General features: G+C 68.6%; 351 protein-coding genes, 1 tRNA gene and 1 pseudogene (1 of these 353 running past the window's edge). 209 read left to right on the top strand and 144 right to left on the bottom strand.

Features of this window, described 5'->3' with window-relative positions:
* Positions 1-316: 316 nt before the first annotated feature.
* The 11 genes and pseudogenes from rpmH to ABDC25_RS18890 all read left to right on the top strand — a co-directional run bounded on the left by rpmH (position 317) and on the right by ABDC25_RS18890 (position 9,532).
* Positions 317-454: a 50S ribosomal protein L34 gene (rpmH, locus tag ABDC25_RS18940; RefSeq protein ID WP_013584598.1), complete on the top strand. Its 138-nt coding sequence runs from the start codon at positions 317-319 to the stop codon at positions 452-454.
* Between the two features lie 6 nt (positions 455-460).
* Positions 461-817 carry a ribonuclease P protein component gene (gene rnpA / locus ABDC25_RS18935; protein WP_021201385.1) on the top strand — a complete coding sequence of 119 codons (357 nt, stop codon included), beginning with the start codon at positions 461-463 and terminating at the stop codon, positions 815-817.
* On the top strand, positions 814-1,164 hold the full coding sequence (gene yidD / locus ABDC25_RS18930) for a membrane protein insertion efficiency factor YidD (RefSeq protein ID WP_029259463.1): 351 nt from the start codon (positions 814-816) through the stop codon (positions 1,162-1,164). The genes rnpA and yidD overlap by 4 nt, the downstream gene beginning before the upstream one ends.
* A 3-nt stretch (positions 1,165-1,167) precedes the next feature.
* A complete protein-coding gene (gene yidC / locus ABDC25_RS18925) occupies positions 1,168-2,238 on the top strand; it encodes a membrane protein insertase YidC (RefSeq protein ID WP_347124166.1) in 1,071 nt (356 codons plus the stop codon).
* Positions 2,235-2,726, top strand: coding sequence for a R3H domain-containing nucleic acid-binding protein (locus tag ABDC25_RS18920; protein ID WP_021201388.1), 492 nt, complete (start codon positions 2,235-2,237; stop codon positions 2,724-2,726). Before yidC ends, ABDC25_RS18920 begins: the two co-directional genes overlap by 4 nt.
* Positions 2,692-3,383 (top strand): annotated as a pseudogene (gene rsmG / locus ABDC25_RS18915) (16S rRNA (guanine(527)-N(7))-methyltransferase RsmG). The gene ABDC25_RS18920 and the pseudogene rsmG overlap by 35 nt, the downstream one beginning before the upstream one ends.
* Positions 3,384-5,248: 1,865 nt before the next feature.
* The gene (locus ABDC25_RS18910) at positions 5,249-6,175 is read left to right on the top strand and encodes a ParA family protein (protein ID WP_021201390.1); all 927 of its coding nucleotides are present in this window, start codon (positions 5,249-5,251) and stop codon (positions 6,173-6,175) included.
* Entirely contained in the window at positions 6,175-7,146 is a 972-nt protein-coding gene (locus ABDC25_RS18905; protein WP_021201391.1) for a ParB/RepB/Spo0J family partition protein, read from the top strand. Before ABDC25_RS18910 ends, ABDC25_RS18905 begins: the two co-directional genes overlap by 1 nt.
* 60 nt (positions 7,147-7,206) lie before the next feature.
* The gene (locus tag ABDC25_RS18900) at positions 7,207-8,655 is read left to right on the top strand and encodes a sugar porter family MFS transporter (RefSeq protein WP_347124163.1); all 1,449 of its coding nucleotides are present in this window, start codon (positions 7,207-7,209) and stop codon (positions 8,653-8,655) included.
* A gap of 9 nt (positions 8,656-8,664) precedes the next feature.
* Entirely contained in the window at positions 8,665-9,000 is a 336-nt protein-coding gene (locus ABDC25_RS18895; protein WP_021201393.1) for a hypothetical protein, read from the top strand.
* Between the two features lie 7 nt (positions 9,001-9,007).
* Positions 9,008-9,532, top strand: a complete 525-nt coding sequence (locus ABDC25_RS18890; protein WP_157749872.1) for a GrpB family protein — start codon at positions 9,008-9,010, stop codon at positions 9,530-9,532.
* 88 nt (positions 9,533-9,620) lie between these two features.
* Here ABDC25_RS18890 and trxA read toward each other — a convergent pair whose 3' ends face one another.
* From trxA to ABDC25_RS18870, 4 genes are all read right to left on the bottom strand, one after another.
* A complete protein-coding gene (gene trxA / locus ABDC25_RS18885; RefSeq protein ID WP_021201395.1) occupies positions 9,621-9,944 on the bottom strand; it encodes a thioredoxin in 324 nt (107 codons plus the stop codon).
* Between the two features lie 64 nt (positions 9,945-10,008).
* Complete coding sequence (gene trxB / locus ABDC25_RS18880) at positions 10,009-10,989, bottom strand: thioredoxin-disulfide reductase (RefSeq protein WP_021201396.1); 981 nt, start codon at positions 10,987-10,989, stop codon at positions 10,009-10,011.
* 119 nt (positions 10,990-11,108) lie between these two features.
* Positions 11,109-12,725, bottom strand: a complete 1,617-nt coding sequence (gene murJ, locus ABDC25_RS18875) for a murein biosynthesis integral membrane protein MurJ (protein WP_347124160.1) — start codon at positions 12,723-12,725, stop codon at positions 11,109-11,111.
* Complete coding sequence (locus tag ABDC25_RS18870) at positions 12,718-14,964, bottom strand: DUF6049 family protein (RefSeq protein WP_347124158.1); 2,247 nt, start codon at positions 14,962-14,964, stop codon at positions 12,718-12,720. The genes murJ and ABDC25_RS18870 overlap by 8 nt, the downstream gene beginning before the upstream one ends.
* A gap of 106 nt (positions 14,965-15,070) precedes the next feature.
* On the opposite strand from ABDC25_RS18870, the gene ABDC25_RS18865 reads away from it, so the two are divergent.
* The 5 genes from ABDC25_RS18865 to ABDC25_RS18845 all read left to right on the top strand — a co-directional run bounded on the left by ABDC25_RS18865 (position 15,071) and on the right by ABDC25_RS18845 (position 20,857).
* Positions 15,071-16,570, top strand: a complete 1,500-nt coding sequence (locus ABDC25_RS18865; protein WP_031208184.1) for a methyltransferase — start codon at positions 15,071-15,073, stop codon at positions 16,568-16,570.
* Between the two features lie 28 nt (positions 16,571-16,598).
* Positions 16,599-17,654: an LLM class flavin-dependent oxidoreductase gene (locus ABDC25_RS18860; RefSeq protein ID WP_347124156.1), complete on the top strand. Its 1,056-nt coding sequence runs from the start codon at positions 16,599-16,601 to the stop codon at positions 17,652-17,654.
* A 99-nt stretch (positions 17,655-17,753) separates the two neighbouring features.
* Positions 17,754-18,404 (top strand): dihydrofolate reductase family protein, encoded by a 651-nt coding sequence (locus ABDC25_RS18855; protein WP_029259455.1) that lies wholly within the window; start codon positions 17,754-17,756, stop codon positions 18,402-18,404.
* A gap of 36 nt (positions 18,405-18,440) precedes the next feature.
* A complete protein-coding gene (locus ABDC25_RS18850) occupies positions 18,441-18,863 on the top strand; it encodes a GNAT family acetyltransferase (protein WP_029259454.1) in 423 nt (140 codons plus the stop codon).
* A 50-nt stretch (positions 18,864-18,913) separates the two neighbouring features.
* Positions 18,914-20,857 (top strand): carboxypeptidase regulatory-like domain-containing protein, encoded by a 1,944-nt coding sequence (locus ABDC25_RS18845; RefSeq protein WP_347124153.1) that lies wholly within the window; start codon positions 18,914-18,916, stop codon positions 20,855-20,857.
* 21 nt (positions 20,858-20,878) lie between these two features.
* On the opposite strand, the gene ABDC25_RS18840 is transcribed toward ABDC25_RS18845, so the two are convergent.
* The 11 genes from ABDC25_RS18840 to ABDC25_RS18790 form a co-directional block, all read right to left on the bottom strand.
* Positions 20,879-22,645, bottom strand: coding sequence for an alkaline phosphatase family protein (locus ABDC25_RS18840; RefSeq protein ID WP_347124151.1), 1,767 nt, complete (start codon positions 22,643-22,645; stop codon positions 20,879-20,881).
* Between the two features lie 67 nt (positions 22,646-22,712).
* Positions 22,713-23,756, bottom strand: coding sequence for an ABC transporter ATP-binding protein (locus tag ABDC25_RS18835; protein WP_021201405.1), 1,044 nt, complete (start codon positions 23,754-23,756; stop codon positions 22,713-22,715).
* Positions 23,756-24,556: an ABC transporter permease gene (locus ABDC25_RS18830; protein WP_029260809.1), complete on the bottom strand. Its 801-nt coding sequence runs from the start codon at positions 24,554-24,556 to the stop codon at positions 23,756-23,758. Before ABDC25_RS18830 ends, ABDC25_RS18835 begins: the two co-directional genes overlap by 1 nt.
* A gap of 2 nt (positions 24,557-24,558) precedes the next feature.
* The gene (locus tag ABDC25_RS18825; RefSeq protein ID WP_347124148.1) at positions 24,559-25,386 is read right to left on the bottom strand and encodes an ABC transporter permease; all 828 of its coding nucleotides are present in this window, start codon (positions 25,384-25,386) and stop codon (positions 24,559-24,561) included.
* A complete protein-coding gene (locus ABDC25_RS18820; RefSeq protein ID WP_021201408.1) occupies positions 25,383-26,462 on the bottom strand; it encodes an extracellular solute-binding protein in 1,080 nt (359 codons plus the stop codon). Before ABDC25_RS18820 ends, ABDC25_RS18825 begins: the two co-directional genes overlap by 4 nt.
* A 41-nt stretch (positions 26,463-26,503) precedes the next feature.
* Positions 26,504-26,974: a DUF3830 family protein gene (locus ABDC25_RS18815; protein ID WP_017829890.1), complete on the bottom strand. Its 471-nt coding sequence runs from the start codon at positions 26,972-26,974 to the stop codon at positions 26,504-26,506.
* Positions 26,971-27,729: a gamma-glutamyl-gamma-aminobutyrate hydrolase family protein gene (locus tag ABDC25_RS18810; protein ID WP_167254983.1), complete on the bottom strand. Its 759-nt coding sequence runs from the start codon at positions 27,727-27,729 to the stop codon at positions 26,971-26,973. The genes ABDC25_RS18815 and ABDC25_RS18810 overlap by 4 nt, the downstream gene beginning before the upstream one ends.
* A complete protein-coding gene (locus ABDC25_RS18805; RefSeq protein WP_167254985.1) occupies positions 27,726-29,216 on the bottom strand; it encodes an aldehyde dehydrogenase family protein in 1,491 nt (496 codons plus the stop codon). The genes ABDC25_RS18810 and ABDC25_RS18805 overlap by 4 nt, the downstream gene beginning before the upstream one ends.
* Positions 29,217-29,331: 115 nt before the next feature.
* Positions 29,332-30,357, bottom strand: coding sequence for an Lrp/AsnC family transcriptional regulator (locus ABDC25_RS18800; protein WP_021201411.1), 1,026 nt, complete (start codon positions 30,355-30,357; stop codon positions 29,332-29,334).
* A 98-nt stretch (positions 30,358-30,455) separates the two neighbouring features.
* Complete coding sequence (locus ABDC25_RS18795; RefSeq protein WP_167254987.1) at positions 30,456-31,097, bottom strand: hypothetical protein; 642 nt, start codon at positions 31,095-31,097, stop codon at positions 30,456-30,458.
* Between the two features lie 138 nt (positions 31,098-31,235).
* Complete coding sequence (locus tag ABDC25_RS18790; protein WP_347124144.1) at positions 31,236-33,782, bottom strand: metallophosphoesterase family protein; 2,547 nt, start codon at positions 33,780-33,782, stop codon at positions 31,236-31,238.
* Between the two features lie 283 nt (positions 33,783-34,065).
* Between ABDC25_RS18790 and ABDC25_RS18785 the strand changes: the two genes are divergently transcribed.
* Positions 34,066-35,493: a CCA tRNA nucleotidyltransferase gene (locus ABDC25_RS18785; protein WP_021201414.1), complete on the top strand. Its 1,428-nt coding sequence runs from the start codon at positions 34,066-34,068 to the stop codon at positions 35,491-35,493.
* A 6-nt stretch (positions 35,494-35,499) separates the two neighbouring features.
* On the opposite strand, the gene ABDC25_RS18780 is transcribed toward ABDC25_RS18785, so the two are convergent.
* Genes ABDC25_RS18780 through ABDC25_RS18770 form a run of 3 tightly spaced genes read right to left on the bottom strand, consistent with a single transcriptional unit; the run spans position 35,500 to position 36,843 of the window.
* Positions 35,500-35,892, bottom strand: a complete 393-nt coding sequence (locus ABDC25_RS18780; protein WP_347124142.1) for a PIN domain-containing protein — start codon at positions 35,890-35,892, stop codon at positions 35,500-35,502.
* Positions 35,879-36,226, bottom strand: coding sequence for a hypothetical protein (locus ABDC25_RS18775; protein WP_347124140.1), 348 nt, complete (start codon positions 36,224-36,226; stop codon positions 35,879-35,881). Before ABDC25_RS18775 ends, ABDC25_RS18780 begins: the two co-directional genes overlap by 14 nt.
* A gap of 47 nt (positions 36,227-36,273) precedes the next feature.
* Positions 36,274-36,843 carry a dihydrofolate reductase family protein gene (locus tag ABDC25_RS18770; protein WP_021201417.1) on the bottom strand — a complete coding sequence of 190 codons (570 nt, stop codon included), beginning with the start codon at positions 36,841-36,843 and terminating at the stop codon, positions 36,274-36,276.
* 70 nt (positions 36,844-36,913) lie between these two features.
* On the opposite strand from ABDC25_RS18770, the gene ABDC25_RS18765 reads away from it, so the two are divergent.
* The 5 genes from ABDC25_RS18765 (at position 36,914) to ABDC25_RS18745 (ending at position 41,514) form a co-directional block, all read left to right on the top strand.
* Entirely contained in the window at positions 36,914-37,480 is a 567-nt protein-coding gene (locus ABDC25_RS18765; RefSeq protein WP_021201418.1) for a TetR/AcrR family transcriptional regulator, read from the top strand.
* 76 nt (positions 37,481-37,556) lie between these two features.
* Positions 37,557-38,885: a GAF domain-containing protein gene (locus ABDC25_RS18760; RefSeq protein WP_021201419.1), complete on the top strand. Its 1,329-nt coding sequence runs from the start codon at positions 37,557-37,559 to the stop codon at positions 38,883-38,885.
* Positions 38,886-38,994: 109 nt separating this feature from the next.
* Entirely contained in the window at positions 38,995-40,545 is a 1,551-nt protein-coding gene (locus tag ABDC25_RS18755; protein WP_021201420.1) for an aldehyde dehydrogenase family protein, read from the top strand.
* A 67-nt stretch (positions 40,546-40,612) separates the two neighbouring features.
* Complete coding sequence (locus ABDC25_RS18750; RefSeq protein WP_021201421.1) at positions 40,613-41,014, top strand: DUF779 domain-containing protein; 402 nt, start codon at positions 40,613-40,615, stop codon at positions 41,012-41,014.
* A gap of 35 nt (positions 41,015-41,049) precedes the next feature.
* Positions 41,050-41,514 carry an HIT domain-containing protein gene (locus ABDC25_RS18745; RefSeq protein WP_021201422.1) on the top strand — a complete coding sequence of 155 codons (465 nt, stop codon included), beginning with the start codon at positions 41,050-41,052 and terminating at the stop codon, positions 41,512-41,514.
* Positions 41,515-41,527: 13 nt separating this feature from the next.
* Here the strand turns inward: ABDC25_RS18745 and ABDC25_RS18740 are convergent, their stop codons facing one another.
* From ABDC25_RS18740 to ABDC25_RS18710, 7 genes are all read right to left on the bottom strand, one after another.
* Positions 41,528-42,283, bottom strand: coding sequence for an ATP-binding cassette domain-containing protein (locus ABDC25_RS18740; protein WP_021201423.1), 756 nt, complete (start codon positions 42,281-42,283; stop codon positions 41,528-41,530).
* Entirely contained in the window at positions 42,280-43,077 is a 798-nt protein-coding gene (locus ABDC25_RS18735; RefSeq protein ID WP_347124135.1) for an ABC transporter ATP-binding protein, read from the bottom strand. Before ABDC25_RS18735 ends, ABDC25_RS18740 begins: the two co-directional genes overlap by 4 nt.
* Positions 43,074-43,934, bottom strand: coding sequence for an ABC transporter permease (locus ABDC25_RS18730; protein WP_347124133.1), 861 nt, complete (start codon positions 43,932-43,934; stop codon positions 43,074-43,076). Before ABDC25_RS18730 ends, ABDC25_RS18735 begins: the two co-directional genes overlap by 4 nt.
* Complete coding sequence (locus ABDC25_RS18725; protein WP_347124131.1) at positions 43,931-44,893, bottom strand: ABC transporter permease; 963 nt, start codon at positions 44,891-44,893, stop codon at positions 43,931-43,933. The genes ABDC25_RS18730 and ABDC25_RS18725 overlap by 4 nt, the downstream gene beginning before the upstream one ends.
* Positions 44,894-44,945: 52 nt before the next feature.
* Positions 44,946-46,442 (bottom strand): ABC transporter substrate-binding protein, encoded by a 1,497-nt coding sequence (locus ABDC25_RS18720; protein ID WP_347124129.1) that lies wholly within the window; start codon positions 46,440-46,442, stop codon positions 44,946-44,948.
* A 28-nt stretch (positions 46,443-46,470) separates the two neighbouring features.
* Entirely contained in the window at positions 46,471-47,166 is a 696-nt protein-coding gene (locus ABDC25_RS18715) for a DUF1684 domain-containing protein (protein WP_021201428.1), read from the bottom strand.
* Between the two features lie 71 nt (positions 47,167-47,237).
* Positions 47,238-48,149: a LysR family transcriptional regulator gene (locus ABDC25_RS18710; protein WP_021201429.1), complete on the bottom strand. Its 912-nt coding sequence runs from the start codon at positions 48,147-48,149 to the stop codon at positions 47,238-47,240.
* 106 nt (positions 48,150-48,255) lie between these two features.
* On the opposite strand from ABDC25_RS18710, the gene ABDC25_RS18705 reads away from it, so the two are divergent.
* Both ABDC25_RS18705 and ABDC25_RS18700 read left to right on the top strand, forming a co-directional pair.
* On the top strand, positions 48,256-49,617 hold the full coding sequence (locus ABDC25_RS18705; protein WP_036271975.1) for an MFS transporter: 1,362 nt from the start codon (positions 48,256-48,258) through the stop codon (positions 49,615-49,617).
* 18 nt (positions 49,618-49,635) lie between these two features.
* Positions 49,636-50,382 carry a 3-hydroxybutyrate dehydrogenase gene (locus ABDC25_RS18700; protein WP_029260791.1) on the top strand — a complete coding sequence of 249 codons (747 nt, stop codon included), beginning with the start codon at positions 49,636-49,638 and terminating at the stop codon, positions 50,380-50,382.
* Positions 50,383-50,391: 9 nt separating this feature from the next.
* On the opposite strand, the gene ABDC25_RS18695 is transcribed toward ABDC25_RS18700, so the two are convergent.
* Positions 50,392-50,673, bottom strand: a complete 282-nt coding sequence (locus ABDC25_RS18695; protein ID WP_021201433.1) for a DUF1905 domain-containing protein — start codon at positions 50,671-50,673, stop codon at positions 50,392-50,394.
* Between the two features lie 16 nt (positions 50,674-50,689).
* Complete coding sequence (locus ABDC25_RS18690; protein ID WP_021201434.1) at positions 50,690-51,070, bottom strand: DUF1761 domain-containing protein; 381 nt, start codon at positions 51,068-51,070, stop codon at positions 50,690-50,692.
* A gap of 76 nt (positions 51,071-51,146) precedes the next feature.
* Here ABDC25_RS18690 and ABDC25_RS18685 point away from each other — a divergent pair, with 76 nt between their 5' ends.
* On the top strand, positions 51,147-51,776 hold the full coding sequence (locus tag ABDC25_RS18685; protein WP_021201435.1) for a TetR/AcrR family transcriptional regulator: 630 nt from the start codon (positions 51,147-51,149) through the stop codon (positions 51,774-51,776).
* A 341-nt stretch (positions 51,777-52,117) separates the two neighbouring features.
* Here ABDC25_RS18685 and ABDC25_RS18680 read toward each other — a convergent pair whose 3' ends face one another.
* Complete coding sequence (locus ABDC25_RS18680) at positions 52,118-53,218, bottom strand: hypothetical protein (RefSeq protein WP_021201436.1); 1,101 nt, start codon at positions 53,216-53,218, stop codon at positions 52,118-52,120.
* Positions 53,215-54,183, bottom strand: coding sequence for a hypothetical protein (locus ABDC25_RS18675; protein ID WP_347124124.1), 969 nt, complete (start codon positions 54,181-54,183; stop codon positions 53,215-53,217). Before ABDC25_RS18675 ends, ABDC25_RS18680 begins: the two co-directional genes overlap by 4 nt.
* Positions 54,184-54,263: 80 nt before the next feature.
* Here ABDC25_RS18675 and ABDC25_RS18670 point away from each other — a divergent pair, with 80 nt between their 5' ends.
* The 4 genes from ABDC25_RS18670 to ABDC25_RS18655 all read left to right on the top strand — a co-directional run bounded on the left by ABDC25_RS18670 (position 54,264) and on the right by ABDC25_RS18655 (position 56,650).
* Positions 54,264-54,941 (top strand): Pr6Pr family membrane protein, encoded by a 678-nt coding sequence (locus ABDC25_RS18670; RefSeq protein WP_347124122.1) that lies wholly within the window; start codon positions 54,264-54,266, stop codon positions 54,939-54,941.
* An 85-nt stretch (positions 54,942-55,026) separates the two neighbouring features.
* Positions 55,027-55,401 carry a hypothetical protein gene (locus tag ABDC25_RS18665; RefSeq protein WP_347124120.1) on the top strand — a complete coding sequence of 125 codons (375 nt, stop codon included), beginning with the start codon at positions 55,027-55,029 and terminating at the stop codon, positions 55,399-55,401.
* Positions 55,398-56,039: a hypothetical protein gene (locus ABDC25_RS18660; RefSeq protein ID WP_347124118.1), complete on the top strand. Its 642-nt coding sequence runs from the start codon at positions 55,398-55,400 to the stop codon at positions 56,037-56,039. Before ABDC25_RS18665 ends, ABDC25_RS18660 begins: the two co-directional genes overlap by 4 nt.
* Positions 56,036-56,650 carry a GNAT family protein gene (locus tag ABDC25_RS18655; RefSeq protein WP_347124116.1) on the top strand — a complete coding sequence of 205 codons (615 nt, stop codon included), beginning with the start codon at positions 56,036-56,038 and terminating at the stop codon, positions 56,648-56,650. Before ABDC25_RS18660 ends, ABDC25_RS18655 begins: the two co-directional genes overlap by 4 nt.
* 75 nt (positions 56,651-56,725) lie before the next feature.
* Here ABDC25_RS18655 and ABDC25_RS18650 read toward each other — a convergent pair whose 3' ends face one another.
* On the bottom strand, positions 56,726-59,077 hold the full coding sequence (locus ABDC25_RS18650; RefSeq protein ID WP_347124114.1) for an arylsulfatase: 2,352 nt from the start codon (positions 59,075-59,077) through the stop codon (positions 56,726-56,728).
* Positions 59,078-59,205: 128 nt separating this feature from the next.
* Between ABDC25_RS18650 and ABDC25_RS18645 the strand changes: the two genes are divergently transcribed.
* On the top strand, positions 59,206-59,562 hold the full coding sequence (locus ABDC25_RS18645) for a hypothetical protein (protein WP_235045254.1): 357 nt from the start codon (positions 59,206-59,208) through the stop codon (positions 59,560-59,562).
* Between the two features lie 24 nt (positions 59,563-59,586).
* Here ABDC25_RS18645 and ABDC25_RS18640 read toward each other — a convergent pair whose 3' ends face one another.
* Positions 59,587-60,120, bottom strand: a complete 534-nt coding sequence (locus tag ABDC25_RS18640) for an Lrp/AsnC family transcriptional regulator (protein ID WP_021201443.1) — start codon at positions 60,118-60,120, stop codon at positions 59,587-59,589.
* A 204-nt stretch (positions 60,121-60,324) separates the two neighbouring features.
* Between ABDC25_RS18640 and ABDC25_RS18635 the strand changes: the two genes are divergently transcribed.
* From ABDC25_RS18635 to ABDC25_RS18615, 5 genes are read left to right on the top strand one after another with little or no spacing between them, the layout of a single operon-like run.
* Positions 60,325-61,908 (top strand): ABC transporter substrate-binding protein, encoded by a 1,584-nt coding sequence (locus ABDC25_RS18635; protein ID WP_347124111.1) that lies wholly within the window; start codon positions 60,325-60,327, stop codon positions 61,906-61,908.
* 11 nt (positions 61,909-61,919) lie between these two features.
* Positions 61,920-62,981: an ABC transporter permease gene (locus ABDC25_RS18630; RefSeq protein WP_029260780.1), complete on the top strand. Its 1,062-nt coding sequence runs from the start codon at positions 61,920-61,922 to the stop codon at positions 62,979-62,981.
* Complete coding sequence (locus ABDC25_RS18625) at positions 62,978-63,889, top strand: ABC transporter permease (RefSeq protein ID WP_021201446.1); 912 nt, start codon at positions 62,978-62,980, stop codon at positions 63,887-63,889. Before ABDC25_RS18630 ends, ABDC25_RS18625 begins: the two co-directional genes overlap by 4 nt.
* On the top strand, positions 63,886-64,719 hold the full coding sequence (locus tag ABDC25_RS18620) for an ABC transporter ATP-binding protein (protein WP_021201447.1): 834 nt from the start codon (positions 63,886-63,888) through the stop codon (positions 64,717-64,719). Before ABDC25_RS18625 ends, ABDC25_RS18620 begins: the two co-directional genes overlap by 4 nt.
* On the top strand, positions 64,712-65,551 hold the full coding sequence (locus tag ABDC25_RS18615; protein WP_021201448.1) for an ABC transporter ATP-binding protein: 840 nt from the start codon (positions 64,712-64,714) through the stop codon (positions 65,549-65,551). Before ABDC25_RS18620 ends, ABDC25_RS18615 begins: the two co-directional genes overlap by 8 nt.
* Before the next feature lie 111 nt (positions 65,552-65,662).
* Here the strand turns inward: ABDC25_RS18615 and ABDC25_RS18610 are convergent, their stop codons facing one another.
* Positions 65,663-66,367, bottom strand: coding sequence for a hypothetical protein (locus ABDC25_RS18610; protein ID WP_235045255.1), 705 nt, complete (start codon positions 66,365-66,367; stop codon positions 65,663-65,665).
* A 255-nt stretch (positions 66,368-66,622) separates the two neighbouring features.
* Between ABDC25_RS18610 and rpsF the strand changes: the two genes are divergently transcribed.
* The 4 genes from rpsF to rplI are packed head-to-tail and all read left to right on the top strand — an operon-like array spanning position 66,623 to position 68,287.
* On the top strand, positions 66,623-66,991 hold the full coding sequence (gene rpsF / locus ABDC25_RS18605) for a 30S ribosomal protein S6 (protein WP_021201450.1): 369 nt from the start codon (positions 66,623-66,625) through the stop codon (positions 66,989-66,991).
* A 5-nt stretch (positions 66,992-66,996) separates the two neighbouring features.
* Complete coding sequence (locus ABDC25_RS18600) at positions 66,997-67,512, top strand: single-stranded DNA-binding protein (RefSeq protein ID WP_021201451.1); 516 nt, start codon at positions 66,997-66,999, stop codon at positions 67,510-67,512.
* A 56-nt stretch (positions 67,513-67,568) separates the two neighbouring features.
* Entirely contained in the window at positions 67,569-67,823 is a 255-nt protein-coding gene (gene rpsR / locus ABDC25_RS18595) for a 30S ribosomal protein S18 (protein WP_017829850.1), read from the top strand.
* A gap of 11 nt (positions 67,824-67,834) precedes the next feature.
* Positions 67,835-68,287, top strand: coding sequence for a 50S ribosomal protein L9 (gene rplI / locus ABDC25_RS18590; protein WP_021201452.1), 453 nt, complete (start codon positions 67,835-67,837; stop codon positions 68,285-68,287).
* Positions 68,288-68,358: 71 nt separating this feature from the next.
* Here the strand turns inward: rplI and ABDC25_RS18585 are convergent, their stop codons facing one another.
* Positions 68,359-69,057: a WYL domain-containing protein gene (locus ABDC25_RS18585; RefSeq protein ID WP_347124106.1), complete on the bottom strand. Its 699-nt coding sequence runs from the start codon at positions 69,055-69,057 to the stop codon at positions 68,359-68,361.
* Positions 69,058-69,130: 73 nt separating this feature from the next.
* On the opposite strand from ABDC25_RS18585, the gene ABDC25_RS18580 reads away from it, so the two are divergent.
* The gene (locus ABDC25_RS18580) at positions 69,131-69,871 is read left to right on the top strand and encodes an alpha/beta hydrolase (protein ID WP_347124104.1); all 741 of its coding nucleotides are present in this window, start codon (positions 69,131-69,133) and stop codon (positions 69,869-69,871) included.
* 141 nt (positions 69,872-70,012) lie between these two features.
* On the opposite strand, the gene ABDC25_RS18575 is transcribed toward ABDC25_RS18580, so the two are convergent.
* Complete coding sequence (locus ABDC25_RS18575; RefSeq protein WP_347124102.1) at positions 70,013-73,699, bottom strand: efflux RND transporter permease subunit; 3,687 nt, start codon at positions 73,697-73,699, stop codon at positions 70,013-70,015.
* 371 nt (positions 73,700-74,070) lie between these two features.
* On the opposite strand from ABDC25_RS18575, the gene ABDC25_RS18570 reads away from it, so the two are divergent.
* Positions 74,071-74,802, top strand: a complete 732-nt coding sequence (locus ABDC25_RS18570; protein ID WP_347124100.1) for a GntR family transcriptional regulator — start codon at positions 74,071-74,073, stop codon at positions 74,800-74,802.
* Positions 74,803-74,909: 107 nt separating this feature from the next.
* Here the strand turns inward: ABDC25_RS18570 and kynU are convergent, their stop codons facing one another.
* From kynU to ABDC25_RS18525, 9 genes are read right to left on the bottom strand one after another with little or no spacing between them, the layout of a single operon-like run.
* Positions 74,910-76,184, bottom strand: a complete 1,275-nt coding sequence (gene kynU, locus ABDC25_RS18565) for a kynureninase (protein WP_347124098.1) — start codon at positions 76,182-76,184, stop codon at positions 74,910-74,912.
* Positions 76,185-76,212: 28 nt separating this feature from the next.
* A complete protein-coding gene (locus tag ABDC25_RS18560; RefSeq protein WP_021201458.1) occupies positions 76,213-77,205 on the bottom strand; it encodes an amidohydrolase family protein in 993 nt (330 codons plus the stop codon).
* Between the two features lie 6 nt (positions 77,206-77,211).
* Positions 77,212-77,748: a 3-hydroxyanthranilate 3,4-dioxygenase gene (locus ABDC25_RS18555; RefSeq protein ID WP_347124095.1), complete on the bottom strand. Its 537-nt coding sequence runs from the start codon at positions 77,746-77,748 to the stop codon at positions 77,212-77,214.
* A complete protein-coding gene (locus tag ABDC25_RS18550; RefSeq protein WP_347124093.1) occupies positions 77,745-78,254 on the bottom strand; it encodes a RidA family protein in 510 nt (169 codons plus the stop codon). Before ABDC25_RS18550 ends, ABDC25_RS18555 begins: the two co-directional genes overlap by 4 nt.
* Entirely contained in the window at positions 78,251-79,054 is an 804-nt protein-coding gene (locus ABDC25_RS18545) for a fumarylacetoacetate hydrolase family protein (protein ID WP_347124091.1), read from the bottom strand. The genes ABDC25_RS18550 and ABDC25_RS18545 overlap by 4 nt, the downstream gene beginning before the upstream one ends.
* Positions 79,051-80,085 carry a 4-hydroxy-2-oxovalerate aldolase gene (gene dmpG, locus ABDC25_RS18540; RefSeq protein ID WP_347124089.1) on the bottom strand — a complete coding sequence of 345 codons (1,035 nt, stop codon included), beginning with the start codon at positions 80,083-80,085 and terminating at the stop codon, positions 79,051-79,053. The genes ABDC25_RS18545 and dmpG overlap by 4 nt, the downstream gene beginning before the upstream one ends.
* A complete protein-coding gene (locus ABDC25_RS18535) occupies positions 80,082-81,020 on the bottom strand; it encodes an acetaldehyde dehydrogenase (acetylating) (RefSeq protein WP_167255035.1) in 939 nt (312 codons plus the stop codon). The genes dmpG and ABDC25_RS18535 overlap by 4 nt, the downstream gene beginning before the upstream one ends.
* Positions 81,017-81,859 (bottom strand): fumarylacetoacetate hydrolase family protein, encoded by an 843-nt coding sequence (locus tag ABDC25_RS18530; RefSeq protein WP_347124087.1) that lies wholly within the window; start codon positions 81,857-81,859, stop codon positions 81,017-81,019. The genes ABDC25_RS18535 and ABDC25_RS18530 overlap by 4 nt, the downstream gene beginning before the upstream one ends.
* Positions 81,856-83,364, bottom strand: coding sequence for a 2-hydroxymuconic semialdehyde dehydrogenase (locus ABDC25_RS18525; RefSeq protein WP_347124086.1), 1,509 nt, complete (start codon positions 83,362-83,364; stop codon positions 81,856-81,858). Before ABDC25_RS18525 ends, ABDC25_RS18530 begins: the two co-directional genes overlap by 4 nt.
* A gap of 83 nt (positions 83,365-83,447) precedes the next feature.
* Here ABDC25_RS18525 and ABDC25_RS18520 point away from each other — a divergent pair, with 83 nt between their 5' ends.
* From ABDC25_RS18520 to ABDC25_RS18455, 14 genes are all read left to right on the top strand, one after another.
* The gene (locus ABDC25_RS18520) at positions 83,448-84,416 is read left to right on the top strand and encodes a LysR substrate-binding domain-containing protein (protein ID WP_021201466.1); all 969 of its coding nucleotides are present in this window, start codon (positions 83,448-83,450) and stop codon (positions 84,414-84,416) included.
* Positions 84,417-84,540: 124 nt separating this feature from the next.
* Positions 84,541-86,154 (top strand): hypothetical protein, encoded by a 1,614-nt coding sequence (locus ABDC25_RS18515; RefSeq protein ID WP_021201467.1) that lies wholly within the window; start codon positions 84,541-84,543, stop codon positions 86,152-86,154.
* Positions 86,155-86,251: 97 nt separating this feature from the next.
* Positions 86,252-87,742, top strand: a complete 1,491-nt coding sequence (locus ABDC25_RS18510; RefSeq protein WP_031208211.1) for a DHA2 family efflux MFS transporter permease subunit — start codon at positions 86,252-86,254, stop codon at positions 87,740-87,742.
* Between the two features lie 71 nt (positions 87,743-87,813).
* Positions 87,814-88,938 carry an ABC transporter ATP-binding protein gene (locus tag ABDC25_RS18505; protein WP_021201469.1) on the top strand — a complete coding sequence of 375 codons (1,125 nt, stop codon included), beginning with the start codon at positions 87,814-87,816 and terminating at the stop codon, positions 88,936-88,938.
* A 57-nt stretch (positions 88,939-88,995) separates the two neighbouring features.
* Complete coding sequence (locus tag ABDC25_RS18500; protein ID WP_167255041.1) at positions 88,996-90,156, top strand: ABC transporter substrate-binding protein; 1,161 nt, start codon at positions 88,996-88,998, stop codon at positions 90,154-90,156.
* Between the two features lie 47 nt (positions 90,157-90,203).
* Positions 90,204-90,731, top strand: a complete 528-nt coding sequence (locus ABDC25_RS18495; protein WP_347124085.1) for a hypothetical protein — start codon at positions 90,204-90,206, stop codon at positions 90,729-90,731.
* Positions 90,732-92,021: an ABC transporter permease subunit gene (locus ABDC25_RS18490; RefSeq protein WP_347126029.1), complete on the top strand. Its 1,290-nt coding sequence runs from the start codon at positions 90,732-90,734 to the stop codon at positions 92,019-92,021.
* A 132-nt stretch (positions 92,022-92,153) separates the two neighbouring features.
* On the top strand, positions 92,154-92,555 hold the full coding sequence (locus tag ABDC25_RS18485) for a hypothetical protein (protein ID WP_029260759.1): 402 nt from the start codon (positions 92,154-92,156) through the stop codon (positions 92,553-92,555).
* 216 nt (positions 92,556-92,771) lie between these two features.
* Positions 92,772-93,764 carry a TIGR03557 family F420-dependent LLM class oxidoreductase gene (locus ABDC25_RS18480; RefSeq protein ID WP_347124082.1) on the top strand — a complete coding sequence of 331 codons (993 nt, stop codon included), beginning with the start codon at positions 92,772-92,774 and terminating at the stop codon, positions 93,762-93,764.
* On the top strand, positions 93,761-94,591 hold the full coding sequence (cofE, locus tag ABDC25_RS18475; protein WP_021201474.1) for a coenzyme F420-0:L-glutamate ligase: 831 nt from the start codon (positions 93,761-93,763) through the stop codon (positions 94,589-94,591). Before ABDC25_RS18480 ends, cofE begins: the two co-directional genes overlap by 4 nt.
* On the top strand, positions 94,588-95,640 hold the full coding sequence (gene fgd, locus ABDC25_RS18470) for a glucose-6-phosphate dehydrogenase (coenzyme-F420) (RefSeq protein ID WP_347124080.1): 1,053 nt from the start codon (positions 94,588-94,590) through the stop codon (positions 95,638-95,640). The genes cofE and fgd overlap by 4 nt, the downstream gene beginning before the upstream one ends.
* A 10-nt stretch (positions 95,641-95,650) precedes the next feature.
* The gene (cofC, locus tag ABDC25_RS18465) at positions 95,651-96,322 is read left to right on the top strand and encodes a 2-phospho-L-lactate guanylyltransferase (protein WP_136024774.1); all 672 of its coding nucleotides are present in this window, start codon (positions 95,651-95,653) and stop codon (positions 96,320-96,322) included.
* Positions 96,319-97,347 (top strand): 2-phospho-L-lactate transferase, encoded by a 1,029-nt coding sequence (gene cofD / locus ABDC25_RS18460; protein ID WP_347124077.1) that lies wholly within the window; start codon positions 96,319-96,321, stop codon positions 97,345-97,347. The genes cofC and cofD overlap by 4 nt, the downstream gene beginning before the upstream one ends.
* Positions 97,348-97,478: 131 nt before the next feature.
* The gene (locus tag ABDC25_RS18455; protein ID WP_347124075.1) at positions 97,479-97,955 is read left to right on the top strand and encodes a hypothetical protein; all 477 of its coding nucleotides are present in this window, start codon (positions 97,479-97,481) and stop codon (positions 97,953-97,955) included.
* 20 nt (positions 97,956-97,975) lie between these two features.
* Here the strand turns inward: ABDC25_RS18455 and ABDC25_RS18450 are convergent, their stop codons facing one another.
* The 3 genes from ABDC25_RS18450 to ABDC25_RS18440 form a co-directional block, all read right to left on the bottom strand.
* Complete coding sequence (locus ABDC25_RS18450; RefSeq protein WP_347124073.1) at positions 97,976-98,785, bottom strand: ABC transporter ATP-binding protein; 810 nt, start codon at positions 98,783-98,785, stop codon at positions 97,976-97,978.
* On the bottom strand, positions 98,782-99,768 hold the full coding sequence (locus ABDC25_RS18445; RefSeq protein WP_347126028.1) for a putative F420-0 ABC transporter permease subunit: 987 nt from the start codon (positions 99,766-99,768) through the stop codon (positions 98,782-98,784). Before ABDC25_RS18445 ends, ABDC25_RS18450 begins: the two co-directional genes overlap by 4 nt.
* Positions 99,769-99,848: 80 nt before the next feature.
* Positions 99,849-100,844 (bottom strand): putative F420-0 ABC transporter substrate-binding protein, encoded by a 996-nt coding sequence (locus ABDC25_RS18440; protein WP_167255051.1) that lies wholly within the window; start codon positions 100,842-100,844, stop codon positions 99,849-99,851.
* Positions 100,845-101,074: 230 nt separating this feature from the next.
* On the opposite strand from ABDC25_RS18440, the gene ABDC25_RS18435 reads away from it, so the two are divergent.
* From ABDC25_RS18435 to ABDC25_RS18400, 8 genes are all read left to right on the top strand, one after another.
* A complete protein-coding gene (locus tag ABDC25_RS18435) occupies positions 101,075-102,055 on the top strand; it encodes a CocE/NonD family hydrolase (RefSeq protein WP_347124071.1) in 981 nt (326 codons plus the stop codon).
* A complete protein-coding gene (locus tag ABDC25_RS18430) occupies positions 102,052-103,464 on the top strand; it encodes a dihydroorotase family protein (protein WP_029268024.1) in 1,413 nt (470 codons plus the stop codon). Before ABDC25_RS18435 ends, ABDC25_RS18430 begins: the two co-directional genes overlap by 4 nt.
* Positions 103,461-104,435, top strand: a complete 975-nt coding sequence (locus tag ABDC25_RS18425) for an LLM class flavin-dependent oxidoreductase (protein WP_021201484.1) — start codon at positions 103,461-103,463, stop codon at positions 104,433-104,435. The genes ABDC25_RS18430 and ABDC25_RS18425 overlap by 4 nt, the downstream gene beginning before the upstream one ends.
* Before the next feature lie 40 nt (positions 104,436-104,475).
* Positions 104,476-105,303, top strand: coding sequence for an ABC transporter ATP-binding protein (locus tag ABDC25_RS18420; RefSeq protein WP_021201485.1), 828 nt, complete (start codon positions 104,476-104,478; stop codon positions 105,301-105,303).
* On the top strand, positions 105,300-106,133 hold the full coding sequence (locus ABDC25_RS18415) for an ABC transporter permease (protein ID WP_347124068.1): 834 nt from the start codon (positions 105,300-105,302) through the stop codon (positions 106,131-106,133). Before ABDC25_RS18420 ends, ABDC25_RS18415 begins: the two co-directional genes overlap by 4 nt.
* The gene (locus ABDC25_RS18410; RefSeq protein WP_029260748.1) at positions 106,130-106,963 is read left to right on the top strand and encodes an ABC transporter permease subunit; all 834 of its coding nucleotides are present in this window, start codon (positions 106,130-106,132) and stop codon (positions 106,961-106,963) included. The genes ABDC25_RS18415 and ABDC25_RS18410 overlap by 4 nt, the downstream gene beginning before the upstream one ends.
* Before the next feature lie 135 nt (positions 106,964-107,098).
* The gene (locus ABDC25_RS18405; RefSeq protein WP_021201488.1) at positions 107,099-107,350 is read left to right on the top strand and encodes a type II toxin-antitoxin system prevent-host-death family antitoxin; all 252 of its coding nucleotides are present in this window, start codon (positions 107,099-107,101) and stop codon (positions 107,348-107,350) included.
* 8 nt (positions 107,351-107,358) lie between these two features.
* Positions 107,359-107,607 carry a Txe/YoeB family addiction module toxin gene (locus ABDC25_RS18400; protein WP_021201489.1) on the top strand — a complete coding sequence of 83 codons (249 nt, stop codon included), beginning with the start codon at positions 107,359-107,361 and terminating at the stop codon, positions 107,605-107,607.
* Positions 107,608-107,769: 162 nt separating this feature from the next.
* On the opposite strand, the gene ABDC25_RS18395 is transcribed toward ABDC25_RS18400, so the two are convergent.
* Both ABDC25_RS18395 and ABDC25_RS18390 read right to left on the bottom strand, forming a co-directional pair.
* Entirely contained in the window at positions 107,770-108,063 is a 294-nt protein-coding gene (locus ABDC25_RS18395; protein WP_347124065.1) for a hypothetical protein, read from the bottom strand.
* A 14-nt stretch (positions 108,064-108,077) separates the two neighbouring features.
* Entirely contained in the window at positions 108,078-108,845 is a 768-nt protein-coding gene (locus ABDC25_RS18390; RefSeq protein ID WP_347124063.1) for an ABC transporter substrate-binding protein, read from the bottom strand.
* A 193-nt stretch (positions 108,846-109,038) separates the two neighbouring features.
* Between ABDC25_RS18390 and ABDC25_RS18385 the strand changes: the two genes are divergently transcribed.
* From ABDC25_RS18385 to ABDC25_RS18365, 5 genes are read left to right on the top strand one after another with little or no spacing between them, the layout of a single operon-like run.
* The gene (locus ABDC25_RS18385) at positions 109,039-110,043 is read left to right on the top strand and encodes an alcohol dehydrogenase catalytic domain-containing protein (RefSeq protein WP_136025496.1); all 1,005 of its coding nucleotides are present in this window, start codon (positions 109,039-109,041) and stop codon (positions 110,041-110,043) included.
* Between the two features lie 30 nt (positions 110,044-110,073).
* Complete coding sequence (locus tag ABDC25_RS18380) at positions 110,074-111,270, top strand: CaiB/BaiF CoA-transferase family protein (RefSeq protein ID WP_347124061.1); 1,197 nt, start codon at positions 110,074-110,076, stop codon at positions 111,268-111,270.
* Positions 111,270-112,133: an amidohydrolase family protein gene (locus tag ABDC25_RS18375; RefSeq protein ID WP_347124059.1), complete on the top strand. Its 864-nt coding sequence runs from the start codon at positions 111,270-111,272 to the stop codon at positions 112,131-112,133. The genes ABDC25_RS18380 and ABDC25_RS18375 overlap by 1 nt, the downstream gene beginning before the upstream one ends.
* Positions 112,134-112,154: 21 nt before the next feature.
* Positions 112,155-112,997 (top strand): hypothetical protein, encoded by an 843-nt coding sequence (locus ABDC25_RS18370; RefSeq protein WP_347124057.1) that lies wholly within the window; start codon positions 112,155-112,157, stop codon positions 112,995-112,997.
* The gene (locus ABDC25_RS18365) at positions 112,994-113,341 is read left to right on the top strand and encodes a hypothetical protein (RefSeq protein ID WP_347126035.1); all 348 of its coding nucleotides are present in this window, start codon (positions 112,994-112,996) and stop codon (positions 113,339-113,341) included. Before ABDC25_RS18370 ends, ABDC25_RS18365 begins: the two co-directional genes overlap by 4 nt.
* A 199-nt stretch (positions 113,342-113,540) precedes the next feature.
* On the opposite strand, the gene ABDC25_RS18360 is transcribed toward ABDC25_RS18365, so the two are convergent.
* Both ABDC25_RS18360 and ABDC25_RS18355 read right to left on the bottom strand, forming a co-directional pair.
* On the bottom strand, positions 113,541-115,040 hold the full coding sequence (locus ABDC25_RS18360; protein WP_347124055.1) for a hypothetical protein: 1,500 nt from the start codon (positions 115,038-115,040) through the stop codon (positions 113,541-113,543).
* A 101-nt stretch (positions 115,041-115,141) separates the two neighbouring features.
* Positions 115,142-116,131: a hypothetical protein gene (locus tag ABDC25_RS18355; protein ID WP_347124053.1), complete on the bottom strand. Its 990-nt coding sequence runs from the start codon at positions 116,129-116,131 to the stop codon at positions 115,142-115,144.
* A gap of 561 nt (positions 116,132-116,692) precedes the next feature.
* Here ABDC25_RS18355 and dnaB point away from each other — a divergent pair.
* Both dnaB and ABDC25_RS18345 read left to right on the top strand, forming a co-directional pair.
* A complete protein-coding gene (dnaB, locus tag ABDC25_RS18350; protein WP_046398921.1) occupies positions 116,693-118,036 on the top strand; it encodes a replicative DNA helicase in 1,344 nt (447 codons plus the stop codon).
* A gap of 492 nt (positions 118,037-118,528) precedes the next feature.
* Positions 118,529-118,972, top strand: coding sequence for a VanZ family protein (locus ABDC25_RS18345; RefSeq protein WP_021199430.1), 444 nt, complete (start codon positions 118,529-118,531; stop codon positions 118,970-118,972).
* A gap of 21 nt (positions 118,973-118,993) precedes the next feature.
* Here the strand turns inward: ABDC25_RS18345 and ABDC25_RS18340 are convergent, their stop codons facing one another.
* The 3 genes from ABDC25_RS18340 to ABDC25_RS18330 form a co-directional block, all read right to left on the bottom strand.
* Positions 118,994-119,584, bottom strand: coding sequence for a DUF2165 domain-containing protein (locus ABDC25_RS18340; RefSeq protein ID WP_167255065.1), 591 nt, complete (start codon positions 119,582-119,584; stop codon positions 118,994-118,996).
* 43 nt (positions 119,585-119,627) lie between these two features.
* Positions 119,628-120,824 (bottom strand): MFS transporter, encoded by a 1,197-nt coding sequence (locus tag ABDC25_RS18335; protein ID WP_029268004.1) that lies wholly within the window; start codon positions 120,822-120,824, stop codon positions 119,628-119,630.
* 83 nt (positions 120,825-120,907) lie between these two features.
* Positions 120,908-121,357 (bottom strand): Chromate resistance protein ChrB, encoded by a 450-nt coding sequence (locus ABDC25_RS18330; protein ID WP_347124050.1) that lies wholly within the window; start codon positions 121,355-121,357, stop codon positions 120,908-120,910.
* 93 nt (positions 121,358-121,450) lie between these two features.
* Here ABDC25_RS18330 and ABDC25_RS18325 point away from each other — a divergent pair, with 93 nt between their 5' ends.
* A complete protein-coding gene (locus ABDC25_RS18325; RefSeq protein WP_167255071.1) occupies positions 121,451-122,065 on the top strand; it encodes a class I SAM-dependent methyltransferase in 615 nt (204 codons plus the stop codon).
* Positions 122,066-122,092: 27 nt separating this feature from the next.
* Here ABDC25_RS18325 and ABDC25_RS18320 read toward each other — a convergent pair whose 3' ends face one another.
* Positions 122,093-123,229: an epoxide hydrolase gene (locus ABDC25_RS18320; protein ID WP_347124047.1), complete on the bottom strand. Its 1,137-nt coding sequence runs from the start codon at positions 123,227-123,229 to the stop codon at positions 122,093-122,095.
* Between the two features lie 61 nt (positions 123,230-123,290).
* Here ABDC25_RS18320 and ABDC25_RS18315 point away from each other — a divergent pair, with 61 nt between their 5' ends.
* Positions 123,291-124,001: a WYL domain-containing protein gene (locus ABDC25_RS18315; RefSeq protein ID WP_031207137.1), complete on the top strand. Its 711-nt coding sequence runs from the start codon at positions 123,291-123,293 to the stop codon at positions 123,999-124,001.
* Positions 124,002-124,004: 3 nt separating this feature from the next.
* Here ABDC25_RS18315 and uxaC read toward each other — a convergent pair whose 3' ends face one another.
* Both uxaC and ABDC25_RS18305 read right to left on the bottom strand, forming a co-directional pair.
* Positions 124,005-125,423 (bottom strand): glucuronate isomerase, encoded by a 1,419-nt coding sequence (gene uxaC / locus ABDC25_RS18310; RefSeq protein ID WP_347124045.1) that lies wholly within the window; start codon positions 125,421-125,423, stop codon positions 124,005-124,007.
* The gene (locus tag ABDC25_RS18305) at positions 125,420-126,466 is read right to left on the bottom strand and encodes a LacI family DNA-binding transcriptional regulator (protein WP_021199438.1); all 1,047 of its coding nucleotides are present in this window, start codon (positions 126,464-126,466) and stop codon (positions 125,420-125,422) included. Before ABDC25_RS18305 ends, uxaC begins: the two co-directional genes overlap by 4 nt.
* A gap of 116 nt (positions 126,467-126,582) precedes the next feature.
* Between ABDC25_RS18305 and ABDC25_RS18300 the strand changes: the two genes are divergently transcribed.
* The 9 genes from ABDC25_RS18300 to ABDC25_RS18260 are packed head-to-tail and all read left to right on the top strand — an operon-like array spanning position 126,583 to position 135,548.
* Complete coding sequence (locus ABDC25_RS18300; RefSeq protein ID WP_021199439.1) at positions 126,583-127,941, top strand: extracellular solute-binding protein; 1,359 nt, start codon at positions 126,583-126,585, stop codon at positions 127,939-127,941.
* 18 nt (positions 127,942-127,959) lie between these two features.
* Positions 127,960-128,889, top strand: a complete 930-nt coding sequence (locus ABDC25_RS18295; protein ID WP_347124042.1) for a sugar ABC transporter permease — start codon at positions 127,960-127,962, stop codon at positions 128,887-128,889.
* Entirely contained in the window at positions 128,886-129,797 is a 912-nt protein-coding gene (locus ABDC25_RS18290; protein WP_021199441.1) for a carbohydrate ABC transporter permease, read from the top strand. The genes ABDC25_RS18295 and ABDC25_RS18290 overlap by 4 nt, the downstream gene beginning before the upstream one ends.
* Positions 129,794-130,627, top strand: coding sequence for a TIM barrel protein (locus tag ABDC25_RS18285; protein ID WP_021199442.1), 834 nt, complete (start codon positions 129,794-129,796; stop codon positions 130,625-130,627). The genes ABDC25_RS18290 and ABDC25_RS18285 overlap by 4 nt, the downstream gene beginning before the upstream one ends.
* Complete coding sequence (locus tag ABDC25_RS18280) at positions 130,624-131,742, top strand: Gfo/Idh/MocA family oxidoreductase (RefSeq protein WP_021199443.1); 1,119 nt, start codon at positions 130,624-130,626, stop codon at positions 131,740-131,742. Before ABDC25_RS18285 ends, ABDC25_RS18280 begins: the two co-directional genes overlap by 4 nt.
* The gene (locus ABDC25_RS18275; RefSeq protein WP_021199444.1) at positions 131,739-132,599 is read left to right on the top strand and encodes a sugar phosphate isomerase/epimerase family protein; all 861 of its coding nucleotides are present in this window, start codon (positions 131,739-131,741) and stop codon (positions 132,597-132,599) included. Before ABDC25_RS18280 ends, ABDC25_RS18275 begins: the two co-directional genes overlap by 4 nt.
* Positions 132,569-133,822 carry a mannitol dehydrogenase family protein gene (locus tag ABDC25_RS18270; RefSeq protein ID WP_347124038.1) on the top strand — a complete coding sequence of 418 codons (1,254 nt, stop codon included), beginning with the start codon at positions 132,569-132,571 and terminating at the stop codon, positions 133,820-133,822. Before ABDC25_RS18275 ends, ABDC25_RS18270 begins: the two co-directional genes overlap by 31 nt.
* Positions 133,819-135,057, top strand: coding sequence for a D-mannonate dehydratase ManD (gene manD, locus ABDC25_RS18265; protein WP_167255080.1), 1,239 nt, complete (start codon positions 133,819-133,821; stop codon positions 135,055-135,057). Before ABDC25_RS18270 ends, manD begins: the two co-directional genes overlap by 4 nt.
* Complete coding sequence (locus ABDC25_RS18260; RefSeq protein WP_347124036.1) at positions 135,054-135,548, top strand: gluconokinase; 495 nt, start codon at positions 135,054-135,056, stop codon at positions 135,546-135,548. Before manD ends, ABDC25_RS18260 begins: the two co-directional genes overlap by 4 nt.
* An 11-nt stretch (positions 135,549-135,559) precedes the next feature.
* Here the strand turns inward: ABDC25_RS18260 and ABDC25_RS18255 are convergent, their stop codons facing one another.
* A complete protein-coding gene (locus ABDC25_RS18255) occupies positions 135,560-136,015 on the bottom strand; it encodes an Lrp/AsnC family transcriptional regulator (RefSeq protein WP_021199448.1) in 456 nt (151 codons plus the stop codon).
* Positions 136,016-136,113: 98 nt separating this feature from the next.
* Between ABDC25_RS18255 and ABDC25_RS18250 the strand changes: the two genes are divergently transcribed.
* From ABDC25_RS18250 to ABDC25_RS18240, 3 genes are all read left to right on the top strand, one after another.
* Entirely contained in the window at positions 136,114-136,737 is a 624-nt protein-coding gene (locus ABDC25_RS18250) for a LysE family translocator (protein ID WP_347124034.1), read from the top strand.
* A 117-nt stretch (positions 136,738-136,854) separates the two neighbouring features.
* The gene (locus ABDC25_RS18245) at positions 136,855-137,316 is read left to right on the top strand and encodes a hypothetical protein (RefSeq protein WP_031207144.1); all 462 of its coding nucleotides are present in this window, start codon (positions 136,855-136,857) and stop codon (positions 137,314-137,316) included.
* Between the two features lie 145 nt (positions 137,317-137,461).
* Positions 137,462-138,055, top strand: coding sequence for a hypothetical protein (locus ABDC25_RS18240; protein ID WP_347124032.1), 594 nt, complete (start codon positions 137,462-137,464; stop codon positions 138,053-138,055).
* Positions 138,056-138,112: 57 nt separating this feature from the next.
* Here the strand turns inward: ABDC25_RS18240 and ABDC25_RS18235 are convergent, their stop codons facing one another.
* From ABDC25_RS18235 to ABDC25_RS18225, 3 genes are read right to left on the bottom strand one after another with little or no spacing between them, the layout of a single operon-like run.
* Entirely contained in the window at positions 138,113-138,340 is a 228-nt protein-coding gene (locus ABDC25_RS18235; RefSeq protein ID WP_021199452.1) for an RNA-binding S4 domain-containing protein, read from the bottom strand.
* Positions 138,337-139,272 (bottom strand): dihydrodipicolinate synthase family protein, encoded by a 936-nt coding sequence (locus ABDC25_RS18230; RefSeq protein ID WP_021199453.1) that lies wholly within the window; start codon positions 139,270-139,272, stop codon positions 138,337-138,339. Before ABDC25_RS18230 ends, ABDC25_RS18235 begins: the two co-directional genes overlap by 4 nt.
* 24 nt (positions 139,273-139,296) lie before the next feature.
* Positions 139,297-141,033, bottom strand: a complete 1,737-nt coding sequence (locus ABDC25_RS18225; RefSeq protein WP_347124030.1) for an IlvD/Edd family dehydratase — start codon at positions 141,031-141,033, stop codon at positions 139,297-139,299.
* Positions 141,034-141,235: 202 nt separating this feature from the next.
* Here ABDC25_RS18225 and ABDC25_RS18220 point away from each other — a divergent pair, with 202 nt between their 5' ends.
* The 3 genes from ABDC25_RS18220 (at position 141,236) to ABDC25_RS18210 (ending at position 144,897) form a co-directional block, all read left to right on the top strand.
* Positions 141,236-142,273 carry a substrate-binding domain-containing protein gene (locus ABDC25_RS18220; RefSeq protein ID WP_315068650.1) on the top strand — a complete coding sequence of 346 codons (1,038 nt, stop codon included), beginning with the start codon at positions 141,236-141,238 and terminating at the stop codon, positions 142,271-142,273.
* A 75-nt stretch (positions 142,274-142,348) separates the two neighbouring features.
* The gene (locus ABDC25_RS18215; protein ID WP_347124027.1) at positions 142,349-143,848 is read left to right on the top strand and encodes a sugar ABC transporter ATP-binding protein; all 1,500 of its coding nucleotides are present in this window, start codon (positions 142,349-142,351) and stop codon (positions 143,846-143,848) included.
* 29 nt (positions 143,849-143,877) lie between these two features.
* The gene (locus tag ABDC25_RS18210; RefSeq protein ID WP_046398922.1) at positions 143,878-144,897 is read left to right on the top strand and encodes an ABC transporter permease; all 1,020 of its coding nucleotides are present in this window, start codon (positions 143,878-143,880) and stop codon (positions 144,895-144,897) included.
* Between the two features lie 50 nt (positions 144,898-144,947).
* Here the strand turns inward: ABDC25_RS18210 and ABDC25_RS18205 are convergent, their stop codons facing one another.
* Genes ABDC25_RS18205 through ABDC25_RS18195 form a run of 3 tightly spaced genes read right to left on the bottom strand, consistent with a single transcriptional unit; the run spans position 144,948 to position 147,219 of the window.
* Positions 144,948-145,730 (bottom strand): hypothetical protein, encoded by a 783-nt coding sequence (locus ABDC25_RS18205; protein ID WP_347124025.1) that lies wholly within the window; start codon positions 145,728-145,730, stop codon positions 144,948-144,950.
* Complete coding sequence (locus ABDC25_RS18200; protein ID WP_347124023.1) at positions 145,727-146,410, bottom strand: FCD domain-containing protein; 684 nt, start codon at positions 146,408-146,410, stop codon at positions 145,727-145,729. The genes ABDC25_RS18205 and ABDC25_RS18200 overlap by 4 nt, the downstream gene beginning before the upstream one ends.
* The gene (locus ABDC25_RS18195; protein WP_315068643.1) at positions 146,410-147,219 is read right to left on the bottom strand and encodes an SDR family oxidoreductase; all 810 of its coding nucleotides are present in this window, start codon (positions 147,217-147,219) and stop codon (positions 146,410-146,412) included. Before ABDC25_RS18195 ends, ABDC25_RS18200 begins: the two co-directional genes overlap by 1 nt.
* Before the next feature lie 113 nt (positions 147,220-147,332).
* Here ABDC25_RS18195 and dgoD point away from each other — a divergent pair, with 113 nt between their 5' ends.
* Together dgoD and ABDC25_RS18185 are read left to right on the top strand one after the other, a co-directional pair.
* Positions 147,333-148,475, top strand: coding sequence for a galactonate dehydratase (dgoD, locus tag ABDC25_RS18190; RefSeq protein WP_297557403.1), 1,143 nt, complete (start codon positions 147,333-147,335; stop codon positions 148,473-148,475).
* Complete coding sequence (locus ABDC25_RS18185) at positions 148,469-149,110, top strand: bifunctional 4-hydroxy-2-oxoglutarate aldolase/2-dehydro-3-deoxy-phosphogluconate aldolase (RefSeq protein ID WP_347124020.1); 642 nt, start codon at positions 148,469-148,471, stop codon at positions 149,108-149,110. The genes dgoD and ABDC25_RS18185 overlap by 7 nt, the downstream gene beginning before the upstream one ends.
* Before the next feature lie 58 nt (positions 149,111-149,168).
* On the opposite strand, the gene ABDC25_RS18180 is transcribed toward ABDC25_RS18185, so the two are convergent.
* The 5 genes from ABDC25_RS18180 to ABDC25_RS18160 all read right to left on the bottom strand — a co-directional run bounded on the left by ABDC25_RS18180 (position 149,169) and on the right by ABDC25_RS18160 (position 153,120).
* Positions 149,169-150,005: a hypothetical protein gene (locus ABDC25_RS18180; protein ID WP_347124018.1), complete on the bottom strand. Its 837-nt coding sequence runs from the start codon at positions 150,003-150,005 to the stop codon at positions 149,169-149,171.
* Positions 150,006-150,084: 79 nt separating this feature from the next.
* On the bottom strand, positions 150,085-151,377 hold the full coding sequence (locus ABDC25_RS18175) for a HAMP domain-containing sensor histidine kinase (RefSeq protein ID WP_347124016.1): 1,293 nt from the start codon (positions 151,375-151,377) through the stop codon (positions 150,085-150,087).
* A gap of 16 nt (positions 151,378-151,393) precedes the next feature.
* A complete protein-coding gene (locus ABDC25_RS18170; protein WP_167255085.1) occupies positions 151,394-152,071 on the bottom strand; it encodes a response regulator transcription factor in 678 nt (225 codons plus the stop codon).
* A 72-nt stretch (positions 152,072-152,143) separates the two neighbouring features.
* Positions 152,144-152,677 (bottom strand): putative immunity protein, encoded by a 534-nt coding sequence (locus ABDC25_RS18165; RefSeq protein ID WP_167255087.1) that lies wholly within the window; start codon positions 152,675-152,677, stop codon positions 152,144-152,146.
* Positions 152,678-152,679: 2 nt separating this feature from the next.
* Positions 152,680-153,120 (bottom strand): DUF6194 family protein, encoded by a 441-nt coding sequence (locus ABDC25_RS18160; protein ID WP_347124013.1) that lies wholly within the window; start codon positions 153,118-153,120, stop codon positions 152,680-152,682.
* 61 nt (positions 153,121-153,181) lie between these two features.
* On the opposite strand from ABDC25_RS18160, the gene ABDC25_RS18155 reads away from it, so the two are divergent.
* Complete coding sequence (locus ABDC25_RS18155; RefSeq protein ID WP_347124011.1) at positions 153,182-153,928, top strand: MerR family transcriptional regulator; 747 nt, start codon at positions 153,182-153,184, stop codon at positions 153,926-153,928.
* Here the strand turns inward: ABDC25_RS18155 and ABDC25_RS18150 are convergent.
* Positions 153,912-154,661, bottom strand: a complete 750-nt coding sequence (locus ABDC25_RS18150; RefSeq protein WP_029260715.1) for a DeoR/GlpR family DNA-binding transcription regulator — start codon at positions 154,659-154,661, stop codon at positions 153,912-153,914. The two genes, ABDC25_RS18155 and ABDC25_RS18150, sit on opposite strands and share 17 nt — an antisense overlap.
* Before the next feature lie 54 nt (positions 154,662-154,715).
* Here ABDC25_RS18150 and ABDC25_RS18145 point away from each other — a divergent pair, with 54 nt between their 5' ends.
* The gene (locus ABDC25_RS18145) at positions 154,716-155,084 is read left to right on the top strand and encodes a DUF4406 domain-containing protein (RefSeq protein WP_347124009.1); all 369 of its coding nucleotides are present in this window, start codon (positions 154,716-154,718) and stop codon (positions 155,082-155,084) included.
* Positions 155,085-155,101: 17 nt separating this feature from the next.
* The gene (locus tag ABDC25_RS18140; protein ID WP_021199471.1) at positions 155,102-155,278 is read left to right on the top strand and encodes a hypothetical protein; all 177 of its coding nucleotides are present in this window, start codon (positions 155,102-155,104) and stop codon (positions 155,276-155,278) included.
* Positions 155,279-155,351: 73 nt separating this feature from the next.
* Here ABDC25_RS18140 and ABDC25_RS18135 read toward each other — a convergent pair whose 3' ends face one another.
* Together ABDC25_RS18135 and ABDC25_RS18130 are read right to left on the bottom strand one after the other, a co-directional pair.
* Entirely contained in the window at positions 155,352-156,734 is a 1,383-nt protein-coding gene (locus ABDC25_RS18135) for an LLM class flavin-dependent oxidoreductase (RefSeq protein ID WP_297557414.1), read from the bottom strand.
* 85 nt (positions 156,735-156,819) lie between these two features.
* Positions 156,820-157,821, bottom strand: a complete 1,002-nt coding sequence (locus ABDC25_RS18130) for an Abi family protein (RefSeq protein WP_347124006.1) — start codon at positions 157,819-157,821, stop codon at positions 156,820-156,822.
* A gap of 175 nt (positions 157,822-157,996) precedes the next feature.
* Here ABDC25_RS18130 and ABDC25_RS18125 point away from each other — a divergent pair, with 175 nt between their 5' ends.
* The 7 genes from ABDC25_RS18125 to ABDC25_RS18095 all read left to right on the top strand — a co-directional run bounded on the left by ABDC25_RS18125 (position 157,997) and on the right by ABDC25_RS18095 (position 165,199).
* The gene (locus ABDC25_RS18125; RefSeq protein ID WP_347124004.1) at positions 157,997-159,439 is read left to right on the top strand and encodes an adenosylhomocysteinase; all 1,443 of its coding nucleotides are present in this window, start codon (positions 157,997-157,999) and stop codon (positions 159,437-159,439) included.
* Positions 159,436-160,749, top strand: coding sequence for an amidohydrolase family protein (locus tag ABDC25_RS18120; protein ID WP_347124002.1), 1,314 nt, complete (start codon positions 159,436-159,438; stop codon positions 160,747-160,749). The genes ABDC25_RS18125 and ABDC25_RS18120 overlap by 4 nt, the downstream gene beginning before the upstream one ends.
* Positions 160,746-161,174 (top strand): cupin domain-containing protein, encoded by a 429-nt coding sequence (locus ABDC25_RS18115; protein WP_347124000.1) that lies wholly within the window; start codon positions 160,746-160,748, stop codon positions 161,172-161,174. Before ABDC25_RS18120 ends, ABDC25_RS18115 begins: the two co-directional genes overlap by 4 nt.
* 77 nt (positions 161,175-161,251) lie before the next feature.
* Positions 161,252-162,103, top strand: a complete 852-nt coding sequence (locus tag ABDC25_RS18110) for an ABC transporter substrate-binding protein (protein ID WP_167255097.1) — start codon at positions 161,252-161,254, stop codon at positions 162,101-162,103.
* A complete protein-coding gene (locus ABDC25_RS18105; protein WP_029260707.1) occupies positions 162,100-162,966 on the top strand; it encodes an amino acid ABC transporter permease in 867 nt (288 codons plus the stop codon). The genes ABDC25_RS18110 and ABDC25_RS18105 overlap by 4 nt, the downstream gene beginning before the upstream one ends.
* Positions 162,963-163,700, top strand: coding sequence for an amino acid ABC transporter ATP-binding protein (locus ABDC25_RS18100; RefSeq protein ID WP_347123997.1), 738 nt, complete (start codon positions 162,963-162,965; stop codon positions 163,698-163,700). The genes ABDC25_RS18105 and ABDC25_RS18100 overlap by 4 nt, the downstream gene beginning before the upstream one ends.
* A gap of 131 nt (positions 163,701-163,831) precedes the next feature.
* Positions 163,832-165,199 carry a heparan-alpha-glucosaminide N-acetyltransferase domain-containing protein gene (locus ABDC25_RS18095; RefSeq protein ID WP_347123995.1) on the top strand — a complete coding sequence of 456 codons (1,368 nt, stop codon included), beginning with the start codon at positions 163,832-163,834 and terminating at the stop codon, positions 165,197-165,199.
* A 68-nt stretch (positions 165,200-165,267) separates the two neighbouring features.
* On the opposite strand, the gene pnuC is transcribed toward ABDC25_RS18095, so the two are convergent.
* Both pnuC and ABDC25_RS18085 read right to left on the bottom strand, forming a co-directional pair.
* Positions 165,268-165,981, bottom strand: a complete 714-nt coding sequence (pnuC, locus tag ABDC25_RS18090) for a nicotinamide riboside transporter PnuC (protein WP_029260705.1) — start codon at positions 165,979-165,981, stop codon at positions 165,268-165,270.
* Between the two features lie 2 nt (positions 165,982-165,983).
* Positions 165,984-166,511 (bottom strand): N-acetyltransferase family protein, encoded by a 528-nt coding sequence (locus ABDC25_RS18085; protein ID WP_347123993.1) that lies wholly within the window; start codon positions 166,509-166,511, stop codon positions 165,984-165,986.
* 235 nt (positions 166,512-166,746) lie between these two features.
* Between ABDC25_RS18085 and ABDC25_RS18080 the strand changes: the two genes are divergently transcribed.
* From ABDC25_RS18080 to ABDC25_RS18065, 4 genes are all read left to right on the top strand, one after another.
* On the top strand, positions 166,747-167,196 hold the full coding sequence (locus ABDC25_RS18080) for a peptidase inhibitor family I36 protein (RefSeq protein ID WP_029260703.1): 450 nt from the start codon (positions 166,747-166,749) through the stop codon (positions 167,194-167,196).
* Positions 167,197-167,225: 29 nt separating this feature from the next.
* Positions 167,226-168,098, top strand: coding sequence for a hypothetical protein (locus tag ABDC25_RS18075; RefSeq protein WP_029260702.1), 873 nt, complete (start codon positions 167,226-167,228; stop codon positions 168,096-168,098).
* A gap of 64 nt (positions 168,099-168,162) precedes the next feature.
* A complete protein-coding gene (locus ABDC25_RS18070; RefSeq protein WP_347123990.1) occupies positions 168,163-169,383 on the top strand; it encodes a peptidoglycan-binding domain-containing protein in 1,221 nt (406 codons plus the stop codon).
* A 1-nt stretch (position 169,384) separates the two neighbouring features.
* Positions 169,385-171,328, top strand: a complete 1,944-nt coding sequence (locus ABDC25_RS18065) for an ATP-binding cassette domain-containing protein (RefSeq protein ID WP_347123988.1) — start codon at positions 169,385-169,387, stop codon at positions 171,326-171,328.
* A 51-nt stretch (positions 171,329-171,379) separates the two neighbouring features.
* Here the strand turns inward: ABDC25_RS18065 and ABDC25_RS18060 are convergent, their stop codons facing one another.
* On the bottom strand, positions 171,380-172,579 hold the full coding sequence (locus ABDC25_RS18060) for a hypothetical protein (protein WP_347123986.1): 1,200 nt from the start codon (positions 172,577-172,579) through the stop codon (positions 171,380-171,382).
* A gap of 83 nt (positions 172,580-172,662) precedes the next feature.
* Between ABDC25_RS18060 and ABDC25_RS18055 the strand changes: the two genes are divergently transcribed.
* A complete protein-coding gene (locus tag ABDC25_RS18055) occupies positions 172,663-174,012 on the top strand; it encodes a DUF222 domain-containing protein (protein ID WP_347123984.1) in 1,350 nt (449 codons plus the stop codon).
* Between the two features lie 54 nt (positions 174,013-174,066).
* On the opposite strand, the gene ABDC25_RS18050 is transcribed toward ABDC25_RS18055, so the two are convergent.
* Together ABDC25_RS18050 and ABDC25_RS18045 are read right to left on the bottom strand one after the other, a co-directional pair.
* Positions 174,067-174,984, bottom strand: a complete 918-nt coding sequence (locus tag ABDC25_RS18050; RefSeq protein WP_029260696.1) for a DUF808 domain-containing protein — start codon at positions 174,982-174,984, stop codon at positions 174,067-174,069.
* Positions 174,985-175,079: 95 nt separating this feature from the next.
* On the bottom strand, positions 175,080-175,775 hold the full coding sequence (locus ABDC25_RS18045; protein WP_021199489.1) for a FadR/GntR family transcriptional regulator: 696 nt from the start codon (positions 175,773-175,775) through the stop codon (positions 175,080-175,082).
* Between the two features lie 159 nt (positions 175,776-175,934).
* On the opposite strand from ABDC25_RS18045, the gene ABDC25_RS18040 reads away from it, so the two are divergent.
* The 11 genes from ABDC25_RS18040 to msrA all read left to right on the top strand — a co-directional run bounded on the left by ABDC25_RS18040 (position 175,935) and on the right by msrA (position 189,215).
* On the top strand, positions 175,935-177,533 hold the full coding sequence (locus ABDC25_RS18040; RefSeq protein WP_021199490.1) for an ABC transporter substrate-binding protein: 1,599 nt from the start codon (positions 175,935-175,937) through the stop codon (positions 177,531-177,533).
* Positions 177,534-177,605: 72 nt separating this feature from the next.
* Positions 177,606-178,562 carry an ABC transporter permease gene (locus ABDC25_RS18035; protein WP_347123981.1) on the top strand — a complete coding sequence of 319 codons (957 nt, stop codon included), beginning with the start codon at positions 177,606-177,608 and terminating at the stop codon, positions 178,560-178,562.
* Position 178,563: 1 nt separating this feature from the next.
* Positions 178,564-180,615, top strand: coding sequence for a dipeptide/oligopeptide/nickel ABC transporter permease/ATP-binding protein (locus ABDC25_RS18030; protein ID WP_167255114.1), 2,052 nt, complete (start codon positions 178,564-178,566; stop codon positions 180,613-180,615).
* Positions 180,612-181,412, top strand: coding sequence for an ATP-binding cassette domain-containing protein (locus ABDC25_RS18025; RefSeq protein ID WP_021199493.1), 801 nt, complete (start codon positions 180,612-180,614; stop codon positions 181,410-181,412). Before ABDC25_RS18030 ends, ABDC25_RS18025 begins: the two co-directional genes overlap by 4 nt.
* Before the next feature lie 16 nt (positions 181,413-181,428).
* Positions 181,429-182,376: a dihydrodipicolinate synthase family protein gene (locus tag ABDC25_RS18020; RefSeq protein ID WP_347123978.1), complete on the top strand. Its 948-nt coding sequence runs from the start codon at positions 181,429-181,431 to the stop codon at positions 182,374-182,376.
* Entirely contained in the window at positions 182,376-183,311 is a 936-nt protein-coding gene (locus tag ABDC25_RS18015) for an ROK family protein (RefSeq protein WP_347123976.1), read from the top strand. The genes ABDC25_RS18020 and ABDC25_RS18015 overlap by 1 nt, the downstream gene beginning before the upstream one ends.
* Complete coding sequence (locus ABDC25_RS18010; RefSeq protein ID WP_167255122.1) at positions 183,308-183,994, top strand: N-acetylmannosamine-6-phosphate 2-epimerase; 687 nt, start codon at positions 183,308-183,310, stop codon at positions 183,992-183,994. Before ABDC25_RS18015 ends, ABDC25_RS18010 begins: the two co-directional genes overlap by 4 nt.
* A complete protein-coding gene (locus ABDC25_RS18005; protein WP_297557447.1) occupies positions 183,991-184,911 on the top strand; it encodes a DUF4862 family protein in 921 nt (306 codons plus the stop codon). Before ABDC25_RS18010 ends, ABDC25_RS18005 begins: the two co-directional genes overlap by 4 nt.
* Positions 184,912-185,094: 183 nt before the next feature.
* Positions 185,095-188,034: an exo-alpha-sialidase gene (locus ABDC25_RS18000; RefSeq protein ID WP_347123973.1), complete on the top strand. Its 2,940-nt coding sequence runs from the start codon at positions 185,095-185,097 to the stop codon at positions 188,032-188,034.
* A gap of 141 nt (positions 188,035-188,175) precedes the next feature.
* Positions 188,176-188,670 carry a peptide-methionine (R)-S-oxide reductase MsrB gene (gene msrB, locus ABDC25_RS17995; RefSeq protein ID WP_322955588.1) on the top strand — a complete coding sequence of 165 codons (495 nt, stop codon included), beginning with the start codon at positions 188,176-188,178 and terminating at the stop codon, positions 188,668-188,670.
* A complete protein-coding gene (gene msrA, locus ABDC25_RS17990; protein ID WP_029260687.1) occupies positions 188,667-189,215 on the top strand; it encodes a peptide-methionine (S)-S-oxide reductase MsrA in 549 nt (182 codons plus the stop codon). Before msrB ends, msrA begins: the two co-directional genes overlap by 4 nt.
* Positions 189,216-189,271: 56 nt before the next feature.
* Here the strand turns inward: msrA and ABDC25_RS17985 are convergent, their stop codons facing one another.
* The 3 genes from ABDC25_RS17985 to ABDC25_RS17975 form a co-directional block, all read right to left on the bottom strand.
* The gene (locus ABDC25_RS17985; RefSeq protein WP_096359657.1) at positions 189,272-190,072 is read right to left on the bottom strand and encodes an alpha/beta hydrolase; all 801 of its coding nucleotides are present in this window, start codon (positions 190,070-190,072) and stop codon (positions 189,272-189,274) included.
* Positions 190,073-190,118: 46 nt separating this feature from the next.
* Complete coding sequence (locus ABDC25_RS17980; RefSeq protein WP_347123970.1) at positions 190,119-191,435, bottom strand: MFS transporter; 1,317 nt, start codon at positions 191,433-191,435, stop codon at positions 190,119-190,121.
* A 78-nt stretch (positions 191,436-191,513) separates the two neighbouring features.
* Positions 191,514-193,535 carry a glycoside hydrolase family 3 N-terminal domain-containing protein gene (locus tag ABDC25_RS17975; protein ID WP_347123968.1) on the bottom strand — a complete coding sequence of 674 codons (2,022 nt, stop codon included), beginning with the start codon at positions 193,533-193,535 and terminating at the stop codon, positions 191,514-191,516.
* Between the two features lie 125 nt (positions 193,536-193,660).
* Here ABDC25_RS17975 and ABDC25_RS17970 point away from each other — a divergent pair, with 125 nt between their 5' ends.
* Positions 193,661-194,320 carry a TetR/AcrR family transcriptional regulator gene (locus tag ABDC25_RS17970; RefSeq protein ID WP_051668199.1) on the top strand — a complete coding sequence of 220 codons (660 nt, stop codon included), beginning with the start codon at positions 193,661-193,663 and terminating at the stop codon, positions 194,318-194,320.
* Positions 194,321-194,407: 87 nt separating this feature from the next.
* Here the strand turns inward: ABDC25_RS17970 and ABDC25_RS17965 are convergent, their stop codons facing one another.
* Positions 194,408-195,859 (bottom strand): catalase, encoded by a 1,452-nt coding sequence (locus tag ABDC25_RS17965; protein WP_297557459.1) that lies wholly within the window; start codon positions 195,857-195,859, stop codon positions 194,408-194,410.
* A gap of 66 nt (positions 195,860-195,925) precedes the next feature.
* Positions 195,926-196,348, bottom strand: a complete 423-nt coding sequence (locus ABDC25_RS17960) for a Fur family transcriptional regulator (RefSeq protein WP_029260681.1) — start codon at positions 196,346-196,348, stop codon at positions 195,926-195,928.
* A gap of 191 nt (positions 196,349-196,539) precedes the next feature.
* Between ABDC25_RS17960 and ABDC25_RS17955 the strand changes: the two genes are divergently transcribed.
* Entirely contained in the window at positions 196,540-200,052 is a 3,513-nt protein-coding gene (locus ABDC25_RS17955; RefSeq protein WP_347123965.1) for a GEVED domain-containing protein, read from the top strand.
* Positions 200,053-200,132: 80 nt separating this feature from the next.
* On the opposite strand, the gene ABDC25_RS17950 is transcribed toward ABDC25_RS17955, so the two are convergent.
* The 9 genes from ABDC25_RS17950 to ABDC25_RS17910 form a co-directional block, all read right to left on the bottom strand.
* On the bottom strand, positions 200,133-202,172 hold the full coding sequence (locus ABDC25_RS17950; RefSeq protein WP_347123963.1) for a hypothetical protein: 2,040 nt from the start codon (positions 202,170-202,172) through the stop codon (positions 200,133-200,135).
* A gap of 4 nt (positions 202,173-202,176) precedes the next feature.
* Entirely contained in the window at positions 202,177-203,160 is a 984-nt protein-coding gene (locus tag ABDC25_RS17945) for a glycoside hydrolase family 130 protein (protein ID WP_347123961.1), read from the bottom strand.
* Positions 203,161-203,189: 29 nt separating this feature from the next.
* Complete coding sequence (locus ABDC25_RS17940; protein ID WP_081859796.1) at positions 203,190-204,032, bottom strand: carbohydrate ABC transporter permease; 843 nt, start codon at positions 204,030-204,032, stop codon at positions 203,190-203,192.
* Entirely contained in the window at positions 204,029-204,925 is an 897-nt protein-coding gene (locus ABDC25_RS17935) for a sugar ABC transporter permease (RefSeq protein ID WP_292766051.1), read from the bottom strand. Before ABDC25_RS17935 ends, ABDC25_RS17940 begins: the two co-directional genes overlap by 4 nt.
* Positions 204,926-204,929: 4 nt before the next feature.
* Complete coding sequence (locus ABDC25_RS17930) at positions 204,930-206,195, bottom strand: extracellular solute-binding protein (protein ID WP_105526080.1); 1,266 nt, start codon at positions 206,193-206,195, stop codon at positions 204,930-204,932.
* Positions 206,196-206,290: 95 nt separating this feature from the next.
* On the bottom strand, positions 206,291-207,280 hold the full coding sequence (locus ABDC25_RS17925; RefSeq protein ID WP_347123958.1) for a LacI family DNA-binding transcriptional regulator: 990 nt from the start codon (positions 207,278-207,280) through the stop codon (positions 206,291-206,293).
* A gap of 128 nt (positions 207,281-207,408) precedes the next feature.
* The gene (locus tag ABDC25_RS17920; RefSeq protein ID WP_029260673.1) at positions 207,409-208,341 is read right to left on the bottom strand and encodes a DnaJ domain-containing protein; all 933 of its coding nucleotides are present in this window, start codon (positions 208,339-208,341) and stop codon (positions 207,409-207,411) included.
* Between the two features lie 69 nt (positions 208,342-208,410).
* On the bottom strand, positions 208,411-209,064 hold the full coding sequence (locus ABDC25_RS17915; protein WP_347123956.1) for a YigZ family protein: 654 nt from the start codon (positions 209,062-209,064) through the stop codon (positions 208,411-208,413).
* A 30-nt stretch (positions 209,065-209,094) separates the two neighbouring features.
* Complete coding sequence (locus ABDC25_RS17910; protein ID WP_347123954.1) at positions 209,095-210,081, bottom strand: aldo/keto reductase; 987 nt, start codon at positions 210,079-210,081, stop codon at positions 209,095-209,097.
* Between the two features lie 230 nt (positions 210,082-210,311).
* Between ABDC25_RS17910 and ABDC25_RS17905 the strand changes: the two genes are divergently transcribed.
* The 4 genes from ABDC25_RS17905 to ABDC25_RS17890 all read left to right on the top strand — a co-directional run bounded on the left by ABDC25_RS17905 (position 210,312) and on the right by ABDC25_RS17890 (position 214,935).
* Complete coding sequence (locus ABDC25_RS17905; RefSeq protein ID WP_347123952.1) at positions 210,312-212,447, top strand: MMPL family transporter; 2,136 nt, start codon at positions 210,312-210,314, stop codon at positions 212,445-212,447.
* Complete coding sequence (locus ABDC25_RS17900) at positions 212,413-213,720, top strand: sensor histidine kinase (RefSeq protein WP_347123950.1); 1,308 nt, start codon at positions 212,413-212,415, stop codon at positions 213,718-213,720. The genes ABDC25_RS17905 and ABDC25_RS17900 overlap by 35 nt, the downstream gene beginning before the upstream one ends.
* Entirely contained in the window at positions 213,717-214,340 is a 624-nt protein-coding gene (locus ABDC25_RS17895; RefSeq protein WP_029260668.1) for a response regulator transcription factor, read from the top strand. Before ABDC25_RS17900 ends, ABDC25_RS17895 begins: the two co-directional genes overlap by 4 nt.
* Positions 214,341-214,482: 142 nt before the next feature.
* Positions 214,483-214,935 (top strand): DUF2871 domain-containing protein, encoded by a 453-nt coding sequence (locus tag ABDC25_RS17890; RefSeq protein ID WP_167255147.1) that lies wholly within the window; start codon positions 214,483-214,485, stop codon positions 214,933-214,935.
* A gap of 109 nt (positions 214,936-215,044) precedes the next feature.
* Here ABDC25_RS17890 and cycA read toward each other — a convergent pair whose 3' ends face one another.
* Positions 215,045-216,514, bottom strand: coding sequence for a D-serine/D-alanine/glycine transporter (gene cycA, locus ABDC25_RS17885; protein ID WP_347123948.1), 1,470 nt, complete (start codon positions 216,512-216,514; stop codon positions 215,045-215,047).
* A gap of 155 nt (positions 216,515-216,669) precedes the next feature.
* Between cycA and ABDC25_RS17880 the strand changes: the two genes are divergently transcribed.
* On the top strand, positions 216,670-218,142 hold the full coding sequence (locus tag ABDC25_RS17880; protein WP_347123946.1) for an MATE family efflux transporter: 1,473 nt from the start codon (positions 216,670-216,672) through the stop codon (positions 218,140-218,142).
* 145 nt (positions 218,143-218,287) lie between these two features.
* Positions 218,288-218,731 carry a hypothetical protein gene (locus ABDC25_RS17875; protein ID WP_347123944.1) on the top strand — a complete coding sequence of 148 codons (444 nt, stop codon included), beginning with the start codon at positions 218,288-218,290 and terminating at the stop codon, positions 218,729-218,731.
* Positions 218,732-218,733: 2 nt separating this feature from the next.
* On the opposite strand, the gene ABDC25_RS17870 is transcribed toward ABDC25_RS17875, so the two are convergent.
* Complete coding sequence (locus tag ABDC25_RS17870) at positions 218,734-220,449, bottom strand: AMP-binding protein (RefSeq protein ID WP_347123942.1); 1,716 nt, start codon at positions 220,447-220,449, stop codon at positions 218,734-218,736.
* Positions 220,450-220,574: 125 nt separating this feature from the next.
* The gene (locus tag ABDC25_RS17865; RefSeq protein WP_021201573.1) at positions 220,575-221,042 is read right to left on the bottom strand and encodes an Lrp/AsnC family transcriptional regulator; all 468 of its coding nucleotides are present in this window, start codon (positions 221,040-221,042) and stop codon (positions 220,575-220,577) included.
* A 112-nt stretch (positions 221,043-221,154) separates the two neighbouring features.
* Between ABDC25_RS17865 and ABDC25_RS17860 the strand changes: the two genes are divergently transcribed.
* Positions 221,155-222,405, top strand: a complete 1,251-nt coding sequence (locus tag ABDC25_RS17860) for a PLP-dependent aspartate aminotransferase family protein (protein ID WP_167255155.1) — start codon at positions 221,155-221,157, stop codon at positions 222,403-222,405.
* Positions 222,406-222,433: 28 nt separating this feature from the next.
* On the opposite strand, the gene ABDC25_RS17855 is transcribed toward ABDC25_RS17860, so the two are convergent.
* The gene (locus tag ABDC25_RS17855) at positions 222,434-222,907 is read right to left on the bottom strand and encodes a hotdog domain-containing protein (protein ID WP_021201575.1); all 474 of its coding nucleotides are present in this window, start codon (positions 222,905-222,907) and stop codon (positions 222,434-222,436) included.
* Positions 222,908-223,121: 214 nt separating this feature from the next.
* Here ABDC25_RS17855 and ABDC25_RS17850 point away from each other — a divergent pair, with 214 nt between their 5' ends.
* The 3 genes from ABDC25_RS17850 to ABDC25_RS17840 all read left to right on the top strand — a co-directional run bounded on the left by ABDC25_RS17850 (position 223,122) and on the right by ABDC25_RS17840 (position 225,968).
* Positions 223,122-224,549 carry a hypothetical protein gene (locus ABDC25_RS17850; protein WP_347123939.1) on the top strand — a complete coding sequence of 476 codons (1,428 nt, stop codon included), beginning with the start codon at positions 223,122-223,124 and terminating at the stop codon, positions 224,547-224,549.
* A 217-nt stretch (positions 224,550-224,766) separates the two neighbouring features.
* Positions 224,767-225,381: an ATP-dependent Clp protease proteolytic subunit gene (locus tag ABDC25_RS17845; RefSeq protein ID WP_021201577.1), complete on the top strand. Its 615-nt coding sequence runs from the start codon at positions 224,767-224,769 to the stop codon at positions 225,379-225,381.
* Complete coding sequence (locus ABDC25_RS17840) at positions 225,378-225,968, top strand: ATP-dependent Clp protease proteolytic subunit (RefSeq protein ID WP_021201578.1); 591 nt, start codon at positions 225,378-225,380, stop codon at positions 225,966-225,968. The genes ABDC25_RS17845 and ABDC25_RS17840 overlap by 4 nt, the downstream gene beginning before the upstream one ends.
* A 111-nt stretch (positions 225,969-226,079) precedes the next feature.
* On the opposite strand, the gene ABDC25_RS17835 is transcribed toward ABDC25_RS17840, so the two are convergent.
* The 4 genes from ABDC25_RS17835 to ribA form a co-directional block, all read right to left on the bottom strand.
* Positions 226,080-226,409, bottom strand: coding sequence for a helix-turn-helix transcriptional regulator (locus ABDC25_RS17835; protein ID WP_021201579.1), 330 nt, complete (start codon positions 226,407-226,409; stop codon positions 226,080-226,082).
* A gap of 63 nt (positions 226,410-226,472) precedes the next feature.
* Positions 226,473-227,399, bottom strand: a complete 927-nt coding sequence (locus tag ABDC25_RS17830) for a helix-turn-helix transcriptional regulator (protein ID WP_167255159.1) — start codon at positions 227,397-227,399, stop codon at positions 226,473-226,475.
* Positions 227,400-227,470: 71 nt separating this feature from the next.
* Positions 227,471-227,944, bottom strand: coding sequence for a MarR family transcriptional regulator (locus tag ABDC25_RS17825; protein ID WP_347123936.1), 474 nt, complete (start codon positions 227,942-227,944; stop codon positions 227,471-227,473).
* 38 nt (positions 227,945-227,982) lie between these two features.
* Positions 227,983-228,642 (bottom strand): GTP cyclohydrolase II, encoded by a 660-nt coding sequence (gene ribA / locus ABDC25_RS17820; RefSeq protein WP_031208311.1) that lies wholly within the window; start codon positions 228,640-228,642, stop codon positions 227,983-227,985.
* A gap of 129 nt (positions 228,643-228,771) precedes the next feature.
* Between ribA and ABDC25_RS17815 the strand changes: the two genes are divergently transcribed.
* Complete coding sequence (locus ABDC25_RS17815) at positions 228,772-229,791, top strand: zinc-dependent alcohol dehydrogenase family protein (protein WP_031208314.1); 1,020 nt, start codon at positions 228,772-228,774, stop codon at positions 229,789-229,791.
* Here ABDC25_RS17815 and ABDC25_RS17810 read toward each other — a convergent pair.
* Positions 229,781-230,773, bottom strand: coding sequence for a DMT family transporter (locus ABDC25_RS17810; RefSeq protein ID WP_347123933.1), 993 nt, complete (start codon positions 230,771-230,773; stop codon positions 229,781-229,783). The genes ABDC25_RS17815 and ABDC25_RS17810 overlap by 11 nt on opposite strands.
* Before the next feature lie 119 nt (positions 230,774-230,892).
* Between ABDC25_RS17810 and ABDC25_RS17805 the strand changes: the two genes are divergently transcribed.
* Positions 230,893-231,732, top strand: coding sequence for a sulfurtransferase (locus tag ABDC25_RS17805; RefSeq protein WP_347123931.1), 840 nt, complete (start codon positions 230,893-230,895; stop codon positions 231,730-231,732).
* On the opposite strand, the gene ABDC25_RS17800 is transcribed toward ABDC25_RS17805, so the two are convergent.
* On the bottom strand, positions 231,720-232,643 hold the full coding sequence (locus ABDC25_RS17800) for a hypothetical protein (RefSeq protein WP_029260654.1): 924 nt from the start codon (positions 232,641-232,643) through the stop codon (positions 231,720-231,722). The two genes, ABDC25_RS17805 and ABDC25_RS17800, sit on opposite strands and share 13 nt — an antisense overlap.
* 305 nt (positions 232,644-232,948) lie before the next feature.
* Here ABDC25_RS17800 and ABDC25_RS17795 point away from each other — a divergent pair, with 305 nt between their 5' ends.
* The 4 genes from ABDC25_RS17795 to ABDC25_RS17780 all read left to right on the top strand — a co-directional run bounded on the left by ABDC25_RS17795 (position 232,949) and on the right by ABDC25_RS17780 (position 238,922).
* Positions 232,949-233,599, top strand: coding sequence for a hypothetical protein (locus ABDC25_RS17795; protein WP_021201587.1), 651 nt, complete (start codon positions 232,949-232,951; stop codon positions 233,597-233,599).
* Entirely contained in the window at positions 233,596-233,952 is a 357-nt protein-coding gene (locus ABDC25_RS17790; RefSeq protein ID WP_021201588.1) for a hypothetical protein, read from the top strand. Before ABDC25_RS17795 ends, ABDC25_RS17790 begins: the two co-directional genes overlap by 4 nt.
* 241 nt (positions 233,953-234,193) lie before the next feature.
* Positions 234,194-237,397 carry a glycoside hydrolase N-terminal domain-containing protein gene (locus ABDC25_RS17785; RefSeq protein WP_208323783.1) on the top strand — a complete coding sequence of 1,068 codons (3,204 nt, stop codon included), beginning with the start codon at positions 234,194-234,196 and terminating at the stop codon, positions 237,395-237,397.
* A 91-nt stretch (positions 237,398-237,488) separates the two neighbouring features.
* Positions 237,489-238,922, top strand: coding sequence for an MFS transporter (locus tag ABDC25_RS17780; protein ID WP_347123928.1), 1,434 nt, complete (start codon positions 237,489-237,491; stop codon positions 238,920-238,922).
* Between the two features lie 76 nt (positions 238,923-238,998).
* Here ABDC25_RS17780 and purB read toward each other — a convergent pair whose 3' ends face one another.
* Together purB and ABDC25_RS17770 are read right to left on the bottom strand one after the other, a co-directional pair.
* Positions 238,999-240,381 (bottom strand): adenylosuccinate lyase, encoded by a 1,383-nt coding sequence (gene purB, locus ABDC25_RS17775; RefSeq protein WP_046399053.1) that lies wholly within the window; start codon positions 240,379-240,381, stop codon positions 238,999-239,001.
* Positions 240,382-240,404: 23 nt separating this feature from the next.
* Positions 240,405-240,917, bottom strand: coding sequence for a low molecular weight protein-tyrosine-phosphatase (locus tag ABDC25_RS17770; RefSeq protein ID WP_029260650.1), 513 nt, complete (start codon positions 240,915-240,917; stop codon positions 240,405-240,407).
* Between the two features lie 145 nt (positions 240,918-241,062).
* On the opposite strand from ABDC25_RS17770, the gene ABDC25_RS17765 reads away from it, so the two are divergent.
* Both ABDC25_RS17765 and ABDC25_RS17760 read left to right on the top strand, forming a co-directional pair.
* On the top strand, positions 241,063-241,320 hold the full coding sequence (locus ABDC25_RS17765) for a hypothetical protein (protein WP_347123925.1): 258 nt from the start codon (positions 241,063-241,065) through the stop codon (positions 241,318-241,320).
* A 22-nt stretch (positions 241,321-241,342) separates the two neighbouring features.
* Positions 241,343-242,659 carry a hypothetical protein gene (locus ABDC25_RS17760; protein WP_347123923.1) on the top strand — a complete coding sequence of 439 codons (1,317 nt, stop codon included), beginning with the start codon at positions 241,343-241,345 and terminating at the stop codon, positions 242,657-242,659.
* Positions 242,660-242,714: 55 nt separating this feature from the next.
* Here the strand turns inward: ABDC25_RS17760 and ABDC25_RS17755 are convergent, their stop codons facing one another.
* The 3 genes from ABDC25_RS17755 to ABDC25_RS17745 all read right to left on the bottom strand — a co-directional run bounded on the left by ABDC25_RS17755 (position 242,715) and on the right by ABDC25_RS17745 (position 243,741).
* Positions 242,715-243,116 (bottom strand): phage holin family protein, encoded by a 402-nt coding sequence (locus tag ABDC25_RS17755; protein WP_021201595.1) that lies wholly within the window; start codon positions 243,114-243,116, stop codon positions 242,715-242,717.
* Positions 243,117-243,354: 238 nt separating this feature from the next.
* Positions 243,355-243,531, bottom strand: a complete 177-nt coding sequence (locus ABDC25_RS17750; protein ID WP_021201596.1) for a hypothetical protein — start codon at positions 243,529-243,531, stop codon at positions 243,355-243,357.
* A 3-nt stretch (positions 243,532-243,534) separates the two neighbouring features.
* Entirely contained in the window at positions 243,535-243,741 is a 207-nt protein-coding gene (locus tag ABDC25_RS17745) for a ribbon-helix-helix protein, CopG family (RefSeq protein ID WP_021201597.1), read from the bottom strand.
* An 84-nt stretch (positions 243,742-243,825) separates the two neighbouring features.
* Here ABDC25_RS17745 and ABDC25_RS17740 point away from each other — a divergent pair, with 84 nt between their 5' ends.
* From ABDC25_RS17740 to ABDC25_RS17720, 5 genes are all read left to right on the top strand, one after another.
* Positions 243,826-244,893 carry a histidinol-phosphate transaminase gene (locus ABDC25_RS17740; RefSeq protein WP_021201598.1) on the top strand — a complete coding sequence of 356 codons (1,068 nt, stop codon included), beginning with the start codon at positions 243,826-243,828 and terminating at the stop codon, positions 244,891-244,893.
* 115 nt (positions 244,894-245,008) lie between these two features.
* Positions 245,009-246,151, top strand: coding sequence for a thiamine pyrophosphate-dependent dehydrogenase E1 component subunit alpha (locus tag ABDC25_RS17735; RefSeq protein ID WP_347123920.1), 1,143 nt, complete (start codon positions 245,009-245,011; stop codon positions 246,149-246,151).
* An 11-nt stretch (positions 246,152-246,162) separates the two neighbouring features.
* Positions 246,163-247,128 carry an alpha-ketoacid dehydrogenase subunit beta gene (locus ABDC25_RS17730; protein ID WP_029264836.1) on the top strand — a complete coding sequence of 322 codons (966 nt, stop codon included), beginning with the start codon at positions 246,163-246,165 and terminating at the stop codon, positions 247,126-247,128.
* Between the two features lie 28 nt (positions 247,129-247,156).
* Positions 247,157-248,503, top strand: a complete 1,347-nt coding sequence (locus ABDC25_RS17725) for a dihydrolipoamide acetyltransferase family protein (RefSeq protein ID WP_029264835.1) — start codon at positions 247,157-247,159, stop codon at positions 248,501-248,503.
* A gap of 93 nt (positions 248,504-248,596) precedes the next feature.
* A complete protein-coding gene (locus ABDC25_RS17720; RefSeq protein WP_347123918.1) occupies positions 248,597-250,747 on the top strand; it encodes a prolyl oligopeptidase family serine peptidase in 2,151 nt (716 codons plus the stop codon).
* Positions 250,748-250,790: 43 nt separating this feature from the next.
* On the opposite strand, the gene ABDC25_RS17715 is transcribed toward ABDC25_RS17720, so the two are convergent.
* A complete protein-coding gene (locus tag ABDC25_RS17715; protein ID WP_021201603.1) occupies positions 250,791-252,011 on the bottom strand; it encodes an ROK family protein in 1,221 nt (406 codons plus the stop codon).
* Positions 252,012-252,111: 100 nt separating this feature from the next.
* On the opposite strand from ABDC25_RS17715, the gene ABDC25_RS17710 reads away from it, so the two are divergent.
* The 18 genes from ABDC25_RS17710 to ABDC25_RS17625 all read left to right on the top strand — a co-directional run bounded on the left by ABDC25_RS17710 (position 252,112) and on the right by ABDC25_RS17625 (position 269,813).
* Positions 252,112-253,461: an ABC transporter substrate-binding protein gene (locus ABDC25_RS17710; protein ID WP_046399054.1), complete on the top strand. Its 1,350-nt coding sequence runs from the start codon at positions 252,112-252,114 to the stop codon at positions 253,459-253,461.
* Positions 253,458-254,405: a sugar ABC transporter permease gene (locus ABDC25_RS17705; RefSeq protein WP_172889164.1), complete on the top strand. Its 948-nt coding sequence runs from the start codon at positions 253,458-253,460 to the stop codon at positions 254,403-254,405. Before ABDC25_RS17710 ends, ABDC25_RS17705 begins: the two co-directional genes overlap by 4 nt.
* Complete coding sequence (locus ABDC25_RS17700; protein WP_021201606.1) at positions 254,405-255,283, top strand: carbohydrate ABC transporter permease; 879 nt, start codon at positions 254,405-254,407, stop codon at positions 255,281-255,283. Before ABDC25_RS17705 ends, ABDC25_RS17700 begins: the two co-directional genes overlap by 1 nt.
* 84 nt (positions 255,284-255,367) lie before the next feature.
* Positions 255,368-257,056 carry a glycoside hydrolase family 13 protein gene (locus tag ABDC25_RS17695; protein WP_347123914.1) on the top strand — a complete coding sequence of 563 codons (1,689 nt, stop codon included), beginning with the start codon at positions 255,368-255,370 and terminating at the stop codon, positions 257,054-257,056.
* Between the two features lie 163 nt (positions 257,057-257,219).
* Positions 257,220-258,251: a zinc ABC transporter substrate-binding protein gene (locus ABDC25_RS17690; protein WP_347123912.1), complete on the top strand. Its 1,032-nt coding sequence runs from the start codon at positions 257,220-257,222 to the stop codon at positions 258,249-258,251.
* Positions 258,248-259,096 (top strand): metal ABC transporter ATP-binding protein, encoded by an 849-nt coding sequence (locus ABDC25_RS17685; protein WP_347123910.1) that lies wholly within the window; start codon positions 258,248-258,250, stop codon positions 259,094-259,096. The genes ABDC25_RS17690 and ABDC25_RS17685 overlap by 4 nt, the downstream gene beginning before the upstream one ends.
* Entirely contained in the window at positions 259,093-259,971 is an 879-nt protein-coding gene (locus tag ABDC25_RS17680; RefSeq protein WP_029264828.1) for a metal ABC transporter permease, read from the top strand. The genes ABDC25_RS17685 and ABDC25_RS17680 overlap by 4 nt, the downstream gene beginning before the upstream one ends.
* Before the next feature lie 46 nt (positions 259,972-260,017).
* Positions 260,018-260,434: a transcriptional repressor gene (locus ABDC25_RS17675; RefSeq protein WP_021201611.1), complete on the top strand. Its 417-nt coding sequence runs from the start codon at positions 260,018-260,020 to the stop codon at positions 260,432-260,434.
* Entirely contained in the window at positions 260,431-261,471 is a 1,041-nt protein-coding gene (locus ABDC25_RS17670; protein ID WP_021201612.1) for a permease, read from the top strand. Before ABDC25_RS17675 ends, ABDC25_RS17670 begins: the two co-directional genes overlap by 4 nt.
* A complete protein-coding gene (locus tag ABDC25_RS17665; protein WP_347123907.1) occupies positions 261,464-262,375 on the top strand; it encodes a DUF1980 domain-containing protein in 912 nt (303 codons plus the stop codon). The genes ABDC25_RS17670 and ABDC25_RS17665 overlap by 8 nt, the downstream gene beginning before the upstream one ends.
* Complete coding sequence (locus ABDC25_RS17660) at positions 262,365-264,269, top strand: hypothetical protein (RefSeq protein WP_347123905.1); 1,905 nt, start codon at positions 262,365-262,367, stop codon at positions 264,267-264,269. Before ABDC25_RS17665 ends, ABDC25_RS17660 begins: the two co-directional genes overlap by 11 nt.
* 1 nt (position 264,270) lies before the next feature.
* A complete protein-coding gene (locus ABDC25_RS17655) occupies positions 264,271-265,059 on the top strand; it encodes a DNA-3-methyladenine glycosylase (RefSeq protein ID WP_347123903.1) in 789 nt (262 codons plus the stop codon).
* A gap of 139 nt (positions 265,060-265,198) precedes the next feature.
* Complete coding sequence (rpmB, locus tag ABDC25_RS17650) at positions 265,199-265,435, top strand: 50S ribosomal protein L28 (RefSeq protein WP_017203559.1); 237 nt, start codon at positions 265,199-265,201, stop codon at positions 265,433-265,435.
* Positions 265,435-265,605 carry a 50S ribosomal protein L33 gene (gene rpmG, locus ABDC25_RS17645; protein ID WP_017203558.1) on the top strand — a complete coding sequence of 57 codons (171 nt, stop codon included), beginning with the start codon at positions 265,435-265,437 and terminating at the stop codon, positions 265,603-265,605. The genes rpmB and rpmG overlap by 1 nt, the downstream gene beginning before the upstream one ends.
* 3 nt (positions 265,606-265,608) lie before the next feature.
* Positions 265,609-265,914: a 30S ribosomal protein S14 gene (rpsN, locus tag ABDC25_RS17640; protein ID WP_017829734.1), complete on the top strand. Its 306-nt coding sequence runs from the start codon at positions 265,609-265,611 to the stop codon at positions 265,912-265,914.
* 314 nt (positions 265,915-266,228) lie between these two features.
* Positions 266,229-267,053 (top strand): DUF559 domain-containing protein, encoded by an 825-nt coding sequence (locus ABDC25_RS17635; RefSeq protein ID WP_167255189.1) that lies wholly within the window; start codon positions 266,229-266,231, stop codon positions 267,051-267,053.
* 374 nt (positions 267,054-267,427) lie between these two features.
* On the top strand, positions 267,428-267,715 hold the full coding sequence (locus tag ABDC25_RS17630) for an HU family DNA-binding protein (protein ID WP_017203554.1): 288 nt from the start codon (positions 267,428-267,430) through the stop codon (positions 267,713-267,715).
* 166 nt (positions 267,716-267,881) lie between these two features.
* A complete protein-coding gene (locus ABDC25_RS17625; RefSeq protein WP_051667799.1) occupies positions 267,882-269,813 on the top strand; it encodes a cytochrome c oxidase assembly protein in 1,932 nt (643 codons plus the stop codon).
* An 18-nt stretch (positions 269,814-269,831) separates the two neighbouring features.
* On the opposite strand, the gene ABDC25_RS17620 is transcribed toward ABDC25_RS17625, so the two are convergent.
* Positions 269,832-270,902: a hypothetical protein gene (locus ABDC25_RS17620; RefSeq protein ID WP_347123899.1), complete on the bottom strand. Its 1,071-nt coding sequence runs from the start codon at positions 270,900-270,902 to the stop codon at positions 269,832-269,834.
* Positions 270,903-271,015: 113 nt separating this feature from the next.
* Between ABDC25_RS17620 and ABDC25_RS17615 the strand changes: the two genes are divergently transcribed.
* Complete coding sequence (locus tag ABDC25_RS17615) at positions 271,016-272,410, top strand: AAA family ATPase (protein WP_347126024.1); 1,395 nt, start codon at positions 271,016-271,018, stop codon at positions 272,408-272,410.
* A 33-nt stretch (positions 272,411-272,443) separates the two neighbouring features.
* Here ABDC25_RS17615 and ABDC25_RS17610 read toward each other — a convergent pair whose 3' ends face one another.
* A complete protein-coding gene (locus ABDC25_RS17610; protein ID WP_021201620.1) occupies positions 272,444-273,091 on the bottom strand; it encodes a biliverdin-producing heme oxygenase in 648 nt (215 codons plus the stop codon).
* 46 nt (positions 273,092-273,137) lie between these two features.
* Positions 273,138-273,452 carry a DUF2470 domain-containing protein gene (locus ABDC25_RS17605; protein WP_021201621.1) on the bottom strand — a complete coding sequence of 105 codons (315 nt, stop codon included), beginning with the start codon at positions 273,450-273,452 and terminating at the stop codon, positions 273,138-273,140.
* A gap of 96 nt (positions 273,453-273,548) precedes the next feature.
* Here ABDC25_RS17605 and ABDC25_RS17600 point away from each other — a divergent pair, with 96 nt between their 5' ends.
* Together ABDC25_RS17600 and corA are read left to right on the top strand one after the other, a co-directional pair.
* Complete coding sequence (locus ABDC25_RS17600) at positions 273,549-274,841, top strand: serine hydrolase domain-containing protein (RefSeq protein WP_347123897.1); 1,293 nt, start codon at positions 273,549-273,551, stop codon at positions 274,839-274,841.
* A 36-nt stretch (positions 274,842-274,877) separates the two neighbouring features.
* Positions 274,878-275,894, top strand: a complete 1,017-nt coding sequence (gene corA / locus ABDC25_RS17595) for a magnesium/cobalt transporter CorA (protein WP_021201623.1) — start codon at positions 274,878-274,880, stop codon at positions 275,892-275,894.
* 14 nt (positions 275,895-275,908) lie between these two features.
* Here the strand turns inward: corA and ABDC25_RS17590 are convergent, their stop codons facing one another.
* Positions 275,909-276,136, bottom strand: a complete 228-nt coding sequence (locus ABDC25_RS17590) for a hypothetical protein (protein WP_021201624.1) — start codon at positions 276,134-276,136, stop codon at positions 275,909-275,911.
* Positions 276,123-277,508, bottom strand: coding sequence for an APC family permease (locus ABDC25_RS17585; RefSeq protein WP_347123894.1), 1,386 nt, complete (start codon positions 277,506-277,508; stop codon positions 276,123-276,125). The genes ABDC25_RS17590 and ABDC25_RS17585 overlap by 14 nt, the downstream gene beginning before the upstream one ends.
* 101 nt (positions 277,509-277,609) lie before the next feature.
* Here ABDC25_RS17585 and ABDC25_RS17580 point away from each other — a divergent pair, with 101 nt between their 5' ends.
* Positions 277,610-279,223, top strand: coding sequence for an acyl-CoA dehydrogenase family protein (locus ABDC25_RS17580; RefSeq protein WP_347123892.1), 1,614 nt, complete (start codon positions 277,610-277,612; stop codon positions 279,221-279,223).
* A 148-nt stretch (positions 279,224-279,371) separates the two neighbouring features.
* Positions 279,372-280,022, top strand: a complete 651-nt coding sequence (locus tag ABDC25_RS17575) for an aquaporin (protein ID WP_021201627.1) — start codon at positions 279,372-279,374, stop codon at positions 280,020-280,022.
* A 168-nt stretch (positions 280,023-280,190) separates the two neighbouring features.
* On the opposite strand, the gene ABDC25_RS17570 is transcribed toward ABDC25_RS17575, so the two are convergent.
* Entirely contained in the window at positions 280,191-281,447 is a 1,257-nt protein-coding gene (locus ABDC25_RS17570; RefSeq protein ID WP_347123890.1) for an MFS transporter, read from the bottom strand.
* 115 nt (positions 281,448-281,562) lie between these two features.
* On the opposite strand from ABDC25_RS17570, the gene ABDC25_RS17565 reads away from it, so the two are divergent.
* The 9 genes from ABDC25_RS17565 (at position 281,563) to ABDC25_RS17525 (ending at position 286,151) form a co-directional block, all read left to right on the top strand.
* A complete protein-coding gene (locus ABDC25_RS17565; protein ID WP_021201629.1) occupies positions 281,563-282,024 on the top strand; it encodes a MarR family transcriptional regulator in 462 nt (153 codons plus the stop codon).
* 9 nt (positions 282,025-282,033) lie between these two features.
* Positions 282,034-282,852: a sugar nucleotide-binding protein gene (locus ABDC25_RS17560; protein WP_021201630.1), complete on the top strand. Its 819-nt coding sequence runs from the start codon at positions 282,034-282,036 to the stop codon at positions 282,850-282,852.
* A gap of 9 nt (positions 282,853-282,861) precedes the next feature.
* Positions 282,862-283,497 carry a DUF1684 domain-containing protein gene (locus ABDC25_RS17555; protein ID WP_021201631.1) on the top strand — a complete coding sequence of 212 codons (636 nt, stop codon included), beginning with the start codon at positions 282,862-282,864 and terminating at the stop codon, positions 283,495-283,497.
* Positions 283,498-283,649: 152 nt separating this feature from the next.
* Positions 283,650-284,165: an Asp23/Gls24 family envelope stress response protein gene (locus ABDC25_RS17550; RefSeq protein ID WP_029264815.1), complete on the top strand. Its 516-nt coding sequence runs from the start codon at positions 283,650-283,652 to the stop codon at positions 284,163-284,165.
* A complete protein-coding gene (locus ABDC25_RS17545) occupies positions 284,162-284,350 on the top strand; it encodes a DUF2273 domain-containing protein (RefSeq protein WP_017829702.1) in 189 nt (62 codons plus the stop codon). The genes ABDC25_RS17550 and ABDC25_RS17545 overlap by 4 nt, the downstream gene beginning before the upstream one ends.
* Complete coding sequence (locus ABDC25_RS17540) at positions 284,350-284,742, top strand: hypothetical protein (protein ID WP_347123886.1); 393 nt, start codon at positions 284,350-284,352, stop codon at positions 284,740-284,742. The genes ABDC25_RS17545 and ABDC25_RS17540 overlap by 1 nt, the downstream gene beginning before the upstream one ends.
* Positions 284,739-285,323 (top strand): DUF6286 domain-containing protein, encoded by a 585-nt coding sequence (locus ABDC25_RS17535; protein ID WP_021201634.1) that lies wholly within the window; start codon positions 284,739-284,741, stop codon positions 285,321-285,323. The genes ABDC25_RS17540 and ABDC25_RS17535 overlap by 4 nt, the downstream gene beginning before the upstream one ends.
* Positions 285,320-285,934, top strand: a complete 615-nt coding sequence (locus ABDC25_RS17530) for a hypothetical protein (RefSeq protein ID WP_029259388.1) — start codon at positions 285,320-285,322, stop codon at positions 285,932-285,934. The genes ABDC25_RS17535 and ABDC25_RS17530 overlap by 4 nt, the downstream gene beginning before the upstream one ends.
* Positions 285,935-285,947: 13 nt before the next feature.
* Positions 285,948-286,151 carry a hypothetical protein gene (locus ABDC25_RS17525; protein WP_021201636.1) on the top strand — a complete coding sequence of 68 codons (204 nt, stop codon included), beginning with the start codon at positions 285,948-285,950 and terminating at the stop codon, positions 286,149-286,151.
* A 21-nt stretch (positions 286,152-286,172) separates the two neighbouring features.
* Here the strand turns inward: ABDC25_RS17525 and ABDC25_RS17520 are convergent, their stop codons facing one another.
* Positions 286,173-287,177, bottom strand: coding sequence for a LacI family DNA-binding transcriptional regulator (locus ABDC25_RS17520; protein ID WP_029259386.1), 1,005 nt, complete (start codon positions 287,175-287,177; stop codon positions 286,173-286,175).
* A 161-nt stretch (positions 287,178-287,338) separates the two neighbouring features.
* On the opposite strand from ABDC25_RS17520, the gene ABDC25_RS17515 reads away from it, so the two are divergent.
* The 6 genes from ABDC25_RS17515 to rhaI are packed head-to-tail and all read left to right on the top strand — an operon-like array spanning position 287,339 to position 293,591.
* Positions 287,339-288,865, top strand: a complete 1,527-nt coding sequence (locus ABDC25_RS17515) for a sugar ABC transporter ATP-binding protein (protein WP_347123882.1) — start codon at positions 287,339-287,341, stop codon at positions 288,863-288,865.
* Positions 288,866-288,888: 23 nt separating this feature from the next.
* Entirely contained in the window at positions 288,889-289,881 is a 993-nt protein-coding gene (locus tag ABDC25_RS17510) for an ABC transporter permease (protein WP_347126022.1), read from the top strand.
* Complete coding sequence (locus ABDC25_RS17505; protein ID WP_292766273.1) at positions 289,878-290,930, top strand: ABC transporter permease; 1,053 nt, start codon at positions 289,878-289,880, stop codon at positions 290,928-290,930. Before ABDC25_RS17510 ends, ABDC25_RS17505 begins: the two co-directional genes overlap by 4 nt.
* Positions 290,931-290,975: 45 nt before the next feature.
* The gene (rhaS, locus tag ABDC25_RS17500) at positions 290,976-292,007 is read left to right on the top strand and encodes a rhamnose ABC transporter substrate-binding protein (RefSeq protein ID WP_347123880.1); all 1,032 of its coding nucleotides are present in this window, start codon (positions 290,976-290,978) and stop codon (positions 292,005-292,007) included.
* A 58-nt stretch (positions 292,008-292,065) separates the two neighbouring features.
* The gene (locus ABDC25_RS17495) at positions 292,066-292,428 is read left to right on the top strand and encodes an L-rhamnose mutarotase (protein ID WP_021201642.1); all 363 of its coding nucleotides are present in this window, start codon (positions 292,066-292,068) and stop codon (positions 292,426-292,428) included.
* A complete protein-coding gene (rhaI, locus tag ABDC25_RS17490) occupies positions 292,425-293,591 on the top strand; it encodes an L-rhamnose isomerase (RefSeq protein ID WP_021201643.1) in 1,167 nt (388 codons plus the stop codon). Before ABDC25_RS17495 ends, rhaI begins: the two co-directional genes overlap by 4 nt.
* A 35-nt stretch (positions 293,592-293,626) precedes the next feature.
* On the opposite strand, the gene xylB is transcribed toward rhaI, so the two are convergent.
* The 5 genes from xylB to ABDC25_RS17465 form a co-directional block, all read right to left on the bottom strand.
* A complete protein-coding gene (gene xylB / locus ABDC25_RS17485; RefSeq protein ID WP_167255207.1) occupies positions 293,627-295,027 on the bottom strand; it encodes a xylulokinase in 1,401 nt (466 codons plus the stop codon).
* Between the two features lie 73 nt (positions 295,028-295,100).
* Positions 295,101-296,177: a substrate-binding domain-containing protein gene (locus tag ABDC25_RS17480; RefSeq protein ID WP_031208351.1), complete on the bottom strand. Its 1,077-nt coding sequence runs from the start codon at positions 296,175-296,177 to the stop codon at positions 295,101-295,103.
* 53 nt (positions 296,178-296,230) lie between these two features.
* Positions 296,231-297,238 (bottom strand): ABC transporter permease, encoded by a 1,008-nt coding sequence (locus tag ABDC25_RS17475; RefSeq protein WP_021201646.1) that lies wholly within the window; start codon positions 297,236-297,238, stop codon positions 296,231-296,233.
* Positions 297,235-298,809 carry a sugar ABC transporter ATP-binding protein gene (locus tag ABDC25_RS17470; protein WP_021201647.1) on the bottom strand — a complete coding sequence of 525 codons (1,575 nt, stop codon included), beginning with the start codon at positions 298,807-298,809 and terminating at the stop codon, positions 297,235-297,237. Before ABDC25_RS17470 ends, ABDC25_RS17475 begins: the two co-directional genes overlap by 4 nt.
* Positions 298,806-299,852, bottom strand: a complete 1,047-nt coding sequence (locus ABDC25_RS17465; RefSeq protein WP_021201648.1) for an NAD(P)-dependent alcohol dehydrogenase — start codon at positions 299,850-299,852, stop codon at positions 298,806-298,808. Before ABDC25_RS17465 ends, ABDC25_RS17470 begins: the two co-directional genes overlap by 4 nt.
* Before the next feature lie 158 nt (positions 299,853-300,010).
* On the opposite strand from ABDC25_RS17465, the gene ABDC25_RS17460 reads away from it, so the two are divergent.
* A complete protein-coding gene (locus tag ABDC25_RS17460) occupies positions 300,011-300,943 on the top strand; it encodes a sugar-binding domain-containing protein (protein ID WP_021201649.1) in 933 nt (310 codons plus the stop codon).
* Positions 300,944-300,962: 19 nt separating this feature from the next.
* On the opposite strand, the gene ABDC25_RS17455 is transcribed toward ABDC25_RS17460, so the two are convergent.
* Positions 300,963-302,411 carry an FGGY-family carbohydrate kinase gene (locus ABDC25_RS17455; protein ID WP_021201650.1) on the bottom strand — a complete coding sequence of 483 codons (1,449 nt, stop codon included), beginning with the start codon at positions 302,409-302,411 and terminating at the stop codon, positions 300,963-300,965.
* Between the two features lie 41 nt (positions 302,412-302,452).
* A complete protein-coding gene (locus tag ABDC25_RS17450) occupies positions 302,453-303,238 on the bottom strand; it encodes an SDR family oxidoreductase (protein WP_347123875.1) in 786 nt (261 codons plus the stop codon).
* Positions 303,239-303,355: 117 nt separating this feature from the next.
* On the opposite strand from ABDC25_RS17450, the gene ABDC25_RS17445 reads away from it, so the two are divergent.
* The 3 genes from ABDC25_RS17445 (at position 303,356) to ABDC25_RS17435 (ending at position 307,677) form a co-directional block, all read left to right on the top strand.
* On the top strand, positions 303,356-304,117 hold the full coding sequence (locus tag ABDC25_RS17445) for a DeoR/GlpR family DNA-binding transcription regulator (RefSeq protein WP_347123873.1): 762 nt from the start codon (positions 303,356-303,358) through the stop codon (positions 304,115-304,117).
* A 117-nt stretch (positions 304,118-304,234) separates the two neighbouring features.
* Positions 304,235-306,271 carry a bifunctional aldolase/short-chain dehydrogenase gene (locus tag ABDC25_RS17440; protein ID WP_347123871.1) on the top strand — a complete coding sequence of 679 codons (2,037 nt, stop codon included), beginning with the start codon at positions 304,235-304,237 and terminating at the stop codon, positions 306,269-306,271.
* Entirely contained in the window at positions 306,268-307,677 is a 1,410-nt protein-coding gene (locus ABDC25_RS17435; RefSeq protein ID WP_347123869.1) for a rhamnulokinase family protein, read from the top strand. Before ABDC25_RS17440 ends, ABDC25_RS17435 begins: the two co-directional genes overlap by 4 nt.
* 26 nt (positions 307,678-307,703) lie before the next feature.
* Here ABDC25_RS17435 and ABDC25_RS17430 read toward each other — a convergent pair whose 3' ends face one another.
* Positions 307,704-309,260 carry a serine hydrolase domain-containing protein gene (locus ABDC25_RS17430; protein ID WP_347123867.1) on the bottom strand — a complete coding sequence of 519 codons (1,557 nt, stop codon included), beginning with the start codon at positions 309,258-309,260 and terminating at the stop codon, positions 307,704-307,706.
* A 313-nt stretch (positions 309,261-309,573) separates the two neighbouring features.
* Between ABDC25_RS17430 and ABDC25_RS17425 the strand changes: the two genes are divergently transcribed.
* Positions 309,574-311,094 carry an FG-GAP-like repeat-containing protein gene (locus ABDC25_RS17425; protein WP_136024662.1) on the top strand — a complete coding sequence of 507 codons (1,521 nt, stop codon included), beginning with the start codon at positions 309,574-309,576 and terminating at the stop codon, positions 311,092-311,094.
* 104 nt (positions 311,095-311,198) lie between these two features.
* On the opposite strand, the gene ABDC25_RS17420 is transcribed toward ABDC25_RS17425, so the two are convergent.
* The 3 genes from ABDC25_RS17420 to ABDC25_RS17410 all read right to left on the bottom strand — a co-directional run bounded on the left by ABDC25_RS17420 (position 311,199) and on the right by ABDC25_RS17410 (position 315,154).
* Positions 311,199-312,122, bottom strand: coding sequence for a DUF1295 domain-containing protein (locus ABDC25_RS17420; protein WP_021201657.1), 924 nt, complete (start codon positions 312,120-312,122; stop codon positions 311,199-311,201).
* A 17-nt stretch (positions 312,123-312,139) separates the two neighbouring features.
* Complete coding sequence (locus ABDC25_RS17415; protein WP_021201658.1) at positions 312,140-313,975, bottom strand: AMP-dependent synthetase/ligase; 1,836 nt, start codon at positions 313,973-313,975, stop codon at positions 312,140-312,142.
* Positions 313,976-314,998: 1,023 nt separating this feature from the next.
* Positions 314,999-315,154: a hypothetical protein gene (locus tag ABDC25_RS17410; RefSeq protein WP_235045259.1), complete on the bottom strand. Its 156-nt coding sequence runs from the start codon at positions 315,152-315,154 to the stop codon at positions 314,999-315,001.
* Between the two features lie 119 nt (positions 315,155-315,273).
* On the opposite strand from ABDC25_RS17410, the gene ABDC25_RS17405 reads away from it, so the two are divergent.
* Positions 315,274-316,551, top strand: a complete 1,278-nt coding sequence (locus ABDC25_RS17405) for an MFS transporter (RefSeq protein ID WP_021201660.1) — start codon at positions 315,274-315,276, stop codon at positions 316,549-316,551.
* Between the two features lie 91 nt (positions 316,552-316,642).
* On the opposite strand, the gene ABDC25_RS17400 is transcribed toward ABDC25_RS17405, so the two are convergent.
* The 5 genes from ABDC25_RS17400 to ABDC25_RS17380 form a co-directional block, all read right to left on the bottom strand.
* Positions 316,643-316,716, bottom strand: a tRNA-Gly gene (locus tag ABDC25_RS17400).
* Positions 316,717-316,780: 64 nt separating this feature from the next.
* Positions 316,781-317,635, bottom strand: a complete 855-nt coding sequence (locus ABDC25_RS17395; protein WP_021201661.1) for a fumarylacetoacetate hydrolase family protein — start codon at positions 317,633-317,635, stop codon at positions 316,781-316,783.
* 17 nt (positions 317,636-317,652) lie between these two features.
* Positions 317,653-318,831 carry an L-rhamnonate dehydratase gene (gene rhmD / locus ABDC25_RS17390; RefSeq protein ID WP_021201662.1) on the bottom strand — a complete coding sequence of 393 codons (1,179 nt, stop codon included), beginning with the start codon at positions 318,829-318,831 and terminating at the stop codon, positions 317,653-317,655.
* A complete protein-coding gene (locus tag ABDC25_RS17385) occupies positions 318,828-319,865 on the bottom strand; it encodes an alcohol dehydrogenase catalytic domain-containing protein (RefSeq protein ID WP_021201663.1) in 1,038 nt (345 codons plus the stop codon). The genes rhmD and ABDC25_RS17385 overlap by 4 nt, the downstream gene beginning before the upstream one ends.
* A gap of 29 nt (positions 319,866-319,894) precedes the next feature.
* Positions 319,895-321,238: an MFS transporter gene (locus ABDC25_RS17380; RefSeq protein ID WP_347123862.1), complete on the bottom strand. Its 1,344-nt coding sequence runs from the start codon at positions 321,236-321,238 to the stop codon at positions 319,895-319,897.
* 124 nt (positions 321,239-321,362) lie between these two features.
* Between ABDC25_RS17380 and ABDC25_RS17375 the strand changes: the two genes are divergently transcribed.
* From ABDC25_RS17375 to ABDC25_RS17365, 3 genes are read left to right on the top strand one after another with little or no spacing between them, the layout of a single operon-like run.
* Positions 321,363-322,157: an IclR family transcriptional regulator gene (locus ABDC25_RS17375; protein ID WP_021201665.1), complete on the top strand. Its 795-nt coding sequence runs from the start codon at positions 321,363-321,365 to the stop codon at positions 322,155-322,157.
* A gap of 9 nt (positions 322,158-322,166) precedes the next feature.
* A complete protein-coding gene (gene dcd, locus ABDC25_RS17370; RefSeq protein WP_021201666.1) occupies positions 322,167-322,772 on the top strand; it encodes a dCTP deaminase in 606 nt (201 codons plus the stop codon).
* 1 nt (position 322,773) lies between these two features.
* Positions 322,774-323,277 carry a hypothetical protein gene (locus ABDC25_RS17365; protein ID WP_040569863.1) on the top strand — a complete coding sequence of 168 codons (504 nt, stop codon included), beginning with the start codon at positions 322,774-322,776 and terminating at the stop codon, positions 323,275-323,277.
* Between the two features lie 14 nt (positions 323,278-323,291).
* Here ABDC25_RS17365 and ABDC25_RS17360 read toward each other — a convergent pair whose 3' ends face one another.
* Complete coding sequence (locus ABDC25_RS17360; protein WP_347123859.1) at positions 323,292-324,323, bottom strand: FUSC family protein; 1,032 nt, start codon at positions 324,321-324,323, stop codon at positions 323,292-323,294.
* A complete protein-coding gene (locus ABDC25_RS17355) occupies positions 324,262-325,218 on the bottom strand; it encodes an alpha/beta hydrolase (RefSeq protein WP_021201668.1) in 957 nt (318 codons plus the stop codon). The genes ABDC25_RS17360 and ABDC25_RS17355 overlap by 62 nt, the downstream gene beginning before the upstream one ends.
* Before the next feature lie 73 nt (positions 325,219-325,291).
* Between ABDC25_RS17355 and ABDC25_RS17350 the strand changes: the two genes are divergently transcribed.
* Positions 325,292-325,936, top strand: coding sequence for a TetR/AcrR family transcriptional regulator (locus ABDC25_RS17350; RefSeq protein ID WP_021201669.1), 645 nt, complete (start codon positions 325,292-325,294; stop codon positions 325,934-325,936).
* 61 nt (positions 325,937-325,997) lie between these two features.
* Here the strand turns inward: ABDC25_RS17350 and ABDC25_RS17345 are convergent, their stop codons facing one another.
* Positions 325,998-326,750, bottom strand: a complete 753-nt coding sequence (locus ABDC25_RS17345; protein WP_347123857.1) for a hypothetical protein — start codon at positions 326,748-326,750, stop codon at positions 325,998-326,000.
* A 119-nt stretch (positions 326,751-326,869) separates the two neighbouring features.
* Here ABDC25_RS17345 and ABDC25_RS17340 point away from each other — a divergent pair, with 119 nt between their 5' ends.
* Entirely contained in the window at positions 326,870-327,511 is a 642-nt protein-coding gene (locus ABDC25_RS17340) for a MarR family winged helix-turn-helix transcriptional regulator (RefSeq protein WP_347123855.1), read from the top strand.
* 32 nt (positions 327,512-327,543) lie between these two features.
* Here ABDC25_RS17340 and ABDC25_RS17335 read toward each other — a convergent pair whose 3' ends face one another.
* The 3 genes from ABDC25_RS17335 to ABDC25_RS17325 form a co-directional block, all read right to left on the bottom strand.
* Positions 327,544-328,461, bottom strand: a complete 918-nt coding sequence (locus ABDC25_RS17335; protein ID WP_021201672.1) for a cation diffusion facilitator family transporter — start codon at positions 328,459-328,461, stop codon at positions 327,544-327,546.
* A 35-nt stretch (positions 328,462-328,496) separates the two neighbouring features.
* The gene (locus ABDC25_RS17330) at positions 328,497-329,903 is read right to left on the bottom strand and encodes an MFS transporter (protein WP_136024655.1); all 1,407 of its coding nucleotides are present in this window, start codon (positions 329,901-329,903) and stop codon (positions 328,497-328,499) included.
* Positions 329,904-330,058: 155 nt separating this feature from the next.
* Positions 330,059-330,967, bottom strand: coding sequence for an Lrp/AsnC family transcriptional regulator (locus tag ABDC25_RS17325; RefSeq protein WP_235045260.1), 909 nt, complete (start codon positions 330,965-330,967; stop codon positions 330,059-330,061).
* A 211-nt stretch (positions 330,968-331,178) separates the two neighbouring features.
* On the opposite strand from ABDC25_RS17325, the gene ABDC25_RS17320 reads away from it, so the two are divergent.
* Genes ABDC25_RS17320 through speB form a run of 4 tightly spaced genes read left to right on the top strand, consistent with a single transcriptional unit; the run spans position 331,179 to position 336,862 of the window.
* A complete protein-coding gene (locus ABDC25_RS17320; protein WP_113681436.1) occupies positions 331,179-332,516 on the top strand; it encodes an MFS transporter in 1,338 nt (445 codons plus the stop codon).
* A 59-nt stretch (positions 332,517-332,575) separates the two neighbouring features.
* The gene (locus tag ABDC25_RS17315) at positions 332,576-334,243 is read left to right on the top strand and encodes an amidohydrolase (protein WP_347123851.1); all 1,668 of its coding nucleotides are present in this window, start codon (positions 332,576-332,578) and stop codon (positions 334,241-334,243) included.
* A 10-nt stretch (positions 334,244-334,253) separates the two neighbouring features.
* Positions 334,254-335,870 carry a thiamine pyrophosphate-dependent enzyme gene (locus tag ABDC25_RS17310; RefSeq protein ID WP_347123849.1) on the top strand — a complete coding sequence of 539 codons (1,617 nt, stop codon included), beginning with the start codon at positions 334,254-334,256 and terminating at the stop codon, positions 335,868-335,870.
* Between the two features lie 44 nt (positions 335,871-335,914).
* Entirely contained in the window at positions 335,915-336,862 is a 948-nt protein-coding gene (speB, locus tag ABDC25_RS17305) for an agmatinase (RefSeq protein ID WP_347123847.1), read from the top strand.
* Positions 336,863-337,077: 215 nt separating this feature from the next.
* On the opposite strand, the gene ABDC25_RS17300 is transcribed toward speB, so the two are convergent.
* The gene (locus ABDC25_RS17300; RefSeq protein ID WP_347123845.1) at positions 337,078-337,998 is read right to left on the bottom strand and encodes an RIO1 family regulatory kinase/ATPase; all 921 of its coding nucleotides are present in this window, start codon (positions 337,996-337,998) and stop codon (positions 337,078-337,080) included.
* Between the two features lie 304 nt (positions 337,999-338,302).
* Between ABDC25_RS17300 and ABDC25_RS17295 the strand changes: the two genes are divergently transcribed.
* Positions 338,303-339,499, top strand: coding sequence for an MFS transporter (locus ABDC25_RS17295; protein WP_021201680.1), 1,197 nt, complete (start codon positions 338,303-338,305; stop codon positions 339,497-339,499).
* Positions 339,500-339,529: 30 nt separating this feature from the next.
* On the opposite strand, the gene ABDC25_RS17290 is transcribed toward ABDC25_RS17295, so the two are convergent.
* On the bottom strand, positions 339,530-340,447 hold the full coding sequence (locus tag ABDC25_RS17290; RefSeq protein WP_021201681.1) for an AraC family transcriptional regulator: 918 nt from the start codon (positions 340,445-340,447) through the stop codon (positions 339,530-339,532).
* Between the two features lie 117 nt (positions 340,448-340,564).
* Between ABDC25_RS17290 and ABDC25_RS17285 the strand changes: the two genes are divergently transcribed.
* Positions 340,565-341,026 carry a DUF3817 domain-containing protein gene (locus tag ABDC25_RS17285; RefSeq protein WP_021201682.1) on the top strand — a complete coding sequence of 154 codons (462 nt, stop codon included), beginning with the start codon at positions 340,565-340,567 and terminating at the stop codon, positions 341,024-341,026.
* Positions 341,027-341,053: 27 nt separating this feature from the next.
* Here the strand turns inward: ABDC25_RS17285 and ABDC25_RS17280 are convergent, their stop codons facing one another.
* The 3 genes from ABDC25_RS17280 to ABDC25_RS17270 all read right to left on the bottom strand — a co-directional run bounded on the left by ABDC25_RS17280 (position 341,054) and on the right by ABDC25_RS17270 (position 343,666).
* Positions 341,054-341,713 carry a hypothetical protein gene (locus ABDC25_RS17280; RefSeq protein WP_029259356.1) on the bottom strand — a complete coding sequence of 220 codons (660 nt, stop codon included), beginning with the start codon at positions 341,711-341,713 and terminating at the stop codon, positions 341,054-341,056.
* Between the two features lie 64 nt (positions 341,714-341,777).
* Entirely contained in the window at positions 341,778-342,728 is a 951-nt protein-coding gene (locus ABDC25_RS17275; RefSeq protein ID WP_167255248.1) for an NAD(P)/FAD-dependent oxidoreductase, read from the bottom strand.
* 137 nt (positions 342,729-342,865) lie between these two features.
* Positions 342,866-343,666, bottom strand: coding sequence for a MerR family transcriptional regulator (locus ABDC25_RS17270; RefSeq protein ID WP_167255250.1), 801 nt, complete (start codon positions 343,664-343,666; stop codon positions 342,866-342,868).
* A 95-nt stretch (positions 343,667-343,761) separates the two neighbouring features.
* On the opposite strand from ABDC25_RS17270, the gene ABDC25_RS17265 reads away from it, so the two are divergent.
* The 7 genes from ABDC25_RS17265 to ABDC25_RS17235 all read left to right on the top strand — a co-directional run bounded on the left by ABDC25_RS17265 (position 343,762) and on the right by ABDC25_RS17235 (position 350,786).
* On the top strand, positions 343,762-344,511 hold the full coding sequence (locus ABDC25_RS17265; protein WP_347123841.1) for a phosphotransferase: 750 nt from the start codon (positions 343,762-343,764) through the stop codon (positions 344,509-344,511).
* Between the two features lie 112 nt (positions 344,512-344,623).
* Positions 344,624-345,922, top strand: a complete 1,299-nt coding sequence (locus ABDC25_RS17260; protein ID WP_347123839.1) for a DUF222 domain-containing protein — start codon at positions 344,624-344,626, stop codon at positions 345,920-345,922.
* Positions 345,923-346,104: 182 nt separating this feature from the next.
* A complete protein-coding gene (dnaK, locus tag ABDC25_RS17255; protein ID WP_029259352.1) occupies positions 346,105-347,970 on the top strand; it encodes a molecular chaperone DnaK in 1,866 nt (621 codons plus the stop codon).
* A 2-nt stretch (positions 347,971-347,972) separates the two neighbouring features.
* Positions 347,973-348,629, top strand: a complete 657-nt coding sequence (locus ABDC25_RS17250) for a nucleotide exchange factor GrpE (protein ID WP_021201688.1) — start codon at positions 347,973-347,975, stop codon at positions 348,627-348,629.
* 7 nt (positions 348,630-348,636) lie between these two features.
* The gene (locus tag ABDC25_RS17245) at positions 348,637-349,620 is read left to right on the top strand and encodes a DnaJ C-terminal domain-containing protein (RefSeq protein ID WP_021201689.1); all 984 of its coding nucleotides are present in this window, start codon (positions 348,637-348,639) and stop codon (positions 349,618-349,620) included.
* Between the two features lie 40 nt (positions 349,621-349,660).
* Complete coding sequence (locus ABDC25_RS17240) at positions 349,661-350,074, top strand: MerR family transcriptional regulator (protein WP_167256169.1); 414 nt, start codon at positions 349,661-349,663, stop codon at positions 350,072-350,074.
* Positions 350,075-350,126: 52 nt separating this feature from the next.
* Entirely contained in the window at positions 350,127-350,786 is a 660-nt protein-coding gene (locus tag ABDC25_RS17235) for a GntR family transcriptional regulator (RefSeq protein WP_021201691.1), read from the top strand.
* 3 nt (positions 350,787-350,789) lie between these two features.
* On the opposite strand, the gene ABDC25_RS17230 is transcribed toward ABDC25_RS17235, so the two are convergent.
* From ABDC25_RS17230 to ABDC25_RS17215, 4 genes are read right to left on the bottom strand one after another with little or no spacing between them, the layout of a single operon-like run.
* The gene (locus ABDC25_RS17230; protein ID WP_051667789.1) at positions 350,790-351,224 is read right to left on the bottom strand and encodes an ATP-binding protein; all 435 of its coding nucleotides are present in this window, start codon (positions 351,222-351,224) and stop codon (positions 350,790-350,792) included.
* Positions 351,214-351,546, bottom strand: coding sequence for an STAS domain-containing protein (locus ABDC25_RS17225; protein ID WP_021201693.1), 333 nt, complete (start codon positions 351,544-351,546; stop codon positions 351,214-351,216). Before ABDC25_RS17225 ends, ABDC25_RS17230 begins: the two co-directional genes overlap by 11 nt.
* Positions 351,530-353,494, bottom strand: coding sequence for a glycosyltransferase (locus ABDC25_RS17220; protein WP_347123835.1), 1,965 nt, complete (start codon positions 353,492-353,494; stop codon positions 351,530-351,532). The genes ABDC25_RS17225 and ABDC25_RS17220 overlap by 17 nt, the downstream gene beginning before the upstream one ends.
* Positions 353,491-354,645 (bottom strand): GAF domain-containing SpoIIE family protein phosphatase, encoded by a 1,155-nt coding sequence (locus tag ABDC25_RS17215; protein ID WP_021201695.1) that lies wholly within the window; start codon positions 354,643-354,645, stop codon positions 353,491-353,493. The genes ABDC25_RS17220 and ABDC25_RS17215 overlap by 4 nt, the downstream gene beginning before the upstream one ends.
* Positions 354,646-354,801: 156 nt before the next feature.
* Here ABDC25_RS17215 and ABDC25_RS17210 point away from each other — a divergent pair, with 156 nt between their 5' ends.
* The 7 genes from ABDC25_RS17210 to ABDC25_RS17180 form a co-directional block, all read left to right on the top strand.
* Entirely contained in the window at positions 354,802-355,770 is a 969-nt protein-coding gene (locus tag ABDC25_RS17210; RefSeq protein ID WP_347123833.1) for a tripartite tricarboxylate transporter substrate binding protein, read from the top strand.
* A gap of 89 nt (positions 355,771-355,859) precedes the next feature.
* Complete coding sequence (locus ABDC25_RS17205; RefSeq protein WP_347123831.1) at positions 355,860-356,417, top strand: tripartite tricarboxylate transporter TctB family protein; 558 nt, start codon at positions 355,860-355,862, stop codon at positions 356,415-356,417.
* Entirely contained in the window at positions 356,414-358,069 is a 1,656-nt protein-coding gene (locus ABDC25_RS17200; RefSeq protein ID WP_347123829.1) for a tripartite tricarboxylate transporter permease, read from the top strand. Before ABDC25_RS17205 ends, ABDC25_RS17200 begins: the two co-directional genes overlap by 4 nt.
* Positions 358,066-358,935 carry a dihydrodipicolinate synthase family protein gene (locus tag ABDC25_RS17195; protein ID WP_136024644.1) on the top strand — a complete coding sequence of 290 codons (870 nt, stop codon included), beginning with the start codon at positions 358,066-358,068 and terminating at the stop codon, positions 358,933-358,935. The genes ABDC25_RS17200 and ABDC25_RS17195 overlap by 4 nt, the downstream gene beginning before the upstream one ends.
* 119 nt (positions 358,936-359,054) lie before the next feature.
* Positions 359,055-359,495, top strand: coding sequence for a DoxX family protein (locus tag ABDC25_RS17190; RefSeq protein WP_136024643.1), 441 nt, complete (start codon positions 359,055-359,057; stop codon positions 359,493-359,495).
* Between the two features lie 281 nt (positions 359,496-359,776).
* Entirely contained in the window at positions 359,777-361,093 is a 1,317-nt protein-coding gene (locus ABDC25_RS17185; protein ID WP_347123826.1) for an extracellular solute-binding protein, read from the top strand.
* A gap of 79 nt (positions 361,094-361,172) precedes the next feature.
* On the top strand, positions 361,173-361,492 hold the 5' portion of the coding sequence (locus ABDC25_RS17180) for a sugar ABC transporter permease (protein ID WP_021201702.1). The gene runs 571 nt beyond the window's last position; the window shows 320 of its 891 coding nt (coding positions 1-320); it begins with the start codon at positions 361,173-361,175; its stop codon lies beyond the right edge, outside the window.

Here is a 361,492-nt window from a genome sequence, read left to right as displayed (position 1 = left end):
GACGCTCCGGACGAGTGATCGAGGCGGGGTCGACGTGCCGTGTCCCCTGTGGATAACTTAGGATGCCACGGTAGTCATCCCGGCTGTGAACGGCAACCTGCCCTTGAAAACACGCGTGCGTGTTGCAGCTGCCGGCCGACCCGGGGTTGTGGATAATGGCTGTGCGGTTCGTACCGGAAGACCACCAGAGGAGCGCGCAGATTTGCTCTGCGCGCCGGTAAGACGTACCCTTACTTGGTTGACTTATGCCATTTTTGGCAGTACCCCATGTCTCCGGTCGAAGTGAACCCGGTGGCAGCATTCCCGGAGTGATTCCATGAGCAAGCGCACCTTCCAGCCCAACAACCGTCGTCGCGCCAAGAAGCACGGCTTCCGTGCCCGCATGCGTACGCGTGCAGGCCGCGGCATCCTCGCTGCACGCCGCGCGAAGGGCCGCACCGAGCTCTCTGCGTAGTCCGCTGTGCTCGCCCGCCCGTATCGGCTGACCCGCGGGAGCGACTATCGTCTGGTCGTTCGTCGCGGTTCCCGTTGTGGCGGGGCGCGCGTCATCACCTCGATGCTGACGACGGGCGAGAGCAGAGCCGCAAGGTTCGGATTCATCATCAGCAAGCAGGTAGGCACCGCTGTGGTGCGCAACACCGTGCGTCGTCGGCTCAAAGCCGTGTGCGCGGAGGCGCTCCCGGGTGTTCCCGAGGGCACGGATGTCGTCATCCGTGCCCTTCCTGCGTCTGCCACGGCCTCCTTCGCGGAGCTTCGAGCCGATGTCGAACGCTGCTTGGGCAGACTGACGCCGGCTCCTGCCGCGGTGTCGGCATGACCGCGCTTCCAGCCTCGTCTGTCGGGACCGCGCAGTTGCACGCGCAGGACCTGATCCGCAGCATCCCGGTGATCCCGCGCAATCTCGTGCTGGGATTCCTCACCGCGTATCGCAAGGTCATCTCCCCGATGTACGGAGATGTCTGTGCGTACTATCCCAGCTGTTCCGCCTACGCTGTAGGTGCGGTGCAGCAGCACGGTGCAGTGAAGGGAGCAGCGCTCTCGGCATGGCGCATCCTCCGCTGCAACCCCTGGACTACCGGCGGCGTCGATGATGTCCGTCCGCACGACCACTTCCGTTACGACCTGACTGCACACGGTTTCGTCGTCCCTTCCCGAAAGGACTGATCGGTGGGTCTTGACCTTCTGCTCGCCAGTGCGACTCCCAGCCCCGAACCCGCGGCAGGTGGGTTCGATCTGATCGGCACCATCCTGTGGCCGCTCAAGTGGGTCGTCGAGCTCATCCTCGTCGCCTGGCACTGGCTGTTCACCGCCGTCGGGCTTCCTGCGGCATCCGGCATCACCTGGGTGCTGTCGATCGTCGGACTCGTCGTCGTGGTCCGTGCCGCTCTGATCCCGCTTTTCGTGAAGCAGATCAAGAGTCAGCGAAAGATGATGGAAATTGCTCCTGAACTGCGAAAAGTTCAGGAGAAGTACCGCGGCAAGAAGGATCAGCTCTCTCGCGAGGCCATGAGCCGCGAGACCATGGCGCTGTACAAGAAGCACGGCACGACACCGATGTCGAGCTGTCTGCCTCTGCTGGTGCAGATGCCGATCTTCTTCTCGCTGTACAAGGTGCTGAGCGATGTGAGCAAGCATGCGAAGGCAGGTGGTGGTGGCGTCGGACTCCTGAGCCCGGAGCTGACGAAGGAGTTCTACGACGCCAAGCTGTTCGGCGTCGCCTCGCTGCACGAGAACCTCGGCAATGCGATCGATGCGAAGAACACCACGGCGATCGTCATCCTGGTCACGCTCGTCGTCCTCATGATCGCTTCGCAGTTCTTCACACAGCTGCAGATCATCTCGAAGAACCTGTCGCCCGAGGCCAAGACCGGCCAGGCGTACCAGATGCAGAAGATCATGCTCTACGTGCTGCCGCTGGGCTTCATCTTCTCCGGTGTCTTCTTCCCGCTGGGCGTCGTCGTGTACTGGTTCATCTCGAACCTCTGGACCATGGGCCAGCAGTTCCTCGTCATCCGCGAGATGCCGACACCCGGTTCAGAAGCCGCCAAGGCTCGCGAGGAGCGCCTCGCCCGCAAGGGTAAGGCCATCGATTCCTCGGGCAAGGTCGTCCCGATGGCCGCTTATGAGGCGGAGCAGCAGCGTCTGCTCGAAGAGGCCGAGAAGGCCAAGGCGGAAGCACCGAAGCGTCAGCAGCCGGTCGGCAAGAAGCGCGCGAAGAAGAAGGGGAGCGGTTCATGAGCGAGACCATGACCGACAGCACCGAGCCCACCGTGGCTCAGCTCGAGAACGAAGGCGACGTCGCCGCGGACTATCTCGAGGAACTCCTCGACATCGCGGACATCGATGGCGACTTGAATCTCGACGTTCGTCAGGGCCGCGCTTATGTCTCGGTCGAGGCCGAGGGAGATGCATTGGCGTTGCTCTCCGCCCCGGATACGGTGCAGGCGCTGCAGGAACTGACGCGTCTCGCGGTGCAGAGCAAGACCGGGTCGTTCTCTCGACTGATCCTCGACATCGCCGGCTCCCGCGACACCCGTCGCCGTCAGTTGGAGACGTTGGTCGATGCCGCCGCCGCGAAGCTCGACGAGGGCTCGTCCCAGGCGTCCCTGCCTTCGATGTCGAGTTACGAGCGCAAGCTCGTGCATGACATTGCTGCCGAACGGGGTCTGGTCTCCGAGTCCTACGGTGAGGGTGCCGACCGCCACACGGTTCTTCGCCGTCGTTGATGTTTCACGTGAAACATCGTTCCGGGGGCAGGTATGAGTGAGCTTGAGCAGGAACCCTCGGTCGCTTCCGATCTCTTCGGAGACCGCATCGATGTGGCACGTTCGTTCACCTCTGCTCTCGCTCGCGAGGGGGAAGAGCGGGGCCTCATCGGTCCACTCGAGCTCCCACGGCTATGGACGCGTCACATCCTCAACAGCGTGATTGCTGCTCCCCTCTTTCATGGTTCCGTCGCTGATATCGGCTCTGGTGCCGGACTTCCTGGCCTGGTGCTCGCGATCGCGCGCCCGGACGTGCAATGGACTCTTGTTGAACCGATGGAGCGACGCGTCACCTGGCTCAACGAGCAGGTCGATGGACTGGAGCTCTCGAACGTGACCGTTCTTCGATCGCGTGCGGAGGATGTACGTCCTGCGGAAGGCTTTGATGTCGTGACTGCTCGCGCCGTCAGCGCACTGCGCACCCTGGTTCCGTTGACTGCTCCGCTGGTTCGAGATGGCGGCGAACTCGCTCTCCTCAAGGGAATGAACGCGCCGAATGAGATCGAGGCGGCCCAGAAGCAGATCAAGAAGTTCCGTCTGACGGATGTGAGGGTCGAGGTCTTGGGGGAGGGTATCCTTCCCGAAACCACCCGGGTGGTTCGCGCGCGCGTTCGCTAGGGCCGTCCAGTTCCACAGATAGGCGGGGTGTTTCACGTGAAACACCCCGCTTTTCTGTGTAGTGCTGTCGGGGCCAGTTTGCCTCGCGCCGGAGTGATGTCGGCTTTGGACGTGATGAACTGTCGGGCGCCTGTTTTCCGTAGAGGCCGGACGACCCGGGGATGCGGGTGGGGCTCCCGACGGAGGATCCTGGTGGGAGCGGGCCAAGCATGCCGGTGCTCCGTCCTCGCTATGTCTGTCTGGGGGAAAGCGGGGCTTGGGCGCCGCTCGACGCGGAGATCGCTGAAGTGCCGCCCATTACGCGGCGCACTTCTTCGTCGAGCAGACTAGAGGAGGTGTTTCACGTGAAACATGGTGGATAGAAGCACCTCGTGGCGCAGCCTCTCGTAGTGGTCCTGTGTCTCTGGGTGCTCGAATCGACGCAATGACGACGTTGTGGGGAATAGCCATCTCGGATTGTCGTCGGTGGAGTTGTCGCGGGCTGCCAGCGTGATGGCTTGTGGGTGTCGGTGTGCGTGTGGGCGTGGCGGATGCGCTCCCAGAAATGAGGTGTGCAGGCTTGCTGCCGGCAGGGACCTGGTGATGCCGAAGACGCTTGCTGCCTGGTTTCACGTGAAACACTGACGTGCGTACAGGCGTGAGATCGACGGCTCAATAGCTCCGCCAAGTCCCCCTTGACGAAGCGGGCACTATGCCGACCCCACCTTCGTAGAGGCCCGTCTGCCACAGTCACGGTTCTCGATGACTTTTGAGGCGTGTTTCACGTGAAACATGACCGCCTGTTCGTCCGCTATCCCGCGTGAAGACCGTTCTGCCGCCAGAACCGCGCGAACGACATCGATCTGGAGAGGCGCGGATAGTGGGGTGGGGGAGGGAGGTGGCTACTGTCTTTTGCAAGGGTCGACGTCTTCCATGTGCGCCCCATTTATCTGCGCCTGACCTTTGGCCACCGATCGCCGGTGTTGCGGATTGCGGCACCTCTTGTGAAGAGGGACTCCCTGTAGGCCTGCGACTCGCCGTAAAACTGGGACTTCCTGTGGAGAGTGGTCTTCGCGGGGGAGCGCGATCTGTCGCTGCTTCCCACTCGGGGGTGCGGGGATCCGCATGGTTGTCGTCCCAACGCATGGTCAGGTGTGGATGCACTTCCTCCAGGAATCACTGCGCTGGTATTGGTGTCCGCTCTCGTCCGTGCAGCCCTTCTTCACTCATGTTTCACGTGAAACGGCTCGAGGTACCGTGGTCGCGCCGCGGGCGGTCATCTCGAGGTACGTCCTTGCGAGGCTTATCGGCAGCATCGGGGCTCGCGCGGTGCGCGCGAGTCCCGCCCTCCGGCGCAAGCGGCCTTGTCCGTGAGCGCAGTACGGACGAGTTGATGTGAGGAAGAACGCCGCTCTGCGCCAGGCCATGTAAACCTTCGGTTCAAGCGCGTAGCTGGGTCAGCGCGGCTAGGAGAGTGCGGCTCAGGTATTGCGGCTAGGGGGTGCGGCAGGGGGTGCGGCTAGGGAGTCTGGTCAAGGGAATGTAGTTCCGGGAGTGCGCTTCGGTTGGGGTGCACGGGCTCGGGAACACATTTCAGGAGACGCGGCTCGGCACGAAAGTCCATGGCGCCCCGAAACTGACATACCCAGGCTGTGCCCCGCTGTCGTTCTGCCGGGGAGGAAGCGGTTCCCAGGGTGCACGCGCCTCGCGAACGACCCCCGTTTCACGTGAAACAACGGCCTCGACCGCCAAAGGGGCCCTCAGACCTCCTGAGATCTCGGATCCCTTTCCGCCCGCAACGTACCCTCGAAGGGCCCACGGCGTACGCTCCGTCATCGAAGGTCAGTCCCAGCGATTAGAGTGGAACGCGGCCCCGAAAGGAGTGGATGTTTCACGTGAAACAGTCCGAGAAGACGTCATCGAACGGATCGTTCGGGATGGATACGCCGCTCGCGCGGGAACTCGCTGACCTCTCCGCGCGCCGGCGCGCACTCGAGGCCACCACCGTGGAGTTCACCGGGGAAACCCGTGTGCTGACGGTGTCGAATCAGAAGGGCGGTGTGGGTAAGACCACTACCGCCGTGAACATCGCCTCCGCCCTGGCGGGAATGGGGGCGAAGGTTCTGGTCATCGACCTCGACCCCCAAGGCAATGCGTCCACGGCCTTGGGTGTGCCGCACAGCGCTGAGATTCCCAGCGTCTACGACGTACTGATCGATGAGCTCCCACTGGCGGACATCGTGCAGGAGAGCCCCGAGGATTCGAACCTCTTCTGTGCGCCGAGCACCATCCATCTCGCGGGTGCAGAGATCGAACTCGTTGCACAGGTCGCCCGAGAGCATCGCCTGCGTCGCGCGCTCGAGGCGTACCTGGCCGACCACCCTATGGATTTCGTCATCATCGACTGCCCCCCTTCGTTGGGGCTGCTCACGATCAACGCCTTCACGGCCGCGACCGAGGTCTTCATCCCGATCCAGTGCGAGTACTACGCCCTCGAGGGATTGAGTCAACTGCTCGGGAGCATTCAGATGATCCAGAAGCACCTGAATCCGGTCCTTCACCTCTCCACGATCCTGCTCACGATGTTCGATGGTCGTACGCGCCTGGCGCAGCAGGTCGCCGAAGAGGTGCGTACGCACTTCCCGGAGCAGGTACTCGAGACGGTCATCCCGCGTTCCGTCCGGGTATCGGAGGCCCCCAGCTTCGGTCAGACCGTGATCGCATACGACGGTCAGTCCGCCGGCGCGATCGCGTACCGTGAGGCCGCTGTTGAAATCGCGTCGCGCACAGCGACGCAGAGCAAGGAGAAATGATGGCGAAGCGCACTGGGCTGGGTCGGGGTATCGGCGCCCTCATCCCCACAGCTGATCAGTCGGAACGTCCCGTCGACGTGTTCTTCCCTGGTGCGAGCCTGCGACAGGCGAACGCGGAGACCGCGCCGGAGGTGGAGGCCGACGCACCCGATCTCGAGATCGTCCCCGGCATCCACCTGATCCAGGTCGACCCGAACACGATCGTCGCCAACCCCCGCCAGCCTCGAACACACTTCAACCCCGAAGATCTGGCAGAACTGGTGCACAGCGTGCGTGAGTTCGGTGTGCTGCAGCCCGTCGTGGTTCGCAAGAACACCGAGGGACAGTACGAGCTCATCATGGGCGAGCGGCGCACTCGTGCCGCTCGCGAGGCAGGTCTCGACGTCATCCCCGCGATCGTCCGCGACACCGCCGACGAAGATCTCCTGCGGGACGCGCTACTCGAGAACCTTCACCGCTCCGAGCTGAACCCGCTGGAAGAGGCCTCGGCCTATCAGCAGCTGCTCGAAGACTTCGGTATCACCCAGGAAGAGCTGGCCACTCGTATCGGACGCTCTCGTCCGCAGATCAGCAACACGATCCGTCTGCTGAAACTGCCGGTGCCGGTGCAGCAGCGGGTGGCGGCGGGAGTCCTGACCGCGGGCCACGCACGCGCGATCCTCAGCCTCGACAATCCCGAGTCCATGCAGCGCCTCGCGGACAAGGTCGTGAACGAAGACCTGTCGGTGCGCGCCACGGAGGAAGCGGCCAAGTCGCAGCCCAGCGCCGGCAAGTCCGTGAAGCCGACTCCCGGTGCACGACGTGCGTACCTCGATGAGGTCGCCGGCAAGCTCGGTGACCGGTTGAACACCCGGGTGAAGATCGCTCTAGGTGCACGAAAAGGCCAGGTCACGATCGACTTCGCTTCGATCCAGGATCTCAACCGCATTCTCGAAGAACTGGGAGAGGGCGGCTACGGCTCGTCGAAGTGATCTCCCGACAGGAGCAGCGCTAGCCTAGACTCGCGTCATCGTGACGACGAGGGGGATGTCATGTCGAGAACAGCCGGTCCAGCAGCCATCAAGCGCCGCGTGATCGCCGTCAGTATCGCGGCCGCGTTGGGTGGTTTCCTCTTCGGATTCGACACCGCCGTGATCAACGGTGCCGTCGACGCGCTGGCGGGCGACGTCTCGGGGTTCGATCTCGGGACTGCCCTGAAGGGCTTCGCCGTGTCTTCGGCCCTCATCGGCTGCGCCGTCGGTGCCTGGTTCGCGGGTCCGGTCTCCAACAAATACGGCCGCATCCCGGTCATGGTCGGCGCCGCCGCGATGTTCTTCATCTCCGCCATCGGTTCCGGTCTCGCCTTCAGCGTCGTCGATCTCATCATCTGGCGAGTCATCGGGGGCCTCGGCGTCGGTGCTGCCTCGGTGATCGCACCGGCCTACATCGCCGAGGTGTCGCCGGCCGCCATCCGCGGGCGCCTCGGCTCCCTGCAGCAGCTCGCCATCGTCACCGGTATCTTCGCGGCACTGCTCTCCGACGCACTGCTCGCCGGTATCGCCGGTGCCGCGGACCAGCCGCTGTGGGGTCTCACCGCGTGGCGCTGGATGTTCATGGTGGCCGCGATCCCTGCCCTGGTCTACGGGCTCATGTCGCTTCGGCTGCCGGAATCTCCGCGATATCTGGTGCGCAAGGGTGAGCTGAAGAGAGCTGCCGACGTTCTCGAGACCGTCACCGGGACCGTCGATGTGCAGGGGAAGATCGACGAGATCACCGGAACCATCGACACGGAGCGCTCGGAGTCGCTGCGTGACCTGCGCGGCAACCGTCTCGGCCTGAAGCCGATCGTCTGGATCGGCATCCTGCTGTCGGTGTTCCAGCAGTTCGTCGGCATCAACGTGATCTTCTACTACTCGACGACCCTCTGGCAGTCGGTGGGCTTCGACGAATCCAGCGCTCTGCTCACCTCCGTCATCACCTCGGTCACGAACATCGTCGTCACGATCGTGGCGATTCTGCTGGTGGACAAGATCGGTCGCCGGATCATGCTGCTGGTGGGTTCCGTCGGGATGACCGTGACGCTGGGCCTCATGGCGGTGGCATTCTCGTTCGGCACGCTGGACGCGCAGGGGACGGCGACGCTTCCCGACCCGTGGGCCACCATCGCCCTGATCTGCGCGAACGGTTTCGTCGTGTTCTTCGGCGCGAGCTGGGGTCCGCTGGTGTGGGTCCTGCTGGGCGAGATCTTCCCGAACTCGATCAGAGCCGGTGCTCTCGCCGTCGCGGCTGCAGCGCAGTGGGTCGCGAACTTCTTCATCTCCACGACGTTCCCGGCGTTCGCTGAGATCGGCCTCACATTCGCCTACGGGTTCTACGCGTTCTTCGCGCTCCTGTCGTTCTTCTTCGTGTTCTTCAAGGTGCCGGAGACCAAGGGCAGGGAGCTCGAAGACATGACCGAGAACATGAAGGTGGAGCGCCGGAGGGGCCCGCAGCCGACGTAGGCTGGAAGTATGACCGAGTCCGTACAGCGTCGCGCCAGCCTGGAAGTGCTGCGTGCCGAAGCGGCGGACGAACTCGCGGTCCTCATCCAGGAGCGCCTTCTCGGGGGAGAGGACCCCTGGGAGTTCATGGAAGAGCTCCCCAGCGTCGATGAGCTCGTCGTCTACCTGCTGCGCGCGGACAACATCAATGCGAACGACGGCGTGCGTCCCAATGCGGCCCGACACTATCGCGTGCTCCGGCAGATCGCCCTGGAGTACCCGGAGCTGACATCGGCCGTCTGGGGCCTGCTGGACGAGAAGCAGCGCCACCGGCGCTGGGATCCGACCGTCGCCGACGCCTCCTGAGGTGGGCGTGGTTCTCGTTCCCCACGATCCGAGCTGGGCAGCGGTCTTCGAGAACATCGCGGTGGAGCTGAGGGAGTGCGGGAATCCGCACTGGCTCGTCGAGCACATCGGATCCACCGCCATCCCGGGCATGGATGCCAAACCGATCATCGACCTCGCCGTGCGAATCGCAGACGAGGATGACTTCGGGCGGCACCGAGCCGGTCTCGAAGCCGTGGGGTGGAGGCTCGGGAGCGGAGTGCGCAGCCACCGGGTGATGATCTTCGAGCAGGACGGCGTCCGCACGCGAATTGCCCACTTCTTCGGCGCGGACGAGTGGGCTGATGTGAACCAGCGGATACTTCGGGACTGGCTGTTGCAGCATCCGGACGACGTCGAGCTCTACGCACGTGCGAAGCATGCCGCCGTGGGCACCGCCCTTCGGGGAGAGGGCTCGTACAACGACGGGAAGACGGCCGTGATCCAGAACATCCTCGATCGGGCTCGCGCCGCGCGCGGACTGCCGTCCGTCTCGGTGCACGACAAGCACTGAGAAGGACGGCGTCGCGGACGCGATGCGACGCGGAGACGAAGAAGGGGCCGTACCTCCCCGGGAGGTACGGCCCCTTCTTGTCAGAGGATCAGCCGATGAATGCGGCAAGGTCCTTCTCGAGCGCGAACTTGGGCTTGGCGCCGATGATGGTCGTCTTGACCTCACCACCGTGGAAGACCTTCATCGCCGGGATCGACGTGATCTGATACTTCATCGCCAGCTCGGGGTTCTCGTCGACGTTGAGCTTGAGGATGGTGATCTTGTCGGGGTTGTCGGCCTGGATCTCGTCCAGAACCGGCGCGACCATACGACACGGACCGCACCACTCAGCCCAGAAGTCCACCAGCACCGGACCGTCGGCCTGCAGAACGTCCTGCTCCCAGGTCGCCTGGCTCGTAGCCTTTGCACTCATCAGAGTTCTCCTTGATTCGAGGTTCGTCTGCTACAACAGCCGACGAGGGGAAAGTGTTCCCGGGCTATGCCGAGGCGGTGAGGATCTCAGCGGCCTCGGCTGCCGGGACCTCGACGGAGGCGTCTTCGAAGTCTGCGAGGAAGTGCTCCGCGTCGAGAGCGGCGACCGTCCCCGTGCCGGCAGCCGTGATGGCCTGACGATAGGTGGGGTCGATGACGTCGCCGGCAGCGAAGACTCCGGGAACCGAGGTCTTCGACGAACGGCCGTCGACCCAGATGGTGCCTTCCGACGTCAGCTCGAGCTTGTCGTGCACGAGGTGCGTGCGCGGGTCGTTGCCGATGGCGATGAAGAGTCCGTCGAGCGGGAGGTCGCTGAGGGTGCCGTCAACGGTCGAGCGCAGCTGCACGCCGGTCACGGAGTCACCACCGAGCACCTCGGCGACCTCACTGTTCCAGACGAACTCGATCTTCTCGTTCGCGAAGGCGCGCTCCTGCATGATCTTCGACGCTCGCAGGGTGTCCTTGCGGTGGATGACGTAGACCTTGTCGGCGAAACGGGTGAGGAACGTGGCCTCTTCCATCGCGGAATCGCCGCCTCCGACGACCGCGATCGTCTTCTCGCGGAAGAAGAACCCGTCGCACGTGGCACACCAGGAGACGCCGTAGCCCGAGAGGCGCTCTTCACCTTCGATGCCGAGCTTGCGGTAGGCGGAACCGGTCGCGTAGATCAGGGACTGCGTCTCGTGCTCCGCACCGCTGCCGAGGATAACCTTCTTGACGGGACCGTCGAGCTGCAGCTCGGTGACGTCGTCGTAGACGACCTCGGTGCCGAACTTCTCCGCCTGCTCCTGGAACTTGGCCATGAGTTCGGGGCCCTGGATGCCTTCGGGGAAGCCCGGGTAGTTCTCGACCTCGGTGGTGTTCATCAGCTCGCCGCCGACCTCGACGGAGCTCGCGATGAGCAGCGGCTTGAGGTTCGCCCTGGCCGCGTAGATGGCAGCCGTGAATCCGGCGGGGCCGGAGCCGATGATGATGACCTGACGCATGTGCTCTCCGTCTTAGAAACTGCAGTCGAATGACCTTCGAATGCTTCAACCCATGGTAACCGCGAGGCATTCCCCGCACAGTCTGCGCCGCTGCGCTGGGAGAAGCCTTTGGGGTGGGATCAGCGACCGGGCAGGAAGCGACGGATGAGGGCGCTGCCGGCCTTGAGCTCAGGGGCACGCAGGGCGGCGAGGATGGCGATGTAGACGATCACCACGATGAGCCCGATGATCGCGGTGCCGAGGGTGGCGGGGATCACACCGGAGGTGGCCCATCCGGTGGTGCCACCGAGAAGCTGGAACACTCCCCAACCCGCGAGTCCTGCCGGTAGCCCGGCGATCGCGAAACGAAGGATCGCGATCATCCAGGATGCGACGCCCAGCCCGCCGATCTTGCGGTGGAGCAACCAGGTGGCAACGATCGTCTGGAGGGTGCTGGCAATCGACTGCCCGAGGGCGACGGCCGCGGCGAGCTGAGTCAGGGGAATGACGTCTGCCGAGAGGAGCGCTGCGGCTGCGAGCGCGGTGACGACGATCAGCACACACTGGAAGATCGTGAACCAGAACGGCGTGCGCGTGTCGTCGTAAGCGTAGAACGTGCGCTGGACAATGAAGAGGATGGTCAACGGAATCAGACTGAGCAGGTAACAGAGCAGCACCAGCGCCGCGCCCTGAGCGTCCGGGGCGCTCTCGGTGAAAACACGAGAGGCCGGGATCGCCGCCGCTGCGACGGCAGCGACCGCGGCGACGATGAAGAAGAGGAGAGTTCGGATGCTGCGGGAGATGTCCGCACGTACCTCGTCGTGACGACCGGCCGCAGCATGCTCGCTGATCTGCGTGAAGTACGGCGTACCTATGGAGAGAACGATGACCGAGTACGGCAACATGAAGATTAGCCATGCGTTGCCCGTGACGGCGAGGGAGGCTCCAGTCCCAGAGGCGGCGCTCACGATCCGACCCTGCAGGATGCCAGCCGCCAGCGACGCAAAAGCCATCAAGAAAGTCCAGCCTGCCAGCTTGCCGACCCCTCCCAGTCCGACGCCGCGCCAGCGGAAGTCAGGCCGTAGAGAGAGTCCGGTGCGCCGCCAGAACAGCAGAAGAACGAGCGCTTGGATAGCGATGCCCAGCGTCGCGGTACCGCCGAGCGTTGCGATCATGTCGGGGGTCCAGTCCGCCGACACCCGGGAGACCGGCGAGAACACCCAGCCCAGCACGAGGAACCCGATGATGGAGACGATGTTGTTGACGACGGGCGCCCACGTGAACGGGCCGAAAATGCGACGGGCGTTGAGCGCTTCGCCGAGGAGCGCGTAGAGGCCGTAAAACAGGATCTGTGGGAGGCACCAGTAGGCCAATGCAGTCGCCAAGGCTTGGGTGGTGGGAGAGAGGCCGCCAGCCACGAGCTGGATCAGCCACGGGGCCGCGATCGTCGCAATGGCAGTGACGGCGACGAGTACGACGGTGCCGAGCGTGAAGAGCTTCGAGATGAAGGCGTTTCCGCCGTCGGCATCCGCAGCTGCCTTGACGATCTGGGGCACGATGACCGCCGTGAGGATTCCCACGGAGATGAGCGAGAACACGCTGTTCGGCAATGTGTTGGCAGCGGCGAAAGCATCAGCAGGACCCGACTTGTACGAGCCGATCACTCCGACGAGCACGATGCTGCGGAGCAGGCCGGTCAGTCGAGAGACGAGGGTGCCGGCGCCGATGATGGCGCTCGCGCGGCCGAGACTACTCAATCTGTCTCCCGTCGCCGGTCTTGTCTCCAGTCGTCGGTGCAGGAGCATCGGATTCGGCTTCCACGACCACCTCGTCTTCCGTGGACACCTCCGCCTCCGCGGCCACCTCGTCGAGTTTCTCGAGCTCGGCCTCCGCCTCGGCCTCCTCAGCAGCCTCGTGGCGCTTGCGGCGGACCGTCCGGATCACACCGAGGGTGATCAGGAGGACGGCGAGACCTCCGAAGATGACCAGACCGATGGTCTCCCACTCGGCGCGAACGGCGACTCGGATCTCCTGCTGACCCTGGATCTGCACGCCGGTGGGGCTGTAGAGGCTGAGCCGCAGGTCGACCTCACCGCTGCCGACGCGTGCCGACACCGGGACCTTGACGCGCTTCGTCGAGTTCGCCTCGACGACGGTCTCGGTCATCGGGGTGACTTCGAGGCGCGGGTCGGTCGGCGAGACGAACAGCTGCACCGTCACCGGCCACGGAAGGTCATTGCGCACGGCGATCGGCAGGTCGGCGTTGGCCGTGAGCAGCTGGATGGTGCTGGACGGCGGGATGCTCACGGCCGCGAGCGTCTCCGTGGTGCGCTTCCGGTGCTTCTCGACACCGTCGGCGAAGGACTTCGCCGACGATCCGACGGCCAGCGTGCGGAGGATCCTGATGCGCTCGGGGCTCAGCAGCACCTGGGGGTCGGTGAGGATCGAGGCGAAGGCGGTGAGAGTGCCCTCATCGGCGAGGAGCTCGTTGACCGCGGTGGCGCGAGCGGGATCGGCCTGGGAGGTGAGGGCGGCCGGAACCGGCGGTGTCGCGCGGAGCGCGGACAGCTCGAATCCGATCGAATCGGCGGCCGAGATCGCGTCGCGCAACGCGTCGGCGTCGCGGTTCTCGTCGCGGTCGAGTCCGACGAGCAGGGGGGCACCGGCGACGCGATCCTCGGCGAGCAGGAGCAGAGCAGCGGCCTCGGCGAGGAGGCGCTGGCGATCGAGCGGGTCCGCTTCGGCCGCGACGTCGGACAAGGACTCGGACAGGCCCGTGTCTGTGACCAGGAGGTCGTTTCCGCCGAGCGTGGCGTGCGCCGCACTCTGTCCGCCGAGCGCTGCCGAGGAGACGACCGTGGTCGTGCCCTCGCCGAGGTAGCGCGTGAACGAGGAGAGGTCGTCGGGTCCGAGGTCGTCGTCCGGCCACAGGATTCGAGGAAGGGCACCCTCGACGGCCGTGAGCTCCTGGTCGTCAGGAAGCTGCGGCGTGTTGGTCGGGCTGGGGGACGGGCCCGGCGTCGCGCTCGGTCCGTCCGTCGAGGAGACGCTGGCAGGTGCCTGCGGGAAGTTCGCGGGATCGAGGAACGGAGCCAGCGTCGTCGGCTGCAGGAGTGCGGGTAGCCCCGCCTGTGCCTGAGCGGTGGCATCCGCATCACCGAACTGCAGTGCGAACCGTGCGTTGGGCAGAGCTTCGAGACGGGTGAGCCAGTCCTGGGCCGACCGCGGCGCTGAGGAGCCGAGCACGCGGATGGCCGTGAGGATCGACGGGTCGATCGCGAGCACCGCGGTGGTTCCTGCGACACCGTCGAGCTGAGCGGTGAGAGCACCGTCCGGCGCGGTGAGCGCGGCGAGTTCGTCGGAACTGAGCAGCGCCCCACCCTCCGGCGTCGCGGTGACCGGGACCAGGACACCGACCTGCGTCGTCTGGGAGTCCGCCACGACCAGCACGCTCGTGGCGGCGGCCGCGACGGCTGTCGCGCGATCGTCGGTGGCGCTCGCCGTCTTCGCGCCGGTGAGCTCTGCGCGCAGCGGGTACACACCAGGGGTGAGATCGGAGAGGGTGTCGGCGGGCACGAAGACCGTCGCCGTGGCCGACGTGTCGGCCTCGAGTGGCGCCGTCGTCTCGGAACCGATCGTCGCGAAGTCGCCAGGAGCCTCACCCTCGTCGAGCCAGCTCGTGACCGACGCCTCATCCGTCAGGGGAGTCTTGCTGAGCTCCACCTGCACCTGACCGCCGGAGAGCTTCGAATCCGTGTCGTTCTGCAGCGTAATCATCGCCGTGGTCGCGGAACCGGGGGCGACGAGCCCCCGCAGACCTGCGGAGACATGGAACCCGATGCTCTGCTCGTCGTCTGAGGAGGATCCGCCGGCGGCGATGGCGGTGCTCGGGAGAGCGACCGTGTAGGCGCCCAAAGCGATCGCGAGTACAGCGGTCCCGCCTGCGAGCCTTCGCAGGCGCGCACGGAAGCCGTGCTCGGGGGTGATCGCGGTCATGAAGGTCTTCCTCGAACGCCCGGAAAAGGGCTGATCGTGAGTACTGACCCCCTGATTCTAGGAGGCCTGGGGAAGGAGAACCCTGAAGACGCGTAGAGTGACGGCCGTGTCCGACACCCCCGCACCCCACACCGACCCGCTTCTCGTCGCCGCACTCGCTTCTGATCTCGACGCCGCCGACCTGCGTTCCGCGCCCCTTCGCCGACTGTGGGGCGAGGAGGCCGACGATGCCCTCGCCCGCGGGATGAGAGAGCCTATCCTGCGCGCGATCGCCGGTGACGGGGGCGTGCTGGCGACCCTGGGACGCCTCCTGGTGCTCGGCATGCCGCAGCCGCGGGTGGCGGTCGCCGCCGCATTGCCGCAGCTCGGCGTGGACGGGCTCGTGGCGCTCGCACTCGCGAAAGCCGATGCCGATACCGTGACCCCGACCGTCCTGCTGCGTCCACAGTCGTTCGTAGACGCCGACGGCGTCGGGGAGTGGTGGATCGCCAGCGACCTCGATGAGGTCGCGCTCGACGGCCCTCTTCCTCTCGACCACGTGCTCGGGGTCGGCGGGGCGTCGCGCACTCTCGCCGAGACGATCGTTCCCATCCAGGTCGATCGCGCGCTCGATCTGGGGACCGGGTGCGGGATCCAGGCGCTCCTCGTCGCCCGTCGGGCCGGCACCGTGATCGCGACCGACATCTCGGAGCGCGCCCTGGCCTTCGCGGAACTCAACGCCCGCCTCAACGGCGTGGCCAACATCGAGTTCCGACACGGCAGCATGTTCGAGCCCGTCGCGGGCGAGGCCTTCGACCTGATCGTCTCCAACCCGCCGTTCGTCATCACCCCCCGGATGGACGGCGTCCCGGCGTACGAATACCGCGACGGCGGACTGGAGGGAGACGCGCTCGTCGAGCAGTTCGTGCGGAGCGCACCCGCGTATCTGACGCAGCACGGCATCGCCCAGCTGCTCGGCAATTGGGAGTCGCGGGCCGGGATCACGGGCCTCGCACGTCTCGACGCGTGGGTGCCGAGCGACATCGACCTCTGGGTGATCGAACGCGAGGAGCTGTCGCCGCTCGGCTACGCGGAGTTGTGGATCCGTGACGGCGGCACCACACCCCGCGACCCTGCATTCACCCCGTTGCTGACCGCCTGGCTTGACGACTTCGCCGCGCGAGGGGTGACGTCGGTCGGATTCGGCTACGTACTGATGCGGCGAGGCTCGACGCCTCCGCTTCGCCGTACGGAGCGCATCGCCCAGCCGGTCTCCAACGTCGGTGCCGCTCTCGGTACCGGGCTGGCCGCGCACGACGCCCTCGCCGACGGGCTTCCTGCAACGCTGGTGACGGCACCCGATGTCACCGAGGCCCGGCACCTGCTTCCGGGCAACGACGACCCGAGCGTCATCGAGCTGCGACAGGGCGGCGGCTTCGCCCGGACGGTGAACGTGGATCCCGCGCTCGCCGGGTTCGTGGGCGCGTGCGACGGCGAGCTCACCGTGGTGCAGATCGTCTCGGCGCTGGCCGACCTCTTCGAGGTTCCGCTCCCGGATCTGTGGGCCGAGATCGAGCCACGCATCCGGTCACTCGTGCTCGACGGCATCCTGGTACCGGGGGAATAGACGGCGTTTCCATGCGTTGGAATAGATCATGAAGGCTTTCGGATTCCTCTCCTTCGGGCACTATGCGGATGTGCCCGGCTCAGTGACCCGCACCGCGGGGGACATGCTGAAGCAGACCATCGCGATCGCCGAGGGCGCAGACGAGATCGGTGTGAACGGCGCATACGTTCGTGTGCACCATTGGGCGCGTCAGGCGGCTTCGCCGATGCCCCTGTTGACGGCCATGGCGGCGCGCACGAAGCGCATCGAGGTCGGCACCGGGGTGATCGACATGCGCTACGAGAACCCGTTCCAGTTCGCGGAAGAAGCGGCCGCGCTGGATCTGATCTCCGACGGACGCATCGCGCTCGGGGTGAGCCGCGGTTCACCCGAGACGGCTCTGCGCGGCTATGAGACCTTCGGCTACGTCGATGAGGAGGACACCGAGCGCGGGAGCGTCATCGCCCGGGAGAAGTTCGACCTGTTCCTGCGCGCGATCGACGGCGAGGGAATCGCCCCCGGTGATCCCCGCATGGTGGGCGCCGGACGCTACCTCGCGATCGAGCCGCAGTCGCCGACGCTTCGCGATCACGTCTGGTGGGGATCGGGCTCGCGTCCCACCGCGATCGAGACGGGTCGCAAGGGCCTGAACATGATGAGCTCGACGCTCGTCACCGAGGCCACAGGGCAGCCGTTCCACGAGTTGCAGCGTGAGCAGATCGACCTCTTCCGCTCGGCGTACAAGGAGGCCGGTCACACCGGCACACCGCGCGTCTCGGTCAGTCGCAGCGTGTTCCCGCTGGTGTCCGATATGGACCGGGCCTACTTCGGCCTTCGCAGCGAGGAGAACGCCGACCAGATCGGCATCATCGACGGCTTCCGTTCCACGTTCGGCAAGACCTATGCGGCGGAGCCCGACGTGCTGATCGAACAGCTGAAGCAGGACGAGGCGGTGATGGCCGCTGACACCCTGATGCTGACGATCCCGAACCAGCTCGGACCGGAGTACAACCTGCATGTGCTGGAGTCGTTCGCGAAACATGTGGCACCCGCACTCGGATGGAAGCCGAACACGGAAGGGCCCGTTCAGGGCGACGCCATCTGATCAAGACCCTCGTCCTTGACAAGGCGTCGCTGAACGCTGACGCTGGGTGACGGCGCGTCGATGGACGCGTCGTCACCCCGTGCAGTTCCGGAGGCAGTCATGACCCGTGTTCGCGTCGATCTCAACATCTCGCTCGACGGCTTCGCCACGACGACGGATCAGACTCCCGAGAACCCGTTCGGCGAGGACTGGGGGCGGTTGACGGCGGCATATACGGCAACCCGCACGTTCCACGAACGCGTCTTCCATGACACCAGCGGGGCGGGCACCACCGGCGTGGACGAGAAGTACGCCTCGCACTACTTCGAGAACATCGGCGCCGAGATCATGGGGGCCGGGATGTTCGGGCTCCACGCGAACCAGGACGACCCCGACTGGCGCGGATGGTGGGGAGAGGAGCCGCCGTTCCAGGCTCCGGTGTTCGTGCTCACGCACACCCCGCGTCCGTCGATCGAGTTCGCCAACGGCACGAGCTTCCACTTCCTGTCTGCCGAGCCCGAGGAGGCGCTCCGGAAGGCGGTCGCCGCTGCGGATGGACGCGACGTGCGCGTCGGAGGCGGGGCGACGACCGTGCGCGAGTACCTTCGCGCCGGACTCGTCGACGACCTGCATGTGGGGATCACGCCGATCCTGATCGGCAGCGGGATCCGCCTGTGGGACGACCTGCGCGGGTTCGAGTCGGGCTACCGCGTGACCTCGGAGGTCGCCGAGTCCGGTGTCACGCACATCACGTTCTCCCGCGAGGGCTGACCCGGGCAGGCGGGGTCGATCTGGAAAGCTGGACCGGTGCGCATCCGACCGTTCCAGCCCGAAGACACCGATGCCGTCGTGGCCCTGTGGGAGACCGCAGGTCTCACGAGACCGTGGAACGACCCGCTTCAGGACATCGCCCGCAAGGCGACAGTGCAGCCGCATCTCTTCGTGGTGGCGGAGGACGAGACAGGGCGGATCCTCGGTTCGGTCATGGCCGGCTACGACGGACATCGCGGGTGGATGAACTATCTCGCCACGAATCTCGATGCACGAGGGCTCGGGGTGGGCAGGGCACTCGTCGCCCACGTCGAGGCCGGTCTGCGCGATCTGGGCTGCCCCAAGGTGAACCTGCAGGTGCGGACGGGGAACGCCCAGGTCGTCGAGTTCTACCGACGCCTCGGCTACGAGATCGACGACACGGTCGACCTGGGCAAGAGGCTCATCGCCGACGTGTAGTCGGGAGGAATCCACTTCTCAGCGATCCGGTATATCAGTACGCTGACGCCATGCGTTTTCGCCGCAACGGGATCATCGCCGGATCGATCGTCCTCATCGCCGTGCTCGTCGGCGCCCTTCCTGCCGCGGCGGCGGTGACGTCGTGGGCTACGTGGGGCCCGCTCGCCGGCACGAGCGGTGCCTACACGACGACGGTGCAGGTGGCGCCCGATCCTGCGCTCACCGCCACCATGACCAGCGACTCTCGCGCCGGGCAGGTCGGGGTCATCTCCGGGACGTCGATCTGGCTGTCCGAGGGCACACCCATCGGGGCGAAGTACGGATCGAGCAGGGACCAGCCGTACCTGAATCTGCGGCCCAAAGCCGACAACGCGATGAGTCCCTCGACGACGACCTACTCATTCGCCGCACCCACTCCGACCTCGGGATGGGCCTTCGCGCTCGGCGACATCGACTCCGACAGCGTGCGCATCCACGCCGTCGCGCCCGACGGGCACGTGCTGAGTGCCGCCGAGCTCGGCCTCCGAGACCGCTTCAACTACTGCGCCCCGGGTGTCGCCGGAAAGCCGGCGTGCAACGGTGCGGCGGACGACGTCCCGGCATGGGATGCCACGACCCTCACCCTGACCGGAAACCCCGCGGCCGCCGACACCAACGGCTCCGCGGCCTGGTTCGAGCCCTCGACCCCCATCCGCTCTCTCAGCTTCATCTTCACCCGCCGGGCCGGTCTTCCCGTCTACCAGACCTGGTTCGTCTCGGCAGCGAACGACATCCGAGGCACCGTCACAGACGCGGTCACCGGTCCTCTGGGTGGTGTCGCCCTGACGCTGACAGACGGCAACGGCTCGATCGTCGACAGGACGACCACTGCATCGGACGGCACCTATTCGTTCCCCGGTTTCATCGCCACCGACGGATACCGCGTGAGCGTGACGCCACCCGAGGACAAGATCGCGGTCGGACAGACCACGACCCCGGTCAACCTCAGCGGCGGCAACGCCGAGGGGGTCGACTTCACGGTGCGAGACATCATCCCCTCGCCCGTCACCGGTCTGGTTGTCGACGTGGACGGCAACCCGATGGCGGGTATCGCGGTCACGATCGGCGGACAGACCATGATGACCGACGCTGATGGACGGTATCTGTTCGACATGGTCCTGGACGGGCCGCAGGAAGCGAGCATCGCCCGTCCGACCGGATACACCGTCGTCAGCGCCCCGCCGGGGTTCGTGGTTCCCGCAGACAACGAGGATCTGATCACCCTCGCCGACTTCGTCATCAAGGCGGATCCGAGTCTGAGCGGCGCCGTACGGTGGAATGGAAGCGGGGTGCCCGGCGTCACGGTCACCGCTGTGCTGCAGGGTGGGGACACGCTCACGGCCGTGACCGGAGCGGACGGCGGATATGCGTTCCCGCGCCTGCCCGCCGGCAGCTACACGGTGACGATGACGACGCCCGAGGGGTATATCGCCACATCTCCTGTCAGCCGCACCGCACCAGTCGCGGGAACGGACGTCACGGGTGTGGACTTCGACCTGGCGCGGTTGGGGGCCATCGACGGCACGGTGCGCACCGACGGCGGCACTCCCATCGGGGGTGTGGTGATCGACGTGAATGGACCCGGGGGTCCCCAGCAGTACACGACTGGCGCCGACGGCACCTACGGTCTCGGCAGCCTCGCTCCTGGAACCTACGAGCTGAGCGTGCGCACGCCGAACGGCAGCAGTGTGGTCGGCGCGGCGACCCGCACCGTCGTGATCTCCGCTGCCGGCGAGTCCATCGAGGGGCAGGACTTCACTCTCGCGGCGGTCGTCGGCCCACCATCGCCGTCGCCCGGTCCTTCGACCGGAAACGGGAACAGCAGCGGCAGCGGACGACTGCCTGCAACCGGACTCGGACCCGAGACGTTCGCCTGGGCGGCGGGCGGTGCGGTCGTGATCATCCTCGGCGCGACTCTCCTGATCGTCTCCCGCCGGCGCTCAGGGCGGCAGTAGCCCGGTGGCCGCAAGTCGCGGTCAACTGCCGCTCGGCGGACCGAACAGCTCCTCGCCGTGCTCGTGCAGCAGCTTGTACGCGTCGGCGAAGGTCTCCGGCTCCTGCTCACCGGGCTTGCCGTATCGCGCGAGGAGTAGGCCGAGCAGACCGCGTGCGGGCGGCGTGAGAGGCTTCAGCTGATCCTTCTCTCCGGGCTGTGGTGCCGTGTCCTCCGGGTTGGGCGGCGTGTAGGCCGGGGTGGTCACCGGCCAGTCGGACGGATGCCGCGGCTTGTCGAGGTTGACGACGTTCAGGAGCGTGTTCGCCGACTCATCCCGGTCGTTGAGGGGCGTCAGGCCGTGCAGGCGAGAGAGGGTCGCGGTCACGGATCCGTGATGCATCTCGTCATGGATGATGCTGCCGCGCTTGGTATAGGCCGAGACGGCGATGGCCGGCACCCGGCACCCGAGCCGATCGAAGGTGAAGCCCATCTCACCCGGGCCGGTCTCGGGCGTCGGCTTCGTCACGGCGGGCGGCGGCACGTGGTCGTAGCACCCGCCGTGCTCGTCGAAGGTGATGAGCAGCAGGGTGTTGACGGCGTTGGAGCCCTTCTGGGAAGCGCTCGTGCGCACCGCCTCGTAGATGTCGTGGATGAGGCGGTCTCCGGCACGCACGTCAGAGATCGCACTGTCGAACACGGCCTCACCGTCGACCTCGCTCTCGCGGGGGGAACCGAAAGGAGGGTGGAAGTCGTTGTGGTCGTAAACCATCCGCGGCTCGATGAAGGCGTATGCGGGGAGCGTGCCGTCCTTCGCCTCGGCGTAGAAGTCCTCCATCGTTCCGAAATGATCGGTGCGCCAGTACTTCTCCAGCACCGCCGCATGCAGCATGCCGGTAAACGAGACGAGCTGGAGCTTGTCGATGTAGATCTTCCAGCTCACCTTCTTGTCTTCGAGCCGGTTGAACACCGTGGGCGCTGCCGGCGCATCCAACCACTTCCGGTAGCCGCCTCCGGCCTGGTTGGTCACGAAACCGTGAGACGTGGAGGCATGGAAGAACGAACGGTTGCAGAAGGTCTGCGAGGGCACTCCGGCGTACCAGTGGTCGAACACCGCGAATTCCGAGGCGAGCGTCGACAGCACCGGCAGCATCTCGGGAGAGAACGAGCCCATGATGTGCGCGGCTTCGTCGGGCCGGGGATCCACACCCTTGCGCAGGCGTCGGAAGTTGATGATGTAGTCCTCGAGGAAACCCGACATCGTGGCCTTCTCGCCGCGCGTCGGGGCGTTGAAGGGCGCGGTCATCTCGTCGACGAAGAGGTCGGCGTTCGTCGGAGGATCGACCGTGCCGAAGATCTGCGTGTTGACGTGCGGGTACTCCTCGCCCGGGTCCGGGTCGGGAAGACTCATGATCCGGTCGGTGTCGCCCTCGTACACGTGCGCGTCGACGACCGTGCCGTCGGAGGCGGTGTTGCTGTAGGAGCCGAATTCCAGACCCTCGAACGTCTCGCCCGCCGGGAGGTTCTCCTTCGAGTACAGGTACCCGAGCAGGTTGTCGAAGGAGCGGTTCTCGCCCATCACGACGACGAGGTGATCGAAACCGGGTTCGCTGCGCGGCGTGAGGGCGGCGAACGGATCGGGATCCGCCGCGAAACCGTCGCGACCGTTACCGGCGATGGAGGCTCCGATGGCCGCGCCGCCGACACCGCCGACCACCGCGCCGGCGAGGGCGGCGCCGCCCACCTTGAAGAAGCCTCGGCGGGAGGCATCGCGGGGGGCGTCGGGGGAGGGGGAATCTTCGTCGGCCATGCCGCGATCCTACGACGGTGCCGCTCCTCGTCGGAGGGCGCCCTCCGACGAGGAGCGGATCTGTTCGTCAGGCCGCGGCGATCCAGAGCACGGCACCCTCTCGCCAGCCGAGACCGGCCGCACCCTCGGGGATCGGCGCCTCGTGCCGCGGACGCACGACGCGCATCCGCTTTCCCGCGAGCTCGACGATGTAGACGACGTCGGCGCCTCGGTAGACATGGGTGACGACCTCGACACGTACCGGAGCGTCGCCTCCGATCGTCGGGGAGAGCCGCAGATCTTCCTGGCGGAGCACCACCTCGCCGGCGCCATCGGGGCCCGCGCCGGTCATCGGCACCTGGATCGTGGTGCCATTCAATGTCGCCACGGCGCCGGAACGGGTCGCAGGCAGCAGGTTCGCGGCACCGATGAAGTCGGCGGCGAAGGGAGTGCGCGGTGCTCCGTAGAGCTCGGCCGGTGCGCCCTCCTGCTCGATCACACCCGCGTTCATGAGGACGATGCGGTCCGAGAGGCTCATCGCCTCCTCCTGGTCGTGGGTGACGAACACGGTGGTCAGGCCGAGCGTGCGGTGCAGTTCCTTCAGCTCGACCTGCATGTCCTCCCGTAGGCGGGCATCGAGGTTCGACAGCGGCTCGTCGAGCAGCAGTACGCGCGGCTCGAACGCGATGGCACGGGCCAGGGCGACGCGCTGCTGTTGTCCGCCCGACAGCTGCGCCGGCATCCGATCGGCCAGGTGGCCCATCTGCACGCGCTCGAGCGCACGGACGGCGAGTTCCTTCTGCTCGGCCTTGGTCTTCTCGCCCGACATGCGCAGACCGAAGCGCACGTTCTCGACGACGCTCATGTGCGGGAACAGCGCATAGCTCTGGAACATCATGCCGAGGTGGCGCTTCTCGGGCGGGAGCCCGGTCACATCCTGGCCTGCGATCTCGATCGTGCCGCCGCTGGGCGACTCGAGGCCCGCGATGCAGCGCAGGAGCGTGGTCTTGCCGCACCCCGAGGGCCCGAGCAAGGAGACGAACTCCCCCGAACGCATCGAGATGTCGATGCCCTTGAGCACCTTCGTCCCTTTGAAGTCCTTGGTGAGAGCAGTGATGGTGAGTGTTGTCATCAGACGAACAACCTTCCCAGGCCGATGATGCGTTCGAGCACGATCATGAGGACGACGGTGAGCAGGACCATGAGAGTCGAGACGGCGGCCACGGTGGGCGACGTGCTGAACTCCAGCTGGCCGTAGATGGCGATGGGCAGGGTCTCGAGCTGCGGAGTACGCAGGAAGAGGGCGATGACCGCATCGTCGAACGAGATGTTGAAGGCGAAGAACGCGCCGGCGGCGATGCCGGGGCGGGCGATGGGGAGCACCACCAGGCGGTAGCGGTTCCAGGTGCTGGCGCCCAGGGTGCGTGCCGCCTCTTCCGTGAAGTGGTCGGCCCTGGTCATGACACCTGTGACGGTGCGCATGACATAGGGGATCGCGATCACGACGTGGATCGCGATCAGGACACCCACATTCGGCGACCCGATCGTGAGTGAGGAGATGGACAGTGCGCCGATGGCGAGGATGATCGTGGGGATCGTCAGCGGCGACATCAGCAGCCCCTGGATGGCGGCACCGCCGGGGACCTTGAAGCGGGTGAGGGCGAGAGCGGCTGCGGTGCCGATGGCTGCGGCGACGATCGCGACCGTGATGCCGACCAGCAGACTCAGCCGAAACGGCTCGAGATACGTGTCGGAGGTGAGCGCCTCGACGTACCACTCGAGCGTGAAGCCCTGACCGGGAAAGGTCAGGAAGCGGTTCTCGCCGATCGAGGCTCCGGCGACGACCATGAGCGGCACGAGCATGTAGAGCGTCACCACGACGCCGAGGACGATGGCGAGGACCCTGCCGAGGATCGGAACGGAACGGACCATGGTCACACCTTCTGCTTCCCGAGTCGGGACGTCGCTGCGAGCACGAGCATGACCCCGGCGAACAGCAGCACGGCCTGCGCGGCCGCGAACGACCAGTCGAGGTTGGTGGTCGCATCGATGTAGATCGTCTGCGCGAACACCGGGATCTGCGCGCCGCCGATGAAGCGCGGGGTGATGAACGAGCTCACCGACAGGACGAAGACGAGCGAGGCGCCGGCGACGATGCCGGGGATCGCGAGGGGGAGGACGACGTGCCCCAGTGTGCGCCAGAATCCGGCGCCGAGGGTGCGTGCGGCCTCCTCCAGTTGCGGCCGGATGCCCGAGATCACGCCGAGGATGCTCAGCACCGCGAACGGGAGGAGAACCTGCACCATCGCGATCACGACACCGGTCTCGGTTCCGAGGAAGCCTTGGGTGCCGCTCACGAGGAACTCGGCACCGGGGATCTTCATGAGGAGCCCTGACGGTCCCATCAGGACCACCCACCCGAACGTGCGGACGACGACGCTCGTCATGAGCGGGAGGATCACGACGATCAGCAGGAACGAGCGCACCTTGGATCCGGCGCGCGCCATCACGTAGGACAGCGGGATGGCGATGAGTAGGGTGATCACCGTCTGGATCACCCCCAGGCGGAGCGAGCGCAGCGCCGCCTGGAGGTGATACTCACTCGTGAACAACCGGGTGAAGTTGTCGAGGGTGAACCCGCCTGCCGACGATTGCACGCTCATGAGGAGCATGCCAGCCACCGGGGTGATGAAGGCGAGCGCGAGCAGCACGATCGCCGGCAGGAGCAGGAGCCAGGGCTCCCTACGGGTTCGCACACTCATTTGGTGATCAGCGCATTCCACTCATCGGTCCAGGCCGGTCGCGAAGCCGCGACATCGCCCGGAGCGTAGACGACGACCGTCTCGAGCTCGTCACCCGTCAGCACCGCGTCCGCAGCCTCGTCGGAGAGCTCGGTCTTGGTGTTGACCGGCGAGTACCGCATGTTCTCCGCGAAGACGGCCTGTGCTTCGGGGCGCAGTTCGAAATCGATGAAGAGCTTCGCGAGGTCGGGGTTGTCCCGGCCCTCGACCACGTTCGCCGTGATGAGGGAGGCGGTGACGCCTTCTTCCGGGACGATGAACTCTACCGGAAGGCCGGCGTCCTGCAGCGTGCCGGCGTAGTCCATCGCGTACGGTGCGAGCCACGTGTCGCGCTGGGCGAAGGCGGTCTGCAGATCGGGCGAGGTCGGGACGACGATCGCGTCGCCCGAGGAAGCCAGGGCCCCGAGATCGCTGATCGCCTGCGACGGGTCGTCGATGCCACCACCGAGCGCGTCGGCGACCCGGAGCATCGAGAGCACGCCGTACGTGTTCGAGAAGTCCGTGAGGGCGACGTGCCCTGCGTAGGCCTCGTCGAACAGATCCAACCACGAGGTGGGTGCCGGCGCATCCGCCTCGGTGTTGTACACGAGCCCGATCGGCGCGAGCTGGATGACCGGGCCTTCGCCCCGTTCGAGTCCGGCCGTGGCCAGGTCGATCAGGTCGCCGGTCTCGGAGAGTTCGTCGGCGGCGATCGGCGCGATGAGACCGTCTGCGGCCGCGGTGAACTCCTGCCCTCCGGAGAAATGCACGACGTCGATCTGCGGGCTCGCCTTCTGGGCGGTGACCTGCGCGAGGGCGTCGGCGCTGTACAGCGTGATCAGCTCGACCTTCGCCCCGGTCTCCTCCTCGAAGGGATCGACGACGGCCTCGATGAAGGCCTTCTCCCAGTCGCCGCCGAACGACGTGACGACGATGGTCTCGCCGGCGAACTCCTTGTCGCCGGACGATGCGCTGTCGTCACCGGCAGCACAGCCGGCGAGGACGAGGGCTCCGGTGGCGACGAGCGCTCCGGTGGTGAGGATTCTTCGGGTATTCATGCACTGCTCCTTCGGGATGGGTCCAGCACTGAGTAGACGCCTTAGACCAGGCGTCCGATGGTGAGCTGCTTGGCTCCGTCGATGCGGATCGCCGCGCTCTCCTTGGCGAACTCCGCGAGTCCTTCGGTGATGCCGCCCCAGATGTTGACGGGTGTCCATCCGAGCGGGCCGAGAGTACGGGCACCACGATCGTAGAAGACGCCGATCTCGTACCACTCGAACGGCAGCCCACCCATCTGCATGGGTCGCTGCCAGTACCACTGCAGATCACCCGGTGCGGGCACGACCTGCTGGTTCTCGAACGGCACCTTCTCGGGGTCGAAGTTCTGAGCCTCTTCGGGGAGCCCGACCATGACCTCCGGTCCGGCATACATCGCGTGCATCGCCTGCATGGTGACCGGCTTCTCCAGCGCACCCCACATGGCCTCGCACGTGCGAGGGGCGAGGTCCTCGAACAGGGTGGCGACGGCGCGGACGCCGTTCTCGTACTCGAGGAAGACCTGCTTGGTCATCGTGTTCCTTTCTCCGCAGCGGGGTGTTCCGCTGCTCGTTCGCGGGCGGCCGAGACGAACGCCGTGAACAGCGGCATCTCCTCTGCGGCCTCATCGGGGTCGATCATCTTCTCGGGGTGCCACTGCACTGCCCAGAAGGGCCAGTCGTCGTCGGACTCGACGGCTTCGACGATCCCGTCCGGCGCCCAGGCGACGGAGTGGACACCGGGGGCGGGAATGTCGATCGACTGGTGATGGATGGTGTTCACGATCCGCTCCCGCGTGCCGTAGAGGGCGGCGAGCCGGCTCCCGTCCGCGAGGACGATCGGATGCCGGGCGGCGAGCTGCTGGTCGGCGGCGCGCACCGGCTGGTGGTGTTCCGTGGTCGGGATATCGATCACGAGGGACCCGCCGAAGGCGATGTTGCTCACCTGCAGTCCGCGACAGATCGCGAGTACGGGGATACCGCGCCGGCGTGCCCCGAGGGCGAGTTCGATCTCGAAGCCGTCGCGCGAGGGGTCGTAGTTCTTCCCCTCCTGCGGTTCGGCACCATAGCGCGAGGGGTGCACGTCTTCGCCGCCGGAGAGCACCAGCCCGTCGAGGCGGTCGAGCACCTCGTCCACGCTCGCCGTCGGAGGGAGGAGAACGACGGCACCGCCGGCCGCTTCGATGGGGGCGGCGTACTCCGTTCCCAGGGTGTGCGCCGCGCGGCCGGCCCCGAGATCGGTGTCGATGAACCGGCGCCAGGTGGTGATGCCGATGAACGGGCGCGTCATGAGAGCTCGATCCAGGTGGTCTTCAGATCGGTGAACTTCTCGAGCGCGTGCAGGCTCTTGTCGCGACCGAATCCGGATCCCTTGACGCCGCCGAACGGGATCGTCATGTCGCCCTCTTCGAAGCAGTTGACCCACACGACGCCGGCGCGCAGGCGCCGAGACAGGGTGTGCACGGCGTTGAGGTCGGTGCTCCAGAGCGCGGCGGCGAGTCCGAACTCGGTGCCGTTCGCTATCTCGAGGGCGTCTTCGACGTCGTCGTAGGCGATGACCGAGAGCACGGGGCCGAACACCTCGCGCTGCGCGACCTCGTGCTGGGGAGTGACGCCGAGCACGACCGGGGCGAAGTAGCTGCCACCATCGACGGCGTGGAACCGCTCGGGGCTGCCGGCCGCGAGTTCGCCGCCTTCCGCCTGGGCGCGCTCGACGAAGCCGGCGATGCCCGCGAGCTGCCTCTCGCTGACGATCGCGCCCATCGAGGTCGTGACCTCGAAGGGGTCGGCGGGAAGGGTCGTGCGTGCGACGTCGGCGGCGATCTCGAGGGCACGGTCCCGCTGGGCGCGGGGAACCAGCAGACGCGACGAGGCCGTGCACATCTGGCCCTGGTTGTAGAAGCAGCCGTCGGCGGTGGCCCGCACCGCGCGCTCGAGGTCGGCATCCGGCAGCACCAGGCTCGCGGTCTTGCCACCGAGCTCGGGCCAGACGCGCTTGCCGTTCGACGCCGCCGAATAGCCGAGGAACTTGCGGCCGACCTCGGGCGAGCCCGTGAAGGTGACGACGTCGACGTCATGGTGCTCGCCGAGAGCACGGCCGGCGACCTGGCCGGTGCCGGGTGTGACGTTCAGGACGCCGGAGGGGATCCCGGCCTCGTGTGCGAGCTCGGCCAGACGGAGCGCCGAGAAGGTGGTGTGCTCGGCGGGCTTGAGCACCACGCTGTTGCCGACCGCGAGAGCGGGGGCGAGCTTCCAGGCGGTCATGGTCAGGGGGAAGTTCCAGGGCACGACGGCCGCGACCACTCCCGCCGGTTCGCGGGTGACGAGCGCGAGGCTGCCCGGGGCGGTGACGGGCATCTCGTCGAGGACCTTGTCCGCAGCCTCGCCGTACCAGCGGAAGCAGTTCACGACGGCGCGGAGCTCGGTCTGCAGCGCCTCGCGCAGGGGCTTGCCCATCTCGAGCGAGATGGTGAGGGCGAGCTCTTCGGCGTTGTCGTGGATCCTCTGGGCGAACGCGATCAGCAGCTGTCCACGCTCGCGGGGAGCGATCCGCGACCAGATCCCGGAGTCGAATGCCGCGCGCGCCGAGCGCACAGCACGGTCCACATCGCCCACCGAGGCTGCGCTGATCGGCGGGAGCGTCCGTCCGTCGCGCGGGCTCACCGGCGTCAGTGGCTCGGCCGAGCCCTCCTCCCACGCACCGTCGATGAACAAGCGCGTGCGCAGGGGCAGCGTCGCCGCGCGATCCGCCCAGTTGTCTCCCGTTGCCGTGAACACGGTCGTCCTCTCCAGGGGTGATGGCCCTGGAGAGGATACTTGCCCTATTTCGCCACTAGGTCAAGCGCTGAAGAACGATCTCGCCATTTCGTTACATGTCAGTAACAGAATCAGACTATAGGCGGATGGCGCCGGTGGGCATGTCGTTCGCCAGTGCTTCGGGTGCCTCATCCACGATCAGCGACCCACGCAGCACCGGCGTGATGACGACCAGCGACTCCACGACCTCGAGGCCTTCGTGGCCCGCCACGGCCGGCCCGGTGAGGAACTCGTAGAACTCGTCGGCGTCTTTCACGAGCACGTTGGCGAGCAGTTGCGAGGTGCCGGTGGTCGCGGCGATGAACTTCACCTCGGGCGCTGCCGCCAGGGCGGTTCCCACTCTCTCGAGGCGCGCCATCGGCACCCGGAGCCAGACGAGCGCCTCCAGTCCCAACCCGAACAGACTCGGCACGACCTCGGTCCGCGGATGCATCAGACCGCGACGGCTCAGGGACTCCATCCGGCGCCGGGTGGTCGTGACGTTCAGTCCCAGCGATCGGGCAAGCTGAGCGACCGGCATCCGTCCGTCCTTCAGCAGCAGCCGGATGAGCGCCTCTTCGTCCGTGCTCAGAGAATCGGCGGGGTCGACCTCGGATCCGGACGACTCGTCGAGCATGCGCGCCTGCTCGTCGGTGAGCACTCCCGCGCGCCAGTCGTGCCCCGAGCGGAAGAACTTCAGCACTGTCGTGACATTGATCGAGTCAATGCCGTCGAGCTCGGGGAAGTCGGTGAAGAGCAGCTCGCGGATGGAGGCGTCATCGTGGGGGAGCAGCATTCCGGCGATGTCGCTGCTGCCCTCGAGCACCGAGACCGAGGACGCGTCCGCCCGCCGCGCGAGCGTGCGTGCCACGTGCCACAGGGCATGGGGCTCGGTCGTGATGCGGAACAGCACCGCGCGGGCGTGTAGGACGCGGGCCGGGTCGACGTAGGTGGAGACGCGGACCAGTCCTCGATCCAGCAGCCGTTGGCCTCGACGGGCGACCGTGCGCTCGGGCAGATCGACCACGCGAGCGATCTCGCCCCACGACGCGCGGCCGTTCACCTGCAGGGCCGCGGCGACGATCCGATCGGTCTCGTCGGCGATCACATCATTCGCGGACACTTGCTCTCCTTCACCGGGGACGGACTCGGGTGAAGGCTATCTCAGTCGGCGGTTCCGTCAGGCGATGGGGAGTCTTGTCGACAGCGTCCGGATTCGCTTCAGATGTCGCTGAAGTCGTTGCCTCCGGTGCTGAGGCGGGTCACGACATCGCCGGTGATCTTGAGGTCGATGTACTCCACGCCGACTTCTCCGGGATTCACGAGGGACGATGTGCCGGGAACCTCTCGCACGTCGATGCTCAGGTAGTCGGCGACGCCGTCGCCGTCTTCATCCCAGCCGTCCACCGCTCCTGCGGCCATCGCCTCGGCGCGCGTGGAACCGATGCCGATGCCCTCCGGGGTGCGGAATATCACACCGGGGGCATCCGCCGACACGACCAGGTCGATACGGGTCTCGCGGACCGTCGCCTCCGTGCCCTGCCAGTCGTATCCGGAGTACACGGCGCCGTAGGGGCCCTCGACGGTTCCTTCCGTCGGAGCCGATCCGAAGGCGTCGGTGAGGGCGGCGACAGCGCCGTCAGGGTCGTCGTACGCGATCACGGCGCCGTCGTCGACCGAGAGGCCGTCGACCGAGATCTCGACGACCCGGTCCGCAGGCGTGGGGGACGGAGAGGCGACCGGCGACGATGACGATGACGGCGTCACCGAGCCGTCTGTGCTCGCCGGGGCGCAGGCGGTGAGCGAGAGGCCCAGGAGTGCGGCTGTGGCCGAAGCGAGGATGAGGCGAGAGTGAGGGCGCATGTCCAAAGCGTAGGGGTGTGTGGAGGAGGGGATGGCTCCCCGTGAGCAGCGGAATCCGCATCGTTATCGATGGGATATCTGTGCAGGGAAAGAGGGTGCCGGCCTGTCCGAAGACGGCACGGCACCCTCTCGTGCGGACTACTCCGCCTCGGTCGTCTCCACCGCGGCGTGACGGCGACGACGGCGCATCGCGAACAGGCCGAGGCCGGCGGCGAGGAGCACGACGGCTGCGACGATGTACGGCGCGCTGTCGGCACCTGTGGTGGCGAGGTCGCCGCCTGTCGAGCCGCCGTTGCCCGGTGCCACCGCTCCGCCACCGGCTGCCGCTGCGACGGTGAGGGCCGCGGTGACTTCGGTGCCGTCGGGCAGGATCACCGCGAGCGTGTGCCCGCCGGCCGGGGTGTTCGCCGGGATCGTGACCGTGCGCTGGAAGGATCCGTCCGCACCGGCGGTGGCGGTGCCCAGCTGCACCGGGTCGGACCGCAGCTCGAGTCGCAGCTGCGCGCCCTCCGCGAAGCCGCTGCCCGATACCGTGACCGTGCCGCCGGCCTTCACGGATGCCGCGCCGAGCTCGACCTTGGCCGGAACTTCGGGCTCCGGCGTGACCGGAGGCGTGACGCCGGCCTCGGTGACCCACTTCTCCCCGGCATTCGACTTCGTCACGGTGAACGTGTCGTAGACGGCGCCGACGGGGAGGTCGGTGGTCGCGCCCGGCTGCTTCTCGGCGAGGTACGAACGGTAGACCAGCTGATTCTTCGACACGTCGATGACCTGGTACGTGGTGACACCCTGGCCACGCAGCACCTGGGTGGCGCCGTTGTTGGTCCAGACGTTCTTCTCGGGGATCTCGAGGTCGTAGTGCTTCGCGCCCGAGTTCGACACGACGTAGACCGGGCCGGTGGTGAGGCCGGTGGTCTCGGTGGCATCGGTGTTCACGTAGCCGCGAGCGTAGGTGTGGTCGTGGCCCATGAGCACCAGGTCGATGTCGTTGCGCTGGAAGACCGGGAGCCACTCGGCGCGCAACACCGGCTCGTCGCGACCCTCGGATGCCGAGAACACCGGCTGGTGGAACGTGACGACGTTCCACTTCGACGGGCTGTTCTGCAGCAGCAGGTCGAGCCAGGCGCCCTGGAAGCGGGTCCACAGCGTGCCGATCTGGGACGACGGGCACTCCGTGCCCGTGCAGGACGGGAGTCCGGCCGGGGTGAGGAAGGTCGTGTCGCGGGTGGCGTTCAGCGTGATGAAACGCACGCCCTGGTAGTCGGTGTAGTACGCGGTCTCGGCGGCGAACGAGCTCCAGTGGTCGAAGAACGCGCGGTACTGCTGCGCCACGGCGGAGTCGCCCTTGGCGAGGTCGGCCAGCTCGCCGATCGAGCTCGTCGACGGGTTGTTGCGCGGGTATTCGAACGCGGCCTTCCACGCCGTGAGCAGCTTGTCGCCCGAGTATTCGTGGTTGCCAGGGGCGGCCATCACGTTGGTGCGGACGGCCGAGTCCTTCATGCCCTTGAACCAGTTGACCCACTCGTTCTCGTTGCTCGACGTGTTGATGAGGTCACCCGCGTGCACCGAGCCGATCGACCGGGGCGCGGCGGCTTCCGCCTGCTTCACGACGCTCGGCCACGTGGTGTCCAGGCCGATCTGCGCGTCGCCGTAGTAGATGAACTGGAAGTCGGTCGCGGACGGATCCGCGGTGCGGAAGGTGAACCAGTCGCTCCAGCTGCCCGGGAGGCCGACGCGATAGCGGTACTCGGTGGCGGCGGTGAGGCCGGTCACGGTGGCCGAGAAGTGCTTGTTCGGGTTGCCGTTCACGACACCCGCGTCATATGCGTCGACGGTGCGGGTCTCGCCGCCCGCCGAGGGCGCGATCTCGACCTGTCCGACCGTGTGCGAGGAGTCGCCGGCGAGCCAGGAGAACGACTGCGAGACGGCAGGCTGCTCGGTCGGGGTGAGGATGACGCGGGTCGGCGGGGCGACGACCGGGGTGCCGGGGGCGGATGCCTTGACCAGGGTCAGCGACGACATGTCGAAGAAGATGTCGGAGCTGGTCTCCCGGTCCTGGAACAGCGAGACGGCGATCGTGTTGGTGCCGTCGTGCAGCAGGTCGCCTTCGGCGCTGAACGTGCTGGTGAGCGGGTCGCCGTTGCCGTCTCCCGCGTACTCGACGTTGGTGGTGTCGGTGATGCGGCCGTCGACGTAGCGGGCGACCTCTTCGCCGTTGATCCAGACGATGATCGCGTCGTCGTACGTGATAGTGCTCTGGAGGGCCGCGACCTGCTCGGCGACGCCCGCTTCGAGCTCGAAGGTCGTGCGGAAGAAGTAGGTCGGGACGGTGGGGGCCGCCGTGCCGTCGAGGTAGTGGTTCAGAAGGGTCTTCGGCGTCTGCGGACCGACCGGTGCGAGCTTCCCGCCCTTCGCGCCGAACGAGCCGGCAGCGGTCTTCCATGCACTGTCGTCATAGGCGGGCAGCGTCCAGTCACGGAGCGCCGCCGGTGCGGGAGACGGGTCGGAGCCGTCGTCGAGGTAGTGCCAGGAGGTGTCGCCGGTGATCAGCGATCCCGTCGGCACCTCGGGGTCGGGTGCGGCGAGAGCCGCGGGGGCGACGACGGCGCCGCCGAGCAGGGCGAGGAGCGCGACGGACGTCAGTCCGCGACGCCGCCACCGCACCGCAGGGGTGGGGGAGCTCATGTCAGTCCTTCGAGGTGGGGTTTCCGTGCTCAGCCGCACGAGGCCCCTCCACCCCATCGAAGACGGATGACCGGCGTCTGACCCCGAAGGGAAGGGTGGGTGAACTCCGCGACCGACGCTCCTTCGGCCGAAACGGAGACCGACGTCGCGGGGACCGGCGTGTCGAGGGGTGGCGCGCCGGCGCGCGGGCGGACGGTCTGGGTTTTCGCAGAAGGGCTCGGAGAAGAGGCAGGGGCAGCAGACTGCCCCGGCACGAACGGCTCACCCCGGTACGCTGGAACCCATGCTCAATATGGCTGACGGCCTCGCCCGTCTCGGTGCGCTCGCCGAGAATCCGGTCGTCCGCACCCTCGCGACGGCGTTCGAGGAGGCCGGCTTCGATCTGGCCGTCGTCGGTGGTCCGGTGCGCGATGCGCTGCTCGGACGCGTGACCCATGACCTCGACTTCACGACCAACGCCTCGCCCGACGAGATCCTGACCATCGTCACGCCGATCTCGACCGCCCAGTGGGACATCGGCCGGGCGTTCGGCACGATCGGCGCGCGCGTGCAGCGCGAACAGGTCGAGATCACGACGTATCGTGCCGACAGCTACGACGGTGTGACCCGCAAGCCCACGGTGGAGTTCGGCGACACGATCGACGGCGACCTCGTGCGCCGCGACTTCACCGTCAACTCCATGGCCCTGCAGGTGCCGTCGGTCAAGCTCGTCGACCCGACCGGTGGGGTGGAAGATCTGATCGCTGGTGTTCTGCGCACCCCGGCGGACCCCCGGATCTCGTTCGGCGACGACCCCCTGCGCATGCTGCGCGCCGCGCGCTTCAGCGCCCAGCTCGGCTTCCGCGTCGAAGAGGCCACGGCCGAGGCGATCGCCGAGCTCCGCGAGACGCTGAAGATCGTGAGTCCGGAGCGCATCCAGTCCGAGCTCGTGCGCCTCATGCAGACCGAAGACCCGGTGCGCGGGATCCGCGTGCTGGTCGACACCGGGCTGATCGACGAGTTCCTGCCCGAGGTCACCGAGCTGCGCCTCGAGGTCGACGAGCACCACCACCACAAGGACGTCTACGAGCACTCGCTCACCGTGCTCGCCCAGGCGATCGAGCTCGAGCACTCCCGGCACCCCGGCGCCGCGCCCGACGTGCCGCTGCGCATCGCGGCACTCCTGCACGACATCGGCAAGCCGCGCACCCGCAAGCTCGAGGCCGGGGGAGTGGTCACGTTCCACCACCACGATGTGGTCGGGGCGCGCATGGCGCGCAAGCGGCTGCAGGCGCTGCGCTTCGACACCGAGACCACGAACGCCGTCGCCACGCTCATCGAGCTGCACCTGCGCTTCTTCGGCTACGCCGAGGGCGCCTGGACGGATGCGGCCGTGCGTCGCTACGTGCGCGATGCCGGCGATCTGCTGGAGCGCCTGCACATCCTCACCCGCGCCGACGTGACCACGCGGAACAAGCGCAAGGCCGGTCGTCTCGCGAGCGCCTACGACGACATCGAGTCGCGCATCGCCGCACTCCGCGAGCAGGAGGAGCTCGACGCGATCCGTCCGGAGCTCGACGGCAACCGCATCCAGCAGGTGCTCGGCATCAGCCCCGGACGCGAGGTCGGCGAGGCGTACCGGTTCCTCCTCGACCTGCGCCTGGACGAGGGCGTGCTCGGGCCCGATGTCGCCGAGCAGCGGCTTCGGGAGTGGTGGGCCGCGCGCGGCTGACCTGTCTCAGCGCAGTTCGGGGACGATGATCTCGACGTCGCCGGACACGAGCTCGAAGTCCTTCGGGTTGAAGGTAAGGAGGGCGGCGCCGAGTGCGTAGGCGTGCCCGGCCAGCATGAGGTCCTTGCTCCGGGCATGTACGGGACGGGTCAGGATCACCTCCGACGCAAGGCGGGCGTATCCCTCCGCGGCTGCCCGATCGAACGGGAGCCAGTCGGCTTCGAGGAGTGAGGAGAGGCGCATCAGTTCGTTGCGGCGGCTGCGGCGAAGAACAGGATCCGTCGCACGCTCGACTCCGAGCTGAAGTTCGGCGTAGACGATGGCGCTCAGAGCCACGTCGTCCGGGGGCAACTGCACGCTGTCGAGCTGGATCAGCACGTTCGTGTCAAGAAGAATCACGACTCTCCCACGGGTCCCGGAGCGGTTCGAGGAAGAAGGGATTCTGCCTGTCCGCCTCCAGCTCCGCCGCCCAGTCCCGACGCATCCTGTCATGTTCCGGGGTCGACGGGTTCGCATCCACCCTCGCCATGATCTCGCTTGATGGGACCGACCACCGGCGCGGACGGGCCATCCGCTGCGCCAGGTCGGCTTCGAGCCCGCTCGCGCTGTTCTTCGCCAATCGCGTGAGCACGTCGCGCACCTCGGCCTCCATCGAGCGGGAGTTCTGTCGGGCACGCTCCTTCAGCGCGTCGACGACATCGTCGCTGAGATTCCGGATGGTCACGGTCGCCATATCCCGCCTCCTGACAGCAGAATGCTAGCAGGAAGATCTCTCTCGCATCACCCCTCGCGCCGACGCTCCAGCTCGGTGAACACCACGCCGCTTTCGTAGGCGACCGTCTGCACGGCATCGAACCTCTCGGGGCGATACGGGCGCTCACCGAACAGGGGAATGCCCGAGCCGAACAGCAAGGGCTGTCGTTTGAGGACGAGTCGGTCGATCTCGTCGGCGAGTGTCGCCGCCAGGGCGCCCCCGCCGCAAAGCCAGATGGCGGCGCCATCTTCCTGTTTCAGTCGCCGCACGACGTCGATCGGATCCTCGGCCGTGACGACGAGGCTCTCGCCCTCGGCCGTCTTCGAACGACTGAAGACGATCTGTCGCAGGTGACGGTAGGGGCTGGAGACCCCGCCGACGGCGTAGGTGTTCCACCCCATCAGCACCGTGTCGAAGACGTCGAGGTTCTGTGCGATCCCGAGCGCTGCGGCCGCGGCGGTCGGGAGGGTGTCGGCGAAGCGCCGATTGATGCCGTCCATGTGGTCGCCCTCGACGAGGAACGCGTCGAACTCGCCGTTCGGGCCGGCGATGTAGCCGTCGAGGGTGACGGCGGCGTAGTACACGAGTTCTCGCATGATGCTCCAATCACTACACTTGTCGCGGTTACAGTACAACAGGCGTAGTGATTGCGCTAGTCTTCTTCCCATGGTCAAGAACGACTCCCGGCGGCGGGCGATCGCGGATGCGGGACTCACGGTGCTCGCACGGGAAGGGTCGAGAGGTCTCACGCACCGCGCGGTCGACGTCGCCGCGCGGGTTCCGACCGGCACCACATCGAACTACTTCCGCAGTCGGAACGCCCTGATCGAGGGACTCGTCGAGCGAATCGGAGAGCGACTCGCTCCTACGACCGAGGATCTCGAGCGCCGCGCGAACGTGCCACCCGGCCCCGCGCTGTTCGCCGACTACATCCGCGACATCGTGCGAAGGCTGACCGAGGATCGAGACGTGACGCTCGCCCTGTTCGAGCTGCGACTCGAAGGCGGCCGACGCCCCGAGGTCGCCGCCGTGCTGGGCGCCTGGCAACGTGCCGGCTTCGACGGCGACATCGCCTTCAACACCTCGGCAGGGCTCCCGGGCGGACGGCGCGAGATCGCGCTTTTCCACTACGCGATCGACGGACTGCTGCTCGACCGGCTCACCACTCCGATCGATCCGGACACCTCGACGGACGAGGTGATCGACGACCTCGTCGCCGGCCTCCTCCGTTGACGCGGTGAGGTGTTCCCTCGGGGCCGCGCTGCTCGTACACTGAGGCAACGCACGCTCTCGACGATCGGAGACCGCTGTGTCTGCGCCGTGGCAGGTATCCCGCGAGTCCCTCCCCCCGACATCGCGACTGCTCATCGAGCGTGCGCACGAAGAGCTGCTCGCCGGCAATCTCGACGACCGGCGCCTGCAAGAGGTGCGCCCCCTCGTCCGCGAGTCGTGGGAGAGGTCGTGGCGCGGTCGGGTCGGACCCGAAGGCGCTCCTCCGCTCGAACTGGTCAGCGACGAGCTCGAGGCCTACCGCCTCGCCCACCCTCTCGCCTCGGTGATGGACATGATCCGTGCGCTGCTGCTGCCCGGCGAGGCGGAGGACACCGGAGTGATCATCGCCGTCGGCGACCAGGCCGGACGCCTGCTCTGGATCGAGGGGGATGATCAGCTGCGCTCGCTCACCGACGGCATGGGCTTCGTCGCCGGTGCGAACTGGTCGGAGGATGCCGTCGGCACGAGCGCCCCCGGAACCGCGCTCGCCCTCGGCCAGTCGGTGCAGATCCGCGGCGCGGAGCACTACAACCGCCTCGTGCATCCGTGGTCATGCACGGCTGCACCCGTCCGCGACCCCGAGACGCAGCGTGTGCTCGGAGTCATCGACATCACCGGAGGCCCCGAGGTGGTCTCGCTGCAGGCGCGACTGCTGGTCGATGCGACGGCCCGCGCGGTCGAGTCGGAGTTGATGGTGGCTCGTCTGCGCCGACGGAGCGAGGAGTCCCGGCCGCGAACCAGCGTGACGAAGGGACGCATGCCGGCGACCGCGCGCGCGACGCTGCATGTGCTCGGCCGGGATCGAGCCCGCCTGGAGACCGAGTCCGCACACGACGAGTCCATGATCGAGCTCAGCGCACGCCACGCGGCGATCCTGCTGATGCTGGCCGTGCACCGCCAGGGTCTCTCGGCCGAGCGCCTCTGCGAGCTCGTCTACGGCCCGGGCGTCTCGCCCGACACGCTCCGCCCGGAGATGGTTCGCCTGCGCAAGGTGCTCGAGCGCACGGCCCCCGATCTGGTGCCCGAGTCGCGCCCGTACCGCCTTCCCGTCGCCCTCGATACCGACGCACATGACGTGCTGTCACTGCTCGATCGCGGCGCGCACCGGGTGGCGCTCACCGCCTATCGGGGTCCGGTGCTCCCCGAATCGACCTCGCCCGGCGTCGAGGAGTTCCGGGAGTCGGTGAGGGGAGCGCTCCGCGAAGCGATGCTGTCCGAGGCGAGTCTCGACGTGCTGCTCTCCTACGCAGAGATCCCCGAGGGGCAGGGAGATGCCGAGGCACTCCGTCTCGCGCTGGAGATGCTCCCCGCCCGGTCGCCGAAGCGCGCAGGGCTCGTCGCGAGGATCGAGCGCCTCGAGGCCTGACCGCGGCCTGCAACCGGGCGCAACGTTGCGCATCGGGGCGCAACCCCGGGCGACCTACCTTCGGAGAAGAGCCGCTGCACCGACGCGCGGCCCCGTCGAAGGAGACCCCATGAGCATCGTCGAAGAAGACGTGTCCCTCGCCTACGCGGCCCCGGGCCAGCCGGGCGCCCTCGCGAACTACCGGCCGCGCTACGGCCACTACATCGGCGGCGAGTTCGTCGAGCCCGTGAAGGGCCAGTATTTCGAGAACGTCAGCCCCGTGAACGGCAAGGTCTTCACCGAGGTCGGTCGCGGCACGAGCGAAGACATCGACCGGGCCGTCGAGGTCGCGTGGCAGGCGTTCGCGACCTGGGGCAAGACCAGTCCTGCCGAGCGATCCGTGATCCTCAACAAGATCGCCGACCGGATCGAACAGCACCTCGAGGAGATCGCGGTCGCCGAGACCTGGGAGAACGGCAAGCCGGTGCGCGAGACCCTCGCCGCCGACATCCCGCTCGCCGTCGACCACTTCCGCTACTTCGCCGGCGTCCTGCGGGCGCAGGAAGGCGGCATCAGCCAGCTCGACGAGAACACCGTCGCGTACCACTTCCATGAACCGCTGGGTGTGGTCGGGCAGATCATCCCCTGGAATTTCCCGATCCTGATGGCGGTCTGGAAGCTGGCGCCCGCGCTCGCCGCGGGCAACTGCGTCGTGATCAAGCCCGCCGAGCAGACACCGGCATCCCTGTTGTTCCTGTTCGAGATCATCGGCGACCTGCTGCCGGCCGGCGTCGTGAACATCGTGAACGGGTTCGGTATCGAGGCGGGCGCTCCGCTCGCGCAGCACAAGCGCATCCGCAAGGTCGCCTTCACGGGCGAGACCACGACCGGTCGCCTCATCATGCAGTACGCCTCGCAGAACCTGATCCCGGTGACGCTGGAACTCGGAGGCAAGAGCCCCAACGTGTTCTTCGAAGACGTCGCGCGTTCGACCAGCGATCCGTTCTACGACAAGGCGCTCGAGGGCTTCACGATGTTCGCGCTGAATCAGGGCGAGGTCTGCACCTGCCCCTCGCGCGCACTCATCCAGCGGTCGATCTACGACGGCTTCCTCGCCGACGGGCTGGAACGGGTCGCGAAGGTCGTGCAGGGCAATCCGTTGGATCCGGCGACGATGATCGGCGCGCAGTCGTCGAACGATCAGCTCGAGAAGATCCTCAGCTACATCGACATCGGCAAGCAGGGCGGTGCGCGACTGCTCACCGGTGGCGAGCGGGTCGATCTCGGCGGCGATCTGAGCGAGGGCTTCTACGTCGCGCCGACCGTGTTCGAGGGCACCAATGACATGCGCATCTTCCAGGAGGAGATCTTCGGGCCCGTGCTGTCGGTCACCTCGTTCGACGGCTTCGACGACGCGATCTCGATCGCGAACGACACCCTCTACGGACTGGGTGCCGGTGTGTGGAGCCGCAGCGGGGACACGGCTTATCGTGCAGGGCGGGCGATCGAGGCCGGACGCGTCTGGACGAACACGTATCACCAGTACCCGGCGCATGCGGCGTTCGGCGGGTACAAGCAGTCGGGCGTCGGGCGCGAGAACCACAAGATGATGCTCGACCACTACCAGCAGACGAAGAACCTCCTCGTCTCGTACGCGGAAGGGCCGATGGGCTTCTTCTGAGCTCGATCCCCGGGCGGGCGCTGCTCCCTCAGCGTCCGCCCGGCTCCCTCCCCGGAAGGCGGCAGTCATGGTCAGCATCGGCACCTATCAGCGCGTGGACGTGACGGAGGCGGCGGCCGCACTCGTGCGTGAGCTGACCGCACAGCACGGGCCGCTCATGTTCCACCAGTCCGGCGGCTGCTGCGACGGCTCTTCACCCATGTGCTATCCGATCGGGATGTTCATCACGGGGCCGGGCGACGTGCTGCTCGGTGCCCTCGACGTCGGGCTGCCGCAGACGGTGGAGGTGTTCATGTCGGAGTCGCAGTTCGAGTACTGGAAGTACACGCACCTGACCATCGACGTGGTGCCGGGGCGCGGTGCGGGTTTCTCGGTCGAAGGCCCGACCGGGATGCGATTCCTGATCCGGTCCCGGATGCTGAACGATGCGGAGCTGGAGTACTTCGGCTTGTCGACGCGAGCGGTGTGAACGGCGCGACGGAGGCTTCTGGTTACGATGAGCCGATGTGGTGGACGGACGAGCAGTGGTCGGAGCTCATCGATCCCGCGCGGTGTGGCATGTGCGGCGACGCTCACCTGGAGGAGAACGAACACAGCATCCTGGTGGGTTCCACCGAGGCCACGTACTTTCGTCTCGTGCGAAATCAAGCTCACGCCGGTTATTCCGTGGTGATTCTTCGTGAACACGTCACCGACCTCGATCGGCTCGATGCGCTCCAGCTCAATGCTTTCTGGCACGACGTGCAGCGCGCGGGGAAGGCGGTCGGCGCGGCGTTCACGCCCCGAAAGATCGACTACCTCGTGATGGGGCATCGCGCACCGCACCTGCACTGCCATGTGTTCCCGCAGCATCGAGACGATGACCCGCTTCGGAATGTGGATATCGCGGAGGGGCCTGTGTACCTGTCGGCGTCCGAATTGGATGGTTCCGTCGCCGCTCTTCGCGAGACGTGGCGGGACTTCGCCTGACCCCGCCCGGTGCTCAGCGCGGCAGCCGCGGCACGGCATCGACCAGAGCCCGCGTGTACGGGTCCTGCGGTTTGTGCAGCACGGCCGGGGTGGCCCCCTGCTCGACCACGCGGCCGTTCTGCAGCACGAGCGTGCGATCACAGGCCGAGGCGATCGCGGTCAGGTCGTGCGACACCATCACGAGCGACAGGCCGTTCTCGCGGCGCAGCCGGTCGAGCAGCTCGAGCACCTGCACGCGCGTCGTCACGTCGAGGGCGCTGACGGGTTCGTCGGCGAGCAGCACCCGGGGGCGTGAGACCACGGCGCGCGCGATCGCGATGCGCTGGCGCTGCCCACCGGAGAACTCGTGCGGATAGCGGCGCGCGGTATCGGCGGGAAGTCCGACGGAGTCGAGCGCCTCGGCGATGCGGCGTTGTGCATCGGCGCCGGATGCCAGACCCAGCGAACGGAGCGGTTCGCCGATGATCCGGTCGATGCGTTGGCGCGGGTCGAGAGACGAGTACGGGTCCTGGAACACCGGCTGCACGCTCGCGCGGAAGCGACGCATCTGCGCCCGGTCGCGCAGTGCGAGCGGGGCATCCTCGAACAGCACCTGTCCATCGCGCGGGGCGGCGAGTCCGAGCAGCAGTCGCAGGATCGTCGACTTGCCCGCACCCGATTCGCCGACCAGGCCGAGGGAGTCGCCTTCGTCGATGCGCAGCGACACGTCGTCGAGCACGCGGCGGGACCCGTAGGCGAAGCCGGCACCACGCAGTTCGAGCAGGCTCATGCGCCGACCTCCCCGGCGTCGAGGAAGGCGTCGAGTGCACGGGCGCTGTCGACCAGCATCCTCGTGTACGGCTCGGCGGGCTCCTGCAGCACCTGCGCGACCGTGCCTGCTTCGACCACGAGTCCGTCGCGCAGCACGACGATGCGATCGACCATGCGCGAGACGACGGCCAGATCGTGGCTGATGAACAGCAGCGCCATGCCTCGTTCGTCGACCAGGCGTTCCATCAGCGCGAGCACCCCGTCCTGCACGGTCACGTCCAGTGCAGTCGTCGGTTCGTCGGCGATGAGCAGTTGCGGGCGAGCCGCGAGGGCGACGGCGATCGCCACCCGCTGACGCTGGCCACCCGAGAGCTCATGCGGGTAGGCGCGTGCGATGCGGGCGTCGGACAGGGAGACCTCGTCGAGGGCCGCGGCGACGGCGCTCTTCAGCTCTGCCCCGCGCAGCCCGAGGTGGCGACGCAGCGGTTCGGCGATCTGGCGACCGACCTTCATCAGCGGATCGAGCGCGGTGAGGGGCTCCTGGAACACGATCTGCGCGACGGGTCCGCGCAGGGGGCGCAGATCGGCGTCGCGGGCGTCGATCACCTGGTGGCCGTCGAGCAGCACCGAGCCCGACGCGCTGAGGGCATCCGGTAGCAGCCCGGTCACGGCCAGGGACGTCAGCGATTTGCCCGAGCCGGACTCACCGATCAGGCCCAGGCGCTCACCGGGCGCGAGGGAGAAGGCGACATCGCGCACGAGGGTGCCCGCGCCGGAGCGGACGGTGAGGCCGGAGACGTCGAGGATGCTCATCGGCTCCTCCTGCGGGTCGGGTCAGCCAGGTCACGCAGACCGTCGGCGAGGAAGTTCACGCCGAGCACGAGCGCGATGATCGCGACACCGGGAGCGATGGCGCCGACGGGGGCGGTGAGCACGGTGCCCTGCGCCTCCTGCAGCATCCGCCCCCAGGAGGCGTTGGGCGGCGGTGCCCCCAACCCGAGGTACGACAGGCTCGCCTCGGCCAGCACGGCTGCGCCGAACTGCAGCGCCAGGCTCACGGCGAGCGTGGGTGCGATGTTCGGCAGCACATGCTGGAACACGATTCCGAGCACACCGGTGCCGCTCGTGCGCGCGGCGGTGATGTACTGCTCCTGCAGCACGCGACGCGCGAGGATGCGCGTGAGACAGGCGACGACCGCCGACATCGCGAGTCCGATCGCGAGCACCGCCGACCACAGCGACGCTCCCTGTACGGCGACGACCAGCATCGCGAGCAGGAGGACGGGGAACGCGATCACGACATCCAGTCCGGCGGAGAGGGTGTCGTCGACCCAGGGGCGCGCGAATGCGGCGAGAAGCCCGACGACGGTGCCGAGGATCGCCGCGATCGCGACGGCGCAGGTGCCGACGATGAGGGCGATACGTGCGCCCCACATCAGCTGCGAGAACAGGTCGCGTCCGAGTCGGTCGGTGCCGAGCAGGTGCAGGGTGCTGGGCCCCTCGAGACGGCCGCCGCTGGTGTCGGCCAGCGGGTAGGGGAGCCAGAACAGGGAGACCAGGGCGATCAGCACGATGATGCCGGTGAGGACGATCCCGATCAGCAGGGTCGCCTTCGGCCGCCGGCGCACGGGCACGGACGCGGTGATCAGCTGTTCGGCGACGCGGCTCATCGGTTCCCCGAGACGCTCGTGCGCAGGCGCGGGTCGATCAGGCGCTGCACGATGTCGGCGGCGAACCCGACCAGCAGCACGAACAGGGTGCTGACGACGAGGACGCCCTGGATGACCTGGAAGTCATGCTGTTCGATGGCCGACAGCAGCACGCTGCCGAGTCCCGGAAGCGTGAAGACGCTCTCGACGACCACCGCGCCGAGAAGCGTCGTCGACAGTTCGATGCCGAGCACCGCGACGACGGGCACCGCGCCGTTGCGCACCCCATGCCGGAGCAGAGCCTCACCCATGCCGGAACCACCGGCGCGGGCGGTGCGCAGATAGTCGCTGCCGAGCACGTCGAGCGTCGCCGAGCGCACGTATCGGCTCAGGGAGGCGCTCATGACGATCACGATGGTGAGGATGGGCAGCGCGAGCGAGCGCAGTGCATCCGTCGGATCTTCCCAGTCCTTGCGGGGGAATCCGCCGGACGGCAGAGCACCGAGGCCGAGCGCGAACACCCAGACGAGCACCACGCCGACCCAGAACACGGGGACCGCGACACCGAGCTGCGCGAAGCCCGAGAGGGCGATGCCGTACCAGCGGTCGGATTTCACGGCGGCGGTGATGCCGATGACGAGGGAGACGAGCAGCGCGATCGTGAAGGCGATGAGGGTGAGCGGGAGCGTCACGGCGAGACGGTCGGCGATGTCGGGCCCGACGGGGCGCGAGCTCAGGAACGATTCACCCAGATCGAAGCGGAGCACCTGGCTCGCCCACGTCGTGAACTGCTGCAGCAGCGGCTGGTCGGAGCCGACCTGAGCGCGCGCGGCATCGATCTGCTCCGGGGTGGCGTTCACCGAGAGCAGGGCGTTGGCCGGGTCGCCGGGAAGCAGGCGCAGCAGAACGAAGATCGCGACCATCGCGACGACGAGCGATACCGCGAGGAACGCGAGGCGGCGCAGGAGGTAGGCGAGCATGGCTTCTCAGGATGACGTGGGGGATGCCGACGCGCGGCATCCCCCACGAACGTCAGGACTTGACGATGTCGTAGGCGAAGAACTGCGAGTTCAGGCCGTTGACCGGGTACCCGCTGAGATCGCTGGAGGCGACCACGATCTGCGGGTACAGGTACAACCATACGCTCGCGGCATCCGCGGCGATCTTCTCGTTGACCTGCTTCAGCAGGGCCGTCTGCTCGTCGGTCGTTGCGGCCTGCTCGGCCTGGGCGACCCACTGCTGCACGTCGGTGTCGTTGTAGCCCCAGTAGAAGTCGGGGTTGCCGTACCAGACCACGTCGCGGTCGTTCACGTGCTCCTGCAGAGTGGCCTCGAAGTCCTGCTCCTTGAACACCTTCGTGTACCACTCGTCGGCGCTGATCGTGTTGATCTCGACCGTGATGCCGACCTCGGCGAGCTGCGACTGCAGGAACTCCGCCACGGCGGGGTGCGGGTCGTAGCTCGGGGTGTCGAGCGTGAACGTGAAGCCGTCGGCGTAGCCGGCCTGCGCGAGCAGATCCTTCGAGAGCTCGACGTCGTAGGGATTCACGGAGGTGAGGTCCTCGTACCAGGGGTCGGTCGGCGGCACCATCGACCCGATCAGCGTGCCGTAGTCGCCCCAGATCGACTCGAGGAGCTTCTTCGTGTCGATCGCGGAGTAGACCGCCTTGCGCACGAGCGTGTTGTCGAAGGGGGCGACGCGGTCGTTGAAGGCGAGCAGCTCCTTCGTGGTCGAGGTGCCCTCGCTCACGACGTAGTCGTCGGAGTCGAACTGCGTGAGCGAGTCGGGGTTCTGCACACTGGTGATGACGTCGATCTCACCCGTGAGGAGGGCGTTGTTCTCCGCCGTCGCGTCGGTGAAGTACGTGTAGACGACCTCGCCGTTCTTGGCAGGCTCGCCCCAGTAGTCGTCCCAGCGCTGGAGGGTGAGGGTCGAGCCCTTCTTCCACTCGTCCAGCGTGTACGGGCCGGTGCCGTCTTCGGACGACGTGATGTCGCCGGCCTCGTCGTTCACGATCCAGACGTAGCTGAGGTTGTACAGGAACGAGATCGAGCGCTCCGACAGCGTGAACACGACCGTCTTGTCATCGGGGGTGGCGATGTCGGCGATGGTCTTGAAGCTCGACTTGCGGGCGGACACGGAGTCTTCGGCGGTGACGGCCTCGATGCTCGACTTCACGTCGGCGGAGGTGAGCGGGTCGCCCGAGTGGAAGGTCACGTCGTCGCGCAGCGTGATCGTGTAGGTCAGGCCGTCGTCGGACACCTGGGCGTCTTCGGCGAGGAGCGGTTCGACCTCGCCGTCGTCCGTGAGCCGGTACAGGCCCTCGTAGACGTTGCCGGTCAGCGCCTCGGTCACACCCTGGCCGCCGCCCTGCGTGTTGCTGAGGTTGGTGGGCTCGTACAGCGACCCGATGAGGATCGTGGCGTCTTCACTCGCGGTGGCGTCGTTGCTCGTGCCCGACGCGCAGCCGGCCACGAGGGCGAGCGTGGCGACGGCGCCGAGCGCGCCGAGGATGCGGGTTCTTCTCATGAGTACTCCAGGGTGAGCGAGTGCGGCGTCACGCCGCGTAGATGTCGAAGCCGTCGCGGAACACGACGTTCTTCTCGCCTGCTCGGATAGGCAGGGGGAAGCGGTTGGATGCCGGCGGCAGCGGGCAGTTGTACTGGGCGCTGAATCCGCACGGCGGCACGAAGGCGCGGTTGAAGTCGAGGACGACGGAGCCCTCGTCGTCGCGCAGCTGCACGAACAGGAAGCGACCGGATCCGTAGGTCTCCGAGCCGTTCGTCTCGTCGCCGAACACGAGCAACAGCGTGCCGCCGTCGTCGAACGCGGCGAGGGTGTACTCCTGGCCGTCGAGCTCGAGGCGGATGTCGCCCGGGACGACCAGATCACGGGTGCCGCCGTTGTCGCGGATGTGCTCGAACGACACGCGTCGATCACCGGAGACCGGGGTGAAGTGTCCCTCGAGCACCCACGCCGGGTCGTAATCATAGGTGTCGATGCGGTCGAAGGCGCGGATGGCGGGGGCGTCGGCATCCCAGACGCGCAGCCCGTGCTCCGCCTGACCCGTCTCGATGTTCGTGCGCTCGATCGGCGTCACGGTCACTGTGCCGGCCGCGGCGCGCTGTTCTGCCTCGACATCGGGGCGCTCACCGGTCCAGCGGGTCTCGACCAGGGCGAGGTTGCCGGTCGGCGACGTGACGGCGGCGCGGCGCTCGGTCTGCCAGTGGGTGTGTTCTTCTCGTTCAGACATCGCTTTCAATTCTCTTGCATGCAGAAGGGGGCGGGGTCGGGTTCGTCACCCGGGGTCACACAGGGCGGTGCTCAGTCGCTCGCGCCGTCGAGCATCGTTCTCGACGCGCGCGTCTGCGCGCGCAGAGCTGCGGCCAGAGCGGAGACGGCGGGCAGGCGCAGCGACTCGGGACGAGCGACCAGGTAGTAGGGGAGCTTCTCGGCGAACACCGAGGGCAGCAGCCGCACGAGGTCGTGGTGGCGGTCTGCCGCGAAACAGGGGAGGAGGCCGATGCCGGCGCCTGCTCGCGTGGCCTCGACATGCACGAAGACGTTGGTGGAGGTCAGGCCGTCCTGCATGCGCGGCACGAGTCGGCGAGGCAGGTCGAGGGCATCGACCTGCAGCATCGAATCGACGAAGTACACCAGCTGGTGCTGCTCCAACTCGGCAGCGGTGCTCGGCGTTCCGACCCGATCGAGGTAGTCGCGGGACGCGTACATTCCCAGCGTGTAGGTGCCGAGCTTCACGGCGTGCGCACGACGCGTCTGCGGCACCCCCACCACGACCTCGAGATCGAGACCGGCGCGATGCTCGGCGGCGCGCCGGGTCGCCGCGACGATCTCGACCGTGAGTCGCGGATGGTCCCTGCGCAGCGCGGCGACCGCGGGGGCCGCGATGTAGGCGCTGAATCCGTCTGTCGCCGACATGCGGACGACGCCGGAGATCGGATCCGGCGGTTCGGTGCCGCCGTCGAGCTGCGACAGCGCCGCTTCGATCCGGCCTCCCGTCTCTGCGGCGGACCGGCCGAGGTCGGTCAACTCCCACCCCGTCGCCGACTGTGCGACCACGCGCCCGCCGAGCACGTCCTCGAGGGCGGCGATACGGCGGGCGACAGTCGTGTGATCGAGTCCCAGATGCGCGGCGGCACTCGTGTAACGTCCGGTGCGCGCGACCGCGAGGAGCACGAGAAGGTCGTCGGCGCGAGGCCGCTTGACAGCATCCATTCTGCAATTATGCACAGTCGATGTGCAGCACTGGGCGTTGTTGCAGAGACCGCCGTGCTCGACACTGGGACGCGGGTGTCACCGGCGACACCCGAAGGAGACAGACATGACATCCTCAGTGAGCGCGGCCCCCACCGCCCCCTCCGCCCCGAACTCGAAGCTGAAGCGGGTCGTCGCGGCCTCCATGGCCGGCACGGTCGTGGAGTGGTACGAGTTCTTCCTCTACGCCACCGCGGCCAGCCTGGTGTTCGGCACCTACTTCTTCCCCGCAACCGGTTCTCCCCTCGACGGGATCATCGCGGCCTTCGTCACCTACGCGATCGGATTCATCGCGCGTCCGCTCGGCGGCATCGTCTTCGGGCAGATCGGCGACCGGTTCGGCCGCAAGCCCACCCTGCAGGCGACGATCATCATCGTCGGCGCAGCGACGTTCCTGATGGGGTGCCTCCCCGGGTTCCAGAGCATCGGCTACTGGGCGCCCGCCCTGCTGGTGGCGCTGCGCTTCCTCCAGGGCTTCGCCGTGGGCGGGGAGTGGGGCGGCGCCGTGCTGCTGGTCGCCGAGCAGAGCCCCGACCGCTCGCGTTCGTTCTGGTCGAGCTGGCCGCAGGCCGCCGTGCCCGTGGGCAACCTGCTCGCCACCCTCGTGCTGCTCGTGAGCTCATGGGTGATGAGCTCGGCCGCCTTCCTCGAATGGGGCTGGCGCATCGCCTTCTGGTTGTCGGCGGTGATCGTGCTGGTCGGCTTCTACATCCGCCGTCACGTCGAAGAGGCGCCGATCTTCCTCGAGGCCAAGGCGCAGGTCGAGGCGGAGAAGGCCACGTCGTACGGTGTCGTCGAGGTGCTGCGCCGCTATCCGAAGGGCATCCTGCAGGCGATGGGCATCCGCTTCGCCGAGAACATCGTCTACTACATCGTCGTCAGCTTCACGATCGTCTACCTGAAGACGGTGCACGAATACGACACGAGTCAGTTGCTGCTCGCGTTGCTCATCGCGCACGTCGTGCACTTCGCGATCATCCCGCAGCTGGGGCGTCTCGCCGACCGGTGGGGGCGTAAGCCCGTCTACCTCACCGGCGCGATCCTCAGCGCGACCTGGGCGTTCTTCGCCTTCCCGATGTTCGACACCCTCAACCCGGTCCTCATCGTGCTGGCCGTGACCATCGGGCTCTGCTTCCACGCCTTCATGTACGCCCCGCAGCCGGCGGTGATGGCGGAACTGTTCCCCACGCGGATGCGGTACTCGGGCGTCTCCCTCGGCTCCCAGGTCACCGCGATCCTCGCCGGCTCGCTCGCCCCGATCCTCGCGATCCAGTGGCTGCGCGACTTCGGATCCTGGTTGCCGATCGCGATCTACATCGTCATCGCCTGCGTCGTGACCGCCATCGCCGTGGTGTCGTTGCGCGAGACGAAGGGCATCTCGCTGCAGGCCATCGATGACGCCGATGCCGCCCGTGCGGCCGCGGCCTGACATGCGAAGGAGTACGACATGACCGATCTGCACGGACGCAGGGCGCTCGTCACGGGTGGGGCGAGCGGGATCGGGGCGGCCTGCGCCCGTGAGCTCGCTTCGGCGGGCGCCCGGGTCACGGTCGCCGATGTCGACCGTGCGTCCGCGGAGGCGCTCGCGGCGGAGATCGGCGGAGAGGCGTGGCACGTTGACCTCTCCGACCTCGGGGCGCTGGCCGATGCCCGCATCGACGTCGACATCCTCGTCAACAATGCGGGAGTGCAGCACGTGAGCCCGATCGAGGACTTCGCGCCGGAGCGGTTCTCCTTCATCCTGCGGCTCATGCTCGAGGCGCCGTTCCTGCTCATCCGGGCCGCCCTCCCCGGAATGTACGACCGGGGCTTCGGACGGGTGATCAACGTGTCGAGCGTGCACGGCTTGCGCGCCTCCGCCTACAAAGCGGCGTACGTCGCAGCGAAGCACGGCTTGGAGGGGCTGTCGAAGGTGACGGCGCTGGAGGGCGGGCCCCGAGGTGTGACGAGCAACTGCATCGACCCGGGCTACGTGCGCACGCCCCTCGTCGAGAAGCAGATCGCCGATCAGGCCCGCGTGCACGGGATCCCCGAGGAAGAGGTCCTCGCGACCGTGATGCTCACCGAGTCCGCCATCAAGAGGCTCGTCGAGCCGAGCGAGGTCGCCTCGCTCGCGCTGTGGCTCGCCGGTGACTCCGCGGGGATGGTCACCGGGGCCAGCTACACGATCGACGGCGGCTGGTCGGCCCGCTGAGGGCGTGCTTCAGCCGTTGAGGCGCTCGGTGAGATGCACGGTCACCTCGTCGCCGTCGCCCTTTCCGATGCGCGTGCGGATGGGGGCGGCGACCGGGAGCTTGTGGGTGCCGTCGCCGAGCGCCATGAAGGCGCCGCGGAAGGGCTCGCCGTCGATGGTGCCCGCGACCTTGACGAGTCCTCGTGTGCCGAAGATGGTCGCGGAGTCGTCCAGCTGCACGCAGGTCCAGGTGTCGCCTTCGCGAACCTTTCCGAGGGTGGCCGTGAATGTGATGTCGAGGGGGCTGCTCATGTGCCTCTCCTTTCGGTCAGACGAACGATCCGACGATCGCTCCGATGATGACGAGCTTGAGGATCCAGTCGAGCAGGTGCACGCCCGCTGCCGGCAGCGCGGTGTTCTCGTGCACGACGCCGCCCATGAGCAGGACGAGAGGGAGTGTGCACAGCGCCAGTCCGAGGAGCGACCCGGAACCGGCGCCGTGCCAGCCGGCTGCGATCATCAGCCCGGCCACGAGGCAGGAGACGATGAGGCTGCGCAGGACCACCGATGCCATCTGTGCGGCGGCGGGGAGGCCGGGTCGAGGAGTGCTCGTCCGAGAGATGAGCGCGGAGACCGGGGGCACGGCGTAGAGCAGAGCGCTCGCGATGAACGATGCCACCGTGGCGAGGACGATTGCCGGAACGATCATGTCGGCCTCCTTTAGTACTTGTTGGTACTCAAAGTATGCCCGACAGGGGAAACTGTCAAGTACTAAACTGAACGACATGACCGCGATGACTCGAACGCCTGGACGTCCGGCCGGTCGCACGGGCGAAGCGCTGCTCGATACCGCCCGTGATGTCTTCCTCGAGTTCGGATACGCGGGGGCATCGATGGACGAGGTCGCCAAGCGCGCCCGCATCTCGAAGGCGTCCCTCTATCGGGAGCATGCGTCGAAGTCGGCGCTGTATGCCGCCGTCGTCCGGCATTGGGCGCTCGCCGGCCGTGATGCCATGAGACCGGCTCTCGAAGCGGTGAGGGCGCATCCCGACCTGAGGGAGGGGCTCGTCGCACTCGGCGAGACGATGCGGGCCGGGATGCTGAGCGCGCCGGTGGTGGCGATGCGTCGACTGGTCATCGCCGAGGCGGCCGCGCATCCGGAGGTCGCGAGGGACTACCTGGCGCAGAGCTGGGACGCGAATATACGCAATCTCGCAGACGCGATGATCGATCTCTCCGACGCGCACGGTCTGACCGTCGACGACGCCGACGCACTCGCGAGCGAGTTCACTTGGCTGGTCGTGGGCGCACCTTTGAACGCCGGCCTCTTGGGTGTGGAGACAGGTGAGCCACCGGTGGCCAGAGCCGTCGATCTGTTCTTGGCGGGCTACCTCCCTCGCGAGGACCGCGGGTAAGCAAGCGCATTCGCCCGAATGGATGCAACGGGTTGCAACCTCGCCCGGTATACCATTTGGCCATACGCCCAGCAGCGTCAGTACCCAGCTGACCGTGGGCGGGGCGGCTCAGCCGTCATGCGGAGGGAGAGTGGATCTCTTTTCGATCCCGAGGGGGGATGGGGTGGGAGCTCGGTCCCCAGCCGGCACCCACCCCCACACTCGGCCCTCCGCCTCTCTCCGCCCGTCGGCTCAGCCCGGCTCGTTCCGTCGGCTCGGTTCCGTCGGCCTCTGTTCCGTCGGCCTCTGTTCCGTCGGCTCGGTTCCGTCGGCCTCCGTTCGGTCGGCTCCGTGGAATGGGTTCAGTACAGTCGGCTGACGATCCAGAAGCCGATGACCGCGATCACGATGACGACCGGCACCCAGGTGCCGCCGCGCTTGAGCCGTCGGCCCTGCGGCGCGACGCCGGGAGGCGGGGTGAGCAGCCCGGCCGGGGGAGCGAACGGCAATGAGCGAGTCGGCGCCGGCGCCGAGGCGAGCGATCCGGTCTCGGCCACGAGCCGCTCATCGCGCCACCGCGTCCATTGATCGAACTTCGTCAGCAGGGCTCCGACGGTGCCGAAGAGCCAGGCCCAGGTGGCGGGATCGAGGGTCGAGACCTTCCGTTGCGTGTAGAGGAACAGCCAGTCGTCGACGATCTCCACGTCGAGCTCGGCGGCGTTGTCGATGAACCTCGCCATGATGTCCGGCGTGAAGAGATAGAGGGCATCGCGTTCGTACCCCTCAGGGCAGTAGAGCGTGAAGTGCCGATCGAAGTCGCCCTCGAGGGACAGGCGCTGGCTTCGCTGGAACGATGCCGGCAGGTTCGAGCCGAAGCCGTTGTTGCCCGTGGCGTCGAGCACGATGTTCGGCAGCGGCACGTCGAGCTTCACGGCCACGTATCCCCACCGGTAGGTCGTGGAGTTCTTTCCCGACTGCACCGTGTACTGGTAGTTGCCGAACTCGACGAAGCGCGGGCGGGTGCCGCGGATCAGATCGGTGGACTGCCGTGCGCGGCCGAGATGGAAGATCATGCCGGGCAGGGGTGGGTCGGCGACCTTCGGCTCGTAGGTCATTCCGTTCGCCTGGGCGAAGCTGTGCAGTCGATATCGCCGGGCCTGCGCGTTGCGCACGCCCAACCAGATCATCACTCCCACCGCGGCGAGGAGGAGCACGATCAGCACGAGGGGGATCGCCGCGGCGGCGGGCGAGTCGCCGAAGGACGCCAGACTCAGGGTGACGCCGACGAGGAGCGGGAGCATCACGACCGCGAAGATCGCTGCCGCGACGATGCCGATCACCGTGGACGCCGTCACGCCGCCCGTCGGTCGCGAACGGAGTTCGGCGGCGAAGGCGCGCACCGCAGCGGGATCCACCGCATCGGTGAGCGGGCGCGCGTCGAAGGGCGGCTGCGGGGAGGTCACCGGTTCACCGCATCGGCGTCCCACGTGAGGGCGGCCCCCTCCGGAAGAGGGAGCGCCTCCAGCTGCTCGTCCGCGCAGAGCGCCTCGATCAGGGCAGACGAGCCGGCCACGATCGTCGAGTCGTAGTCGACCTCGCTCACCATCACCCAGGCACGATCCTCGGCCCAGAGGATGCTCGGGCTCTGGGCCGACGGCGGGAATCCGTGCTCCTCGGCGGGGACATCGCGCCACGGCACGTGCAGCACCCACTCCGGGTCGGCGAATGCGCGCGGCGGAGCGGAGAACAGCACGTGGTCGCGCCCCGGCAGATCGAGCCGAGGCCCCTCCGAGATCTCCCGCGAGAGGATGCCCTCTTGCCAGGTGGGCCGACGGAAGACGTTGTTGAACGGGTCGTGCGCGCTGCGCTCGAGCATCGCCTGATGGTTCGGATCGTCGGTGAAGGTCAGGAAGGAGCGGGAAGGCGTGACACCGAAGAAGCCCAGCAGCCCCCCTCGCCCCTCCCAGAGTGCGGCGAAACCGGAATCCGGAGTCCGCGTGTGGTCCACGAGGTGAGCGGCGATGGTCGCCAGAAGGGTCGGATCGAGCTCACCCTCCATCGGGGCGGTGAACTCGCGACCGTCCGGGGCGATCCGCGTGCGCCAGTCGCCGTCGGGCGGGGTGCGCACGATCCGCTGCCATTGCGCGAGCGGATGCAGGACCGTGCCGAACGCCGCGGCGGTCTGCGCCCAGGAGACGGGCTCGTCGACGAACTCGGCCATGAGCGCGCGCTGCTCGGGCTCTGGCATGCGCACCAGCTCGTCAGCCGTCGGGATCGTCCGGCCGGGCAGCGACCGGGCGATCGCCGGATGGAAGATGCGTGCGTACGCAGGGAAACCACGGGGCACCACCCCGTGCATGGTCTCGTAGTCTGCGTCGAGCCGCTCGCGCAGCCACGCTCCCGCCGAGGGATCGGACATCCACTCCATGCCCCCACGCTACCCGGCACATCGCGGCGCGCAGTGTCGGCGGACACCGGGCGTGCAGAGAGCGGCTCTAGGCTGACGGCGTGGAGACCGGGAGAGGGACCGTCGCACCGCGGTCCTCAGCCGCGCCGCGGCCCGCTCTCGCGTGGGAGCTCGCCCGCATTCTGATCGGCATCGCGGTCGTCGGGATCCTCGTGTACGCCTATGCCCTGCGCATCGCCGTCGGAGACGTGAATCCGCTCGACTACTTCGGGTACTTCACGAATCAGACCAGTCTGATCGCGGCGGGCGTCCTGATCAGCACCGGATTCCTCGGTGTGAGCGGCCGACGGTCTCCGTCCTGGCTCACCCTGCTGCGCGGCCTCGTGACCGCGTACCTGATCATCGTCGGCGTGATCTACAACGTGCTCGTCCCGGGCACCGGCTCGGCGCCGCCCTGGGTGAGCGTCGTCCTGCACGTCGTCTTCCCCGTGGTCGTCGTGCTCGACTGGCTGCTGGTCGGCGATCACCCGCGCCTGCCGTGGCGCCTGCTGTGGTTGCTGTTGCCGTACCCCGTGATGTGGCTGATCGTGGTGCTCCTGCGTGGCGTGACGGACGGGTGGGTTCCGTACGGTTTCCTGCTCCCGGAGCGGGGCCCGCTGTCGCTGCTGCTCCACATCGTCGTCCTGCTCGCCGCCGTTCTGCTCGCCGGAGTCCTGGTCTGGTCCGCCAGCCGATTCCGCGGCGTGTGGAGCGCCGGTCGTCGCATCGACCGCACCTGATCCGACCCGGTGCTGTGCTGTCCCGGGCCGGGCACTACGGTAGGAACCGCGTCACGCGAGCCGATGGTGGTGGGGGAGAGTCCGAATGCTGAATCAGGCCGAAGCGGTGTCCGGCGAGAGGGTCTTCCGCAGGCACCCGCTCCGCTCGGCCGTCGGGGCGATCATGCTCTCGGTGGTGCTCTCTGCGGCGACGCTCTTCCTTCTCCCGAGGTTCCTGCCCGCCACCATGAAGATCTCGACCCGCGGCGTCGTGGTGCTCGTGGTCGCGATCGCGCTGACCATCGCCGTGTTCGCCGGCTTCTTCTGGTTCCGCAACATCCGGATCGTGGTGCGTCCCCAGGAGGTCGAGATCGGCAAGGCGGGCAGTCGTGAGACGTTCGCACGGGCGACGACCGCCTTCCGCGCGAAGATCACCGAGCACCGCACGACGGACTCCCCAGCGGCACCACGCGTGCGTTGATCGTTCACAGCGGCGACCGGGAGATCACGATCGAGCTCCCCGGCTATTCGAGGCCGATGTTCAACGAGCTGATGGCGACGCTCAATCCGATCGCGCAGCCGGTGTTCGACGATCCCGTCGCCGCCGCGCGCGCCGGGGCCCAGCTGCCGACGCAGTTCGCGATCGACGGCGGGGGCGAGCGGCGCCTGGCGACGCGGATCACCATCGCCGCTGTCGGGCTGCTCGTCATCGCTATCGCTGTCGGGCTGCTCGTGGCGGTGCCCGGTTTCGTCGAGAGCGAGCTCTCGGCCCTCATCCTGCTCGCCCCGTTCGCGGCGCTCGCCGCCATCGGGTTCGGGATCGGGGCCGTGCAGCGACGACGCCTGGTGCGGTCGATTCCCGCCCACGTCTCCGTCGACGGTCAGGGCATCCGCATCGACGGCGTCGACACCCCCTACTCGCAGCTCACCCGCATCTGGCTGACTCCGCCCGCGTACCCGGTCAAGCGCCTCCGCCTCGAACGCGCCGGCGGCAAGGCCACGACGCACCTGCTCGCTTCCTCGCTCGTGGGCATCACGCCGGACTACGGCGATCTCCTCCTGGCGGTACGTGCCAGGACGGCGCATCTGCCCGGCCTGCTCTCCCTGGATCTCGAGTGACGGCGCCGGAGCAGGGGTCGGTGCCGGTGCAGGAGCCGGCGAGGTTCGCCCCCGAGTACCCGATCCGCACGGAGCGGCTGCTCCTGCGCCCGATCGCCACCGCCGATGCCGTCGCGATGCACGTGTACAAGTCGGATCCGGATGCCGTGCGATACGTGCCGTATCCACCGCTGGAGCTGGCCGACGTCGAACGGCGCATCGCCACCACCTGGTCGAACACGCGGTTCACGAAGGAGGGCGACGCTGTCTCCCTCGCCGTCGAGGAGCGTGCGTCCGGAGCCCTGGTCGGCGACGTGGTGCTGTTCTGGCGCAGCGAGAACGACCGATCCGGCGAGGTCGGATACATCTTCGACCCGCGGGCCACAGGCCGGGGCTACGCGACCGAGGCGGTCGATGCGCTCCTCGCCCTCGGTTTCGACGGCCTGGGCCTGCATCGCATCGTCGCGCGGCTCGATGAGCGCAACACGTCATCCGCGCGGGTCGCCGACAGGCTCGGCTTCCGACGCGAGGCGCGGTTCGTGGAGAGCGAGTGGTTCAAGGACGAGTGGACGACCCTGCTCGTCTACGCCCTCCTCGGCGACGAATGGCGCGGACGCCACGGGCGGAGATAGCGGTCGGAGATAGTGGGCGGAGATGACCGGGGCGGCGTGCGATCACTGATCGCACGCCGCCCCGAAGCCCTCCCGCTACTGCTTGAGCATCGCGACGGCGAGCTTGTGCGAGTCGTCGATCAGATGGGAGTGGTCGTCGTCTCCGAGATCGATGCGCACCCACTCGAGCGTGCCGGTGAAGCCGTTGCCTGCTGCCGGGTAGTCGGGCGAGACCGGCGAGGCCAGGTCGCAGCCGACATCCACGGTCTCGTCGAAAGTGAACTGGAACGGGATCGTCTTGTGCACGCGCCCTTCGCCGATCTTGTCGTCGCCCGCGTAGAGGGTGACGGTGCCGCCCTTGGCGAGTCCGCCGCCGTCATAGGCGAAGTGCGCCCGCAGCTCCTGCTCGCCGGCAGGGATCGGATCGTCGGAGCGGATGATGTCGACATCGATGCCGAGCAGGTTGTAGGCGAACGCGAGGCGGCTGTCCTTCGTGTAGAACGACCACCCGCCGTAGGCGCCGCCCTGCGCGATGAGCACGCCGTCGACTCCGGATTCGGGCACCGCGACGCGGGCGGTCACGGTCCACGACTTGTTCTTGATGTTGATGGTGGTGTTCTCGCTGAGGCGCTTCATGCCCGGGTAGAACTTCTGGGTGTCGCTCATCGAGAGCACCGGACGACCGGCGAGGTCGGGGTTGAACCGCTCGGCAGTGCGGATGTCGAGGGGAAGCACGTTGAAGCGCGCTGCCTGGATGAGGAAGAGCTGCTGCAGGTGGGCGAGCCGCTCCGGTTCCTGGTCGGCGAGGTCGTGGGACTGGGTCCAGTCCTCGTCGACGTTGTAGAGCTCCCATCGGTCGTCGTCGAGTCCGTGGTCCGATCCGAGCCACGGATCCTTGTGCTTCGCGACCGCCGTCCACCCCTTGTGATAGATCGCGCGGTTGCCGACCATCTCGAAGTACTGCGTGATGTGGCGCTCCTCGGCCTCCGCGTCCGCGAATGTGTAGTTCATCGGCGTCCCCTCGTAGGGGCGCTGCGTCACACCGTTCACGCTCGTCGGTTCGGGGATGCCCGCGGCTTCGAGCACCGTCGGGGCGACATCGATCACGTGCGAGAACTGGTTGCGGATGCCGCCCTTCTCCACGCCTCCATTCGGCCAGCTGACGATCGTGCCGTTGCGGGTGCCGCCCCAGTGGCTGGCGACCTGCTTGGTCCACTGATACGGGGTGTCCATGGCGTGGGCCCAGCCCACCGCGTAGTGGTTGTACGAACTCGGGGTGCCGATGTCGTCGATGTGGTCGGCCACATACTGCTCGGTCTCGACATCGTTCATGTGGTTGATCGTGAAGCCCTCGTTGGTCGTGCCGTGCATCGACCCCTCGGCGCTCGCGCCGTTGTCGCCGATGATCACGTAGACGAGGGTGTCGTCGAGGATGCCGAGCTCTTCATAGGCGTCGAGCAGGCGACCGACGTGATGGTCGGCGTAGGCGAGGAAGCCGGCGTACACCTCCATCTGTCGGGCCAGGGCGGGCTTGATCAGGTCGCTCATCTCGTCCCATGCGGGGATGCCGGGGCTGCGGTCGGTGAGCACGGCGTCGGCCGGGATGACACCGAGCTCGAGCTGACGGGCGAAGGTCTCCTTGCGGATCTCGTCCCATCCCTGATCGAACTGCCCCTTGTACTTGTCCGCCCACTCGGCGGGCACATGATGCGGGGCGTGCGTCGCGCCCGGGGCGAAGTAGGTGAACGACGGCACATCGGGGGCCAGCATCTTCTGCTCGCGCGTCCAGCCGATCGCCTTGTCGGTCATGTCGCCCATGAAGTGATAGCCCTGCTCGGGTGTGCCCCACGGCTCGACGGGCGTGGTGTTCTCGTAGATCGCCGGATACCACTGGTTGGTCTCGCCGCCGATGAAGCCGTAGAAGTACTCGAAGCCGTTGCCCGGGGTGGGCCAGCCGTCGAACGGTCCGATCGCGCTCGCCTGCCACACCGGCACCTCGTGGCACTTGCCGAACTGGGCGGTGTTGTAGCCGTTGAGCTTGAGGGTCTCGGCCAGCGGCGCGCAGCTGTTGGGGCGCAGGGAGTTGTAGCCGGGGGCCGATGTCGCGATCTCGGTGATGCCGCCCATGCCGACGGTGTGGTGATTGCGTCCGCTGAGCAGAGCGGCACGGGTCGGCGAGCACAGGGCCGTGGTGTGGAAGCGGGTGTACTTGAGCCCTGCGGCGGCCACACGCTCGAAGTTCGGGGTGTGGATCGGACCGCCGAAGGCACTGGACGCGCCGAAGCCGACGTCGTCGATGAGTACCACGAGGACGTTCGGGGCATCTTTCGGCGGGCGCACGGGCGTGATCGGCGGGAAGGACGTGTCCGGGTCGGTCGCGTCGTAGGTGACCGTGCCCGTGTAGGCCAGATCGGGGATCGGAAGACTGGAACGCTGGGGTTCGGACATACTGACTCCTACGGCTCTCGGCGAGCAGAGCAGCCCGCTTCGCGCTCAGCCTAAGCAGGCGGGTCCAGGGTGTCACCACCCGCGACGGGTGACTTTGCGGGTGAGTTTCGGCGGGCATAATCAAGGGTGTGACTGCGACTGCAACCCTTCCCTCCCTCGACGGCCGCCGATTCCGGATGGTGTCGTCCACGACCTCTGCGGTCGACCCGGAAGCCCCGAGCATCTTCGAGTACTTCGAACGTGACGGCGCCATCTGGGGCGGGTACGAGGGCGACACGGTCACCTTCGGCAAGTTCGTCGGCACCCGCATGGGTGACACGATCTGGGTGTCGTTCGTGCACGTGCTCAAGGCCGACGGCACGGTCGTCACCGGCGATGGTGAGAGCGAGCTGGAGCTGACCGACGACGGTGGCATCCGTCTCGTGGAGCACTACGAGATGCACGGACTCCCGCAGCTCAGCGTGTGCGAGGAGATCTCCGCCTGAGGCCTGCGCCTGAGTGACGGCGCCTCAGCGCGGCGGGAGGGCGTCGCGACCGGGAGAGGCGGGCGTCCACCGCGTCATCCCGAGCGGGATCTCGGTGTCGCGCTTCGGCAGGTCCGCCGGCAGCAGGTAGGGGCGGCGGATCACCTCGTCGAGCACGACGACGCTCACGACCGTGCGCACCTCGGGCAGCTGGGCGATCACGCCGGTGGAGAACTCGTGCACGCCGCTGACGTCGACGGCGCGGATGAGCAGCATGGCGTCGTGCTCGCCGGTGGTGATGGCGCACCACTCGACGTCGGGCATCTCCAGCACGCGTTCGCGGAACGACGCCCAGGCCTGCGGCATCACCGTGACGAACACGAGCGCGCCGATGGAGAGCCCCGCCTTCGCCTGATCGACGCGAGCGCTGAAGCCCGTGATGACCCCGTCGTGCACGAGCGACTCGACCCGCGTGTACGCATTCGCGCGGGAGATCCCGACCTTGTCGGCGAGTGCCGCGATCGAGACACGACCGTTATCACGCAGGACTTCGAGGATTCTGTACGCCGTCTCGTCCAAAGGGGCAGCACTTCGTCCAGAATGCTTCGGATCTTCCGCATTCTTACTGGACATATTGTTCCTCACATCCGAGGTTCTGGACAGAGCGTGTCGAGGTGACCCGCTCTTGCTGGACACATCGTCGCATATGATGCGAATCTGATCCACGGTCGTCCACATCGGTGGCGACTCACCCGAATGTACTCCTCGCCTCTGGAGGCCCTCATGTCGTCACGCCGTATCACGCCGGTCATCGCGCTCGGAGCCGTCGCGCTCCTCGCGCTCGCAGGTTGCTCGGGAGGGAACTCGGCGACTGGCGGCGGACAGTCCGGCTCCGACTCCCTCGTCATCGACACCGCGTTCTCGATCGAGACCACCGACCCGGGTCACACCTACGACCCGACCGGCAACATGATCGCGAAGGCCCTGTACGAGACCCTCGTCGACTTCGAGGGCTCCGACGTCTCGACCCCGGTGCCGGGCCTGGCATCCTGGGAGCAGAACGACGAGGCGACCGAGTTCACCTTCACGCTCGAGGGCGACCGCGTCTTCTCCGACGGATCGCCGATCGAGGCGAAGGACGTCGTGTTCTCGCTGCAGCGCATCCAGGGCATGGAAGACGCCAAGCCGAACTTCCTCCTCGGCGGCCTCACGATCACCGAGGTCGACGACAAGACGATCCAGTTCACGTCCGACACCCCGCTGCTGCAGCTGCCCGCGATCCTCGCGAACCCGGCTCTCGGCATCGTCAACTCCGACGTCGTGATCGAGAACGGCGGTGCGATCGACGGCACCGACTCGGCACAGAAGTTCCTCGACGGCGCATCCGCCGGCTCCGGCCCCTTCGTGCTCGACACCCTCGACCTCAGCTCGCAGGTCGTGCTGACGAAGAACGACGAGTACAACGGTGACGAGGCCTCCGACTACACGCGCGTGGTCGTCCGCAACGTCTCGGAGAGCGCCACCCAGCTCGCCAACCTCAAGGGCGGCGACTCGATGGTCGCGATGGACCTGAACGGCGACCAGGTCGCCGGCCTCGGCGACGACATCACGGTCGACTCCGTTCCGTCCGGCCAGACGATCTTCCTGCTGCTGAACCAGTCCTCGGCCGTCGCCGGTGACCTGGCGAACGTGAAGATCGCCGAGGCGATCCGCTACGCGCTCGACTACGACGCCCTGCTGGAGCTGGCCGGCGCCGGCTCCGTGCAGGCGACCGGCGTCATCCCTCCCGGATTCGAGGGTGCTCTCGACAGCGGCGTGGAGCAGGACCTCGACAAGGCGAAGGCCGCGCTCGCAGAGGCCGGCTACACGGGCCAGACCCTGAAGCTGCAGTTCCCGAACGACTACCCGGTCGGCGGCGTGGAGTTCACCCCGCTCGCCGAGCGCGTGCAGGCACAGCTCGAAGACGCCGGCATCACGGTCGACCTCGCCCCCGCGCCCTTCGCGACCGAGCTCGACGCCTACGTCAACGGCACCGAGGGCTTCGGTCTGTGGTTCTGGGGTCCGGACTACGCGGACTCCGCGAACTTCCTGCCTTTCGCCCCGGGCCTGAAGGTCGGCCTCCGCGCCGGCTGGGCCGCCGAGGCCAACCCGGAGATCGCCGGTATCGCGGCCGGTGCTGCCGCCGCGACCGACCCCGACCAGCGCACCGCCGCCTTCACCGACTTCGCCGAGGCGATGCAGGCCGAGGGTCCGTTCGTCCCGCTGATCGTGCCCGGTCGCAACATCTCCTCCGCGGACAGCGTGAAGGGTGCGGTGTACAACTCCGTCTGGGAGATGGACATCGCCGAGATCACGCCGGCCGGCTGAACGGACATCCCATGACGACAGTGGCGGTGCAGAGGCAGGCGCAACGGCGCCGGTCGCCTCTGATCGGATACCTGCTGCGGCGGGCCGGCACCTCCCTGCTCCTGTTGGTGGGCGTGACGATCGTCACGTTCGCGCTCACCAACCTGGTGCCGGGAGACCCGGTCTCGGCCGCGCTCGGTGAGGGTGCGTCGCAGAACCCCGCGACGCGTGATGCGTTCATCAAGGAGCATGGTCTCGACCAGCCGCTGTTCGTGCAGTACTTCATCTATATGGGGAACCTGCTGCGCGGGGACCTCGGCACGTCGCTGGTGACCGGACGCCCGGTCACCAGCGACCTCGCCACCGCGGTGCCGGCGACCATCGAGATCGCGATCGGGGCGATCATCGTCAGCCTGGCGGTCAGCATCGTGCTCGGCACGCTCGCCGCCTACCGCCGTGGACTCGTCACCGACCAGGTCATCCGGGTCGTGACTCTGGTGGGCCTCAGCGTGCCGACCTTCTGGCTGGCGCTCGTGAGCTTCTACGTCTTCTTCCTCGAGCTGCGCATCGCACCGGGCTCCGGTCGCATCTCGCCGTCGATCACCCCGCCGCCGCGCGTGACCGGGCTCTACACGGTCGACTATCTCCTGAACGGAGACGCCGTCGGCTTCTTCGACGCCCTCGCACACCTGGCTCTTCCCGTCATGGTGCTCTCGCTCGTGACCATCGGCCTGCTGACCCGCTTCATCCGCACCTCGGTGCTCGAGGTGCTCGGCAGCGACTATGTGCGCGCCGCACGCGCCAAGGGCCTCCCGGCCATGCGCGTGATCCTCGACTACGTGCTGCGTGGCGCCTCGTTGCCGATCCTCACGGTGGTGGGCGTGGCGTTCGGGGCACTGCTGTCGGGCACGGTGCTCGTCGAGTCGGTGTTCGCCTGGCCGGGCCTCGGCACCTACGCCTACAACTCGGCCGCCAACCTCGACCTGCCCGGCATCATGGGCGTCGGCCTCGTGGTCGGCATCATCTACCTCCTCATCAACTTCATCGTCGACATCCTCTACGGCGTGCTCGACCCGAGAGTGAGGATCGCATGAGCCGCATCGCCGCCGCGTCCCCCGCCGGGCGCTTCCGATTCCGCTGGCCCCGTGCCTGGCGCACGCCGCTGGGCATCATCGGCACCGTCATCGCCGGAGCGTGGATCATCGTGGCCTTCACGGCGCAGTGGTGGGTCCCGTATCCGCCGAACGCGCAGGTGCTGCCGCGTCTGCAGCCGCCGGGCATCGACACGTTCCTGGGCACCGACGGCAACGGACGCGACATCTTCTCGCGTCTGATGACCGGAGCCACCGTGAGTCTCCCGCTGGCACTCATGCTCGTGATCGCCGCCATGATCATCGGCACGCTCATCGGTGCGCTCGCCGGATACTTCGGTGGCTGGGTCGACGAGACGCTGATGCGCATCACCGACCTGTTCATGGCCTTCCCGACCGTGATCCTCGCCATGGTGGTCGCCGCCTCGCTCGGACCGTCGCTGTTCAACGCGGTGATCGCCGCCATCGTGGTGTCGTGGCCGCAGTACTCCCGCGTCACGCGCAGCATCGTGCTGGGGCTCCGGGGTCAGAACTACGTGATCGCGGGCCGCCTGCTCGGGCACTCGCCGGCACGCACGCTGTTCGTCGACATCCTCCCGAACATCGCCGGCCCCGTCCTGGTGCTCGCGACGCTCGACATCGGTGCGGCGATCCTGCTCCTCTCCGGCCTCTCCTTCCTCGGTCTCGGCGCGCAGCCGCCGACCGCGGAGTGGGGTTCGATGATCTCGGGTGCGATGCAGAACTTCGACGCCTGGTGGCTCGGGGTCTTCCCCGGGCTCGCGATCCTGACCGTGGTGCTGGCGTTCAACTTCCTCGGAGACGCGATGCGCGACGTGCTCGACCCCACGGCCGAGATCACTCACGAGAAGGCAGCCGATCACAAGGCTTCCGCGACGGGGGTGGCCGCATGAGCGCGCAGAGCGCTGCCGTGCAGCAGACATCGACGCTCAGCATCCGCGACCTGACGATCGACATCGGACGCCCGCTCGTGAAGGGTGTCTCGCTCGAACTCGAGGCCGGTCGCATCCACGGTCTCGCCGGAGAATCGGGGTCGGGCAAGACGCTCACCTCGCTCGCCGTGCTGGGGCTGCTCCCGCGGCAGGCGCGGACCGGCGGGTCGATCCTGCTCGGCGGTGAAGAGCTGGTGGGCCTGCGCCGTCGCGCCCTCAACCGGGTGCGCGGCAAGCGGATCGCCATGGTCTTCCAGGATCCGTCGGCCTCTCTGCACCCGCAGCTGCCGGTCGGACGCCAGCTCACCGACCACATGCGGGTGCACCTCGGACTCAAGGGCGCCGCCGCACGGGCGCGGGCGGTCGAGCTGCTCGAGACCGTGCAGGTGCCGAACCCCGCCGAGGCACTGAAGCGCTATCCGCACCAGTTCTCCGGCGGCCAGCGTCAGCGCATCGCGATCGCATGCGCCCTGGCCTGCGACCCCGAGGTGCTGCTGGCGGACGAGCCCACCACGGCTCTCGACGTCACGGTGCAGGCCGGCATCCTGAAGCTGCTGCGCGACCTGGCGGTCGAACGCAACCTGGCCGTGCTGCTCGTGACGCACGACCTGGGCGTGATGAGCGCGATCGCCGACCGGGTCGCCGTCATGAAGGACGGCCGGATCGTGGAGCTCGCCGATCGCGAGACGCTGTTCCGCGATCCCCAGCACGAGTACACGCGCATGCTGCTCGCGGCCCTGCCGGGGTCGCGCATCGACGAGGCACCGGAAGGGCAGGCCGCAGATGAGTGAGGTCTCCGTCCTCGATGCGCAGGACGTGGTCGTGCGCTACCCGGGCAACCCGCCGGTGATCGCCGTGAACGGCGTGTCGATCAGCGTCGCCGCCGGGGAGACCGTGGCCCTGGTGGGCGAGTCCGGCAGCGGCAAGTCCAGTCTCGCCCGTGCCGTCGTCGGCATCGAGAAGACCGCCGCAGGGACCGTGCTGTTCCGCGATGCTCCGGTGTCGCCGCTCGGCATCCGCCGTCGCTCGATCGCCCTCACCGGCATCCAGATGGTGTTCCAGGATCCGGCGACCTCGCTGAATCCGCGGCGCCGGGTCGGCGACCAGATCGCCGACGGCATCGCCACCGCCCGCGCCCGTGGCGCCGAAGGATCGACCGTGGACGAGTGGCTCGAGCGCGTCGGTCTGCCGACCACCGTGAGCACACGCTTCCCGCATCAGTTCTCGGGCGGGCAGAAACAGCGCATCGCGATCGCCAGGGCCTTGGCCGCTCGTCCCTCGCTCCTGGTGGCGGATGAGCCGATCTCAGCGCTCGATGCGTCCACGCAGACGAGCGTCGCCGGCCTGATGCGTGACCTGGTGGCGGAGTCGGGAGCGGGCATGCTGTTCATCTCGCACGACCTCGCCGTGGTCCGCCGCATCGCCGACCGCACGTTCGTGATGTTCGGCGGACGCGTGCTCGAGTCGGGTCCGACCGATCAGCTCTGGGCCGCACCGCGGCACCCCTATACACAGGCGCTGCTCGCGGCGATCCCCGAGCCCGACGGCGCGGGTCGCATCCCCGCCGCCCCGTCGGTCGACGACCGCACGGTGTGGGCGGAGATCCCGCCGGTCATGTACTGAGAACTCTCCGCGCTCACCCGTGCTCCGCTCGCGCGTGTGCTCCGAGCGCCCCGGCCGTGACAGGACCGTGCGGGCCGAGGCTGCAGCCCCGGCCCGCACGGGTCAGCGGCGTCAGAGCGGTGCGACGATGTCCTGCTTCACGTCCCACTCGGTGACTTCCTGAACGCTCTCGATCTTCTGGCCCTCGACCTCAGTGGAGGCGTTGGCCGCGAGCACCACATAGTCGCTCGTGACCTCGAAGAGCATCGTGACGGTCGATCCCTGCGACTCGGTCGTGCCGCTGAGCAGGTACACGTCCTGGCCCAGGCGCGAGCCCGTGCCGGTGACCGTGTATTCGCCGGAGAGCGTGTCGGCCACGCCCATCGGGTCGGAGGCGTCGACGGCCTTCGCGGCGGTGCTGAGCGTGCTGATCTCCTGGTCGGTGGAGTTCTCGTCGGCGACCTGCCACTCGCCGGTGGTGGATTTCACCCAGGCGTCGTCGCCGATCACGATGACCGAGCCGAAGCTGGTGCTGGTCTCGACGGCCTTGTCGGCCGGGTTGTAGCGGGTGGTCGACTCCATGCCCAGAGTCGTCATCGTCGCCGAGAATCCGGCGGTGTCGGTCATCGCCGCCGTCACGCACTCCGCCAGCGTGGAGCCGTCGACGGTCGCGCCCTCCTTCAGCTCGGGGCAGTCCGTCTTCGGCGCTTCCGCCTCCTGCGATGCCCCGGAGTCGGGCTTCTTCTCGGCTGTCGTGTCCGATCCGCCCCCTGCACATCCCGTGAGCAGCACGGCGGCGGCGAGAATGACGCCGACCCCCCATTTGTTGACGCGCATCGCGTCCCCCCTCAGGTCGAGATGCCCGATGACCGTCATCGGGCACTCGTCCCAGCATGCCAAACGTCGCAGAGGTTCTCGCGAGCCGCAGTCGTGGTGTCGGGCGTCATTCGCGGCGGACGCGTGATTCCGCTAGACTGTCGAGGTTGTCTGCCTTGCGGCGTCCATTCGGGATTCCAGAGGCGGGCACGTGCACACACCCTCCTGCTCCCGGGAAAGTCCCGAGAGCCGTTCTAGTCCGAAGGAGGTGGGTAAGTGACGCACCAGTACGAACTCATGGTCATTCTGACCCCCGAGATCGACGAGCGCCAGGTCGCCCCGACGCTCGACAAGTTCCTGAAGGTCATCACCAACGATGGTGGCTCTATCGAGAACGTCGACATCTGGGGAAAGCGCCGTCTCGCATACGAGATCCAGAAGAAGACCGAGGGCATCTACGCCGTCGTCAACTTCACCGCGACCAGCGCCGCCACGCAGGAGCTCGACCGTCAGCTGAAGCTGAACGAGCAGATCATGCGCACCAAGGTGCTCCGCGCCGAAGAGGCTCAGGCGATGATCGCCTCCGAGGCCAAGCGCTCCGAAGAGAAGGCTGCCCGCAAGGCCGCCAAGGCTGCGAAGGCCTAAGTCTCATGGCCGGCGAAACCGTCATCACCGTGGTGGGAAACCTCACGGCCGACCCCGAGCTGCGCTACACGCAGAACGGGCTGCCGGTGGCGAACTTCACCATCGCATCGACGCCTCGGAACTTCGACCGTGCCGCGAATGAGTGGAAGGACGGCGATGCGCTGTTCCTCCGTGCATCCGTCTGGCGCGAGTTCGCCGAGCACGTGGCGGGTTCGTTGACGAAGGGCATGCGCGTCATCGCGCAGGGCCGTCTGCGTCAGCGCTCCTACCAGGACCGCGAGGGCAACCAGCGCACCGCGATCGAGCTGGAGGTCGACGAGATCGGCCCCTCGCTCCGGTACGCGACCGCGCAGGTCACCCGTGCGGCCTCGACCGGCGGTGCCGGCGGTGCCGGTGGCGGTGGACAGTCCCGTCCCGCGCAGCAGCAGGTGTCGGAGGAGCCGTGGTCCACGCCCGGTTCGTCGACCAGCGCGGATGCCTGGAGCACTCCCGGCAGCTTCGGCGACGACACCCCGTTCTGAACAACTTCTGGATCCGGCCTGCACGGCCGACATCCGCTCATCACTAAGGAAAAACTATGGCTGGAAAGTCGAGCGGCGACCGCCGCAAGCCGCGGAAGGGTGGCAAGCCCACCGCTCCCGCGAAGTCCATCCGGGTCGGTGTCATCGATTACAAGGATGTCGCCACCCTTCGCAAGTTCGTCTCGGAGCGCGGCAAGATCCGTGCCCGTCGTATCACCGGTGTCTCGGTGCAGGAGCAGCGTCTGATCGCCACGGCGATCAAGAACGCGCGCGAAATGGCGCTCCTGCCCTACGCTGGCGCCGGCCGGTAAGGGGTATCGAGATGGCAAAGCTGATTCTCACGAACGAGGTCGCCGGGCTCGGTAGCGCCGGTGACGTGGTCGAGGTCAAGAACGGGTACGCCCGCAACTTCCTCATCCCGCAGGGCTTCGCTACGGCGTGGACCCGCGGTGGCGAAAAGCAGGTCGCATCGATCCAGGCCGCGCGTCAGGCACGCGCGATCCACGATCGTGACGACGCTGTCGCACTGAAGAACGCTCTCGAGGGCACGAAGGTGCGCCTCACGGTCAAGGCCGGCAAGGAGGGTCGTCTCTTCGGCTCCGTCAAGACCGACCACGTCGCGGATGCTGTCGCAGCCGCCGGCCTGGGCTCGATCGACAAGCGCAAGGTGCACATCCCGTCGCCCATCAAGGTGACCGGTGAGCACGAGGCGACCGTGCGTCTGCACGACGACGTCACCGCAGTGATCACGCTGCAGGTCGTCGCCGCCAAGTAAGGCACGTCGAGAACGCCCCCTGTCCTTCGGGACAGGGGGCGTTCTGCATTCCGAGGGTGATCGGCGCCGCCTCACCCGCTCCGACCGTGCACCGGTCGGGCGTTCGCCGGGGGTTCGCCGACCTCATCGACGGTGTGGCCGCTGCACGCCGTCGCGGTCACGCTGGCCCTCTCGACACGCGACACGGTGAACCACCGCATGGCGTCGCGCAGTCGGCACCATCCGACCAGATACCACTGGCCGTTCGTGGAGGCGAACAGCACGGGTTCGACATCACGGGTGGTGGTGCTCCCGTCTCCTGCGGTGTAGCGGATGCGTACCACCCGCTGCTCCGCCATGCCCTCCTCCAGTGCCGATCTGATCGCGCGTGAGGGGATGGGTGACGCGTCGACCCAGACGCGGTGGGCGAGTTCGTCGGCTCGCGCACGGGTGCGGGGATCGAGCACGTCGAGGATCTTCCGCACGGCGGCTGCGGCCAAGTCGGCGTACGGAGCATTGGATGCGGCGGACACGGCCGCCAGCAGCGCCACGGCCTGCGCGGGGGAGAGGCTGACGGGTGGCAGGGATGCACCTGCCGCCAATCCGTAGCCGCCGCCCGGGCCCGGGCGCGACCACAGCGGTGCTCCACCGCGCTCGAGGGCCGCCAGGTCGCGCTTGACCGTGCGCACGGACACCTCGAACTCGCGGGCCAGGCGTTCGGCCGACGTCCCCCGCGACCCGCTGCGGCGCAGCATCTCGGAGAGGGCATGCAGACGCTCTGCGCGCTTCATCGTTCGATCCGTGGGGAATTCATGACATGAATAGTGACACACACCTGTCCACAGTGCGGAGCAGCATGGGGGTATGACACACACGATGAGCACTCCGACCATCCTTCTCATCGCGGGCCATTGGCTGGGTGCCTGGGCGTGGGACGAGGTCCTCGAAAGCCTCGGCGCCGACAGGTCTCGCGCCGTCGCGATGACGCTGCCGGGTCTCGACGCGACCGACCCCGCGCGGGCGGCGAAGACGCTCGATGACCAGGCCGACGCGATTCTCGACGAGGTCGGCCAGCTCGGCGTCTCGGAGCAGCAGCCCGCGATCATCGTCGCGCACAGCGGGGCGAACGCCCCCGTGAGCCTCGTGCTCGACCGACACCCCGCCCTGATCGCACGCGTGGTGTGGGTCGACTCCGGCCCGGTGGCCGCCGGGAGCGTGTTCGCGCCCGACCTTCCGGACGACGTGGAGGAACTTCCGCTTCCGCCCTTCGAGGTGCTGGGACAGCAGGCGAGCCTCGAAGGCCTGAGTGCAGAGGTGCTCGAGCGTTTTCGCGAGCGGGCCGTTCCCGAGCCCGGGCCCGTGCTGCGTCAGCCCGTCGAGCTCACGAACGACGAGCGACGCGCGATCCCGACCACCCTGATCTGCTGCTCGATTCCGAGTGCACAGCTGCTCGAACTCGCGCGCACCGGTCATCCCATGTTCGCCGAGGTCGCGATGCTCGACAACCTCGACGTCGTCGACCTGCCCACGGGGCACTGGCCGATGTGGAGCCGTCCCGGTGACCTCGCCGAGCTGATCCAGGCGGCCGCGTCGCGCGGCCGCTGAACCCACCCCTGAGCCAGCGCCCCGATCCCGTACCCCGGCACGGATGCCTGGAGAAAGCGCGGAAGTCGGGAGAATCGGGTGGGTCCGCAGGGGATCCGCCCGGTTCTCCCGACATGTGCCGCACGTCGCCGTGCCTCGGGGCTACGGCTTCTCGGACGTGACCTCGAAGATGTCCGTCGACGTCTCGGCCGAAGCGGCACGACGCTCCTCGCGCCGGGCTCGTCGCGCGGCGCGCTTGGCGATCCGGCGTTCCCGACTGCGCTCCACGAGCGTGTAGAGAACCGGGACCAGAACCAGAGTCAGCAGCGTCGACGACACCAGGCCGCCGATCACGACGATCGCCAGCGGCTTCGAGATGAACACTCCGCCGCCGGTCAGCCCGAGAGACATCGGGACGAGCGCGAACACGGTCGCGGCCGCCGTCATCAGGATCGGTCGCAGGCGCAGGCGGGTTCCATGCTCCACCGCCTCGTCGAGACTCGCTCCCGCCCCACGAAGGCGGTTCACGAGATCCATGAGCACGATGGCGTTCGTCACCACGATGCCGATGAGCATCAGGAGTCCGATCAGGGCGGGAAGACCCATCGGGGTTCCGGTGAGGAGCAGGCCGAGGATCGCGCCGGTCGCTGCGAACGGGATCGAGATGAGCAGCACGAGGGGTCCGCGGAAGTTGCGGAAGGTCGCCACCATCACCAGCAGCACGAGAACGATGGCGGCCAGCATCGCCAGTCCGAGCTGGCTGAAGGCCTCATCCTGTTGTGCGGACGCGCCGCCCTGCAGGAAGGTGACTCCCGCCGGCAGATCGGTGTCGGCGATCGCCTTGTCGATCGCCCGACCGGCAGCCGCGAGCCCGCCCTTCTCCGGGGTCACGGTCAGCGTGACCTGACGCTCGCCCTCGGCGCGCGTGATGGTCGGCGCCGTGAGCTCTTCCTCGACGGTCGCGATCGCGGCGAGCGGGATCGCCGTGCCGGTGACCTCGGCGGCCGCCTTCTGCTCGGCCTCGGCGGCCTCGGCCTCGGCCTGCTGGGCCGCGGCGTCGCTGCGGCTCTGGCGCAGGGCCTTGATCTGCTCGTCCGCCGCCGCGACGCCGGACTGGGCCCCCTCGATCGCACCCTGCAGCGCCGCGAGCTGCTCGGCGCGTTCGGCCTGCGCTTTGAGCACGGCCTCCTCATCCGGGCTCAGCGGGTCTTCGGGCACGATCGGTGCCGCCGAAAGCTCGGCGAGCTGCCTGTTCAGGGCCCCGATCTGGCCGGCGAGCTCGGCGCGCTGCTTCGTGGCGGTGTTGATCTGCGAGTTCAGTTCGTTCTCGGCCTTGGTCTTCGCCTCTGCGGCCTTCGCCTCCGCCTTGGCCTGGAGCGCATCCGCTGCCGCCTTCTGCGCCTCGGCGGTCTGCTGGGGCGTGACCGGGAGCATGATCTCACCGATCTTGTCGGCGGTGCGCGCCGCACCAGGGGTGCGCACGACGATGTCGCGCTCACGGCCCTCGTACATGAGCGTGCCGACCGTGGTGCCGGAGAGTGCCTCCTGCACGGCCTTCGCGATCGTGGCGCGGTCGAAGCCGAGGCGCGCGGCCAACGGTTCGTCGACCTTCACCCGCAGCACCGGCTGCTCGCCTGCGAGCTCGCTCTTCACGGAGCGCACGCCGTCGGCGTCGGCGAGCTGCTTCTCGAGCAGGTCGCTCGCCGCGCGCAATGCTGCCGGATCGTTGCCCTGGATCTGCAGGTCGATGCCGTCACCGGCACCTGCCAGCGAGGCGTCCTGCGACGCGAGGTCGATCTCACCGCTGTCGGGAAGCCCGTCGAGCGCCTTCTGCACCTCCGATTCGACCTCGGCGACGTCGGAGCCGTCCTTCAGACGGAGGTCGTACGTGATCGACGCCGGGGTGCCGGGAGTGGGGACCGGGATCGAGGTGGTGATGTCGGCGATGCCCGGAACCTTCCCGAGAGTCTTCTCCACCGGCTCGGCCGCGGCGACCAGGTCGGCGGTGGCTTCCTTCGGGGGCGTCTGGACGACCTGCAGGGTGGCCTGGCCGGAGGAACCGAGGAAGTCGGTCTGGATGAACGGTGTCATCCCCAGCGTGGCGACGAGCAGCAGCGCGGAGGCGACGAGGGTGATCACGGGGTGACGACGGGTCGCGTTCAACGCCGGCATGAACGTGCGCTGCAGCCGGTCGGGGGCGGTGTGGATCTCGTCGAGCTCGGACGGGACGTCGCTCTCCGCAGACGGCGACGGCGAGACGGTCGCCGCGGCAGGAGCCGCGACCTCTGCCGCCACCGCGGTGGCTGCGGCGGCAGGAGCTGCGTCGGTCGTCATGCCCTCGGCCGCAGGCTGAGCCGTGTCTGCGTCGGCGGCGCGCTGCTTCGGAGCCTTGTTGAGGAACCAGGATGCGAGCACCGGCACGATCGTGAGCGAGACGACGAGCGAGGCGAGAAGCGCGATCGAGACGGTCACCGCGAACGGTCGGAACAGCTGGCCGGCGATGCCCGAGACGAATGCGATCGGCAGGAAGACCGCCACCGTGGTGAGTGTCGAGGCGGTGATGGCCCCGGCGACCTGACGCACAGAGGCGACGATGCCGTCGATCGTGAGCGGGCTGTCACCACGGCGTCTGGAGATGTTCTCGATCACCACGATGGAGTCGTCGACGACACGTCCGATGGCGATGGTGAGGGCGCCGAGGGTGAGGATGTTGAGGGTGTTGCCGCTCCACCACAGGCCCACCAGGGTGATCAGCAGCGACAGCGGGATCGACACGGCCGCGATGACCGTCGAGCGCCACGAGCGCAGGAACGCGAGGATCACGAGCACCGCGAAGAGCAGACCGAGCCCGCCCTCGACGGAGAGGTCGTGGATCGACTGCTCGATGTAGGGGGCCTGGTCGAAGATCGTGACGAACTCGGCGTCGAGGATCGGCGCGAGCCGGTCGAGCTCGGCGTTCACGCCGTGGGAGATGTCGACGACGTTGGCACCCTGTGCCGGCATCACCTGCAGCGTGAGCGACGGCTTGCCGTTGACGCGCGAGATGGTCTCCGCCGGCACGGTCTCGACCGTGACGTCGGCGAACTCCGCGACCGTGACGGCCCCCTCGCTCGTGGGCACCGGGAGCGCCTGGATGTCTTCCGGCGTCGCGAGACGCGACCCCACCGTGATCGAGAGGGGGCCTTCGGCGGAATCCGCCTGTCCAGCCGGGAGGGCGGCGCCATGCGCTTCGAGGATCGGTCCGAGCGTCGAGGGCTCGACCTTCAGGCGGGTGACGTCGGCAGGGCGGAGGTCGATCGTGATGCGCTGCGTCTCCTGGCCGGCGAGTGTGACGTCGCGCACACCCGGCACGCCCTTCAGCGCCGGGACGACGGTCTGCTGGAGCGCATCGCCGAACGCCTCCTGGTCGCCGCTGGTGCCGGCGCTCAGTGCCATGGCCGGCAGGTCGCCCGCACCGCCGGACGCGACGCTGACCTCCGTGTCCGAGGGGAAGCTCGGCTTCAGCGACTCGGCCGCGCTGCGGATGGTGCGCAGCGTCTCCTCGTCGTCTTCGCCGAAGGTCCACTCGACGAGCACCTGCGCGTTGCCGCTCGATGTCGTCGAGGTCACGCTCGTCACACCGGGAACCGCTCGCACCGCCTGTTCGAGCGGCTCGGTCACGCTGCTCGCCATCTCCTCGGGTGCCAGGCCCTGCGACTGTGCGGAGATGAACGCCATCGGAGCCTGCAGCGAGGGCATCAGCTCCTGCTTGAGGGAACCCATCGATATCAGGCCGAGGACGACGACGGCGAGCGTCGCGAGAGAGAGGATCAGGCGGTTCTTGAGACTGCTGCGTGTGAGGAACGACATGGAGCGATGAGGTGCTTTCGGCTGGGTCGCTGCGGCAGGCCGAGAAGCACGCGCGCGACGCGGAAGCCGCCTGTGGTCACCCGACCCTCGTCACTTGAGCCGGATCCTGTGGCTCCGGCTCAGCGCGACGAGAGGCGACTGAGCTTCGGCGACACGATCGACAGTTCGAGCCTGCCGGGTCGAGGGTGCCGGGGCATCCTCCCGCGGGGTGATCCTCGTCCCCCCGCGGGTGGACTCGGCGTGCCCGGCCCGACATGCGTCCCGGGCGCCCCGGCGTGCGCACGCCGAGGCGCGGCAGTGGTCCCGCGACGCGAGGTGATTTTGGATCCAGAATGCAGAGTTGGCCGGGATGATCCGATACTCTCGCTCCCATGGTGCAATCAGGGAACGCCGCGTCGCCCAAGGAACGGGCCGAGGCTCTGCAGAAGCTCGCGCAGCGACATGGAGCCGGATACCGGTCCGTCGGAGCGATGGCCTACGACATCATCCGCGATGCGATCCTCGACGGCACCCTGCCTCCGGGGATGAAGCTGCGGCAGGAGACCCTGGCGGAGTCCATCGGCATCTCGCGACTGCCGATCCGCTCCGCCCTGATCCAGTTGGAGGCCGACGGCCTCGTGGTCTTCCATGCCCGCCGCGGCGCGATGGTGCGGGCACTCTCGGTGCAGGAGGCGACCGAGGTCTACCACCTGCGCACGCTGCTCGAGAAGGACGCGCTGCGCCTGGCGATGGAGGAGATCACCCCGGAGCGGGTCAGCCGGCTGCGGGAGCTCGCGAAGACGGCGGACGACATCTCGGAGGGCGGCGAGTTCGTCGAGGCCCGCACCGAGTTCTACGCGACGCTCTACGACGCCGAGGCCCGGCCGGTGATGTGGGAGATGATCGAGCAGCTGCGGCTCAAGCTCGGACGCTACGTGCTCGGCTGGCGTCTGGTCTCTCCCGGCGCACATGACCACTCCCACGGTGAGCTGATCGACGTCGTGGCAGCTGGAGATGTGGACGCGGCGCTCCGGGTGCTCGAATCGCACCTGGACCACGTGCGCGACGGCGTCATCGCACTGCTCGACGCGGCGGCGACCGAGGCTGCCGGCGACGGAGCCTGACGCCTGGGGCGAATGCATGACTCCTACACGGATGCATGACGCGGCACACCAGTCCGTTCATCCATCCGGGCAGGAGTCATGCAGGTGTGCGAGTAGGTGACGGTGTCTCAGGTGACGGTGCCGCGACGTGCGAAGCGAGGTTCACGCCAGATCTCGCTGTGCAGCACGTCTTCCAGCGCGTCGATCGCATCCCACACGTCGGTGTAGGAGGTGTAGAGCGGTGTGAACCCGAAGCGGATGAGGTCGGGGGCGCGGAAGTCGCCGATCACTCCGCGCTCGATCAGCGCCTGCATCACCGCATAGCCGTCTTCGTGTCGGAGGGAGACCTGGCTGCCACGGCGGGCGGACTCACGGGGGGTCACCGGCTCGATGCCCCAGCGCGGTGTGAGGCGGGTGTCGACGAGCGACATGAAGAGCTCGGTCAGCCGCAGACTCTTCTCGCGGAGGAGCTCCAGGTCGACGTCGTCCCAGATGTCGAGGCTCGCCTCAAGTCCGGCCACCGAGAGCAGCTGCGGGGTGCCGACGCGGAACCGCTCGATGCCCGGGGCCGGGGTGTAGTCCACGGTGAAGTCGAACGGCCGCGCGTGGCCGTGCCAGCCGGTGAGGGCGGGGCGGGCGGCATCGTGATGCCGAGCGGCCGCCCAGATGAACGAGGGCGAACCGGGGCCGCCGTTGAGGTACTTGTAGGTGCAGCCGACCGCGAAGTCGGCGTCGGCGGCGTTCAGGTCGATCGGCACGGCACCGACGCTGTGGCACAGATCCCAGACCACGAGGGCGCCGGCGGCGTGGACCTTGCGCGTGACCTCGGCGATGTCGTGCATGCGTCCCGTGCGGTAGTCGACCTGGGTGAGCACGACGACGGCGACGTGATCGTCGAGCACGTCGTCGAGCGTGGGGCCGTCGTCGGAGATCAGTCGGCGCTCCAGGGGCGTTCCGCTGCCGAGCAGCTCCTGCACCGCTTCGAGCATGTAGAGGTCGGTGGGGAAGTTGCCCCGCTCTGCGACGATCACGCGTCGTCCCGGTCGGAGTCTGACCGCAGCGACCACGGCTTGGAACAGGCTCGCCGACGTGGAGTCGCCGAGCACGACCTCTCCGGCATCCGCTCCGACGAGCGGCGCGATGCGGTCCCCGATCGTGCGCGGCTTGGCGAACCACCCGGCATCGTTCCAGCTGCGGATGAGGCCGGTGCCCCACTCCTCGGTGATCACGCGCTGCAGGTGCGCCGCGGTGTGGCGGGGCAGCGCTCCGAGCGAGTTGCCGTCGAGGTAGATCACACCGTCGGGCAGCACGAAGCGCTCGCGCATCGAGGCGAGCGGATCGGCATCGTCGAGGGCCGTGCAGGTCGCGCGGTCGATGGCGGGGCGGGTGGAGGTGGTGCTCATGCGGCGGGTCCGTTCGAGATCATGCGGGTCAGCGCCCGAGGAATCGCAGGGCGTTGTCGCGGCGGATGGCGCTCTTCTGCGCCTCGTCGAGGAAGTCGGCCCGGTCGATGACGCCGCCGACGGGTCGCTCGCCCAGGGGGTAGGGGTAGTCGCTGCCCACCATCACCTGGGAGGCGCCGAGGGTCTCGACCAGCACGCGCAGGGCCACGGGGTCGAACACGACGCTGTCGACGCTGAAACGGTCGAGGTACGCAGAGGGCGGCCGCTCGCTGACGCCGATGAGGTCGGGGCGTTGCCGCCAAGCGTTCTCGAACCGGCCCAGCCAGAACGCGAACGAACCGCCGCCGTGCGCGAACGCCAGGCGGAGGGTGGGCGGGACGCGATCGAAGACCCCGCCCAGGATCATCGCGATGATCGACAGGTGCGTCTCTGCGGGCATGCCGGTGAGCCACCGGGCCATCCAGCGGTCGAGACGAGGGGAGCCCGGCATGTCCCACGGATGCACGAAGACCGGGATGCCGCTGTCGGCGCAGTGCTGCAGGAAGGTCACCGTGCCCTCGTCGTCGAGGTCGCGGTCGCCCACGTGGTTGCCGATCTCGACACCGGCGTGGCCCGAGGCGATCGCGCGGTCGGCCTCCGCGCACGCGGCATCCGGATCCTGCAGGGGTACCTGTGCGAACGGGATCAGCCGGCCGGGGGCCGGAGCGCAGATCTCCAGAGCGAGGTCGTTGAAGATGCGCGCGACCTTGACGGCCTCGTCACCCGACTTGTCGTACGAGAAGAACAGCGGCGTGGGAGAGACGACCTGCATCTCGACGCCGTCGGCGTCCATGTCGGCCACGCGCACCGACGCATCCCAGCAGTCGTCGCCGACGCGGCGGAACTCGGTCTCGCCGAGCATGATCATCGCCTCGCGCTCGGAATCCACCCGCAGGGTCGGCCAGACACCCGGCCCGACCTGTGTCGACAGGTCGGGCCAGGAACTCGGCACGAAGTGCGTGTGGACGTCGATCGTGCCCAAGGGGCTTCAGCCCTTGCCGGGGTGGACGGCGCCGCACTCGGGGCAGGTGCGCCCCTCTTCGCTCTCGTAGAAGTCGCGGAACACCGGCGGCAGGTCCTCGACGATGTCGCGCACCTGCAGCTCGACCTCGTGCACCTTGGCATTGCAGTTGGGGCAGAACCAGGCGAACTTCTCGAGCGTGCCCTCTTCGCGGATGCGCTCGATCACGATCCCGATGGAGCCCTCTTCGGGGCGCTGCGGGGAGTGGAAGACGTTACCGGGGAGCAGCCACATCTCGCCCTCGCGGATGTCGATGCGCTGCAGGCCGTCGGGGGTCTGGATGTTCACGTGCATGTTGCCGCGGTATTGGTAGAACCACTCCTCGTACGGGTCGAAGTGGAAGTCGGTGCGCTGGTTCGGGCCGCCGACGACCTGCACGATGAAGTCGCCCATGGGGGTCCAGGCGGCCTTGTTGTTGACCGGCGGCTTCAGGAGATGCTCGTTCTCCTTGATCCATGCGGCGAAATCGATCACGGGTGGGATGACGGGTGTGGTGGTGCTCATTTCTCCTCCTCGAGAGTGGCAGCGGTGTTGTGGTCAGCGGTGGTGTGGTCAGCGGTGGTGTGGTCAGCGGTGTTGTGTTCGATCGTTGTGTCGGGGCGGCGCGCGATCGCCTGGATCTCGATGCGCAGGTGCGGATGCGGCAGGGCATGCACGGCGACCGTCGTGCGGGCGGGTCCCTGCTCGTCGAAGTACTCGGCCCAGACCGCGTTGTAGGGAGCGAAGTCGTTCATGTCGACCAGGAAGCTCGTCGCCTGCACCAGGTCGTCGAGGGTGCAGCCGGCGGCGGCCAGCACCTCGCGGATGTTCTCGATGACCGCGCGGGTCTGCACCGCGACATCGAGCCGGGTCGCGCCGAACTCGTCGACCTCCGCTCCGGCGATGGAGTTGTCGGGGCGTCGGCTGGACGTGCCCGAGACGAAGACCAGGTCGCCGGAGACCTTGGCATGCGGGAAGCGACCTCGGGGCGTCGCCTTGCCCTCGACGAGGATGCCGCGTGATGTTGTCATCGTGATCCCTTCTCGAGGCTGTCGGATCCGTCGTGGGTGTGGATGGAGACGCGTCCGAGGCCGGTGATCGTCGCCTCGACCGTGCCCTGGTCGGGCAGCGGGACGGCGGCGGTCGCGGCGCCGGCGAGCAGGACCGTGCCGGCGCGGAGCGTGAAGCCGTGACGAGAGGCGAGGCGTGCGGCTGCCGCGATGGCACGGCCGGGGTCGCCGAGGATGGCCGCCGTCGAGCCCGTCGCGCTGACCCTGCCGTCGACCTCGAGCCGTACGGCCCTGTTGTCGAGCGCACCGGCCTGGACGAACGGGGTCCAGGGGCCGATCACATAGGCGGCGGCCGACGTGTTGTCGGCGACGACATCCGCGAGGCGGAAACGGAAGTCCCGGTACCGGGAGTCGATGATCTCCAGTGCGGGAGCCACCGCCGCGACGACCTCGCTCAACGGGCGGTCGGTGTCGGAGCCGTCGATGTCGGCGCCCAGCAGATACGCGACCTCGGGTTCGATGCGCGGGTGGATGGCGGACCGCCGGTCGAACAGCGCGCCGTCGTCGAGGCGCATCGCATCGGTGAGGCTGCCGACGATGACGTCATGCACGCCCATCTGCTGCGCCTTCGCCTGGCTCGTGAACCCGAGCTTGAGGCCCGTGAGGCGCTCGCCGCGGGCGATCCGACGGGCGATCAGTGCATGCTGCGTGGCGTACGCGGTGTCGAGATCGACCTCTGCGGATGCGGAGAGCTGGCTGATCGCGGTCGCGGTGCGCTGCGCGGTGTCGAGCGCGGCGGCGAACACCGCGTCCGCGGTCATGCGGTCACCCCCGAACGGGTGGCGACAAGGTCGAGCGCGACGTCGACGATCATGTCCTCCTGGCCGCCCACCATGCGGCGGCGGCCCAGCTCCACGAGGATGTCGCGGGCGTCGAGGCCGTGCTTCTCGGCCGCGCGCTCGGCGTGCAGCAGGAAGCTCGAGTACACCCCGGCGTAGCCGAGCGTAAGGGTTTCGCGGTCGACGCGGACGGGGCGGCGCTGCAGCGGACGCACCAGTTCCTCCGCCGCATCCTGCAGTGCGAACAGATCGCAGTCGTGCTCCCAGCCGAGCAGGTCGGCAACCGCGATGAACGCCTCGATCGGACAGTTGCCCGCTCCGGCACCCTGCCCTGCGAGCGAGGCGTCGACCCGGTACACACCGTGCTCGACGGCCGTGACGCTGTTGGCCACGCTCAGCGAGAGGTTCTCGTGCGCGTGGATGCCGATCTGCGTGCCGGGGTCGAGCACCTCGCGGTAGGCGTCGACGCGGTCGGCGACGTCGCGCATCGTGAGGCGTCCGCCCGAGTCGGTGACGTACACGCAGTGTGCGCCGGCCGCCTCCATGATCTTCGCCTGCTCCGCGAGACCGCGCGGGTCGTTGAGGTGGCTCATCATCAGGAAGCCCGAGACGTCCATGCCGTGCTCGCGCGCCCACGTGATGTGCTGGATGGCGACGTCGGCCTCGGTGCAGTGCGTCGCGACCCGCACGCTCGCGACGCCGAGGTCGCGGGCCCGGGCGAGGTCGTCGATCGTGCCGATGCCGGGAAGGATCAGGGTGGTCAGGACGGCGCGGTCGAGCACCTCGGCCGCCGCCTCGATCCACTGCCAGTCGGTGTGCGCTCCCTGTCCGTAAGCCACACTCGAACCGCCGAGGCCGTCGCCGTGCGCGACCTCGATGGCATCAACGCCTGCCGCCTCGAGAGCACGGGCGATATCGCGCACCTGGTCGGTCGTGTAGCCGTGGCCGATCGCGTGCATGCCGTCGCGGAGGGTGACGTCCTGCACGTAGACGCGGGGAGATGAGGTGGTCATGCGGGAACCCCTGTCCGTTCGGCGACGAGTCGTTCGGCCGTGCGCAGGGCGGCCGAGGTCATGATGTCGAGATTGCCCGCGTACTCCGGAAGATAGTGGCCGGCGCCGGCCACTTCCAGCAGGACGGTCACGCGCGTCCCGCGGAACGGTCGATCGAGCGCGGGCACGTAGGCCTCGTCGACGGCGTCGAACTGCACCTGCTGCTTGAGCCGGTAGCCCCCGACGTAGGCCTGCACCGCGGCGACCATGTCGGCGACCGAGGCGCTGACGGCATCCCGATCCAAGGCTTCAGGGTCGCCCTCGACCAGGCAGAACACCGTGTCCCTCATGATGAGCGGCGGGTCGGCGGGGTTGAGCACGATGATGGCCTTGCCGTGGTCGGCGCCGCCGATCACCTCCAGCGCACGGGCCGTGGTCTCGGTGAACTCGTCGATGTTCGCTCTGGTGCCGGGACCGGCCGACTTCGAGGCGATCGAGGCGACGATCTCGGCGTAGGCCACCGGGGCGACGCGCGACACGGCGGCCACCATCGGCACCGTGGCCTGGCCGCCGCACGTGACCATGTTGACGTTGGTCGCACCGAGGTGCGCGTCGAGGTTGACGACGGGCACGACGTACGGCCCGATCGCGGCGGGGGTCAGATCGACCATGAGGCGCCCGGCGTTGCGCACGAGGGCGTCGTTGCGGGCGTGGGCGCCGGCCGAGGTGGCGTCGAACACGAGCTCGACGTCGGCGAACTCGGGCATCGCGATCAGTCCGTCCACGCCCGCGTGGGTCGTGGCGACTCCGAGCCGGCGCGCACGGGCGAGGCCGTCGGAGTGCTCGTCGATGCCGGCCATCGCGACCACATGCAGCGTGGTCGAGAGCCGCTTCACCTTGATGAGCAGGTCGGTGCCGATGTTGCCCGATCCGATGATGGCGATGCCGACGGTCATGCCGCAGCCCCTTCTGATGATGTGCCCGACGCTCTTCCGGATGCCGTGCCGAAGAAGTCGGCACGGACCTCGCCGAGACCGTCGAGTCGGGCGCGATACACCCCGGCGGTCGCGTCGACCATGGGGCCGAGGGCTCCGGAGAGGATGACCTCGCCGGCGCGCAGCGGCTGCCCGCGGCGGGCGACCTCGCGGGCGAGCCAGGCCACCGCGATCACCGGGCTGCCGAGGCACGCGGCCCCCGAACCGGTCGAGACCGGACGGCCCTCACGGTCGAGCGTCATGCCGAGCGCGGTCAGATCGAGCCCGTCGAGGCGCCGAGGCGTGGTGCCGAGCACGACCGCCCCGCTCGAGGCGTTGTCGGCGATGGTGTCGGTGATGCGGATGTCCCACCCGGCCACGCGGGAGTCGACGACCTCGATGGCGGGCAGGACGAACTCCGTGGCCCGGATCACGTCGGCGACGTGGGTGGCGGGGGAGTCGAGGTCGCTGCCGAGCACGAAGGCGACCTCGGCTTCGGCCCGCGGCTGCAGGAAGCGGGTGAGGTCGATCGGCTCGCGGTCGGCGAACATCATGTCGTCGAGCAGCACCCCGTAGTCGGGGCTGTCGACGCCGAGCTGCGTCTGCACGGCGGGGGAGGTGAGGCCGATCTTGCGGCCGACGACCCGTCGACCCTCGTCGAGGCGGCGGGCGATGCCGAGAGACTGCACGGCGTACGCGGCATCCTGATCCGTCTCGCCGAGCAGGTCGCGCACCGGGGCGCACGGGTGCCCCGATTCGGCCGCGCGTCGCAGCCGTTCGTCGGCCGCGCGCACACCGTCGGACTCGGGGAGGCCGGTCACAGCTGCACGCACACGTTCGTCGGCTCGGTGTAGAACTCGAGCGAGTGGTGCCCGCCCTCGCGGCCGATGCCCGAGAGCCCGACGCCGCCGAAGGGGCTGCGCAGGTCGCGCAGATACCAGGTGTTGACCCACGACATGCCCGTGCGCATCTGCTGCGCCACACGGTGTCCGCGGGTCAGGTCGGTGGTCCAGGTGACCGCGGCGAGGCCGTAGTCGGTGTCGTTCGCCAATCGGATCGCCTCCTCTTCGGTGTCGAAGGGGATGAGGGCGGCGACGGGACCGAACACCTCTTCGCGCACGGTGCGGTTGCTGTTGTCGAGGCCGGTCCACAGCGTCGGCTCGATCCACGATCCGCCGTCGAGTCCGTCGCCGAGCGTGGGGATGCCGCCGCCCGCGAGCACCGTCGCCCCCTCCGCGACGGCGAGGTCGAAGTACGAGCGCACCTTCTCACGGTGGGCCTGCGAGATGAGAGGACCGGTGGTCGTGGCCGGGTCCTCCGGGCGGCCCAGACGCAGACGGGCGGCGTGCTCGGCGAGGCCGGCGGCCACCTCATCGAAGACCGCGCGCTGCACGTATATGCGCTCGGTGCACAGGCACACCTGGCCGGTGTTGAGGTACGTGGAGCGGGCGAGCCCGGCGACGGCGGCATCGAGGTCGGCGTCGGCGAACACGAGCGCGGCGTTCTTGCCGCCGAGCTCGAACGAGACCGGGCGCACCCGCGGCGCGACCGCCCGCATGATCGCGGATCCGGTGGACGATTCGCCGGTGAACGTGACCCCGTCGATGCCCGGATGCGTGGTGAGGGCCTCGCCCGCGGAATCGGCGCCGAAACCGTGCACGACGTTCACGACCCCCGCGGGCACCCCCGCCTCGGCGAGGATCTCGGCCAGCAGCGTCGCCGACGACGGCGTCTCCTCCGAGGGCTTGATCACCACGGTGTTGCCGGTGGCGAGGGCGGGAGCGAGCTTCCACGTGAGCAGCAGCAGCGGCAGGTTCCACGGCACGATCACGGCGACGACCCCGAGCGGCTTGCGCACGGCGTAGTTCAGGGCGCGCCGGCCGTCGGGCAGCTCGGTGAGGAACGAGTCGAGGCCTGCCGTCGAGACCGTGTCGGCGAAGGAGCGGAAGTTCGCGGCGGCACGGGCCACGTCGAGGTCGCGGGCGAGTGCCTCGGGCTTGCCGGTGTCGCCGACCTCGGCCACGACGAGCTCATCGGCGCGGCGGTCGATCGCGTCGGCCACACCGCGCAGCAGACGGGCGCGCTCCGCGACCGTCATCCGTCCCCAGGGTCCGTCGAACGCGGCGCGCGCGGCGGCCACGGCGCGGTCGACCTGCTCGGTGCCGGCTTCGTGCACCTCGGCGATGATCGAGCCGTCGACCGGGCTGACCTTCGCGAAGGTGGCGATGCCCTCCACGCGCTCGCCGGCGATCATGTTGTGGATCGCGCGGGGCGTTCGCTCCTGCTCGGAGGCACGGAGGGGAGGCGTCATCGTCTCGGAAGGCATGGGCTCAGGCTAGGAACGTTCGAGGGATGCCGACAAATACTCTCTTGATGCACTGCCATGCCCGTACGGCTATAGTCCGGATCATGGTCACCGATCGACTGCTCGACGGGCGGGTCAAGATCCGCCACCTCGTCCTCGTCACCGCCATCGCCGACGAAGGCACCCTGGTGCGCGCCGCCGAGTCGCTGCACATCACCCAGCCGGTCGTCACCCGCGGTCTCCGCGAGGTCGAAGAGGTGCTGGGTGTGCCGCTGTTCGAACGGTTGCCGCGCGGCGTGCGGCCGACGCAATACGGGCACTCGTTCATCGAGCGCGCCCGCTCGGTGCTCGCCGAGCTGCGCGCCGCGGGGGAGGAGGTGCGGCTGCTGCAGTCGGGGCAGCTCGGCACGGTGACCGTCGGCACGCACCTCGCAGGTTCCAACCTGCTGCTGCCGCGGGCCATCGCGGCGCTGAAGGCCGAGCATCCACGGCTGACCGTGGTGGTGCGCGAGGGCACCCCGGACACCCTGCAGCAGCTGCTGCTCGCGGGCGACCTCGACCTGACCGTCGGGCGGCTCTCGCCGACGGTGCCGGTGCGGCTCGAGCAGGAGCGACTGCACCTGGAGCCGATCCGTCTGGTCGCACGGGCCGGGCATCCGGTGCTCGGCGGTGTCAAGGCGAACTCCCTCGCCGAGCTGATCGCGTATCCCTGGATCTTCCCCGTGGCCCAGACGGCGCTCCGGGCCGAGCTCGAAGCGGTCTTCTTCCACGAGGGGCTGCCGTTGCCGCCCGACCGCGTCGAGTGCACCTCCATGCTGACACTGCGCACCCTGCTGATCTCGACCGACGTGATCGCGGCGCTGCCGATGTTCATCGCCGTCGACGACCGTGAACTGCGGATCCTGCCCACGCCGTTGAGCTCCATCCGCCGCTCGGTCGGCGTGACGGTGCCGAAGGATCGGGCGCCGTCGCCGGCGGCCACCGCGCTGCTGACCCATCTGCGCGAAGAGGGCGCCCGCCTGGCGGAGCTCGAGCGGGACTACGCGGAGACGGAGCCGCGCTTCGCCGGCTGATATGCCCGAACGGTCATAGCTCTGACCCGTATGGATATTGGACAGCATCGCTTCACCGGGACGAACCTGATGAGAACGACACCACGTCGTGACGATCTCACCCGATTCAGCCAATGGAGGCGACATGGCCGGCTCTCCCTACGTGCCCGATGCGAAGAAGTACCGCCCGGAGGATTTCCAGCGCGTCGAGGGTGAACCGGCCGATCCCGATCCCTCCAGCTGGGGCATGCAGCCCGACGGTACCTTCCTGCCGCCGGCGCACACGCCGTCCGTCCCGCGCGACGTCTTCATCGACTGGCCGGGCCAGCTCGACTACCGCGACCCCGAGACGTATGCGCTCAACGCCAAGGCCGAGGCGTTCTACCCGATCGTGGTGAACACCAGTCACTCGTGGCAGTGCATCTACGACTGGGACGGCCGTCGCCTCATGCTCCACTACGGCGGCGGCAACCACTGGAAGCTCTACGACATCACCGACCCTCGCGACCTGACGATCGTCGACGAGGAGCAGTGGGGCTGGGACGACCCCCGCCCGCAGTTCGGCGCCACCACGGTGCAGTGGAACCAGAAGCTCGGAAAGCACATCGCGATCCAGGCGAGCGAGACTCCGCGGTACTTCCTCAAGGGGCGCGTCGCCAACAAGTGGATCGACGACACCGTCGAGGGCCAGCTGAAGGAGTGGGAGGGCCTGCGCGGCTTCCGCACGTGGGAGATGAACGGCCCGAGCCCCCGCGACTGGACCCTCCTCACCGAGGTCTCGACCGATCCGAACCACGGGCCGGACGAGATCCAGGAGGGCAACGGCGTGCTCGACCTTCCGGTCTACTACGGCGACAAGTACCTGTTCGTGGCGACCGCGCCCGACAACACCTTCACCAACCAGCCGTACAAGACCACGCTGTGGACCGCCGGACACGCGGCCTACGACGTGTCGGACCCGGCGAAGCCCGAACTGCTCTCGAACTGGTGGGTGCCCGGCTCCCGTGCCGGGGAGGAGGCGGATTCCGAGTACCTCGCGGACAACGAGCGCTGGAACAACAAGACCTCGTGGTTCGGCTCGCGCATGGGCATCTTCCTGCCGCGCTCGGTCGAGTCCGGATGGAAGTACGGCTACGCCGCCCAGGGTGGTCAGGGCTTCTTCGTGCTCGACGTGTCCGATCCCGCGAACATCCACCACGTCGGCTGGTGCCACCTGCCGGTCAGCGTCGCCGGCACCGAGGGCGACAACGTCGACACCACCCAGGTGGAGGAGACGGGCTACGTCTACGTCTCGGGCTACCCGATGAACACCGACTGCTACGAGCCGGCCAAGGAGATCTATCAGATCGACGTGAGCGACCCGACGAACCCGCGGGTCGTGCGCACGCTGCCGCGCCCGACGCCGCCGGCAGAGGCCGCGTTCACCGACTGGGCGCAGCGCCGCGGGTCGTTCGGGCCCAAGCGCTCGGGGTACTTCACCAACACGGGCACACCGCACGGCGGCGTCATCCCCTACGCGTTCTACGCCGCGGGGTTGCAGATCTTCGACGTGCGCGACCCGGAGAACCCCCAGGTCGGCGCGTACTTCGTCCCTCCGATCGGCCTCAAGGACGACGATGACCTCGCCGCACCCGTGCACGGCATCTTCGTGGAGTGGGATCGCAACGTGATCTGGCTCTTCGCCAACCACGGCATCTACGCGGTGTCGACCCCGCTGCTGGGTGAACCCGTGGTCGGTCTCCCCGCCACCGAAGGCTGAACTCTTCCCGGAAACTCCGGTGTCCGTCCTCCACATAAGGGGCTGAGTGGACGGACACCGGCTCCCGACCCCTGACGATCCGTCCCGAAAGTGATCCATGACTCAGACAGTTAGGCCGTGGCCGGCCCTGTGGGCGCTGTGCATCGGCTTCTTCATGATCCTCGTCGACACGACGATCGTGGCCATCGCCAACCCGGTCATCCTCGCGGCGTTCGACGCCGACCTGACCACGGTCATCTGGGTCACCAGTGCCTACCTGCTCGCCTACGCCGTCCCCCTGCTGGTGACCGGTCGCCTGGGGGATCGCTTCGGTCCCAAACGGGTCTATCTCGTGGGGCTCGTGCTGTTCACCCTCGCCTCGCTCGCGTGCGGTCTGGCCGGCAGCATCGAGATGCTCATCGCGGCTCGCGCCGTGCAGGGCTTCGGTGCCGCGCTGATGACGCCGCAGACCATGGCGATCATCGCGCGGGTGTTCCCGCCGCGCGGTCGGGGTCAGGCGATGGGGGCGTGGGGCGCTGTCGGAGGGCTCGCGACGCTCGTCGGCCCGATCCTCGGCGGCGTGCTCACCGACACCGTCGGCTGGGAGTGGATCTTCTTCGTCAACGTGCCTGTCGGGATCGTCGCCTTCGTCGTCGCCTGGCGTCTGGTCCCCGATCTCGAAGGACACCCGCACCGCTTCGACGTGGTGGGGGTCGCGCTGTCCGGACTCGGACTGTTCCTGCTGGTCTTCGGCATCCAGGAGGGCGAGGTCTACGACTGGGGGGTGATGTTCGGTCCGGTCACCGTGTGGGGCGTCATCGTCGCCGGAGCCGTGCTCCTGGTGCTCTTCGTCGTGTGGCAGCGCGTCAATCGTGCAGAGCCCCTCATGCCCCTCAGCCTCTTCCGCGACCGCAACTTCTCGGTCGCGAACGCCACGATCTTCCTCGTCGGTGTCGGCATCACGGCCATGCCCGTCCCCCTCGCCTTCTACTTCCAGGTCGCCCGCGGGCTCGACCCGACGCTCGCAGCGCTCATGCTCGCACCGATGGCGGTCGTCTCGGGGGTGCTCGGGCCGTTCGTCGGCAAGCTGAGCGACCGGATCGGTCCGCGGTGGGTCACCTTCGCCGCCTTCGTCATCTCGGCGGTGGCCATGGCCTGGTATGCGGCGACGATGACGATCGACGCCCCGTTCTGGCTCCTGCTTCTGCCCTCGGCGCTGCTGGGCGTCGGCGTATCGGGGATGTTCGGTCCGCTCGCGTCGACGGCCACCCGCAATCTCCCGCACACGCAAGCAGGAGCGGGATCCGGCGTCTACTCCACCACCAGGCAGATGGGGTCCGTGATCGGATCGGCGCTGCTGGCGGTGCTGATGAACGTGACGCTCGCCGCGCACATCACCGGTTTCGTGCCAGGGGCGATCCACCCGGGGAGCGAGCTGTCGACGAAGGACGGGATCGGACTGGCCGCGGCCATGTCGCAGTCGCTGCTGCTCTCGGCCATCGCCTTCGCGGTGTGCGCGGTCGTCGTGGTGTTCTTCGAGAAGCCGCGAGCCTGGGGAGCCCCGGTCACCCCGCAGACGGCGGGTTCTGTCGTGAGAGAGGGACGATGATGGCGGCGATCGCAGTGGATCCAACATCCAGAACGAATCCGACCACGAGCACGATGGACGAGAGGACTCCGATGACGGTCAGCTCCGGAGGCGGTCGACTGGTCGTCGACGCCCTGAAGAAGGACTATGAGCTCGACGGCGCCGCCGTCCCCGTGGTCAAGGACGTCACGTTCACGATCGAGCCCGGGACGTTCTACTCGCTCCTCGGCCCGTCGGGATGCGGCAAGACCACCACCCTGCGCTGTGTCGCCGGCCTCGAACGGAGCAACGGCGGCGTCATCTCGCTCGACGGCAACGTGCTGTCGACCGGCACCGCGCACGTGTCGCCCGACAAGCGCGACATCGGCATGGTGTTCCAGAACTACGCGATCTGGCCGCACATGACGGTGTTCGCCAACGCGATCTTCCCGCTGCAGGTCGCGGGTTCGAAGCTTCCGAAGCAGGAGGCGCGCAAGCGGGCGATGGAGGCGCTGGAGCTCGTGCAGCTCGATCATCTCGCGCAGCGCCCGGCCACCGCGCTCTCAGGCGGTCAGCAGCAGCGCCTGGCCCTCGCTCGTGCGTTGGCCCACCGACCGCGTCTGCTGCTGCTCGACGAGCCGCTGTCGAACCTCGACGCCAAGCTGCGCGACACCATGCGCAACGAGCTGCGGAGCCTGCAGCGCACCCTCGGCATCAGTGCCCTCTACGTCACGCACGATCAATCCGAGGCGCTGTCGATGTCGGATCGGGTGGCCGTGATGAACGGCGGACGCATCGTGCAGGAGGCGTCACCCCGCGAGCTCTACGACCAGCCGGCCGACCGATTCGTGGCGAACTTCGTCGGTCGCGCGAACATGATCCCCGCCGTGGTGATCGATCGTGACGGCGCCGGCGACGCGGTGGTCGAGGCGCTCGGCACCCGGCTGCAGACGCCGGTGCCCGACGGGGTCTCGATCGGCGACGAGGTCACGCTGACATTCCGGCCCGAGACCGTGCGCTGGCATGAGACCGACATCGATCGCCCGAACGTCCTTCCCGTGCGCATCGTGCGGGTGGAGTTCCTCGGCGAGATCGTCGAGTACGAGGCCGAAGTGCTCACCGATGGCGAGCCCGTCGCCACGATCGTCGGACGCGGAGCGCCACTCGCGACACCCCCCGAGGGCGGCAGGGTCTTCCTCGAACTGGTCTCGCACGCCTGCCGCGTGCTGGGCGCCTGATCCACCCCGCACCACACCCGCAATCACACACCTGATGTCAGAGAGGACATTCAGATCATGAAGAGAACACTGGGAGCTGTCGCCATCACGGCGGTCTTCGCGCTCGCCTTGACCGGATGCAACACCTCGACCGATGCCGGCGGCGGTGACAGCGCGCTCGAGGGCGACGCCGCGTCGGCCACCTGCGACGCCGTGGAAGTCGGAGCGATCACCCGCTGCGAGAACTTCTACGACGAGTACTGGCCCGAGATCGACAAGCAGCTCGACGCCCTCTACGAAGAGGCGAAGAAGGCTGACGGCGGCACCCTGGTCATCTGGGACTGGTACGAGCTGTCGCCTGACGTGATCGAGCAGTTCAACAAGCGCTTCCCCGACATCAAGGTCGAGACCAGGGGGCTGACGTACAACCTGTCGTCGGCGATCATCTCGGCGAAGGCGACCGGTTCGCGCAACACCGATGTGGTGTCCGGCTCGATCACCTCGATGGCCGCGATGTACGACGAGGGCTTCTGGGAGAAGGTCGACTGGGAGAGCTTCGGCGTTCCGAAGGAGTTCCTGACCATCGGCGCCCCCGAGCTCATGCCCGACAGCATCAACGGCACGCTCATCCAGTACAACACCGACAAGGTGACCGCGGTGCCCGAGACGCTCGACGGGCTGCTCGCCCCCGAATACAAGGACAAGGTGTCGGTCGCCGGATACAACGCGGTGGTCTTCGCCGGATACGGCATGGCGGAGGGCGAGGACAAGATGGTCTCGCTGATCGACGAGCTCCTGTCGTCGGGCAACCTGAAGCTGCTGGAGGACCAGGGCGCTCCGCTGTCGAGCGGTGACGTGCCGATCGCGCTCAACCAGACGCTGTTCAACCCGAACCCGGCGCTGCAGGTCTCACCGTTCGAGCACGCGGGAGTCTGGGCGCAGTTCTCCGGCGTCAACTCCGACGCCAAGAACAAGCCGGGGGCCGCGCTGTGGACCCTGTGGAACGCATTCGACCCCGACTGGATCAGCCTCCGAATGACGGACGAGCGCTTCGCCAGCACGCAGGTGCCGTTCGCCGGTCTCCCCGCCGCGACCTTCGCCGAGTCCACCGGGCTCATGAAGACGAACTCCGACGCGCTGCTGCTCGGCCTCGAGAACGGCGCCGAGACCGAGACGCAGGCCACTCGTGACGACTGGCAGGCCATGATCAACGCCGCCGACAAGGCGCTGAACGGATAACGATGTTCAAGGCAGGACGGACCACGGGGCGAAAGCGTCCCACCACGATGACGATCGCGATGATCGTCTCGGGCGCGGTTATCTTCATCCTTCTCGCGGTGCCGCTGATCGTCCAGGTGATCACCGCGTTCCGTGGTCCGTTCCTGCCCTTCGGCGTCTCGTCGGCCCAGTGGGGTGTCGAGAACTTCGTCACCCTGTGGCAGCTGCGCGAAGACTTCTGGGGCGTGCTCGGCGCGACCGGCGCCTTCGTCGGCGGGTCCACGCTCCTCACGCTCCTGATGGCGTTCGGCCTCGCCTGGGTCACGGTGCGCACGGATGCCCCGTGGCGCCGTCTGATCTCGGTGCTGGTGATCGTGCCGTACATCATCCCGCCGATCGTGAAGGCCCAGGCCTACCTGCTGATGCTGTCGCCCGAGTCGGGGGTGCTCAACCAGCTGCTGCGGCTGCTGCCGTTCGCGAGCGACGTGCCGATCGATCCCTATGCGTTCCCGACGATGATCTTCATCCAGGCGCTCACGAACGTCACGTTCCCGTACCTGATGATCGTGCCGATCCTGACGAACATGGACGGCTAGCTGGAGGAGTCGGCGCGGGTCTCGGGGGCCTCCTGGCCGCAGACGCTTCGTCGAGTGACGCTACCGATGCTGTGGCCGGGGCTCCTCGGGGTGACGGTGCTGACCTTCATCCTCGGCCTCGGCAGTCTCGAGGTGCCGCTGCTGTTCGGCCAGGAGTCGGGACGCGACATCTTCGCCCTCAAGCTCTGGACGCTCATCAGCTCCAACGCGGGCGAACTGCCGCAGTACGGTCTGGCCGCCGCATGGGGGCTGGTGTTCCTCGTGATCACGACCGTCGCGTTCGCGATCTACCTGCGGGCGACACGCAACGCCGAGCGCAGAGCCTCGGTGTCGGGCAAGGGCTTCCGGCCGTCGACCATGCGGATGGGGCCGTGGAAGATCCCGGTCATGCTGCTGGTCGCCGTGTTCATCCTGCTCACCGGCATCCTCCCTCTGCTCGCTCTGCTGTGGGCGGCGATCACGCCCTATCCGGTGGCGTTCTCGATCGACGCGATGCTCGGCAGCACCGACTTCGGCGCCTTCGGCACGGTGCTCGCCGACCCCGAGTTCTGGGTGTCGCTCGGACGCACGGTCATCATCGCGGGCGGCAGCGCCACGATCGCGGTGGTCTTCGCAACGGTGCTCGCCTACGGCATCGCCCGCAGCAAGAAGACCGGGTGGGTGAAGGCCATGGACCTGTTCGCCTCCTCATCGGTCGCGATCCCCGCGACCATCGCCGGCTTCGCGATGTTCCTCACCTTCATGGTGATCAACCCGTACATCCCGATCGCGGGCACGCTGCTCGCGCTCGTGATCGCGTACTCCTACCGGGTGTCGATCGCCTACCGCTCGTCGTACAGCGCGACGCTGCAGATCAGGCCGGAGCTGGAGGAGGCGGCGCTCACCAGCGGAGCGAGTCGGTTCGAGGGATTCCGACGCATCATCGCGCCGCTGCTGATGCCGACCGTGATGGCGGTGTGGATCCAGATGTTCATCCTCGGCACCAATGAGTTCACGCTCCCGGCGTTCCTGGCGACCCCGTCGTCGCGGCCGCTGTCGATGTACATCTACGCGATGATCAACCCGCGCTCGGCGCAGCTCTATGCGCCGGACCAGGGTGCCGCGATGGCGCTGATCTTCACGCTGATGGTGTTCGCGATCGGCTACGGCCTGCAGTGGGCGCTCTCTCGCCGAGCGATCGGTCGCACACGCAAGGCGGTCTCCGCGGGTCTCCCCGACCTCGCCGCCGCCTCTCCCGCTCCGGCCGATTCCGCGACGGTGACCCTGGCCGTGCAGCGTCACAAGCGCTGACCCCATCCGCCGAGTGCACGGCTTCCTGGCGTGAAGAAGCCGTGCACTCGACGAGATCCCGTGCGCTCGACGGATAACGTGCATTCGACGGGTAACGTGCTCTTTGTCGTGTGGGGGAGAGGAGAGGGAGCGATGCGTGTACGCGCACCATCGGCCAAGGCCGGGATCGTCGTCGGAGCCCTGCTCATCCTCCCGATGATCGGGGTCGTCCTCGCCGTGATGGATCTGTTCGCCGGATATGTCTGGTCGCTGCTGGCGGTCATCGCGCTGGTGGTGTTCACCGCGCGGGTGTTCCGTGGTCCCGGAGAGAGCATGGCGCCGCGGCCGTGGTGGCGGATGACGACGACGGCTCTCTCCAGCGCGGTCCTCTCCGTGCTCTTCGCGGTTCAGGCCGTTGTCGGTCTCTTCCGAGCGGGGACCGCCCCGTTCCCGGCCGCTGTCGTTCTGGGCGCGCTGCTGACGCTTGCGGTGGCCGGGGCATATGCGCTCTCCGCGACCCGCCTCGCCCGCGTCGAGCGGCCGCACAAGGGATAGCCCGCCCTCGCTCTCTCGCTCCCACCCTCTCGCTCCCGCCCTCTCGCTCCCGCCGAGTGCACGGCTTCCTGTCGAGTGCACGGCTTCTTGGCGTGAACACGCCGTGCGCTCGGCGAGATCCCGTGCATTCGACACCACTCCGAACCTCTCCCTTGACTTTTGGATCCAGTATCCATTCAATAGGAACAGCAGGAGAAGAAAGGGTGAGGAGGCCGCATGCACATCGGGTACGCCGCGATGCTCGAGCAGATCGAGCCGACCGCCGTGATCGAGAACTGCGTCCTCGCCGAGGCGCACGGGTTCCGCGGGATCATGGCCACCGATCACTTCCAGCCCTGGCTTCCCCGCCACCGCAACGCCGCTCATGTGTGGACCATGCTCGGCGCGATCGGCGCGCACACCACCGGCGACCTCGGCCCCGGCGTCACGACCCCCGGCTTCCGCACGCATCCCGCCGTGGTCGCGCAGGCCGCAGCGACGCTGGCGACCCTCTACCCCGACCGGGCCTGGCTCGGCGTCGGATCGGGGGAGGCGCTGAACGAGCACATCGTCGGCGAATACTGGCCCGAACCCGCCGAGCGCATCGACCGCATGTTCGAGGCCGTCGACCTGATCCGCAAGCTCTTCACCGCCTCGATCGCCGGTCGCGACACCCGCCACCGTGGCGAGCACTTCCGCATGGAATCGACCCGGCTCTGGACGATGCCGCCCACTGCGCCACCGGTCTACGTGGCCACGGCGGGCCCGGCCACCGCTCGCCGCGCCGGCCGGAACGCCGACGGCCTGATCACGACCTCGGCCGAAGTCGAGCGCCTCGCGCCGCTGCTCGCCCGATTCGCCGAGGGGGCACGGGAGGCGGGTCACGATCCCGAGGGCCTCCCGAAGGTGCTCCAGCTGCGGCTCTCGTGGGCGCCGACCGACGAGCAGGCCCTCGCGAACGCACTGACCGAGTGGCCGATCGGCGGACTCCGGATGCGCCGGGGCGACGTGCGCTCGCCGTACGACTTCGAGCAACTCGTGCGCGGGGTGACGGCCGACGACATGCGGGCTTCGATGCTCATCTCCGCCGACCCCGAGGTGCACCGCGCGCAGATCCAGCGCTACGTCGACCTCGGCTTCACGCGCATCTACCTGCAGAACGTCGGGCCCGACCAGCGGGAGTTCGTCGAGGTCTTCGGCCGCGACGTGCTGCCGAAGGTGCACGCATGAGCGCCCCCGCGATCACCGTCTTCGCCCTCGCCGGCATCGGCGAGGTGCACCCCGGTGATGACCTCGTGGCCCTGATCCTCGCGACCGGCGTCGAACTCGCCCACGGCGACATCCTCGTCGTCACCTCGAAGATCGTCTCCAAGGCCGAAGGCCGCTACGTACAGGCCGCCGACCGCGAAGAGGCCATCACCGCCGAGACCGTGCGGCTCGTCGCCTCTCGCACCTTCGACGGGCACACCATGCGCATCGTCGAGAACCGGCTCGGCATGGTGGCCGCGGCCGCCGGCGTCGATGCCAGCAACACCCCGGACGGCTGGGTGCTGCTGCTCCCCGAAGACCCCGACCGTTCGGCGCGTGCGCTCGCCGCGGGACTGCGGGCGGCCACGGGCGCGGAGGTGGGCGTGATCCTCAGTGACACCCTCGGCCGTCCCTGGCGCGAAGGGCAGACCGACGTCGCGATCGGCGGCGGGGGCGTGCACATGATCGCCGACCTCCGTGGCACGACCGACCAGGCGGGAAAGGTCCTGAGCGTCACGACCCCGTGTGTCGCGGACGAGCTCGCCGCGGCCGCAGATCTGGTCAAGGGCAAGGCGAGCGGCAACCCGGTCGCCGTGGTGCGCGGGCGGGGCGACCTTGTCGGACCCCTCACCCTGCCCGGGGCCGCCAGCATCGTGCGCGGCGCGGAGCGCGACCTCTTCTGGTTGGGCACCGCCGAAGCACTCGACCAGGGATACCGCGACGGTTACGCCGCTGCGCTCGCAGACCTCGGCACCCAGGAACAGCACCTACACGCACAGCAGGAACCCGACACGAAGGATGCGACATGACACTGACTCTCGGATACAAGGCCAGCGCGGAGCAGTTCGACCCCCTGGAGCTGGTCGAGATCTCGGTCGCGGCCGAGGCGCACGGCATGCAGTCCGTGTTCGCGAGCGACCACTTCCAGCCCTGGCGCCACACCGGCGGCCATGCTCCGTTCTCGCTCACCTGGATGGCGGCGGTGGGCGAGCGCACGTCGAGCATCCGCATCGGCACCTCGGTGCTGACCCCGACCTTCCGTTACAACCCTGCCGTGCTCGCGCAGGCGTTCGCGAGCCTGGGCTGCCTGTACCAGGACCGCATCATCCTCGGCGTCGGCTCTGGCGAGGCGCTGAACGAGATCGCGACCGGATTCCGCGGCGCCGGGGAGCAGGAGTGGCCCGAGTTCAAGGAGCGCTATGCGCGGCTGCGCGAATCCGTGCGTCTGATGCGGGCGTTGTGGTCGGGCGACCGGGTGAACTTCGACGGCGAGTACTACTCCACGCACGACGCCTCGATCTACGACCGTCCCGAGGGCGGCATCCCGATCTACATCGCCGCGGGCGGACCGATGGTCGCGCGCTACGCCGGGCGCGCGGGCGACGGCTTCATCTGCACCTCGGGCAAGGGCCAGGAGCTCTACGTCGACCAGCTGCTCCCGGCCGTGAGAGAGGGGCTCGAGCAGTCCGAGCGCTCGTTCGACGACTACGACCGGATGATCGAGATCAAGCTGTCGTACGAGGAGACCCGGGAGGCGGCGTTGGAGAACACCCGCTTCTGGTCGCCGCTGTCGCTCTCGAAGGAGCAGAAGCACGACATCACCGACCCCGTCGAGATGGAGAAGGCCGCCGATGCGCTGCCGCTCGAGACCATCGCCAAGCGCTGGATCGTCGGGAACGACCCGGATGCCGTGGCCGCCGAGATCCAGCAGTACATCGACTGGGGCTTCAACCACCTCGTCTTCCACGCGCCGGGTCACGACCAGCGCCGGTTCCTGCAACTGTTCGAGCGCGACATCGCGCCCCGGCTGCGCGACACCGCCGTACTGCGCGACACCGCTGCCGAACTGCGCGGGTGAGGCGACGGAGATGATCCGCGGTTCGGGAGTCGGGGTGCCGCTGCCGGGAGTGCCCGCTCGTGAGTGGATCGTGGTGATCCCGGTGAAGCGCGCCGAGATCGGCAAGTCGCGGTTGCGCATCCCCGGCGTCGATCGCGAGCCCCTCGCCCGCGCGATCGCCCTCGACACGGTCGAGGCGGCCACCGCATGCGAGCGCGTCGCCGAAGTCATCGTCGTCACGAGCGACGAGGTCACGGCGACCGCTCTGCGTGTGCTGCCGCGGGTGCGACTGGTGCGCGACCGCAGCGAAGGGCTGACCGCGGCGATCGGGCTCGGCGTGAGCGCGGCCCCCGACCTGCGCCCTCGTGCCGTGATGCTCGGCGACCTGCCGGCGCTGCGCCCCGACGAGCTGGCCAGGGCGCTCGCGTTCGCCTCTTCGCACTCCCGGGCGTTCGTGCCGGACGCCGAGGGCACCGGCACCGTGCTCGCCACGGCGCGGGCGGGTTTCGACCTCACTCCGTGTTTCGGGGTGGACTCGGCCTCCGCACATCGCGCGGCCGGCTTCGTCGAGGTCGGGTTTCCCGTCTTGAGCGGTCTGCGACGTGACCTCGATCATGCCGAGCACCTGCGGGCCGCCCGCCGTGCCGGACTGGGCCCGCGCACCGCGGCGCTGGTCGACCGACCGCTGGTGCTCGCCTCATGACCGGCGGCGTCGCCGACACCTCCGATGGCCCGCGCATCGTCGTCCTCGCCGGTGGCGTCGGCGGATCGAAGTTCGTGGTCGGTGTGCGGGAGGCCGCACGGCGACGGTGGCCGGATGCCGCGGGAGGAACCCGAGCCGAGATCACGGTGATCGTCAACACCGGCGACGACCTGTGGCTCAGCGGCCTGCGGCTGCAGCCCGATGTCGACTCGATGATCTACGCGCTCGCCGGTGTCAACGACACCGCACGCGGATGGGGGAGGGCGGGAGAGAGCGAGCGCGTCGCCACCGAGTTGCAGGCATGGGGAGCCGGCTGGCCGTGGTTCACGTTGGGTGACCTCGACCTCGGTGCGCACATCGCCCGCACGGGCTGGCTCCGCGACGGCGCCTCCGTGACCGAGGTCGTCGATCGCCTCGCCTCCCGATGGCCGCTCGGCATCCGACTGCTGCCCATGACCGATACCGAAGTCGACACCCACGTGTTCACCGCCCGGGGTCGGATGCACTTCCAGGAGTGGTGGACCCGGCATCGTGCGACCCTCCCGGCGCAGCGGTTCGATGCGCCGGGGATCGCGCAGTCCGCGCCCGCACCCGGAGTGGTCGACGCGCTGGCTGCGGCGGACGTCATCCTGTTCGCCCCGTCGAATCCCGTGGTCTCGCTCGGGCCGATCCTCTCGGTCCCCGGCATCTCCGACGCCGTACGTGCCGCCCCCGGAGCCGTGGTCGGGGTGTCGCCGATCATCGCCGGTGCGCCCGTGCGCGGTATGGCCGACGCCTGTCTCGCCGCCATCGGTCTCGCCGCCACCGCCGACGCGGTCGGACACCACTACGGGGCACGCGCAGCCGGCGGACTGTTGGATGCGTGGCTCATCGCCGAGGAGGATGCTTCTCTCGCAGGCGGGCTCGAGGCGGCCGGACTGCGCGCGCCGGTGCATCCGCTGTGGATGCGCGATCTCGACACTGCGACGGCTCTCGCCGCCGAGGCTCTCCACTCAGCTGAGCTCGACGCGCACCAAACGTCATAGTCACAGGTCTCGAAAGACTGGCCGAAAGTTCCCAGTCTTTCGGCGTAATGACCGGGCCCCCACCGCCGTCTCTCCACTGTGAGGGTTGTCCGGCCGAAAGGGGGTCGGGCTGTGCGAGGGGTGAGGGAATCGTGAGTGGTCGAAGCCGAGTGGACCGGCTCTTCGAAGAGTTGGAGGTCGAGTGCGGCGCGAGTATGCAGTGCATCACGGAACGGGCGTCCGCCCTGCTGGGGCTGGACATCGAGGTCGACGTGTTGAACGAGGAGGAGTGGCGGGCCGTTCCGCGGTTCCTGCTCGTCGACGGTGACCGTGCGAGGATTCCGGTCCGCCGCTCCGATCCGCAGTGGTACCGACTGCACGTGGTGATCCACGAGCTCTCGCACCTGCTGTGCGGGCACACGCGATGCGAGAGTCTGCCCATGACCTTCGACCAGCTGCGGAAACCCGCGCAGGTATGCGCGCTCGCCGGGGTGGGAGGGGGTGCCGGCTCCGTGGCGCTCGACGACTGCCAGGAGCAGGTGGCGCTGGAGGCCGAGGCGGAAGCGCTCGCGCACCGCTTGGGCTCGTTCGTCCTCGCTCCGCAGTTCGCATCCGCCGAGCTCGTCTGAATCCCGATCGTCCGAGCCGGTCAGCGCGTGAGGGCGGGAGCCGCATCGAACACGATCAGTGGACGATCGCTGCCCGGCCGGAGGAGCACCTCGGCGTCGACCTGCCAGACGCGCGCGATGAGCTCCCGCGTCAGCACCTCCTGTGGGGAACCCTGCGCCTGCACGTGACCGTCGGCGATCACGACGACGCGATCGGCGAATGCCGCCGCGTGATTGAGATCGTGCAGAGCAGCCAGCACGGTCATGCCGTCGCGCGCGAGGGACGCGAGGAGGGCGAGTGCGTCCAGCTGCGCGCGGATATCGAGGTGGTTCGTCGGCTCATCGCACAACAGCAGCGCCGGTCGCTGAGCGAGGGCCCTCGCGAGGTTCACCCGTTGGCGTTCGCCGCCGGACAGGGTCGCGGCATCGCGCTCCGCGAACTCGAGCGCCCCCGCGCGGACGAGAGCCGCATCGGTGGCGACGGCATCCGTCTGCGCCCCCTCGAACGACAGCCACCCGCGGTGGGGAAGCAGTCCGAGCCCGACGATGTCGCGCCCGGTCATCCCCTCGGCGGTCGACCACTCCTGCTCGACCAGGGCGACGCGCTGTGCGCGCTCCCGCCGCCGCATCGACGGCAGCGATGCGCCGTCAAGCGCGAGGGTCTCGACCTCGCCCCGCAGGGTTCCGGCGATCAGCCGCAGCAGCGTGCTCTTGCCCGAGCCGTTGGGTCCGAGGAGAGCGGTCACCGAACCTCCGGGGGCGGTGATGTGCATGTCGTCGCAGAGGATCCGACCCCCGTGCGCGAATCGGATGCGTCGGGCATCGAGGCCGTCCTCACGCACTCCGGTCATGCGCGGCTCTTCCGCATACGCAGCATCAGCAGCGCGAACACGGGGCCGCCGATCAAAGCGGTGACGATCCCGACCGGGAGCTCGCGTGGCTCGAACACGGTGCGGGCGATGGTGTCGGCCCAGATGAGGAACACGGCGCCCGCGAGGAACGAGACCGGCAGCAGCGCGCGATGCCGGGCGCCGACGACCGCCCGAACCGCGTGCGGCAGGATCAGTCCGACGAAGCCGATCGACCCGCTCACCGCCACGAGCGCTCCGGTCAGCAGCGCCGTGCACACGAAGAGCAGCACGCGCAGCCGGGTCACCGGGATGCCGAGTGCCTCGGCTGCGGTGTCACCCAGTACGAGGGTGTCCAGTGGCCGGGCTGCAGCCAGCAGGGGGACGGCGCAGACCACCACGGCGACCCCGGCGAGGGCGGCGTCCGCCCAGTCGGCACCTCCGAGGGAGCCGAGCAGCCAGCTGAGGATCTCACGGTAGCTGTCGTTCGTCGCGCTCCAGAAGATCACGAGGCTGGTCAGTGCCGCGAGCACGGCCGACACGGCGAGACCGGCGAGGACCACGGCGGTGGCTCCTGCGGAACCGGCCGCGCGCGCGAGGCCCAACGTGAGTGTCAGGGCGAGCAGCGCACCCGCGAACGCGGCGAACGGCAGTGCCACCGCCGCACCGAGCACGATGACGATCACCGCGCCGGTCGAGGCGCCGGAGGACAGACCGAGCAGGTAGGGATCGGCGAGCGGGTTGCGGGTGAGGGCCTGCATCACGGCACCGCACAGGGCCAGGCCGCCTCCGACCGCCGCGGCCGTGAGAACGCGGGGTACTCGCCCCTCCCAGATGATCGCGTCGCGGAGCGGGGTGAGGCCTGTGGCCGCGCCGGTCAGGTGCGACCACACGCTCGCCGCGAGCTCGGCCGGGGCGATGTCGGCCGGCCCGATCGCGACCGCGGCGACCACCGATCCCGCCAGGGCGAGCAGCAGCACCGTGATCGCCGAGACGGTACGTCCCCGGGGGTGGGGAGCGGATGCCGCCGCGACAGGGAGAGCCGTGCGCAGCGGAACCGTGACGCTCACTGCTCTCCGAGCTGCGTCACGATCGATTCCACGGCCTTCACGTTGCGGATGCCGGCCTCGGTCGCCGGGAAGTCGACCAGCACGTACCGCTCGTTCCGCACCGCGTCGAGCTGTGCGGTGACCGGGTTCGAGGTGAGCAGCGCGATCTTCGACGCGGCGGTGTTCCAGGCGGCGTCCACCAGCACGATCACGTCGGGGTCGGCCTCGGCGATCAGCTCCCACGAGCTCGACGTCCAGGTGTCGTGCACGTCGGCGAAGACGTTCTCGAGCCCGGCGGCCGACATGATCATCTCCGGCGCGCCGATGCCGGCGCCCACGAAGGGCTGGTCGGTGCCGGACGAGTACCAGAGCGCCGTGAGGCCACGGTCGTCGGGGGTGATCGCGTCGAGCTCTGCGCGCTGCTCGGCGATCAGCGCGCTCGCCGCCTCCGTCTCGCCGAGCAGTTGGCCGGCCTCCGCGAAGCCATCGAAGACGGTGTCGAACGTGAGCGGGTCGGGCATGTAGGCCGGAGCCTTGCAGGCCGCGGGGGCGACGTAGGTGGTGATGCCGAGATTCTGCAGGTCGGCTCGCTCACCGGCGCCGTCGACCGAGAAGTTCGACTCCCATCCGGCGAACACCAGGTCGGGCTCGAGGTCGAGCACGGCCTCCTTCGACGGCACCTTGTCGGAGACGACCGGGATGTCCTCGGCATCCGCCGCGAGATCGTCAGGCAGCGGGCCGTCGGAGAAGGCGGAGCCGATGATCCGATCCCCGGCGCCGAGGGCCAGCGCGAGTTCGAGAGTCGACGACTTCACGGTGAGGATGCGCTGCGGCGTGGCGCCGAGCGAGACCTCGGTGCCGCAGTTGTCGAGCACGATCGGCTCGGTGCTGGGGGTTTCGGCGTCGGGCGCTTCGGCCGATGACGCCGGCGCGCCGGCGCAGCCGCTGAGTCCGGCGGCGACGAGCAGGGCGAGGGCGGGGAGGGCGCCGAGGGCGCGGGCGGTGGCAGGCATGGTTCTCCGGGAGACGAGGACGGGAAGGGCGCAAGAGAGAGCACGTTCGCAGTCCAGGTCGGGACCACCGGCGTCGGCCAATCGGGTCGACGCGATGGGGTCATGGTAGCGCGGATACTGGATCCAAATCAATACTGGATTCTGGATCCAAAATCGACGAGGATGGAGAGCGCCCCACCGCAGCGGCGCACATCGCCGATCGCGACGCCGCGTTCAGCCGAGAGGAACCCATGCAGACCACACCCGTCTCGTACTTCAGCGAGGGTCAGCGCATCTCCGCCGTGTGGCGCACCCCCGATCATCAAGGTCCGTACCGCGCGATCGTTCAGGGCCCCGGTTGGCTCGGGCTGAAGGACGCCAAGCTCTACGTGCGCTACCACGAGGCGCTGGTCGATGCCGGCTTCGCCGTGCTCGTGATCGACTACCGCGGCTTCGGCGACTCCGAAGGCGACCGCGGATACCTCTCGCCGGCCTGGCAGCTGCAGGACCTGGTGAACGCCGTGACCTACCTCACCACCCGCGACGACGTGATCGCCGACGCGATCGGGGTCTTCGGCACCGGCGGCACCGGGGGCGGCAACGCCGTGCTCCTCGCCGACGCCGACCCGCGCATCAAGGCCGCGGTCAGCCAGGTGCCGGTCGCCGACGGCGAGGACTGGCTGCACCGCATGCGCAGCGAGTACGAGTGGCTCGACTTCCAGAAGTCCCTCGAAGAGGACCGCCGCCTGCGCGTCGCCACGGGGGAGGGGCGGATCGTGCACCCCCGTGAGGAGATCATGATCCCCACGGCCGAGCGTCGGGCGACGAAGATCAAGGCCGACGTCGACGACCGCATCCCGACAGCCGTGCCGCTCGCGTGCGCCGAGGGCATCATCGCGTACCGGCCGATCGACGCGGCCGGCCGCCTGACCACACCGCTGCTCGTGATCGGCGTCGAAGGCGACGCCACCACCCCGACCGACCACGCCGAGGCGCTTTACGAGGCGGCACGCGGACCGAAGCAGCTCATCATGCAGCGGCACACCACCCACTACGCCGCCTACGACGCGTACTGGGAGCAGACCACCCCGGTGATCGTGGGCTGGTTCGACCGGTACGTGCGCCCGGCGCACCTCATCCACCGGTCTTCGCCGTCGCCCGCGATCGGCGAATCCCTCACCACCGAAACCGTGCAGACACAGTCCGACAGCAAAGAGGAGGTCGCGCGATGAGCGTGGATCTGAAGATCACCGGCGGCACCGTCGTCACCCCCGCAGGGCCGGTCCTGGCCGACCTGCTCGTCGCCGACGGCAAGGTCGCGGGCATGGTCGCGGCCGGTACCGACGTCGCGGCTGCGCGCACGATCGACGCCGCGGGCAAGCTCGTGCTTCCCGGCATGGTCGACGTGCACGTGCACACCCGCGAACCCGGCTACGAGCACAAGGACGACATCTACACGACGAGCCTGCAGGCCGCGGCCGGTGGCGTCACCACGATGTTCGGGATGCCCAACCTCAAGCCGCCGACCACCGACGTCGCCACGTTGACCGACGTGTTCCACCGGTATGAGGAGTCGTCGATCGTCGACTGGAACCACAACCCCGCGCCGACGAAGTTCGATGAGATCGCCGGCATGAGCGAGATGGGCATCCGGGCGTACAAGATCTACATGGTCGTCGACACGGGCCGCGACTACCCGCACCCCTCCGGCACCGGCATCCACAACCACGGCCACCTGCTCGAGATCATGGATCACATCGCCCAGACCGGCAAGCGCTTCATCGTGCACCCGCACGACCAGGCGCTCATGGATTACATCGAGGGCGCCTACCTCGCCCGCGGCGAGAACACCCCCGAGGGCTACGCCTCCGCCTACGCCGCGCGCGAGGGTGTGATCTGGGACACGGCCATCGACGTCGTGCTGCGTCTCGCCGAGGCCTCCGGCTGTCCCGTGCACATCGCGCACATCCAGACCCGACGCTCGATCGAGGCCGTTCGGCGCGCCAAGCAGAACGGCATCGACGTGACCTGCGAGGTCAACCACTGGGCGCCGTTCCTGTCGACCTGGAACGACGTCGAGACCCTCGGCCCGTACGCGCTCAGCTACTGGGTGCCCGACGACAACCGCGCGGCCGTCTGGGAGGGCATGCGCGACGGCACGATCGACATCGCCGCCAGCGACCACGCCCCGCACACGCGCGAGGAGAAGGAGGTCGGGTGGACGCAGATGTGGAGTTCGCACACCGGCACCCCCGGCATCCAGTACTACTACGAGCTCATGCTCGACGCGGTCAACAAGGGCGAGCTCGACCTGCAGCGCGCGATCGACATGGTCGCCCATATCCCCGCCGCCAAGTTCGGCCTGGAGGGTGTGAAGGGATCGCTCACGATCGGGGCGGACGCCGACATCGTCATCGCCGACCTCGCCGACGAGTGGACGATCACGAACGACGGCGTGCTGTCGAAGATCGGCTGGACCCCCTACGACGGGCGCACCATCAGCGCCCGCATCCAGCGCACGCTCGTGCGCGGTGTCGACGTCTACGTCGGCGACGAGGTCGTCGGCGACCGCACATTCGGAAAGCTCGCCGCATCGGCGGAAGACAGGGCGGCGTTCGCCGCTGGAGAGGAACTGACATGAAATTCGGACTGCTGCTGCCGCACTTCGGCGAGGAGGCGAGCAAGGAGAAGCTCCTGGAGGGATCGAAGCTCGCCGAGAGCTTCGGATTCGACTCCGTCTGGGTGCGCGATCACCTGGTGTTCGAGCCGCACGGCGAGATGGAGAAGCCGAACCGCACGTTCTACGACGCGCTGACGACTCTCACTGCCATCGGTGCCGTCACCGACAAGATCGAGCTCGGCACCGGATCGCTCATCCCGTTCCGGCACCCGCTCGTCACCGCTCTCATGGCCGGCACGATGACCCAGCTGCTCGGCCCGCGCCTGATCCTCGGCTTCGGCGCCGGCACGTTCGACCACGAGTTCGACGCGATCGGCTGGGGCGACCTCGACCGCGTCGAGATGGTGCGCTCGAACGCCGAGATCCTGCGCCGCGTCTTCACCGAGAACGACGTCACCTACGACGACGGCATCTTCACATTCGAGAACGTCACGATCGAGCCCAAGCCCGTGGGGGGACGCATCCCGTTCTGGTACTGCGGCGCGACCCCGCGTTCGGCCCGTCTCGCGGCGGAGTTCGCCGACGGGTGGATGCCCGGACGCACGGGCCTGCTCACCATGGAGAAGCGCATCAAGACCATGCGCGAGATGACGGACGAGAACGGCCGCCCGATGCCGACCATCGCCGTCATCCCGCCCACGTCGATCGAGGACACCCGCGAAGAGGCGCTCAAGCACGTGAACATCCCGGGCCTTCTCGCCTGGGCGAACAAGGCCAAGTTCGCGGTGAAGCCGCCGTCCGGCAGCTTCGAGACCGTCGAAGACCTCGAAGGACAGCTCATCGTCGGCAGCCCCGACGAGGCGGTCGAGCAGATCAAGCGGTTCGAGGAGGTCGGCACCGAGCACCTGGTGTTCGACTTCCGCTTCAAGTTCGATCGGTTCTTCGAGCAGATCGAACTCCTCGGCACCGAGGTGCTTCCGAAGCTGCGATAAGTCGCGCACCGACGCGCGGCGATGAGACGAGAGGTCGACGATGACTGACGTGAACGACACCGCACGGGACTCGGCGGATCCGCTGATCTCGGTCACCGGGCTCTCGGTGAGCTATGACGTCGCGCGGACGGGAAAGAAGCTGATCGCCATCGAAGACGTCGACCTCGACGTGTTCGAAGGTGAGTTCATCACGGTGCTCGGCCCGTCGGGGTGCGGAAAGACGACGTTCATGAACGTCATCGCCGGCCTCGTCGCGCCGAGCACCGGGGCCGTCCTCGTCGATGGGAAGCAGGTCGACGGCCCTGGTCCCGACCGGGCCGTTGTCTTCCAGGACTACGCCCTGCTGCCCTGGCGCACCGTGTTCGACAACGTGAAGTTCGGACTCGAGATGCAGAAGGGCCTGCGCACCGCCGACTGGCGGGCGAAGGTGCAGGAGGCCATCGAGATGGTGGGGCTTGCGGGATTCGAGTCGTCGTACCCCCGTGAGCTCTCCGGCGGCATGCAGCAGCGCGTCGGGCTCGCCCGCGCGTTCGTCGCGGAACCGCGCATCCTGTTGATGGACGAGCCGCTCGGTGCCGTCGACGCCCTCACCCGCGAGGTGATGCGCGACGAGATCGAGAAGCTCATCGAGGCGACGGGCAAGACCGTCCTCTTCATCACGCACTCGATCGAGGAGGCCATCCTCCTCGGTGACCGCATCGTCGTCTTCAAGAGCCACCCCGGTGCGATCAAGGAGATCATCACGACCGGCATCCCGCGCCCGCGCTCGGAACGGTCGGTGCAGCACGATCCGCGCTTCCTCGAACTCCGCGACCACCTCTGGGAGGCGCTGGAGGGTGAGGCCACGGCAGCGGCGGTGTCGAAATGACCGCGCTGCTCGCCACCGGGCCGAACCTCGGCAGGGGTGGCCTCGCCGCCTGGCTCGCGGGGCTGAGCGCCCGGGGCAAGGCGGCGGTCATCGCGGTCGAGGTCGTCATGCTCCTCGTGCTCTGGCAGCTGGTCGTCGGGGTGTTCGGCTGGATCAGTCCGGTCTTCCTGCCGCCGCCTCTGGCCATCGCGCAGGGGTTCGGCGAGATCGTGGCGAACGGATCGCTCGCCGCCAACGCCGGCATCTCGGTGCAGGCGTGGCTGACCGGTTTCGCGCTCGCGGTGGTCGTCGGCATCCCGGTCGGGCTCCTGATGGGAACATCGCTTCCCGTCGACCGCGTGATCGGTCCGATCGCGTGGACGATCTACGCCACGCCGTCGATCGCCTATCAGCCGCTCGCGAAGGCGTGGTTCGGATTCGGCATCGGTCCGGTGATCTTCCTCGTGACGATCAGCGCGATCTTCCCGATCCTGCTCAACGTCGCCGCGGGCATGCGCACCACGAACCCGTCGATCATCCGCGCCGCCCGCGTGTACGGGGCGGGGCGGATGCGGCTGTATCGCTCGGTGTACCTGCCGTCGACGATCCCGTTCCTGTTCGCGGGGCTGCGGCAAGCGGTCGTCCTCGCCACGATCGGCATGGTCGTGGCCGAGCTCGCGGGCTCGTCGGGCGGCATGGGCGCGCTCATCATCCGCGCCTCGAACACGTATCAGACCGACCAGGCGTTCGCCGCGATCGCCGTCGTCGTGCTGTGGAGCGTGAGCATGACCCAGGTGGTCACGGCCATCGAACGCGGGGTCGCGCCGTGGACGAGGAAGGGCACGCGATGAGCGTCGTCTCGGCAACCGGAACCGTCCGCATCGTGCGGCCGCGGCGTGTGGTGCGCTCCGGCGAGGGAAAGTGGACCCTGCTCCTGATCGGGGTGATCGCCGCAGTGCTGCTCCTGTGGGAGGCAGCCGTCAGCTGGTTCCACTGGATACCGGCGGCCTTCCTGCCCGCACCGACCGCGGTGGCCGTGGCGTTCGGCCAGCTCATGGTCGACCCCGAGTTCTGGAGCGCCTTCGCGTTCAGCGTCACCAACCTGCTGATCGGCCTCGCGATCGCGATCGTCGTCGGTGTGGTCGTGGGGCTCGCGGTCGGCTGGTCGCCGGTGCTGCGCTTCATGGTCGCCCCGTTCCTGTGGGTGCTGTACTCCACGCCCAAGGTCGCGCTCGCCCCGCTGTTCATCCTCGGCCTGGGCCTCGGCAGCGAGTCGAAGATCGCCCTCGTGATCCTGCTGGCGGTGTTCCCGATTCTGCTGAACACGATGGAGGGCGCGGTCACCGTGAACCCTTCGCTCGTCAACGCGGCCAGGGTGTACGGCGCGAAGGGGATCGGCCTCGGCTGGAAGGTGATCTTCCCCGCCACGCTGCCCTACAGCCTCTCCGGCATCCAGCGCGGTGCGGCCCTCGGCTTCACGGGCGAGGTGCTCGGCGAGTTCCTCGGCGGCACCGGCGGCCTCGGTCACCTGCTCGAGTTCGCCGCGTACCAATTCCGGATGGACGAGGCCATCGCGATGGTCGTGGTGATGGTCATCATCGCCAACCTCACGCTGCTGCTCATCTCGATCCTCCGGCGCCGGCTGGCGCCCTGGTACGACGAGCGCAAGATCGTCGGCTGACCGGCACCGACGCAGACTCCCGACGCCCCTCGACTCCCGACCCCCGTCTCATGCGCGACGGGGGTCGGGTCCGTTCGGCGGGCATTCACTCGCGATCGAGTGGTACGCTTTGTTGTACCACTCGGGAGGTGGAGGATGTCCGCGATCTCGGCTACCGAGGCCCGCAAGAGCCTGTTCGGCCTTATCCAGCAGGTGAACGATGACCATGCGCCCGTCGAGGTCGTCTCCCGACGTGGGAACGCCGTCATCATGTCGAAGGACGACTACGACGCCCTCACGGAGACGGCGTACCTGCTGCGAAACCCTGTGGGTGCAGAGCGACTTCTCTCGGCGATCGAGCGTGCGCGCCGCGGTGAGGCCGAGCAGCACGACCTGATCGACGAGTGACTCGGAGATTGGCCTTCGACCCCCATGGGTGGGAGGACTACACGTACTGGCAGGGCCAGGATCGCAAGACGCTGAGGCGGATCAACCAGCTCATCGCCGACGTTCTCCGTGATCCCTTCGAGGGCATCGGGAAACCGGAGCCGCTGAAGCACGTGCTCTCCGGGGCGTGGTCCCGCCGCATCGACCAGGCCAATCGCCTCGTCTACTACGTGAGCGACGAGCAGATCGTCATTCTCCAGGCTCGCGACCACTACTAGGACGCGGACCGAAGGGCCGTCTAGTCGACTGCCGGCTGGGTGTGAAGTGGCATCGCTCTGTATCCCGCGGGAGTTGCGGGGCCTAAGCGAACACGCCAGCCGCCATACAAAGAGGCGCCACCGCCATGCGCAACGGTGGGGCCTTTCGTGCGAGTCAGCGACTCACGGGTAGGTCAGCGTGGCCGGTCCCTCGTTGTCGAGGCCCAGGAGCTCCTGCGCCTTGCGGAGGTAGACGAGCTGCTCGTCATCGAACTCCAGCGGTTCGAGCTTCTGCGTCTCGATGGTGGTGTCCCACGCCTCGCCGTCGAAGTACAGGTTCGGGCAGGCGAGGTGTCCGTCGAGGATCCAGACGCTGTCCGAATCACGCAGTTCCGCGACGTCGAAGTCGTTGGCCTCGTAGATGTCCAGCGCCTCCTCCGCGTTCTCGGGGAACTCGCCGGGCGCGGGCGCCGTCATGAAGTCGGTGCCCTTCAGCGTGGCCCGCAGGAACCGGACGAGGGTATTCGGATTCTCCTGCGCCCACTTCGTGCCGGCGATCTGCACGTCGTTCGCCCAGTTGCGCAGCGACTCGACCACGATGTTCGCGCCGTGAGCTTCGAGTGCTGCCCTGTCGTCGGCGTAGAACGGCTGCAGGCTGATCTTGTCGTTGACGAAGAACTCCGTCCACGACTCCGATCCGGGCCCGGGTAGACGACCTCAGTGTCGACGGATGCGACGTCCCAGCCCTCCTCCTTCAACACCTGGGCGCGCTGGAACTCGGCCGGGTCGCCGGGAGTGCCGGCCAGCACGATCGACGTGCCGTCGAGGTCGTCGACGCTCTTCACGTCGGACTGCACCGCGAAGTCGAAGTTCTGCCGGCAGTAGTGGCCGGAGACCAGATCGATCTCGACACCGCCGCGGATGGCGTCGATCACGGTGCCGGTCGACTCGACGCCGATGTCGGCACTGCCGCTGGCGACGGCGGCCGTGACGTTGTCGGCGGTGATGACCTCGACGGTGAGGCCCTCGTCTTCGTAGTAGCCGAGGTCGGACGCCAGGACGAACATCGAGTACATCGTGATGTCGGGGAAGGGGATGGCCACCGTGATGCTGGTGTCCTCCGCGGCTCCGGGTTCGCCGTCGCCGAGGTCGACGGGTCCTTCCGGTGTCGGCGTCGGCGAGGCGCAGGCGGCGAGCAGCGTCAGTGCTGCTGCGCCCCCGACCGCGGCGATGCCGAGTCTGTTTCGTGTCGTGCGCATGACTCTCCATTCGGGCAAGTGCGTGCGACTCCTCCGTGGAGTGGGGCGCCTCACGCGGATTTTGGGATACGGTATCCAATTTGGAATCGGGTGTCCATGGTTTGCGGGATATCGTGCTCGAACAGGGTCTAGACGACCGTGATGAAAATTGGATACAGTATCCCAAACAGATTCCCGCGATGAAGAGGTGAAGATGCGTGCCGCCGTGCTGAGCCGTCATGACCTGGACGGGCTGACCGTCGCGGTCGCGGATGTCCCGGCACCCGGCGACGGCGAAGTGCTCGTGCGCGTGGAGACGGTCGGGGTGAATCAGCTCGACCTCAACGTCATCGCCGGTGTCGGCCCAGGAGCACGGGCGCAGCTGCCTCGCATCCTCGGGATCGACCCGGCCGGCGAGATCATCGCCATCGGAGCGGGTGTCGACCAGAAGCGGATCGGCCAGACCGTGGTGGTCAAACCCAACATCGCCTGCGGGCAGTGCGCCCATTGCCAGGCCGGAGACGAAGCCGATTGCCCGAACCAGACCGTCGTCGGCGTGCACCGCGACGGGGGCGCCGCCGAGTACGTCGTCGTCCCCTCCCGCAACGCGATCGACCGCCACGGCCTCGACGCGGCACAGGCGACCGCCGTGGTGCACAGTGCCTCCATCGTGATCAACGCCGTGCGCACGGTCGCGCTCGCCGCGGGCGACAGGGTGCTCGTCACCGGCGCGGGCGGCACCCTCGGCCGTGCGGCGGTGGCCATCGCGCTCGCTCGCGGGGCCCAGGTCGTCGCCGCGTCGCGCCGTACTCTCGCACCGCTCGGAGACGAGCAGCTCATCCAGGCTTCGGGAGCTCCCGCGCTGGCGGCGGCCCTCGACGGGGGAGAGGGGTTCGACGTCGTGCTCGATGTCTCCGGCCACGCTCCGACCCTGAGCGCCGGGATCTCGGCGTTGCGGTGGGGAGGTCGGGCCGTGTTCTGCGCGGCATCCGTCGACAGCGACCTGCGCATCGACGCCCGCGACTTCTACCTGCGTCGCAAGCGGCTGTCGGGTGTGGCCAGCGCACGCTACGACGATGTGGCCGAGGCTCTCGCGCTCGCCGCCGCCGGGGCCCTGCCCTCGCTCGTCGGCCGCCGCTACGCGCTGGACGACATCGCCACGGCGTATCGCGATTTCCCCCGCAAGGGCGACGGGAAGGTCGTCGTCGATGTGCGCTGACCGCCCTCGGTATCGAAGAGGAGACCAGAAGTGACGAATTCCGCATCACCCGGCGCGGGTGCGCTGGCCGGGATCCGCGTGGTCGAGCTGGGCCAGTACATCTCGGGTCCGTTCGCGGCCAAGCTGCTCGCCGACCTCGGCGCCGACGTCGTCAAGGTCGAGTCGCCCGAGGGGGACCCGATGCGCCGATGGGAGGGGCGGGCGACCATGAGTCCCCAGTTCGCCGCCTACAACCGGGGCAAGCGCGGGGTCGTGCTCGACCTCAAGAGCGCCGAGGGGCTCGCTGCGCTGTTCGGCCTGGTCGACGATGCCGACATCGTGCTGGACAACTTCCGCCCCGGTGTCGCCGAGCGGCTCGGGTTCGGCCCCGATGCGCTGCACGAACGCAACCCGCGGGTGATCACGTGCTCGATCACCGGTTTCGGCCCCACCGGGCCGGCCGCGAAGCGCCCTGCCTACGACACCGTGATCTCGGCGACCGGGGGAATGTACAGCCAGGTGGTCCCGGCCTCCACGATCCGTCCGCTGGGGCCTGCGTTCTCCGATCTGCTGTCGGGGATGTCGGCCGTACAGGCCGTGCTCGCCGCCCTGCATGCCCGTGACGTCAGCGGGGTGGGCGAGCATGTCGAGGTCACGATGGTGGGTGCCCTGCTCGACTTCCTCACCGAGTCCGCTTCGGCGTTCCTCGAGACCGGACAGGTCTCATCGCCCGACTCGCGTCCGCGCCGCGCGCAGGCCTACGCCTGCCGGGGGTCCGACGACAAGGCCTTTGTGATCCATATGTCGGTGCCGGAGAAGTTCTGGACCGGACTGCTCGACGTGCTCGAGCGGCCCGATCTCGCCGACGACCCGCGCTTCTCGACCCGGGAAGCGCGCGTGCGCAACTATGATGAGCTCGACGTGGTGGTCAAGGAGATCGCCGCCACCCGACCCCGGCAGTACTGGCTCGACCGGCTCGCCGCGCACGACATCCCGCACGGTCCGCTGAACACGATGGGCGACCTGTTCGACGATCCGCAGATCGCGAGCATGGGTCTGGTCGAGGAGATCGAGGGGCCTGATGGCGCGCTGCGCGTCCCGGTGCCCAGCATCCGGTTCCAGCGGTCCGGTCGACCCGAGCTGCGATACGCGCCGGCGCTCGGCGCCGACACCGAGGAGATCACGGGACTGCGGACCGGCTCCGACCCCGAATCCGAACCCGCACGAGCGAAGGAAGGGGCAGCCTGATGCCCGGTATCGACGACCTCGTCGCGATCGACGTCCACACCCACCCGCAGACCGAGGAGTTCATCGCGGCGATGGGCCAGCGGCACTCCCAGATGTCGGCGCACTTCGGGCGCGAGCGGCCGGTGGTGTCGTTCGCCGAGCAGGCCGATCAGTACCGCGACCGCAAGATGATGGCCGTGATCGTGAACTCCGACTCGGAGACCACGAGCGGAATCAAGGGTGCACCGAACGACCTCCTCGGCAAGGCGCAGCAGGACCACCCCGATGTGTTCCTCGCCTTCGCCGGCATCGACCCGTGGAAGGGCGAGGCCGCGGTCGCCGAGATCCGTCGGATGCACGCCGAGTACGGCATCAAGGGCGTCGGCGAGCTCAACCCGTCGCGGCAGAAGTTCCTCGCCAACGACCGTCGCTTCTTCCCGATCTGGGAGACCTGCGCTGAACTCGGGCTCGTGGTGATGTTCCACTCCGGGTTCCCCGGCGCCGGTGCGGGTACTCCCGGTGGCGGCGGATATCGGCTCGAGAACGCCCGCCCTGTGCCGTACATCGACGACGTGGCTGCAGAGTTCCCCGAGCTGAACATCATCAGCGCGCACCCGGCATGGCCGTGGCACCTCGAGAACCTGGCGATGGTGTGGCACAAGTCGAACGTGTACCTCGACCTGTCGGGGTGGGCGCCGAAGTACCTGCCGCCCGAGGTGGTCCGCTACGCCGACTCGCTGATCTCCGACCGGGTGCTCTTCGGGTCGGATTGGCCCGTGATGACCGCCGACCGCTGGATGGCCGAGTTCGACGAGCTCGGGCTCAAGGAGGAATCGCGTCGGAAGATCCTGCTCGACAACGCACGCACGCTGTTCCGACTGTGAGCGCGAAGGAAGGAGCCGATCGTGGCTGAACTGGTGATGGCCGCAGCGACCCCACACAACCCGCTGCTGTGGCGGGCGATGCGCGAGCCGATGCCCGACGATCTCGTGACGGTCGAGGCGAACTTCCGTCGCATCCGTGAGGCGATCTCGGATGCCGGGGTCGACACTCTCATCGTGCTCGGCACCGACCACGTGCGGCAGTTCTTCTCCGACAACTCACCTGCCTTCATCGTCGGCAAAGCCGCCTCGTACCACGGCACCTACGAGAACGAGGTGCGCACCTTCGGCATGGAGTACGCCGAGCTGACCGGCGACCCGGAGCTCGCGACGCAGATCACCGGCCGCGAGGTGCTGCCCGAGACCATCGACTTCTCGGTCTCGCACGAGTGGCGGCTCGACCACAGCTTCGTGCTGCCACTGCAATACGTGCGTCCGGAGCTCGACCTGCCGATCGTGCCGATCCACGCGAACTCGATCCTGCCTCCGCTGCCGACCGCCGCCCGCTTCGCCGCTCTCGGACACCACCTGCGCACCGCGGTCGAGTCCTGGGACAGCGACGCCAGAGTGGGCCTGCTCACCTCGGGGCACATGGCAACCGACGTGGGTGGCCCGCGCACCTTCAACGGCTCGCCAGATCCGGAGTTCGACGCCGAGGCCGTCGGGTGGATGCGTGACGGCGACCTCGACGGGGCGATCGCCGGATGCCGGTTCGACCGCATCATGGCCGCCGGCAACGTCACGTATCAGTACGTGAACATCGTCGCCGCGCTCGCCGCCATGCAGGGGCGCCCGGCCGAACTCGCGGAGGCCACGACCTCGCGCTTCGCCTCCAGTCCGTTCTTCCTCTGGAGGGCCGCATCGTGAGCCGGTACATGATGAACAAGTTCATCCGCGCTGTCGAGATGAGCACCGCGAACGTGAACGCCTACGTCGCCGACACCGAGGGGTTCGTCGCCGGGTGGCTCGCCGGGGGAGCGGGGCCCGACGCGGTCGCCGACGACCGGGTGCTGACCCCCGAGGAGCGCACCGCCTTCGTCAACCGCGACTACGGCGTGCTCTACGGTCTCGGCGCGCATCCGTATCTGCTGTGGCACTTCACCGAAGCCGTCTACGAGCACGAGTACACCGAGGGCTTCGGATGGCGCGAACTCGTCGAGCGATACCGCGCCGCGATCATCCCGTACGGCGAGGTCGACGACATCCCCTGACCTCGTCGAACGCCTGTGCGCAGGCGCGACGGATGCCCCGTGGGTGGGGTTTCCACGGGGCATCCGCCCATTCTGCGCCGGCGTCGAACGACGGTGTGAGCTGGGGGCTACGAATCCGTCGACGTGTGGGGTGGACGCAGCGGCGCACCGGCGGTGCGGGTCTCCTCCCCCGAGGACGGCCGCACCACCGGCGTCCTCACTACGCCGTCACGAGACGACGTCGCAGGAGTCCGGCGCTTCCGAGGAGGAGCAGGACGGCGGCGATTGCGAGCAGTCCGACCGGCGACGGAGCGCCGGTCATCGCGAGCCCTGACGCCTGACCGGTCGTCGCCGCGCCCGAGGCGAAGGCGGCTCCGGCCGTCGAGACCGGAGTCGTTCCGGGCGTCGTTCCCGGGTTGGTTCCGGGGTCGGTACCGGGATCCGTTCCGGGGTCGGTACCGGGATCGGTGCCGGGGTCGGTTCCCGTGCCGGGGTCGGTCACCGTCGCCTCGCCGATCACGGAGATGGCGTTTCCGCCCAGCGTGATCGGAAGGCTGATCGGCAGCGCCAGTTGGGTGCCGCCGAGGATGCCGTCGGTTCCGGTGGTGGTGTTGCCTCCGGTGGTGGGGGCGGTTCCTCCGGTGCTGCTGCCGGTGCCGGTGCGGGTGACGGTGGCGTCGTCGAGGACGGAGATCGCGTTGCCGGTCACGCCGATGGGGGCCGTGACGGGTGCCGTGATCTGGGTGCCGCCGAGGACGCTGTCGGTTCCGGTGGTGGTGTTGCCTCCGGTGGCGGGGGCTGCCGGTGCGGTGGTGTTTCCACCGGTGCCGGTGCCGGTGCGGGTGACGGTGGCGTCGTCGAGGACGGAGATCGCGTTCCCCGACACCGTGACCGGTGCCGTGACGGGCGCCGTCGCCTGCGTGCCGCCGAGGACCGCGTCGTCACCCGACGTTCCCGCCGACGTGGCGGGAGCGGGGGGAGCGGTCGAGCCGGCGGTGCCGGTTCCCGTGGAGCTCGTGTCACCGAGCAACGAGATCGCGTTCCCCGACACCGTCACCGGTGCCGTGATGGGCGCGATGACCTGTGTGCCGCTGCCGATGCCGTCGTCACCGGATGTGGTCGCACCCACGGGAGCGGAGGAGGCCGGTGCCGCGGCCCCCTGCGCGTTCGGAGTGGTGCTCTCGGTGTCGCCGACCAGCGACACGGCGTTGCCCGTGACGGTGACCGGTGCGTTGACCGCGAGCAGCGCCTGCGTGCCCGAGAGCACACCGTCCAGACCGTTCGTGGTCACGAGAGGCGCTTCGGCCTGGGGAGCCGGGCTCGGGGAAGTGGCAGCCGGGGCGCTGGTCGTCGATGTGTCGAGCACGCTCACCGCGTTGTTCGACACGGTGACGGGAAGGTTCACGGTCACCGCGGCCTGAGTGCCGGATGCCGTGCCCGAGTCGCCGCTCGTCTGTGCGGGTGCGGGTGCGGGTGCGGGTGCCGGGGCAGGCGCGGGCGCCGGAGCCGGGGCAGGCGCGGTGGACACGGCGTCGCTCAGCACCGAGATCGCGTTGTTCACGACCGAGATCGGTGCGGTGATCGCTGTCTCCACCTGTGTGCCGGAGAGCAGTCCGTCGTCTCCGGTCGTCTCAGCCGCGTTCGCGGCCGTCGCGCCGAGGAGCGTGATGCCCCCGGCGATGAGCGTGCCCCAGAGGGCCCGCTTGATGAAAGTACGCATGATCGTTCTCCTGACTGGATGGATCGTCTGATGGGTGCGCGCGATCACATGCGCGCGCAGCACGGCATCTGTCGTTCCCGGGGGAACGACGTGACGATCCGTCAGTCAGGAGAGACGTCGGTGTCGGCGACCGTCGACGAGGGAAGCTCGTCGTCGGAGGCGCCGGATGTCCGCTCGCCAGCACGGAGCGGAGAAGAGTTCGCGTCGCTGAGGCGCGCGGGGGATGCGCCGCTCCCGCCGCCGGAACCGGCGGAGGAGGACGCGGGGACTGTGGTGCCTGGCGGGCTCCCCGACGGGGGAGCAGTGGGCACAGAAGTGGCGTCGTCGGTGGTGGCGCCGATCGCGGTGGTGAGCGCGCCAGACGGCGGGGACACGGTCGACGGCACAGCTGTCGACGAGACCGCCGGCGTCGCTGCGGAGCTCTCCGTCGCGGGGGCGGCCGTCGGGGGGACCGGGGCCTCGGCGACGTTCGCGGGACCTTCGCCGGATCCAGGCGTCGTCGTCGACGGGTTGAGCGCTTCGAGCACGGGCGGAACCGTCTCGTTCGTGACGTTCCCGAGAAGAGCAGTGGTGTCATCGACGACGCCGACGACGTCACCCACCGCGGAGATCAGACCGAGGTCGGAGACGAGTCCGCCGACCACGGGGATGCGGGAGACCGCGTCGAGAATCGGATCGGTGATCTGAGAGACCGGTGCGTCGGTCAGGGCATCGGTGACAGGGGTGACGACCGCGGTCGCGGTCTCGGTCACGGTGTTCACGACGGGTGTGACCGCCGGACCGACGACCGGAGCATTCACGATCGGCTCGGTCACGGTGGCGACCACGGCGGGGACGGCCTGCTGCACGGGCGCGACCACCTGTGTCACCACGGGGGCGACCACCTGCGTGACGACCGGGGTCACGGGGGCCGTGACGGCCGACACCGTGTCGCTGACGAGCGAGGTGAGTCCGTCGAGCGGGCCGTCCTGTTCGTCCGCGTGCGCGGATCCGCCCGCGAGGAGAACCGTGAGCGTCGCCCAGGCGAGCACGCCGATGCCACCCCAGAAGACGGCGGCAGGTATGCCGCGTCGGGTGGCCCGAACGTCCACGTCGACCTCCCCCTCCGAAGGCAACGTACGTCGACGCCGTTGCGTCGATTGGGGCTGACGATACTCGCGCACGGACGTCGTGTCTAGAGGGTTCTCCGCGCGTTTCCGGGGATGTCCGGGTGTGACGCGCCCGGAGAAATCTCGGCTTGACTTTCCCCAAGTTCTACACATCCCATCCCCGCGGAGGGCAACCTTCAATGCCCGATTTAAACTGATTTCCATCCACAGGCTGGGGAAACAATAAACGCCAGTTCAAGTGGAATAAAAAAGTTTCGTATCCCGGTCCTCCACGGGGTTATCCACACCCGTTGTGCACAGACACTCCGAGTTTGTTCGCACGCTCTCCACAGAGTTATCCACAGGCCGTCTTGCATGTGGAAACAGTCGCTCGTAGCGTGGGCGAGCGACCGAATGTCGGAGGCAGCTGTTTTGCTGTTCAGAGCGGTGTGAGGGCCGAAGGCCGCACGGGCCCCGCCGTCGAAGCGTCTCATCAGAACATCGCATCGGAAACGTCGCATCGAAGGGAAGACTGTGTCGATCGCTGACATCTCAGAGGAGCGCATGGGCGCGAAGCGCGCGCCGGAGCGCACGCCTCCCCACGACCTTCTCGCCGAGCAGAGTGCGCTGGGCGGAATGCTCCTGTCGAAGGATGCGGTCGCCGATGTGATCGAGACGCTCAAGGGTGCCGACTTCTACATCCCGAAGCACGAGCTCATCTTCGAGGCCATCCTCTCGCTGTACTCGCACGGTGAGCCCACCGATGTCGTCGCCGTCACAGACGAGCTCATCAAGACAGGCGAGCTCGGCCGCGCCGGCGGTGCCGACTACCTGCACACGCTGACGTCGATCGTCCCCACGGCGGCCAACGCCGGCTACTACGCGGGCATCGTCTCCGAGCGCGCGATCCTGCGCCGGCTCGTCGATGCGGGCACGCGCATCGTGCAGCTCGGGTACGCCGGTGAGGGCGATGCGACCGACATCGTCAACAACGCGCAGGCCGAGATCTACTCGATCACCGGATCCGAGACCGCCGAGGACTACGTCCCGCTGCAGATCGCCGTCGACGCCGCGCTCGAGGAGATCGAGGCCGCCAGCGGCCGCGACGGATCGATGACCGGAGTGCCGACCGGCTTCAAAGAGCTCGACGAACTGACGAACGGCCTCCACGGCGGGCAGATGATCGTCGTCGCCGCTCGACCCGCCATGGGTAAGTCCACGCTCGCGCTCGACTTCGCGCGCGCCGCATCCATCGGCCACAACCTCCCCTCCGTCTTCTTCTCCCTCGAGATGGGCAAGAGCGAGATCGCCATGCGTTTGCTCAGCGCCGAGGGTGCGATCCCGCTGCAGAACATGCGAAAGGGAAACCTCGACCCGCGCGACTGGACCACCGTCGCCGCGACCCGAGGGCGCATCAACGACGCCCCGCTCTACATCGACGACAGCCCGAACATGACGCTCGTCGAGATCCGCGCGAAGTGCCGTCGACTGAAGCAGCGCGAAGGACTGCGCATGGTCATCATCGACTACCTGCAGCTGATGACCTCGGGCAAGCGCGTCGAGTCGCGTCAGCAGGAGGTCTCGGAGTTCTCCCGAAGCCTCAAGCTCATCGCCAAGGAGTTGCAGGTTCCGGTCATCGCCCTCTCGCAACTGAACCGTGGTCCCGAGCAGCGCACCGACAAGAAGCCCGCGATCAGCGACCTGCGAGAGTCGGGCTCGATCGAGCAGGACGCCGACATGGTCATCCTGCTGCACCGCGACTCGGTGTACGACAAAGACGTGCGTCCGGGCGAAGCCGACCTGATCGTGGCCAAGCACCGTAACGGTCCGACCGCCACGATCACCGTCGCGTTCCAGGGGCACTACTCGCGCTTCATGGACATGGCCCCCGGCGGCGACTTCAACTGAGCGTCGGCTCCGTCGCTCACAGCGGGTGGGAGCGAGGGGAGTGAAGTCGATGGGATCCGGTTCGCGGTCGCCTCGACGAAGCCATTCGATCGCTTCATAGAGGTCGTCACCTATGCGCGTCAGTGAGTTGAAGCGAGACGTGTGGAAGATCGGCAGTTCGCCGTCGTCGTCTCGGGCACCGGTGTCCCAGGCGAGGTAGTCGCCGTTCTCGCTCATCGCGAAGACGACGAGGCGCTCTGCGATGCTCCAGGAGCCGTCGGGTTCGATCTTCCAGTCGTACCCTTCGGCCCGCCCTTCCCGGAAGTCACGGTGCAGCGCCCCGGTCAGGTATCAGCCCCGACCCACCACGCCGTCGCCGAATCCGGAGGGGACCAGCGTGTAGATGAGCCAGAGCCCGACGGTCAGATTCCATCGCGGTTCGCTCTCCACCCCCGAATGCTACCGACCGAAACGCATACGCTCACGCAACATCGGATGCGGTGAGGTGGGCGTATGGCTCACTCCGCTCACTCTCGCCCGTCGTCCGGCCCGCGGTTCCTCGTCGCGGGCCTCGCGGCTCTGGCGGTCGTCGCCGTCACGCTGACGCCGCGCCGGTTCGCGAGCCCTGCTCGTGCGCTCTTCATGGACCTCGCCCATGTCTTCGCGGCGCCTCTGGTCGAGCCGATGACCTTCATCGAGGTGGAGAGCACCCTCAACGCACTGCTCTTCGTCCCTCTCGGAGCCGCGGTGGCGCTTGCGCTCAGCCGGCGGCTCTGGATGCTCGCGCCCGTGCTCGTCTTCTGTGCGTCGTTCGCGATCGAGAGTGTCCAGGCCGCGATCCCTGGGCGTGTCCCTGACGTGCAGGACATCGTGTGGAACACGATCGGCGGGATCATCGGCGCCGTCGCGGTGGGAATCGTGCGAGGGCTCTGGGCCCTGGGGCGACGGCGTTCGTGAGGACGCCGTGGGCCCACGCGCCTATCGGGCGGCGTTGCGCCGAGGCGGAGCGTCATCCCATCGGGGTGACGGGAGGTGCAGCAGCACCAGACCGATGCCGGCGATCACGGAGTTGCGGAAGGCGGGGTCGAGCCCGTTCCACGACGTGGAGCGCCACATCTGGAACCACTCGCCGCCGATGGAGATGAATCCGCCCACGAAGAGCAGGATGATCATCACGAGTCCGATCGACGACCACACGCGGGCGGCGTGGAAGCCGTGGCCGAGGAATCCGCGCACGAAGAACACGACCGCGACGATCAGGACGATCGCGCTCAGCGACTCCCAGATGATCACGCCGATGTACGCGATGTTCCACAGCACGGGATTGTCGATCGCCCGCCACATCACGTCAGGGTCGAGACCTTTTCCGGCATCCTGACCGAAGTTCGTGGTGTCCATCGCCAGCACATGCTGCACGAAGTCGAAGTTCGTGCCGTAGTCGGTGATGTTGCCGAGGGCGACGAGGAAGATGTAGAGCCCGTTCACGAGGACGAGCGCGGCTGCGGCGAAGGGCAGCGAGCCGAGAAGGTGCCAACGAGGTGAGCGCAGCGGTGCGTCGGTCGTAGTCATGACCAGACAGTATCGGTCGGCTGTCCTCGCGTCGAGGATGGCCTCAGTCGCGCGGTCGACGGGGATCCCGGGTCGTTTCCGGGAAGCGTGGGAGCATCCGCGTCGACACTCCGGCCGCCGCGACGACGAGTGCGAGCGCGGCGAGTCCGATCGGCAGTGTCGCAGCGACCGCGATGCCGCCGACGAGCACGGGCCCGCCGGCATCCCCGAGTTCGCGCCCGAGCTCCGCCGTGCCCATCGTGCGGCCCATACGCTCGTGCGGTGTGGTGTCGGCGAGGTGTGCGAACGCGAATGGTGTGGCGAAGCCGATCCCGATTCCGAGAAGTCCCGCGGCGACGTAGAGCCCGGGCAGTGCGGGGACGAGTGCGGCCGTCATGGTGCCGGTGGTGATGGTCGCAAGGCCCAGCGCCATCCCCGCTCGATCGCTCATATGGGCGCTGTCGCGCAGTCTTCCGGCCCAGGGTTGAGTGAGCGTCGAACTCAGTGCCAGGACGGACGCGAGCGCGATGCTCGCGAGCAATGGCGCGTCCTGGCCGCTCGCCATGGCGGGGAGGAAGCCGATCGATGCGCCGAGTGCCCCTGTGGAGGCTGCCAGGGCCAGGGTAGGCACGAGGAACCCCCGCTCGGTCGTCTGGCGGACGAGGTCTGCGACGGTGTAACGCGGGCGCGGGAGGGGATCGAGGCGGGGGAGGGTGACCGCCACCCAGAACGCGGTCAGGATCGCGACGGCGCTCAGAATGGTGAAGAGGAGCGCGAAGCCACCCGTGAAGATCAGTGCGGCGCCGATGAGTGGACCCAGCGTGTAGCCGAGTCCCTTCCAGGAACCGTATCTGCCGAAGTATCGCCCCTTCGCGCCCGGGGCTGCGAGCCGTGCGACCGTTGCAGAAGAGGCCGGCGAGAATGCCGACGCCGCCGCGCCCTGCCCGAGCCGCGCGACGGCGAGGGCGATGGTGTTCGACGACCACAGCCCCACGAGCGACACGATCCCGAAGGCGAGGAGCCCGAAGACGATCACGGGTTTGGCGCCGATGCGGTCGGCCAGCGAACCGAAAACCGGCTTGAGGAACACCTCGGCGAGGTCGTAGACAGCCAGGAGCGCGCCCATCCGCAGGAGGTCGAGACCAATGTCCTGCCCCGTCGCCCCGATGCCGGCCGCGATGCTGTGGGCGCCGAACGCAGTGACGAACCCCGCGGCGTAGAGCGGGGCGATCGTCCGCGCGGCGACCGCCGGCTCGCTCACGCGTGAACGGCCTGGTAGACGAGGTCCGTGAACCGCGCGAGCTCGGCGACACATGTGGCGAGTTCACGGTCGGCCTCCTTGGATCAAGGGGATCCGAACACGTCGCGGCTGCGAATGGTGCGATGCCACCGCTGCAGGCGATCGAGGCTCTGCTCCTCCTCTTCGAGCTCGGCAAGAGTGAACTTCTTCTTGTCGATCTCGCGCGCGATCTCGGCCTCGTACTTCTTGCAGTCGGCGATGAACTCCGTCCAGTCATCGGCCCGCGCAGCATCGAAGAGTTCTCGAAGCGCGGCGGTGTCGCCCCCGTCTGCCTGGGTGCGGAGTACGAGGATGGTGCCGTCGCCGCGCTGAGCGAGGGCGCGGGCGCGCTCGACTCCCGCGACGCACGCCGGAACCTCCGGGACCACCCAGGTTCCCTGCCCCGCAGGGACCGCTCCGAACTGGCGCAGCTCTCGCCAGACCGCGACACGGTGCCTCGAGGGAGTTGCGGGCACCTGGACCAGGAGCACGAGCCAACGATCGAGATTCGTCACAGTGAGAATGTAACAGTCGTTACATCCCTTCGGTGAAGAGTTGCCGGATACCGTGGAGGGAAGCGATCGCGAGCAGACAGGGAGGGGCGAGCCTTGGCGAATGACTCCGGGAGCGACGTGCGCATCCGAGACGGCTATGCCGCGCGTGCCACCGAGTACACGGAGCTGTTCGGGGACATCGGGCAGATGGATGACATCGACCGGGAGCGCATCGGACGCTGGGCGGATGGCATCGACGGGCGCATTCTCGATGTCGGCTGCGGACCCGGGCACTGGACCGCCTTCCTCGTCGATCGAGGCGCTGACGCCGAGGGCATCGACCTCGTGCCGGAATTCGTCGACGATGCCTCCGCACGGTTCCCGCAGGTGCCGTATCGGGTGGCGTCACTGACCGACGCCGACGTCCCGGCGGGCTCACTCGGTGGCGTGCTCGCCTGGTACTCGCTGATCCATGCGGCTCCGGATGAGTTGCCGTCCCTGCTCGCGGCCGCTCGGCGCGCGATCCGCGAGGGCGGTCACCTGCTGATCGGGTTCTTCGACGGGAAGGACGGCGAACCTTTCCCGCACGCGGTCACCACGGCGCACTACTGGTCGGTGGACGGGATGTCGGCGCTGCTCGAATGCGCGGGGTTCTCCGTGCTCGACAGCGATGCGCGGGTACAGGACGAACGGCGCCCGCACGCGTCGATCAGCGCCGTCGCGTTCTGATCGCAGCGTGCGGACGTGCGGTGTCGATCAGGCGAGACTGCGGAAGAACTTCCGGATGTCCTCGGCGAGAAGCTCCGGCTCCTCCATCGCCGGGAAGTGCCCGCCCTCGGTGAACTCGCTCCAATGGCCGATGGCGCCGGTCGGATCCATCGTGCGCCGAATGAGCGGATGCGCGTCGAAGACAGCCCAGCCGGCCGGTACCCCTGCCGGCACGGCGAAGTCGAGCTCGGCGTGCTCGGACTCGTAGAAGAACTGAGCGATTGAAGCGCCACTGTGGGTGAACCAGTACAGGCTGACATTCGTCAGGAGCTGGTCGCGATCGACGTCCGGTGCCCGGTGGCCGCTGTCGATCCTGCGGGCGAACTTCTCGACGATCCACGCGAGCTGACCGACGGGCGAGTCCGTGAGCGCCGGTCCGATCGTGTCCGGTCGATGGTTGTGCATGCCGATGTAGCCGCGCTCTGCCGCACTCGCGACGTGTGCGGCCTCGAGCTGGGCGAGCTCTTCCTCTGACAGGCCATCGGGGGCGGGGAACATGTTGCCGACCAGCCCGAGCCATACGCGGTCGCTGCCGAAGTGGGTGCCGATGACGCGGTCGGGGTGGATCCCTGCAAGTCGTCCGGTGATGCCCGTGCCGACGTCGGTGCCGTGGGTCGCGAACCGGTCGTAGCCGAAGCGTGTCATGATCTCGGCGTAGGCTTCCGCCGTCCGTGCGAGGTCCCACCCGGTACCGGACAGCGGGTTCGAGAAGCCCAGGCCGGGCAACGACGGGATGACCACGTGGAACTCGTCGGTCAGCAACGGGATCAGTCGTAGGTACTCGACGAACGACGCCGGCCAACTGTCGCTGAGGAGCAGCGGCGTGGCTTGCGGGTTCGTCGACCGCGCGTGGAGCACGTGGAACGTCTGGCCTTCGATGACCGTGGTGAACTGCTCGTGCATGTTGAGGGTCGCCTCCTGCGCCCGCCAGTCGAAGCCGTCGCGCCAGTACTCGGCGAGCTCCTTCAGATACGGAAGCGGGGTGCCCCGACGGAAGTCGGCGCGATCGTCTCGACCGGGCACGGCAAGCGGCCACCGTGTACGGGTCAGGCGATCGTGAAGGTCGTCGACGGTGTCCTGCGGGATGTCGATGCGGAAAGGGGTGAGAGAGGTGTTCTGGGTCATGCTGTTCACGCTCTCAGGCAATGCGGAAGACCAGCTTCCGCATTTGCTGAGAGGATCAGACATGCTCGAGACCTCGGCCCGTCTGCTGGAACTGCTGTCGTTGCTTCAGCTCAGACGGGACTGGACGAGTTCCGCACTCGCCGACCGACTGGGTGTGAGCACGAGGACCGTGCGCGCCGACATCGGCAAGCTCCGCTCGCTCGGCTATCCCGTGGACGCGCGACCCGGAGTCGCCGGCGGGTACCGGCTGGCCGCGGGGGCGGCGATGCCTCCACTGCTGCTCGACGATGACGAAGCCGTCGCCGTCGCGGTCGGGCTGGGGGCGGCGGCAACCTGGCGGCTCGGCGTCGAAGAGACCTCGCTCACCGCCCTCGCCAAGCTGGAGCAGGTGATGCCCGCCCGCCTCCGCCGCCGTGTCGACGCGATCCGGAAGGCGACCAGCGTGGTTCCCGGAGCCGAACCCCCACTCGATCTCGCAGCACTCAGCACGGTCGCCGCGGCGATCCGCGGTCATGAACGGCTCCGCTTCGGCTACACGAAGCCGGGTGGCAGCGAAGAGCCGCGACACACCGAACCACAGCGGCTGGTGAGCTGGGGGCCGGTCTGGTACCTGCTCGCCTGGGACCTGGATCGAGACGACTGGCGCATCTTCCGCGTCGATCGCATGGTGCCGCGCGGGCCTACCGGGGCACGCTTCCGTCCCCGCGCGATCCCGGAGGGCGATGTCGTCGAGTACGTCGTGCGTCGTGTCACGGAGACCTCCACTTCGTGAGGCTCAGGCGGGAGCACTGGGCAGTCGGAAGGTCGTCCGCGGGATGTCGTCGACGAAGCGGTGCGCCAGCGCGAAGGCCTGCTCCTCGGTGAGGCGGTGCTCTGCGACGAGAGTGGACAGGTAGCCCGCATCGAGCCGCCGGGACATGTCATGGCGCGCGGGAATGGAGCAGAAGGCCCGGGTGTCGTCGACGAACCCGCTGGTCTTCGTGAAACCGGCGCTGTCCGTCACCGACCTCCGGTAGCGGGAGATGGCGTCGGGGGTGTCGAGGAACCACCACGGTGCACCGGCGTACACAGAGGGGTAGAAGCCGGCGAGCGGTCCGATCTCCCGGCTGAACGCGGTCTCGTCGACCGTGAACAGCACCATCCGGAACGTCTCGTCGGTGCCGAAGTCGTTGAGGATCGGGGTGAGCGGCCGCGTGAATGAGGCGACATCCGGCAGGTCGTGTCCGCTGTCCGGGCCGAACTGCGCGAGCGTGTCGCGGTGGTGGTTGCGGATCACGCCGGGGTGCAGCTGCATGACCAGTCCGTCCTCAGACGACATCTCGGCCAGTCGGTACAGCATGTTGCGGCGGTATGCCGTCGCGGCTTCCGCGGTGACGTCCCCCCGGAGCCCGGCGGCGTGGATGCGCTCTGCGTCGGCACTCGTCAGCGGCTGCGAGCCGGCGTCGAGCACACCGGTGTCGGTGGCCGTGCCGCCCGCCGCCCGGAATGCGGTCCGTCGGAGGCGCAGGGCGTCGAGCAGCCCGGCGTAGCTCGCGGCATCGGTGCCGGCAGCTTCCGACAGCTCCGAGAGTGCAGCCGACCATCCCTCAGCCGACGGATCCATGTAGCGGTCGGCGCGGAACGTCGGAAGCACGTGCCCGCGGAAGGACGGATCGTCGCGCAGTCGTGCATGCGCGGCGAGGTCGTCGGCGGGGTCGTCGGTCGTCGCGAGCACCTCGATGCGGAAGCGCTCGAACAGCGCCCGTGGGTGGAATGCGGGGATTCGCAGTTGCGCGTCGATGTGTGCGTACAGCTCATCGGCATTGCCCGCGCTCGGCTGCTCGGTCACCCCGAACACCTCGGACAGCGACGACTCGAACCAGTAGCGCACCGGCGTTCCGAGGAAGACGTCCCAGTTCGCGCAGAACGCCCGCCACACCTCCTGCGGATCGGCGGGTGCGGCTCCGCGACCCAGCGCGCCGAGGGGCACACCGACGGCGTGGAGCAGGCGCAGCACATAGTGGTCGGGAGTGATCAACAGCGTCGCAGGATCGGAGAACGGTTCGTCGTCCGCGAGCAGCGCGGCGTCGACGTGCCCGTGCGGCGACAGGATCGGTGCCGCAGCGACCGCGTCGTACAGCCGGCGGGCGAGCTCGCGCACGCCGGGATCGGCGGGGAGGAGTCGGTCGGCGTGCGGGCTGAGCGCAGTGTTCATGAGTCTCCTCCAGGGGTGCGGCGGGGTGCGGAGCCGGTCGACTCCCGCACGGTCAGGTGGGTGGGCAGTGCGGCGATGTGCCGTCGGTTGAGCGCGCCCGCTCCGATGCGCTCGCTCTGCAGGCGGTCGAGCAGCATCGACACGGACAGGCGTGCGGCCTGCTCGATCGGAGCGGTGAGGGTCGTGAGTGGCGGGTTGCAGAAGTCGGCGCCGAAGATGTCGTCGCAGCCGACGATGCTCATGTCCTCCGGAACGCGCACGCCGCGTTCCTTGAGCCGGATCAGCATGCCGATCGCGAGGAGGTCGTTGAAAGCCACGCAGGCGGTCGCACCGGTGTTCAGCGCGGCATCCGCCGCCGCCGCTCCCGCCTTCGTGCGGGGCTGGTACGGCCCCACCTTCGTGTGCTCGATCCCGAGGCGCTCGCACGCGGCCGCCACGGCCCGCCAGCGGAGATTGCTCGCCCAGCTGGTCGGGGGACCGGCCACGTAGCAGATGCGTCGATGCCCCAGGGAGGCGAGGTGCTCGACGGCCTGGTCGAAGCCGAGCGGCGTGTCGATGAACACCGACGGCACTCCGGGCACGGCACGGTTCAGGGCCACGAGGGGGAGCTCGGTGCTGAGCTCGGCCAGCCGCTCGTCGGACAGGCGGGACGCGGTCAGGATCGCGCCGTCGTAGGAGCTGCGCAGTTCTTCGAGGGTGCTCTCCTCCATCTCGGGCGACTCCTCGGTGTGCACCAGGATCTGCGAGTAGCCCGCCACCCGCAGGGCCTGCTGGGTACCGCGGATGATCCCGAAGTAGAACGGGTTCGTGACGTCGGAGACCAGCACGGCGACCATGCGGGTCGACGGCGTCGATGCCGTGCCGGAGGCGGCGGTGGGCGTGTAGCCGAGGTCCTTCGCGACGCGGATGATGCGGTCGCGGGTGCCGGGGTTGCCACGGCCGGGGACGGCGAGGGCGCGCGACGCCGTGGAGATCGCGACGCCGGCGGCATCGGCCACATCGGCGAGCGTCGGCCGGTGCGAAGGCGGTGTGGGGGACGACATGGGGCAACAGAATCACAAGATGGCAATTACTGGCAATGAATTGCTAACAATTGCCACGCTTGCCTACCTTGGCGAAGACGCAGTCACGTCCACTCACTGTCTCGAAGGAGAGTTCAATGAAGTCTCGACCCCTGATCGCCCTCGGGGCGATGGCCGCAGCAGCGATCGCGTTGACCGCATGCTCGGGATCCACCGCCGGCACGGACGACGGCGACGCCGGTGGCACCGTCGACGGGACCGGCCAGACGCTCACGGTGATGATGGCCGCGAACGGTCTCTACCCCGAGCAGCAGAAGGAGTGGTTCGGGAAGGTCTCCGATGCCTTCGAGGAGAAGACCGGAGCGAAGGTCGAGTTCGAGACCTTCGCGAGCGCCAACGACGAGCTGACGAAGATCCAGACTTCTGTGCTCTCCGGACAGGGCCCCGACGTCTACGGACTCGGCACCACGTTCACCCCGACCGCGTACGCGACGGGCGCCTTCGTGAAACTCACCGAGGCCGACTGGGACAAGGTGGGAGGCCGCGACCGCTTCGTACCGTCCACCCTCGGTATCTCCGGCCCCAGCGAGGACGACGAGATCGCCGTCCCGTTCGTGAGTCGCCCGTTCGTGATGGCCTACAACACCGAGCTGCTCGCCGCTGCCGGCATCGACGAACCGCCCACGACGTGGGACGAGCTGACGGCCGCCGCCGAGAAGATCGAATCCGGAGACGTGCACGGTCTCGCGATCGGATACGCCGACAGCTTCGACCCCTGGAAGTTCGTCTGGGGCATGAGCGTGCAGGCGGGCAATCCGCTGATCGATGTCGAGGCCAAGAAGGCGGAGATCGACGATCCCGCCGTGGCCGCCGCCTACGACACCTACTTCGGCTGGTACCAGGACGGACTCGTCGACCCGGCAGCCATCGGCTGGAAGAACGCCCAGGCCGTCGCCGCCTTCGCCGAGGGCAAGGCCGCCTTCCTTCCGATGACCTCGGCGAATTCGAAGCCCACGTTCGCGGGTTCCCCCGTCGCCGACTCCTACGCCTACGCCCTCCTCCCGACCATCCCGCCGGGGGAGACCGAACTCCCCAAGGGCGGCGAGGAAGCGGCCAGCATCCTCTCGGGAGACAACCTCGTGGTCGCCCAGTACTCGCCGAACCAGGACCTCGCGTTCGCGTTCATCGAGATGCTCACCAGCACCGAGTCGCAGCTCGACTACTTCGACACGTTCGGCGAGCTGCCGACGGGGGTGGAGGCGGCCGCACAGGTCGAGAAGGACAACCCCGATCTGAGCGCCAACGTGCAGGCGGCCTCGCAGTCGGTCGCCACTCCGTTCACGGGCGCCTGGGGTGACACGCAGCTCGCGCTGACCAACGTCGTCGTGCAGTCGCTGCCCGCGTTGCAGGGGGGAACGCTCAGCCAGAGCGACATCGCCGCGGCGATCGCCGAGGCCCAGGCGAGTTCGCAGTCCGCGCTGGACAAGTCCAAGTAGCGACGCGAGGACGCGCACATGGCGATCGCGACCGATACGCGTCGGAAACGCACCGACGACACGCCGCCGAGCGAGCGGCCCCGCCCGCTGTGGATGCTGCTCCCCGGCGGGGTGCTGATGACGCTGCTGATCCTGGTGCCGCTGCTGCTGGCCTTCTGGATCTCGATGCTCGATCTCGACCAGTACACGATCAGGCAGTGGCTGCAGGCGCCGTTCGTCGGCCTGGGAAACTTCGTCGAGGCGTTCTCCACTTCTCCGCTGGTGCGGGGGATCTGGCTGAGCGTCAGCTACGCACTGATCGTGTCGGTCGCGGCGATCCCCCTCGGCGTCACGGCGGCGCTGGCCACGCAGAACGCCTTCCGCGGCCGTGGGCTGGTGCGCTCGGTGTACTTGATCCCATACATCCTCCCCGCGTTCGTCGTGGCGACCGTCTTCCGGGCGATGTTCCAGCCCGAGGGCGTCGTGGACGGGGCCTTCGGCGTCTTCGGCGTCGATCCGGGGCTGTGGTTGAACGGACCGCAGAGCTATTGGACCCTGGTGATCACGCAGCTCTGGGTGAGCTGGCCGTTCGTGTATCTGCTGACCCTCGCCGGTCTCCAGGCGGTGGATGCGGAGGTGCACGAGGCGGCGGCGCTCGACGGCGCCGGCTGGGGGATCAAGCTGCGCAAGGTGATCCTGCCGTACCTGCGCGGATCGATCCTGCTGGCCTTCATCCTCACGTTCCTGCACAGCATCAACGCCTTCACGATGCCGTTCGTGCTCTTCGGGATCCCGGCCCCCGTCGATGTCGAGGTCCTGCCGGTCCTCACCTACGTCACGGCGTTCCAGAGCTTCCGGTTCGGGCTCTCCGCGGCGATGGCGGTCGCCTCTCTCGCGATCGTCGCGATCCCCCTGTTCGTCTACCTGCGCGCTGTGCGCCTCGACACCGGAGAGGACGCGAAGCGATGAGCGTCACCACCACGATCGCGCAGGTCAACCCGCGCCGGAGCCGCCCGGGCGGTCACAGCCAGGTCGACCGCCTGCTGCCGCGTCCGCTTCTCGTCGCCGCGAACGTCGTCCTGTGTCTGCTGGTCTTCGGGCCGGTCTCGTACATGCTGTTCGCCTCGATCAACGCCGATGTCGCGGTCGCCGGCGGCGCGTACTGGCCGACCGAGCTGCGTCTCGACAACTACATCAAGGTCTGGCGCAGTGTCGATCTCGCCGGAGGTCTGGCCAACAGCCTGCTGATCTGCGGGGCGGTCGCGGTCGTCTGCGCGGCCGTGGCCGTGTCGATGGCCTGGGTGCTGGTGCGGTTCACCTTCATCGGACGCGTCACGATCCTTCGGGGTCTGCTCGGCCTGCAGTCGGTTCCGGGAACCCTCATGCTGCTGCCGGTGTTCGTGATGTTCTCGACGCTGTCGTCGGTGCTGCGCATCCCCACCATCGGCACGCACTGGTCGGTGTTCGTCACCTACCTCACCTTCGCGCTGCCGTTCTCGACCTGGGTGATGGTGACGTACATCCGCGGGCTGCCGCGCGAGCTCGAAGAAGCCGCCCGCATCGACGGCGCCTCCAACTTCCGCGTCCTCACCCGCATCGTGCTGCCGCTGAGCTGGCCCGGGATCGTGGTCTCCGCGATCTTCGCTTTCCTGCAGGGGTGGAACGACGTGCTGTTCGCCTCGGTCATGACCAACCGCGACAGCCGGACCGCCGCGGTGGCCCTGCAGATCTTCGGCGCGACGCAGGAGACGGGGGCGGTGCCGCTGTACGGACAGATGATGGCGGCCTCGCTCATCTGCGCCATCCCCGTCGTCGTGTTGTACCTCGTGTTCCAGCGTTATCTCGTAGGCGGTCTCACCGCAGGAGGAGTGAAATGACCCCGTGGAAGCTCTCAGGATTCGGTGACGAGATCGATCCCGATCCGGCCGTGCAGATCGCCGTGCTCCAGGCGCTCGGCGCGCGGCACATCGAGGTGCGCAGCGCGTGGGGGGTGAACATCGTCGATCTCGATGAGTCTCAGCTGACGCAGCTCGCGGCCGTCGTGCGCGAACGCGGCATGTCGGTCTCGGCGGTCGCCTCGCCGATCGGCAAGGTCGACGTGTCCCTACCGGTGGAGCACGAGGTCGGTCGACTGCAGCGGGCGATCCGTGCCGCCGACGTCCTGGAGACCCCGTATATCCGCATCTTCTCGTTCTTCCGCGACGAGAACCTTTCGGCCGAAGACATCCGCGACGACGTGCTCGTGCGCATGGCGGCGCTGGCGCGCACCGCCGAGGCGGCCGGGGTCACCCTCGTGCACGAGAACGAGAAGGACATCTACGGCGACATCCCCGCACGCGTGCTCGACGTGATCGAGTCGGTCGGTTCGGACCGGCTGCGCATCGCCTGGGACAACGCCAACTTCGTGCAGGTCGGCGTCCGTCCGTTCACCGACGGCTACGCGATGCTGCGACCGCACCTCGAGTATCTGCAGCTGAAGGATGCGCTCGCAGCGACCGGCGAGGTGGTCCCGGTGGGCGAGGGCGACGGCGAGCTGCGCGAGACCCTCACCGCCCTGCGCGACGACGGCTATGCGGGGTTCGCCTCGCTCGAACCGCACCTCGCCGACGTGAACGCCCTCGGCGGGTTCTCCGGCCCCGAGGCCTTCGGCCGCGCCGGTCGGGCCCTGCGCACCCTCACGGACGAGATCGGAGTGACCCTCTCATGACCGACGCAATCCTCGACGTCGCGATCGTCGGATGCGGCATCATCGGCGTCAATCATGCCCGAGCGATCGCGAGCACTCCCGGCCTGCGCATCGTCGCCGTCGTCGACGAGGTGCCGGCGGCGACCGCACGGCTGGCCGACCTCGTCGTCGACGAGCTGGGCGGCGCGCGACCGTCGGCCCACGCCGAGATCGAGTCGATCCCCGCCGATGTCGATATGGTCGTGATCTGCACCCCGAGCGGCTCCCATGTCGAGCTCGCCGAACGGGCGGTCGCCCGCGGGATGCACGTCGTGCTGGAGAAACCCCTCGACGTGTCGATGGAGCGCGGCCGCCGATTAGCGGAGATCGCCAGGGACGCGGAGACGCGCGGCATCCGGATCTCGGTGATCAGCCAGCACCGCTTCGACCCCGGTGCCGTGGCCGTCGCCGACGCCGCCCACTCCGGACGCCTGGGACGGATCACGAGCGCGGTGGCCTCGGTGCCCTGGTGGCGCTCTCAGGAGTACTACGACTCGGGCGCCTGGCGAGGCACCTGGGAGCTCGACGGCGGAGGCGCCGTCATGAACCAGGGCGTGCACACCGTCGATCTGCTGCTGTGGTTCCTCGGCATGCCGGTCGAGGTGTTCGCCCACACCGCGCTGCTCGCACACGAGCGGGTCGAGGTCGAAGACGTCGCCGTGGTCACGGTGCGCTTCGAATCGGGGGCGCTCGCCGTGCTGCACGCCACGACCGCGGCCTTCCCCGAGCAGCCGGTGCGGCTGGCCGTGCACGGTGCGCAGGGGACCGGCATCATCGAGAACGACCAGCTCGCCCGGCTGTGGATCGACGGCGAGCCGACCGACCGCAGCGCCGACTGGGTGCCGGAGGGGCATCGACTCGGCGACGACCGCAACCCGCAGGCATTCGCCGAGGGCCACGCCCGTCAGTACGCCGACATCGTCGAGAGCATCCGCGACGGGCGGGCTTCCCGCGTCGGGGTGCCCGAGGCGCTGCGGGCGCTCGCCGTCGTGCGCGGCATCTACGTCTCGGCGACCACCGGCTCGCCGGTGCGCATCGCCGACCTGATCGACGGCACCGTCGACGACACGAACGTGCGGACAGGAGGCATCGCATGAAGTTCTCCGTGTTCACCGCGGCGACCCCCGACTGGGAGCCCGCGGAAGCGGCCCGCCGCATCGCCGCGATCGGCTACGACGGCATCGAGTGGCGCATCACCGACCAGGACGAGGCGGATCCGCCCGGGTTCTGGGCCGGGAACCGTGCGACCTGGCCGCTCACCGGGCTCGAGGGGGCGGTCGCCGAGATCGCCCGCATCACCCGCGAGGCCGGGCTGGAGTTCAGCGGCATCGGCGGCTATGCGCTCGCGCCGGACCGGGACGACGTGCTGCGGACGCTCCGGGCGACCGCAGACCTCGGTGCGCGTCAGGTGCGAGTGCGCATCCCCTTCAACGACGCCGAGGACTATCGCTCGGTGTTCGCGCAGACCAGGGACGACCTGGCGTGGGCCGCGGAACAGGCGGGGACACTCGGCGTGAAGGTGCTGGTCGAGCTGCACCACCAGACGATCTCGTCGTCGGCGTCGGCCGCCCTCCGGCTGGTCGACGGCATCGATCCGCGCACCATCGGCGTGATCCACGACCTCGGCAATCTCGTGATCGAAGGTCAGGAGGATACTCGTGCCGGGCTCCAGCTTCTGGGCGAGTACCTCGCTCACGTGCACGTGAAGAACGCGGTCTGGCAGCGCACCGGGCAGACCGGGCTCGATGGAGATGTGCGCTGGGAGTCGGTGTGGGCGCCGCTGCGCGAGGGCATCGCCAGTGTGCCGGACTACTTCCGTGCTCTCGCCGAGGTCGGGTACGACGGCTGGGTTACGCTGGAGGACTTCTCGACGGATGCTCCGCTGGAAGAGCGACTGGTCGACGACCTCGCCTTCCTCCGCGCGTGCGCCGGTGCCGCGGGCATCGGATCGTGACCGGGCCGGCGCGCACGCAGCATCCCCCGGTCCGTGCCGCTCATCTGGGGATGGGCGCCTTTCACCGCGCCCATCAGGCCTGGTACACCCAGCAGGCGAACGACCGCGCAGGCGCGGACGACGGCTGGGGCATCGCCGCTTTCACCGGACGCACCCCCGAGGCCGCGGAACTGCTGTCACGGAACGACGGCGTCTATACCGTGCTGGAGCGTTCGGCCGAGGGGGATCGGGCGACGACCGTGCAGTCGATCGTGCGCGCGGTCCCCGGATCGGATGAGGCGTCCTGGCTCGCCGTGCTCGCCGATCCGCAGGTCGCCGTGCTGACCGTCACCGTCACCGAGGCGGGGTACTCCGCCGGTTCCGCGGTGCCCGGACGTATCGCCGACGGCCTCGTCGCTCGGGCGGACACCGACGCAGGACCCATCGCGGTCGTGAGCTGCGACAACCTGCCGCGGAACGGACGGGTGCTGCGCGACGCGGTGCTCAAGGCCGCCGGCACCGAGGCTGCGCGCATCTCGGACACCGCGTCGTTCGTCGACACCGTGGTCGACCGGATCACCCCGGCGGTCACGGCAGTCGACATCGATGCCGTGCGGAAGCTCACCGGCCTCGACGATCCGTCCACCGTCGTGACCGAGCCGTTCACGGAGTGGATCCTCGCCGGAGAGTTCCCCGGCGGCGCACCGGACTGGGCGCAGGGCGGTGGACGATTCGTGGCCGACGTGGGTCCGTACGAATCGCGAAAGCTCTACCTGCTCAACGCCGGCCACAGCTTCCTCGCGGCCGCCGGTCGTCTGCGGGGATACGAGACGATCGCCGAGGCGTTCGACGACCGCGACCTCCGTGGCGACACCGAAGCGCTCTGGGCCGCCCAGCGGACCGCGGTCGATCTGCCTGCCGCAGAGCTCGACGGATGGCTCGACGACCTGCGCGTCCGCTTCGCGAACCCGCGCATCGCCCATCGACTCGACCAGATCCGCCGCGACAGCCCGATCAAGGTGGCGCTACGGCTCGTGGCTCCCGTGCGCCGACGGCGTGAAGACGGACTCGCCGTCGACGAAGCACAGGTGCACGCCCTGGAGACCTGGATCCGCTCGCTCCTCGAACTCGACCCGACCGACACCGCGACGGCCGCCGTCGCGCGCACCATCGGCGCCGTGCCCGAGAGCGACCGCACGCGCACCGTCATCGACCACCTCACTCCCGAAGGGACCCTCGCATGAGCATCGTCAAGGCTGAGGTCATCGTCACCAGCCCGGACCGGAACTTCGTCACCCTCAAGCTCACGACCGCCGACGGCGTCTCGGGCCTCGGCGACGCGACCCTCAACGGGCGTGAGCTCGCCGTCGTCGCGTACCTCACCGAACACGTCGTCCCGCTGCTGATCGGCGCCGACGAAGACCGCATCGAGGACACCTGGCAGTTCCTCTATCGGAGCGCGTACTGGCGGCGAGGCCCCGTCACGATGGCCGCCGTCGCCGCGGTCGACATGGCACTCTGGGACATCAAGGGCAAGAAGGCGGGGATGCCGGTCTACCAGTTGCTGGGCGGGGCATCGCGTTCCGGCCTGCTCGCCTACGGTCATGCCTCGGGAAAAGAGCTGCCCGAACTCTTCGACTCCGTGCGCGCGCACCTCGACCAGGGGTATCGGGCGATCCGTATCCAGACGGGTGTTCCCGGGCTCAAGGCCATCTACGGCATCGCCTCGCAGGCTGCAGACACCGGTGGTGGGGAAGCCCGCTACGACCACGAGCCGGCCCGGCGGGGTGCGAAGCCGGTCGAGGAGGATTGGGACACCCGCGCCTATCTGAACCACCTGCCGGGCGTCTTCGAGGCGGTGCGCAACGAGTTCGGCCCCGACATCCCCCTGCTGCACGACGGCCACCACCGGATGACGCCCATCCAGGCGGCGAAGCTCGGCAAGGCACTCGAACCGTACGACCTCTTCTGGCTCGAGGACTGCACCCCCGCCGAGAACCAGGAGGCGCTGCGGCTCGTGCGTCAGCACACGACGACACCCCTCGCGATCGGCGAGATCTTCAACACCGTCTGGGACTTCAAGGACATCATCCGCGATCAGCTCATCGACTACGTGCGCGGCGCCGTGACGCACATGGGCGGCATCAGCCCGCTGAAGAAGACGCTCGACTACGCGGCGATGTATCAGATCAAGTCCGGCATGCACGGGCCCACCGACATCTCGCCGGTCGGCATGGCGGCGGCGATGCACCTCGGCCTCGCCATCCACAACTTCGGCATCCAGGAGTACATGCAGCACGGCTCGCGCACCGACAGGGTGTTCCAGCAGTCCTTCACCTGGCGCGAAGGCCTGCTGCACCCGGGCGACAAGCCGGGCCTGGGCGTCGAGCTCGACGTCGACGAGGCGGGAAAGTACCCGTATGAGCGGGCCTATCTGCCGTACAACCGTCTGGCGGATGGAACGGTGCACGACTGGTGACCAGCGAGTCTCGGCCGATCGTCGTCATGGGGGTGTCCGGGGTGGGCAAGACTACGGTGGGTCGGGAACTCGCGCGCCGGATGGGTGTCGCGTTCATCGATGCGGATGATCTGCACGGGCCGGAGAACATCGCGAAGATGGCAGCCGGTGCTCCGCTCGACGACGACGACCGATGGCCGTGGCTCGACCGGGTGGGGGCGGCGCTCGCCGCAGATCCGGTGGTCGTCGTCGCCTGCTCGGCCCTGAAGCGCAGCTACCGTGACCGGCTGCGCGCCTCGGCCCCGACCGTCTTCTTCGTGCACCTCGACGCGCCCCGAGAACGGGTGGTCGCGCAGACCACCGCGCGCCGGGACCACTTCATGCCGCCGGCGCTGCTGGCGTCGCAGCTGCAGACGCTGGAGCCCCTCGGGCCGGACGAGCAGGGGATCGCGGTGACCGTGGATGCTGCGCCCGAAGAGCTCGTGGCACGCATCTGCCAGGCCCCCGTCTGACCGCACCCGCCTCAGGGGATCGGCACCGCCCGGTCCGCTCCGAGGCGCTTCATGACCATGGTCGAGGTGAGCCGCTGCACGCCCGGCAGGGCCCCGAGGGTGTTGTCGTAGAGCTCCTGGTAGGCGCTCATGTCGCGGGTGAGGATGCGCAGCATGTAGTCGGGGTCGCCGAACAGGCGCTGGGCCTCGACCACCGCGGGGATCGCCACGACGGCCTCCTCGAACGCCACGATCGTGTCCTTGTCGGTGCGTCCGATCGTCACGAACACGATGGCCTCGAACGTGAGGCCGACGGCTGCGGGCGCGACGACCGCGCGGTATCGCTCGATCGCTCCGGACTGCTCCAGTTCCTTGAGTCGGCGATGGCACGCGGACAGGCTCAACCCGACCTGGGAGGCGAGGTGCGTCGCACTCATTCGTCCGTCATCCTGCAGCAGGGAGAGGATCTCCCGGTCAAGTGCGTCCATGGTGACAATTCTTGCAGGTGAAGGGCGCGATCACCCGAAGAATCGGAGCACCTTTCGCGTGATCCTTCGTAGTCTCTTCCTCGGATTGAGGAGGACCGATGGATATCGCTCTGGTCATGCAGTTCTGGGTGGTCGCCGTGATGCTGGCGCTGACCCCCGGAGCGGACTGGGCGTATGCGATCTCCGCCGGCCTGCGCGCCCGCTCGATCGCGCCTTCCATCCTCGGGATGATCGCCGGGTACACCGTCGTGATCGTCGCCGTCGCGCTCGGTCTCGGAGCGCTGGTCACCGCGTATCCGGTAACCCTCACGACCCTGACCGTGATCGGCGCGTTCTATCTGATCTTCCTCGGTGCGACGACGCTGGCCACACGCCCTGCGGCGATCGCGGAGAGCGGCGAACCGGTCGCCACCGGGGGGTGGGGGCAGTTCCTGCGGGGATCCGGTGTGAGCGGGATCAACCCGAAGGGGCTCCTGCTGCTGCTCGCCCTGTTGCCGCAGTTCACGAGCCCGCACGGCTGGCCGTCGACGACACAGATGCTCGCCCTCGGCGGCTTGCACCTGTTCAACATCGCGATCGTCTACACGACAGTGGGGCTGCTCGCCCGTCGTCTCCTGCGCACCCGGCCGCGTGCGAGCTCTGTGGTCACCCGGATCGCGGGCATCGCCATGACCGTCATCGGCGTCGGCATCCTCGCGGAGCAGGTGATCGAGTGGCTGTGAGCGCGTACGTGTCTCTCCCGTCGATGCCGTCTTTTCTCCGGTCGATATCGTCTGCGACCTCGACCTGCCGCAGTAGCGTCGGAGGGAGGGCGGCGATCGGCGGGAGAAGAGGGCTTCATGACTTCCAATGGACGGACGAACGCGGCTCTGCAATTGCTGCTGCCGGCGTTCCTGCTCGGGGCGATCATCGCGATCTCCTTCCTCGAAGCCCCGTTGAAGTTCCTCGCGCCCGGCGTCACGATCCCGATCGGTCTCGGCATCGGTCGACTCGTCTTCACCGCGCTGAACGTGCTCGCGGGTGTCGTCCTGGTCGTGCTCACAGCCGTGAGTGCCCGGGCGAAGGCCGGACGCACGACCCTGGTGATCCTCGGTGTGATCTGGCTGGTGTTCCTTCTCGAGATCGCCGTCATCCGCCCGGTGCTCAACCGGCGCAGCGATCTGGTGATCGCCGGGGCCGAGGCGCCGGGCACGAATTGGGCGCACTATGCGTACATCGCCGCCGACGTGGCGATCATCGGGCTCCTCATCGCATTGGTCGTCGTCACCGTGCGGCGGGTCCTGCCGTCGGAAGCGCGATAGTCGACCGCTCCGCACCTCTTCCGAAAGCCCACGCATTCCGATCTATCGGCATACAGATTCCCTGAACGCGGCCACCTCCATCACGGCAGTGAAATGTTGAATGTTGCCGGCCGGATCCTGGCCGGACATCAACCGGAGGAACACCATGAAACTGAAGAACCGAATCGCCGCTACCGGCATCACCATCGCCGTGGCCGCGGGTGTCGCGCTCATCGGCGCACCGGCCGCCAACGCTGCCGAAGCCCAGGTCGACAACTACGGAGCCGTGAACTACCCCTTCGCGCCGAGCGATGACACGAGCGTCGGCCAGGCGGGAATCGGCTGGGTGCGACTTGCCGACGGCACGCTGGGCCAGGAGTCCGAGCAGACCTTCGGATCGGCCGCGAAGGTCACTCTCGACGACAACGTCGATGTGGTCCAGGCCGGAGAGAAGGTGCGCATCACGGTCACCGCGACCAACCGCTCCAGCTTCACTCGCCTGATCTCCACGGCGATCCCGACGGCCTACGGTCTGACCGTGACCGGTGCCGAATCGTCCCTCGGCGAGCCAATCGTCAGCAGCAGCCATGTCTTCGCCTCCTTTGGCGAGCTGGAGCCGGGCGAGACCGGCACGGCGGTCATCACGGCCGAGGTCGGTGACGTCGCCCCCGGAACCACTCTGCAGACCCGCGCCTACATCTATCAGGACCTCTCGGGTCCGATGTCGCAGATCAGCGACACGAACACCGTCATCGGCTGAATCGGCCGTTGACACGTGCGGTGGGTTCTTCGGAATCCACCGCACGTCGATGTTCGGTCAGGGGCGGACGCGGACCGTGCGTCCCTCGAAGGTCACCAGGTCGCCGTCGCGCAGCTGGCGCCCGCGTCGGCGATCGACCTCGCCGTTCACGGTGACGTATCCGTCGATGATCACCTCTTTGGCGTCGCCGCCCGAATCGAGGAGGCCGGCGAATTTGAGGAACTGCCCGAGGCGGATCACCTCACCGCCGATGGAGATGTCGTCGATCGGTGCGGAGTTCGTCATCCTTGAATGCTAATCGCACGAGGCGCGGGCCGGAGGAACTCGTCGAAGTCGACCAGGAAGCGGGTGATCATCTCCTGCTCCTCGCTGTCGAGCTCGCGCGAGGGCGCGCGGCAGGTCGCCGATCGAAGGAGGCCGCGCTGTGCGGAGATCTCCTTCTCCGCCGCGATGATGAGTTCGACCGACTGCATCCAATACGAGATGTAAGGGAGGAGCCGCGCGTGCAGTGCCGCCGCCCGCTGGCGATCACCGTTCTCCCATGCGTCGCAGATGGCGAGGTAGATCTCGGGGAACGACGAACCGGGTTGCACACCGACCGCCCCGCGGCGCAGCGCATCGATGAGCTGGACGCCGGCGTAGCCGACGAGGCAGGAGAGACCGGGGGCCGCCTCGCGCAGCGCCGAGATGAGCTGGCCGGGTGGAACGGATTCCACCTTCACCTGCACGAGGTTCGGGTGGGCTGCTGCCAGCTCGGCGATGACGGCCGCATCGAGCGCCGTGCCTGTCTGAGCCGGAGCGTATTGGAGGATCGCCGGCGTCGATCCGGTCGTGTCGAGGATCGCACCGATATGCGCGCGAACGGCCGTGCGACTGGGGCTCTGGGTGTGGGGCGGAAGGATGTTGATCATGTCGGCGCCCTGCTCGACGGCGCGGCGAGCACGCTCCACTGCGACCACAGTGGCGTGGTCGGGCACCGAGACCACCACGACGATGCCGTGCCGGTGCGCCTCGTCGAGGAGTGCCCCGGTGAGTTCATCGCGCTCGAGGTCGGTTAGCTTGTAGAACTCGCTCGCGAAACCGGGGTACATCACGCTTCGCACTCCCGCATCCGCAAGCGAGCGCACGAGGTGGCGGAGCGACTCGACGTCGATCCGCCCATCGTTGGTGAATGGCGTTTCGACGACGGGGCAGACGCCCTCGATGCGTGTGTTCATCACGGCGGGACTCCTTCGGGTGGGTCAGAACGGGCTGCGCGAGGGCTCGTCGCCGCTGGAGCCGACGAGGAAGTCGAGGTCGACGCCCTGATCGGCCTGGAGCACGTGGTCGGTGTAGAGCCGGGTCCAGCCGCGCGTGCTCGCGACCACGGGTGCAGGGAGCTCGGCGCGTCGGCGTTCGAGCTCTTCGTCATCGACGAGCATGTCGAGCGATCTCCCTGCAACATCCAGCCGCACGAGGTCTCCCGTGTGGATCAGTGCGAGCGGACCGCCGGCTGCCGACTCCGGCGCGACGTGCAGCACGCACGCGCCGTATGCCGTGCCGCTCATGCGCGCATCCGAGATCCGCACGAGATCGCGCACTCCCTGGTCGAGCAGTTTCTTCGGGAGGGGAAGGTTGCCGACCTCGGGCATGCCGGGGTAGCCGCGGGGGCCGCAGCCGCGCACGACGAGCACGGTGTCGGCGGTGACGTCGAGGTCGGGGTCTCCGGCCACGGCGAGGTATGACTCGAGGTCGTCGAAGACGAGTGCCGGACCCGTGTGGTCGAGAAGGTGCGGCTCGGCCGCGCTCACCTTGAGCACGGCGCCGTCGGGCGCGAGGTTGCCGCGCAGCACGGCGGTGCCCGATCCCGCGGGCTGCACAGGGTTCGACAGTGGACGGATGACCTCGGGGTCGTCGTTGCGGGCCGAGGCGACGTTCTCGCCCAGGGTCCGACCCGTCACCGAAGGCGCGCCGGTGTGGAGCAGGTCGCCGAGCTCCTTCATCAAGGCGGGGACCCCGCCGGCGTACGCGAACTCCTCCATCAGGAATCGCCCGCTCGGCATGAGGTCGACCAGCAGCGGGATGGCGCGGCTGAACTCGTCGATGTCGTCGAGCGAGAGCGGCACCCCGAGCCGCCCGGCGATGGCCAGCAGGTGCAGCACGGCGTTCGTCGATCCGCCGCACGCGGCGTTGACGACGAGGGCGTTCTCGATCGCCTCCCGGGTCATGATCATCGAGGGACGCAGGCATTCGAGGGCGAGTTCGACGGCGCGGGCTCCGGTGTCCTCGGCGAGGACGAGCCGCCGCGAGTCGACGGCGGGAAGGGCGGCGCCACCGGGCAGCTGCATCCCCAGCGCCTCGGTGATGCTCGCCATCGTCGAGGCCGTGCCCATGGTCATGCAGTGGCCGGCGGAGCGGTTCAGGCAGCTCTCGAACTCGGTGAACTCCTCCTGGGTCACGTCGCCTGCTCGCAGCGCCTCGGTCATCCGCCAGATGTCGGTGCCGCTGCCTACCGGGCGCCCGCGGAACCGGCCGTTCAGCATCGGGCCGCCGGTGAGCACGATCGAGGGGATGTCGACGCTCGCGAGGGCCATCAGGGCTGCCGGGGTCGTCTTGTCGCAGCCGGTGAGGACCACGACGGCGTCGAGGGGGTTCGCGCGGCAGAGCTCTTCGAGCTCCATCGCCATCATGTTGCGGTAGATCATCGACGACGGGCGCATGAACGGTTCGCCGAGCGAGAGCACGGGAAACTCGAGTGCCGTGCCGCCTGCCTGCTGGATGCCGCGGCGGGCCGCGTCGGCGAGCCCCTTCAGGTGGATGTTGCAGGGCGTGAGCTCCGACCAGGTGTTCGCGATACCGATGACAGGGCGCCCGTCGAATTGCCGGCCGGACAGGCCGGACTGTCGGAGATGATGGCGAGCGATGAAGCCGTTCTTGCCCCTCTCGCCCAGCCAGGATCGAGACCGCAGCGGGCTGCGTCCGATGTTCTCGGCGTTCATGCTGTCACTCGTCTCGGCCGCACAGTCGTTCTCCATTGATCGATGTCGGGGTGCTGGCGTGTGCCTGGCGCCATCGGGAATCTCGAAAACGCAACATTCGTTGCGTTGTCGTTGATTAGGCATATTATATGTTTACCCGCCCGAGAGCGGATCACATCCCCCGGCACAGCCGCCGGAGTATCGAAGAAGATAAGGATCGCTGATGAAGCAGCATGCAGCTCGCCCCACTTGGTTCCGGCTCGCCGCCGTCGGGGTCACGGCATTCACCATCGCGGCGCTCGCCGCCTGTTCCTCCGGCCAGGAGACGGCCGGACCCGCAGATTCGGGCGGAACCAAGGACGGCACGCTCACGATCGCCCTGTTGCAGAAGCAGGGCGACCAGCAGTACTTCATCGACGAGGCCACCGGCGCGAAGGACGCGGCGAAAGATGCCGGCGATGTCACGGTCAACGTCGTCGATCTGGGCACCGATGCCAACAAGGCGATCTCCGAGGTGGAGGCCGCCATCGCGCAGCAGGTCGACGGCATCATCATCGTCGTTCCCGACGGGAAGATCGGCCCGCAGGTGATCCAGCTCGCGAACGAGGCCGGCATCCCGATCATGGCGGCCGACGACCCGATCGAGGACGCTGCCGGTGTCGCCGCCGCGTTCACCGGGTTCGACGGCGCATCGATGGGCGAGAAGGTCGGCGCTGAAGCCGCACGCCTGTACCAGGAGGCCGGATGGACGGCAGCCGACACCCGCATCCTCTCGGCCTACCGCCAGGACCAGCCGAACTGCGTCGAGCGGATCGAGGGTGCCGCTTCCGCCTTCGCCGACGCCGTCCCCGACGGTCCTGAGGTCATCGACATCGGCACCGACAACTCGGCCACCGACGCCCAGGACAAGGCCGGAGCCGTGATCACGGCGAACGCCGGCGTCAAGCACTGGGTCGTCTGGGGCTGCAACGACGAGAACGAGACCGGCGTCGTGACGGCGCTGCAGAACTCGGGCGTCGCATCCACCGACATCGCCGGCGTCGGACTCGGCGCCTACCTGACCTGCAAGGACTGGAATGCCGGACAGGAGACCGGCAACAAGTCGGCACTGTTCATCTCCGGCGTCGAGGTCGGCAAGGCGGCCGTCGGCTCGATGATCGCGCTGCTGCGCGACGGAACCGAGCTTCCTCCCAAGACGGTCGCGAACACGGAGATCGTCGACGCGAGCAACTGGGAGGCGAAGGGCGTGGTCTGCACCTGATCGTCTGAACACATGGGGGCGATCCGACGGATCGCCCCCGCGTCATGACCGTGACGACAGAAAGGTGATGAGGAAGTGTCGGAAGAGTCGATCGTTTTGCAGGCCGTTGGTGTCGCGAAGAACTTCGGCGTCGTGCGGGCCCTCCGCGGCGTCGAGCTGGAACTGCGCGCTGGTGAGGTCACCGCGCTGATGGGCGAGAACGGGGCGGGCAAGTCGACGCTCCTGAAGATCCTCAACGGGGACTACCGCCCCGACGAGGGCGAGCTGCGCATCGACGGAGAAGCCGTGCACTTCTCGGATCCGGCCGATGCGCGTGCTGCCGGTCTGCGCGTCATCGCGCAGGAACCGGAGATCATCCCGTGGGTCTCGGTCGCCGAGAACATCTACGTCGGCGCTCTCGGCGGTCTCGCGTATCGTCGTGGCGACGTGCTGAAGCGGGCGCGCGAAGAGCTGACCCGCTGGGGTTTCCATCGTGTGATTAAGGCGGAGACGCTCGGATCGGAGCTCTCGCCGGCACAGCGGCAGATCGTGGAGATCATGCGCGCGGTGATCACGCGCCCGAAGATCATGTGCTTCGACGAGCCCACATCGTCCCTCGGTGACGAGGAGGTGTCGCTGCTGTTCGCGCTGATCAAGAAGCTGCAGAGCGAGGGCGTCGCGATCGCCTACGTCTCGCATCGGATGGGCGAGATCTTCCAGCTCGCCGACCGGATCACCGTCCTGCGTGACGGCGCGTTCGTCGGCACGAAGCTGGTCGGCGAGACCGACCACGACGAACTCGTGCGGATGATGGTGGGGCGTGACCTCACCCAGTTCTTCCACCGCGAGCCCGCAGCCCTCGGCGATGTCGTCCTCGAACTCGCCGGCGTCTCCAATCAGCACGTCAGCGACATCTCCCTCACCGTCCGTGCGGGCGAGGTGGTGGGCATAGCGGGGCTGGTCGGTGCGGGACGCAGCGAGTTGATGAAGACGATCGCGGGCGACTTCGTCGTGCACTCGGGCGAGATCCGCGTGCAGGGCAAGCGCCGTCGCATCCGCCAGCCCGCCGACAGCATCAGGGCCGGCATCGGATTCGCACCCGAGGAGCGCAAGGCCGAGGCCCTGCTGCTCGAACGTTCGGTGCGGGACAATGCGGCGCTCGTCGTGCTCCGTCAACTCTCGCGCTGGATCTTCGTGAAGGATCGCGCCGAGCGCGCGCTCGCGCAGGAGTACGTGGATGCGCTCCGCATCCGCACGCCCTCCACCGATCAGCTCGTCGGGAAGCTCTCCGGCGGCAATCAGCAGAAGGTGGTGCTGGCGCGCTGGCTGGCGACCAAGCCCAAGCTGCTCCTCCTCGACGAGCCCACCCGTGGCATCGACGTCGGAGCGAAGTCCGAGATCTACGCGATCATCGACCGCCTCGCCCACGAAGGCGTCGCAGTGATCGTCGTCTCCAGCGAGCTCCCCGAGATCCTGGGCGTCTCCGACCGCATCTACGTCATGGCGGGTGGGCGCATCAGCGGCGAGCTGTCGCGCGCCGAGGCCACTGAAGAGAACATCCTGGCGCTCGCGATGGACGAAGAGGCCGCCGCATGAGCATCGATTCCCGAAAGGAAACATCGACCGTGACCACCACCGCCGCGAACACCACATCAGTGGAGACGCAGCCCCTCTCACCGGTCCGGCGCGTCATCGCCGCGATCGGTGTGCAGAACCTCTCCCTCATCCTCGCGATCGCCGTCGTCGTCGCGATCATCGGCATCCAGAACCCGTTGTTCTTCGGGGTGCAGAACCTCAAGGTCATCGGAACGGCGATCTCGATCATGGGTCTGCTCGCCGTGGTGCAGACCATCGTGATCATCCTCGGCGCGCTCGACATCTCGGTCGGGTCGATCGCCGGTCTCACCTCCGTCACCTCGGCGATGATCTTCACCGTCGCAGGACCCGCGATCGGGGTGGTCGGCGCCGTCGCCATCGGCGTGCTGTGCGGTCTGATCAACGGCTGCATCATCGTGTTCGGCCGGGTGAACCCGGTGATCGCGACACTGGCGACGCTCGCGGCCTTCAAGGGGATCTCGCAGCTGCTCTCCGACGGACGTGCGCAGGGCTACACGGGCGCCGACCCGTTCTTCATCTTCCTGGCGCGAGGGGCGATCATCGGCATCCCGACCCTCATCTGGGTGCTCGTGATCGTCGCGGTGCTCGCGCACATCGTGCTGCGGTATACCTCGATCGGCCGGAACATCTACGCTGTCGGCGGCAACAACATCGCCTCCCGCCTGGCCGGCATCAACATCAACCGCTACATCATCGGCGTCTACATGGTCACCGGGGCGATCGCCGCGGTAGCCGGCATCCTCATCACCGCGCGCACGGGCTCGGGGCAGCCGATCTCCGGTTCCGAGGGGCTCGAGCTGCAGGCCATCACGGCCGCGGCGCTCGGTGGCGCGGCGCTGAAGGGCGGCAAGGGAACCATCGCCGGGACGATTCTCGCGGTCGTGCTCCTCGGCGTGCTGACCAACGGCATGACCCTGCTCGGGGTGAACACGTTCTGGCAGAACGTCGCCCAGGGCGCACTGCTCGTGATCGCGGTCGTGATCCAGCAGCTCCGCTCCGGCGAGCGGCGCATCGGCATCCCCGGATGATGCGCGTGGTGCGGGGCGGCGAGTCTGCTCCGCACCACGGCTTCGGGAGATCAGCCGATCTCCTCCAGATGCAACCACCAGGAGAGCGGCCGACCGGGGCCGACAGTCGGCGCCGCGCCTGCCTCGACGGCATCTGCGAGAGAGTCGTACGGCGTCAGCGCCGGCTCGATCGCGATCACCGGCGCGGAGGCGAAGGTGCCGGGGTCGATCCAGAGGGCGACGCAGGGGAGGGACTCTGCATCCCAGCTGACGCGCAGACCGGTTCGGTCGGGTCGACGCAGCACGATGCGATCGATCGGGGTGGTCGACCACCACTTCGCTCCGCCGAGCGAGTTGAGGAGCGCTGCCGGGTCGTTGTCCGCCTCGATGACCCGTGTCATGTCCGTCGGATAGACGCGCCGCCATGGAGCCGCCGCACCGAGTTCGATGATCGTGCCCGGGGTCCAGATGAACTGCGGATGCGCGGCCCACTGCACCGGGCGCACCTCGTCGGACGTGAGGGAGTAGTCGAGGCGCGCACCTGTGGAGTCGTGGTGGATGCGTCGGCGAAGCGTCATGCCGTCGACCTCGACCGCGTGCGATCCGCCGTCGCCCGCCCAGCGCCGGTTCCAGGCTTCGCCGTGATCGCCCCACTCCTCGAAGCCGTTGCCTCGCGGGACGCGGCAGGCGTCGATGGTCGGCAGCATCTCGTCCCAGCCGCCCAGCGAGGTGGCGGTGAAGTCCGTGGGCGTGCGCTCACCGACCGGCTGGTGCAGCCACTCCTCGGCGCCGCGCAGGCTGTTCGCTCTCGCACCGTCCGCCAGGTCGATGGCGCCGAACGAGAGTGCGGTCACAGAGAGTCTTCGTAGGAGCGGACGATGAGGTCGCCGGCGGTGCGGGCGGCCTGGTCGGCATCGCCCGCGGCGACGGCTGCGGCGAGCTCGCAGTGCAGATCGACGGCGACGGCCGAGATGCCGTGACTCGCGACCACCTGGATGCGGTCGTCGAGTGCCGCGCCGACCAGCGAGAGCAACTCGGCGATCAGGGGGTTGCCCGCCGCTTCGAACAGCGTCGCGTGGAAGTCGACATCTGCGGCCGTGAAGGCGTCGACATCTTCCGGCTCGAGCGCATCGCGCATCCGTTGAGAGGCGGCGACGAGACGTTCGGCGGTCGCGTCATCGCGGCGAAGGGCCGCAAGTCGAGAGGCCGTCGGTTCCACGGCCGAGCGCAGCTCCAGCAGATCCTGCCTGGCATCCTTGGCGTCCGGTCCGGAGAGTCGCCAGCGGAGCACGTCGACGTCGAGGGCGTGCCAGGCGTCATCGGCGAGCACGCGCGTGCCGACGTTCTGTCGAGCGACGATGAGCCCCTTCGCCTCGAGCACGCGCATGGTCTCCCTGACCACTGTGCGCGACACCCCGTACTGCTCGCCGAGCTCATCGAGCGGCAGTTGCGAGCCGGGGGCGATCTCATGGTGCACGATGCGGCGGCCGAGGTCGTCGACGAGCACGCCGTGCAGCCCACGCCGGGCGGCCATCACGCGAACCTCGCGCTGTAGGCGCCGTCGACGGCCCAGTCGGCGCCGTTGACGTAGGACGCGGCTCTCGAGAGCAGGAAGCACACGACGGCCGCGATCTCCGACGGCTGCGCCGGACGCCCGGTCGGCTGGACCGCGAGCGTGGCGGCGAGCTCTTCCGGACGCTCGGCGAAGTGGGTCTCGGAGAGAGGGGTCCAGACGAGTCCGGGGGAGACGGCGTTCACGCGGACGCCCCGACCGGCGACGTCGAGGGCGAGCGAGCGGGTGAACCCCAGCTGCCCCGCCTTGGCTGCGGCGTAGGGGAACATCCCCGCCATGGTCATCTTGGAGTGGATGCTGGAGATCGAGACGATGGATCCGTGCTCGGCGGTGAGCATGACCGGAAGGACAGCCCGCGCACACAGCCAGGACGCCTTCAGGTCGAGGTCGAAGAAGTCGTCCCATTCGGCGACGCTCATGGTCGTGGGATCGCTGTAGGCGTTGCGGCCGGCGTTGTTCACGAGACCGCTCGGTGCGCCGAGGGCCGTCGTCGCCTCCTCCACCCAGTGGGCGACTGCGGCTTCGTCGGTCACGTCGGCGACGGTGCCGTGCACGTCGAGGCCGTCTGCGGCGAGGGCGGCGACCGCGGCTTCGACGCGTGCGGGGTCGAGGTCGCAGAACGACACGGTCGCTCCCTGCTCGCGTGCGGTGCGGACGACGGCGTTGCCGATGCCCTGGGCGCCCCCGGTGACGAGGATCACTTCTCCTCGGAGAAGATCGGCACCGTTCATGCCGCCGCCCCCTTCTCGGGAAGGTGCCACTGTCGTCATGCTCAACCCTCTGCTTCCTCGCATCGCCGACACCCGTCGGTGCGCATACTGTGATAATAGTATTATCTCGCGTCGATTGCCCGGCGCCGGAGACATCTCAGCGAGGGAGCCGGATGCGCATCAGTCGGATCGAAACGTTCAGCGTGGCCCCGCGCTGGCAGTTCCTTCGCATGGAGACCGACGACGGAGTGGTCGGTTGGGGCGAGCCTATCGTGGAGGGAAGCGCAGACGTCGTGGCTGCGGCGGTCGATTCCCTGTCCGAGATCCTGATCGGTTCCGACCCGACCCGCATCGAAGATCTGTGGCAGACGATGACCCGCGGCGGCTTCTACCGCGGCGGTCCTGAGCGCTCCTCCGCGATCTCCGGCATCGACCAGGCGCTGTGGGACATCCGCGGCAAAGCGCTGGGCGTGCCGGTGTACGACCTGCTGGGCGGACCGGTCCGCGACCGGATCAGAGCCTACGTGTGGGTCGGCGGAGACGATCCGGCCGAGGTCGCCGCGCAGGCGGCCGCCCGCGCCGCCGAGGGCTACACCGCTGTCAAGATGAACGCCTCCGGTCGGATGCGCCACCTCGAGTCGCGAGCCGCCGTGCAGGGCGTGGTCGACCGCGTCGAGTCAGCCACGGCGGCGATGGATGGTGGCGATGTCGCGATCGACGCACACGGTCGGTGGTCGGTCAGCGTCGCAAAGACCATGTGCCGGGCGCTCGAGGCCCACGTCGCACCGCTGTTCCTCGAAGAGCCGCTCGTCCCCGAACTCACCCACCGCCTCGACGGGCTGTGCGGCGGCACGTCGGTGGCGATCGCGACCGGAGAGCGCCTGTACTCACGGTGGGACTTCCGGTCGGCGCTCGAAGCCGGTATCGCGCTCGCCCAGCCCGATGTCTCACACGCCGGTGGCATCTCCGAGACCCGACGCATCGCCGCGCTCGCAGAGCTGCACGGGGTGGGGCTCGCACCGCACTCTCCGCTCGGACCGATCGCCCTGGCCGCCTGCCTCCAGGTCGACATCGCCAGCCCGAACGCGGTGCTGCAGGAATCCAGTCTCGGCGTCCACTACAACGAGGGTGCCGACCTGCTCGACTACCTCATCGACCCCGAACCGCTCACGGTGAAGGAAGGCTGGTTCGAGCGTCCGATGCGTCCGGGCCTGGGCATCGAGGTCGACGAGGCCGCCGTACGCAGGGCTGCCGGTGTGGGACTCTGGCGCTCGCCGTTGTGGCGTCACGATGACGGGAGCTTCGCCGAATGGTGACCAGACTCGAACCCGGCGACGGCGTCCGCAGCACCCGGATCGTGGCGATCGTGCGAGACCGCACCGGGGTGCACCTCCGCGCAGCGTGCGACACGCTCCTCGAAGCCGGGGTGTCCGTGCTCGAGGTGACGACCAACACTCCCGGTGCCGCAGGGGTCGTGGCGGATCTCATCGCTGCGGGCGCGACCGAGGTGGGCATGGGAACGGTGCGCACCGTCGAGCACGTGCGCCAGGCCGCCGACGCCGGAGCATCCTTCATCGTCACCCCAACGGTCTCGCTGCCGGTCGGGCTCGCCGCGCAGGAAGCGGGTATGCGTTGGTACCCCGGCGCTGCCACCCCGACCGAGATCGAGACGGCGTGGACCGCCGGTGCCACGGCCGTGAAGGTCTTCCCGGCCGGCGTCCTCGGGGGTGTGCGCTTCATCCGCGAGGTGCGCGCGCCGCTCGACGACATCCCGCTGATCCCCACCGGGGGTGTCCGCATCGACGACATCGCCGACTATCTGGCCACAGGTGCGCTCGCCGTCGGGATGGGGTCGCCCCTGCTTGGTGATGCCGTCGCGAGCGGCGACCTGAAAGGTCTCCGGGTACGAGCCGAGGCCGCGCTCGCCGCGGTGCGCGAGGCCACGCCCTGAACGACGACAGCACCCCCGGCGAAACGAGGGTGCTGCTAATCGGCCCGGCCGGCTCGGCTCAGTCGGTGTCGGTTCCGACGACCGCGAAGTCGACGCCGAAGTCGATGTCGATCGAACGGTTGTCCGACGTGAGGACGGAGGCGTCGTAGGGGCTCACGTCGTCGCCGTCGACATCGAGGTCGGTGATCATGCCTTCGGCCTCGGCGAGTGCCGCCGAGACGAGGGCGCGGATCGTCTCGTCGTCGAGCGTGAGCGCGGGGCCGGTGTCATCGCCGTCGGCCACATCGGTCGAGATGACGGATGCGGCGAGGTCCTTGTCGACACGGACCTCGGTCTCATCGCCCGCGGTCGTCGTGAGCTGCACCTCCCACGTACCGTCGCGCTTCGCATCGATCGAGGTGACCTCGCCGTCGGCGGCTCCGCGTGCGGCATCCGCGATCGTGATGAGTTCGTCGGCGGATGCCGTGCCGATGCCTGTCACCGGGCCGCGGCCGTTCGAGGGGGCGGCGCCGCGGTCGTCGCCGCGGTTGCCGTCGCGCTGGGCGTGGTCATCCGCGTCGTCGTGGCGGGGACCGTCGGCCATGGAGGAGCGGTCGTCGTCGCCGAACTCGTCGCCGATCGCGGCACCGACCGCGATGCCGCCGCCCGCCAGGACCACGGCTGCCGCGATGCCCCCGCCGATGAGCAGTGCGCGCTTGCGCCCGGGCTTCGGTGCGGATGTCGTGGGGACGGCGACCGGCTCCGCCGCGGGGAAGGTCGGGTGCTGCCCGGAACCTGCTGCCGTGGCAGCCGCATCCGGAGTCGGGGTCACCGGTACGGTCTGCGCATCCGGGGTGCCCTGTGCGGTCTGGTCGGAAGCTGGCGTCTGGTCGGGAGTAGGTGTTTTGTCGTCCATGTCTCGATGGTGCCGCGCAGGCGCTGAAGCCATCCTGAAGCGTCCTGAAGACCTCTTCAGGAACCGGACTTCCGGCCGGTCAGGTGCTGAGGGGGAGGGTGAGGACGAAGCGTGCGCCGCCCCAACGGGAGTCGTCGACCGTGAGGGTTCCCCGACTGCGGGTGGCGATGCCGCGGGCGATCGCGAGCCCCAGTCCGCTGCCTCCGGCGTCGCGGCTGCGGGCTTCGTCGAGGCGCACGAAGCGCTCGAAGATGCGCTCGCGTTCCTCGGCCGGCACCCCGGTGCCGTCGTCCTCGACCGTGACGAACACGTGGCCGTCGGACGGGATCACCCCGATCGCGATGCGTCCTCGGCTGTGGCGCACGGCATTGTCTGCAAGGTTGCGCACCAGTTGGCCGAGCAGGCGCGGGTCTGCGTGCACCCTTGCGGCTTGGACGCCGGAACCGTCGACGTCGAGCCCGGCCGCACGCAGCCGGCGCACCTCGCTGAGCGCGATGTCGTCGAGGTCGACCGCTTCGTCCAGCGTGCTCGCGCCTTCGTCGAGACGGGCGAGCAGCAGCAGCGATTCGACGATCCCCTGCAGACGCAGCCCTTCCTCCGACACGACCTCGGCGAGTTCGCCGATGCTCGTCACGTCGGGGTGGGCCTGGGCGAGCTCGGCGTGTTGACGGATGGTCGCGAGCGGGGATCGCAGTTCGTGCGAGGCATCCGAGACGAAGCGCCGTTGCGCGGTGGCCGCGGCGTCGAGTCGGTCGAGCATGCCGTTCATGGTGGTCGCGAGTGCGGCGATCTCATCCGCGGTCTCCGGCACCGGCACCCGCTGGTGCAGGCGCTCGGCGGTGATGCCGTCGACCTCTTCGCGGATGCGCTCGACAGGGCGGAGCGCGCGACCGACCACGAGCCAGGTGGTCACGGCCACGAGCAGCAGCAGCAGGGGGACCGCGATTGCGAGCAGCGTCGCGACCGTCGCCAGGGTCTCGGAATCGTCATCCATCGAGACGGCGAGCACGAGCGTCTGATCGCCGTCGATGTCTTCCGAGACCACCACGACGGTGTCGCCGTCGACGGTGGTCGTCTGCGGGTCGTCATCGGCGGGGAGCGGCGTCGAACCCAGCTTGTCGCGAGCCTCCTCGCTCGCCGCGCGTACCGACCCGTCCGGACCGAGGATCTGCAGGATCTCGTCGTCGAGCGCGTCCACGCCCTTGCCGCCCGGCCCACCGGCACGTTCGGCGAGCTCGCTGAGCCGCTGCTCCGCGGCGCGTTCGGTGCTGCCGTGGATGCTCGCGCTCAGCACGCCGTAGAACGAGAAGGCGCCGATGAGCAGGGCGACGGCGACGACGACGGTGGCGCCGAGCGTCGTCCTGCCGCGCACTGAGCGCCAGCCGCGGCTAGCCACCGTCAGCCGCCAGCCGATAGCCCGCCCCGCGGATGGTCTCGATGGCCTCGCGCCCGAACGGTTTGTCGAGCTTGCGGCGCAGGTGTCCGACGTAGACCTCGACGATATTGGGGTCGCCGTCGAAGTCGTCGTCCCAGACGCCGTCGATGAGAGCCCGCTTCGACAGCACCTGGCCGCGATGACGCATGAGGTACTCGAGCACCGAGAACTCCCGTGCGGTCAGGGTCACGGGCGTCTCCCCGCGCCAGACGCGGTGCGCGGCGGGGTCGAGTCGGAGATCGCCGGCTTCCAGAACGGCCGGACGGGCGACGGCACCGCGGCGCACGAGGGCCCGCAGGCGTGCGACGAGGATCGCGAACGAGAACGGCTTGGTGACGTAGTCGTCGGCGCCGGTCTCGAGCGCCTCCACCTGATCCCACTCGCCGTCCTTCGCCGTGAGCATCAGCACGGGCGTCCAGTTCTCCTCGGCCCGAAGCGCCTCGCACACCTTCCAGCCGCTCATGCCGGGCATCATGAGGTCGAGCACGATCGCGTCGTACCGCGTCTCGCGTGCGCGCCAGAGTCCGTCGACGCCGTTGTGTGCCACGTCGACGGCGAAGCCCTCGGCCTCGAGGCCGCGGCGTACGCCCTCGGCGAGACGCACCTCGTCGTCCACCACCAGGATCCGCATCCCTCCAGTGTGGTGGCTCCACGCTGAATCCGGGCTGAAGCGGTCGCCTCGCCATACTCCGACTCGAAGAAGTCAGTCGGCGAGAGCAGCCTGGATCTCACGGATCACTTCGCCGAGGGTGCCGGAGTCGAGCAGCCCGGGGCCGAGCGGGCCGGCGGAGTCGGTGCCGAGGGGCGGCAGGCGTCGGAGTGCGGTGGCGGCGTCGACGGAGAGCATGCGGAGCTGCCATCGCACCTCTTCGACACGTGCTCCGCGAGCATTCGGGTGGGCCAGCTCGACGGCCTTCGCGGCGTAGGCGGCTGCTCCGAGCGCGTGCGCGCCCATGTGTGCGACTCCTGCGGCCTGGGCTGCCGAGCGGGCCGCGGCGACTCCGGCGGGCGATGTGGCGCTGTGGGCAGCCCGGCCGGCGACGAAACGTCGACGGATCTCGCCCGCAGCCGTGAGCTCGCCCCGCGCGAACGCCCGTGCCCTGGCGATGGCGTCCCGGGCCCGAGCGTCGTCGGGCGCCTCGGCCTCGAACAAGGGCAGCACCCGCTCTGCGCAGTCAGCGGCCCACACCGCGACGGTGCGGCGGTCTGCGTCGGTCATGCCCTGTGGGGTCGTCATGCTCACCTCGCTCGGCGTTCGATGCGTGATCGTGCGGCCTCGTGCGCCTCCCGAAGAAGGGTGAGCACCGCATCCGCCGTCCGTTCCGCAGGGTTGATCACGCACACCCAACCGGACGTGCCGTAGAGCGGATGCCGGTGGAACACGTCGGCCTCGGTCGGATCGGCGTCAGCATCCACGATCGACTCGGTCTGTGCGCGCCCGACGTGGATGTTCACCCGGAAGCGTCCTGGAGCGTCCAAGGCGGACGAGGTGTCTTCCGGGTAGTCCTTCGTGATGATCGTCCCGTATGGCTGGGTGCGCTCCGGCATCCGCCCATCGGGTGCGTAATAGAGGTAGGCGTCTCCCCATGACAGCTCCGGAAAGTCGCTGCCTGCTTCGGGCTCGACGATCAGGACACCGTCGAGCCCGCGGACCGTCTCGATGATCTTCTGCATTTCCATCCTTCAATGGTGAGGTGGAAGTGCTTATGTTGACTTCTGTCCGTAAACGAAGGGGGAGAAGGTGCAAAACCCTCAAGAGGCGACATTCACGACGGTGCAGCTCGGACGGCTGGTCGACTACTCGACCCAGCAGGTGCGCGATCTCGAGCGCCTCGGCGTCATCCCCGCGGCAGAGCGCGGTGCGAACGGGTATCGCCGGTATCGGATGCCGCATGTCACGGCCGTGCAGGCGTACCGCGCGATGGCAGCCGCGCTCGGCCCGGTGCCCGCCCGCCGGCTCATGCCGGACCTGATCGAGGGGACGCTCGAGCGAGCCGCCGAGCGGATCGACGATCTGCACGCGAACCTCTCCCGTGAGCGTTCTCGGGTGCGGGAGGCGCTGAGCGGACTCGATGTCGCCGTGGCCGAGGCCGACGACGTGTTCGCCGAGGAGGACGCGATGACGATCGGCGAACTCGCCCAGGCGCTGGGCATCCGTCCGTCGGCCTTGCGTCACTGGGAGCGCGAGGAGCTCGTGCATCCGCTGCGGGGTGCGGCGTCGACCCGTTCCTACGGTTCCGCCGCGATCACCGAGGCGCGGGTGGCAGCGGCTCTCCGCTCCGGCGGCTACGGCATTCCGGCGATCGCCCGCATCCTCGACGAGGTGCGCACGCACGGTCGCACCTCCGAAGTTCAGCGGATCCTCACGGAGAGGCTGGCCGACCTCACGCGCCGTAGCGTCGCCCTGCTCGGTACCGCGGGGCACCTGCACGACCTGCTCTCCGAACGTCTCCCCGGGGCGGGATCGTCGGTCACTCCCGAGCGCTGATCAGTGCGGCGAGCCGCTCGACGATCGGATTCGCGTCGAGCGGATCGGTGATGATCGCGGTGATCGCCTCGAACGGGAGGACAGGAAAGCGAGCGGCGGCACCGACCTTCTCCTCGCTGGCCAGCACCACGGTCTCCGTGCACCGCGAAGCGAGTGCCCGCTTCGTCACCGCGTCGTCGAGCTCACCCGTCGTGAGACCGTGCACGGGATCGACGCCGGTCACGCCGAGGAAGAACACATCGGCGGCGAGGTGCTGGATGGCCTCCATCGCGAGTCCTCCGCCGGTGACCAGGGAGTGCCGGGTGAGCTCCCCGCCGATCATGACCACACGGGCGTCGGAGTGTTCGGCCACGGAGAGCGCGACGACGGGACTCGGGGTGATGACCGTGATGCCGGCGCCGGAGGGGAGCAGCCGAGCCATCGCGAGGGTCGTGGTCCCGGCGTCCAGCACGATCGTCGCTCCGGGACGGATGCGCGCGACGGCCGCACGTGCCACCCGCTCCTTGCTCTCGGTCGCGAGGCCGTGCCGGTCGCGCACCGGTCGTTCGGGCTCGGGGATCGGCAGGGCGCCGCCGTACACCCGCTGGAGCTTCCCCTCCTCGGCGAGTTCGCGGAGATCTCGGCGGATGGCGTCTTCCGACACTCCGAGCTCGTCGGCCACCGCTTTCGCGACGACGCGTCCGTCGCGGGCGAGAAGGTCGAGCAGGTGGTCCTTGCGTTGCGCAGCGAGCATTTGTTTCCTCACGAAGTTGCACGATTGTGCATGATTCAGACTACAGTCATCTCCATGACGAAGCCACTCCTGATCCTCATCGCCGGCCCCTATCGCTCCGGGACGAACGGCGACCCCGACCTCATCGCCCGGAACCTCGCGCGCCTGGAGGAGGTCTCGGGCCCGATCTTCCGCCTCGGCCACGTGCCGATGATCGGGGAGTGGGTCGCGCTGCCGATCCTGCGCACGCTCGAGCCGGCCGATGCCGATGCCGATGCCGATGCCGGTGACGTCATGTACGAGACCGCGCACCGCCTGCTGCAGCACTGCGACGCCGTGCTGCGCCTGCCGGGGGAGTCGTCCGGTGCCGACAAGGACGTCGAGATCGCGCAGCAGCGCGGGCTGCCTGTCTACCGCTCCCTCGAGGAGATCCCCCGGCGGTGATTCCGTAGGCTGGAGGTATGACCAAGAACCTCTGGACCATCCTCGGCGTCATCCTCGCCGTCGTGATCGCGTGGTGGATCGTGAGCGCCCTGTTCTCGGTCCTCGCGTTCATCTTCAAGCTCGCGATCGTCGCGGTCGTGGCCGTGGTGGTCTTCCTCGTCCTGCGTGGGATCTTCGCCCGCAGCGACGACTGACCCACGGCCGTCGAATCGCGCACCTGGTCGCCGATTCGCCGCGGAAGCGACCACGTGCGCGATTCGAGAGCGGCTACGCCTTGGCGAACGTGCCGACCCGGTATTTCGCGGCGCGGTGCGTGTCCTGCACGCGGTCGCCACGGCCGTGGAGCTTGTTGCGGAGCGTCCCGGGTGCGTATTCCTCGGGGTAGGCGCCGCGCTCGCGCAGCACCGGGATCACGTGCTCGATGATGTCCTGCCAGGTGCCGGGGGTGACCGCGTAGGCGAGATTGAAGCCGTCGATGTCGGTCTCGTCGACCCAGGACTGCAGCTCGTCGGCGATCTCAGTGCCGGATCCGACGATCGTGGGCCCGAGGCCGCCGATCGCGTTGTGGCGTCCGAAGTCGCCGACCGTCCACTCGCGACCGAGGTCGGCCTCTTCCTTGAGGTGCTGCAGCACGGACTGGATCGCGTTGGACTCGACGTTGCCGACCGGCTCGTCCTCGGCGTACTGCGACAGGTCGACGCCCATCCATCCCGACATGAATGTGAGCGCGCCCTCGGGGCTCGCGTAGGAGAGGTACTCGGCGTGCTTCGCCGTCGCCTCCTCGCTCGTCGCGGCGGTGATCACGGTGAGAAGCGTGTAGATGCGGGCGTCGTACCGGTCGCGGCCCGCCGCTTCGAGGGCATCGCGGATGCGCTTCACGGTGCCGGCGAGCACCTCCTTCGAGGGCGCGGCGACGAAGATGGCCTCGGCGTTCTCGGCCGCGAACTTCACGCCCCGCGGGCTCGCGCCGGCCTGGTAGATCACCGGCGTGCGCTGCGGCGACGGCTCGGAGATGTGGATGCCGGGAACGCTGAAGTGCTTGCCCTCATGCCCGATCGGGTGCACCTTGCCCGGGTCGGTGAAGATGCCGCGCTCCCGGTCTTCGACAACGGCGTCGTCTTCCCACGAGCCCTCCCAGAGCTTATAGAGCACCTCGACGTACTCGTCCGCGTGGTCGTAGCGGTCGTCGTGGGCGAGCTGGTCCTCCTGACCCATGTTGCGCGCGGCGCTGGGCAGATAGCCGGTCACGACGTTCCAGCCGACGCGGCCCTGCGTGAGGTGGTCGAGCGTGCTCAGCCGGCGCGCGAACGGATAGGGGTGCTCGAACGCGGTGCCGGCCGTGATGCCGAAGCCCAGGTTCTCGGTGACGGCCGCCATCGCGCTCACCAGCAGGATCGGGTCGTTCACCGGCACCTGCGCGCCGTTGCGGATCGCGGCCTCGTTCGTGCCGCCGTAGACGTCGTAGGTGCCGAGCACGTCGGCGATGAAGATGCCGTCGAAGGTCGCGCTCTCCAGCAGCTGCGCCAGATCGGTCCAGTACGAGATGGTGTTGTACTGCCGCGACCGGTCGTCGGGGTGCCGCCACAGGCCGGACGACTGGTGGGCGACGCAGTTCATGTCGAAGGCGTTGAAGCGGATCTGACGGGTCATGGGCTCCATGAAAGGCGATGGGAGGAGGCGAATCCAGGGCCGCCGAAATGCGCGGACACATTCCGGGTGCGGTAGGTCGAAGAATCTAGTTCGAATTGTTGGTGCTCCAGAGCTCCAGCTGAGTCCACCCCTTTGGGAAACCCATGCTGTCGATCCCCAAGTGGGGGACGCTCGGGAACGTGGCCACGAGTTCCTTGAGACGTCGCGTCCAATCTCCGGAACCATCGATGCTCCGGAGCAGGTACGCGATGACGGCCAACGAATTGTAAAGACCGAAGTCCTGCTTTGGTGCCCCGTCGTCGCGCAGGTGTGCAAGTACCGGAACCATGTCGTTCTTCGGCCTCGTAGGAGCGTCCACGAGCTTCCTATTGAACAATCGCGCCTGGTGTGCGGCGACGTTGCGCACGTAGTTGGTGCTCGCGATCCAGCTTGCGAGGATGGTCTTGCTGGGAACTGCGTAGTGATGGGCGATCCGGGTGGCGAGATCGTTCTGCAGACCTCGATAAAGCCTGGCAAGATGCCCGAGCTCAAGGATCTCGGTCAGTGCCCAGATCGGCATCTGGTCGTCGTACTTTCGTCGAAAGTGCTCGACGAAGGCTTCTTTCGAACTGGCGCGCCGTTCATCCACGCGGCGTATCCACTCGGCATGTCTGCTCGTCAAAGCACCAGTTACTGGGTCGACAGACGATGCCGTGAATGCCGGAGTGAATACTCGCTCATCGAGATGCGCGAAGGCGGAAGTCTGGCCAAGGATGTAGCCGACTTGGGTGCGAAGGGACACTTCGATGCGTTCAACGGCTTCCAAGACGTGCAGACGCAGTGCGCGATCGAATGCGATCAGGGCAGCGGCGTGCTCGAGATGTGTGTTCGGCCGATAGGCGCTCAAGACACGAGTCGACGCGCGGCCACGGTCATCCGTCAATCTCTCGGACTGGCGAGACGGGTAAAGATACCCCGTGAGGCGGTAATAGCCGACCTCTTCGAGCAACTGCTCGGCGGCCGCCTCGTCATCAACGATCAGGCCTCTGCCCTGGAGCTGTGCAACCTGCTGCCGTATCGACATCCAGGGCTTGGTGTACTCGACCACGCGTCTCCCCAAAAGAAAATCAGCCCGAGCCGTGAGGCGAGCGGGCTGATCGTGATGGTCCGATACTAGCACCTTCGTGCCTGTACAGAACAGTTTCTACCCTCAGGTGGATCCCGTTCCGCGACCCGATGCGTTGTCGTGCGAGGGCCTCCTCGTGTGGCTCTACCCTTGACTGGTGACCGACGAGATCCTGACCGCCCAGCGTCTGGTGCGCCGTTTCGCCCGCGAGACCAACCTGCTCGTGTCCGGTCGAGATTTCTCGGTGGTCGGGACGGATGCCGTGGCGGATGCGCTGCGCACCCTGCTCCCAGCGCTCGGTGCGCACCTCGGAGACGGCGGTGTGGTCCTCGCGCCGGGGGAGACGCCGGACATCCTGCTCGACGGCACGCCGCTGCCCGTGCGGGAGACCGCCGAGGATCGTGTGGATGCGGCCGGACGGCACATGCTGGTCGCGACCGATCTCGCACGGCGCCTGCGCGAGGCCGGCACGGTGCGCGGGGTCCGGATCGGCATCGCGATGGTGCTCGAGCCCAAGACGGCCCAGCTCGCCCTGCTGCTGCGGGACGCGGGCGCAGTCGTCGCCGTCTACGCCCACCCCGATGAGATCGACGTCGAGGTCGCCGCGGTGCTGCGCGCTCGCGGCATCCCCGTCGATGGCGATCCGACGCTCACCGGTGCGGCCGAGCGCGCCGCCGCCCTCTCGTTCCTGCGCCGCGGCTTCGACCTGCTGCTCGACGACGGCTCGCACCTGATCCGCCTCGCCCATGAGGAGGGTCTCGCCGCGGGGCTGCGCGGCGCCGCCGAAGAGACCACGAGCGGACTCACGCCGTTGCGGCTGATGGAGCGCGAGGGGGTGCTCGAGATCCCGATCATCGCGGTGAACGACGCCCTGACCAAGACCTCCTTCGACAACCGGTACGGCACCGGTCAGTCGTGCGTGTTCGCGATCGCCGATGCGCTGGACGCCGCGGGCATCGACCTCCGCGACCAGCCGGCCGTCGTGGTCGGCTACGGGCCCGTCGGCGAGGGGGTCGCCGCGCACCTGCGCGCCCTCGGTGTACAGATCTCCGTCACCGAGACGGACCCCGTCCGTGCGCTGCGAGCCGCCCACGACGGCTACCGGATCGGCCGGCTTCATGAACTGGCCCCCGGAGCGCTGGTCGTCTCTGCGACCGGAGCGCCGCACACGATCGACGCCGCGGTGGTGCGTGCGGCGGCGATCGTCGCTGTCGCCGGTGGCGTCCCGCACGAGGTCGACCTCGATGTGTCGACGCTGCGACCGTACGCCGGGCCTAGGGGCGAAGCCTCCTCCTTCGTCGAGCGTGCCGGAGACGGCGCCCTCGTGATCGCCCGCGGCGGCTGCGTGAACCTGTCGGCCGGCGAGGGCAACCCGATCGAGATCATGGACCTGTCGTTCTCGGTGCAGCTCTTCGCCGTCGAGCACCTGCTCGCGCGCGACCTGGTTCCCGGCGTGCACGCGCTCCCGGCCGATGCCGACGTCACGATCGGCACGGCCGCCCTCGCCGCACGGGGCGAGCGCATCGACGAACGCAGCGAGGCGCAGGTCGAGGCGCAGCAGGAGTGGCGCTCGCCACGATTCCGAGGAGTCTCCGCATGACCGCCGTCACCGTGTACTCGGCAGGACTCGTGGTGCCGATCACCGCGCCGCCGATCGTCGATGGCGCCGTGGCCGTGCGCGACGGCAGGATCATGCACGTCGGAGAGCGGGCCTGGGTGCTGCGGTCGCTCTCCGAGCGCGGCATCGACGCCGACGAGGTGCACTGGCCCGGCGTCCTGACCCCCGGCCTCGTCAACGCGCACACGCACCTGCAGTACACCGGCATGGCCTCGGTCGGGCGCGGGCAGTACGACGGCTTCGACGACTGGGTGCGGGCGTTCGACCCCGTGTACGAAGGCGGGCGCGACTGGGCGGTGGATGCCGCCGACGGCGCGGCGCAGGCGCTGCGGTCCGGCACGACCGCTGTGGCCGACGTGGTGACCGACCGGGCCGCGGCGACCGCCCTGCACGACGCCGGTCTGCACGGCATCACCTACTGGGAGGTGATGAGCTGGACCAACGCCGACTGGGCGCGCACCGGTCGCACACAGGTCGAGCAGGCCCTCGACGCACTGCCGACCCCGCCGGGCACGGGTCTGTCGCCGCACGCCCCCTACTCGCTCGACATCGAACCGCTCCTCGAGATCCCCGACATCGTGCGCGAGCGCGGCGGGCGCATCCACATCCATCTCGGTGAGGCCGCATTCGAGAGCGAGTTCGCGCACGAGCACCCGCAGGCATGGCATACGGCGGGGCTCGCCAGCTTCCAGGAGCTGCGCAAGGCCGGATTCGGCACCAGCGCGACCGAGTTCGTCGACCAGCTCGGCGTGCTCGGGCCCGACTGCCACATCGCGCACGGCGTTTACATGAGCGCCAGGGACCGCGCGATCCTGCGGGAGCGCCGCACGACGGTCGCGCTGTGTCCGCGGTCGAACGCCGTCATCGGGCTCGAGGAGCCGCCGATCGCGGCGTACCTGCGCGAGGGAAGCCCGATCGCGGTCGGCACGGATTCGCTGTCGTCCAGCCCCTCGCTCGACGTGCTCGCCGACGTCGCCGAGCTCGCCCGCATCGCCCGCTCGCAGGGATACACCGACCGCGACCTGCACGCTCGCCTGCTCGGAGCGGCCACGCTCGGCGGCGCGCACGCGATGGGCATCGACGTCGGCCCCGATCGCACCGGCTATCTCGCCGTCGGCGCGCTCGCCGACCTCACCTTCTTCGACGTGCCGGCCGGACCGGATGCCGTCGCCGAACTCGTCGACCACGGGGCCGGTCGCACCGCCGCCACGGTCGTGTCGGGCGAGGTGCGCTACGCGATCGAGTCCTTCGACCGCGCCGCGGTCGCCCCCGAACCCGGAGATGTCGCATGACACAGCGCCCCACCACCGCCGAGCGGCTCGACCTCGCCCCGCATCCGGAAGGCGGCTGGTTCCGCCGCACCTGGACGAGCCCGCTTCCCGTCGAGACGCCGAACGGTCAGCGGCCGGCGGCCACCTGCATCCACTACCTCCTCCTGCCATCGGAGAAGAGCGAATGGCACGTCGTGACCAGCGACGAGCTGTGGCTGTGGCACGGGCCGGGCCGACTCGAACTCCGCCTCGGCGGAGACGGTGCGGAACCGGGCGAGGGGACGGCGATCGTGCTCGGCCCCGGAGAGGCGGCGCAGGTGCGTGTGCCGGCCGGTGTCTGGCAGGCCGCGAGGCCGCTCGACGCCGACGAGGTGCTGGTGTCGTGCTTCGTGTCCCCAGGTTTCGACTTCGCCGATTGGCGACTCGCCGCATCGCCTACTCTGTAGAGGCAGACCGTGTCTGCAGAGGCAGACCCGTCCTGCCTCGCCGTCTTCTCCATACCCTTTCTCGCCCTGGAGTCATCGTGCCCTTCGCTCCCGCCCTCCGCCGCGCTGCAGCCGTCGCCGCTGCTGCCGCAGCCGTCGCCCTCACCCTCTCCGCCTGCAGCTCGCCGTCCACCGGCTCCGGCAGCGGAGACGGCTCGGGCCTTCCGACCGTGACCGAGGGCAAGCTCACGATCGCGACGGGCGAGCCCAACTACGAGCCGTGGTTCGTCGACGACGACCCCTCCAACGGTGAGGGCTTCGAAGGCGCCGTCGCCAACGCCGTCGCCGAGCAGCTCGGCTACACGGCCGACGACATCGTCTGGGTGCGCACCACCTTCGACGGCGCCATCGCACCGGGCCCCAAGGACTGGGACATCAACCTGCAGCAGTTCTCCATCACGGATGACCGCAAGAAGGCCGTCGACTTCTCGTCGCCGTACTACACGACCACGCAGGCCGTCGTCGCGGTCGGCGGCTCGCCCGCGGCATCGGCGACCACGATCGACGAGCTCAAGGCCACCAAGGTCGGCGTGGCCAGCGGGACCACCAGCTACACGGTCGCCAAGGCCCAGCTCGGCGAAGCGAACCTCAACGTCTTCAACTCGGTCGACGACGTGGTGCTCGCGCTCAAGGGCGGGCAGATCGACGCCATGATCACCGACCTCCCCGGCGCCTTCTACGTCGTCGGCGCCCAGCTCGACGACGGCGTGGTGACCGGTCAGTTCGCCGACGCGAACGGCGGCGACGACTTCGGCATCGTCCTTCCCAAGGGCTCCGCGCTCACGGCCGACGTCACCAAGGCCGTCGACGCCCTGCGTGACGATGGCACGCTCGACGAGCTGCAGCAGAAGTGGCTCAGCGACGCGGTCGACGTCCCCGTCCTGAAATGACCTCGACCTCCGTCGACGCGGAGTGGCAGCCGAGCGAACTCGAGCTGTCACGCCGCGCTCTGCGGCGTCGGGCGACCACCCGATCCATCCTGATCGCGTTCGGCAGCAGCATCGCCCTGTTGGCGGTGCTCGTCGTCGTCGTCGTCAACACCCCCGGCTGGGCGATCGTCAGCCAGACGTTCTTCGATCCGCAGGTCGCGCTGGAGAGCATCGGTCCGATCTTCCAGGGACTGCTCGTCAACCTCCTGGTGCTCGTCATCGCCGTGGTGTGCGTCGCGATCCTCGGCACGCTCCTGGCCACCATGCGCTCGCTGCGCGGCCCGGTGTTCTTCCCTCTGCGCGCGATCGCCGCGGCCTACACCGACTTCTTCCGTGGCATCCCGCTGCTGATCGTGCTGTACCTCGTGGGGTTCGGCATCCCCGCGCTGATGATCTTCCCGCGCATGCCCCCGATGTTCTGGGGCACGATCGCGCTGGTCCTCACCTACTCCGCCTATGTCGCCGAGGTGCTCCGTGCAGGCATGGAGGCCGTGCATCCCTCGCAGCGCATCGCCGCGCGGTCGCTCGGGCTGACCCACGGGCAGACGCTCCGGATCGTCGTGATCCCGCAGGGCGTGCGCAAGGTCGTCCCCGCCCTCATGAACGACTTCGTCTCGATGCAGAAGGACGTGGGGCTGATCTCGGTGCTCGGCGCCGTCGATGCGGTCCGTGCGGCACAGCTGATGGTCGCCGAGACCTACAACTTCACACCGTACGTCGTCGCCGGCCTCATGTTCATCGTGCTCAGCTGGCCGATGATCCGCCTCACCGATGTCGTCACCGCGCGTCTGAACAAGCGCGAGCAAGCCGGAGGAGTCGTATGAACGTGCCCGTGATCGAGGCCAGGGGTGTGCGCAAGCGCTTCGGCGATCATGACGTGCTGCGCGGCATCGACCTCGCGGTCGGCACACACGAGGTGGTCGTGCTGATCGGCGCGTCCGGCTCGGGCAAGTCGACCCTCCTCAAGACCATGAACCTCATCGAGGGCATCGACGACGGGCAGATCTTCCTCTCCGGCGAGGACATCACCGACCCGCGGGTGGACGCCGACGCGGTGCGGGCCCGGATCGGGGTCGTGTTCCAGCACTTCAACCTGTTCCCGCACCTGACCGTGCTCGACAACGTCACGCTCGCCGCCGTGCGCGTGCACGGCATGCGCAAGACGGAGGCGCGCGCCCAGGCACGCGCGTTGCTCGACACGCTCGGCCTCGGCGCCAAAGCCGACGAGTACCCCGACCGGCTCTCCGGCGGACAGCAGCAGCGCGTGGCGATCGTGCGCGCGGTGCTCACGCAGCCCGAGGTGCTGCTGCTCGACGAGATCACCAGCGCCCTCGACCCGCAGCTGGTGGGCGAGGTGCTCGATCTGGTGCGACAGCTGAAGCAGCAGGGCGCCACGATCGTGATGGCGACCCACGAGATGTCGTTCGCGCGTGAGGTCGCCGACCGCATCGTGTTCCTCGAGCACGGTGTCGTCGTCGAGCAGGGACCGCCCACCCAGGTGTTCGATGCCCCGCAGCAGGCGGCCACGGCGGAGTTCCTGGCGCGCGTGCAGCACTGACGCCCGGCGGGAAGCGCGCGGCGTCGACGCTCATCCGCTCGACGGATCGAAGCGGTACTGAGGGTGGATGCGCGCCCTCGGAGGCGCGTGCTGAGCTTGAGGTCTCCGCCGATTCCTCGAGAGGTCCCCACGTGAGCACGCCCCACATCATCCCGTCTTCCGCCGCGCCGACGGCCGACGCCTCCGCAGCCGACTCCGGCGACGGCCCGCGCCGCGGCGGAGGCGCCCCCACGGGCAGGCGCCGCATCGTCGGCGTCGACGTCGCGCGCGGACTCGCCCTGGTGGGGATGTTCGGCGCACATCTGATGGTCGCGAGCGGTCCCGACCTGACCCTGACCGACCCGTCGACATGGCTGGACATCGTCAACGGTCGCTCCTCGATCCTGTTCGCCCTGCTGGCCGGGGTCTCGCTCGCGCTGATGACGGGCGGTGCCCGTACCGCGTCACCGGACGAGCTCCGGAAGATCCGGTTGCGCCTGGTCGGTCGCGGGGCGGCGATCTTCGTGATCGGGCTCGTGGTCGAGCTGCTGGGCTCGGGAATCGCCGTGATCCTCACGCTCTACGGCGTGCTGTACATCCTGGCGGCGTTCACGGTGCACCTGCGCACCAGGGTGCTGGTGATCGCGGGGGCGGCACTCGGCATCCTCGGTCCGCCGCTGCTCGCCCTGATCGGCACGCTCTCGCCGGATCTGGGCGGCCCGGGGCTGTCGCTGGTGCTGTTCGGCACCTACCCGATCACGGTCTGGGCTGCGCTGCTCTGCGCTGGTCTCGTGATCGGACGCCTCGACCTGACCCGGGTGAAGACGGCAGTCGTCATGCTCGTCTGCGGAGGACTGATCGCGATCGGCGGTTACGCGCTGGGTGCGCTCCTCACGTCGCCGCCGCAGGAAGTCGCGTCGTCGAGCTCCACGTCCGGTTCGGGTTCGGGTTCGGGTTCGATCAGCATGATCCCCGGGGACGAGGTCGACGTCTCCGGACTGGCGTGCCAGACCAGTGACGGCGTCGTCGTCTGCTTCCCGCCGGAGAAGGCCTCGCTGTTCACGGACGACGGCGGCGGCATCGAAGAGGGGCAGTCGTACATCGATCGCGTGGCTTCGGAGGACCCGCCCGCGAAGATGCTCGAAGCGGTCATCAGCGTCTCGGCCCACTCCGGCGGCGTGCTGGAGGTGCTGGCATCCGGCGGCTTCGCGGTGGCCGTCCTCGGCCTGTGCCTGCTGGTGACCCGTTATGCGCGGTGGGCCGTTCTCCCGCTGGCGGCCTACGGCGCGGTTCCGCTCACCGGCTACGTCGTCCAGGCGATCCTCATCCTGGCGGGGGCGGCGACCTGGCTGCCCAACCCGGTGCTGCCGTGGATCGCGCTCTCACTGCTCATGATGGCCGGCGCGCTCATCTGGACGCGCACGGTCGGCAAGGGCCCGCTCGAACGACTCACAGCGTGGGCAGCCGACGCCATGGCGCTGACAGCGAAGACGACGCGCACGGCGAAGCGCCGGGACTGAAGACGGCCTCGTGTCGAGGAGGGGCGACATCGAGGCGGCGGAGGGGGGGCGTCCGGGGGGAGGGGAGCTCAGGCGAGCTCTTCCTCCTCCGGCCGTCGCGGGCTCGGGTCGGGCGGCAGGATCTCGATCGGATGCGCGGCGGTGCGCTGCGCCCGCCACCAGATCACGAAGCCGATCGCGGTGAAGACGCCGTAGAAGACGTACATGAAGCCGGTGGCGTAGTAGCCGGAGCTGAACAGCAGCGGCACCCCGACGACGTCGACAGCGATCCAGACCAGCCAGAACTCGGTCCAGCCCTTCGCCATGCCGTAGGTGGCCAGCAGCGAGCCGACGAACGTCCAGGCGTCGGCCCACACCGGCTCCCACGATCCCAGCAGGCGGAACAGCGGGGTCAGGGCGACCGTGCCGACGACCATCACCAGCACCATGCCGATGCGGGCGCTCGTCGGCGCCCAGCGCGGGACCACGCGTCCGCCGTCGAGGTTCCGCCAGCGCACCCATCCGTAGATGGCGACCGCGATGAACATGATCTGCCGCCCGGCCTGGCCGAGCAGGTGCGGCAGTGACGGATCGGGGCTGAGGGCGGAGCCGAGGAAGACGGTGAGCAGCAGCAGGTTGCCGATGATGCCGACCGGCCATGCCCACACCTTGCGTCGCATGCCGCCGAGCGCGCTGGCGAGACCGAACGCGTTGCCCACGACCTCCCGCACCAGGAGCGTCTGCCCGCCGGGCAGCATCCACTGCGAGTTGAAGGCGTCGACGAACCACTGCAGCAGGTTCATCGTCAGGATCCGGCGTCGGGTTCGGGGCGGTCGTCGAGCACCAGCTGCAGCATGTTCAAATCGAGCCAGCGTCCGAACTTGGCACCGACCTGCGGCATGCGTCCGACCTCGACGAAGCCCAGGCGCTCGTGCAGGGCGATGGAGGCGGCGTTCCCGCTTTCGATCCCGGCGATCATCACGTGCATCCCCGCGTCCCGCGCACGATCGACGAGCGCCGACATGAGGTCGGTGCCGATGCCGCGACCGTGCTGGCCGTCGAGGACGTAGACCGAGTGCTCGACCGTGTGGCGATAGCCGCTGTGCGGACGCCATTGCGCGTACGACGCGTAGCCCAGCACCCCCGTGTCGTCGACGGCGACGATGACCGGGTAGCCGCGGGCGGTGCGATCGGCGAGCCAGGCGACGCGGTCGGCGAGGTCGACCGCCTCTTCGTTCCAGATCGCGGTGGTGTGCAGCACGGCATGGTTGTGGATCGCGGTGATGGTCTCGAGATCGGCGGTCTCGGCGTCCCTGATTCGCACGGCTGTCATCGGCGGGCGTTCTCTCTTCTTCTGCGCTTCGGGTGCGCATCCTTCTTCGGCGCTTCGGGTGCGCATCGCCGACGCTAGCAGGAGGAACGGGCGCTGGGCGTGCTGCGGCCGAACAGTTACGGGGGCGACGTGCGGGCACCGCGCTTGTCCCCCGAACGGCCTACAGACGCGCACACGAACCATTTCTACTGTGTAGAACGTATTGTTTTAGTTGACGGGTGCATCGGAGGATCTCATGTCTTTGGAACACGCGCGTCGCGCAACCTGGCGCACAAGAGCGGCCAGCGCGCTGATCGCACTCGTCCTGTCCGGGGTGGGAGTTCTCGCCTTGGCGGGCCCTGCCGCAGCCGCGCCGAGTGATTGCCCATCCGGGTACACGTGCAGTTACTCGGGTTACAACTACACCAACGACGCATGGCAGCAGCCATCCACGCACAAGTTCGCGAACTGCGTGGATGTCATGGCCATCGGCTGGAGGTCCTACGGCGACGTCATCTCCTCCACCTTCAACAACGGGCGCTCCCAGAACTCCTACCTCTACAAAGGACAGAACCAGACAGGAGGGAAGGGCCTCCTTATCCTCCGGGGGCAGGGCTTCGGCAATGTGGGTAGCTACAACGACGAGATCGAGTCGGGATACTTCAGCGGCACCCTCAGTAGCGTTGGTTCGGCTCTATGCCGGTGACTTCTCCGCGCGTAGGTGGCCGCCTGGTCATGGCGACCGTCCTTGCGGTCACGGTTGCCGGGGGTCTGGTGGGGTGTACCGCGTCCGACAGTGAGGCGGATGCGGGGGTGAGGAATCAAGCGGCTTGGAAGATGCCTCTTGATGAGTTCGTCGTGTATTCCCCGGACCTGGACAACTATGCGGAGCAGTTGTTGATCTCGGATTGTCTGGGTGCGCAGGGGTATGAGTGGCCGGTGCCGTGGCAGGATACCGACTTCCCCCGTGCGGAAGACTTCAACCGGGTAGGTCTGCGGCTGTTCAATCTGGAACTGGCAAAGAAGTGGGGTTACCATTTCGCGCGGCTGGATGATCCGGAGAGCGCTGAGCTGTGGTTGACATACACAGAGACAGTGGATTCGTACTTTCCGAATCAGGAACTGGATGACGCGCTCGTGGCCTGCACTGACAAGATCCGCGCGAAAGACAAGGACTTCGCATCCACCGCCGACGGGCTGAACTACAACGCTGAGCTATCCGCCCAGGCTTGGGACATCGTGGAGCAGGATCCGGATGTGGTCAAGGCGGTGAAAGCCTGGCGGGAGTGTCTGACCCCACGGGTGGATTACGCGGTGACTCAAGAGCAACCTTGGGAAGGAGCTCCTTATGAGGTGGCAGAGGTGTGGGGTGCGGTGACCGGGTCGTCGTCCGCGCCTTCGGCGGAGGAGCTTGCTGCGGCTGTTGCTGATGCGGAGTGCCAGGAGTCGAGTGGGTGGGCCTCGCTCTGGTATGAGCGGAATTGGGAGGAGCAGGAGAAGCTCGTCGCGGAGAACAGGGACAAGCTCGATCGGATCCGTGCGGACGCGATCGAACGGAAGAAGAAGCTGCTGACGATCGTGGCGGAGAACGCGCCAGCCGCGCCTTAGAAGAGGCGTCGCGAGAGCGGGCTCGGCAAGGAGTCCTGGCCGATCAGTGAGTGATGAGAGTCCGATGGATGAAGTAGGTGTGCCGGAGACGGCGAGACGGTCACGCTGGATCGTCGTGATCGCTGTGGTGCTGATTGTGGCGCTGATCGGTGCCGGGTTTTGGTTTGCGGCGCAGTTCCAGTCGTCGGCGCAGCAGGAGGCCAACGCCAAGGCGCCCGCCCCCGGGCCGGTCTTCGCAGAGGTCACGCAGGGGGCGCTGGCTGGCGAGGTCGGCTTCACCGGGCAGGCGGGGCCGTCGACGCAGACTCCGGTGACGGTGCTCCCTGTCGCGGAAGCGTCGCTCACCGTCGTCACCGGACGCCCACTGGCAACGGGTGCGACCGCTTCTTCGGGGCAGGTTCTCACCGAGGTCAACGGGCGCCCTCTCTTCGGTGTGCAGTCGGCCTTCTCCTTCTACCGCGACATGGGCGTCGGGGATCGTGGCCCGGATGTCGAGGCATTGCAGGCTGCACTCGTGGCGCGGTCGTACCAGCTCAACGCCGATGGGCGGTTCGGAGGCGAGACGGCTGCGGCGGTGAAGCGCTGGTATCAGGACAATGGCTATGAGGCCCCCACTCGCAGTTCCGCGGCGGAGAAGACGAGCTCGGAGGGGGACGAGAAGGCGGCGGATCCGAGCGAGAAGGCGCCGGCTGCCGAGGGGTATGTTCCTGTCGCCGAAATTCTGGCGATGCCTTCTGCGTCCGCGCAGGTCGTGAAAGGTGTTCAGGTCGGGCAGCGTTTGGCGGCGGAGGGTGTGCCGGACTTCATCCTCGGGTCGGCGGATCTGGTGGTCACGATCACGGTTCCCGTCACCGATCTCGGGGATGTGGTCGCAGGAGACGCGGCTGTGATCTCGATCGGTGGCACTGAGGTCGAGGGCATCGTGGGAGACATCCGCCCCTCTGACTCGGCCGAAGACTCAGAGGGATCGGGCTCGAACGGTGATGCGGAACAGGCCGCACCCGAGGTCACTTTCGCCGTGGTTCCGAAAACAGCGCTGCCGGGGTCGTCGGGGCGGGCGCGGGTGGCGGTGATCAAGCAGATCGTGGCCGAGGACGCGCTGATCGTCCCGGTTCTCGCCGTGTCGGACCGGGGGCCTGACAAGAACGTTCTGACGAAGCAGCAGGCCGACGGAACGCTCCTCGAGGTGCCGGTCACAGTCCTGGGCACACTGCAGGGCGAGGTAGCCGTCGAGCCGCGCGACGAAGGTGCCCTGAAGGCCGGCGAACTGGTTCGAGTCGGTTGACGTGTCGCTGATTCAGTTGCGGGGAGTGCGTCGGACGTACTCCTCGGCGGGTCGGCCCGAGGTCGATGCGCTTCGCGGCATCGACCTGGAAATCGACCAGGGGGAGTTCGTTGCGATCGTCGGGCCATCGGGCGGTGGCAAGACGACGCTGATGAACATCCTGGGGCTTCTCGACGACCCGACGGCGGGTAGTTATGTTCTCGACGGCGAGGAAGCTCGTGCCGGCGACGGTCGCCGCGCGGCGAGCGTGCGCGCACGGAAGATCGGATTCGTGTTCCAGGCCTTCCACCTTCTCGAGGCCAGGCCGGCCGTCGACAGTGTCGAGTTGAACCTGCTCTACCGGGGCGTGCCCCGTGTGCAGCGGCGTGAGAGCGTTCTCGGCGCCATCGACTCTGTCGGCCTCGCAGACCGCGCCTTCCAAAGCACCTCGACACTGTCGGGCGGGCAGCGTCAACGCATCGCCATCGCCCGTGCGATCGCCGGGGATGCGAAGCTGATTCTCGCCGACGAGCCGACCGGCAACCTCGACTCGGTCAACGCCGCTCGGGTTCTCGATGAGCTCGAACGTATCAATCGCGATGGGGCGACGGTCGTCGTCGTCACTCATTCGGCCGAGGTCGCGGCACGGGCGCGTCGTGTGGTCCACATCGCCGACGGTGCGATCGTGTCCGACGAGCGACAGTCCGGCAGCGGAGCGAGTACGGCATCGAAAGCCCCTGCGGACGGGCCGCCGGCTTCTCCTTCGAATGATGCCCGCACGTCCCGCACGAGAGAAGATGAGCGGGTGCGGCTCACCGGGCGCATCCGGTTCGCCGACATGCTTCGCGACGCCTGGGCATCCGTGACGTCGAGAAGGTATCAATCGATCGGACAGGGGCTCGCCGTCGCCATCGCCGTGGCATTGACGATCACCACTCTCGGGCTTGCGGCATCGGCGCGAGCGCAGGTATCCGCCACATTCGATGCCCACCTGAATCGTGAGGTCTCGGCGACGTGGTCGACGGGGGCCAAGAACTCGCTTCCGCCCGAGGAGGTTCCGCAGGCGATCGAGCGACTCAGCGGAGTGGATGCGGCTGCGGTCGTCATCGATCTCAACGTCAGCACGGTCTCGACGTTCGCGGAGGCACGCCAGATCCGGCCGCACGTCGCCATCGGAGATATCGTCGGTGCTGCGCGTCTCACGGTCGACGAGGCTCCGTGGCATGCGGGACCCCTAGCGGGCGGCGAGGCCTACATCGGAGATCTTCTCGCGAAGGACATGCGGCTCAGCAGCATTGATGGCGCTCCCACGATCTCGGTTGATGGCGTCACATATGTCGTCGCTGGCATCATCACCACGTCCGCGCGCCTCCCCCTGCTCCGCGGCGAGGTGGTCGTGGGACCCCGCGACGGCCTCACAGCAAAGGGGGCCGTAGACGTGACGATGCTGGCCGTGACGTCCTCCGGCGCAGCGCAGCAGGTCGCCAAGCAATTGCCTTCGGCGTTGAACCCGTTCGAGCCGGAGCGGATCGTCGTCGTTGCGCCGACCGATTCCGCACAGCTGAGGGGGCAGGTCGAACAAGGGGTGCAGGCCACCCTCACCGCGTTCACGCTGCTCGCGCTGATCGTCGCGATCGCCGCACTCATGAACGCCACGCTCCTCGCTGTCAACGCACGCCGGGGTGAGATCGGCATGCGCAAAGCGCTCGGAGCCCGAGACCGACAGATCGGGGAACTCATCACCCTCGAATCCGCAATCGTCGGTGTCGTCGGAGGGGCTGCAGGTCTCGTGCTCGGCATGGCGGCAATCCTCGTCGTCACCGTGAGCCAACGATGGGCCCCCGTGTTCGACATCGTGCTGCTTCCGATCGCCATCGCTGTCGGCCTGATCGTCGGTGCCGGGGGAGGCGGACTGGCCTCCATCCGCGCCGCGCGTCTGCGCCCCGCGGAGAACCTCCGCAGCTGACATCCTCGCTGGACGCCGTCCGGGCGTGCTGCGACCGAACAGTTACAGAGCTCAGCCTGCCGTCGTCGTGCTGACGGCTTCGCGCACGAGGATCGCACGCCGCATGTCGGCCATGATCGGGTCGAAGAAGCGCTCCCGGTAGCGGGCCTCGCTCACGGCGGAGAACACGAAGGGGAGGGCGGCGATCACCGAGAGCAGGGTGGCCGCCTTGAGCAGGTTGACGGTGAGCGGCAGCTTCGCCCCGAAGAACTCCAGCGGCTGCACCGCGAGGGGCTGTGCGGTGCTGCCGGGTCCGAGCCAGATGCCGACGACGCCCGTGGGGACGGCGATGCCTCCGATCACGATCAGCAGCGCCGCGAGGAGCCCGGCGAAGAACAGGGCCTGCACCAGCTGCGCCACGGTCATCGCGAGCAGGATGTTGATGCGCTGCGGTGCGCGCAGCCGTCCCGGAGTGCCGGGGGTGGCGGGGCGGCCTTCGGCGGGCGTGCCGATGAGCAGGGTGGCGCGCTGTTCGGCGCTCGGTGCCTGCGCGTCATCGTCGATCTCGGAGGCGCTGACCCGCAGCACGACGATCCCCGCGAGCACCGCGACGACGAGGCCGAGCAGGGCGATAGACCCCCAGGAGAGGGCGGATGCCATCTGCCAGACCTCGGCCGAGAAGAACGAGAACACGACGAGCATGAGGATGACCGGGAGGGCGATCGACGCCATGTGGCCTATCGCCGAGGCGTTGCGCACCGCGAGGCGCGAGGCCCAGGAGATCATGGCCCCTCCGCCCATGCCGGTCACCAGGATGCAGAGGCCGAGCACCAGGATCGTGCGCAGGACCGGCCCGACGGTCGCGTCGGGCTGGGCGATGTAGCCGTAGACGATCGTGAAGGCGAGGCACGAGGCGATCAGGACGAGCGCGACCGCGGTGCCGATGCCCACCGGGAGGCGACGCAGCAGGGTGCGCACGAGGTAGTAGGCGGCCCACGCGAGCCCGATCGCGAGCAGGAAGATCACGACGGCGAAGAGGACGAGCAGGATCTCCCACTCCGTGGAGTCGTCGTCGAGGGCGAAGTCGAAGACGACCTCGAGCCCGTCCTGGAAGAGGTACGCGGCCACCGCGACCCACGCGATCAGTGGCGCGACACGGCGGGGGAGGTCGGTGAACCAGCGGCGCAGCGGAACGAACGTCGGAAGGCCCTGTTCACGGAACCAGCGGTCGGCATCGCGCTTCGTGCTGCGCAGCTTCGGGGACGCGGACATGGCGATGAGACTACGGCAATGACGAGGCGCGGAGTTATCCACAGGCTTTCCTGAAATTCGAACATATCTTCTAAGATAGAGGTATGGCGAACCCGCATCTGAACCCGCTCCTCGAGGCGATGACGTACCTCGAAGACGCGTGGGGCGATGCGACGAACGCGGCCGATCTGAGCCGCGCGCAGCTGCTCGATGCGCACCGGGCGATGGGACTGGTACAGCGTCGGCTCGACGGCATCCATGCCGAGATCGCGGCGGGCATCGCGCGGGAATCGCGTCCGGAACTGGGGTCTGCGGGTCTCGCGAAGCAGCAGGGATTCCGCAACTCGGCGACCATGATCGCCGCCACGACCGGCGGATCGACGGGCGATGCGGTGCGGCTCGTGAAGGTGGGGGAGGCGACCGCGCCGCGGGCGAACCTCATCGGCGAGAAGCTGCCCCCGCGGTACCCCGAGGTGCAGCGGGCGATCGGCGCCGGCGAGCTCAGTGCGGCGGCCGCGGCGCTGATCGTGGCCCTGCTCGACCGGGCGCGCGTGAAGGTCGGGATCGAGCGGATCGTCGATGCCGAGCGACTGCTCGTCGAACGTGCGGCAGGGCTGTCGCTCGATGACGTGCGCAAGCTCGTCGTGCACGCCGAGGCCTGGCTCGACCCCGACGGCGTGGCTCCGCGAGAAGGTGAGGCCCGGTCGCGGCGCTCGCTGACGATGTTCGAGCGCGACGGGTCGCTGCATCTGACGCTGCAGACCGACACCGCGTCCGGCGCTCCCGTGAAGGCAGCGATCCAGGCGTACGTGACGGCCACGTTCCACGCGCGGGCGCACGTGCTCGACCCCGAAGCGCCCGATGCCGACCGTCACACGGTCGCGATGATCCAGGCCGATGCGCTCGTCGAGATCTGCGCGCATGCGAGCGGATGCGACAACGGCGGGCTTCCGGTATCCGGTGCGACCGTCGTCGTCCGCGTGGGGCTCGACGACCTGACCGCCGGCACCGGATTCGCGACGGTCGACGGCCTCGATGAGCCGGTCAGCATCGCCTCATGTCGTCGGATGGCGGCGGGTGGGGGCATCATCCCCGTCGTGCTCGGCGGTGAGGGCGAGATCCTCGACTGGGGGCGTGAGAAGCGGCTGTTCACCCGCGCCCAGAGGCTCGCGCTCGTAGAACGCGACGGCGGTTGCGTGATGTGCGGGCTGCCCCCGCAACTCGCCAGGGCGCATCACCTGCGCTGGTGGCAGCGGGATGCCGGACCGACCGATCTCGACAACGGAGTGCTGCTCTGCGAGAGCTGCCATCATCGCATCCACGACAACGACTGGGAGATCAGGATCGAGGGACGGGGGTTCGCGGCGCGGGTGTGGCTCATTCCGCCGCTGCACGTCGACCCCGAGCGCAGGCCGAGGCTCGGCGGCCGAGCCCGGTACGACATCGCGGCGTGAGTGCGCCGGCGTGGATTCGTGTTCTGGCCTGTGCGGACAGTCGTGTCTCGATGTTCAAACGTGCACGTCGGCGGGGGATGCCTCGCCCTCGTGGAAGCTGGGGGTCTTGCCGAACAGGCGGGCGATGCCGAGCACGATCCCGACGACGAGCAGCCCCAGGATGAGACCGGCGATCGCGGAGATGATGGTGTCCACGATCCAGACCACGACCGGACCGAGGCCATGGAGCGCCTGCTCCACCGCGTGCAGCACGTCGACCGGGAAATGCCACCCCACCTCGCCGAGGTTCACCAGAACGAGATGGCCGCCGACCCAGAGCATGGCGACCGTGCCGAGGATGCTGATGAAGCGGAACACCCCGGGCATCGAGCGCACGATCCTGGTGCCGGTGTGCCGCACACGCTGCACCGGGTTCTTCGCCATCTTCAGACCGATGTCGTCGATCTTCACCAGCAGTGCGACAGCGCCGTAGACGACACCCGTCATGAGGAGGGCGATCACGGCGAGGATCGCCAGCGTCGCCCAGATGTCGAGCCCCTTCTCAAGGCTCGCGAGCGAGATGAGCATGATCTCGGTCGAGAGGATCAGGTCGGTGCGCACCGCACCGAGCACGAGCTTCCTCTCATCGCGCGCTCCCTCGTCGGCGTGACCGTGCTGCACGCCGAACCACTCGAGCACCTTCTCGGCGCCCTCGAAGCACAGGTACGCCCCGCCCAGGATCAGCAGATACGGCAGCACCCACGGCGCGAACGCGGTCAGCAGCAGCGCCGCCGGGATGATGATCACGAACTTGTTCGCCAGCGACCCGAGGGCGATCTTGCCGACGACGGGCAGCTCCCTCGCGGGCGTGAGGCCCTGCACGTACTGCGGAGTCACCGCGGCGTCGTCGATCACGACGCCGGCCGCCTTGGCCGACGCCTTCATCGCTGCGCTCAGGATGTCGTCGACGACGGCCAGAAGTCCAACGGACATGGGCGGATCCCCCTCGTGGTGTGCAGTGCGGAGGCAACTCTATCGAGTCGGAGGGGCACGGCTGTCGAGTCGGAGGAGGGATCCGGCCGGCGACCTCAGCCCTGGGATTCCTCCGCCGCGCTCGCGAGCACACGCTGCAGCGGCTGATAGTGCTCGATGACGGCCTGCCGATAGCGTTCGACATCACCCGAACGTGCGGCGTCGAGCATGTCGCCGTGCGCCTTCGCCGTCTTGTGGATGTCGTCGGGCTGAGGGATGCCCAGCTGGGGGAGCACGGCCGTGTGCACATCCCAGAAGGCGCCGACCAGCTGACCGACCAGGCGGTTGCCGATCGCGCCGAAGAGGCGGGTGTGGAACGCGCGGTCCTCGTCGAGGAAGTGCTCCCCGCGCTCAGCCTTGGCGACCATGTCGGCCACCAGGGCGTCGAGCTCGGGGTCGGGGTCGTCCTGAGCGGCGGCCACCACGCGTTCGGCCATCGACAGATCCAGCGCCAGGCGCACTTCGACGACCTCCCGCAGCGCCTGCAGGGATCCCTCCGGCGACAGCACCCCGCGGAACACGAGGGCTTCCACCATCGGGTCCAGCGACATCGGTCCGACATACGTGCCGTGGCCGTGACGCACATCGACGATGTCGAGGGTCGAGAGCGTGCGGATCGCCTCGCGCACGGAGGATCGCGAGACGTCGAGCTCCTCGCAGAGCTCCGCCTCGGTCGGCAGCGGGTCGCCCGGCGTGAGCCCCCGGGTCAGGATGAGCTGCTTGATCTGATCCGCCGTGGTCGAGCGCCGCATGCGTGACGCCCTACTCGTGGTGGACTTCATGGGGCTCCCTCTCGTGCCTGGCAGAAACGCTCCGATCATCTCACTCTTGTGATCTGATCGAACCTGTGTTTAGAGTACATCAGACATCAGATGTCCTCAAGATGTTCCCCCCACCACCCTGGAGCACACATGAACCGACACATCACCCGCCGCCGCGCGGGTCGATTCGCGATGGCGGTCGCCGGCACAGTCGCCGCGTCCGTCGCCCTCGCCGGCTGCGGCGCGGGCACCACCAGCACTCCCGACGAGAGCGCAGCCGCGAGCGAGATCGACCCCGACGGCATCATCGAAGCGGGCATCTCGTACACGCTGAACGGCAGCTTCGACCCGATGGTCGCGTCGGGCGCCGTCACGGTCTCGGCGAACTGGCACATCTTCGAGGGGCTGGTCGACCTCGACCCCGTCACCCAGAAATCTGCCCCCGCCCTCGCCGCCGACCTCCCGACGAAGATCGACGACACGACCTACGAGATCGACCTCCGCGAAGGCGCCACCTTCCAGAACGGCGATCCGGTCACCGCCGACGACGTGGTCTTCAGCTACGACCGCGTGCTCGACCCGAACAACAACTCGCTCTTCCTGTCGTTCGTCGACTTCATCGACACCGTCACCGCGGTCGACGACGACACCGTGCGGATCACCACCGACTACCCGTTCTCGCTGATCAACGACCGCCTCGGTGTCGTCAAGATCGTCCCGAAGTCGGTCGTCGAAGCCGACCCCGAGGGCTTCGCCACCAACCCCGTCGGTTCCGGCCCGTACTCGCTGGTGTCGGCCGTTCCCGAGGACAAGCTCGTCTTCGAGCGCTACGACGACTACAACGGGCCGCGCCCCGCGCTCGCCGCCGGCATGAACTGGAACCTGCTCTCCGACGCCTCCGCTCGCGTCACCGCGATGTCCACGGGCACCGTGCAGGCGATCGAGGACGTGCCGTACATCGACGTCGACGCGCTCGCCTCCTCGGCCGACGTCGACAGCGTGCAGTCGTTCGGCCTGCTGTTCATGATGTTCAACACCAAGGCGGCGCCGTTCGACGACGTCCGCGTGCGCCAGGCCCTGCACTACGCCCTCGACATGGACAAGATCATCGGCACCGGCATGCTCGGCAACGCCACGCCCGCGACCTCGTTCCTGCCCGAGACCTACCCGAACTACCACGAGGCCTCCACGGTCTACACCTACGACCCCGAGAAGGCGAAGGAACTGCTCGCCGACGCGGGCGTCTCCGACCTGTCCATCACCCTGCTCACCACCGACACCGGATGGGTCAAGGAGGTCGCCCCGCTGATCAAGGAGTCCCTCGACGCGATCGGCATCGACACGACGCTCGACATCGGGCAGTCCGCGTCGATGTACGAGAAGGTCGACTCCGGCGACTACACGGTGGCCGTGGCCCCCGGTGACCCCTCGGTCTTCGGCGTCGACCCCGACCTGCTCATGAACTGGTGGTACGGCGAGAACGTCTGGACCCAGACCCGCACCAACTGGGCCGACTCTCCCGAGTACGCCCAGCTGCGCACGCTCCTCGACACCGCCGTCCAGCAGGAGGGCGAGGAGCAGCAGAAGACCTGGGACGAGGCCTACGACCTGCTCTCCGACCAGGCCGTGCTCTACCCGCTGTTCCACCGCAAGCTGCCGACCGCATGGAGCAGCCAGGAGCTGGTCGGATTCCAGCCCGTCCCCACCACCGGACTGTCGTTCCTCGACGTCGGCGTGGCGGCGAAGTAGCCCGCACCAGGGGGCGCGCTCACCCGACGAGTGCGCCCCCTGTCTCTCCCATACCCCCGGAAGGAGCGGCACGTGTCCCACACGCTCCGCCTCATCGGCCGGCGACTGCTGCAGCTGCCGCTGATGATCCTCGGCATCACGTTCCTCGTGTTCTTCGTGATGTCGTTCTCCCCCGTAGACCCGGCGCGCACCGCGCTCGGCGAGACGGCGTCACCCGAAGCCCTCGAGGCGTACCGCGAGGACCACGGCCTCGACCTCCCGCTGTTCGTCCGCTACGTGAACTTCCTGCTCGGACTCGTGCAGGGCGACCTCGGCGCCTACTCCGCACGCAGTCTCCCGGTGATCGACGAGGTCGCCCGCGCCTTCCCGGTGACCTTGGCCCTCACCTTCCTCGGGCTCCTCATCGCGGTGATCGTCGCCTTCGTGATCGGCGTCCTCGCCGCCGTCTACCGCGACCGCTGGCCCGATCAGGTGATCCGCGTGTTCGGCGTCGCGGCGCTCTCCACGCCGTCGTTCTGGCTCGCCATCCTGCTCATCCAGGTCTTCACCCTGGGGCTGAACCTGCTGCCGGCCTCCGGGCCGCTCCCGGATTTCTGGAGCGACCCCTCCGGATGGCTCGCCCGCATGACCCTCCCCGCCATCGCGCTCGCCGTGCCGGTGATCGGTCAGCTCTCCCGCGTCGTGCGCACCTCGATGGTCGAGGAGCTCGACCGCGACTACGTGCGCACCGCCCTGGGCGCCGGCATCCCGCGAGTGATCGTCGTCGGTCGCAATGTGCTGCGCAACGCCCTGATCACCCCGGTCACCGTGCTCGGACTCCGCATCGGCTACCTGCTCGGCGGTGCGGTCGTGATCGAGATCATCTTCGCCATCCCGGGAATGGGAACGCTCATCCTCAACGGCGTCACCAACAACGAACCCAACCTCGTGCAGGGTGTGACGCTCGCCGTGGCGCTCGCCTTCGTCGTGATCAACATCATCGTCGACCTCCTGTACGTGCTCATCAATCCTCGAATCCGGGCGGTGTGACATGCGACGCAAACTCACGAAACGTCTCTCCGTTCCCGGTCTCCGCTGGGGCCGGCTGTCCCTTGGATCGATCATCTGCATCGCCGTGCTGGCGATCATCGGGCTGGCGGCGATCTTCGCACCGCTCATCGCGCCCTTCGACCCGCTGGCGTCCGGGACTCCGGTGCAGCCGCCGAGCGCGGAGCACTGGTTCGGCACCGACCGTCAGGGCCGCGACATCTTCTCCCGTCTCGTCTTCGGTGCCCGCTACTCGCTCGTGATCGGCATCGGCGCGACACTCGTCGCGCTGCTGGCTGCCTGCGTGCTCGGGACGATCGCCGCCACGGCCCCGAGGTGGATCTCCGAGACGCTCATGCGCGTCATGGACGTCGTGATGTCGTTCCCCGGCATCGCGCTCGCCGCCGTCTTCGTGGCGGTGTTCGGCAAGTCGCTCCCCGTGCTCGTGCTCACGATCGCGTTCCTCTATGTGCCGCAGCTCACCCGCATCGTCCGCGCCAACATCCTCGACCAGTACGGCGAGGACTACGTCTCGGCCGTGCGCGTGATGGGCGCGGGCACCCCGCGCATCATCGTCCGCCACGTGGCGCGCAACGCCATGGCCCCCGTGCTGGTGTTCGCGACCGTGCTCGTCGCCGACGCGATCGTGTTCGAGGCTTCGCTGTCGTTCCTGCAGGCCGGGGTTCCCGACCCCGAGCCGTCGTGGGGTAACGTGATCGCCGCCGGCCGCAATCTGCTGATGAGCGGCGCGTGGTGGGCGACCTTCTTCCCCGGCATCCTCATCATGCTCACGGTGCTGTGCCTCAACATCCTCTCGGAGGGGATGACCGATGCGATGGTGTCGCCGCGGGCACGCAAGATCACCGCGGATGCCGCGGGCACCGAGGAGTCCACGCACGAGCTCGAGGTCGCAGCGATCCCCGACGACACCCACGTGATCCCCACCGTCGACACGGCGGTGAACCTCTCCGTTCCGAGCGGGGTGCCCGACACCCTGGTGCCGCGCGCAGAGGACGTCCCTCTCGCCGAGCGACTGGCCGAGCTCCGTCAGCGCGAGCTCTCGCGCACCGACCGCCTGGTGTACACGGCGGAGGAGAAGCCTCTGCTCGACGTGCAGGATCTGTGCATCTCGTTCCCCCGTCATGGCGACGTGGACGTGGTCGACCACGTCAGCTTCACGGTACGCCCCGGCGAGACGATGTCGCTGGTGGGGGAGTCGGGCTGCGGCAAGTCGATCACCTCGCTCGCGATCATGGGCCTGCTCGATCCGAAAGCCGACATCCGCGGGCGCATCCTGTTCGACGGCGAGGACCTGCTGCAGATGGCACCCAAGGAGCGCAACGCGCTGCGCGGCCACGACATCGCGATGGTCTACCAGGACGCGCTGAGCTCCCTCAACCCGGCGATGCTCATCCGCTCGCAGATGAAGCAGCTCACGTCGCGCGGCGGCACCCGCACCGCCAGGGAGCTGCTGGAGCTCGTGGGTCTCGACCCCGACCGCACCCTCGCCTCGTACCCGCACGAGCTCTCGGGAGGCCAACGGCAGCGCGTGCTCATCGCCATGGCGCTCACCCGGAACCCGCGACTGGTGATCGCCGATGAGCCGACCACGGCCCTCGACGTCACGGTGCAGGCGCAGGTCGTCGACCTGCTCATGCGGTTGCAGAAGGAGCTCGGATTCGCGCTCCTGTTCGTCTCTCACGACCTCGCGCTCGTCGCCGAGCTCACGCACAGGATCACGGTGATGTACGCGGGCCAGGTCGTCGAGCAGGGCACGACCAGAGAGGTGCTGACCCAGCCGGTGCACGAGTACACGCAGGGGCTCCTCGGCGCGGTGCTCTCGATCGAGGCCGGTTCCGATCGTCTTCATCAGGTCTCGGGCGTCGTGCCGTCGCCGCGAGACTTCCCGACGGGCGACCGCTTCGCGCCGCGCTCCAGCGACCCCGCCCGGTACGCGGGCGTCGCCCCGGTGCGGCGGCACATCGCAGGAACCGAGCACTACTACTCCGCGCATCCCGACGATGCGCCCGTCGAGCCGATCGGAGCAGGACGATGAGCGAACCCGTCATCGAGCTCAAGGACGTGCACGTCCGCTACAAGACCCGTGCCTCCTCGCTCTTCCGGCCGCAGTACGTGGATGCGCTTGCGGGGGTCTCGCTCACCGTGAAGCGCGGGCAGACGCTCGGCATCGTCGGCGAGTCGGGGTCGGGCAAGTCGACCTCGGCCAAGGTGCTCATCGGCCTCGAGAAGCCCACGAGCGGGCAGGTCGTGTTCGGGGGAGAGCCGGTGCGATCGTTCACGCCCGCCGTGCGCAGACGACTCGGCCGCATCCTCTCCGTGGTGTTCCAGGATCCGGCGACCGCCCTGAACGCGCGGATGACGGTGCGCGATGCGCTGCTCGACCCGATGCAGGTGCACCGCCTCGGCAGCCCGTCGACCCGGAGCCGAAAGGTGCGCGACCTGATCGGTCTCGTCGGACTGCCGGCATCGGCCCTGGACGCCCTGCCCAGCCAGCTCTCGGGGGGCCAGCGCCAGCGTGTGGCGATCGCCAGGGCGCTCGTGCTCGACCCGCAGGTGATCGTCGCCGACGAGCCCACCTCGGCGCTCGACGTCTCGGTGCGTGCCCAGATCCTCAATCTGCTGACCGATCTGAAGGATCAACTCGGCCTCGGGATGGTGTTCATCTCCCACGACATCCAGACCGTCCGCTATCTCTCCGACGAGATCGCCGTGATGAACAAGGGGCGCGTCGTCGAATTCGGCGATGCGGCCCGCGTGTTCGACGCGCCCTCCGACGAGTACACCAGAACGCTGCTGGGCGCTGCGCCCTCGCTGCTCGAACCCCACCACTGAAACGACCGGAACACACATGTCTGCTGCCTCTCCCGCCCCCGTCTTCGCGGGCGTCGTCCCGCCCGTCGCCACCCCGCTGCTCGAGGACGGATCGATCGATCACGTCTCCCTCTCCCGCCTCGTCGACCGTCTGGTCGCCGAGGGGGTGTCAGGACTGTTCGCGCTCGGCTCCACCGGCGAGACCGCGTACTTCACCGACGACCAGCGCGTCGAGCTGCTCCGCACGATCGTCGCCGCGAACGCCGGTCGGGTGCCGGTCATCGCCGGCGCGATCGAGCTCACGGCGCCGCGCATCATCGAGACCGCCCGCCGTCTGATCGATGCCGGCGCCCAGGCGATCGTCACGACGGCTCCGCTGTACACGCTGAACTCGGCAGCCGAGGTCGCCGACCACTTCCGCACCATCGCGGCGGCCATCGACGCCCCGCTGTGGGCCTACGACGTGCCGGTGCGCGTGCACTCCAAGCTCGGCATCGACCTGCTCGTGCAGCTGGGCACCGAAGGGGTCATCCACGGCGTGAAGGATTCCTCGGGTGACGACGTCTCGTTCCGGCGCCTGATCGCGGCGAACGATGCCGCAGGGGGTCCGCTGCAGCTGCTCACCGGACACGAGGTCGTCGTCGACGCCATGGCCCTCGCCGGTGCCGACGGCGTGGTTCCCGGGCTCGCGAACGTGGAGGCCGCGGGGTACGTGCGACTGTGGGAGGCCGCGAAGAGCGGCGACTGGGAGACGGCTCGGGCCGAGCAGGAGCGCATCAACCGCCTGTTCGACATCGTGTTCCAGCCGAAGGGCCTCTCGGGCGATGCGACCGGTGTCGGCGCGTTCAAGGCGGCCATGCGCGCCCGTGGCATCATCGATCACGCCACGATGGCGAACACCGTGCAGGCGCTCGACGTCGACGCGGTCGCCCGCATCCGCGACATCCTCGACGAGCTGCATCTGCTCCCGGTCGCCGTCGGCTGATGGGCGAGGTCGTCCTCGCCGTCGACATCGGCGGCACCAAGACGGCCGCGGCCCTCGCCGACCGCGACGATGCACTGCTGCGGACCGAGGTGGCCGCGACGCCGGCGGCCCAGGGGCCGGTGGCGGTCGTCGCCACCGTCGTCGCGCTCGCCGGACGTCTCCTCGCCGGCAGCGGGCTGCGCCTTTCGGGCGTCGGCATCGGCACGGCCGGGGTCGTGGATGCCGGAACCGGGACGATCGTTTCCGCCACGGATACGTTCGCGGACTGGCCGGGTACACCGCTGGCCGCACTCGTGCGCTCGGGACTCGGCGCGCTTCTGCTCCCCGACGCTCCCGTCGCCGTGCAGAACGACGTCGACGCGCACGCGGCAGGAGAGCATCGACACGGTGCCGCGGCCGGGGCGGCGAGTGCGCTCGTCGTCGCGGTCGGCACCGGTGTCGGTGCAGGAGTCGTGCTCGACGACAGGGCCGTGCGGGGTGCGCATCACGTCGCGGGGGAGATCGCGCACCTGCCCGTGCCGGGAGCCGCACACCTGCGCTGCCCCTGCGGGCGCTTCGGGCACCTCGAGGCCATCGGCTCCGGCATCGGGATGCATCGGCACTTCCGGTCTCTCGGAGGCGATCCCGGCATCACCGATGCGCGGGGGGTCGCGATGGCAGCTGCGGCCGCGGACCCCATCGCCCGCCGGGCCCTCGACGAGTCGGCCGCGGCGGTGGGTCGGGCCCTCGCGGGGGCGGCGACGCTTCTCGACCCGGAGCGCATCGTGGTCACCGGGGGCGTGCCGAACATCGGTGAGTCCTGGTGGCTTCCGATGCGCGCCGCCTTCCACGCCGAGGCGATCGATGCGCTGCAGAACACCCCCATCCTGCCGGGCACGCTCGGCGACTACGCACCGCTGCGCGGAGCCGCGGCATCCGCCTGGAGGCGACCATGAGATTCACCGACACCCTCGAACGACTGCGGGGAGGACTGATCGTCTCGTGCCAGGCCTACCCGGGTGAGGCCATGCGCGACCCCCGCACGATGGCGCAGGTCGCGGCGTCCGCCCTGGCCGGAGGAGCAGCCGGAATCCGCGTGCAGGGGCTCGATGACATCCGCGCGACGGCACACCTCCCTGTTCCGATCGTGGGGCTGTGGAAGGACGGCGACGCCGAAGTTTTCATCACTCCGACGCTCCGGCACGCTCAGGCCGTGGCCGACGCGGGCGCCGACATCGTCGCGGTCGACGGGACGCGGCGCCCCCGCCCGGACGGGCTGACGCTCGCGGAGACGATCGCGGGCCTTCGCGCGCACACCGACGCGCTGATCATGGCCGACTGCGGCTCCCTCGACGACGCGATCGCCGCCGAGGCCGCCGGCGCCGATATCCTCGGCACCACCCTGTCGGGATACACCGGAGAGCGCCCGAAGACCACCGGGCCCGACCTGGAGCTCATCGCGCTGATCGCCGCCCGTTGCCGCCGCCCGATCGTCGCCGAGGGGCGCGTCCACACACCCGAGCACGCCGCGGCCGCGATCGCCGCCGGGGCGTTCTCGGTGTGCGTCGGCACCGCCATCACGCATCCGTCCACGATCACCACCTGGTTCGCCGATGCCATCGCGGGCGCACGCGCATGACCGCGCCCATTCTCGTCAGCGCCTACCCGGCCTCTCCCGCCCACGCGCACTGGGATCCGGTGCTCGAAGGCGCGCTGCTGCCCGCATTGTGCGCGCTTCCCGGGATCGCCGGGCTCGAGGTGCCGTGGATGGGGCGCCTGCATCCGCACGATGACGCCTGGTTCCTCGCGAACGTGCCGGCCGTGCCGCTCGCCGTCACTCCGATCCCGTTTGTCATGGGACGCGTCGGGGCACACCCCGGGTATGGCCTCGCCTCGGCCGATGAGGAGGGGCGCGCGGCGGCGGTCGCCGATCTTCGGAGGGTCGCCGCCGACGTCGCGCGCATCGACGGCGAGAGCGCCGCATCCGTCGCGGTGGTGACGGTGCACTCCGCGCCGCGAGCTACGGCCGCCATGGAGCCGCTCGTGCGCTCGCTGGGGGAGGTCGCCGCGCTCGACTGGTCCGGCGCGCGCCTGGTCATCGAACACTGCGATGCGTTCGTGCCCGGCCGGGTCCCTGAGAAGGGTTTCCTGCCCTTGGACGCCGAGATCGCCGCGATCCGCTCGTCGGGACTGCCGATCGGAGTGTGGCTCAATTGGGGGCGTTCCGCGATCGAGCTGCGCGATGCGGATGCCGTCACCGCGCAGATCGCGGCGGCGGCGGCGTCCGGCCTCCTCGTCGGCCTGGCGTTCTCAGGGGCCGCTCCGGTGCAGAGTCCGTATGGCCACCCGTGGAGCGATGCGCACCTGCCGATCGCCTCGACCCACCCGGAATCCGCTTCGCTCCTCGACGACGCGCACGTCGCCGCAGCGCTCGCCGCTGCGGGCGACGTCGAGTGGCTGGGGTTGAAGACGGCCCGCCGCCCCGACGACACCACCGCGGCGGATGCCTTGCGCACGGTCGCGCGGAACCTCGAGGTGGTGCGCGCCGCAGGCTGACCGGAGGGAACGGCGGCAGCCGTCGGCGCGGTGTCGTCGACGGCTCGCCGAGTGAGCCCGGGGAGTCGAACGCCGCTCGCGGGACGACGAGATCCGGCCTTGTCCGTGGGGAGACCCCTCGCTAGAGTGACTTGAAATCTGACATCAGACGTCATATTTCCGCACGAACAGAAAGGTCTGTCCATGCACGTTCCTCCCTCGCCCCCTTCCCGGAGCCGCCGCCTGCTGCGATGCGGCACGATCGGAGCGCTGGTCCTCGCGCTCAGCCTCCCCGCCGCCGCTGCCTCGGCGGCCCCGGCGCCCGGGTATCTGACCGATCCGAACGCCGATCCCGGCGACTACCTCGAACTGAACATCGGCGCCGACCGCACGGCTTCGAACTACTTCTACCGGATCCCCGCGCTCACCCACCTCGGCGACGGCGTGGTCCTCTCGGCGTGGGATGCCCGGCCGGGAAGCGCCGCTGACGCCCCCAACCCCAACTCGATCATCCAGCGCCGCTCGACGGACAACGGTCGTACCTGGGGTCCGCTGCAGATCATCGCCGCGGGGAAGACCGGGAGCGGCCAGTACGGCTACTCCGACCCGAGCTACGTCGTCGACCGGCAGAGCGGTCGGGTCTTCGCGTTCTTCGTGCGCTCCCAGGACCAGGGGTTCCAGGGGAGTGCCTACGGCGACGACGACGCGAACCGGCAGGTTCTGGGAGCGGCCGTGATCCATTCCGACGATGGCGGCGCGACCTGGAGTGCGCCGCGGCTCATCACCGACGTCGCCAAGACCTCCAACGGCACGACCAGCGGGGGCGTCTACACGCCCGTCGCGGGCGATGTGAAGGGCACGTTCGCCACTTCGGGCGAGGGGATCCAGCTGCGCTACGGCGCGCATGCCGGGCGGCTCATCCAGCAGTACGCTGGCACCGTGCGTCAGGCCGACGGATCCACCGCGATCCAGGCGTACTCGGTGTATTCCGACGACGGCGGCGACACCTGGCAGCGTGGCGAATACGTCGGCACCGGCATGGACGAGAACAAGGTCGTCGAGCTCTCCGACGGACGCGTCATGCTCAACTCGCGAGACAGCTCCGACGGGCGTCTTCGCAAGGTCGCGATCTCGACCGACGGCGGTCACAGCTATGGTCCGGTCACCCGCGACGCCGAGCTGCCCGACCCCACGAACAACGCCTCGATCACCCGCCTGCATCCGGACGCCGCCGCGGGCAGCGCCGACGCGAAGAAGCTGATCTTCACGAATGCCGCCAACGGGGCGAACAGCAACCGTGTGAACGGAGCGGTGCGCCTCTCCTGCGACGACGGCGAGACCTGGCCCGGTCTGCGCACGCTCGAGACGGGGACCTTCGCCTACTCCAGCGCGACGGCGATCGATGACGGCAGGGTGGGGGTGCTGTGGGAGGCGGGCTACACGAACACGATGCAGTTCTCCTCGTTCGACGACGCGTGGCTGAACGCGGCGTGTGCGCCACTGTCGGTGCCGAAGACCGCTCTGACCGCCGGAGTCGCCACCACGGTCCCGGTCACGATCACGAATCAGGAGGCGGCCGCGCTCAGCGGCGCCGTGACCTTCCACACCGCCGCCGGATGGACCGCGACCACCGCGCAGATCACCGGCCTCGCACCGGGAGCGAGCGCCACCGTGAATGTGCAGGTCACCGCCCCGCAGGGCGTCTCTGGTGAGCAGCGTCTCCAGGCCGCCTTCACCGCCGCCGACGGACGCCTCAGCCAGACCACCGCGACGCTCGCCCTGCCGCAGTCGTCGGTGCTCGGAGCGACGCTCACCGCGACGAACACCTCGGCCCTGCGAAACGTCGTGACGAATCCGTACACCGTGGGGGAGCAGCTGAGCTTCCAGGTGCGGGTCGTGAGCACGGCGGGCGGCAACACGATCGTGACCCCGGCGGCGAACACCTTCACCACCGGCTTCGCCCCCACCGCCTGCCGGTGGCTGAACCTGGCGGCCTACGACGCCTACAACTGCAGCACCCCACGGCGCACGCTCACACAGGCCGACATCGATCGTGGCTGGTACACGCCGGAGTTCGCGTTCACCGTGGCTCCCGTCGACGGCTCGGCACCCGCGGTCACCGTGACCCACGCGGCTGCCCCCGTGGTGCTGCGCGACGGCGTGCTCGCGGCCACGATCACGGGCGCGCGGGCGGATGCCGGGCGCGACCTGGCGGCGAACCCGTACGCGGTGGGCACGCAGGTGCCGTATACGTTCCGGGTCGACAACCGCAGCCCGATGGTGGTCACCGTCGTTCCCGCGACCGGTGACTTCTCGCCCTTCCTCCCGCCGGCGGCCGGCAACTGCCGCTACCGGGATCTCGCGGTCGGTGCGGGGTACGACTGCGGGTCGGCGCGCCACACCGTGACCCAGGCCGAAATCGACCGCGGCTTCTTCGTGGCCGACACCACCTGGACCGTCGAGGCGGCAGGGCAGACCACGAAGCGCGTGACGGTGGCGGGCGGCGAGATCGACGTGATCGCGCGCACCCCCGCGTTGTCCGGTGCGACGGTCGGAGACTGGGCCGACGAGAACGGGAACGGCGTGGCGGATGCCTCCGACACCGTGACCTGGACGCGCACCGTCGAGAACACGGGCAACGTCGTGCTCGATGCCGTGACCGCTGCCGGAGCGGATGTCGGCTCGCTCGTCCCCGGTGAGGCGGCACCCCTCGAGGCGATCGTCGTCCGGCTCACGACAGAAGACGTCGCGCGGGGCTCGATCGCCGCGGCATCCTTCGAGGTGACGGGGGTCAACGGAGTCCGCTCGGTGTCGGACTCCGTCGAGCCGGCGACGCTGTCCCTGCCCACCGCTGCGGGGTGGAGCGCGCAGACCGTCTATGCCGGCGGCGAGCTCGTGTCGCTCGACGGGCGGCTGTGGCAGGCGTCGTGGTGGACGCGTGACCAGCGCCCCGGCGACCCCGTGGGTCCGTGGCAGGAGTTCGCGACGGACATCGACGGGGCAGTCGTGTGGACGCCCACCCGCGTCTTCACCGCAGGAGAAGTCGTCGTACATGCCGGCACGCGCTTCGAGGCGAAGTGGTGGACGCGCAACCAGCAGCCCGATGCCGCGGCGACCGGCGGCCCCTGGCAGAAGGTCCGCTGACCCCTCGTCGTCTTCTGTCCCGCCGACGAGCGGCCCGCAGAAACTCACAGCCCGTTCTCAGGGCCGCGGGACCAAAACGGGCCGCTCGTCGGTTCTCCTCTATGACGGCGCAGCCAGCGACGTCGGACAAGGAGTCAGATCATGTCGAACGACTACGGCACGACCCCCGAGGCCGTCAGCGGCCTCACCCCTCTGCAGTATCGGGTGACCCAGCAGGACGCGACCGAGCCGCCCTTCCGCAACGCGTACTGGGACAACCACGACGACGGCATCTACGTCGACGTCGTCTCGGGCGAGCCTCTGTTCTCGTCGACCGACAAGTTCGACAGCGGCACCGGATGGCCGAGCTTCACGAAGCCCATCGACGCGGATGCCGTGACCACGCGCACCGACCGCTCGCTGTGGATGAAGCGCACCGAGGCGCGCTCGGCCGTCGCCGACAGCCACCTCGGTCATGTGTTCGACGACGGCCCGCGCGCCGAGGGCGGCCTGCGCTACTGCATGAACTCGGCGGCTCTCCGCTTCATCCCGGCCGAAAGCCTGGAGGAAGAGGGGTACGGTCGCTACAGCGCCCTCTTCGCACGCCCCACCACCGACACCCCCGCACCTTCCGACACCACCGAGGAGCAGTCATGACCGACACCGGAACCATCACCCGCACGCCCGGGACCGAGACGGCCGTTCTCGCCGGCGGCTGTTTCTGGGGGATGGAAGACCTGATCCGCCGTCAGCCCGGTGTGCTCGACACCCGGGTCGGCTACACCGGCGGCTCGAACGAGCACGCGACCTACCGCAACCACCCCGGCCATGCCGAGGCCGTGGAGATCGTGTTCGACCCGACGAAGACGACCTACCGCGACATCCTGGCGTTCTTCTTCCAGATCCACGACCCGTCGACGCTGAACCGTCAGGGCAACGACATCGGTTCGAGCTACCGCTCGGCGATCTTCCCGCTCACCCCCGAGCAGGAGGCGATCGCGCGCGACACCATCGCCGATGTCGACGCTTCGGGCCTGTGGCCGGCGAAGGCCGTCACCACGATCGAGCCGGCAGGGCCGTTCTGGCAGGCCGAGGAAGAGCACCAGGACTACCTGATCAAGTACCCGAACGGCTACACGTGCCACTTCCCGCGTGCGGGTTGGGTGCTGCCGAAGCGCGACGAGGCCGCCGCCACCGTCTGACGCGGAACCCGAGAATGGCCCGGTCGCATCCGACCGGGCCATTCCTCGTGAGCGGTCTACGCCTCGGCGAGGAACGCCACGGCCGCGTCCTTGAAGTCGCGCGAGCCCGGGGCGTTGAAGTGGTTCCGGTTCGGGATCTCGAAGAACCGTCCGTCGGGGGCGGCTGCGGCCAGCGCCCGCGAACCCTCGATGATCGCGTCCTTCGAGCCGGTGGCGAAGAGGATCGGCCGCGTCGGCGCATCCGAGGGATCGGGGTCGATCATGCCCGACGCCCGCATGCCCTCCGCGAGCGCGACGAGTGCCTGCAGGTCGTTTCCCGGTACCCGTTCGGTCAGCGCGATGTAGTTCTGCGTGGTCCGATCGGCCACCGGGGTGCCGTCGGCGATGTACTTCCGGACCTGTTCGAGATCGAGTCGCGCCAGGGGGATGCCGTCCGGCACCCCTCCCAGCACTGCACGTCCGATGCGGTGCGGCAGCTCGCGAACGACCTCCCAGCCCACGCGTGCGCCGAGCGAGTAGCCGACGTAGAGGGCGTCGTCGACGAGGTACGTGTCCATCACGGTCTCGACATCGGTCACGAGTGTGCGGATCCGGTAACCGTCGGGGTCATGTGGCTTCTCGCTGAGGCCGTGGCCGCGCTGATCCAGTGCCAGCACGCGATAACCCGCGCGCGTCAGCTCGCGTACCCATCCGGTGAGCACCCAGTTGTCGCGCGCGCTCGACGCGAAGCCGTGCACGATCACCACGACGGGGGCGTCGAACTCGCCCCAGGTGTAGGTCGCCAGTCGTGTGCCGTCGGCGGCGTACACCTGCTGGGGTTCGGGCATGCTGGTCAGGTCGGAGAGAGGGACGGCCACCTCTCCATCTTGGCCCTGTTCCTGGACGGCGGCGTCAGGTGCGGGATCAGCGCGTCGACCTGATCGGCCACACCGCGAACGCGCCGAGCACCGACAGGACTATGCCCACGGGGAAGAGCCCGGCGAAGCCGAATGCGATCACGATCAGACCCGAGACTCCGGGGGCCAGCGTCTGGGGCAGGGTGGCCGCGATGTTCACGACCCCGAGGTCTTTCGCGAACGACTGCGCCGAGGGGAGCACCTCGCTCATCAGTGCGGTGTCGACGGCCTGGAACATGCCGAACCCGAGCCCGGCGATGAACGACATGATCATCCACGCCTCGATCGTCGGTGAGATCCACGGCAGCAGCAGTGCAAGACCGGTGACCACCGACGAGGCGAACACGAACGGCTTGCGTCGCCCGACCCTGTCGGAGAGTGGACCGGAGATGATCGTGGAGATCAGGATGCCGGCGAGGCTGAGGAGCCCGACCAGCGGGATGACCGTCTCGGGCTTCTCGATGTGCAGATAGTCGGTCATGATGTAGAGCTGATATCCGGTCACGGAGAAGTAGCCCGTGAACAGCAGCAGGCGGCCGAGGAACGCCCAGAAGAAGTCGGGGTGCTTGATCGGGCTGACCCAGAAGGTGCGCAGGAACGCGCTGAGGTCGAACGGCTCGGGCGTGATCCGTTCGCTCGAGTAGTCCGGGTTGAACACGACGAACAGTGTGATGACGACGAGGGCGAAGACCGCGAAGACCACGTAGCCCGCGGCGATGCTGTTGAAGAACAGGGAGCCGACGATCTGACCGCCGAGCGAGCCGACCATGAGGCCGATGCCGGAGAGGGCGGCGAAGGTTCCCCGGCGCTTGAGGGGCACGCGGTCGGGCATCACGGCGGAGAGCGGGCCCTGGGCGAAGTTGTACGCGATCTGCACCAGAGTCCACGCGATGGCGATGCCGACCAGGGAGTCCGCAAAGGCGAGGCCGACCAGGGCCAGGCCTCCGGCGAGGACGCCGACGATCATCCACGGTGCACGCCGGCCGAAGCGGGAACGCGTCCGGTCGGAGATCTGCCCGGCGATCGGCTGCGCGATCATCGCCGCGAACGCACCGATCGTCGCGATGATCGCGAGGTTGGCGACCTTGTTCTCCTCGCCGAGCGTGATCGTGACCTGCTGGGGGAGGAGGATGCCGGGGACCGCGCCCCAGATCAGGAAGATGCCGAGGTTGGCGGGGATGATCCAGCCGAGCAGGCGCCGGATCCCCTTGAGGGGCGGGGGCGGGTCGTCGTTGCCGGCGGCGGTGCGGATGAACGTCGTCTCCGTGATCGGGACGGTGCTCTCGGGGACGGTGCTCTCGGGGGTTGCGGGCGTTCCAGACATCGTCGTCGTGGTCCTCTCAGGTCGGGCAGAACGGGCGGGGCAGAACTGGCTGGACAGAACAGGTCGTGCAGAACAGAGTCAGGCGGGGAGCGCCACCAGGCGGGAGCGCAGCGTGTCGATCGTCTCGGCCGGCAGGGTGGCGCCGGCGAAGCCGAGGACGGTGTCGAGCGGCATGTTCTGCGCTGCGGCGAGCATGGGGTTGCCCGGCAGTTCGGGGACGAGCTCGGCGATGATCGCGAGCGCCTCGGCATCGGCGAGCACCTGGGCGACGGTCGCGCTGGTGAGGTCGAAGCGTCCGCCGGGTGCGGCGACATCCGCCATCTCGATCGTCGTGGACGCGGGGTCGGGTCGTGCGGCAGGCGACCAGTCGAGGTACCGGAGGCCGTGGCCGAACGCGAACGACGGGTCGACCGTGTCCGACGGCACGTCGGGGCGGCTCGCCGCCACGGCTTCCATCGACGACGGCACCTCGAAGGGCAGCGACCCCTGGGGCTCCACCGCGCCGAACAGCACATTCACGAGCGCGGTGTCGGATGCGCCGTAGTTCGCGATGATCGTCGAGGCGACGTCGAGAAGCGGGGCGAGGATCGCCGGACGATCGAGGTAGACGTCGAGCACGAGCGGCACGCGGGCGGCCAGATCGCGCAGGTGCGCGAGTTCGTCGTCGTGGAACTCGAGGGATCCGGCGCGGAAGAACGATTCGATGTCGGCCCCGTTGCCGCGTGGTTCCCACGGGGCGTCGGTGCGCACGATCGCGACGTCAGCGCGGTCGGGGTCGGTGACCACATCGGCCCAGCCGGCGAGCTCGACGGGGTCGAGGCCTTCGACGTAGACGGTCGGGCGCCCCTGCAGCGGCAGATGCGCCGCCCCGCCGCCGTTCGTGAGCAACGTGAGTGAACGTGCCTGGGCCTCGAGTCCGGCGGCGCGGGCGTCTTCCCGACCGACGATCGCATCCGCAGCTTCGACATCGACGAACCGTGCGTCGTCGAACAGCCCGAGACGGAACTTCTCACGCAGCAGCCGGCGCACCGAGGTGTCGAGCCGGGACTCGGGCACCGAGCCCGCCCGGACGAGCCCGATCAGAGCCTTCGGGTTGAACTCACCGCCGAACTGGTCCACACCGGCATCGAGCGACTTCATCATCCGCTCGTCGTAGGTGAGCGACTCCACACCCCAGAAGGTGCGGGACAGGATGCCCCAGTCGGTGCACACGATCCCGTCGAAGCCCAGCTCGTCACGCAGCAGGCCTTGGATGATCTGCTTGTTGAAGCCGAAGCCGACCTCTTCGTACTCGGTGCCGATCGGCATGCCGTAGTAGGGCATGATCTGCGAGACGCCGGCGGCCAGCAGGTCGCGGAACGGTTGCAGGTGCAGGTCGAATCGTCCGCCCGGGTACACCTGCTCGCGGCCGTATGAGAAGTGCGGATCCTCGCCGTCGAGCTGGGGGCCGCCCCCGGGGAAGTGCTTGGCCATGGCCGAGACCGATTCGGCTCCGAGCTCGTCGCCCTGCAACCCGAGCGTGTAGGCGACGCCGAGACGCCCGGTCACCTCCGCGCTCTGGCCGAACGTGCCGGAAGCCCGCGCCCAGCGCGGCTCGGTGGCGAGGTCGATCTGCGGGTGCAGGGCGGTGCGGATGCCGACGGCCAGGTACTCGCGACGCACGACCTCGGCGAAGCGGCGGGTGAGCTCGGGGTCGTCGATGGCGCCGAAACCGAGGAACTCCGGCCACTGCGAGAAGGGGCCGGCGATGAGCGCGGCGGCCGGGTTGTTCGAGAACGAATGACGCGGATCGCTCGACAGAGAGAACGGGATGCCGAGGCCGCGTCGCCGGGCCTCCTCCTGCAGGGCGTTGTGCCATGCGGCGATCTCCCGCGCCGACGGGGCCTGCAGGATGTTCACGTGCGTGATGCCACGGTCGATGATGGTGCGCATCGACGGGGAGCCGAACAGGCCGGGGGCGTCGAGGTCGTCGCCGAGGGTCGCCATCGGCTGGAACATCTGCCCCGCCTTGTCCTCGAGCGTCATTCGGGTGAGCAGGTCCTCGACACGCTGATCCACGGTCAGGGTGCGGTCCTGGTACGGGTGCGCGATCGCGCTCACGGGAACTCCTTCGTTCGGTACGGCGGGTCTTTCGGGTACGGCGGGCGGTGCGGGTGCGGCGGGTGGTTCGGTTAAATATCTACACTTGTGTCGGTTTTGTCAAGAGCGGTGCTACGGTTTCCCCCATGGCTGATGCGACGACGCTGCGAGGGCGCGGATACGCGAACGGCCGAGCGCGCCGCGAGGAGATCATCCGCGTGGCCTCGGACCACTTCGCCGAACGCGGCTTCCTCTCGGCGACGATCCTCGAGATCGCCGCGGTGTGCGGCATCTCACGCGCGGGACTGCTGCACCACTTCGCCGACAAGGAAGCCCTGCTCGAAGCCGTGCTCGAAGCCCGCGACATCGAGGATCGCGACCGCTTCCGTCCCTACGCCCGCGGCTACGGCGGTATGGGCGTGCTGCGCGGAATGGTCGACCTCGCCGACCACAACCGTCTCGTGCCGGGTCTGATCGAGCTTTTCGTGCGGTTGTCGTCCGAGGCGTCGGCTGCCGATCACCCGGCGCACGAGTACTTCCGGCGCCGTTACGAGAGGATCCGTTCGAGCACCGGACAGGCGATCGCGCTCGCCATCGCGTCCGGTCAGCTGCGACCCGACATCGATCCGCACGACGCGGCTTTGCGCCTGACCGCGACCATGGACGGTCTGCAGACCCAGTGGCTGTTCGACCGGTCGATCGACATGGCCGGCGCCATCCGCGCGATGCTGCGGGCGTGGATGACCCCGGCGGGCGAGGTGGCGTTCGAGGCGATCGTCCCCGAACCGGAGCCGGTCGGCGCCTGACGCGCCCGGCAGTGCCGGGGACGACGAAACGGCCTCCCGGAGACCGAAGTCTCCGGGAGGCCGTTTCCGTTCCGGTGATCGCGAGGATCAGACGCGGTCGCGCAGCGCGGCGCCGAGTGCGGCGTCGACGTTCGTCCAGTACTGGAAGAAGCGCTCGCGGATGGCGTCGACGGTGATCGAACGCCCCTGGCCGGTGAGCGTCTCCAGGAAACGTGCCCGCTGCTCGGCGTCGAACACCTCGCGGTAGAGCGTGCCGGGCTGCCCGAAGTCGTCGTCCTCGGGGTGCAGGGTCGCGGCGGAGCGCTGGATCTCGCCGTCGGCCTCCCAGTTCACCTCGATGCCCTTCGACGGGTCGGCCTCCGGGCCTCCTGCTGCTCCATAGGAGTTCGGCTGGTAGGTGCGGTGCGCGGCGTCGTTGAACTGGTAGCGCATCGAGCCCTCGTGCTGGTAGTTGCGCGTCTCGCTCGCGTGCGGCTGGTTCACCGGCAGCTGGTTGTAGTTCGGGCCGATGCGGTGGCGCTGCGCGTCCGGGTAGGCGAAGATGCGCCCCATCAGCATCTTGTCCGGGGAGATGCCGGTGCCCGGCACCTGGTTCCCCGGCGAGAAGGCGGCCTGCTCGATCTGTGCGAAGAAGTTCTCCGGGTTGCGGTTCAGGGTCAGCGTGCCGACCTTGATGCGCGGGTAGTCCTTCTTCGAGATGGTCTTGGTGAGGTCGAACGGGTTGAACCGGTACGCCTTGGCCTCGTCGTAGGGCATGATCTGCACGTACAGGTCCCACTTCGGGAACTCACCGTCGGCGATCGACCGGAAGAGGTCGCGCCGGTAGTGGTCGGCGTCCGACCCGGCGAGCTGCTCGGCCTCTTCGTTGCTCATCGCCTCGACGCCCTGCTGCGAGATGAAGTGGTACTTCACCCAGAAGACCTCGCCTGCGGCGTTGACCCACGAGTAGGTGTGCGAGCCGTAGCCGTTCATGTGCCGCCAGCTGAGGGGCAGGCCGCGGTCTCCCATCAGATACGTGACCTGGTGGGCGCTCTCCGGCGACAGCGTCCAGAAGTCCCACTGCATGTCGGGATCGCGCAGACCCGAGTCGCCGAGGCGCTTCTGCGAGTGGATGAAGTCCGGGAACTTGATCGCGTCGCGAAGGAAGAACGTCGGGGTGTTGTTGCCGACGATGTCGAGGTTGCCCTCGTCGGAGTACATGCGGAGCGAGAACCCGCGCACGTCACGCCAGGTGTCGGGCGAGCCCTGCTCCCCGGCGACGGAGGAGAAGCGGATGAGGGTCTCGCTGGCCGCACCCGGCTGGAAGACGGCCGCGCGCGTGTAGGCCGACACGTCTTCGGTGACGACGAACTCGCCGAACGCGCCGCCGCCCTTCGCGTGCGGGTTGCGCTCCGGCACCCGCTCGCGGTTGAAGGCCGCGATCTTCTCGACCAGGTAGTGATCGTGCAGGACGGTGGGGCCGTCGGCGCCGACCGTGAGCGAATGCGTGTCGCTCGCGATCGGGGCTCCGGCCTGCGTGGTGGTGGCAGGTTTCGTCATGGTGTTCTCCTTCTCCGCGCAGGCGCAACGATTACCCCCATCCGGGGACGGGCGATCGGCGGACTGCTATTGCGCGGCGTTCTGGCAACTGGGGCAGAGGCCCCAGAAGGTGACTTCGGCTGTCTGGACGGTGAATCCCCCCGTCGAGGACGGGGTGAGACACGGCGCTTCGCCGACGACGCAGTCCACATCGCCGATGGCACCGCAGGAGGTGCAGACGACGTGGTGGTGGTTGTCGTTGATGCGCCGCTCGTAGAGCGCCGCGGAGCCTGCCGGTTCGATCCGGCGGATGAGGCCCGCCGTCGTCAGGTCCGCGAGGATGTTGTGCACCGACTGGATCGACGTGGTCGGCAGCACCTCAGACACGGCACGGTAGAGCCGCTCCGCGTCTGAATGGGCCATGGAGTCGAGAGCCTCGAGAACGGCGACGCGGCCCGCGGTCGCGCGCAACCCGGCAACGCGAAGCGCCGAGTCGAGTTCTGTCTCCATCCATCGAGCATACCTCTTCATTTGAATAACTCAAAAGAAAGTATTCCGGCATGCCGCGGAGGGATCGAGGTGGGTCGAGGTGATTTCACCGAGGTCGCAGCATAAAAAAAGGGGTTGGACCCAGGGGATTCGTCGGCTACTGTGAGCAAAGTCTCAGCTTCCGGTGACGCTGAGAAAACGGAGGGCGACCCATGCGGAATCCAGCCACTCATCATGGTCGTACGAGCCGTGACCGTCGCAAGCCCTGGGCCGTCGCCGCACTGCTGACGCTCGTGCTCACCGCGCTGATCGTGCCCGCGTCGCCCGCCACGGCGGCTCCGGGCGATGCCGCCCAGCTGTATCTCGGACCCTCCACGGAAGCGGCCACGGTCGGATCCGACAAAGACCTCGTCGCGCCGACGGAGTGTCCGTCGAACTCGGTGCTCACCGGCGTGCAGACGGAGAACCGCACGGCCGACTCTCCGTCCAACGCCAACTCGATCCTCGTGCGTTTCAGCATCCAGTGCTCCACGATCACCGTGAGCAACGCCGGGACCGTCACGGGAACCGTGAACCCCGCGTGGATCACCGGTCCCGTCTACAACGAGAGCCGTGGCAACGTGCAGACCGGCGTGTGCCCCGCCAACACCTTCGTGCACCGCATCACCGGGACCACCTTCGTCGGCGACGGCACGAACCGCTGGCCCTCATCGGTGCAGATCACCTGCCGGCCGATGACCTTCAGCGCGGCGGGCGAGCTGCGGATCGATCTCGCCGCCACGCCCACCGTCCTCACCATCGGTGAGAACTTCAACACGACCGGCGGCTTGGATACCCCGACGCCACGTTGCGGGCCTGCGGCCACCACCGGGACCAGCGACATCCTCGTGCGCGGCTACCGTGCGCAGGGAGGCGGCGAGGGCATCGACGGCTTCACGCCCTCCTGCGCCACCATCCCCGACGACTACGGCGATGCCCCGGCCGGCTACGGGGCCGTGTCCCACGAGCTGAATGCCGCCACCTACCTCGGGTGGTCAGCCGACACCGAGGCGGCGATGCAGTACAGCGCGAACGCGACCGGAGACGATCAGGTCGGCGGCACCGCGCCGAACCAGTTCATCGACGACGAGAACGGCGTCGCGACGTTCGGGCCGATCACCGCAGGGATCACCAGCAGCTACTCGGTGTCGGTGCTGGCGTCGAACAAGGTGCCGGGTCAGCCGGCGACACTGGTCGGCTGGGTCGACTTCAACCGCAACGGCGTCTTCGACGCGAACGAGGGGGCATCCGCGGTGGTCCCGGCGGGAACGCCCGACGGATCCTCGGTCACGCTCACCTGGCCGGGAATCATCGCACAGACCGTCGCGGGACCGACCTTCGCGCGGTTCCGGATCTCCAGCGGCACCGCCCTGACCACCTCCATGCCCACGGGCGCGGGAGGGGTGGGCGAGGTGGAGGACTATGCCCTCACCATCGCCGCGGCGAACCCGGGGATCTCGCTGTTCAAGTCCGCATCGCCGTCGGGGCCCGATGACTTCACAGTAGGACAGGTCATCGACTACTCCTTCGTGGTCACCAACACCGGTGACGTGCCCCTCGCCGACATCAGCGTCGACGAGACCGCCTTCACCGGCTCGGGGAGCATGACCACCCCGGTGTGTCCGACGACACCTCTGGCTCCCGGGGCGCAGGCGACCTGCACCGCGAGCTACACCCTCACCCAGGCCGACATCGACAGCGGGACCCTCACCAACACGGCCACCGCGACGGGTGTCCCGCCGGGCATCCTCGTGCCTCCCGTCTCCCCGCCCTCCACCGTCAACGTGCCGTCGACGGCGACATCCGCGATCACCCTCGTGAAGAGCGCCGACACCTCCGAGATCACGGCAGCGGGTCAGGCGGTCGGCTACTCCTTCGTGGTCACCAACACCGGCAACGTGACCCTCACGAACGTCACGGTCGATGAGACGGCGTTCTCCGGAACCGGTGCCTCTCCGGCGATCACGTGCCCCGCAGGTGCCGGGTCGATGATCCCGGGTGCACAGATCACGTGCACCGCGTCGTACACGACGACCGCTGCGGACTACACCGCCGATTCCCTCGACAACACCGCCACCGCGACGGGAACCCCGCCCTCGGGCACTCCGCCCGTGTCGGCGCCGTCCACGGTCGAGATCCCCGTCGTCTCGGCGCCGGCGCTGACCGTGTCCAAGACCGCCGACCGCACGCGGATCACGGCAGCGGGCGAGACGATCAACTACTCGTTCCTGGTGACGAACACCGGAAACGTCACACTCACGGGTGTGACGGTGACGGAGACGGCATTCACCGGAACGGGGACACCCCCCGTGGTCACGTGCCCCGCGGGCGCGGCATCGCTCGCCGCGGGCGCGACCGTCACCTGCACGGCTTCGTATGTCGTGACCCAGGCCGACATCGATGCCGGGGGTGTCACGAACACCGCGACCGGTACGGGCACGCCGCCGACCGGAGAGCCTCCGGTGTCGCCCCCGTCGACCGTCGTCGTCCCGCCGGACCCGGTGCCCGGGATCACGGTCGTGAAATCGGCGAGCCCGAACACGCCGGACGCCTACCAGGTGGGCCAGGAGATCACCTATTCCTTCGTGGTCACGAACACCGGCAACGTCACCCTCGCGAACGTGACGGTGAATGAGGAGAGCTTCTCCGGGACCGGCACACTGTCGCCCGTCGTGTGCCCGGCCGGCGCGGCGTCGCTCGCCCCGAGCGTGCAGATCGTCTGCACCGCCACGTATGTGCTGACCCAAGCCGATGTGAACGCGGGCCGGGTGACGAACAGCGCCACCGCGACCGGAACGCCCCCGGGGACGCTCGTCCCGCCGGTCTCGCCGCCCTCGGAGACCGAGGTTCCCATCGATCCCGCCCCGGGCATCAGCATCGTGAAGTCGGCCACGCCGGCGACCATGACGGCGGTGGGGCAGACCATCGCATACTCCTTCGTGGTCACGAACACCGGAAACGTCACGCTCGAAGACGTGACGGTCGATGAGACCGCCTTCTCCGGGTCGGGATCGCTGTCCGCCATCGAATGCCCTGTGGGTGCCGCGAGCATGTTGCCGGGCCAGATCATCACCTGCACCGCGCAGTACCAGACGACGCAGGCCGACGTGGACTCGGGCCTGCTCGCGAACACGGCCGTCGCGACCGGAACTCCGCCCTCGGGGCAGCCTCCGGTCTCGCCGCCGTCGACGGTCGAGGTCCCCTTCGACGGGCCCAACGCGCTGACCCTCGAGAAGCGCGCGAATCCGGTCGATGTGAACGGCAACGGCGTCATCGATCCCGGTGACCGCATCGAGTGGACGATCCTCGTGACCAATACCGGTGCACAGACCATCGACGACATCGTCGTGACCGACCCCACCGCGGGGCCGGTCACGTGTCCGTCGACGAGTCTGGGCTCCGGGGTGCAGATGACCTGCACGGTGCCGCCGCACACCGTCACCGCCGCCGACGTCGAGAGGGGTCAGGTGCGGAACGTGGCCACCGCCACAGGCGTCCCGCCCGGGGGAGGGACGATCGTTCCGCCTCCGTCTGAGACGACCACGCGAGTGTTCCCGCCGCCGCCGCCCACACTGGCGGTGACCGGTGGAGTGCTTTCGGCCGGTCTGCTGCTGGGGGGACTGATGCTCTTCGCTGGAGGGATGCTCCTCCCCGCCATCCGCCGTCGTCGACAGCCGCAGGAGTAGCGCAACCGACAGTGCCCCGACGAGCTCTTATGCTCGTCGGGGCACTGTCATGGTCGGCGTAGATCGGCCGAGCGTGCGCGTCAGCTGCGCGTCACGGTGAAGCCGGTACCCCGCACCCGCACCTTCCCGCTCTGCGCCGCGTCGCCGCGCGGCGAGCCGTCTGCGTCGTAGGCGCGCCCGGTGCCCGGCGCGAGCGGTGGGACCCGCTGATCCTGGCGCGTGCCGTTGGCGTAGAGCACGGCAGAGCCCGAGCGCGTCGAATACACCGCGCTCGCGATCCGCGGCTGGATCAGCAGGGCATCGAGGCGCACATCGCCGCGACTCGTGCAGCGCACCGTCACCGCCGCCTCCGGCAGATCGCCACCGAGGAGCTCAGGCACGAGCATCCCGTCGGCCTCGGTGAGGCCGCGGTCTCCGGTCGAACCGGCCGCGGTGCGGGTCTTCCACAGTCGGCGGCGTCCGCGGAGGACCTCCCACTCGGCCTCGCCCGCATCTGCCGCCTGTCGCCACACGACACCGTGCAGGATGCCGCCGGACTCGGTGACGTCGAACTCGACCCACTCACCGCGGGGGATGCGCACGTATGCGCCGCCGGACAGATTCCCCTCGCCCGTCCATGCCCCGCCGTCCGGTCGCTCGACCACACATCCGGGGGAGAGTCGCGCGGTCTCGGCCTCGATGACGCGCAGACCGGTGTTCGCCGTGAGGCCGGTGATCGAGGTTGCCAGGTCGGCCACGTCGCGGTTCGCGTCGAGCAGCTGCATCGTCAACAGGCCATGGATCGTCGACTCTGCGCCCGAGTTGCGGTTCACCCGTCCGTCGGTCTCGACCCCATCGAACGTGACCCCGGTCGTTGCGTCGTACACCGGGATGCCGGCCGTGTTCGCGCCGAAGAACCATCCTCCGGCGAGTCCGGCGAGTACGCGGAGGCCTTCCCCTCCGACCGTGGATGCCTGGAGTGCGCCGGCCACGCGGCCGTGCGCGCCGTACGCGATCTGCGCCTCGGCGGGAAGCGGCGCCCACGCGTTGTGGGGCCCGCCCGAAGCCAGCACCTGCGGCGTGAAGCGTCCGGCGTCCGAGAGCGCCGCGGCCGACCAGTCCCGACACCGTAGCAGCGCTCCGGCTCTGGCCAGTGCCTCCGGCGCCGCCGCACCCCATGCGTGCCAGAACCCGAGCGAACCCGTCCACGGCAGCACGGCGCCGAACGGCCAGCCCCGCGCGGGGTCGGTCGACATCGCGGCCACGCCCTCGCCGTACGACTGCAGAGCTGTCCTGCTGCGGGAGTCCCCGGCCTCGGTGGCGGCAGCGAGACCGAGCATGGCCTCGGCCGTCGCATCCGCTCCTCCGGCGATCAGCCAGGCGGGGAGCCTCTGCCCATCGCTTCTCACCCACTGGCCGGCGCGGGAGAGCGACTCGAGACCCAGCGCATCGAGGCACAGGTGCAGCCTTGCGAGGAGGAACGCCGCGAACTCCGGGTCATCGCGACGGAAGGCCGCATAGCCCTCGCCGAAGGCCCAGACCGAGCGGGCGAGCCAGTACGACTCCGCCGAGTCCGAGGGGTCGGGCAGCTCGACAGGGACGGCGCTGGGGGTCAGGGTGCCGTCCTCCTGCTGCCACAGCACCACGCGTCCGGCATTCGGCCCGGAAGTCGTCTGCAGGAAGGCGAGCGAACGAAGCACGTCTCTGGCCTCGTCGCGGCTCTGCGCGTCGCCCGTGGCCTTCCACTCGCGGACGAACACGACGGCGGCGCGGGCGATGTCGTCGGCGTTGTACGCGCCCTGCGACCAGTATCCGGTCAGCGCATCGCGGGTGCCGCCGCCCACGGGTCGATAGCCGCCGGAACCGTCGGTGTCGGCGTAGGTCCAGGGCGCACGGACCGCTGGTTTCGTCTCGATCCCGAACGTCGTGTGGGTCGCGCTCGCGACGACGGGAACATCGGCGAGGAGGAATCGCAGGTGGGCGAGGTTCGTCAGCCGTGGCCGGCGCGCGGTCTCGAGCGGCGGCGGCGTCGCCGTGCCGGTCGCAGTGTTCGTCGTGCCCATGGCGGCGTCGACGGGGAGGAGGGCGAGCGCGGAGGCTGCTGCCGTGAACGTCAGGAACGTGCGTCGGGAGGCGTCCACGTCATCACGCCTCTCCGCCGTCGCGCAGTGCGCGACCCCACGGCTCGGCCGGATCGTGGATCGCGACCGCCAGCGTCGTGTCGGACTGCCCGTAGTACGCGAACCACTTCCCGTGGAACTTCACGAGCCCCTCCACGAAGGTCACGTTAGAGACGAGTCCGTGCATGTCCTCGAAGGTCTGCGGGCGCAGCCACGGCTCCTGCAGGCGGGCGATGACCTTCGTCGGCTCGTCCGGGTCGATCGCGATCTGCCCGCAGCGGTAGTCGACGTCGACGGTGCCGTCGTCGTGCACGCTGCGGGTGGCGCCGTTCGTGAGGAACAGGAGCAATCCGTTGTCGGTGACCACAGGGGAGGCGCCGATCTCGACGAGCGCCTCGTCCCAGGTGCCGGGGGTCGGAGAGTACATCGGCTCGGTGTCGGGCGTGCCCGGCCTCCAGTGGATGAGGTCGTCGCTGGTCGCCCAGTAGATCGCGCCCTCGCCGAAGTACATCCACCATTTCCCGTGCATCCGCTGCGGAACGATGACCCCGGCCTTCGACCAGTTGAACCCGCGCGGGTCCATGGTCTTGAACGTGTCGAAGTCGTCGAACAGCGGACCGTGCTTGGTCCAGGTGCGCAGGTCGGTCGAGGTCGCCAGGCACAGCTGCGCGCTGCGGCGGTCCCAGCCCGTATAGGTGAGGTAGTAGGTGCCGTCGATCAGCGCGATGCGCGGGTCTTCGCATCCGTAGGTCTCGTAGTCCTCGGAGGGGGAGAGGATCGGCGCGTCCTCGCGGGTGAAGGTCACCCCGTCCCGGGAGCGGGCGATGCCGATGTGGGAGATGATGTCGTCGGCGTGCGCCCGGTAGAGCAGCACGACCTCATCGCCGTCGACGATGGCCGCCGGGTTGTAGAGGTTGGCCGACTCCCAGCTGTCGCCGCGCGGACGCAGGATGGGGTTGCCTTCAAAGGGCGTGAACGGACCGAGGGGGAAGGAGGCTCCGGAGAACATGGGGGCCCTTTCTGACTGGGGGATGGGGGCTAGCCTTTGACGGCCGCGCCGAGGTCGGTGGCCTTGAAGAAGCGCTGGAAGACGACGAACAGGATGACGACGGGGAACGCGAGCGCCGTGGCGCCGGCGAGGATCGCGCCGTTCGGGTTGGCCGTGGACTGCGCCACGTTGGAGATGTAGTTCGCGAGTGAGACGGCCAGAGGCTGCAGACTCGCATCCTTCGTGATGAGGAAGGGCCAGAGGAATTCGTTCCAGGGGCCGATGAAGGTGACCAGCACGACCGTCACCAGCACGGGGCGGATGAGCGGGATCGCGACGGATGTCAGCAGGCGGATCTCGCCCGCACCGTCGATCCGCGCCGCTTCGAAGATCTCCACCGGCAGCGCCTTGAAGAACTGTACGAAGATGAACACTGCCGTGGTGTTGATCAGGAACGGCAGGATCATGCCCATGTACGAGTCGCCGAGGCCGTAGTTGCGGGTGATCTGCACGTAGAGGGGGATCATCAGCAGCTGGAACGGCACCATCTGCACGAGCAGCATCAGCACCCAGATCACGCCTCGGCCGCGGAAGTCGAGGCGGGCGATCGCGTAGCCGGCGAGCAGCCCGAACACGACGGTTCCCAGCAGCACGCCCGCCGTGAAGATCAGCGAGTTCAGCAGCGAGCCGACCAGGTCGATGCGCGAGTCGATCGCGACGAAGTTGTCGACAGTCCACCCGCTCGTCGGGAACAGTTCGCTCGGGGAGTTCGTCGGACTCTCCTGGAACGCCCCCACGATCATGAAGTAGAAGGGGAAGGCGAATCCGATGGCCGCGATCGTGAGCAGGATGATGCTCAGGATGCGGGGCAGTGAACGCTTCTTTCGCATCATCGCTCCCTGGTCGCGCGGTTGGCCGCCAGCGAGAGCATGCCGACGAGGATCACGAGGATCATGCCGATGGCCGCTGCGGTGTCGGGGTTCTGCTGCTGGATGCCCAGTTGGTAGATCAGCAGGACCGGGGTGGTCGAGGCGCCGTCAGGGCCGCCGCCGTTGGTGAGCAGGTACGGCTCGGTGAAGAGGTTCGCGCCGGTGATGATCGACAGGATCAGCACGAGGGTCGTGGCGCTTCGCACGCCGGGGATCGTGACGTGTCGGAAGCGCGAGAGCACTCCGGCACCGTCGGTCTCGGCCGACTCGTACAGCTCCTTCGGCACGTTCTGCAGCGCGGCCAGATACAGCAGGATGTAGAACCCGAGCTGCTTCCAGGTCACGTAGAACGCGATCATCGGCATCGCGAGTCCGCTGTTCACGAGCCACGACGGATCGGGGGCGAGCGGGCCGAGGATCGTGTTGATCAGCCCGTTGCCCGAGAACAGCAGCATCCACACGCCCACGAGCGAGACGCTCGCGGTCAGATACGGCACATAGAACGCGACCCGGTACGCCGCGACCCACCGGATGCCGGTGTTCAGGGCCGCCGCGAGCACGAGGGAGAGCACGGCCGTGAGGGGCACGTTGATGACCAGGAAGATCAGGGTGTTGCGGAAGGACCCGAGCACCCGCGGGTCGGTGAGCACCGTGACGAAGTTGTCGAAGCCCACGAACGGGCGATCGACCTCGGTGCCCGGAGCCGTGAAGAAGTAGTCGTGGAAGGCGATGTAGACCGCGAACGCAAGGGGATACGCGAAGATCGCGATCACGAACACGAAGTACGGGAGCGCGAACAGCCCGCCGATCGGTTGCGCACCCAGCCAGCGGGTGCGGGGCCGCCTCTCATCGGTCACGGTGTCACTCGGCGACGAGCGCGTCGATCTTCTTCGCCGCGTTCCCGAGGAAGTCGTCGATCGACTCCTTGTCGAAGATCACGGCGGAGGAGTACTCGTCGCGGAACGCCTGCCACGCCTCGACGGAGTTGGGGATGCTGGGCACGTCGGCGGTCTTCTCAGCCTGCTCGGCGAAGGCCACGTAGTTCGGGTTCGCAGCGAAGTAGTCGCCGTAGGTGTCGGTGAGTCCGGTGCGCATCGGCATCTGCCCCGTGGCCTCGAGCAGCTGGCCGTCGCTGTCCTCGCTGGTGGAGAACTTCAGGAACTCCCACGCGGTGCCCTGGTTCTTGCAGGCCGTGAACATCGACACGCTCTTCGAGTCGGCGAAGGTCGTCGGAGTCTCTCGGCCGTCGCTGGTGGGCACCGGCATGAAGCCTACGTCGACGGTGTCGGCGTAGGAGGGGATCGCCCAGGGGCCGGCGAGCTGCATGGCAGTGGTACCTGCCGACATCGCGTCGTCGGTCGACGCCTCGTTCGGCGACAGCTTCTCGTCGTAGAAGGTCTTCCAGAACTCCGAGACGGTGCGCCCGGCATCCGAGTCGAACGTGGACTTGCCGTCTTCGACGAGCATCGTGCCGTCGGTCTCGGCCAGGTACAGCGGATAGAAGTCGAACCACGGCTGGTAGAACTCGCTCGTCGGCGCCGGCCAGATCGCACTCTGCACGCCGGAGGCGACGATCGCGCGCGACCCCTCGAGGAACGCGTCGTACGTGTTCATCTGCGGGTCTTCTGGGTCGATCCCTGCGGCCTGGAAGAGCGCCTTGTTGTACATGACCATCACGGGGTTCGACTTCCACGGGAGCTGGTAGAAGCTGCCGTCGCTCGCGTAGGCGTCGACCTCTCCACCGCGCTCGGTGATGTAGTCGCTGCCGCCGTCGATCTTGCTGAGGTCGACGAGTCCGCCCTGCTTGACCCAGCCCGAGACCGCGGCCGGGGCCACGTTGTAGACCAGGCAGGGAGCCGTGCCCGCGGTGATCGCGGCGGTGATCGCCTCTTCCGAAGAGGAGCCGGCGGGGATCTCCTGCGCCTTGACCTTCTCGTCGGGGTGCTCGTCGTTCCAGGCCTTGACCACGGCGGTGCCCCAGGCGAGTTCCTGTTCGTTGTTGGAGAGCCAGATGCTGATGGGGCCGGTGCCGTCGGCTGAGCTTTCGCCGCCGCCTCCTCCGGCCGAGCATCCGGTGGCGATGAGAGCGGTGGCGCCGATCAAGGCGATTGCGCGGAGCTTCTTCATGGTGTCCTCCTTGACACTGCGGGTGGTGACGCTGCGGGTGGTGACGCTGCGGTGGTGATGCTGCGGTGGTGATGCTGCGGTGATACGGATGTCTACTAGCTGGTGCTCTCCCGGAAGTGCACGACGTTGCAGTCGACGATCTCGGTGCGCGGCTGCGCCCCAAGGATGTCTGCCCGCAGGAGGCGGGCGGCGGCGCGGCCTCGGGCCGCGGGGTCGGATGAGACGCTGGTCAGCGCCGGAGACAGGTGGGCGGAGAGGTGGTCGTCGTCGAAGCCCGAGATCGCGAGGTCCTGCGGGATCGAGAGGCCCTGGGAACGGGCGTAGGAGAGCCCGGCGATGGCCATGGTGTCGTTCGAGTAGAGGATCGCAGTCGGGCGGTCGGGCAGGGCGAGGAGCTCGGCGGTGCGGGTGCGCCCGCTCGCGGCGGTGAAGTCGCCCTCGCGGAGCAGCTCGTCGTCGCCGATCGCCGCGACATAGGCGTCTGCACGCGCTTTCGAGTGCACGTATTCGAGCGGCCCGGAGATGTGGGCGATGCGCTCGTGCCCGGCGGCCCGGAGGTGCGCGATGATCTCGCGGACCGGGGTGGTGTCGTCGGTTCGCACACACGAGAACCCGGTCGGCTGGTCATAGGCGCCCACCAGCACGGTGGGCAGTCCGAGGTCGTCAAGGAAGGGCACACGCCAGTCGTCGGTGCGCAGGTCGAGCAGGAGGGCGCCGTCGGCGCGGCCGTGGGTGAGCGTGCGGTAGGCCCGTTCCTCGGCGTCGCGGTCGGGGACGACCTGGAGCAGGAGTGCCGTCTCGGTCTCGGCGAGCACCGACTCGACGCCGGCGATGAAGGCCGGGAAGAAGGAATCGTTCGCGATGACCTGGGGGTCGCGGGCCAGCACCACGGCGACCGCGTTGGCTCGACGGGTGGCGAGTGCCCGTGCGCTCTGGCTCGGCGCCCAGTTCAGCTTCTCGGCCGCTGCGAGGACCTTCGCCTTCGTCTCGTCGGAGATCGGGCGGTTGCCGCTCAGGGCGTGCGAGACCGTGGCCTTCGTGACGCCTGCTTCGCGAGCGACATCGGCGATGGTCGTGCGGCTCATGCCACCTCCTCGTGGATTCCGGACGCTCCGATGCGCTCATCGGTGAACCGGTTTGATGAGTGTAAACCGGTTTGATTTCGGAAGTCAACGGTACGATCGCGGTGCGACGACGCTCGGCGAGCGCGGGCTCAGACGAAGCGGACGGTCTGCTGCAGGCGGGTGCGCACGTCGAAGAGCTCGTTGCCCCCGATCGCCCGCGCCTGCGGCACACCCTGACGCAGCACCATCGCGAGAGCGCTGCGTCGCACCACGACGACCGGAATTCCGCGGCTCGTGCCGAGCGGCGTGACGGCTTGGGCGAGGTCGTCGTCGGGCAGCACGATGATCGCCCCGCCGAAGCGCACGCGCGCGGCCTTCGCGACGGTGCGCATCCGACGCAGAGCAGCGGTGACCGGCGCGCGGGTGCCCAGACTCGGGCCGGTGATCTCGCCGCGGCGGAAGCCCACGACACCCCCGAAGTCTTCAGACATCACGCCGTACAGTCCGGACGGGCCGAGCACCACATGGTCGAGTTTGTCGTCGGCATCCGCTCCCACCGCGACGTCGTGCCACACCGTGAAGCCCATGCCGAGGTCGGAGACCGTGCGGGCCGTGGCCTCCTCCGCCAGCGCGTCGGCGAGCATCCGCCGCAGGTCACGCGGAGCCGAGCGCACGAGCGCGGGGTCATACGGATCGGGGACCTCGACGCCGCGGCCGGCCCATTCGCGAATGAGCACGAGGTAGCGTTCACGGCGCCAGCCGCCGGGGTGCCCGTAGGACCGGGCGCGGGGACGGGTGTCGGTGCGGGCGGCGGGCGGGCGCCATCCGCTCCACTCGGTCCCGGGCTCGGCGGCCGTCGCTCCTGCCACACCGGAGCGGCGGTCGTAGGCGGCGCGGCTCTCGACGGTGCCGACCAGCTCCCACGCGCGCTGCACCTGGATGAACATCGCCGCATCTCCACCGGTATCGGGGTGCGTCTGCCGGAGGCGGAGGCGATAGGCGCGGCGCAACTCGACGTCGTCGACCGTGGGGTCGACGTCGAGGATCTCGTAGGCCGAAGCCGAGAGCGGACTGTCGAACATCGCTCTCCCTCCGCGACCGCGGCATCCAGGATATCCGGCGGCCGTTGTGGTTCTCCCGATGCCGGGGGGTCAGGCGGGCACGTCGACGATGCGCTCCACGCCGAGGACGGGTGCGATCCCGCCGCCCGATGCGGCGGCGAGGTCGTCCGTGAGGTGCGCGAGCTCCGGCTCCGGTGCCCACAGCTCGAGCGTGGCTGTCGCCGTGTAGGTCGGCTCGCCGAGCGTCGCGCCGTGATGCGCCGCCCATTCGCGAAGCAGGTTGTCGTAGCGACCGGCGTCGGCGTGCGGCACCTCGAACGTCACCTGGCGCAACGCCGCTCGCCGCACGAGCGCGGCCAGGTCGAGTGCCTCCGACACCGCTGACGAGTAGGCACGCACCAGGCCACCCGCTCCGAGCTTCACCCCGCCGAAGTACCGTGTCACGACCGCGACCACGTCGGTCAGTCCGCGCCGACGCAGCACCTCGAGCATCGGGATGCCCGCGGTGCCGGACGGTTCGCCGTCATCCGACGACCGCGCCTGATCGCCGAGCAGACCCGTCACCATCGCCGTGCAGTTGTGGTTGGCATCCCACGCCTTCTTGCGGATGCCGGCGATCACGCCCTCGGCCTGCTCGACCGAGGTGACGGGCTCGATCCGCGTGAGGAAGCGTGACTTACGGATCACGGTCTCATGCTCGACGGCAGCCGCGATGGTCGCGGGGTAGCTGCGGGCGGCGGTCACCCGCCTCACGATACCGATGCCGCGGGAGGCTCAACGATCGACGAACGCCATCTGCTGCGGGTTGTAGCGGTCACCGCTCACGCCGATGCGTGTCGCGAGGGCAGTGAGGTCGGCGACCTCGTCGGCCGAGAGTGCGACGGCCGTGCTCGCGGCGTTCTCCGCGATGCGGGTGGTGCGCCGGGTGCCGGGGATCGGCACGATCCACGGCTGCTGGGCGAGCAGCCAGGCCAGCGCGATCTGGCCGGCCGTGGCGTCCTTGGCGGCGGCCAACTGCGCGACGTGCGCCACGAGCGCCTGGTTCGCGGCCCGGTTCTCTGCCGTGAAGCGCGGAATCGTGGCGCGGATGTCGCCGGCCGCGAAGTCGGACGCGGTGTCGACGGTGCCGGTCAGGAAACCTTTGCCGAGCGGGCTGAACGGCACGAATCCGATGCCGAGTTCGGCGAGCACCGGCAGGATCTCCGCCTCGGGGTCGCGGGTCCACAGGGAGTATTCGCTCTGCAGCGCGGTGACGGGATGTACGGCGTGCGCGCGGCGGATCGTCTCGGCCGACGCCTCGGAGAGCCCGAAGTGGCGCACCTTCCCCTCGGCGATCAGCTCGCCGACCGTGCCGGCGACGTCCTCGATCGGCACATCGGGATCGACACGGTGCTGGTAGAAGAGGTCGATCACGTCGGAGCGCAGACTCCGCAGCGATGCCTCGGCCACCCGGCGGATCTGCTCGGGTCGACTGTTCAGGCCGACGCTCTTGCCGTCCTGGATATCCCACCCGAACTTCGTCGCGAGCACGACCCGGTCGCGGATGGGCTCGAGCGCCTCGCCCACGAGCTCCTCGTTCACATACGGTCCGTACACCTCGGCGGTGTCGAAGAGGTCGACGCCGTGATCGACCGCCGAGCGCAGCACCGCGATCATGTCGTCGCGGGTACCCGGATTGGGGCCGTAGCTCTGTGACATGCCCATGCAGCCGAGTCCGACCGCCGAGACCTGAAGGCCCTGTCCGAGAGTGCGCGTGTGCATGAGTGGTCCTTTCGTCGCGGCCGCGGACGGATCGGCGGCCTGGACCCGACGCTACGCGCACGTGCGGCGACGGGGGAGGGTCTGGTGGAACCCCGTTGACGGGAGCCCCTCTCTCGGCAGGAGGCTGCTGCCGGACCCTCCTGCGCGCCGCGCGGATCCATCGAAGGGTGGAGACCCGTCTCCGCCCCCTGCGCGATCCGGCCGAGGGTGAGGGCGGCTGGACTGGAGTCATGCTCCGCACCCTCCGCTCCCTTCCGCTGTGGCTCACCTCTCGTCGCGGGGGATGGATCTCCCTGCTGATCGCGGCGGTCGCGTTCACCGCCCTCCTCGGCGCGTTCGGACGGGCATCGGTCCCGGCAGGCAACGACGTGGCTCCGCCGGATTCCGAATCCGCGCAGGCCGCGCTCCTCGCCGAGCAGTTCCCCGACGCGGACGAGCACACGGTACTGCTGGTCGCCTCCCGTGACGACGACGCACAGCTCAGCGATGCCGACCTCGCCGCCCTGGGTGCGCTCTCGGGCGAAGTCGAAGCGGAGACCGGGCACGCCCCCCACGGTCCGATCGTCAGCGACGACGGCGAGGCCGCGGTGATCCAGGCGACGCTGACGGTGGACGACGACGCCGCCGCTGAGGCCGTGCACGGTCTGCGCGACACCGTGGCCGAGCACCCCCTCGACGGGATGCATGTGCAGGTCACGGGCGGGCCCGCGTTCGGTGTGGACGTCGCCTCCGCGTTCGACGGCGCGGACTTCACGCTGTTGATGGTGACCCTCGGGATCGTGGCCCTGCTGCTCATCGTCACGTACCGCTCGCCCGTGCTGTGGATGATCCCCCTCATCGTGGTCGCCCTCGCCGATCAGCTGGCCAACAAGGCGACCGCGGCGATCGGCGCCGGGCTCGGGCTGCAGTTCGACTCCGGGATCGTGAGCGTGCTCGTCTTCGGTGCCGGAACGAACTACGCCCTCCTGCTCATCTCGCGCTACCGCGAAGAACTCGCCCGCGAGACCGATCATCGCCGCGCCCTGGTCGCCGCCTGGCGTGCCACCGCCCCCGCGATCGTCGCCTCGAACGTCACCGTGGTCCTGGCGCTGTCGACTCTCGCCCTCGCGGTGATCCCGGGAACGCGCGGGCTCGGCATCGCCTCTGCCGTGGGCCTGCTGATCGCGCTCGCCGCCGTGCTCCTGGTGCTGCCACCGGCGCTCGCCGTGTGCGGCCGTCGATTGTTCTGGCCGTTCGCGCCGCGCGTGGGCGATGTCGCGGCCACGGGCCGCGTGTGGGGTGCGGTGGCTCAACGCGTCTCCCGGCGCCCGTGGGTGCCGCTGGTCGGCGGACTCGCGCTGCTCGGCGTTCTCGCCGGTGGGCTCGCCGGAGCGTCCGTCGGGCTCACCCAGGTCGAGAAGTTCCGTGTCGTGTCCGAGTCGGCTGCAGGTCTCACGGTGCTCGGCGATCACTTCCCGGCCGGGGAGGCGCAGCCGATGATCGTGATCGGCGATACGGCGGAGGCCGATGCGCTGGTCGCCGCGATCGACGACGTGCCGGGTGTGCTCCGGGTATCGGCGACCGGGGAGAGCAGCGACGGAGCGCTCACCCGTCTGCTCGTCGTCGGTGAGCCGGCGCCCGGAACGTCCGCGAGCCTCGACCTGGTGAGCGCGGTACGAGAGGCCATGCAGACGGTGCCGGATGCCGACGCCGTGGTGGGCGGCCCGGTGGCGGCGGATCTCGATGCGCGCGAAGGCAATCGGCGCGACCTGCTGCTGGTCGTCCCGCTCGTCCTCGCCGTCAGTCTGCTCGTGCTGATCGTGCTGCTGCGCTCCCTGGTGGCGCCGGTGCTGCTGCTCGCGGTGAACATCCTCAGCGCGGTCGCGGCCATCGGTGCCGGCACGTGGCTGAGCAGGGTCGTGTTCGGGTGGGACGCGCTCGACCTCCAGGTGCCCCTGTTGTCTTTCCTGTTCCTGGTGGCGCTCGGGATCGACTACACGATCTTCCTCGTCCATCGCGCGCGCACGGAGGCACGGATGGTCGGCACGCGGCAGGGGATGGTGCGCGCCCTCACCGCGACGGGCGGCGTGATCACGAGCGCCGGTGTCGTGCTCGCGGCCGTGTTCGCCGCGCTGGGCTTGCTGCCCCTCGTCACGCTCGGGCAGATCGGCCTCATCGTCGGGATCGGCGTGCTCGTCGATACCTTCGTCGTGCGCACCCTGGTGGTCCCGGCGATCTTCGCGATCGTCGGCGAGCGGATGTGGTGGCCGCGGAAGGCCGGGGGTGCGGGATCCCGCGGGGATCGACACGCGGATCGACACGGAGACCGGCCGCACGGGGGAGAATACGAAGATGCCGCAGTCGCCATCTCCGCAGACGCGGACTGAGCGTTCCGGCCGTGTCGATTCCGCGGCCGGGATCCGCGCGCCCCGCACGTGGGCGAGCCTGGTCGGTTCCATCCGGATCGGTCAGGCCGTCATCACGGTCGTGCTGCTCGTGGTCGGTGCGTGGCGCGCCGCGGCGGACGGTGTGCCGCTGCCGTGGGTCCTCGCCCTCTCGCTCGTCTTCCTCGGCTGGTACGGCGGCGGTCTGCTGCTCGGCGAACGCACCGCCGACCGTCGCCTCGCGACCTGGTGGCTGCTCGGGCTGACCCTCATCTGGCTCGGCGCGGTCGTGGTCTCGCAGGAGTTCGTGTGGCTCGCCTTCCCGCTGTGGCTGCTCGCCGGATTCGTGATGCGCCTGCGGTGGGCGCTGCTGCTCAGCGTCGTGGTCCTCGCCGTGGTGGTGACCGCTCCGCTGCTGCACACCGGCACCACGACCTACGCGAACGTGATCGGTCCCCTCGTGGGCGGCGTCTTCGCGCTGGGGATCTCGCGCGGGTACCTCGAGCTCGTCCGCGACGGGCGCGAGCGCCGTCAGCTGATCGCCTCGCTGGTTGCGACCCAGGAGGAGATGGCAGCTTTGCAGGACGAGCTCGCCCGCACCCAGCGCGAGTCGGGGGCGACGGCCGAGCGCACCCGGGTGTCGCGCGACATCCACGACACCGTCGCGCAGAGCGTGTCGTCGATCGGGATGCTCGCGCGTTCGGCCCTGGAGGTCGACGATCCGTCGCAGCGCACGCGCGCTCTCGAGCAGATCGGCGCCCTGGCGGCGGAGGGGATGGCGGATGCTCGGCGCATCGTGAACGCCCTGGCGCCGGCGGAGCTGGAGTCGACGGCGCTCGGCGACGCCCTCGCCCGGATGCTGGAGCGCCTCACCGAGGAGACCGGGATCGAGGCCGCTCTGCACGCCGACGACGACCTGCCGTCGCTCGGCATCGATGCCGAGGTGGCCCTGCTGCGGACGGCGCAGTCGGCCCTGGCGAACGTCCGCTCCCACGCATCGGCCTCCCGTGTCGTGGTCACCCTGGCCGATGCGGGCGATGCGGTGCGCCTCGACATCGTCGACGACGGGATCGGGTTCGACGCCCGGCACTGGGACGCCCAGGGCGGCGTCGGCAGCCGCGGCGGCGGCTACGGACTGCGTTCGATGCGTGCGCGCCTGCGGGAGCTCGGCGGAGGGCTCGATGTGGAGAGCGCCCCGGGCGACGGCACCGCGCTCTCGGCGCACATCCCTCTGGGCCGCGCCGCTCAGGGGCGACGGAACGGAGAACAGGGATGACCCCGGTGCGCGTGCTGCTCGTCGATGACCATCCCATCGTCCGCGCCGGTGTGCGCTCGCTGTTCGACCACCGTGACGACGTCGAGGTGGTCGGTGAGGCGGCGTCCGGAGAAGAGGCGCTCGCTCTCGCTCGGCACCTGCATCCCGATGTCGTGCTGTGCGACCTGCGGCTCGGTGAGGGCATGGACGGCGTGCAGACGACCGCCGCCCTGCGCACGCAGGATCCGGCCCCGGCCGTCCTGATCCTCACGACATTCGATCGCGACGCCGAGATCCTCGGTGCGATCGAGGCGGGAGCGGCGGGGTACCTGCTCAAGGATGTCGCCCCCGACGAGATCGTGCGTGCGATCCGGCAGGCCGCATCCGGCGGACTCGTGCTCAGCCCGGAGCTCAGTGAGCGGGTGGTGCAGGTCATGCGCGCGCCGCGGGTGCGGCTGACGGGCCGTGAGCTGGAGGTGCTCCGGCTGCTCGACACCGGGGCGTCGAACCGCGAGATCGCCAAGACGCTGTTCGTGACGGAGGCCACCGTCAAGACCCACCTCGTGCACGTGTTCGAGAAGCTCGGCGCCGACAACCGGGCGCGTGCCATCGCCATTGCACGCGAGTCCGGTCTGCTCTGAGTCCGGTCTGCTCCGAGTCCGGTCTGCTCCGAGTCGCCCGCTGGCGCGGGCCGCGTGCGCGGGGCCGGACCCTGTCAACCGTTCGATGGATCCCCGGAACGGCCGCGACGCCGAGGCTGGAATCAGACCGAAAGGATTCCCGATGCGCAGACTCTTCACCGCCGCGTTCGCCTCCATGATCGCGGGCGTCGCCTCCGGACTCTTCTACCGAGAGTTCACCAAGATCAACGGCTTCCCCGAGGGGGAGGCGACGCAGCTCGGGCTCGTGCACACGCACCTGCTCGTGCTGGGCTTCATCGTGCTGTTGATCGTCCTGCTCCTCGAGAAGGTGTTCGCGCTCTCCGAGAGCCGCCTGTTCGGCTGGTTCTTCTGGCTGTACAACGCGGGCCTGGTGCTCACGTCGGCCATGATGATCTGGCACGGCTGCCTCACGGTGCTCGGGCAGGAGTCGTCGAGCATGATCGCGGGCATCGCGGGGCTGGGCCACATCCTGCTCAGCGCCGGTATGGTGCTGCTGTTCCTCGCCTTGCGGAAGCGTCTGTTCGCGACGAAGCCCGCCGCCCCGGCTGCGGCCGCCCCGGCCGTCTCGGCCTGACGGCGTTCACCACTCAGGAACGTCAGGGCCGGACAGCCGTGTCCCCGTGATCCGGTCCGGTGCCCGACGAAGTTCCTGAGTTGTGAACAGAGACCGCCCGAGGCCGGAGTCAGTCCGCCTCGACCGAGTCGTCGCGGAGGTGCGCGATGTGCGCCGCGTGCCGGGCCAGGTGGTTCGGGGAGCGGCGCACGAACAGCCAGGCCACGAGCAGCACGACGAACCAGATCGGCGTCACGAGCAGCGCGGTCAGCGTGTCGGGCTGGGTCGTGAGCGCCCACAGGATGAACACGAAGAACGCCAGCACCACGTAGACCATGAACACACCGCCGGGCAGTCGGAAGGTCGACGCGGCGACCTTGTCCTTGCGGGTGCGGCGGTACACGAGGTAGCTGCACAGGAAGATCGTCCAGACGAACATGAAGCACAGGGCCGAGACCGTGGTCACCATGTCGAACGCGGTGCCGATGTCCTTGCCCGCGTAGAGCAGCACCACGCCGGAGAGCAGCAGGATGCACGACAGGAACAGGGCGTTCTGCGGCACCCGGCGGCGCGAGAGGCGGGCGAACATGCGCGGGGCGTCGCCGTCCTGTGCGAGACCGAACACCATGCGCGAGGTCGAGTAGATGCCGGAGTTCGCGCTCGACATGGCGGAGGTCAGCACCACGAGGTTCACCACCGTCGCGGCGATGCCGAGTCCGGCGAGGGCGAACATCGCGATGAACGGGCTCTCGCCGGCGACGTACTCGGTCCACGGGGTGACCGCCATCAGCACGATGAGCGCGCCCACGTAGAACAGCAGCACACGGATCGGGATCGCATTGATGGCCTTGGGCAGGTTGCGCTTCGGGTCCTTGGTCTCCGCTGCTGCGGTGCCCACGAGCTCGATGCCGACGAACGCGAACACCGCGATCTGGAAGCCCGCGACGAAGCCCATGAATCCGTGCGGGAACATGCCGCCCTTGTCCCACAGGTTCGAGAAGCTCGCGGTGCCGGCGTCGTGTTGGAACCCGGTGAAGATCATCACGAGTCCGGTGATGATGAGCGCCACGATCGCGACGATCTTGATCAGCGCGAACCAGAACTCCATCTCGCCGAACGCGGCGACGGTCGGGAGATTCAGGGCGAGCAGGATGACGATCACCAGCACGCCGGGGATCCACAGGGGGATTCCGGGGATCAGCGCATCCGTGTATCCCGCGATCGCGATCACGTCGGCGACTCCCGTGACCACCCAGCAGAACCAGTAGGTCCACCCCGTGAAGAAGCCCGCCCACGGGCCGAGCAGGTCGCTCGCGAAGTCGCTGAACGACTTGTACTTCAGGTTCGACAGCAGCAGCTCGCCCATCGCCCTCATGACGAAGAACAGCATGAAGCCGATGATCATGTAGACGAAGATCACCGACGGGCCCGCGACCGAGATGGTCTTGCCGCTGCCCATGAACAGCCCGGTGCCGATGGCCCCGCCGATCGCGAGCAGTTGGATGTGGCGGTTGCTCAGCGCTCGCCGCAGATGCTGTTCCTCTCCGTCCGCGGCGGTGTCGCGCTCGCGTCCGGTTCCCCCCGTGTACTGCTTCGTCACTTTCTTCCTCCGGTCCTCGTCGACGGTTGCCGTCCGACGGTACCTGGAGGAGGCGCCGAGTCCAGAATCGAGTTCCGGTCTTCCGGCCCGCCGAATCGATTCGATAAGCTGGTGGCACCCCCGATCATCCCCTCAGTTCTGCGAGCCGCTCCTTCATGGCCACCTCCCTCACCACGGGCCGTCCGTGGCGCGTCATCCTTGCCTTCTCCATCCCGCTCCTGCTCGGCAACGTGGTGCAGCAGCTCTACCAGTTCGCCGACGCCATCGTCGTCGGTCGTCATCTCGGCGTCACCTCGCTCGCCGCCGTCGGAGCGACCGGAAGCCTGCTGTTCCTGCTGCTCGGGTTCGCCTGGGGGCTGACGAGCGGTTTCGCGATCCCGATCGCCCAGGCATTCGGCGCGAGGAACGACGCGGCCGTACGCCGATCGGTCGCGACCGGCGTACTGCTCAGCGCCATCACGAGCGTCATCCTGACCGTGGGGGCGCCCCTCCTCGCCGGCCCGATCCTGTCGCTGCTGCAGACGCCGCCCGAGCTGATGGCCGAGGCGACGATCTTCACGCAGATCAGCTTCCTCGGCGCGAGCGCGACGATGTTCTTCAACTACCTGTCCGCGATCATCCGTGCGATCGGCGACTCGAAGACGCCGCTGGTGTTCCTGACCGTGTCGTGTGCGCTCAACGTCGGCCTCGTCGTGTTGATGGTCGGGCCCCTCGAATGGGGAGTGGGGGGAGCTGCGCTCGCCACGGTCGTCGCTCAGGCCGTCTCGGTGGCACTGTGCCTGGAGTTCGTGCGTCGGCGGCTGCCGATGCTCCACCTGCGCCGAGCCGACTGGCGCATCACCCGTGACGACATCGCCGAGCACCTGCGACTCGGCCTGCCGATGGGGTTCCAGGCGTCGATCATCGCGATCGGCACGCTCACGGTGCAGGTCGCGTTGAACACCCTCGGCGCCGACGCGGTCGCGGCCTACACCACGGGCTCGCGCGTCGACAGCCTCGCGGTCGCCCTGCTGTCGTCTCTCGGCCTCGCCGTCTCGATGTACGCAGCGCAGAACCACGGCGGTCGTCGGCCCGACCGCATCCGTCGCGGTGTGGTCGAGGCGACCTGGATGGCGGTCGCCGCCGGTGTGGTCCTCGGTGCCCTGCTGGTCGCATTCGGCGCCCCGATGGTGCGCCTGTTCATCGGCGAAGGATCCGACGTCGTCGTCGACGACGCGCATCGGATGCTCATCATCAACGGCTGCGGGTACTGGGCGCTCGGCATGCTGTTCGTGCTGCGCGGCGCTCTTCAGGGACTCGGTCACACGCTCGTGCCCACCGTGACCGGCGTGATCGAGCTCGTGATGCGCGTGGGCGCGGCGATCGTGCTGGGGGCATGGATCGGATTCGACGGTGTCGCGTTGAGCAACCCGCTCGCCTGGCTCGGAGCGATCGTGCTGCTCGTCCCCGCGTACATCCGCGCCCACCGCGCTCTCGGACGGCTGCCCATCGACCCCGCGGAGGCGACGGAGACCTCGGCCATCGCGATCGTCGGACCGACCGACGGGTCGATGGTCGTGGACGCGGTCGTCACCCAGCCGATACGGGTCGTGCGGGCGCGCCGCCTGCGGTGGCCACGTCGTCGCTGACAGCCGCGCCGCTGTCGTTCCGACTGTGCCGGTCCGTACAGATATCCGCCTTCAGGATGATGCGAGTCGCACTTGAGGCGGATGCCCATTCCGGGGGACACTTCTAATGTCGAATGAGTGGAGTAACCACTGACGGGGGGTCGTCATGACGACATTGAGAATGGCCAGTGATCTGGCTGCGGTGATGGTGCCGATCGGTTACGTGGGTGCGGCGCTCGCCGTCATCTTCGCGATCGTCGCGGCGGTCGCGATCGTCCGGGGTTCCGGTGGGCTCGCCGGGGGCGCGGTGGGTCTGTGGATCGTGGGCGCGCTGATGAGCTTCGCGGCGTCCTTCGCGCGCGAGTGGACGCCGCTGATCGTGGCATGCGCGGCGCTGGTCGCGATGCTGATCGTCGGGAGCGTCGTGCGCGCGATCGTGAATGCGGCCGGGGTGGAACGTGCCGACCGCACGGTGGAGGAGCTGCCGAAGGCGGTTCCCGCGTCGAAGACGCCCGTCACGGCGACGTCGAAGACGCCCGTCACGGCGACGTCGAAGGTTGCGCTCACGAAGACCGGGCCGGCGACGGCGACGATCGCCGTCGTGCGCTGACCTCAGCGGTAGTCACGGTCACGGTGCTGCCCGGCCTCGTCGCCGGACTGCACCCGCGCGGCTTCGCGTGCCCGAAGCTCGACGCGTCGGATCTTGCCGGAGATCGTCTTGGGGAGCTCGGGGACGAACTCGATGATCCGCACCCACAGATGCGATGACAACCGTTCGTGCGCGTGGGCGAAGATCGCGCGCGCCGCATCCGAACCGACGGCCGGGGCCTCCGGGGTCAGGCAGATGTAGGCCTTCGGCACCGCAAGACGCGTGGGATCGGGACTCGGGATCACCGCTGCCTCGATCACGAGGTCGTGCTCGAGCAGCACGGACTCGAGCTCGAAGGGTGAGATCTTGTAGTCGGAAGCCTTGAACACGTCGTCGGAGCGGCCGACATAGGTGAGATAGCCGTCGTCGTCGCGCACGGCGATGTCGCCCGTGTGGTGGTAACCGCCCGTCCGTGACTCCGCGGTCTTCTCCGGGTCGTCGTAGTAGCCGGCCATGAGCCCGAGCGGCGGCTGCGACAGATCGAGCGCGATCTCACCCTCGCCCTGCCCCTCGGTGACTGCGCCGGTGACCGGGTCGAGCAGCACCACCGGATAACCGGGCAACGGGCGTCCCATCGAGCCGACCTTGACCGCCTGGCCGGGGGAGTTGCCGATGCACGCGGTCATCTCGGTCTGACCGAACCCGTCGCGGATCGTCCCGCCCCAGGCGTCACGCACCCGGTCGATGACCTCGGGGTTCAGGGGCTCGCCCGCGCCCACCAGTTCGCGCGGAGGGCGGGTGAGCCGGGCGAGATCGGCCTGGATCAGCATGCGCCACACCGTCGGCGGCGCACAGAACGTCGACACGTGGTGGGTGTCCATGACCTGCATGAGCGTGTTCGCGTCGAAGCGGGCGTAGTTGTAGACGAAGACGGTGGCCTCGGCCAGGAACGGCGAGTAGAAGCTGGACCACGCGTGCTTGGCCCAGCCGGGGGAGGAGATGTTGAGGTGCACGTCGTCGGGGCGCACCCCGAGCCACCACATGGTCGACAGGTGCCCGATCGGGTAGGAGGCGTGGGTGTGCTGCACGAGCTTCGGGCGGTTCGTCGTGCCCGAGGTGAAGTAGAGCAGCGCGGTGTCGGACGAGGGGGTCGGACCGTCGGGCGCGAAACCCGCCGGAGCGGCGGTGGAATCGGCGAAGCGTGCCCAGCCGGAGGAGATGTCGTCGCCGACGCCGATGCGCAGGATGCCGGGATCGATGTCGTCGAGGCGATCGGCGAGCGCTCCGAGAGTGATGACCGCCCGCGCGCGTCCGTGCTCGACGCGGTAGGCGAGGTCCGAAGCCGACAACAGGGTCGAGGTCGGGATCGACACGGCACCGATCTTCGTGATCGCCAGCATCACCTCCCACAGCTCGATCGTGTTGTTCAACATCACGATCACGTGGTCGCCGCGACCGATGCCGAGCGTGCGGAGCCAGGAGGCGACCTGGTCGGATCGCGCCGAGAGCTGCCCGTAGGTCCAGGAGCGCAGGCTCAGGTCGGCCTCGACGATCTGAACCGCCGGGCGGTCGGGGTTCTCGCTCGCGACCACGTCGAACCACTCCAACGCGAAGTTGAACTCGTCGACCTCCGGCCAGACGAATCCGTCGCGGGCCGCCGCATAGTCGGTGGCGTTCGCGAAGAGGAAGTCCCGCATCTCGCGGACGGTGTGCGTGGCGGCGGTGGCGCTGCGGCTCATGGTGCTCCCTTGCTCCTGGCGGGCGTGCCTTCCATCCTCGCGCACGCACCGACGCTCCGCTCGTTCCGGTCGCACTTCGTGCCGTCTGAAACGGGATCGGACGGCACGAAGTGCGACCGGAAGGGTCAGGTGGAGAGCACTCCCGGTCCGTCGCGCAGTTCGAACACGAGCTGGGTCTCGGTGCCGCGCACGACGGGGTGCACCGTGATGTGCTCGAGAACGATGTCGCGCAGGGCCGTCGCATCCTGCACGGCCACATGCACGAGGAAGTCGTCGACGCCGGCGACGTGGAACACCTGAAGGACGCGCGGGATGTCGACCAGGGCATCGAAGAGGGCCGTCACCTTGTCTCCTGTGTGGTTCGCCAGGCGCACCTTGATGATCGCCTGCAGCGGGAAACCCAGAGCGGCCCCGTCGACGCGGATGCGCGTGTCGCGGATCACTCCGCGCTCGCGCAGCGCCCGCACCCGATGTGCGCAGGTCGACTCGGCGAGGCCGAGGCGATGTGCGAGCGCCTTGTTCGTCGTCTCGGCGTCGCGGCTGAGGACCGCGAGCAGCTCGAGGTCGGTCTCGTCGAGTTGTGCTTTCGCCAACGGGGGGCCTCCTTGCCCTTCGGATGCTGCACAGAATAGCGTTCAGCGTCGAATCTCTGGCGGCTTCTGTCGAGTTCCTGCGGTTTCATCGTGATTCCGGCAACGTGGAGTCATGACTGCATCGCTGCATCCCGACACCGTCGCCGTCCACGGCGGCCGCTCCGACCTCGAGGGGCTCGGGGTCCACGCGCTGCCGATCGATCTGTCGACCACGAACCCGCTCCCGGACATCGAGCGCGGCGGCGACTCGTACGAGGCCATGGCGACGGGAGGGCGTCCTCCGGCGGACGGCAGCATGGTCTACGCACGACTGTGGAACCCCACGGTCGCCCGCTTCGAGGAGGCACTCGCCGAGCTCGAGCACGCCGAGGCCGCGGTCGCCTTCGCCTCGGGCATGGCCGCGATGACGGCCGTGATCCTGGCGCACACGGGAGCGACCGGGGCGCGCCACGTCGTTGCGGTGCGTCCGCTCTACGGGGGGACCGACCATCTGCTCGGCTCCGGCCTGCTCGGCGTCGAGACCACCTACTGTCACCCCGACGAGGTCGCTGCGGCCGTGCGCCCCGACACCGGCCTCGTCGTGGTGGAGACCCCGGCGAACCCCACCCTCGACATCGCCGACATCGCCGACGTCGTGCGCCAGGCCGGCACGGTGCCGGTCGTCGTCGACAACACGTTCGCGACCCCCGTGCTGCAGAATCCGATCGACCTCGGGGCGGCGATGTCTCTGCACAGCGCCACCAAGTACCTGGGCGGGCACGGCGATGTGATCGCCGGCGTCGTCGCGTGCAGCGAGGAGACGGCGGAGGCTCTGCGCCGCGTGCGGGCGGTGACGGGAGGGCTGCTGCATCCCCTCGGGGCCTATCTGCTGCACCGCGGCCTCACGACTCTCCCCGTGCGGGTGCGGCACCAGCAGGAGAGTGCGCGGCGGATCGTGCAGTGGCTCATCGATCGACCCGAGGTCGCCGAGGTGTTCTATCCGGGACTCGACGGCGACCCGCGCGGCATCCTGGAACGGCAGATGCGCGGCACCGGCGCGATGATCGCGATGCGCATGCGCGGCGGATTCGCCGCGGCCTCTGCGGTCACCACCGCGACCGCACTGTTCACGCACGCGGTGTCGCTCGGCGGAGTGGACTCGCTGATCCAGCATCCGGCGGCGCTCACGCATCGGCCTGTCCCTCCCGAAGCGCGTCCGGCAGCCGACGTGCTGCGTCTGTCGATCGGCTTGGAGGATGTCGACGACCTCATCGCCGACCTCGCCCAGGCGTTCGCCGGCGTTCCGGCCTTCGAGGTCGACGCGCCCCTCTCCGACCGGGTCACCTCCTCGCGCGCGGCACACCGGGGGGCAGTTCGCGCCTGAGGAGGTGGCTCGGCGTTCCTGTGGCGGATCAGAGGGAGGGGAGTCGGATCGTGCCGGTGGCGATGCGCTCGGTCGGCATCCGGTCGCGGTCGTAGGTGATCTCCGTGTAGCCGTGCGGGGTCGGCACCCCATCGTCGTCGAGGCTGACGAACACGATCTTCTCGATCGTGAGGATGCGCTTGCGCGTGATCATGTTCCTGGCCACCGCGCGCATGGTGAGCGACGTCGTGCCGAAGTGCGTGGCCTGCAGGCCGATCTCGATCAGATCGCCCTGCACGGCCGAGGCCTCGAAGTTGATCTCCGAGATGTGCTTGGTGACGGCACGGTAGTTGCCGAGCTGGACGATCGCATAGATCGCCGCTTCTTCATCGATCCACTTCAGCAGGCTGCCGCCGAACAATGAGCCGTTCGCGTTGAGGTCCTCCGGACGGACCCACTTGCGCGTGCGGAAATTGAGTCCGTCCTCCGACCACTGCCACGCCGGTGCCTTCTGCTTCGCCATGGGCACGAGGCTAGGCGGGTCGTGAGTCCGCGATGTTACGGCCCCTTTTCGCGCAGGGCACAGGGGCCTGGCACCCCCGTTTGTGCACTAGCCACAAGAAACTGAGTTTCATCGGTGCTGAGACTTGGTTTCGAGCGGCAAATCCGGGGGTCGCGAGTCGGGGTGCCCATACAGTCGCCGGTGGCAACGACGCCACTGACCCCGGGAGTCCTCAATGACGAGTACCACGCCCCACTCGCACGGAATCGGCATGCGCATCGCCGTGATCGTGCTCAGCCTGCTGCTGGCCGCGATGGTGATCCTGTTCTTCGCGACGACGAGCAAGATCGCCGCCGGTGCCTCCGAGCTCGCCGACGGAACGACGTCCGCGAAAGAAGGATCGGCCGACCTCGCTGCCGGTGCCGCAGACCTCTCGGCCGGTGCGTCGCAGCTCGCCACGGGGACAGGTGTCCTCTCCGCGGGCGCGGCCAGCGCGCAGGAGGGCTCCCAGAAGCTGAGCGACGGGGCCACGACGGCGGCGAGCGGTGCCATGAGCCTGGCCGACGGCGCGAGCAGCCTCGCCGCCGGCGCATCGACCGCGGCAGCCGGTGCCGGCAAGGTCAGCGGGGGAGCCCAGAGCGCGCTCGCCGGGGCTCAGGAGCTCTCGACGAAGATGGCGCAGGCGGATGCCGGGGCGCAGACGCTGGCAGCGGGAGTGTCGACCCTGGCCGCCGGAGTCAACGGAGCGCACGCGTACGCCGGGCAGGTACTGGCGGGTGCGAGCGCGCTCAGCGGCACGCTCGGCACGAAGGTCGACGCGAACGTGATCGCTCTCGCGCAGCCCGAAGCGAAGAGCCTCCTGCAGGGAGTGGCATCCACGGCGCCAGGGTATTCGCAGCAGCTTGCCGACGCGCTCGCCACGATGTCAGCCGCCGACGAGCAGAACCTGCAGCTCAAGGCGCTCGCCGAACTGGCTGCCGGCGTCGATCAAGAGGTCGATGCGATGGCTCCCGTGGCGGCCAAGGGGTCCGACCTCGCCCAGGGGCTCGTCGCCGCCGCCGGCGGGTCGGCGAAGGTCACGGCCGGGGTCAACGGCCTCATCAACGGCGACGTCGCGAACAAGTGGCCGGGCACCGTGGCGCTGGTCGCTCCCCAGGGGGCGCCGGCCCTCGTCGCGGGCGCGCAGTCCCTGCACTCCGGCACGTCGCAGCTCTCGGCCGGCGCCGCCACGCTGGCCGCCGGGCTGCAGACGCTCTCCACCGGGGCCTCCTCCCTCTCCTCCGGCACGGCGAACCTCAGCGCGGGCGCAACCCGCCTGAACGACGGCGCCAGCACGCTCGCCACCGGCGTCGGTGCGCTGCAGGCCGGTGCCGGCGACCTCAACATCGGCATCGAGAAGCTCTCCGCCGGCGCGGCGACGGTCGCGGACGGCTCCGGCGATCTCGCGGACGGCGGCGACAAGCTCGAGGCCGGGGCCGCCGACCTCGCCGCGGGGAACGGGTTGATCGCCGACGGCTCCGACACCCTCGCCACCGCCACCGCGGGGGCCGCGCCCTCGATGCTGCCGTGGATCCTCGGCATCGCCCTGGCCGGGCTGATCGCGATCGGCTTCTGGGTCGGTCACCGCATCTCCCACCGCCGCTCGCTGGCCCTCGCCGCCTGATCCGCGTCCGCTCACCCCACCCGCCTCCATCCCCACCCGAGGGCCTGGGCGGATGCCTCCCCACCGGCATCCGCCCAGGAACTCGCATCTGCCCGCATCCGCGCGCATCTGCCCGCATCCGCTCGCATCCGCTCGCATCTGCCCGCATCCGCTCACGGCAGAGCCGCCCAGGGCAGAATCCGCTCCGCACGCCCGCGGGGCGACAGAGGCTGGGGGCATGAGCGAAGACAACCCCATCCCGCAGTTCGGTCCCGAAGCCCGGCGCGCACTGTTCCACGAGCGGGTGCTCGTGCTCGACGGTGCTCTCGACGACGACAACGGCACGCTGCTGATGACCCAGCTGCTCGCGCTGTCGGCCGAGGACCCCGTCGCCGACATCGCGCTGTGGATCCACTCGCCCGGCGGCTCCGTGCCGTCGATGCTGGCCATCCGCGACATCATGCGGCTGATCCCCAACGACGTCGCCACCCTCGCCCTCGGACTCGCCTGCAGCGCCGGACAGTTCCTGCTTTCCGCCGGCACCCCCGGCAAGAGGCGGGCGCTGCCGCACGCACGCATCCTGATGCATCAGGGTTCCGCGGGCATCGGCGGATCCGCGGGCGAGCTCGAGACGCAGGCCGACGACCTGCGGCATATGCGCGACACCGTGCTCGGCCTCATCTCCGACGACACGGGCCAGCCCATCGCGCGCATCTTCGAGGATTCCCTTCACGACCGCTGGTACACCGCGGTGCAGGCGCAGGACTACGGCTTCATCGACGGCATCGTGGCCTCGATCGCCGAGGTGATGCCGCGACGACGTGCGCGCGTCGGACTGGGGGCGGACGCATGAGCGGCTACACGATCCCGAACGTCATCGCGCAGCATCCCCGAGGCGAGCGCATCATGGACGTCTATTCGCACCTGCTCGCGGAGCGGGTCATCTACCTCGGCACGGGCATCGATGCGGGGGTCGCGAACGCCCTCATCGCGCAGCTGCTGCATCTCGACGCGGACAGCCCCGAATCCGGCATCCAGTTCTACATCAACAGCGAGGGCGGCGATCCGGGCGCAGCGCTCGCGATCTACGACACCATGCAGCACATCCGTCCCGGCGTCGCGACCACCTGCGTCGGGCAGGCCATCGGACCGGCAGCACTCCTCGTCGCTGCCGGAGAACCGGGGGAGCGAGCCGCTCTCGCCCACGCGCGCATCGTGCTGCACCAGCCGGCCGGACAGTCCCGGGGTGCGATCCCCGACCTGATCCTCGCGGCCGACGAGGTGGTGCGGGTGCGCTCCGACATGGAGGAGATCCTGGCCAGGCACAGCGGCCGGACGGTCGCGGAGCTCCGGGTCGACACCGATCGCGACCGGGTGTTCACCGCCGCCGCCGCCCTCGACTACGGGCTGGTCGACACGGTGCTGGGAGCGCGGAGCTGATCTGCAGTCCGGGCTCGCGGACGGATGCATGAGCGGCGGACGATTGCATGACCGATGCGGTGCCTGTGGTCATGCATCCGTCCGTCGATCATGCAGATGACGGCTCCGGGATCACGCGGCGAGGGCGAACGCGCCACGCGAAGGGGCCGTCGATCGCAGACTGTCGGCAACGTCGCTCGTCAGCTCGACGAGGCTCGTGTCGAGGGCTCCGGCGATCGCGGCGATCATCTCGCTCGACGGCTCCTTCAATCCCCGCTCGACCTCGGAGAGGTACTGCGGCGAGACACCGGCCTTGTCGGCGGTCTCGGAGAGGGTCTCCTCGCGGTCGTGACGTCGGCGGCGCAGCTGGTCACCCAGCAGGTGTCTCCACAGGGGCTCGGGATCGCTCGGGCGGGGGCGTTCGGAGCGAGGGGTGCGCGGGAATGCGAGGATGTCGGCCATGCCTCACGATAATCCGCGGCATCCGGCGGCTTCGAGCGGTTCTGCTCAGAGCAGAACCGTGGTTCAGCAGTCTGCGCGCCCCGAGGTGTGATCGGGAGTGGGAGTGCGATCGGGAGCGGGCTCGGGCTCCGCGGCGACAGATGCGGCCGCATCCGTCGCCGCCCAGCTGGCGAGCATCCGCAGCTTGTCCGCCGACGCCGTGCCCGGCTCGGCGGTATAGGTCGACAGGTGGAGTCCCGGGTCGGCCGGCAGCTCGAACGCCTCGTAGGTCAGCTCCATCTCTCCGACGATCGGATGCGCGATGCGCTTCACGCCCGTGCGGTGGAAGCGCACGTTGTGGGCGGCCCAGAGGGTGCGGAACCGCTCGCTCCGCGTCGAGAGCTCGCCGACGAGATCGGTGAGCTTCCGATCGAACGGATTGCGGCCGGCCTCACCGCGCATCGCCGCGACGAGCTCCTGCGTGTTGCGGTCCCACTCCGGGTAGAACTCCTGCGCCGCCGGATCGAGGAACGCGAAGCGGGCGCTGTTGGGCTGCGGCTGCGCGAACACCGGCGCGTAGAGGGCACGGCCCAGGGCGTTCGCGGCCAGGTAGTCGAAGTAGTTGTTGCGCACGATCGCCGGCGCCTCGGTCATGGCATCGAGCAGGCGGAGGATGCTCGCACGCAGCTCCGTGGCCTTCTTCCGCGGCGTGCGTGCGACCGGCGAGGCGTTCGCGGTGCGGGCGAGGTCGAACAGGTGCGCGGTCTCGGCCTCGTCCAGCTGGAGCGCGCGGGCGAGGGCGTCGAGTACGCTGTCGGACGCGCCGGACAGGTCGCCGCGCTCGAGCCGCGTGTAGTAGTCCACGCTGACACCCGCGAGGAGCGAGACCTCCTCGCGGCGCAGGCCCGGTACGCGGCGGTTGCCCCCGAATGCGGGGAGGCCTGCCTGATCGGGGGTGATGCGTGCGCGCCTCGTGGAGAGGAACTCGCGCACCTCGCTGCGGGTGTCCATGCCTTCGACGGTACGCGCTCAGCGACCGTGGAGGGAGGTACTGGCGGTACCGGTGACCGATCCGCGACGCCTCACAGTGCCGCGGTCACCCCGGGCAGCAGCTTGCCGAGGATCGCCCCCAACTGTTCGCGCTCCTCATCGGTGAGCGGATCGAGCACGAGCTCGCGCACCTGCTCGACGTGCACGGGTGCGGCCGTGCGCAGCATCTCTCTTCCCGCCGGGGTCAGTGCGGCCGAGAGGGTGCGCTTGTCGGAGCCGCACGAGGTGCGGGTGACCCAGCCGCGTTCCTCGAGAGAATCCAGAGCGTGGCTCAGGCGGGAACGGCTGAGGCCGGCGATGCGGGCGAGCTCGGTCATGGTGACGGCGCTCTCCCCCTGACCTGCCAGGGTGACGAGGATCGCGTATCGGGCGTGGTTGAGCCCGACCTCTTCCTTCAGCGTGCGATCGAGCACCTGCGGCAGCAGCTGGACGAACCGGATGACGGGGAGCCAGGTGTCCATCTCGGTGTCGTCGAGTCGACGCGGATGCTGCTGCTCCGCCGTCATGCTGTCCTCCTGGGTGTCACTCGGGTATCCCGCGGGTGTCACGCTGCCGACAGGTCGAGCGTGTGCGCCGTGTGGTCGCGCTTCGCCTGCAGGTAGCGGGTGTTCGCTTCGGACAGGTGCACCTCGGTGCGCACGCGCTCGGTGACGCGGATGCCGAGCGCTTCGAGCTGCACGGCCTTGTCGGGGTTGTTGCTCAGCAGGCGGATGCCGTCGACGCCCAGCGCGTTCAGCATCTGGGCGGCCACCGTGTAGTCGCGCTCATCTTCGCCGTGGCCCAGGGCGACGTTCGCCTCGTACGTGTCGAGGCCCGCGTCCTGCAACGCGTAGGCGTCGAGCTTGGCGTACAGGCCGATGCCCCGGCCCTCCTGGCGGAGGTAGAGCAGGAACCCGCCTTCGTCGGCGATGCGCTCGACGGCTTCGCGTAGCTGGGGGCCGCAGTCGCAGCGCTCGGAGCCGAACACGTCGCCGGTGAGGCATTCGCTGTGCGGACGGACGAGCGGTGCGTCCCCGCCGTCTATCGCGCGTTCGAGTGCGGCGCGCCAGTCGCCGAGCCCGAGCAGCAGGTGCTCGCGGCCGTCGACGAGGCCGTCGAAGGTGACCACGTCGGCGGTCGTGGAGAAGCCGTCGCCGAAGCGCAGCGGCACGCGGACGCGAGTGCGTTCCGTGGCGACCGGAGCGACGGTTGAAGTTTCAATCATGTCGGGTGCAACGCGGCGTTCGGCGGACTATTCCCGGATCCCAGGATTTCGGAGGGGCTCCGTCAGAACCTCCCATCCGCGAGGGATTCGGTGTGGACTGGAGTCCACGCGACAGAAGGAGCAACACGAATGCGCGGAGTAGTCATGCACGCCCCCGGAGACGTCCGGGTCGAAGAGCGCGAGAAGCCCACCATCTCCCGGCCGACCGATGCGGTGATCCGCATCGCCGCGACCTGCATCTGCGGCTCGGACCTGTGGCCCTACCGCGGTGCCAACGACGTCGACCACGCGCCGATGGGGCACGAGTATGTCGGCGTGGTCGAGGAGATCGGCACCGAAGTGCAGACGCTGCGGGTCGGCGACTTCGTCGTCGGATCCTTCATGGCGTCGGACAACACGTGCGAGATCTGTCAGGCGGGGTACCAGTCCCGCTGCGTGCACGTGGTGCCGATGGGGCGCTACGGCACGCAGGCCGAGTACTCGCTCGTCCCGCACGCCGACGGCACGCTGGTCGTCACGCCCGGCCGGCCCGACGCCGATCTGATCCCCTCACTGCTCGCCGCGTCCGACGTCCTCGGCACGGGATGGTTCGCAGCCGTGGCCGCCGAGGTCGGACCGGGGAAGACCGTCGCCGTGGTCGGCGACGGCGCGGTCGGGCTCCTCGGGATCCTCGCCGCACGGGAGCTCGGTGCCGAGCGCATCATCGCGATGAGCCGGCACGCCGATCGGCAGGCGCTGGCGCGCGAGTTCGGCGCGACCGACATCGTCTCCGAACGCGGGGATGAGGGAGTGGCCCGCATCAAGGAACTCACGAACGGTCTCGGTGCGCATTCGGTGATCGAGGCCGTCGGCACCCAGGAGTCGATGATGCAGGCGATCCGCTCCACCCGCCCCGGTGGCCACGTCGGCTTCGTCGGCGTCTCTCACGACGTGGCGCTGCCCGGCGAGGAGCTGTTCTACTCCGGCGTGCACCTGCACGGCGGACCCGCGCCCGTGCGGCGCTTCCTCCCCGAGCTGATCCAGCTCATCTGGGACCGGAAGATCGACCCGGGCAAGGTGTTCGACCTCACCCTTCCGCTCGAAGAAGCCGCCGAGGGCTATCGGGCCATGGACGAGCGCCGCGCCACGAAGGTGCTGCTCACGGTGTGACCTCGCGGCGGGCGGAGATCTCCGTGTCGGGCGGAGATTCGACAGGAGATTCTCCGCCCATGGCGTGGTTCTCCTCCCGAGCCTGCGGCGATGTGTGTGGCTGTGCCCTGCGCCGCACGACCCTCAACTCGCTCGCGAGGATGCCGAGCACCACGAGCGCCCCTCCGATCAGCGCGGTGGCGGGCAGGCGTTCACCGGCGATGCGTCCGATGACTCCTGCCCACACCGGTTCCCCGGCGTAGATGATCGTCGCGCGGGTGGGGGAGACCGACTTCTGGGCCCAGTTCATCGTCAACTGGATCAGGCAGCTCGCCGCTCCCAGGCCGACCGCACAGCCGACCCAGATCCACGAGAACTCCGGCACGTCCTCGCCGACCACCGGCATCGTGAGCAGTCCCAGCACTCCCGCGGTGAGCAGCTGCACCACGGTGATGCGTCCGAGGTCGATCTTCCCGGCGAAGAGGCTGATCAGGATGATCTCGGCGGCGATCGGCAGCGTGCTGATCATGGTCGCGATCTCGCCCGCGCCGAGAGTCAGCGCGAAGGCATCGGGGCCGGCGATGAACAGCAGCCCGACGAAGGCCAGACCCGCCCCGACGAACGCCATGGCGGGCGGGCGCTTGCGGAACACGGCCCACTGCGCCAGCGGCACCAGCGGCACGTACATCGCGGTGATGAAGGCCGAGGTGCTGCTGTCGATGGTCTGCAGCCCCAGCGTCTGGAGGCCGTAGCCGAGGTAGATCATCACCCCGATCGCGACGCCCGCGCCGACATCGCGCCAGCGGATGCCGCGCAGCACGCGTCGGAAGATCACGACGCTGATCAGTCCCGCGATGAGGAACCGGATGCCGACGAAGAACCAGGGTCCGGAGTGCTCCATCGCCCAATGCACGAGCAGGAACGTGCCGCCCCAGACGGCGGTGATCGCGATGAGCGCGGCTTCCTGCGGTCGGAACCGCATCCAGCGGAGACGAGAGGGCATCGTTGGCCCTTTCTCGACGTTGCCGGATCGAGCCTAGTGCGCCGGACCCGTCGCCCGGATCGTGACGGAAGAAGACGATGGCGCACCGGACGCCGCCGCCGACTCGGTAGCCTCGCAGCATGAGCGACTTCGTGAGTGCCGTCGAACTGAACGACCTGCTGACCCGGGGTGCACCGGTGCGCGTGATCGACGTGCGGTGGCGCCTGGATCGTCCGGAGGCCGGGCACGACGACTACCTCACCGGGCACATCCCGGGCGCCGTGTTCGCCGCGCTCGACACCGAGCTCTCCACCCATGGCGAGCCGTCGGAGGGACGGCACCCGTTGCCGTCGACGGCCACCCTCCAGGACGCGGCGCGTCGGTGGGGCGTGCGTGCGGGCGACACGGTGGTCGCCTACGACGACTTCAAGGGGATCGCGGCCGCCCGTGCCTGGTGGCTGCTGCGTCAGGCCGGCGTCGATGTGCGGGTGCTCGCTGGCGGCATCCGCGGGTGGAAGGATGAGGGCTTCGCCGTCGCGACCGATGATGTGGCGCCGGATCCTGGCGATGTCGTCCTCACGGAGATCGGTGCGGATGCGCTGACGATCGACGAGGCCGCCGCGTTCCCGGCATCCGGTGTCCTGGTGGATGTGCGGGCCCCCGAACGCTACCGCGGCGAGACCGAGCCGCTCGATCCCGCGGCAGGACACATCCCCGGCGCACGCAACCTGCCCACCCTGCTGCATCTGGACGCCACAGGCCGCATCCTCGACCGGGAGACCGTGCTGGCGAACTTCGCCGAGGTCGGCGTCACGCCGGGCACGGCCGTCGCGGCATATTGCGGTTCCGGCGTGACGGCCGCGCACACCGCCCTGGTCCTGCATGAGGTCGGCATCGAGGCGAAGGTCTTCCCCGGGTCGTGGAGCCAGTGGTCGAACACCCCTGGCCGACCGGTCGCGACCGGAGATCAGCCTGGCTGATCCTCCCGGGGGCCATAGCCCCAGTGCAGTCCGAGGGCGCCGGGGCCGAAAGCCCGGCGCACCAGATGCACCGACGTTCCCCGGGGCGGCGGCAGCGGCGTCATGATGACGCCGTCCGGTGTCTCGAGGTGCTCCTCGCACCAGTCAGGGATCGCGTCCGGATGGAAGCGTGTCCACACCAGCAGCTCTCTGGCCTTCTGCGCCAGGGCGTGGCCGGTGTCGCGCGTCGCGGGGTAGTCGGGCGGGTACTCCACCGACCACTCCACCATCGCCGTCTCCGGCGCGGTCAGCGGCACATCGAGCTCGAACAGCACCCCGTGCACCTCGCCGTCGGGGTGGGAGTAGCGCGCGGCGATCCGGCCCCCTGCCACCGCCTTCAGCAGAGGTGCGGGGGTGCGCACCCCGGGGGTGATCTCGAGGAAGGGGATCGCCGTGATCGTGCCGACCGTGGACTGCACGATGCTGCGCGTGATGCTGAATGCGACGTTGCCGTCCGCGCCGACATCGGTCACCGAATGCGTCGTGAGCTCGCGGGAGGTGTCGGGGTAGGAGGCGCCGAGCGCGCGGAAGGCGTCGATCACCGCCAACTCGAGCTCTTCCTCGTCGATCGGGAACTGGTTGGGTCCGAGCGGACCTGTGCGGTTCGTCGATCGGAGCAGTCTGCTCAGCGCCCCCGTGTCGAGTCCGAGGAGTTCCTCGATGTCGCTGAGCGCGGCGAGCGACTGCGCCCCCTCCGGCCGTCGCGCGCCGGATCGCCAGTAGCTCAGCGTGGCCATGGACACGCGGTTCCCGCGCGCCTTGAGCTGACGCTGCAGCCACGACAGCGTCACCGGCTTCGCGTTTATCGCGTCGCGCAGGGCGTTCGCGAAGTCATCGGGTTCGGCTCTGCGCGCGTCATCTTCGAAACTCATCACAGATCCCCTCCGGTATGTGAAGATCAGCGCCTTAGAGTGAGCATACGACCGCACGCGCGTACCTCAGGGGACCGGGTGGGCATGTGGGGTCACTTGGCCGTCTTCGCAGGCAGGGTGCCCGACCCTGCGATCACCGGCCTGACGCAGTGATGCCCCCCTTGCTGCGTATGTCGTGAAGCCCGGCAATCGATCTGGGGAGATCAGCCGGGCTTCACGAATCCTCCCTCCGCAGGGCTCCCGGCGTTGCGGCTCCGCCGCCCCGCGTAGACTGGGAGCAACACCCCGGAGGACTCTGGACCGTCATGTCTGCCCCTGCTCGCGCATTCACCATGCGCCACGTGCAATTGCTGCGCGCCCTGTTCGCCGCAGTCGCTGCACTGATGATCACGTTCTCGTCTGATCACTCCGCCGCCGTCGGCCTGTCCGTGTTCAGCGGCTTCGTCTTCATCACCGCTCTCGTCCAGGTGCTCGCCGCCTGGCTGGTGCTCCCCGCCGGCTCACGCTGGTCGTACGTCCTGCTCGCCGCGGTCGGCGTCGTCGCCGGCATGGTGAGCGGAATCCCGGTGTGGCGTTCCGACGACCTGTTCTTCATCATCGTCTCCTCCTGGGCCATCGTCAGCGGCGGCATCGAGCTGCTCGCCGGCATCCGCTCCCGGCGCACCGGCGGCATGCTGTCGCGCGATGCGATCACCGTCGGGGGCCTGGGCGTTCTGCTCGGCGTGGCCCTGCTGCTGATCCCGGCCGGGTTCCTGCAGGAGTACACGATCGACAAGGCCGGCACGTTCGTCCTCTCCGGGATCATCCTCGGCGTCGGCATGTTCGGCGGGTATGCGGCGATCGTCGCGGTCTTCCTCGGCATCGCCGGCCTCACGCCGAAGCAGGTCGATGCCGTCGCCACGGTGTCCGAATCGAACGACAGCGCCGCCCCCGCGGAGCATGGAGGAGAGCGATGAGCGACGAGAAGCCCACCCGCCGGGACATTCTGCGGCCCCTGCACCTGCTCCTCATCGCGCTCGGCTGCGGCGTCTTCGCCATGGTCGTCACCCTGGTCTCGACCGGAGCCTTCACCGCACGCGTGAACGCGTCGATCGCCGACGGCACCTACGACGGGCTGACCCCGATCGCGCTGGGGCTCGTCGTCGGCGGCGGGGCGTTCATCGTGACGCTGCTGATCCTGGCGATGCTCATCCTCGCCGTCGATCCGTCCGACGTCACCAAGACGATCGATCGTCCGGTGCTGTACGACCCGGAGCCCGACGGGGAGAGCCCTGACTCCGAGGCTTCCGGCCGCCCGGCGTCCTCCTGACGCGCTCCGCAGGAGCGGCGGATCTGCTCGTCGACGGGACCATCTAACATCCGATTAAAGAGCGCGTCAGGCGTTCTGAATCGCGCGGATCTCCGGTACTTTCGGCGTACCCTCTGGACAATCGTCTCTAGACATCCGATGTCTCGTGTCGGACACTGACTTTTGACGCGCCCCGCATCCACGACCGGTTGCGAGACCGCACGGCCCCAGATGATCAACGATGCTCCGGAGGTTTGCTGTGATGATGGACCCCATTTCCCGCCGACAGGCGCTGCAGGTGGGCGGCCTCGCCCTCCTCGCCCCGCTCGTCCCTCAATTCCTGGCCGCTCGGCCTGCGGCTGCGAACGCATTCTCGGTGGACGCCGCTCTGCGCGCCGTCCCCGCCGGTGCGATCCCGCGTCCGCAGCTCTCGCCGTACGCCCTCTGGTACGCGACCCCGGCGACGAGCTGGGAGACGCAGGCGCTCCCCATCGGCAACGCGCGCCTCGGCGCGAAGTTGTTCGGGAACCCGGACGCCGAAGTGATCCAGTTCAGCGAGCAGAGCCTGTGGGGCGGCGTCAACGACTATGACAACGCGCTCGCCGGCCAGCCCGACGGAGCGTACGACACCAGCGTCACCGGTTTCGGTTCGTTCCGCGACTTCGGCGAGGTGACCGTCGCGTTCGGCGCACGCACCGTCGTGAGCTCGCCGGGAGGCCCGTACGAGGTATCGGGTGGCGAGAGCGTCGAGAAGACCTTCGACGGGAATCCGGCCACGAAGTGGTGTCTGATCGCGCCGCCCGCCGAGGTGATCTGGCAGGCCGATCTCGCGGAGCCGGTCGCCGTCTCCTCCTACGCGCTCACGAGCGCGAACGACGTCCCCGCCCGCGATCCGCAGGACTGGCGGTTCGAAGGGTCTGCCGATGGAGCGGCCTGGGTCGCGCTCGACACGCGGGCTGAAGCGCCGTTCCCGCAGCGGCTCCAGACCAAGAGCTTCTCGTTCGCGAACACGACGGCGTACGCGCACTACCGCTTCGTCTTCGCGCCGAAGGCGGGGGTCAGTCACTTCCAGGTCGCCGAGGTCGCGCTCGGCGGGGTCGACCTCGCACAGGGGAGCGCCGTCTACGTGTCGTCGCCCAGCGGCCACGCCGACTCCCTCGTCGGCACCGTGGACGCCGACCCCGCGACCGTCTGGGCGGTTCCGTCGACCGGGTCAGGGGCGGTCTGGCAGGTCGAGCTCAGCGCCAAGCTCGCCCTGAACGGCTACGTGCTCACGAGTGCTCCCGACGCGCCGGAACAGGATCCGCGGGACTGGACGGTCTCCGGCTCGGACGACGGGCTCGGCTGGAAGACGCTCGACACGCGCACCGGGGAGACGTTCCCGGAGCGCGGCACCGGGCGGGTCTTCTCGTTCGCGAACACCACCGCCTACACGATGTACCGCATCTCGTTCTCCGCACCCGGCGCGCTCCGTCTCGGCGGCATCGCCTTCACCGGCGGTGGCTTCAGCACCGCCGGAGCCCGCGCCGTCGTCGATTACCGACGTGCGCTCGACATCGCGGACGGCACCCACAGCACCCACTTCGCCACCGCACAGGGCACGGTGCTGCGTGAGGCGTTCGCCAGTCGGGATGCCGACGTGATCGCGGTGCGGTTCACCGCCGACCGCCCCGGTGCGCTCACCGCTCTCATCACCCTGGTCTCGAAGCAGGACGGCGTCGCGACGACAGTCGACGCGGGCGGCCGCCGAATGGGCTTCGCCGGAACCATGGCCAACAACCTCACGCACGCGGCCGCGGTGCGCATCGCGGAGACCGACGGAGAGGTGGTCGCCGCCGAGGGCGGACTGCGCGTCTCCGGCGCCGCGAGCATCACCCTGCTGCTCGACGCCCGCACCGACTACCGCCTGAGCGCCGCACACGGATGGCGCGGTGCGGCGCCGCAGCCGGCGATCGAGAAGGCCCTGAACGCGGCGGCCTCCCGCTCGTGGAAGAGCCTCCGCTCGGCGCACACCGCGCAGGTCTCCGAGCTCATGCAGCGCGCGAAGGTCGAATGGGGGGTCACCGACGGCGCCGTGATGGCGATGCCCACCGACCGTCGACTGCTCCGCTACGGCACGGGCGAGGCCGACCCGACGCTGGAGCAGACGCTCTACGCCTACGGGCGTTATCTGCTCCTCAGCTCGTCGAAGCCCGGCGGGCTGCCCGCCAACCTCCAGGGACTGTGGAACAACAGCAATCAGCCGGCATGGGCCAGCGACTACCACACGAACATCAACATCCAGATGAACTACTGGGGGGCCGAGACCGCCGACCTCCCGGAGTCGCACGAGGCCCTCGCGACCTTCATCCGTGAGGTGGCCGTGCCCAGCAGAATCGCCACGCGGAACGCGTTCGGTGCCGACGTGCGCGGGTGGACCGCCCGCACCTCGCAGAGCATCTTCGGCGGCAACGCGTGGGAGTGGAACACGATCGCCAGCGCCTGGTATGCGCAGCACCTCTACGAGCACTGGGCGTTCACGCAGGACAAGAAGTACCTGCGCGATCTGGCCTACCCGCTGATCAAGGAGATCTGCCAGTTCTGGGAGGACCAGCTCAAAGAGCTCCCCGACGGCACCCTAGTCGCACCGATGGGCTGGTCTCCCGAGCACGGCCCGCGCGAAGACGGGGTGATGCACGATCAGCAGATCATCTGGGACCTCTTCCAGAACTACCTCGAATGCGCGAAGGCCCTCGGCGTCGACAAGAAGTACCAGGGGACGATCGCCGACATGCAGCAGCGCCTGGCCCCGAACAAGATCGGCCGCTGGGGGCAGCTCCAGGAGTGGCAGACCGACCGCGACGACCCGAACGACATCCATCGGCACACCTCGCACCTGTTCGCCGTGTACCCGGGGCGCCAGATCACTCCGGACACTCCGGAGCTCTCGGCGGCGGCACTGGTCTCACTCAAGGCGCGTTGCGGTGAGAAGGAGGGCGTGCCGTTCACCGCTGCCACGGTCTCGGGCGACAGTCGCCGTTCCTGGACCTGGCCGTGGCGCGCGGGACTCTTCGCGCGCCTGGGCGACGCCGAGCGGGCAGGCATCATGGTGCGCGGCCTGCTCACGTACAACATCCTGCAGAACCTGTGGGCGAACCATCCGCCGTTCCAGCTCGACGGCAACTACGGCATCGTCGGCGCGATCGCGGAGATGCTCGTGCAGAGTCATGGCGACGTCATCCGGCTGCTGCCCGCCGTCCCCGCGGACTGGGCGGTGAGCGGATCGTTCGCCGGGCTCCGCGCACGGGGCGGATACCGGGTGGACTGCACGTGGCGGGACGGGAAGGTCGTCGCCTACGACGTCGTCGCCGATCGGGCACCGAACATGAGCAACGTGATCGTGGTCGTGAACGGAGAACGTCGCAAGGTGAAGCCGGGCAACCCGAAGAACGGCAAGCCCATGCGCGACCTCGGCCCGGCGCACTGACCCCGGCGGCACCGACGTCGGAGGGCGACGTCGGTGCCGCCATCCCGCATGAATCCGGAATACCGCTGCGGTGGATCGGCTTGTTCCTGGAGTGACTGCCTCCGTCGACCGCGCCTCCATCGGACTCCGGTCGGAGCGGGGCCCCATTCTCGGTGCGCTCATGCTGGCCACCGGCCTGATCGCGATCGACGCCACGATCCTCGCGACCGCCGTGCCCAGCATCGTCCGCGACCTCGGCAGCTACCAGCAGTTCCCGTGGCTGTTCTCGGTGTACCTCCTGGCACAGGCCGTGAGCGTCCCCATCTACTCCCGCTTCGCGGACACCGTCGGACGCAAGCCGATCATCCTGCTCGGCATCGCCCTGTTCCTGCTCGGCTCCATCCTCTGCGGATTCGCGTGGAGCATGCCCGCGCTGATCGTGTTCCGCATCATCCAGGGCATCGGCGCCGGTGCCGTCGCACCGATGTCGATGACCATCGTCGGCGACATCTACACCGTCGCCGAACGTGCCAAGGTGCAGGGATACGTCGCGAGCGTCTGGGCGATCTCGTCGGTCGTCGGCCCGGCGGTCGGGGGGATCTTCGCGCAGTTCGACGCCTGGCGGTGGATCTTCTGGATCAACATCCCGCTCTGTCTGATCGCCGGATGGATGCTGCTGCGCAACTACAAGGAGCAGAAGCAGACCCAGAAGCACAGCATCGATTACGGGGGAGCGGTGCTGCTCACGATCGGGCTGACCGCGCTCATCCTCGGCATGCTCGAGGGCGGGAACGCCTGGGCGTGGCTGTCGGTGCAGAGCGCCCTCTGCTTCGGCCTGGGAGTGATCGCGCTGATCGCCTTCGGGTTCGTCGAGCGCCGCGTCGCCGAGCCGATCGTCGACCTGCGCCTCGCGGGTCGACGGCTCATCCTCACCACCACGATCGTGTCGCTCGGTGTCGGCGCGCTGATGCTCGGTGTCACCAGCTTCGCTCCGGCCTACCTCGAAGGGTCCACCGGCATCGCCCCGTTGCTCTCCGGTCTCGCGGTCGCCGCTCTGACGCTCGGCTGGCCGCTCGCCGCCGCGAACGCGGGACGCCTGTACCTGCGCATCGGCTTCCGCCGCACCACGTTGATCGGCATGAGCATCACGACGGTCGCCGCCATCGCCCTGGCCTCCGTCGCCTCGTGGCCGAATCCGTTCGTGATCGCCGGCATCGCGTTCCTCTTCGGCTTCGGGCTCGGATGGAGTGCGGCGCCGACGCTGATCGCTGCGCAGGCCTCGGTCGGCTGGGGCGAGCGCGGGGCGGTGACGGGCATGAACGCGTTCGCGCGCTCGGCCGGGAGCGCTGTCGGCGTGGCCGTGTTCGGGGCGATCTCCAATGCCGTGATCGCGCAGGGCGTCGGTCCCGACGATCCCGGCACGATCATCCATGCGTCGGTGTGGGTGTTCGTCGCGGTCGCCGTGACCGCGGTGCTCACCCTGCTCGCCGCCGCCTTCATGCCGAAGGACAGTGTCGAGGAGCGCTCCGGAGAGTCAGCCCCCTAGCCCGCGCGCCTTCCTGCGCCCGTGCACTCGTCGATCGTGACGGCGACTGGGTGAGGAGTCGGGCTCAGCCTCGCGGCTACTGCGCGAGCTTCTCTGCGATACCCGTGTACGTCGCCGGGGTCAGCGCGAGCAGGCGCTGCTTGGCGGCGTCGCCGATCTCGAGACCCTGCACGAACTCGGCGAGGTCGGCCGCGCCCACCCTGTGGCCGCGTGTCAGCTCCTTGAGGAGTGCGTACGGGTCGGTGATCGTGGAGCGTCCGGCGACGACCTCGGCGCGGATGACGGTCTGGATGGCCTCGGCCAGCACCTCCCAGTTCACGTCGAGGTCGGCGAGCAGCACGTCGCGCGACAGCGAGATCGCGTTCAGGCCGCGGCGCAGGTTGTCGAGCGCGAGCAGCGAGTGCCCGAAAGCCACGCCGATGTTGCGCTGCGTGGTCGAGTCGGTCAGGTCGCGCTGCAGGCGGCTGGTGACCAGCGTCTGGCCGAGCGATGCGAGCAGGGCGCCCGAGATCTCGAGGTTCGCCTCGGCGTTCTCGAACCGGATCGGGTTGATCTTGTGCGGCATCGTCGACGAACCGGTGGCCCCGGCGACCGGGATCTGCGCGAAGTAGCCGAGCGAGATGTAGGTCCAGATATCGGTGGCGAGGTTGTGCAGGATGCCGCCGGCGTGACGCACGCGGTCGTACAGCTCGACCTGCCAGTCGTGCGACTCGATCTGGGTGGTGAGGATGTTGAAGCCGAGCCCCAGGCCCTCGATGTACTCGCGGGCGATGGTCGGCCAGTCGGCGTCGGGGTCTGCGGCCAGGTGCGCAGACCAGGTGCCGGTCGCGCCGGAGAACTTGGCCAGGTAGTCGGAGGCGGCGATCTGACCGCGCACCCGCTCGAGGCGCCAGGCGAACACCGCGAGCTCCTTGCCCATCGTCGAGGGCGTCGCGGGCTGGCCGTGCGTGCGCGAGAGCATCGCGGCGTCGGCGTGCTCGACGGCGAGCTCGCGGAGCTTCGCGATCACGGTGTCGAGGGCCGGGAGCCAGACCTCCTCGACAGCGCGCTTCACGGTGAGGGCGTAGGAGGCGGAGTTGATGTCTTCACTCGTGGCCGCGAAGTGCGTGAGTTCGGCGATGCCGTCGAGTCCGAGCGTCGAGAGTCGATCGCGCACGAGGTACTCGATCGCCTTCACGTCGTGCTGGGTGACGGCTTCCTTCTCGGCGAGCCAGTCGATCTCGGCCTGACCGAAGTCGCGGTAGAGGGCGCGCAAGCGCTCCTTGTCCGACTCCGGCAGCGGCGAGGTCTCGAACAGCGAGCGGTCGGTGAGGGCGATCAGCCACTCGACCTCGACCTCGACGCGCGCCCGGTTCAGGCCGGCCTCGGACAGGAAGTCGGCGAGACCGGTGACGGCGCCGCGGTAGCGACCGTCGAGCGGGCTCAGGGGCTGCGGCGGGAGCGAAGGCTGGAAAGTCAGGGGAGTCCTCCTGATCGGGCCCCTCAGATGCGGGGCGTGCGGGGGAGACGCAGAGCGGGTTCGAGCTGGCGGAACAGGCCCCGAGTCGCCGCCTCAATCATACCGAGCACGGAATCGAACATCTCCGCGCCCGCGTAGTAGGGGTCGGGCACGTCATGGGTCGTGGCGTTCGGGTCGAAGGCGAGAAGCAGGGTGACCTTCCCCTCCTCGTCCTCGTCGTGCGCCCATTCCCGCAGGATGCGCTCGTGCGTGCGATCGAGGGCCACGACGAGGTCGTTGTCCGCGAAGGCCGCGGCGGTGAACTGGCGGGCGCGGTGCTGGGAGCCGTCGTAACCGCGACGGGCCAGGGAATCGATCGTGCGGTGGTCGGCGCGCTCGCCGAGATGCCAGTCGCCTGTTCCGGCGCTGCGCGAGACGATGCGCGGGCCGAGTCCCTGCCGCTCGGCGAGGTCGCGGAAGACGACCTCGGCCATGGGAGAGCGGCAGATGTTCCCCGTGCAGACGAAGATCACGCGGAAGGGATCCGGGGATGTCACACCTACATTCTGCCCGGCCGCGGGCCTCCTGCACAGCGCGCACCGCCTCGCGCGATCCTCTGCACACCCTGACCGGGCATCCATCTCTCCACCGTTCGCGGCGATCGGGCAGGGCGAGAAGCCCGTGATCCCGGAAGCTGGGGCCATGTACTCGTTCGTCAACATCCTCGATGTCGGCTCCGCGCACCTCGGCGACCTGCTTCTCGCCTCCCAGGAGATCGGAGAGGCGATCTCCACGCTCGAAGAATCCGGGGCGACTCTGGTCGCGCTCACCGATCGCTCCGACTGGCAGTCCGAGAGGTTCCGCGCGCTGAACGCGTTGCTCGAACGGCTGCGCGACGACACCGGAGTCGAGATCGGACACCTCTCGGTGCGGAGATGGGAACTCGGCGGGGCGGCATGAGCGGCGGAATGAGCGCGGCGGAATGAGCATGGTCGCAGGCAGGGAACCGTCGGCGGATGGCGGGGGATTGAGCATCGATCACGGCGGGGCGATCGCCGTCGACACCGAGCAGCTGCGCGATCTCGGGGCACGGATGCGATCGGTGGCGTCGGAGTACGAACACGCACGCGCCGCGGTCCGCCGGGCACACGCGCTCATCTCCTCGGCGCCGGAGACCGGTTCGGGAGTCGATGTCGGTGCACTGCAACGGAGTGTCGAGCGGATCGATGAACTGTGCGTCGAGATCGAGAACGCCTGCACGGGAACCCTGGTGATGGCTGACGCGTTCGAGGTGGTCGAGCTGCGCGCGCAGGCGGAGGCGCTCGCCCTCACCGATGCCGCGGCGGCGAGCGCCGTGCAGGCGCGCGCCGACCGGCTCGTCGCCGATGACGAACGGATCGGGACCATGGCCGAGTGGCTGGTGGCCGGCTGGAAGGAGCGGCGATTCGAGGGACTGGGCGAGCAGTACGACCTGGCGGGGGCGCTCCCGCCGCTGTTCCTCGCCGGGGCGATGGTGGGCGTCGCATCCGGGCTCGGCACGGTCCGGCCGGGGATGACGCTGGCGGGGAAGGCCGATCCCGTGCAGGTGATGCCCGTGAAGACGTCGGCTCCGAATGCGCCTGCCGGCCTCGCTGCGGCATTCCGTCGCATACCGGGAGCGGCCTCGCAGGTCGCGGTCGAGAAATACACGATGGTCGGTGGGGCGACCCGGTATGTGGCCTACGTCGCCGGGACTCAGGAGTCCCTGCCGTGGCGGTCGGGGAAGTCCGAGCCGTGGGACATGAAGTCGAACATCGAGCTCTATCAGGGCCGCGCATCGGCGTCGTATCAGGCCACGGTCGACGCGTTGGGCGCGGCGGGGGCGAGGCCGGGGGATCAGGTCGACGTGGTCGCGCATTCGCAGGGCGGGATGATCGCCGCCCATCTCGCGATGGAGAGCGATTTCGAGGTGTCGATGCAGCTGACCGCGGGGAGCCCGACCGAACCGACGCTCGGAGAGGATCAGACCCTGATCCAGCTCCGCCACACCGACGACGTCGTCTCGGCGCTCGCCGCCGGGGGCTCCGCGGCCGGCACGGGATCCCCCGACAGCTTCACGGCCTCGCGCGAAGGGGATCCGCACGACGGGATGCAGGACCTGACGCTGCAGACCCACCATCTCGAGACCTACATCGAGACAGCGGAGATGGTGGATGCGTCGGGCGATCCCCGCGCCGAGGCTCTCGACGAGTACTGGGACGAGCTCGGCCAGGCGGTCGAGGTCGAGCGGACCGAGTACCACGCCGAGCGAAAGGGGTGATGACCGACTTCGAGATCAGCCGGCTGCTTTCGAGCGGCTGGAGGAGCGCGCTTTCTCAGTCGCGGCGGCTCTTGCTCTGCGGGCGCAGGATGAAGCCGAAGATGCCGTTGATGATCGAGATGATGAGCGCGGCCACCACGCCCCACCAGAAGTCGCCGACCGTCAGGCCCCAGCCGAAGCCACTCGTGATCCAGGCCGTCAGCCACAGCAGGAAGCCGTTGATCAGGAACCCGATCAGCCCGAACGTGATGATGTAGAGCGGGAACGCGACGATCTTCACCACGGTGCCGATGATCGTGTTCACGAGGGCGAAGATCGCGGCCACCGCGAGCAGGGTCAGCACCAGCTGCAGCGTCTCGCCGGGCGGGAAAGCGGTGATCACGACCTGCAGAGCGGGGATGAGCGTGACGACCCAGAGGGCGAAGGCGTTGACGACGACGCGGATGATGAAGCGCATAGTCCGACCAGTGTCCCACGGACGCCCGCGAGATGTCAGCGCGCCGTGTCTTCCCGGATATGGGCGGCAATGACCTGCGCGATCTGCTTCAAGTCCAACCGACTCTGTGCGACGTCGAGGACGAGGTCGAATGCCTCGTCGTTCGTGAACGTCGGCTCGTAGCCGTTGAGTCGGATGAAGATGAAGGTGAGGTAGAGCGAGACGCGCTCGTTGCCATCGAACAGCGCGTGGTTCTGAGCTACCGAACTGTCAGCGCGGCGGCCTTCGCTTCGAATGTCGGGTACGCGTCGGCGCCGAGCATCCCTGCGGATGGTCGAGCGAGCGCGGAGAAGAGCAGTCCTTCGTCGCGGACGTGCAGGCCGAGCTTCGCGATCAGGGCGAGGGCCTGTTCCGGCTCGACGTACTCGATCGCCATCGCTCAGGCGTCTTCGAGGCGCTTGAGCGTGTCGGCGTAGCGCTCGGTGATCTCGTCCGCGATGGAGAGCACGCGATCCGTCTTCGACTCGCTGTTCGCGAAGCGCGTCGCCGCCTCGATGATCACCGCGTGCTTCGAGGTGTGCCGGGCGCGCGCGATCGCCTCGAGCTGAGCATCGAGTTCTTCCGGAAGTCGCACCGTCATCGCCATACCAGAATGGTACGACCGCGAATCGGTCGTCGACAGGGGAGAAGCCGCCGGGGAAGAGCCTGCTGCCCTCGTAGACTCGACCTCGTGACCGAGCCGATCCTGCCCCGCATCCGTCCCGCCATCGCCGCTCTCGCGCCGTACCGTCAGGGCAAGCAGGCAGGGCCCGATGCGTTCAAGCTGTCGAGCAACGAGAACCCCTTCGATCCGCTGCCCTCGGTGCTCGAAGCCCTGCAGAGCACGACGCCGATCAACCGCTACCCGGATGCCACCGCCGGCCGCCTGCGCGCGCGTCTCGGAGCCCGTTACGGGGTCGAGCCCGACCAGGTGCACGTCGCTTCCGGCAGCGTGTCGATCCTGCACCAGCTGATCCTCGCGACCGCTTCGGTCGGCGATGAGGTCATCTACGCCTGGCGTTCCTTCGAGGCGTACCCGAGCCTGCCGCTCGTGGCGGGCGCGACCGGGGTGCAGGTTCCGCTCACCGCCGATTCCCGCCACGACCTCGACGCGATGGCGGACGCCGTGACCGATCGCACGCGCGCGATCATCCTGTGCACGCCCAACAACCCGACCGGTCCGATCATCACGTCGGCCGAGTTCACCGCCTTCGTCGAGCGCGTCCCGAACGATGTCCTGATCATCCTCGACGAGGCGTACGCCGAGTTCGTCACGGCGCCCGACGCGGTCGACGGTCTCGCCGAGCGCGTGTTCGAGCAGCACCCGAACGTCGTGGTGCTGCGCACCTTCTCGAAGGCCTACGGCCTCGCCGGCCTCCGCGTCGGCTACGCGATCGGCCACGAGAAGGTGCTCGACGCCGCGCGCACCACCGGCATCCCCCTCTCGGTCACGTCCGCCGCCGAGAACGCCGCGATCGCGAGCCTCGACGCCGAGCCCGAGCTGTTGGAGCGTGTCGCCGTGATCGTCGAGCGACGCGCCCGCCTGGTCGAGGGCCTCCGCTCACAGGGCTGGGACGTCCCCGACTCCCAGTCCAACTTCGTCTGGCTGCCCGCAGGAGAGCGCACCGACGAGGTCGCTGCGGCCTTCGTCGAGAACGACCTCATCGTCCGGCCGTTCTCGGGGGACGGCATCCGCATCTCGGTGGGCGAGGAGGGCTCCATCGCCCGCGTGCTCGAGGTGGCCGCTTCGGTCCGCTGAGCCGTCGCCGCACCGGCCCGGGGCGGTTTTCCGCGGTTTTCTCCGGGTTCCGGGCAGTTACAAGGGCGTCCTAGGTATGCGTGACGACGCATGCGGGCGCGGGTAGCGTGAGAGCGTGACCACCTCCGAGACACCCCTTGTGAGCGTTCTGGACGAGACCGGACGGTACGCCCCGTCGGCCGCCGCAGAACGGTACCTTCCCCTGATCGAAGCGATCGGCGACGCCGAACTCGAGCAGTTCTACCGGGACATGGTCGTCATCCGCGCGATCGACACCCAGGCGACGAACCTGCAGAGGCAGGGGCAGCTCGCGCTGTGGCCGCCGAGCCGGGGGCAGGAGGCGGCGCAGGTCGGCTCCGGTCGTGCGGCCCGTGCGCAGGACACGATCTTCCCTTCGTACCGCGAGCACGCGGTGACCCGCATCCGCGGCGTCGACCCGGTCGACATCATCAAGCTGATGCGTGGTGTCTCGCACGGCGGGTGGGACCCCACCGACCCCAAGAACGGCAATACCCGGCTGTACACCCTCGTGCTCGGGTCGCAGGTGCTGCACGCGGCCGGCTACGGGATGGGTCTCGCGTTCGACGGCCGCACCGGTACAGGCGACCCGGACCGCGACGAAGCGGTCATCGTCTACTACGGCGACGGTGCGTCCAGCCAGGGAGACGTGCACGAGGCGATGGTCTTCGCCGCGAGCTACCAGGCGCCGACCGTCTTCTTCCTCCAGAACAACCACTGGGCGATCTCCGTGCCCGTCTCCACGCAGTCGCGTGTGCCGCTGGTGCAGCGCAGCGCCGGCTACGGCATCCCGAGCGTCCGGGTCGACGGCAACGACGTGCTCGCCAGCTATGCGGTCTCGCGCACGGCTCTCGACGAGGCCCGTGCCGGCAACGGCCCGCAGGCGATCGAGGCCGTCACCTACCGGCTCGGCGCGCACACCACCAGCGACGACCCGACGAAGTACCGCGGCAGCGACGAGGAGCAGTACTGGGCCGGTCGCGACCCCATCGTCCGGATGCGCGCGTTCCTCGAAGGACGCGGTGCCTCGGCGCAGCTCTTCGCCGACGTCGAGGCCGAGGCGGCGGATGCCGCGGAGGATCTGCGCGCCCGTACGGTCGAGCTGGGGCCGCCCAGCCCGGACAAGATGTTCGACCACGTGTACAGCGATCCGCATCCGCTGATCGACCAGCAGAAGGCCTGGCGCGCGCAGTACGAGGCGTCGTTCGAAGACGCGTCGCTCGAAGGAGGAGCCCGGTGACTCTCGAGACGATGCCGCTCAGCAAGGCGTTGAACGCGGGTATGCGCAAGGCGATGGAGAACGACCCGAAGGTCCTGCTCATGGGCGAGGACATCGGCAAGCTCGGCGGCGTCTTCCGTGTGACGGAGCACTTGCAGCGCGACTTCGGCGACCGCCGGGTGCTCGACACTCCGCTGGCCGAGTCGGGCATCGTCGGGACCGCGATCGGCATGGCGATGGTCGGTTTCCGTCCGGTCATCGAGATCCAGTTCGACGGTTTCGTGTTCCCTGCGTTCGACCAGATCACCACCCAGCTCGCGAAGCTCACCAACCGGCACGAGGGCGCGATCAGCATGCCCATCGTGATCCGCATCCCCTACGGGGGACACATCGGCGCGGTCGAACACCACCAGGAGAGCCCCGAGGCGTACTTCGCGCACACCCCGGGCCTGCGCGTGGTCTCGCCGTCGACGCCGAACGACGCGTACTGGATGATCCAGGAGGCGATCGCCTCGAACGACCCGGTGATCTTCATGGAGCCGAAGAGCCGCTACTGGCAGAAGGGCGAGGTCGAGCTCGATTCCTCCGCCGTGCCGCTGCACTCCTCACGTGTCGTGCGCACGGGCAGTGACGTGACCCTCGTCGGACACGGCGCGATGGTCACCACCCTCCTGCAGGCCGCGGCGCTCGCCGAAGCCGAGGGCACGAGCTGCGAGGTCGTCGACGTGCGCTCGCTGTCGCCGGTCGACTACGAGCCCATCCTCGACTCGGTGCGCAAGACCGGACGCATGGTCTACGCGCAGGAGGCCCAGGGCTTCGGAAGCATCGGCGGGGAGATCGCGGCGACCGTCATGGAGCGCGCGTTCTATGCGCTCGAAGCTCCAGTGCTGCGCGTCTCCGGTTACGACACCCCGTTCCCGCCCGCGAAGCTCGAAGGCGCATATCTCCCGGATGCCGACCGCATCCTCGAGGCCGTCGATCGCTCACTCGCCTACTGACATCCCCGCTCGGCCGAAAGGACTCGTCATGAGCACGCAGAATTTCACCCTCCCCGACGTCGGGGAAGGCCTGACCGAGGCCGAGATCGTGGCCTGGAAGGTCGCCCCCGGCGACACGGTCGCGATCAACGACGTGCTCTGCGAGATCGAGACGGCCAAGTCGCTCGTCGAGCTGCCGTCGCCGCACGCGGGTGTGGTGGGCGAGCTGCTGGTCGAGGAGGGAACGACGGTCGAGGTCGGCACGCCCATCATCACCTTCGTGACCGAGCCTGCGGCGGGTGCAACGGCCGCTCCCGTCGCCGTGGCTCCCGCCGCAGAAGAGGGCGGCGGATCGGTGCTGGTCGGCTACGGCACGGGAGGCGGCGCCACTTCGCGTCGCAAGCGCCCGGCCGAGCGTCCGGTGCGCTCGTCGGTGGGCGTGATCGCGAAGCCGCCGATCCGCAAGCTCGCGCGCGACCTCGGCGTCGACCTCACCACGGTCGCCGCGACCGGCGCCGACGGCGAGGTCACCCGGGACGACGTCATGAAGCACGCGTCGCAGGCGAGCGTCTTCCGCAACATCGAGACTCCCGAGTGGGGAGCCGTGCGCGAGGAGACCGTGCCCGCACCGCAGGCTGCACCGGCAGGGCTCGCACGTGGACTCACTCCGACCCAGCCTTCGGCCGCCGGCGACGACCGCACCGAGTCGATCCCGGTCAAGGGTGTGCGCAAGGCCACGTCTTCGGCGATGGTGCAGAGCGCGTACTCGGCCCCGCATGTGACGGTGTGGAAGGAGATCGACGCCAGCCGCACGATGGAGCTCGTGAAGCGTCTGAAGGCCTCACCCGATTACGCCGATATCCGCGTCTCGCCGCTGCTGATCATGGCTCGCGCCGTGATCTGGGCCGCCCGTCGCACGCCGATGGTGAACGCGGCCTGGATCGAGACCGAAGCCGGTGCGGAGATCGCCGTGCGCCACTACGTGAACCTCGGGATCGCCGCCGCCACCCCGCGCGGCCTGCTGGTGCCGAACATCAAGGACGCGCAGGATCTCGGCATGAAGGACCTGGCGCGGGCTCTGAACCGTCTGACCCTCACGGCGCGCGAGGGCAAGACTCCGCCGGCCGATCAGCAGGGCGGCACGATCACGATCACGAACATCGGTGTGTTCGGGATGGATGCCGGCACGCCGATCATCAACCCCGGCGAGGCGGGCATCGTGGCGATGGGCACCATCAGTCAGAAACCGTGGGTCGTCGACGGCGAGGTGCGTCCTCGTTGGGTGACCACGGTCGCAGGCTCCTTCGACCACCGCGTGATCGACGGCGACGGCATGAGCCGCTTCATCGCCGACGTCGCCTCCGTGCTCGAGGAGCCCGCGCTGCTCGTGGACTGACGGAATACAGTCTCTCGGCGGTGCGTTGCCGATCCCTAATGCCGGATTCCGATCTCGTCGGACTCGTCCGCACGCCACAGATCGGAGCAATGCATGAATTCTGAGAACACGGCGGATGGGGTCCCTGCGACGCGTCTCGCCGACGTGGTGGAAATCCTCCACGGACGGGCGGTACCGGATCCGTACCGGTGGCTCGAAGAGCCTGACTCCGCTGAAACCGCGGCATGGGTGCGTAGCCAGAACGACTTCACGGAGTCTCAGTTGTCAGCACTCCCCGAGCGCCAATGGTTCCAGCGCGTGCTCTCCGATGTTCTTTCGGCTCCCCGGTCCGGCGCGCCGCGGAAGGCGGGCGGTCGATATCTCGTCTCCCGGAACGACGGCGCCCAGAACCAAGATGTGTGGTGGCAGGGAGCGACGCTGCATGAGCTTGCCACGGGAGGGGGGAGCGTTCTCCTCGACCCCAACCGATGGTCCGACGACGGTACGACCGCAGTCCTCGACGTCGAGGTGAGCAAGGACGGACGGACCCTGGCTGCCGTCGTCAGCGAAGGAGGAAGCGACTGGAGTGAGTATCGCCTGTTCGACGTCGAGACGGGGGACCCGGTCGCCGACGATGCGATCCAGTCGAAGGGCATGCCGCCAGCTTGGCTTCCCGACAGCGCTTCGTACGTCTATGCGGCGCCCGTGCGGGACGCGACGATGACCGGAACCGAGACCAGTGCGACCGGGCGCTGGAGATTGCTCCACCACCGTGTGGGAACTCCGGAGTCGTCCGACCGCGTGCTCCTTGACCACCCCGAAGAACCCGGGGCTCTCTACCTCTACTCCGTCTCGCACGATGGTCGTTGGCTCGTCGTCGACCTTCGAATCGGCACCGCGCTGTCGAATCGACTCTGGGTCTTCCCCCTCGAGACGCAGGAGGACCGAACGTCCGTGGGTGAACCTCTGCGCGTGATCGACGAGGACGAGGCGGCATTCGACTTCGTACGAATGGTCGGAGAACGGCTGCTGTGTCGGACGGATCTGCATGCGGAGCGCGGGCGGATCGTCAGTATCGACCTCGCCTCCTTCCGCCAGACGGGGGTGGCCGACGTCACCGAGGTGATTCCCGCGGGCGAAGGCACCCTGACGTTCGCTTTGGCAGCAGGTGACGAACTGCTGTTGGTGCGGCTGTCGAACGCGGTTCCCCGGATCGAGAGGTACAGCCTCGCGGGCGAACGGCGGGGTGTGGTCGATGCTCCGGCCGGAGAGCCGATCGAGGGCCGATGGTGGGCGTCGCCGGACGATGAGGAGTACTTCGTCGCCTGGACGACCCCGACCCGCCCGTCGTTCGCCCTTCGAGCCACCACAGGGACGAATCGTCTCGAGCCGATCCCCGGCCTCTCCGTGAGCAGCGGAGCGGACGGCGCGGAGGATGCCGATATCACGCAGGCATGGGCGACGAGCAAGGACGGCACCAGGGTTCCGTACTTCGTCGTGCGCCCGGCGGGGCAGGAGGATGTCGGACCTCGACCGACGATGCTCTGGGGATACGGCGGCTTCGGGGTCGTCATCGGCACCGATTACTACCCCGCGCTTGCCGGGTGGCTGGCTGCCGGGGGTACCGTCGCCATCGCGAACCTGCGCGGGGGAGGGGAGTTCGGTCGCGAGTGGTACGACGGAGGGCGGCGTGCGCACAAACAGAACGTGTTCGACGACTACATCGCCGTCGGTGAGCATCTGCTCGCGACGGGAGTGACCGGACCCGATCAGCTGGTCCTTCATGGGGCGAGCAACGGCGGCCTTCTGGTCGGGGCGGTCATCACCCAGCGCCCGGATCTCGCTGCCGTCGCGCTCCCCAACGTCGGTGTCATGGACCTGCTTCGGTTCCACCTCTTCACGTTTGGCGCCGCATGGATCTCGGACTACGGCGACCCGGACGAACTCGAGGACTTCGAGATCGCGATCGCCTACTCGCCAGTGCACAACGTGAAGCCGGCCGCCTATCCGGCGACGATGGTGACGACGGGTGACCACGACGACCGGGTCGTTCCCCTGCACAGTTACAAGTTCGCCGCAGCCCTGCAACGGGCCCAGCGCGGCGAAGCACCGATTCTGGCCAGGATCGAGACGAACAGCGGACACGGCGCAGGCAAGGGTCGAACCAAACTCATCGCCGAGCTGGCCGACATGCTCGCTTTCGCGGCACGCCACAGCGGATTGGACGTGCTCGGGCGCGACAAGGCTTCGGGAGCATCGGCCTGACCTCATGGACGAGCGTGGTGGCGGAGCGTCGCCGGATCCCGCGTCAGGCGCTCGCGCGGAGGCGCTCCTCCGCCAACCGTGGCACCGCGTGCTCCCTCGCCGCCTTCCGGGCGGTCGCCACGGCTCCCCGTGACACGACTTCGGCCCCGAGCGTCGACGCGAGGATCTCCGGCGCCGGCAGGTGCAGCTCTTCGGGGAGGATGCGACGGGCTGCGGTCAGCACGGGCTCGATGCTCTCGGCGACCGCTCCGCACACGATGACGCGCGCCGGGTCGTACATGCTGCCGAGCACGCCGACGATGCGGGCGACGGTGGCCCCGACGCGCGAGGTGACCAGCGCGGCGTCCGGATCGCCTGAGGCCGCGAGGGTCAGCACCAGACGGGGGTCGATGCGGTCGGCCTCGACGAGCCGGCCGACGGTGCTGTCGCCGGCGATCTCCCCGGAATCCACAGCTGCACGCACCTGATCCTGCACGGCGTAGCGGAGCCCGAACGCCGAACCCACACCCACGATGTGGTCGAAGACGACGCCCTCGCCGACACCGCCGTGCGCACCGTGCAGCACATGGCCGTCGACCACCACGCCGCCGCCGAACCGTTCGCTCGCGAGCAGCGCCACGTAGTCGCGGCATCCGATCGCCGCGCCCTCAGCGCCCTCGGCGATGGCGGCGAGTTGCGCGTCGTTCTTGATCTGCACGACCGGGGCCCAGTCGCTCAGTGCCTCGGCGAGTCCAGGGTTGGTCCGTTCCCAGAAGCCGTCCGGGTGAGGTGGGGAGATGCCGTCGCGGTTCACGGGCGCCGCGACGCCGACGCACAGCGCGAGCACCTGGTCGCGCGTCACCTCGGCCTCGGCGAGCGCATCGTCCAGGCGCTCCAGTATCGCCGTGCGCCGCTCGGGCGCCGTCTGCCCCGGCTCGAACTCCACGCGGTGATGCACGAGGGTCCGATCGAGGGGGTCGGCCACGGTCACGGCGAGGTGGGTGTCTCCCGCGTCGACACCGATCACGACCCCGAGATCGGGGGCGAGGACGAAGCGACGCGAGGGGCGGCCGGAGCGGTAGGTGCCCGCGGCGCGGGCGTTCGGCAGCTCGCGCAGCACCTCGGCCCCGACCAGCGTGTCGATGGCGTCGATCGCGGTGGAACGGGTCAGGGAGGTGCCGGCCATCGCCTCGGTCGCGGTGAACTCGCCGGCGGTCCAGGCGAAGTCGAGGACGGCACCGACGCTCGCGCGTCCGGTTCCCAGGTCTGCGGAGACTTCTGTCATGGCCCTTGACCTCCCTGTCCTCCAATGAGAGAGTACCGTTCGATAGAGTAAATTCGCTCACTAGATTTAGTGCAGGAATTTACATGACGGAAGGACGACGGTGTCTGAGAGACGAACACGCGCGGTGCGAGCGGCGGCCGCGGCCCTGGGGGTCACCCTGGTCGGCACAGCCCTCGCGGGTTGCGCCGCCGACACGGGAGCGGAGACCATCCGCTTCACCTTCAGCAAGCGCGAGGCGATCGAGTTCATGACCGCCCTCGTCGCCGAGTACAACTCCTCGCAGAGCGACGTGAAGGTCGAGATCGACACCTCGGGCGTCGATGTCGTCTCGGCGAGTTTCGTGCGGGGCAACCCGCCCGACATCATGCTCGCCAACTACAACTACGAGATCGCCCGGTTCGTGCAGCGCTGCGCGCTCACCGATCTCGCAGGCACCGACGCCGCCGCGGGCATCCGCGACGACCTGCAGCCGCTGATGGACCAGTACGGGTCCTGTGAGGGCCGCACCAGCGCCCTCCCGTACTCGGTGATGGCCGCGTCCGTCATCTACAACAAGGAGATCTTCCAGGCGCAGGGCCTCGAGGTCCCGCAGACCTGGGACGAGCTGCTCGCGGTGTGCGACCAGCTCAAGGCCGCCGGCATCGATCCGTTCTACGGCACGTTCAAGGACGACTGGACCGTGGGCCAGGGGTGGTACGACTACACCGCGGGCGGCTCGGTGGACGTGATCGATTTCTTCGATGCCCTCGCCGATGAGGGCGCGGACGTCGGTCCCGACTCCGCGGTCTCGTTCTCGAAGGACTTCGCCGAGCCGATGGACAAGATGATGCAGCTCGCGAACGACTACACCAACGCGGATGCGCCGAGCCGCGGCTACGGCGACGGCAACCTCGCTTTCGGCAAGGGCGAGGCCGCGATGTACCTGCAGGGCCCGTGGGCCTTCAGCGAGATCGCGAAGACCGCACCCGACCTGCAGCTGGGCACCTTCCCGCTGCCGATGACCGACGACCCGGCCGACCTCGGCGTGCGCGTCAACATGGACCTGGCCGCGATGATCCCCGAGGGTTCTCGCCATCAGGAGGCCGCCCGCGACTTCCTCGAGTTCCTCTACGAGCCGCAGAACATCGAGGAGTACAACGCCTCGCAGCTCGGCTTCACCCCGACGAAGGGTGCTCCCGCCCCCGACGACCCCCGCATCGAGGGGATGGTCGAGTACTACGACAACGGGCAGATCTACCAGGGCCCGTCGGTGCTCGTGCCCAAGACGCTTCCGATCATGAACTACGCGCAGGCGATGGTGCTCGGCGCCTCTCCGACCTCCATCCTGCGCACGATGGACGCGGACTGGGCCCGCATCGCCTTCCGCGCGCCGATCCCGTCGACGAAGGACGCCGCGTCCGCTTCCGGCGCCCCATCCGCTTCCGGCGAGACAGAGGAGTCCGCGCCATGAGCACCACCACGCCCACCACGCCCACCGCGCCCGGTGACAGCACGACCCTCATCGTCACCGGCGGCGACCGGAAGCTCCGGCGGCACACGCGTCGCGTCGAGCCGATCTACTACCTGTTCCTGCTGCCGACGCTGGTGCTCTTCACGCTCGCGATCACGGTTCCGGGAGTCATCGGCATCTTCTTCAGCTTCACCGACTCGATCGGCATCGGGGAGTGGAGCTTCAACGGACTGACGAACTACATCGCGCTGTTCAGCGATCCGTCGATCCTGCAGAGCTACCTGTTCACCTTCGGGTTCTCGATCGCCACGGTGATCGTCGTCAACGTGGTCGCGTTCCTGCTGGCGGTCGGGCTCACCTCGCGCATCCGCTTCAAGACGGGCCTGCGCACGATCTTCGTGATCCCGATGGTGATCTCGGGCATCATCATCGCCTACGTCTTCAACTTCCTGTTCTCGAACTCGATCCCCGCGGCTGGCGCGGCGGCCGGCATCCCGTGGCTCGAGACGAGCCTGCTCGCCAACCCCGACCTCGCCTGGATCGCCATCGTCATCGTCACCGCCTGGCAGGCCGTGCCCGGCACCCTGCTGATCTACATCGCCGGCCTTCTCTCGGTTCCCGGCGAGGTGTACGAGGCGGCGAGTATCGATGGCGCCAGCAAGGCGCAGCAGCTCACCCGCATCACGCTCCCGCTCGTCGCGGGCTATGTGGTGATCAACGTGATCCTCGGATTCAAGGGGTTCCTGAACGCCTACGACATCATCGTCGGCCTCACCAACGGAGGCCCCGGAACCTCCACCCGCAGCGTCGCGATGACGATCATCGCGGGCTTCAACGGCGGCGACTACGCCTATCAGATGGCCAACGCGACCATCTTCTTCATCGTCGCCGTGCTCATCTCCCTCCTCCAGCTGTCGCTGACGCGCGGAAGGAACGCACTCTGATGTCGACGCAGACACTCACCACCGTCCCCACCTCGGGCAAGAAGCCGCGCGTGCGCATGGAGCGCGTCAACTGGTCGGGCACGATCATCCTGATCCTGTGCGCCGTGACCGTGCTCCTGCCGCTGTACGTGACCATCTCGATGGCGCTCAAGACCACGGGTCAGGCGGTCGACGGCAATGCCTTCTCGCTGCCGGCCCCGTTCAGCGTCGACGGTTTCGTCGAGGCGTGGACGCTGACGAAGTTCCCCGTCGGTGCGGGCATCTCGCTGCTGGTCACCGCCGGCACCGTGATCGCGACGATCGTGCTGGCGGCCTTCGCCTCCTACGCCATCGTGCGCAACTGGGACCGTCGGCTGTTCCGCTACTCGTTCTTCTACCTGCTCGCGGCGATGTTCATCCCGTTCCCGGTCGTGGCCCTGCCGCAGATCCAGCTCACCGGACGCGTCGGGCTCGACAACCCGTTCGGCGTGATCATCCTCGCGACCATGTTCCAGTTGAGCTTCAGCGTGCTGCTGTTCACCGCGTTCCTGCGCTCGATACCGATCGAGCTCGAGGAGAGCGCGCGCATCGACGGAGCCACGACCTGGCAGACGTTCTGGAAGCTCATCTTCCCGCTGCTCGCCCCGATGAGTGCGACGGTCGGCATCTTCGCCTTCCTCTACGCCTGGAACGACTTCATGATGCCGTCGCTCATCATCGCCGATCCGGCGCTGCAGACGCTGCCGGTGCGGCAGAACCTGTTCCAGAACCAGTTCAGCAACAACTACAACGTCGCCTTCGCCTCGTACCTCATGGCGATGGCGCCCGCGATCGTGGCCTACCTGTTCACGCAGCGGTGGGTCATGGAGGGCGTCACCCAGGGCGCCGTCAAGGGCTGACCGCCGCACCGCTCGAACCGCCCGAGCCGCTCGAAGCCACCGAAGCCACCGAACCACCGGAAACACAGAAGGAGTCCTCCCCTCATGACCGACGCGCTTCTCGCCGAGACCCGCACCGCCGAAGACGCCGCGTGGTGGCGTCAGGCCGCCGTCTACCAGATCTACCCGCGCAGCTTCGCCGACGCGAACGGCGACGGCATCGGTGACATCCCGGGCATCGTCTCCCGGGCCGACTACCTGCAGGGCCTCGGTATCGATGCGGTCTGGCTCAGCCCGTTCTATCCGTCCGCGCTCGCCGACGGCGGATACGACGTCGCCGACTACCGTGACGTCGACCCGCGGCTGGGCTCCCTCGCCGACTTCGACGACATGGTCGAGGCGCTGCACTCCCGCGGCATCCGCGTGATCGTCGACATCGTCCCGAACCACTCGTCCGACCAGCACGAGTGGTTCCAGGAGGCGCTCGCTGCGGGGCGCGGCTCGGCGGCGCGCGACCGCTACATCTTCCGCGAGGGCACCGGACCCGACGGCTCCGAGCCGCCGACCGACTGGGACTCGGTGTTCGGCGGCAGTGCCTGGGAGCGCGTGGAAGACGGGCAGTGGTATCTGCACAACTTCGCCGTGGAGCAGCCCGACCTGAACTGGGACCACCCCGAGGTGCGCGCCGACTTCCTGAAGACGCTGCGCTTCTGGTCGGACCGCGGTGTCGACGGATTCCGCATCGACGTCGCCCACATGCTCACGAAGGACCTCAGCGAACCGCTGCCCTCGCGTGCCGAGCTCGACGCGATGGACCGCACCTCGGGCACGCACCCGATGGTCGACCGTGACGACGTGCACGAGATCTACGCCGAGTGGCGTGCGGTGTTCGACGAGTACGACCCGCCGCGCACCGCCGTCGCCGAGGCCTGGGTGGAGACGCCGGAGCGCCGGGCGAAGTACGCGTCGGCCGAGGGGCTCGGGCAGGCGTTCAACTTCGATCTGCTGGTCGCCGACTTCGACGCCGCGCAGTTCCGCAGCATCATCGCCGACAACCTGCAGCAGGCGGCGGCGACCGGATCGTCGACCACCTGGGTGCTGTCGAACCATGACGTCACCCGCCATGCCACCCGCTACGGGCTCCCGGCACTGAACGGCCGTCCGGTCAAGCAGGGCACCGAGTGGGTGAAGGCCGGTGGTCCGGCGGATGCACTCGACCGCGAGGGCGGGCTCCGCCGGGCGCACGCGGCCACCCTGCTGCTGCTCGGCCTGCCCGGCAGCACCTATCTTTATCAGGGGGAGGAGCTCGGTCTGCACGAGGTCGCGCAGATCACGCCGGAGCAGCGTCAGGACCCGGGCTTCTTCCGTGGCGCGGAGTTCGACGGCCTCGGTCGGGACGGATGCCGCGTGCCCCTGCCGTGGTCGGCTGAGGGCTCCTCGTACGGCTTCGGGGCTGCGGGTGCGCACCTTCCGCAGCCGGAGTGGTTCGCGCAGTATGCGGTCGACGTCGAGGCGGCGGACCCGTCGTCGACGCTCTCGCTGTACCGGGAGGCCCTGCGCCTGCGGCACCTGCTGCAGACCGGCGAGACCCTGGAGTGGATCGAGACCGGCCGCGACGATGTGCTGCGCTTCGCCCGCCCGAACGGCTGGCAGGTGATGTCGAACTTCGGCGCCGAGCCCGTCGACCTCGGTGCGGATGCCGCCGACGTCGTGCTCGCGAGTGCTCTGCTCGAGGGCTCGACGCTTCCCGGCGAGGCCACGGTCTGGATCGCGCCGGCCGAGCTGCGCGCCTGAGCTCCCGCAGCTGCGAAAACAGAGACGATCCGCGTCACGCGCGGGGTGTTGATCACAGACACCCCGCGTGAACGTCCAATCGTCTCCGTTTTGGCGGGCGGGCAGGCAGGCAGGCAGGGCGAAGGATTTGATAATGGTTCTCATTAGCGTTTAGAGTGAAGGCATGAAGAAGCCCGTCGTCGCCCTCGCCCTCGCATCCGTCGCCGCTCTCACGCTGGCCGGATGCTCCACCCCCTCGGCGGGGGAGGGCGACGACGGCACCATCACGGTCGTCGCGAGCACCAACGTCTACGGCGACATCGCCGCGACGATCGGCGGCGATCGCGTCGACGTGCAGTCGATCATCACCTCCGCCTCGCAGGACCCGCACTCCTACGAGGCGAGCGCCCGCGACCGGCTCACGGTGCAGAAGGCCGACCTTGTGATCGAGAACGGCGGCGGCTACGACGCCTTCATCGACACGCTGCTGCAGGACGCGAAGGACCCGCATGTGGTCACAGCCGTCGAGTACTCGCACGACTTCCCCGGGAACGAGGGTCACGACGAGGCGGGCCACGACCACGCCGACGAGTCGGCGAGCGCTGCCCCCGAGGAGAGCGACGCGCCCGAGGACGAGGTGCACGATCACGCCGACGACGAGGCCGGGCACGAGGGCCACGACCACATCGAGGGCTTCAACGAGCACGTCTGGTTCGACCCGCACACCATGATCCACGTCGTCGAGGCCATCGCCGACGAGCTGACCGAGCTCGACCCCGACGGTGCGAAGGAGTTCGCCGCGAACGCGGCCACTCTCACGGCCGACCTCGAAGGCTTCGAGACCGAGCTGGCGACCCTCAAGACGGAGGCGCCCGACGTCGACGTCTTCATCACCGAGCCGCTGCCCGGCTACCTCGCCGCCGCCGCCGGATTCACCGATGTCACCCCCGACGGATTCGCCGAGTCGGTCGAAGAGGGCACCGACGTCGCCCCGGCCGTGCTGCTGCAGGCGCTCGACGTGATCGGCAGCGGTCAGGTGACGGCACTGCTGACCAACGCGCAGACCGGCGGGTCCGAGACGCAGCGCGTCGAAACCGCGGCGAAGGACGCCGGTATCCCCGTCGTCGCCTTCACGGAGCTGCTCGAGGACGGATCGTCGTACTCTGAGTGGATGAGTGACGCGATCCAGAGCCTCGCCGCCGCCGTCAAGTCGTGAGCGGCGCCGCACAGCGCGGGAATCCGGTCCTCGAGATCTCCGACGCGTCGCTGCAGCGCGGTGATCGCGAACTCTGGTCAGGCCTCGACCTCACGGTCGAGCCGGGGGAGTTCATCGCGGTGCTCGGCCCCTCCGGATCGGGCAAGACCACCCTGCTGCGGAGCATCCTGGGCCTGCAACCGCTGTCTTCGGGCACGATCCGCGTCGCGGGTGAGCCCGTGCACCGCGGTAACTCCCGTATCGGGTACATCCCGCAGCAGCGCTCGCTCGCCCCCGACACGAGCATGCGAGCCCGCGACCTCGTCGCCCTCGGCGTGCAGGGGAGCCGCTTCGGCTTCCCGATCCCGCACCGTGGCGACCGCGCCAAGGTCGACCACCTGCTCGAGGCGGTCGGCGCCTCGCACTTCGCCGATCGCCGGGTCGGACTGCTCTCCGGCGGCGAGCAGCAGCGACTGCGGGTCGGTCAGGCCCTCGCCGATGAGCCGGCCCTGCTGCTGTGCGACGAGCCGCTGTCGAATCTCGACCTCGCGAACCAGGTCGCCGTGACGGACATCATCGATCGTCAGCGCCGTGAGCGCGAGGCGGCGGTGCTGTTCGTCACCCATGACATCAATCCGATCCTCGGCCGGGTCGACCGCATCCTCTACATCGCCGGCGGACGGTTCCTGCTCGGAACTCCCGACGAGGTGCTGCAGACGCGCGTGCTCACCGACCTCTACGGCACTCCGGTGTTCGTGCTCCGCGCGGGCGACCGGCTGGTGGTCGTGGGTGTGCCGGACGCCGAGCCCCACCACGACCACGGCGACCACGAGCACGGACACCACGAGCACGGAGGAGCGGCATGAGCGTCGCGCTGGGCATCGTGCCGCTGGTCGATTGGAGCGACGTCTTCTCGTTCCAGGACTACGGCGAGCTCGTCACCCTGCTCGCGAACTCGATCATCGCCGGCGCGGTGCTCGGCATCGTCGGCGGACTCATCGGCGTCTTCGTGATGCAGCGCGACCTGGCTTTCGCGGTGCACGGCGTGAGCGAGCTGTCATTCGCGGGAGCGGCTGCCGCCCTGCTCTTCGGCGGAAGCGTGGTGGCCGGGTCTCTCGGCGGAGCGCTCGTCGCCGCCATCCTGATCGGGGTCCTCGGGGCCAAGGCCAGGGACCGCAACTCCATCGTGGGTGTGCTCATGCCGTTCGGCCTGGGCCTCGGCATCCTGTTCCTCTCGCTCTACGACGGCCGCAGCGCCAACCGCTTCAGCCTGCTCACCGGCCAGATCGTGTCGGTCTCGAGCCCCGACCTCGGCTGGCTCATCGGCATCAGCATGGTCGTGCTGATCGGGCTGCTGGTGATGTGGAACCCGCTGCGGTTCGACTCGCTCGACCCGGAATCGGCTGCGGCCCGCGGCGTGCCGACCCGTGCCGTCAGCCTGCTGTTCATGGTGCTGCTCGGCCTGATCGTCGCGGTGAGCGTGCACATCATCGGTGCGCTCCTGGTGATGGCGTTGCTGGTCACTCCCGCGGCCGCCGCGATGCGCGTCACCGCAGGCCCCATCGCCGTGCCGTTGCTGGCCGCGCTGTTCGGCTTCGTGTCCGCGGTCGGCGGCATCCTGCTGGCCCTCGCCGGCACGCTCCCGGTGAGCCCGTACATCACGACCCTGTCGTTCACGATCTACGTGGTGTGCTGGATCGTGCAGAAGGCGCGGGCCCGAGTGCGCCGTGTGCGTGCCTGAAATCCTCTCCCAGCCCTCGCCAACCCCCGCGGCCTAGACTCTTCGTATGGCTCAGCGGAACACCTGGCAGCGCGAACGTGTGCGCGAAGCACTCGCCGACGCGCGCGGATTCGTGAGCGCGCAGAGCCTGCACGCCGCGCTGCGCGACGACAACACCGGCATCGGCCTCGCCACCGTCTACCGTGCGCTGGCCGGACTCGCCGCCTCCGGAGACGCCGACTCGCTGCAGAGTCCCGAGGGCGAGGCGCTGTACCGCGCCTGCACCACGCAGGGCCACCATCACCACCTCATCTGCCGATCCTGCGGTCTGACCGTCGAGATCGAGGCCAAGGACGTCGAGCAGTGGGCGCACCGCACCGCGGCACTGCACGGCTTCACCGAGGCCGCCCACGTGGTCGACATCTTCGGGCTGTGCACCCCGTGTGCGAACAAGCGCGACGCCGAGAGGGCCGCGTCCGCGTGAGCTCCTCGGCAGCAACGGCGACCCGTCACGGCCACTCCCATCGCCCGGCGCCCTCGCCGCGATCGGCATGGATCGGCGTCGGCCTGGGCGCTGCCATCATCGCCGCGCTCTTCCTGATCGATGCCTTCCTGCCGACGCTGTTCCCCGCCTCGCTGCCCACCCGCGCGCAGGACGGTCTCACCCTCGCGCTGAGTGTGCTCATCGAAGCCCTGCCGTTCGTCATCCTCGGCGTGCTGCTCTCGATCGTCGTGCAGGTGTGGCTCCCGGCCGATGCGATCCACCGCTGGCTGCCGAAGCGCGCGTGGGCCCGCCGTGCGGTGCTGTCGCTGTTGGGCATGCTGATCCCGGTGTGCGAGTGCGGCAACGTGCCCTTCGCCCGTGGCCTCATGATGCGCGGCCTCGCGCCGGCCGAAGCGATGACGTTCCTCATCGCCGCGCCGATCGTGAACCCGATCGTGATCCTCACCACGCACGCCGCTTTCGGCTGGGACGGTGGGATCCTCGTCGCCCGGCTCGTGGGCGGCTACCTCATCGCGAACCTCATCGGCTGGATCTACAGCCGCCACCCCGACCCGGACGGCATGCTCACCCAGCGCTTCGTCGACACCTGCGAGCTGGTCACCCACGAACCGGGCACGCCGGTGCGCCGCAGTCTCACCCAGTTCCTGATCGAGCTGCGCGCCGTCATGCCTGCACTCGTGATCGGCTCGGCGCTCGCCGGGGCCGTGCAGGTACTGATCCCGCGCGAGTGGCTGCTCGCGATCGGGTCGAACCCGGTGCTGTCGATCGTCGCCATGATGGCGCTCGCGATGACGGTGGCCATCTGCTCGAACGTCGATGCGTTCTTCGCGCTCTCGTTCGCCTCGACGTTCTCGTCCGGCGCCCTCGTCGCCTTCCTGCTCGTCGGTCCACTCGTCGACATCAAGATGCTGGCGCTCATGCGCACCACGTTCACCGCGCGCACGCTCGTCGGGATCGTCGGCATCGTGCTCGCCTCGGCTTTCGCGATCGGTATCGGGGTGAACGTCCTTGTCTGAGCAGACGGCGCGGTCCGGGCAGACCGCCACCCGCATACGTGCACTCGGCACCCGCTGGCTGGGTGTGGGGCTCGCGACCGTCATCTCGGTCGTCACCCTCGGCCTCGGTCTCACGGGGCGCCTCAACCTCTACATCAGCCCGGAGTCGGTGTGGTTCGCCTGTACCGCCGCGGTCGTGACTCTGGCCGGAGCGATCTGGTCGTGCACCCTCCCGTTGGGGGAAGAGAGCGACCACGGCCACGACCACGGGCCTGTGCCCGCTCCCGCAGTCCACGGTGACCGCGAGGGTGCGGATCACGACGGTGTGGATCACGACGGTGTGGATCACGACGGTGTGGATCACGACGGTGCTGATCACGACGGTGCTGATCACGATGGTGCCCCGGCCTCCTCTCGCCGCGCGCTCGCCGGAGTCGCGGCCGTCGCCGGCGGAGTCATCGCCTCGGGTGTCGTCGTGGCGGGTCTCGTCCTGCCGCCGGCCTCCCTGTCGGTCGAGCTCGCGATGTCGCGCGCGGGAGAGCAGAGCGCATTGTTCGCCGGCGCGGACTCGGTCGCTCTCGGCGTGGCCGACACGTCGACGTTCGGCGTCGGCGACTGGGCGAGTGTCTTCACGGCGGCGACGAACACGGCCGCCTACGACGGCGCCGCGGTGAAGCTCACGGGCTTCGTGACGCCGGGCGCGTCGGGAGACGACGGTGTGAACCTGACCCGTCTGGTCATCACGCATTGCGTGATCGATGCGCAGACCGCCGTTCTGCCCGTCGATGTGAAGCCCGACGAGTACGCGACCGGCCAATGGGTCGAGATCACCGGCACCGTGCGCGCGGATGCCGACGGCAAGCTCCGCATCGAGCCGACCGATGTCGTCGCGATCGATGAGCCGGGAGACCCCTATGAGTACTGACGACGAGCGCCCAGAGGTGCCCGCCGTCCCGCGCACCCGCGCGGAGATGCGTGCAGCGCGAGAAGCTGCCGAAGCGGCGGAGGCCGAGCGGATCGACCGCGCGGTGGCGTCTGCCGACCATGTCGCACCGCCCGCCGACCAGCCCACCCCGGCCGATCGGCCGGGCGATCAGCAATCTGCCGGTGCAGACGAAGCGGCTGCGCGCGAGGCGGCTGCGCGTGAGGCGGCTGCTCGTGAAGCCGCGGTCCGTGAGGCAGGTGACCGTGAGGTCGCGGAGCAGGAGGCCGCCGCCCGCAAGATGGCCGCCTTCGAGGCTGCGGCGCGCGAGGATGCGGAGGCGACCGCTCTTCCGCCCGTCCCCCTCGCGACCGAACCCGTGTTCGTCGGCGCCGCACCGGAACCCGTCGTCGAGAGCGCGGTGGCCGGTGCAGCGGCCGGTGCGGCGGCACATGACGCGACAGCGGACCCGTATGCGCCGCCGATCCCCCGCGCCGCCGCCGAGCGCCGGGTCCCGCCCCCGCCGGGGAGCCGACGCCGGTTCGTGCTCACGGTTGCCGCGGTCCTCGGGGTGCTCGTCGTCGTCGGGACGGGGTTGGGCATCGCCAGCCTCCTTCAGGGCCCGCGCATCAGCGATGTGCAGGTCGATGCGGCACAGGCGATCGAATCGTCCGGCAGCCGCGTGATCCTCACTGCGAACCAGGCACTCGCCGACATCGACCCGGCGCAGGTCACGGTCGAGCCGGAGGTGCCCTTCACGGTGGATGCCTCGGGGCGCGGCGTGGGCGTGCGATTCACGGTCCCGCTCGACGACTCAACCGAGTACACGGTCCGTGTCGCCGATGTGGTCGGTGCCGGCGGTGGCCCGAAGACGACGCTGACCACGAGCTTCACGACGCCGCCGTCGAACATCTTCCTGCTGCGTCGCGATGTCGCGGGCAAGGACAAGATCTTCCTCACCGACCTCAGCGGCGAGAAGGCCGTCCCGGTCTTCGAGCACGACAAGATCAACGACTTCCGCGCGACCTCCACGCAGCTCGTGGTGTCGGTCGAGGAGGACGACGGGTCCCGCCTGCTCGTGATGGACCGCGACGGCAAGAACCAGCGTGAGCTCACTCTTCCCGGTGAGGGATACGTGGGCGCGATCCAGGTCTCCGAACGCGGCGGCCTCGTCGGCTACAGCTACTCCGACAAGGAGCTCAGCGACACCGAGGGGCGCGCGAGCGTGCTGGTCACCCAGTCGCTGAGCGGCGATGACGACCCGCAGATCATCGAGGTCGCCGGCACCGAGGCGAGCGTCTTCGTCTGGCAGTTCGTGCCCGACAGCGCAGCCGTGCTGTTCATCGACTTCGACGGAGCCCTCTCGCTCGTCGACCGTTCGACCGACACGGGTGTGCAGTCCCTCGGCCTCGCGGCCACCATCCAGGGGATCTCCCGCGGCACCTACACGGCGATCGTCGAACGGCTCGACGGGGCCGTGGTCGAACTCAATCTCGCAGACGGGTCGGAGCAGCCGCTCGCGGCATCCGATCCCGACTACGGGACGGCGAGCTCGATCACGCCGTATCCCGGTGGCACGTTGCGCCACGTGATCGCTCGCGACGACGAGGGGCTGCCGATCGGACAAGTGGTCGTGCGCGTCGACGACGACGGCGCGGCGACCCCGCTGGTCGAGGTCGGATCCACGGACTCGATCCTGCAGGCCTGCGCGTCGCCGAGCGGCCAGTACGCCGCCGTCGTCGTCGCTCCCGACCTGGCGAACAACGCCTACGACGGGATGCTGCTGCCGCTGCCCGAGAACGTCGAGACCCACCTGATCGACATGGCTTCCGGCAAGGAGATCGTCGCCCTCACCGGCTTCGACGCCTCGTGGTGCCAGACGGCTCCGCGCTTCTGAGATGACGGACGGTTCCGACCTCCTCCGCGGCGTCGACCTGCCGCACGAAAGCCTGCGCCGTGCCGTCCGTGCAGACCTGAGCGCCTCTGCGGTCGACGTCGCACCGCGCCTGCTCGGAGGCGAGCTGCGCACGGTCGTCACGATCGGGAGCGACTCCGTTCCCGTCGAGGTGCGGTTGCGCATCACGGAGGTCGAGGCGTACCACGGGCAGGGCACGGGCGAGATCCCCGATCCGGGTTCTCATGCGCGCATGGGGCGCACGGCCCGCAACTCCACGATGTGGGGCGAGCCGGGCCACCTGTACGTGTACCTGAGCCACGGCATCCACTCGTGCGTGAACGTCGTGTGCGGCCCTGAAGGGCACGGCGACGGCGTGCTGCTCCGGGCGGGCGAGATCGTGAGCGGCACGGAGGCGGCGGCCCTCCGACGTGGCGTCGCGCTTCCCCTTCGGCGCACGACGCTGCGGGACCTCGCCCGCGGGCCGGGTCGTCTCGGACAGGCGGTGGGATTGCGGCATCCCGTGCACGACGGGATCGACGCGATCACGGGTGGGGAGCGTCGCGGAGCACGAGCCGAGCTGTGGCTGGGTCCGCAGCGGGACGACGTGGCCAGCGGTCCGCGCGTCGGTGTCGCCGGCGTCGCCGGGACCGCGGCTTTCCCGTGGCGCTTCTGGATCGACGCGGCCCCGACGGTGTCGCCGTTCCGATGGGGCAGGGGCGCGGCCGAGGCTGCTGCCGAACTCGCTTCGGGGGAGCCGGGATCGACCGCGTCGGCGCCCGTGCTAAACTGACTCTTTGTCTGCGCACACTCCTGTGCGCAGTTCGCGTGCTTCCCCTTCTGCGGCCGAGAGATCGGCGGGTCGTGGTTGCGTGCAGACAAGGGATCTTGGGTGGGGCCGTCCGGCCTCACGGTATAGAAGGAGTCACATCATGGCAGCAGTGTGCCAGGTGACCGGAGCTGTTCCCGGCTTCGGACACAATGTCTCGCACTCGCACCGCCGGACGAAGCGCCGCTTCGACCCGAACGTGCAGAAGAAGACGTATTTCGTTCCCTCGCTCGGTCGTAAGATCACGCTCAACGTGTCCGCCAAGGGCATCAAGGTGATCGACGTCCGTGGCATCGAGAACGTGGTCAAGGACCTCCAGGCGAAGGGTGTGAAGCTCTAATGGCCAAGAAGGCTCAGGACGTACGTCCGATCATCAAGCTGCGTTCGACGGCAGGTACGGGATACACGTACGTGACCAAGAAGAACCGCCGCAACACCCCCGACCGCCTCGTGCTCAAGAAGTACGACCCGGTCATCCGTCAGCACGTCGAATTCCGAGAGGAGCGTTGATCAATGGCTAAGAAGAGCAAGATCGCTCGCAACGAGCAGCGCAAGGTCATCGTCGAGCGTTACGCCGAGCGTCGCGCCGAGCTGAAGAAGACCCTGGTCGACCCGAACGCCACCGACGAGGCCCGCGAGGCCGCTCGCGTCGGCCTGCAGAAGCTGCCGCGCAACGCGTCGCCGGCTCGCGTGCGTTCGCGCGACGTCATCGACGGCCGCCCCCGCGGTGTCCTCACGAAGTTCGGCATCTCGCGTGTCCGCTTCCGTGACATGGCGCACCGTGGCGAGCTGCCCGGCGTGACCAAGTCGAGCTGGTAAGTCTCAGCAGACAGCCGAATGGGGCGAGGATCTTCGGATCCTCGCCCCTTTCGCGTCCCCACCCTCACGTTCGCTCCGCGCCTCTGTCTCCTGTCTCTGTCTCCTGTCTCCTGTCTCCTGTCTCTGTCTCGTGAAGCGCCACGCGAAGGGCGGACTTCTCGCTGATAGGCGGACTTCGGTGATGGGGTTCGCCGCCCATCACGAGGAAGTCCGCCCGAAGACTGCCCCTGCACAGCGAGTAGCCACTGCTAAGGAGTGAACAGAGGGCGGATCTGTGGCGCTGCGGGGCCGTCGAGGCGCGGCAGGCTCGAGGCATGGATGTCGTGCGCGCCCTCACAGCCAGGAACGGGATCGCGCGGGTCGTCACCATGCGCCGAGCGGGGGTCACCGAGCACGCGCTGCGGCAAGCGGTGCGCGCAGGGGCGGTGGTCTCGGTGTGCCGGGGGTGGGTGGGGCTCCCCGGTGCGGACCCGATGCTCGTCGCGGCGGCGAAGCGAGGAGTCGTGCTCAGTTGCGTCACCGTTGCCGCGCGGAAGGATCTGTGGGTGACGGCCGTATCGCGACCGCACCTGGCGGCACCCCCGAAGTCCGGTCACGCGAAGGATGCTCGTGGGGTCGTGCACTGGAGCCGGCCGATCTTCCCTCGAGATCCGGATCTGCTCGAGGACTCGATCGAGAACGCGCTCGTGCTCGTGGCGCGCTGTCAGCCATATGAAGATGCGCTCGCGACCTGGGAGTCCGCGATGCGGGCAGGGGCCGTGGACCCCGACGTGCTCGAACGGGCACCCCTGCCGCCGGCGGCGAGGCGGCTCCTGGGCGACGCCCGTCCCTTCGCCGACGCGGAGACAGAGACCATCTTCCGCACGCGGATGGCATGGCTGGACCTGCCGATCACGCCGCAGGTCTGGATCATCGGGCACCGAGTGGACTTCTTGATCGGCGAACGACTCGTCGTGCAGATCGACGGTGGGCATCATGTCGGACCCCAACGCACGAGCGATATCGCGCACGACGTCGAGTTGATGCTCCGCGGCTATCACGTGATCCGCATCGGCTACGACCAGCTCATGAACCACTGGGCGGACGTGCAGAGCCTGATCCTGGCTGCGATCGCTCAGCTCCTCCATCTCGCGCGCTGATCCTCGCACCTCTGCACACCGCGACGGGCGGAGAACTCCCCGTCGGGCGGAACCACTCAGGAACATCCTCCGCCCATCGGCGAGGACTCCTCCCCACGGGGGGCATGGGGGTGTGGGGACGGGGAGGACCCCGTCGCGCCGGCTTTCGCGCGCACGTCCAGCGCCGTGATCAAGGCGCACTGGCCCCGTTGAGGGCCTTGGTTTCTGTGACTGGAGTGACAAAAGTGACGCGACACGCCCAGTAATTGCCCAAAACCCGCGAAATGACGCGGAAATGAGGGTGGTGGTTGGTACATTCGAGGCGGTCGCTAGACCAGGAGCACCCGCTCCGATACCCACAACGATGCGACGGGATCTCGTCGCTGGAGGATGACATGGCTGACAAGTCCATCACCAAGACCGAGCTCGTCGCGAGCATCGCAAGCGCCACGGGCCAGAGCCAGGCCACCGTCTCCGGTGTCCTCGACTCGCTGTTCGCCACGGTCTCCGACGCTGTTGCCAAGGGCAGCAAGGTCTCCATCCCGGGCTGGATCTCCTTCGAGCAGGTCGACACCGCTGCTCGCACGGGCCGCAACCCGCAGACCGGCGCCGAGATCAAGATCCCGGCCGGCAAGCGCGTCAAGGTGACCGCTGGTTCCAAGCTCAAGGCTGCCGTCAAGTAATTCGACCGCACCTCTTCGAAGGCCGTTCCCGTTCCGACGGGAGCGGCCTTCGTGCTTTCTCACCGCCGGTCGCGCCTAGGCTGGAGGGGTGAGTTCCCGCAGCGAGTCGACGAGTCGGATTTCGGCGTATCGAATCGCGGGAATCGTCATCCTCCTGCTCGCCGCGATGGCAGCCCTCGTGCTGGCGCTGCTCGTCGGCGGAGGCGCCAAGCCGCCGCTCCTGCAGGATCCGGGGCCGTTCGTGCTCTGGGGCACGCCGATCGCCAAGCTCGTCATGAACATCTCGGGCGCGGTCATGCTCGGCTCGCTCGTGCTCGCGCTGTTCGGACTGCGCGCGGGGGACCGATCATTCGACGCCGCCCTGAACATCGCCTCGGTGGGAGCGGCCGTGTTCACGGTTTCCGCGGGTCTCGCCGGCTTTCTCGCCTTCATGGCCGCCTTCAACCCGAAGCTCAGCATCGAACGCGAGTTCGGCACGCAGCTCGGTCGATTCCTGCTGGAGCTGCCGCTGGGGCAGTCCTGGCTCATCACCACCATCTTCGGTGCGATCATCACGGTGCTGGCGTTCGCGTGGCGTTCGTGGACACCCACACTGATCACGGCCCTCCTCGCCGCCGCATCCTTCCTCCCGCTCGCGACTCAGGGCCATGCCGGCGACCTCGCCGGGCACAACATGGCCGTCAACTCGATCCTGTTGCACACGATCGGCGCCGCCGTCTGGCTCGGCGGTCTCCTGCTCCTGGTCCTGTTGCGCGGACGAGCCGATGTCGACACCGCGCAACTCGTCGGGCGCTATTCGTCGCTCGCGATCGCCGCTTTCGCCGTGGTCGCCGTGTCGGGCGTCACCCGGTCCATCGTCGCCGTCGGCAGCTGGGATGCGCTGTGGGCGACGCCCTACGGCTGGATCGTGCTGGCCAAGGTCGCACTCCTGGGGGGAATGGGGCTGCTGGGGGCCTGGTACCGCGCCCGCCTGATCCCCAAGCTCTCCGGTCAGCGCGCGGCCGGCTGGTTCTGGCTCCTCGTGCTGTGCGAGGTCGCGTTGATGGGTCTCGCCTCGGGTGCTGCCGCCGCACTCGCACGCACACCTCCCCCCACAGGGGAGGTCGCCGCGTTCGCCCAGACCCCCGCGCAGATCCTCACCGGCTCGACGCTGCCGCCGGAACTGACGATCGAGCGCTGGTTCACTGCCTGGGACTTCGACGTGCTCTGGCTCGTCGCCGCCGGCTTCGGACTGTTCCTCTACCTGGCAGGAGTGCGGCGGCTGCGACTGCGCGGCGACCGCTGGCCGATCCATCGGACCGTGTTCTGGGTGCTCGGCATGCTGATGCTCGTCTGGGTGACCAGCGGGCCGCTCAACGCCTACCAGGAATACCTCTTCAGCATCCACATGATGGGCCACATGATGCTGTCGATGGCGATCCCGCTGCTGATGGTGTCCGGTGCCCCCATCACCCTCGCCCTGCGTGCGATCCACAAACGCGACGACGGCACCCGAGGCGGTCGCGAGTGGATCATGTGGGCCGTGCACTCGCCCTTCGCCCGCGTCGTGACGCACCCGTTCGTGGCGGCGGCGATCTTCATCCTGTCGCTCTGGGCGTTCTACTTCACCGACCTCGTGCGCTGGTCGATGTACGAGCACCTCGGCCATGAGTGGATGATCATCCACTTCCTGATCTCGGGCTACCTCTTCGTGATGAGCCTGATCGGCGCCGACCCGGTGCCCTACCGCCTGCCCTACCCCGGTCGTCTGATCACCCTGATCGCCGTGATGGCGATGCACGCCTTCTTCGGCATCGCGATCATGATGCAGGAGGGCCTCATGGTGGCCGACTGGTTCGGATCGATGGGCCGTGACTGGGGCGTGGACCCGCTGCAGGATCAGTACGTGGGTGGCGGCATCGCCTGGTCGATCGGCGAGATCCCTACGCTCATCCTCGCGATCACGGTCGCGATCCAGTGGAGTCGCAGCGACACCAAGCTGCAGCGCCGCGCGGACCGGCACGCCGATCGCACGGGAGACGCCGAGCTCGAGGAGTACAACGCCAAGCTGGCTGCCCTCGCCGAGCGCGACGAGCGGGAGCAGCGCGCAGGCCGCTGAGGCCGGCTCGCTCGGGCGTCAGCCGACGGGCTGCTCTCCGGGGGAGCCGATCCTGATCGACGCGGTGCCGTCGGGAAGGATCGCGATCGTTCCCGTGAGCTGGAAGGGGACGTCTTCCGACAGCGGCTGGGTCTTGCCGTCGAACAGCGACTTGATGTCGACGTCGACGTGAGCGACCGCATCCGTCGTCGGGATCTGCCACTGCCCGCCGTCGGGGGTGACCGTGACCCGAGGCTGGGCCGCGATCGACCACTTCGGAGCCGAGGCGAGGCGGTTCGTGACCCGCAGGCCGAACGGGCAGGCCGTCGGCTGCAGCACCTCCTGCGTCGTGCACTCGGTGAGGAAAGCCTCGACGCGCTCCTGCACGACGTCGATGAACTCGTCGGTCGGCTCGGTCTGCACATCGAGCGGCGTGACGGCGAGGGGGGTGTCGGCGAGCACTCCGTGGCCGGAGGCCGTCGATATGGGGGTGTCCACCGTGATCGCATACAGTCCGGGGGTGAACACCAGCAGCGGCAGCGGGTCGAGGGGGACGGCATCGGCACCGTCGATCGACACCTGACGCCGATCGACCTCGAACCCGTTCACGGCGAACTTGTCCGCACCGCGAACCGTGAGATCCACGACGGCCAGGGGGCTCGTCGTGAAACGCCAATGGGGGGTGACTCCCGCCCATCCGTCCTGTTCGATCAGGAACGTACTGGTCCCGGGGTGGCCGCTCGCCTGGTAGCTGACGGTGACGGCGGTGCCGCCGTCTGCGGGTTTCTCCGACGTCACCGTCACGTCGGTCAGCGGCGCGAGCGCGGCGCGGCGGAGCATCGCCTCCGATGCCGCGGTGTCGATGCCCGCGGCATCGAGTGTCTCGCGGTCGATCGCGACCCCGGGAACACGCAGCGCGTCAGCGGCGCGACCGGAGGAGAGCAGGTCGAGGTAGCGGACCACGAACGCCGACGGCCCGTAGAACTGCTGATACAGCGTGACGCCACCGGCTCCGAGTGCGGCGACGAGCATCATGCCGACGACAGCGAGCATCGCCAGGTCGACCCCCAGGCGCGCGCGCCGGGGCGCGCTCGCACGTGCCCGGTCCATGGCGTCAGTCTAAGAGGGCGTCCTGGGGGGACGCCGAGCGTCGGCGGGCGTGCGCGGATGCCGGGCCGTAGCATGGACGAGCGCCCTGTCCGCCCGCTGCCCCTGTGAGAACCGTGTCCCTTCCCGCCCTGTCCGAGGAGCAGCAAGAGCTGTTCCGCCTCATCGAGGACACCGGCGAGCACGTCTTCATCACCGGTCGAGCCGGGACCGGCAAGTCGACCCTCCTGCAGCATTTCGCGTGGAACACGAAGAAGCAGATCGCCATCTGCGCGCCCACGGGCGTGGCGGCGCTCAACGTCGAGGGGCAGACGATCCACTCGCTGTTCCGCCTGCCGATCGGTCTGATCGGGGACGCCGACATCGATCAGAACGACGCGACCCGTCGCATCCTGAACGCCATCGAGACGCTCGTGATCGATGAGATCTCGATGGTCAACGCGGATCTTATGGATGCGATCGACCGCTCCCTGCGCCAGGCGCGTGGGCGCAGGGGCGAGCCGTTCGGCGGCGTGCAGGTCGTCATGTTCGGAGACCCGTACCAGCTGGCGCCCGTGCCGCCCCGCGGTGATGAGGCTCGCTACGTGCGGGACCACTACCGCTCGTTCTGGTTCTTCGATGCGAAGGTGTGGGCAGGGACTGGCGGCGGTACCGGCGAGTCCGATCAGGACGGACTCTTCGCGGTCGACTCGCGGGCCGATCTGCACGTGCGCGAACTCGTGCAGATCCACCGCCAGTCCGACGACGGGTTCAAGGCCATGCTGAACGCCGTGCGCTACGGACGGGTCACCGCCGAGATCGCCGGGGTGCTGAACGCCCAGGGAGCGCGGACGCCACCGGACCCGGAGCCGGGGGAGGTGCCGATGATCACGCTCGCGACCCGCAACGACATCGTGAACAGCATCAACAGTCGTCACCTGGCCGCATTGCCGGGCAAGGAGCAGACCGCACGTGCCGAGGTGAGCGGAGACTTCGGGCGGGGCGAGGCCGCGCTCCCCGCCGAGTCGGAGCTGAAGCTGAAGGTCGGAGCGCAGGTCATGTTCCTGCGCAACGACACCGCGATGTCGGGGGAGCCGCCGCGGTGGGTCAACGGCACCATCGGCACGGTCGTACGCATCCTCGGCAGCGCTGTGCGTGTCGACATCGACGGCGAGGAGGTCGACGTCGAACCGGCCGTGTGGGAACGGTTCCGCTACGCGTACGACCAGAACACCAAGAAGCTCTCCCGTGACGTGGTCGCGGAGTTCACCCAGTTCCCGTTGCGCTTGGCGTGGGCCGTCACGATCCACAAGTCGCAGGGCAAGACCTACGAGCGGGCGATCATCGACCTCGGCTCCGGGGCGTTCGCACCGGGGCAGACCTACGTCGCGCTCAGCCGGCTGACCTCGCTCGACGGGCTCTACCTGTCGCGTGCGCTGCGACCCCGTGACATCCGGGTCGACGAAGACGTGCGCCGGTTCATGCGCGACGCCTGGCTCGCGGCATCGACCCCGGAGCTGCCGAAGAGCTGAAGGCCCGGCCCTGGCTCCGGCTCCGGCAGCGGCTCAGGCAGCGGCGCGTGCGCGGTCGAGGTCTTCGAACAGCTCGGTGTTGAAACGGTAGGCGAGGAGCACCTCGTCGATCACGCGCTCGCGCTCGGCATCGTCCCAGGGAGCGGCGTCGAGCTGCTCGCGGTACACGTCCTTGAAGGCGGCCGGATCCGCGATGTCGTCGAACAGGTAGAAGCCGATGCCGTTGGTCTCGAAGCCGAAGCGGCGTGCCATCACGCGTCCGATGAAGATGCCTCCGGAGAGGTCGCCGAGGTAGCGGGTGTAGTGGTGGGCGACGAAACCGCCGGCCCACGTGGCGCCCACCTGACGGATGCGGTCGACGTAACGCTGCGTGGTGGGCAGCGCGACGATCCGCTCACGCCAGTCGGCACCGAGCAGGAACTCGAGGTCGGCTTCGAGCGCGGGCAGACGCGTGAGCTTGTCGGTGATGAAGACCGAGGCGACCGGATCCTGGCGCATGCGCTCGCCGGCGCCCTCGAGGGCCTCGTAGATGAAGTAGTGCTGTGCGACGAGGGAGATGTAGTCCTCGCGCGATCCCTCGCCCTTCAGGAGGTCGGACATGAAGCCGGCGGTCTCGCTGCGGGAGTGCGATCCGGACGAACGCTCGCGCAGGGCGGCGGAGAAGGAGAGGATCTCGGGCATGAGGCCAGTGTAAGGGTTACCTAACCCCGGAGGGAAGCCGGATCCGTCAGGCGTGCGGGCGAGGTTCGACGCCGAGCCGGGCGCAGGCGGCGTCGTACAGCGCCACGACCTCACGGCGCACCGAGGGGCGGTCGTCGATCGGGCCGCCGGGCCACGGCACGCGCAACTCGGTGACGGCGCCGTCGCGCGTGATCTCCCACAGCCCGCCGTCCCCGTCGAAGCCGGTCATGATCGATGCGGTGATCTCCGCATCCGACGGCTCCGCGAACGCCCGGGCGATGAGGATGTTGTCATCGGTGTGGTCGCCGTTCATGTGGCGGAGGACGGCGGTGATCACGTCGGCATCGAAGGTGTGGGGCATGACGACAACCTTATGCGGGGCTCGACGTCTGCTCCGGGGCCGACTTTCAGCATCGGCGCTCTAGACTCGGGAGACACGTCTTCGGGGGTTCTTTCCATGCAGCTTCTCTCGTCGCGCCGGTGGCGCGCCGCAACGGCCACGGCGGCTGTGCTCGCTCTCGTTCTCACCGGATGCTCTTCCGAGGAGTCCTTCTCGTACACGCCCCCCGCTCAGGTCGACGGGGCGCTCCCCGATGACACGGTCGCCGCGATGCAGGCCGCCGTCGACAACGCCCTCGTCGCGTCGGGTGCGACGGGCGCGATCGTCGGTGTCTGGGCGCCGTGGAGCGGGAGCTGGGTGGCCGGCATCGGCACGCAGGACCGCGAGGGCGGAGCTGAGGTGTCGACCGACATGTCTTTCCGCATCGCCGATGTGACCCGTCTGATGACCTGCGACGTGCTCTATGCCCTCGCCGACCGCGATGTGGTCGAACTCGATGCGAACGTCGCGGACTACGTCTCGGGTGTCGCCGACATGCGAGACGAGGGCATCACCCTCCTCGACCTCTGCAACGGCACCAGTGGGGCGGGATCCTCCGAGGGAACCGTCAAGTCGGCGTGGCTGAACACCCCCGACCGGGTCTGGTCTCCTCTGGAGCTGGCCGGTTTCGGCCTGGCGCGTGACCGCGTCGCCCCGCACACCACCTTCCGCGACTCGGATGCCGGCTACCTCCTGCTGGGGCTGGCCCTCGAACGCGCCTCGGGGATGACCGCCTCCGAGCTGATCGCCGAATACGTCACCGAGCCCCTCGGGCTCCCGGACACCTCACTTCCGGGCCCGACCCCTGCGCCGCCGGGAACCGGAGCGGTACTGAACGGTCATTTCCTCAACGCCGTCGAAGGCGGGTTCGACTGCGCCGCCCCCGTCGACATCACGAAGCTGTCGTCCAGCTCGGGCTTCACCGACTCCGGTGTCGTGTCGACCATCACCGACCTGGGGCGCTACGCACAGGCGGAGGCGAAGCAGGCGCTGCGCACCAAGGAGAAGCCGGACCGCTTCGGCGAGCCGCTCCCGGCTGCCGACGGAGCCGAGTCCTGGTTCCAGGCCACGGGCGGTGCCTACCTCGTGGGATCGATGATCGGTCAGCACGGCTGGACGCCCGGATACGCCACGGCGGCGTACTCCGACCCTGCCACCGGGTTCACCGTGGCCGTCGTGCTCAACGACTCGACGGCCGGGGCGCAGTTCGCCCAGCAGCTCTCGTGGGAACTCGCCGCCATCGCCTCGAAGGCCCCGGCTGCCGCGGGGCAGACCGCGCCCGAGTTCGGCCTTCCGTTCACGGCCGAGCAGTACCACCAGGCGATCGCCGATACCGCGATCCCCTGCGTGGCACCGCCCGCTGCGGAGTGATCCCGCTCTGACCGACAGGAACGCGAAGGGGCGACGATGGCGATCATCGACAATGCGATCTACGTGGATGGCGTCCGCACCGAGAATCCGGTGACCCTCAGCGAGACCTTCGAGCGCATGCGGGAGCGCGGCGGCATGGGGTGGATCGGCCTCTATCGGCCGAGCGAGGAGGAGATCCGCGCGGTCGCGGACGAGTTCGGCATCCATGCGCTCGTCGTGGAGGACGCGCTCTCCGGTCACCAGCGCGCCAAGCTCGAACGCTACGGCGAGGTGCTGTTCATGGTGCTGCGGCCGGCGCGTTATCTCGACGACGTCGAGGAGGTCGAGTTCGGCGAGGTGCACGTGCTCGTCGGCCCCGACTTCGTCGTGACGATCAGGCATGCGGAGTCACCGGACCTCGCGCGCGTCCGCCGACGGCTGGAGGCCGACCCCGCCCTCCTCGCCCGTGGTCCCGAGGCCGTGATGTACGCGATCCTCGATGAGGTCGTCGACGAGTACACGCCCGTCCTCGCCGGGCTCGAGAACGACATCGACGAGATCGAGAGCCAGCTGTTCGAGGAGAACACCGACGCCACCCAGCGCATCTACGACCTGGGGCGGGAGGTCATCGACTTCCAGCGGGCCACGCAGCCGCTGTCGGGCATGCTGGAGGCCCTGCTGCGCGGGTCGGACAAGTACCAGGTGACCGAAGAGCTGCAGCGGTATCTCCGCGACGTGCTGGATCACACCCTGCGCGTCAGTGACCGCGCCACGACGTTCCGCACCGTCCTCGACAACGCGCTCACCGTCGAGTCGACGATCGTCGCGCGTCGCCAGAACGAGGAGATGCGGCGGATGACGGAGCTCAGCATCCGTCAGAACGACGAGGTCAAGAAGATCTCGGGATGGGCGGCGATCCTGTTCGCCCCGACGCTCGTCGGCACGATCTACGGCATGAACTTCGATCACATGCCCGAGCTGCACTGGCTTCTCGGTTACCCGATGGCGGTCGGGATGATGATCGCGCTGGGCTTCGGGCTCTACGCGGCCTTCAAGCGCAAGGGCTGGCTCTAGAGCCGGGCCGCGCGTCAGTCCTCGGAATCGGCCTCGGAATCGGCCTCGGGCATCCCGGGACCGGGCCCCGGACGCACCGGTGCCCCCGGCGCGATGTCGATGCGGGTGTTGCCGTCGTGCTCACTGACCTCGACGCGGGGTGCGGCGTCGGCCTCGGTGGCGTCCGGTGCGGACGTCAGCTGATCGTGCCGCTTCTCCGCGCTCGTCATCTCGTCGGCGGACGTGTGCTCAGGCGTGCTCATGGTTCTCCTTCTGGTCGTGGATGGGCTCGCCGTCGGGGCGGGCGTTCTTCTTCTCCGAATGCTTCCTGCCCCAGCGCGCCAGCACGTACAGCGCGCCTCCGACGGCGAGCAGTATCGCGCCGAACAGCCAGACGGCCGGTCGCTGCTGGGTGAGGAGCAGGATGCAGGAGCCGACGCCGAGCACGGGGACGAAGGTCCACACGCGGAAGTGATCGTTGTCGACGCGGTCGCGACGCAGTACCAGCACGGACACGTTGACGCTGAGGAAGACGACGAGGAGGAGCAGGACCACCGTCTCGGCGAGCGTCGCCAGATCGCCGACGAGCGTCAGCCCCATCGCCACGAGGGTGGTGGTGAGGATCGCGACCCAGGGGGTCTTCCGCTTCGGGAGCACGCGGCCGAGGGCGGCGGGCAGCAGGCCCTGCTCGGCCATGCCGTAGGTGAGACGGCTGACCATGATCATCGTCAGCAGTGCGCCGTTGGCGACCGCGACGAGCGCGATGAGGCTGAACAGCCAGGAGGGGATGCTGACGCCGGTGGCCTCGACCACGGCGAGCAGGGGACCGCTCGACTCCTGCAGTTCTGCAGGTGGGAGGGCGATCGAGCTCGCCAGACCGACGAGCACGTAGACCGCTCCGGCCGTGAACAGGGCGCCGAAGAGGGCACGAGGGTACGTCCGGCGCGGATCCTTCACCTCTTCGATCATGTTCGCAGACGTCTCGAACCCGACGAACGAGTAGTAGGCGATGACGGCACCGGACAGCACTGCGACGGCGACGCTCGTCCCTTCCGGCGCCTCCGCGACACGGGAGACGTCGCCGCCTCCGCCGCCCACGAAGACCGCGACCACGGCGATCACGATGACCAGGCCGCTCAGCTCGATCGCGGTCATCACGAGGTTCGCGCCCATGGACTCGCGGATGCCGCGGGCGTTCAGGAGGCCGACCAGGGCGAGGAAGGCGATCGCGACCGGGATCGTCGGCAGATCGAGGAACGTGCCCAGGTAGTCGCCCGCGAACGCGATGGCGAGGCCGGCCGCACTCGTGACTCCTGCGGCGAGCATGCTGAATCCCACCAGGAACGACACCAGCGGACTGTGGAATGCCCGCTCCGCGAAGACGGCGGCTCCTCCGGCGCGCGGATACTTCGTGACGAGTTCCGCATAGGAACCCGCGGTGAGCATGGCGAGCAGCAGCGCCAGGAGCAGGGGCGCCCACAGCATCCCGCCCACCTTCTCGGAGAGCACCCCCATCAGGGCGTAGATGCCTGCGCCCAGCACGTCCCCGAGGATGAACGCGAACAGGAGGGGGCCGGTGATCGCCCTCCGCAGCCGGGTCGAGGTCTCGGCGGCGGGCGCGGTCTCCGTGGTCATCCTCGAACGGTACGGGGAAGGGCGAAGAGCGGCCATGGGGTTGACATCGCTCGCCCCCGCCATTGCCCCGAGATCGGTATCCGTGATTCCATCGGGGCATCGTGAGCACACACAGCGTCTTCAATCAGGCCCCGCCGCGCGTCGATATCGACGAGTACGGGGCGAACATCGCGCTGACCGAGGCGGTGCGGCTGCACGGCGCGGAGTGGGCGGACGAGGCGTTGCGGGGCATCGGTCGTCGCGTCGGGTCGGCGGGCTTCCAAGACGACGCCCGGCGGGCGAACCGGAACGAGCCCGTGCTGCGCACGCACGACCGCTGGGGCGAGCGCATCGACGAGGTCGAGTACGACCCCGCCTATCACCGGGTCATCGGCGCAGCCGTCGCCGACGGGGCGCACACCGCCGCATTCGCGGACCCCCGTCCGGGGGCCGGCGCCGCTCGCGCCGCCACGTTCATGCTCTACGCGCAGGTCGAGCCCGGTCATGCCTGTCCGGTGTCGATGACGCATTCGGCCGTTCCCGTGATCGCCTCGCATCCGCGCCTCGCGGAGGAGTGGATGCCCCGGCTGCTGTCGCGTTCGTACGAGCCCGGACTGCGCCTCGGAAAGCCCGGCGCCCTGTTCGGCATGGCCATGACCGAGAAGCAGGGCGGGTCCGATGTGCGGGCGAACACCACGTCCGCCGTGCCGCAGGGCGACGGGCGCTATGCGCTGACCGGCCACAAGTGGTTCTGCTCCGCACCGATGTCGGACGCCTTCCTGGTGCTCGCGCAGGCGCCGGGTGGGCTGTCATGCTTCCTGCTGCCGCGGCTGCTCGACGACGGCACGCGCAATCGGCTCCGTTTCCAGAGGCTCAAGGACAAGCTGGGCAACCGGTCGAACGCCTCGAGCGAGGTGGAGTACGAGCAGGCCGAGGCGACCCTCGTGGGGGAGGAGGGGCGCGGCGTGCGCACCATCATCGACATGGTCACCCGCACGCGGCTCGACTCGATGCTCGGCTCGCTGGCCGGCATGCGCCAGGGGGTCGCCGAGGCCGCATGGCATGTGCGGCATCGATCGGCGTTCGGGCGCACCCTCATCGATCAGCCCGCGATGACGGCCGTGATCGCCGACCTGCAGCTCGAGGTCGAGGCGGGGACGGCGGTCGCGATGCGGCTCGCCCGTGCGTACGACGATGACGCCTCGGCACAGGATCGGGCGTTCCGCCGGCTGGCGACGGCAGTCATGAAGTACTGGGTGTGCAAGCGCGCGCCCGGCCACGCCGCCGAGGCGCTGGAGTGCCTCGGGGGCAACGGCATCACGACGGACTGGCCCCTCGAGATGCGGTACCGCGAGCAGCCGGTGATGGCGATCTGGGAGGGCTCGGGCAACGTGATCGCGCTCGACGTGCTGCGGGCGCTCGCCCGAGAACCCGAATCGCTCGAGGCCTTCGACGCCGAGGTGTCGGCGGTGCGGGGTGTGGACTCCCGGTTCGACGCCCATCTGGACCGCACGAGGCGTCTGGTGGCAGAGGCGGCGGCGGATCCGATGCCGGACGCCTCGGCGCGCAGGCTCGTCGAGGCCCTCGCGCTGACCCTGTCGGCGGCACAGCTGCTGCGCGCGGCGCCCGCCGTGGTCGCCGACGGGTTCATCGCCGCCCGCATCGACGGCGGTTCCGGCCTGTTCGGTGCGCTGCCCCGAGGCGTGGACAGCGCCGCGATCGCCGCTCGCGCGTAGTTCAGCGAATTCACAGAAAGCCCGCGCGGCTCCCGATATTCCGGTCGGCGCAGCGATAGCGTCAGTGCCGCAAGAGGGGTGCGTCGACCGGAGTGAGCGGCCAAACGAGCCTCCTCTCCCACGAATCCCCAAGACAAAGGGCTCTCTCATGACTGGTACGGCACGCAAGGCGCTCGCAGAAGCGATCGCCACCTTCCTCTTCGTCCTCGCGATCATCGCGGCGGTCAACAGCGGCAGCCCGCTGACCCCGCTCGCGATCGGCTTCACCCTGATGGTGCTCGTGTACTCGACGGGTCACATCTCGGGTGCACACCTGAACCCGGCCGTCTCGGTCGGTGTGTTCCTGCGCGGCGGCCTCAGCGTCGTCGACTTCATCGCCTACCTCATCGCCCAGTTCGTCGGTGGTGCCGTGGCCGCGCTCGTCGCGCTCGCCGTGTGGCCCGCCGGGGACAAGGCCATGGTCATCGAGGTCGGGCCGGCGTTCCTCGTCGAGGCCCTCTTCACGCTGATCCTGGTGTGGGTCGTGCTCAACACCGCCACCTCGAAGGACACCGCGGGCAACTCCTTCTACGGTCTCGCGATCGGTGCGACCGTCTTCGTCGGTGCGGCCACGGTCGGATCGATCTCGGGCGGCGGCTTCAACCCGGCCGTCGCGCTCGGCCTCTCGGTCAGCGGTCACTTCGCGTGGAGCTCGCTGTGGCTGTACATCGTCGCCCCGGTCGTCGGCGCCGTGATCGCCGCGATCCTGTTCCGCGTGCTCAACACGGACGACGCCAAGAAGATCGCCGCCGCGGAGTAGCCTCCGCAGCGGGAACGAAGCGCCGCATCCTCGTCGGAGGGTGCGGCGCTTCTGCGTGCGGCGATCGTCGCCGGGTGCACATGTCGGGAGAACACACGGAGGTCGACAAGAAGAGTGTCGAATCGTCCTGCATCCGTGAATCCGTCCGACGGGTGACCGAGTGTCGGGTCAGCCGGCCGGGACCGAGGCGACGGCGGTCGGACCCGTGCCCGACGACACCGCATCGCGAGACAGTGAATCGCGAGACAGTGGATCGCGAGACAGTGCATCACGAGACAGAGCGCTGCGGGCACGGGCCGCCGCCACGACCATCACGACGAGCGCGATGCCGGTGAGGATCGCCCCCATCCAGATCGGCGAGGTGTAGCCGAGCCCTGCCGAGATGCCCATTCCGCCCGCCCACGCACCGAGCGCGTTGCCGATGTTGAAGGCGCCGATGTTGGCGCCGGAGGCGAGGGTGGGCGCTCCGCCGGCGTACTGCATGACGCGGCTCTGCAGCCCGGGGACCGTGCCGAACCCGAACCCGCCCATCAGGAACAGGGCGATGATCGTGGCGATGCCCGACTGCGCGGCGACCGAGAACAGGGCGAGCACCATCACGAGGGCGGCGATGAAGATGACCAGGGTGCGGTCGATCGCACGGTCGGCGAGTCGTCCGCCCAGCCAGTTGCCGAGCACGAGGCCGGCGCCGAAGAGCACGAGCAGCCACGGCACGGTCGAGGTCGCGAAGCCGCTCACCTCGGTGAGCGTGTAGGCGATGTAGGTGAAGGCTCCGAACATCCCGCCGAACGCGAGGATCGTGACGACGAGCGAGAACCACACCTGACCGGAGCGGAAGGCGGACAGTTCGCTGCGCAGGCTGACGTGTGCGGTCGGCCGCGGGAGACGGGGGACCAGCAGCGCGATGCCGACGAAGGCCAGCACGCCGATGCCGGAGATCGCCCAGAACGTCGAGCGCCAGCCCAGCTCCTGGCCGAGGAAGGTGCCGAACGGCACGCCGAAGACGTTCGCGGCGGTGAGGCCGGTGAACATGATGGCGATGGCGCCCGCCTTCTTCTCGGGGGCGACGAGGCCGGCCGCGACGACGGAGCCGATGCCGAAGAACGCGCCGTGGCAGAGGGCGGCGATGATGCGGCCGAGCATGGCGATGCCGTAGTCGTCGGCGAGTGCGGTGAGAACGTTCCCGATGATGAACAGCACGATGAGGCCGAGCAGCACGGGCTTCTTGGGCAGACGGGTCGCCGCGGCGGTGAGTACGAGCGCACCGACCACGACGGCCAGCGCGTAGCCGGAGATGAGCCAGCCGGCGGCGGACTCGGTGACGCCGAAGTCCTGGGCGACCTCGGGCAGCAGGCCCATGATGACGAACTCGGTGAGTCCGATGCCGAACGCCCCGATGGCGAGGGCGATCAGTCCTAGAGGCATGACGATTCTCCTGGTACATTGGTGGGGATACTTGCAGACGCGGCATATTGCGCATCGAAGGACAATGATTGCACACGCAAGTATCCAGCGCAAGCAACTATCTCGGAGGATGGCCATGGGTATCGGTGACGACGCGGTCGAGGTGCGCGCGCAGGGGTGGCGGACGCTCGCCGCCCTGCACGGCCTGATCGAGACGGCCCTCGAGCGCAGCCTGGCCGACGCCGCCTCGCTCTCGGTGGTCGAGTACACGGTGCTGGATGCGCTCGACCGTCAAGACGGATGGCATATGCGCATGCAGCAGCTCGCCCGAGCCGCGGCCCTGAGTCCCAGCGCCACGACACGCCTGGTCAACCGCCTGGAAGACCGCGGACTCCTCACCCGGATCCTCTGCGCCGACGATCGTCGGGGCATCTACACCGAGCTCACCCCCGCAGGGCGTGAGCTCTACGAGCGGGCTCGACCCATCCACGACGCCGCCCTCGAGCAGGTGCTCGAAGACGCCGCGGCGCAGCCGGAACTCGCCCCCGTCGTCGACGCGCTGCACGGCGTCGCGCTGCCGGCGCTCGCCGCGGGCTGATCGAGACGCATGCACGGCTCCGCTGCGCCCTCCTCCCGCACCCTCCTCGTCGGCTCCGGCAAGATCGCCGCGCGCCTGGCGCCACAGTTCCTCGAAAACGGCGAGGTGTACGCGCTGCGTCGAAGCGACAGTCCTCCTCCTGCGGGTGCGATCGGGATCCGCGCCGACCTGGCGGCGCCGCTCGCCGCGCGGCTTCCCGTGGTCGACCGCATGCTCGTCACGCTCCCACCCGGTGACACCCCCGCCGCCTATCGCACCGCGCTGACGCATCTCGCCGCCGCCCTGCCGGCGATCCCCGCGCGCACGGTGTTCGTGTCGTCGACCGGGGTCTTCGACGGTTCGGGGTCGGCGCGGCCGATCACCGAGCGGGATCAGCCCGGGCCTACGAGCATGCGCTCGCGAGGGCTTCTCGACGGGGAGCGGGCAGCGGTCGAGATCTTCGACGCGACGATCGTGCGGCCGGCGGGAATCTACGGACCCGGACGCGAGTACCTTCTGCGCACGGTGCGCGCGGGAGTGGCGGTGGAACATGCGCGACGTACAAACCGCATCCACGAGACCGACCTCGTCCGCACGCTCGAGATGCTGCTGCGGATGCCGGAGCCGCCACGACTCCTGCACGCCGTGGACGAGAGCCCTGCTCCGCTCGGCGACGTCGTCACGTTCATCGCACGCGAGCTGGGGGTCGAGGTGCCGCCGGATATCGCCTCGGCGGAACCGGGCGGGTTCGTCTATGACGGCACCCTCCTGCGGTCCATGCTCGGCCGCCTCGACTACCCCACCTATCGAGAGGGTTACGTCGCGATGATCGCCGGCTCGGCCGCGTAGCCTGGGGCCATGACGATCACAGCCGCACGCACCGCCATCGACGTCGTCGACTGGCGGCGTCGGGTCTTCGCCCTGTACGACGCCGTTCGGATCGCCGACTCCCCGGAAGAAGCGCACGAGCTCTGGCGGATCGAGCGGGACGATCTGATGCTCCGCCATCCCGCCACCCCGCTGCTGTCGGAGGATCGGGCGCTGTTCGAAGGACTCCCGATCGCCTCGTACGATCCGCAGTGGCGATTCGAACTGCCTGTCCTCGCCGCCGATGAGGGAGGCTTCGAGTTCGCGACCGGCACCGACGGCATCGTTCCGTTCGAGCGCGTCGGTCGGGTCGAGATCCCCGACGCCGGGTCGCTCGACGTCTGGCGGCTGAAGTCCTACGGCGGCGGTCTCTTCATCCCGCTGCGCGACGCGCTCGCCGGTCGTCCCGGCGGAACCTACGGCGGCGGGCGCTACCTGATCGACACGATCAAGGGTGCCGACCTGGGGTCGGATGCGGACGGCGGCACGATCGTGCTCGACTTCAACTTCGCCTACAACCCTTCGTGCGCGTACGACCCGGCGTGGGCCTGCCCGCTCGCGCAGCCGGGCAACGTGCTCCCGGTGCCGGTCCCGGTGGGCGAGATGTACGGAACTCCGTCCTCCTGAACGTCCCTTTCCGCAGGCCGCTGCGCGGGATCCGCACTTCTTTGTGACGTTTCGGCCCTTCCGCACGTCCTATCTCCGAGCGAGCGTTTCGCTCCCGGCGGGAGTCTCATACGGGACCCGCGACCGGTCTTCAGATCGAGATGGGACACCTCATGGCAAACCAGGACCAGACCACCCCCGCTCCGGCAGAGAAGGAGCTCGCCCAGGCCGCACCGAAGGCCGCCACCGGCGCATCGCGCGTCGACCGGTCGAGCGGATTCTCCGCATCGCGCGTCCCCACGGACGCCAATGCCGCGGGCAAGACCACCATCGCCGACGGCGTGGTCGCCAAGGTCGCCGGCATCGCCGCACGTGAGGTCGCCGGCGTCTACGCGCTCGGCGGCGGCGGCGCACGTGCCTTCGGTGCGATCCGCGACGTGATCAACGCCACCGACCTCGCCCAGGGCGTCAAGGTCGAGGTGGGCGACACGCAGGCCGCCGCCGACCTGACCATCGTGGTCGAGTACCCGGCGCCGATCCAGGACGTCGCGAACAACGTCCGTGCCGCTGTCGCGGGCGCGATCAGCCGCCTGGTCGGCCTCGAGGTCGTCGAGGTCAACGTCGAGGTCAACGACGTGCACGTGCCCGGCGACGACAGCGACGAGAGCGAAGAGTCGCGAGTCTCATGAGTGCCACAACGGTCGGCGCCCTGATCGGCGCTCTCCTCGCTCTCGCGGCTCTGCTGTTCGGCTTCTGGGGATTCCTCCTCATGGCCGTCTTCGCGGGCATCGGCGCGCTCGTGGGTCGGATCGCGTCCGGCAAGCTCGACGTCCGCGGTCTCGCGGACGTCTTCACCGGGCGGCGCACCTCCTGATGCGCGCCGACCAGCACATCGCCGGCGGCGCTCCCTCGGGAGCCGCCGCCGGCGGGGCCGCCGTCCGCGGACGCGTCGAGGTGAAGGATCGCGTCTACCGCACCGTCACCGAGAAGGCGTCTGCGACGTTGATCGGGGTGCCTCGCAGCGACGTGAAGGTCGATGTCGCCGAGCACCCGCGGGGGATCAGCGTGCGGATCGCCACGCCTCTTCCCGTTCCCCGCCTGGACGACACGGCCGCGATCGCGCAGACCGTGCCCGTCCTCGAACGTGCGCGGGATCTGCAGGAGCAGCTGCAGCAGAGCCTGAGCACGATCCTCGGACGCACCGTCATCCGCATCAATCTCACCGTCACCGGTGCCACCATCCCGGAAAGGAGACGAGTGCAATGAGCACCCCGGTCCTGCGCCGTGTCATCCGACGCGAGACGCACTCGCCGCGCACCGTCGCGATGTTCGTCGCGGTCATCCTGCTCATCCTCGCCCTCGCGTACATCGGGCTCGAGATCGTGCTGAGCCTCGCCGCGCAGCCCGCACTCCTGGTCGGTCCCGCCGCGGCGGGAGGCTGGCTCATCGGGTTGCCCACCGCACAGCCCGCCGGGCTCGTGATCGCCGGCAGTGTGGTGCTCGCCCTCATCGGGCTGACCTTCGTGGTACTGGCCATCACGCCGGGGCGACTGTCCAAGCACGTGCTGGATGCCGGCGGACGCGCGGTGGTCGTCGACAACGGCGTGATCGCCAGCGCGTTGGCTCAGCACCTCGCGGAGGAGACGGGTCTCACCCGCGACAGCATCACCGTCGGTGTCGGACACCGCACCGTCGACGTGACCGTGCGCCCGGGAATCGGCGTGCCTCTCGACGCATCCGACGTGCGGGCAGCCGCCGAGGCGGAGCTGCAGTCGTATCGGCTGACCGACAGGGTTCGCACGCGGGTGCGCATCGAGCGCCCCACCGAGAAGGAAGACGAGCTGTGAACAACACCAACCGTGCGCTGAATCGCACCCTGCTCCTGATCATCGGGCTGCTGTTCCTCGCGCTCGGCGCCCTCGGCATCGCCATCATGAGCTGGCCGACGCTGTCCGACATCTGGACAGCAGGCGGCAGGGATGCGCGGTCCTGGCTGGACCAGGCGATCGCCGCGACCGCCATCGCGGGAGGAGCACTGTCGTGGATCGGCATCGGCGCGGTCGTCGCGATCGTGGTCGTGATCGTGCTGCTGATCCTCGCGCTCACGAGCATCGCCGGACGGCGTTCGAAGACCGTGCTCCGCTCGACGGGAGCGCAGAACCCGCTGGGGCGTGTGACGGTCAACGAGTCGTTCGTCTCGGACGCGGTGAAGAACTCCCTCACGACGCGCGACGAGGTCCTCTCGGCGCAGGTGACGGCCAACGATGTGCGTCGCAGCCCGGTGCTGCACGTCTCCGTGACGCCGCGTCAGAACACCGACCCGCGGGAGCTCGTCGACCATGTCGACCGTCTGCTCGCCAACCTCGCTGTCCTCACCGGACGCGACACCGCGACGTTCGTCTCGATCCACACGAGCCTCCGGGCCCGGCTCGCGCACGACCAGCGCCGTCTCTCCTGAGAAAGCAGGCATCATGCGCAACAAGATCCTCCTCATCGTCGGCGTCGCCTTCGTCGCCTACATCTTCGGCAGTCGCGCGGCGACGGTGCAGATCAACAAGGGCGAGTCGGTCCGGCACCAGCTGGTGCGGTTGTGGAACGACCCCCGGGCGCGGAAGCGGCGCAAGAAGGCCGCCGAGAAGGCGTCGAAGAAGGCGCGCAAGGCCCTCCGCCGCTGACGTGCGGCTGGTCGGCGTCGGTCAGACCGGGCGGGCCGTCGAATCCCGCACGACGAGCTCCGGCTGGAACACCACCCGCTCGCGCTCGGACCGCCCGCCGGCCTCTCGCAGCATCAGATCGACGGCCGTGTATCCGATGAGTTCCGCGGGCTGACGGATCGACGAGAGCGGGACGACGGCCGCGGCGGCGAAGTCGATGTCGTCGTAGCCGATGAGCGCGATCTCGTCCGGCACCCGGATGCTGCCCCGCATCATGAGCGCCTGCAGGACCCCCATGGCGAGCAGGTCGTTCGCGGCGAAGATGGCGTCGGGCCGGTCCTCCGGGGCCCGCGCGCTGAGGGTCTCTCCGGCGGCGCGGCCGGCGAGCACGCTCAGCGAGTCGGTCAGGATGACCTCGAGGGAGACCTCCGCCTCGTTCGCCGCCTTGCTGGCACCCTCGAGACGGTCGACCACCTGGCGGATGCCCATCGGCCCGCCGACGAAAGCGATGCGGCGCCGCCCCTGGGCAGCGAGGTGCTGCACGGCGAGGTAGCCGCCGCCCACGTCGTCGACCGAGACCGACGAGAAGCTCTCATCGGCGACCTCACGGTCGACGAGCACCACGGTCGTCCCGCGGTCGCGGAGACGGCGGAGACGCGGGAGGTCGTCGGCGAGGGGGGAGATGAGCAGCCCGGCGATGCGCTGCTCCTCGAACAGGTCGATGTAGGCGCGTTCGCGTTCGACCTTCTCGTCGCTGTTGCCGAGGGTCACCGTCATCCGGGCCTCGGCGGCGCGTTCCTCCGCGCCGCGGGCGATGTCGGTGAAGAACGGGTTGCGCACATCGAGCACCACGAGGCCGATCGAGCGGCTCTGGCCGGCCCGGAGCTGCCGGGCCGCATCGTTGCGCACGAACCCGAGCTTCTCGATGGCGGCCGTGACACGTTCCACCGTGGCGGGAGAGACCTTGTCCGGATGGTTCAGGACGTTCGAGACGGTCCCGACAGACACGGATGCGGCGAGAGCGACATCTCGAACACTGACGACCACGACGTATTCCTTTCCGCGGGATCCGCGAAACCTCTCCCTGAAACGTACCACTGCTCATTCCGTGACTTGACAGCAGCCCACCCAGGGTCGTAATTTACAGATGCTCCACCTTTTAAAACGATTCAATCCGCAGGGATGATCCTGCAGTTTAGGTCCGATCAATGACGATTCCCTCTGGGGCTCCCGGTGCTCCACCGGCGCTCGAGCTCCGCGACATCCGAAAGTCGTTCGGTGCGGTGGTCGCGCTCCGTTCCGGGACGCTGTCGGTCGACGGCGGTTCCATCCACGCCCTGGTCGGCGAGAACGGTGCAGGCAAGTCCACCCTCGTGAAGATCGTCGCCGGCCTGTACCAGCGCGACGAAGGGATCTTCCGGTTCCACGGCGAAGACGTGGACTTCACCTCGACCGCGCAGTCCAAGAGCGCGGGCGTCGCCGTGATCTACCAGGAGCCGACGCTCTTCCCCGACCTCTCGGTCACCGAGAACATCTTCATGGGCCGCCAGCCCACGGGGCGCTTCGGACGGATCGATCGCAAGGCCATGCGGCACGAGGTCGAGCGCCTGTTCACCCGGCTCGGCGTGACCATCGACCCCGACCGTCCGGCGGAGGGCCTCTCGATCGCCGATCAGCAGGTCATCGAGATCGCGAAGGCCGTCTCGCTCGACGCGAGCCTTCTCGTCATGGACGAGCCCACCGCCGCGCTGTCCGGCGTCGAGGTCGAGCGCCTGTTCACGATCGCCCGCAGCCTCCGCGACGAGGGCCGCGCGCTCATCTTCATCTCGCACCGCTTCGACGAGGTCTTCGCCCTCTGCGACACCGTCACCGTCATGCGCGACGGCGCCTACATCGCCACCAGTGCGATCGCCGACACCTCGGTCGAGGAGATCGTGCACCAGATGGTCGGTCGAGAGGTGACCGAACTGTTCCCCAAGCAGGAGACCACGGTCGGCGCTCCGCTGCTCGAGGTGGAGAACCTCACCAGCCCCGGTGTCTTCCACGACATCTCGTTCACCGTGCGCGCGGGCGAGATCGTGGGCCTTGCCGGTCTCGTCGGAGCCGGCCGCAGCGAAGTCGCGCGTGCCGTGTTCGGGGTCGACCCCTATCGCGAGGGCACCGTCATGATGCAGGGCGCGCGCATCCCGCGCAACCGCCCCACCGATGCCATGCGGGCCGGTCTCGCGCTCGTTCCCGAAGACCGCCGCAAGCAGGGGCTCGTGATCGAATCGGGTGTCGGCGGCAACATCACCCTCTCGATCCGCCGCCAGCTCGCGAAGCTGGGCTTCCTCACCACCGGGATCGAGAACCGCTCCGCCCGGGAATGGGCCACCAGGCTCGAGGTCAAGACGCACGCCCTCGACACTGTCGCCGCCACGCTCTCCGGCGGCAACCAGCAGAAGGTCGTCCTCGCCAAGTGGCTCGCGACGCAGCCGAAGGTCCTCATCATCGACGAGCCGACCCGAGGAATCGACGTCGGCACGAAGTCCGAGGTGCACCGGCTGCTCTCCGAGCTCGCGGGGCAGGGCATGGGAATCCTCATGATCTCGTCCGAGTTGCCCGAGGTGCTCGGCATGGCCGACCGCGTCCTCGTCATGCGCGAAGGCCGGATCACCGCCGAGATCGCCCGCTCGGAGGCCACTTCCGAGAACGTCATGTACGCCGCGACGCACGCATCGGAGCTCTCCTCGTGACCACCGCCATCCCCGTCTCCTCGATGACGAAGAGGCTCGCAGCCCTCGGCAGGGCGCGGGAGTTCGGCATCCTCCTCGCCCTGGCGCTCGTGATCATCGCCGCGACGACGAACAACTCGAACTTCCTGTTCAGCCCCGACGGCTGGCGCGACCTGCTCCTGACGCCCTCGATCCTCGTGCTCGTCGCCGTCGGACAGGCCATCGTCCTCATCACCCGCAACGTCGACCTCTCGGTCGGCTCGGTCATGGGGCTCACCGCCTACCTCACCGGTCGCCTGTTCATCGACGTCCCCGGCATCCCGATCATGATCGTGGTGGTGGCCGCCGTCGTGTTCGGAGCCCTCCTCGGACTCATCAACGGGGCGCTGGTCGCCTTCGCCAAAGTGCCCGCCATGGTGATCACCCTCGGCACGCTCTACGCCTACCGCGGCATCAACGTGCTGTGGACCGGCAGCGACCGGGTGAACGCCTCCGACATGCCGAAGGACTTCCTCGCCCTCGGCACCGGGCAGCTCATCGGCATCCCGATCCTCACGATCGTCGCACTCATCGTGCTCGCCGCAGCCGCCTGGTACATGAAGAACACCCGTGGCGGCCGCGAGTACTACGCGATCGGATCCGATCCCGCGGCCGCGGAGCTCTACGGCCTCCGCGTCACGCGCCGCGTGCTGACCGCCTTCGTCGTCTCCGGTGCGCTCGCCGGTCTCGCCGGGGTGTTCTACGCCGCCCGCTACGGCACCATCAACTCGCAGGCCGGAGCCGGGTGGGAGCTCGACGCGGTGGGCGCGGCCGTGATCGGCGGCGTCGCGATCACCGGCGGCATCGGCTCGGTCTGGGGGGCGGCGATCGGTGCGGTGCTGCTGCTCACGATCAACCGGGCCCTTCCCATCCTCGGCATCCCCGACTTCTGGCAGCGCGCCGTCGTCGGCCTCCTGATCATCGGCGCGATCGTGCTCGACCGTGTCCTCGCCGTCCGCCAGAAACGACGGCTCATCGAAGCGAGGGACAAGTCATGACCGCCGCGACCGCGACCGCGACCACCCGGGTGATCCGCGACTTCGACAAGCCGCTCTGGCGGCGTGTGCTCCTCACGAGGGAGATGGCGATCGTCGCCCTGCTCGTCCTCGTCGTCATCGCCTCCGCGAGCACGGTGCGCGGCTTCGGTCAGCCGATCACGCTCACCTACCTGCTCCTCGACATCGCCCCGATCCTCCTGATCGCCCTGCCGATGACGCTCGTCATGATCACCGGCGAGATCGACCTGTCGGTCGGCAGCATGGTGGGGCTCTCCAGCGTCGTCACCGGAGCGCTCGTGCAGGGCGGGATCCCCTTCGAGGTCGCCGCGCTCGCCGCGCTGCTCGTCGGTCTGGTCGGCGGTGCCTTCAACGGGTTCCTCGTGACCGTCGTCGGCCTGCCCTCGCTCGCGGTGACCATCGGAACCCTCGCGCTGTTCCGCGGCCTCGCGGTCGGCCTGCTCGGCACCGCGGCGGTCACGGAGTTCCCCGAGTTCTGGACCGACCTCGCCAAGGCGAAGCTCGCCGGCACGACGATCCCCGTGGTCATGATCCCCTTCCTGCTCCTGCTGGTGGGCTTCATCCTCCTGCTGCACTACACCCCGTTCGGGCGTGGTGTGTACGCGATCGGACTGTCGAAGGACGCCGCCAGGTTCTCGGGCGTGCACGTGGAGCGGACGAAGTTCATCCTCTTCGTGCTCTCCGGGGTGGTCGCCGCGTTCGCGGGGGTGTTCTACACGCTCCGCTACGGCAGCGCGCGAGGTGACAACGCCACCGGCCTCGAGCTGCAGGTGATCGCGGCCGTCGTGCTCGGAGGAGTCTCGGTGTTCGGCGGGCGGGGAAAGATCTACGGCGTCGTCGCCGCGGCCCTGCTCATCGGCTCACTCGCCAGCGCGCTGCGACTGATGAACGTGACCTCCGACGTGATCAACATCATCACCGGCGCCCTGCTGATCGTCTCGGTGGTCGCCGCCAGCTTCCTCGCCTGGCTGCAGAAGGCTCGGCGCAGACCAGGACGTTCGACCACCGGCGCCGCACCCACAGCTTCATGACGCCGACGCCGCAATAGCGGCACCCCTCACGAAAGGAACAGAACAATGATGTTTGCACGCAAGCGTGTGACCGCGTTCGCCGCCATCGCGGTGGCCGCAGCGGTCGCCCTGTCCGGGTGCGCGAGCACCGGCAGCGGAGACGGCGGCGACGGCGGCGGAGACGGCAACCTCGCCATCACCTTCCTGCCCAAGAACCTCGGAAACCCCTACTTCGACACGTCGAGCAAGGGCGGCAAGGCGGCCGTCGAGGAGTTCGGCGGCACGTTCGCCGAGGTCGGGCCGGCCGAGGCCACCCCCGATGCGCAGGTCAGCTACATCAACACGGCCACGCAGCAGGGTGTCGGAGCACTCGTCGTCTCGGCGAACGATCCGAAGGCGATCTGCGACGCGCTGAACGAAGCGCGCGACGCCGGCGTGAAGGTCGTCACCTTCGACTCCGACACCAACCCGGAATGCCGCGACGTCTTCATCAACCAGGCGGACTCCGAGGGCATCGCGAAGGTGCAGGTCGACCTGATCGCCGAGCAGATCGGCGGCGCCGGAGAGATCGCGATCCTCTCGGCATCGGCGAACGCGACGAACCAGAACGCCTGGATCGACCTGATGAAGGAGTACCTCGCCAGCGATTACCCCGACATCACGCTCGTCGAGACCGTCTACGGCGACGACGACGACCAGACGTCGTTCGACAAGACCGCGGCCCTGCTGCAGACCCACCCTGACCTCAAGGGCATCATCTCGCCCACCACGGTCGGCATCGCGGCAGCCGCCCGCTACCTGTCCACCTCCGACTACAAGGGCAAGGTCGCCCTCACCGGTCTCGGCACCCCGAACCAGATGCGCGAATACGTCGAGGACGGCACCGTCACGTCGTTCGCGCTGTGGAACCCGGAAGACCTCGGCTACCTCGCGGCCTTCGCGGCGCAGGCGCTCATCGAGGGCGACATCACGGGCAAGAAGGGCGACAGCTTCACCGCCGGTGACCTCGGCGAGTACACGGTCGGAGACGACGGCGTGGTGCTGCTCGGCGACCCGTTCGTGTTCAACGCCGACAACATCGGCGAGTTCGACTTCTGATGGACACCGGGCGCCCGGCCGGCACAGTGGTCGGCCGGGCGCTCGCAGAAAGGCCCTCATGACCCGCGTATGCGTCAAGCTCCAGGTGCGACCGGAACTCCTGGACGAGTACCGCGAGCGTCACGCGCCCGTGTGGCCGGAGATGCTCGCCGAGATCGCGGCGGCCGGACGCCGCAACTATTCGCTGTTCCTCGCTCCCGACGGTGAGCTCATCGGCTACTACGAGACCGATGACGACGCCGCGGCCCAGGCGTATCTCGCCGCGTCGCCCGTCGCCGCGCGCTGGGAGGCCGAGATGAGTCGCTTCTTCGTCGGTCTCGACGGCCGACCGGACCAGGCCGCCCCCACACTTCCCGAGGTGTTCCACCTCGAAGACCAGCTCTCCTCCTCCGGTCTCCAGAACGAAAGCAGTGCATCGTGAGCATCCTCACCCCCTCGAACCTCGCCATCCTCGAGAAGCAGGGCATCGAGCTCCCCAGCTGGGCCTTCGGCAACTCCGGCACGCGTTTCAAGGTGTTCGGCACCCCCGGCACGCCGCGGGATCCGTGGGAGAAGATCGCCGACGCCGCCCAGGTCAACCGCTACACGGCACTCGCTCCCGCGGTGGCGCTGCACATCCCGTGGGACGTGGTGGACTCGTACTCCGATCTGCGCACGCACGCCGAGGATCACGGAGTCACCCTCGGCACGGTCAACTCCAACACGTTCCAGGACGATGACTACAAGTTCGGCGCCCTCACGCACGAGGACGCCGCGATCCGGCGGAAGGCGATCGACCACCACCTGGCCTGCATCGACGTGATGGATGCGACCGGCAGCCGCGACCTCAAGATCTGGCTGGCCGAGGGGTCGAACTATCCCGGCCAGGCCGACATGCGCGGGCGCCAGGACCGCCTGCAGGATTCGCTGCAGAAGATCTACGACCGCCTCGGCGACGACCAGCGCCTCGTGCTCGAGTACAAGTTCTTCGAGCCGGCGTTCTATCACACCGACGTCCCGGACTGGGGCACCTCGTACGCGCAGGTCAGCGCGCTCGGCGACAAGGCGATGGTGTGCCTCGACACGGGCCACCACGCCCCGGGCACGAACATCGAGTTCATCGTGATGCAGCTGCTGCGCCTCGGCAAGCTCGGCTCGTTCGACTTCAACTCGCGCTTCTACGCCGACGACGACCTGATCGTGGGCGCGGCCGACCCGTTCCAGCTGTTCCGCATCCTGTTCGAGGTGATCCGCGGTGGCGGCCTGAACAACCCCGACGTGGCGTTCATGCTCGACCAGTGCCACAACGTCGAGGACAAGATCCCCGGCCAGATCCGCTCGGTGCTCAACGTGCAGGAGATGACGGCGCGTGCGCTGCTCGTCGACCGTGACGCGCTCGCCGTTGCCCAGAGGTCGGGCGACGTGCTCGCCGCGAACGCCCTCTTCATGGATGCCTTCTACACCGACGTGCGGCCCGCCCTGGCCGAATGGCGGGAGTCGCGCGGTCTCGCCGCCGATCCGATGGCCGCCTATCTCGCCTCCGGCTACCAGGAGCGGATCGCCGCCGAGCGGGTGGGCGGAGTGCAGGCCGGCTGGGGCGCCTGACCGCAGGTCCTCTGCAGAGCAGTACGCCGCCCGGCTCAGACGTGGGCGGCGTACTGCTCTCGGATGATCGGACGGTGGTCGACCGCGAACGACCGCGCCTCGCCGTCTGCCCAGGACGGGCGCTCGTCCGTGAGGGCCCAGGCCGCCTGCACCGCCGCCCCTCGGGCGACGGCCTCGTCGATGCCCGGCACCACGATCGGCACATCGAACACCTGAGCCGCGATCTGCGAGACGGCGGGATTGCGCGCGGCCCCACCGATGAGCAGGATGCGGGTGGCCGGCACGCCCCACCGACGGATCGCGTCGAGGCCGTCGGCCAGACCGCACAGAAGACCCTCCACCGCAGCGCGCGCCAGCGTCTCGCGTCGTGTCGAGGCGAGCGACATGCCGAACAGCGTGGCGGTGGCATCCGGGCGGTTCGGGGTGCGCTCCCCTTCGAAGTAGGGCTGCAGGACCAGGCCGTCCGCTCCGGGTTCGGCGGCCAGCGCCAGGAGGGCGAGTGCGTCGTGATCGACGCCGAGCAGCCCGGCGACCGTATCGAGCACGCGGGCCGCGTTGAGGGTCGCGACGAGCGGGAGATGATTCCCGCTTCCGTCGGCGAAGCCGGCGACCGTTCCGGTGGGGTCGGCGAGGGGCCGATCCGCGACCGCGAAGACCGTGCCGCTCGTGCCGATCGAGATCATCGCGTCGCCCGGTCGGGCACCGAGTCCCAGCGCACCACCGGCGTTGTCGCCCAGACCGGCTCCGACCGCGGTGCCTCCGGGCATGACGCCCATCCGCTCGGCGGGCCCGAGGACGCGGGGGAGGATCGGGACGCGACCGAACGCACGCTCGAGCAGGTCGAGGTCGTAGGCGCCTGTGGAGGCGCTCCAGTACGCAGTGCCGCTCGCGTCGGAGCGGTCGGTGGCGAGGGCGTCGAGGGCGGGACCGAGCGCGGACGCACCGACGGGCCCATACCCGCGCAGTCGCCAGGAGAGCCAGTCGTGGGGCAGGGCGACCGCAGCGACTCTGGCTGCGTTCGCGGGCTCGTGATCACGCAGCCACCGCAGCTTGGCTCCGGTGAACGACGCCACCGGCACGACTCCGACCCGACGCGCATACTCGTGCGCGCCGACCTCCGCCACGAGCGCCGCCGCGGCGTCCGCACTGCGCACGTCGTTCCAGAGCAGCGCGTCGCGGACGACGTGCCCCTGTGCGTCGAGTGCCACGAGCCCATGCTGCTGCGCGGCGATCGAGATCGCGGCCACGTCGTCCAGACCGCCGGCATCGACGATCGCGTGCTGCAGGGCCGACCACCATGCCTCGGGAGCGACCTCCGTGCCGGGCGGATGCGATGCCCGTCCGGTGCGCACCACCTCCCCGGTCGCGAGTTCGTGCACGGTCACCTTGCAACTCTGCGTGGACGAATCCACGCCGGCGACGTACGTCGACGGCATCTGCCTCTCCCTCATCCGTGAACGACCCGAGCCGCGAAGACGCCGAAGCATCCTCGCAGCTCGGGTGCGGCCGTCACTCCGACTGGCCGGTGAGACCCTCGTAAGCGATGTTGCCGCTCTTGAGGTTCTTGTTGGTCATCTCGCTGAGGTTCTTCAGGAACGCGTCGCGCTCGGTGACCACGTGGCCGATCGCCTCGTCGACGTTGTCCTTCGTGATCGCGGGCATCAGGTAGACCGGGTTCTCCTTGACGTCCTCTCCGCGCACGATGGCCGCGGCGTAGGCCACGCCGGCCGACAGCTCGACCGTGCCGTTCTGCAGCGAGGTGCCGATGAAGTCGCCGTTCTTCACGGCTTCGAGCCCGTCGGCGATGCCGTCGATGCCGACGATCGGCACATCCGTCATCCCGGCTTCCTTGAGCGCCTGCAGAGCACCGAGCCCCATGTCGTCGTTCTGGGCGATCACGCCGTCGATGTCGTCGCCGAAGGCCGAGATCCAGTTGCTGACCTTGTTGACGGCCTCGTCGCGCTTCCAGTTCGCGGTGTCCTTGGCGAGCACCTTCACGTCGGGGTTCTCGGCGAGCACGTTGTCGATGCCCTTGCCGCGGTTGATCTCACCCGAGCCTCCGAGCGGACCCTGCAGGATGATGACGTTGCCCTTTCCGCCGAGGGCTTCCATCATCATCTGCGCCTCCTGCTCGCCCGCGGCCACGTCGTCGGGCTGCACCGAACCGGTGAGGTCTTCGCTGTTGAGCGAGGCGTTGACGTCGAAGAAGGGGATGTCGGCGGCCTTCGCGGCGGCGATCTGCGGCTGCAGCGAGTCGGCCTGCACCGGGATGACCACGATCGCGTCGACACCGGCGGTGACGTACTGGTCGACCTGGCTCGCCTGGGTGTTGACGTCGAGCCCTGCGGAGTTCCACAGGATCTCGATGTTGTTCTCCTCGGCGTAGCGCTCGATGCCCTCCTTGCCCTCGGTGACGAACGACGACATGTCGTAGACGCTCACACCGATGGTGATGCGCTCCTGGCCGCTGTCGTCTCCGCTGCCGGTATTCGCGTTCGGGTCGCCCGCGCCGCATCCGGCGAGCATCAGCGCGGCGACGGAGGTGACGGCGAAAGCCGCGGCGATGCGGCTCTTCTTGGTGAACATGGGATTCCTCTCGTTGGATGGTGCGATGAAGCAGGGTTCTTCGTCGTGATCGGTCAGCGGCTTCGTCGTCGGGTCGCCCACACGTCCACGGCGACCGCCGCGACGATGAGCACCCCCTTGATGACCTTCTGCCAGTAGGCGGGGACGGTCAGGATGTCGAGGCCGTTGTTGAGGGTCTGGATGAGGAGCAGTCCGAGGGCGGTCCCCCAGATCGAGCCGCGGCCGCCGAGCAGGCTCGCGCCGCCGATCACGACCGCCGCGATCGCGTCGAGCTCGTAGCCGACGCCGAGGTTCGGAGCGCCGAGCGTGACACGGCTGGCGAGCATGACGCCCGAGATGCCGGCGAGCATGCCGGAGATGGCATACACGCTGAAGATGGTGCGGCCGACGTTGATGCCCGCGATGCCGGCGGCGATCGGGTTGCCGCCGATCGCGTAGACCCGCATACCCCAGGCGGTGCGGCGCATGATGATCGCGAGTCCCAGGATGCCGACGATCATCAGGATGACCGGCAGGGTGAGCCCGCCGAACTGGGCGTTGGCGATGCGGGAGAAGTCGGCCGGCAGCCCGGTGATGGGGGCGCCGTTGCCCGCGACGTAGGCGACACCGGACGCGAGGGTGAGCATGCCGAGCGTCGCGATGAAGGGTGGCACCTTGATCACCGACACCACGAAGCCGTTGATGGCCCCGGCGATGAACCCCACCACGACTCCGGCGACGATCGCGAGCCAGATCTGATCCGGGAACGCCTTCGCGGTGAGGCTGCCGAACACGGCCGCTGCGGCGATCACGCTGCCGACCGAGAGGTCGATGCCGCCGGTGAGGATCACGAGCGTCTGCCCGAGGGCGATCAGGGCGAACGGTGCCGCCGCGACCAGGATCGTCTGCAGGTTGTCGACCGTGCCGAAGCGCGCGCTGCGGTAGAGGAAGAAGGCGATGATGAGCACCATCACGATCACCATCGCGTAGCGGATCGCGAGGTCGCCGAACCAGGTCGGGCTGAAGCGCTTCACTTCCGACTCGGGCACGAAGGTCGGCGCGGCGGTGCGGGTGTCGGTCATTGGTCGTCCTTTGCGGAAGGTGCGTCGGAGATGTCGAGTCCGCTCGCGAGTCGGAAGATGCGGTCCTGCACGTCGGGTTGCTGGAGGGCGGTGCGGTCGAGCTCCGCCACCACGCCGCCGTCCTTGAGCACGAGAGCGCGGTGCGACAGGGCGAGGATCTCCGGCATGTCGCTCGACGCCATCACCACGGCCATGCCCGAGGCGGCGAGGTCGGTGATGATGCGGTAGATCTCGCTGCGGGCGCCGATGTCGACGCCGCGGGTGGGTTCGTCGAGCAGCAGCACCTTCACCTCGCCGGTGAGCCAGCGCGCGAGCACCACCTTCTGCTGGTTGCCGCCCGAGAGCGTCTCCATCAGCTGCCCGAGACCACGGCTGCGCAGGCGCACGGAGCTCATCACCTCGGAGACGGCGTCCACGCGGCTGCGGCCCTTGAGCCATCCGGCGACCGAGAACTGGTTCATGCGCGGCAGGGTCGCGTTGGCGAGGATGTCCATGCTGAGCACGGCTCCCGCGCCCTTGCGGTCCTCAGGGACCAAGGCCATGCCGGCGGTGATCGCGTCGGCGGGGCGTCCGCGACGCACGCGAGCGCCTCCGACGGCGATCTCACCCGCAGTCGCGGAGCGCACGCCGAACAGCGCCTCGATCAGCTCGGTGCGTCCGGCGCCGACGAGCCCCGCGAGCCCCACGATCTCACCGCGGCGCACCTGCAGGTCAACCGGCTGCGGGGCCGGTGTGTACTCGAGCCCGCGCACCGAGAGGGCGATGTCGTCGGAAGCCGGCGGCAGGTCGGGGAACAGGTCTTCGAGCTCGCGGCCGATCATCGCGGTCACGATGTCGTCGTCGCTGAGTTCTGAGAGCGGTGCATCCGCGACGAGGCCGCCGTCGCGGAGCACCACGACCCGGTCGGCGATCGCGCGGATCTCCTCCATCTTGTGCGTCGTGAAGAGGATCGCGACGCCGCGGTCGCGCAGCATGCGCATGCTCTCGATCAGGCGGGCGACCTCGCGCTCGGCGATCGCGCTGGTCGGTTCGTCCAGCAGCAGCACCCGCGCGCCGGTGCTGGTCGCCTTGACGATCTCGACGATCTGCCGCAGTCCCACCGGCAGCGATCCCATCCGGGCTCCGGGATCGATGTCGACGCCGAACTCGGCGAGCATCTGCCGGGCCTCCCTGGCCATGCGGCGGCGGTCGACCAGCCCGAACCGGTTGCGCAGCTCCCGCCCCACGAAGATGTTCTCGTACACCGTGGTGTCGAGGATCGAGGCCAGTTCCTGCGGCACGATGGCGATGCCGCGCTGGTGGGCGTCGCGCGCGGATCCCGCGGTGAGCTCCTCGCCGCGCACGAGCACACGACCGGCATCGGCCTTCATCTGGCCCGAGGCGATCTTCATGAGCGTCGACTTGCCGGCACCGTTCTCGCCAGCGAGCGCCGTCACGGTGCCCGGCACGAGGTGCAGCCCCACGCCCTTGAGCACGGGCACTCCGCCGAACGCCTTGCGGATGTCGACGCACGCGAGCATGTCGGGCTGCTCGTCGAGGGTGATGTTCCCCGTGCGCTCGAGGTCGGTCATGATTCCCTCGCGTGCTCGCGGTCAGGACGCACGATGCTCTTGAGGGTCGAGGGGTGCGAGGCGGAATCGAGAGCCTCGCGCACCTCGGCGAGGCCGAACGACCCGGTGACCAGCGCATCGAGGTCGACGGCGCCGGACGCGACCAGCTCGATCGCCGTGGGCCAGGTGTTCGCGTAGCGGAAGATGCCGGTGACGATCAGCTCGCGGTTCTGGATCGTGGAGACGGGGAGGGCGATCTCGTCGGCGCCCATGCCGACGAGCACGGCGATGCCGCCGGGCTTCAATGCCGAGATGCCCTGCTTCACGGCGACGGGGGATCCCGAGGCGTCGACGAAGGCGTCGTATCCCGAGCCGAGCGGTCCGGCCGCCGGGTCGACGGCGGCGGTCGCGCCGAACCGGAGGGCGACCTCGCGACGCTCGGCCATCGGGTCGCTGATCACGATCTCGGTGGCACCGAATGCGCGTGCGGTCTGCGCGGTGACGATGCCGATGGGCCCCGCCCCGGTGATGAGCACGCGGCTCCCGGGTCGCACACCGGCCTTCTGCACGGCCGCGATGGCGACGGACAGCGGCTCCATGAGCGCTGCGGCGTCGTCGCTCACGGAATCGGGAACGGTGTAGGCGAAGTCGCCCTGGATCGCGACGTACTCCGCGAAGGCGCCGTCGATCGGCGGGGTGGCGTAGAACTCGATCCGTGGGCAGAGGTTGTAGCGCCCGCTGCGGCAGAACTCGCACACCCGGCAGGGGTGCTGCGGTTCGATCGAGACGCGCTCGCCGACGCGGGCGTCGTCGATGTCGGCCCCGACCGCGACGATCGTGCCGCCGGCTTCGTGGCCGAGGACGAGCGGCTCCTCCACGACGAAGTCGCCGATGCGCCCCTCGTGGAAGTAGTGGACGTCGGAGCCGCAGATGCCGACCGCGTTCACCCGCACGATCACCTGATCGGCGGACGGGATCGGCACGGGGCGGGTCTCCACCGTGAGCTCGCCGGCGCGCACCAGCACGCTCGCACGCATGGTCGTGGGCAGTTCAGTGCGCTTCATCGGGCTCCTCGTGGTGCGGGTGCAATCGTGGGGTCGTGATTGCTCGACCGACATTAGCCATGCGTGACGGATGAGACAACTGGCCGCTCATATGAGCGCAGAAGGAGAAACCGGGATATGCTGAACCGACCTGACACGACGCGAGACGAAGAGGCGACATGGGACCCGATGAACTGGTGCGGATCTCGCACGTCGCGCGCCGGCACTACCTGGACGGGCGGACGAAGATCGAGATCGCCGACGAACTCGGCCTTTCCCGTTTCAAGATCGCGCGGATGCTGGAGGATGCGCTCGAGCAGGGGCTGGTGAAGATCACGATCGAGGCACCGGACTCCCTCGATCTCGACCTGTCCATGCAGCTGCGCGCCCGCTTCGGGCTGACGCGCGCTCTCGCGGTGATCACTCCCGGCACCACGCCCGACCTCATTCAGGATCGGCTCGGGCGCGCAGCTGCCGACCTGCTCAGCGAGATCGTCACCGAGGGCGACGTGCTGGGGCTCACGGCCGGACGCACCCTGACCGCGATGGCCGGACACCTGCGCACCTTGGCGACGTGCGAGGTGGTGCAGCTCGCCGGCGTCGCCGCCCCCACGCCCGAGAACGGCGTCGAGGTGATCCGCCAGGTGAGCCGCATCTCGGGGGGACGCTCCCGCGCGATCTTCGCCCCGTTGCTGGTCGAGACCGCCGCCACCGCCTCGGCCCTGCGTCGCGAGCCCGGCATCATGGAGACCTTCCGCCGCTTCGACTCGGTGACCAAGGCCGTCGTCGCGATCGGTTCCTGGAGCCCGCCCGACTCGCAGCTGTACGACAATGCCGGGCGCGCGGGCGCGCTCGACGAGCTGCTCGCGGCGGGGGTGAAGGCCGAGATCTGCGCGACGCTCATCGACGAGAACGGTGCCGTCGTGGGGTCGGTGGCCGAGCGGTCTCTCGCGGTATCCACCGAGCAGCTGCGCCGCATCCCCGAGGTGATCGCCGTCGCGGGAGGCCCCTCGAAGACGGGTGCCGTCGCCGCCGCCCTGCGGTCAGGGATCGTCGATTCCCTGGTGACCGATGCCGCTCTCGCCCGGCGCCTGCTCGAGACCTCGGCCTGAGCGGGACCGACCAGCCCGCTCAGCGGCGGACGGGCTCGTAGCGCCGCAGCTCGGTGGAGGCGCGCACCACGCGGCGCAGATCGCCGAGACCTCCGTGCACCGCGCCGTGCGCGCGGGCCTGCACCAGGATGTTGCCCATCGACGTGGCCTCCGACGGCCCCGCGACCACGGCGCGCCCCGAGCGGTCGGCGACGGCCTGCGCCAGGATCGACGACTCGGAGCCGCCGCCGACCAGGTGGATCACCCGCACGTCCACACCCGAGAGCGCCGCTGCTTCGTCGACCTGTCGGGCCACGAACGCCCCGAGACTCTCCAGCACCAGCCGCACCACGGAGGCGCGGTCGGTGGGCATGCGTCCGCCGGCCTCCGCGACGAGTTCCGCGATGCGCGCGGTCATCTGCCCGGGGCGCAGCAGGCGAGGGTCTCCGGTGTCGATCGGCACCCGGGTGCCCGGGGCGGTGTCGGCACGGGCCAGCAGCTCGCGACGGGCGGCGGTGCTGCGTGCTCCCCAGCCGTCGAGCCCCCATTCCCGCATGCACTCGTTGATGATCCAGAGCCCGGCGGCGATCCGGAGGAACCGCACGGTGCCGTCGAGGCCGAGCTCGTTCGTGAAACCCGCCTCGCGGGCCCGGTCGCTCGTGATGAGGCGATCGACCTCGACACCCGTGAGGATCCACGTGCCGCACGACACGAAGGCGAAGTCCTCGTCGCGCGCGGGGACGGCGATCACGGCGCTGGCGGTGTCGTGCGAGGCGACGGCGGTGATGTCGGTGGCATCCCCGGGCGCCAGGATGCCGCCAGCCACACGCCCGGTCACGGTGCCGGGCGCGACGATCTCGGGGAAGATCCGCGCCGGCAGGCCCAGCGCGTCGATCCGGCCGGCATCCCAGCCGGCACCGCGGGGGAGGGCGAGGCCGGTGCTGGAGACGTTCGTCGCCTCGGCGACCTCTTCGGCGCCGAGCCAGTGCGCGAGCAGATCGGGCATCAGCAGCATCCGCTGCACGGTGTCGAGACGCCCGGCCTCCCGGTCGGCCATCAGCTGGTAGATCGTCATGATCGGGAGGGCGGTGACCCCGGTGTCTCGAAAGGCATCGGCGGCGGGGAGGATCGCGTCGACGAGGGGGAAGCTGCGGTCGGTGCGGGCATCGCGCTGGTGGAAGGGAGCATCGAGCAGGCCGTCGTAGGCGAGCAGCCCGTAGTCTCCCGACCAGGCGTCCACGCCGACACTGGCGAAGGCGGGTCCCTCGCGGCGAAGCGCCGCGAGACCGGCGACCGCGTCGCGGTACAGCCGCTGGGCATCCCACCGCAGTCCGAGCTCGTCCGTGAACGCGCGGTTGCGGAACCGGTGCACCCCGTCGATCCGCAGCCGATCCCCGTCGACGGTCGCGCTCACGACGCGACCGCTGGACCCTCCGAGGTCGACGGCGGCAGCTCGGAAGCTCGCCGAGCCGAGGGGCAGTTCGGGCATGTCCCTCAGCCTAGGGTCCGGGCTTCCCGTCCGGCGGCCTCTCACACGCTGGTGTAACCACCGTCGATGAGGATGCTCTGCCCGATGACGTAGCTCGACCGCTCGCTCGCGAGGTAGACCAGGAGGTCGCCGAGCTCTTCGGGCTCCCCCATCCGCCCGGCGGGGATGCGCCGCACCCACTCGTCGGCCATCTCGGGGTTCTCCGCCACGAAGTCCCTGGTCATGTCGCTGGCGAAGTATCCCGGGGCGATCGCGTTGACGCGGATGCCGTGCGGCCACCACTCGATCGCCGCGCTCTTGGTGAACATCGACACCGCGGCTTTCGACGTGTTGTAGACCGCTTGGGTCTGCGGGATGTTCACCGCGAACGCCGACATCGACGACACGTTGACCACGCTGGCCGGGTTTCCTCGTGCGGCCTCGACGTGCCGACGCGCGAACTCACGGCTCGTGACGAAGGTGCCGGTGACGTTGACGTCGAGCACCCGCCGCCAGTCCGCTGGCGTGGTGTTGAGGAGGGGCGTGCCCAGCGTGATGCCCGCGCTGTTGACGAGCACGTCGGCCACGCCCAACTGCGCGGCGACGGCATCGAAGGCAGCCGCGACGGAGGCGTCGGAGGTGACGTCGACGCTGACGCCGATGCCACGCCGCCACGTCTCGGACTGCAGGGTGTCGGCGGCATCGGCGACGGTGTCGAGGCGGTCGAGGAGGGCGATATCGGCGCCGGCGGTCGCCAGTGCCTCGGCCATGGCGTAACCGAGGCCCCGCGCCCCGCCCGTGACGACGGCGATGCGGCCGAGAAGAGGTTCCGTGGTGTTTCCGAGCATGAGCAGAGCCTAGCGGCGGCGCTCACCTCGCGACACCAGCCGCTCATATGAGCGCACAGAGCGAGGGTCGATGATCGGGGGATCGGCCCCGGCGTGCACACCGGATAGATTCCTCCCATGGCTCTTTCCGGCAATCTCGAGGCGCAACGACGTCGAGACGAACTCGTCGAACTCGCGAACGGCCCGCAGGGCGTGATGATCGAGGCCGCTGCCGAACTGTTCGCGGTGTCGTCGATGACGATCCGACGCGACCTGCTCGAGCTGGAGGCGGAGGGCCGAGTGCGTCGGGTGCGAGGTGGGGCGACCGCCGCCCCCAGAGCGCGCCCGTTCGATGCGCGCCGGGCCATCAGGGCGAGCGCGAAGAAGGCGATCGCCGAGAAGGCGCTGCGACTCGTCCCGGCTCATGGCAGCATCGCGCTCGACGCGTCGTCGACCGTCAACATGCTCGCCTCGGTGATCGGTCCGCGCGCCGGGCTCACGGCGTACACGAACTCCTTCGAGTCGTTCCAGGTGCTGCATCCGCTCGACGGCGTGACGGCGGTGATCTCCGGTGGCACCGCGGAGCCCACCACGGGCAGTCTCGTCGGCCCGATCGCTCGCCGGAGCATGCGTTCGGTCTACTTCGACACCTTCTTCTCCTCGGCCGACGCGCTCGACGGCGCCGACGGCACGTCCGAGGTCTCGGTGGACGAAGCCGAGCTGAAGCAGGCGATGGCCGCGAACGCCGGCGCCACGGTGGTGTGCGTCGACTCCAGCAAGCTCGGGCGCCGGTCGGTGGCCCGCGCGCTCGAACGCGACGAGATCTCGGTGCTGATCACCGAGCTCGATCCCGGCGACGAGCGGTTGGATGCCTTCCGGGATATCGCCGACATCCTCTGAATCCCAGACGCCCTCGCCAGACACCCTTTCTCCACGACGTCAGTTCGTGTTATCTTTCACAAGAAGTAACAGCACGAGTGCACACGGTCGTGTGCATCGCCCCTGTCTTGGAGAGTCATGACCAACGCCACCGCCGCCGCTCTGATCGCCCGGTCGAACCGCCTCGGCGCCGACCCGAAGAACACCAACTACGCCGGAGGAAACACCTCGGCCAAGGGCACCGAGACCGATACCGTCACGGGCCAGCCGGTCGAGCTGATGTGGGTCAAGGGCTCTGGCGGCGACCTCGGCACCCTGACCGAGAGCGGTCTCGCCGTGCTGCGCCTCGACCGCATGCGCGCGCTCGTCGACGTGTACCCCGGACTTGACCGCGAAGACGAGATGGTCGCCGCCTTCGACTACTGCCTGCACGGCAAGGGGGGTGCCGCCCCGTCGATCGACACCGCCATGCACGGCCTGGTCGACGCCGTGCACGTCGACCACCTGCATCCCGATTCGGGCATCGCGATCGCCACCGCGGCAGACGGCGAAGCGCTGACCACGAAGATCTTCGGCGAGAAGGTCGTCTGGGTGCCGTGGCGTCGTCCCGGCTTCCAGCTCGGACTCGACATCGCCGAGATCAAGAAGCAGCACCCTCAGGCGATCGGCTGCATCCTCGGTGGACACGGCATCACCGCGTGGGCCGACACGTCGGAGGAGGCCGAGGCGAACTCTCTCTGGATCATCGACACCGCGGCCGCCTACATCGCCGAGCACGGCAAGGCCGACCCGTTCGGCGGCGTCCGCTCGGGCTTCGAGGCCCTCCCCGCGTCCGAGCGCCGTGAGCGCGCTGCGGCCCTCGCCGGCACCATCCGGGGCATCGCCTCGACCGACAAGCCGATGGTCGGACACTTCACCGACGCCGACGTCGTCCTCGACTTCCTGGCGTCGGAACAGGCGCCCGCCCTCGCCGCGCTCGGCACCAGCTGCCCCGACCACTTCCTGCGCACCAAGGTGAAGCCGCTGATCCTCGACCTGCCGGCCACGGCGTCTGCCGAGGAGCAGATCGCGCGCCTGCACGAGCTGCACGAGCAGTACCGCACCGACTACCAGGCGTACTACGACGCGCACGCGACGGCCACGTCTCCTGCCATCCGCGGCGCCGACCCGCTCATCGTGCTGATCCCCGGTGTCGGCATGTTCTCCTACGGTGCGAACAAGCAGACCGCCCGCGTCGCCGGCGAGTTCTACGTCAACGCGATCAACGTGATGCGCGGCGCCGAGGCCCTGTCGACCTATTCGCCGATCTCCGACGCCGAGAAGTTCGACATCGAGTACTGGGCGCTGGAGGAGGCCAAGCTGCAGCGCATGCCGAAGCCGAAGTCGCACCAGGGCCGTATCGCCTTCGTCACCGGCGCCGCATCCGGCATCGGCAAGGCCATCGCGACCCGCCTCGCGGCCGAGGGCGCCTGTGTCGTCGTCGCCGACCTCGACGCCTCGAAGGCGCAGGCCGCTGCCGCCGAGCTCGGCAACACCGATGTCGCGATCGGCATCGCGGCAAACGTCGCCGACCCCCAGGCCGTGCAGGCCGCCCTGAACGAGGCGGTGCTCGCGTTCGGCGGTGTCGACCTCGTGGTCAACAACGCCGGCCTCTCGCTGTCGAAGCCGCTGCTGGAGACCACCGAGAAGGACTGGGATCTGCAGCACGACGTGATGGCCAAGGGATCGTTCCTCGTGTCCAAGGCCGCCGCCCGCGTGCTCATCGATCAGAAGCTCGGCGGCGACATCATCTATATCTCATCCAAGAACTCGGTCTTCGCCGGCCCCAACAACATCGCCTACTCCGCCACCAAGGCCGACCAGGCGCACCAGGTGCGGCTGCTCGCGGTCGAGCTCGGCGAGTACGGTATCCGTGTGAACGGCATCAACCCCGACGGCGTGGTCCGCGGCTCCGGCATCTTCGCCTCGGGCTGGGGCGCGAACCGTGCCGCGACCTACGGCGTCGCCGAAGAAGACCTCGGTCAGTACTACGCGAACCGCACGATCCTCAAGCGCGAGGTCGTGCCCGAGAACGTCGCGGACGCGGTCTACGTGCTGACCGGTCCCGAGCTCAGCCGCACCACGGGTCTGCACATCCCCGTCGACTCCGGCGTCGCCGCGGCGTTCCTGCGATGAGCGTGCGCGCGGTCGCGGCCGTCGATCTCGGGGCGACCAGCGGCCGTGTGATGATCGGGCGGATCGGGGAGGGGAGGCTCGAGCTCGAGCTCGTGGCGCGCTTCCCCAATGGCCCTGTCGAGCGCGACGACGGTCTGCACTGGGACTTCTCGGCCCTGTACGAGCACGTCGTGGCGGGTCTGACTGAGGCGGTACGGCGCGAACCGGCGATCGAGAGCATCGGGATCGATTCCTGGGCCGTCGACTACGGGCTGTTCGCGGACGGCGCTCTTCTCGCCGAGCCGTTCCACTACCGCGATTCCCGCACCGCCCGGGGCGTCGCAGAGGTGCACGACATCGTTCCGTTCGCCGATCTCTACGCCCGCGACGGACTGCAGTTCCTGCCTTTCAACACCCTGTACCAGTACCGGGTCGACGAGCGGATCGCTGACGCCGACGTGGCGCTGCTCATCCCCGACCTGATCGCGTTCCTGCTCACGGGCGTCAGCGCGGCGGAGCGGACGAATGCCTCCACGACGGGGTTGCTCGGAGTGGACGACGGGGAGTGGGACAGCGATCTCGCATCGCGCATCGGCATCCCGTCGCGCATCCTCCCTCCGCTCATCGACCCCGGCGCGGTGATCGGGTCGCTGCGTCCGGATCTCGCCGCCCGGATCGGCGCCGACCTCCCGGTGATCGCGGTCGGTTCGCACGACACCGCCTCGGCAGTGGTCGCCGTGCCGATGACGTCGCCTTCCGCCGCGTACATCTCGTGCGGCACGTGGGGTCTCGTCGGACTGGAGCTGACCGAACCCGTGCTGACGGACGCCGCGCGCGAGGCGAACTTCACCCACGAGCTCGGCGTCGATGGTCGATACCGTTTTCTGCACAACGTCACCGGTCTGTGGCTGCTGAGCGAGAGTGTGCGGGCGTGGGAGGGGGAGGACGGCGCGTCGATCGATCTGGCGGAGCTGCTCGCTGCGGCAGCCGCGGTCTCGGATGGGGTGCCGCTGTTCGATGCGAACGATCCTTCGCTCAGCGCGCCCGGCGACATGCCCGCCCGCATCGCCGCGCTGATCCAGGCGGACGGGGCATCTGCGCCGACGAGCCGTGCGGCGTTCGCGCGCAGCATCGTGGAGAGCATCGCGGCGGCCTTCGCCGCGACCGTGCGGACGGCATCCGCCCTCTCGGGCCGCGAGGTCGACGTGATCCACCTCGTCGGGGGCGGCTCGCTCAACGCGCTCCTCTGCCAGGCCACCGCCGATCGCTCCGGGCTCCCGGTGCTGGCCGGTCCCGTCGAGGCGACCGCTCTCGGCAACGTGCTCGTGCAGGCGCGTGCCCTGGGCGCTGCTGCTGCCGACCTGGAGGGGCTGCGCGCGCTCGTCGCGGCGACACACCCGGTGCGCCGATTCGATCCGCGAGGCTGACGCGACGTCGGGAACGCGGCCGCGGCTCAGAGCACGCGCGTGTTCGGCAGCGAGCTCACGGTCGGTCGGGCGTAGGCGCGGCGCCGGGCGGAGATGTCGGTCGGTCGTGCGGCACGCGGAACGCTCCGCTCCACGGCGATCACCTCGAACTCCTGGATCTGTGCGGGGCGCACCGGGGTGAGGTGGATCATGCAGATCAGCTCGCCGCGTTCGGCGGGGATCGACCAGGTGATGTCTGCCGGGGTCGCCGCGGAGACGACCTCGGGCGCGCCGCGGTCGCGGAGCAGCGGGCCCACCTGGGCGATGAGCTCGTCGATCGCAGCTCGGCGCTGGGGGAGCGGGCGGTCGAAGTCGATGTTGTCGGCGAAGATCGCGGCGGCCGTACCGTCGTCCCAGGAGCGGATCAGCTCGTCGGCGGCGGACATCAGCCGATGCGTCTCCGGCCACGGCTGCACGGTGCGGGCGGGGGTGTCGTGGAAGGCGAGGGCGCGGAACAGGGCGTCCTCCGACAGGGCGACCGGGTTGCTCCGGTGGCTGTTGGTGAACACGACGACGCCCTTCCCGGATCCCGCGTGCCACACCATGTTCAGGATGAATCCCGGAAGTCCGCCGCTGTGCGTGACGATGCGTCCGCGGTGCAGGTCTTCGTGCACGAAGAGTCCGAGCGCGTAGCCCCCGGTGACGAACTTCCAGGTGCCTTCGGGGCGTGCCTGGAGCGACGGGATGTCGACCTGATGGATGCGCTGCAGTTCGCGCCGTGACGCCCGGCTGACGACGGCATCGTCACTGCCCGCGGGTGTCGACGCGGGCTGTGTGGCGGCGGCGAGGAAGCGCACCCAGATGCTGAGGTCGTTGATCGTCGACTGCATGCCGCCGGCTGCGGCCATGGCATCGGACACGGCGGGAGGGAACCCCACCCAGTCGCCGTCGGTGTTCAGCGAGTAGCCGACCGCTCGGCGGAATCCCTCTTCCGGTGCGCGGTTGTCGAACCAGGTGCTGTTCATCCCGAGCGGATGCAGGATCTCGTCGGTGACCCAGTCCTCCACGCGTCGGCTCACGGCTTTGCCTACGGCGAGACCGGCCATCGTGAAGCCGATGTTCGAGTACTCGAAGGCGCTTCCCGGATGGGTGCTGTAGTTGAAGCCGGGTCTGATCCGTTCGACCAGCTCCGCCTCGGAGAGGCCCAGGAACGGGTCGACCCACGAGTTGTCCTCGGTGAGTCCGCCGCCCATGCTGAGCAGCTGCCGCAGGGTCGGGGCGGCAGCCGGTTCGTCACCCACCGTGCCGTGCCACTCCGGATAGAAGTCGGTGATGGGGGCTTCCAGGTCGAGGAGCCCGCGGTCTCGGGCGAGCAGGGCGCCGAGTGCGACGAAGCTCTTGGTCATCGAGGCGATCGGGAAGATCGTGTCGGCGTCAGGGGCGGTGCCGTCGTCGTCGGCGGTCCCGAACCCCCGGGTGTGCTCCAGCCCGTCGGTGCCGACGAGTCCGTACACGAGCCCCGGCGACTGACCCGCAGCCGTGTACTGACCGAAGAATGCGTCGAGCTGGTCGACGAGCGGCACGACCAGGGTTTCGCTGGACATGGAGACTCCTTTGTTCGGGCGTGCTCTCGCGGCGGGTGCTCTCAAGCAGAACGCCGGTTCGTCTCCACACTCTCGTGCCGGGCGGGCGAAGTCATGTCCGCGGGCACCGAGTGTCGGGGCCCGATGTGTGCGGGCAGACGAAGTCGACGCGCGGACGACTTTTCGGTCCGATAGGTGGGTCCGAGCGGCCGCGATGAGTAGGCGCTCATCCTCACGAAAGGAGGGTCTCTCACACTATCGATGCATCCGGGCGCGCGTCTGTAGGCCGAAGAGGGGACAGCGGGGCAAGGTATGAGTTCCCTATGGTTTACGCATGAACTCAAAATCGTCAATGGCTCGTATCGCAGGAGGGCGGAAGGTGCGCGCCGGATTCGTTGCGCTCGTCGTCGCGGTCGCGCTCGTCTATCCGCAGGCCGCTGCTCCCGAAGCGGCGTCGGCTGCGCCTTCGGACTCCATGGTCTACCCGGCGTCCGGGAACATTCAGTCGAAGGTGGGCGATGGTTGCCGAGGCAACTACCGCAAGCACGACGGCATCGATATCTCGGGCCAAGGTGGCACCCCGATCGTGGCTGCCGCGGACGGCACCATCAAGTCCAAGAGTTCGGGTGGCAGTTACGGCAACCTCGTCGAAGTTCAGCACGCGGGGGGCTATGTCACGCGCTACGCGCATATGGCTTCCGCGACGCCCTTCGCGGTGGGTACGCCCGTCTCTCAAGGAACTCCGATCGGGGTCGTGGGAAATACCGGGAACTCGCCGGCCCTCCACCTGCACTTCGAGGTCTATCGGAACGGTGCGCTCTATGGTCAGATCAATGACAGCTTCACATGTCTGTCGAACGTCACGCGAGGTACCTGGATGCCGGGCACCTTCCCGGGCCTAGGGGGTGCGGTGGCGCCGCCCGTTGACACGGATGGCGATGGAATCCCCAACGTGATCGACGTCTGCCCGGCGTCGCCGGGGGTCAGCTTCTACGAGGGCTGCCCCATTCCGCGATCTGCGAACAACACCGATTTCACGGGCGACGGTATCGCCGATGTGTTCTTCTCGCACCCGAACGGACAGTGGTGGGTCTCGGAGAACGGAACGAGCGCGTGGAACGCAATCAATACGGGAGGGGTAGCGCCGGGCGTGTTGCAGTTCGCTGACTTCGATGGTGATGGAAAGTCTGACGTCTTCTGGCCGGATCCAGCGACGGGCAACTGGTATGTCTCCTATGGGGGAACCACCGCGTGGGCGCTCCTCTCGGCCGCAAACGGTATCCCCGGGCACGAACTGCAGCTGGGTGACTTCAACGGCGACGGTAAAGCGGACGTGTTCTGGGCGAACGCGGGAACGAACCAATGGTGGATCTCCTACGGGGGAAACTCCGCCTGGACGATCACGGCGACGTCGGTTCCGGCAACGAGCCTGCGTATCGCTGATCTCACCGGCGATGGCAAGGACGATGTCTTCTATGCCCACCCGAACGGACAATGGTGGCTCTCCGAGAGTGGGGCGAGCAGCTGGCAGATCATCAACACTGCCGGCATTAGCGCCGCACTTCTGAAGTTCGGCGACATCGATGGCGATGGTAAGGATGACGTCCTGCTTCCGAATCCGGCCACCGGAAACTGGCAGGTGTCCTACGGCGGCACCACCGCGTGGTCGCTCCTGACGAGCGCCAACGTCCCGGGCGAACAGCTTCAGCTTGCCGACCTCACGGGTGATGGAAAGGCAGATGTCTTCTGGCCCAACATTGGTGTCGGACAGTGGTGGATGTCGAGCGGCGCAGCGTCGTCGTGGCAAGCAATCAACTCTGCCTCGGTTGACCATAACCTGCTCGTGGTTCGCTGACCCAGGCGAGCCCCTGACCGCGCGGATTGCGGTCAGGGGCTCGCGTGCTGTGCTCGGCTCCCACGTCAAGTCGCTTGCGTCCTCCGCCCGCCCGTCCGTAGCTCCTACGCCGCCGTCTCCTGCACCGCGCCCCGCGTGAGCTTCGGGATCAACACCGGCGTGTTCTCGCGGTAGGCGATGTAGTCGGCGCGATCGCCCCACTTCTTCTCGGCGCGCGCTTCCAGCAGCGGGATGCCGCTGACCCGGGTGAGCAGCAGGATCACGAACAGCGGCGAGAGCAGCGCGATCCACTGCCACCCGACGAGCACGGGGGCGGCGGTGAGGAACACGCCCACCCAGATCACGATCTCGCCGAAGTAGTTCGGGTGGCGCGACCGCGACCACAGTCCCGTGCGGATGAACTCGTCCCGGTTGCGCGGGTCTGCACGGAATGCCGACTTCTGCGCGTCGGCGACGATCTCGACCACCATGCCGAGAACCCACACGACGATCCCGACGACGGTCAGCCATCCGATGGGTGCGCGGGTGGCGGAGTCCGCACTGATCGTGATCCATGCCGCGGCCGCGGTCAGCGACACCCACGCGCCCTGGATGATCCACACCTGCAGGAACCGCAATGGGGAGCCCTTGATCTGGTCGAAGCGTCCGTCCGAGCCGGCCTTGTGCACGCGCAGGGCCAGGAAGGATCCGAGGCGCACCGCCCACAGCATCACCATCCCCGCGAGGATCCAGCTGCGCGCGTCGGGCTGTGGCGCCAGCAGGACCAGCGCCGCAGAGATCGCGAAGAAGGTAAGGCTGCCGGTGAGGTCGAAGAATCGCTCGGTCTGCAGGAGCATCGCCGGGATGAACGCGATGACCTGGATCGCGAACGCGGCGGCGACGGCCAAGGCGAACAGTGGGATGCCGCCGATCGTCGCGCCGTTCTGGCTGCCGGCGACCGCGACGAGCGTGCCGATCACGAGGGCCGCGAGGATCGCGATGACCGAGGAGCGGGATGACTTGGCGTCGGAGGGCGTGGGGGAGGACATGGTGTGCTTTCTGTTTCTCAGAGGTACAGGTCTTCGACGGTGACGGCCGCGCGATCCAGCACGACGCTCCGCTTGAGCTTCATGGTGGGTGTGACGAGCCCGCGGTCGTCGAGGTCGGCGAAGACCACGCTGAACCGGCGCACCTGCTCGCTACGCGCCACGAGTGCGTTGGCGGCGTCGACGGCGCGCTGCAGGTGAGCGTGCAGGGCCGCGTCGTCCACCGTGCGGATGTCGGTCGGGCTGGTCGTGCTGGTCGACGGGATGCGGCTGCCCTGCGCTTCGGCCCAGGCGCCGGCCTGTTCCGGGTCGAGCACGAGCAGCGCCGAGAGGTACGGCTTCCCCTCGCCGACCATCACCGCATGCGAGACGAGTGGATGAGCTTCGACCGCGCTCTCCCAGCGGGTCGGCACGATCGTCTTGCCGTTCGAGGTCACGATCACGTCTTTGAGTCGCCCTTCGAGGATCAGCCGGCCCTGCGCATCGAGACGACCGAGGTCGCCGGTGCGGAAGAAGCCGTCGACGAAGGCGCCGTCGTCGTGAGCCGGGTTGCGGTAGCCGTCGAACACGCCGATGCCGCGAGCGAGCACCTCGCCCTCGTCGCTGATGCGCACCGTGAGTCCGGGGAGGGGCGCGCCGACGCTGCCCGAGGCGATACGCCCCGGCAGGTTGCCGGTGAGCGGTGCAGTGGTCTCGGTGAGGCCGTAGCCCTCGATCACGGGGACCCCGATGCCGCGGAAGAAGAGCGAGAGGTCGGTGTCGAGGGCCGCTCCGCCCGAGAGGATGTAGCCGACGCGCCCGCCCATCACGGCACGCAGACGCCGGTAGAAGAGGGCGTCGAAGAGGCGGTGACGCACGTGGAGGCCGCGGTCCCTCGCGACGCGTCTGCCGGCATCGACCCGCTCGGCGCGGCGACCCCAGGCGATCGCCGTCGACTCGGCCTTCGCCCAGACTCCCGCCAGTCCTTTGTCGGCGGCCTTGCCCGCGGCGGCCGCCTGGATCTTCTGCAGCACTCGCGGCACGACGACCAGGAACGTCGGGCGCAGCGCGTCGAGGGTGGCGACGACCGTCGAGGGGTCGGAGAGGTGCGCGATGCGCATGCCGCTGGCCAGGCAGATCAGCTGGAGTCCGCGTGCCAGCACGTGGGCGAGCGGGAGGAAGATGACGGTGTTGCCGTCTTCGTTCACGATCTCGCTGTACGCCGCGGCGATGTTCAGCACCTGACCGAGGAAGTTCCGATGGGTGAGGACCACGCCCTTGGGCTCGCCCGTGGTGCCCGAGGTGTAGACGATCGTCGCGGGGTCGTCCTGAGTGGCGGTCGTCCTGCGGGCCTCGAGCTCCTCATCGGTGACGCCGCTGCCGCTCGCGACCAGCGCGGTGAGGGCGGCGGATGTCCCGGCATCCATCGTCCAGGCCCCGATCGTGTCGGAGTCCGACACCGCCAGTGCGTCCTGCAGGAGTGCCGCGTGCTCGGCGGTGCCGCCGATCGCCAGGCGCACACCGGCATCGGCGACGATGGCATCCACCTGCGATGGCGACGACGTGTCGTAGATCGGCACGACGACGGCGCCGGCGAACCAGGCGGCGAGGTCGGCGACGGCCCATTCGTAGCGCGTCGGCGCCATGATCGCGATCGGGTCGCCCGCCCGGATGCCCTGGGCCATGAAGCCCTTCGCCAGCACGCGCACCTCGGCTTCGAAGGCGCGCGTCGTGATCGGCCGCCACGACCCGGAGCGCGCGTCCTCGACCTCGAAGGCGACGTGATCCGGAGCCGAGGCGGCGCGCGCCACGAGCAGGTCGGTGACGTTGCGGTAGCCGTCGAGCGCGGCGAGTGGCGGTGTCGTCGATTCGATCATCGGGCCTTCTCTCGGTCGTGCATACGGTGCGGAGGGCGCACGAATATCGCCCATCGACCGTTGTTCGGAACCGATGGTGATTCGGATGGGATGATCTGAAGGCTCGCGTCGGAGGACAGCGCGGTGCGGAGGACAGCGTGGTGCGGAAGACAACGTGGTGCGGAAGACAGCATGTCGTCAGAACTGTGCGCAGTGCGTCCGCATCCGTGCCCCCGCGCGGAGAGGGCGAGATCATCCTCGACTTCGACGCGGAGGGTCATCTCCTCGGTAGCGAAGTCCTTCGCGCATCGAGACTCCTTCGAGCCAAGACCTCGATCGTTCCGCCCGTCACCGAGGGCCGGTCGGCCTTGACCATCGAAGGTCGCCTTCCCAAAAAACTGTGTCAATCGATATTGTCGCAGTATGGAGGCGGAAGAAGCGCTTAGTTCGTACATGGAGGAACTGCGCCGTGTGGGGCGCCGGCCGAGCACGATACGTGGCTATGAGACAGACCTAAGGGTCTTGGTCAGAATTGCCGCCGAGCACGGAGGCGGGATCGATGGTGACGTGGTGAGCGAGTATCTGGCCTGGCCGACGGCTCAAGCCATCGCCACACGTGCACGGCGACTGTCCGCTTTGCGAGGGCTTCTCCGCGATTGCGGGCGAGCGGACCTCCTGCCTCCTCATGGAGGCCGCGAACGGGCGCGCGCCGAAGAGCCGCCGCGTCGCTCCTCCCGGAACCTCAGGACGGAGATCGATGCCGTGTTCGCAGCGATGCCTCACTATGCAGACCGAGACCAGTTGGTGTTCGGATTGCTTGCTCACCTCGGACTCCGGCCTGGTGAAGTGTTAGCTCTGCAGGTGCAGGACTTTGAGGAAGCATCCGCATCCCTTTACGTGACAGGGTGGGGCGGCAAACGCAGGCGTGTGCTCGTGGACAATCGAGACGTTCTGCTGAGGCTGACCAATCACTTGCGCTTTCTGGCAGTGTCCTCGGGCCCCCTATTCACCGCGTCGGGCCGTGACACGCCGTTGCGCTACCAATCAGTTCAGCATCGGTGGGCGCAGTACTGCGCCACGGCGGGGGTTGACGTTCACCTCACCGATCTCCGGCGCGCGCACGTTGCCGATCTGGTAGCGGGCGGCGTGCCGGAAGCCGTGATCCGTGACCGAATCGGCCAAAGCACGGGGTCGCTTCACAGCGACTTCGTCTCATTCTCGAGCGAAGACAGTGACGCGCAAATCCGTGAATGGCATAAGCGTCGCAACGGCCAGGTCACCGGTGAACACACACCCCACAGCTCTGAGCGGAACGCCGGATGACCACGGGGTTCCGCACGCTCGGTAAGCCGTTCACCACGTTCCTCGTCGCAGAAACTGTCAGTGCGGCAGGCACGATGGTCGCTGTCGTTGCGCTGCCGCTGATCGCGATCGAGCAGCTGCAGGCGTCCGCATTCGTCGTCGGACTGCTCGAAGCGCTCCAGTGGTTGCCTGCTGCGATCCTCGGCCTCCTTCTGGGCGCCCTGGTCGATCGAAGCCAGCAACGCTGCCGCATGATCCTCGTAACGGCGAACTTTGGTCGGGTGGCGAGCCTCAGCGCCGTCCCTGTGGCAGCGCAGCTCGAGCTGCTGACGCTCCCCGTGCTGTTGGCGCTTGCCTTCACGACGGGAGTGTTCACCGCGATGTCCCAATCAGCCTTCACGCCGTATCTGCGCCAGGTTGTTCCGTCGAACGACTATGCATCGGCGACGGGGTCGATGCAGGCGGGGCGCTCGGCGGCCCGGGTAGTAGGGCCGGCCGTTGGTGGTCTCCTGGTCGCGCTGATCGGCGCCTCCAACACGCTGTTCATCACCGCGGGTTGCTTTCTCATCTGCGCTGTGGCGCTCCTGACGATCGTCGGTCAGGCCGCTCCGCCGCCGCCACCCCGACGGCGACTCACGATTGAGATCGGCGAGGGGTTGGGAGCCCTGCGCTCAAGCCGAATTCTGATGTGGATCACTATGGGCGCCGCGACCGCCAACCTGCTTCTCTCCGCCAGCGGTGCACTAGATATCCTGTACCTCTCGCGAGACCTTGGTGTCGCTTCGGACACCATCGGATTCGTCCTTACCGCGGGCGGTGTCGGCGGGCTGACTGCGGCGCTCGTCAGTGGGAGACTCATCAGCCGCTATGGGCTCGGCAAGGTGGCGACCTTTGCGTTCGTCTTCACCGCTCCCTCGTCGTTGCTGTTGCCTGCGACGCAATCGGGCTCGTCCGTCGCGCTGTTCGCTGTCGGTGTGTTCACGGTGAGCTTCGGAATCGCGCTCGGCGGCGTGGCGCTCATGACGCTCCGGCTACATTTCACGCCGCCGCATCTCCAGGGGAGAGTCAGCTCCGTCTCTCAAGTGTTGAACGCTGCGACGATCCCGGTCGGAGCCGTCTTGGGCGGTGCGATGGCCGAGCTCCTGGGCACACGCAGCGCGTTGGTCGTGCTCGCCGTCGGATACATAGCGTTTGCGATCGTGTTCGTCTGTAGCCCTATACGAACTGTCGTGCCGGTGCCGAATCCTGGTCAGGTCGAGAATCCAGCGTCTTCGGCTACCAAGGGAACGGACTGAGTGCACGTCTCTGGCACGGAACACGCCAAAGGCGCCACGGAGTCGCGAGAATGTGGCGGTCGAAAGCACCGCGAAACGGGGGATAGCTGTGTGGAGGGGCTGACGGGAATCGAACCCGCGCTGTCTGCTTGGGAAGCAGAAGTTCTACCATTGAACTACAGCCCCGTACCCGCCCGAGAGCAGGTGAGGGCAAGCCTACCTGTGTCTCGGGCGTTGGCCAAAGCCCGGCTCAGAGTCGCGTGTCGACCAGGCGCTGCCGCTGTCGCCCGAGCGCTTCGATGCCGATCTCGACGACGTCCCCGGAGCGGAGGTATGGGTAGCGGCCCGACAGCGCGACGCCCTGTGGCGTGCCCGTATTGATCAAGTCGCCCGGTTCGAGCACGAGGTACTGCGACAAGTGGTGCACGATCTGCGCCACGGTGAAGATCATGTCTGCGGTGTTCGAGTCCTGACGGGGTTCGCCGTTCACGGTCGACCAGAGTCGCAGTGCCTGCGGGTCGACCTCGTCTGCGGGCACGAGAGCCGGGCCGAGCGGATTGAAGGTCTCCGCGTTCTTTCCCTTCGACCACTGCCCGCCGGACTGCTCGACCTGGAACGCGCGTTCGGAGACATCGTGCGAGACGACGTATCCGGCCACGTGTGCGAGTGCCTGTTCCGGGCTCTCGAGGTATCGCGCCCGGGTGCCGATCACCACACCGAGTTCCACCTCCCAGTCCACCTTCTCCGCGCCGGGCGGAATCATCACGTCGTCGAATGCTCCGATGATCGTGTTGGGGTGCTTGTGGAAGAGGATCGGCACGACAGGCGGAGCATCGCCCGACTCGGCCGCATGAGCGGCATAGTTCTGCCCGATGCACAGCACCGCCATCGGACGGGCGATCGGTGGGCCGACCCGCAGCGCCGCAGCACCGTCGAGTTCGGGGAGAGCGCCGGCAGCGAGGGCTTCACGGGTACGGGCTATCCCGTCGCGAGCGAGGAAGGCGCCATCGATGTCTACAGTAAGGACGGTGAGATCGTGGACGCGGCCGTCCTGGCGCACGGCGGGTCGTTCGGCGCCGGCCGCCCCGAGTCGGAGGAATTCCATGTGTCGTGTCTCCAGGTTCAGTGTGTGTAGGGGCGGTGCTTGTCGATCGTGTCGGAGAGCTCGACACCGAAGCCGGGAGTCTCCGGAACCTTGAGCCGGCCCTTCACCGGAACGGGCTCGCCGACGAGCATCGGAGAGAACATCGGGACGATCTCCTCGGCGGTCGGATGCATCATGAGGAACTCGGCGAATGGGCTGTTCGTCCGCGTCACGACGAAGTGGTACGAGTACACGGATGAGCCGTGTGGAACGACCATGGTGCCGTGGGCGTCGGCGAGGGCGGAGATCTTCAGTAGCTCGGTGATGCCGCCGCACCATCCCACGTCGGGCTGGATCAGATCGACGCCGGTCTCGAGCAGCTGTCGGAACCCCCAGCGAGTGGCCTCGTGTTCGCCGGTCGTGATCAACATCGACGCCGGTGCCCGCTTGCGCAGTTCTGCGTATCCCCAATAGTCGTCGGGGATGAGCGCCTCCTCGATCCATTTGAGGCCGTAGTCGGCAGCGGCATGGGCGAGGCGCGTCGCGTAGTCGACGTCGAGCGACATCCAGCAGTCGTACATCAGCCAGAAGTCATCGCCGACCCTCTCCCGCATCTCGGCCAGCAGAGCGATGTTCTTCCGCATCCCTTCCTCGCCCTCGGCAGGGCCGTGGTGGAGCGGCATCTTCCCACCGATGAACCCGAGCTCCTTCGCACGATCGGGGCGCGCGCCCGTGGCGTAGAACTGGAGCTCGTCGCGCACCGAGCCACCCAGCAACTCGAACACCGGAACCTGCCGTACCCGGCCCAGCAGGTCGTAGAGGGCGAGATCGACGCCGCTGATCGCGTTCAGGACCACGCCTCGACGCCCGTAATACAAGGTCGACTTGTACATCTGATCCCAGATGCGTTCGATGTCGGTGATCTTCCGACCCTCGAGGAATCGAGCGAGGTGTTTCTCCACGATGAATGCGCCGATCTCGCCCGCGGTCGTCACAGAGAACCCGACCGTGCCGTCGCTGGCCTCGATCTCTACCACCAGGGTGCCCAGCACGTTGAGCCCGAAACTCTGGCGCGACTGCCGATACTCCGGGTAGACGCTCATGGGAGTCGCGATGTGATCGTCGATCCAGTGGTCGGCTTCTTGGTCGTGGTAGTCTGCCCCACCGCCGCGGACGGTGTAGGCGCGGACCTCGCGGATGGTGGGAGTGCCGGTCATCGTGTCGTTTCCTCTCGGTCGAACCGGACAAGGACCTTGCCCGGGGTGCCGTCGCCCGCTGCGAGGGCGGTGAAGGCGTCGTCGGCGGCGGAGACGTCGATCTCGCGGCTGATCAGCGCTCGATAGACCTCCGGTTCGGCGCCGATGATCTCGGTGGCGTCGGTGAAGTCATCTGATCCATACGTGAAGCTGCCGATGAGCGATCTCTCCTCGGTGCTGACGAGAAAAGCGTCGATGCTCACCTGCGGGGCGCCCATCCCGACCAGGCAGATCGGCGCTCCGAGGGTCGTGCTGGTCAACGCGTCACGCAGCGTAGGAGTGATTCCCACCGCGTCCAGAGCAGCATCGACGAGGCCTCCACGCGCCCGGAGCTGGTCGGCGATCGGACCATCAGCGGGATCTATGGTCTCGGCCCCGAGGTGCTGGACGAGCTCGCGGCGAGCGGCGTCCATCTCGCTCACGAACACCGTCCCCGCGCCCGCATCACGCAGCGCGATCACGATCGATTGCCCGATCGGGCCGCCGCCGATAACGAGCACCCGGCCGAGGCGTCCGGCAGGGAGGCGGCGCACGGCATGCACGGCCACGGCGAGCGGCTCGATCAGTGCGCCCAGTTCGATCGGCAGACCATCGGGCAGTGCGACCACGTTGCGTCCGGGCACGACGACGTAGTCCGCGAACGCAGCGGGGACGTCCCGCGCCACCCCGATGACGTGCTTGCCGGGATGGTGCTGCTCGCGCCCGGCGAAGGCAGCCGCATCCGCGGCCGGAACGACGACCGGATTGAAGGTCACCGGGGTGCCCTCGGCGAGACCGTCCACCTCCGCCCCGGTGGCGGCGATCGTCCCGCTGGACTCGTGCCCCATCACCTGGCCGGGAAAGCGTCGGCCATTCTCTCCGGTGTACCCGTGGACGTCGGATCCGCAGATCCCGGTCGCCACCACGCGGATGAGCACTTCGTCGGGGCCCGGGGTCGGGATCGGGGCTTCGTGGACCTCGAGGCGTCCGATCTCGGTGAGGATGAGCTCGCGCATGAGGGTGTCTCCTTTTCTGCCGGACGCGGTCAGAGTGGGCGGGCTGTGGTGGTTGTGGTGAGTCCGATGCCGTCCGTCTCGCGAACGGCGGGGCTCACGACCCGGCTCAGGGCGATGAGGGCGGCGCCGGACAACGCGATGATGGCCAAGATGATGAGTCCTGCGTTGTCGCCGAAAGTGGCGTCGGCCCAGTTCTTGAGAATCGGCGCGAGGAAGCCGCCGAGACTGCCGAGCGAGTTGATGAGCGCGATGCCGCTCGCCGCGGCAGCTCCGAGGAGGAACGAGGTCGGCAGCGTCCAGAACACCGGCTGCACCGAGATGAATCCCGCGGCGCCGACGCTCAGAGCCGCCAGCGCGATGAGCGGATCCTGGATCACGGCGGACAGGACGATCCCGACCCCCGCGGCGGCGAGTGCGCACGTCGCGATGAGGCGACGCTGGCCGGTGCTGTCCGCGAGCCGGGAGAGCATGAAGGTGACGATGAGCGCGAACGTCCATGGCACGGCTGTCAGCAGGCCCACCTCGAGGCCGACGGGTTTGCCGACGATCGTGGCGATCTGAGTGGGCAGGTAGAAGGTCACGCCGTAGACGCTCATCTGGATCGTCAGGTAGATCGCGGCGAAGTAGAGCACGATCGGGTTCCCGAGCGCGCGCAGAGCGCCCCGTGGCGAGTGGTTCTCCTTGGCGGAATCCTCTGCCTCGAGGGCGGCCAGCAGGCTCGAGCGCTCGCTTTCACGCAGCCACTTCGCGTCCTTCGGGCCGTTATCGAGGTAGAAGAAGGCGACGACGCCGACGAGCACGGTGAGGATGCCGGTCACCAGGAACATCAGCTGCCAGCCGTGGATGCCGACCTTGTCGTCCAGGTCGAGCAGCATGCCGGACAGCGGTCCACCGAAGATGAACGCGAGAGGTGCGCCGAAGTAGAAGAGTCCATTGACGCGCGCGCGGAACTGCAGCGGTACCCAATACGTGAGGAACAGGATGACACCGGGGAAGAACCCGGCCTCGGTGATGCCGAGGAGAACCCGCAGCCCGTAGAAGATCCACTCGTTCGTGGCGAACACCATCAATGAGGACACGATGCCCCAGGAGATCATGATGCGAGCGAGCCAGATCTTGGCTCCGACCTTGCGCATGATGAGGTTCGACGGCACCTCGAAGAGGGCATAGCCGAGGAAGAAGATGCCGGCGCCGAGGGCGTAGGCGGCATCCGAGATCCCGGTATCGGCTTGCCAGGCCGCCTTGGCGAATCCGAGGTTGGCTCGGTCGAGGAAGGCGAGGATGTACATCAGGAGCAGGATCGGGATCAGCCGGAGCGTGACCTTGCGGACGATGGCGGCCAGTTCGGGCCGCACGGAGGACGGGGTGGACATCAGGGCATCTCCATTGACGAGGGAATCCAATGCGTTCACGTATATGAACGAGATGTCTCAGACCTGAACGCGCGATAGTGTGGCACACGTTCGCGTCGGACACAACGCAGCCATCGAGGGAGATATGACGGACACCGCGCAGGCCCCCCTTGCCGTGAAATCCGCCGGTCGGGCTCTGGAGATCATCGAGCACCTTGCGACGACCGAGGGTCAGACCTTCCCTGCGCTCCTCGCTGAACTGGGATTGCCGCGGTCGAGCGCGCATGGGCTGCTCCGCACGCTGGTCGCCGCGGGGTGGGTCGAATACGACGTGTCGAGCAAGCGGTACTCGCTGGGGCTCAAGGCCTGGCAGATCGGGCAGCGATACGACGGGCACAGTCTGCTTCTCGAATCGGGGCCAGCGCTCATGCGTGCGCTCACCGACGAGACGGGAGAAACCGTGCAGATGGCGCGGCTGGACGGCGTGGAGAACGTCTATATCGCGATCAGTCCTTCGCCGAACCCCATGCGCCTGGCGTCGAGTGTGGGCATGCGCCTCCATGCGCACGCAACCGGCATCGGGAAGGCTCTGCTGAGCACGCTCGGCGACGACGACGTGATCCACCGCCTGCATCAGGTCGCGATCCCGCGGCTCACGGCCCGGACGATCACCGACCCCGACGACATCCTCGCCGTCATCGAGAAAGGGCGTGATGTGGGCTACTTCGTGGATGATGAGGAGTTCATCGAGGGCTGCAGATGCGTGGCGATGCCGCTGACGTGGCCCGAGGAGACGGGCGTCGCCGCTGCGGTGAGCATCACGATGCCGACCAGTCGCACTGACGAACGATGGCCGCACTCGATGGTGGAACCTCTTCGACGTACCGTGCTGCGCATTCGAACCGGGATGCGCCTCCACGGTCTCGCTCCCGGCAACTAGGCTGAACCCGTGCTTCTCAGCGACCGCGACATCAAGGCAGAACTCGCATCCGGCCGCATCGGCCTCGAACCGCGCGAAGACGGGATGATCCAGCCGTCGAGCATCGACGTGCGCTTGGACCGGTACTTCCGGCTGTTCGACAACCACAAGTATCCGTTCATCGATCCTTCGGTCGACCAGCCGGAGCTCACGCGCCTGATCGAGGTCGACCCCGACGAGCCGTTCATCCTGCACCCCGGCGAGTTCGCGCTCGGGGCGACGTTCGAGCAGGTCACGCTGCCCGACGACATCGCGGCACGTCTCGAGGGCAAGTCGTCCCTCGGGCGCCTCGGGCTCATCACCCACTCGACCGCGGGGTTCATCGACCCGGGGTTCACCGGGCACGTCACGCTCGAACTCGCGAACGTCGCGACCCTTCCCATCAAGCTGTGGCCGGGGATGAAGATCGGCCAGCTCTGCTTCTTCCGCCTCACCTCGCCCGCTGAGAACCCGTACGGCTCCGGCCCCTACGGAAACCGGTACCAGGGTCAGCGCGGACCGACCGCCTCCCGGTCGTTCCAGAACTTCCATCGGACGGATGTCGGCACGACCGACATCGGAGCAGTCGGAGGCTGAGATGAGCGATGTCAGCGGCACACCCCCGGAAGAGCCGGTCGTCCCGGACGAGCCGGGCGCCCTCCCGGACGAGCCGCTGATCCCGCCCGCCGACGTCGTCATCCCGCCGCCCCCACCCGAGATCCCGATCCCGGAGGGTCTGCTGACCCCGCCACCCGCGGACATCCCCTCCGACGTATCCGCGTCCGACGCGGTGATCCCGCCGCCTCCGCCCGCGACGCGTCGTGGTTCCGACCGTCCGCGTCCGACTCCGGCCATCCTCGAGGGGGAGCCGCCCGCCGCGGTCGCCGACGACTGGGCGCTGCCCTCCGTCGCCCCGGAGGTTCCGACATCGGGCGGCTACCGCGTGCTCACTGTCGTGATCTTCGCCTTCCTGTTCTTGCTCTTCGTCGCCGCGATCATCGTGGGCGTATACCTGCTGAACACCACGACCTTCCCATTCGCGGGCGCAGACGTCGCCGGTGTCGATCTCGCGGCATCGATCTCGTTCGCGTCGATCGCGTAGGCGTCGCCTGAGGTTCAGGCCCGCTTCGGCAGCTGCCGGCGCCGGAGGGCCGCCGACGCCACGGCGACCAGAGTGCCCACAGCCACGCCGATCACGGTCTCGATCGCGCGGTCCTGCAGCAGCATGTCGACCGGTGTCGGCGCGGCGAGGTGCACCATGAGCAGTGCGAGCGGGGTGATGAACACCATCGCGATGCCGTAGTTGCGGCCGACGAACAGTTCGGCGGCGGCCTGCAGCACGACCACGAGGGCGATGACGGCGAGCGGCGGCAGGTCGATGGCGAGGATGCCTGCTGCGACCAGGACGCCGAGCAGGGTGCCGACGAGGCGCTGGATGCCGCGGATCACCCGGGCATTCAGCTGCGGCCCGCTGACCGCGGCGACCGCGCCGACGGCCGCCCAGTACCAGTGCGAATCCATGATCAGCAGACCGGCGAAGCCCGCACCCACGATCGCGATGCCGACCGACACCGCCATCTCCCCGGCGATGGGACCGACAGGCTGCCGGGCTTTCAGCGCCACATCCGCGGTGCTGCGCGTGAAGATGCCGACCAGCGCGGTGATGGCCAGCCCGAACAGCACGCTCGGCCCGCCGACCACGAGCACGTCGCCGAACGAGGCGGCGGTGGCCGGGATCGTGGCGCACGCCCCGACCGCGAACACCGGGAACAGCGGCCCCGGCGGATGCCACCGCATCGTGTAGGCGAGCAGGGTGACGGCGGAGGCGATGACCGCGACGACGAGGATGCTGACCGCGGCGGGAGCGGTGAGCACCGACAGCGCGGTACCGATGAGCATCGAGGCGAGGATCACACAACCCGCGCTGGCCTGCATCCGAATGCGATCACGGAACACGTCGTGGCGCCCGTAGAGCGCGGCGAAGGCCCCGAAGCTCGCGTAGATGCTCAGGTCGAGGCGTCCCAGCATCCACAGCACGAGCAGCGGCACCGCCACACTGACCGCGGCGCGCAGCGCCACCCGGTGGTCACCGCGGTGCGGTTCGACGCGCAGAACGCCGGTCCACACTCTTCCCCGGGAATCCGCCACCGATCCAGCCTACGTCGCCCTCGGAATCCTTCGACGCGGTCAGGGGGTATGCGCCCGTGACAAGGGCGACGACCGCATCGAGCGTGGCATCCGCCGACAGCACCCGCGTGTGGCCGAGACCTTCGGTGCGGACGAGGCGCGAGCGGTCGCCGTGGACATCGTGCAACCGGAGGGAATCGTGGTCGGGCATGCGCCGGTCGTCACGGTCGTGCACGACGAGGAGTGCGGTGCCGGCAGGGAGCGGATGACGGGCGGCGTCATAGCGCGCTGACACCTCGGACCGATCCATGCCGAGCCTCCGACGGAACCGCTCGGAGAGGCGCGCCGTCGTGGCGTCGTCGAGGCGGAGGTCGTCGGCGAACCGGGCGACGAAGGCGTCGGGACTCGCGGCTCCGGCGATCGCGACGACCGCCGGAGTGGGAACGGTCGACCGCGCGATGGTCAGTGCGGCCAAGGCGCCGAGCGAGTGTCCGATGATCGCGTCGAACGGTCCGTGGTCGGTCTGCAGCTGCTCGGCGGCATCGATCCAGTCCCGGATGTCGGTGCCCCGCCCGGGCGAGGCGCCGTGGGCCGGGGCGTCGAACGCGATGACACGGAACCCTTCGGCGACGAGCTCTCGCACGAGCGGTGCGAACTGCGAGGCCCGCCCGCGCCATCCGTGCAGGAGCAGGAGGGTTCGTGGCCCGGCGCCCCATTCGTACGTGGCGACGTCGACGCCGCGCACGGTGATTCCTCCGCGGCGCGCGTCGGCGTGGGTGGGGGCATCCGCCTCGCGCACCGCCATCCGCGGAGTCGTCGTGAAGAACAGGCGGTAGGCGATGTCGCCCGCGATCCGGGGCGAGACCGCGGCGGCGGTATGGATGCTGCGGGCGAGCAGCGCGGGAACGGACGGCATGAGAGCTCCTTCGCCAGAACAATACGAACGATCATACGTATATTAGGCGAACGATCGTTCGTATACTAGGCGGATGGTGGAGAGTGCGGTCGTGGACGGGCGGAGAGCCCGCGGTGATGCGTCGCGACGTATCGTGCTGCAGAGCGCGACCGACCTCGCGTCGGTCGAGGGCCTCGACGGGCTGACGATCGGCCGCCTCGCCGAAGCCTCGGGGTCGAGCAAGAGCAGCATCGCCACACTCTTTCAGAGCAAAGAGGGACTGCAGCTGGCGACGGTCGCCGCTGCCCGCGAGATCTTCACGGCCCGGATCGTCGAGCCGGCGCGCGCATACCCCCGCGGGGTGCACCGACTCGCCGCGCTGCTGCGCAACTCGCTGACGTACTCGAAGGACCGTGTCTTCACCGGCGGGTGCTTCTTCGCCGCGACCGCCGCCGACGTCGACTCGAAATCCGGACCGGTGAGCGATGCCGTACGCGCGGCGCTGGTCGACTGGTACGGCTATGTCGAGGCGCAGCTGCGTCACGCGGCGGACGCGGGCGAGGTCGACTCCGACCCCGAGGTGCTCGCGTTCGAGCTGGTCGCCCTGAACGAAGAGGCCAACTCGCGCTCACTGCTGTTGGACGACGCGCGACCGTATGCGCTCGCCGCCGCGGCGATGCGTGCCCGGCTGCGCGCGGCGGGTGCCGACGAGTCGGCCATCGCTCTGCTCGAGCTCTGAGGACGCGAAACGCCCCACCCGATGGGTCGGGTGAGGCGCTTCGCGGACGTTCTTCTCGCGGTCAGGCGTCGCGACCGCGGGTGAAGCCCGCGTCGAATCCGCGCTCGAACGCGTGCTGAGCGATGCGCTCCGCACGGTGCGGACCGTGTCCGCGGTGTCCGTGGTCGCCGTGGTCGCCGTGGTCGCCGTGGTCGCCGTGACCCGGGTGTCCGTGTCCGCGACCGCGGTGACCGGCGCCGGGCTCGCCGTGGCGGCATCCGTGCTCGGCATCCGCATCCGCGCCGAAGCCGTGTCCGGGGCCGAATCCGCGCCCGAACGGGCGTCCGAATCCGCGCGGGAAACCGCGTCCGTGGCGCGGGCCGCCGAAGCCGTGTCGGCGTCCGCGGGGGAGAGGGGTCTCCTCGTCCCATCCGAATGCGCGGGCGATCTTCTCGAGCGACGCCAGCGTGGTGGCCATCTCCTCGGGGGAGACGGCATCGCTGACCTTCGCGCGGATCTCGTCGACGATGGCGCCGAGGCGTTCCTTCGCTGCGCGGCCGTCGTCGGTGAGCGTCCAGCCGTCTCCCTCGGGGGAGACCCAGCCGCGCTCGACGAGTCTGTGCATCTTGTGGCCGCTCAGCGGACGGTCGGATGCGACGGTGCCGTCGACGATGTTGAGGAGGCGCCAGTCGCGACGACTCGCATGCTCGCTGTCGAAGGCGGTGGCGAACTCGGCCGCCATGAGGCGGTCGGCGGCCTTCAGCCAGTAGCCGAAGGGGCGGTCGGTGTTCTCGGGGCCCTGTGCGGGCCCGTTCTGTGATTCAGAGGTGTTCATGGGAAGTCCTTTTTGTCGGTGTCGATTTGATGTCAGTGTGCATGTGTATGTCACAGTGCATGTACATGTAGTGTGACATGAACTCTCAATGCATGTCAAGTCGCATGTAAAATCGAATGGTGACCACCGAATCGAACGACGCCGCACCGAACGACGCCGCACCGAACGACGCCGCACCGGATCCCGCCGAAGCCATCGCGCAGGCGTTGTCCCGCCTGCGTGGTCGGCGACCCGGCGAGCGGGGTCCCGGGGGAAGAGGAGCGGACGGCCGCGGTCGCGGTCACGGCGGCCCCCACGGCTGGCACGGCGGCCCGCACGGTGACCGTGACGGTGGGCACGACGGCGACGACCCCCACGAACACTTCGCGCATCACCGCGGCCACCCGGGGATGCCTCCGTGGATGGCCGACCCGTCCGGTCGGCTCGGCGGCCCGGCCCGCATGCGCATGCTGGAGGCGCTGGCCGCGGCATCCGCCCCGCTGAGCGTGAGCGACCTCGGTGCGGCGATCGGCGTCGACCAGCCGCGCGCTTCCCGCCTGGTGCAGCAGGGCGTGGAGCGAGGGTTCGTGCGCCGTGAGGCCGACCCCGACGACGCACGTCGCACGCGCATCGCCCTGACCGACGAGGGCCGACGTCTCGCCCGCGGCATGCGGGGGGAGCGTCGCGAGATGCTGACGACCGCGCTCACCTCGTTCACCGACGACGAGCGCATCGAGCTCGCCCGACTGCTGAACAAGCTCGCCGACAACTGGCAGCGCTGAGCGCAGGGCTCGGCCTGCGCTGCGGGGTCTGCCTAAGCCGAAGCGAACTCCGCCGACGGCTCGTCGTCGACCGACAGCGACAGCACAGCGGTCTCGACGGCTTCGTGCTCCTCGATCCGCTGTTCCAGATCACGCAGTCGCCGCGCCACATCGTGCTCACGCGCATCGCCGGCCAGGTCGACCTCGGCGACGATGAAGAGGCGGTTCGGCCCCACGTATTCGATGTGCAGGTAGGTCACCCGCTCGATCTGCGGCAGGCCGAGCAGCGCCTTCCCCACACGCGCCCTCAGCTCGGGTGCGGCCGTCGCGCCCACGAGGAACGCGATGTTCCGGCGGATGAGGATGATCGCCACCACGCCGAGGAGCACACCGACCAGGATCGAGCCGATGGCATCCCAGGCGGCGACGCCGGTGATCTGGTGCAGGAGGATGGCGCCTCCTGCCAGGACCAGGCCGATGAGCGCCGCCGAATCCTCGAAGAACACGGCTCGCAGCGTGGTGTCGCTCGTCTCCAACACGAAGTCCCAGGTCGACGAACCGCGCTCCTTCGCGAGTCGGCGGGACTTCACCATCGCCTGGGTGAACGACGCACCCTCGAGCATGAACGAGATCCCCAGCACGATGTAGGCCACCATCGGGCTCTCCACCGGACCGGTGTCGGAGAGCTCCTGGATGCCGTGCATGATCGACACGATCGATCCGGCCGTGAAGATCCCGAACGCGGCGATCAACGACCATACGAACGCGTTGCGCCCGTAGCCGAGCGGATGCCGCGCATCCTTCGCCTTCGCCCCACGGCGGTCGGCGATGAGGAGGAACACCTCGTTCCCCGCGTCCGCCCATGAGTGCGCCGCCTCGGCGACCATCGATGCCGACGAGGTGATGATCGCGGCGACGGTCTTCGCCACCGCGACGAGGATGTTGGCGAGGAAGGCGAGGAACACGGTCACGCGGTCAGGCTACTCCCGCCGCGCGACACGGGTCGTCAGCGCGGCGCTTTCACCGGCAGCAGGAGCAGGAAGCCCGCGATCAGGACGATCACGATGCCGAGGATGCCGAACGCCGTCTGGGCGGTGAGCACGATCAGGAGCGTCCACGCGCCGGAGGCCATCCAGCTCGCGGCCCGACCGGTCGTGGCGTACAGCCCGAAGATCTCACCCTCGCGTCCGGCCGGGGTGACCCTCGCGAGGAAGGAGCGGGCGGAGGCCTGTGCGGGACCGACGAAGGCGCAGAGGATGAGTCCGCCGATCCAGAAGACGATGGTCCCGCCGTCGCGCAGGAAGAACACGCCGAGACCGGCGACCACCATCGAGCCGAGCGACAGCAGGATGATCCGCTTGGGGCCGAACCGGTCGTCGAAGCGTCCGGCGATGATCGTGGAGATGCCCGCGATGAGGTTGGCGGCGATGCCGAAGATCACGATGTCGAGGAAGGCGAAGTGGAAGACCGTCGACCCGATCACGGCGCCGAACGCGAAGACGCCGCCCAACCCATCGCGGAACACGGCGCTCGCGAGCAGGAACCAGAACGTCGGCCGCGTCTCGGGGGAGCGGTAGAGGCCGATGACGTCCTTGACCAGCAGGCCGTAGGAGGCGAAGAAGCCGACCTTGCGCTCGGGGCGGCCGAGGGAGGGCTCCGGCACGTTCAAGAAGATCGGGATGCTGAACACGATCGCCCAGACCGCGCAGCCGACCGCGATGATGCGGAACGGCAGTCCGCCGTCGGAGGGGAGGCCGAACCAGTCCATCATGTAGAAGACGATCACGATGACCAGGGCGATGATGCCGCCGAGGTAGCCGAACCCCCAGCCGAGTCCCGAGATGCGCCCCACGGTCTTGGGGTTCGCGATGCCGATCAGCATGGCATTCGAGTTGACCGCCGCGATCTCGCCGAACACCGAGCCGGCCGAGATCAGTGCCACGCCGAGCCAGAAGAGCGTGGGGGTGGGCTCGACGAACCAGAGCCCGAACATGCACAGGATGAGCGCGCCCGTGCCTATGCCGAGCCAGAGCTTCTGCCGTCCCGCCGCGTCGGCGCGCTGACCGAGCACCGGTGCGAGGAGCAGGATCGCGAAGGCCGCGATGGTGGAGCCGAGTCCCAGGCCTGAGGTGAGATCGGCGATGGCCGCCTCGTGCGCCCGGCTGTTCGGGTCGAGGGCGGCGACGTCGGCGGGGAGGAATGCGTCGGTCGTCAGGTACAGCGCCGTGAAGATGAACGTCAGGATGACGGTGTTGAAGGGCTGCGTCGCCCAATCCCACAGCGCCCAGGAGTAGACCTGCTTCTTCGGTGCCGGCGTCTCGCCGCGCAGGTCGAGGCCGACGACGGCCACGGCGCCGCTGTTCGCGGTCGCCACGGGCTCGGGCACGGCGCCGTGCCCCTCGGTTTCGCTCATTCTCGAAGTCTGGCGGTCCCCGGTGAACGCCCGGTGACGGCGCGCCGTACTGATATTCCGGGGTCACGCTCGTTCCGGTCGCAGCTCCTGCCGCGCGAACGCGCCGGAGGCGGCAGCAACTGCGACCGGAACGGAGGAACGGTGGGGGATGCGACTCAGTCCGTGCGGAGAGGGCGCAACGTGCGGGCGTAGTCCTCCTTGAGCACGGCGAGGTGCAGCCAGGCCTCGATGCGCGTGACTCCCGGCAGCGCGCGCAGACGCTCCAGACTGGCGTACAGGGCTCCGGCCGATGGCTCGACGAGCGTGGCCACGGCGTCGAAACGGCCGAGGGTGCGCGCGGCGAAATCCACACCGCGCCCGCGTCGTAGCTCGTCGATCACGGCTTCGTCGTCGTCGCCGAGCGTCATGCCGACGCCCATCGACAGCTGCCGGTGCGCGAGCCCGCGAGCCTCCACCGCGCTGATCTTGATCACCCCGGCGTCGATCATCCGCTGCACCCTTGTCGCGACGGCCGAGGGGGAGAGGCGCACCTCGTCGCCCAGCGCGCGGAAGCTCTTGCGCCCATCGGCCTGCAGCTGTTCGATCAGCGCCTCGTCGATCGTGTCGAGCGTGACCCCGCCGTGGTACTCCGAGACGAAGAAGCCCTTGATCACGGTCGAGTAGATGATCGTGCTGATATCGAGGACGCCGTCGATCGCGCGGATCAGGGCCAACAGGTCGTGCAGCTCCGACATCGAGCCGACGCGCACCTCGGTGACCACGTCGTGCGCCCCGCCCACCGCCGACACCAGCACGGTCTCGCTCATGTCGCGCAGGTGCTCGGCCACGAGTTCGACCGACCCGTCGGTGCGGATCGACACGTGGGCGAGCACGTGCTGGCCGAGGAAGACCGGGTCGACGGCGGCCACGACCCGCACGGTGCGGTCGGCGAGCATCGTGCGCAGCCGGGCGGCGACCGCGGCCCGGGACTGCCCGAGCCGTTGCGCGAGCGAGAGGATGCTGGCGCGGCCGTCTTCCTGCAGTGCGCGGATGAGTTCGGCGTCGAAATCCATGGTTCCGCTCATTTCGTCAGTTTCCCGCGATCGCACGCTTCGTCGTGCGCAAGTTCAGTGTAGGAGGCAGGCTTGCCATCGGGAAGGCGTGCATTGTGCGGATGCGCGATCATATATCCAGTGAATCCCCGTTATCGCTGGAGTTCTGCCCTTGCTGGCAGCGCTGCACGTCCGTAGCATCCTTCGCTATCCGACATCTTCCGCAAAGGAGCGGGCACCCCCCATGACCACTACCCCCACCAGCGGCACCCACAGCCGGGCGCGCCGCGCCGGCATCGCCGCCTTCGTCGGTACCACCATCGAGTGGTACGACTTCTACGTCTACGCGACCGCCGCGGCGCTCGTCTTCGGTCCGCTGTTCTTCCCGAGCGGCGACCGACTGGCCGAGACCGCAGCAGCCTTCGCGACCTTCGCTGTCGCCTTCCTCGTCCGCCCGCTCGGTGGCATCATCTTCGGGCACATCGGCGACAAGCTCGGCCGGCGCACGTCGCTCGTGATCACGCTGCTGATGATGGGCGCGGCCACGGTGCTCGTGGGCTGCCTGCCCACGTACGAGAACATCGGCATCCTCGCCCCGATCCTCCTCATCCTGCTCCGTGCGGTGCAGGGCCTCGCCGTCGGCGGCGAGTGGGGCGGGGCGGTGCTCATGAGCGTCGAGCACGCCCCCGAGAAGTCCAAGACCTTCTACGGCGGCTTCACGCAGCTCGGCAACCCGGCCGGTGCCCTTCTCGCCTCGGGCATCTTCGCGATCATGACCCGCATGGGCGACGACTTCATCATCAACGGAGGCTGGCGCATCCCGTTCCTGCTGTCGATCGTGCTGGTCGGCGTCGGCTTCTGGGTGCGCTACCGCGTCGAGGAGACGCCGGTCTTCGAGGCGAAGGTCGAGGGACGCAAGCAGTCGATGCCGCTGGCCTTCGCCCTGCGCACCAACTGGCGTCCGATCCTGCTCGGCATCGGCATCCTGCCGATCTCGACCGGCGGCTACTACCTGGCCACCACCTTCGCCACGGCCTACGCCACCGGCGACACGGTCGCGATCAGTGAACAGGTCATCCTCGACGCCATGACGATCGCCTCCTTCGTGGAGTTCGTCGTGACCCTCCCCGTCGCCTGGCTGGGCGACAAGTGGGGCCGCAAGAACGTCATGTACATCGGCCTGATCACCTCGGTGCTCACGTTCGTGCCGTTCCTGCTGATCCTGCCCGGACGCATCGAGCCGCTCATCTTCCTGTTCGCCTCGTTGGTGCGCATCGCGATGAGCGCGACCTATGCGCCGATCGCCGCACTGCTCTCGCAGATGTTCCGTCCGCAGGCTCGCTACACCTCGATCGCGCTGTCGTACGGCGTGGGCGCGGCTGTCTGGGCTGGCTTCTCGCCCTGGTTCGCGACGCAGCTCATCGCCTGGACCGGCAGCATCTGGTCGGTGATCGCGATGTTCATCGGCATGGCGCTCATCGCCGGGATCTGCACGCGGCTCGCGCCGCAGCACTCCGACGAGGCACCCGTGACGGCGTCCTTCACCGCACGCACGGACACGACGGCGAACCGCCTGCCCTGACGGCGCACCGACCCCGACGACGTCCCCTCCCGCACGCCACGACCGCGAACAGGTTCCCCATGAGAAAGCTCACCCCCTTCGACCGCTCGGCCCAGACGGCACCCGTCCTGCTGACCGCGCACGCGATCCACACGGCGGATGTCGCGGCCTCCACCGCCACGGCGATGCTGACCGATCGCGGGCGGATCCTCGCGATCGGCACCCTCGCCGACTGCGAGGCCGCGGCCGAGCGGGGTGGGCTCTCTCCGGAGCGCATCGACCTCGGCGACGGGGTCGTGGTCCCCGGCTTCGTCGACGCCCACGCGCATCCGCTCATGTTCGGGCAGATGATGAGCTGGGTCGACTGCGGGCCCGAGAAGGCAGGCAGCATCCCCGAGATCGTGGCCCTGCTGAAGGCCGCGGCTGCCGACCTGCCCGCGGGGCGCCCGGTGCGCGGCTACGGCTACGAGCAGCGCAACCTCGCCGAGAAGCGGCATCCCACCCGCTTCGAGCTCGACGAGGTCGCCGCCGACCGCGAGGTGTACCTCATGAACGCCTCCGGCCACGGTGGGGTCGTGAACTCGCACACCCTCACGATCAACGGCGTCGACCGCGACACCCCGAACCCCGAGGGCGGTGAGTTCTTCCGCGATGCCGAGGGCGAGCTGACCGGCGAGCTGTCGGATGCCGCGTGCAACATCCTCACCGGAGTGCATGGCGTGAAGATCGGCCACCACGGTCCGAACTTCCACCTCGCCGACGAGCCCGAGGAGCACCTGCGTCAGCTGGACGCCGCGACCCAGCGGTTCCTCGCCGGCGGGGTCACCTCGATCGGCGACGCGCAGGTCACGCGCCGCGAGTTCGACATGTACCTGCGACTCGCCGAGGCCGGGCGCCTGGAGCTGCGGGTGTCGATGTACCTGCTCTCGCACCTGCTCGACGAGGCGCTCGAGATGGGGCTCGTCGGGCAGTTCGGCAACGCGCACCTGAGCTTCGCCGGCATCAAGTTCTATGCCGACGGCACGCTCGGTGGCTGGACCGCGTACTTCCCCGACGGCTACGTCGGCGACCCGTGCCGTACCGGGCAGCTCTACCACGAGCCCGCCGAGTACGCGGGGCTCATCAGCAGAGCGCACGCCGCGGGGCTGCAGACCGCCACGCACGCCCAGTCGCCTACCGCGATCGAGATGGTCGTGTCGGCGATCGAGGCCGCGCTCGCCGAGCATCCGGATGCCGACGCCCGCCACCGCATCGAGCACTGCGGCCTGCCCACGCCCGAGCAGATCGAGCGGATGGCCCTCTCCGGAATCCGTCCGGTCAACCAGACCCAGCACTACTTCAACTGGGGTGAGGGCGTGGAAGAGGCCATCGGCACCCCGGGCGAGCGCTTCAACCCGCTCGGAGAGTTCGAGCGGGCGGGTGTGCCGTTCACCATCTCGTCGGATGCTCCGGTCGCCGAGCCGATCCCGCTCGAAGCCATCCAGACCGCCGTCACCCGCGTCACCCGCCGCGGACACAAGCTCGGGCCGGACGACCTGCGGGTCTCCGCGCTCGCGGCCCTGCGCGCACACACGATCGAGGGTGCCGTATCGATCGGGCGCGAAGACGACCTGGGTTCGCTCGAAATCGGCAAGTACGCCGACTTCGTGGTGCTCTCCGGCGACCCGCTGGTCGTGCCGGCCGAGGAGATCTCGGCGATCACGGTGCGCGAGACCTGGGTCGACGGCACGCGTCGTCACCAGGTGTGAGGATGACACGATGAGCACCGACACCACGACGGCGGAGCAGTACGCCGACACCGCAGGGCGAGCCGTGCTGGAGACGATCCGCGCCTACGGCGTGACCGCGATCTTCGGCATCCCCGGCACCCACAACCTCGAGCTCTATCGGCCGCTCGCCGACCTCGGCATCCGCGCGGTCACGAACCGCCACGAGCAGGGCTCCGGCTACGGGGCCGACGGTTGGGCGCAGCAGACCGGCCTCCCCGGCGTCGTCATCACGACCTCGGGCCCCGGACTGCAGAACGCCATGAGTGCGATCGGCACGGCGTTCTGCGAATCACGGCCGCTCATCGTCCTCTCACCGGGGGTGCCCCTCGGTGCGGAGTTCGCCGACGTGGGCACCCTGCACGAGACGAAGGACGCCACGGCCATGGTCGGCGCGATCGCCGAGTGGTCTCGTCGCGTGACGAGCGCGGCCGAGGCCGTCGAGGCCGTCCATGATGCGTTCGCACTGTTCCGCACCGGTCGTCCCCGTCCTGTGCACATCGAGATCCCGCTCGACGTGCTGGAGGCTCCGGCCGATGTCTCCGCCGAGGCGCGGCGACCGCGCCCGGTGCCGACCCGGGTCTCCGGGGAGCCGACCGCGCTCGCCGAGGCGGCCCGTCTGCTCGCCGACGCGAAGACCCCGGTGATCGTCGCCGGTGGGGGAGCGGTGGATGCTGCGCACGAGGTCACGACCCTTGCCGAGCGACTCGGTGCCCCGGTGCTGACCACGCTGAACGGTAAGGGTGTGGTCGATGAACGGCATGCGCTCTCGCTCGGTTCGAACCTGCGGCTCGCCGCGGCCCGTGCGGTCGCGGAGGCCGCCGACGTGCTGCTGGTGGTCGGCTCGAAGCTCGGCGAGGCCGAGCTGTGGGCGCCGCGACTCGAAGCCCGTGGAACCGTGATCCGCGTCGACATCTCGCCGGCGCAGCGCGACAAGAACCTCGCCGCGACCGTCGGGATCGCGGGCGATGCGGCCGCCGTCCTGGAGGCGCTGCTGCCGTCCCTCTCCGCCGAGACCCGCGCGCCGCGCGACCTCACGGCCGAACGTGCGGCGATCGACGTCGAGATGCGGGAGACCGCACCCGAGACGGTCGCCCTCGCCGAGATCATCGCCGACGCCCTGCCAGACGATGCGATCGTCGCGGGCGACTCGTCCCAGATCGTCTACATGGCGCTGGGCAGCGTGCTGCGGGCGGCCCATCCCCACTCCCTGCTCTACACCCCCACCTACGCGACCCTCGGCTACGGCCTGCCCGCGGCGATCGGCGCACGGGTCGCGCAGACCGAGCACCCGGTCGTGACCGTGATCGGCGACGGCGCCCTGATGTTCTGCGTGAACGAGCTGGTCACCGCGGTCGAGCAGCGCCTCGATGTCACGGTCGTGTGCGTCGACAACGGCGGGTATGCCGAGATCCGGCAGAACGAGGTCGATCGCGGCATGGCCCCGATCGGCGTCGACCTGGTGCAGCCGGACTGGGCGGCGCTCGCGACGGCCTTCGGAGCGACCGGCCGCCGCGTGGAACGGCGCGACGACATCGCGTCGAGCATCCGCGCCGCGATCACCGCCGGGGGCGTGCAGCTGGTGCACATCCCGCAGCATGCCCTCTGAGCCCCACTGACCCTCCAGATCACCCCGACGAACAGGAACGAGCAATGACCGAGAACGTGGGCCCCATCGACGCGTCCGTGAACCCCCGCTACTCCGGCATCGCGACCTTCGCGCGCCTGCCGCGCATCGAAGACGTGCCCCGTGCCGACATCGCGGTCGTCGGCATCCCCTTCGACTCCGGCGTCAGCTACCGGCCGGGCACGCGGTTCGGTCCTTCGCACGTGCGCGAGTCGTCGCGCCTGCTGCGGCCGTACAACCCCGCGCAGGATGTGTCGCCGTTCGCCATCGCGCAGGTCGTGGATGCCGGTGACATCCCGGTCAACCCGTTCGATCTGACCGAGGCCGTGACCGAGGTCGAGCGTGCGGCGCTGGCCCTCGGCGAGCAGGTGCAGCGCATCGTCACGATCGGCGGCGATCACACGGTGGCGCTGCCACTGTTGAGGGCGGTCGCCGCGAAGCACGGTCCGGTCGCGGTCCTGCATTTCGACGCCCACCTCGACACGTGGGACACCTACTTCGGGGCTCCCATCACGCACGGCACCCCCTTCCGCCGGGCGAGCGAGGAGGGACTGATCGACCTCACCGCCAGCTGCCACGTCGGCACCCGCGGCCCCCTGTACTCGAAGCAGGACCTCGAGGACGACGAGCGCCTGGGCTTCTCGATCGTGTCGAGCGAGTACATCGAGGAGCACGGGGTCGAGGCCGGCATCGCCCGCGTCCTGCAGCGCATCGGCGACAAGCCGCTGTACGTGTCGATCGACATCGACGTGCTCGACCCCGCTCACGCACCCGGTACCGGCACCCCGGAGGCCGGTGGGCTCACCAGTCGCGAGCTGCTGCGGATCCTGCGCGCTCTGAAATCGCAGAACATCGTCGGGGCGGACGTGGTCGAGGTCTCGCCCGCCTACGATCACGCGCAGATGACCGGCATCGCCGCGAGCCACGTGGTCTACGAGCTCGTGACGCTGCTGGCCGCCCGCCTCGCCGCCTGACGTCGCAGCTCCTGCCGCTCGCATCCGTCCCGCCGGTTCCGGCCGCGCCGCACGCGTCCCGCCGGTTCCGGTCGCAGTTCCTGCCGCGCCGCACGCGTCCCGCTGGTTCCGGTCGCAGTTCCTGCCGCGCCGCACGCCGCCGGGCGGCAACAACTGCGACCGGAACCTCCCGGATGCGACACCTCCCGGAGGCGACACCTCCCGGAGGCGACACCTCACGTGTACGACGCGGCGAGCATCTCGGCGAACAGCTCCTCGGGGTCGCACTCCACCCGGCGGCGGGTGAACCAGTCGCAGATGTTCACGCAGTCGCGGTGCAGCAGGTCGAGCCCCTGCGGGTTCGCGATGATGTCGACGATCTGCGGCAGGTCGATCACGCGCACGCGCCCCTCGTGCACGAGCAGGTTGTAGGCCGAGAGGTCGCCGTGGGTGAAGCCGGCTGCGGCGAAGATCCGCATCAGGTCGACCACCTGCGCGTAGTAGCCCTGCAGCTCGGCGCGGTCGGCGCGCACCTGGGCCAGGCGGGGCGCGGCCGTGCCGTCGGCGTCGCCGAGGAACTCCATCAGTACCTCGGTGCCGTTCACCTGCACGGGATAGGGCACCGGGGCGCCGAGCTCCCACATGCGGCAGAGGGCCTCGAACTCGGCGAAGGACCACTGCGCGGCGGCCACCTCGCGACCGTGGTCGGACTTCTTGGCGAGGGCCCGTGCATCACGGGTGTTCCGTGTGCTGCGGCCCTCGGTGTAGACGGATGACCGGTGGAAGCTGCGGTGTTCTGCGCTGCGGTAGCGCTTCGCCGCGAGCAGCGTGTGCTGCGAGGGATCGCCCGGCACCGCGCGTTCGAGCAGGAACACGTCGGCCTCCTTGCCGGTCTTGAGGATGCCGCGCTCGGTGTCGAGTGCGCCCGCCGAGGTCACGACCCATGCGGGCCACGGCTCGGGGCCGCGTTCGGAGGGGGTGATCGCCGGCCACGTGGACCAGCGCTGGCCCTCGCCAGGATCGACGTCGGCGAAGGAGAGCTCGGTTTCGAGGGCGTCGAAGGCGGCGGGATCGAACGTGGTGGGATCGAACGCGGTGGAATCGAGCGGGGATGCGTCGAAGGACGCGGCTTCCGAGGAAGCGAAGAGATCAGACACGATGTGGCTCCGGGAGCAGGAGGCCACACCACGATCAGGAGCGGGCGGCCTCGAAGGGAAGATGGTCGGCGGAGAGCGCGACAAAGACGGTGTTCATGTCCTCGGCTCCTTCCGCTCGGGCTTCCCGGGCTCGTCCCGGTGCGTCGTCGAGCCTAGGGCGTTCGCGGCGGCCTTGTCCAGACCCGCGGACGTTCGCCCCGTCGGTAGTTCCGTCGAGGGTTCGGCCCGACGCGCCCGGACGAATGGTCGGGTGCCGCGGACGACCGGTCGGGCGACGCCGTCCCGATCCTGCGAACGTGGAACCATGACCACGACCGCCCCCGTTCCCACCCTGCCGTCCTCCGCAGCGTCCCGCATCCGCTACGGCGGGCTCATCGTGCTGATGCTGATGGGCTTCCTGCTGGTCACCGCCGAGTTCCTGCCCAACGGCGTGCTCACCGAGATGGCCGACGGGCTCGGGGTCACCCCGGGTCAAGCCGGACAGACCGTGACCGTGACCGCGCTGGTCGGACTCGTGGTCGCGCCGACTGTCGGACTCATCTTCCCGCGCCTCGACCGCCGGTCGCTGCTGGTGTGGATGGCGCTCGCCGCCGCGGTGTCGAACCTCATCGTGGCGATCTCGCCGAATCTGATCATCGTGTTGCTGGCGCGCTTCCTGCTCGGGGCGGCGATCAGCGCGTTCTGGGCGATGTCGATCACGGTCGCCGCACGTCTCGCGGGACCGGCGAACCTCGGCCGCGGTGTGATGTTCACCTCGGCCGGTGTCTCGCTGGCGACCGTGGCCGGCGTACCGCTGGGCGTCATGCTGAGCGAGCTCGTCGACTGGCGGATGGTCTTCGCCATCGCGGGTGTGCTGATGGTCGTGCTCGCGGTCGTCCTGCGGTTCGCGCTGCCGTCGGTGCCGGCGGAACGGGCATCGAGCCTGCGTCTGCTCGTCGACACCCTGCGCCGTCCCGGCATCGGTCTCGGCATGGTCGGGCACGTGCTCGTCGTGCTCGGGCACTTCCTCGCCTACACATACGTGCGTCTCGCGCTGGAGCGCATCCCGGAGGTCGACGCCTCGACCATCGTCGTGCTGCTCGCGCTGTTCGGCGTCGGCGGCCTGCTCGGCAACATCACGATCGGCCTCGTCATCGACCGCACGTTCGCCTTCTTCGCGGTGTTCGCGCCGTTGGTGATCGCGGTGTCCGTCATCTCGATGATCCTGTTCTCGGGGTCGGTCATCGGCGTCGGCATCGTCGTGCTGGTGTGGGGCTTCTTCTTCTCGTCCTGGCTGATCGTCGCCAACACCTGGGTCGGGCACCGCATGCCCGATCGGCTCGAAGCCGGCGGCAGCCTCGTCGTGGTGGGCTTCCAGGGGGCGATCACGCTCGCGGCCGGCATCGGCGGACTGCTCGTCGACACGCTGAACGTCGAACTGGTCTACGTGATCGGCGCCATCTCGCTGCTCGCGGGCGCGGTGCTCTTCGGCGCCTCGAACCGCGTCAGCAGCAGGGGCTGAGAGGGTTCGGAATCTTTCCGGCGGGATCTTTCAGGCGGGGACAGGAGTGCGGTTCGCGAGCCGCCAGGCGGAGGGGGTCTGTCCGGTGCGGCGTCGGAACGCCCGACTGAACCCTTCATCCGAGGCGTAGCCGAGTTCGCGGGAGACATCCGAGACGCTCCGTCCGGCGTCGAGCATCCGCTTGGCCGCGTCGACGCGAACTTCGGTCACGTAGTCGGCGGGCGAGCGACCGACGGCGCTGCGGAACCGCTCGGCGAACGTGGAGCGCGACATGGCTCCGATGCCGGCGAGGCGCTCGACCGTCCAGTCGCGGCCGGGCTCCTCGCGGATGGCGTCGACGACCCGGTCGAGGAAGGGGTCGTTCGACAGCGACGGCCAGCCCGAGGGAGCGCAGCCGTTCGCAGCCCAGGCGCGGATGACCGACAGCAGCACCGTCGTCGCCATCATGCGGCAGATGATGGGATCGCCCTGGCGGGCGGGCTTCAGGGTGTGGTCGATCACGCCCATGTTCAGGGCGAGGGCCGCGGCGGCCGGCTCCACGGTGTCGAACCCGGTGACGGTGAGGAAGGGCGGCAGCAGTGCGGGCAGCGGCGACGCCGCATCCGCGAGTTCGATATCGGCGATCATGAGGCTCGTGGTGCTCGCGGCCTCGAGGACGAACGCTGAGCGGCCGATGGTCAGGAAGGCGTCGCCCGCGACCAGCACGTCATGCCGGTTCTCCGGGGTGGAGGGGCGCGTCTTCGAGTCCGGGTCGACGTCGAGTCGGCAGCCGTCGCCGAGCGGAGGGTGCCCCAGGACTCCGCCCTCCACGACGTAGACCAGCGTGATGGCACCGGCAGGGATCGGCAGCAGCGCTCCCGCAGCGAGAGAGGTGCGCCGGCCGATGCCGACGCGGAGGTCGACGGCGCCGAGCACGTTCGAGAGCGCGTCCGCATCCACTGTCACCATGCCTTCGGCAACATCGCGAGGCGGTGAGCTATTCCACTGCCGGCGGGGTCAACCGTTCGATTGATTCGAACGAGATGTCCGGCGGATACGGTGGAGGGACCCCACCCGAGGAGTACCGTGTTCCGCACACCCGACCGTCTGTTCCGAGTTCTCGCGATCGCGGAGGCGATCACCTGGACGATCCTGATCGCCGCGATCATCGCCCGCGCCGTCGGCGCTCCGGGGATCGTGGTGACCGTGGGCGGTGGCATCCACGGGTTCGTGTTCCTGTCGTACGCGGCGACGGCGATCCTGGTCGCATTGAACCAGCGCTGGCACGTCGGCGTCGGCGTGCTCGCCGTGGCCAGTGCCATCGTCCCCTACGCGACGATCCCGATGGAGATCTGGCTGCATCGCACCGGTCGACTCACCGGCGACTGGCGCCTCGATGCGACGGACGACCCGCGGGATCGCCGCTGGTACGACCGACTGATGCGCTGGTTCCTGCAGCGGCCATGGGTGCTCGCGCTGTTGCTGGTCGTCGGCATCGTCGCGCTGTACGTCATCCTGTTGCTGATCGGCCCTCCGGGCGGCAAGTGAGTCCGTGCGGTCGCGCCGCCGCTGCGCTCAGGGAGTGACGACGACCGCGTTCTCCTCGTTGATCGCGGCCATCGTCGCCTCCGCATCCGCGGCGGTGCAGTCCACGATCACCGACAAGCCCACTCCGGTCTGAGTGAATGCGCGTGCGGCCATGAGCCAGGTGCGGCTGCCGTCCACGCCCACCACCTGGCGCATCTCGACGCCCCCGCTCCCACCGGCCATATAGCTGAACTCGCCGGTGGTCGCGAGCGCGGTGACCTCGCTGGTCGGAGTCTGCAGCAGCACACCGAGGATCGCATCGGATGACGCGCTGTCGTCCCCGGCGACCACGGGCACGTCGGTCGTGTACCCCTGCCAGAACCGTGCTGTGCAGGTGCCGTCGACCGTGCCGTAGGTCCAGCCGCCGTTGCCGTCGTCGGGTGAGACCGTCTTCCACCCGTCGTCGGCCATGAGCCCGTCGCCCCATTCGATGTAGGTGTCGTCGGCGAGATCGAGGCCTTCGGCGAAGGTCAGGGTCGAACCGGGCGCCTCGTCGACGGGTGCATCGGTCTCCGTGCTCGGCGAGGTGGCGTCGGACGGCGATGTCGCGGGGATCTGCGCGTACAGGCATCCGCTCAGCGAGAGCACTCCCGTGACAGCGATCGCGGTGGCGGCCAGGCGCAGGGGGATGGAGGAGGTGCGCGTCATGCGGGCCAGCCTAGCCCCGCGCCCCGCGCCCGTCCTCGACTCCCGTGCTGTCCTCGACTCCTGCTCAGTGGGCGGTGGCGATGCCGATCGAGTCGTGCACGATCACCGCGGCGACCCGAGCGCCGGCCCCTGCCGCCACGATCAGCTGCTGCGGACCGGGTGCCGCGGCATCCCCTGCGGCATAGAGTCCCGGCACGTCGGTGCGACCGGAGCGGTCGGTGAGCAGGTGCCCGGCATCGTCCGTCGCCGGGGTGATCCCGTCGAGGAAAGCCAGCGTGGTGTCCCACTCGGGGCGCACGAAACCGCCGTCGACGCCGACCGCGGTGCCGTCGGCGAGGCGGATGGCTTCGAGCTGGCCTCGGTCGCCCACGAGCTCGGCGATGGGAGCCCGATGCACGGAGATCCCGACGGCTGCGAGGGCAGCCTCCTCGTCCGGTGTCACGGAGTCTGCGCCGTGGGTGAAGACGGCAAGGTTCTCGGTCCAACGGCCGATGAGTCGCGCGCGATCCGCGAGGTCCGCGGTCTCGCCGATGAGGGCGAGTCGGCGTCCCTGCAGCTCCCACGCATCGCAGGCGGCGCAGCTGAACAGACTCATGCCGTAGTAGCCGCGCAGGTTCGGGACATCCGGGAGCGTCTCGCGCAAACCGGTGGCCAGCAGCGTCGTGCGGGCGGTCACGGTCGCCTCGGTCTCGCGCCGTCCGATGTCCGCCGCGAACCCGCCGGCCGCGGGGCGGAGAGCGGCCACGCGGGTCCGTGATCTCACCTCGACGTTCGGGTAGGCCGCAAGCTCTGCCCTGGCGAGGCGACGCAGTTCTTGAGGCGGGATGCCGTCGCGGGTCAGGAATCCGTGCGATCGCAGCGTGGCCGCGTTGCGGGGACGATCGGCGTCGATCACGAGCACGTGCGCGAGGGCGCGGCCGAGGTTGAGCGCAGCGGAGAGGCCGGCGGGTCCGCCACCCACGACGAGCACGTCGTAGTCGGCGGGCTCGTCCGCTCTCGGTGTGAGTGATGTCATCCGCGTGGTCCTTCCGAGAAAGGGGCGGATCCATCGCTCGGCGTCTGCCGAGGCGACGCCGCCGGGCGGCCGGTAAGGCGCGCCTTACTTTCATCCTGCCACTGTTCGGCTGACCGGGTCGGTGCCCTCCGGCCGACCTACCCGCGCCGCACGGGCTGCTGCAGTTCGGTGACCCAGTCGGACTGGTCTTCCGAGACGGCGCGCACGTACAGCTCGCGGCAGGGGCCGTCGTGGACCAGACCGCGGGCGAAAATCTCGGTGTGGATCGCCTGCCAGCTCTCGGCGATGCGATCCATCGAGCCGAGGTGGATGCCGCACACGGCGCCCGCCGCCGCCGGGAGCTCGATGATCTCGAACCCATCCTGTGCGGGGCCGGTGTAGGCGTATCCGGCGATGACCTGCAGGCCGTCGTCGAGCGTCTCGTACTCGGCGATCGGGGTGGACAGGGAGTGCTGGTCGCCGATGATCTCCGCCACCGCGTCGAACGCGGGTCCGACCACCCCCGCGACCGCCGGCTGATCGGCGACGATCGTGCGGATGGCCGCGAGGCGGACGGCGGGGAGGGGCTTGTCGACGATCTCGATCTGAGACATGTGATTCTCTCTTTCGATGAGGTGGAGGCGCCTCTCCACGTCGACGAGTCTCTCCGCGGCGATCCGATGCTCCTGCTCGACCTCTGCGCGACGGATCCGCAGCAGGGCGGCGATGCGCTCGGCATCGACACCCCGTTCGAGGATCGTCGAGATGTCGTCGAGCCCGAAACCCAGCTGGCGCAGGGCGACGATCCGATGCAGCCGTTCCAGCTGCGAGGGATCGTAGGAGCGGTAGCCGCTGAACTCGTCCACATGGGCGGGCACGAGCAGGCCGGCGGTGTCCCAATGCCGGAGCATCCGATGGGTCACCTGGCCGACCTGCGCGAACGCTCCGATGGACAACATGTCTCAGTTCTCCGGTCTGCCACTGTGTCAGGGTCAAGTATCGCGTCAGGGGAGGGGCGGGCGCGGGTGGATGCTCGGCGCGCTACCGTCGACGGATGGGCGAAGAGGGCTTGGAGGGCGGGAACACGAGCGGGGCCGTGGTGCGCGTCGGCGACACGGTCCGAAAGCAGTGGTCGGAGGCCACCCCGAGTGTCTGCCGCTTCGTGAGGGCATTGCGGGCGGAGGGCATCGATGCCCCGGAACCGCGGGGACGGGACGACCGCGGGCGACAGGTCATCGAGTTCGTGCCAGGGCGCCTGGCGATTGCGGGGGCTCCGCTGACGGCGGCAGATCTGCGTCGCGTCGGGTCGATGATCCGCGAGATCCACGACGCCAGCGCCCGATACGTGCCGGAGCCCCACGCCGTGTGGCAGACCGCGATCCCTGCGCCCGCGGCCGACCTCATCTGCCACAACGACCTCGCCCCGTGGAACCTCGTGATCGGTGAACGCTGGGTCTTCATCGACTGGGACGCCGCTGCTCCGAGCACTCGTCTCTGGGATCTTGCGTACGCGGCACAGGCGTTCACCCTGTCCGGCGGTGACCGCGATCCGGAGAGCGCGGCTCGGGATCTCGCCGCGCTCGTGGACGGATATCGGGCGGACGAGAACGTGCGCCGTGATCTGCCTCGAGCGATGGAGGAACGGACGGCGGCGATGCTCGCGCTGCTCGAGGGGGCGCACGCGACCGGCCACGAGCCGTGGGCGTCGATGTACACGGACGGTCATGGCGATCATTGGGCGAACGCGCTGCGATATGTGCGAGCGCACCGAGCGGTGTGGGCGCGGTCGCTCGGCGGGGTGTGAGTCCGGCTCTCTTCGTGCGGACCGTGAGAGTCTCCCGACCACATTCCGGTATATCGTTTTCAGGCGCTGATCGGGGCCTTTGAATGTCGGTGGTCCCTGGTTCAGTGAAGGCATGACGGCACTGGCGGATGCGACTCTCGAGCAGGTGGGGGCCCTCGCCGCGCTCACCGAGATGCTCGTCGAGGTCGAGCGCACGATCAGCAGTCTGCAGGCCGCGCGCGACGGCATCCTCGCAGTGGGCTCGCGGCTCGCGCTCGACGTCGCCGCGCAGGCGGAGCATCCCGATCATGGGGAGATGACGGCGCGCACCGTGGCCGCGGAGTTCGCCGCGGCGCTGCGTGTGAGCGATCGGACCGTCCAGCGCCGGATGGCGGATGCGGCGTGGGTCGTGGAGCGCTTCCCGATGGTCTGGGAAGCGCAGGGCGCCGGTCGCATCAGTGCTGCGCACGCCCGGGTCGTGTGCGAGGCCGGCGAGCACCTCGACGACCCGATGAGTCGCGATGCCTACGCGACGCAGATGATCGCCTTCGCCGAGACCGAGGCTCCGGCGCGAGTGGGCCGGATGGCACGGCGGGTGGCCGAGCGGTTCCAGGCGCGATCGATGGCGGAGCGGCACCTCGACGCGAGGGAGAAGAGGGCCGTGTGGGTGAAAGACGTCGGGGATGGGATGACGCAGCTCGGCCTGCTCGGTCCATCGGCGCTCGTCCAAGGCGTCTTCCAGCGGCTCACGCAGATGGCCACAGCCGTTCGCGAGCTCGAATCCCCGGAGGTCGACGCTCACGAGCCCGAGTCTCCGGAGCCGGACCGGCGCTCCATCGCGCAACGCCGCGCCGATCTCGCCCTCGACCTGCTCCTCACGGGCGCTCCGGCCGGCCACGACGCGCACGAGGGGCTTCTCGCGGCGATCCGCGGAACGGTGTCGGTCACCGTTCCCGTCACGACGCTGATCGGAGATGATGCGACGCCGGCCGAGCTCAACGGCCGCACCCCGATCGATCCCGCGACCGCCCGCCGTCTCGCCGGTGCGGCATCCGGGTGGGACCGGATCCTCACGCACCCGATCTCCGGAGCGCTCCTCGCAGTCGACCGCTATCGTCCCGGTGCGGAGCTGAGGCGACATCTGAGCGCCAGGGACCAGCGATGCCGATTCCCCGCGTGCGGGCACGCATCCGCCGATTGCGACATCGACCACCATCGCGATGCCGCGCTCGGGGGCTCCACCGACGAGTCGAACCTCGGCCACCTGTGCCGACGCCACCACGTGCTCAAACATCACTCGCCGTGGGCGGTCGAGTCTCTGGGGGCGGGGCTCTATGCCTGGACGAGCCCGACCGGCAAGGTCTACATCGACCGGCCACCGCCGCAGAACACGGTCACCTTCGTCGACGACCCGGTCGTGCCCCCGTTCTGAGCGAGGGGTGCCACCGGCGGGAACGTGCACGGGAGGGCCTCGGTTAAAAGTTGAGCCCGTTCATATCAAGTTCATTTGACACTCGAGCGACCTCTCGTTACACTTGAGTCATCGCGACTCAGGTTTTCCTGATCGCCGCAGATTTCCGAACCACAACGAACTTCCAACAAAGGAGAGAACACATGGCACGTGCTGTCGGTATCGACCTCGGAACCACCAACTCCGTCGTCAGCGTCCTCGAGGGTGGCGAGCCCAAGGTCATCGCCAACGCCGAGGGCTTCCGCACGACCCCCTCGGTCGTGGCCTTCACCAAGGACGGGGAGGTGCTCGTCGGTGAGACCGCGAAGCGCCAGGCCGTCACCAACGTCGACCGGACGATCGCTTCCGTCAAGCGCCACATGGGCACCGACTGGAGCTTCGACGTCGACGGCAAGAAGTGGACGCCGCAGGAGATCTCCGCGCGCATCCTCATGAAGCTCAAGCGCGACGCCGAGGCGTACCTGGGCGACACGGTGACCGACGCGGTCATCACCGTCCCCGCGTACTTCAACGACGCCGAGCGTCAGGCCACCAAGGAGGCCGGCGAGATCTCGGGCCTCAACGTCCTGCGCATCATCAACGAGCCGACCGCGGCCGCGCTGGCCTACGGCCTCGACAAGGGCAAGGAAGACGAGCTCATCCTGGTCTTCGACCTGGGTGGCGGAACGTTCGACGTCTCGCTGCTCGAAGTGGGCAAGGACGACGACTTCTCCACGATCCAGGTGCGCGCCACCGCCGGCGACAACCGCCTCGGTGGAGACGACTGGGACCAGCGTCTCGTCGACTACCTGATCAAGCAGTTCAAGGAGACCACGGGCGTCGACGTCTCGGGTGACAAGATCGCCCTGCAGCGCCTCAAGGAGGCCGCGGAGCAGGCGAAGAAGGAACTCTCCTCCTCCACGTCGACCAGCATCAACCTGCCGTACCTGTCGCTGACCGACTCCGGCCCGGTGTCGCTGTCCGAGACCATCACCCGCGCGAAGTTCGAGGACCTCACGAAGGACCTGCTCGACCGCACCAAGAAGCCGTTCGAGGACGTCATCCGCGAAGCCGGCATCAAGGTGTCCGAGATCGACCACATCGTGCTCGTGGGTGGATCGACGCGTATGCCTGCGGTCGCCGAGCTCGTCAAGCGCGAGACCGGCAAGGACGCGAACAAGGGCGTCAACCCGGACGAGGTCGTCGCCGTCGGCGCGGCTCTCCAGGCCGGTGTCCTCAAGGGTGAGCGCAAGGACGTTCTCCTCATCGACGTCACCCCGCTGAGCCTCGGCATCGAGACCAAGGGCGGCATGATGACCAAGCTCATCGAGCGCAACACGGCCATCCCGACCAAGCGCAGCGAGACCTTCACCACGGCAGACGACAACCAGCCGTCCGTCGCGATCCAGGTCTTCCAGGGCGAGCGTGACTTCACGCGCGACAACAAGCCGCTCGGCACGTTCGAGCTGACGGGTATCGCACCGGCGCCCCGTGGCATCCCGCAGATCGAGGTCACCTTCGACATCGACGCCAACGGCATCGTGCACGTGTCCGCCAAGGACAAGGGCACCGGTACCGAGAAGTCGATCGTCATCTCCGGCGGCTCGTCGCTGTCGAAGGAAGACATCGAGCGCATGGTGCGCGAGGCTGAGGAGCACGCAGCGGAGGACAAGGCGCGCCGTGAGGCCGCCGAGGTCCGCAACCAGGCCGAGACCCTCGCGTACTCGATCGACAAGCTGATCACCGAGAACGACGACAAGCTGCCCGAAGACGTGAAGACCGAGGTCAAGGCCGACGTCGACGCGCTCAAGACGGCGCTGGCCGGCGAAGACGACGAGGCTGTGAAGACCGCGTTCGACAAGCTCAACCAGTCGCAGTCCAAGCTCGGCGAGGCCATCTACGCCTCCTCGCAGGCGGATGCCGCTGCCGGCGCTTCGGCTGACGGCGAGGCCCCGGCCGGTGACGCTCCCTCCTCCGATGAGGACGTCATCGATGCCGAGGTCGTCGACGATGAGGACGAGAAGAAGTAATCATGACGGACAAGAACTTCGACGAGAACCAGTTTCCTGAGTCCGCCGAAGGTCGCAGCGAGGGGTCGGATGCTCAGGCATCCGGCCCCGCGCCGCACCACCAGGACTCCCGTGAAGCGGCAGCCGCCGAGGGGTCGGACGAGACCCCCGTCGACGGTGCGCCGGACGACCTCACGGTCGACGACATCCTCGGCGCCACGCAGACCGGCGAGGCCGCGGCGGAAGACGCCGTGCTCGCCGACCTCGAATCCACACTGCTGAACGACCTCAAGCGCCTCCAGGCCGAGTACGCCAACTATCGTCGCCGCACCGAGGAGCAACGCCAGGTCGAGAGCGAGCGCGCGAAGGGCGAGGCCGCCAAGGGTCTCATCCCCGTGCTCGACGACCTCGACCGCGCCGCCCAGCACGGCGATCTCGTGGAGGGGACTCCCTTCGCCGTGATCGCCGACAAGGTGCGGCTGGTCGTGGAGCGTCTCGGAGTGGTCGCGTACGGCGAGAAGGGCGAGGAATTCGACCCCCAGCGTCACGAGGCGATCTTCCAGCAGCCGACTCCCGGCGCCGAGAAGACCACCGTGCTGGAGGTCGTCGAGGTGGGCTACCGCCTCGGTGATGTCGAGCTGCGCCCCGCGAAGGTCGTCGTCGCCGTCCCGGAAGGGTAGGTGATCGATGGCCAGCCAGGATTGGTTCGACAAGGACTTCTACAAGACCCTCGGGGTCTCCAAGGACGTCAGCGATGCGGACCTGAAGAAGACGTATCGCAAGCTCGCGCGCAAGTATCACCCGGACTCCAATCAGGGTGATGCCAAGGCCGAGGCGAAGTTCAAGGAGATCAGCGAGGCCTACTCGGTGCTCTCCGACGCCGAACAGCGCAAGGAATACGACGAGATCCGCGCCATGGGCTCCGGCGCCCGCTTCACGGCGGGCGGCCAGGGAGCCGGCGGCTTCGAAGACGTGTTCAGCCGTTTCGGACAGCAGGGCCGCGGGCAGACCGCCGACTTCGAGGACATCTTCGCGATGTTCAACCAGGGGCAGGGCGCGAGCTTCGGCAACGGTCGCTTCGGTCAGCCGAGCGGCGGTTACCGCGGCTTCGGTGGTCCGCAGCGCGGTGCCGACGTCACGGCCCGCACCACGCTCGACTTCATCACCGCCGTGCAGGGCGAGACCATCTCGCTGCAGGGTGAAGACGGCAAGCCGTTCAAGGTGAAGATCCCTGCGGGTGTCGCCGACGGCCAGAAGATCCGTCTGCGCGGGCGCGGTCGTCCCTCGCCCGATGGCGGAGAGAGCGGCGACATCGTGGTGCAGATCGCGGTGCGCCCGCATCCGGTCTTCACCCGCGACGGTCTCAACCTGCGAGTCGTCGTCCCGGTGACGTTCACCGAGGCCACTCTCGGGGCGACCATCGAGGTGCCCACCCTCGGCGGCGACGTGGTGAAACTCCGCGTCGCACCCGGCACCCCCTCCGGGCGGGTGCTGCGGGTCAAGGGCCGCGGTGTCACCACCTCGAAGGGCACGGGCGACCTGCTCGCCGAGCTTCAGGTCGCGGTGCCCACGCACCTCGATGAGGCCGCACGCGAAGCGCTGGAGAAGTTCCAGGAACTCGAGCCCACGGAGAACCCGCGGGCCGAGCTGATGGCGAAGGCGCGGCGATGACCGGTCGTCGAAGCGGACACCGGGGGCGGAGGCGTTCATGATGAATGCCGACACCCCGGTGTTCGCGATCGCCGCCGCCGCCGAACTCTCCGGCCTCCATCCGCAGACCCTGCGGCAGTACGACCGCATCGGCCTCGTCGTCCCCGGGCGCACCTCGGGGGGCTCGCGCCGCTACTCGACACGCAACATCGAGCAGTTGCGCGAGGTCGCTCAGCTCTCCTCCGAAGGGGTGAGCCTTCCCGCGATCGCTCGTCTGCTCGACCTGGAAGACGAGAACAGGGCGCTGCGTAATCGCATCACCGTGCTCGAGAGCGCGCTGCGCACCGAGCGCGAGAGCCGTCCGGGCGTGCGCGTGTTCGCCGCCGGGTCCGCGGGCGTCGTGCCCATGCCGACCGGTCGCCGCCTTCGGCGCTCGACCGAGGTCGTGCTCTGGGACCCGCGCGGGAGCGCCTAGGTCACTCGCGATGGGTGGTGTGTATCCTGTCAACAGTTAACAGGAGGTCACCATGACGCAGACCGTCACGCGCGGAGAATCCCTCGGCGCCCAGGTGGCGCGGGTGCTCCGCCAGCGCATCGTGCGCGGCGAACTCGCCCCGGGCGCACGCATCACCGAAGAAGCGCTCGCCGAGGAGTTCTCGGTCAGTCGGGGACCGGTGCGCGATGCCCTGACGCAGCTGAGCTTCGAGAAGCTCGTCGAGGTGCAACGTCCGCGTGGGGTCTACATCGTCGGACTCACCCGCGACGACGTCGATCAGCTGTACAGCCTGCGGGGCGCTCTCGAACAGCTCGCCCTCTCTCGAGCGATGCGCGTCGACGACGACGAGCGCTGGGAGGCCATCTCCGCCGCCGTCGCGCGGATGGCCGAAGCCGCCGATGCCGGAGACCACGCGGCGTTCGTCACCGCCGACCTCGAGTTCCACTCGCAGATCTACGCGCTCGCCGATCACCCGCGCCTCGAGGGGGCGTGGAACCAGTACCTGCCGACGTTCACGGCGCTGCTCGAGGTCACGATCAACCATGACGAGGATCTCCATGAGTCGTCAGACGATCATGTGAAGCTGCTCGAGGTCATGCGCACCGGTACCCAGGAAGCTGCTGCCGAGGTGTTGAGCGCCCACCTCGACGGTGCACGCGAGCGCATGCTGCACGAGGTGGGCGGACGCTGACCGTCAGATCGACGGATCGTTCGGATGCGCCTGCAGCCGACGCACCAGCCCCCAGGTGTTGCCGCGGGCTGTCGCCGAATGGCTGAACTCGTCGAGAGCGGCCTGCGCCAGAGCAAGACCGCGTCCGTTCTCGCTCGCCTGCTCGGGCATCACGACGCCGTCCCAGTCGATCGTCGCCGGTTCCGCCGAGTCGACGACCTCAGCGTGCAGCGCACCGTCGGAAGCGCGCACATCCACGCTCATCGTCACGTCGATGCCCCGGCTGTGCTGTGCGATGTTGGTCGCGACTTCGCTGAGCGCGAGCGTGAAGAGGGTGCGGTCTTCGGCGGGGACGCCGGGCGCGCGTATCCAGAGCCGGTCGAGCTCATCCAGGACGCGGTCGACGAGGGCGAGTTCTGCCCGCCCGTCGATGTGGAAGCCCGGCGGTTCAGCTGCCATCGAACGCCGATTCCGGCGTGGGGTAGTCGCGAAGCACGCGATCGAGGTTGGTGAGGTGCAGGACCGTCTTCACCGCGTCGGGCACGGCGGCGATCCGCAGGTCTCCGCCCGCGACCCGGGCGCTCTTGAGGCCTCCGACGAGGGCGCCGAGTCCGGAGGAATCGACGAATTCCGTGCCACGCAGATCGATCGCGATGCGGGGCTGTCCTGCGGTGACGAGGTCGCTCACCGCGTTTCGCAGCAGCGGCGCGCCCGAAGCGGTCAGCCGCCCCGTGATCGCGATCACGGCATAGCCGTCCCTGTTCTCAGTGCTGACGTTCATTCGACTCCTTCTCGAGGGCGCGGGCGGCCGGTCCGCGGTAGCGGGCGGCCTGGATGATGACGCTGAGCACGACCAGGTCGTACAGCACCCAAGCCGTGTTCACGATCGTGCCGGTGCCGTCGGCGGTTCCGATGATCACGCGGGTGATGCCGATGATGAGGGCGATCGCGAGCATCGCCATCGCGGTGAGCTGGGGCCAGATCTGCCCCCAGGGGATGCCGCGGGGGTCGCGGCCGTCCTTCCGCGTGACGGCGAAGGAAAGCGGGCGGCCGAGTGCGACGTTGGCGAATGCCGTCCAGCAGGCACGGATCCATACCGGGAACAGTGCGAGCGAGTACTGCTGCCCCCTCCAGGTGCGCACGCCCTTCGCGACCACGAGGAACAGCGCCTGATTCACGAGGAAGTACGGCAGGAAGCGGGCGAAGAAATCCAACGACCAGGCGGTGACCGGAAGCACACCCCACACCAGGTAGACGACCGGGGCCACGAGATAGACGATCGCGGCGAATCCCGACAGGTACGTCCACATCGTGGAGAAGTACATCAACCGCTGTCCGGCCGAGAGGCCCCGTTTGACGAGCGGGTTGTCCCGCAGCATCACCTGCAGAGTGCCCTGCGCCCAGCGCAGTCGCTGCGTCAGCATCGTGCGCAGGTCTTCGGGAGCGAGACCGTGCGCCAGGATCTCGTGGTGGTACACGCTCTTCCAGCCGAGGGCGTGCAGCTGCATGGCCGTGGCCATGTCCTCGGTGACCGAGATCGTCGCGAGGGGGAGGATGGGCTGTGCCTCGTCGCCACGGTCCAACCGCAACGCGTCCAGCAGACCCCGCACAGCGGCGACGGCGGTGACCGGGGAGAGGTCGGAGGCGGCGAGGGCATCGAGGCCGGCCTCGTCGACGATCACCGCGCCCAGCTCGGCGTCCTGCTGCAGCGGAAGGGCGCCTATCTCCGCCAGGTCAGCCCTGATGCCGTCCATATCGTGCGCGATGAGGATGCGTGAGGCATGGTCGACCGACTCGCGCACCCGCGCGGCGACATCGGCGACCGATTCTCCGGCCGCGAGTTCCTTCCGTCCGCGGCTGATCGCGATGCGCAGCGCCGACAGCTCCGTCGCCAGGGCGGAATCCGCTGCGGTCTGCGCCTCCCGGGCGATCAGGGTCTCGGCGGCCTTGAGTGCCCGGGAGGCCGAGTCGGTGACGTCGCGCACATACCCCACGATCCCGAGTCGCATCAGGGCTTCGCGTCGCAGCACGGCGTTCGAGCCGCAGAAGAAGGCGGCGTTCCATCCGTCCTTGCCCTGCTGGATCGGACCGTAGAACAGCGGCGCCTGGCTGCCCAGCGGATCGGCGTCATCGACGTTCACGAACCACTGCGGCGTCTGCACGAGGGCGACCTCCTCGTCGTCCGCGAAGTATCCGAGCGTGCGATGGAGGATCAGTGGATCGGGAACCTGATCGGCGTCGAGGATGAGGAGGAACTCGCCGTCGGTCTGGAACAATGCGCTGTTCAGGTTGCCGGCCTTGGCATGCCGCGGCTTTCCCGTCCACTCCTCCGAGCGCGTGAGGTAGCCGACCCCCGCCGCTCGGGCTTCGGCCTCCAACTCGGGGCGCGAGCCGTCGTCGAGGATCCAGGTCGAGTGGGGGTAGGCGATGTTCTTCGCCGCGCGGGCGGTGGTCATCACCAGAGCCACCGGTTCGTCGTACGTCGTGATGAACACGTCGATTGTCCCCTGCGGCGGCGAGACGGGGGCCGGCCGCTCGCGTGCGCGCCACATCGTGAGGCAGAACAGGAACGTGTCGATCAGGCTGTAGGTCTCGGCGATCACGAGGGGCACGGCGATCCACCACGCCGACCAGTTGACCGATTCGAGCCAGCGCCATGCCACGTAGTTGACACCCAGCAGCACGGAGAGCAGGGCGAGGATGCGGATCGCCGCGAACCGGGCGGTCATGCGTCCCTCCGCACCACCACGACGGTGATGTCGTCCGTCGCACGATCGTCGGCGGCGAGTCGCAGCGCCTCGCGCACCGCACCCTCCGGGCCGAGCGCTCGGAGCACGCGCTGCACATGGGCGAAGGGATCGTCGGCGTCGAGCACATCCAGCAGTCCGTCGCTGCAGCAGATGAACGTGTCGCCGGGTTCGAGCCTCGTGGTCATCGGGACGCGGGCATCGACGACGCCCATGCCCATCCCGAGCGGGAGGTTCTTGGAGCGCAGGTGCGTCCAGGAACCGTCGGCCCGGATCACGAAGGCGAGGTTGTGCCCGGCGTCGATCACGTCGAGATCGCCGCTCTCGGGTCGCAGCTCGGCGACCATGGCGGTGACGAACATCGCCGTGTCGGCGAGGTCCTCTTCGAGCAGACGATCGACGTCGGCCACGGAGACGGCGAGCGAGCGCTCGGGCGCCGTCCGCAACGACGCTCGCACGGTCGCGGCGACGAGTGCGGGGCCGGTGCCCTTGCCCATCGCGTCGGCCACCGTGATGCGCAGCGCCCCGCCGTGCGTCGAGAAGTCGTAGTAGTCGCCCGCGAGCATGCCGCGCGGGGCGGCACCCGCAGCGATCGTGTAACCATCGAGCTCGGGGTTCGAGCGTGGTCGCAGCGCGCGCTGGAGAACAGCCGCGTGGTCGATGTCCTGGTCCTGGGCGAGCTCGGTCTGCACCCAGAACGCCAGGTCGCGCAGCAGGTCGCGCTGTGCTTCGGTGAAGGTGTGGGGCTCGGTGTCGAGCACGCACAGGGTGCCGACGGGCTCGCCGCCGGGCGCGTGCAGCGGGTGGCCGGCATAGAAACGCAGGTGCGGGTCCCCTGTGACGAACGGGTTGTCGGCGAAGACATCGGTGATGAGGGCATCTTCGACCACCACAGTCGCGTCCTGCGAGACCGTGTAGTCGCAGAAGGAGTCCTGCCGGGGGGCTTCGTTCCCGCCCAGCCCGATCTGCGCCTTGCGCCATTGCCGATCACGGTCGATCAGCGAGACGCTGACCATCGGCACGCCGAACATCTCCTTCGCCAGCCGTGCCACCCGGTCCACGCGCTCGTCCGGTGGTGTGTCAAGGATCCCCAGTTCCTCGAGCGCTGCCTGTCGCCGTCGCTCGTCGAACATGTGCTCCGCCCCTCCTACGGTCGCCTTCGGCCATCCTAGAAGGAACGCATGGCCGATGGGACGCCACTCGCGCACCCGTCAGTGTTGACTGTTAACAGTCAACACTGCTACGGTCGGGGAGTCGACAACAGGGTCGACCCACGTAGAGGAGCAAAGATGCCCCGCAAGCGCATCACCCGGGCGGCCGCCGCGATCGCCGCCCTCGCAGCCACCGCTCTCATCGTCTCGGCCTGCACCAAGGTCGAGGAGGGCGAGGAGGCCGGATCGACGTTCCCCGAGAGCGACATCCGACTCATCATCCAGGCCAACCCCGGCGGAGGGTCCGACCTCTCGTCGCGCGCGCTGGCCACGGAACTCGAGAAGATCCTCGGCGTCAGCGTCATCCCGGAGAACATGCCCGGTGCCGCCGGAGCGCTGGCCATGGAGTACGTGGGCGCGCAGGATCCCGACGGGTATGTCATCGGATTCGCGCCCGTCGAGATCGCGATGCTGAACACCACCCAGAGCGCCAACGTGCTGCCGGACGATTTCGACCTGCTCGGCCAGATCATGCTCGCCCCGGGTGTGGTCACGGTCGGCGCGAACAGCGGTATCGAGACGCTGGAAGACCTCGTCTCTCAGGCGAAGGCGGGTGCCGTGACGGTCGCCAACTCCGGCGCCGGCTCCATCTGGGAGGCCGCCACCATCGGGCTCGGCGACGCGACGGACGCCGCCTTCACCCCGGTGCCGTACGACGGCGGAGCGACAGCCGTCGCAGCAGCGGCATCGGGTGAGACCGTCGCCGCCGTCTCCGGCCTCGGCGAAGCCCTGGCGCAGGGTGAGGCCGTGCGCATCCTGGCTGTCATGAACGACGTGCGCCACCCCGACGCGGAAGACGTCGAGACGGTCGAAGAGGCCATCGGCGAAGACGTGATCTTCGGCGGCTGGGGCGGCATCTACGCACCCAAGGGTCTCCCTGACGACGTCAAGACCACGCTCGAAGCCGCCGTGAAGGAAGCCGTCGAGTCCGACAGCTACCAGAAGTTCCAGGCCGACGCCGGAAACCTGGTCGTGTACCGCGACTCCGCCGAGTGGACCACCTTCGTCGACGAGCAGTTCGACCTCTTCAAGGACCTCCTGGGCTGAGAAGACCGGGTCGCCGATGCTGCGGGGCCGGGCTCATCACCGGCCCCCGCAGCACCCACCCTCACTTCTCGGATCAGGAAAGGAGCACCATGTCGACCTCCGCATCGGACGGGTCTGCAACGCACGCCTCCGTCGCCGCCACGGACGACGGGTACCAGGGCGCCTCCGCCTCGCGTCCCCTCGAGATCGTGTTCGCGGTCGTCGCCCTCGGGTTCACCGCCGGCTACCTCTTCCTCGCAACGCAGATCCCGCTGCGCCGCGAGGCCGCCCCCGGGCAGATCGACGCCCGCTTCTGGCCCCTCGTCATCGGGGTCACCGGCGTCGTCATCGCCATCGCGCTGCTCGCGGTCGCGATCACCCGTCCGGCCCCCACCCGTGAAGACCTCGAGCGCATCCAGCCAGGAGGCTACCTGCGCGTGATCGCCACCCTCGCGATCACCGGCGCCTTCATCGCGCTGTGGTCGCTGGGTTCGGTCATCCTGTTCGGCTACCGCATCGAGGTCTTCCCGATCGCCGCCGCCCTGCTGATGGCCACCCTCATGCTCCTCTACGGCCACCGCCGCTGGCTGAGCCTCGTCATCTACTCCGCCTCCGTCACGGCGTTCGTCTACGTCGTGTTCGGGATGCTCCTGAGGATCCCCCTGTGAACGCGCTCATGGAGGGGCTGAACTCGCTCCTCGACATCTCGATCCTGCTCTACATGCTCGTCGGCCTCGTGCTCGGGTTCATGGTCGGAGCGTTCCCCGGCATCACCGCGACCATGGCCGTCGCCCTCGCCGCCGGCTTCACGATGACCCTCGAGCCCGTGCAGGGACTCGCCGTGCTGCTGACGATCTACGTCGCGGCGAACTTCGGCGACCGGGTGCCGTCCATCCTGATCAACACCCCGGGCACGCCCGCGTCCATCGCCACCACCCTCGACGGGTATCCGATGGCGAAGCAGGGAAGGGCGGGGCTCGCGCTCACCGTCTCGGCGATCGTCTCGGCGGTCGGCATCCTCGCCTCACTCGTGCTCTTCGCGGTCGCCGCCGTGCCGATCGCCAGCTTCGCCCGCGACTACTTCAAGTCGCCCGAGCTGTTCGCGCTCGTGGTCTTCGGCATCGCGATCATGATCGGCATCTCGTCGAAGTCGATGCTCAAGGGCATTCTCGCCGGACTCTTCGGACTCATGCTCGGCAGCGTCGGCACGTACGCGGCCACCGCCGACCAGCGCTTCACCTTCGGGGTGCTCGAACTCGTCGAGGGCGTCAACTTCATCGCCGTGATCATCGGACTCTTCGGCATCGCCGAGCTGTTCGACCAGCTGCTCACGCATCGGAAGTCGGCCGTGCGCCCGATCTCGAGTCTCGGCCGCTGGTGGCCGAACCGCGCCGAACTGAAGCAGAGCGGGCGCGCGACCGCGGTCGGCGGCGCCGTCGGACTCGGTGTCGGGCTCATCCCCGCGGCCGGTGGGGACATCGCCGGACTCATCGGATGGGAGCGGGCACGCAAGGCGTCGAAGCACCCCGAGATGTTCGGCAAGGGATCGATCGAGGGTGTCGCCGCCTCCGACACCGCCTCCAGCGCCACCCTCGGCGGCTCCCTCACGACGACCATGGCCCTCGGCATCCCCGGTGACTCGGTGATGGCCGTGATGATCGGCTCGATGATCATCTGGGGCATCACCCCCGGTCCGACGCTCTTCACGAACCGCCCCGACCTGGTCGTCTCGATCGTGGGCATCATGCTGATCGCGACGATCCTCTCTCTCGCGCTCAGCCTGGTGCGCATGAAGGGCATGGTGAAGCTGCTCGACGTGCCACAGCCGTATCTGTGGAGCGGCATCCTGATCTTCTGCATCATCGGCACCTACGCCACCTCGAACAGCCTGTCGACGGTCGTGACGATGCTCGTCTTCGGTGTGATCGGCGTGATGCTCAAGCGCATGCAGGTGCCGGCCGGTCCGGTCGTGCTCGGCCTCCTGCTCGGACCGCTCGCCGAGGAGAACCTCGCCCGCACGCTGGCGATCCTCCCCACGCGTCCGTTCTTCGAGGTGGTCAGCCCCATCGCGCTCGTGCTGCTCGCCCTGGCCGTGCTCTCGATCGTGATGCCGGCCATCCGCGCCGCCCGGAGGCCCCGTGCCGAGCGCGCCTCGCTCGCGGACTCGATCCTGCACGACGACAGCATCCAGCAGATCGAGAAGGCGCACGACGAGCTCGCAGCCCAGCCCGATCTGCTCACCTCCACCGTCCGCAACATCGACACCTCAGGGCGTCGTGCCCGCAAGACCCGCAAGAACTCCGAGGAGACCGAGAAGTGACCCGCTATGACATCCTGACCGCCGTGCCCACCGCGTTCCACCGCGACGGCACCCTCGACATCGAGGGCTCGCGTGCGATCTTCCGGTTCGTCGCCGACTCGGGGAACGAGGGAGCGTTCGTGCTCGGCACGACGGGCGAGTTCCCCGCCGTGGACGCCGACGAGTTCGCGGCCATCGTGGAAGCGGCGTTGGCCGAGCTGCAGGAGCGTATGCGCGTGGTCGTGCACGTCGGTCGCCCCAGCACCTTCGAGGCCGTGCGGCTGACCCGTATCGCCCGCCGACTGGGCGCGACCGAGTTCGCCGCGCTGACGCCGTACTACCTGCAGGCCACGGACGACGCGATCTTCGAGTACTACCGCGCGGTGTCGGAGGCCGTCGGGGACGGGCGGCTGTACGTGTACATCTACCCGGCCCGCAGCGGCAACCCGGTGTCGCCGGAGCTCCTCGCGCGTCTCGCACGACTGCCCAACGTCGTGGGCGCCAAGATCAGCGAACTCTCCCTTGACGACATCGCCGCCTACCGTGCCGTCGTGCCCGCCGACTTCGACCTCTACACCGGCGCAGACCGCGACCTGATCGCGGCCGTCGAGGTGGGGGCGCAGGGCGTCGTGTCCGGGGTGTCGTCCGTCACGCCGAAGCCGTTCCGCGCCCTCGCCGACGCCGGGAGGTCCGGGGACGCGGCGGCCATCGTCGCTGCGCAGGCCGCGGTCGACGATGTGGTCGGGCTCATCGGTGGCGACATGGCCCGCATGAAGGAGGCGTACCGCGTGCTCGACGTGGTCGACACGCACTGCCGCATGGCGATCGCCGAGCCGAGTGCCGCCGAGCGCACCGCCGTCGCCGAGGTGGTGGCCGCGCACCGGTGACACGTCACAGGTGACACGGTCACAGGAGATGGAAATGTCGTCTTCCTAGCGTGGAACCAGGGAACGACCCTGCTCCGCGCCTGGCGCGCGGGTGTCCTGCCACGAAGGAAGAACTCCTCATGACGAACACCACAGCCCCCTCCGCCGCACCCTCGCTGGGACTCCTGGTCCTCCGCGTGGTCGTCGGCGCGATCTTCGCCGCACACGGCGCGCAGAAGATCTTCGAGTTCACGCTCCCCGGAACGATCGGCAGCTTCGCAGGCATGGGGATTCCGCTCCCGGAGATCGCCGGCCCTGTCGTCGCCTTCGTCGAGCTCATCGGCGGCATCCTGTTGATCCTCGGCCTCTTCACCCGTCCTGTCGGTCTCCTGCTGGCCATCGACATGATCGTCGCGCTCATCGCCGTGCACCTTCCCGCGGGCCTCTGGGTCGGCGAGGGCGGCTACGAGTTCGTCGCCGTCCTCGGTGCGGCAGCTCTCGCCCTCGCGCTCACAGGCGCCGGGCGTTTCTCCCTGGACGGTGCGTTCCTGCGGGGACGCGCACCGGCCTGGCTGAGCTGAAGAACCTCCGCATCACGACGGATGCCGCGGGCCCGAGGGGTCGCGGCATCCGTCGTCTGTGCGGGGTGTGTTGCGGAAGGGAAACCCGCATTCCGCGTCGTTGCGGCCTCCACGCGCACCTCCGCTTTCGTTTTCGACGACCAAGGTATGCGAAAACACAAAAAAGAAAAGACTTTCACTGAGGTTCCCCGTATTCCTGGCGCCAAATACGCAAATAAACCTAAACTGAGCGCATTCGGCATCTCGCCGAGGACTTTTACAGCGAAGTAAGGGGATTGCAGATGAAGCTCAAGAGGAGCCTGGCGGGAGTGGCCACGGTCATCACCGCCCTCGGAGTCACCGCCTGCGCCGGCGGCGCAGCGCCGGACGCGTCGGGAAACGCCTCCAGCGACACCATCACGTTCCGCTCGTGGAGCCCGATCGAGCAGACGACCCGTCAGATGATCGAGGCCTTCCAAGCGGAGAACGACGGATCGAAGATCGACGCGACGATCTTCAACTACCCGGAGTACCTCGTCGACCTGCAGAGCCGTGCCAGCTCGAACACGATGCCCGACGTGCTCGGCCTGCAGCCCGGAGCGCTCACCCAGCAGTACCGCGAGAACCTGATGCCTCTGCAGGACTGCGCCGCCGAGACCTGGGGTGACGACTGGCAGAGCAAGTTCTACCCGATCGGCATCGAACAGGCCCGAATGGGCAACCCCGAGGGCGACGACAACTTCTACTCGCTCCCCATCCTCACCCAGACGGTCAACCTCTGGGCCAACTCCGAGATCTTCGACGACGCCGGTCTGAGTGTGCCGAAGACCTGGGACGAGCTCGTGCAGACCACGAAGGACCTGAGCGGTGGCGACGCCGCCCCGTTCCTCCTGCCCGCGAAGGACTCCTGGCTGCGCAACGTCGTCTTCCTGCAGATCGCCAACAACGTCTCGCCCGGAACCGTCTATGAGGCAGAGGCCGGTTCCGTGCAATGGACAGACCCGGCCATCGTGAAGGCGTTCGAGTACTGGGGCAAGCTGTTCTCCGACGGCATCGCCCAGGACGGTGCGATCGGCCTCGACGCCTACCCGTCGGCGGTGAACCAGTTCGAGGCGGGCAACGCCGCCATGATCCCCCTCGGTGCCTGGTGGATCCAGCAGTCCGACCCGACCAAGTCCGACATCCCGCCGCTGTCGGAGGGCATGTCCGGGTACGAGCCGTTCCTGTTCCCGACCATCCCCGGCGGTGCCGCCGAGCCGCAGTTCGTCGGCGGCATCGACGTGAGCCTGGGCATCTCGAAGAACACGGCCAACCCCGACCTCGCCTGCAAGGTGCTCACCGACTTCATCGCCGGCTCCGCCGCGCAGAAGCTCGTCAACACCATGAACGATGTCCCCGCCGTCACCGGTCTCGCTCCGGAGAAGTTCACGAGCGAGAAGCAGGAGCAGATCTGGAACCTGTTCGTCGACGAGTGGCTCCCGCAGGTGAAGTACTCGCGCTACTTCGAGTCGCCCAAGCTCGACCAGGCCGTGGCCGATGCGCTCGCCGCCATCGCGACCGGTAACGCCACTCCGCAGGAGGCAGCGGAATCCGTCCAGGCCGTCCAGGACACCCTGTAGCTCAGGAACCTGTGGCAGCAGTGGAGTTCGTGCAGGGTCCGGGACCTCTTCCCCGGACCCTGCGCCGAGAGGAGCGCGCATGAAGATCCTGACGAGAGAGCGGCTGGTCGGCCTGGCCTTCCTGGCACCGACCCTCATCCTGTTCGCCGTATTCGTCGTGTACCCGATCGTGTACAACGTGCAGGCGAGCACGCTCGACTGGGACGGTGTCAACGTCGGCACGGCAGTCGGCATCGGCAACTACCTGGAGCTGTTCCAGGATCCGACGTTCCTCATCACGCTGCGCAACTCGGCGTTCTGGATCGTGCTGACGATCGTCCCCCAGGGCGTGATCGGCTTCCTCCTCGCCGTCGCCCTCAACCAGGGGCTCCGCGGCAGCACGATCTACCGGGCGATCTT

The sequence above is a fragment of the Microbacterium sp. SY138 genome, assembly GCF_039729145.1.
GTDB lineage: Bacteria > Actinomycetota > Actinomycetes > Actinomycetales > Microbacteriaceae > Microbacterium > Microbacterium maritypicum_A.
This window is presented reverse-complemented; position numbering and strand designations above follow the sequence as displayed.

What these genes read in the sequence shown, in the direction of transcription:
- rpmH (WP_013584598.1), top strand. Translation starts at nt 317, where the DNA reads ATGAGCAAGCGCACCTTCCAGCCCAACAACCGTCGTCGCGCCAAGAAG.
- yidD (WP_029259463.1), top strand. Translation starts at nt 814, where the DNA reads ATGACCGCGCTTCCAGCCTCGTCTGTCGGGACCGCGCAGTTGCACGCG.
- ABDC25_RS18920 (WP_021201388.1), top strand. Translation starts at nt 2,235, where the DNA reads ATGAGCGAGACCATGACCGACAGCACCGAGCCCACCGTGGCTCAGCTC.
- ABDC25_RS18910 (WP_021201390.1), top strand. Translation starts at nt 5,249, where the DNA reads ATGTTTCACGTGAAACAGTCCGAGAAGACGTCATCGAACGGATCGTTC.
- ABDC25_RS18905 (WP_021201391.1), top strand. Translation starts at nt 6,175, where the DNA reads ATGGCGAAGCGCACTGGGCTGGGTCGGGGTATCGGCGCCCTCATCCCC.
- ABDC25_RS18900 (WP_347124163.1), top strand. Translation starts at nt 7,207, where the DNA reads ATGTCGAGAACAGCCGGTCCAGCAGCCATCAAGCGCCGCGTGATCGCC.
- ABDC25_RS18895 (WP_021201393.1), top strand. Translation starts at nt 8,665, where the DNA reads ATGACCGAGTCCGTACAGCGTCGCGCCAGCCTGGAAGTGCTGCGTGCC.
- trxA (WP_021201395.1), bottom strand. Translation starts at nt 9,944, where the DNA reads ATGAGTGCAAAGGCTACGAGCCAGGCGACCTGGGAGCAGGACGTTCTG.
- trxB (WP_021201396.1), bottom strand. Translation starts at nt 10,989, where the DNA reads ATGCGTCAGGTCATCATCATCGGCTCCGGCCCCGCCGGATTCACGGCT.
- ABDC25_RS18870 (WP_347124158.1), bottom strand. Translation starts at nt 14,964, where the DNA reads ATGACCGCGATCACCCCCGAGCACGGCTTCCGTGCGCGCCTGCGAAGG.
- ABDC25_RS18860 (WP_347124156.1), top strand. Translation starts at nt 16,599, where the DNA reads ATGAAGGCTTTCGGATTCCTCTCCTTCGGGCACTATGCGGATGTGCCC.
- ABDC25_RS18855 (WP_029259455.1), top strand. Translation starts at nt 17,754, where the DNA reads ATGACCCGTGTTCGCGTCGATCTCAACATCTCGCTCGACGGCTTCGCC.
- ABDC25_RS18845 (WP_347124153.1), top strand. Translation starts at nt 18,914, where the DNA reads ATGCGTTTTCGCCGCAACGGGATCATCGCCGGATCGATCGTCCTCATC.
- ABDC25_RS18840 (WP_347124151.1), bottom strand. Translation starts at nt 22,645, where the DNA reads ATGGCCGACGAAGATTCCCCCTCCCCCGACGCCCCCCGCGATGCCTCC.
- ABDC25_RS18835 (WP_021201405.1), bottom strand. Translation starts at nt 23,756, where the DNA reads ATGACAACACTCACCATCACTGCTCTCACCAAGGACTTCAAAGGGACG.
- ABDC25_RS18830 (WP_029260809.1), bottom strand. Translation starts at nt 24,556, where the DNA reads ATGGTCCGTTCCGTTCCGATCCTCGGCAGGGTCCTCGCCATCGTCCTC.
- ABDC25_RS18825 (WP_347124148.1), bottom strand. Translation starts at nt 25,386, where the DNA reads ATGAGTGTGCGAACCCGTAGGGAGCCCTGGCTCCTGCTCCTGCCGGCG.
- ABDC25_RS18820 (WP_021201408.1), bottom strand. Translation starts at nt 26,462, where the DNA reads ATGAATACCCGAAGAATCCTCACCACCGGAGCGCTCGTCGCCACCGGA.
- ABDC25_RS18815 (WP_017829890.1), bottom strand. Translation starts at nt 26,974, where the DNA reads ATGACCAAGCAGGTCTTCCTCGAGTACGAGAACGGCGTCCGCGCCGTC.
- ABDC25_RS18810 (WP_167254983.1), bottom strand. Translation starts at nt 27,729, where the DNA reads ATGACGCGCCCGTTCATCGGCATCACCACCTGGCGCCGGTTCATCGAC.
- ABDC25_RS18795 (WP_167254987.1), bottom strand. Translation starts at nt 31,097, where the DNA reads ATGCGCCCTCACTCTCGCCTCATCCTCGCTTCGGCCACAGCCGCACTC.
- ABDC25_RS18790 (WP_347124144.1), bottom strand. Translation starts at nt 33,782, where the DNA reads ATGAGCTCCCCCACCCCTGCGGTGCGGTGGCGGCGTCGCGGACTGACG.
- ABDC25_RS18785 (WP_021201414.1), top strand. Translation starts at nt 34,066, where the DNA reads ATGCTCAATATGGCTGACGGCCTCGCCCGTCTCGGTGCGCTCGCCGAG.
- ABDC25_RS18775 (WP_347124140.1), bottom strand. Translation starts at nt 36,226, where the DNA reads ATGGCGACCGTGACCATCCGGAATCTCAGCGACGATGTCGTCGACGCG.
- ABDC25_RS18770 (WP_021201417.1), bottom strand. Translation starts at nt 36,843, where the DNA reads ATGCGAGAACTCGTGTACTACGCCGCCGTCACCCTCGACGGCTACATC.
- ABDC25_RS18765 (WP_021201418.1), top strand. Translation starts at nt 36,914, where the DNA reads ATGGTCAAGAACGACTCCCGGCGGCGGGCGATCGCGGATGCGGGACTC.
- ABDC25_RS18755 (WP_021201420.1), top strand. Translation starts at nt 38,995, where the DNA reads ATGAGCATCGTCGAAGAAGACGTGTCCCTCGCCTACGCGGCCCCGGGC.
- ABDC25_RS18750 (WP_021201421.1), top strand. Translation starts at nt 40,613, where the DNA reads ATGGTCAGCATCGGCACCTATCAGCGCGTGGACGTGACGGAGGCGGCG.
- ABDC25_RS18745 (WP_021201422.1), top strand. Translation starts at nt 41,050, where the DNA reads ATGTGGTGGACGGACGAGCAGTGGTCGGAGCTCATCGATCCCGCGCGG.
- ABDC25_RS18740 (WP_021201423.1), bottom strand. Translation starts at nt 42,283, where the DNA reads ATGAGCCTGCTCGAACTGCGTGGTGCCGGCTTCGCCTACGGGTCCCGC.
- ABDC25_RS18735 (WP_347124135.1), bottom strand. Translation starts at nt 43,077, where the DNA reads ATGAGCATCCTCGACGTCTCCGGCCTCACCGTCCGCTCCGGCGCGGGC.
- ABDC25_RS18730 (WP_347124133.1), bottom strand. Translation starts at nt 43,934, where the DNA reads ATGAGCCGCGTCGCCGAACAGCTGATCACCGCGTCCGTGCCCGTGCGC.
- ABDC25_RS18725 (WP_347124131.1), bottom strand. Translation starts at nt 44,893, where the DNA reads ATGCTCGCCTACCTCCTGCGCCGCCTCGCGTTCCTCGCGGTATCGCTC.
- ABDC25_RS18720 (WP_347124129.1), bottom strand. Translation starts at nt 46,442, where the DNA reads ATGAGAAGAACCCGCATCCTCGGCGCGCTCGGCGCCGTCGCCACGCTC.
- ABDC25_RS18715 (WP_021201428.1), bottom strand. Translation starts at nt 47,166, where the DNA reads ATGTCTGAACGAGAAGAACACACCCACTGGCAGACCGAGCGCCGCGCC.
- ABDC25_RS18710 (WP_021201429.1), bottom strand. Translation starts at nt 48,149, where the DNA reads ATGGATGCTGTCAAGCGGCCTCGCGCCGACGACCTTCTCGTGCTCCTC.
- ABDC25_RS18705 (WP_036271975.1), top strand. Translation starts at nt 48,256, where the DNA reads ATGACATCCTCAGTGAGCGCGGCCCCCACCGCCCCCTCCGCCCCGAAC.
- ABDC25_RS18700 (WP_029260791.1), top strand. Translation starts at nt 49,636, where the DNA reads ATGACCGATCTGCACGGACGCAGGGCGCTCGTCACGGGTGGGGCGAGC.
- ABDC25_RS18695 (WP_021201433.1), bottom strand. Translation starts at nt 50,673, where the DNA reads ATGAGCAGCCCCCTCGACATCACATTCACGGCCACCCTCGGAAAGGTT.
- ABDC25_RS18690 (WP_021201434.1), bottom strand. Translation starts at nt 51,070, where the DNA reads ATGATCGTTCCGGCAATCGTCCTCGCCACGGTGGCATCGTTCATCGCG.
- ABDC25_RS18685 (WP_021201435.1), top strand. Translation starts at nt 51,147, where the DNA reads ATGACCGCGATGACTCGAACGCCTGGACGTCCGGCCGGTCGCACGGGC.
- ABDC25_RS18675 (WP_347124124.1), bottom strand. Translation starts at nt 54,183, where the DNA reads ATGGAGTGGATGTCCGATCCCTCGGCGGGAGCGTGGCTGCGCGAGCGG.
- ABDC25_RS18665 (WP_347124120.1), top strand. Translation starts at nt 55,027, where the DNA reads ATGCTGAATCAGGCCGAAGCGGTGTCCGGCGAGAGGGTCTTCCGCAGG.
- ABDC25_RS18650 (WP_347124114.1), bottom strand. Translation starts at nt 59,077, where the DNA reads ATGTCCGAACCCCAGCGTTCCAGTCTTCCGATCCCCGATCTGGCCTAC.
- ABDC25_RS18635 (WP_347124111.1), top strand. Translation starts at nt 60,325, where the DNA reads ATGTCGTCACGCCGTATCACGCCGGTCATCGCGCTCGGAGCCGTCGCG.
- ABDC25_RS18630 (WP_029260780.1), top strand. Translation starts at nt 61,920, where the DNA reads ATGACGACAGTGGCGGTGCAGAGGCAGGCGCAACGGCGCCGGTCGCCT.
- ABDC25_RS18625 (WP_021201446.1), top strand. Translation starts at nt 62,978, where the DNA reads ATGAGCCGCATCGCCGCCGCGTCCCCCGCCGGGCGCTTCCGATTCCGC.
- ABDC25_RS18620 (WP_021201447.1), top strand. Translation starts at nt 63,886, where the DNA reads ATGAGCGCGCAGAGCGCTGCCGTGCAGCAGACATCGACGCTCAGCATC.
- ABDC25_RS18615 (WP_021201448.1), top strand. Translation starts at nt 64,712, where the DNA reads ATGAGTGAGGTCTCCGTCCTCGATGCGCAGGACGTGGTCGTGCGCTAC.
- ABDC25_RS18610 (WP_235045255.1), bottom strand. Translation starts at nt 66,367, where the DNA reads ATGCGCGTCAACAAATGGGGGGTCGGCGTCATTCTCGCCGCCGCCGTG.
- ABDC25_RS18600 (WP_021201451.1), top strand. Translation starts at nt 66,997, where the DNA reads ATGGCCGGCGAAACCGTCATCACCGTGGTGGGAAACCTCACGGCCGAC.
- rpsR (WP_017829850.1), top strand. Translation starts at nt 67,569, where the DNA reads ATGGCTGGAAAGTCGAGCGGCGACCGCCGCAAGCCGCGGAAGGGTGGC.
- rplI (WP_021201452.1), top strand. Translation starts at nt 67,835, where the DNA reads ATGGCAAAGCTGATTCTCACGAACGAGGTCGCCGGGCTCGGTAGCGCC.
- ABDC25_RS18585 (WP_347124106.1), bottom strand. Translation starts at nt 69,057, where the DNA reads ATGAAGCGCGCAGAGCGTCTGCATGCCCTCTCCGAGATGCTGCGCCGC.
- ABDC25_RS18580 (WP_347124104.1), top strand. Translation starts at nt 69,131, where the DNA reads ATGACACACACGATGAGCACTCCGACCATCCTTCTCATCGCGGGCCAT.
- ABDC25_RS18575 (WP_347124102.1), bottom strand. Translation starts at nt 73,699, where the DNA reads ATGTCGTTCCTCACACGCAGCAGTCTCAAGAACCGCCTGATCCTCTCT.
- ABDC25_RS18570 (WP_347124100.1), top strand. Translation starts at nt 74,071, where the DNA reads ATGGTGCAATCAGGGAACGCCGCGTCGCCCAAGGAACGGGCCGAGGCT.
- kynU (WP_347124098.1), bottom strand. Translation starts at nt 76,184, where the DNA reads ATGAGCACCACCTCCACCCGCCCCGCCATCGACCGCGCGACCTGCACG.
- ABDC25_RS18555 (WP_347124095.1), bottom strand. Translation starts at nt 77,748, where the DNA reads ATGAGCACCACCACACCCGTCATCCCACCCGTGATCGATTTCGCCGCA.
- ABDC25_RS18550 (WP_347124093.1), bottom strand. Translation starts at nt 78,254, where the DNA reads ATGACAACATCACGCGGCATCCTCGTCGAGGGCAAGGCGACGCCCCGA.
- ABDC25_RS18545 (WP_347124091.1), bottom strand. Translation starts at nt 79,054, where the DNA reads ATGACCGCGGACGCGGTGTTCGCCGCCGCGCTCGACACCGCGCAGCGC.
- dmpG (WP_347124089.1), bottom strand. Translation starts at nt 80,085, where the DNA reads ATGACCACCTCATCTCCCCGCGTCTACGTGCAGGACGTCACCCTCCGC.
- ABDC25_RS18535 (WP_167255035.1), bottom strand. Translation starts at nt 81,020, where the DNA reads ATGACCGTCGGCATCGCCATCATCGGATCGGGCAACATCGGCACCGAC.
- ABDC25_RS18525 (WP_347124086.1), bottom strand. Translation starts at nt 83,364, where the DNA reads ATGCCTTCCGAGACGATGACGCCTCCCCTCCGTGCCTCCGAGCAGGAG.
- ABDC25_RS18520 (WP_021201466.1), top strand. Translation starts at nt 83,448, where the DNA reads ATGGTCACCGATCGACTGCTCGACGGGCGGGTCAAGATCCGCCACCTC.
- ABDC25_RS18515 (WP_021201467.1), top strand. Translation starts at nt 84,541, where the DNA reads ATGGCCGGCTCTCCCTACGTGCCCGATGCGAAGAAGTACCGCCCGGAG.
- ABDC25_RS18510 (WP_031208211.1), top strand. Translation starts at nt 86,252, where the DNA reads ATGACTCAGACAGTTAGGCCGTGGCCGGCCCTGTGGGCGCTGTGCATC.
- ABDC25_RS18505 (WP_021201469.1), top strand. Translation starts at nt 87,814, where the DNA reads ATGACGGTCAGCTCCGGAGGCGGTCGACTGGTCGTCGACGCCCTGAAG.
- ABDC25_RS18500 (WP_167255041.1), top strand. Translation starts at nt 88,996, where the DNA reads ATGAAGAGAACACTGGGAGCTGTCGCCATCACGGCGGTCTTCGCGCTC.
- ABDC25_RS18495 (WP_347124085.1), top strand. Translation starts at nt 90,204, where the DNA reads ATGACGATCGCGATGATCGTCTCGGGCGCGGTTATCTTCATCCTTCTC.
- ABDC25_RS18485 (WP_029260759.1), top strand. Translation starts at nt 92,154, where the DNA reads ATGCGTGTACGCGCACCATCGGCCAAGGCCGGGATCGTCGTCGGAGCC.
- ABDC25_RS18480 (WP_347124082.1), top strand. Translation starts at nt 92,772, where the DNA reads ATGCACATCGGGTACGCCGCGATGCTCGAGCAGATCGAGCCGACCGCC.
- cofE (WP_021201474.1), top strand. Translation starts at nt 93,761, where the DNA reads ATGAGCGCCCCCGCGATCACCGTCTTCGCCCTCGCCGGCATCGGCGAG.
- fgd (WP_347124080.1), top strand. Translation starts at nt 94,588, where the DNA reads ATGACACTGACTCTCGGATACAAGGCCAGCGCGGAGCAGTTCGACCCC.
- cofC (WP_136024774.1), top strand. Translation starts at nt 95,651, where the DNA reads ATGATCCGCGGTTCGGGAGTCGGGGTGCCGCTGCCGGGAGTGCCCGCT.
- cofD (WP_347124077.1), top strand. Translation starts at nt 96,319, where the DNA reads ATGACCGGCGGCGTCGCCGACACCTCCGATGGCCCGCGCATCGTCGTC.
- ABDC25_RS18450 (WP_347124073.1), bottom strand. Translation starts at nt 98,785, where the DNA reads ATGACCGGAGTGCGTGAGGACGGCCTCGATGCCCGACGCATCCGATTC.
- ABDC25_RS18440 (WP_167255051.1), bottom strand. Translation starts at nt 100,844, where the DNA reads ATGCCTGCCACCGCCCGCGCCCTCGGCGCCCTCCCCGCCCTCGCCCTG.
- ABDC25_RS18435 (WP_347124071.1), top strand. Translation starts at nt 101,075, where the DNA reads ATGCAGACCACACCCGTCTCGTACTTCAGCGAGGGTCAGCGCATCTCC.
- ABDC25_RS18430 (WP_029268024.1), top strand. Translation starts at nt 102,052, where the DNA reads ATGAGCGTGGATCTGAAGATCACCGGCGGCACCGTCGTCACCCCCGCA.
- ABDC25_RS18425 (WP_021201484.1), top strand. Translation starts at nt 103,461, where the DNA reads ATGAAATTCGGACTGCTGCTGCCGCACTTCGGCGAGGAGGCGAGCAAG.
- ABDC25_RS18420 (WP_021201485.1), top strand. Translation starts at nt 104,476, where the DNA reads ATGACTGACGTGAACGACACCGCACGGGACTCGGCGGATCCGCTGATC.
- ABDC25_RS18415 (WP_347124068.1), top strand. Translation starts at nt 105,300, where the DNA reads ATGACCGCGCTGCTCGCCACCGGGCCGAACCTCGGCAGGGGTGGCCTC.
- ABDC25_RS18410 (WP_029260748.1), top strand. Translation starts at nt 106,130, where the DNA reads ATGAGCGTCGTCTCGGCAACCGGAACCGTCCGCATCGTGCGGCCGCGG.
- ABDC25_RS18405 (WP_021201488.1), top strand. Translation starts at nt 107,099, where the DNA reads ATGTCCGCGATCTCGGCTACCGAGGCCCGCAAGAGCCTGTTCGGCCTT.
- ABDC25_RS18395 (WP_347124065.1), bottom strand. Translation starts at nt 108,063, where the DNA reads ATGACGGCGCCCGCGCCCGGCGAGTTCCCCGAGAACGCGGAGGAGGCG.
- ABDC25_RS18390 (WP_347124063.1), bottom strand. Translation starts at nt 108,845, where the DNA reads ATGCGCACGACACGAAACAGACTCGGCATCGCCGCGGTCGGGGGCGCA.
- ABDC25_RS18385 (WP_136025496.1), top strand. Translation starts at nt 109,039, where the DNA reads ATGCGTGCCGCCGTGCTGAGCCGTCATGACCTGGACGGGCTGACCGTC.
- ABDC25_RS18375 (WP_347124059.1), top strand. Translation starts at nt 111,270, where the DNA reads ATGCCCGGTATCGACGACCTCGTCGCGATCGACGTCCACACCCACCCG.
- ABDC25_RS18360 (WP_347124055.1), bottom strand. Translation starts at nt 115,040, where the DNA reads ATGCGTACTTTCATCAAGCGGGCCCTCTGGGGCACGCTCATCGCCGGG.
- dnaB (WP_046398921.1), top strand. Translation starts at nt 116,693, where the DNA reads ATGGGCGCGAAGCGCGCGCCGGAGCGCACGCCTCCCCACGACCTTCTC.
- ABDC25_RS18345 (WP_021199430.1), top strand. Translation starts at nt 118,529, where the DNA reads ATGGCTCACTCCGCTCACTCTCGCCCGTCGTCCGGCCCGCGGTTCCTC.
- ABDC25_RS18340 (WP_167255065.1), bottom strand. Translation starts at nt 119,584, where the DNA reads ATGACTACGACCGACGCACCGCTGCGCTCACCTCGTTGGCACCTTCTC.
- ABDC25_RS18320 (WP_347124047.1), bottom strand. Translation starts at nt 123,229, where the DNA reads ATGACCCAGAACACCTCTCTCACCCCTTTCCGCATCGACATCCCGCAG.
- ABDC25_RS18315 (WP_031207137.1), top strand. Translation starts at nt 123,291, where the DNA reads ATGCTCGAGACCTCGGCCCGTCTGCTGGAACTGCTGTCGTTGCTTCAG.
- uxaC (WP_347124045.1), bottom strand. Translation starts at nt 125,423, where the DNA reads ATGAACACTGCGCTCAGCCCGCACGCCGACCGACTCCTCCCCGCCGAT.
- ABDC25_RS18305 (WP_021199438.1), bottom strand. Translation starts at nt 126,466, where the DNA reads ATGTCGTCCCCCACACCGCCTTCGCACCGGCCGACGCTCGCCGATGTG.
- ABDC25_RS18300 (WP_021199439.1), top strand. Translation starts at nt 126,583, where the DNA reads ATGAAGTCTCGACCCCTGATCGCCCTCGGGGCGATGGCCGCAGCAGCG.
- ABDC25_RS18295 (WP_347124042.1), top strand. Translation starts at nt 127,960, where the DNA reads ATGGCGATCGCGACCGATACGCGTCGGAAACGCACCGACGACACGCCG.
- ABDC25_RS18290 (WP_021199441.1), top strand. Translation starts at nt 128,886, where the DNA reads ATGAGCGTCACCACCACGATCGCGCAGGTCAACCCGCGCCGGAGCCGC.
- ABDC25_RS18285 (WP_021199442.1), top strand. Translation starts at nt 129,794, where the DNA reads ATGACCCCGTGGAAGCTCTCAGGATTCGGTGACGAGATCGATCCCGAT.
- ABDC25_RS18280 (WP_021199443.1), top strand. Translation starts at nt 130,624, where the DNA reads ATGACCGACGCAATCCTCGACGTCGCGATCGTCGGATGCGGCATCATC.
- ABDC25_RS18275 (WP_021199444.1), top strand. Translation starts at nt 131,739, where the DNA reads ATGAAGTTCTCCGTGTTCACCGCGGCGACCCCCGACTGGGAGCCCGCG.
- manD (WP_167255080.1), top strand. Translation starts at nt 133,819, where the DNA reads ATGAGCATCGTCAAGGCTGAGGTCATCGTCACCAGCCCGGACCGGAAC.
- ABDC25_RS18255 (WP_021199448.1), bottom strand. Translation starts at nt 136,015, where the DNA reads ATGGACGCACTTGACCGGGAGATCCTCTCCCTGCTGCAGGATGACGGA.
- ABDC25_RS18250 (WP_347124034.1), top strand. Translation starts at nt 136,114, where the DNA reads ATGGATATCGCTCTGGTCATGCAGTTCTGGGTGGTCGCCGTGATGCTG.
- ABDC25_RS18245 (WP_031207144.1), top strand. Translation starts at nt 136,855, where the DNA reads ATGACTTCCAATGGACGGACGAACGCGGCTCTGCAATTGCTGCTGCCG.
- ABDC25_RS18240 (WP_347124032.1), top strand. Translation starts at nt 137,462, where the DNA reads ATGAAACTGAAGAACCGAATCGCCGCTACCGGCATCACCATCGCCGTG.
- ABDC25_RS18235 (WP_021199452.1), bottom strand. Translation starts at nt 138,340, where the DNA reads ATGACGAACTCCGCACCGATCGACGACATCTCCATCGGCGGTGAGGTG.
- ABDC25_RS18230 (WP_021199453.1), bottom strand. Translation starts at nt 139,272, where the DNA reads ATGAACACACGCATCGAGGGCGTCTGCCCCGTCGTCGAAACGCCATTC.
- ABDC25_RS18225 (WP_347124030.1), bottom strand. Translation starts at nt 141,033, where the DNA reads ATGAACGCCGAGAACATCGGACGCAGCCCGCTGCGGTCTCGATCCTGG.
- ABDC25_RS18220 (WP_315068650.1), top strand. Translation starts at nt 141,236, where the DNA reads ATGAAGCAGCATGCAGCTCGCCCCACTTGGTTCCGGCTCGCCGCCGTC.
- ABDC25_RS18200 (WP_347124023.1), bottom strand. Translation starts at nt 146,410, where the DNA reads ATGGCCGCCCGGCGTGGGCTGCACGGCGTGCTCGTCGACGACCTCGGC.
- ABDC25_RS18195 (WP_315068643.1), bottom strand. Translation starts at nt 147,219, where the DNA reads ATGACGACAGTGGCACCTTCCCGAGAAGGGGGCGGCGGCATGAACGGT.
- dgoD (WP_297557403.1), top strand. Translation starts at nt 147,333, where the DNA reads ATGCGCATCAGTCGGATCGAAACGTTCAGCGTGGCCCCGCGCTGGCAG.
- ABDC25_RS18185 (WP_347124020.1), top strand. Translation starts at nt 148,469, where the DNA reads ATGGTGACCAGACTCGAACCCGGCGACGGCGTCCGCAGCACCCGGATC.
- ABDC25_RS18180 (WP_347124018.1), bottom strand. Translation starts at nt 150,005, where the DNA reads ATGGACGACAAAACACCTACTCCCGACCAGACGCCAGCTTCCGACCAG.
- ABDC25_RS18170 (WP_167255085.1), bottom strand. Translation starts at nt 152,071, where the DNA reads ATGCGGATCCTGGTGGTGGACGACGAGGTGCGTCTCGCCGAGGGCGTA.
- ABDC25_RS18165 (WP_167255087.1), bottom strand. Translation starts at nt 152,677, where the DNA reads ATGACGACCCCACAGGGCATGACCGACGCAGACCGCCGCACCGTCGCG.
- ABDC25_RS18160 (WP_347124013.1), bottom strand. Translation starts at nt 153,120, where the DNA reads ATGGAAATGCAGAAGATCATCGAGACGGTCCGCGGGCTCGACGGTGTC.
- ABDC25_RS18150 (WP_029260715.1), bottom strand. Translation starts at nt 154,661, where the DNA reads ATGCTCGCTGCGCAACGCAAGGACCACCTGCTCGACCTTCTCGCCCGC.
- ABDC25_RS18145 (WP_347124009.1), top strand. Translation starts at nt 154,716, where the DNA reads ATGACGAAGCCACTCCTGATCCTCATCGCCGGCCCCTATCGCTCCGGG.
- ABDC25_RS18140 (WP_021199471.1), top strand. Translation starts at nt 155,102, where the DNA reads ATGACCAAGAACCTCTGGACCATCCTCGGCGTCATCCTCGCCGTCGTG.
- ABDC25_RS18135 (WP_297557414.1), bottom strand. Translation starts at nt 156,734, where the DNA reads ATGACCCGTCAGATCCGCTTCAACGCCTTCGACATGAACTGCGTCGCC.
- ABDC25_RS18120 (WP_347124002.1), top strand. Translation starts at nt 159,436, where the DNA reads ATGACCGCCGTCACCGTGTACTCGGCAGGACTCGTGGTGCCGATCACC.
- ABDC25_RS18115 (WP_347124000.1), top strand. Translation starts at nt 160,746, where the DNA reads ATGACACAGCGCCCCACCACCGCCGAGCGGCTCGACCTCGCCCCGCAT.
- ABDC25_RS18105 (WP_029260707.1), top strand. Translation starts at nt 162,100, where the DNA reads ATGACCTCGACCTCCGTCGACGCGGAGTGGCAGCCGAGCGAACTCGAG.
- ABDC25_RS18100 (WP_347123997.1), top strand. Translation starts at nt 162,963, where the DNA reads ATGAACGTGCCCGTGATCGAGGCCAGGGGTGTGCGCAAGCGCTTCGGC.
- pnuC (WP_029260705.1), bottom strand. Translation starts at nt 165,981, where the DNA reads ATGAACCTGCTGCAGTGGTTCGTCGACGCCTTCAACTCGCAGTGGATG.
- ABDC25_RS18085 (WP_347123993.1), bottom strand. Translation starts at nt 166,511, where the DNA reads ATGACAGCCGTGCGAATCAGGGACGCCGAGACCGCCGATCTCGAGACC.
- ABDC25_RS18080 (WP_029260703.1), top strand. Translation starts at nt 166,747, where the DNA reads ATGTCTTTGGAACACGCGCGTCGCGCAACCTGGCGCACAAGAGCGGCC.
- ABDC25_RS18075 (WP_029260702.1), top strand. Translation starts at nt 167,226, where the DNA reads ATGGCGACCGTCCTTGCGGTCACGGTTGCCGGGGGTCTGGTGGGGTGT.
- ABDC25_RS18070 (WP_347123990.1), top strand. Translation starts at nt 168,163, where the DNA reads ATGGATGAAGTAGGTGTGCCGGAGACGGCGAGACGGTCACGCTGGATC.
- ABDC25_RS18060 (WP_347123986.1), bottom strand. Translation starts at nt 172,579, where the DNA reads ATGTCCGCGTCCCCGAAGCTGCGCAGCACGAAGCGCGATGCCGACCGC.
- ABDC25_RS18055 (WP_347123984.1), top strand. Translation starts at nt 172,663, where the DNA reads ATGGCGAACCCGCATCTGAACCCGCTCCTCGAGGCGATGACGTACCTC.
- ABDC25_RS18050 (WP_029260696.1), bottom strand. Translation starts at nt 174,984, where the DNA reads ATGTCCGTTGGACTTCTGGCCGTCGTCGACGACATCCTGAGCGCAGCG.
- ABDC25_RS18045 (WP_021199489.1), bottom strand. Translation starts at nt 175,775, where the DNA reads ATGCGGCGCTCGACCACGGCGGATCAGATCAAGCAGCTCATCCTGACC.
- ABDC25_RS18040 (WP_021199490.1), top strand. Translation starts at nt 175,935, where the DNA reads ATGAACCGACACATCACCCGCCGCCGCGCGGGTCGATTCGCGATGGCG.
- ABDC25_RS18030 (WP_167255114.1), top strand. Translation starts at nt 178,564, where the DNA reads ATGCGACGCAAACTCACGAAACGTCTCTCCGTTCCCGGTCTCCGCTGG.
- ABDC25_RS18025 (WP_021199493.1), top strand. Translation starts at nt 180,612, where the DNA reads ATGAGCGAACCCGTCATCGAGCTCAAGGACGTGCACGTCCGCTACAAG.
- ABDC25_RS18020 (WP_347123978.1), top strand. Translation starts at nt 181,429, where the DNA reads ATGTCTGCTGCCTCTCCCGCCCCCGTCTTCGCGGGCGTCGTCCCGCCC.
- ABDC25_RS18015 (WP_347123976.1), top strand. Translation starts at nt 182,376, where the DNA reads ATGGGCGAGGTCGTCCTCGCCGTCGACATCGGCGGCACCAAGACGGCC.
- ABDC25_RS18010 (WP_167255122.1), top strand. Translation starts at nt 183,308, where the DNA reads ATGAGATTCACCGACACCCTCGAACGACTGCGGGGAGGACTGATCGTC.
- ABDC25_RS18005 (WP_297557447.1), top strand. Translation starts at nt 183,991, where the DNA reads ATGACCGCGCCCATTCTCGTCAGCGCCTACCCGGCCTCTCCCGCCCAC.
- ABDC25_RS18000 (WP_347123973.1), top strand. Translation starts at nt 185,095, where the DNA reads ATGCACGTTCCTCCCTCGCCCCCTTCCCGGAGCCGCCGCCTGCTGCGA.
- msrB (WP_322955588.1), top strand. Translation starts at nt 188,176, where the DNA reads ATGTCGAACGACTACGGCACGACCCCCGAGGCCGTCAGCGGCCTCACC.
- msrA (WP_029260687.1), top strand. Translation starts at nt 188,667, where the DNA reads ATGACCGACACCGGAACCATCACCCGCACGCCCGGGACCGAGACGGCC.
- ABDC25_RS17980 (WP_347123970.1), bottom strand. Translation starts at nt 191,435, where the DNA reads ATGTCTGGAACGCCCGCAACCCCCGAGAGCACCGTCCCCGAGAGCACC.
- ABDC25_RS17970 (WP_051668199.1), top strand. Translation starts at nt 193,661, where the DNA reads ATGGCTGATGCGACGACGCTGCGAGGGCGCGGATACGCGAACGGCCGA.
- ABDC25_RS17965 (WP_297557459.1), bottom strand. Translation starts at nt 195,859, where the DNA reads ATGACGAAACCTGCCACCACCACGCAGGCCGGAGCCCCGATCGCGAGC.
- ABDC25_RS17960 (WP_029260681.1), bottom strand. Translation starts at nt 196,348, where the DNA reads ATGGAGACAGAACTCGACTCGGCGCTTCGCGTTGCCGGGTTGCGCGCG.
- ABDC25_RS17955 (WP_347123965.1), top strand. Translation starts at nt 196,540, where the DNA reads ATGCGGAATCCAGCCACTCATCATGGTCGTACGAGCCGTGACCGTCGC.
- ABDC25_RS17945 (WP_347123961.1), bottom strand. Translation starts at nt 203,160, where the DNA reads ATGTTCTCCGGAGCCTCCTTCCCCCTCGGTCCGTTCACGCCCTTTGAA.
- ABDC25_RS17940 (WP_081859796.1), bottom strand. Translation starts at nt 204,032, where the DNA reads ATGATGCGAAAGAAGCGTTCACTGCCCCGCATCCTGAGCATCATCCTG.
- ABDC25_RS17930 (WP_105526080.1), bottom strand. Translation starts at nt 206,195, where the DNA reads ATGAAGAAGCTCCGCGCAATCGCCTTGATCGGCGCCACCGCTCTCATC.
- ABDC25_RS17925 (WP_347123958.1), bottom strand. Translation starts at nt 207,280, where the DNA reads ATGAGCCGCACGACCATCGCCGATGTCGCTCGCGAAGCAGGCGTCACG.
- ABDC25_RS17920 (WP_029260673.1), bottom strand. Translation starts at nt 208,341, where the DNA reads ATGTTCGACAGTCCGCTCTCGGCTTCGGCCTACGAGATCCTCGACGTC.
- ABDC25_RS17910 (WP_347123954.1), bottom strand. Translation starts at nt 210,081, where the DNA reads ATGCACACGCGCACTCTCGGACAGGGCCTTCAGGTCTCGGCGGTCGGA.
- ABDC25_RS17905 (WP_347123952.1), top strand. Translation starts at nt 210,312, where the DNA reads ATGCTCCGCACCCTCCGCTCCCTTCCGCTGTGGCTCACCTCTCGTCGC.
- ABDC25_RS17900 (WP_347123950.1), top strand. Translation starts at nt 212,413, where the DNA reads ATGCCGCAGTCGCCATCTCCGCAGACGCGGACTGAGCGTTCCGGCCGT.
- ABDC25_RS17895 (WP_029260668.1), top strand. Translation starts at nt 213,717, where the DNA reads ATGACCCCGGTGCGCGTGCTGCTCGTCGATGACCATCCCATCGTCCGC.
- ABDC25_RS17890 (WP_167255147.1), top strand. Translation starts at nt 214,483, where the DNA reads ATGCGCAGACTCTTCACCGCCGCGTTCGCCTCCATGATCGCGGGCGTC.
- ABDC25_RS17880 (WP_347123946.1), top strand. Translation starts at nt 216,670, where the DNA reads ATGGCCACCTCCCTCACCACGGGCCGTCCGTGGCGCGTCATCCTTGCC.
- ABDC25_RS17875 (WP_347123944.1), top strand. Translation starts at nt 218,288, where the DNA reads ATGACGACATTGAGAATGGCCAGTGATCTGGCTGCGGTGATGGTGCCG.
- ABDC25_RS17870 (WP_347123942.1), bottom strand. Translation starts at nt 220,449, where the DNA reads ATGAGCCGCAGCGCCACCGCCGCCACGCACACCGTCCGCGAGATGCGG.
- ABDC25_RS17860 (WP_167255155.1), top strand. Translation starts at nt 221,155, where the DNA reads ATGACTGCATCGCTGCATCCCGACACCGTCGCCGTCCACGGCGGCCGC.
- ABDC25_RS17855 (WP_021201575.1), bottom strand. Translation starts at nt 222,907, where the DNA reads ATGGCGAAGCAGAAGGCACCGGCGTGGCAGTGGTCGGAGGACGGACTC.
- ABDC25_RS17850 (WP_347123939.1), top strand. Translation starts at nt 223,122, where the DNA reads ATGACGAGTACCACGCCCCACTCGCACGGAATCGGCATGCGCATCGCC.
- ABDC25_RS17845 (WP_021201577.1), top strand. Translation starts at nt 224,767, where the DNA reads ATGAGCGAAGACAACCCCATCCCGCAGTTCGGTCCCGAAGCCCGGCGC.
- ABDC25_RS17840 (WP_021201578.1), top strand. Translation starts at nt 225,378, where the DNA reads ATGAGCGGCTACACGATCCCGAACGTCATCGCGCAGCATCCCCGAGGC.
- ABDC25_RS17835 (WP_021201579.1), bottom strand. Translation starts at nt 226,409, where the DNA reads ATGGCCGACATCCTCGCATTCCCGCGCACCCCTCGCTCCGAACGCCCC.
- ABDC25_RS17830 (WP_167255159.1), bottom strand. Translation starts at nt 227,399, where the DNA reads ATGGACACCCGCAGCGAGGTGCGCGAGTTCCTCTCCACGAGGCGCGCA.
- ABDC25_RS17825 (WP_347123936.1), bottom strand. Translation starts at nt 227,944, where the DNA reads ATGACGGCGGAGCAGCAGCATCCGCGTCGACTCGACGACACCGAGATG.
- ribA (WP_031208311.1), bottom strand. Translation starts at nt 228,642, where the DNA reads ATGATTGAAACTTCAACCGTCGCTCCGGTCGCCACGGAACGCACTCGC.
- ABDC25_RS17815 (WP_031208314.1), top strand. Translation starts at nt 228,772, where the DNA reads ATGCGCGGAGTAGTCATGCACGCCCCCGGAGACGTCCGGGTCGAAGAG.
- ABDC25_RS17810 (WP_347123933.1), bottom strand. Translation starts at nt 230,773, where the DNA reads ATGCCCTCTCGTCTCCGCTGGATGCGGTTCCGACCGCAGGAAGCCGCG.
- ABDC25_RS17805 (WP_347123931.1), top strand. Translation starts at nt 230,893, where the DNA reads ATGAGCGACTTCGTGAGTGCCGTCGAACTGAACGACCTGCTGACCCGG.
- ABDC25_RS17800 (WP_029260654.1), bottom strand. Translation starts at nt 232,643, where the DNA reads ATGAGTTTCGAAGATGACGCGCGCAGAGCCGAACCCGATGACTTCGCG.
- ABDC25_RS17795 (WP_021201587.1), top strand. Translation starts at nt 232,949, where the DNA reads ATGTCTGCCCCTGCTCGCGCATTCACCATGCGCCACGTGCAATTGCTG.
- ABDC25_RS17790 (WP_021201588.1), top strand. Translation starts at nt 233,596, where the DNA reads ATGAGCGACGAGAAGCCCACCCGCCGGGACATTCTGCGGCCCCTGCAC.
- ABDC25_RS17785 (WP_208323783.1), top strand. Translation starts at nt 234,194, where the DNA reads ATGATGGACCCCATTTCCCGCCGACAGGCGCTGCAGGTGGGCGGCCTC.
- ABDC25_RS17765 (WP_347123925.1), top strand. Translation starts at nt 241,063, where the DNA reads ATGTACTCGTTCGTCAACATCCTCGATGTCGGCTCCGCGCACCTCGGC.
- ABDC25_RS17760 (WP_347123923.1), top strand. Translation starts at nt 241,343, where the DNA reads ATGAGCATGGTCGCAGGCAGGGAACCGTCGGCGGATGGCGGGGGATTG.
- ABDC25_RS17755 (WP_021201595.1), bottom strand. Translation starts at nt 243,116, where the DNA reads ATGCGCTTCATCATCCGCGTCGTCGTCAACGCCTTCGCCCTCTGGGTC.
- ABDC25_RS17750 (WP_021201596.1), bottom strand. Translation starts at nt 243,531, where the DNA reads ATGGCGATCGAGTACGTCGAGCCGGAACAGGCCCTCGCCCTGATCGCG.
- ABDC25_RS17745 (WP_021201597.1), bottom strand. Translation starts at nt 243,741, where the DNA reads ATGGCGATGACGGTGCGACTTCCGGAAGAACTCGATGCTCAGCTCGAG.
- ABDC25_RS17730 (WP_029264836.1), top strand. Translation starts at nt 246,163, where the DNA reads ATGCCGCTCAGCAAGGCGTTGAACGCGGGTATGCGCAAGGCGATGGAG.
- ABDC25_RS17725 (WP_029264835.1), top strand. Translation starts at nt 247,157, where the DNA reads ATGAGCACGCAGAATTTCACCCTCCCCGACGTCGGGGAAGGCCTGACC.
- ABDC25_RS17720 (WP_347123918.1), top strand. Translation starts at nt 248,597, where the DNA reads ATGAATTCTGAGAACACGGCGGATGGGGTCCCTGCGACGCGTCTCGCC.
- ABDC25_RS17715 (WP_021201603.1), bottom strand. Translation starts at nt 252,011, where the DNA reads ATGACAGAAGTCTCCGCAGACCTGGGAACCGGACGCGCGAGCGTCGGT.
- ABDC25_RS17705 (WP_172889164.1), top strand. Translation starts at nt 253,458, where the DNA reads ATGAGCACCACCACGCCCACCACGCCCACCGCGCCCGGTGACAGCACG.
- ABDC25_RS17700 (WP_021201606.1), top strand. Translation starts at nt 254,405, where the DNA reads ATGTCGACGCAGACACTCACCACCGTCCCCACCTCGGGCAAGAAGCCG.
- ABDC25_RS17695 (WP_347123914.1), top strand. Translation starts at nt 255,368, where the DNA reads ATGACCGACGCGCTTCTCGCCGAGACCCGCACCGCCGAAGACGCCGCG.
- ABDC25_RS17690 (WP_347123912.1), top strand. Translation starts at nt 257,220, where the DNA reads ATGAAGAAGCCCGTCGTCGCCCTCGCCCTCGCATCCGTCGCCGCTCTC.
- ABDC25_RS17680 (WP_029264828.1), top strand. Translation starts at nt 259,093, where the DNA reads ATGAGCGTCGCGCTGGGCATCGTGCCGCTGGTCGATTGGAGCGACGTC.
- ABDC25_RS17675 (WP_021201611.1), top strand. Translation starts at nt 260,018, where the DNA reads ATGGCTCAGCGGAACACCTGGCAGCGCGAACGTGTGCGCGAAGCACTC.
- ABDC25_RS17660 (WP_347123905.1), top strand. Translation starts at nt 262,365, where the DNA reads ATGAGTACTGACGACGAGCGCCCAGAGGTGCCCGCCGTCCCGCGCACC.
- ABDC25_RS17655 (WP_347123903.1), top strand. Translation starts at nt 264,271, where the DNA reads ATGACGGACGGTTCCGACCTCCTCCGCGGCGTCGACCTGCCGCACGAA.
- rpmB (WP_017203559.1), top strand. Translation starts at nt 265,199, where the DNA reads ATGGCAGCAGTGTGCCAGGTGACCGGAGCTGTTCCCGGCTTCGGACAC.
- rpmG (WP_017203558.1), top strand. Translation starts at nt 265,435, where the DNA reads ATGGCCAAGAAGGCTCAGGACGTACGTCCGATCATCAAGCTGCGTTCG.
- rpsN (WP_017829734.1), top strand. Translation starts at nt 265,609, where the DNA reads ATGGCTAAGAAGAGCAAGATCGCTCGCAACGAGCAGCGCAAGGTCATC.
- ABDC25_RS17635 (WP_167255189.1), top strand. Translation starts at nt 266,229, where the DNA reads ATGGATGTCGTGCGCGCCCTCACAGCCAGGAACGGGATCGCGCGGGTC.
- ABDC25_RS17630 (WP_017203554.1), top strand. Translation starts at nt 267,428, where the DNA reads ATGGCTGACAAGTCCATCACCAAGACCGAGCTCGTCGCGAGCATCGCA.
- ABDC25_RS17625 (WP_051667799.1), top strand. Translation starts at nt 267,882, where the DNA reads ATGGCAGCCCTCGTGCTGGCGCTGCTCGTCGGCGGAGGCGCCAAGCCG.
- ABDC25_RS17620 (WP_347123899.1), bottom strand. Translation starts at nt 270,902, where the DNA reads ATGGACCGGGCACGTGCGAGCGCGCCCCGGCGCGCGCGCCTGGGGGTC.
- ABDC25_RS17610 (WP_021201620.1), bottom strand. Translation starts at nt 273,091, where the DNA reads ATGCCCGAGATCCTCTCCTTCTCCGCCGCCCTGCGCGAGCGTTCGTCC.
- ABDC25_RS17605 (WP_021201621.1), bottom strand. Translation starts at nt 273,452, where the DNA reads ATGCCCCACACCTTCGATGCCGACGTGATCACCGCCGTCCTCCGCCAC.
- ABDC25_RS17600 (WP_347123897.1), top strand. Translation starts at nt 273,549, where the DNA reads ATGCAGCTTCTCTCGTCGCGCCGGTGGCGCGCCGCAACGGCCACGGCG.
- corA (WP_021201623.1), top strand. Translation starts at nt 274,878, where the DNA reads ATGGCGATCATCGACAATGCGATCTACGTGGATGGCGTCCGCACCGAG.
- ABDC25_RS17590 (WP_021201624.1), bottom strand. Translation starts at nt 276,136, where the DNA reads ATGAGCACGCCTGAGCACACGTCCGCCGACGAGATGACGAGCGCGGAG.
- ABDC25_RS17585 (WP_347123894.1), bottom strand. Translation starts at nt 277,508, where the DNA reads ATGACCACGGAGACCGCGCCCGCCGCCGAGACCTCGACCCGGCTGCGG.
- ABDC25_RS17575 (WP_021201627.1), top strand. Translation starts at nt 279,372, where the DNA reads ATGACTGGTACGGCACGCAAGGCGCTCGCAGAAGCGATCGCCACCTTC.
- ABDC25_RS17570 (WP_347123890.1), bottom strand. Translation starts at nt 281,447, where the DNA reads ATGCCTCTAGGACTGATCGCCCTCGCCATCGGGGCGTTCGGCATCGGA.
- ABDC25_RS17565 (WP_021201629.1), top strand. Translation starts at nt 281,563, where the DNA reads ATGGGTATCGGTGACGACGCGGTCGAGGTGCGCGCGCAGGGGTGGCGG.
- ABDC25_RS17560 (WP_021201630.1), top strand. Translation starts at nt 282,034, where the DNA reads ATGCACGGCTCCGCTGCGCCCTCCTCCCGCACCCTCCTCGTCGGCTCC.
- ABDC25_RS17555 (WP_021201631.1), top strand. Translation starts at nt 282,862, where the DNA reads ATGACGATCACAGCCGCACGCACCGCCATCGACGTCGTCGACTGGCGG.
- ABDC25_RS17550 (WP_029264815.1), top strand. Translation starts at nt 283,650, where the DNA reads ATGGCAAACCAGGACCAGACCACCCCCGCTCCGGCAGAGAAGGAGCTC.
- ABDC25_RS17545 (WP_017829702.1), top strand. Translation starts at nt 284,162, where the DNA reads ATGAGTGCCACAACGGTCGGCGCCCTGATCGGCGCTCTCCTCGCTCTC.
- ABDC25_RS17540 (WP_347123886.1), top strand. Translation starts at nt 284,350, where the DNA reads ATGCGCGCCGACCAGCACATCGCCGGCGGCGCTCCCTCGGGAGCCGCC.
- ABDC25_RS17535 (WP_021201634.1), top strand. Translation starts at nt 284,739, where the DNA reads ATGAGCACCCCGGTCCTGCGCCGTGTCATCCGACGCGAGACGCACTCG.
- ABDC25_RS17525 (WP_021201636.1), top strand. Translation starts at nt 285,948, where the DNA reads ATGCGCAACAAGATCCTCCTCATCGTCGGCGTCGCCTTCGTCGCCTAC.
- ABDC25_RS17515 (WP_347123882.1), top strand. Translation starts at nt 287,339, where the DNA reads ATGACGATTCCCTCTGGGGCTCCCGGTGCTCCACCGGCGCTCGAGCTC.
- ABDC25_RS17510 (WP_347126022.1), top strand. Translation starts at nt 288,889, where the DNA reads ATGACGAAGAGGCTCGCAGCCCTCGGCAGGGCGCGGGAGTTCGGCATC.
- ABDC25_RS17505 (WP_292766273.1), top strand. Translation starts at nt 289,878, where the DNA reads ATGACCGCCGCGACCGCGACCGCGACCACCCGGGTGATCCGCGACTTC.
- rhaS (WP_347123880.1), top strand. Translation starts at nt 290,976, where the DNA reads ATGATGTTTGCACGCAAGCGTGTGACCGCGTTCGCCGCCATCGCGGTG.
- ABDC25_RS17495 (WP_021201642.1), top strand. Translation starts at nt 292,066, where the DNA reads ATGACCCGCGTATGCGTCAAGCTCCAGGTGCGACCGGAACTCCTGGAC.
- xylB (WP_167255207.1), bottom strand. Translation starts at nt 295,027, where the DNA reads ATGCCGTCGACGTACGTCGCCGGCGTGGATTCGTCCACGCAGAGTTGC.
- ABDC25_RS17480 (WP_031208351.1), bottom strand. Translation starts at nt 296,177, where the DNA reads ATGTTCACCAAGAAGAGCCGCATCGCCGCGGCTTTCGCCGTCACCTCC.
- ABDC25_RS17475 (WP_021201646.1), bottom strand. Translation starts at nt 297,238, where the DNA reads ATGACCGACACCCGCACCGCCGCGCCGACCTTCGTGCCCGAGTCGGAA.
- ABDC25_RS17470 (WP_021201647.1), bottom strand. Translation starts at nt 298,809, where the DNA reads ATGACCGACCTCGAGCGCACGGGGAACATCACCCTCGACGAGCAGCCC.
- ABDC25_RS17465 (WP_021201648.1), bottom strand. Translation starts at nt 299,852, where the DNA reads ATGAAGCGCACTGAACTGCCCACGACCATGCGTGCGAGCGTGCTGGTG.
- ABDC25_RS17460 (WP_021201649.1), top strand. Translation starts at nt 300,011, where the DNA reads ATGGGACCCGATGAACTGGTGCGGATCTCGCACGTCGCGCGCCGGCAC.
- ABDC25_RS17455 (WP_021201650.1), bottom strand. Translation starts at nt 302,411, where the DNA reads ATGCCCGAACTGCCCCTCGGCTCGGCGAGCTTCCGAGCTGCCGCCGTC.
- ABDC25_RS17450 (WP_347123875.1), bottom strand. Translation starts at nt 303,238, where the DNA reads ATGCTCGGAAACACCACGGAACCTCTTCTCGGCCGCATCGCCGTCGTC.
- ABDC25_RS17445 (WP_347123873.1), top strand. Translation starts at nt 303,356, where the DNA reads ATGGCTCTTTCCGGCAATCTCGAGGCGCAACGACGTCGAGACGAACTC.
- ABDC25_RS17440 (WP_347123871.1), top strand. Translation starts at nt 304,235, where the DNA reads ATGACCAACGCCACCGCCGCCGCTCTGATCGCCCGGTCGAACCGCCTC.
- ABDC25_RS17435 (WP_347123869.1), top strand. Translation starts at nt 306,268, where the DNA reads ATGAGCGTGCGCGCGGTCGCGGCCGTCGATCTCGGGGCGACCAGCGGC.
- ABDC25_RS17430 (WP_347123867.1), bottom strand. Translation starts at nt 309,260, where the DNA reads ATGTCCAGCGAAACCCTGGTCGTGCCGCTCGTCGACCAGCTCGACGCA.
- ABDC25_RS17425 (WP_136024662.1), top strand. Translation starts at nt 309,574, where the DNA reads ATGAACTCAAAATCGTCAATGGCTCGTATCGCAGGAGGGCGGAAGGTG.
- ABDC25_RS17420 (WP_021201657.1), bottom strand. Translation starts at nt 312,122, where the DNA reads ATGTCCTCCCCCACGCCCTCCGACGCCAAGTCATCCCGCTCCTCGGTC.
- ABDC25_RS17415 (WP_021201658.1), bottom strand. Translation starts at nt 313,975, where the DNA reads ATGATCGAATCGACGACACCGCCACTCGCCGCGCTCGACGGCTACCGC.
- ABDC25_RS17405 (WP_021201660.1), top strand. Translation starts at nt 315,274, where the DNA reads ATGACCACGGGGTTCCGCACGCTCGGTAAGCCGTTCACCACGTTCCTC.
- ABDC25_RS17395 (WP_021201661.1), bottom strand. Translation starts at nt 317,635, where the DNA reads ATGGAATTCCTCCGACTCGGGGCGGCCGGCGCCGAACGACCCGCCGTG.
- rhmD (WP_021201662.1), bottom strand. Translation starts at nt 318,831, where the DNA reads ATGACCGGCACTCCCACCATCCGCGAGGTCCGCGCCTACACCGTCCGC.
- ABDC25_RS17385 (WP_021201663.1), bottom strand. Translation starts at nt 319,865, where the DNA reads ATGCGCGAGCTCATCCTCACCGAGATCGGACGCCTCGAGGTCCACGAA.
- ABDC25_RS17380 (WP_347123862.1), bottom strand. Translation starts at nt 321,238, where the DNA reads ATGTCCACCCCGTCCTCCGTGCGGCCCGAACTGGCCGCCATCGTCCGC.
- ABDC25_RS17375 (WP_021201665.1), top strand. Translation starts at nt 321,363, where the DNA reads ATGACGGACACCGCGCAGGCCCCCCTTGCCGTGAAATCCGCCGGTCGG.
- ABDC25_RS17365 (WP_040569863.1), top strand. Translation starts at nt 322,774, where the DNA reads ATGAGCGATGTCAGCGGCACACCCCCGGAAGAGCCGGTCGTCCCGGAC.
- ABDC25_RS17355 (WP_021201668.1), bottom strand. Translation starts at nt 325,218, where the DNA reads ATGCCGTCCGTTCCCGCGCTGCTCGCCCGCAGCATCCATACCGCCGCC.
- ABDC25_RS17350 (WP_021201669.1), top strand. Translation starts at nt 325,292, where the DNA reads ATGGTGGAGAGTGCGGTCGTGGACGGGCGGAGAGCCCGCGGTGATGCG.
- ABDC25_RS17345 (WP_347123857.1), bottom strand. Translation starts at nt 326,750, where the DNA reads ATGAACACCTCTGAATCACAGAACGGGCCCGCACAGGGCCCCGAGAAC.
- ABDC25_RS17330 (WP_136024655.1), bottom strand. Translation starts at nt 329,903, where the DNA reads ATGAGCGAAACCGAGGGGCACGGCGCCGTGCCCGAGCCCGTGGCGACC.
- ABDC25_RS17325 (WP_235045260.1), bottom strand. Translation starts at nt 330,967, where the DNA reads ATGAGCGGAACCATGGATTTCGACGCCGAACTCATCCGCGCACTGCAG.
- ABDC25_RS17320 (WP_113681436.1), top strand. Translation starts at nt 331,179, where the DNA reads ATGACCACTACCCCCACCAGCGGCACCCACAGCCGGGCGCGCCGCGCC.
- ABDC25_RS17315 (WP_347123851.1), top strand. Translation starts at nt 332,576, where the DNA reads ATGAGAAAGCTCACCCCCTTCGACCGCTCGGCCCAGACGGCACCCGTC.
- ABDC25_RS17310 (WP_347123849.1), top strand. Translation starts at nt 334,254, where the DNA reads ATGAGCACCGACACCACGACGGCGGAGCAGTACGCCGACACCGCAGGG.
- speB (WP_347123847.1), top strand. Translation starts at nt 335,915, where the DNA reads ATGACCGAGAACGTGGGCCCCATCGACGCGTCCGTGAACCCCCGCTAC.
- ABDC25_RS17295 (WP_021201680.1), top strand. Translation starts at nt 338,303, where the DNA reads ATGACCACGACCGCCCCCGTTCCCACCCTGCCGTCCTCCGCAGCGTCC.
- ABDC25_RS17290 (WP_021201681.1), bottom strand. Translation starts at nt 340,447, where the DNA reads ATGGTGACAGTGGATGCGGACGCGCTCTCGAACGTGCTCGGCGCCGTC.
- ABDC25_RS17280 (WP_029259356.1), bottom strand. Translation starts at nt 341,713, where the DNA reads ATGACGCGCACCTCCTCCATCCCCCTGCGCCTGGCCGCCACCGCGATC.
- ABDC25_RS17275 (WP_167255248.1), bottom strand. Translation starts at nt 342,728, where the DNA reads ATGACATCACTCACACCGAGAGCGGACGAGCCCGCCGACTACGACGTG.
- ABDC25_RS17270 (WP_167255250.1), bottom strand. Translation starts at nt 343,666, where the DNA reads ATGTTGTCCATCGGAGCGTTCGCGCAGGTCGGCCAGGTGACCCATCGG.
- ABDC25_RS17265 (WP_347123841.1), top strand. Translation starts at nt 343,762, where the DNA reads ATGGGCGAAGAGGGCTTGGAGGGCGGGAACACGAGCGGGGCCGTGGTG.
- ABDC25_RS17260 (WP_347123839.1), top strand. Translation starts at nt 344,624, where the DNA reads ATGACGGCACTGGCGGATGCGACTCTCGAGCAGGTGGGGGCCCTCGCC.
- dnaK (WP_029259352.1), top strand. Translation starts at nt 346,105, where the DNA reads ATGGCACGTGCTGTCGGTATCGACCTCGGAACCACCAACTCCGTCGTC.
- ABDC25_RS17250 (WP_021201688.1), top strand. Translation starts at nt 347,973, where the DNA reads ATGACGGACAAGAACTTCGACGAGAACCAGTTTCCTGAGTCCGCCGAA.
- ABDC25_RS17245 (WP_021201689.1), top strand. Translation starts at nt 348,637, where the DNA reads ATGGCCAGCCAGGATTGGTTCGACAAGGACTTCTACAAGACCCTCGGG.
- ABDC25_RS17240 (WP_167256169.1), top strand. Translation starts at nt 349,661, where the DNA reads ATGAATGCCGACACCCCGGTGTTCGCGATCGCCGCCGCCGCCGAACTC.
- ABDC25_RS17235 (WP_021201691.1), top strand. Translation starts at nt 350,127, where the DNA reads ATGACGCAGACCGTCACGCGCGGAGAATCCCTCGGCGCCCAGGTGGCG.
- ABDC25_RS17230 (WP_051667789.1), bottom strand. Translation starts at nt 351,224, where the DNA reads ATGGCAGCTGAACCGCCGGGCTTCCACATCGACGGGCGGGCAGAACTC.
- ABDC25_RS17225 (WP_021201693.1), bottom strand. Translation starts at nt 351,546, where the DNA reads ATGAACGTCAGCACTGAGAACAGGGACGGCTATGCCGTGATCGCGATC.
- ABDC25_RS17220 (WP_347123835.1), bottom strand. Translation starts at nt 353,494, where the DNA reads ATGACCGCCCGGTTCGCGGCGATCCGCATCCTCGCCCTGCTCTCCGTG.
- ABDC25_RS17215 (WP_021201695.1), bottom strand. Translation starts at nt 354,645, where the DNA reads ATGTTCGACGAGCGACGGCGACAGGCAGCGCTCGAGGAACTGGGGATC.
- ABDC25_RS17210 (WP_347123833.1), top strand. Translation starts at nt 354,802, where the DNA reads ATGCCCCGCAAGCGCATCACCCGGGCGGCCGCCGCGATCGCCGCCCTC.
- ABDC25_RS17205 (WP_347123831.1), top strand. Translation starts at nt 355,860, where the DNA reads ATGTCGACCTCCGCATCGGACGGGTCTGCAACGCACGCCTCCGTCGCC.
- ABDC25_RS17190 (WP_136024643.1), top strand. Translation starts at nt 359,055, where the DNA reads ATGACGAACACCACAGCCCCCTCCGCCGCACCCTCGCTGGGACTCCTG.
- ABDC25_RS17185 (WP_347123826.1), top strand. Translation starts at nt 359,777, where the DNA reads ATGAAGCTCAAGAGGAGCCTGGCGGGAGTGGCCACGGTCATCACCGCC.